This window comes from Pseudomonas azotoformans (genome assembly GCF_900103345.1).
Classification (GTDB): Bacteria; Pseudomonadota; Gammaproteobacteria; order Pseudomonadales; family Pseudomonadaceae; genus Aquipseudomonas; species Aquipseudomonas azotoformans.
The window spans coordinates 4,940,172-5,401,544 of record NZ_LT629702.1 but is presented as its reverse complement, the minus strand read 5'-3'; the positions used below and the strand labels follow the sequence as shown (position 1 = coordinate 5,401,544).

Annotated in this window: 392 protein-coding genes, 5 tRNA genes, 5 pseudogenes and 1 riboswitch (1 of these 403 cut by a window edge); of the genes and pseudogenes, 170 read left to right on the top strand and 232 right to left on the bottom strand. The window is 61.1% G+C overall.

The genetic code is table 11. The features are described 5' to 3' along the window. Window positions 1–60 precede the first annotated feature (60 nt). Entirely contained in the window at window positions 61–1,170 is a 1,110-nt protein-coding gene (locus tag BLR69_RS24480; RefSeq protein ID WP_071497229.1) for an AGE family epimerase/isomerase, read from the top strand. Between the two features lie 120 nt (window positions 1,171–1,290). On the opposite strand, the gene BLR69_RS24475 is transcribed toward BLR69_RS24480, so the two are convergent. The 9 genes from BLR69_RS24475 to amaB form a co-directional block, all read right to left on the bottom strand. Next, window positions 1,291–2,196 (bottom strand): cation diffusion facilitator family transporter, encoded by a 906-nt coding sequence (locus BLR69_RS24475; protein ID WP_071497228.1) that lies wholly within the window; start codon window positions 2,194–2,196, stop codon window positions 1,291–1,293. Between the two features lie 217 nt (window positions 2,197–2,413). Continuing rightward, window positions 2,414–3,181 carry an SDR family oxidoreductase gene (locus tag BLR69_RS24470; RefSeq protein ID WP_071497227.1) on the bottom strand — a complete coding sequence of 256 codons (768 nt, stop codon included), beginning with the start codon at window positions 3,179–3,181 and terminating at the stop codon, window positions 2,414–2,416. A gap of 787 nt (window positions 3,182–3,968) precedes the next feature. Next, a complete protein-coding gene (locus BLR69_RS24465) occupies window positions 3,969–4,685 on the bottom strand; it encodes an ABC transporter ATP-binding protein (protein ID WP_058423436.1) in 717 nt (238 codons plus the stop codon). Further along, complete coding sequence (locus tag BLR69_RS24460; RefSeq protein WP_071497226.1) at window positions 4,682–5,557, bottom strand: ABC transporter ATP-binding protein; 876 nt, start codon at window positions 5,555–5,557, stop codon at window positions 4,682–4,684. Before BLR69_RS24460 ends, BLR69_RS24465 begins: the two co-directional genes overlap by 4 nt. Continuing rightward, window positions 5,554–6,831, bottom strand: coding sequence for a high-affinity branched-chain amino acid ABC transporter permease LivM (gene livM / locus BLR69_RS24455; protein WP_058423438.1), 1,278 nt, complete (start codon window positions 6,829–6,831; stop codon window positions 5,554–5,556). The genes BLR69_RS24460 and livM overlap by 4 nt, the downstream gene beginning before the upstream one ends. A gap of 2 nt (window positions 6,832–6,833) precedes the next feature. Next, entirely contained in the window at window positions 6,834–7,748 is a 915-nt protein-coding gene (locus BLR69_RS24450) for an ABC transporter permease subunit (RefSeq protein ID WP_071497225.1), read from the bottom strand. Window positions 7,749–7,949: 201 nt separating this feature from the next. Next, window positions 7,950–9,086, bottom strand: coding sequence for a branched-chain amino acid ABC transporter substrate-binding protein (locus BLR69_RS24445; protein ID WP_071497224.1), 1,137 nt, complete (start codon window positions 9,084–9,086; stop codon window positions 7,950–7,952). A gap of 374 nt (window positions 9,087–9,460) precedes the next feature. Further along, window positions 9,461–10,744: an L-pipecolate oxidase gene (gene amaA / locus BLR69_RS24440; RefSeq protein WP_071497223.1), complete on the bottom strand. Its 1,284-nt coding sequence runs from the start codon at window positions 10,742–10,744 to the stop codon at window positions 9,461–9,463. A gap of 178 nt (window positions 10,745–10,922) precedes the next feature. Continuing rightward, window positions 10,923–12,413, bottom strand: a complete 1,491-nt coding sequence (gene amaB, locus BLR69_RS24435; RefSeq protein ID WP_058423442.1) for an L-piperidine-6-carboxylate dehydrogenase — start codon at window positions 12,411–12,413, stop codon at window positions 10,923–10,925. A gap of 153 nt (window positions 12,414–12,566) precedes the next feature. On the opposite strand from amaB, the gene BLR69_RS24430 reads away from it, so the two are divergent. The 3 genes from BLR69_RS24430 to nadE all read left to right on the top strand — a co-directional run bounded on the left by BLR69_RS24430 (window position 12,567) and on the right by nadE (window position 15,738). Beyond that, entirely contained in the window at window positions 12,567–13,457 is an 891-nt protein-coding gene (locus BLR69_RS24430; RefSeq protein ID WP_071497222.1) for a LysR family transcriptional regulator, read from the top strand. Window positions 13,458–13,692: 235 nt separating this feature from the next. Beyond that, a complete protein-coding gene (pncB, locus tag BLR69_RS24425; protein ID WP_058423444.1) occupies window positions 13,693–14,907 on the top strand; it encodes a nicotinate phosphoribosyltransferase in 1,215 nt (404 codons plus the stop codon). A 3-nt stretch (window positions 14,908–14,910) separates the two neighbouring features. Further along, on the top strand, window positions 14,911–15,738 hold the full coding sequence (gene nadE / locus BLR69_RS24420) for an ammonia-dependent NAD(+) synthetase (protein ID WP_071497221.1): 828 nt from the start codon (window positions 14,911–14,913) through the stop codon (window positions 15,736–15,738). Between the two features lie 134 nt (window positions 15,739–15,872). Here nadE and azu read toward each other — a convergent pair whose 3' ends face one another. Continuing rightward, complete coding sequence (azu, locus tag BLR69_RS24415) at window positions 15,873–16,319, bottom strand: azurin (RefSeq protein ID WP_071497220.1); 447 nt, start codon at window positions 16,317–16,319, stop codon at window positions 15,873–15,875. Window positions 16,320–16,651: 332 nt separating this feature from the next. On the opposite strand from azu, the gene BLR69_RS24410 reads away from it, so the two are divergent. Continuing rightward, entirely contained in the window at window positions 16,652–16,834 is a 183-nt protein-coding gene (locus BLR69_RS24410; protein WP_071497219.1) for a hypothetical protein, read from the top strand. A gap of 103 nt (window positions 16,835–16,937) precedes the next feature. Here BLR69_RS24410 and BLR69_RS24405 read toward each other — a convergent pair whose 3' ends face one another. The 13 genes from BLR69_RS24405 to rnr all read right to left on the bottom strand — a co-directional run bounded on the left by BLR69_RS24405 (window position 16,938) and on the right by rnr (window position 35,200). Continuing rightward, on the bottom strand, window positions 16,938–17,828 hold the full coding sequence (locus tag BLR69_RS24405; RefSeq protein ID WP_071497218.1) for a transglutaminase family protein: 891 nt from the start codon (window positions 17,826–17,828) through the stop codon (window positions 16,938–16,940). Further along, entirely contained in the window at window positions 17,828–20,314 is a 2,487-nt protein-coding gene (locus tag BLR69_RS24400; protein WP_071497217.1) for a circularly permuted type 2 ATP-grasp protein, read from the bottom strand. Before BLR69_RS24400 ends, BLR69_RS24405 begins: the two co-directional genes overlap by 1 nt. Window positions 20,315–20,471: 157 nt before the next feature. After that, window positions 20,472–23,762 (bottom strand): transglutaminase family protein, encoded by a 3,291-nt coding sequence (locus tag BLR69_RS24395; RefSeq protein ID WP_071497216.1) that lies wholly within the window; start codon window positions 23,760–23,762, stop codon window positions 20,472–20,474. A gap of 187 nt (window positions 23,763–23,949) precedes the next feature. Further along, complete coding sequence (locus BLR69_RS24390) at window positions 23,950–24,399, bottom strand: hypothetical protein (protein WP_071497215.1); 450 nt, start codon at window positions 24,397–24,399, stop codon at window positions 23,950–23,952. Further along, a complete protein-coding gene (locus BLR69_RS24385; protein WP_071497214.1) occupies window positions 24,396–25,316 on the bottom strand; it encodes an NAD synthetase in 921 nt (306 codons plus the stop codon). Before BLR69_RS24385 ends, BLR69_RS24390 begins: the two co-directional genes overlap by 4 nt. Before the next feature lie 211 nt (window positions 25,317–25,527). After that, window positions 25,528–27,831 (bottom strand): YgiQ family radical SAM protein, encoded by a 2,304-nt coding sequence (locus BLR69_RS24380; protein ID WP_071497213.1) that lies wholly within the window; start codon window positions 27,829–27,831, stop codon window positions 25,528–25,530. 96 nt (window positions 27,832–27,927) lie between these two features. Continuing rightward, entirely contained in the window at window positions 27,928–29,325 is a 1,398-nt protein-coding gene (dnaB, locus tag BLR69_RS24375; RefSeq protein ID WP_016976916.1) for a replicative DNA helicase, read from the bottom strand. Window positions 29,326–29,436: 111 nt separating this feature from the next. Further along, a complete protein-coding gene (rplI, locus tag BLR69_RS24370; RefSeq protein WP_003171376.1) occupies window positions 29,437–29,883 on the bottom strand; it encodes a 50S ribosomal protein L9 in 447 nt (148 codons plus the stop codon). An 18-nt stretch (window positions 29,884–29,901) separates the two neighbouring features. Continuing rightward, the gene (locus BLR69_RS24365; protein ID WP_071497212.1) at window positions 29,902–30,795 is read right to left on the bottom strand and encodes a YybS family protein; all 894 of its coding nucleotides are present in this window, start codon (window positions 30,793–30,795) and stop codon (window positions 29,902–29,904) included. Window positions 30,796–30,831: 36 nt separating this feature from the next. Then, entirely contained in the window at window positions 30,832–31,062 is a 231-nt protein-coding gene (gene rpsR / locus BLR69_RS24360; protein ID WP_002551829.1) for a 30S ribosomal protein S18, read from the bottom strand. Window positions 31,063–31,090: 28 nt separating this feature from the next. Further along, complete coding sequence (gene rpsF / locus BLR69_RS24355; protein ID WP_003236224.1) at window positions 31,091–31,513, bottom strand: 30S ribosomal protein S6; 423 nt, start codon at window positions 31,511–31,513, stop codon at window positions 31,091–31,093. Between the two features lie 301 nt (window positions 31,514–31,814). After that, window positions 31,815–32,570 (bottom strand): 23S rRNA (guanosine(2251)-2'-O)-methyltransferase RlmB, encoded by a 756-nt coding sequence (gene rlmB, locus BLR69_RS24350; protein WP_038851248.1) that lies wholly within the window; start codon window positions 32,568–32,570, stop codon window positions 31,815–31,817. After that, window positions 32,567–35,200, bottom strand: coding sequence for a ribonuclease R (gene rnr / locus BLR69_RS24345; protein WP_071497211.1), 2,634 nt, complete (start codon window positions 35,198–35,200; stop codon window positions 32,567–32,569). Before rnr ends, rlmB begins: the two co-directional genes overlap by 4 nt. Window positions 35,201–35,425: 225 nt before the next feature. On the opposite strand from rnr, the gene BLR69_RS24340 reads away from it, so the two are divergent. The 4 genes from BLR69_RS24340 to BLR69_RS24325 all read left to right on the top strand — a co-directional run bounded on the left by BLR69_RS24340 (window position 35,426) and on the right by BLR69_RS24325 (window position 38,481). Continuing rightward, a tRNA-Leu gene (locus BLR69_RS24340) sits at window positions 35,426–35,512 on the top strand. A 152-nt stretch (window positions 35,513–35,664) separates the two neighbouring features. After that, a tRNA-Leu gene (locus BLR69_RS24335) sits at window positions 35,665–35,751 on the top strand. Between the two features lie 145 nt (window positions 35,752–35,896). Continuing rightward, window positions 35,897–36,922 carry an iron ABC transporter substrate-binding protein gene (locus tag BLR69_RS24330; protein ID WP_071497210.1) on the top strand — a complete coding sequence of 342 codons (1,026 nt, stop codon included), beginning with the start codon at window positions 35,897–35,899 and terminating at the stop codon, window positions 36,920–36,922. After that, window positions 36,922–38,481: an ABC transporter permease gene (locus BLR69_RS24325; protein ID WP_071497209.1), complete on the top strand. Its 1,560-nt coding sequence runs from the start codon at window positions 36,922–36,924 to the stop codon at window positions 38,479–38,481. The genes BLR69_RS24330 and BLR69_RS24325 overlap by 1 nt, the downstream gene beginning before the upstream one ends. A 108-nt stretch (window positions 38,482–38,589) precedes the next feature. Here the strand turns inward: BLR69_RS24325 and BLR69_RS24320 are convergent, their stop codons facing one another. The 12 genes from BLR69_RS24320 to BLR69_RS24265 form a co-directional block, all read right to left on the bottom strand. Then, window positions 38,590–40,524 (bottom strand): methyl-accepting chemotaxis protein, encoded by a 1,935-nt coding sequence (locus tag BLR69_RS24320; protein ID WP_071497208.1) that lies wholly within the window; start codon window positions 40,522–40,524, stop codon window positions 38,590–38,592. Window positions 40,525–40,663: 139 nt separating this feature from the next. Then, complete coding sequence (locus BLR69_RS24315) at window positions 40,664–41,953, bottom strand: adenylosuccinate synthase (RefSeq protein WP_010213605.1); 1,290 nt, start codon at window positions 41,951–41,953, stop codon at window positions 40,664–40,666. Window positions 41,954–42,007: 54 nt separating this feature from the next. Then, window positions 42,008–43,195 carry an ATP phosphoribosyltransferase regulatory subunit gene (locus BLR69_RS24310; protein ID WP_071497207.1) on the bottom strand — a complete coding sequence of 396 codons (1,188 nt, stop codon included), beginning with the start codon at window positions 43,193–43,195 and terminating at the stop codon, window positions 42,008–42,010. A gap of 293 nt (window positions 43,196–43,488) precedes the next feature. Then, complete coding sequence (hflC, locus tag BLR69_RS24305; RefSeq protein WP_025857365.1) at window positions 43,489–44,355, bottom strand: protease modulator HflC; 867 nt, start codon at window positions 44,353–44,355, stop codon at window positions 43,489–43,491. Next, window positions 44,355–45,530 (bottom strand): FtsH protease activity modulator HflK, encoded by a 1,176-nt coding sequence (gene hflK, locus BLR69_RS24300; RefSeq protein WP_071497206.1) that lies wholly within the window; start codon window positions 45,528–45,530, stop codon window positions 44,355–44,357. The genes hflC and hflK overlap by 1 nt, the downstream gene beginning before the upstream one ends. Window positions 45,531–45,626: 96 nt before the next feature. Then, window positions 45,627–46,928 (bottom strand): ribosome rescue GTPase HflX, encoded by a 1,302-nt coding sequence (hflX, locus tag BLR69_RS24295; protein ID WP_071491677.1) that lies wholly within the window; start codon window positions 46,926–46,928, stop codon window positions 45,627–45,629. Between the two features lie 12 nt (window positions 46,929–46,940). Beyond that, a complete protein-coding gene (gene hfq / locus BLR69_RS24290; RefSeq protein WP_058423463.1) occupies window positions 46,941–47,201 on the bottom strand; it encodes an RNA chaperone Hfq in 261 nt (86 codons plus the stop codon). A 94-nt stretch (window positions 47,202–47,295) separates the two neighbouring features. Next, window positions 47,296–48,267 carry a tRNA (adenosine(37)-N6)-dimethylallyltransferase MiaA gene (miaA, locus tag BLR69_RS24285; protein ID WP_071497205.1) on the bottom strand — a complete coding sequence of 324 codons (972 nt, stop codon included), beginning with the start codon at window positions 48,265–48,267 and terminating at the stop codon, window positions 47,296–47,298. Further along, a complete protein-coding gene (mutL, locus tag BLR69_RS24280) occupies window positions 48,267–50,183 on the bottom strand; it encodes a DNA mismatch repair endonuclease MutL (protein WP_071497204.1) in 1,917 nt (638 codons plus the stop codon). Before mutL ends, miaA begins: the two co-directional genes overlap by 1 nt. Beyond that, window positions 50,183–51,604 carry an N-acetylmuramoyl-L-alanine amidase gene (locus tag BLR69_RS24275; RefSeq protein WP_071497203.1) on the bottom strand — a complete coding sequence of 474 codons (1,422 nt, stop codon included), beginning with the start codon at window positions 51,602–51,604 and terminating at the stop codon, window positions 50,183–50,185. The genes mutL and BLR69_RS24275 overlap by 1 nt, the downstream gene beginning before the upstream one ends. A gap of 15 nt (window positions 51,605–51,619) precedes the next feature. Beyond that, window positions 51,620–52,090, bottom strand: coding sequence for a tRNA (adenosine(37)-N6)-threonylcarbamoyltransferase complex ATPase subunit type 1 TsaE (gene tsaE, locus BLR69_RS24270; RefSeq protein WP_071497202.1), 471 nt, complete (start codon window positions 52,088–52,090; stop codon window positions 51,620–51,622). Further along, window positions 52,078–52,938, bottom strand: a complete 861-nt coding sequence (locus BLR69_RS24265) for an NAD(P)H-hydrate dehydratase (protein ID WP_071497201.1) — start codon at window positions 52,936–52,938, stop codon at window positions 52,078–52,080. The genes tsaE and BLR69_RS24265 overlap by 13 nt, the downstream gene beginning before the upstream one ends. Window positions 52,939–53,001: 63 nt before the next feature. On the opposite strand from BLR69_RS24265, the gene queG reads away from it, so the two are divergent. Further along, on the top strand, window positions 53,002–54,066 hold the full coding sequence (queG, locus tag BLR69_RS24260) for a tRNA epoxyqueuosine(34) reductase QueG (RefSeq protein ID WP_071497200.1): 1,065 nt from the start codon (window positions 53,002–53,004) through the stop codon (window positions 54,064–54,066). Here queG and BLR69_RS24255 read toward each other — a convergent pair. Next, a complete protein-coding gene (locus BLR69_RS24255) occupies window positions 54,063–54,677 on the bottom strand; it encodes a trimeric intracellular cation channel family protein (RefSeq protein ID WP_058423469.1) in 615 nt (204 codons plus the stop codon). The two genes, queG and BLR69_RS24255, sit on opposite strands and share 4 nt — an antisense overlap. A 50-nt stretch (window positions 54,678–54,727) precedes the next feature. Beyond that, the gene (gene orn, locus BLR69_RS24250) at window positions 54,728–55,270 is read right to left on the bottom strand and encodes an oligoribonuclease (RefSeq protein ID WP_071497199.1); all 543 of its coding nucleotides are present in this window, start codon (window positions 55,268–55,270) and stop codon (window positions 54,728–54,730) included. A 108-nt stretch (window positions 55,271–55,378) separates the two neighbouring features. Here orn and rsgA point away from each other — a divergent pair, with 108 nt between their 5' ends. Then, on the top strand, window positions 55,379–56,410 hold the full coding sequence (gene rsgA, locus BLR69_RS24245; RefSeq protein WP_071497198.1) for a small ribosomal subunit biogenesis GTPase RsgA: 1,032 nt from the start codon (window positions 55,379–55,381) through the stop codon (window positions 56,408–56,410). Between the two features lie 167 nt (window positions 56,411–56,577). Here rsgA and motB read toward each other — a convergent pair whose 3' ends face one another. Together motB and motA are read right to left on the bottom strand one after the other, a co-directional pair. Further along, entirely contained in the window at window positions 56,578–57,597 is a 1,020-nt protein-coding gene (gene motB, locus BLR69_RS24240) for a flagellar motor protein MotB (RefSeq protein ID WP_071497197.1), read from the bottom strand. A 3-nt stretch (window positions 57,598–57,600) separates the two neighbouring features. Then, on the bottom strand, window positions 57,601–58,452 hold the full coding sequence (gene motA / locus BLR69_RS24235) for a flagellar motor stator protein MotA (protein ID WP_058423471.1): 852 nt from the start codon (window positions 58,450–58,452) through the stop codon (window positions 57,601–57,603). 166 nt (window positions 58,453–58,618) lie between these two features. On the opposite strand from motA, the gene BLR69_RS24230 reads away from it, so the two are divergent. Genes BLR69_RS24230 through asd form a run of 3 tightly spaced genes read left to right on the top strand, consistent with a single transcriptional unit; the run spans window position 58,619 to window position 61,903 of the window. Further along, window positions 58,619–60,154: an HDOD domain-containing protein gene (locus BLR69_RS24230; RefSeq protein WP_071497196.1), complete on the top strand. Its 1,536-nt coding sequence runs from the start codon at window positions 58,619–58,621 to the stop codon at window positions 60,152–60,154. A 57-nt stretch (window positions 60,155–60,211) separates the two neighbouring features. Continuing rightward, entirely contained in the window at window positions 60,212–61,027 is an 816-nt protein-coding gene (locus BLR69_RS24225) for a rhodanese-like domain-containing protein (RefSeq protein ID WP_071497195.1), read from the top strand. A gap of 15 nt (window positions 61,028–61,042) precedes the next feature. Then, the gene (asd, locus tag BLR69_RS24220) at window positions 61,043–61,903 is read left to right on the top strand and encodes an archaetidylserine decarboxylase (RefSeq protein WP_071497194.1); all 861 of its coding nucleotides are present in this window, start codon (window positions 61,043–61,045) and stop codon (window positions 61,901–61,903) included. A gap of 133 nt (window positions 61,904–62,036) precedes the next feature. Here the strand turns inward: asd and serB are convergent, their stop codons facing one another. Beyond that, window positions 62,037–63,251, bottom strand: coding sequence for a phosphoserine phosphatase SerB (serB, locus tag BLR69_RS24215; RefSeq protein ID WP_027604912.1), 1,215 nt, complete (start codon window positions 63,249–63,251; stop codon window positions 62,037–62,039). A gap of 133 nt (window positions 63,252–63,384) precedes the next feature. Here serB and BLR69_RS24210 point away from each other — a divergent pair, with 133 nt between their 5' ends. After that, entirely contained in the window at window positions 63,385–64,875 is a 1,491-nt protein-coding gene (locus tag BLR69_RS24210) for an AhpA/YtjB family protein (RefSeq protein WP_071497193.1), read from the top strand. A 178-nt stretch (window positions 64,876–65,053) separates the two neighbouring features. On the opposite strand, the gene BLR69_RS24205 is transcribed toward BLR69_RS24210, so the two are convergent. The 8 genes from BLR69_RS24205 to BLR69_RS24170 all read right to left on the bottom strand — a co-directional run bounded on the left by BLR69_RS24205 (window position 65,054) and on the right by BLR69_RS24170 (window position 73,989). Next, window positions 65,054–65,764, bottom strand: a complete 711-nt coding sequence (locus BLR69_RS24205; RefSeq protein ID WP_071497192.1) for a PqiC family protein — start codon at window positions 65,762–65,764, stop codon at window positions 65,054–65,056. A 176-nt stretch (window positions 65,765–65,940) separates the two neighbouring features. Next, a complete protein-coding gene (parC, locus tag BLR69_RS24200) occupies window positions 65,941–68,205 on the bottom strand; it encodes a DNA topoisomerase IV subunit A (RefSeq protein ID WP_058423478.1) in 2,265 nt (754 codons plus the stop codon). 73 nt (window positions 68,206–68,278) lie between these two features. Continuing rightward, window positions 68,279–69,274 carry an esterase-like activity of phytase family protein gene (locus tag BLR69_RS24195; protein ID WP_071497191.1) on the bottom strand — a complete coding sequence of 332 codons (996 nt, stop codon included), beginning with the start codon at window positions 69,272–69,274 and terminating at the stop codon, window positions 68,279–68,281. Beyond that, window positions 69,274–71,181, bottom strand: a complete 1,908-nt coding sequence (gene parE / locus BLR69_RS24190) for a DNA topoisomerase IV subunit B (protein WP_071497190.1) — start codon at window positions 71,179–71,181, stop codon at window positions 69,274–69,276. Before parE ends, BLR69_RS24195 begins: the two co-directional genes overlap by 1 nt. Window positions 71,182–71,225: 44 nt before the next feature. Then, window positions 71,226–71,834, bottom strand: a complete 609-nt coding sequence (locus tag BLR69_RS24185) for a YqiA/YcfP family alpha/beta fold hydrolase (RefSeq protein ID WP_071497189.1) — start codon at window positions 71,832–71,834, stop codon at window positions 71,226–71,228. A gap of 184 nt (window positions 71,835–72,018) precedes the next feature. Beyond that, on the bottom strand, window positions 72,019–72,834 hold the full coding sequence (cpdA, locus tag BLR69_RS24180) for a 3',5'-cyclic-AMP phosphodiesterase (RefSeq protein ID WP_071497188.1): 816 nt from the start codon (window positions 72,832–72,834) through the stop codon (window positions 72,019–72,021). A gap of 97 nt (window positions 72,835–72,931) precedes the next feature. Then, window positions 72,932–73,381 (bottom strand): DUF1249 domain-containing protein, encoded by a 450-nt coding sequence (locus tag BLR69_RS24175; protein WP_012721893.1) that lies wholly within the window; start codon window positions 73,379–73,381, stop codon window positions 72,932–72,934. Continuing rightward, window positions 73,372–73,989, bottom strand: a complete 618-nt coding sequence (locus BLR69_RS24170) for an NUDIX domain-containing protein (protein ID WP_071497187.1) — start codon at window positions 73,987–73,989, stop codon at window positions 73,372–73,374. Before BLR69_RS24170 ends, BLR69_RS24175 begins: the two co-directional genes overlap by 10 nt. Before the next feature lie 193 nt (window positions 73,990–74,182). Here BLR69_RS24170 and BLR69_RS24165 point away from each other — a divergent pair, with 193 nt between their 5' ends. After that, complete coding sequence (locus BLR69_RS24165; protein WP_071497186.1) at window positions 74,183–74,920, top strand: RsiV family protein; 738 nt, start codon at window positions 74,183–74,185, stop codon at window positions 74,918–74,920. On the opposite strand, the gene cytX is transcribed toward BLR69_RS24165, so the two are convergent. Beyond that, a complete protein-coding gene (gene cytX / locus BLR69_RS24160) occupies window positions 74,886–76,178 on the bottom strand; it encodes a putative hydroxymethylpyrimidine transporter CytX (protein WP_071497185.1) in 1,293 nt (430 codons plus the stop codon). The two genes, BLR69_RS24165 and cytX, sit on opposite strands and share 35 nt — an antisense overlap. A gap of 134 nt (window positions 76,179–76,312) precedes the next feature. Then, the gene (gene thiC / locus BLR69_RS24155; RefSeq protein WP_071497184.1) at window positions 76,313–78,202 is read right to left on the bottom strand and encodes a phosphomethylpyrimidine synthase ThiC; all 1,890 of its coding nucleotides are present in this window, start codon (window positions 78,200–78,202) and stop codon (window positions 76,313–76,315) included. A 149-nt stretch (window positions 78,203–78,351) separates the two neighbouring features. Then, window positions 78,352–78,457: riboswitch (TPP riboswitch) on the bottom strand. 196 nt (window positions 78,458–78,653) lie between these two features. Between thiC and BLR69_RS24150 the strand changes: the two genes are divergently transcribed. Continuing rightward, a complete protein-coding gene (locus tag BLR69_RS24150; protein ID WP_071497183.1) occupies window positions 78,654–80,093 on the top strand; it encodes a TolC family outer membrane protein in 1,440 nt (479 codons plus the stop codon). Window positions 80,094–80,214: 121 nt separating this feature from the next. Here the strand turns inward: BLR69_RS24150 and waaA are convergent, their stop codons facing one another. Next, entirely contained in the window at window positions 80,215–81,492 is a 1,278-nt protein-coding gene (gene waaA, locus BLR69_RS24145; protein WP_071497182.1) for a lipid IV(A) 3-deoxy-D-manno-octulosonic acid transferase, read from the bottom strand. Between the two features lie 23 nt (window positions 81,493–81,515). After that, on the bottom strand, window positions 81,516–82,406 hold the full coding sequence (locus BLR69_RS24140) for a LysR family transcriptional regulator (protein WP_071497181.1): 891 nt from the start codon (window positions 82,404–82,406) through the stop codon (window positions 81,516–81,518). Between the two features lie 101 nt (window positions 82,407–82,507). On the opposite strand from BLR69_RS24140, the gene BLR69_RS24135 reads away from it, so the two are divergent. Genes BLR69_RS24135 through BLR69_RS24120 form a run of 4 tightly spaced genes read left to right on the top strand, consistent with a single transcriptional unit; the run spans window position 82,508 to window position 85,884 of the window. Next, window positions 82,508–82,843 carry a DMT family transporter gene (locus BLR69_RS24135; RefSeq protein ID WP_049710328.1) on the top strand — a complete coding sequence of 112 codons (336 nt, stop codon included), beginning with the start codon at window positions 82,508–82,510 and terminating at the stop codon, window positions 82,841–82,843. Between the two features lie 55 nt (window positions 82,844–82,898). Further along, window positions 82,899–84,074 (top strand): NAD(P)/FAD-dependent oxidoreductase, encoded by a 1,176-nt coding sequence (locus BLR69_RS24130; RefSeq protein ID WP_071497180.1) that lies wholly within the window; start codon window positions 82,899–82,901, stop codon window positions 84,072–84,074. Beyond that, entirely contained in the window at window positions 84,071–84,883 is an 813-nt protein-coding gene (locus BLR69_RS24125; protein WP_071497179.1) for an aldo/keto reductase, read from the top strand. Before BLR69_RS24130 ends, BLR69_RS24125 begins: the two co-directional genes overlap by 4 nt. Window positions 84,884–84,924: 41 nt before the next feature. Beyond that, window positions 84,925–85,884 carry a metal ABC transporter ATPase gene (locus BLR69_RS24120; RefSeq protein ID WP_071497178.1) on the top strand — a complete coding sequence of 320 codons (960 nt, stop codon included), beginning with the start codon at window positions 84,925–84,927 and terminating at the stop codon, window positions 85,882–85,884. Window positions 85,885–85,994: 110 nt separating this feature from the next. On the opposite strand, the gene BLR69_RS24115 is transcribed toward BLR69_RS24120, so the two are convergent. From BLR69_RS24115 to BLR69_RS24090, 6 genes are all read right to left on the bottom strand, one after another. Then, complete coding sequence (locus BLR69_RS24115; RefSeq protein WP_071497177.1) at window positions 85,995–86,921, bottom strand: NAD-dependent epimerase/dehydratase family protein; 927 nt, start codon at window positions 86,919–86,921, stop codon at window positions 85,995–85,997. Beyond that, complete coding sequence (gene hldE / locus BLR69_RS24110) at window positions 86,914–88,338, bottom strand: bifunctional D-glycero-beta-D-manno-heptose-7-phosphate kinase/D-glycero-beta-D-manno-heptose 1-phosphate adenylyltransferase HldE (protein WP_071497176.1); 1,425 nt, start codon at window positions 88,336–88,338, stop codon at window positions 86,914–86,916. The genes BLR69_RS24115 and hldE overlap by 8 nt, the downstream gene beginning before the upstream one ends. A gap of 103 nt (window positions 88,339–88,441) precedes the next feature. Next, complete coding sequence (gene cysC / locus BLR69_RS24105) at window positions 88,442–89,050, bottom strand: adenylyl-sulfate kinase (RefSeq protein WP_071497175.1); 609 nt, start codon at window positions 89,048–89,050, stop codon at window positions 88,442–88,444. Next, on the bottom strand, window positions 89,043–89,747 hold the full coding sequence (locus BLR69_RS24100) for a sulfotransferase family 2 domain-containing protein (RefSeq protein WP_071497174.1): 705 nt from the start codon (window positions 89,745–89,747) through the stop codon (window positions 89,043–89,045). Before BLR69_RS24100 ends, cysC begins: the two co-directional genes overlap by 8 nt. Window positions 89,748–89,900: 153 nt before the next feature. After that, the gene (msbA, locus tag BLR69_RS24095; protein ID WP_071497173.1) at window positions 89,901–91,709 is read right to left on the bottom strand and encodes a lipid A export permease/ATP-binding protein MsbA; all 1,809 of its coding nucleotides are present in this window, start codon (window positions 91,707–91,709) and stop codon (window positions 89,901–89,903) included. A 9-nt stretch (window positions 91,710–91,718) separates the two neighbouring features. Next, complete coding sequence (locus tag BLR69_RS24090) at window positions 91,719–92,897, bottom strand: O-antigen ligase family protein (protein WP_071497172.1); 1,179 nt, start codon at window positions 92,895–92,897, stop codon at window positions 91,719–91,721. A 147-nt stretch (window positions 92,898–93,044) separates the two neighbouring features. Here BLR69_RS24090 and BLR69_RS24085 point away from each other — a divergent pair, with 147 nt between their 5' ends. Further along, window positions 93,045–93,611: a BUD32 family EKC/KEOPS complex subunit gene (locus BLR69_RS24085; protein WP_172832139.1), complete on the top strand. Its 567-nt coding sequence runs from the start codon at window positions 93,045–93,047 to the stop codon at window positions 93,609–93,611. On the opposite strand, the gene BLR69_RS24080 is transcribed toward BLR69_RS24085, so the two are convergent. From BLR69_RS24080 to BLR69_RS24045, 8 genes are all read right to left on the bottom strand, one after another. Beyond that, window positions 93,600–94,685 (bottom strand): glycosyltransferase, encoded by a 1,086-nt coding sequence (locus BLR69_RS24080; protein ID WP_071497170.1) that lies wholly within the window; start codon window positions 94,683–94,685, stop codon window positions 93,600–93,602. The two genes, BLR69_RS24085 and BLR69_RS24080, sit on opposite strands and share 12 nt — an antisense overlap. Window positions 94,686–94,732: 47 nt before the next feature. Further along, complete coding sequence (locus BLR69_RS24075) at window positions 94,733–95,494, bottom strand: glycosyltransferase family 2 protein (protein WP_071497169.1); 762 nt, start codon at window positions 95,492–95,494, stop codon at window positions 94,733–94,735. 51 nt (window positions 95,495–95,545) lie between these two features. After that, window positions 95,546–96,502: a glycosyltransferase family protein gene (locus tag BLR69_RS24070; protein WP_071497168.1), complete on the bottom strand. Its 957-nt coding sequence runs from the start codon at window positions 96,500–96,502 to the stop codon at window positions 95,546–95,548. Further along, entirely contained in the window at window positions 96,499–97,911 is a 1,413-nt protein-coding gene (locus BLR69_RS24065) for a PIG-L deacetylase family protein (RefSeq protein WP_071497167.1), read from the bottom strand. Before BLR69_RS24065 ends, BLR69_RS24070 begins: the two co-directional genes overlap by 4 nt. Next, window positions 97,908–98,804 carry an antimicrobial resistance protein Mig-14 gene (locus BLR69_RS24060; RefSeq protein ID WP_071497166.1) on the bottom strand — a complete coding sequence of 299 codons (897 nt, stop codon included), beginning with the start codon at window positions 98,802–98,804 and terminating at the stop codon, window positions 97,908–97,910. The genes BLR69_RS24065 and BLR69_RS24060 overlap by 4 nt, the downstream gene beginning before the upstream one ends. After that, on the bottom strand, window positions 98,804–99,934 hold the full coding sequence (locus tag BLR69_RS24055; protein ID WP_071497165.1) for a glycosyltransferase: 1,131 nt from the start codon (window positions 99,932–99,934) through the stop codon (window positions 98,804–98,806). The genes BLR69_RS24060 and BLR69_RS24055 overlap by 1 nt, the downstream gene beginning before the upstream one ends. Next, a complete protein-coding gene (locus BLR69_RS24050) occupies window positions 99,918–101,675 on the bottom strand; it encodes a carbamoyltransferase family protein (RefSeq protein ID WP_034136622.1) in 1,758 nt (585 codons plus the stop codon). Before BLR69_RS24050 ends, BLR69_RS24055 begins: the two co-directional genes overlap by 17 nt. Window positions 101,676–101,817: 142 nt before the next feature. After that, window positions 101,818–102,174 carry a YceK/YidQ family lipoprotein gene (locus tag BLR69_RS24045; RefSeq protein WP_071497164.1) on the bottom strand — a complete coding sequence of 119 codons (357 nt, stop codon included), beginning with the start codon at window positions 102,172–102,174 and terminating at the stop codon, window positions 101,818–101,820. A 198-nt stretch (window positions 102,175–102,372) separates the two neighbouring features. Here BLR69_RS24045 and BLR69_RS24040 point away from each other — a divergent pair, with 198 nt between their 5' ends. Further along, the gene (locus BLR69_RS24040; protein WP_071497163.1) at window positions 102,373–104,460 is read left to right on the top strand and encodes a TonB-dependent receptor family protein; all 2,088 of its coding nucleotides are present in this window, start codon (window positions 102,373–102,375) and stop codon (window positions 104,458–104,460) included. A 109-nt stretch (window positions 104,461–104,569) separates the two neighbouring features. On the opposite strand, the gene BLR69_RS24035 is transcribed toward BLR69_RS24040, so the two are convergent. The 9 genes from BLR69_RS24035 to glnE all read right to left on the bottom strand — a co-directional run bounded on the left by BLR69_RS24035 (window position 104,570) and on the right by glnE (window position 115,478). Continuing rightward, on the bottom strand, window positions 104,570–105,448 hold the full coding sequence (locus BLR69_RS24035) for a DUF3800 domain-containing protein (protein WP_071497162.1): 879 nt from the start codon (window positions 105,446–105,448) through the stop codon (window positions 104,570–104,572). A gap of 71 nt (window positions 105,449–105,519) precedes the next feature. Beyond that, a complete protein-coding gene (locus BLR69_RS24030; RefSeq protein ID WP_071497161.1) occupies window positions 105,520–106,977 on the bottom strand; it encodes a lipopolysaccharide kinase InaA family protein in 1,458 nt (485 codons plus the stop codon). Beyond that, the gene (locus tag BLR69_RS24025; RefSeq protein WP_071497160.1) at window positions 106,977–107,729 is read right to left on the bottom strand and encodes a lipopolysaccharide kinase InaA family protein; all 753 of its coding nucleotides are present in this window, start codon (window positions 107,727–107,729) and stop codon (window positions 106,977–106,979) included. The genes BLR69_RS24030 and BLR69_RS24025 overlap by 1 nt, the downstream gene beginning before the upstream one ends. Then, window positions 107,726–108,460: a lipopolysaccharide kinase InaA family protein gene (locus BLR69_RS24020; RefSeq protein WP_071497159.1), complete on the bottom strand. Its 735-nt coding sequence runs from the start codon at window positions 108,458–108,460 to the stop codon at window positions 107,726–107,728. Before BLR69_RS24020 ends, BLR69_RS24025 begins: the two co-directional genes overlap by 4 nt. Continuing rightward, window positions 108,460–109,266, bottom strand: coding sequence for a lipopolysaccharide core heptose(I) kinase RfaP (gene rfaP / locus BLR69_RS24015; protein ID WP_071497158.1), 807 nt, complete (start codon window positions 109,264–109,266; stop codon window positions 108,460–108,462). Before rfaP ends, BLR69_RS24020 begins: the two co-directional genes overlap by 1 nt. Further along, window positions 109,263–110,387, bottom strand: a complete 1,125-nt coding sequence (locus BLR69_RS24010; RefSeq protein ID WP_071497157.1) for a glycosyltransferase family 4 protein — start codon at window positions 110,385–110,387, stop codon at window positions 109,263–109,265. Before BLR69_RS24010 ends, rfaP begins: the two co-directional genes overlap by 4 nt. After that, entirely contained in the window at window positions 110,387–111,448 is a 1,062-nt protein-coding gene (gene waaC / locus BLR69_RS24005) for a lipopolysaccharide heptosyltransferase I (RefSeq protein ID WP_071497156.1), read from the bottom strand. The genes BLR69_RS24010 and waaC overlap by 1 nt, the downstream gene beginning before the upstream one ends. 1 nt (window position 111,449) lies before the next feature. Next, window positions 111,450–112,484 (bottom strand): lipopolysaccharide heptosyltransferase II, encoded by a 1,035-nt coding sequence (gene waaF / locus BLR69_RS24000; RefSeq protein WP_071497155.1) that lies wholly within the window; start codon window positions 112,482–112,484, stop codon window positions 111,450–111,452. A 54-nt stretch (window positions 112,485–112,538) separates the two neighbouring features. Further along, entirely contained in the window at window positions 112,539–115,478 is a 2,940-nt protein-coding gene (gene glnE, locus BLR69_RS23995; RefSeq protein ID WP_071497154.1) for a bifunctional [glutamate--ammonia ligase]-adenylyl-L-tyrosine phosphorylase/[glutamate--ammonia-ligase] adenylyltransferase, read from the bottom strand. 383 nt (window positions 115,479–115,861) lie between these two features. On the opposite strand from glnE, the gene aceE reads away from it, so the two are divergent. From aceE to msrA, 4 genes are all read left to right on the top strand, one after another. Beyond that, window positions 115,862–118,507 (top strand): pyruvate dehydrogenase (acetyl-transferring), homodimeric type, encoded by a 2,646-nt coding sequence (gene aceE / locus BLR69_RS23990; RefSeq protein ID WP_071497153.1) that lies wholly within the window; start codon window positions 115,862–115,864, stop codon window positions 118,505–118,507. An 11-nt stretch (window positions 118,508–118,518) separates the two neighbouring features. Next, window positions 118,519–120,159, top strand: coding sequence for a dihydrolipoyllysine-residue acetyltransferase (aceF, locus tag BLR69_RS23985; protein ID WP_071497152.1), 1,641 nt, complete (start codon window positions 118,519–118,521; stop codon window positions 120,157–120,159). 404 nt (window positions 120,160–120,563) lie between these two features. Next, complete coding sequence (locus BLR69_RS23980; protein WP_071497151.1) at window positions 120,564–123,257, top strand: putative bifunctional diguanylate cyclase/phosphodiesterase; 2,694 nt, start codon at window positions 120,564–120,566, stop codon at window positions 123,255–123,257. 73 nt (window positions 123,258–123,330) lie between these two features. Then, the gene (gene msrA, locus BLR69_RS23975; RefSeq protein WP_071497150.1) at window positions 123,331–123,978 is read left to right on the top strand and encodes a peptide-methionine (S)-S-oxide reductase MsrA; all 648 of its coding nucleotides are present in this window, start codon (window positions 123,331–123,333) and stop codon (window positions 123,976–123,978) included. Window positions 123,979–124,113: 135 nt separating this feature from the next. Here msrA and BLR69_RS23970 read toward each other — a convergent pair whose 3' ends face one another. Further along, complete coding sequence (locus BLR69_RS23970; protein WP_071497149.1) at window positions 124,114–124,950, bottom strand: 23S rRNA (adenine(2030)-N(6))-methyltransferase RlmJ; 837 nt, start codon at window positions 124,948–124,950, stop codon at window positions 124,114–124,116. Window positions 124,951–125,124: 174 nt separating this feature from the next. Here BLR69_RS23970 and BLR69_RS23965 point away from each other — a divergent pair, with 174 nt between their 5' ends. Further along, entirely contained in the window at window positions 125,125–126,402 is a 1,278-nt protein-coding gene (locus BLR69_RS23965; protein WP_071497148.1) for an O-acetylhomoserine aminocarboxypropyltransferase/cysteine synthase family protein, read from the top strand. On the opposite strand, the gene BLR69_RS23960 is transcribed toward BLR69_RS23965, so the two are convergent. From BLR69_RS23960 to BLR69_RS30830, 4 genes are all read right to left on the bottom strand, one after another. Then, on the bottom strand, window positions 126,388–127,071 hold the full coding sequence (locus BLR69_RS23960) for a DUF4123 domain-containing protein (protein WP_071497147.1): 684 nt from the start codon (window positions 127,069–127,071) through the stop codon (window positions 126,388–126,390). The genes BLR69_RS23965 and BLR69_RS23960 overlap by 15 nt on opposite strands. Window positions 127,072–127,097: 26 nt before the next feature. Continuing rightward, on the bottom strand, window positions 127,098–129,071 hold the full coding sequence (locus BLR69_RS23955; protein ID WP_071497146.1) for a type VI secretion system Vgr family protein: 1,974 nt from the start codon (window positions 129,069–129,071) through the stop codon (window positions 127,098–127,100). Window positions 129,072–129,276: 205 nt separating this feature from the next. After that, window positions 129,277–130,761, bottom strand: coding sequence for a sodium/proline symporter PutP (gene putP, locus BLR69_RS23950; RefSeq protein ID WP_071497145.1), 1,485 nt, complete (start codon window positions 130,759–130,761; stop codon window positions 129,277–129,279). After that, window positions 130,751–131,140 (bottom strand): hypothetical protein, encoded by a 390-nt coding sequence (locus tag BLR69_RS30830; RefSeq protein WP_156790788.1) that lies wholly within the window; start codon window positions 131,138–131,140, stop codon window positions 130,751–130,753. Before BLR69_RS30830 ends, putP begins: the two co-directional genes overlap by 11 nt. An 81-nt stretch (window positions 131,141–131,221) precedes the next feature. Here BLR69_RS30830 and putA point away from each other — a divergent pair, with 81 nt between their 5' ends. Together putA and BLR69_RS23940 are read left to right on the top strand one after the other, a co-directional pair. Next, window positions 131,222–135,175: a trifunctional transcriptional regulator/proline dehydrogenase/L-glutamate gamma-semialdehyde dehydrogenase gene (putA, locus tag BLR69_RS23945; RefSeq protein ID WP_071497144.1), complete on the top strand. Its 3,954-nt coding sequence runs from the start codon at window positions 131,222–131,224 to the stop codon at window positions 135,173–135,175. Between the two features lie 204 nt (window positions 135,176–135,379). Beyond that, window positions 135,380–137,182, top strand: a complete 1,803-nt coding sequence (locus BLR69_RS23940; protein ID WP_071497143.1) for an acyl-CoA dehydrogenase — start codon at window positions 135,380–135,382, stop codon at window positions 137,180–137,182. Here the strand turns inward: BLR69_RS23940 and BLR69_RS23935 are convergent. Then, entirely contained in the window at window positions 137,179–137,472 is a 294-nt protein-coding gene (locus tag BLR69_RS23935) for a cell division protein ZapA (protein WP_071492333.1), read from the bottom strand. The two genes, BLR69_RS23940 and BLR69_RS23935, sit on opposite strands and share 4 nt — an antisense overlap. Then, window positions 137,469–137,699 (bottom strand): hypothetical protein, encoded by a 231-nt coding sequence (locus BLR69_RS23930; RefSeq protein ID WP_012721849.1) that lies wholly within the window; start codon window positions 137,697–137,699, stop codon window positions 137,469–137,471. Before BLR69_RS23930 ends, BLR69_RS23935 begins: the two co-directional genes overlap by 4 nt. 247 nt (window positions 137,700–137,946) lie before the next feature. Here BLR69_RS23930 and BLR69_RS31590 point away from each other — a divergent pair. From BLR69_RS31590 to selO, 5 genes and pseudogenes are all read left to right on the top strand, one after another. Further along, window positions 137,947–138,699, top strand: a pseudogene (locus BLR69_RS31590) (MCP four helix bundle domain-containing protein); the annotation flags it as partial. A gap of 30 nt (window positions 138,700–138,729) precedes the next feature. Continuing rightward, a complete protein-coding gene (locus BLR69_RS31585) occupies window positions 138,730–139,602 on the top strand; it encodes a methyl-accepting chemotaxis protein (RefSeq protein ID WP_371858611.1) in 873 nt (290 codons plus the stop codon). A 217-nt stretch (window positions 139,603–139,819) separates the two neighbouring features. Further along, window positions 139,820–141,562, top strand: a complete 1,743-nt coding sequence (locus tag BLR69_RS23920) for a potassium/proton antiporter (protein ID WP_071497141.1) — start codon at window positions 139,820–139,822, stop codon at window positions 141,560–141,562. A 50-nt stretch (window positions 141,563–141,612) separates the two neighbouring features. After that, on the top strand, window positions 141,613–144,951 hold the full coding sequence (mscK, locus tag BLR69_RS23915; protein ID WP_071497140.1) for a mechanosensitive channel MscK: 3,339 nt from the start codon (window positions 141,613–141,615) through the stop codon (window positions 144,949–144,951). A gap of 48 nt (window positions 144,952–144,999) precedes the next feature. Then, window positions 145,000–146,463 (top strand): protein adenylyltransferase SelO, encoded by a 1,464-nt coding sequence (gene selO / locus BLR69_RS23910; protein WP_071497139.1) that lies wholly within the window; start codon window positions 145,000–145,002, stop codon window positions 146,461–146,463. A gap of 39 nt (window positions 146,464–146,502) precedes the next feature. Here selO and BLR69_RS23905 read toward each other — a convergent pair whose 3' ends face one another. Both BLR69_RS23905 and BLR69_RS23900 read right to left on the bottom strand, forming a co-directional pair. After that, complete coding sequence (locus BLR69_RS23905) at window positions 146,503–146,904, bottom strand: helix-turn-helix domain-containing protein (RefSeq protein ID WP_071497239.1); 402 nt, start codon at window positions 146,902–146,904, stop codon at window positions 146,503–146,505. After that, the gene (locus tag BLR69_RS23900; RefSeq protein WP_016979221.1) at window positions 146,901–147,200 is read right to left on the bottom strand and encodes a type II toxin-antitoxin system HigB family toxin; all 300 of its coding nucleotides are present in this window, start codon (window positions 147,198–147,200) and stop codon (window positions 146,901–146,903) included. The genes BLR69_RS23905 and BLR69_RS23900 overlap by 4 nt, the downstream gene beginning before the upstream one ends. A 237-nt stretch (window positions 147,201–147,437) precedes the next feature. Between BLR69_RS23900 and trxC the strand changes: the two genes are divergently transcribed. Further along, on the top strand, window positions 147,438–147,872 hold the full coding sequence (gene trxC / locus BLR69_RS23895; protein ID WP_071497137.1) for a thioredoxin TrxC: 435 nt from the start codon (window positions 147,438–147,440) through the stop codon (window positions 147,870–147,872). A gap of 141 nt (window positions 147,873–148,013) precedes the next feature. Here trxC and BLR69_RS23890 read toward each other — a convergent pair whose 3' ends face one another. After that, the gene (locus tag BLR69_RS23890; RefSeq protein ID WP_071497136.1) at window positions 148,014–148,784 is read right to left on the bottom strand and encodes a ParA family protein; all 771 of its coding nucleotides are present in this window, start codon (window positions 148,782–148,784) and stop codon (window positions 148,014–148,016) included. A 349-nt stretch (window positions 148,785–149,133) separates the two neighbouring features. Between BLR69_RS23890 and BLR69_RS23885 the strand changes: the two genes are divergently transcribed. From BLR69_RS23885 to BLR69_RS23790, 20 genes are read left to right on the top strand one after another with little or no spacing between them, the layout of a single operon-like run. Continuing rightward, window positions 149,134–149,853, top strand: coding sequence for a beta-ketoacyl synthase chain length factor (locus BLR69_RS23885; RefSeq protein WP_071497135.1), 720 nt, complete (start codon window positions 149,134–149,136; stop codon window positions 149,851–149,853). Then, a complete protein-coding gene (locus BLR69_RS23880; protein WP_071497134.1) occupies window positions 149,829–150,641 on the top strand; it encodes a lysophospholipid acyltransferase family protein in 813 nt (270 codons plus the stop codon). Before BLR69_RS23885 ends, BLR69_RS23880 begins: the two co-directional genes overlap by 25 nt. Next, on the top strand, window positions 150,619–150,888 hold the full coding sequence (locus tag BLR69_RS23875) for a phosphopantetheine-binding protein (RefSeq protein ID WP_058423641.1): 270 nt from the start codon (window positions 150,619–150,621) through the stop codon (window positions 150,886–150,888). The genes BLR69_RS23880 and BLR69_RS23875 overlap by 23 nt, the downstream gene beginning before the upstream one ends. 9 nt (window positions 150,889–150,897) lie before the next feature. Further along, window positions 150,898–151,152, top strand: a complete 255-nt coding sequence (locus tag BLR69_RS23870; RefSeq protein WP_016979215.1) for an acyl carrier protein — start codon at window positions 150,898–150,900, stop codon at window positions 151,150–151,152. Next, a complete protein-coding gene (locus BLR69_RS23865) occupies window positions 151,149–151,694 on the top strand; it encodes a COG4648 family protein (RefSeq protein WP_071497133.1) in 546 nt (181 codons plus the stop codon). The genes BLR69_RS23870 and BLR69_RS23865 overlap by 4 nt, the downstream gene beginning before the upstream one ends. After that, window positions 151,691–153,361 (top strand): acyl-CoA synthetase family protein, encoded by a 1,671-nt coding sequence (locus BLR69_RS23860; protein ID WP_071497132.1) that lies wholly within the window; start codon window positions 151,691–151,693, stop codon window positions 153,359–153,361. The genes BLR69_RS23865 and BLR69_RS23860 overlap by 4 nt, the downstream gene beginning before the upstream one ends. Continuing rightward, window positions 153,354–154,088 carry a glycosyltransferase family 2 protein gene (locus tag BLR69_RS23855; protein ID WP_071497131.1) on the top strand — a complete coding sequence of 245 codons (735 nt, stop codon included), beginning with the start codon at window positions 153,354–153,356 and terminating at the stop codon, window positions 154,086–154,088. The genes BLR69_RS23860 and BLR69_RS23855 overlap by 8 nt, the downstream gene beginning before the upstream one ends. After that, window positions 154,085–155,020: an LpxL/LpxP family acyltransferase gene (locus tag BLR69_RS23850; protein ID WP_071497130.1), complete on the top strand. Its 936-nt coding sequence runs from the start codon at window positions 154,085–154,087 to the stop codon at window positions 155,018–155,020. Before BLR69_RS23855 ends, BLR69_RS23850 begins: the two co-directional genes overlap by 4 nt. Further along, a complete protein-coding gene (locus BLR69_RS23845) occupies window positions 155,004–156,545 on the top strand; it encodes an HAL/PAL/TAL family ammonia-lyase (RefSeq protein ID WP_071497129.1) in 1,542 nt (513 codons plus the stop codon). Before BLR69_RS23850 ends, BLR69_RS23845 begins: the two co-directional genes overlap by 17 nt. After that, window positions 156,538–156,963 carry an acyl-CoA thioesterase gene (locus BLR69_RS23840; RefSeq protein WP_071497128.1) on the top strand — a complete coding sequence of 142 codons (426 nt, stop codon included), beginning with the start codon at window positions 156,538–156,540 and terminating at the stop codon, window positions 156,961–156,963. The genes BLR69_RS23845 and BLR69_RS23840 overlap by 8 nt, the downstream gene beginning before the upstream one ends. Continuing rightward, complete coding sequence (locus BLR69_RS23835; protein WP_071497127.1) at window positions 156,960–157,646, top strand: outer membrane lipoprotein carrier protein LolA; 687 nt, start codon at window positions 156,960–156,962, stop codon at window positions 157,644–157,646. Before BLR69_RS23840 ends, BLR69_RS23835 begins: the two co-directional genes overlap by 4 nt. Further along, window positions 157,636–159,948 (top strand): MMPL family transporter, encoded by a 2,313-nt coding sequence (locus tag BLR69_RS23830; protein WP_071497126.1) that lies wholly within the window; start codon window positions 157,636–157,638, stop codon window positions 159,946–159,948. The genes BLR69_RS23835 and BLR69_RS23830 overlap by 11 nt, the downstream gene beginning before the upstream one ends. 33 nt (window positions 159,949–159,981) lie before the next feature. Beyond that, window positions 159,982–161,229 carry an NAD(P)/FAD-dependent oxidoreductase gene (locus tag BLR69_RS23825; protein WP_071497125.1) on the top strand — a complete coding sequence of 416 codons (1,248 nt, stop codon included), beginning with the start codon at window positions 159,982–159,984 and terminating at the stop codon, window positions 161,227–161,229. Beyond that, window positions 161,226–161,960, top strand: a complete 735-nt coding sequence (locus BLR69_RS23820; protein WP_071497124.1) for a class I SAM-dependent methyltransferase — start codon at window positions 161,226–161,228, stop codon at window positions 161,958–161,960. The genes BLR69_RS23825 and BLR69_RS23820 overlap by 4 nt, the downstream gene beginning before the upstream one ends. Continuing rightward, the gene (locus BLR69_RS23815; protein WP_071497123.1) at window positions 161,957–162,439 is read left to right on the top strand and encodes a hypothetical protein; all 483 of its coding nucleotides are present in this window, start codon (window positions 161,957–161,959) and stop codon (window positions 162,437–162,439) included. The genes BLR69_RS23820 and BLR69_RS23815 overlap by 4 nt, the downstream gene beginning before the upstream one ends. Then, window positions 162,436–163,602, top strand: a complete 1,167-nt coding sequence (locus BLR69_RS23810; RefSeq protein ID WP_071497122.1) for a beta-ketoacyl-[acyl-carrier-protein] synthase family protein — start codon at window positions 162,436–162,438, stop codon at window positions 163,600–163,602. Before BLR69_RS23815 ends, BLR69_RS23810 begins: the two co-directional genes overlap by 4 nt. Then, window positions 163,599–164,060, top strand: a complete 462-nt coding sequence (locus BLR69_RS23805; protein ID WP_071497121.1) for a hotdog family protein — start codon at window positions 163,599–163,601, stop codon at window positions 164,058–164,060. Before BLR69_RS23810 ends, BLR69_RS23805 begins: the two co-directional genes overlap by 4 nt. After that, the gene (fabG, locus tag BLR69_RS23800) at window positions 164,057–164,785 is read left to right on the top strand and encodes a 3-oxoacyl-ACP reductase FabG (protein WP_071497120.1); all 729 of its coding nucleotides are present in this window, start codon (window positions 164,057–164,059) and stop codon (window positions 164,783–164,785) included. The genes BLR69_RS23805 and fabG overlap by 4 nt, the downstream gene beginning before the upstream one ends. Beyond that, on the top strand, window positions 164,785–166,011 hold the full coding sequence (locus BLR69_RS23795) for a beta-ketoacyl-ACP synthase (protein WP_071497119.1): 1,227 nt from the start codon (window positions 164,785–164,787) through the stop codon (window positions 166,009–166,011). Before fabG ends, BLR69_RS23795 begins: the two co-directional genes overlap by 1 nt. Before the next feature lie 26 nt (window positions 166,012–166,037). Beyond that, the gene (locus BLR69_RS23790) at window positions 166,038–166,487 is read left to right on the top strand and encodes a hypothetical protein (protein WP_071497118.1); all 450 of its coding nucleotides are present in this window, start codon (window positions 166,038–166,040) and stop codon (window positions 166,485–166,487) included. Window positions 166,488–166,691: 204 nt separating this feature from the next. Here BLR69_RS23790 and BLR69_RS23785 read toward each other — a convergent pair whose 3' ends face one another. Beyond that, window positions 166,692–167,078: a type II toxin-antitoxin system PemK/MazF family toxin gene (locus tag BLR69_RS23785; RefSeq protein ID WP_071497117.1), complete on the bottom strand. Its 387-nt coding sequence runs from the start codon at window positions 167,076–167,078 to the stop codon at window positions 166,692–166,694. An 87-nt stretch (window positions 167,079–167,165) separates the two neighbouring features. After that, the gene (locus BLR69_RS23780; RefSeq protein WP_071497116.1) at window positions 167,166–168,059 is read right to left on the bottom strand and encodes a LysR family transcriptional regulator; all 894 of its coding nucleotides are present in this window, start codon (window positions 168,057–168,059) and stop codon (window positions 167,166–167,168) included. 172 nt (window positions 168,060–168,231) lie between these two features. On the opposite strand from BLR69_RS23780, the gene BLR69_RS23775 reads away from it, so the two are divergent. Continuing rightward, window positions 168,232–169,458: an MFS transporter gene (locus BLR69_RS23775; protein WP_371858610.1), complete on the top strand. Its 1,227-nt coding sequence runs from the start codon at window positions 168,232–168,234 to the stop codon at window positions 169,456–169,458. 24 nt (window positions 169,459–169,482) lie between these two features. Here BLR69_RS23775 and BLR69_RS23770 read toward each other — a convergent pair whose 3' ends face one another. From BLR69_RS23770 to BLR69_RS30825, 13 genes and pseudogenes are all read right to left on the bottom strand, one after another. Then, window positions 169,483–170,754 (bottom strand): type II toxin-antitoxin system HipA family toxin, encoded by a 1,272-nt coding sequence (locus BLR69_RS23770; RefSeq protein WP_071497114.1) that lies wholly within the window; start codon window positions 170,752–170,754, stop codon window positions 169,483–169,485. Continuing rightward, entirely contained in the window at window positions 170,747–170,998 is a 252-nt protein-coding gene (locus tag BLR69_RS23765; protein ID WP_033897766.1) for a helix-turn-helix transcriptional regulator, read from the bottom strand. Before BLR69_RS23765 ends, BLR69_RS23770 begins: the two co-directional genes overlap by 8 nt. Before the next feature lie 135 nt (window positions 170,999–171,133). Further along, on the bottom strand, window positions 171,134–172,201 hold the full coding sequence (hemE, locus tag BLR69_RS23760) for a uroporphyrinogen decarboxylase (RefSeq protein ID WP_071497113.1): 1,068 nt from the start codon (window positions 172,199–172,201) through the stop codon (window positions 171,134–171,136). A 242-nt stretch (window positions 172,202–172,443) separates the two neighbouring features. After that, a complete protein-coding gene (locus tag BLR69_RS23755; RefSeq protein WP_071497112.1) occupies window positions 172,444–173,862 on the bottom strand; it encodes an FAD-dependent oxidoreductase in 1,419 nt (472 codons plus the stop codon). A 32-nt stretch (window positions 173,863–173,894) separates the two neighbouring features. After that, complete coding sequence (gltB, locus tag BLR69_RS23750) at window positions 173,895–178,340, bottom strand: glutamate synthase large subunit (RefSeq protein WP_071497111.1); 4,446 nt, start codon at window positions 178,338–178,340, stop codon at window positions 173,895–173,897. Window positions 178,341–178,690: 350 nt separating this feature from the next. Beyond that, a complete protein-coding gene (locus BLR69_RS23740) occupies window positions 178,691–180,250 on the bottom strand; it encodes an SPOR domain-containing protein (RefSeq protein ID WP_071497110.1) in 1,560 nt (519 codons plus the stop codon). A 10-nt stretch (window positions 180,251–180,260) separates the two neighbouring features. Continuing rightward, window positions 180,261–181,361, bottom strand: a complete 1,101-nt coding sequence (gene aroB / locus BLR69_RS23735) for a 3-dehydroquinate synthase (RefSeq protein WP_071497109.1) — start codon at window positions 181,359–181,361, stop codon at window positions 180,261–180,263. 125 nt (window positions 181,362–181,486) lie between these two features. Continuing rightward, window positions 181,487–182,005 (bottom strand): shikimate kinase AroK, encoded by a 519-nt coding sequence (gene aroK, locus BLR69_RS23730; protein ID WP_003171222.1) that lies wholly within the window; start codon window positions 182,003–182,005, stop codon window positions 181,487–181,489. A gap of 4 nt (window positions 182,006–182,009) precedes the next feature. Continuing rightward, window positions 182,010–183,266 (bottom strand): annotated as a pseudogene (locus BLR69_RS23725) (type IV pilus secretin PilQ); the annotation flags it as partial. Window positions 183,267–183,405: 139 nt separating this feature from the next. Beyond that, entirely contained in the window at window positions 183,406–184,371 is a 966-nt protein-coding gene (locus BLR69_RS23720) for a pilus assembly protein PilP (RefSeq protein WP_071497107.1), read from the bottom strand. Beyond that, window positions 184,368–184,922, bottom strand: a complete 555-nt coding sequence (locus BLR69_RS23715) for a PilN domain-containing protein (protein ID WP_071497106.1) — start codon at window positions 184,920–184,922, stop codon at window positions 184,368–184,370. Before BLR69_RS23715 ends, BLR69_RS23720 begins: the two co-directional genes overlap by 4 nt. Further along, entirely contained in the window at window positions 184,919–185,572 is a 654-nt protein-coding gene (gene pilM, locus BLR69_RS23710; RefSeq protein WP_071497105.1) for a type IV pilus biogenesis protein PilM, read from the bottom strand. The genes BLR69_RS23715 and pilM overlap by 4 nt, the downstream gene beginning before the upstream one ends. A gap of 23 nt (window positions 185,573–185,595) precedes the next feature. After that, window positions 185,596–185,742 carry a hypothetical protein gene (locus BLR69_RS30825; RefSeq protein WP_156682174.1) on the bottom strand — a complete coding sequence of 49 codons (147 nt, stop codon included), beginning with the start codon at window positions 185,740–185,742 and terminating at the stop codon, window positions 185,596–185,598. A gap of 51 nt (window positions 185,743–185,793) precedes the next feature. Here BLR69_RS30825 and BLR69_RS23705 point away from each other — a divergent pair, with 51 nt between their 5' ends. Further along, window positions 185,794–188,253, top strand: a complete 2,460-nt coding sequence (locus BLR69_RS23705) for a penicillin-binding protein 1A (RefSeq protein ID WP_371858609.1) — start codon at window positions 185,794–185,796, stop codon at window positions 188,251–188,253. Between the two features lie 215 nt (window positions 188,254–188,468). Here BLR69_RS23705 and BLR69_RS23700 read toward each other — a convergent pair whose 3' ends face one another. From BLR69_RS23700 to rpmE, 3 genes are all read right to left on the bottom strand, one after another. Next, window positions 188,469–189,737, bottom strand: a complete 1,269-nt coding sequence (locus BLR69_RS23700) for a malic enzyme-like NAD(P)-binding protein (RefSeq protein ID WP_071497103.1) — start codon at window positions 189,735–189,737, stop codon at window positions 188,469–188,471. A 181-nt stretch (window positions 189,738–189,918) separates the two neighbouring features. Then, window positions 189,919–190,725 carry a thermonuclease family protein gene (locus tag BLR69_RS23695; protein ID WP_071497102.1) on the bottom strand — a complete coding sequence of 269 codons (807 nt, stop codon included), beginning with the start codon at window positions 190,723–190,725 and terminating at the stop codon, window positions 189,919–189,921. 14 nt (window positions 190,726–190,739) lie between these two features. Next, window positions 190,740–190,973 (bottom strand): 50S ribosomal protein L31, encoded by a 234-nt coding sequence (rpmE, locus tag BLR69_RS23690; RefSeq protein WP_071497101.1) that lies wholly within the window; start codon window positions 190,971–190,973, stop codon window positions 190,740–190,742. A gap of 215 nt (window positions 190,974–191,188) precedes the next feature. Here rpmE and BLR69_RS23685 point away from each other — a divergent pair, with 215 nt between their 5' ends. From BLR69_RS23685 to BLR69_RS23640, 10 genes are all read left to right on the top strand, one after another. After that, the gene (locus BLR69_RS23685; protein ID WP_071497100.1) at window positions 191,189–193,408 is read left to right on the top strand and encodes a primosomal protein N'; all 2,220 of its coding nucleotides are present in this window, start codon (window positions 191,189–191,191) and stop codon (window positions 193,406–193,408) included. Between the two features lie 110 nt (window positions 193,409–193,518). Further along, window positions 193,519–195,255 carry an arginine--tRNA ligase gene (gene argS / locus BLR69_RS23680; protein WP_071497099.1) on the top strand — a complete coding sequence of 579 codons (1,737 nt, stop codon included), beginning with the start codon at window positions 193,519–193,521 and terminating at the stop codon, window positions 195,253–195,255. A gap of 1 nt (window position 195,256) precedes the next feature. Next, window positions 195,257–195,958 (top strand): SPOR domain-containing protein, encoded by a 702-nt coding sequence (locus tag BLR69_RS23675; protein WP_025858692.1) that lies wholly within the window; start codon window positions 195,257–195,259, stop codon window positions 195,956–195,958. A 257-nt stretch (window positions 195,959–196,215) separates the two neighbouring features. After that, window positions 196,216–196,746: an ATP-dependent protease subunit HslV gene (gene hslV / locus BLR69_RS23670; RefSeq protein WP_010563201.1), complete on the top strand. Its 531-nt coding sequence runs from the start codon at window positions 196,216–196,218 to the stop codon at window positions 196,744–196,746. Window positions 196,747–196,783: 37 nt separating this feature from the next. Next, complete coding sequence (gene hslU, locus BLR69_RS23665; protein WP_071497098.1) at window positions 196,784–198,121, top strand: ATP-dependent protease ATPase subunit HslU; 1,338 nt, start codon at window positions 196,784–196,786, stop codon at window positions 198,119–198,121. Between the two features lie 148 nt (window positions 198,122–198,269). Next, the gene (locus BLR69_RS23660; RefSeq protein WP_071497097.1) at window positions 198,270–198,647 is read left to right on the top strand and encodes a gamma-butyrobetaine hydroxylase-like domain-containing protein; all 378 of its coding nucleotides are present in this window, start codon (window positions 198,270–198,272) and stop codon (window positions 198,645–198,647) included. Between the two features lie 249 nt (window positions 198,648–198,896). After that, a complete protein-coding gene (phaC, locus tag BLR69_RS23655) occupies window positions 198,897–200,576 on the top strand; it encodes a class II poly(R)-hydroxyalkanoic acid synthase (RefSeq protein WP_071492375.1) in 1,680 nt (559 codons plus the stop codon). 146 nt (window positions 200,577–200,722) lie between these two features. Further along, on the top strand, window positions 200,723–201,568 hold the full coding sequence (gene phaZ / locus BLR69_RS23650; protein ID WP_016979176.1) for a poly(3-hydroxyalkanoate) depolymerase: 846 nt from the start codon (window positions 200,723–200,725) through the stop codon (window positions 201,566–201,568). An 89-nt stretch (window positions 201,569–201,657) separates the two neighbouring features. Beyond that, window positions 201,658–203,340 (top strand): class II poly(R)-hydroxyalkanoic acid synthase, encoded by a 1,683-nt coding sequence (phaC, locus tag BLR69_RS23645; RefSeq protein WP_071497096.1) that lies wholly within the window; start codon window positions 201,658–201,660, stop codon window positions 203,338–203,340. A gap of 27 nt (window positions 203,341–203,367) precedes the next feature. Then, window positions 203,368–203,988 carry a TetR/AcrR family transcriptional regulator gene (locus tag BLR69_RS23640; protein WP_071497095.1) on the top strand — a complete coding sequence of 207 codons (621 nt, stop codon included), beginning with the start codon at window positions 203,368–203,370 and terminating at the stop codon, window positions 203,986–203,988. Between the two features lie 37 nt (window positions 203,989–204,025). On the opposite strand, the gene BLR69_RS23635 is transcribed toward BLR69_RS23640, so the two are convergent. Next, entirely contained in the window at window positions 204,026–204,688 is a 663-nt protein-coding gene (locus tag BLR69_RS23635; RefSeq protein ID WP_071497238.1) for a response regulator transcription factor, read from the bottom strand. Window positions 204,689–205,057: 369 nt separating this feature from the next. Between BLR69_RS23635 and BLR69_RS23630 the strand changes: the two genes are divergently transcribed. The 7 genes from BLR69_RS23630 (at window position 205,058) to BLR69_RS23600 (ending at window position 212,555) form a co-directional block, all read left to right on the top strand. Then, window positions 205,058–205,639 (top strand): fimbrial protein, encoded by a 582-nt coding sequence (locus BLR69_RS23630; protein ID WP_071497094.1) that lies wholly within the window; start codon window positions 205,058–205,060, stop codon window positions 205,637–205,639. A 93-nt stretch (window positions 205,640–205,732) separates the two neighbouring features. Next, window positions 205,733–206,509: a fimbrial biogenesis chaperone gene (locus BLR69_RS23625; RefSeq protein WP_071497093.1), complete on the top strand. Its 777-nt coding sequence runs from the start codon at window positions 205,733–205,735 to the stop codon at window positions 206,507–206,509. A gap of 8 nt (window positions 206,510–206,517) precedes the next feature. Beyond that, the gene (locus tag BLR69_RS23620; protein ID WP_071497092.1) at window positions 206,518–207,282 is read left to right on the top strand and encodes a fimbrial biogenesis chaperone; all 765 of its coding nucleotides are present in this window, start codon (window positions 206,518–206,520) and stop codon (window positions 207,280–207,282) included. Window positions 207,283–207,428: 146 nt separating this feature from the next. Beyond that, window positions 207,429–209,996, top strand: a complete 2,568-nt coding sequence (locus BLR69_RS23615; RefSeq protein WP_071497091.1) for a fimbria/pilus outer membrane usher protein — start codon at window positions 207,429–207,431, stop codon at window positions 209,994–209,996. A 62-nt stretch (window positions 209,997–210,058) separates the two neighbouring features. Next, on the top strand, window positions 210,059–211,006 hold the full coding sequence (locus BLR69_RS23610) for a fimbrial protein (protein WP_071497090.1): 948 nt from the start codon (window positions 210,059–210,061) through the stop codon (window positions 211,004–211,006). Between the two features lie 112 nt (window positions 211,007–211,118). Continuing rightward, window positions 211,119–212,003 carry a fimbrial protein gene (locus tag BLR69_RS23605; protein WP_232000936.1) on the top strand — a complete coding sequence of 295 codons (885 nt, stop codon included), beginning with the start codon at window positions 211,119–211,121 and terminating at the stop codon, window positions 212,001–212,003. An 18-nt stretch (window positions 212,004–212,021) separates the two neighbouring features. Next, entirely contained in the window at window positions 212,022–212,555 is a 534-nt protein-coding gene (locus BLR69_RS23600) for a fimbrial protein (RefSeq protein WP_071497089.1), read from the top strand. 68 nt (window positions 212,556–212,623) lie between these two features. On the opposite strand, the gene BLR69_RS23595 is transcribed toward BLR69_RS23600, so the two are convergent. The 3 genes from BLR69_RS23595 to BLR69_RS23585 all read right to left on the bottom strand — a co-directional run bounded on the left by BLR69_RS23595 (window position 212,624) and on the right by BLR69_RS23585 (window position 214,402). Further along, window positions 212,624–213,586 (bottom strand): phasin family protein, encoded by a 963-nt coding sequence (locus tag BLR69_RS23595; protein ID WP_071497088.1) that lies wholly within the window; start codon window positions 213,584–213,586, stop codon window positions 212,624–212,626. A 12-nt stretch (window positions 213,587–213,598) separates the two neighbouring features. After that, a complete protein-coding gene (locus BLR69_RS23590; RefSeq protein ID WP_071497087.1) occupies window positions 213,599–214,021 on the bottom strand; it encodes a phasin family protein in 423 nt (140 codons plus the stop codon). Window positions 214,022–214,126: 105 nt separating this feature from the next. After that, window positions 214,127–214,402 carry a polyhydroxyalkanoic acid system family protein gene (locus tag BLR69_RS23585; RefSeq protein WP_025858683.1) on the bottom strand — a complete coding sequence of 92 codons (276 nt, stop codon included), beginning with the start codon at window positions 214,400–214,402 and terminating at the stop codon, window positions 214,127–214,129. 144 nt (window positions 214,403–214,546) lie between these two features. On the opposite strand from BLR69_RS23585, the gene ubiE reads away from it, so the two are divergent. The 11 genes from ubiE (at window position 214,547) to BLR69_RS23530 (ending at window position 224,353) form a co-directional block, all read left to right on the top strand. Beyond that, window positions 214,547–215,317, top strand: a complete 771-nt coding sequence (gene ubiE / locus BLR69_RS23580; protein ID WP_003171186.1) for a bifunctional demethylmenaquinone methyltransferase/2-methoxy-6-polyprenyl-1,4-benzoquinol methylase UbiE — start codon at window positions 214,547–214,549, stop codon at window positions 215,315–215,317. Beyond that, window positions 215,317–215,940 (top strand): ubiquinone biosynthesis accessory factor UbiJ, encoded by a 624-nt coding sequence (locus BLR69_RS23575; protein ID WP_071497086.1) that lies wholly within the window; start codon window positions 215,317–215,319, stop codon window positions 215,938–215,940. The genes ubiE and BLR69_RS23575 overlap by 1 nt, the downstream gene beginning before the upstream one ends. Then, window positions 215,937–217,541, top strand: a complete 1,605-nt coding sequence (gene ubiB, locus BLR69_RS23570) for a ubiquinone biosynthesis regulatory protein kinase UbiB (RefSeq protein ID WP_071497085.1) — start codon at window positions 215,937–215,939, stop codon at window positions 217,539–217,541. The genes BLR69_RS23575 and ubiB overlap by 4 nt, the downstream gene beginning before the upstream one ends. A gap of 41 nt (window positions 217,542–217,582) precedes the next feature. Next, entirely contained in the window at window positions 217,583–217,975 is a 393-nt protein-coding gene (hisI, locus tag BLR69_RS23565) for a phosphoribosyl-AMP cyclohydrolase (RefSeq protein ID WP_058423690.1), read from the top strand. Window positions 217,976–217,977: 2 nt separating this feature from the next. Then, the gene (locus BLR69_RS23560; RefSeq protein WP_058423691.1) at window positions 217,978–218,310 is read left to right on the top strand and encodes a phosphoribosyl-ATP diphosphatase; all 333 of its coding nucleotides are present in this window, start codon (window positions 217,978–217,980) and stop codon (window positions 218,308–218,310) included. Window positions 218,311–218,336: 26 nt separating this feature from the next. Next, a complete protein-coding gene (locus tag BLR69_RS23555; RefSeq protein ID WP_016979166.1) occupies window positions 218,337–218,615 on the top strand; it encodes a twin-arginine translocase TatA/TatE family subunit in 279 nt (92 codons plus the stop codon). Window positions 218,616–218,625: 10 nt separating this feature from the next. Next, window positions 218,626–219,030 (top strand): Sec-independent protein translocase protein TatB, encoded by a 405-nt coding sequence (tatB, locus tag BLR69_RS23550; RefSeq protein WP_071497084.1) that lies wholly within the window; start codon window positions 218,626–218,628, stop codon window positions 219,028–219,030. Next, the gene (gene tatC, locus BLR69_RS23545; RefSeq protein ID WP_058423693.1) at window positions 219,027–219,815 is read left to right on the top strand and encodes a twin-arginine translocase subunit TatC; all 789 of its coding nucleotides are present in this window, start codon (window positions 219,027–219,029) and stop codon (window positions 219,813–219,815) included. The genes tatB and tatC overlap by 4 nt, the downstream gene beginning before the upstream one ends. After that, complete coding sequence (locus BLR69_RS23540; protein ID WP_071497083.1) at window positions 219,812–220,519, top strand: 16S rRNA (uracil(1498)-N(3))-methyltransferase; 708 nt, start codon at window positions 219,812–219,814, stop codon at window positions 220,517–220,519. The genes tatC and BLR69_RS23540 overlap by 4 nt, the downstream gene beginning before the upstream one ends. A 188-nt stretch (window positions 220,520–220,707) precedes the next feature. After that, entirely contained in the window at window positions 220,708–222,624 is a 1,917-nt protein-coding gene (locus BLR69_RS23535) for a HAMP domain-containing methyl-accepting chemotaxis protein (protein ID WP_071497082.1), read from the top strand. A 184-nt stretch (window positions 222,625–222,808) separates the two neighbouring features. Next, on the top strand, window positions 222,809–224,353 hold the full coding sequence (locus tag BLR69_RS23530) for a methyl-accepting chemotaxis protein (protein ID WP_071497081.1): 1,545 nt from the start codon (window positions 222,809–222,811) through the stop codon (window positions 224,351–224,353). A 3-nt stretch (window positions 224,354–224,356) separates the two neighbouring features. Here the strand turns inward: BLR69_RS23530 and BLR69_RS23525 are convergent, their stop codons facing one another. From BLR69_RS23525 to hutC, 22 genes are all read right to left on the bottom strand, one after another. Then, a complete protein-coding gene (locus tag BLR69_RS23525) occupies window positions 224,357–225,091 on the bottom strand; it encodes an amino acid ABC transporter ATP-binding protein (RefSeq protein ID WP_071497080.1) in 735 nt (244 codons plus the stop codon). Next, entirely contained in the window at window positions 225,084–226,043 is a 960-nt protein-coding gene (locus BLR69_RS23520; RefSeq protein ID WP_071497079.1) for an amino acid ABC transporter permease, read from the bottom strand. Before BLR69_RS23520 ends, BLR69_RS23525 begins: the two co-directional genes overlap by 8 nt. A 141-nt stretch (window positions 226,044–226,184) precedes the next feature. Next, complete coding sequence (locus BLR69_RS23515) at window positions 226,185–226,982, bottom strand: transporter substrate-binding domain-containing protein (protein ID WP_058423699.1); 798 nt, start codon at window positions 226,980–226,982, stop codon at window positions 226,185–226,187. Between the two features lie 219 nt (window positions 226,983–227,201). Continuing rightward, on the bottom strand, window positions 227,202–228,002 hold the full coding sequence (locus BLR69_RS23510; RefSeq protein ID WP_071497078.1) for a transporter substrate-binding domain-containing protein: 801 nt from the start codon (window positions 228,000–228,002) through the stop codon (window positions 227,202–227,204). A gap of 185 nt (window positions 228,003–228,187) precedes the next feature. Continuing rightward, window positions 228,188–230,758 (bottom strand): glucans biosynthesis glucosyltransferase MdoH, encoded by a 2,571-nt coding sequence (gene mdoH / locus BLR69_RS23505; protein ID WP_071497077.1) that lies wholly within the window; start codon window positions 230,756–230,758, stop codon window positions 228,188–228,190. Continuing rightward, complete coding sequence (locus BLR69_RS23500) at window positions 230,751–232,487, bottom strand: glucan biosynthesis protein G (protein ID WP_071497236.1); 1,737 nt, start codon at window positions 232,485–232,487, stop codon at window positions 230,751–230,753. Before BLR69_RS23500 ends, mdoH begins: the two co-directional genes overlap by 8 nt. A gap of 267 nt (window positions 232,488–232,754) precedes the next feature. After that, window positions 232,755–233,192, bottom strand: coding sequence for a D-aminoacyl-tRNA deacylase (gene dtd / locus BLR69_RS23495; protein ID WP_016979155.1), 438 nt, complete (start codon window positions 233,190–233,192; stop codon window positions 232,755–232,757). Further along, window positions 233,189–234,160, bottom strand: a complete 972-nt coding sequence (gene pip / locus BLR69_RS23490; RefSeq protein WP_071497076.1) for a prolyl aminopeptidase — start codon at window positions 234,158–234,160, stop codon at window positions 233,189–233,191. Before pip ends, dtd begins: the two co-directional genes overlap by 4 nt. Window positions 234,161–234,263: 103 nt before the next feature. Beyond that, window positions 234,264–235,199 (bottom strand): alpha/beta hydrolase, encoded by a 936-nt coding sequence (locus BLR69_RS23485; protein WP_071497075.1) that lies wholly within the window; start codon window positions 235,197–235,199, stop codon window positions 234,264–234,266. Further along, window positions 235,196–236,128, bottom strand: a complete 933-nt coding sequence (locus BLR69_RS23480) for a choline ABC transporter substrate-binding protein (protein WP_071497074.1) — start codon at window positions 236,126–236,128, stop codon at window positions 235,196–235,198. Before BLR69_RS23480 ends, BLR69_RS23485 begins: the two co-directional genes overlap by 4 nt. Before the next feature lie 203 nt (window positions 236,129–236,331). Beyond that, window positions 236,332–237,132, bottom strand: coding sequence for an N-formylglutamate deformylase (gene hutG / locus BLR69_RS23475; RefSeq protein ID WP_071497073.1), 801 nt, complete (start codon window positions 237,130–237,132; stop codon window positions 236,332–236,334). Window positions 237,133–237,144: 12 nt separating this feature from the next. Beyond that, window positions 237,145–238,350, bottom strand: a complete 1,206-nt coding sequence (hutI, locus tag BLR69_RS23470) for an imidazolonepropionase (RefSeq protein ID WP_071497072.1) — start codon at window positions 238,348–238,350, stop codon at window positions 237,145–237,147. 15 nt (window positions 238,351–238,365) lie between these two features. Continuing rightward, window positions 238,366–239,775: an amino acid permease gene (locus tag BLR69_RS23465; RefSeq protein ID WP_071497071.1), complete on the bottom strand. Its 1,410-nt coding sequence runs from the start codon at window positions 239,773–239,775 to the stop codon at window positions 238,366–238,368. Between the two features lie 197 nt (window positions 239,776–239,972). Then, a complete protein-coding gene (gene hutH / locus BLR69_RS23460) occupies window positions 239,973–241,511 on the bottom strand; it encodes a histidine ammonia-lyase (protein ID WP_134434957.1) in 1,539 nt (512 codons plus the stop codon). 20 nt (window positions 241,512–241,531) lie between these two features. After that, entirely contained in the window at window positions 241,532–243,043 is a 1,512-nt protein-coding gene (gene hutH / locus BLR69_RS23455; RefSeq protein WP_071497234.1) for a histidine ammonia-lyase, read from the bottom strand. Window positions 243,044–243,181: 138 nt separating this feature from the next. Further along, complete coding sequence (locus BLR69_RS23450; protein WP_050572407.1) at window positions 243,182–244,006, bottom strand: quaternary amine ABC transporter ATP-binding protein; 825 nt, start codon at window positions 244,004–244,006, stop codon at window positions 243,182–243,184. Beyond that, entirely contained in the window at window positions 244,003–244,854 is an 852-nt protein-coding gene (locus tag BLR69_RS23445; RefSeq protein WP_012721776.1) for an ABC transporter permease, read from the bottom strand. The genes BLR69_RS23450 and BLR69_RS23445 overlap by 4 nt, the downstream gene beginning before the upstream one ends. Before the next feature lie 72 nt (window positions 244,855–244,926). Beyond that, window positions 244,927–245,892, bottom strand: a complete 966-nt coding sequence (locus BLR69_RS23440) for an ABC transporter substrate-binding protein (RefSeq protein WP_071492407.1) — start codon at window positions 245,890–245,892, stop codon at window positions 244,927–244,929. Between the two features lie 69 nt (window positions 245,893–245,961). After that, entirely contained in the window at window positions 245,962–247,407 is a 1,446-nt protein-coding gene (locus BLR69_RS23435) for a purine-cytosine permease family protein (RefSeq protein ID WP_058423710.1), read from the bottom strand. Between the two features lie 158 nt (window positions 247,408–247,565). Continuing rightward, on the bottom strand, window positions 247,566–249,269 hold the full coding sequence (hutU, locus tag BLR69_RS23430; protein WP_071497070.1) for a urocanate hydratase: 1,704 nt from the start codon (window positions 249,267–249,269) through the stop codon (window positions 247,566–247,568). 383 nt (window positions 249,270–249,652) lie between these two features. Continuing rightward, window positions 249,653–250,213, bottom strand: a complete 561-nt coding sequence (locus BLR69_RS23425) for a HutD/Ves family protein (RefSeq protein WP_071497069.1) — start codon at window positions 250,211–250,213, stop codon at window positions 249,653–249,655. Continuing rightward, complete coding sequence (hutC, locus tag BLR69_RS23420; protein ID WP_173668614.1) at window positions 250,210–250,920, bottom strand: histidine utilization repressor; 711 nt, start codon at window positions 250,918–250,920, stop codon at window positions 250,210–250,212. The genes BLR69_RS23425 and hutC overlap by 4 nt, the downstream gene beginning before the upstream one ends. Window positions 250,921–251,067: 147 nt before the next feature. Here hutC and BLR69_RS23415 point away from each other — a divergent pair, with 147 nt between their 5' ends. Next, window positions 251,068–252,432 (top strand): formimidoylglutamate deiminase, encoded by a 1,365-nt coding sequence (locus BLR69_RS23415; protein WP_071497068.1) that lies wholly within the window; start codon window positions 251,068–251,070, stop codon window positions 252,430–252,432. Window positions 252,433–252,548: 116 nt separating this feature from the next. On the opposite strand, the gene BLR69_RS23410 is transcribed toward BLR69_RS23415, so the two are convergent. The 6 genes from BLR69_RS23410 to BLR69_RS23385 form a co-directional block, all read right to left on the bottom strand. Next, window positions 252,549–253,118 carry a lipocalin family protein gene (locus tag BLR69_RS23410; protein ID WP_058423714.1) on the bottom strand — a complete coding sequence of 190 codons (570 nt, stop codon included), beginning with the start codon at window positions 253,116–253,118 and terminating at the stop codon, window positions 252,549–252,551. A gap of 30 nt (window positions 253,119–253,148) precedes the next feature. Next, window positions 253,149–253,403 (bottom strand): lipoprotein, encoded by a 255-nt coding sequence (locus tag BLR69_RS23405; protein ID WP_033897714.1) that lies wholly within the window; start codon window positions 253,401–253,403, stop codon window positions 253,149–253,151. A 176-nt stretch (window positions 253,404–253,579) separates the two neighbouring features. Beyond that, complete coding sequence (locus BLR69_RS23400) at window positions 253,580–254,590, bottom strand: class 1 fructose-bisphosphatase (RefSeq protein WP_071497067.1); 1,011 nt, start codon at window positions 254,588–254,590, stop codon at window positions 253,580–253,582. Between the two features lie 109 nt (window positions 254,591–254,699). Then, window positions 254,700–256,052 carry a DUF3999 domain-containing protein gene (locus tag BLR69_RS23395; protein WP_071497233.1) on the bottom strand — a complete coding sequence of 451 codons (1,353 nt, stop codon included), beginning with the start codon at window positions 256,050–256,052 and terminating at the stop codon, window positions 254,700–254,702. Then, window positions 256,052–259,573 carry a DUF2339 domain-containing protein gene (locus BLR69_RS23390; protein WP_071497066.1) on the bottom strand — a complete coding sequence of 1,174 codons (3,522 nt, stop codon included), beginning with the start codon at window positions 259,571–259,573 and terminating at the stop codon, window positions 256,052–256,054. The genes BLR69_RS23395 and BLR69_RS23390 overlap by 1 nt, the downstream gene beginning before the upstream one ends. A gap of 159 nt (window positions 259,574–259,732) precedes the next feature. Beyond that, window positions 259,733–262,183: a glycogen/starch/alpha-glucan phosphorylase gene (locus tag BLR69_RS23385; protein WP_071497065.1), complete on the bottom strand. Its 2,451-nt coding sequence runs from the start codon at window positions 262,181–262,183 to the stop codon at window positions 259,733–259,735. Window positions 262,184–262,411: 228 nt separating this feature from the next. Between BLR69_RS23385 and BLR69_RS23380 the strand changes: the two genes are divergently transcribed. Further along, window positions 262,412–262,846, top strand: coding sequence for a YkgJ family cysteine cluster protein (locus BLR69_RS23380; RefSeq protein ID WP_071497064.1), 435 nt, complete (start codon window positions 262,412–262,414; stop codon window positions 262,844–262,846). 185 nt (window positions 262,847–263,031) lie between these two features. On the opposite strand, the gene typA is transcribed toward BLR69_RS23380, so the two are convergent. Together typA and thiI are read right to left on the bottom strand one after the other, a co-directional pair. Further along, the gene (gene typA, locus BLR69_RS23370) at window positions 263,032–264,852 is read right to left on the bottom strand and encodes a translational GTPase TypA (protein WP_003217997.1); all 1,821 of its coding nucleotides are present in this window, start codon (window positions 264,850–264,852) and stop codon (window positions 263,032–263,034) included. Between the two features lie 139 nt (window positions 264,853–264,991). Further along, window positions 264,992–266,446 carry a tRNA uracil 4-sulfurtransferase ThiI gene (thiI, locus tag BLR69_RS23365; RefSeq protein ID WP_071497063.1) on the bottom strand — a complete coding sequence of 485 codons (1,455 nt, stop codon included), beginning with the start codon at window positions 266,444–266,446 and terminating at the stop codon, window positions 264,992–264,994. A 334-nt stretch (window positions 266,447–266,780) separates the two neighbouring features. On the opposite strand from thiI, the gene glnA reads away from it, so the two are divergent. From glnA to ntrC, 4 genes are all read left to right on the top strand, one after another. Further along, a complete protein-coding gene (glnA, locus tag BLR69_RS23355; RefSeq protein ID WP_071497062.1) occupies window positions 266,781–268,187 on the top strand; it encodes a type I glutamate--ammonia ligase in 1,407 nt (468 codons plus the stop codon). Window positions 268,188–268,438: 251 nt separating this feature from the next. Further along, window positions 268,439–268,975, top strand: coding sequence for a chorismate mutase (locus BLR69_RS23350; protein WP_071497061.1), 537 nt, complete (start codon window positions 268,439–268,441; stop codon window positions 268,973–268,975). A gap of 387 nt (window positions 268,976–269,362) precedes the next feature. Continuing rightward, window positions 269,363–270,448 carry a nitrogen regulation protein NR(II) gene (glnL, locus tag BLR69_RS23345; protein WP_056860661.1) on the top strand — a complete coding sequence of 362 codons (1,086 nt, stop codon included), beginning with the start codon at window positions 269,363–269,365 and terminating at the stop codon, window positions 270,446–270,448. Beyond that, complete coding sequence (ntrC, locus tag BLR69_RS23340; RefSeq protein ID WP_071497060.1) at window positions 270,445–271,881, top strand: nitrogen regulation protein NR(I); 1,437 nt, start codon at window positions 270,445–270,447, stop codon at window positions 271,879–271,881. Before glnL ends, ntrC begins: the two co-directional genes overlap by 4 nt. Before the next feature lie 532 nt (window positions 271,882–272,413). On the opposite strand, the gene BLR69_RS23330 is transcribed toward ntrC, so the two are convergent. Continuing rightward, window positions 272,414–272,854, bottom strand: coding sequence for a hypothetical protein (locus BLR69_RS23330; protein ID WP_071497059.1), 441 nt, complete (start codon window positions 272,852–272,854; stop codon window positions 272,414–272,416). On the opposite strand from BLR69_RS23330, the gene BLR69_RS23325 reads away from it, so the two are divergent. Beyond that, window positions 272,853–273,308, top strand: coding sequence for a tRNA (cytidine(34)-2'-O)-methyltransferase (locus BLR69_RS23325; RefSeq protein ID WP_003171120.1), 456 nt, complete (start codon window positions 272,853–272,855; stop codon window positions 273,306–273,308). The genes BLR69_RS23330 and BLR69_RS23325 overlap by 2 nt on opposite strands. A 126-nt stretch (window positions 273,309–273,434) precedes the next feature. Here the strand turns inward: BLR69_RS23325 and secB are convergent, their stop codons facing one another. From secB to BLR69_RS23310, 3 genes are read right to left on the bottom strand one after another with little or no spacing between them, the layout of a single operon-like run. Beyond that, window positions 273,435–273,914: a protein-export chaperone SecB gene (gene secB, locus BLR69_RS23320; RefSeq protein WP_071497058.1), complete on the bottom strand. Its 480-nt coding sequence runs from the start codon at window positions 273,912–273,914 to the stop codon at window positions 273,435–273,437. A 42-nt stretch (window positions 273,915–273,956) separates the two neighbouring features. Then, window positions 273,957–274,211 (bottom strand): glutaredoxin 3, encoded by a 255-nt coding sequence (gene grxC, locus BLR69_RS23315; RefSeq protein WP_033896917.1) that lies wholly within the window; start codon window positions 274,209–274,211, stop codon window positions 273,957–273,959. A gap of 1 nt (window position 274,212) precedes the next feature. Then, window positions 274,213–274,626, bottom strand: coding sequence for a rhodanese-like domain-containing protein (locus tag BLR69_RS23310; protein WP_010213877.1), 414 nt, complete (start codon window positions 274,624–274,626; stop codon window positions 274,213–274,215). A gap of 151 nt (window positions 274,627–274,777) precedes the next feature. Between BLR69_RS23310 and gpmI the strand changes: the two genes are divergently transcribed. From gpmI to BLR69_RS23285, 5 genes are all read left to right on the top strand, one after another. After that, entirely contained in the window at window positions 274,778–276,304 is a 1,527-nt protein-coding gene (gpmI, locus tag BLR69_RS23305; RefSeq protein WP_071497057.1) for a 2,3-bisphosphoglycerate-independent phosphoglycerate mutase, read from the top strand. A 258-nt stretch (window positions 276,305–276,562) separates the two neighbouring features. After that, window positions 276,563–277,858 (top strand): murein hydrolase activator EnvC family protein, encoded by a 1,296-nt coding sequence (locus BLR69_RS23300; protein WP_058423724.1) that lies wholly within the window; start codon window positions 276,563–276,565, stop codon window positions 277,856–277,858. Between the two features lie 30 nt (window positions 277,859–277,888). Beyond that, entirely contained in the window at window positions 277,889–279,205 is a 1,317-nt protein-coding gene (locus BLR69_RS23295; RefSeq protein WP_071497056.1) for a S41 family peptidase, read from the top strand. A gap of 1 nt (window position 279,206) precedes the next feature. After that, complete coding sequence (locus tag BLR69_RS23290) at window positions 279,207–279,977, top strand: divergent polysaccharide deacetylase family protein (protein ID WP_071497055.1); 771 nt, start codon at window positions 279,207–279,209, stop codon at window positions 279,975–279,977. A gap of 70 nt (window positions 279,978–280,047) precedes the next feature. Continuing rightward, on the top strand, window positions 280,048–281,634 hold the full coding sequence (locus tag BLR69_RS23285) for a trypsin-like peptidase domain-containing protein (protein WP_071497054.1): 1,587 nt from the start codon (window positions 280,048–280,050) through the stop codon (window positions 281,632–281,634). Between the two features lie 3 nt (window positions 281,635–281,637). Here the strand turns inward: BLR69_RS23285 and BLR69_RS23280 are convergent, their stop codons facing one another. The 7 genes from BLR69_RS23280 to BLR69_RS23250 form a co-directional block, all read right to left on the bottom strand. After that, complete coding sequence (locus tag BLR69_RS23280; RefSeq protein ID WP_071497053.1) at window positions 281,638–282,393, bottom strand: substrate-binding periplasmic protein; 756 nt, start codon at window positions 282,391–282,393, stop codon at window positions 281,638–281,640. A 66-nt stretch (window positions 282,394–282,459) separates the two neighbouring features. Continuing rightward, window positions 282,460–283,230, bottom strand: coding sequence for an imidazole glycerol phosphate synthase subunit HisF (hisF, locus tag BLR69_RS23275; RefSeq protein WP_003171107.1), 771 nt, complete (start codon window positions 283,228–283,230; stop codon window positions 282,460–282,462). A 9-nt stretch (window positions 283,231–283,239) separates the two neighbouring features. Then, window positions 283,240–283,977 carry a 1-(5-phosphoribosyl)-5-[(5-phosphoribosylamino)methylideneamino]imidazole-4-carboxamide isomerase gene (gene hisA, locus BLR69_RS23270; protein WP_003187784.1) on the bottom strand — a complete coding sequence of 246 codons (738 nt, stop codon included), beginning with the start codon at window positions 283,975–283,977 and terminating at the stop codon, window positions 283,240–283,242. Between the two features lie 39 nt (window positions 283,978–284,016). Beyond that, window positions 284,017–284,274, bottom strand: coding sequence for a DUF2164 domain-containing protein (locus BLR69_RS23265; RefSeq protein WP_012721747.1), 258 nt, complete (start codon window positions 284,272–284,274; stop codon window positions 284,017–284,019). After that, window positions 284,275–284,913, bottom strand: coding sequence for an imidazole glycerol phosphate synthase subunit HisH (hisH, locus tag BLR69_RS23260; RefSeq protein ID WP_071497052.1), 639 nt, complete (start codon window positions 284,911–284,913; stop codon window positions 284,275–284,277). Next, window positions 284,913–285,506 (bottom strand): imidazoleglycerol-phosphate dehydratase HisB, encoded by a 594-nt coding sequence (gene hisB / locus BLR69_RS23255; protein WP_017849940.1) that lies wholly within the window; start codon window positions 285,504–285,506, stop codon window positions 284,913–284,915. The genes hisH and hisB overlap by 1 nt, the downstream gene beginning before the upstream one ends. Window positions 285,507–285,756: 250 nt before the next feature. Further along, window positions 285,757–287,418, bottom strand: a complete 1,662-nt coding sequence (locus BLR69_RS23250; RefSeq protein WP_071492428.1) for an OFA family MFS transporter — start codon at window positions 287,416–287,418, stop codon at window positions 285,757–285,759. Between the two features lie 325 nt (window positions 287,419–287,743). Here BLR69_RS23250 and BLR69_RS23245 point away from each other — a divergent pair, with 325 nt between their 5' ends. From BLR69_RS23245 to BLR69_RS23230, 4 genes are all read left to right on the top strand, one after another. Further along, on the top strand, window positions 287,744–289,954 hold the full coding sequence (locus BLR69_RS23245; protein ID WP_071497051.1) for an AsmA family protein: 2,211 nt from the start codon (window positions 287,744–287,746) through the stop codon (window positions 289,952–289,954). Continuing rightward, entirely contained in the window at window positions 289,951–291,018 is a 1,068-nt protein-coding gene (mutY, locus tag BLR69_RS23240; RefSeq protein ID WP_071497050.1) for an A/G-specific adenine glycosylase, read from the top strand. The genes BLR69_RS23245 and mutY overlap by 4 nt, the downstream gene beginning before the upstream one ends. Continuing rightward, window positions 291,015–291,287 carry an oxidative damage protection protein gene (locus BLR69_RS23235; protein WP_028615361.1) on the top strand — a complete coding sequence of 91 codons (273 nt, stop codon included), beginning with the start codon at window positions 291,015–291,017 and terminating at the stop codon, window positions 291,285–291,287. Before mutY ends, BLR69_RS23235 begins: the two co-directional genes overlap by 4 nt. Window positions 291,288–291,390: 103 nt before the next feature. Then, window positions 291,391–291,466: transfer RNA gene (locus tag BLR69_RS23230), tRNA-Phe, on the top strand. Between the two features lie 168 nt (window positions 291,467–291,634). On the opposite strand, the gene BLR69_RS23225 is transcribed toward BLR69_RS23230, so the two are convergent. Beyond that, complete coding sequence (locus BLR69_RS23225; RefSeq protein ID WP_071497049.1) at window positions 291,635–292,195, bottom strand: hypothetical protein; 561 nt, start codon at window positions 292,193–292,195, stop codon at window positions 291,635–291,637. Between the two features lie 309 nt (window positions 292,196–292,504). Between BLR69_RS23225 and BLR69_RS23220 the strand changes: the two genes are divergently transcribed. Next, complete coding sequence (locus BLR69_RS23220) at window positions 292,505–293,665, top strand: Fic family protein (RefSeq protein WP_071497048.1); 1,161 nt, start codon at window positions 292,505–292,507, stop codon at window positions 293,663–293,665. 109 nt (window positions 293,666–293,774) lie between these two features. Here BLR69_RS23220 and BLR69_RS23215 read toward each other — a convergent pair whose 3' ends face one another. Further along, window positions 293,775–295,367 carry a glycosyltransferase family 39 protein gene (locus BLR69_RS23215; RefSeq protein ID WP_071497047.1) on the bottom strand — a complete coding sequence of 531 codons (1,593 nt, stop codon included), beginning with the start codon at window positions 295,365–295,367 and terminating at the stop codon, window positions 293,775–293,777. 87 nt (window positions 295,368–295,454) lie between these two features. Then, window positions 295,455–296,420 carry an arsenic resistance protein gene (locus tag BLR69_RS23210; RefSeq protein ID WP_071497046.1) on the bottom strand — a complete coding sequence of 322 codons (966 nt, stop codon included), beginning with the start codon at window positions 296,418–296,420 and terminating at the stop codon, window positions 295,455–295,457. A gap of 178 nt (window positions 296,421–296,598) precedes the next feature. Here BLR69_RS23210 and BLR69_RS23205 point away from each other — a divergent pair, with 178 nt between their 5' ends. The 3 genes and pseudogenes from BLR69_RS23205 (at window position 296,599) to BLR69_RS23195 (ending at window position 299,190) form a co-directional block, all read left to right on the top strand. After that, window positions 296,599–297,555 (top strand): alpha/beta hydrolase family protein, encoded by a 957-nt coding sequence (locus BLR69_RS23205; protein WP_071497045.1) that lies wholly within the window; start codon window positions 296,599–296,601, stop codon window positions 297,553–297,555. Window positions 297,556–297,657: 102 nt separating this feature from the next. After that, window positions 297,658–298,764: pseudogene (locus BLR69_RS23200) on the top strand (PDDEXK nuclease domain-containing protein). Window positions 298,765–298,776: 12 nt separating this feature from the next. Further along, window positions 298,777–299,190: a hypothetical protein gene (locus BLR69_RS23195; protein ID WP_071497044.1), complete on the top strand. Its 414-nt coding sequence runs from the start codon at window positions 298,777–298,779 to the stop codon at window positions 299,188–299,190. Between the two features lie 143 nt (window positions 299,191–299,333). On the opposite strand, the gene gabP is transcribed toward BLR69_RS23195, so the two are convergent. After that, on the bottom strand, window positions 299,334–300,725 hold the full coding sequence (gene gabP / locus BLR69_RS23190) for a GABA permease (protein WP_071497043.1): 1,392 nt from the start codon (window positions 300,723–300,725) through the stop codon (window positions 299,334–299,336). Window positions 300,726–301,279: 554 nt separating this feature from the next. On the opposite strand from gabP, the gene BLR69_RS23185 reads away from it, so the two are divergent. The 5 genes from BLR69_RS23185 (at window position 301,280) to BLR69_RS23165 (ending at window position 305,485) form a co-directional block, all read left to right on the top strand. Next, window positions 301,280–302,053, top strand: coding sequence for an ABC transporter ATP-binding protein (locus BLR69_RS23185; RefSeq protein ID WP_012721734.1), 774 nt, complete (start codon window positions 301,280–301,282; stop codon window positions 302,051–302,053). Window positions 302,054–302,066: 13 nt separating this feature from the next. Next, window positions 302,067–302,819 carry an ABC transporter substrate-binding protein gene (locus BLR69_RS23180; protein WP_003187758.1) on the top strand — a complete coding sequence of 251 codons (753 nt, stop codon included), beginning with the start codon at window positions 302,067–302,069 and terminating at the stop codon, window positions 302,817–302,819. A 74-nt stretch (window positions 302,820–302,893) separates the two neighbouring features. Continuing rightward, complete coding sequence (locus BLR69_RS23175; RefSeq protein ID WP_058426326.1) at window positions 302,894–303,589, top strand: ABC transporter permease; 696 nt, start codon at window positions 302,894–302,896, stop codon at window positions 303,587–303,589. 38 nt (window positions 303,590–303,627) lie between these two features. Next, entirely contained in the window at window positions 303,628–304,317 is a 690-nt protein-coding gene (locus BLR69_RS23170) for an ABC transporter permease (RefSeq protein WP_071497232.1), read from the top strand. Next, window positions 304,298–305,485, top strand: a complete 1,188-nt coding sequence (locus BLR69_RS23165) for a methyltransferase (RefSeq protein ID WP_071497042.1) — start codon at window positions 304,298–304,300, stop codon at window positions 305,483–305,485. Before BLR69_RS23170 ends, BLR69_RS23165 begins: the two co-directional genes overlap by 20 nt. A 242-nt stretch (window positions 305,486–305,727) precedes the next feature. Here BLR69_RS23165 and bcsQ (BLR69_RS23160) read toward each other — a convergent pair whose 3' ends face one another. The 10 genes from bcsQ (BLR69_RS23160) to bcsQ (BLR69_RS23115) form a co-directional block, all read right to left on the bottom strand. Continuing rightward, entirely contained in the window at window positions 305,728–306,663 is a 936-nt protein-coding gene (gene bcsQ, locus BLR69_RS23160) for a cellulose biosynthesis protein BcsQ (RefSeq protein WP_071497041.1), read from the bottom strand. Window positions 306,664–306,839: 176 nt separating this feature from the next. Next, window positions 306,840–307,964: an alginate O-acetyltransferase AlgX-related protein gene (locus BLR69_RS23155; RefSeq protein ID WP_071497040.1), complete on the bottom strand. Its 1,125-nt coding sequence runs from the start codon at window positions 307,962–307,964 to the stop codon at window positions 306,840–306,842. Between the two features lie 12 nt (window positions 307,965–307,976). Further along, window positions 307,977–309,392 carry an MBOAT family O-acyltransferase gene (locus BLR69_RS23150; protein WP_071497039.1) on the bottom strand — a complete coding sequence of 472 codons (1,416 nt, stop codon included), beginning with the start codon at window positions 309,390–309,392 and terminating at the stop codon, window positions 307,977–307,979. 17 nt (window positions 309,393–309,409) lie between these two features. After that, complete coding sequence (locus BLR69_RS23145) at window positions 309,410–310,075, bottom strand: alginate O-acetyltransferase AlgF (protein ID WP_071497038.1); 666 nt, start codon at window positions 310,073–310,075, stop codon at window positions 309,410–309,412. Further along, window positions 310,075–310,737, bottom strand: coding sequence for an SGNH/GDSL hydrolase family protein (locus BLR69_RS23140; RefSeq protein ID WP_071497037.1), 663 nt, complete (start codon window positions 310,735–310,737; stop codon window positions 310,075–310,077). The genes BLR69_RS23145 and BLR69_RS23140 overlap by 1 nt, the downstream gene beginning before the upstream one ends. A gap of 16 nt (window positions 310,738–310,753) precedes the next feature. After that, complete coding sequence (locus tag BLR69_RS23135; protein WP_071497036.1) at window positions 310,754–314,650, bottom strand: cellulose biosynthesis protein BcsC; 3,897 nt, start codon at window positions 314,648–314,650, stop codon at window positions 310,754–310,756. Then, window positions 314,632–315,828, bottom strand: coding sequence for a cellulose synthase complex periplasmic endoglucanase BcsZ (gene bcsZ / locus BLR69_RS23130; protein ID WP_071497035.1), 1,197 nt, complete (start codon window positions 315,826–315,828; stop codon window positions 314,632–314,634). The genes BLR69_RS23135 and bcsZ overlap by 19 nt, the downstream gene beginning before the upstream one ends. Next, entirely contained in the window at window positions 315,825–318,098 is a 2,274-nt protein-coding gene (gene bcsB / locus BLR69_RS23125) for a cellulose biosynthesis cyclic di-GMP-binding regulatory protein BcsB (RefSeq protein ID WP_071497034.1), read from the bottom strand. The genes bcsZ and bcsB overlap by 4 nt, the downstream gene beginning before the upstream one ends. Further along, window positions 318,095–320,314, bottom strand: coding sequence for a UDP-forming cellulose synthase catalytic subunit (gene bcsA / locus BLR69_RS23120; RefSeq protein ID WP_071497033.1), 2,220 nt, complete (start codon window positions 320,312–320,314; stop codon window positions 318,095–318,097). Before bcsA ends, bcsB begins: the two co-directional genes overlap by 4 nt. Then, window positions 320,311–321,345 carry a cellulose biosynthesis protein BcsQ gene (bcsQ, locus tag BLR69_RS23115; RefSeq protein WP_232000935.1) on the bottom strand — a complete coding sequence of 345 codons (1,035 nt, stop codon included), beginning with the start codon at window positions 321,343–321,345 and terminating at the stop codon, window positions 320,311–320,313. Before bcsQ (BLR69_RS23115) ends, bcsA begins: the two co-directional genes overlap by 4 nt. A 587-nt stretch (window positions 321,346–321,932) precedes the next feature. On the opposite strand from bcsQ (BLR69_RS23115), the gene BLR69_RS23110 reads away from it, so the two are divergent. Further along, a complete protein-coding gene (locus BLR69_RS23110) occupies window positions 321,933–322,157 on the top strand; it encodes a DUF2790 domain-containing protein (protein WP_071497032.1) in 225 nt (74 codons plus the stop codon). A gap of 54 nt (window positions 322,158–322,211) precedes the next feature. Here the strand turns inward: BLR69_RS23110 and BLR69_RS23105 are convergent, their stop codons facing one another. Next, window positions 322,212–322,619 carry a hypothetical protein gene (locus tag BLR69_RS23105; protein ID WP_071497031.1) on the bottom strand — a complete coding sequence of 136 codons (408 nt, stop codon included), beginning with the start codon at window positions 322,617–322,619 and terminating at the stop codon, window positions 322,212–322,214. Window positions 322,620–322,803: 184 nt separating this feature from the next. Between BLR69_RS23105 and BLR69_RS23100 the strand changes: the two genes are divergently transcribed. Together BLR69_RS23100 and BLR69_RS23095 are read left to right on the top strand one after the other, a co-directional pair. Next, window positions 322,804–322,879: transfer RNA gene (locus tag BLR69_RS23100), tRNA-Thr, on the top strand. A gap of 201 nt (window positions 322,880–323,080) precedes the next feature. Continuing rightward, on the top strand, window positions 323,081–324,238 hold the full coding sequence (locus tag BLR69_RS23095) for an ATP-binding protein (RefSeq protein WP_071497030.1): 1,158 nt from the start codon (window positions 323,081–323,083) through the stop codon (window positions 324,236–324,238). Between the two features lie 620 nt (window positions 324,239–324,858). Here the strand turns inward: BLR69_RS23095 and BLR69_RS23090 are convergent. Together BLR69_RS23090 and BLR69_RS23085 are read right to left on the bottom strand one after the other, a co-directional pair. Continuing rightward, complete coding sequence (locus BLR69_RS23090) at window positions 324,859–327,513, bottom strand: AAA-like domain-containing protein (protein ID WP_071497029.1); 2,655 nt, start codon at window positions 327,511–327,513, stop codon at window positions 324,859–324,861. Further along, window positions 327,510–329,126 carry an alpha/beta fold hydrolase gene (locus BLR69_RS23085; RefSeq protein ID WP_076955260.1) on the bottom strand — a complete coding sequence of 539 codons (1,617 nt, stop codon included), beginning with the start codon at window positions 329,124–329,126 and terminating at the stop codon, window positions 327,510–327,512. The genes BLR69_RS23090 and BLR69_RS23085 overlap by 4 nt, the downstream gene beginning before the upstream one ends. Window positions 329,127–329,510: 384 nt before the next feature. Between BLR69_RS23085 and BLR69_RS23080 the strand changes: the two genes are divergently transcribed. Beyond that, the gene (locus BLR69_RS23080) at window positions 329,511–329,795 is read left to right on the top strand and encodes a DUF3077 domain-containing protein (RefSeq protein ID WP_071497027.1); all 285 of its coding nucleotides are present in this window, start codon (window positions 329,511–329,513) and stop codon (window positions 329,793–329,795) included. 149 nt (window positions 329,796–329,944) lie between these two features. Here BLR69_RS23080 and pelG read toward each other — a convergent pair whose 3' ends face one another. From pelG to BLR69_RS23035, 9 genes are all read right to left on the bottom strand, one after another. Next, window positions 329,945–331,315: an exopolysaccharide Pel transporter PelG gene (gene pelG / locus BLR69_RS23075; RefSeq protein WP_071497026.1), complete on the bottom strand. Its 1,371-nt coding sequence runs from the start codon at window positions 331,313–331,315 to the stop codon at window positions 329,945–329,947. Beyond that, on the bottom strand, window positions 331,316–332,830 hold the full coding sequence (pelF, locus tag BLR69_RS23070) for a GT4 family glycosyltransferase PelF (protein WP_071497025.1): 1,515 nt from the start codon (window positions 332,828–332,830) through the stop codon (window positions 331,316–331,318). It abuts the gene before it with no gap. Next, window positions 332,820–333,815: a HEAT repeat domain-containing protein gene (locus tag BLR69_RS23065; protein WP_071497024.1), complete on the bottom strand. Its 996-nt coding sequence runs from the start codon at window positions 333,813–333,815 to the stop codon at window positions 332,820–332,822. The genes pelF and BLR69_RS23065 overlap by 11 nt, the downstream gene beginning before the upstream one ends. Continuing rightward, window positions 333,793–335,160 carry a PelD GGDEF domain-containing protein gene (locus BLR69_RS23060; protein WP_071497023.1) on the bottom strand — a complete coding sequence of 456 codons (1,368 nt, stop codon included), beginning with the start codon at window positions 335,158–335,160 and terminating at the stop codon, window positions 333,793–333,795. Before BLR69_RS23060 ends, BLR69_RS23065 begins: the two co-directional genes overlap by 23 nt. 5 nt (window positions 335,161–335,165) lie before the next feature. Further along, window positions 335,166–335,684 carry a penicillin-binding protein activator LpoB gene (locus tag BLR69_RS23055; protein WP_071497022.1) on the bottom strand — a complete coding sequence of 173 codons (519 nt, stop codon included), beginning with the start codon at window positions 335,682–335,684 and terminating at the stop codon, window positions 335,166–335,168. Window positions 335,685–335,710: 26 nt separating this feature from the next. Beyond that, window positions 335,711–339,310, bottom strand: a complete 3,600-nt coding sequence (locus BLR69_RS23050; RefSeq protein WP_071497021.1) for a tetratricopeptide repeat protein — start codon at window positions 339,308–339,310, stop codon at window positions 335,711–335,713. Next, on the bottom strand, window positions 339,288–342,101 hold the full coding sequence (locus BLR69_RS23045) for a bifunctional glycoside hydrolase 114/ polysaccharide deacetylase family protein (protein WP_071497020.1): 2,814 nt from the start codon (window positions 342,099–342,101) through the stop codon (window positions 339,288–339,290). The genes BLR69_RS23050 and BLR69_RS23045 overlap by 23 nt, the downstream gene beginning before the upstream one ends. Before the next feature lie 62 nt (window positions 342,102–342,163). Continuing rightward, window positions 342,164–343,096, bottom strand: coding sequence for an SDR family NAD(P)-dependent oxidoreductase (locus BLR69_RS23040; protein ID WP_071497019.1), 933 nt, complete (start codon window positions 343,094–343,096; stop codon window positions 342,164–342,166). Between the two features lie 470 nt (window positions 343,097–343,566). After that, window positions 343,567–344,061, bottom strand: a complete 495-nt coding sequence (locus tag BLR69_RS23035) for a hypothetical protein (protein WP_071497018.1) — start codon at window positions 344,059–344,061, stop codon at window positions 343,567–343,569. A gap of 126 nt (window positions 344,062–344,187) precedes the next feature. Between BLR69_RS23035 and BLR69_RS23030 the strand changes: the two genes are divergently transcribed. Further along, window positions 344,188–345,072 (top strand): AraC family transcriptional regulator, encoded by an 885-nt coding sequence (locus tag BLR69_RS23030; RefSeq protein WP_232000934.1) that lies wholly within the window; start codon window positions 344,188–344,190, stop codon window positions 345,070–345,072. Between the two features lie 15 nt (window positions 345,073–345,087). Here the strand turns inward: BLR69_RS23030 and BLR69_RS23025 are convergent, their stop codons facing one another. The 3 genes from BLR69_RS23025 to BLR69_RS23015 form a co-directional block, all read right to left on the bottom strand. Further along, window positions 345,088–345,789, bottom strand: coding sequence for an SDR family NAD(P)-dependent oxidoreductase (locus BLR69_RS23025; RefSeq protein ID WP_071497016.1), 702 nt, complete (start codon window positions 345,787–345,789; stop codon window positions 345,088–345,090). Between the two features lie 20 nt (window positions 345,790–345,809). Then, window positions 345,810–346,013 (bottom strand): tautomerase family protein, encoded by a 204-nt coding sequence (locus tag BLR69_RS23020; RefSeq protein WP_016979078.1) that lies wholly within the window; start codon window positions 346,011–346,013, stop codon window positions 345,810–345,812. A gap of 205 nt (window positions 346,014–346,218) precedes the next feature. After that, complete coding sequence (locus BLR69_RS23015) at window positions 346,219–347,520, bottom strand: OprD family porin (protein ID WP_071497015.1); 1,302 nt, start codon at window positions 347,518–347,520, stop codon at window positions 346,219–346,221. Between the two features lie 411 nt (window positions 347,521–347,931). Here BLR69_RS23015 and BLR69_RS23010 point away from each other — a divergent pair, with 411 nt between their 5' ends. Then, window positions 347,932–350,019: a TonB-dependent receptor gene (locus tag BLR69_RS23010; RefSeq protein ID WP_071497014.1), complete on the top strand. Its 2,088-nt coding sequence runs from the start codon at window positions 347,932–347,934 to the stop codon at window positions 350,017–350,019. A 115-nt stretch (window positions 350,020–350,134) separates the two neighbouring features. Here BLR69_RS23010 and BLR69_RS23005 read toward each other — a convergent pair whose 3' ends face one another. From BLR69_RS23005 to BLR69_RS22995, 3 genes are all read right to left on the bottom strand, one after another. Beyond that, entirely contained in the window at window positions 350,135–350,347 is a 213-nt protein-coding gene (locus tag BLR69_RS23005; RefSeq protein ID WP_071497013.1) for a hypothetical protein, read from the bottom strand. 234 nt (window positions 350,348–350,581) lie between these two features. After that, window positions 350,582–351,688: an agmatine deiminase gene (gene aguA, locus BLR69_RS23000; RefSeq protein ID WP_071497012.1), complete on the bottom strand. Its 1,107-nt coding sequence runs from the start codon at window positions 351,686–351,688 to the stop codon at window positions 350,582–350,584. Between the two features lie 121 nt (window positions 351,689–351,809). Then, window positions 351,810–354,719, bottom strand: coding sequence for an aminotransferase (locus BLR69_RS22995; protein WP_071497011.1), 2,910 nt, complete (start codon window positions 354,717–354,719; stop codon window positions 351,810–351,812). Between the two features lie 151 nt (window positions 354,720–354,870). Here BLR69_RS22995 and rfbB point away from each other — a divergent pair, with 151 nt between their 5' ends. Genes rfbB through BLR69_RS22960 form a run of 7 tightly spaced genes read left to right on the top strand, consistent with a single transcriptional unit; the run spans window position 354,871 to window position 361,933 of the window. Then, window positions 354,871–355,953: a dTDP-glucose 4,6-dehydratase gene (gene rfbB, locus BLR69_RS22990; protein WP_071497010.1), complete on the top strand. Its 1,083-nt coding sequence runs from the start codon at window positions 354,871–354,873 to the stop codon at window positions 355,951–355,953. Next, window positions 355,950–356,825, top strand: coding sequence for a glucose-1-phosphate thymidylyltransferase RfbA (rfbA, locus tag BLR69_RS22985; protein WP_071497009.1), 876 nt, complete (start codon window positions 355,950–355,952; stop codon window positions 356,823–356,825). Before rfbB ends, rfbA begins: the two co-directional genes overlap by 4 nt. Then, window positions 356,822–357,367, top strand: coding sequence for a dTDP-4-dehydrorhamnose 3,5-epimerase (gene rfbC / locus BLR69_RS22980; RefSeq protein WP_071497008.1), 546 nt, complete (start codon window positions 356,822–356,824; stop codon window positions 357,365–357,367). Before rfbA ends, rfbC begins: the two co-directional genes overlap by 4 nt. Next, window positions 357,364–358,233 carry a dTDP-4-dehydrorhamnose reductase gene (gene rfbD, locus BLR69_RS22975; protein WP_071497007.1) on the top strand — a complete coding sequence of 290 codons (870 nt, stop codon included), beginning with the start codon at window positions 357,364–357,366 and terminating at the stop codon, window positions 358,231–358,233. Before rfbC ends, rfbD begins: the two co-directional genes overlap by 4 nt. Window positions 358,234–358,269: 36 nt before the next feature. Next, window positions 358,270–360,078 carry a sensor histidine kinase gene (locus BLR69_RS22970; RefSeq protein WP_071497006.1) on the top strand — a complete coding sequence of 603 codons (1,809 nt, stop codon included), beginning with the start codon at window positions 358,270–358,272 and terminating at the stop codon, window positions 360,076–360,078. Further along, complete coding sequence (locus BLR69_RS22965) at window positions 360,075–361,451, top strand: sigma-54-dependent transcriptional regulator (protein WP_071497005.1); 1,377 nt, start codon at window positions 360,075–360,077, stop codon at window positions 361,449–361,451. Before BLR69_RS22970 ends, BLR69_RS22965 begins: the two co-directional genes overlap by 4 nt. A gap of 26 nt (window positions 361,452–361,477) precedes the next feature. After that, window positions 361,478–361,933: a YiiD C-terminal domain-containing protein gene (locus BLR69_RS22960; RefSeq protein WP_071497004.1), complete on the top strand. Its 456-nt coding sequence runs from the start codon at window positions 361,478–361,480 to the stop codon at window positions 361,931–361,933. Between the two features lie 127 nt (window positions 361,934–362,060). Here BLR69_RS22960 and cysQ read toward each other — a convergent pair whose 3' ends face one another. Together cysQ and nudE are read right to left on the bottom strand one after the other, a co-directional pair. Further along, the gene (gene cysQ / locus BLR69_RS22955; protein WP_071497003.1) at window positions 362,061–362,897 is read right to left on the bottom strand and encodes a 3'(2'),5'-bisphosphate nucleotidase CysQ; all 837 of its coding nucleotides are present in this window, start codon (window positions 362,895–362,897) and stop codon (window positions 362,061–362,063) included. Then, window positions 362,894–363,460, bottom strand: a complete 567-nt coding sequence (gene nudE / locus BLR69_RS22950; protein WP_071492477.1) for an ADP compounds hydrolase NudE — start codon at window positions 363,458–363,460, stop codon at window positions 362,894–362,896. The genes cysQ and nudE overlap by 4 nt, the downstream gene beginning before the upstream one ends. Before the next feature lie 87 nt (window positions 363,461–363,547). Between nudE and yrfG the strand changes: the two genes are divergently transcribed. Continuing rightward, window positions 363,548–364,210, top strand: a complete 663-nt coding sequence (gene yrfG, locus BLR69_RS22945) for a GMP/IMP nucleotidase (protein WP_071497002.1) — start codon at window positions 363,548–363,550, stop codon at window positions 364,208–364,210. Window positions 364,211–364,318: 108 nt separating this feature from the next. On the opposite strand, the gene lysM is transcribed toward yrfG, so the two are convergent. Beyond that, window positions 364,319–364,759, bottom strand: coding sequence for a peptidoglycan-binding protein LysM (gene lysM / locus BLR69_RS22940; protein WP_003187704.1), 441 nt, complete (start codon window positions 364,757–364,759; stop codon window positions 364,319–364,321). Window positions 364,760–364,891: 132 nt separating this feature from the next. Here lysM and BLR69_RS22935 point away from each other — a divergent pair, with 132 nt between their 5' ends. The 4 genes from BLR69_RS22935 (at window position 364,892) to BLR69_RS22920 (ending at window position 369,835) form a co-directional block, all read left to right on the top strand. Continuing rightward, window positions 364,892–365,779 (top strand): LysR family transcriptional regulator, encoded by an 888-nt coding sequence (locus BLR69_RS22935; RefSeq protein WP_071497001.1) that lies wholly within the window; start codon window positions 364,892–364,894, stop codon window positions 365,777–365,779. Window positions 365,780–365,876: 97 nt separating this feature from the next. After that, on the top strand, window positions 365,877–366,716 hold the full coding sequence (gene fdhD / locus BLR69_RS22930) for a formate dehydrogenase accessory sulfurtransferase FdhD (RefSeq protein WP_071497000.1): 840 nt from the start codon (window positions 365,877–365,879) through the stop codon (window positions 366,714–366,716). Continuing rightward, window positions 366,713–369,061, top strand: a complete 2,349-nt coding sequence (locus tag BLR69_RS22925) for an FdhF/YdeP family oxidoreductase (protein WP_071496999.1) — start codon at window positions 366,713–366,715, stop codon at window positions 369,059–369,061. Before fdhD ends, BLR69_RS22925 begins: the two co-directional genes overlap by 4 nt. Window positions 369,062–369,358: 297 nt before the next feature. Further along, a complete protein-coding gene (locus BLR69_RS22920) occupies window positions 369,359–369,835 on the top strand; it encodes a glycine zipper domain-containing protein (RefSeq protein ID WP_058424794.1) in 477 nt (158 codons plus the stop codon). Between the two features lie 35 nt (window positions 369,836–369,870). On the opposite strand, the gene BLR69_RS22915 is transcribed toward BLR69_RS22920, so the two are convergent. After that, the gene (locus tag BLR69_RS22915) at window positions 369,871–370,305 is read right to left on the bottom strand and encodes an acyl-CoA thioesterase (protein WP_071496998.1); all 435 of its coding nucleotides are present in this window, start codon (window positions 370,303–370,305) and stop codon (window positions 369,871–369,873) included. 22 nt (window positions 370,306–370,327) lie between these two features. Beyond that, a complete protein-coding gene (locus tag BLR69_RS22910) occupies window positions 370,328–372,265 on the bottom strand; it encodes a RecQ family ATP-dependent DNA helicase (RefSeq protein WP_071496997.1) in 1,938 nt (645 codons plus the stop codon). A 163-nt stretch (window positions 372,266–372,428) separates the two neighbouring features. Here BLR69_RS22910 and BLR69_RS22905 point away from each other — a divergent pair, with 163 nt between their 5' ends. Next, complete coding sequence (locus BLR69_RS22905) at window positions 372,429–373,478, top strand: S8 family peptidase (protein ID WP_071496996.1); 1,050 nt, start codon at window positions 372,429–372,431, stop codon at window positions 373,476–373,478. A 62-nt stretch (window positions 373,479–373,540) separates the two neighbouring features. On the opposite strand, the gene BLR69_RS22900 is transcribed toward BLR69_RS22905, so the two are convergent. Then, window positions 373,541–374,716: a tetratricopeptide repeat protein gene (locus BLR69_RS22900; RefSeq protein WP_071496995.1), complete on the bottom strand. Its 1,176-nt coding sequence runs from the start codon at window positions 374,714–374,716 to the stop codon at window positions 373,541–373,543. A 175-nt stretch (window positions 374,717–374,891) separates the two neighbouring features. Here BLR69_RS22900 and BLR69_RS22895 point away from each other — a divergent pair, with 175 nt between their 5' ends. From BLR69_RS22895 to BLR69_RS22870, 7 genes are all read left to right on the top strand, one after another. Then, window positions 374,892–375,062 (top strand): YhfG family protein, encoded by a 171-nt coding sequence (locus BLR69_RS22895; RefSeq protein ID WP_010214072.1) that lies wholly within the window; start codon window positions 374,892–374,894, stop codon window positions 375,060–375,062. Beyond that, window positions 375,062–375,661 carry a putative adenosine monophosphate-protein transferase Fic gene (locus BLR69_RS22890; protein WP_071496994.1) on the top strand — a complete coding sequence of 200 codons (600 nt, stop codon included), beginning with the start codon at window positions 375,062–375,064 and terminating at the stop codon, window positions 375,659–375,661. The genes BLR69_RS22895 and BLR69_RS22890 overlap by 1 nt, the downstream gene beginning before the upstream one ends. Before the next feature lie 301 nt (window positions 375,662–375,962). After that, window positions 375,963–376,259, top strand: a complete 297-nt coding sequence (locus BLR69_RS22885; protein ID WP_071496993.1) for a hypothetical protein — start codon at window positions 375,963–375,965, stop codon at window positions 376,257–376,259. Between the two features lie 25 nt (window positions 376,260–376,284). Beyond that, complete coding sequence (locus BLR69_RS30970) at window positions 376,285–376,431, top strand: hypothetical protein (protein WP_166794318.1); 147 nt, start codon at window positions 376,285–376,287, stop codon at window positions 376,429–376,431. Between the two features lie 122 nt (window positions 376,432–376,553). Beyond that, window positions 376,554–377,024 (top strand): hypothetical protein, encoded by a 471-nt coding sequence (locus BLR69_RS22880; protein WP_076955258.1) that lies wholly within the window; start codon window positions 376,554–376,556, stop codon window positions 377,022–377,024. Between the two features lie 277 nt (window positions 377,025–377,301). Continuing rightward, window positions 377,302–377,658 carry a DUF1493 family protein gene (locus BLR69_RS22875; RefSeq protein ID WP_071497230.1) on the top strand — a complete coding sequence of 119 codons (357 nt, stop codon included), beginning with the start codon at window positions 377,302–377,304 and terminating at the stop codon, window positions 377,656–377,658. Between the two features lie 97 nt (window positions 377,659–377,755). Continuing rightward, window positions 377,756–378,619, top strand: a complete 864-nt coding sequence (locus BLR69_RS22870; protein WP_232000933.1) for a DMT family transporter — start codon at window positions 377,756–377,758, stop codon at window positions 378,617–378,619. Between the two features lie 58 nt (window positions 378,620–378,677). On the opposite strand, the gene BLR69_RS22865 is transcribed toward BLR69_RS22870, so the two are convergent. Then, window positions 378,678–380,219 (bottom strand): phosphoenolpyruvate carboxykinase, encoded by a 1,542-nt coding sequence (locus BLR69_RS22865; protein WP_071496990.1) that lies wholly within the window; start codon window positions 380,217–380,219, stop codon window positions 378,678–378,680. 179 nt (window positions 380,220–380,398) lie between these two features. Next, the gene (hslO, locus tag BLR69_RS22860) at window positions 380,399–381,301 is read right to left on the bottom strand and encodes an Hsp33 family molecular chaperone HslO (protein WP_071496989.1); all 903 of its coding nucleotides are present in this window, start codon (window positions 381,299–381,301) and stop codon (window positions 380,399–380,401) included. A gap of 104 nt (window positions 381,302–381,405) precedes the next feature. On the opposite strand from hslO, the gene BLR69_RS22855 reads away from it, so the two are divergent. Next, entirely contained in the window at window positions 381,406–382,209 is an 804-nt protein-coding gene (locus BLR69_RS22855) for a phosphatase PAP2 family protein (protein ID WP_071496988.1), read from the top strand. A gap of 134 nt (window positions 382,210–382,343) precedes the next feature. Here BLR69_RS22855 and BLR69_RS22850 read toward each other — a convergent pair whose 3' ends face one another. Next, window positions 382,344–382,751: an RNA-binding S4 domain-containing protein gene (locus BLR69_RS22850; RefSeq protein ID WP_058424805.1), complete on the bottom strand. Its 408-nt coding sequence runs from the start codon at window positions 382,749–382,751 to the stop codon at window positions 382,344–382,346. Between the two features lie 115 nt (window positions 382,752–382,866). Between BLR69_RS22850 and rimA the strand changes: the two genes are divergently transcribed. The 3 genes from rimA to rimK are packed head-to-tail and all read left to right on the top strand — an operon-like array spanning window position 382,867 to window position 385,044. Then, a complete protein-coding gene (gene rimA, locus BLR69_RS22845) occupies window positions 382,867–383,646 on the top strand; it encodes a S6 modification regulatory phosphodiesterase RimA (RefSeq protein WP_071496987.1) in 780 nt (259 codons plus the stop codon). Window positions 383,647–383,659: 13 nt separating this feature from the next. Then, the gene (rimB, locus tag BLR69_RS22840; protein WP_058424807.1) at window positions 383,660–384,142 is read left to right on the top strand and encodes a retropepsin-like aspartic endopeptidase RimB; all 483 of its coding nucleotides are present in this window, start codon (window positions 383,660–383,662) and stop codon (window positions 384,140–384,142) included. Continuing rightward, a complete protein-coding gene (rimK, locus tag BLR69_RS22835) occupies window positions 384,139–385,044 on the top strand; it encodes a 30S ribosomal protein S6--L-glutamate ligase (protein ID WP_025855543.1) in 906 nt (301 codons plus the stop codon). The genes rimB and rimK overlap by 4 nt, the downstream gene beginning before the upstream one ends. Window positions 385,045–385,169: 125 nt before the next feature. On the opposite strand, the gene BLR69_RS22830 is transcribed toward rimK, so the two are convergent. Both BLR69_RS22830 and ompR read right to left on the bottom strand, forming a co-directional pair. After that, window positions 385,170–386,483: an ATP-binding protein gene (locus BLR69_RS22830; protein WP_071493162.1), complete on the bottom strand. Its 1,314-nt coding sequence runs from the start codon at window positions 386,481–386,483 to the stop codon at window positions 385,170–385,172. A 116-nt stretch (window positions 386,484–386,599) separates the two neighbouring features. Beyond that, a complete protein-coding gene (gene ompR / locus BLR69_RS22825; protein ID WP_071493163.1) occupies window positions 386,600–387,340 on the bottom strand; it encodes an osmolarity response regulator transcription factor OmpR in 741 nt (246 codons plus the stop codon). 357 nt (window positions 387,341–387,697) lie between these two features. Here ompR and BLR69_RS22820 point away from each other — a divergent pair, with 357 nt between their 5' ends. The 7 genes from BLR69_RS22820 to tauD all read left to right on the top strand — a co-directional run bounded on the left by BLR69_RS22820 (window position 387,698) and on the right by tauD (window position 395,924). After that, window positions 387,698–390,034 (top strand): Tex family protein, encoded by a 2,337-nt coding sequence (locus BLR69_RS22820; protein WP_071493164.1) that lies wholly within the window; start codon window positions 387,698–387,700, stop codon window positions 390,032–390,034. Further along, a complete protein-coding gene (locus BLR69_RS22815; RefSeq protein WP_071493165.1) occupies window positions 390,034–390,417 on the top strand; it encodes a PaaI family thioesterase in 384 nt (127 codons plus the stop codon). The genes BLR69_RS22820 and BLR69_RS22815 overlap by 1 nt, the downstream gene beginning before the upstream one ends. Window positions 390,418–390,631: 214 nt before the next feature. Then, entirely contained in the window at window positions 390,632–392,215 is a 1,584-nt protein-coding gene (gene gshA, locus BLR69_RS22810) for a glutamate--cysteine ligase (protein WP_071493166.1), read from the top strand. 250 nt (window positions 392,216–392,465) lie between these two features. Next, window positions 392,466–393,443 carry a taurine ABC transporter substrate-binding protein gene (gene tauA, locus BLR69_RS22805; RefSeq protein ID WP_071493167.1) on the top strand — a complete coding sequence of 326 codons (978 nt, stop codon included), beginning with the start codon at window positions 392,466–392,468 and terminating at the stop codon, window positions 393,441–393,443. A 16-nt stretch (window positions 393,444–393,459) separates the two neighbouring features. Next, the gene (tauB, locus tag BLR69_RS22800; RefSeq protein ID WP_071493168.1) at window positions 393,460–394,239 is read left to right on the top strand and encodes a taurine ABC transporter ATP-binding subunit; all 780 of its coding nucleotides are present in this window, start codon (window positions 393,460–393,462) and stop codon (window positions 394,237–394,239) included. Then, complete coding sequence (gene tauC, locus BLR69_RS22795) at window positions 394,236–395,072, top strand: taurine ABC transporter permease TauC (protein WP_071493169.1); 837 nt, start codon at window positions 394,236–394,238, stop codon at window positions 395,070–395,072. Before tauB ends, tauC begins: the two co-directional genes overlap by 4 nt. Before the next feature lie 15 nt (window positions 395,073–395,087). Further along, window positions 395,088–395,924, top strand: coding sequence for a taurine dioxygenase (gene tauD, locus BLR69_RS22790; protein ID WP_071493170.1), 837 nt, complete (start codon window positions 395,088–395,090; stop codon window positions 395,922–395,924). Between the two features lie 142 nt (window positions 395,925–396,066). On the opposite strand, the gene mgrA is transcribed toward tauD, so the two are convergent. The 4 genes from mgrA to epsC all read right to left on the bottom strand — a co-directional run bounded on the left by mgrA (window position 396,067) and on the right by epsC (window position 402,077). Beyond that, window positions 396,067–397,104: an L-glyceraldehyde 3-phosphate reductase gene (gene mgrA, locus BLR69_RS22785; protein ID WP_071493171.1), complete on the bottom strand. Its 1,038-nt coding sequence runs from the start codon at window positions 397,102–397,104 to the stop codon at window positions 396,067–396,069. 108 nt (window positions 397,105–397,212) lie between these two features. After that, window positions 397,213–398,541 (bottom strand): OprD family outer membrane porin, encoded by a 1,329-nt coding sequence (locus tag BLR69_RS22780; protein ID WP_083365823.1) that lies wholly within the window; start codon window positions 398,539–398,541, stop codon window positions 397,213–397,215. A gap of 234 nt (window positions 398,542–398,775) precedes the next feature. Then, window positions 398,776–400,737 (bottom strand): choline transporter BetT, encoded by a 1,962-nt coding sequence (gene betT / locus BLR69_RS22775; protein WP_165447923.1) that lies wholly within the window; start codon window positions 400,735–400,737, stop codon window positions 398,776–398,778. A 413-nt stretch (window positions 400,738–401,150) separates the two neighbouring features. Next, entirely contained in the window at window positions 401,151–402,077 is a 927-nt protein-coding gene (epsC, locus tag BLR69_RS22770) for a serine O-acetyltransferase EpsC (protein ID WP_058424818.1), read from the bottom strand. Window positions 402,078–402,242: 165 nt separating this feature from the next. On the opposite strand from epsC, the gene BLR69_RS22765 reads away from it, so the two are divergent. The 12 genes from BLR69_RS22765 (at window position 402,243) to BLR69_RS22710 (ending at window position 414,238) form a co-directional block, all read left to right on the top strand. Then, complete coding sequence (locus BLR69_RS22765; RefSeq protein WP_071493173.1) at window positions 402,243–403,235, top strand: D-cysteine desulfhydrase; 993 nt, start codon at window positions 402,243–402,245, stop codon at window positions 403,233–403,235. Window positions 403,236–403,522: 287 nt separating this feature from the next. Further along, on the top strand, window positions 403,523–404,317 hold the full coding sequence (gene tcyJ, locus BLR69_RS22760) for a cystine ABC transporter substrate-binding protein (RefSeq protein WP_071493174.1): 795 nt from the start codon (window positions 403,523–403,525) through the stop codon (window positions 404,315–404,317). Continuing rightward, window positions 404,317–404,982, top strand: coding sequence for a cystine ABC transporter permease (gene tcyL, locus BLR69_RS22755; protein WP_010214112.1), 666 nt, complete (start codon window positions 404,317–404,319; stop codon window positions 404,980–404,982). The genes tcyJ and tcyL overlap by 1 nt, the downstream gene beginning before the upstream one ends. Window positions 404,983–404,985: 3 nt before the next feature. Next, the gene (gene tcyN / locus BLR69_RS22750) at window positions 404,986–405,732 is read left to right on the top strand and encodes an L-cystine ABC transporter ATP-binding protein TcyN (protein WP_071493175.1); all 747 of its coding nucleotides are present in this window, start codon (window positions 404,986–404,988) and stop codon (window positions 405,730–405,732) included. A 370-nt stretch (window positions 405,733–406,102) separates the two neighbouring features. Next, window positions 406,103–406,867: a hypothetical protein gene (locus tag BLR69_RS22745; RefSeq protein ID WP_071493176.1), complete on the top strand. Its 765-nt coding sequence runs from the start codon at window positions 406,103–406,105 to the stop codon at window positions 406,865–406,867. A gap of 187 nt (window positions 406,868–407,054) precedes the next feature. Further along, complete coding sequence (locus BLR69_RS22740; RefSeq protein WP_071493177.1) at window positions 407,055–408,296, top strand: SfnB family sulfur acquisition oxidoreductase; 1,242 nt, start codon at window positions 407,055–407,057, stop codon at window positions 408,294–408,296. A gap of 24 nt (window positions 408,297–408,320) precedes the next feature. Then, a complete protein-coding gene (locus BLR69_RS22735; RefSeq protein WP_071493178.1) occupies window positions 408,321–409,514 on the top strand; it encodes an SfnB family sulfur acquisition oxidoreductase in 1,194 nt (397 codons plus the stop codon). Further along, a complete protein-coding gene (locus BLR69_RS22730; RefSeq protein ID WP_071493179.1) occupies window positions 409,514–410,866 on the top strand; it encodes an LLM class flavin-dependent oxidoreductase in 1,353 nt (450 codons plus the stop codon). The genes BLR69_RS22735 and BLR69_RS22730 overlap by 1 nt, the downstream gene beginning before the upstream one ends. A gap of 143 nt (window positions 410,867–411,009) precedes the next feature. Further along, on the top strand, window positions 411,010–411,825 hold the full coding sequence (locus BLR69_RS22725) for a MetQ/NlpA family ABC transporter substrate-binding protein (protein ID WP_071493180.1): 816 nt from the start codon (window positions 411,010–411,012) through the stop codon (window positions 411,823–411,825). Then, a complete protein-coding gene (locus tag BLR69_RS22720) occupies window positions 411,822–412,937 on the top strand; it encodes a methionine ABC transporter ATP-binding protein (RefSeq protein ID WP_071493181.1) in 1,116 nt (371 codons plus the stop codon). The genes BLR69_RS22725 and BLR69_RS22720 overlap by 4 nt, the downstream gene beginning before the upstream one ends. Continuing rightward, complete coding sequence (locus BLR69_RS22715) at window positions 412,927–413,571, top strand: methionine ABC transporter permease (protein WP_058424826.1); 645 nt, start codon at window positions 412,927–412,929, stop codon at window positions 413,569–413,571. The genes BLR69_RS22720 and BLR69_RS22715 overlap by 11 nt, the downstream gene beginning before the upstream one ends. A gap of 40 nt (window positions 413,572–413,611) precedes the next feature. Further along, entirely contained in the window at window positions 413,612–414,238 is a 627-nt protein-coding gene (locus BLR69_RS22710; protein WP_071493182.1) for a class I SAM-dependent methyltransferase, read from the top strand. Window positions 414,239–414,354: 116 nt separating this feature from the next. Here the strand turns inward: BLR69_RS22710 and BLR69_RS22705 are convergent, their stop codons facing one another. From BLR69_RS22705 to BLR69_RS22690, 4 genes are read right to left on the bottom strand one after another with little or no spacing between them, the layout of a single operon-like run. Beyond that, on the bottom strand, window positions 414,355–416,538 hold the full coding sequence (locus tag BLR69_RS22705; RefSeq protein ID WP_071493183.1) for a glycoside hydrolase: 2,184 nt from the start codon (window positions 416,536–416,538) through the stop codon (window positions 414,355–414,357). Window positions 416,539–416,540: 2 nt separating this feature from the next. Beyond that, window positions 416,541–419,594, bottom strand: coding sequence for an efflux RND transporter permease subunit (locus tag BLR69_RS22700; protein WP_071493184.1), 3,054 nt, complete (start codon window positions 419,592–419,594; stop codon window positions 416,541–416,543). Next, the gene (locus BLR69_RS22695) at window positions 419,591–420,661 is read right to left on the bottom strand and encodes an efflux RND transporter periplasmic adaptor subunit (RefSeq protein WP_071493185.1); all 1,071 of its coding nucleotides are present in this window, start codon (window positions 420,659–420,661) and stop codon (window positions 419,591–419,593) included. Before BLR69_RS22695 ends, BLR69_RS22700 begins: the two co-directional genes overlap by 4 nt. After that, the gene (locus BLR69_RS22690; protein ID WP_071493186.1) at window positions 420,658–421,740 is read right to left on the bottom strand and encodes an efflux RND transporter periplasmic adaptor subunit; all 1,083 of its coding nucleotides are present in this window, start codon (window positions 421,738–421,740) and stop codon (window positions 420,658–420,660) included. The genes BLR69_RS22695 and BLR69_RS22690 overlap by 4 nt, the downstream gene beginning before the upstream one ends. Before the next feature lie 121 nt (window positions 421,741–421,861). On the opposite strand from BLR69_RS22690, the pseudogene BLR69_RS22685 reads away from it, so the two are divergent. Beyond that, a pseudogene (locus BLR69_RS22685) lies at window positions 421,862–422,011 on the top strand (AAA family ATPase); the annotation flags it as partial. Window positions 422,012–422,303: 292 nt separating this feature from the next. Here the strand turns inward: BLR69_RS22685 and BLR69_RS22680 are convergent. The 11 genes from BLR69_RS22680 to BLR69_RS22630 all read right to left on the bottom strand — a co-directional run bounded on the left by BLR69_RS22680 (window position 422,304) and on the right by BLR69_RS22630 (window position 431,567). Further along, window positions 422,304–423,152 carry a transporter substrate-binding domain-containing protein gene (locus tag BLR69_RS22680; RefSeq protein WP_071493188.1) on the bottom strand — a complete coding sequence of 283 codons (849 nt, stop codon included), beginning with the start codon at window positions 423,150–423,152 and terminating at the stop codon, window positions 422,304–422,306. After that, window positions 423,149–423,925: an amino acid ABC transporter ATP-binding protein gene (locus BLR69_RS22675; RefSeq protein WP_071493189.1), complete on the bottom strand. Its 777-nt coding sequence runs from the start codon at window positions 423,923–423,925 to the stop codon at window positions 423,149–423,151. Before BLR69_RS22675 ends, BLR69_RS22680 begins: the two co-directional genes overlap by 4 nt. Continuing rightward, the gene (locus BLR69_RS22670) at window positions 423,922–424,581 is read right to left on the bottom strand and encodes an amino acid ABC transporter permease (RefSeq protein ID WP_071493190.1); all 660 of its coding nucleotides are present in this window, start codon (window positions 424,579–424,581) and stop codon (window positions 423,922–423,924) included. Before BLR69_RS22670 ends, BLR69_RS22675 begins: the two co-directional genes overlap by 4 nt. After that, window positions 424,562–425,227 (bottom strand): amino acid ABC transporter permease, encoded by a 666-nt coding sequence (locus BLR69_RS22665; RefSeq protein WP_003187615.1) that lies wholly within the window; start codon window positions 425,225–425,227, stop codon window positions 424,562–424,564. The genes BLR69_RS22670 and BLR69_RS22665 overlap by 20 nt, the downstream gene beginning before the upstream one ends. Window positions 425,228–425,714: 487 nt before the next feature. Next, on the bottom strand, window positions 425,715–426,497 hold the full coding sequence (locus tag BLR69_RS22660) for a MetQ/NlpA family ABC transporter substrate-binding protein (RefSeq protein ID WP_071493191.1): 783 nt from the start codon (window positions 426,495–426,497) through the stop codon (window positions 425,715–425,717). 127 nt (window positions 426,498–426,624) lie between these two features. Further along, window positions 426,625–427,551 carry a sigma 54-interacting transcriptional regulator gene (locus BLR69_RS22655; RefSeq protein ID WP_071493192.1) on the bottom strand — a complete coding sequence of 309 codons (927 nt, stop codon included), beginning with the start codon at window positions 427,549–427,551 and terminating at the stop codon, window positions 426,625–426,627. A gap of 49 nt (window positions 427,552–427,600) precedes the next feature. Beyond that, the gene (locus tag BLR69_RS22650) at window positions 427,601–428,182 is read right to left on the bottom strand and encodes an alpha/beta hydrolase (protein ID WP_071493193.1); all 582 of its coding nucleotides are present in this window, start codon (window positions 428,180–428,182) and stop codon (window positions 427,601–427,603) included. A 303-nt stretch (window positions 428,183–428,485) separates the two neighbouring features. Then, the gene (locus tag BLR69_RS22645) at window positions 428,486–428,887 is read right to left on the bottom strand and encodes an ExbD/TolR family protein (RefSeq protein WP_010565408.1); all 402 of its coding nucleotides are present in this window, start codon (window positions 428,885–428,887) and stop codon (window positions 428,486–428,488) included. A 1-nt stretch (window position 428,888) separates the two neighbouring features. Next, complete coding sequence (locus tag BLR69_RS22640; protein WP_134434961.1) at window positions 428,889–429,611, bottom strand: MotA/TolQ/ExbB proton channel family protein; 723 nt, start codon at window positions 429,609–429,611, stop codon at window positions 428,889–428,891. A 51-nt stretch (window positions 429,612–429,662) separates the two neighbouring features. Next, window positions 429,663–430,475, bottom strand: a complete 813-nt coding sequence (locus tag BLR69_RS22635; RefSeq protein ID WP_071493195.1) for an energy transducer TonB — start codon at window positions 430,473–430,475, stop codon at window positions 429,663–429,665. Window positions 430,476–430,715: 240 nt separating this feature from the next. Next, window positions 430,716–431,567 (bottom strand): LysR family transcriptional regulator, encoded by an 852-nt coding sequence (locus BLR69_RS22630; RefSeq protein ID WP_071493196.1) that lies wholly within the window; start codon window positions 431,565–431,567, stop codon window positions 430,716–430,718. Window positions 431,568–431,676: 109 nt separating this feature from the next. Here BLR69_RS22630 and BLR69_RS22625 point away from each other — a divergent pair, with 109 nt between their 5' ends. Next, entirely contained in the window at window positions 431,677–432,858 is a 1,182-nt protein-coding gene (locus BLR69_RS22625) for a CynX/NimT family MFS transporter (protein ID WP_071493197.1), read from the top strand. A gap of 97 nt (window positions 432,859–432,955) precedes the next feature. After that, window positions 432,956–433,891 (top strand): LysR family transcriptional regulator, encoded by a 936-nt coding sequence (locus BLR69_RS22620; RefSeq protein ID WP_071493198.1) that lies wholly within the window; start codon window positions 432,956–432,958, stop codon window positions 433,889–433,891. Here the strand turns inward: BLR69_RS22620 and BLR69_RS22615 are convergent. Further along, on the bottom strand, window positions 433,782–434,876 hold the full coding sequence (locus BLR69_RS22615) for a fatty acid desaturase (protein ID WP_071493199.1): 1,095 nt from the start codon (window positions 434,874–434,876) through the stop codon (window positions 433,782–433,784). The two genes, BLR69_RS22620 and BLR69_RS22615, sit on opposite strands and share 110 nt — an antisense overlap. A 101-nt stretch (window positions 434,877–434,977) precedes the next feature. Here BLR69_RS22615 and BLR69_RS22610 point away from each other — a divergent pair, with 101 nt between their 5' ends. Further along, window positions 434,978–435,982 (top strand): AraC family transcriptional regulator, encoded by a 1,005-nt coding sequence (locus tag BLR69_RS22610; RefSeq protein WP_071493200.1) that lies wholly within the window; start codon window positions 434,978–434,980, stop codon window positions 435,980–435,982. A 111-nt stretch (window positions 435,983–436,093) separates the two neighbouring features. On the opposite strand, the gene BLR69_RS22605 is transcribed toward BLR69_RS22610, so the two are convergent. Both BLR69_RS22605 and BLR69_RS22600 read right to left on the bottom strand, forming a co-directional pair. Further along, complete coding sequence (locus BLR69_RS22605) at window positions 436,094–436,453, bottom strand: response regulator transcription factor (RefSeq protein WP_071493201.1); 360 nt, start codon at window positions 436,451–436,453, stop codon at window positions 436,094–436,096. Between the two features lie 37 nt (window positions 436,454–436,490). Then, window positions 436,491–437,177 (bottom strand): Crp/Fnr family transcriptional regulator, encoded by a 687-nt coding sequence (locus tag BLR69_RS22600; RefSeq protein WP_071493202.1) that lies wholly within the window; start codon window positions 437,175–437,177, stop codon window positions 436,491–436,493. An 83-nt stretch (window positions 437,178–437,260) separates the two neighbouring features. Here BLR69_RS22600 and BLR69_RS22595 point away from each other — a divergent pair, with 83 nt between their 5' ends. Continuing rightward, window positions 437,261–437,785 (top strand): Mpo1 family 2-hydroxy fatty acid dioxygenase, encoded by a 525-nt coding sequence (locus BLR69_RS22595; protein ID WP_071493203.1) that lies wholly within the window; start codon window positions 437,261–437,263, stop codon window positions 437,783–437,785. A 123-nt stretch (window positions 437,786–437,908) separates the two neighbouring features. Here the strand turns inward: BLR69_RS22595 and BLR69_RS22590 are convergent, their stop codons facing one another. Genes BLR69_RS22590 through cysT form a run of 3 tightly spaced genes read right to left on the bottom strand, consistent with a single transcriptional unit; the run spans window position 437,909 to window position 440,597 of the window. Beyond that, entirely contained in the window at window positions 437,909–438,889 is a 981-nt protein-coding gene (locus BLR69_RS22590; RefSeq protein ID WP_034101869.1) for a sulfate/molybdate ABC transporter ATP-binding protein, read from the bottom strand. 3 nt (window positions 438,890–438,892) lie between these two features. Then, window positions 438,893–439,765 (bottom strand): sulfate ABC transporter permease subunit CysW, encoded by an 873-nt coding sequence (gene cysW / locus BLR69_RS22585; protein ID WP_071493204.1) that lies wholly within the window; start codon window positions 439,763–439,765, stop codon window positions 438,893–438,895. Between the two features lie 13 nt (window positions 439,766–439,778). Continuing rightward, window positions 439,779–440,597: a sulfate ABC transporter permease subunit CysT gene (cysT, locus tag BLR69_RS22580; protein ID WP_016975029.1), complete on the bottom strand. Its 819-nt coding sequence runs from the start codon at window positions 440,595–440,597 to the stop codon at window positions 439,779–439,781. Window positions 440,598–440,676: 79 nt separating this feature from the next. Between cysT and BLR69_RS31240 the strand changes: the two are divergent. Then, window positions 440,677–440,781: pseudogene (locus BLR69_RS31240) on the top strand (outer membrane lipoprotein carrier protein LolA); the annotation flags it as partial. On the opposite strand, the gene BLR69_RS22575 reads toward BLR69_RS31240, so the two are convergent. From BLR69_RS22575 to dibA, 3 genes are all read right to left on the bottom strand, one after another. After that, window positions 440,776–441,786, bottom strand: a complete 1,011-nt coding sequence (locus BLR69_RS22575) for a sulfate ABC transporter substrate-binding protein (protein WP_016975030.1) — start codon at window positions 441,784–441,786, stop codon at window positions 440,776–440,778. The pseudogene BLR69_RS31240 and the gene BLR69_RS22575 sit on opposite strands and share 6 nt — an antisense overlap. Before the next feature lie 182 nt (window positions 441,787–441,968). Continuing rightward, a complete protein-coding gene (gene oscA / locus BLR69_RS22570) occupies window positions 441,969–442,151 on the bottom strand; it encodes a sulfur starvation response protein OscA (protein WP_003170956.1) in 183 nt (60 codons plus the stop codon). Between the two features lie 268 nt (window positions 442,152–442,419). Then, a complete protein-coding gene (gene dibA, locus BLR69_RS22565; protein WP_071493205.1) occupies window positions 442,420–444,333 on the bottom strand; it encodes a phosphodiesterase DibA in 1,914 nt (637 codons plus the stop codon). Window positions 444,334–444,499: 166 nt separating this feature from the next. Here dibA and desA point away from each other — a divergent pair, with 166 nt between their 5' ends. Both desA and BLR69_RS22555 read left to right on the top strand, forming a co-directional pair. Beyond that, window positions 444,500–445,684: a delta-9 fatty acid desaturase DesA gene (desA, locus tag BLR69_RS22560; protein WP_071493206.1), complete on the top strand. Its 1,185-nt coding sequence runs from the start codon at window positions 444,500–444,502 to the stop codon at window positions 445,682–445,684. A gap of 188 nt (window positions 445,685–445,872) precedes the next feature. Further along, a complete protein-coding gene (locus tag BLR69_RS22555) occupies window positions 445,873–446,874 on the top strand; it encodes a sensor domain-containing diguanylate cyclase (protein ID WP_071493207.1) in 1,002 nt (333 codons plus the stop codon). A gap of 107 nt (window positions 446,875–446,981) precedes the next feature. Here BLR69_RS22555 and BLR69_RS22550 read toward each other — a convergent pair whose 3' ends face one another. The 3 genes from BLR69_RS22550 to gabD all read right to left on the bottom strand — a co-directional run bounded on the left by BLR69_RS22550 (window position 446,982) and on the right by gabD (window position 451,232). Next, window positions 446,982–448,190 carry an HDOD domain-containing protein gene (locus tag BLR69_RS22550; protein ID WP_071493208.1) on the bottom strand — a complete coding sequence of 403 codons (1,209 nt, stop codon included), beginning with the start codon at window positions 448,188–448,190 and terminating at the stop codon, window positions 446,982–446,984. Window positions 448,191–448,330: 140 nt separating this feature from the next. Then, complete coding sequence (gene gabT, locus BLR69_RS22545) at window positions 448,331–449,608, bottom strand: 4-aminobutyrate--2-oxoglutarate transaminase (RefSeq protein WP_071493209.1); 1,278 nt, start codon at window positions 449,606–449,608, stop codon at window positions 448,331–448,333. A 181-nt stretch (window positions 449,609–449,789) separates the two neighbouring features. After that, window positions 449,790–451,232 (bottom strand): NADP-dependent succinate-semialdehyde dehydrogenase, encoded by a 1,443-nt coding sequence (gene gabD, locus BLR69_RS22540; protein ID WP_071493210.1) that lies wholly within the window; start codon window positions 451,230–451,232, stop codon window positions 449,790–449,792. A gap of 371 nt (window positions 451,233–451,603) precedes the next feature. Between gabD and BLR69_RS22535 the strand changes: the two genes are divergently transcribed. Together BLR69_RS22535 and BLR69_RS22530 are read left to right on the top strand one after the other, a co-directional pair. Then, window positions 451,604–451,680 (top strand) — tRNA-Arg (locus BLR69_RS22535). 358 nt (window positions 451,681–452,038) lie between these two features. Continuing rightward, window positions 452,039–453,349, top strand: coding sequence for a helix-turn-helix domain-containing protein (locus BLR69_RS22530; RefSeq protein ID WP_071493211.1), 1,311 nt, complete (start codon window positions 452,039–452,041; stop codon window positions 453,347–453,349). A gap of 22 nt (window positions 453,350–453,371) precedes the next feature. Here BLR69_RS22530 and BLR69_RS22525 read toward each other — a convergent pair whose 3' ends face one another. From BLR69_RS22525 to BLR69_RS22480, 10 genes are all read right to left on the bottom strand, one after another. Next, window positions 453,372–454,004: a nitroreductase family protein gene (locus tag BLR69_RS22525; protein ID WP_071493212.1), complete on the bottom strand. Its 633-nt coding sequence runs from the start codon at window positions 454,002–454,004 to the stop codon at window positions 453,372–453,374. Between the two features lie 82 nt (window positions 454,005–454,086). Then, complete coding sequence (locus BLR69_RS22520; protein WP_071493213.1) at window positions 454,087–455,067, bottom strand: sterol desaturase family protein; 981 nt, start codon at window positions 455,065–455,067, stop codon at window positions 454,087–454,089. A gap of 327 nt (window positions 455,068–455,394) precedes the next feature. Next, window positions 455,395–455,979, bottom strand: a complete 585-nt coding sequence (locus BLR69_RS22515) for a hypothetical protein (protein WP_071493214.1) — start codon at window positions 455,977–455,979, stop codon at window positions 455,395–455,397. Beyond that, window positions 455,976–456,548: an RNA polymerase sigma factor gene (locus BLR69_RS22510; RefSeq protein WP_071493215.1), complete on the bottom strand. Its 573-nt coding sequence runs from the start codon at window positions 456,546–456,548 to the stop codon at window positions 455,976–455,978. The genes BLR69_RS22515 and BLR69_RS22510 overlap by 4 nt, the downstream gene beginning before the upstream one ends. A 153-nt stretch (window positions 456,549–456,701) precedes the next feature. Continuing rightward, entirely contained in the window at window positions 456,702–458,324 is a 1,623-nt protein-coding gene (locus BLR69_RS22505) for a vWA domain-containing protein (protein ID WP_071493216.1), read from the bottom strand. Window positions 458,325–458,541: 217 nt separating this feature from the next. Next, the gene (locus tag BLR69_RS22500; RefSeq protein WP_058426354.1) at window positions 458,542–459,192 is read right to left on the bottom strand and encodes a DUF799 domain-containing protein; all 651 of its coding nucleotides are present in this window, start codon (window positions 459,190–459,192) and stop codon (window positions 458,542–458,544) included. Then, window positions 459,189–459,551 carry a DUF4810 domain-containing protein gene (locus BLR69_RS22495; RefSeq protein ID WP_025855472.1) on the bottom strand — a complete coding sequence of 121 codons (363 nt, stop codon included), beginning with the start codon at window positions 459,549–459,551 and terminating at the stop codon, window positions 459,189–459,191. Before BLR69_RS22495 ends, BLR69_RS22500 begins: the two co-directional genes overlap by 4 nt. A 29-nt stretch (window positions 459,552–459,580) precedes the next feature. Further along, window positions 459,581–460,261, bottom strand: coding sequence for a CsgG/HfaB family protein (locus BLR69_RS22490; protein ID WP_058426355.1), 681 nt, complete (start codon window positions 460,259–460,261; stop codon window positions 459,581–459,583). 40 nt (window positions 460,262–460,301) lie between these two features. Beyond that, window positions 460,302–460,883 (bottom strand): hypothetical protein, encoded by a 582-nt coding sequence (locus BLR69_RS22485; protein WP_071493217.1) that lies wholly within the window; start codon window positions 460,881–460,883, stop codon window positions 460,302–460,304. A 191-nt stretch (window positions 460,884–461,074) separates the two neighbouring features. After that, on the bottom strand, window positions 461,075–461,373 hold the 3' portion of the coding sequence (locus tag BLR69_RS22480) for an RDD family protein (RefSeq protein WP_071493218.1). It continues 130 nt past the right edge of the window; the window shows 299 of its 429 coding nt (coding positions 131–429); its start codon lies off the right edge, out of view; its stop codon occupies window positions 461,075–461,077.

Below are 461,373 nucleotides of genomic sequence, written 5' to 3'. Positions count from 1 at the left end.
ACACAGAACCCAAGCCTGCTACCATGCGCGCCTACACCCCTGCCGTGACGACGCCAGCCAATGCCCAGCGCTTCCCAACCCTCCTTGAACACCGTGCTCACGCACTTCCACAGCCTGATCGTGCCGCTCTGGCAAGGCCCCGGCTGGAATGCCGACCTGGCATTGCCCTACGAGGCGCTGGACGCCGACCACCGGCCATTACCCCCACAACGCTACCGCGCCATGGCCTGCGCCCGGCAGCTGTACCTGTTCGCCAGCCTGATCGGCGAGCCCGGTGCGGCCTTTGCCGAAGAACGTGCAGCGGCGTTGTTCCGCTCGCTGCAACGCCACTTCCACGACGCCGAACATGGCGGCTGGTTCTACAGCATCGACCCCGCCGGCCGGCCGCTGGACAAGCGCAAAGACCTGTACACCCACGCGTTCATCATCTTCGCCTGCGCCCATTACTGGGCCAAGTTGCGTGAACCGCTGGTGGAGTCGGTGCTCAATGCCGCCCTGGCCGTGGTCGCCGAACGGTTTTCCACAGGCGACGGCCTGTACGAAGCGGTGCTGGAGCGCAATTGGTCGTCCCTCAAGTCCGGCCCCTTGCAAAACCCGCTGATGCACCTCGCCGAAGGCTTCCTCGCCACCCTGGCCGTGCGCGACGACGCCATCACGCAGGACGCCCTGCTGGACCTGGCCCACGCCATGCAGCAACGCTTCATCGACCGCCAGCACGGCGTGATGATGGAAAAACCGCTGGGTGCTGTGGATAACTGGTTTGAGCCAGGGCACCAGTTCGAATGGTTTTTCTTGCTGGAGTCGTCTGAGTTACTGCGCGATACGCCGTTGCACGCCTCCCTGACACTGGCGTTTGCCTACGCCGAAGAGAAGGGTGTGGATAACGCGAGCGGCGCCGTCAGCGGCATGTTGGCGCTGGATGGCACAGTGCGTGACGGCACCCAGCGCATCTGGGCCCAGGCCGAGTACCTGCGGGCACTGACCTTGCGACCGAACAGCGAAGCGGTGCTGCAACGCCAGTTGCTGGCGCTGCAACAACATTTTCTGCATGCAAAAGGCTGGAATGAATGCCTGGATGCCCAAGGTGTGGTGAGTCGGTGGGATATGCCTTCGACTACCCCATATCATTTGGCGACTTGCTACCAGGGTCTGATCCAGCATCTTGGGTGAATGCCAGGGCCTCCTCGCGAGCAAGCCCGCTCCCACAGTTTGACCGAGTACATCCTTGAAACACGGTCGAAATGTGGGAGCGGGCTTGCTCGCGAAGGCGTCAACTCGGTCTCACTGACCTCACGCAATCCACTTACGATCTCCGGTAAAGCTGATCGTCAACCAGCGCGCCGCATCCGGCGTGCCGAGCCCTGTGGATATCTCTTCGCGCAACCCATCCAGGGTCGCGACGTTGTCCACCGGGTAATCCGCCGGCAACACCACATGAATCTCGATAAACCGTGCGCGCCCGTGCTTTTGCACGTAGGACACGTAGTCGTCGAAACCATGTTTGGCCTGTGCCGCGTCCATGACCTCGCGCACCTTGTCGTCCAGGTGGTCCGGCGCAATCCCCAGCACCTCACGCAACGCCGGGCGCAAAATCTTCAACGCCGGCGCCAGCATGCTCAGGGCCAGCAGGATCAGGATCAACGGGTCGACGTACACCGCCCACTCGCCATAGCCCTGGGACTTAAGCAGCAGGGCCGCCAGAAAGCTGATCAACAGGCCCACCGAGAGCATCGCGTCCACCAGCCAACTGATGTTGTCGAACTGGATCAGCGATGATTTCAGCGTGCGGTTGCGGTAGCGCACGTAGAAGAAATAGGCGAACTCGACGACGGTAAACACCGCCGCATAGATGATCACCAGCCCCAGCTCGATCTCACGCCCGCCATTGATAATGCCGAACACACCGTTGAGGAACGCGTAGATGGCGATCAGCAACAGGAAGCTGCCTTCGATCAGCAGCACCATGGGCTCCAGGTGCCAATAGCCGAACTGGAAACGCTCGTTGCTTTTCTTGGCGATCAGCTTGGCCGTGATCAGCATCAACACCTTGATGGCGGTGGCGATCAGCGAGAAAAAGCCGTCGAACAGAATGGACTGGGCGCCGGATACCACACCCGTGACAATCCCGGCGATCGCCACGGCGAACATCAGGATGGTCGATTGTTTGAGCAGTGCCTGCTCACCTCGGTTACTCACATTTCCTCCCGTCAAAACCTTGAATCCGCAGAGTGCGGAGGGGTTTTCAGGAGGTGAGTGTACCTTATGGCCTGTTTTGGCCAATTTGCCGCCATTCATTGTAGGAGCGAGCTTGCTCGCGAAGAACCTGAGACCGCCGCGTGTATTCAGAATGCCCGCGTCATCGCTGGCGTTTTTCGCGAGCAAGCTCGCTCCTACAGGGTATGGCGTATGTGGCTTAGCCCTTGGCCCCGCGCTCAATCGCAAACCCAGCCCAGGTCTGGCTCACGGGCATCAGTTCCAAGCGGTTGATGTTCACATGCGCCGGTGTGTTCATCACCCAGAAGATCGTGTCAGCAATGTCCTGCGGCTGGATCGGCTCTGCCCCTGCATAAGTCGCGTCATACCGCGCCTGGTCACCGCCAAAACGCACCAGCGAGAACTCGCTCTCGCACAGGCCCGGCTCGATGTTGGTCACACGCACGCCGGTGCCCTGCAGGTCGCAGCGCAGGTTCAGCGAGAATTGCTTCACGAACGCCTTGGAACCGCCGTACACATGACTGCCCGGGTACGGGTAGCTGCCGGCGATGGAGCCGAGGTTGATGATGCCGGCGCCACGGCCGTGGGCGATCAGGCGCGGCAGCAGCAGGCTGGTGGTGGTCAGCAGGCCCTTGATGTTGGTGTCGACCATGGTTTCCCAATCATCGAGATCGCACTTGGGCGCAGGGTCGGTGCCCACGGCCAGGCCGGCGTTGTTGATCAGCCCGCGCAGCGTGGCGAACGACGGCGGCAGGTTGGCGATGGCATCTTCCATGCCCTTGCGGTCCCGTACGTCCACGACCAGGCCATGCACTTCGGTCTGCTTGGAAAGCTCTTCGACCAACGCATTCAAGCGGTCGGCGCGACGGCCGGTGAGCACCAGTTTCCAGCCGGCTTCGGCAAAACGACGAGCGCAGGCTTCGCCGAAACCTGAGGTTGCGCCAGTAATAAACAGCGTGTCGGACATGGTGTTCTCCTTGCGAGCATCGGGAAAAAAACAGCCAGCAGAATGCCCGTACGCCGCGATGGCGGCAACCACCGGCCACACAACTTGATACAGACCTGATCACTTTTTAACCACTTCACACAAAGCCATATAGACCGTGGCTCGCAGCCATATGCACGCAGGTTATCCACAACTGCGCCCACAGTCTTTGGGGGCAAGTGCAAAATCGCTCAGGCCTTTATACACAAGGGCTACAGACGGTTTTGCAAAGTTTTTTGCTTGACCTTGGCTTGGGCGTATGTAGGCCCAGCGGCAAACCGGAAATCAGAACGATGGCTCCAGGCCAGTCATTCCGGCCTCTGCGGCGGTCTTTCCAGAGTTTAGTCACAGACTTATCCACAGGCTGGCGGGACATATTTCGGTCATATACCTGTGTCTTTAAACAGGTTGACAACGGGCTCGACCGGTTGCCAAAAAGCCGCTGATCAAAAAACAGGCATCTCGCTACAGGCCACGTATTTATTGGCGTTCAGCCAACTACACCCACGTTACCCACAGCCGGTTCCACAGCAGATGGGGACAAGTCAAAACTGTGACAAAACAGGGATTTGCGGCGGCTATATGTCGCGCTTTGGAGGGAGGCTGGATTTGTTTTCCACAATTTGGTCGCGCACCTGTGAACACCACAAAAGCAAATGTGGGAGCGGGCTTGCTCGCGAAAGCGGTGTGTCAGTTCCAGATGTACTGACTGATACACCGCTTTCGCGAGCAAGCCCGCTCCCACAGGGGTTTTGCGTCAAGCTTTAGATTAATGCCCCCCCAAATAGGCGTTGCGCACTTCCTCGTTCACCAGCAATTCCTTGCCGGTGCCGGTCAGGCGGATCTCGCCGTTGACCATCACGTACGCCCGGTCCGACAAGCGCAGTGCATGGTTGGCGTTCTGCTCCACCAGGAAGATAGTCATCCCGGTGGCCGCCAGCTCGCGCAGGGTCGAGAAGATCTGCTTCACCACGATCGGCGCCAGGCCCAGGCTCGGCTCGTCCAGCAGCAACAACTTCGGACGACTCATCAGTGCCCGGGCAATGGCGAGCATCTGCTGCTCGCCACCGGACATGGTCATGGCACGCTGGGTACGCCGTTCCTTGAGCCGTGGGAACAGCTCGAACATGCGCTGCATGTCTTCCTGAGCGTACTTGTCGCCAATCGGGATGGTGCCCATCAGCAGGTTTTCCTCGACGGTCATGTCGGGGAACACCCGCCGCCCTTCCGGCGACTGCGCAATGCCGTTGGAGGCGATGTAGTGGGACGACTTGTGGGTAATGTCGACACCGTTGTAGAGGATCTGCCCCGACTCGGCCCGTGGCTGGCCGAAGATCGACATCAGCAGCGTGGACTTGCCCGCGCCGTTGGAGCCGATCAGGCTGACGGTTTCGCCTTCGTTGATGTGCAGCGAGACTTTTTTCAGGGCCTGGATCGGGCCGTAATACACGTCCAGGTCCTTCATTTCGAGGATAGGTGCACTCATACCAGCTCCTCTTCGTCGGCGCCCAGGTAGGCGGCAATCACTTTCGGGTCGTTGCGGATCGCGTCCGGCCCGCCCTCGGCGATCACGTTGCCGTGGTCCAGTACCACGATGTGGTCGGAAATACTCATCACCATGCCCATGTCGTGTTCGATCAGCACCACCGTAAGGTCGTGTTCGTCGCGCAACAGGCGAATCATCGCGCTGAGGGCTTCGGTTTCCTGGGGGTTGAGGCCCGCAGCGGGTTCGTCCAGGCAGATGATCTGCGGCCGGGTGCACATGGCGCGGGCGATTTCCAGGCGGCGCTGCTGGCCGTAGGAGAGTTCACCGGCCAGGCGGTTGGCGCAGTCCACCAGGTCCACCACTTCCAGCCAGTAGAAGGCGTGGTCGAGGGCGTCGCTTTCGGCCTTGCGGTAGCCCTTGGTGTTGAGGATGCCCGCCAGCATGTTGCGGTTGACCCACATGTGCTGGGCCACCAGCAGGTTTTCCAGTACCGACATTTCCTTGAACAGGCGGATGTTCTGGAACGTCCGGGCAAGACCGGCACGGTTGACCAGATGGGTGCCGCCGAACATCTTGTAGTACATACGGCTGAAGAAGCTTTTCGGTGACACGAAGTCGGTCGGCTGGAAGCGCTCGCCGAGCAACTGGATCACATTGGTCTGCTTGCCGCGGATGTTCAGTTCGATCTTGCCGCCGCTGGCTTTGTAGAAGCCGGTGAGGCAGTTGAACACCGTGGTCTTGCCGGCGCCGTTGGGGCCGATCAGGGCGAAGATCGAGTTGCGTTCGACCTTGAGGCTCACATCGCTCAAGGCCTTGATGCCACCGAAGTGCATCATCAAATGTTCCACGCTGAGGACGACTTCCTTGCTCATGGCGCTACCCCCTTGCGTGGTGTCACACCGGTACGGCTGATGCGGATCAGGCCTCGCGGTCGCCAGATCATCATCACCACCATCAACACGCCAAACAGCAGCACGCGGTATTCGGAGAAGCTGCGCAGCAGCTCCGGCGCGACGGTCAATACGAACGCCGCAATCACCACGCCCACCGTGGAGCCCATGCCGCCCAACACCACGATGGCCAGGATCAGCGCCGACTCGAAGAAGGTGAACGACGACGGGTTGACGAAGCCCTGGTAACTGGCAAAGAACACCCCGGCCAGACCGGCCGTCGATGCACCGATAGTGAACGCCGAGAGCTTGACCAGCACGTGGTTCAGGCCCATGGAGCGGCAGGCGATTTCATCTTCGCGCAGGGCTTCCCAGGCGCGGCCCACTGGCATGCGGGTCAGGCGGTGCTTGATGTACAGCACGGCCAGTACCACCAGGAACAGCACGATGTAGATGAACAGGAATTTGATGTTGGGGTTGTAGTCGATGCCGAAGAATTCATGGAAGGGAACCCCGCCATCCTTCGCGCGCTTGCCGAACTCCAGGCCGAGGAAGGTCGGTGAAGGCACCGGCATGCCATTCGGTCCGCCGGTAAACGACAGCCAGTTGTTGAGCACCAGGCGGATGATTTCACCGAAGCCCAGGGTCACGATAGCCAAATAGTCACCGTGCATTCGCAACACCGGGAACCCGAGTATGCACCCCGCCAATGCCGCCGCGATGGCCGCCAGCGGCAACACCGTCCAGAAGCCCAGGCCCAGGTATTGGTAACCCAGTGCCAGGCCGTAGGCGCCAATGGCGTAGAACGCCACGTAACCCAGGTCGAGCAAGCCGGCCAGGCCCACCACGATGTTGAGGCCCAGGCCGAGCAACACGTAGATCAGCCCGAGGATCACCACGGTGAGCAGGTACTTGTTGGCGAAGATCGGGAACACGATGGCGATCACAATCAGCGCCGGGATGATCCAGCGCAGCCGCGACTTGTAGTCCGGCGCCAGCACATGCACGCCGGAGCCGCTGCTTTCGAAGCCCTGCAAAATCTTCAGGCCCTTGGGGGTTTGCAGGAACAGGCTCATGGCAAAGCGGCCGACCATCACGATGGCCACCAGCAGGCCGACGCGGGCCGGTTCCAGATTGAAGCTGTAGCCGTCGAGCACCACGCCGACGATCGGACCGAACACGATCAGCGAAATCAGCCCGGCAAGGATCGTATCGACCACACTTTTCTTGATATCGATTGATTTGGCAGCAGACATGTTTACACCTTCGCCACGAGTGGGCGACCAAGCAGGCCCTGGGGACGGAAAATCAGAATCACCACCAGCAGGGAGAAACTGAACACGTCTTTGTAGTCAGAGTTGATCAACCCCGAGAACAGCGACTCGGAGATACCGAGGATGATCCCGCCCAACATCGCCCCAGGCAGGGAGCCGATGCCGCCGAGTACCGCCGCGGTGAACGCCTTGATGCCGATGATGAAGCCGGCATAGAAGTCGAAGGTGCCGTAGTTGAGGGTGATGAGCACGCCGGCCAATGCCGCCATGGCGGCACCGATGACGAACACATAGGAGATCACCTGGTCGGTGTTGATGCCGAGGATCGACGCCATCTTGCGGTCTTGCTGGGTGGCGCGGCACATGCGGCCGAGCTTGGTGTACTTGATCACGTAGGTGAGCAACGCCATGCCGGCGAACGCCGCCACGAGGATGAAGACCTTGGTGTAGGTGAGCTGGACGAACCCTGTGCCGAAATCGACGCGCCAGGCGCCTGCCAGCAGGGTGGGAATGCCTTGTTGCTTCGCGCCCTGGGCGATCTGCGCGTAGTTCTGCAGGATCAGGGAGATACCGATGGCGCTGATCAGCGGTGCCAGTCGGGTGGAGTTGCGCAGTGGTTTGTAGGCGACACGCTCGATGACCCAACCGTACACGCCGGTGACGACCACGGTGAAGATCAAGGTGCCAAGAATGAGCAGCGGGAAGGATTCGATGCCGAAGTAAGCCAGCAGTGCCAGACTGATCGCCGCGAGGTAAGCGGAAATCATATAAACCTCGCCGTGGGCGAAGTTGATCATGCCAATGATGCCATAGACCATTGTGTAGCCGATGGCGATCAGGCCATAGACCGACCCGAGGGTCAGGCCGTTGACCAGTTGCTGCAGGAAAATACCATCCATAACGCAATCTCACGCGGTGAGCACCTGCACACCGGGAGGTGTGCGGCGCTTCTGGAGGAAAAAACAGATCTCGATCACGACACAGTCCCCCTGTGGGAGCGGGCTTGCTCGCGAATGCGGTGTGTCAGAAACACATTCAGAGACTGACACTCCGCTTTCGCGAGCAAGCCCGCTCCCACATTGGGTCCGCGGTGTTTGTAATTACTTCTGTTTTTCCAGCTGGTGGTATTTGCCGTCTTTATCCCACTGGTAAACCACGTAGTCGGAGATTTTCAGGTCGCCCTTGGCATCCCAGGCTTTCTCGCCCATGACGGTTTTCACCGGGTGAGCCTTGAGCCACTTGGCAGCGTCTTCGCCCTTGTTGGACTTGGCGCCGTTGAAGCCGGCGGCCAGGGCCTGGACCGACGCGTAGGCGTACAGGGTGTAGCCTTCAGGCTCGGTGCCGTTCTTGCGGAACTCCTCCACCACCGCCTTGCTGTCCGGCAGCAGGCGCGGGTCGGCGCCGAAGGTCATGTACACGCCGTCGACATATTGCTTACCGCCAGCGGTGGCAACCAGTTCGTCGGTGACCACGCCGTCATCGGACATGAACTTCACGTCTTTCAGACCCGCTTCACGGATCTGGCGAACCAGTGGACCGGCTTCCGGGTGCAGGCCGCCGAAGTACACGACGTCGGCACCGGTGGAGCGGATCTTGGTGACCAGGGCGCTGAAGTCTTTCTCGCCACGGGTCAGGCCTTCTTCCAGCACTGGCTTGACGCCGCGCTTGGTCAGCTGGGCAGCGGTGGCGTCGGCCAGGCCTTTGCCGTAGGTGTCCTTGTCGTTGATAACCGCGACTTTCTTGCCCTTGAGCACGTCGACGATGTAGTCGCCGGCCACGATGCCTTGCTGGTCGTCACGCCCGCACATCCGGAACATGGCGCCCAAGCCGCGCTCGGTAACCTGCGGGTTGGTGGAGCCAGGGGTGATTGCGATGATGCCAGCTTCGTCGTACACCTCGGACGCCGGGATGGTATTGGAGGAGCAGAAGTGCCCGACCACGCCGATCACTTTGTCCTGGTCCGCCAGGCGGTTGGCCACGGCTACAGCCTGCTTGGGTTCGCAGGCGTCGTCGCCGGCCACCAGCACGATTTTTTCGCCGTTGATGCCACCGGCCTTGTTGATCACATCGGCTGCCGCCTGGGCACCCTTCATGTACTGCTCACCGAAAGCCGCGTTGGCACCCGTCATCGGGCCCGCCACGCCAATTTTCACATCAGCTTGAACAAACGTAGAAACACCCAGCGCCGCTGCAACGGCGAGGGCCAGAAAACCTTTCTTGTAAAACGTCTGGGACATGAGTGGTGCTCCGATATTTTTGATTTTTGGCACGACAACTTGCATTCAAACCTTTCACCGAAAGCTCAGAGCAAGCCGCGTGCCAGTACGTTTTTATTCTTCAAAAAGACACGGTGTCATTGTTATTGCAGGCGTTTCGGCTCCGTTCGCCAGGACGTGCAACCCTCTAGCGTCAAGAGGTGCAACCAATGAATCGAAAAAGTACAACCTCGGCAGGTCGCACCTGCAACCAAAGCTATAAACGACAGTTCCTACAGCTGTAACAGCCTGCGTAACGGAACTGCACATTTACAGTGCGTGACTGCTACGACTTGCACCAATACAGATTAGTAGCCTGCTAAGAAAATGCAGGCTTTTGGTTGGTACTTCGCTGATCAGATCACGATCCTCAAGCATTGGCCTGCGTGATAAAGCGAGAAACCTGCTTCATACAGACAGCTGCGCAGCCCTACTCCAGACACCGGTTGCATGGGCGCGAAGGGAATCGGCAAGGCCTGGGGATTCTGGTGACACAAATAGTCGGCAAACGCCTTGCCGACCACGCTGCCGGTGGTCACGCCACGACCGTTATAGCCCGTTACGGCCACAAGGCCCGGGGCGGGCTCGAACAGGCGCATCAAGTGGTCGGGGGTGAAGGCGATGCAGCCGGTCCAGGTGTATTCCCACTGCACCGATTTGAGGTACGGGAAGTAATGCTGCTGCACCCGATCGGCCCACGCCTTGAGGAACCAGGTGGGTTTCTGGTTGCCATTGCCCAGGCTGCCGAGCAACAGGCGGCCGTCGGCGTCGCGGCGGATGCTGCTCAAGACCTGGCGTGTATCCCAGGAGCCCTGGCCGCCGGGCAAAATCTGTTCAGCAGCGGCGTCCGTCAGCGGAGCTGATGCGACCTGGTAGTAATAACCGGGGAAAAAATTGCGCCGCAGTTCAGTCCATTCGCCTTCTGTGTAGGCGTTGGAGGCGATCACCACCTGTGCAGCCTGCACTGAGCCCTGGGCGGTCTGCACCGACCAATGCGCACCCTGGCGCTCAAGTCGAGTAACCGGTGAATGATCGAACAACTGCCCGCCCAGCCCGGCGGCAGCATTGGCCAGGCCACTGGTGTAGGCCATCGGGTTCAAGGTGCCGGCACGCCGGTCTAGCAAGGCGGCGGCGATCTTCCGGGTGCCCGTGGCCTGCTCGCAAGCCTGGCCGGTGAGCAGTTCCACCGGTGCGCCACGGCGCTTCCACTGTTCTTCACGACTGCGCAGGTCCGCCTCGCCACGGGCGTTGTGCGCCATGTGCAAGGTGCCCTCACGGCGCAACTGGCAATCGATGTTGTATTTGTCGATCAGGCTGAACACCAGCGACGGTGCCGCGCCCAGCATGCGGTTGAGCTGGCTGCCCACCGCCTCGCCGAAACCGGCTTCGATCTCGTCCGGCGGAATCCACATCCCGGCGTTGACCAGCCCCACGTTGCGCCCCGAACCACCATGGCCGGTGCGATGCGCCTCCAGCACGGCCACGCTTTTACCCTGTTCCAGCAAATGAATGGCCGCCGACAAACCGGTGATCCCGGCGCCGATCACACACACATCCACCTTGACCTCGCCGTTGAGCGCAGCGCGATCCGGACGGCTGGGGGTAAGGTGTTCCCACAAACATGTTTCGCGTAATGGCATTGCCAGACTCCGATGAGACCTAACAAACAACTCAATTCAGTTTCAACTTGGTAATCCAATCAAATGTGGGAGCGGGCTTGCTCGCGAATGCGGTGGATCAGCTGTAAATCTGTTGACTGACACACTGCATTCGCGAGCAAGCCCGCTCCCACATTTTTAACCGCGTTTCGTCAGTGGTTTAGTCAAACGTGATGCCCTGCGCCAGCGGCAATTCCAGCGAGTAATTGACAGTATTGGTCTGCCGACGCATATACCCGCGCCACGCGTCCGACCCCGACTCGCGCCCGCCGCCGGTCTCTTTCTCGCCACCGAACGCGCCGCCGATTTCCGCGCCGCTCGGGCCGATGTTGACGTTGGCGATGCCGCAGTCGCTGCCCACCGCCGACATGAACTGCTCGGCTTCACGCACGTCAGTGGTGAAGATGCACGACGACAAGCCTTGCGGCACGGCGTTGTTCAGGCGCAGGGCCTCGGCGAAATCGGTGTAGCCGACCACGTAGAGAATCGGCGCGAAGGTCTCGGTGCACACCACATCGCTTTGCTCGGGCATTTCCACAATCGCCGGTGACACGTAGTAGGCATTCGGGAACTTGTCTTCCAACTGGCGCTTGCCGCCAAACACTTTGCCGCCTTCGCTCAGGGCCTGCTCCAGCGCGTCCTGCATAGCGTCGAAGCCGTGCTTGTCGATCAGCGGGCCGATCAGGTTGCCTTCCAGCGGGTGGCCGATGCGCACCTTGGAATAAGCCGCCTTGAGGCGAGTGACGATTTCTTCCTTGACCGATTCATGGGCGATCAGGCGGCGCAGTGTGGTGCAACGCTGACCAGCGGTACCAACGGCGCTGAACAGGATAGCGCGCACGGCCATGTCCAGGTCGGCGCTTGGGCCAAGGATCATCGCGTTGTTGCCGCCCAGCTCCAGGATGCTGCGGGCGAACCGTGCGGCGACTTTCGGTGCCACTTCGCGGCCCATGCGGGTGCTGCCGGTGGCGCTGATCAGGGCGACGCGCGGGTCATCCACCAGCGCGGCACCGGCGTCGCGGCCGCCGATGATCACTTGGCTCAGGTACTGCGGGGCGCCATCGAATTTTTTCAGCACGCGCTCGAACAGCGCCTGGCAGGCCAGGGCGGTGAGCGGGGTCTTTTCCGACGGTTTCCAGATCACCGCGTTGCCGCATACCAGCGCCAGGGCGGTGTTCCACGCCCACACCGCCACCGGGAAGTTGAAAGCACTGATCACGCCGACCACACCCAGCGGGTGCCAGGTTTCACGCATATGGTGGCCCGGGCGCTCGGAGGCGATGGTCAAGCCGTACAACTGGCGCGACAGGCCGACAGCGAAATCACAGATATCGATCATTTCCTGCACTTCGCCCAGGCCTTCCTGGGTGATCTTGCCGGCTTCCCAGGACACCAACTCACCCAGGTCGGCCTTGTATTCGCGCAACACATCGCCAAATTGGCGTACCAGTTCGCCACGGCGCGGCGCGGGCACTTTGCGCCAGGCTTCGAATGCATGCTCGGCGCGACTGACCTGTTGCTCCACCTCGGCGGCGCCTTCCCAGTGCACACTGCCGATACGGCTGCCATCGATCGGCGAATGCACAGGTTGTTTACCCGACTGGTACAGCGCCGGGTTTACCCCGAGACGATCAAGCAATGCGGCAACCATGGGTCACTCCTTCAATTTCAAACAGAAAATTCGCACCGTCACACACACGGCGATCCAGGCCTTATTTGTAGCTGGCCCAAGACTTGCCAACAAACGACGTTTAGGCGAGATATCATTCCGTTTATTCATGCAAAGCATAAAAAGAGGCACGCCGTGCTGAACAAAAGACATTTGCCCTCGATCACTGCCTTGCAGTGCTTCGAAGCCGCCACCCGCCACCTGAGCTTCACCCGCGCCGCCGAGGAGCTGAACCTCACCCAGAGCGCCGTGAGCAAACAGGTGGCGCAGTTGGAAGAACTGCTGCAACACCTGCTGTTTCGCCGGGTGCGCCGCCGTTTGCAGATGACCCCGGCGGGCGACCTGTACCTGGTGGAAGTGCGCAAGATCCTTACGCAGGTGGAGATGTCCACGCATTACCTGCGCTCCTACGGCGGCGAGACCGAAGTACTGCGCGTGTCCACGCCCTACACCTTCGGCGCGCGCTGGCTGGTGCCGCGCCTCAAGGGCTGGCGGCTGCGTCACTCGCAGATCCACCTGGACCTGTGCAACGAGCAGGAGCCGGACGAGCTGCTGCAAGGCAAGGCCGACATGGCCTTCTATTTCGGCCAGGGTTCACGCCCCGGCACCGAGAGCCTTAAGCTGTTCAGCGAAGAACTGGTGCCGGTATGCGCACCGGAAAGCCTGCCGGCGCGGCCCTTCACCGACCCCACTCAACTCAGCGACCTGGTGCTGCTGCAAAACGCCTCGCGGCCCCAGGGCTGGCACGACTGGTTCGCCAGTCAGGGTTACCAGACCGAACACAGCTACCACGGGCCACGTTTCGATACCTTCTATATGTGCATTCGGGCGGCGCAGGTGGGCTGCGGCGTAGCCTTGCTGCCGCGCTTCCTGGTGGAAGAGGAACTGGCCGAGGGCAAGCTGGTGATCCCCTGGCAACATGCGATGCCGAGCCAGGACGCGTATTACCTGGCTTACCCGGAGCATGCGGCGGAGGTGCCGAAGGTGCGCGAATTTGTAAAGTGGATGATGGAACAGGTCATTTAGTGCCTGGAATATTGCCTTCGCGAGCAAGCCCGCTCCCACATTCGACCGCGTTCCCAGGTTGGAATGCGTTCAAATGTGGGAGCGGGCTTGCTCGCGAAGGCGCTAGTTGCCACAACAAAAAACCCAAAATAAAAAATCACTGGCAAAACCCCACAGGTCTATGCGCCACTAGCCCCCTTCCTTAATTGTGCGTAAAGGTCGGCGCCCATCGCCGTCCCGTCTGGAGATTCCCGTTATGAGCGAGAGTGTGTTTGCCGATCGCATCGTGCAGAACTTGCTCGACACCGACTTCTACAAGCTGACCATGATGCAGGCGGTGCTGCACAACTACCCCAATGTGGAAGTTGAATGGGAGTTCCGTTGCCGTAATAGCGAAGACCTGCGCCCGTACCTGGCGGAGATCCGCTACCAGATCGAGCGCCTTGCCGAATTGAGCCTGAGCCCCGACCAACTGGGTTTCCTGGAGCGCATCAGCTTCATGAAGCCGGATTTTTTGCGCTTTCTCGGGCTGTTCCGCTTCAACCTCCGTTACGTGCAGACCGGCATCGAGAACGGTGAACTGTTCATCCGCCTGCGCGGGCCGTGGCTGCATGTGATCCTGTTTGAAGTGCCGATGCTGGCCATCGTCAGCGAAGTGCGTAACCGCTACCGCTACCAGACCGTGATCCTCGAACAGGCCCGCGAACAGCTGTACCGCAAGTTCGACTGGCTGACCGCCAACGCCAGCAGCGACGAGCTGTCCGAGCTGCAAGTGGCCGACTTCGGCACGCGCCGGCGCTTCTCGTACCGCGTACAGGAGGAAGTGGTCAGCGTGCTCAAGCATGACTTCCCCGGACGTTTTGTCGGCACCAGCAACGTGCACCTGGCCCGCGAGTTTGACATGAAACCGTTGGGTACCATGGCCCACGAATGGATCATGGCCCACCAGCAACTCGGCCCGCGCCTGATCGACAGCCAGATCGCCGCGCTGGACTGCTGGGTCCGCGAGTACCGGGGCCTGCTGGGCATCGCCCTGACCGACTGCATCACCACCGACGCGTTCCTCGGCGACTTCGACTTGTACTTCGCCAAGCTGTTCGACGGCCTGCGCCATGACTCCGGTGACCCGGTGCAGTGGGCGGAGAAAGCCATCGCCCACTACCACAAGCTCGGCATCGAACCGATGAGCAAAACCCTGGTGTTCTCCGACAGCCTGTCGCTGCCCAAGGCCCTGGAAATATTCCGTGCGCTGCGTGGTCGGATCAATGTGAGCTTTGGCATCGGCACCAACCTGACCTGTGACATCCCGGGTGTCGAGCCGATGAGCATCGTGCTTAAAATGACCGCCTGCAATGGCCAGCCCGTCGCGAAAATCTCCGATGAAGCGGGCAAGACCCATTGCACCGACCCGAATTTCGTCGCCTATTTGCGTCACGTTTTCAAAGTACCTGCCCTACCAAGCAAGGAGTGAATCATGCAAGCCGTACAGCGTGAGATTGCGCAGCAGCTCAAGGTCCAAGCGCCGTTCAACGACCAGGCCGCCCTTGAGGCCGAGGTTGCCCGCCGCGTGGCGTTTATCCAGGATTGCCTGCGCAAGTCCGGGCTCAAGGCGCTGGTGCTGGGCATCAGCGGTGGCGTCGACTCCCTGACCGCCGGCCTGTTGGCCCAACGCGCAATGAAGGAACTGCGTGAAAGCACGGGTGATGAGGACTACCGCTTTATCGCCGTGCGCCTGCCCTACGAAACCCAGTTCGACGAAATCGACGCCACGGCCTCGGTGGACTTTATCGAGCCGGACGAGCGCCACACCGTGAACATTGGCCCGGCGGTCAAGGCCCTGGCCAGTGAAGTCGCGGCATTTGAGGGCAAGGCGGCGGTGTCCCGCGATTTCGTGCTGGGCAATACCAAGGCGCGCATGCGCATGGTGGCGCAGTACACCATCGCCGGCGCGGCCGGTGGCCTGGTGATCGGCACCGACCATGCGGCGGAAGCGGTGATGGGCTTTTTCACCAAGTTCGGTGACGGCGCCTGCGACCTGGCACCGTTGAGCGGGCTGGTGAAGAACCAGGTGCGTGCGATTGCGCGGCACTTCGGGGCGCCGGAGTCGTTGGTGGAGAAAGTGCCTACTGCGGACCTGGAAGATTTGTCGCCGGGCAAGCCGGACGAAGCGTCACATGGCGTGACCTACGCGGAGATCGATGCGTTCCTGCACGGCGAGCCGGTGCGTGAGGAAGCGTTCAGGATCATCTGCGACACTTATCGCAAGACCGAGCACAAGCGGGTCATGCCGTTTGCGCCGTGAGGTGAATCCTGTAGGTTGTGGTGATTTTTAGACCGCCTTCGCGAGCAAGCCCGCTCCCACACTTGACCGTTTTCCAGCATGGGAACGCGTCGAATGTGGGAGCGGGCTTGCTCGCGAAAAACGATAACGCGGTGTTACTTCAGGGTCACAGTGCCTTTCATCATCGAGATGTGGCCTGGGAACGAGCAGAAGAACGCGTAGTCAGTCCCGGCGGCCAGCTTCGACACGTCGAAGGTCACCGAGTCTTTCTCGCCGGCACCGATGATCTTGGTGTGGGCGATGATGCGGGTGTCGCCGTCTTTCAGGTAGTTCTTGTCGATACCGGCGGCCATGCCGTCAGTGGCAACCGGCTGCATGTCGGCGGCGCTGGTCAGCACCCAGTTATGGCCCATGACGTTTTTCGGCAGGTTGCCGGAGTGAGTCAGCTCGACGGTGAATGTCTTGCAGCTCTTGTCGATTTCAATGGCTTTGGTGTTGAAGGACATTTGGTCGGTGGAGTCGACAGTGACCTTGCACTCTGCAGCAAGCAACTGGCCGCTCGCCAGAGTCAGCAGGGAAACAGCAACGAGTTTGGCAAACATGTGAATCTCCAAGGCAGGGTTTAAAAAACGCGTAGTGCGACAAGGGTGCCTGAAGCAGGCAGAAATTCTTATGACCTGAATCAACAGATTGTATACAACTTTAGGCTATCAGACTTATCGACACAATCAACCAGCCAAAGTGCCGTACGCTGATTAAGATCGGCCCATCACCCACTGGAGCCCAAGCCATGCACCTCAATCAACTGTTCAACGGCCTGCTGGCCGCCTACGCCTGCGGTAAGTGAAGGCCAAGCGCGGTGCTAAGCTGCTACCATGGCAGCCCAAGGCAGCTGCGCGCCGCCACCCTCACCTTCGACCCTAGAGGATCGCCCATGGCCAAACCTAATTACTCCTTCGCCAAACGTCAGAGAGACTTGGCCAAGGAACAGAAGAAAGAGGAAAAACTGCAACGCAAGAAAGCCGCTGCAGACGAAGAGGCCGGCGCACTGAACCCGGATGCAGATGCTGAAGTAACGAGCGAAGAGAGCGAAACACCAAAAGATTCGGCTGAATAATTATTTACTGTAGGAGCGAGCTTGCTCGCGAAGAACCTGAGGGCGCCGGGTCAAACCAGGCACCCCGCGTTATCGTTAACGTTGTTCGCGAGCAAGCTCGCTCCTACACCAGCGGCATCACCGTCACCCGCACCTCCGGGTCATGGCTCCCTCCCCCCAGAATCACCCCCCGCAACGGCGACACATCGGAAAAGTCCCGGCCCCAGGCCAGGGTGATGTGCTCCAGTGCCGGCTGCACATTGTTCGTCGGATCAAAGTCCACCCAGCCTGAAACCGGGCAATACACCGAGACCCACGCATGGGACGCATCGGCGCCGATCAGCCGTGGCTGGCCAGGCGGTGGCTGGGTCAGCAGATAGCCGCTGATATAGCGCGCTGCCAGGCCGCGGGAGCGCAGGCAGGCGAGCATCAGGTGGGCGAAGTCCTGGCACACGCCGCGACGGCGCTCAAGCACTTCCACCAGCGGCGTGGCGACCTGGGTGGCTTCGGCATCGAAGGTGAATTCGCTGAAGATTTTTTCCATCAGCGCCTGTACGCCCAACAGCAACGGCGCGCCGGGCGGGAAACAGCTTTCGGAGAACTCGACGAAGGTTTTCTTCAAATGCACGTAGGGCGATTCGAAACGATAGCGGCAGGCTTCGATCAACTCACCGGACATCGGCTGGCTGCTGTAGGTCAGGCGGTCGCGGGTCTGGTCCCAGGCCGGCGATTGCTGGAAATCCAGCACCGGCCGCGCCAGCACTTCCACGGTCAGCCCGGCATTGACCAGCAGTTCGTCATGGGGCCGCTCGAATGCCAGGCGAGTGATGGGGTTGCCGAACACGTCCAGCTCATCGCGGCGCGACGACGGCTGCGGGCTGATATCCAGTTGCTGCGAGCTGCAGCGCTGCCAGGCGCACGGCCGTGGCCACAGGTGCGCCAGCTGCTGGGCCAGGGACACCGGGCTGTCGTAGTGGTAATGGGTATCGTGGAAAATCTGGTAGCGCGCACTCATCACACCGACACCGTTTGCTGGCTGACATCATCCACATGGGCAAAATGGCGCAAGGCCAGGCGATCCGACACCTGCCCACTCTCATCGGCCACCGCTTGCAGCAGGTCGGCCAGGCCGTCCAGCGCGGCACGTACGCTGGACTCGCCGAACAACGGGTTTTCCAGGCAGCCCAGGTCGAAGCGCGCCAGGCGCTCGACCAGCGGGCCGAGGCCGGTTTCACGCGGCACGCCAAAGTCATCGTTGAGACGGCGCAAGGTGCGACTCACCAGTTTGAGCTGGAACAGCACCGCATGGGGGTTCTGCTCATCCAGCAGCAACAAATCGAGCACCGGGATCAACTGCGGCACCGCCAGGTAGCGCGAGCGATAGGTGATGCTGCTGTTGCCCAATTCCAGCAACCACTCCAGCCCGGCCTGGTCGAACACCGCCACACCGCGCAGGAATGCCGCCAGGCTGCTGCTGAGGAATTGCAGGCGCTCGATGCGCCGGCCCATCATCAAAAAGCGCCAGCCTTCGTCGCGGGTCATGTCGTCCAGGGCAAACCCGGACAGCGCCGCCAGGGACATCACCAGGCGGTTGAGAAAGTCCAGCAACTCGCCAAAGTCCGGTGACTCACTTTCCAGCTCCAGGGCTTCGCGTTGCAATTCCACCAGGGCCTGCCAGTTTTCCCGGGACAGCTTGCCGCGCACCTGGGACGCCGCCCACTGCAAGCGTTGCAGGTTGGCGCGCAGGCTTGAGGGCCAGTCGTCACCGAGCAACGCCGCCAGCAGGCGTTCCGGCAACTCGCCCTCTTCCGGCAGCAAGCGCAGGTTCTCGCCCAGCTCGACGGCAGCCTGCAAGGCCAGCGGATCGTCACCGTCCACATAACGCGCCAGCACGATGCGCAGCCAGCGCGCGCTGTCATCACAGCGCTCGCAATAACGGCCGAACCAGAACAGGTTTTCCACTACGCGGGACGGCAGATAAGGGTCGCGGCGCACCAGGTCATGGGCGCCGATTGCGCGCTGTGCACGCCAATGTTCACCACCGGAAGCGCGCTCGCCGAGCACCCAGGTATCTTTACTGGCACCACCGCGTTGCATCGACACCACTTCGGCATCGGCTTCGGCGGCCACTCGTGTCAGGCCACCGGGCAACACGCGATAGCCCTCATCGCTGGCCACGGCGTACACACGCATGCCGATGGCACGGTGTTGCAGATGATCATCCACGGTGTGCCACACCGGCGCCTGGGACAGCTGCGCCAGTTCCTGGGCGACGTAGGCGTAGGGCCGCGCACGCATGCGCTCGGCCAAGGCCTGGCGCTGCGCGTCGTTCAGGTCGCGGCCGAATACCGGGGTGAAACTCTGTGACGGAAACGCCGGTTTGATCAGCAGCTCTGGCAGTTTCTCGAGGGCCTCGGCCAGTACCGGCGCTTCACCGCACCACCAGGTGGCGATGGACGGCAGGATCAGTGCTTCGCCAAACAGGAATTCGTTGATCTTCGGCAGAAAGCCCAGCAAACCGGGGGATTCCAGCACACCGCTGCCCAAGGCATTGGCCACCAGCACATTGCCTTGGCGCACCGCATCAAGCAGGCCGGGCACGCCGAGGGCGGAGTCGGTGCGCAGTTCCAGCGGGTCGCAGAAGTCATCGTCCAGGCGACGCATGATCGCGTGCACCCGGCGCAGGCCGCTGAGGGTTTTCAGGAACACCGTGCTGTCACGCACAGTGAGGTCGCCGCCCTCCACCAGCGGGTAGCCTAGCTGGCGGGCGAGGTAGAGGTGTTCGAAGTAACTTTCGTTGAAACGGCCAGGGGTGAGCAGCACGATCAGCGGGGGTTGATCATCACCGGGCGCCTGACGGGCCAGGGTTTCCTGCAAGGTGCGAAAGAAACCGGTGAGGTGCTGCACCTGCAAGTCGCGGTACAGATCCGGAAAGGCGCGGGACACGATGGTGCGGTTTTCCAACGCGTAACCGGCGCCAGACGGGGCTTGGGTCCGGTCGGCGGTGACCCACCAGCGGCCATCCGGCGTGCGCGCCAGGTCCACGGCGTACAGGTGCAAAAAGGCACCATCAGGCGGTTGGATGCCCTGGCACGGCCACAGGAAGTTGTTATGCCCGAACACCAGTTCGGCCGGCAGCAAGCCTTCCTTGATCAAGCGTTGCGGACCGTACAGGTCGGCAAGCACGGCATTGAGCAAGCGCGCACGCTGGGCGATACCGGCGGACAGGTGCTGCCACTCATCGGCGGCCAGCACATGGGGCAGCAGGTCCAATTCCCAGGGGCGGTCGGCGCCCTTGGGGTCGGCGTAGACGTTGTAGGTCACGCCGTTTTCCTGAATCTGCCGGGTCAGCAGCGCCTGGCGCTGGGCCAATTGTGCAGGCGTGCTGCGTTGCAGGTGGTCGAGCAGGCGCTGCCAATGGGCACGCACTGCGCCGCTGTCTTCCAGCAGTTCGTGATAAGTGCCCGCGGTCAGCGGGTAACGGTCGAGCAAGTCGGACATGGAACGCTCGGCAGGGGCAAGGGGGCTCAGATTAACTCAAATTCACTGCAATCTACTGTGGGAGGGGGCTTGCCCCCGATGGCGGACTGTCAGGCAACAGATGGACAGCAGACACACCGCAATCGGGGGCAAGCCCCCTCCCACATTTAAACAGCGTTCAGTCATTTTTATTGGGGAAACGCCGCATATCCAGGGTCATCGGTAATTCATCGTTGATGGTTACCGTGGGTACGGGAAGCTTGCCGGGGCTATGCCCAAGCCGGAAAAACCGCGCCATCCGCCGGCTCTCCGCCTCATTGGCATTCACCGGCAAGCTGTCGTAATTGCGCCCGCCCGGATGGGCCACATGGTACTGGCAGCCGCCCAGCGAACGCTGCATCCAGGTATCCAGCAGATCGAACACCAAGGGCGCATGCACCGGGATGGTCGGTTGCAGGCAGTTGGCCGGTTGCCAGGCGCGATAACGCACGCCGGCGACAAACTCACCAACGCGCCCGGTGGCTTGCAGCGGTACCGGGATGCCGTTGCAGGTCAGCAGGTAGCGTTGCGGTGGCAGCCCGGTCACCTTGACTTGCAGGCGCTCCAGCGACGAATCCACATAGCGCACCGTACCGCCCACCGCACCCTCTTCACCCAGCACATGCCAGGGTTCCAGGGCCTGGCGCAGTTCCAGCTCGATACCACTGACGGCGTAGTCGCCGACCTTGGGAAAACGGAACTCCAGGTGCGCGGCAAACCACTCGGCGCGCAGCGGGTAGCCAGCTGCGTTGAGCTCGACGATCACATCGGCAAAATCCTGCTCGATGAAGTGCGGCAGCAGAAAACGGTCGTGCAACTCGGTGCCCCAGCGCGCCAGCTTCGGCGGTGCGTAGGGCTCGCGCCAAAAGCGCGCGACCAAGGCACGCAGCAGCAGTTGTTGGGTCAGGCTCATGCGTGCATGGGGCGGCATCTCGAATGCACGCAGTTCCAGCAGGCCCAGTCGGCCGGTGGCGCCATCCGGTGAGTAGAGTTTGTCGATGCAGAATTCGGCGCGGTGAGTGTTGCCGGTCACGTCGATCAGCAGGTTGCGCAGCAGGCGGTCCACCAACCATGGCGGGCACTCTTCACCGGGAGCAGGCATTTGTGCGAAGGCGATTTCCAGCTCGTACAGCGCATCGTTGCGCGCCTCGTCCACCCGTGGCGCCTGGGAGGTCGGGCCGATGAACAGGCCGGAAAACAGGTAGGACAACGACGGGTGGTTGTGCCAGTAGCTGATCAGGCTGCGCAGTAGATCTGGGCGACGCAGGAACGGCGAGTCCTTGGGCGTGGCGCCACCGAGCACGAAATGGTTACCGCCACCGGTGCCGGTGTGGCGCCCGTCGATCATGAATTTCTCGGTGGTCAGGCGGGTTTGCCGCGCCTCTTCGTAGAGGAACTCGGTGCGCTCCACCAACTCGTCCCAAGAGGCGGACGGCTGCACGTTGACCTCGATCACACCCGGGTCCGGCGTGACGCGGAAGTTGCTCAGGCGCGTGTCGGCCGGTGGCTCGTAGCCTTCGAGCAACACCGGACAGTGCAGTTCTTCAGCGGTGGCTTCGATGGCCGCCACCAGTTCCAGATAGTCCTCGACGCGCTCCAGCGGCGGCATGAACAGATAGAGCCGCCCTTCCCGTGCTTCGGCGCACAGCGCGGTGCGGGTCAGCCAGTCGGCGGACTCGTCCACCTTGGGCACGCGCTCATCACTCGGCGCAGGTTCGCCATGGCTTCGCAGTTGGGCGGTAGTCGGCAGCTCGGGCTGATCCTGGTTAGGGTCCGTCGGGTGCACAAACGGATATTCTGCCGCCGTCACCCACGGCTGCGAGGCCAGCGGCAGGCGATAGCCCAAGGGAGAATCTCCCGGCACCAGGCGGCAATGGTTGTCGCGCAGGTACCAGCGCCCACTCTGCCACCGATCATTGGCGGGCGTGCGCGCCAGCGGCAATACCTGCCCGATGATTTTATCCAGGCCCTGGGCGAACACCTTGCGCAGGCGTTCGCGTTCCAGCTCATCGCTCAGGCGCGGGTCCTGGGCGGTGACGTTCTGCGGCAGCGCGCCTTCGCGCCACAGGTAGTAGAAATTGTCTTCGAAGGCCGGGAACACAAAGCGTGCCGGCAGCTTAAGGTGCTCGGCGACGCTGGCCAGGAAACGCCCGGCCATCACGCCGTCCGCGCCGTAATCCTCTTGCTCATCGGCGATCAACGCGCTGTTGTGCCAGATCGGCACGCCGTCGCGGCGCCAGTAGCAGTTGAGCGACCAGCGCGGCAGTTGCTCGCCGGGGTACCACTTGCCCTGGCCGAAGTGCACCAGCCCTTTGGGTGCGTAGTGCTTGCGCATGCGCTGGAACAGTTCGGCAGACAGGCGCCGCTTGTCCGGGCCGAGCGCGGCGGTGTTCCATTCGGCGCCGTCGGGGTCGTCGATGGAGACAAAGGTCGGCTCGCCGCCCATGGTCAGGCGGACATCGTCCCTGAGCAGGTCGCCATCGATCTGCCGACCCAGCGCCTGGATCGCCAGCCATTGTTCTTCGGTGTAGGGCTTGGTGACCCGCGGGGCCTCCCAAATCCGCTCTACAGACATTTCGTGGGTGAATTCACACTCGCACGGCTCCACCAACCCACTGATCGGCGCAGCAGACGAGGGATCGGGACTGCAGGCCAACGGGATATGCCCTTCACTGGCGAACAGCCCCGAGGTGGCATCCAGGCCGATCCAGCCGGCGCCGGGCAAATACACTTCGCACCAGGCGTGCAGGTCGGTGAAGTCCACTTCGGTGCCGGACGGGCCGTCGAGGGCTTTGACGTCGGCGGTCAACTGGATCAGATAGCCCGACACAAACCGTGCGGCCAAGCCCAGGTTGCGCAGCAATTGCACCAGCAGCCAGGCCGAATCGCGGCAAGAGCCGGAGGCGTTTTCCAGGGTGAATTCCGGCGTCTGCACGCCCGGTTCCATGCGGATCAGGTAGCCGATATCGGCCGCCAGGCGCTGGTTGAGGCCCACCAGGAAATCCACGGCCGGCAACGGCGTACGGTCGATGCCTGCAAGGTACGCGGCAAACTTCGGCGTCAGCGGCAAGGTTTCCAGGTACGGCGCCAGCTCGCGCTGTTCATCGGCGGCATAGCTGAAGGGGATTTTTTCGGCGTAGGGCTCAAGGAAAAAGTCGAACGGGTTGAACACCGCCATCTCGGCGACCAGGTCGACCTCGATGCGCAGCTCATCGGTCTTCTCAGGGAACACCAACCGCGCCAGGTAATTGCCCTGGGGGTCTTGCTGCCAATTGATGAAATGCTGCTCGGGCAGCACTTTCAGCGCGTAGGACAAAATCCGCGTGCGGCTATGGGCGGCCGGACGCAACCGCACGATCTGCGGGCCGAGTTCGACAGCGCGGTCGTAGCGGTAATGCGTAACGTGGTGCAACGCGACATGAATCGACACGGCGGCCTCCTGCGAGCCAGGGCATGGACACAAAGTGCGCAAGACTTATGCCAGAGCGGCGGTCATTGCGCTTTATCGTGGGACCCGGTGCAGTACAGCACCAAAACGGCGCCAACGGCGATGCTCTGGTGCAAGTGACGCACATATTTGTGGCGCAGGTGTGAAGACGGGTGGGGAATCTACCCAATCAAGCGGTTTTGCGCCTGGCAATCGCGGCTTGGCGCAGGTGGCGGATTTCAAGCAGCTTCTGGCGCATCTCTCGTTGAACCTTGCTGTTAAGTGTCAATAATCCGAGCAATGGGAATAACAGCGCCAACCCATAAAGAATTTTGTGAGGCTGGAATTGAATCATCGGAACTACAAACAGTAGACAGGCGATGTAGATACCGACCATTACCCACACCCAGGAGGGTCGGCCCCGCAAAATCATAAAGTTGCTATGGACCGTCAACAGAATGAGCAGCGCCCCGGCAGACATGATCTTGAGCCCCACTTGAGCAATGGGCGCATCACGAAAATAGGTGATGAACGCCAGCGCCACAGCCAACGCCAAAGAAAAACACGCAGCAAATACTCCACCCATAAACGTCAGAAAGTATTGCCTGAAAAAGTCGCGTAGCGTCATTAACTCGGTCATTCGTTTATTTCCTCGTACAACCCAATCGCGATGGTATTGACGTTTCCGGAGTACGCACTCCCGCCAAATCCTATGGTTGCGCCGAGGACGTCTTTGATCTGGGTAGTGGTGCTGTGCTTGAGCTGCGTAGGGGTGAAACGCTTGGTGAGTTCGCCCGACGCCTGCCTCAATTTGATCATCTTCGCGGTCAAGCTGGGATGGTTGATGCTGAGCAGCTCTTTCGTCAGCTTGGCTCTTTCCTGGCGATTCAAACCGCGAAGCACGTCACGCAGGCTCTTGCCCGTCGATGCTTTGGCAGCCCTGACCAGCTTGACCGTCGTCAGGGCCGAACCGCCTACGCCGGCCAGTGATACGGCGTCCAGCACGATGGACGCATTCTGGTACCAACCTTCACTGTCGAGCGAATCCTTGACCTCAGGTTTGGCGACTTCCAGCGCTGTTCGGGCAATGCCGTTAAAGCACTGAAGCATACTCGCGCCGGCAGCCGCATATCCCACTACAACGATGACGGAACTGGCGCCAGCGCTGAAAGGCACCAGAATGGTTCCACTGGCAATCGCAGCCCAACTGATGACAGCCCCCAGGCAGGAGATTCCGGTATTCACGGCTTCGCCAATCAGTCGGGACTCTCGAGGATTGCTCACGACATGTTGAGCAAACTGCGTCGGTGCAATGTACTTCTGTGCTTCACGCAAAATGATGCGCTTAGGCTTGATGCTGCAGATGGGCTTGAATTCGCGCAGGGTGATGACGTTGAAGTCGGCGTCGATGTATACGACGCCTGCACCGACAATACCGGGGTCGGCATCGATGGCCGCGAACAGGCGCGGCAGGTTGATCTGGCTTTCGATGCGTTGGCGCGCCATGAACTGCGAGCGGTTGGAGTCCATGCCGATGCCGGCCAGGGGGTTACCCATGGGGTGTTCTTCCTTGAAATGGGTGGTGACTGAACTGACGCCTTCGCGAGCAAGCCCGCTCCCACATTTTGATTTGCGAATACATTCAAGTGTGGGAGCGGGCTTGCTCGCGAAGGCGATTTAATGGGCGCCACCTTAACAAACAGGCTACCCACCGGCTAGAAAGCAAAACGCCAGCACGAGGCTGGCGTCTGGCATGTTCAGGCTGCGATCAACGCGGCACGACCGGCTTGCGCGCAGGCTTGCCGCCCTTGCCCTTGGCCGCATCGGCGCGTTCCTTGGCGGCCTGCTTGTTGCGTGCCTGGGCCGCAGCCTTGGCTTGCTCACGCTTGTCCCACGGGTTGCTGCCGTCACTGCCACGCGGTGGCAGGCCGGTGTGCTGGGTGAGGATCCTGGTGGTGGTTTCCTTGGCGACCTTATGGCTGCCAGCCGGCGTCGAGTTCTTGCGACGGGCGCTCTGGTAGCTGTCGGTGCTCGGCTGGTGCAGCGGGATCAGTTGGTCCTTGCCCGGCCCGATCAGGTCGGCACGGCCCATGCGGGTCAGTGCTTCACGCAGCATCGGCCAGCCTTTCGGGTCGTGGTAGCGCAGGAACGCCTTGTGCAGACGGCGCTGCTCTTCGCTCTTGACGATGGTCACCGCGTCGCTCTTGTAGGTCACCTTGCGCAGCGGGTTCTTGCCCGAGTGGTACATGGCCGTGGCGGTGGCCATCGGCGACGGGTAGAACGCCTGCACCTGGTCGGCGCGGAAGCCGTTGCCCTTGAGCCACAGGGCCAGGTTCATCATGTCTTCATCGGTGGTGCCCGGGTGGGCGGCGATGAAGTACGGAATCAGGTACTGCTCCTTGCCCGCTTCCTTGGTGTACTTCTCGAACATGCGCTTGAACTTGTCATAGCTGCCAATGCCCGGCTTCATCATCTGGTTGAGCGGACCTTCCTCGGTATGTTCCGGGGCGATCTTGAGGTAGCCACCGACGTGGTGGGTGACCAGCTCTTTCACGTATTCCGGCGACTCGACGGCCAGGTCGTAGCGCAGGCCGGAGGCGATCAGGATCTTCTTCACACCCGGCAACGCACGGGCGCTGCGGTACAACTGGATCAACGACGAGTGGTCGGTGTTCAGGTTCGGGCAGATACCGGGGAACACGCACGACGGCTTGCGGCACGCGGATTCGATCTCCGGGCTCTTGCAGGCGATGCGGTACATGTTCGCGGTCGGGCCGCCGAGGTCGGAGATCACGCCGGTAAAGCCGGGGACCTTGTCACGGATCTCTTCGATCTCGCGAATGATCGACTCTTCGGAACGGTTCTGGATGATGCGGCCTTCGTGCTCGGTGATCGAGCAGAAGGTGCAGCCGCCGAAGCAGCCACGCATGATGTTCACCGAGAAGCGGATCATGTCGTAGGCCGGGATCTTTTCCTTGCCGTACACCGGGTGCGGAACACGGGCGTAAGGCATGCCGAACACGTAGTCCATTTCTTCGGTGGTCATGGGAATGGGTGGTGGGTTGAACCACACGTCCACTTCGCCGTGCTTTTGCACCAGGGCGCGGGCGTTGCCTGGGTTGGTTTCCAGGTGCAACACGCGGTTGGCATGGGCGTAGAGCACTGCGTCGCCACGGACTTTCTCCACCGATGGCAGGCGGATCACGGTCTTGTCGCGGGTCATTTTCGGGCTGGCCAGGATCTGTACGACCTTGGCTTCTTCCGGGTCTTCAACCGGGCCTTTTTCCTGCTCGATGGCGCAGGCCTGGGTGTCCTGGGTGTTCACGTACGGGTTGATGATCTTGTCGATCTTACCCGGACGGTCGATACGCGTGGAGTCCACTTCGTACCAGCCCACCGGCGTGTCACGACGGATGAACGCGGTGCCGCGCACATCGGTGATGTCTTCGATCTTGTGGCCCCACGACAGGCGCTGGGCAACCTCGACGATGGCGCGTTCGGCGTTGCCGTACAGCAGGATATCGGCGGTGGCGTCGATCAGGATCGAGTTGCGCACCCGGTCCTGCCAGTAGTCGTAGTGGGCGATGCGACGCAGGGAGGCTTCGATGCCGCCGAGTACGATCGGCACGTTCTTGTAGGCTTCCTTGCATCGCTGGCTGTACACCAGGCTGGCGCGGTCCGGGCGTTTGCCCGCCATGCCGCCTGGGGTGTAGGCGTCGTCGGAGCGGATTTTCTTGTCGGCGGTGTAGCGGTTGATCATGGAGTCCATGTTGCCGGCCGCGACGCCGAAGAACAGGTTCGGCTCGCCGAGCTTCATGAAGTCGTCTTTGGACTGCCAGTTGGGCTGCGCAATGATCCCGACGCGGAAGCCCTGGGACTCCAGCAGGCGGCCGATGATCGCCATGCCGAACGACGGATGGTCAACGTACGCATCACCGGTGACGATGATGATGTCGCAGGAATCCCAGCCAAGCTGATCCATCTCCTCCCTGCTCATCGGCAGGAATGGCGCTGGACCGAAACATTCGGCCCAGTACTTGGGATAGTCAAATAACGGCTTGGCTGTTTGCATGACGGTGACCGGTGTTGAGATGAAAAATCGCGGGCGCGGAATATAGCACAAATTTTGACCAATTCCGACGATAATGGTCGGAATTGAGCAGAAGGGTTACTCGTCGTCGTCGAAGTTATAACTGCCCGGCGCGAGGTTCTCGAAGCGCGTGTACTTACCGATGAACGCCAGGCGGATAAAGCCGATCGGGCCGTTCCGCTGCTTGCCGATGATGATCTCGGCAATGCCCTTGTGCTCGGTCTCGGGGTGGTACACCTCATCGCGGTACACAAACATGATCACGTCGGCGTCCTGCTCGATCGCGCCGGATTCGCGCAAGTCGGAGTTCACCGGGCGCTTGTTGGGGCGTTGCTCCAGGGAACGGTTGAGCTGGGACAGCGCCACCACCGGGCAGTTGAATTCCTTGGCCAGGGCCTTGAGGGACCGGGAGATTTCGGAAATTTCGTTGGTCCGGCTGTCACCGCTGGAACCGGGGATCTGCATCAACTGCAGGTAGTCGATCATGATCAGGGCGATGTCGCCGTGCTCACGCACCAGGCGCCGGGTACGTGCGCGCATCTCGGATGGGCTGATGCCTGCGGTGTCATCGATGAACAGCTTGCGGTCATTGAGCAGGTTGACCGCCGAGGTCAGGCGCGGCCAATCGTCGTCTTCCAGTTGGCCGGAACGCACCTTGGTCTGGTCGATACGCCCGAGCGACGAGAGCATCCGCATGATCAGCGATTCACCGGGCATCTCCAGGGAGTACACCAGCACGGTCTTGTCGCTGCGCAACACGGCGTTTTCCACCAGGTTCATCGCGAAGGTGGTCTTACCCATGGACGGACGACCGGCGACGATGATCAAGTCGGAGGGCTGCAGGCCGCTGGTCTTCTCATCCAGGTCAGCATACCCGGTGGAAATACCGGTGATGGCGGCGTCGGTGTTGAACAGGGTGTCGATGCGGTCGATGGCCTTGGTCAACAGCTCGTTGACGCCCACCGGGCCGCCGGTTTTCGGGCGGGCCTCGGCGATCTGGAAGATCTGGCGCTCGGCTTCGTCGAGGATCTCTTCAGCGGTGCGCCCTTCGGGGTTGAAGGCGCTGTCGGCGATCTCGGTGCTGATGCCGATCAGCTGGCGCAGCGTGGCGCGCTGGCGAACGATCTGGGCATAGGCCTTGATGTTGGCGACGGACGGCGTGTTTTTCGCCAGCTCACCGAGGTAGCCGAGGCCGCCAACCTGGGAGGTCTGGCCTTCCTTGTCTAGCTGCTCGGCCAGGGTCACCACGTCGATCGGTGAGTTCTGGTCGGCCAGCTTGGCGATGGCACGGAAGATCAGGCGGTGGTCATGGCGATAGAAATCACCGTCCGAGACTTGATCCAGCACGCGTTCCCAGGCGTTGTTGTCCAGCATCAAACCACCGAGCACGGCCTGTTCGGCCTCGATGGAATGCGGCGGCACCTTCAGGGCAGCGGTTTGCAGATCGTATTGCTCAGGAGCTGAAATATCGTTCATGGCCACTTGGAATTTGGGGGTGTGTAGAAAAACAAAAGGCACGACCTGTAAACAGGATCGTGCCCGATGTTAACCGCCTGGCACGCGAGGTGCCAGTCAGTTAGGTGCGGCTTAAGCTGCTACCACGACAACGCGTACGGTGGCTTCAACTTCGGCGTGCAGGTGCACGGCTACGTCGAATTCGCCTACGTTGCGGATGGTGCCGTTCGGCAGACGAACTTCGCTCTTCTGCACTTCAACGCCGGAGGCGGTCAGTGCATCAGCGATGTCGTGGGTGCCGATCGAACCGAACAGCTTGCCTTCGTCACCGGCGGTGGCAGTGATAGTCACTTCCAGCTCAGCCAGTTGGGCAGCGCGAGTTTCGGCCGAAGCTTTTTTGTCTGCTGCGGCTTTTTCCAGCTCGGCACGACGCTCTTCAAACGCAGCCAGGTTGGCAGCGGTTGCAGCGGTGGCTTTGCCGTATGGCAGCAGGTAGTTACGACCGTAGCCGGCCTTAACGTTCACTTTGTCGCCCAGGTTGCCCAGGTTGGCGACTTTTTCCAGAAGGATCAGTTGCATGTGAAAATCCTCTAACTTTTAACCTTCACCGTTCGCGTTATCGGCGTCTTTCGGCGCCAGACGACCGCGAAAATCAATCAGGCCGTCGACAATGGCCAGAACCACGAGTAACGGATAGATCAGCTGCATGAACAGCACCATTGTTACGTACATCCCCACCAGCCAGAACTTGGCCAGGCGCTTCTGCGCGACCAGCCCGTGAATCAGGGCCAGTCCGGCGAACACCAGCGGTACGCTGCAAAACAGCACCAGCAAGGTGGCTTGTGAACCGAAGTACGGTCCGACCACCATGAGTGCCAGCAGCAACATCGCCGGGCCCACGGGGATTCTGATACTGCGAAACTCGCGACCAAAACCACCCGGGTTGTACAACAACGCCTGCCAATAACGCCCAAGCATCAGGCTCAGCACGCTGACGATCTGCATCATTACCGCCATCAGGCCGATCAGGGCCGGTGCAATCAGTGTCGCAAGACGCGCTCGCTCATCTACCGAAAGCTGCTGGTAGAGTTCCCCGAGGGCCATCGGCAGGATCTTGACGATCTCTTGCGACAGCGCCTCGATCTGCGGGCGGAAAGCCGCGTCGATCAACACCGAAAACACCAACCCCACTGCCACGCTGACCAGCAGCGTGCGGGCCCAGGACTCACTTGCGCGCAAAACCAACGCAAGGCTCGACGACCCCAGCAGTACCAGAAGTACCTTGGGTTCGCCCAGTTGCAGCCACCAGATCAAGGCGGCCAGCACTCCCAGGGCCAGGACGCCAAGGGCATCCTGCAAACCGCGCCGCAGCAGCACAAGGCAACCTGCGGCAGCACCCAACCAATACAACAACGGCAATGCTGCACATCCAGCCACTACCAGAGTGGCCTGCACGCGACCGCGCATGATGAACTCAGCTAAGGCGCGCATGCATTCAATCCCTTACTACTTGTCGACTGCCCGGTCTCAGCGGCCGTGGCTGTCGGTGTAGGCCAGCAGGGCCAGGAAGCGGGCGCGCTTGATAGCGGTGGCCAGCTGACGCTGATAACGTGCTTTGGTACCGGTGATACGGCTTGGAACGATTTTGCCGGTCTCGGATACGTAGGCTTTCAGAGTGTTGAGATCTTTGTAATCGATCTCTTTCACGTCTTCAGCGGTGAAGCGGCAGAATTTACGACGACGGAAGAAACGTGCCATTTGATAGGCTCCTTAAAAGGTCCGTGGATTACTCGTCAGCGTTATCGCTGTTGTCGCTGTCATCACTATCAGCGCTATCAGCGCCTTCGTGCTCAGGACGGTCGCGACGCTCACGGCGCTCACTGCGGTTTTCTTCAGCCTTGAGCATCTCGGATTGGCCGGTAACGGCTTCTTCGCGACGGATGACCAGGTTACGGATCACAGCATCGTTGTAGCGGAAGTTGTCTTCCAGCTCGGCCAGGGCCTTGCCAGTGCACTCAACGTTCAGCATCACGTAGTGAGCCTTGTGAACATTGTTGATTGCGTAGGCCAGTTGACGACGGCCCCAATCTTCCAGACGGTGGATTTTGCCGCCGTCTTCTTCGATCAGCTTGGTGTAACGCTCAACCATGCCGCCGACTTGCTCGCTTTGATCCGGGTGGACCAAAAAGATGATTTCGTAATGACGCATGAATGCTCCTTACGGGTTGTAGCCTGCCGCTCAAAAACGGTCAGACAAGGAGTGAATGACACTTATGGATCTTGCCGCAGGGAGGCACCTCGGTGCCCGCCAGGAAGGCAAGGGGCGCAATTGTAGAGAAGGGGGAGGATGCGTGCAAGTTGATTGGTGATTATTTGAACAATCACGATCTCAGGTTAAACACAAAACCAATGTGGGAGCGGGCTTGCTCGCGAAAGCGGTGTATCAGCCCCAACTGCAGTGACTGATATACCGTATTCGCGAGCAAGCCCGCTCCCACATTTTGACCTTTTTACTTCTTCGGCTTGGCCTTCGCACCGCGCTGACGCTGGGCCTCGAACAGGCAGACGCCGGTGGCCACCGACACGTTGAGGCTGCTGACGCTACCGGCCATCGGCAGGTGCACCAGGTAGTCGCAATGCTCACGGGTCAGGCGACGCATGCCTTTACCTTCGGCGCCCATGATCAGGATGGTCGGGCCGGTGAGGTCCTGGTCATAAATGCTGACCTCGGCCTCCCCCGCCGTACCCACGACCCACAGGCCACGCTGCTGGAGTTTCTCCAGGGTGCGTGCCAGGTTGGTCACGGCCACCAGCGGAATCACTTCCGCCGCGCCACACGCGACTTTACGCACCACCGGCGTCAGGGTCGCCGACTTGTCTTTAGGCACGATCACCGCCAGCGCGCCGGCAGCGTCCGCCGAACGCAGGCAGGCGCCGAGGTTGTGCGGGTCGGTCACGCCGTCGAGCACCAGCAGCAACGGCGCACCTTCGGTACGGTCGAGCAGCTCGTCGAGCATCGCCTCGCCCCAGACCTGGCTCGGGCTGACGTCCGCCACCACGCCCTGGTGAACACCCTCTACCCACACGTCCATTTCACGGCGCTCGGCCTGGCCGATGGCAACCTTGTTTTGCGTGGCCAGCTCAACCAGCGCTTGTACGCGCGGCTCGCTGCGGCCTTCCGCCAACCATACCTGCTTGACGCGTTTAGGGTGGTGACGCAGCAGTGCTTCTACGGCGTGGACGCCGTAGATTTTTTCCAGACTCATGACTTGGCCTTAGGTTTGCGCGACCCGCCGCTTTTCGCGGGAGCCGAACCCGCTTTTGGCGGGCCTTTACGGTGTTTACTCGGCTTGCTCGACGGCTTTTCCGCCCCGTGGGACTTTCCCCCAGACGCCGCTTTACCACCGCTTTTGGCTTCGTTGAGCAACTGCTGCTTCAACTCACGGCTCTTGCGCAGCTCGGCATTTTTCGCCGCTGCGTCGCTTGGGCGGTAGGCTTCGGGGGCCTTTTCCTTGGTCGATGAACGACGAGCGGCCTTGGCTGGCGCAGGTTCTACGACGGCTGTTTTAGCTGGCGCCCCCTTGCCTTTGCTAGCTGGAGTCGCTTCGCTGCTACGTTTTTTACGATTGCCGGGCGACTCGGCAGGCTTGTCGGACATACCGAAGTCGATCTTGCGCTCGTCGAGGTCGACGCGCATGACCTGTACTTCCACGGTATCGCCCAAACGGAAGCTGCGACCGCTGCGCTCGCCCGCCAGGCGGTGGTGCACAGGGTCAAAGTGGTAGTAGTCGCCCGGCAAGGCGGTGACGTGCACCAGGCCCTCGACGTAGATGTCGGTCAGTTCCACAAACAGACCAAAGCCGGTCACCGCAGTGATCACACCCGGGAACGACTCGCCCACACGGTCTTTCATGAACTCGCACTTGAGCCAGTTCACGACGTCGCGGGTGGCTTCGTCGGCGCGGCGTTCGCTCATGGAGCACTGCTCGCCCAGCTGTTCCAGGGCCGCTTCGTCGTACGGATAGATCCGTGCCTTCGGAATGGTCATGGCACCGGCGCGCTTGACGTGCGGGGTGTCCTGCTTGGAGTGGATCACGCTGCGGATGGCGCGGTGCGTGAGCAGGTCCGGGTAACGACGGATCGGCGAGGTGAAGTGAGTGTACGCCTCGTAATTCAGGCCGAAGTGGCCCTGGTTATCCGCGCTGTACACCGCCTGGCTCAGGGAGCGCAGCATGACGGTCTGGATCACGTGGTAATCCGGGCGGTCCTTGATGCTGGCCAGCAGAGCCTGGTAATCCTTCGGCGTCGGGCCGTCCTTGCCTTTGTGCAGGGACAGGCCGAGTTCGCCGAGGAACGCACGCAGCTTTTCCAGACGCTCCGGCGGCGGGCCGTCGTGCACCCGGTACAACGCAGGGATCTCGTGCTTTTTCAGGAACTCAGCGGTGGCCACGTTGGCCGCCAGCATGCATTCCTCGATCAGCTTGTGCGCATCGTTACGGGTGGTCGGGGTGATCGCAGCGATCTTGCGCTCGGAACCGAAGACAATCCGGGTTTCCTGGGTTTCAAAATCGATCGCGCCTCGGGTGTGACGTGCGCCCAGCAACACCTTGTACAGCGCATAGAGCTGCTTGAGATGCGGCACGACATGGCCGTACTCACCACGCAATGCTTTGGCTTCGCTGGTTTTCGGCTGTTCCAGGATGGTGCTGACCTTGTTGTAGGTCAGGCGCGCCTGGGAGTGGATCACCGCTTCATAGAACTGGTAGTCCGTCATTTCGCCGGTTTTCGAGATAGTCATCTCGCACACCATGGCCAAACGGTCGACTTTCGGGTTCAGCGAGCACAGGCCGTTGGACAACTCCTCGGGCAGCATCGGAATCACGCGCTCGGGGAAGTACACCGAGTTGCCACGCACTTGCGCTTCGGTATCCAGGGCAGAACCGATCTTCACATAGCTGGAGACGTCGGCAATCGCCACGTACAACTTCCAGCCGCCGGAGAACAGACGCAGCTTGCCCGGCTTGGCTTCGCAGTAGACCGCATCGTCGAAGTCGCGGGCGTCTTCGCCGTCGATGGTGACGAACGGCAGATGGCGCAGGTCGATGCGCTTCTCTTTGTCCTTCTCTTCGACTTCCGGCTTGAGCTTGCGCGCTTCTTTCACGACGGCTTCAGGCCAGACGTGAGGAATATCGTAGGTACGCAGCGCGACATCGATTTCCATGCCCGGCGCCATGTAGTTGCCGACCACTTCAATCACATCACCCTGCGGCTGGAAGCGAGGGGTCGGCCAGTGGGTGATCTTCACCTCGACAAACTGGCCAACCTTGGCATTCGCATTGCGGCCCGGGGTGATCAGCACTTCCTGCTGCACCTTCGGGTTATCCGGCACCACAAAACCAATGCCGCCTTCTTCGAAGTAGCGACCGACGATGGTCTCGTGACCACGGGACACCACTTCGACGATCACGCCTTCACGGCGACCGCGACGGTCCAGGCCGGAAACACGCGCCAGGGCACGGTCGCCATCGAACACCAGGCGCATTTGCGCCGGGCTCATGAACAGGTCATCGCTGCCGTCGTCCGGGATCAGGAAGCCGAAGCCGTCACGATGGCCGGCGATGCGGCCGAGGATCAGGTCGAGCTTGTCCACTGGCGCGTACGTGCCACGGCGGGTGTAGATCAATTGTGCGTCGCGCTCCATGGCGCGCAGGCGGCGGCGCAGGGCTTCGAGCTGGTCTTCGGTGGTCAGACCGAATTCTTCAACCAACTGCTCGCGGCTAGCAGGCGAGCCCCGATCGGCGAGGTGCGCCAGGATCAGTTCGCGGCTAGGAATAGGGTTTTCATATTTTTCCGCTTCACGAGCGGCCTCGGGATCGAGGGACTGCCAATCGGCCATTAGAGAGTTTTCACCTTGTCTATATGCGGGTTAGTTTGGCATACGCGTATTGAAACGGGAAATTTCAGACGTCAACAAGCCTTTTAAAGCCCTTTGCAGCCCGCAACAGGCACCTTGCACGACCACTGGCGAAATTTTCCAGGCTTTTTTCGTGGCGGGGGTTTACAGCTTAAAATCCCCTCCGTATAGTGCGCGCCATCGACGACGGCAACGTTGTTTGATAATGCCCAGGTGGTGAAATTGGTAGACACGCCAGCTTCAGGTGCTGGTGACCTTACGGTCGTGGAAGTTCGAGTCTTCTCCTGGGCACCAAATTCAGATCAAACCCGCGAAAGCGGGTTTTTTCGTTTCAAGGCTCTGATTTTTAACGGAAAACTTGATTTATTTTTTTGAATCAGGGGTTTACAGATCAAAAAGCCCTCCGTATAGTTCGCTCCATCAACAGCGCAAGCGTTGTTGATAATGCCCAGGTGGTGAAATTGGTAGACACGCCAGCTTCAGGTGCTGGTGATCGCAAGGTCGTGGAAGTTCGAGTCTTCTCCTGGGCACCAAATTCAGATCAAACCCGCGAAAGCGGGTTTTTTCGTTTCCGGGGTTTGAAAACTTCCCAGTCGATTTCCGCCTGCATCCGCACCTGAGAAACTTTATCGTTTATCCTTGCAATGATTTGTTGCACACAAGCGAGGAAAACTTCGGATGACCATCCGCGATACCCGTCTCAAGACATCCCTTCTGCGTGGCCTGACCCTCACTCTGCTCGGCCTGACCTTGCTCTCCCCCACCGCCTATTGCGCCGACAAGGTCTCCCTGACCCTGTACAACGGCCAGCACAAAGAAGTCGGCGACGAACTCGCCAAGGCCTTCGAAGCCAAGACCGGCATCCACGTCAACGTGCGCAAAGGCAGCAGCAACCAGCTGGCCAGCCAGGTCGTCGAAGAAGGCGACCGCTCCCCCGCCGACGTGATCTACACCGAAGAATCGCCGCCGCTGAACAAACTCGGCGAGCAAGGCCTGCTGGCCAGGATCGACGCCAGCACCCTCGACGTACTACCCAAGGATTATGTCGGCGCCAACGGCGACTGGATGGGCGTGACCGCACGCACCCGTGTCGTTGCGTTCAATCCGAAGCTGATTGCTGAAAAAGACCTGCCCAAATCGGTACTCGACTTTGCCGGCCCCGAGTGGCAAGGCAAGGTCGGCTTCGTGCCGACCAGCGGCGCGTTCCAGGAACAAGCCGTGGCGATCATCAAGCTGCACGGTCGCGAAGCGGCTGAAGAATGGCTGACCGGCCTGCGCGCCTTCGGCAAGGTGTACAGCAACAACATGGTTGCGCTGAAAGCCGTCGAAAACGGCGAAGTGGCCACCGTTCTGGTGAACAACTACTACTGGTTCGCCCTAAAGAAAGAAAAGACCAATCTGGATTCCCAACTGCACTACTTCACCAATGGCGACGCCGGCGGCCTGATCACGGTGTCCTCGGCTGCCGCGCTGAAATCCAGCAAGCACCCCAAGGAAGCCCAGCAATTGTTGGCATTCATGGCCAGCGAAGAAGGCCAGCGCGTGATCACCAATACCTCGGCCGAATATCCGCTGCGCAAGGGTATGGAATCCAATCGCGGCCTCAAGCCTTTCAGCGAGCTGCAACCGCCGAAAGTCACCCCGGCCGACCTGGGCAATGCCGAAGAAGCCCTGGACCTGGAACGTGACGTTGGCTTGAACTGATGAACCCATCGCTACCCGCCCTGCGCACAGGGTTCAGCCCACGGCGCAAGCGCCCGTCGATCTGGCTGTTGCTACCGGTGCTATTTCTGGTTGGCTTGAGCCTACTGCCGCTGGCGTACGTCGGCACCAAAGCCTGGCAAGCGGGCTGGGCGGAAGCGGTGCATCTGCTGTGGCGACCGTATGTGTTTGGGTTGCTGCGCAACACCCTGGCGCTGATGGTCGGGGTAACGGTAGCGTGCGGCGTGATCGGCCTGTCCCTGGCTTGGTTGCTGGAGCGCAGCAACCTGCCGGGGCGGCGCATCTGGGGCGTGATCCTGTGCCTGCCGTTTGCGGTGCCGGCATTTGTCAGCAGCTTTACCTGGGTGTCGTTGAGCGCCAGCTTCGAAGGGCTCGGCGGGGCGATCCTGGTGATGAGCCTGTCAAAATATCCGCTGGTGTTCTTGCCGGTGGCGGCAACGCTGCGCAATCTTGATCCCGCACTGGAAGAGTCGGCCCGTACCCTGGGACTGAACCGCTGGGGCATCTTCTTTCGCGTGACTTTGCCGTTGTTGTGGCCCTCGCTGCTGGCTGGAGCATTGCTGATCGCGCTGCACATGCTGGTGGAGTTCGGTGCGCTGTCAATCATTGGGTTGCAGACCTTCACCACCGCGATCTACCAACAGTTCGAGCTGGAATTCAGCAATGCGAATGCTGCGATGCTGTCGGCCGTGCTGCTGGTGATGTGCCTGACGCTGCTGTGGCTGGAGCTGCGCGTGCGCGGCAAAGGCCGGCACGTGCGCATTGGCCAGGGCGCAGCGCGACATGCGGAGCAGGTTCGATTGGGTAAGTGGGCGCCACTGGGCCAGGTGTATTGCCTGGCGCTGGCGATCATCGGCAGTGGCATTCCCCTGGGGATGCTCGGTTATTGGCTGGCGGTAGGTTCGTCGGCTGCATTTCCGCTGGCCGAGATCAGTGAGGCGTTGCTGTCCTCCCTGGCGCTGTCGCTCGGCGGCGCCGCGCTTTGCCTGGTATTGGCGGTGCCGGTGGGGCTTCTGGTAGTGCGCTACAAAGGCCAACTGGCGATCTGGGCCGAGCGCCTGCCTTACTTGCTGCACGCCTTGCCCGGCCTGGTGATCGCACTGAGCCTGGTGTATTTCGCCCTGCATTACGTGCCAGCGCTGTACCAGACCTCGGCGTTGTTGCTGATTGCTTATGCGCTTTTGTTTTTGCCGCTGGCCCAGGCACCGATTCGTACGGCGCTGAACAAGGCGGCGCCGCAGCTTGAAGAGGCTGCACGCACGCTGGGTGCTTCGTCATTCAGTGCATTTTGTCGGGTGACGCTGCCGATTATTTTCCCGGCCCTCGGCGCAGCATTTGCGCTGGTATTCCTGGATGCGATGAAGGAATTGACGGCGACGCTGCTGCTCAGCCCAACCGGCTTGAATACCTTGGCGACGGCGGTGTGGGCGCATACTTCGAATGTGGAATTTGCGGCGGCGGCGCCTTATGCGGCGCTGTTGATCGTGGTGTCGGGGTTGCCGGTTTATCTGCTCACGACGCGGATGTATCTGAGCCGTTGAGACCGCTATCGGGGGCAAGCCCCCTCCCACAGTTGACCGAGTTCCAGCTTTGGAATGCTGACAAATGTGGGAGGGGGCTTGCCCCCGATGAGGCCGGCACAGGCAACACTACGCCCTGAACTGCCCAAGGCTCGCCTTCAACTGCGCCGCCAACCCATCCAGCACCTTGCCACTGGCCGTGGTCTCCACCACCGCCTGCGCGGCACGCTCGGCCTGGGCATGGATCACCTCGACCCGGCCGCGCACCGCATGGGCGCCCTGGGCCTGGTGCTCGGCTGCACGCGTCGCCAAACCAATCGCGGCATGCACCTGCTCCACCGACGCCTGTACCGTTTGCTGCAAACGCACACTGTCACGCAGCACCAGCAAGCCTTCATTTGCCTGGCGCCCAGCCTTACTAATGGTTTCCACCGCCTCCCGCGCGCCTTGCTGCAACGCCACGATATGCGCCTGGATATCGCCGGTGGAGCTTTGGGTCTTGCTCGCCAGCGCACGCACCTCATCCGCCACCACCGCAAAACCGCGCCCGGTCTCACCGGCACGCGCCGCTTCGATCGCCGCGTTGAGTGCCAACAGGTTGGTTTGCTCGGCAATGCCGTGAATGACAGTCAACACCACCTCGATCTGCTCGCTTTGCTGGGCGAGGCGCTCGATCACCATAGAGCCTGCCTGTACCTGCCCCGCCAGCGCTTCGATCAAGCTACCGACTTCAGCCGAAGTGCGCGAGTTCTCGTCCGTGGCCTGGCGGATATCCACCACCTGCTGCAACGCCGCCTGCATGGCGTGGCTTTCAGCCTGAGCTTCATCCGCCATCTGCGAAAGCGCACGCAGACTTTCGGCCACCTCATCGCGCTGCAAGCCGGCGGCCGCATCGGCACCCGCGTTGCGCAGGGTCATGGCACCGATTTCCACACCCGTACGCTGGGCCACATCCCCTGCCTCACGCACAATGGGCTGCAACTTATCCACAAAGCGATTGACCGCCGACGCCATGTCGCCGATTTCGTCCTTGCTGCTGATCTGCACACGCTTGGTGAGGTCACCCTCGCCCGCTGCCAAATCATCCATGGCCGCGATCAACAGCTTCAGGCGGTTGACCACACGGCGCCCCAGCACCACAGCGATCAACAGCAATACGCCAAGACCAACCAGCGCGAGCCCCATGCCGATACGCCAGCGCAGGGTGCCGGCAGCGTCCTGAACGGCGCTGGTGGTGTTGGCCGTCATCTGGGTGGCTGTGGCTTGCGCAGATTGCAGGCGGGCGCCCATGGCGGCAGCGCTGTCGGCGGCCGCGCCCTTGAGGCTGTCGCCAACCAGTTGATCTCCACTGGCGATCAGCGCCGCAAAACGTTTATCAAGCGCTTGCAGGTCCGCCTCGACCGCCGCCGTCGAAACCCCCATGCGCACCTTGCCGATTTCTACGCCATTGGGGCTGATGGACGCCTCCACGTAAAACACCGAAGGATCATCTTTGGCCGCATCCAGCACTTTATCCAGGGCACGATCCCCCTTGCCCTTGTCCAACAGCGCCTGGTTGATCGGGTTTTCACGGTTCAGGTAGCGAGTCAGGTGCTCGCCCGCCGCGTCGTCATACACCACGAACAGCACGTTGGGATTGCGCTGGGCGCGCCGCGCGAACTCCGACAGCGTCGGCACGTCGCTGTCCCACATGGCGCGGGGCGCCACCGAGGCCAGCAGTTGCGCCATGTCATTGGCAGAGTCTTTCAGGTCTTTTTCAAGGGTCGCACGCAGCTGCTTCTGCTCTTCCTGCAAACGGGTCGATAGCCCTGCGGTCAGACGCTGACGGGTGCTTGTAGACAAGCTATCGAGACTGGACGTGACTTCCTTGCCAGCCTGGGCCAATTCGCCGGACAGCTTCTGGCTGTCGACACCCAGGCGATTGCCTAAATCAGCCTCCAGTGCCGTGACCGTGCTTCGCGTCAGGGCGACCGCCACCAGCACTTGCACCAAAAGAGCGATACCTAGGGTAACGAACACTGGCCGCAATAGACGGCTTTGTAACAATGAGAGAACGGCAGACATCGGGAATCCCTCCACCACGGGTGCCATTAATTTGATAGCACCGCGAAAGAAAGAACCGAAGCAAGGGTCGTGCCGCCCGAGCGACAGAAACGACAAAGGGCTCCCGAAGGAGCCCTTTGCTTTTTACATCAACAGCTTATTAAGCGAACGGATGACGCAGAACGATGGTTTCGTTGCGGTCCGGACCTGTCGAAATAATGTCGATCGGCGCACCGATCAGCTCTTCAACACGCTTGATGTAGGCGCGGGCGTTAGCCGGCAGTTCTTCCAGGGTCTTGGCGCCCACGGTCGATTCGGTCCAGCCCGGCACTTCTTCGTACACAGGCTGCAGGCCCACATAGCTGTCGGCGTCGGTCGGAGCAACGTCCTTGCCTTCGGCATCTTTGTAGCCGATGCAGATGTTGATGGTTTCCAGGCCGTCGAGCACGTCCAGCTTGGTCAGGCAGATGCCCGAGATGCTATTCACATCGATAGCGCGACGCAGGATAACGGCGTCGAACCAGCCGCAACGACGGGCACGGCCGGTGGTCGCGCCGAACTCGTGACCTTGCTTGGCCAGGTGCGCACCGACTTCGTCGAACAGTTCAGTCGGGAACGGCCCCGAACCGACACGGGTGGTATAGGCCTTGGTGATGCCCAGGATGTAGTCCAGGAACATCGGGCCAACGCCCGAACCCGTGGCAACGCCGCCAGCAGTGGTGTTCGAGCTGGTCACGTACGGGTAGGTGCCGTGGTCGATGTCCAACAGGGAGCCTTGGGCGCCTTCGAACATGATGTCTTTGCCGGCGCGACGCAGGTCGTGCAGCTCGGCAGTAACATCCAGCATCAGCGGCTTGAGCAGCTCGGCGTATTCCTTGCACTCGGCCAGAGTCTTTTCGAACTCGATGGCCGGTTCTTTGTAATAACCGACCAGCATGAAGTTGTGGTAATCCACCAGTTCACGCAGCTTGTCTTCAAAGCGCGGCATGTTGAGCAGGTCGCCCACACGCAGGCCACGACGTGCAACCTTGTCTTCGTAGGCCGGGCCGATGCCACGACCGGTAGTGCCGATCTTCAGCTCGCCACGGGCCTTTTCACGGGCCTGGTCCAGCGCAACGTGGAAGGACAGGATCAGCGGGCAGGACGGGCTGATACGCAGGCGCTCGCGCACTGGTACGCCTTTCTCTTCCAGCTTGGTGATCTCACGCAGCAGGGCGTCAGGTGCAACCACCACGCCGTTGCCGATCAGGCACTGCACGCCTTCGCGCAGTACGCCCGACGGGATCAGGTGCAAGACGGTTTTTTCGCCATCGATGACCAGGGTGTGGCCAGCGTTGTGGCCACCTTGGTAGCGCACTACGGCGGCAGCATGTTCGGTCAGCAGATCAACGATCTTGCCTTTGCCCTCATCACCCCATTGGGTGCCCAGGACTACGACATTCTTACCCATAACACTTGTCCTCATTCGCGCAAACTTGGTGCCGGCGATGGCCGGCAGGAAAACTCAAGAAGCCAGTGGCGATACTTGCCAAAGCCCGTTCTGCAGAATCAATTGCCGGTCGCAGTCCGCTTCACGGGCGGCGGCCAATGGCTGGCCAGGCAAGGCCTGGACAACACGCTGACCCTCACTGCGCAACTGGCAAACCTGCTGCCAGAGTGCTGCGTCCGTACTGTCGGGCATCCAGATGCCACCAGACGGCAGCTCGACCTCAGCACGCCCCAGGGTCACCAGGGTTTTCAAATCGGTGGAAAAGCCGGTGGCCGGACGCGCACGACCGAAGTCGGCGCCGATATCGTCATAACGACCGCCTTGGGCGATGGCCTGGCCAACACCCGGTACAAATACGGCGAACACTACACCGGTGTGGTAGTGGTAGCCGCGCAACTCACCCAGATCAAAGTACAGCGGCAACTGCGGGAAGCGCGCCGACAACTGCTCGGCAATCGCCAGCACGTCATCCAGCGCTGCCCGTACCGGCTCCGGCGCATTGGCCAGACGCTCACGCGCCGCCACCAGCACTTCACGGCCGCCGCACAGGTTGACCAGTGCACGCAGCATGTCTGCCAGGTCGGCAGGCACGCCGGCCGTGAGGGCGATCACTTCATCGATGGCCTTGCGTTGCAGGGCATCGAACAGCTGTTGTTCCACTTCACCGGACAATCCGGCCGCACGGGCCAAGCCACGGTAGATACCCACGTGACCCAGGTCCATGTGGACATCCGGCACATCGGCCAATTGCAGCATGGCCAGCATCAAGCTGATCACTTCAACGTCGCTGCTCGGGCTGGCATCGCCGTACAACTCGGCGCCCAACTGGATCGGGCTACGGGACGACGACAAGGCACGCGGCTGTGCGTGCAGCACGCTGCCGGCGTAGCACAGACGGCTTGGACCTTCACGACGCAGGGTGTGCGCATCGATGCGTGCCACTTGCGGCGTGATGTCGGCACGGAACCCCATCTGACGGCCCGACTGCGGGTCGATGACCTTGAAGGTGCGCAGATCCAGGTCCTGGCCCGCGCCGGTCAGCAGGGATTCCAGGTACTCGATATGGGGGGTCACGACAAACTCGTAACCCCAGCTCTGGAACAGATCCAACACCTGACGACGCGCTACTTCAATGCGCGCAGCTTCTGGTGGCAGTACTTCTTCGATGCCATCTGGCAGCAGCCAGCGGTCTACCGTTGCCATTACGCCATTCCCCTATGATCCGGGCGGCCAGCCCTCGGCCGAGCCTTGAGTGAAGCAGAAAACACCCGCCGCCTGCATAAACCACGCGCAAGAGCGACGTGACGAACGGCCTGAAATCGGCCTCGTCGGGCACTTTCCTCGAAAAACCTGTCACGCCTGCCGAATCAAACATGCAGACGCAAAAAAGCCGGGAATTTCCCGGCTGCCGCATCATACACCCGTTTTCTGAAAGGATCACCCCGCCAGGCGTTTTAGCCGCCCGACGGAGTGCTTCCTACACAGTGACGAGCTGATTACTTGGCTTTTTCCAGGTAGCGGAAGAAATCGCTACTTGGGTCCAGCACCATGACGTCGGTTTTGTTCGCAAAGCTTTCACGGTAGGCACGAAGGCTACGGTAGAACGCGTAGAACTCCTGGTCCTGGCCGTAGGCCTTGGCGTAGATCGCCGCAGCTTGAGCGTCGCCATCACCACGGGCCTCTTCAGACTCGCGATACGCTTCGGCCAACAGTACACGACGCTGACGGTCAGCATCCGCACGGATACCTTCAGCCAGTTCGTTACCCTTGGCGCGGTGCTCACGGGCTTCACGCTCACGCTCGGTGCTCATGCGCTCGAACACGCTGCGGTTCACTTCCTTCGGCAGGTCGATGGCCTTGACCCGAACATCGACCACTTCGATGCCCAGCTCTTTTTCCGCCATGGTGTTCAGCGAACGGGTGATGTCAGCCATCAGCGCATCACGCTCACCCGAGACCACCTCGTGCAGGGTGCGCTTACCAAACTGGTCACGCAGGCCCGATTCCAGACGGCGCGACAAACGCTCATCGGCAATCTGCTTGAGGCCGGAGGTCGCGGTGTAGAAGCGCTCGGCATCCTTGACGCGCCACTTGGCGTAGGCGTCAACCATCACGGCTTTCTTTTCCAGGGTCAGGAAGCGCTGTGTCGGTGCATCCAGGGTCATCAGGCGGGCGTCGAACTTGCGCACCTGGTTGACGTAGGGGACCTTCACATGCAGGCCCGGCTGGACATCCGCCTGGACCACGCGACCGAATTGCAGCAGCACCGCACGCTCGGTCTGAGCCACGATGTAGAAGCAGTTCCAGGCAGCGATGACCACGACGACGCCCACAATCAGGGCTGTCAGCGATTTATTGCTCATCAACGACTCTCCCTGGTACGTGTTTGCTGTTGCAGCAAGTCAGCGGCCGCACGGGCGCTCGCTTCATTGGCAGCGGCATTCGAACTGGTGGACGGCGCGCTGGTACCGCTACGGCCCCCTTCGATCATCTTGTCCAGCGGCAGGTACAGCAGGTTGTTCTGCCCACCTTTGCTGCCGGTCACGAGAACCTTGCTGGTGTTGCTGAAGACTTCCTGCATGGTGTCCAGGTACAGACGCTCACGGGTCACTTCAGGTGCCTTGCGGTACTCGGCGACCAGCTTGGTAAAGCGATCCGCCTCACCCTTGGCGCGGGAGACCACTTCGTCGCGGTAACCGTTGGCATCCTCGAGGATGCGCTGGGCCTGACCACGAGCTTCCGGCACGACGCCGTTGGCGTAGGTTTCAGCCTGGTTGCGCGAACGCTGCTCGTCTTCACGGGCGCGGATCACGTCGTCGAAGGCTTCCTGTACTTCACGCGGTGCGGCTGCGCTCTGTACGTTCACCTGGGTGACGGTGATACCGGTGCGATAGGTATCGAGGAACCGTTGCAGGCGCTCCTTGATCTCGCTGGCCATCAATTCACGACCTTCGGTCAGCACCTGGTCCATCGCAGTCGAACCGACGACATGGCGCAGGGCGCTTTCAGTAGCGTGTTGCAGGCTGATCTCCGGCTGATCAACGTTCAGCACGAAGTCCTGCAGGTTGCTGATCTTGTACTGCACGGTCAGCGGCACTTCGACGATGTTCTCGTCTTCGGTCAGCATCTGGCCCTGCTTGGTGTAGGCACGCTCACGCGTGACGTTCTCCATGTACTTCTTGTCGATCGGCGGGAAGTAGATGTTCAGGCCCGGGCCGACAGTCTCGTAGTACTTACCGAAGCGCAGCACCACGGCCTGCTCCTGCTCGTCCACCACGTAAACGGCGCTGTACAGCCATACGGCCGCCAGCACGACAAGACCCAGGCCCAGCAGGCCATAGCCACCGCCCTTGCTTGTGCGACCGCCGTCGTCACCACCACGTTTTTTTCCACCACCGAACAACCCATTCAGGCTTTCCTGCAGCTTTCGGAAGGCCTCGTCGAGATCTGGTGGCCCCTTGCGGTCGCCATTATTGCGGCGTTTACCACCCCAAGGATCCTGATTATTCGAGTTGCCACCCGGCTCATTCCAAGCCATAGCGCTCTCCATCTGATAAAGCAAAGACGCACCCACGGCGCGCCGACCAATGCTACAGAATGCCTGCCACTGCGGCACAACCGCTTTAGGAGGCTTTTATTGCAAAGTGTGTTGTTCGATGAACTCTGTCGGTACCACGCCTTCACGGCTGACCAGCCGATTCAGCTCCGAGCGCGGCAATCGAACGGCCAGCAAGCTGACACCTTCTTCGTCGTGTTCCTCTTTCTGTACCGCGCCCAACTCGAAAAACTGTGCACGCAGTCGAGCAAAACGCTGGGGCAAGCGCAAGGTGCCAACAAACAAATCGCTGCCGAGCAACTCGGCAATGGCCTGTTCAAGCAACTCGAGACCACTGCCGTCACGCGCCGACAGCCAGACCCGCTGGGGCTTGCCGTTCTCATCGCGCTGGATTTGTGGCTCAACGCCTTCAAGCAAATCGAGTTTGTTATAGACCTCGAGGATCGGCAAGTCCTGGGCACCAATCTCGCCCAGCACCAGCATCACCTGTTCAATCTGCAACATGCGATCCGGTTCGGCCGCATCGATCACGTGCAACAGCAGGTCGGAATTGCTCGACTCTTCGAGCGTAGACCGAAATGCCTCGACCAGCTTGTGCGGCAAGTGACGAATGAAACCCACGGTATCGGCCAGGACAATCGGTCCCAGGTCGTCAAGGTCCAGACGGCGCAGGGTCGGGTCGAGGGTAGCGAACAGTTGGTCGGCCGCGTACACGTCCGATTTCGTCACGTTGTTGAACAGTGTGGATTTGCCGGCGTTGGTATAACCCACCAGGGACACGGTCGGGATATCCGCACGGGAACGGCCACGCCGCGATTGCTCGCGCTGGCTGCGCACTTTCTCGAGGCGGCCCTTGATCTGGCGCAGGCGAACCCGCAGCAGGCGCCGGTCGGTTTCGAGCTGGGTTTCACCCGGGCCACGCATACCGATACCGCCACCCTGGCGCTCAAGGTGAGTCCAGCCGCGGACCAGCCGGGTGCTCATATGGTCAAGCTGGGCCAGTTCGACCTGGAGCTTGCCCTCATGTGTACGTGCGCGTTGGGCGAAAATATCGAGAATCAGACCGGTACGGTCGATCACGCGACACTCGAAGACACGTTCGAGGTTACGTTCCTGACTGGGCGTGAGGATGTGATTGAAGATCACCAGATCGGCTTCTTCGGCGTGGACCAGGTCGCGCAGTTCCTCGACCTTGCCGCTGCCAATCAGGAATTTGGCGGTTGGCCGATGACGCGGCACGTTAAAAAACGCAACGGTCTCGGCGCCGGCCGAATTTGCCAACTCCTGAAACTCCTGCGGATCTTCGCGCGCCTCAGGGTCCTGTCCATCCAAGTGAACGAGGATCACTCGCTCACCACCACCGTGGCGCTCAAAGAACAAAGGAGACTCCTATCAGGCGTTACCTGCCTCAACGTCACCCTGTTCATCACCCGCTGCGCTAGGCAGACGGATTGGACGAACTGGAACGACTGTCGAGATAGCGTGCTTGTAGACCATCTGGCTGACGGTGTTTTTCAGCAGGATCACGAACTGGTCGAACGACTCGATCGTACCTTGCAGCTTGATACCGTTGACCAGATAGATGGAAACCCCCACTTTCTCTTTACGTAAAGTATTCAAGTAAGGGTCTTGTAGCGAATGCCCTTTTGACATGTGCCGCACTCCTTTAAGGATCAATAATAAAAAATCGGAAAATAGATAGCTTATGGCCGTCACACCCCCAAGGATAGACGGCAATTGCAAGGACTCAGCTCAATATGGAGACCGTTCCCAAGTATTTCAAGGCGCGTGACAGATTGTCGCTGTCCAGGCTGTCCAGCCAGTGCAAATCGCTCCAGCTGCGCAACCAGGTGAACTGGCGTTTCGCCAATTGGCGCGTGGCAATGATGCCGCGTTCCTGCATTTCGGCTGACGTCAGCTTGCCATCCAGATGATCCCAGACTTGGCGGTAGCCTACAGCACGTATCGAAGGTAACCCTGGATGCAGGTCACCTCTGGAACGCAGAGCTACGACCTCGTCCACAAACCCCTGTTCCAACATAATTGTGAATCTTTGTGCAATTCGTTCATGCAGCACCTGGCGATTTGCCGGAGCGATGGCCAGATTCGCCACAGTATAGGGCAATTGTGACTGTCCCGAAGCGCCTGCGTCAGCACTTTGCGCACTTTGTTTCAGCCGGTGTTCAGTCATGGTATGCCCACTCACACGCCAGACTTCCAGGGCACGGGTGAGGCGCTGGGGGTCATTGGGGTGAATGCGTGCGGCGGATACCGGGTCGACCGCCGCCAACTGATCGTGCAGGGCTTGCCAGCCAAGGCGTGCAGCCTCTTCCTCAAGCTCGGCGCGCACCTGGGCGTCGGCCGGCGGCATGTCCGCCAGACCTTCCTGCAACGCCTTGTAGTAGAGCATCGTACCGCCGACCAACAGCGGAATATTGCCCCGCGCGGTGATGTCGGCCATGGCGGCGAGTGCATCGGTGCGGAAATCTGCAGCCGAATAGCTCTCGGACGGGTCGATGATGTCGATCAGCCGGTGTGGATGCTGGGCCAGCAGCTCTTTCGAAGGCTTGGCGGTGCCGATGTCCATGTCCCGGTAAACCAGGGCAGAGTCGACACTGATCAGCTCGCACGGCAGCACCTTGGTCAGTTCGATGGCCAGGTCGGTCTTGCCGGCGGCCGTGGGGCCCATCAGGAAGATCGCGGGGGGCAAGGCACTCATCAACGGCCGCGCAGGAACAGTTTGTCCAGATCGTCCAGGCCCATCTGGGTCCAGGTCGGTCGGCCATGGTTGCATTGCCCGCTGCGCTCGGTGTTTTCCATGTCGCGCAGCAAGCCGTTCATTTCCGGCAGGGCCAGGCGGCGGTTGGCACGGATGGCGCCGTGACAGGCCATGGTGCCGAGCAGCTCGTTGATGTGCGCCTGGATGCGGTCACTGGTGCCGTACTCCATCAGGTCTGCCAGCACGTCTGCCACCAACCTGTTGGCCTCGGCCTGCTTGAGCAGCGCGGGGATCTGGCGGATGGCCAGGGTTTCCGGGCCCAGGCGTTGCAATTCAAAGCCCAGCTTCTGGAACACGCCGTGGTGCTCTTCGGCACAATCGGCCTCACGCTGGCTGACCGCCAGGGACTCCGGCACCAGCAACGGCTGGCCGCTGAGGCCTTCACTGGCCATGGCAATCTTGAGGCGCTCGTACATGATCCGCTCGTGGGCGGCGTGCATGTCCACGAGCACCAGGCCGTGGGCGTTCTCCGCGAGGATATAGATGCCTTTCAGCTGCGCCAGCGCGTAACCCAGCGGCGGAATATCACCACCGCCCTCCGGCAAGGCGACCGAGGCACCCGGCTCAGCCCCCGGCAGCGGTGCAAAAAACTCGCGGTACGCGGCCTGGGCCTCGGCCACCGGCACCGCCGATTGCGGGCGCGGGGTGTATTGGTACTGATAACCCGAGCCGGAGCCGGCATTCGGCGCGGTATACGAGAGTTGCGACTGCGGCGATTGCAGCAGGTTTGCCGCCAGGCTCATTTCACCCTGAGGACCGAATTCACCGGCCTCCGGGCCACTCGGGCGGACCACTGCCGTCACAATGGGCGCGGACAATTGATCATCCGGGCGCACATCCCCCAGGGTGCGGTGCAAGGTGCCATAGAGGAAGTCATGCACCATGCGACCATCACGAAAGCGCACTTCGTGCTTGGTGGGGTGCACGTTGACGTCCACCACCGAGGGGTCGACCTCAAAGAACAGCACGAACGTCGGGTGACGCCCGTTGAACAGCACGTCGCGATAAGCCTGGCGCACCGCGTGGGCCACCAGCTTGTCGCGTACCGCGCGGCCGTTCACGAAGAAATACTGCAAGTCCGCCTGGCTACGGGAGAACGTCGGCAACCCGACCCAGCCCCACAACCGCAAGCCATTGCGCTCGATTTCAATCGGCAGCGCCTGCTCCAGGAAGCCCGCACCACAAATCGCCGACACCCGGCGCGCACGCGCGGCGTCATCATTGGCTTCATGCAGGCTGAGGATGGTCTTGCCGTTATGGCGCAGGTGGAACGCTACATCGAAGCGAGCCAGGGCCAGGCGCTTGATGACTTCCTGCAGGTGATCGAATTCGGTTTTTTCAGCCTTGAGAAACTTGCGCCGCGCCGGGGTGTTGAAGAACAGGTCGCGCACTTCCACCGAGGTGCCGACCGGATGCGCCGCTGGCTGGACCCGAGGTGCCATGTCGCGGCCTTCGGTTTCCACTTGCCAGGCTTGTTCGGCGCTGCGGGTGCGGGAGGTCAGGGTCAGGCGGGCCACGGAACTGATGGAGGCCAGCGCCTCACCGCGAAAGCCCAGGCTCATCACCCGCTCAAGGTCTTCCAGGTCGCGAATCTTGCTGGTGGCGTGACGCGCCAGGGCCAGCGGCAAGTCATCGGAGGAAATGCCGCCGCCATCGTCACGCACGCGCAACAGCTTGACGCCGCCCTGCTCTACATCGACATCGATGCGCTTGGCGCCGGAGTCGATGCTGTTTTCCAGCAGTTCCTTGATCACCGACGCCGGGCGCTCGACCACCTCGCCTGCGGCAATCTGGTTGGCAAGGCGCGGGCTCAGCAGCTCAATGCGCGATCCGCTGTTCAGGAGTGATTCGCTCATTACTGCGCCGCCAATTCAGTGCCGGGGATGGTCAACACCTGGCCGACTTTCAATTCATCGGTTTTCAGGTTGTTGGCGCTGCGCAAGGTCGCGGCCGACACCTGGAACCGCACCGCCAGCATGGCCAGGGTGTCGCCGGGCTGTACGCGATGGTCACGCGGGCCCTGGGCGATTTTGCCCGAGTCACGCAGCCAGGCGATGTAGGTGCCCGGCGGCGGGTTCTGCTGGAAGAACTGGCGGATACCGGCGCTGATAGAGCGGGCGAGCGCCTGCTGGTGGCTGCCGGTGGCCAGTTTGGAGGCTTCGTTGGAGTTGGAGATAAACCCGGTTTCCACCAGGATCGAGGGGATATCCGGTGATTTCAGTACCATGAAGCCTGCTTGTTCCACGCGCTGTTTGTGCAACGGCGTGACGCGACCGATATTGCTCAAGACCTTCTGGCCCACGTTCAAACTGGAGGTCAGCGAAGCGGTCATCGACAGGTCGAGCAGCACGCCGGCGAGCATTTTGTCCTTGTCATCGAGGGACACGTTGCCGGCGCCGCCGATCAGGTCGGATCGGTTTTCGCTGTCGGCCAGCCAGCGCGCGGTCTCGGAGGTCGCACCGCGATCCGACAGGGCAAACACCGAAGCGCCAAAGGCAGCGGCCGAAGGCGCGGCGTCGGCGTGGATCGACACAAACAGGTCGGCGCCTTTCTTGCGGGCGATTTCGGTACGGCCGCGCAGCGGGATGAAGTAGTCGCCGGTACGCGTCAGCTCGGCGCGGTAGCCCTTCATGCCATTGACCTGGCGCTGCAGTTCGCGGGCGATGGCGAGTACCACGTCTTTCTCATGCTGGCCGCGCGAGCCGGAAGCACCCGGGTCTTCACCACCGTGACCGGCGTCGATGACCACGATGATGTCGCGCTTGCCGGCCGGAGCCGGTGGCGGCGGTGGCAGCTTGACCTGCGGTTGCGACGGGTTCACCGGCACTGCCGGCACCGTTGCCACGCTCGGGGTGGGCGCAGGCGGCGGCGCGGCATCGGCGGCGTTGTCGAACAGGTCGACCACCAGCCGGTTGCCGTACTGGGCGTTGGGCGCCAGGGAGAAGCTTTTCGGGGTCACGACCTTTTTCAGGTCGATGACCACGCGCAGGTCGGTCGGCGTGCGTTGGGCCGAACGCATGGCGGTAATCGGGGTGTTGGCGGTGGAGACTTTCAACGGCGCGGCCAGGGTCGCGCCGTTGATATCGATCACCAGGCGATCAGGCGACGTCAGGGTAAAGACGCTGTGCTGGACCGGGCCAGACAGGTCGAACACCAGTCGCGTGTTATCCGGCGCTCGCCACAGGCGAACACTCTTCACCTGTGAAGCAGCCAGAGCATTGACAGTCATTGCCGCAAGCAACACCCCCACGACAGCAACCAACGCGCGAAAGCGCATACCTAACCCCACCAATTATTTGAATTCCAATGCCAAAGCCGCGCACCACGACTGGCCGCGCACGCTCTGGGGCAACAACTTCAACTGACGTCCATGCTCATGCGGCGTAATGGTAATGGTCAGGTCAGGCTTTGGCAAAAAGCCTGTGCCTTTATCTGGCCACTCGATCAGGCACAGCGCATCTTCGTCGAAGTAATCCCGGATACCCATGTATTCCAGTTCTTCGGGATCGACCAGGCGATAGAGGTCGAAATGGAACGCTCGCACGTCGCCGATTTCGTAGGGTTCTACCAGGGTGAACGTCGGGCTTTTTACCGCCCCCGTGTGGCCCAGCCCGCGAATGATCCCCCGGGACAGCGTGGTTTTGCCCGCCCCCAGGTCGCCTTCCAGAAAGATCAGCCCCGCTCCCGCCGTGACCTGGGCGATGCGCTGGCCGAAGGCAACCATGGCCTCTTCATCGGCCAGGAAAAGAATTACTTCAGACACGGTGACTGTTCCTCCAGCAATTGACGAATGGCAGGGATCAGGTCACTGGCGGCCAACCCGCGACCGAACGTCCCCTGGCGATCTCCCGCCGTTGCGTGCAACCACACGGCCAGGCAGCTTGCCTCATAGGCGGGCATGCCCTGGGCCAGCAGTGCACCCACCAGGCCGGCCAGCACATCGCCCAGCCCAGCCCCTGCCATCGCCGGGTGGCCTTGATCACAGCGCGAAACACGTCCATCCGGGCTGGCAATCAAACTGCCAGCCCCCTTGAGGATAGCCACTGCATTGAATTTCTGGCTCAACGCGCGCGCCACCTTAAGACGATCGGCCTGAACCTCGGCTGTCGACACGCCCAACAAGCGCGCAGCCTCCCCAGGATGCGGGGTGATCACGCAATCGGCCGGCAGCCTGAGATTGCCGGTGGCGAGCTGATTCAAGGCGTCGGCGTCCCACACCTGCGGCTGGCTGGCGTTGGCGGCGACGGACAACAGGCTTTTACCCCATGCAGCATCGCCCAGGCCCGGTCCGATTACGATGACTGAGATCTTTTCCAGCAGGCCCATCAATTGATTGGCCGAACTCACCCCAACGGTCATGACTTCCGGCAGGCGCGCGAGGGCGGCGGGCACATGTTCCAGGCGCGTCGCCAGGGACACCATGCCCGCGCCGCTGCGCAGGGCGCTTTCGGCACTCAGCAGCGCAGCGCCGCCAAAGCCGCGGTCACCACCGATGACCAACAGGTGGCCGAACTGACCTTTATGGGCGTCTGGGGAACGTGCAGCGAGTTGCGGCAAATGGCCGTGCAACAGCGGCTGTACGTCGGTTATTACGTGTTTTGTCTGCGGCATGCGTCTTCAAGCTCCGATGTCTGGCAGAATTATACCTATCTAACCTGCGGTTTCCCTTGTCTCATGCCTGCCATCACCACCGATCTGCCTGCCCTCGCCCAATCGATCAAAGACTGGGGCCGCGAGCTGGGCTTTCAGCAAGTCGGCATCAGCGGCCTGGACCTGGCCGAGCATGAACAGCACCTGCAACGCTGGCTCGACGCGGGTTACCACGGCGAGATGGACTACATGGGCGCCCATGGCAGCAAACGCTCCCATCCGGAAGAGCTGGTGCCCGGCACCTTGCGCGTGGTTTCGCTGCGCATGGACTACCTGCCCGGCGACACACAAATGGCGCAACTGCTGGCCAAACCGGAAAAAGCCTATATCTCGCGTTACGCCCTGGGCCGCGACTACCACAAGCTGATCCGCAAGCGCGTGCAGCAACTGGCCGACCGCATCCAAGCGCAGATCGGCCCCTTCGGCTTCCGTGCCTTTGTCGACAGCGCACCCGTGCTGGAAAAAGCCATCGCCGAAAAAGCCGGGCTGGGCTGGATAGGCAAAAACACCCTGGTGCTCAATCGCAAGGCCGGCAGTTATTTCTTCTTGAGCGAGTTGTTTGTAGACCTGCCACTGCCGGTGGACGAACCTCATAGCACCGAACATTGCGGGCGCTGCACCGCCTGCCTGGACATCTGCCCCACCAATGCCTTTGTCGGCCCCTACGTGCTGGACGCCCGGCGCTGCATTTCCTACCTGACCATCGAGCTCAAGAACGCGATCCCCGAAGACCTGCGCCCGTTGATCGGCAACCGTGTGTTCGGTTGCGATGACTGTCAGATCGTTTGCCCATGGAATCGTTTCGCCCGCGCCACCACAGAGAGCGATTTCAAGCCACGCCACAACCTGGATAACGCCGAACTGGCCGAGTTGTTCATGTGGGACGAGGATAAATTCCTCAGCAGCACCGAAGGTTCACCCCTGCGCCGCGCCGGCTATGAGCGCTGGTTGCGCAACCTGGCGGTGGGCCTGGGCAACGCACCATCGAGTATTCCGGTGCTGGAAGCCTTGAAGGCGCGGCGGGAGTATCCCTCGGAGCTGGTGCGCGAACATGTGGAATGGGCGCTGAACCAGCACGCCAACCGCTAGTGCACGTCGTCGTTGTAGACGAACTTGGGCATTTCCCAGTGGAAACGGATCGCCAGCAAGCGCAGTAGAAAGCCGCTGAACAGCGTCAGCAGGATCGATTGCTCACTGGGCAGTTCCAGATAAAGGCACAGCATGTAGAACCAAGCGGCGAGGAATGACACGCTGGCGTATAGCTCACGACGGAAGATCAGCGGGATGTCGTTGCAGAAGATATCCCGCAGGATGCCACCGAAAACGCCGGTGATCACGCCGCTGACCGATGCCACCAACATGCCGTGGCCCATTTCCAGGGCGGTCATGCAACCGATCAGGGTGAAGGCCACCAGGCCCAGGGCGTCCAATGCCAGGAACAACGAACGCAGGCGGCGCATCAGCGGCGCGATAAAGATCGTTACCAGCGCGGCGACGGAGGTCAGCACCAGGTATTCCGGGTGCTTGACCCAGGTCAGCGGGTAATGCCCCAGCAGCACATCGCGCACCGACCCGCCACCCAGCGCCGTCACGCAGGCGATCAGCACCACACCAAACCAGTCCATACCCCGCCGCCCGGCGGACAGCGCGCCAGTCATGGCTTCGGCAGTGATGGCGATGAGGTAGAGCATCAGCAGCATGAGGGCGATCCTTGCAAAACTGTGGCGAGCGGGCTCACCATTGAGGAAATTCAAGCCTTGATGAAATGCTTGCGGTAATGCTGCAGCTCGGCAATCGACTCGCGGATATCATCCAGCGCCAGGTGCGTGCTGCCTTTATGGAAGCTGTCCTTCACTTCCGGCGCCCAGCGTGCAGCCAGTTCTTTCAAGGTGGATACGTCGAGATTACGGTAATGGAAGTAGCTTTCCAGCGCCTTCATATGCGTATAGAGGAAGCGGCGATCCTGACAGATGCTGTTGCCGCAGATCGGCGACTTGCCCCTGGGCACCCATTTTTCCAGGAAGGCGATGGTTTCGGCTTCGGCTTCCGCCATGCTGACGCGGCTGTCACGCACGCGCTGGGTCAGGCCGGAGTTGCCGTGGGTGCGGGTGTTCCACTCGTCCATGGTGGCGAGCACCGCGTCGCTGTGGTGGATGGCGATCACCGGACCTTCGGCCAGGGTGTTGAGGTTGCTGTCGGTGACGATGGTCGCCATCTCGATGATGACGTCGGTGTCGGGGTTCAGACCGGTCATTTCCAGATCGATCCAAATCAGGTTCTGTGGGTTTTGCATGGCTTGATTCTCTTGGCACCTTGGCGTAGCTGCGCAGTTTAGCAGGCGGGGCCGTGCTAGACTCGCGACCGTTTTACCCAACCTTTGCATTATCGACACGGAACACCAATGGCCAAACGCCAGCTCAATCGTCGCCAAAACTGGCGCATCGAAAAGATTCAGGGTGAACGCGCCGCGCGCGCCGCCAAACGTGAATCCTCCGCCGTGGAAGCGCTCGAGGGCGGCGACCTCGGCCCTGAACAAACAGGCCTGGTGATCGCGCACTTCGGCGTGCAGGTCGAAGTCGAGGCGCTCGAAGGCGAACTCGCAGGCCAGGTGTTCCGCTGCCACTTGCGCGCCAACCTGCCCGCGCTGGTCACAGGCGACAAGGTTGTGTGGCGTGCCGGCAACCAGGGCATCGGCGTGATCGTCGCCCAGTTGCCGCGCACCACCGAACTGCGCCGCCCGGACAGCCGGGGCCAGCTCAAGCCGGTAGCGGCCAACGTCGACATGATCGTGATCGTGTTTGCGCCACTGCCCGAGCCCCATGCCAACCTGATCGACCGCTACCTGGTGGCGGCCGAGCATGCCGGTATCCGCCCGCTGTTGCTGCTGAACAAATTCGACCTGATCGACGAGCTGAATGCCCCGGCGCTCAACGCGTTGCTGGCGGTGTACCGCACACTCGGCTACCCGGTGCTGGAGGTTTCGGCGCATCACGGTAATGGCATGGAACAGCTGCAACAGCAGCTGGACGGGCGCATCAGCGTGTTCGTGGGCCAGTCCGGCGTGGGTAAATCTTCGCTGGTCAACAGCCTGCTGCCGGAAGTCGACACCCGCGTAGGCCCACTGTCGGAACTGTCCGGCCAGGGCACCCACACCACCACCACCGCACGGTTGTTTCACTTCCCCGGCGGCGGTGAGCTGATCGACTCCCCCGGCATCCGCGAATTCGGCCTCGGCCACGTCAGTCGCAGCGATGTCGAAGCGGGCTTTATCGAATTCAACGACCTGATCGGCACCTGCCGCTTCCGCGACTGCAAACACGACCGCGAACCGGGCTGTGCGTTGCTCAAGGCACTGGAAGATGGACGCGTGCAGCAGCAGCGGATGAACAGCTATCGGTCGATTATTGCGAGTTTGCCCGAAAGCAGTTATTGAGCCGTACAGACAACATTGTGGCGAGCGGGCTTGTCCCGCGTTGGGCTGCGCAGCAGCCCCGAAGCCTGATGACGCGGTTAACCTGGAGGAAATGCGGCGTTTGGATCAGGGCCGCTTCGCAGCCCAACGCGGGACAAGCCCGCTCACCACAAAAAGACCTTAGTTGCCTAAGAACCCGTCTTGGGCACCGTAGGATCCTTCACCCCACCGTCATCAAACAGGTTCAGCTTCTGACGCAGCTCATGCGCCGGCAACGGCTCTTGCCCTGGCGGAATCGCGTTCGGATCGGCCGGTACTTCACCCGGCGCGCCGGCCCCCGGAGTAGGTTGCGGCGCTGGCGGCTGGTCACCTTCAATCGCACGCTGGGCCTTTTTGGTCAGCACCACGATATCGATCCGACGGTTGACCGGGTTGAACGGGTCTTGATGGTCAAACAGTTGCGACGAAGCAAACCCCACCACACGCGCCACTTGCGGGTCAGGATAACTGCCTGCAACCAGCGCGCGGCGAGCGGCGTTGGCGCGGTTGGCCGAAAGCTCCCAGTTGCCGAAATCGCCCTGGCCTGCGTAAGGCTTGGCGTCGGTGTGGCCACTGATGCTGATCTTGTTCGGCACCGCCTTGATGGTGTCGGCCATGGCCAGCAGGATGTCTTCAAAGTACGGCTTCAAGCGCGCACTGCCGGAGTCGAACATCGGCCGGTTGGCCGCGTCGGTGATCTGGATGCGCAAGCCTTCCGGCGTGATCTCGAAGGAGATCTGGTCCTTGAATTTCAGCAGTTGCGGGTTTTCTTCGACCTTGGTTTGCAGCTCTTGCAGCAGCAGCTCAAGGCGCTCCTGCTCGACCTGTTCAGCCATCGACTCGACCGTGTCGCGCTCGATCGGGATTTTTTCCTGAGGCGCTTCGGTCTTGACCTCCGGGTTGATGGTGCGCTCAGGCGCCAACTGCGGCGAGCCACCCAGGTCGATCACAAAGGGCGTGCCGCTTTCCGAAAAGCCAATCGGGTCCTTGAAGTAGCCGGCAATGGCGATCTTCTGTTCCGGCGTGGCGGTGGACATCAGCCAGAGCACCAGGAAGAACGCCATCATCGCCGTCGCAAAGTCGGCGAAGGCGATTTTCCAGGCGCCACCATGGTGCCCCGCAGCGAAGCGCTTGACGCGCTTGATAATTATCGGCTGGTTGTTTTCCATGGCTTAGCGACCGCGAACCGCTTGTTCCAGCTCGGCGAAGCTTGGGCGATGCTTGGGGTACAGCACTTTGCGGCCGAACTCCACCGCCAGCGACGGCGGCATGCCGGAAGCGGAAGCAACCAGGCTGGCCTTGATCGATTCGTACAGGTTCACTTCTTCCTTGGCGTCATGGGCCAGGGAAGTCGCCAGCGGGCCGAAGAAGCCATAGGCCGCGAGAATACCGAAGAAGGTACCGACCAGCGCCGCACCCACGTGCATGCCGATAGCGGCCTGGTCGCCCTCACCCAGGGATGCCATGGTCACCACGATACCGAGTACCGCCGCGACGATACCGAAACCCGGCATACCATCAGCGATGCCGGTCACCGCGTGGGAGGGGTGCTCCAGCTCTTCCTTGAGGCTGAACAACTCCATGTCGAACAGGCCTTCCAGCTCGTGGGGGGCCATGTTGCCGGAGGACATGATGCGCAGGTAGTCACAGATGTAGGCGGTCATGCGCTCATCTTTGAGCACGGCCGGGTACTTGGCGAAAATCGGGCTGGCGGCGGCGTCTTCGATGTCGGCCTCGATGGCCATCATGCCTTCGCGGCGGCTCTTGTTGAGGATCTCGTAGACCAGGCCCAACACCTCCAGGTAGAAGGTGTGGGTGAAGCGCGAACCGAACATGCCCAGCGACTTCTTGATCACGTGCATGGTCATGTAGCCGGGGTTCGCCTGCAGGAATGCACCCAATGCCGCACCGCCGATAATCATCACCTCGAAAGGCTGGATCAGCGCAGCGATTTTACCGTGGGACAGGACGTACCCGCCGAGCACGCTTGCGAAGACGACGATGATGCCGATAATTTTAGCCATAGGAGATGAGTACTTGCGCCGTCGGGTTCATGGACATATTGGGTGTAGCAGAAAACTCTTGTTCTACTTATCGGCAAAACTGCGCCAGACTATAGCCCGTTAAGGCGAAAAGCCAGTTCGGCCCGCTCCGGGCGTGTAGACCGCAAGTGATGATCGCGCCCCAATCATGGCTAATGAAACGACAGTCCCAACTGCAAAACCCAACTCTCTCGCCGCTTGGATCAAGCGCCTGGACGATGTGCTGCTGCCCGTTCCCCAGGCCAGCCACGACCGCGTGTGCAAAGGCATCCGTGATAACCGCAGTTCGTTGCGGGATATTGCCGAGCTGATGCAAAACAGCCCGGCCCTGGTGCTCAGCGTGATGCGCGAGGCCAACAGCCACACCCATGGCAGCCTGGCGGAACCGGCGGAAAACCTCGAGGTGGCGCTCAATCGCCTGGGTCTCAAGCGCGCCGAAGAATTGCTGGCGCGCCTGCCCTCGGTGCCCGCACACGAGATCCCCGTGGCATTGCGCCAACTGTTGCTGGTCAGCCAGCACGCGTCGCAGCAGGCCAACGGTCTGTTCGGCAGTCGCCTGGCGCGGCTGTGGCAGGACATCCACTGGGGCAGCCTGTTGTTCCTGTCGCCACTGTGGCCGATGGCGGTGGCCTACCCCAAGCTTCTGGAGGAGTGGGAGCTGCGGGTTATCCACAAGGGCCAGTCCGCCCGCGCGGTCGAGCAGGAATTGTTCGGCATACGCCTGCTCGACCTGTGCGTCGGCCTGACCGAAGCCTGGCACCTGCCGATCTGGGTGTCCCAGGGCTATAAGTTGCTGATGAGCGAGCAGCGCCTGCTGGTCAAGGCCCTGCATATCGCCCGTGAGGACGACCCACTGCGCCATCAGCAATTGCTCGACGCCGAACCCAATCTGCGGCGCTGGCTGAACCAACCAGCCAATACCGTGTTGCTGGCCAACGGCCTGGCGATGTCGGCCCAGGAATCCTGGACCTGCCCGCACACCGAACGCTGGCAGTTGCTCACCGCGCTGTACCTGCAACAACCGTTGGGCGAGGTGCAGCAACTGGTCCACCAGCAAGCCGTCACCAGTGCCCGTACCACCCTGATGCCCGACCTCTGGCACCCGGCGCTGTCGCTGATCTGGCCGTGGCATGTGGCGAAGATTCATCGCGGCCTGCTGCCGGCGCCACCGCCCACCGCCGAGGCCCTGGCCGTGTGGCGCAAGCGCTGCACAGAACTGCTGGTGGAACCGAGCCGCTTTGCCAACGCGATGCACCTGACCACGTGCGCCAAGGAGGCCTTGGTCGCCAGTGGCATGCAGCGGGTCATGCTGCTGATGGCCGATCGCGCCTTGAGTACCTTGCGCGTGCACCAGGTCGATGGCCTGCCCAAGGACGCCGCCAACCTGAGCCTGGACGTGGTCAACAGCACCCTGCTGCAACGTCTGCTGGAAAAGTCCGCCCAGGTGCGTCTCAACCCCGAAAACCATGCCCAGTTCTCAGCCTTGCTGCCGCCGATCCTGCGCCGCCTGTTCACCGGCGAACATCTGCTGCTGCGCTCCCTGAGTTGCAATGGCAAGGTGGTGATGCTGATGGTGGCCGACCAGGGTGGCGGGCCGTTCTCGGAAACCACCGTGCAAGCCTTCGGTAAAACCGCCCAATGCATCGAGAAAGCCCTGCACAGCTTTACCAACCGCAGCGCCTGACGCTTGCGCTACAATCGCCGTCTTTTATCGCCGACATTTGTGCCCAGGAGACCTCACATGCCTGACTTCTCTGGCTTGCCGCTGGTGATCGAGTCCAGCGACCTGCAAGGCCGCCTCGGTGTCGAGCACCTGATTCTGGTGGACCTCACCAACGCCGCCCGCTACGCCGAAGGGCATATCCCCGGCGCGCATTTCGTTGACCCCAAACGCACCCAACTGGGCCAGCCGCCGGCACCCGGCCTGCTGCCCACCAAGGCCGACCTGGAAAAACTGTTCGGCGAACTGGGCCATACCCCGGATGCGACCTACGTGGTCTACGACGACGAAGGCGGCGGCTGGGCCGGGCGCTTTATCTGGATGCTCGACGTGATCGGCCACCAGAAATACCACTACCTGGATGGCGGCCTGCTGGCCTGGCTGGAAGAACAACGCCCGGTCTCCACCGACGTGCCCGCACCTGTCGGTGGCCCGGTCAGTCTCACGCTGCATGATGGCCCCACCGCTACCCGTGAATACCTGCAAAGCCGCCTGGGTGCTGCCGACCTGGGCATCTGGGATGCACGTGGCCCGCTGGAGTACTCCGGCGAGAAGGTCCTCGCCGCCAAAGGCGGACACATTCCCGGCGCGGTGAACTTCGAATGGACGGCCGGCATGGACAAGGCGCGCAACCTGCGCATCCGCCGTGACATGCCACAGATCCTCGAAGACCTCGGGCTGACCCGCGACAAAGAAATCATCACCCACTGCCAGACTCACCACCGCTCTGGCTTCACCTACCTGGTGGCCAAGGCGCTCGGTTATCCGCGAGTCAAAGGTTATGCCGGTTCCTGGGGCGAATGGGGCAACCACCCCGACACCCCCGTCGAGATTTAAGGTTTAAGGACAGTTATGAAAAAGCAGTTGTTTATCCTCAGCCAGTATTTGCTGCCGCACCACTTGCTGTCGCGCCTGGCCGGCTGCATTGCCGAGTGCCGCGTGCGTTGGTTCAAGAACGCCTTCACCAGCTGGTTTGCCAAACGCTATCAAGTGGACATGTCCCAGGCCCTGGTAGAAGACGTCACCGCTTACGAGCACTTCAACGCCTTCTTCACCCGCGCCCTGAAAGACGGCGCCCGCCCGCTGGATCAAACCCCTGGCGCGGTGCTGAGCCCAGCCGATGGTGCGGTCAGCCAACTGGGCCCGATCGAACATGGCCGCGTGTTCCAGGCCAAAGGCCACAGCTTCAGCGTGCTGGAACTGCTGGGTGGCGATGCGGCCGTAGCGGCGCCGTTCATGGGCGGTGATTTCGCCACCATCTACCTCTCGCCGAAGGACTACCACCGCGTGCACATGCCGTTGGCCGGCACGCTGCGCGAGATGGTCTACATTCCTGGACGCATCTTTTCGGTCAACCAGACCACCGCTGAAAACGTACCCGAGTTGTTTGCACGTAACGAGCGCGTTGCCTGCATCTTCGACACCGAACGCGGCCCGATGGCCGTGGTATTGGTGGGTGCGATGATTGTGGCGTCGATTGAAACCGTATGGGCCGGGCTGGTGACACCGCCGAAGCGTGAGCTGAAAACCTTCCGCTACGACGAGGCAGCTCGGGCGCCGATCCACCTGGAAAAAGGTGCAGAGTTGGGTCGCTTCAAGCTGGGTTCGACAGCGATTGTGCTGTTCGGGCCGGATCAGGTGAAGTGGGCCGAAGAACTGGCCGCTGGTACTCCGGTACAGATGGGCCAAGGCATCGCCCTGCCGAAAGCCTGATGTGAAGGCAACCGAGATCAAATGTGGGAGGGGGCTTGCCCCCGATAGCGGCAGTCCAGTCAGAGATTTGTTGACTGATCCACCGCAATCGGGGGCAAGCCCCCTCCCACATTTTTGAACTGCGTTTATTCAGTTACAGCTGACCGTCGCGGTCGCGAAAGCCCAGCAGATACAACACCCCGTCCAGCCCCAATGTCGAAATCGCCTGCTTGGCCGACTGCTTCACCAACGGCTTGGCCCGGAACGCCACGCCCAACCCAGCGATTGCCAACATCGGCAAGTCATTCGCACCGTCGCCGACCGCAATGGTCTGCTCCAGACGCAACCCTTCCTTGTGGGCCAGTTCCTTCAGCAGATCGGCTTTGCGCTGGGCGTCGACAATCGGCTCCACCGCCACGCCGGTTACCTTGCCATCCACCACTTCCAGCTCATTGGCGAACACATAGTCGATGCCCAATTTGGCCTGCAATTGCTTGGCGAAATAGGTGAAGCCGCCCGACAGGATGGCGGTCTTGTAGCCCAAGCGCTTGAGCTCGGCGAACAGGGTTTCAGCGCCCTCGGTTAGGCGCAGGGAGGCGCCGATGGAGTCCAGCACGCTCACGTCCAGGCCTTTGAGCAGCGCCAGGCGCTCCTTGAAGCTGGCGCGGAAGTCGAGCTCACCAGCCATGGCACGCTCGGTAATTTCCGAGACCTGCTCGCCAACACCCGCAGCCTTGGCCAGTTCGTCGATCACTTCGGCTTCGATCAGGGTGGAGTCCATGTCGAACACTGCCAGGCGGCGGTTGCGGCGAAACAGCGAGTCTTCCTGGAAGGCGATATCGACGTTCAGCTCCTGGGCCACGCTGAGGAACTCGGCACGCAGGGCTTGCGGGTCGGCCGGTTCACCGCGCACGGAGAACTCGATGCAGCCCTTGCCCTTGTCGGCCGGCGTGTCCAATGGCATACGACCCGACAAACGGTCGATATGGTCGATATTCAGGCCATATTGCGCGGTAATGGAGCTGACACGCTGCAGTTGCTCGGCGGTGACCTTGCGGGTCAGCAGCGTCACGATATGGCGTTTTTTGCCCTGGCCGGCAACCCATTGCTGGTAATCGGCTTCGGACACCGGGGTGAAACGCACCTGTTGGTCCAGCTTGTACGCCGTAAACAGGATGTCCTTGAGCACCGAAGACGCCTGCTCGGTGCTCGGGATCTCGACCAGGATGCCGAACGACAAGGTGTCGTGGATCACCGCCTGGCCGATGTCGAGAATGTTCACACCACCCTGGGCCAGAACACCGGTAATGGCTGCGGTCAGACCCGGGCGGTCTTCCCCAGTGATGTTAATCAGGACAATTTCGCGCAAGGCGCACCCCCAGGCTGGAAAAAAACCGCATTCTACCCACTTTCAGTGACCATCGGGCACAGCCAGCGCTTTGCCGGTCCTAGGGCTGTCGCTATACTGCGCGTCAACTTCACGGACCAAGAGCCGAGCGCAAGTGAACCGGCCCACGCCAGTAAAAACCGATAACTTCTTCCTGCTGATCTTCCGGGCACTGCGCCACCGCCGTGTACCGATCGCATTACGCATCGCCAGCCATAACGTGATCCTGGTCGCCTTGGCCCTGGTGATCTACGCCTGCGTGATGGGATTGCAGTTCAAACAGGCCATGCACGAACAAGCCGACGCCCTGGGCGAGAGCCTGACCACCCAGACCGCCACCTCGGCGACTGAGTTGCTGGTGTCCAACGACATCCTCAGCCTCAACGTGCTGCTCAACAACCTGACCAAGAACCCGCTGGTGGCCCACGCCGCCATCTACAGCGTGGACAACCGGATCATGGCCGAAGCCGGGCAACGCCCGAAAAACGGCCTGCTGGGTGAGGCCGAAGGCCTGTATTCGAGCAATATTACCTTTCAGGATGTGAAGGCCGGCCAACTGCGCATCAGCCTCGACATGCAGCAATTCCAGCAGCCGATGACCATCAGCCTGCAAAGCATGGGCATTCTCAGCGCGATCCTGCTGGCATTGGCCCTGGCCCTGAGCCTGCGCCTGGGACGGCACATCTCTACGCCCTTGATGCAACTGCGCATCTGGCTGCGGGACATCGACGAACATACCCCGGCCACTGATCGCCAGGACGAAATAGGCGACCTCGCTCGCCAGCTGCACGCCAGCTTCGCCCCGGAACCGGTGGTGCGCGAGATTGAGCCAGAACCTGAGTTCGACGATGAGCCTGAGTTTGAAGTGGAAGACGCGCCGGTGGCGGGCCTCAAACCTGCCACCCGTCAGGCGTTCAAAGCTGAAGAAGACGAGCTGGACGACGAAGACCCGTTCGCCGACCTGCGCGACACCTCGGCCAGCGCGCCGGCCGTCGCCGCCAAACCGGCTCCGGTGAAGAGTGCAGAACCGCAGTACAGCGCCGTTCTGGCGGTGCAACTGGGTGCACAGGATCAACTGCGTCGCCTGCCACGCGCACGCCTGACCGAATTGCTGGAACGCTACCGTGACTGCCTCGACCAGGCCGCCTCGTTGTACCAGAGCGAACTGCACACCCTGAACGATGGCAGCACGCTGATGCTGTTCCACAGTGAAGACAGTGGTGAAGACTACCTGACCAACGCCATTTGCTGCGGCGAACTGCTGCGCGCCCTGGGTCATGAACTGCAGATCGAAGTGGCAGACAGCGGCATTACCCTGCAACTGCAGCTTGGCCTGACAGTGGGCGACGATCTGTTCGGCATAAGCCAGATCGACCTGTTGCTCACCGAGATCGCCCAGGATGCCCTGGCCTTGTCCCAACATAGCCGCAACCTGCTGCTGGTGGAGCGCAAGATCAGTGAAGACACGCTGATCCGCCAACGCGCACGTATCCGCCCGATTGCCAGCCCTGAGGGTGCCAGTTGTGTAGAGCGGTTGATGGAGCCGTATCCGTCGATGCTGGAGCGGCAGTTGGCGCGGATGCACGAGACCCGCGCCAAAGGCTGAATCCTCGTCCAATAAAAAGCCCGCCCATGATCACTCATGGGCGGGCTTTTTTACGCTCCCTGTAGGAGCGAGCTTGCTCGCGAAAACCGTCAACGATCACAGGGTACTACTGATAAAACGCGTTGTTCTTGCGTTTTTCGCGAGCAAGCTCGCTCCTACAGTTTCTCTGCGATTCAGGTCAGAATCTGAACACTTCCATATCCGTACGGATCGGCGTCGCCATCGGCATCTTCGGCTTCTGCGGCTCTGCCGGCTTGGCCTGGACCGGGGCGCTCTGCTTGCGTGGGGCCTCGGCAATCGGCGGTTGGTTGGCCAATGGCTTGAGCGCCACCGACAACTGCTGCGCCAGATGCTGCAACAGCACGCCCTGGGCCTGGACCTGGGACGCTGTGGAGCCGGTGTGTTCCTCCTGCAAGTGCACGATGCGGTTATCACGCACCTGCCCACGACGGTCGATCAAGCGCCATTGCGCATCGAGAATTGCCGGTTGCGACTTACCGGAGTCAAGCCGGGTAATGGTCAGCAACACCTGCACATCCGGGGTAAAACCGGTGGGCGCAGGCGCGAGGACCACACGCTGGCTGTCCAACTGGCCCGCCACCTGGCGCAACATCAACTGGTTGATGTCGGAGGACAAACTGCCAGCCCAACGGCCATCGGTGGAACCTTGCAGGCTGCCATCGTTCTGACGTTGCAGGAGGGTTTCGCGTTGCAGGTAATCAGCTACGACCACCGGGCCGAGCAAGACGGCCATGCCGGCGGTCTGTGCAGGTTGAGCCGGACTTCCGCTGTCCAGCTGGTACAGCGACACCGGTTGATGGGTGCTGCAACCCGCCAACCCCAAAAGGCCAGCGAGCATGAAAATAAAAGGAAGGCGTGGAGCAGTCATCATCCCATCCAGGTGGCTGCCACAAGGCAAACCACAATGTAATACTAAAAATAACCTAAACACGCTCGGCCACGCCGGCGCTGGAAAGGCCATATCATCCGTGAATATGCGCCATGACTCCAGCGCCAAAGCGTCGATCTACGCTTTAAATCGTAGATCGAGAGCTCTAAAACGCGTTAAACCGGCGCTTCTACCAGCAGGGCATCCACTCGCTGGAAGCCTCGAGGCAGTTTGTTACCACGCCGACCACGTTCGCCCTTGTAATGTTCAAGGTCGTCAGGGCGCAGAGACAGCGTGCGCTTGCCCGCCTGCAGCACCAGGGTTGCACCTTCCGGGATCACCGCGATATCGGTCACGTACTCTTCGCGACTGGCCACACGCTCGCCGGGAATACCGATGATCTTGTTGCCTTTACCTTTGCCCAGCTGCGGCAGGTCGCTGATCTTGAACACCAGCAAGCGCCCTTCGGTGGTCACCGACGCCAGCCAGTTGCTTTCACGATCATCCACTGGCCGCGGCAGAATCACCTTGGCGTTGTTCGGCAAGCTCAGCAATGCCTTGCCCGCCTTGTTCTTGGCCTGCAGGTCTTCACCCTTGACCACGAACCCATAACCCGCGTCGGACGCAATCACGTACAGCGCATCATCGTCCGGCAGCAGCACACATTCAAAATTCGCCCCTGGCGGCGGCGTCAGGCGCCCGGTCAACGGCTCGCCCTGCCCCCGTGCGGATGGCAAGGTGTGGGCCGGCACCGAATAACTGCGCCCGGTGGAGTCGATGAACACCGCAAACTGGTTGGAACGCCCGGCAGCAGCAGTCTTGAACCCGTCGCCGGCCTTGTACGACAAACCGGTGGCGTCAATATCATGCCCCTTGGCGGAACGAACCCAACCCTTTTCCGACAGAACGACGGTTATTTTCTCGTTCGGCAGCAGCTCGGTTTCTGTCAGGGCTTTCGCTTCAGCACGCTGCACAATCGGCGAACGACGGTCGTCGCCGTAGGTTTCGGCGTCTTTGATCAGCTCGCTGCGCACCAGCTTTTTCAGCTTGGCTTCGCTGCCCAGCAGGGCTTGCAGCTTGGCTTGTTCCTTGAGCAGCGCGTCCTGTTCGTCGCGCAGCTTCATTTCTTCCAGTCGCGCCAATTGACGCAAGCGGGTGTCGAGGATGTAGTCCGCCTGGATCTCGCTCAGCTCGAAACGCGCGATCAGCTCGGCCTTCGGGTGCTCGGCGGTACGGATGATGTGGATCACTTCATCCAGGTTGAGGTAGGCGATCAGCAAGCCGTCCAACAGGTGCAGGCGGCGCTCGACCTTATCGAGGCGGAATTGCAGGCGGCGACGCACGGTCTGCACGCGGAATTCCAGCCACTCCACCAGCAGGTTGCGCAGGTTCTTCAACTGCGGCTTGCCGTCCAGGCCGATGATGTTGACGTTGACCCGGTAGCTGGACTCAAGGTCGGTACTGGCAAACAGGTGCTGCATCAGCACTTCATGGTCGACCCGGCTGTTGGTCGGGATGATCACGATCCGGCAGGGGTTTTCGTGGTCGGATTCGTCACGCAGGTCGGCCACCTGCGGCAGTTTCGACGGTTTGGCCTGCATCAGCGCGGCGATCTGCTCCAGCACCTTGGCGCCGGACACCTGGTGCGGCAGCGCAGTGACGATAATGTCGCCATCCTCGATGTGGTACACGGCGCGCATGCGTACCGAGCCCTTACCGGTTTCGTACATTTTCAGCAGGTCGGCGCGCGGTGTGATGATTTCCGCTTCGGTCGGATAGTCCGGCCCCTGGATATGCTCGCAGAGCTGCTCCACCGTGGCTTTGGGCTCATCCAGCAAACGTACGCAGGCCGTGGCGACCTCACGCAGGTTGTGCGGCGGTACGTCAGTGGCCATGCCCACCGCAATACCGGTGGTGCCATTGAGCAGGATATTCGGCAAACGTGCCGGCAACACCAGCGGCTCGTCGAGAGTACCGTCGAAGTTAGGCCCCCAATCGGCGGTGCCCTGCCCCAGTTCGCTCAACAGGACTTCCGAGTAACGCGACAGGCGCGCTTCGGTGTATCGCATGGCTGCGAAGGACTTGGGATCATCCGGCGCCCCCCAGTTACCCTGGCCGTCCACCAGCGTGTAGCGATAGCTGAACGGTTGCGCCATCAGCACCATGGCTTCGTAGCAGGCAGAATCGCCGTGAGGGTGGAACTTACCGAGCACGTCACCGACGGTACGCGCCGATTTCTTGTGCTTGGAATCGGCATCCAGGCCCAACTCACTCATGGCGTAGATAATGCGCCGTTGTACGGGCTTAAGGCCGTCGCCGATATGCGGCAAGGCACGGTCCATGATCACGTACATGGAGTAGTTGAGGTAGGCATTTTCGGTGAAGTCAGCCAGCGACCGGCGCTCTACGCCGTCTAAGCTGTCTGCGAGGATGTCACTCATGCGGGCCTCATCATTGTCGTGTAAGGCGCAACGGAACTGCCGCTGCACCGGGTCAATTCAAAAAAGCAGGGGTTCATGGCCGGGCTCTCCAGCCACCGACAGGGGCGGCAAAACGATAGACCATGGGGCGTTTTTCACCATCGGCGCGGGGGCCGAAGTTGTTGTCCAGACCGATCCAGGCGCCATCGGCATCCACCACCAGCGCTTCGGCCAGGCCGTAAGGCTGATCGTATCGGCGTTGCGGCGTGAGCATTTCGGAAGCAAATGACCAGCACTGTTCGACCGCTGCCGTAACGGCATCGCGGCGGCACAGCTGGTATTGGCTGCTTTCGAGGGTGAACAACTTGCCCTGAAACAGCGCCACATCCGAAAAATTCCTGGCGACCGCCTTGGCCTTGGGCACCTGGGCAGGCTGCATCTCGGTGCCCGCCTCACTCAACAACACGCACGGGCCGTCGCAATCCCACAGGCTTTGCGGACGCTTGATGGAAATCAGGCCACGCCGTTCACGCTCAGCCGCCAGCCAGATCTGATTGCCCTCAGGGTTGATCGCCAGGCCTTCAAACAATGCATTGAAGTGCAGCAACATACCGCTGGCCCGCGCTTCACGCACCATGCCGGGTGCGATCTTCAACCACTCAGGCGCGCCCGTCACCGGCACTTGCAGCACCGCCGCATGGGCTTCGCTGACAATGTAGCGGTTACCGGCGGCATCGCAGGTGATCCCTTCAAAATCCAGGTCGCCACCGCGAATGAACGACGCGGCCTTGGTACGTGAACGCAACCCCCACGGCAAGCCGGACTCGGGCACCGGTGGCACGTCGATCTTTACCGTTTCAGCCTTCCAGGTCGGTGCGGTGATGTCCAGGCGGTAGATCTGGTCGTCATCGCGATCGGAAACCGTCCACAACTCGCTACCGCACAACGCCAGCCCCGACAGGTTGCCGCCGCGCATGCCGTCCACCGGGTGTTCGGACACCAGCTTGAGCTCGGCCGCAGGCGCGGCAGCCACCTGGGTGGCCGCCAAACCGCTCAACATCAGGATCGCCAGGGCGAAACCTGTGCGCATCAGCCCAGAACCTCGGCCAGGTTGCCTTTGGATTCCAGCCAGGACTTGCGATCCGGCGCGCGTTTCTTCGCCAGCAGCATGTCCATCATTTCCGAGGTCGCGGCGAAGTCGTCGCCCAGCGTCAGCTGCACCAGGCGCCGAGTGTTCGGGTCCATGGTGGTTTCGCGCAGTTGCGGCGGGTTCATTTCACCCAGGCCCTTGAATCGCGTGACCTGCGGCTTGCCGCGCTTCTTCTCGGCCACCAGGCGGTCGAGAATGCCATCGCGCTCGGCTTCGTCGAGGGCGTAGAAAATCTCCTTGCCCAGGTCGATCCGGTACAACGGTGGCATGGCGACGTAGACGTGGCCAGCATCCACCAGCGGGCGGAAGTGCTGCACGAACAACGCGCAGAGCAGCGTGGCAATGTGCAAACCATCGGAGTCGGCGTCGGCGAGGATGCAGATCTTGCCGTAGCGCAACTGGCTCATGTCCGCCGCGCCCGGGTCTACACCAATGGCCACGGCGATGTTGTGCACTTCCTGGCTGGCCAGGACTTCGCTGCCATCGACTTCCCAGGTGTTGAGGATCTTGCCGCGCAACGGCAGGATCGCCTGGAACTCCTTGTCCCGCGCTTGCTTGGCGGAACCGCCGGCGGAGTCACCCTCCACCAGGAACAGCTCGGAGCGCATCGGGTCCTGCCCGGCGCAATCGGCCAGCTTGCCTGGAAGTGCCGGGCCCTGGGTGATGCGCTTGCGCTCGACCTTCTTGCTGGCCTTCAAGCGACGGCCGGCGTTGTTGATCGCCAGTTCGGCCAGGGCCAGGCCCAGTTCAGGGTGTTCGTTGAGCCACAGGCTGAATGCATCCTTGACCACACCGGAGACAAACGCCGCCGCTTCGCGCGACGACAGGCGCTCTTTGGTCTGGCCGGAGAATTGCGGCTCCTGCATCTTCATGGACAGCACGAACGCAATGCGCTCCCACACATCTTCCGGCGCCAGCTTCACGCCGCGTGGCAGCAGGCTGCGGTATTCGCAGAATTCGCGCATGGCATCCAGCAGGCCCTGACGCAAACCGTTCACGTGGGTGCCGCCCTGGGCCGTGGGGATCAGGTTGACGTAGCTTTCCTGCACGCTGTCGCCGCCTTCCGGCAACCACAGCAGCGCCCAGTCCACGGCTTCTTTATTACCGGCCAGGCTGCCGCAGAACGGCTCGTTGGGCAGGCGTTCGAAGTCGCTGACGGAGTCTTCCAGGTACGAACGCAGGCCGTCTTCGTAATGCCACTCGACCTTCTCGCCAGTGCCTTTGTCTTCAAAGGTCACCAGCAGGCCCGGGCACAGCACGGCCTTGGCCTTGAGCACATGCTTGAGGCGGCTGATGGAGAATTTCGGCGAATCGAAGTATTTCGGGTCCGGGGCGAAGTACACGCTGGTGCCGGTGTTGCGCTTGCCAACGGTGCCAATCACTTCCAGGTCGGTGGCCTTGTAGCCATCGGCGAAAGTCATCTGGTACTCGTTGCCGTCGCGCTTGACCTTGACCCGCACCAGCGTGGACAGGGCGTTGACCACGGAAATACCCACACCGTGCAGGCCACCGGAGAACTGGTAGTTCTTGTTCGAGAACTTGCCACCCGCATGGAGCTTGGTGAGGATCAGCTCGACGCCCGACACGCCCTCTTCCGGGTGGATATCCACCGGCATGCCGCGACCATCGTCGGACACTTCCAGGGAGTGGTCAGCGTGAAGAATGACATGCACCGACTTGGCGTGCCCGGCCAAGGCTTCGTCGACGCTGTTGTCGATGACTTCCTGGGCAAGGTGGTTCGGCCGACTGGTGTCGGTGTACATGCCGGGGCGTTTGCGCACCGGGTCGAGGCCCGAGAGGACTTCGATGGCGTCGGCGTTATAAGAGCTAGCGCTGGGAGTGGCCATGGGGTCTCGTCGTGAGTCGTTCGATTAAAAAATGACCTGCGACTTTACAGTGCAGCAAAGTCGAAGGATTGATACTGATCTGCGCCAATGCCGGCAAAGCTCAACATTGCCGGCAATTGCTGGGCGAACCCCTGGTAACCATGGTCGCCGCCGGCCTGGATGCGCAAGGCACAGGCTCGGTAATACTGCTGGGCGAGGCGATAATCCAGGGTTTCATCCCCGGTCTGCAACCACACCTGATACCGCGCGGCGTCCTGGGGCGCCGGTACTTCCAGCTCGGCCAGGGCCGTGACGTGGTCGTGGGTCAGTTCCCAGGTTTCATCGGTGTAGAGGTTCTTCTGGGTGCCCAGGTAACCGTCGAACATCCGATGCGGGCTGACCGCCGGGTTTACCAGCAATGCCTTGAGGCCATGGCGTTCGGCAAGATGGGTTGCATAGTAGCCGCCGAGTGAGCTGCCGACCAGCAGTGGCCGACCCAGTTCGGCAATCGCGGCTTCCAGTTGAGGAATCGCCTGACGGGGATGGTGATGCAGGGCCGGTACACGCAGTTGGTCAGCCAGGCCGATAGCGCCCATCACAGTGATCAACTGACTGGCCTTGTTGGACGCAGGCGCGCTGTTGAAACCGTGGATATACAGGATCGAAGCGGACATGCCGGGCTCTCCATGACTCAGCCAAAGAGCCGCAGTTTACAGGGATCGGGGCCGTGTGTGATGACCTCAGCCCTCAATACACCGAAGATCCAATGTGGGAGGGGGCTTGCCCCCGATAGCGGAGTGTCAGGCACTGTTAGATCTGACTGATCCACCGCCATCGGGGGCAAGCCCCCTCCCACAGTTAATAGCCGTTGCTGCCGTAGTCCACGGTAAATTCGAAGCCCTGGACCCGCTCCACCCCGGTCTCCAACCGTCCGTCAGCATGCAGGCGCAGCCAGCGGTAGCCCGGCGCTTGCTCACTGACCTTGAAATCCTCGCTGCCCGGTGCGAACTGGATACAGGTGGACGGCGACGCCAACAGGCGCACGCCGTTGCGCTCGCGGTCGATCTCCTGGTGCACATGCCCCCACAGTACCGCCCTCACCTGCGGGAAACGGTCGAGCACCGCAAACAGGGCCTCCGGGTTGCGCAAGCCAATGGGTTCCATCCAGGCGCAACCGATGGGCACCGGATGATGGTGGAAGCACACCAGATGGTGACGGTTTGGCGCCTCGCTCAGGGCCTGGGCGAGCAGTTGCAATTGGCTGTCCTGCAAGTAACCGGGCACCGAACCGGGTACGGCGGAGTCCAGCAGGGTGATGCGCCATTGGCCGGTATCGACCACCGACTCCAGCAAATCGCTGTGCACCGCGGCGTGGGCCATGATCTGCGGCTCGTCGTGATTGCCGGGAATCCAGCGCGTCGGGGCGCCGATGGGCGCCGTCATATCGCGAAACTGCTGATACGACTCCAATGTGCCGTCCTGGGAAAGATCCCCAGTGGCCAACACCAGATCAATGCGTGGCTGCTGCGCACGCACCAACTCGATCACCCTTTGCAGGCTGTCACGGGTGTTCATGCCCAACAGCATGCCGTCAGCGTCGGCAAACAGGTGGCTGTCGGACAGTTGCACCAGCAAGGCCGGTGCATCGGGGCTCACGGTGGATACGCTCGGCAAGGCGCTCTCCCAAGGCAATCACAGGAATGGACGTTTGGCGTGATTATGCTGGGGCAGGACACAAAGAGGAAACCCAGGAAGCGGACGCAGTTCACATCTACCGCACGGCTTCGAACTCATGGCCCAGGGCCAGGCAGTGGCTCAACCATTCACCGAGGAACACATTGAGCTGTGCCTTCTCATCGGGCTGGTGCATGAACACGTTGGGGTAAGGATAGATGCTGCGAAAGCGCCGCGCATGTTCGGCGCTGATCACTTCGGCCATGCGCGCGTCGTGGTACACCTGCACTTCCAACTGCGGCACCGGCAGCCAAGGCAGGCTGTGTTCCTGGCGCACGCGCAGGGTGGTGGTGTAGGGGCAGTTGACGATCACTTCCAGGGCCAGCACGCCGAGCATCTGGTCGCCGTGGGTCACGCCAATGCGCCGTGCCTCGGGGGCATGGCGCATGTCGGGGAGCAGGCGCATCAGCCGCGCATAGTTGGCCTCGCAGGCGGCTTGCAGCCCGATCAGGTCGACTCGATAACGTTCCCGTGCCTTTACTGCCATAACCCCCTCACTTCTGCGCGATTAAGCGCAAGCCATTGCAGGGCGATAATGCTGGCTGCGTTGGAAATTTTGCCGTCGCGTACCGCTTGCAGGCCATCTTCGAAGGCCCACACGGTGACGCGGATATCTTCAGCTTCTTCTTCCAATCCATGGACGCCGCCCGCGCCCGAGCTGTCGCAACGGCCCAGGTACAAGTGGACAAATTCGGTACTGCCGCCGGGCGACGGGAAATACTTGGTGATCGGCCACAGCGCGGAGAATGTCAGCCCAGCTTCCTCCTCGGCTTCGCGGTGTGCAACCTCCTCCGGCTCTTCATCCTTGTCGATCAGGCCGGCGACCATCTCCACCAGCCACGGGTTGTCGGTACGGCCCATGGCGCCGACGCGGAACTGCTCGATCAGCACCACTTCATCGCGCTGCGGGTCGTAGGGCAGCACGCACACGGCATCATGACGAACAAAGACTTCGCGGTTGATCACCCGGCTCATGCCGCCATCGAACTTCTCATGGCGCAGTTGTACGCGATCAAGCTTGTAGAAGCCCTGGTAGGCATTGTCGCGCTGAACAATCTCGATTGTGCTCGGCGTCGATTTTGCTGAATCCGTCATGTCCCTTCCTCGTTGAGCCTGCGCAATTGGCGCCATCCTAACGCGCTCATGCCTCTGGATGCAGCCCCTTTCCAGTTGCCGGGATAGACGGCGGGCGTCAAACACACTCTAATCAGCTTAGTGGCGAACTGACGGCCTTGCTGGCAGTCGAAGCTGCACAAATTTCGCTCTTATCGCTAGACGAAGGACATCCATGTCGCTTTTAAAAATCGCCTCCGTGGCCTGTATCGCATTGACCCTCGGCGCATGCCAGAGCCTGTTCCAGCCGAGTTACAAAGCCCCGGTGGAAGCCACCCGCGACGCCACCGAGCAGAGCAAGCCGGGCTGCGCCAGCGCCGACTGTCCGCTGGTGAATATCGACACCGTGCACTTTGCCAAGGAACCCAAGCTGGACGCATTGATTGAACAGCGCCTGCTGGAAATGACCCAAAGCGATCCCCTGCCGACCAGCCTGGAGACCTATCGCGAGCAATTCCTGAAAACCGCCGCCCCCCGCAACAGCATGTACTTGCAGGCCAAGGTACGTGAACAGCATGACGGCTTGGTGATCATCGAATTGTCCAGCTACCTGGACCAGGGCGCCACCCACGGCGAGCCCGGCCGCGCGTTCATCAACTATTCGCGCCAGCGGCAAAAGGCCCTGACCCTGACCGACATGCTGCTGCCCGGCAAGGAAGATGCGTTCTGGAAAGCCGCCCAGGTGGCTCACAACAGCTGGTTGATCAGCACCCGCCTGAGCCTGGAGCCGGAGTATGTGAAGACCTACCCCTTCCAGAAAACCCCGAACGTGGCGCTGACCTATGGTGGCGTGATCCTCAAGTACCCGACCAACACCATCGCGCCGTACGCCCTGGGCCACGTCGAATTGCAGATTCCCTACTCACGCCTGGACGGCATCATCCAGCCTGAGCTGGTGCCTGCACGCCGCTGAAAACCCGCCTCAGGATCAACTGCAACAGCCCTGCCAGCACCAGCGCCGGCAGGGTCGCGCCGATATCCGGATACAGGTTGGCCAACAGGTGATAAGTCACGACGCCACCCAACCACGCCAGCAGCGCCGGCCAACGCAGGTTGGCGACAGCCCCCTGACCACGGCGCCGCAGGACAAAGTGATCCACCAGTACCACGCCGAACAGCGGCGCGAATACCGAGCCGATCAGCAACAGGAAGTTCTGGTATTGGGCCAATGGCGCAAAGCAGGCGATGAGTGTGCAGATCACACCGATGGCCAGCGCCAGGTGCTCGACCTTCAAGCGCAACAGCAGGCCGCTGGAAACCGCCGCCGAGTGAATATCGGCGAAGGCGTTTTCCGACTCATCCAGCAGGATCAGCAGCAGCGGAATCCCCAGGCAAGCCCCGGCCAACGCCAGCAACAGCGCATTCACCTCGCCGCTCGGCGCAAACGCCAGGGTGTAGGCCACGCCCAGGCTCATCAGCCAGAAATTACCGATAAAGAACCCCAGCGCCGTGCCGCCGAACACGCCTTGGGCGCGTTTACCGAAGCGCGAGTAATCGGCGATCAGCGGCAGCCATGACAGCGGCATGGCAATCGCGATATCAAAGCCCACCGCGAACGGCATCGAGCCGTCACCGGCCTTGGCCCAGAGTGCGGCGAGGTCGGCTTTGGCGAACAGGTTCCAGGTCAGCCACAGGCAGGCGGCGAGCAGCAGCCAGATGCCCCATTTGCGCAGGATCTGGCGCACAAACGTCAGCGGACCACTGACCGCCAGCAAGGTCGCCAGGCCACCGAAGAACAGCGTCCACAATAATGGACTGGCCAACAGGCTACCGCCGCTGAACGCCCGCGTGCCCAACAGGCTGGCGGCGTCGCGCATCACGATGATTTCAAACGAGCCCCAACCGATCAATTGCAGCAGGTTGAGCAGCGCCGGCAGGCTGGCGCCCTTGGCGCCAAGGCTCAGCTTGAGCGCGGCCATGGCGGACAGGCCGGTGTCGCTGCCGATCACGCCGACAGCGGCCAGCAGCAGGACGCCGACCAGGGTGCCGAGGAAAATCGCCAGCAAGGAGCCGGACAAGCCCAGGCCCGGCGCCAGCAACGCGCCGGTCTGCAGGACCATCAGGCCGATGCCGAGGGAGAACCACAGGGAGAACAGGTCGCGGGCGCCGAAGACTCTTTTGTCGCTCGGCACTGCGATATCGGGGGAGTAAGTACTCGGTTGAATGCTCAAGGGTGTTATCTCTGAGGAACTGATCGTTCCCACGCTCTGCGTGGGAATGCCGCTTTGGACGCTCTGCGTCCGCCGTTGTGACGCACAGCGTCACGGATGCATTCCCACGCGGAGCGTGGGAACGATCATCGGTACTAGACCTTCTTGTAGAGCTGGCTGCCTTCCTGCTTGAACCGCTCCGCCTGCTCCGCCAGGCCCTTGGCCACGTCCACATCCACCGCTTCAATGCGCTGGTTGGCCGCGTACTCACGCACTTCCTGGGTGATCTTCATCGAACAGAACTTCGGCCCGCACATCGAGCAGAAGTGCGCGACCTTGGCCGAATCCTTCGGCAGGGTTTCGTCGTGATAGGAACGCGCGGTGTCAGGGTCCAGGCCGAGGTTGAACTGGTCTTCCCAGCGGAATTCGAAACGCGCCTTGCTCAAGGCGTTATCGCGGATCTGCGCGCCCGGATGGCCTTTGGCGAGGTCCGCCGCGTGGGCGGCGATCTTGTAGGTGATGATCCCGGTCTTCACGTCATCCTTGTTCGGCAGGCCCAGGTGCTCCTTGGGCGTGACGTAGCAGAGCATGGCGCAACCGAACCAGCCGATCATCGCCGCGCCGATGCCGGAGGTGATGTGGTCGTAACCTGGCGCGATGTCGGTGGTCAGCGGGCCGAGTGTGTAGAACGGCGCCTCGTCGCAGCACTCGAGCTGCTTGTCCATGTTCTCCTTGATCAACTGCATCGGCACGTGGCCAGGGCCTTCGATCATGGTTTGCACGTCGTGCTTCCAGGCGGTCTTGGTCAGTTCGCCGAGGGTTTCCAGCTCGCCGAATTGCGCGGCGTCGTTGGCGTCGGCAATCGAACCCGGGCGCAGGCCATCGCCAAGGGAGAAACTGACGTCGTAGGCCTTCATGATTTCGCAGATTTCGTCGAAATGCGTGTAGGTGAAGTTCTCTTTGTGGTGCGCCAGGCACCACTTGGCCATGATCGAGCCGCCACGGGACACGATGCCGGTAACGCGCTTGGCGGTCAGCGGCACATAGCGCAGCAATACACCGGCGTGGATGGTGAAGTAGTCGACGCCCTGCTCGGCCTGTTCGATCAGGGTGTCGCGGAACAGCTCCCAGGTCAGGTCTTCGGCGGCGCCGCCGACTTTTTCCAGGGCCTGGTAGATCGGCACGGTGCCAATCGGCACCGGCGAGTTGCGGATGATCCACTCACGGGTTTCATGAATGTGCTTGCCGGTGGACAGGTCCATCACCGTGTCCGAACCCCAGCGAATGCCCCAGGTCAGTTTGGCCACTTCTTCTTCGATGGACGAACCCAGGGCGCTGTTGCCGATGTTGCCGTTGATCTTCACCAGGAAGTTACGGCCGATGATCATCGGTTCCAGTTCGGTGTGGTTGATGTTGGCCGGGATGATGGCGCGGCCGCGGGCGATTTCTTCGCGCACGAATTCGGGGGTGATGATCTTCGGCACGCTGGCGCCAAAGCTGTGCCCGGCGTGCTGCTGGTCGAGCAGGCCACTGGCGCGGGCTTCTTCGAGCTTCATGTTCTCGCGGATGGCGACGTATTCCATCTCGGCGGTGATGATGCCTTTGCGCGCGTAGTGCATCTGGGTGACGTTGGCGCCGGCCTTGGCACGACGCGGGTTCTTCACGTGGGCGAAGCGCAACGCGGTCAGCTCGGCATCACTGAGGCGCTGTTGGCCGAAGTGCGAGCTGAGGCCCGGCAGCCGCTCGGTGTCGCCACGCACTTCGATCCACGGCGAGCGCACATCGCCCAGGCCTTTGCGCACGTCGATGATCACGTTGGGGTCGGTGTAGGGGCCGGAGGTGTCATACACGGTGACCGGCGCGTTGATCTCACCGCCGAAATCGGTGGGGGTGACGTCCAGGCTGATTTGTCGCATCGGTACACGAATGTCCGGGCGGGTGCCTTCCACGTAGATCTTCTGCGAGCGGGTAAACGGCTGCACGGAGCCGGAGTCGACCTTGGCCGATTCACTCAAATGCACGGTGTTTTTTAATGTTGTAGTCATCACGGGCTCTCCAACTTATCCAGGCGGTGGATTTTTGTCGGAGCGAACCTGTGACGGACGGACGCACTGGAACCAGTGCTGTGCTTGGCGCACGAGGGCTGTTCGATTGTCGAACAACATCCCGGACGAAGCACAAGAGGACTCGCCGGGTGACGAGAAATCTTGTTCCCTACGCAGGCGCTAACCTGATCAGGTTCAACGGGATCCGGTATTTACCGATCTCAGCCTTCCAACAAGGCACCCCGACAAGAACGCGGCCAGTCTAGACCATGCCGTGGGCAAATTGCCAATGGCGGTGCATTCAGCGGGATGAATGGCGTGATTGCGGGATTGTTGCGCCGAGTCAGCACCACTACACTCGGTTGCCGCCACAATGCTTGACGCCAGGAATGGCCGGCCTTAGCCTTGGGCGATAAATTATCACCGTAATATTCAAACTAGGGATCGCCTCATGCTGCGCAAACTTTCACTGGCTCTTGCCGTGTCTTGTGCGACCAACGGAATGGTCTGGGCAGCTGAAGCGCCCTTGTCCGCCAAAACTGACTTGGTCAGCGTCTACCAGGAAGCGGTGGACAACAACGCCGACCTGGCCGCCGCCCGTGCCCAGTACGGCGCGCAAAAGGAAGTGGTGCCCCAGGCCCGCGCCGGCCTGCTGCCGAACCTGACCGGCGGTGCCGATATCAACAACGTACGCACCCAGATCGACACCCCGGCCGCCACCGCCAACCGCGATGCGCACTCCTGGCGCGCCACCCTTAGCCAGCCGCTGTTCCGTGCCGACCGCTGGTTCCAGCTGCAAGCCGCCGAGGCCACCAATGAGCAGGCGGCGTTGCAACTGTCGGCGACCGAACAGAACCTGATCCTGCAAAGCGCCGAAAACTATTTCGCCGTGCTGCGCGCCCAGGACAACCTCGCCTCGACCAAGGCCGAAGAAAATGCGTTCAAACGCCAGCTGGACCAGTCCAACGAGCGCTTTGACGTGGGCCTGTCGGACAAGACCGACGTGCTGCAATCCCAGGCCAGCTACGACACCGCCCGCGCCAACCGCATCCTGGCCCAACGCCAGGTCGAAGACGCGTTTGAAGCGCTGATCACCCTGACCAACCGCCAGTACAACTCGATCCAGGGCATCGTCCACACGCTGCCGGTGTTGCCGCCGCTGCCGAACGACGCCAAGGCCTGGGTCGAAACCGCCGGCCGCCAGAACCTGAACCTGCTGGCCAGCAACTATGCGGTCACGGCCGCCGAAGAAACCCTCAAGCAACGCAAAGCCGGCCACGCACCGACCCTGGACGCCGTAGCGCAATATGAAAAAGGCGACAACGACGCCCTCGGTTTCAGCAACCCGAATGCCTTCGGCACCCCGTACCGGGGCGATGTGGAACAGCGCACCATCGGCCTGCGCCTGAGCATCCCGATCTACAGCGGTGGGCTGACCAGCTCGCAGGTGCGTGAGTCCTACTCGCGCCTGGGCCAGACCGAGCAGCAGCGCGAAGGCCTGCGCCGCCAGGTAGTGGAAAACACCCGCAACCTGCACCGCGCGGTGAACACCGATGTGGAGCAGGTGCAAGCGCGCCGCCAGTCGATCATTTCCAACCAGAGCGCGGTGGAAGCCACGGAAATCGGCTATCAGGTGGGGACGCGCAATATCGTCGACGTGCTCGACTCCCAGCGCCAGCTCTATGCGTCGGTGCGCAACTACAACAACAGCCGCTACGACTACATCCTCGACAACCTGCGCTTGAAGCAGGCGGCGGGCACCTTGAACCCAGGCGATCTGCAAGACCTGGCGCGCTACCTCAAGGCTGACTACAACCCGGACCGCGACTTCCTGCCGCCGGACCTGGCCAAGGCTGCAGCCGAACAACTCAAGGCCCGCCCCGCCAACTGAATCCACCGCAAACCAATGTGGGAGGGGCTTGCCCCCGATAGCAGAGTGTCAGGCACCGTATAGGTGACTGATCTACCGCCATCGGGGGCAAGCCCCCTCCCACATTGAGTCAGGTGGTGATTCAGTCAGTCAGCAGTCGACCTAACCCATCCAGTAAACGCTTCAACGCGCCCTGGTTGGCCTGCATCACCTTGAGCCCCGCCTGCGCCATCTTGCGCGCATCCTGCGGCAGTTCGAACAACTGGCGCACGGCTTCGGCCAATCCTTCTGCGTCATCCACTGATCTCAACGCCCCGGCGTCACGCATCATCGCGGTGATTTCGAGGAAGTTGAACACATGTGGACCCATGATCACCGGCAACGCCAGCGCCGCCGGTTCCAGTGGATTGTGCCCACCGGTCGCCACCAGGCTGCCGCCTACGAAGGCGCTGTCGGCCAAGGCGTAGAGAAACAGCAACTCGCCCATGGTGTCGCCGAGCAGTACCGACGTGCTCGCACTGACGGGTTCGCCACTGGAGCGACGCACCGTGGCAAAACCCTGCTGCTCGCACAGTTCGAACATCGGGCCGAAGCGCTCCTGATGGCGCGGCACCAGAATCAACAGGGCGTTGGGGTAGCTGTCGAGCAGTTGGCGATGGGCCGCCAGCACCACCTCATCTTCACCCTCATGGGTACTCGCGGCAATCCACACCGGACGCTCGCTGGCGCCCCATTGCGCGCGCAACGCGGCGGCGCGTACCGGCAACTGGGGATCGATGGTCAGGTCGAACTTGATCGAGCCGGTGACTTCGACGGTTTCCGGCCGAGCGCCCAAATCCAGGAAGCGCTGGGCTTCGGTTTGCGTCTGCACTGCGAACAGGCTCATTTCCGACAGCATCGGCGCGGTCAGCCTGGCAAAGCGCGCATAGCCCTTGGCCGAACGTGCCGACAACCGTGCATTGGCCAATGCCACCGGAATCCCGCGCTGGGCGCAGGCGTGGATATGATTGGGCCACAGCTCGGTTTCCATGATCACCGCAAGCTTGGGCTGTACGCGATCCAGGAATCGCTTGGCCGCGCACGGCAAGTCATACGGCAAGTAGCAGTGCTGGATTCGCGGTTCATTGGCGAACAACGCCTGGATGCGCTCGGACCCGGTCGGCGTCATGCAGGTGACGGTGATCGGCAGCGTCGGATAACGCTCGAGCAAGCCGCGCACCATCGGCGCGGCGGCAATGCTTTCGCCCACCGACACGGCATGCACCCAGATCCCGCCTGGCTGCATCACCGGCAAGCCGTAGGAGAAGCGCTCGCCGACGCGCTTGGCATAGGCCGGCGCCTTGCGCGCGCGCAGCCACAGACGTAAAGCCACCAAGGGCAGCGCCAGGTAAAACAGACAGCTGTAGAGAGTTCTATTCATGGCGGCGGAGTTTATCGGCTTTTTCAGCCGATCGCCTGCAAGCACTCGGCAAATCGTTTGGCCAGGAAGCGCGCCGCCGGCCCCAGATGCTCGTCGCGCCGCCAGACCAACTCGACCACCAGAGCCGGCGGCGTCCATTCGCTGTCCAGTTCGACCATCTGTTGCTGGTAGGTCGGGTACTGCACGATATGCCGGGGCAGCCAGGCCCAGCCCAGGCCACTCATCAGCCATTCGGCCAACACGTAGAAACTGTCGGCGCGCCACACCAGCGGGCTGGCGGCTTCGCTGCCGGGGTAGACACTGGTCTGGGTCGACATCAGCAACTGGCGGAACTGCGCCAGGTGCTGGCACGTTACATAGGTTTCCTTGGCCAACGGGTGGTTCACCCCGCATACCGTGACCATCTCCACGCTGCCAACCACGCGCCGCTCCAGGGCTTCAGGGATCTGGTCGTGATAGAACAGCAGGCCCAGGTCAGCCTTGCGCTCCACCAGCTTGCGCGCCACATCACCCTGGGCCGCGCTGGACAACTGCACCTCCAGCAATGGGTACTGGCCCGCCAACGCCTCCAGGCTGTCGAGCACCGGTTGGAACAACATGGCTTCATCCTGGGCCAGGCGCAGGCACGCTTCCTCACCACGGGTCAATGACAGTGCCCGGCCATTGAGCCGCTCGCACTGGCGCAATACTTCGCGTGCTTCCTCCAACAACACGCTGCCAGCTTCGGTCAGCCGGGGCTGGCGGCCGCTGCTGCGCTCGAACAGGCTGACGCCCAGGTCCGCCTCCAGCATGGCAATCCCATTGCTGACCGCCGATTGAGCCTTGCGCTGCTGGCGCGCCACCGCCGAAAACGAACGCTGCTCGGCGACGCTGACAAACAGGCGCATCTGTTCCAGATCCCACTGCACGCTCATGGCTCAACCCATCTCTAATTCGGATAGGTAATGACTTTACCCCATCTGATTAAACTCTAGAATGCCAGCCTTAACTGATCGCTTTACCCGAGGACTGCCCCATGAATGCCGCCTACTACTACCTGGCTATCGCCATCTGCTCGGAAGTGATCGCCACCGTTTCCATGAAAGCCATCAAGGGCTGGAGCACGCCCATCCCCCTGCTGCTGGTGATCGTCGGCTACGGCGTGGCGTTCTGGATGCTGACGCTGGTGGTGCGCACCGTACCGGTGGGCGTGGCCTACGCGGTGTGGGCTGGAATGGGCATTGTGATGGTCAGCATCGCGGCGTTGTTTATCTACGGGCAGAAGCTGGATATTCCGGCGATGCTGGGGATGGGCCTGATTGTGCTGGGCGTGGTGGTGATTCAGCTGTTCTCGAAAACCGCCGGGCACTGACCACTCCTCAACAGCCTGTATACTGCGCCTCTTGTCTTGAACACTGAGGTCGCCCATGCCATCCGTTATTTCCACCGACGTTCTGATAGTCGGCGCCGGGGTTGCCGGCCTCTGGCTGAATGCGCGCCTGCGCCGCCAGGGGTTTTCCACGGTGGTGGTGGAAAACGCCACCTTGGGTGGCGGGCAAAGCGTGAAGTCCCAGGGGATCATTCACGGCGGTGCGAAATACGCCCTGCATGGCGCGATCACCGGCGCCTCTGAAGCCATTGCCGATATGCCGCGCCGCTGGCGCGAAGCACTGGCGGGTAACGGCGAGCTGGACCTGCGCGGCGTGCGCCTGTTGTCTGAGGCGCATTACCTGTGGTCCCCCGGCACGCTTGCCGGCAACCTCACCAGTTTCTTCGCCAGCAAGGCGGTGCGTGGCCGTGTCGACCAAGTCAAAGGCGACGATTTGCCGCCGGCGCTGCAAGACCGCCGCTTCAAGGGCAAGGTCTATCGCCTGGCGGAGCTGGTCATCGATGTACCGAGCCTGATCGAACGACTGGCCCAACTGGCTGGCGATGGTTTGCTCGCCGGCCAGCACATAGAACCTTTGTTGGAGGGCGACACGCTGGTGGGCTTGAGGGTGGACGGTCGCGAGATCCGCGCCCAGCGCATCGTGTTGAGTGCCGGCGCCGGTACGGCGGATCTGCTGACCACGCTGGGTATCAGCCAGCCAGCCATGCAAAAACGCCCCTTGCACATGATCATCGCCAAGGGCCCCGGCCTCAAGCCGCTGTATGCCCACTGCCTGGGCGGCGGCACCAAGCCACGCATCACCGTCACCACTCACCCGGCCGCCGATGGCAACTGGGTGTGGTACATGGGCGGCGATATTGCCGAAGCCGATGGTGTGGCGCGCACGCCGCAGGAACAGATCGCCACGGCGCAAAAAGAGCTGGCGCAATTGCTGCCGTGGATCGACATGAGCCAGACCCAGTGGGCCACCCTGCGCGTCGACCGTGCCGAGCCCCTGCAATCGGGCCTGACCCGCCCCGACAATGCCTTTGTCGCCGAGCAAGACCGCCTGCTGGTGGGCTGGCCGACCAAGCTGGCGCTGGCGCCGGACTTCGCCGATCGAGTGATCAATAGCCTGGAACGTGACGGTATCCGCCCAAGCACCACCGAACCTCTACCCGACCTGCCAAAACCCGCCATTGGCGCACCTGCCTGGGAGCAACTGTTGCCATGAGCCTGCCTACCCTGCACGACCTGCATCGCCCCTTGGGCAGCACTGGCCTGTTGGTGTCACCGCTGGGCCTGGGCACCGTCAAGCTGGGCCGCGACCAAGGGGTGAAATACCCCAGCAGCTTCCAGATCCCCGCTGACGACGAAGCGCGCATGCTGTTGCGCCAGGCCCGCGAACTGGGCATCAACCTGATCGACACTGCGCCAGCCTACGGCATGAGCGAAGAACGCCTGGGGCCGCTGCTGCGCGGCCAGCGCAAAGATTGGGTGATCGTCAGTAAAGTCGGCGAAGAGTTTGAGAACGGTGCGTCGAGCCACGACTTCAGCGCGGCCCACACCCGGGTGTCGATCGAGCGCAGTCTGAAACGACTTGAAACCGATTTTATCGACCTGGTGCTGGTGCACTCTGACGGTAACGACCTGCATATCCTCAATGACTGCGAGGTCTACCAGACCCTGGCGGCGTTGAAACAGGAAGGCAAGATCCGTGGCTTCGGCTTTTCCGGAAAAACCGTCGAGGGCGGTATGAAGGCTCTGGAACAGGGCGATTGCGCGATGGTCACCTACAATTTGAACGAACAGGCCGAGAAAACCGTCATTGAATATGCGGCGGCCCACGGCAAGGGCATCCTGGTGAAAAAGGCCTTGGCCAGCGGCCACGTTTGCCTGGAGCCGGGAATGGATCCAATTCGTGCCAGTTTCATGTTGTTGTTTGCGCAAACGGGCGTCGCCAGTGCTATTGTCGGGACCATTAACCCGCTGCACCTGGCCCATAACGTGGCGACCGCTGCCCAGGTCATTCGTCAACTCTGATGCCGCCGACGCGGCCGACCCCGTCGCAAGAAGGAGCCGACATGCCGCGAACGCTCATAAGAAAAAACCCCAGCAACTTCAAGACACTGCCGCTGCACGTCGAAGCCACCCCCGAAGGCCTGAGCTACCAGAGCGTCGGCATGCCGCTCAACTTTGCCCAGACCCTGCAACGGCGCAAGCCGGTCGATGTACCGGACCCCGAGCGTTTCGCCCTGGAGCTGGCCAACCTTGGCGTGTCGGTGCGCCTGACCCTGCATTGGCAAAACAAGGATTACTGGGTGCTGGTGCGCCAGCGCCGCCAGGACCGTGGCGACGTGGTGCTCAAGCTGATCTCCGGCTACGTGCCTGCCCATGAGCTGAACCTGCCGCTGCACACTGCCATCCAGGAAATTGCCGAAGAGTGCCTGCTGGAAACGCCGGAAGGCTGGCTGGGCGGGCGCTTCAACGACACCTGGCTGCCGGCGCCCTATGCCTCCGCGCTGCATTACCGCGAAGCCCTGCCCTTTCGTCTCAGCCCGCTGTCCGGTGCGGCTCGCCCGGTGCGCTGCGCCACCACCCAGTTGATCGAACGCCCGCGCGCCTACGTGCACCTGCCAACTGCCTCGCTGCAATTGATCTACGACCTGCGCCTGGAAGTGCCCAAGGAAGCCAAATCCCTGAGCCTGTTCCATGTGGACGAGCGCCTCGAAGGTGATCAACTGGTCGCCCGCCTCGACCGCCAGCGCCCGGACCTGTACCTGATGCCATTGAAAGACGGCCAGCCCCTGGCCGAGCTCTACACCGTCAAGAAAGACCAGCTGTACCCGGCGAGCACGCGGGGTTTGTACCTGGCGGAAAGCTTCGCCCAGCAGGAAGGCTGGCTGGTGCGTGAGGAGCGGATTCGCTGGAAGGACTGGCTGCGCCAGCAAGGCCTGGCTGAGCCTGAGAAAGAGTCGAAATTGAAGCGCCTGGCCCAAAGGGTGCTGCGCAAGATCGTACCCAAGAAAAAAACCAAGGCCTGAATCACGCTGTTGTGAGCGGGCTTGCCCCGCGCTGGAGTGCGTAGCGCTCCTGATTTTTTGGGGCCGCTACGCAGCCCAGCGCGGGGCAAGCCCGCTCACTACACATCGCGTCAGCCTTTGAGCAAGTGCTCCAGGCCTACCTTCAAAGGAGTGGGCTCGGGCAGGGTAAAACTCGCCAGTAACCGCTGGTTGTTCGCCCGCGAATGCCGGATATCCCCGGAGCGGGCCGGCCCGTAAGTCACCTCGGGCAGCTTGCCGACGATGTCTTCCAAGGCTTGCAGCACATCCTTGAGCGTCGTGGTGCGGTTCCAGCCAACATTGATTGCACCCAATGGCGCCTCGGGCGCTTCAATCGCCTGCACCAACAAGTCCACCAGGTCGCCCACGTACATGAAGTCGCGGGTTTGCTCGCCATCGCCAAACACGGCAATCGGTACGCCCTGCTGCACCCGCTCGCTGAAGATGCTGATCACACCGGAATACGGCGAGGACGGATCCTGGCGCGGCCCGAAGATATTGAAGAAGCGGAAGATCACCGGCTCCAGGCCATGCTGGCGACGGTAGAAATCGAAGTAGTGCTCGCCGGCCAACTTGTCGGACGCATAGGGTGTCAACGGCGCCTTGGTGGTGGCTTCGTCAATGGAAGCGCCTTCGCCATTGTTGCCGTATACCGCAGCGCTGGAGGCATAAACCACGCGCTTGATACCGGCCTTGCGCATGGCTTCGCACACATTCAAGGTGCCGATGAAGTTGCTCTGGTGCGTGCTGACCGGATCATCCACCGACGCCTGCACCGAGGCCACCGCTGCCAGGTGCACCACCGCGGCTGCGCCGACAGCGGCACGGGCGACCAGCTCGGCATCGGCCACATCGCCTTCCAGCAGTTCGACGCGCGGATTGTTCAACGGCAGGTTGCTGCGCTTGCCGGTGGACAGGTTATCCAGCACCCGCACACCGTAGCCTTTGGCGAGCAGCGCATCGACCAGGTGCGAGCCGATAAAGCCCGCGCCGCCGGTGACAAGAACCTGCTTATTCATTGTTGCGGATCTTCTCGACAATGGCGGTGGTCGAGCTGTTCTCGACCAGGCCCAGCACTTTGACCTTACCGCCGTAGGCACTGACGATATCAGCCCCCACGACCTGGTCGACGGAATAGTCACCGCCCTTGACCAGCACGTCCGGCTTGACCTGGGCCAGCAGGTTTTCCGGGGTCGCTTCAGGGAAGCTGATCACCCAGTCCACAGCCCCCAGACCGGCCAACACGGCCATGCGCCGGTCGACGCTGTTGATCGGACGGCCAGGGCCTTTCAAGCGGCTGACCGAAGCGTCATCGTTGACCGCGACGATCAGGCGATCGCCTTGGGCGCGGGCCTGTTCCAGGTAGGTCACGTGACCGGCGTGCAGGATGTCGAAGCAGCCGTTGGTGAACACGATGCTTTCGTTGTGAGCGCGAGCATCGTCAATCGCCAGCAGCAACTGCTCGATGGTCAGCACGCCCCGCTCCGAGCCTTCGGAGCGCTGAATTGCACGGCGCAATTCAGGCGCGCTGATGGCAGCGGTACCCAGCTTGCCCACCACGATGCCCGCAGCCAGGTTGGCCAGGGCCACGGCGTGGGGCAGTTCCTCACCGGCGGCAATCGAGGCAGCCAGGGTGGAAATCACGGTGTCACCGGCGCCGGTGACGTCGAACACTTCACGGGCGCGTGCCGGCAAGTGCATCGCCGGGTGGCCGGGGCGCAGCAGGGTCATGCCGTGCTCGCCACGGGTCACCAGCAAGGCGCCGAGGTCGAGGTCGGCCATCAGCGCCGCGCCCTTGGTCACCAGGTCGTGCTCATCGGCGCAACCGCCAACGATGGCTTCGAACTCACTGAGATTGGGCGTGATCAGGCTGGCTCCGCGATAAATCGAGAAGTCCTTGCCCTTGGGATCAGCCAATACCGGAATGCCCCTGGCCTTGGCGGCCTGGATCAGTTCCTGGTGATTCTTCAAGGCGCCTTTGCCGTAGTCGGACAACACCAGCACCTTGATACCTTCAAGCAACTGATCGACCTGGCCGCTAAGGGCCAGGGCGTCGGTGGCGAAGGGTTCTTCAAAATCGATACGCAGCAATTGCTGGTGACGGCTCATCACCCGCAGCTTGACGATGGTCGGTTGGTGGGCGATGCGCTGGAACAGCGCACGCACGCCAGCACCGCGCAGGCTGTTGGCCAGGCTGTCGGCGGCTTCGTCGTCGCCGGTCACGCCGACCAGCGAGGCCGGGGCGCCGAGCGCGGCAATATTGAGGGCAACGTTGGCAGCGCCACCTGGACGGTCTTCGATTTGCTCGACCTTGACGACCGGCACCGGCGCCTCAGGGGAAATCCGTGAGGTACCACCATGCCAGTAACGGTCGAGCATGACATCGCCGACCACCAAGACAGGGGCTTGATCGAATCGCGGCATGGACAACTTCATGGAGCAACCCACATACAAAATGAACAGGGGCGCGATATTAGCACAGGGTGAGCGCCGCCTAGTTCGTGAGCTTTATCCAGGACGCATCAGGGGCCGCACCTGATCATTTTTTGAACAGAACCGCCAGAATCAGCTCGACTGCGTCAGCCAGCTCGACCTCATCGGTGTTGATTTTGCAATCGGCGCATAGCGGCGCTTCATAAGGGCTGTCCAGCCCGGTGAAGGCCTTGATGCGCCCTTCCAGGGCCGCGCGGTACAAACCCTTGGGGTCGCGTCGGGCACACACGTCAAACGGCGTGCTGATGTAAACCTCAAAGAACTGCCCCGGCCCGAACAGCGCTTTGGCGGTCGCACGGTCGGCGCTGAACGGAGATATCGCCGAAACAATCACGATCAATCCCGCGTCCACCATCAACCGCGCCACTTCGCCGATACGCCGGATGTTTTCCTTGCGCGCCGTATCGCTCATGCCCAAGTCGTTGCACAACCCCGTGCGCAAGTTATCGCCATCGAGCACAAAGGTGTGCCGCCCTTGCTCGTTGAGCCGCACTTCCAGGGCATTGGCCAGGGTCGACTTGCCCGACCCGGACAGCCCCGTCAGCCATACACAACAAGGCTGCTGGTGCTTGAGCGCCGCCCGCGCAGCCGCCGACAACGACAAGCCAAAGGGACGGATGGAAGCAGAACCACTGACAAGCGACGGACTATTCATAACCCAGGACCTCATAGTCACGTTGATAGGCACGCCGGACCAGTCGGCGTGTGCGCAGGGTGCAGAAATCCCTGACCGGCTCGTTGCGCCGACCCAGTGAAATATTGAGATGTGGCAGGAATGTAGTCACGCCGAGACGCTCACACAGGTGCCGGAAGTCTTGCTCCAGGGACTCTTGGCGCCCCAGGAAATCCATGGCCATGTGGCCCACCTGATCCACCAGGAAATCAGTCTGGGGGGCAAAGTGCAGTTGGCGCCGCAGATTGTCGGGGTGCAGCCAGCCGGCGACGAAGTGATCAAAGTCACGATAGCTGGAAACCAGCGCCTGGGCATGCAGGTCACGACCGCCCATATGATTGCTGCGCAAGTAGGTATAGGCCGAGTAGGCACGCTCCAGCGGGTCACGCACGAAGGCAAACTTGAAGCTGCGCTCGCAGTGCTCGGGAAATTGCTGCTGGTACCAGTAATACGGCAGGTGCCCCGGCCAACGCCCATCGAGCAACGCCGAGCAAACACTGCTTCCCGCGCATTTGGGCACATGGATAAACACGCATTTGTGTCGTTCGAAAGCCGGATTGAGGGTGGCATATCCAGACAGGGATTTATTCACAGCCTGGCGATCCACTACCGACAACCGCCCCAGCAAAAACACCCTTTGGGGCTTGGGAAGCAATTTCCAGAGCAGACGTTGCAACATTCCATTACCCACGCAAGAAGGTTAGCCCTCTCGTTCGTCATTCGAATCGAGAGGGCCAACATAACAAACGACAGGTCGCGGATTATTTGGTTTTGGTCAAGCTGGGTAAGGATCCTGATACAAATACCGGGGCGCATTGCGCGCCCCGGTACATCAGGTGATATTCGCCGTTACCGGCTCATCCAGACCCATGGCGTGCAGGCGCGAGTAATAGCCGCCCATGGCCAGCAGTTCCATATGTGTACCACGCTCGACAATTTCGCCGTGGTCCATCACCAGAATCATGTCGGCTTTCTCGATGGTGGACAGACGGTGTGCGATCACCAGGGTGGTGCGGCCTTTCATGACCTTGTCCAGCGCGGCCTGAATGTGACGCTCGGACTCGGTGTCGAGTGCCGACGTCGCCTCATCCAGAATCAGCAGCGGGGCATTTTTCAGCAATGCACGGGCGATGGCCAAGCGCTGCCGCTGGCCGCCGGACAGCAGCACGCCGTTCTCACCGACTTCGGTGTCCAGGCCTTTGGGCAACTCGGCAATGAAGTCCATGGCATAGGCATCAGCGGCGGCTTTTTCGATGTCCTCACGCGGCGCATCCGCCAGGTCGCCGTAGGCGATGTTGTTGGCCACGGTGTCATTGAACAGCGTGACGTGCTGGGTCACCTGGGCCACATGTCGGCGCAGGTTGCGCAGGCGGTAGTCCTCGATCTCCACCTCGTCCAACAGGATTTCTCCAGTTTCGTGGTGGTAGAAACGCGGAATCAGGCTGGCCAGCGTGGACTTGCCGCTGCCGGAACGCCCGACCAGGGCGATCATCTGTCCAGGCTCCGCGGTGAAGCTGATGTTCTTCAGCACTTCGCGCTCGGCACCTGGGTAGGTGAAGCTCAGGTTGCGCACGTCGAGGCGGCCGCTGACGCGATCACGCTCCACGGTGCCACTGTCGACTTCCGGCTCTTCATCCAGTTGCTCGAAGATGCTTTCGGCACCGGCCACGCCTTTCTGGATCGTCGAGCTGACTTCCGACAGCTGGCGGATCGGCTTGGGCAGCAGGCCAGCCGCAGTGATGTAGGCCACCAGGTCTCCCGCCGTGGCATCGCCACGCAGCAGCAGCACCAGGAACATCAATGTCGCCATGGCGGTATAGATCACCAACTGCAGCATTGGCGTGTAGACCGCGCCGGTCTTGTTCATGCGCAGTTGCTTGTCGGTGTTGCCCTGGCTGGCCGCGGCAAAACGGCGCTCCTCATAACTTTCGCCACCAAAGCTGCGCACCACGCGGTAGCCCTGGATGGTCTCCGAGGCCACGTGGGTGACATCGCCCATCGCCACCTGAATCTTCTTGCTCTGCTTGCGGAATTTCTTGCTGGTGCTGCCGACCATCACGGCGATCAGCGGCAGGATCGCCAGCATCACCAAGGTCAGCTTCCAGTTCATCCACAGCAGGTAGCCAAACAGGAACACTACCGTCAAACCCTCGCGGATCACGACCTTGATCGCATCCGTGGCGGCGCCGGTGACCATGGTCACGTTGAAGGTGATGCGGGAAATCAGGTGTCCGGAGTTATGCGTGTCAAAGTAACGGTTGGGCAGCACCAGCAACTTGTTGAACAGCTGGACCCGCAGGTCATGCACCAGGCCGAGGGAGACCTTGGCCAGGTAGTAGTTGCCCAGGAACGAGCCCAGGCCCTGCCACGCGGCAATCAGGATGATCAGCAGCGGCACGGCCATCAGCAATTTCAGGTCCTTGAAGAACGGGACCTTGGGCATGAACACCACGTCCGGGTTGCTCAAGCCATCCACGAAGTACTTGAGGATCCCGGCGAGCATCGGCTGGGTGGAAGCAAAGATCACGAAGCCCACGATACTCAGCAGGAACATGCCGATGTACGGTTTCACATAGCCCAGCAGCCGGAGATAGATTTTCAGGCTGGATTCCTGGTCCGCTTTGGGCGGTGCGTCACTCATGTGTCGAGCTCACTGATTGGGTAGGACGCGAACTTTATCACATGCGTCGGGATTGGCCCGAGCCCAGACCAGAACACTGGCCAGCGCAATTGGCAGCCACGAGATAAACCACTCGGCCCGCGGGGTTCCCGTCAGGCTCGCCGCATCGAACTGCATGGCCAGGAACGAAAACACCCACATGCCGATGATACCTTTGCCGTAGAGCGTATCGCGGGCCTTCCAGGCTTGCCACAGCACGCCAAACCACAGTCCGCACCAGAGCAGCAGGCCAGGCAGGCCCAGTTCGATGGCGACATGGGAAAACAGGTTGTGGGCATGGTCGAAATAAATGCCATCAGCCAACACTTTGTAATCGCCCCCCAACCCCAGGCCAGCCCACGGATGCTCAGCGATCATCTGCATGGAAGACAGGAAGATCTGTGGCCGATAAGAGACACCGCGAGCAAGCATCAACGATTGCATGGCGAAGAACACCGCCAGCGCCGCTACCACAGCCCCCATGGCGATCACTGCGGTACGTCGGTCGCGGCACCACGCCGGCATCGCCACCACCGTCAACAGCAATGCCAGTGCCGCACCTCGGCTTTGGCTCAGCACCACGAACAACCCGAGAAGCGCGATGGACAGCACCCATGCCACTTGCATCCAACGCCCCCGCGGCAACCAATGCAGCAGCCAGACCGCAGCCAGGCCTATCACATAGGCTCCCAGGATCGGGTGGGCCAATTGCCCCAGACCTTCAAGGCGGGCGAACCAGGCATTATGCTCAACGCCATAAAACTTGACGATCGCCACCAGCGAAGAAAGAGCCAGCCCGAAACCGCCCCACTGCATCACACGAATGACACGCTCGGCCTGCCCGCAGGCGAACACCGGGAAAAACAGCAGGAACACACCGATATACAGCAGCCGCTTGGCCTCACGCGAAGGGTCTTCGACATTGGTCCACAGCAAGCTGATCGAGCCCCAGACCGCGAGCGCCGCAATCATCAGGCACATCCAGCGCTGTTCACGCCAGACTTCCACGAGTCGCTCACGCGCCGACCAGGCAAACACCATGGCCGGCAGCCACAGAAAGAGGGTCAAGCCTTGTTGATAAATCTTGTTGGTAGGCGCGAAGGCGATCGCCAGCAAAAACCACAGTAACCCGAAAATCATCCATACCTGCGCCCAACGACTTGCTTGCATCACCCGCTCCTGAATACGTCCAACCTGCCAACCGGCATGGTTAAAACCCAAAACTTTCGGCATTATTGCCGATCACTGTGCCCGCTACCCCCACAAGGCTTTCCGACGATGCAATGTTCAAGGCTTCCCCAAGCCGATTTAACCACGATGATTGAAGGCGCCAAGATCCTCGAACAGGACAGCTACGGCCCTAAAGTCTACCTGCTGGCAGACGGGAACATCCTTAAACTGTTTCGCCGTAAACGCCTGTTTTCCTCGGCACTGTTTCGTCCTTACTCCAAACGTTTCATCGATAACGTGGCGCAGCTGCAACAGCGTGGCATCCCCACCTTGACCGTACTGGCGTTCTATCAATTGGCTGCGCCCGGCATGACGGCTGTGCTGTATCGCCCACTGCCAGGGGAAACGCTGCGTCAGATCTCCAACAAAGACGGCTTTGACTGGCAAACGAATCTCGACCCGCTGGTGGCACTCATTCGCCGCCTGCATGGTGCAGGCATCTACTTTCGCTCCCTGCACCTGGGCAATATCGTGGTCACACCTGACAACGAAATGGGCCTGATCGATGTGGCTGATATGCGCTTTTTTCGCGCACCTCTTAACCCGGAACTCGCACGGCGCAACCTGCAGCACTTCGCGCGCTATATTGCGCGCGAGAAGCTGAACGAACGCTTTCCAATGCAAGCACTGGAGCAGGCGCTGTTAGCGGCATGAAAACAGGCGTCGGGAGGTTTCACTGAAATCTTTCCAGGCCTGCTCCGGCGCCAGCGCCCGCGATTGAGCCTCAAGCACCCCCTCGGCAGAGCCCGCGAACGCTTGCTCTACCAGCCGCCCCCAGGCCTGCACGTTGCCTGACGGCGCGTACCAGCCGGCATCTGCCAGTTGCTCGCGAAACACAGCCAGGTCGCTGGCCAGTACAGGAACACCGGCCATGACGGCCTCTTGCAGAATCAACCCCAGACCTTCCTGTGTCGACGGAATGGCAACCCAGTCAAAGGCCCGGTAAAGCGTAGCCGCATCCGGCAGATGGCCCGGCAGCGACACCTTGCCTTGCAAGCCCAGCGCCTTGATACGCGCCTCAAGGGTCGACCTTGCCGGGCCCTCACCCACAATTACCAGGCGCGCATCCGGTTGATGGATGGACACGTCGGAAAACGCTTCGAGCAAACAACCAAACCCCTTGCCGTCCACCAGCCGCCCAACCGCGCCCACAACATGCGAGCCTTCCAGCGGCAAGCCCAGGCGCGTCCGTGCCTGCTCTCGGGAAAGCGCAGCGGCACGGAAAACCACAGGGTCGAAGGCACTGCGCAACACCGCGACGGGGCGTTGCAGGTGACGCTCCAAAGTGTCCGCCAGGGTTTGCGACACGGCTGCGAGGGTCAGACGTGAGGCCGGGAATTGGTCGAACAGCGTCTGGTCCGCCTGGCGCAAACGCGTGACGCCGTGAAACACAACCACGGCCCGTACCTGCGGCAAGCGCTTGAGCACCGGCAACATCACCCGGGCAACGCCGACCCCATCCAGCAGCACAATCTCCAGATCCTCGGGCAGCGCTTTGTGAAACCGCGCGCGCATCAGCGGCGCCCATAGTTTCCACAGGTGCCGCCCCTTGAGCTGAGCCGAGGAACAGTGCCACTCCCGCACCGGCTCGCCTTTCTGCGCACCGCCTTGAAGCAGCCAGGTGCTGACCGGCACCTGACAAATAGCGTGGGACAGTATCTGTTGATGGACCTTCTGCACCGAGGCAAATGCAGAACCGCCGGCCCACATGATGTTGAGGATACTCATCGGTAAAAATGACCTTTTGCAGCGTTGTAGTGGCTTGTCGAATGCAACTAGTGGATCAACCAGCCGATACCGGCTCCCAGTATCAGCATGGTCGCAAGCTTGATCCGCTCTCGCCGCTTGCGCCGCGCTTTGGTCTGGCGTTCCTGCGCGGTCGCCACATGCAGACCGAAACCGGTATGTAACACCGCATCACCCTCCAGGGTCACGGCCCCCAGGTTCAGTTGCGCATAACGCTTGGAAAGCCCCTTCTCACCCTCAAACCCGGCATAGGGCGCGCACAACCAATACTCCTTGATGCGTCGCAACCCTGGGTTCAGTGAAAAACCTTGCCACTCGGGCTTGTCGGACAGCAGGGGATAACACGGCACACCGCCAATCACCTCGCGCGCGCCCAGATGGATATAAGGGCTGTGTACCTGCAAGTCATAAACATAATTGCGTAACCAGACCTGCAGAATATCGGGGCGCTGCTCCAGTATCGTCTTGGAGTCCTCGACAAAACCCGGTCGATAAAACGCCCAATCATCCTCGCAATGGAAAATGTAGGAGGTCTTGACCGACTCGTAGGCCAAGTCGATGGATGCCAACTGCCCAAGCTTCGGGCGGTTGATCAAGAAAGTGCAATGACTGCGCCAATGCTTTGGGACCGCAAGGCGAACAGCTTCATCGCCAGAGTCCTCGGTGATGAAGACTTCGCGTATGTCCGCTGTATTGAACAGATCGAAGCTCTCGAGCGTACGCTTCAACAAATCGAAGCGACCACAACTGGTCACCACGAGCGTCACATCGCTTTGATCGGAGAATTGCATTCAGGCCTCGATAGTATCACATAGCCATCATTTTTCAGCTATTAGCCGACATTAAACGCCCAGCTTCAGACGCAACTTCTCCAGCATATTCAATGGAGCGCGCGGCCGCAGGGGCGGCTCAAGCGCTTCGACAATCCGCTGGCCAATACGGGCAAAGCTGAACTGGTTGACGGCCAGGTCCTGCCCATTACGTGCAATGTCGGCTGCCAAATGCGGATTCGACCGCAACACAGCGAGCTTTTCCTGCAATTGCGGGATGTCCTTGTAGAACACCACATTGACCATGTCCTCGAACCCGAGGGCCGCGTTTTCCTCTGCGCCCTGATCGAACGCCAGCAATACGCAACCGCAGGCCATGGCCTCGAAGTTCTTGATCATGTATTCGCCCATGCCCACATCGGCACTGACGAAAAAACGAATGCGGTTGAGGGTCGCGCAGTATTCCTCACCGGATTTGGTGCGTGTCACTACTAACGGCTCAACCTTTGCCAACTCATCGAGCAACGCTTTGCGACCACTATAGGCAACGCTGTTGGTGCTGCCGACAAATGCCAACTCGATATCACGCTCACGGTCCTGGGGCTGCAACAGCGCCTGGTCATACCCCTTGGGCACGAATACCGCATCAAAACCTTCGGCACGCAGCCGCTCGGTCACCATGTGACCGGAGCTGATCACCCGCGCCCACGGCAGGCGCCGGTAATGGGCGCTGAACTTGCCGGTGTACTTGCAGGGAATGTAGTTCTGGTAAGCGTCGTGCTCGAGGATCACCAGGTTCGGGATCGTGCGGATAAACCCGACCTGGCGGATTTCCTGCTTGAAGCGCAGGAAGAACACGATGCGGTCGTAACGGGTCACATCGACCTCGCGCCGGAAGTAAGCACGCAGGTTGCGTTGCTCGTCGCTGCTCAACCAGCGGGTATCACATTCGCAGTGCTCGGCAATGCCTTCGTACAAGCGATCGAGGATGGCGCGCTGTTCTTTCTGCACCAGAAACAAGACTTTCATGACTTATCCTTTCCCAAACGCCACAACAACTCGTGCCGTCGTACGGCCTTGCGGAAAAATTCGTTCTCACCATAGGGCGACGGCGCACGGCCCGCCAAGACACGCTGCAGCCAGCGCCGTACACGGCGCTTGAACGGCGGTGCCGGTTGCAGGTCATGCATCATGCCCAATGCCATCGCCTTGTCACGCTGCTGCGCGAGTGACAATGAAACACTGCTGGGTGACAACACCAATGCATCATCGAACTGCGGCGGCAACGCAATGCCGGTGCCCGCATCGCCCATGGGCCAACGATCGTTGTCATGCAGGTGGTTGGCGTAGCCCAGGATGGTCGTCGGTTGCCACTCCAACCCATGCAAGGCTTCGGTGACCGCCTGGTGCGCGCAGATGTGATCGGGGTGCGGGTCGAGGACCGGGTGGGGCAGCACAATCACCTCGGGGCGCGCCATCAGCAACAAGTATCGCAGGTCGGCCAGCAGGTTGTTCCAGGTGGGCAGGCCATCCTGGTCCGCCGGCAACGGGAACGGGTTGAACTGGCGGAACAGGCGGATATCCGACAAATCCGCCTCACGGGAGGCCACCGGTTGATCCGGTGTCTCCCGCATCACCGGCAATTGCAGGCAGAAGTAGCCCAATTGCACGCACTGCGCCTCGGGCACCCCGGCCCAGCGGGGCACGGCAATGCTGTCCCAGGCGCGCAGGCGCCCCTTGATGCGCGCGGCTTCGACCGAGTCCATGCCCATCTGTTGATAGTGCTCGGCTTCGATTTCACCGGCGGTGAGGGTCACGATCCAGGGCTTGTCGGCCTGGCTGTAAAGACCAAATGCGGCCAGCTCGGCATCGTCGGCATGGGGGGCGATGACCATCATCCGTTGCGCCGTGTAATCCGCAGTGGCCCAGGCCCAGAGCCGGGGCGCGCCCAGCAATCGGCAAAAGCGCCCATGCAAACGCAACTCGCCGGCCATCAGGGCCGGGGCCAAACCACTGAGGTTGAGATAACGCACGCCATTCACGCCTCGCTCGAAGGCCTGGCGGTCGGGACTCTCGCCCCCCAGGATCTCGACAGCAGGGTCCAGCAGGCGTCCCAACCAAGCACTTTTGACCCGGATCGCCAACACCAGCGTCGCATCGGCCTCCAGGGCCGAATCAACCAGCAGTCGCCCGCGCTCGAAGCGAACCCCACTCACCTCGGCATCCGCCGAAAAACGGTATTGATAATCTTCGCCAGGCGCATAAAACAGGTGGTCGGCAAACCAGGCCTCATGGGCAACCCAGGCCAGCACGGCCAGTACCAAGGGCAACCACCAGGCCACGCAGATGCCGATCACCAGCAACAGCAGCAAGCCAATCAACAGGCCGATGCGCTTGTTGCGCCGATGGCGCTTGAGCAATTGCTGTTTGCGGCTCATACGGTCAGCACCGGCACAGGGTTGCACCAACGGTCCTTGTACTCGCGGTCGGCACGCCCGAAGGAAAACCGCAACGGCTTGCCGACTTCACGCGCCTGTTCCCAGGCACTCTGGGTATTCAGGAAGCTCAGCACACTGCCCGGGCTGAACGCACGGGTTTCAGGATCGACACCGCCGTTGACGTATTCGACGCTGATCCACTCGGGCGACTCGACCCGGTACACCAGCTGGACCGCAATCGGCGCATCGTTGAGAAAGATCACCGAGCCGATCAGCCACTCGCGCAGCAACTCGATCACCTCAGCCATACGCTCGGCGCCCGTGGCGACAAAGCCCCAGCGGCGCAGGAACAAATCGCAATAGATCGACGCCAGCTCCTGGCTGGAAAACTCACCCACCGGCCGCACGACGCCACCCGCCTCTTCCAGCAGGCGCAGTTCACGGCGCTGGTTGTAGCGGAATTTCTTCGACAGTTCTTCCGGCGTGCGCGCCATGGCCAGTTGCTCGGCCTGGGGCTTGAGGCCATTGAAACGGCCCTCGTTCAACACCGACAGGTAGCGCGCGCGCTGGCGCAGCGGCGCCTTGGCCCCGGCGGCGGCCGGCAGGATCAGCTCGGCATTGCCCAGGTCGAACAAGCCCTTTTTGCCGCGCTGTTTGAGCACATCCTTGGACAAAGCCAGGTCGCGTCCCCAGGTGGCGATGCACGCCTGAAGCTCGCCACCCTGCTCCCAGGCCAGGTAACGCACCGGGATCTCGGCAAGCCCCGCCAGGCGTTCGATCACCTGGGGATGGGTGGCGACGCTGCCGCCAAAACGCTGCCAGGCGTCGCCGTAGACAGGCGCGTCAACGACGGACCAGCCTCGCTCGCGCCAGCCTTGGAATCGATTGAGCATCAAGCCCCCGCGGTCAGTTCTATAACGTGCGGCAGTTGCCAGAAGGTATCGCGTACCGCCTGATCCGAGAAACGCGCATGCAGGCGCTCCAGCATCATCTCGGCACACTGCCGTTGTTGCTGGCGATCCATTGCAGCCAGATGTCGCAGCCCCTGGGCCAGGTGCTCGGCGTCACCAAAGGGAAACAGGATGCCGACGCCTTCGACCACTTCCTTCGCCCCGCCACAGGCCGTGGCCAGCAACGGCACGCCAGCGGCCATGGCCTCCAGCAGTACCATGCCGAACGGCTCGTGGTCGGAGCTCAGTGCGAAAACATCGAATGCGCGGAAATACCGGCGCGCATCCGGCACCTGACCAAGGAACAGCACCTTGTCGGCAACGCCCAGTTCCCGGGCCAGCTCCTTGAGGTCCTGCTCCAGGCGGCCACTGCCGAGGATCGCCAGGCGGCTTTGCTCCGGCAGGTGCGGCAGCGCCAGGGCAAAACCCTTGAGCAATGTGGCCTGGTCCTTGTCCGGGTGCAGGCGGCCGACATTGCCGACCACCCACTCGTCCGGCGACAGCCCCAGGGCATCACGCGCCTCATCCACCGGCACCTGCATGGCCTGCAGGGCGTCGACATCGATGCGGTTGTACAGCGTCTGGATACGCGCAGCCGGCCAGGCCGGCAGGCAACGGCGCATATCGTCACGCACCGCGTCGGACACCCCGAGCAGGCTCAGGCGCTTGCGGAAAATGCCGGCAAACAGCTTGCGGCTGCGGCGCTGGTAATCACCAAAGGCATGATGCACACCGATCACCGGCAACCGCGTGGCCAGCAAGGCCACGTAGATCGGCTTGAAACGGTGGGCAATGCAGAAACTGAAGTTGCGCGACGCTGCGATCTTGCGCAGCTCGGCAATAGCCCCAAGCTTGAGGCCGCGAACGGCCTTGGAGCTGAATTCCATGAACAGCACTTCATCACTGGCGCAACCGGCGGCCACCTCGGGGTCGGCGACCCCGGTGAGGAAAACCGTGGTCACTTTGTAGCCGGAGCCTGCGAACAGACTGGCGTACTGCCGCGCGCAGTCCAGGAACGGCCCGTCATAGCCGTGGCAGAACTGCAGGACGTGGCGATCAGCCGAGCGCGTCATAAGGGTCCACGCCGTCCTTGACGACCAGGATGTCTTCCATGATCAGGTACTGCAGGTCGGAGCCGAAGAACATGTTCAGCGCGTCGGTCGGCGAGCAGATCATCGCTTCGCCACGGCGGTTGAGCGAGGTGTTCAGGGACACGCCGTTGCCGGTCAGTACTTCCAGCTCTTTCATCATGTCGTAGTAGCGCGGGTTGTACTCACGCTTGAGCACCTGGGCGCGGGAGGTGCCATCTTCATGGACCACTTCCGGCACACGGGTTTTCCACTCTTCGGCCACTTCAAAGGTGAAGGTCATGAACGGCGCCGGGTGGTCGACCTTGATCATCTGCGGCGCGACGGTGTCGAGCATCGACGGGCAGAAAGGCCTCCAGCGCTCGCGGAACTTGATCTGATGGTTGATGCGGTCCGCCACGCCGGTGGCGCTTGGGCAACCGATGATCGAACGACCGCCGAGTGCACGCGGGCCAAACTCCATGCGGCCCTGGAACCAGGCCACCGGGTTGCCATCGACCATGATCTTGGCGATGCGCTGAGGCATGTTCTCGATCTTGCGCCAGTTCGGCTTGCTCTCATGCTTGGCGCACGCGGCGATCACGTCTTCGTTGCTGTAGGACGGGCCGAGGTAGACGTGTTCCATCTTCTCCACCGGCACGCCACGGGCGTGGGACACGTAGGCCGCCGCCCCCACGGCAGTACCGGCATCGCCGGACGCCGGCTGCACGAACAGCTCTTTCACGTCGTCACGCGCAATGATTTTCTGGTTCAGCTTGACGTTCAGCGCGCAGCCGCCGGCGAAGGCCAGCTTGCCGGTGTCCTTGAGGATGTCGCCCAAGTAGTGGTCGATCATCTGCAGGGCCAGCTTCTCGAACAGCGCCTGCATGCTGGCGGCGTAATGGATGTACGGCTCGTCGGCGATGTCGCCTTCGCGCTTGGGACCCAGCCACTCGATCAGTTTTGGCGAGAAGTAGAACCCCTTGCCCTTCTCTTTGTAACGGCGCAGGCCGATGACGTTGGCATAGTCGGTGTTGATCACCAACTCGCCGTTCTCGAAGGAGGCCAGGCGCGAGAAATCGTACTTGCTGGCATCGCCATACGGCGCCATGCCCATGACCTTGAACTCACCGTCGAGCATCTCGAAACCGAGGAACTCGGTGATCGCGCCGTAAAGGCCGCCGAGGGAGTCCGGATCGTAGAATTCCTTGATCTTGTGGATCTTGCCGTTCTCGCCGTAGCCGAAGAACGTGGTGGCGTACTCACCTTTACCGTCGATACCGAGGATCGCGGTTTTCTCCTGGAAGCCGGAGCAGTGGTAGGCGCTGGAAGCGTGGGCCAGGTGGTGTTCAACCGGTTCGATCTTGATTTTCTTCGGATCGAAGCCCAGTTGCTCCAGGCACCAGACGATCTTGTTGCGATAACGCTTGTAGCGACGGTTGCCCATCAGGATCGCATCGAGGGCGCGGTCCGGGGCATACCAGTAACGCTTGGCGTAGTGCCAGCGCGCCTCGCCGAACAGGCTGATCGGGGCGAACGGGATCGCGACCACGTCAACGTCGGAGGGCTTGATGCCGGCCTGCTCCAGGCAGAACTTCGCCGACTCGTAGGGCATGCGGTTCTTTGCATGTTTGTCACGTACGAAGCGTTCTTCTTCGGCGGCCGCGATCAGCTTGCCGTCGATATACAAGGCTGCGGAAGGATCATGGCTAAGGGCGCCGGACAGGCCAAGAATCGTCAATGCCACAGGGGTCTAGCCTCTTTTAGTCTGCATGCAGGCGGGTTGCGCCTGAAAAAAGTGTGCCTCCCGCCTGGGCGGGAAACAGCTAAAGGGCGGGATTATAGCGTAAAAGCGGCGGGAAGCTGTTAGCGGCGAGCGTCAAGAGGGATCAGCGGAAGATCTCGATGCTGCCGTCCCGGCTTTGACGGTAAACGGTGTAGGGCAGCACCAGGGTGTCCAGCACGCCGGAGGCGACAAACTCCACCGCGACAATGGGTAGCATGCTCCCGCCATGGTCGATCAGGCTGTTGTCCTTCAGGCTCTTGTCGGGCGCCGGTTCCCCATTAAGGGTACAGAACCCGTAGATCACCCCACTGTAGATGCGCGGCACGTTTTCGCAGTGACTGCGCGAGTCCTTGAGGTTCTGGCTGGTGACCGCATCTGGCCGGAAGACGGTATTGATGGTTCCGCAGCCCGCCAGCATAAGCGACAGCGCACTGCACAAGACTTTCGCCCCCCTCCTCATGACCCTCTCCTTATGGCCCATCAGCCATTGTTACTGCCAAGGCTGACCACGCTAACATCGCAAGGGCAGGTGACCCAAAGCGGCAACACTGATTTGCAGCGTAGGACGATTCCCAAATGATAAAAATCGCCCGAGCCACTAAACTCGCGCCCCTTTACGCGTCTATCGCCTATGCGCGCCATGGATTCCAGCTGACCGATGAAAACCCTCGCCCGCTTCACCTTGTTGCTGCCTGGCCTGTTCGCCCTGAGCGATGCCGCTCGGGCTGACGACGCCCCGCTGGTGCTCGACCCCAGCGTGGTCACCGGCTCGCGCAGCGCCAGCCCGACCTTCGACCTGCCGTACTCGGTGGACGGCATCAGCCGTGAACAGATCAGCGACGGCCAAATGGGCATCAACGCCTCCGAGGCCCTGTCCCGCGTGCCCGGCCTGGTGGTGCAGAACCGCCAGAACTATGCCCAGGACCTGCAGATTTCCTCCCGCGGCTTCGGCGCCCGCTCGGCGTTCGGTGTGCGCGGCATCAAGCTGATTGCCGACGGCATCCCCGCCAGCACTCCGGACGGCCAGGGCCAGGCGGCCACCTTCAACCTCGACACAGCCGAACGCATCGAAGTGCTGCGTGGCCCTGCCGCCACCCTGTATGGCAGCAATGCCGGCGGCGTGATCCAGATGTTCTCCCGCGACGGCGAAGGCCCGCCGCGCATTGGCGCCGAGACCCTGGTGGGCAGCGACGGCCTGAACAAGAACCACCTGAGCGCCGAAGGCGCGACCAACGGCGCCGGCTTCGTGCTTGACGCTTCGCGCATGGACACCAACGGCTACCGCGACCACAGCAGCGCACGCCGCGACCAGACCTTCGCCAAGCTCAACGTCCAGCCGGATGACGACAGCAAGCTGGCGCTGATCTACAGCAGCCTGGAACAGAACGGCACCCAGGACCCACTGGGGCAGACGTGGGCGGCGTACAAGGCTGACCCACGCTCGGTGAGCGCCAACGCGCTGACGTACAACACGCGCAAAAGTATCGATCATCAGCAATTGGGCATGAATTACGAGCGGTACTTCGGCGATGCGACGTTGCAGGTGAATGGGTATACGGGGCGTCGGAGTGTGATTCAGTATTTGTCGATTCCAAGAGGCACACCCGCCAACGAGCGTGGCGGCGGCGTGGTGCAATTCAACCGCAAGTTCTATGGCGGCAGCGTGCGTTGGATGCAGCCTATTGAAAGCGCACCGGGCGAGCTAATGATCATCTCCGGCCTGGATTTCGATCAAAGCGAAGACAGTCGCCACGGCTACCAGAACTACAGCGGCAACACCCTCGGCGTGAAAGGCCAACTGCGCCGCGATGAAATCGACACCGCCCGCAGCCTCGATCCCTATATCCAGGCCAACTGGGCCCTCGACCGCTGGACCCTGCAAGCCGGCGTCCGACACAGCACCATGCAGTTGGACGTTGACGACCAGTTCCTCAGCAATGGCGATTCCAGCGGCAACAAGACCTATCAGAAAAATACGCCGTCAATGAGCGTGATGTACGCGTTCACACCTGAACTGCATGGTTATGTCAGCGCGGGCAAAGGCTTCGAAACACCGACCCAGGCCGAATTGGCCTATGCACCAGGAAGCGTCGAGGGTTTCAACTTTGGCCTGAAGCCATCGGAAAGCACCCAGTACGAGGTGGGACTGAAAGCTCAGCTCAACAACACACGAATCAACGCTGCCGTATTCCAGATAACCACCGAGGATGAACTGGTGGTTTATCAATCCCTGGGCGGCCGCACCAGTTACCAAAACGCCGGCCGCACCCTGCGCCGTGGCTTCGAACTGGGCATCGAAAGCCAGCTCAGCGAACACTGGAGCGCCAACCTTGCCTACACCCGCCTGCAAGCCACCTACGACAGTGACTTCGTCAGCGGCGGCAACACCGCCGTCGACAAGGGCAACTACCTGCCCGGCGTACCGCAAACCACCTTGTTCGCCGAGCTCAACTGGAAGCCCCGCGACTGGGTCAGCACCGCCCTCGAAGGCATGTACCGCAGCCAGGTCTACGTCGAAGACACCAACAGCCAACACGCCGCCCCGGCCTACAGCGTGTTCAACTGGCGCGCCCGCTTTGAACAGAAAGTCGAACACTGGACCTTCCACCAGACCCTGCGCCTGGATAACCTGCTCGACCGCCAGTACGTCGGCTCGGTGATCGTCGGCGACGGCAACAACCGCTATTACGAAGCCGCGCCAGGGCGTTCGTGGTATGCCGGAGCAGGTGCGGAGTACCGATTCTGATCATCCAGGAGCAGTAATCACTCTGCATTGACACTCAAAAATCGCAAGCATAGAATGCTGGCGCAAATGGACTGGGGGATCCCGGTCGGCGTTATAGCCTCGGTGAGTTTCATCGGGGCTTTTCGCTTTCTGCGGTAGGGAAAACTTTAAGTCCCCAGCTCTCAAAACCCTCACCGACCTTGCTTCGTCCTCCGCTGCAGTAAAACTTGCGCTTGAGCACATCAAAGGCACGGTTTTCCTGACCTCGCCGTAGAACACTCATGCCTATCGGCCTTGCAACGAGATCTGCAAGTTGCAACCCCGTGGAGTTAACCTGTTTAGTCGCAAACACGATGTCAAATGGCAGGCGAATACCTAAACGATTGGCGCCGTCGCACATTCGCCGAAACTCCAACTCAAGCTCGTTATCTTCTTTACGCCCTCGTCGTTCGAAAATGACATGGGTCAACGCTCTCTGCTGATTTTTCTCACTGAGAAACTCATAAAGCGTTTCAAGACAGAATCCAAGCGCCAGATGGTAGGGGTTATGTACGGGACCTTGCTGCTCCCGAAGAGTGACCTTATCAATAACGCAACTGATCAAAACAAAGTTGCTCGACTCAATGATGCTTGTCAGCTCCTCAAGAAAGGCATGTTTGTGCTGGCGAGAGACAAAAACGTTCGAGAAAGCCCCCTTTTCCTTACGGATTTCCAATTCATGCAGGCCAACAAGATCATGCCCCATATGATTGAACTTAAACTTTTGGAGGGCCGGAATGACTTTTTCACAGTAGTGTCTTTTATGAAAAACACAAAACGCTAGAACAAACATGGGGTAATTCGCATCCAGCGCCTGCATCCCGTGATCACCACTTTCATCCACATACACAATGAAGTCGCTGAACGCACCTTTCGGCGGCGTCACTGCAAAAACTTGCGCAGCGCGCTCTGCCTCAGTTTCACTTTCAAAGAGCATGAACTGAGGGGACGTTAGTTTTTCATCTGCCATGGGATGCCTAATCCTGTTGTTTGCGTGTTTTCCGAGTCACGCATCAACATTCATATTGCCCTACGGCTTTGCTACAGGGGGCCACCAGACTGACTCACTTTAGGCAACCGCTGATCAATCAATTGGTACAGCGCGCTGCTTTCAGGCCAATTGCGCATAAACCGCGCCCTGTCCTTGGCATAGGCCGGGGCGAAGCTCGCGTCGGAGCCGTGCTGAAACATGGCGTCCAGGTCGATCAGCGACCAGCGGTCCTTGTCCCAGAACAGGTTGTGCCCCTTGAAATCGCCATGGCTGATGCGTTCGCGGATCAGCTCGGCGAACAGGTGATCCAGCGCCAACAGTTCGTTTTCCGGCGCGTCACCGTTTTCAACGTACGGTGCGAAGCGCTCGATGATGTCCGGGCCCGGCAGGTATTCGGTGACCAGGTAAGCGCGACTGCGCAACCAGAAGAAGCGCTTCTCCAGCACGGCCAGCGGCTTGGGCGTAGCGATGCCTAGGAACGCCAGGCGATTGCCTTCGCGCCAGGAGTGCCAGGCACGGCTCGGGCGCCAGAAGCGTTTGAGCCAGTGCGCGAAACCCTTGATGTTGTAGCGCTTGATCACCAGCGGCCGACCGGCCACCTCGACCTTGGCCACGCTGGCGGCGCCGCCGGTCTTGTACAAATGGCCCTGGTCCAGCAGCGCATCGGCCTGTTCCAGTACCGGCAGCATGGCCGGTTCTTCTTCGCGCAGGATCGCACGCAAGGCAAAGGCGCCGCGCACCACGCTGAACAACGTGCATTCGCGGCCGACCTTGTTCAAAAAGTCCTTGAGACGCCAGGCGCTGACCTTGCGCACCTGTTTCTCCAGGGCTTCCAGCGGCAGGGCGTGCTCGCCGTTGCTCAGCAGGTAGTACACCAGCAGCTCTTCGGTATACGGCGCGAGATTTTTCGGCAACTGGGCGAAAAACACACCGAGGTTTTCCAGCACGCGGTTGCGCGACAGCGGTTTGCCCGCCTCTTCGACGCGGATCCCGGCGCCATCGATCAGGTACAGCTTGCCGTCCTGGCGCAGCAGGTTGTCCAGGTGCAGGTCTTCCTGCCATAGGCCCTTGGTGTGCATCTGAGCGATCGCACCCAGCGCTTCGGCCAGCACGGCGGTTTGCTCGTCAGCCAGCGGCGGCAGGCCTTCGACGGCCCGCCAGGCATCGGCCAGGCTTTCGGCGCCCTCGATGAACGCGAACAACAACCAGCCGCCCTCGCCTTCCTGCAAGCCATCGGCCAGCAGCAACGGCGTGGTCAGGCCATGCTCGGCAAGCAGGCGCACACCCGTGAGCTCACGCTGAAAATGCCGTGCCGCCTTGCTGCCCACCAGTAACTTGGCCAAAACCGGGCGACCACGCCAGACCGCCGCCCCCACATAACGCTCGCCCGGCAGCACACGCAACAGGCTCAGCAGTTGCAACTGGCCTGGGCCCGCCGCATCGGCCAGTTCGAGGGTCAGGGGCAGCTCGGGGGTACGGCCGGCGGTTTTCAGCTCGGACAAGCGCATCAACGGTTTTCCTTGTGACTGCGGCGCGCGGTCAATTTCTGCAGCCAGCTGGCGACCAGCGCGCTGTCCTTCGGTTGATCCAGATAGGCAGCCAACAGTTGGCGTACCTGTTCATCCGACCACTGCGGTGCACGTCGCAGCAACGGCTCCAGGTCCTTGACCCGATCACGCCAGCCGAACAGCAGCGGGCGGGTTTTCTCCAGGTCGATCAACTGCGCGGCATAACCGTCGCCGGTAGCCTGCATAAAAATATGCTTGGGATAAAAACAGCCATGCACCTGGCCTACGCTGTGCAACCGACGAGCAAGCTCACCGCAGGCCAGCAGGATCGCGCGGTGCTGGGCGTCGCTCAATTGGGGCCACTGCTCCAGCAGCGAATCCAGGTCATTCCAGCCGTCCAGGGCGCGGGTCAGCAACATGGCGCGATACTCGCCACCCACCTTGCGCTCGCCATAGAACGCCGCCTGCAAGGCCGGGATGCCGAGCTTGCGGTAACGGCTGATATTGCGGAATTCGCGGGAGAAACTCGGTTCGCCAAAGGGACGGTGCAGGCTGCGCGTCAGGTAGTTGCTCTGACGCTTGAGGTAATAACCGTGGCCGTCGAGTTCCAGGCGAAAGACGCTGCTCCAGCCGCCGCGACTGGTGTTGGGTTCGTCCACCGCGTCCAGTTGCTTGGCCCACAGGGCATCGAACGTCGCCAAGCCGTTGCGCTCCAGCAGCGCCCGATCTTCTGCCGCCAGGAAATCACTCATTCGCGTCCCTCGAAAAACTTCACCACATGGCGAATACGCTGTTTGTCCGATGCACTCAGGTGCCGGCGCTGACGGTATTGCATGTAGAACCGCAGGCGCTGGGTGGCGGACAGGTGATACTTGGCCACCTTGTCCAGGCAGGCCAGGTCTTTGGTGATGCGGTACTTGAGCCAGAACCCGCGCCAGAAATCGCCGTTAGGGCAGTCGATCAGGTACAGGGTCCGCTGGTCATCGATCAGCAGGTTGCGCCACTTCAAGTCGTTATGGGTAAAACGGTGATCGTGCATGGTGCGCGTGTATTCGGCGAGTTGACGGCTCACCACGTCGACCCACTGGGGGTCGCGCAAGCACGCATCGTTGCGCTCGGCCAGCACCGAGAGGTCTTCGGTCCTGGGCAGCTCGCGGGTGATCATTGCCCCACGGTCGTAGGCCAGGCCCTTGCGCTCAAGGCCCCAAGCGACCACATCGGCGGTGGGAATGCCCCATTTGGCGAAACGCTTGAGGTTCTGCCATTCGGACTTGACCCGCGGCTTGCCCAGGTAACGCCGCAGGCCCTTGCCCGCGCCGGTGTAGCGCTTGACGTAATAATTGACCCCGCCACGCTCCACGCGGATCACTTCCGACAGCGGGTCGCGGGTCAGCCGCTCGCCTTGCAGGGCGAAGACCGCTTCGAGGCTGCCAAAATCATCCGCCAGGCTGGCGTAAGCAGGTTCCAGGTTCCAACCCGCCATCAGATTGCATCCCCATAACGCAGCTTGCGCGCATACAGCTTGTCGGCCTTGCGCTGCATCAGGCTCAGGGACGCCGACTGCTCGGCGAGGATCTGGCGCAGCGGCTGGCGAAAGTAGCCCTTGAGGAAACGCAGCTTGTCGCGACGGGTCAGGCCGATGTCCAGTGCCGAGTAGTACAGCGCGGACAGGTCCTTGTCACGCCAGCGCAGCGGCAGATGGGCACGCAGTTGAGCGCGGTGCAAATCGATCACCGACAGCTTGATGTTATTAGTATCGACGGGCTTGGCGGTGTCCAGCAGGAAGTGGCACAAGTAGCAGTCGCGGTGGTTCACGCCACCCCGGTGCATATCGCCGACCATGCGTGCCAGCTCGGCCGTGAGGGCGTGACGCAACGCAGGCGCAGGCGGTTCGGCGACCCAGTTGATCGTGACGTCTTCGAGGCTGAGGGTCGGCGCCAGCTCTTCGGTGATGATGAACGAGTGTTGGTCCGCCGGGTTGCTGCCTTTCTCGCCGAAAGCCACGCCGGTCATGGTCGGCACGCCGAGTGCCTGGAGGCGATGAATCGCCGCCCACTCAAGGCCCGCCCCGAGTACCGGCAGCTTGGCGGTGATCAGGTTCTTGAAGATTTCACCCCAGCCGATGCCACGGTGGATCTTCACGAAATACGGACGGCCATCCACCTCGGTACGCAGCGTGCGACGCGCTGCCAGTTCGCGGAATACTTCGCCTTGCAGTTTCTCGACTTCGGCAAAGGCATCAAGCCCGGCCCACAAAGTCTTGAACGGTTCGGCAAGAATCAACTTCATCGTTTTGGCTCCGCCAGAATCACATCCGCAGCGTGCTGCGGCATGCTGTAAAGGTCGGCCGTCTCAGCGAAGGCCAGGCCATTGCGGCTCCAGGCCGCGCGCTGTGCAGTGTCGGTGAGCATGTGCGTCAGGTATTGATTGAGCTGCGTCTGTTCAAACGGCTCGTCCAGTACCAGGCCACTGTCAGCCTCGGCGATGTAGTGGGCATACCCACAAACGGCCGAGACCAGTACCGGCAGCCCGGCCACCAGGGCTTCAAGCAAAACAGTACCGGTGTTTTCGTTGTACGCCGGGTGGATCAACAGGTCGGCGCCCAGCAGGAAACGCGGGATATCGCTGCGGCCCTTAAGGAACTGCACGTTGTCGCCCAAGCCCAAGGTAGCGCTTTGCAGTTGGAATACCTTGGGGTCGTCCTGGCCGATTACAAACAGGCGCGTGCGTTTTTTCAGTTCAGACGGCAACGCGGCCACGGCCTTGAGGCTGCGGTCGACGCCCTTGGTCTTGAAGCCCGAACCGATCTGCACCAGCAGCAGGTCGTCGTCGCCGAGGTTGAATTCCCTGCGGAAACCTTCACGGATTTCGGCGGCATTCGGCGGCGCCCGGCGGTCCTGGGCAATGCCCGGCGGCAGCAGGTGGAAGCGTTCCACCGGGGTGTCGTAATGCTTGATGAACAGCGGCTGCTGCACTTCGGAAATCATCAGGACTTCGGTCTTGGCGTCCTTGGCGAACACCGCGCGCTCGTACTCGGCGAAGTGCTTGTAGCGGCCAAAATAGCGGTACAGCGAGTGACGCAGGTTCTGCGCCTTGTCTTCAAAACAGCCGTCGGCGGCGTAGTACACGTCCAGGTCGGGCATTTTGTTGAAGCCGATCAGGCGATCCACCGGGCGCTTGGCCAGGTCGGCAGCCATCCAGGCGCTGAGTTTTTCATTGCGCCGATGGTTGAAGAACGCCTTGACCGGCGCCACCAGCACTTCGAAGCCGGGCGGGATGTCGCCTTCCCAGATCAGCGTGTACACACGAATCTGATGGCCGCGCTGCTGGCACTCCAGGGCGATGCGCATGAAGTCGCGCTGCAGGCCACCGAAGGGGAAATATTTGTACAGCACAAAAGCCAGTTGCATCAGTGCAGCTCCTCAGCCAATAACAACGTGCTCAGTCGGCTGGCCACACGCTCAGGGTTCAGGCGCGTGAAGCACAGGGGCGATTCGCGCTTGAGGTCGAACCGACGCAGGTCGTCGGCCGTTGGTTGATAGGTACAGTTTTTTTGCAGGCATGGTGCGCAGGGGAAGTCGCTGGCCAGATGAATCTGGCCCTTGCCGTAGGCGCCGGTGAGGCCGGGGTTGGTCGGGCCGAACAGGGAGATGGTCGGCACATCCAGCGCAGCAGCCAGGTGCCCGAGGCCAGTGTCCACCGCCACACAGGCGCGAGCGCCAGCCAGTACACGAGCCACACCGGCCAGGTTCAGCTTGGGCAGCACCTCGGCGTTTTGCAGGCCCTGGGCCAGGCGTTCGGCACGGGCTTTTTCGGCGGCGTTGCCCCACGGCAACTTCACATCCACGCCAAGGCGGCCCATGCGCTCGGCCAGCTCGCGCCAGTAAGCTTCGGGCCAGTGCTTGGTGTCCCAAGTGGTGCCGTGCAGCAGCAGCACAAAAGGTTTTTTCGGCGGCAGACCCAGGAGTTTTTCAGTGCTCAGGCCGTAGTCGCCCAGGCCTTTGGGCAAGTCATAACCGAGCGCCACAGCGAACAACTGGCGCAGACGCTCCACCGCGTGTTGCCCCCGTGCAACGGCAAGGCGCCGGGAATAGAAACGTGCGGCCATCGGCTCGCGGGCGGAATTTTTGTCGAAACCGGCGATGGGCGCGCGCACGTAGCGAGTCAGCCAGGCGCTTTTCAGCAGGCCCTGCGCATCGATCACCAGATCGTATTTGGTCGACTGCACTTGCTGCTTGAACCGCCGCCACTCGCCACTCTTGATGGTTTGCCAGAGGTTTTTGCGCCAGCGGCGGATCGCCACCGGAATCACCTTGTCGACCGCCGGGTGCCAGGTAGGAATCTCTGCGAAGCCTTCTTCCACCACCCAGTCGAATTGAATGCCGGGGATCGCCCGCGCCGCGTCAGTCAGCGCCGGCAAGGCGTGGATCACGTCGCCCAGGGATGAGGTCTTGATTACCAGTACGCGCAAACTATCGGACCTCGACCGCAGAGCCCTGCAACCGCTGCAAGGCTTCGTTCACCGGCTGCGGCAGCAATTGGCGCATGCAGTTGTAGTGGCCGAAGCGGCAGGTACGGTCAAAACACGGGCTGCACTCCAGGCCCAGGCGCACCACTTCGACCTGATCGGCCAAGGGCGGCGTGAAGCCCGGCGAGGTGGAGCCGTACACCGCCACCAACGGGCGGTTCAGCGCAGCGGCCACGTGCATCAGGCCGGAGTCGTTGGACACCACCGAATCGGCGCAGGACAGCAGGTCGATGGCCTCGGCCAGGGACGTGTCGCCACTGAGGTTCACCGCCTCTTCGCGCAGGCCGGGGATCAGGCGCTGGCGAATATCTTCACCCACCGGATGGTCCTTCTTCGAGCCGAACAGCCATACCTGCCAACCCTCACGGATCTTCGCCTCGGCCACTTTCGCGTAATGCTCCGACGGCCAGCGCTTGGACTCGCCAAACTCGGCGCCGGGGCACAAGGCCAACACCGGGCGGTCCAGGGTCAGGCCGAACTTGGCCAGGGCCGCGTCGCGGCTCAGCGGGTCGATCTGCAGGCTCGGGCGCGGATATGGCTTGGGCAACTCGGCACCCGGCTCATACGCCAGGGCCATGAAGCGCTCGATCATCAGCGGGTAGCGGGCTTTGTCGAGTGTGCGCACGTCATTGAGCAGCACGTAGCGGAACTCGCCGCGCCAGCCGGTGCGCTTGGGGATGCCGGCAAAATACGGCACCAGCGCCGACTTGAGCGAGTTGGGCAGCAGGATCGCCTGGTCGTATTCACCCGCCAGGGATTTACCCATGCGACGGCGGGTCGCCAGTTCCAGGGCTCCGTGGCCAAGCGGGAAGCTCAAGGCCTTGCGCACCTCGGGCATGCGCTCAAGGATCGGGCGGCTCCACTCGGGGGCGAGCACGTCGATCTGGCAGTCCGGGTAACGCACGCGCAGGCATTGGAACAGTGTCTGCGCCATCACCATGTCACCGACCCAACTGGGCCCAACGATCAGAATATTCATGTAGTTTCCACAAACGATGCGGGGAGGCTTATGCCTCCCCGCCGTAATAGTGTTTCAGCTCAACCCCAGCTCCTGCCAGATTCGCAGCACCTGGCGCCGTTCGTCGGCGAAATGATCCCCGGCCACCGTACCGGCCTCGTTCTGCAAGGCCTGGCGGTGCGCGGCGGAACGGTAGGCCTTATACACCTCGCGCAGCAGATGGGCATCGGCGGCGGGCATCAAGCCCACCTGCTCCAGGCCTTCCAGAATGCGGATATTGTCGGTGTAGCGCAGCAACGATGGATGTTGCGCAGACCACGCCAAAGCGGCGTATTGCACCATAAATTCAATATCGACGATACCTCCGGCGTCCTGCTTGAGGTCGAACAGCGCCGTGGCTTCGAAGGCATTGGCGCCGGTGCCGGCCGCCGTGCCCTTGGTGCCCAGGTTGTCACGCATCTTGGCGCGCATCTCGCTGACCTCCTGGCGCAGCTTCGCCAGGTCCCGCTCCTGTCCCAACACGTTAGCCCGTACTTGCTCGAACGCCTGGCCCACATCCTGGCTGCCCACCAGCACCCGCGCCCGGATCAGGGCCTGATGTTCCCAGGTCCAGGCTTCATTTTGTTGATAGCGCTCAAACGCCCCCAGCGAACTCACCAGCAAACCGGATGCGCCGGAAGGTCGCAGGCGCATGTCCACTTCATACAATTGGCCCGAGTTGGTCTGGGTGGTCAGCAGGTGAATGATGCGCTGGCCCAGGCGCGTGAAGAACTGCGCACCGTCGATGGGCTTGGCGCCATCGGTCTCGGCCTGGGGGTCACCGTCGTGGATAAACACCAGGTCCAGGTCCGAACCATGCCCCAGTTCGATGCCGCCGACTTTCCCATAACCGACAATGATGAACCCAGGATCGCACAGGGTGCCGTCCAAGCGCTGCGGCGAGCCATGGCGCGCCACGGTCTGGCGCCAGGCCAGGGCCAGCACTTGTTCGAGGATGGCTTCGGCGAGCCATGTGAGGTAGTCGCTGACTTTCATCAGCGGCAGGCTGCCGGCGATCTCCGAGGCCGCCACGCGCAGGCGGTGGGCCAGCTTGAAGTGCCGCAGGGCTTCCATCTGTTGTTCAAGGTCATCTTCGGGGATGCGCGTGAGGCGTTCGCGCAGTTCGGCGGCCAACTCAGGCGCCAACGGCGGCTTGAACAGGCGGCCTTCGTTGAGCAATTCGTCGAGTAGCAGTGGAAAACGCGTGATCTGCTCGGCGATCCACGGGCTGGCGGCGCACAGGGTCAACAGGCGGCGCAGGGCATCGGGATTTTCCGTGAGCAGCACCAGGTAGGCGGAACGTCGAGCGACGGCTTCCACCAGCGGCAACACACGTTCCAGTACCAGGTCCGGGTTGGCATGCTCGACGGCCTGGGCGAGCAGGCGCGGGATAAATGCATCCAGACGCTCACGCCCCAGACGCTGCATGGCGCGCAATTGCGGGCTGTTGCGCAGGCCTGCCAACGCCTTGAGGGCCTTGGCTGCGTCGGTAAAACCACCTTCGGCCAACTGACGGCAGGCCGCCTCTTCATCTTGGGACTCTTCCCACAGGGGCAACCACTCACCGCCCACGACCAGCTCGCTTTCTTCGCCCTCTTCTTCGTCCGGATCGGCAATCACTTGGCGGAAGTGCCAGTCCACTCGGCCACGCCAGTACATCAGGCGCTCGTGGAAGGCGTCCCAGTCGGCAAAACCCAACATAAAGGCAATGCGCGCCTGGTCTTCGGGGCTGTCCGGGAGCATTTGTGTCTGGCGGTCGGCAATCGCCTGGATCGCGTGTTCGGTGTAACGCAGGAATTCGTAGCCATTGCGCAATTCGGCAATCACCGCCGGCGGCAGGTAACCCTGGCCTTCCAGGGTGCCGAGCACCTTGAGCAGCGGACGCTGTTGCAGACTGAGGTCGCGCCCACCGTGAATCAATTGGAACGCCTGGGCGATGAACTCCACTTCGCGGATACCGCCCGAGCCCAGCTTGATGTTGTCGGCCATGCCTTTGCGCCGCACTTCCTGCTGAATCAGCTGCTTCATGGTGCGCAGCGCTTCGATGGCGGAGAAGTCCAGGTAGCGGCGGTAGACGAACGGGCGCAGCATGTCGAGCAATTGCGCACCGGCCGCCTGGTCGCCGGCGACAACCCGCGCCTTGATCATGGCGTAGCGTTCCCAGTCGCGGCCCTGGTCCTGGTAGTACTGCTCCAGCGCATTGAAGCTCAGAACCAGCGCACCGGCTGAGCCGTAGGGGCGCAGGCGCATGTCGACGCGGAACACAAAACCATCGACGGTCATCGGGTCTAGGGCTTTGATCAGTTTTTGACCAAGGCGAATAAAGAACTCCTGGTTATCCAGGGCGCGCTTCACACCCACCGTCTCGCCGCCTTCCGGGTAGGCGAAGATCAAGTCGATGTCCGACGACAGGTTCAGCTCCACCGCACCGAGCTTGCCCATGCCGAGGATGACCATATGCTGCGGCTCGCCGCTGCGTCGGCCGGTGGGCGTGCCGAACTGTACGCAGTGGCGTTGGTACAGCCACTGGTAGGCCTGGTCGATGCAGGCGTCGGCCATGTCGGAGAGGTCGCGGCAGGTTTGCACCAGGTCGGCCTGACGGGTCAGGTCGCGCCAGATGATGCGCACTTGCTGGCGCGTGCGCTGGCGACGCAAGACACGGCCCAGCTCATCTTCTGTTTCGGCTTGTTGCACGGCGCCAGCGATCTGCCCGCACAGCTCGCCGGGCGCAAACCCCCGGTCCAATTCGCCCCAGGCGGCCAGTTCGAGCAACATCAAAGGGTCACGAACACTCTGTTCAATGACGAAATCACTGGCGGCGCACACGCGGGCGAAGTCGACCCACCGTTGCGGCGTCCACGCAGAAAGTCCATGATCGTCGTCCAGCGCGGCCACTGCGCCACGAAATGACTGCTCGGCCCGCTGGGCTTTTGGCAAGAGAATGGCCGGGAGTTGGGCCAGTGTTGGAAGGCTCATGGTCTATCCTTGATCGGCGTGTAATTGGCTACGTGTTGTGAACGCAAGAACCACGCTCTATGAAGGACTGTCGAACAAAGGTTAGAAATAGCTGAAATTAATTTCATTTTGGCAGCCAACATCAAACTTTCACCTTTTCTTGTTCGCAAAAGATCAACAATAACGATTATGCTCACCAGCCAGACCGAGCCATACGCTCAGTCTTGTGTAGTTTTACTACTCGTATATACATTCGAAAGGCTGAAATGGCCGACGATTTGTAGTAAAACTACAGGACGCCGAAGCAACCTTCGGCCATCCAAGAATTTATGTCGTCTGCCCACAAGGCCAGTCGCAAACTTCAGGCAACCGATTCTGGTAGCCTTTCCGCCCTGGAGCAAGCCATGCAAGACCTCGATCCCGTCGAAACCCAGGAATGGCTGGACGCCCTGGAATCGGTTCTCGACAAAGAAGGCGAAGACCGTGCTCACTACCTGATGACCCGTATGGGCGAACTCGCGACCCGCAGCGGCTCGCAACTGCCTTACGCCATCACTACGCCATACCGCAACACCATCCCCGTTACCCACGAAGCACGCATGCCTGGCGACCTGTTCATGGAACGCCGCATTCGCTCGCTGGTACGTTGGAACGCCATGGCGATGGTAATGCGCACGAACTTGAAAGATTCGGACCTGGGCGGTCACATCTCCAGCTTCGCTTCCAGCGCAACCCTGTATGACATCGGCTTCAACTACTTCTTCCAGGCCCCGACCGACGAACACGGCGGCGACCTGATCTACTTCCAGGGCCACACCTCGCCAGGCGTCTATGCCCGCGCGTTCATGGAAGGCCGCATCACCGAAGAACACATGAACAACTTCCGCCAGGAAGTGGACGGTAACGGCCTGTCGTCGTACCCGCACCCTTGGCTGATGCCTGATTTCTGGCAGTTCCCGACCGTTTCCATGGGCCTGGGTCCAATTCAAGCGATCTACCAGGCACGCTTCATGAAGTACCTGGAAGCCCGTGGCTTCATCCCTGAAGGCAAGCAGAAGGTCTGGTGCTTCCTGGGCGACGGCGAGTGCGACGAGCCGGAATCCCTGGGCGCCATCTCCCTGGCCGGCCGCGAGAAGCTGGACAACCTGATCTTCGTCATCAACTGCAACCTGCAGCGCCTCGACGGCCCGGTTCGCGGCAACGGCAAGATCATCCAGGAACTCGAAGGCGTGTTCCGCGGTGCCCAGTGGAACGTGACCAAAGTCATCTGGGGCCGTTTCTGGGACCCACTGCTGGCCAAGGACGTCGACGGTATCCTGCAGCGTCGCATGGACGAAGTCATCGACGGCGAGTACCAGAACTACAAGGCCAAAGACGGCGCGTTCGTCCGCGAACACTTCTTCAACACGCCTGAACTCAAGGCGATGGTTGCCGACCTGTCCGACGACGAGATCTGGAAACTCAACCGTGGTGGCCACGACCCGTACAAGGTCTACGCGGCGTATCACGAAGCGGTGAACCACAAGGAACAACCGACCGTCATCCTGGCCAAGACCATCAAGGGTTATGGCACCGGTGCCGGCGAAGCGAAGAACACTGCGCACAACACCAAGAAAGTCGATGTCGACAGCCTGAAGTTGTTCCGTGACCGCTTCGACATCCCGGTCAAGGACGAAGAGCTGGAAAACCTGCCGTTCTTCAAGCCGGAGCCAAACAGCGCCGAAGCCCGTTACCTGGCCGAGCGCCGCGCCGCGCTGGGTGGTTTCGTGCCACAACGCCGCGCGCAGAGCTTCAGCGTACCGACGCCGGACCTCAGCACCCTCAAGGCCATCCTTGACGGCTCGGGCGACCGTGAAATCTCCACCACCATGGCCTTCGTGCGGATCCTCGCGCAGCTGGTCAAGGACAAGGACATCGGCCCGCGCATCGTCCCGATTATCCCGGACGAAGCCCGTACCTTCGGTATGGAAGGCATGTTCCGTCAGTTGGGCATCTACTCCTCCGTCGGCCAGCTCTACGAGCCAGTCGATAAAGACCAGGTGATGTTTTACAAGGAAGACAAGAAGGGCCAGATCCTCGAAGAAGGCATCAACGAAGCGGGCGCCATGAGCTCCTTCATCGCTGCCGGTACTTCGTACTCCAGCCACAACCAGCCGATGCTGCCGTTCTACATCTTCTACTCGATGTTCGGCTTCCAGCGTATCGGCGACCTGGCCTGGGCAGCAGGCGACAGCCGTACCCGTGGCTTCCTGATCGGCGGCACTGCCGGCCGGACTACGCTGAACGGCGAAGGCCTGCAACACGAAGACGGTCACAGCCACATCCTGGCTGCCACCATCCCGAACTGCCGCACCTTTGATCCAACCTACGGCTACGAGCTGGCGGTGATCATCCAGGACGGCATGAAGAAGATGACCGAAGAGCAGCAGGACGTTTTCTACTACATCACCGTGATGAACGAGTCCTACCAGCAGCCAGCCATGCCGGCCGGCGTGGAAGAGGGCATCATCAAGGGCATGTACCTGCTCGAAGAAGACACCAAGGAAGCGGCGCACCACGTCCAGCTGATGGGCTCCGGCACCATCCTGCGCGAAGTGCGTGAAGCGGCTAAGATCCTGCGTGACGAGTTCAACGTCGGCGCCGATGTGTGGAGCGTGACCAGCTTTAACGAACTGCGTCGCGACGGCCTGGCCGTAGAGCGTCACAACCGCCTGCACCCTGGCCAGAAGCCACAGCGCACCTTCGTTGAAGAGTGCCTGACCGGCCGTAAAGGCCCGGTGATCGCTTCGACCGACTACATGAAACTGTTTGCTGAGCAAATTCGCCAGTGGGTCCCGTCCAAGGAATTCAAAGTCCTGGGCACCGACGGTTTCGGCCGCAGTGACAGCCGCAAGAAGCTGCGTCACTTCTTCGAGGTTGACCGTCACTTCGTGGTGTTGGCAGCCCTGGAAGCCTTGGCTGACCGTGGTGAGATCGAACCGAAGGTGGTGGCTGACGCTATCGTCAAGTTCGGGATCAACCCGGAAAAACGCAACCCACTGGACTGCTGAGGAGATTTTTTGTGAGCGAACTCATTCGCGTACCTGACATCGGCAGCGGTGAAGGTGAAGTAATCGAGCTGTTTGTGAAGGTCGGCGACACCGTCGAAGCCGACCAGAGCATCCTGACCCTGGAGTCGGACAAGGCGAGCATGGAAATCCCTGCTCCCAAGGCCGGCGTGGTCAAGAGCCTGAAAGTGAAGCTGGGCGACCGCCTGAAAGAAGGCGACGAACTGCTGGAGCTGGAAATCGAAGGTGCCGCTGATGCGGCCCCTGCGGCGGCTCCTGCTGCCGCTGCTGCACCTGCGCCTGTTGCTGAAAAACCCGCCGAAGCGCCTGCCGCTCCGGCTGCCGCACCTGCCGCTGCTACTGTCCAGGACATTCACGTCCCGGACATCGGCTCGTCGGGCAAGGCCAAGATCATCGAGCTGCTGGTCAAGGTCGGCGACACCGTCGAAGCCGACCAGTCGCTGATCACCCTGGAGTCCGACAAGGCCTCCATGGAAATCCCTTCGCCGGCTGCCGGCGTGGTGGAAAGCATCGCGGTCAAGCTGGAAGACGAAGTCGGCACCGGTGACTTCATCCTCAAGCTGAAAGTACAAGGCGCTGCGCCGGCTGCTGCTCCTGCCCCGGCCGCTGCTCCAGCCGCCAAGGCTGAAGCCGCACCGACTGCCGCTGCTCCTGCACCTGCTGCGAAAGCCGAGGCCGCACCGGCCCCTGCTGCTGCCGCACCTGCGCCAAGCGGTGCCAAGGTTCACGCCGGCCCTGCCGTGCGTCAGCTGGCCCGTGAGTTCGGCGTGGAGCTGAGCGCTGTGTCGGCCACCGGCCCTCACGGCCGCGTGCTGAAGGAAGACGTGCAGGTCTACGTCAAGGCCATGATGCAGAAAGCCAAGGAAGCGCCAGCTGCCGGCGGCGCCACCGGTGGTTCTGGCATTCCGCCGATCCGCACCGTCGACTTCAGCCGCTTCGGCGAAGTCGAAGAAGTGCCGATGACCCGCCTGATGCAAATCGGCGCGGCCGGCCTGCACGCCAGCTGGCTGAACATCCCGCACGTGACACAGTTCGACCAGGCCGACATCACCGACCTGGAAGCTTTCCGCGTTGCGCAGAAAGCCGTGGCCGAGAAAGCCGGCGTGAAACTGACCGTGCTGCCGCTGCTGCTCAAGGCCTGTGCCTACTTGCTCAAGGAGCTGCCGGACTTCAACAGTTCGCTGGCGCCAAGCGGCAAGGCGATCATTCGCAAGAAGTACGTGCACATCGGCTTTGCGGTCGACACCCCGGATGGCCTGCTGGTACCGGTCATCAAGAACGTCGACCAGAAGAGCCTGCTACAGCTCGCTGCCGAAGCCGCCGCACTGGCTGCCAAGGCCCGCGACAAGAAGCTCACCCCGGACGACATGCAGGGCGCTTGCTTCACCATCTCCAGCCTCGGTCACATTGGCGGTACCGGCTTCACGCCAATCGTCAACGCGCCGGAAGTGGCGATCCTGGGTGTGTCCAAGGCGACTATTCAGCCGGTTTGGGACGGTAAAGCGTTCCAGCCGAAGCTGATGCTGCCGCTGTCGCTGTCCTACGATCACCGTGTGATCAACGGCGCCGCCGCTGCGCGCTTCACCCAGCGTCTGGGCCAAGTGCTGAACGATATCCGCACTATCCTGCTGTAAGCCGCCACGGCCTCCTCTTCACTGAGGAGGCCTGGTTGCACCGATTTTCGAGCGCCACGCTCGTATCTCAACCCCGCCACTTGGCGGGGCTTTTTTTGCTTTTTCTGTAGGAGCGAGCTCGCTCGCGAAAACCTTCAACGATGACGTTGGCTACCTGATTCAACGCGGCACCGTTAGGGTTTTCGCGAGCAAGCTCGCTCGTACAGTGGATCGTGGGAGCTGCGGCAATGCGCCACCCATCACCTCGATTGCAGAAATCCCTTCCACAGCCGATAACCCGCTTATAGCACTTAGCCTTCATCCTCTCTTGTCAGCCCGCGCCGCATGATGCAACCTTGCCGCAGGCAACAGAAAAGAGGGCGTGAGCCCGGCGCCGTACGCGTTATTTCAAGTGAGTTTCCCCCATGAAAAGCCAACCCGATGCCGCCCGAATGGCGGCCGAGGTAGTGACGCAGTTACCGGTGCCTTCGCGCCTCGGTATGCTGCGTTTCGAGCGGCTTAATGAGGCAAGCTGGGCCCTCCTTTACCTCGACCCCAATTGCGAGCGCCAATTCGGCCTGCCGGCGGTCGAGCTGTGTGCGCTGATCGGCACCCCTTATGCCAGCCTGATGGAGCCCCAGGCACGCTATCAACTGCACGACACCATCCAGCAGCAACTGACCCAGAGCCCGCATTACCTGGTGCGCTACACCCTGCACACCAGCGACGGCCCGCTGAGCCTGCTGGAAATGGGCGAAGCCTACAAACAACACAATCGTCACCTGCTGCGCGGCTACCTGATGGTGGTTGATGGCCTGTTCAGTGAAATCCCCACTGCCGTGCCCACGGCAGACCTGGAAAACCAGAACAGCCGTCTGCAGATCGCCCTGGAACTCAACCAACGCGCCCAGCAGGAACAGCTGCAGCATCTGGAGCGGGTGCGCGCCCAGCAGGAACTGATCCTGTTGCTGGCCCGCCAGCGCTACACCACCCACAATTCGTTGCAGGAAGCCGCCGAGCTGATCACCCGCAGCGCCTGCGATATCTACCAGATCGACTGCGCCAGCATCTGGAACCTCGAAGGCCAGCGCCTGGTGCCGATCTCTGCCTACCACCGCGCCGACCAGCAGCATCACCTGCCCGAACCCATCGACGCCAGCTGCTTCCCGGACTACCTGGAAGCCTTGCACTCCAGCCGGGCCATCGACGCCACCAACGCACTGCGCGACCCACGCACCCGGGAAATGGCCGACAGCCTGCGCGACAAAGACATCCACGCCATGCTCGACGCAAGCATCCGTGTCGATGGTCATGTGGTGGGCGTGCTGTGCCTGGAGCAAAGCGGCAGCACCCGCGCCTGGCAAGCCGATGAAATTGCCTTTGCCGGCGAACTGGCCGACCAGTTCGCCCAGGTGATCAACAACCACAACCGCCGCACCGCCACCAGCGCCCTGCACCTGTTCCAGCGTGCCGTGGAACAAAGCGCCAACGCCTTTCTGCTGGTCAACTGCGACGGCGTGGTCGAGTACGTCAACCCGAGCTTTACCGCGATCACCCAGTACAGCGCCGAAGAGGTCCACGGCCACCGCCTGGCCCAATTGCCAGCGCTGGAGAACCTCAGCGAATTGCTCTTCGACGCACCCTCGAGCCTGGCCAAGAGCAACAGCTGGCAGGGTGAATTCAAAAGCCGGCGCAAGAACCTGGAGCCCTACTGGGGCCAGTTGTCGATTTCCAAGGTGTATGGCGACAACCGCGAGTTGACGCATTACATCGGCATCTACGAAGACATCACCCAGACCAAGCTGGCCCAGCAGCGTATCGAGCGCCTGGCCTATACCGACAACCTGACCAACCTGGGCAACCGTCCGGCGTTCATCCGTAACCTCGATGAACGCTTTGCCCGTGACAGCGACAGCCCGATCAGCCTGCTGCTGGTGGACATCGACAACTTCAAGCGCATCAACGACAGCCTCGGCCACCAGACCGGCGACAAGCTGCTGATCAGCCTGGCCCGTCGCCTGCGCAACAGCCTGAGCACCGGCGGTAGCCTGGCGCGCTTTGCCAGTAACGAGTTTGCGGTGTTGCTCGACGACACCGACCTGGAAAGCGGCCAGCAGGTTGCCAGCCAATTGCTCGCGACCCTCGACAAGCCGATGTTCGTCGACAACCAATTGATCAGCGTCACCGGCTCCGTAGGCCTGGCCTGTGCGCCACTGCACGGCCGCGACCCGCAGACCCTGATGCGCAACGCCGGCCTGGCCTTGCACAAGGCCAAGGCCAATGGCAAACACCAGGTGCAGATCTTTACCGAAGCACTGAATGCCGAGGCCAGCTACAAGCTGTTCGTGGAGAACAACCTTCGCCGCGCCCTCACCCAGAACGAACTGGACGTGTTCTACCAGCCCAAGCTGTGCTTGCGCAGTGGCCGTCTGCTCGGGATGGAAGCGTTGCTGCGCTGGAACCATCCGGAAAAAGGCATGATCCGCCCCGACCAATTCATCAGCGTGGCTGAAGAAACCGGCCTGATCATCCCCATCGGCAAATGGATCGCACGCCAGGCCTGCCGTATGAGCCGGCAGTTGACCGCCGGCGGCATGGGCAACTTGCAGGTGGCGATCAACCTGTCACCCAAGCAGTTTTCCGACCCGGATCTGGTGGCCTCGATTGCCACGATCCTCAAGGAAGAACAACTGCCGGCCAACCTGCTGGAGCTGGAACTGACCGAAGGCCTGCTGCTGGAGGCCACCGAAGACACGCGCCTGCAGCTTGATCAATTGAAGAGCTTCGGCCTGACCCTGGCCATGGACGACTTCGGCACCGGTTACTCGTCGCTGAGTTACCTGAAAAAATTCCCCATCGACATCATCAAGATCGACCGCAGCTTCATCCACGAGATCCCGGACAACCAGGACGACATGGAAATCACCTCCGCAGTGATCGCCATGGCCCACAACCTCAAGCTCAAGGTGGTGGCCGAAGGCATCGAGACCGCCGAGCAACTGGCGTTCCTGCGCCGGCACCGTTGCGATGTGGGCCAAGGCTACCTGTTCGACCGGCCGATCCCCGGCGCCGAGCTGCTGGCGATGCTGAAACGCTACCCGCGCGGGCCAATCGCCTGACAGCGCTGTAACACTCGGGCACACTGGCGGTCTGACAATTTACTGCTAACTCAACCTGACGAGAGGACTGATCATGGTCTTGCGCTCGGAAATTCTGGTGAACAAAAACGTGCTGCCTACTCAAGAACAAGCTCTGCCTGGCCGTGAAACCCCGATGACGCTGCCGGAGACGCACTTCGTCAACGGCAACCCGCTGCTCGGCCCATTCCTCGATGACGTCGGCTTTGCAATCTTCGGCCTGGGTTGCTTCTGGGGTGCCGAGCGCCGGTTCTGGCAGTGCGATGGCGTGGTCAGCACCGTGGTCGGCTACGCCGGCGGCTACACGCCGAACCCAACCTATGAAGAAGTCTGCTCGGGCCTGACCGGCCACAGCGAAGTGGTGCTGGTGGTGTATGACCAGGCCAAAGTGAAATACGAAGATTTGTTGAAAATGTTCTGGGAACTGCACAACCCGACCCAGGGCATGCGCCAGGGCAATGACATCGGCAGCCAGTACCGTTCGGTGATCTATGCGACCACACCGGAACAACTGGCGGCGGCGCAGGCCAGTGCCGAAGCCTATCAAGGCGAACTGACCAAGGCGGGGTTGGGTGCGATCACCACGGAAATCGAAGAAGCACCGACGGTGTACTTCGCCGAGGCGTATCACCAGCAATACCTGGCGAAGAATCCGCAGGGCTATTGCGGGATTGGTGGCACCGGCGTGACTTGCCCGATCTGAAGCCGACACGGGTCAAAATGTGGCAGGGGGCTTGCCCCCGATGGCAGTGTGTCAGTCAGTACATCTGTAACTGATAGATCGCTATCGGGGGCAAGCCCCCTCCCACATTGTTTTTATATATGTCTGTAGATCCGGTTACTCAGCGATCAGCCAATCCATCTGCCACCCGCCCTGGGTCTGCCCAAGCTTCTTGGACAGCCACGGCAGCAGCTCACGCAGTTCCTCTTCCAGCCCCCACGGCGGGTTGGCGATCGCCAGGCCCGAGCCGGTCAGGGTGTTGGGGGTGTCCAGCGGATGCACCAGCAACTCCACCCGCAGCAACTTCGGCGCACCGGTGCCGGCCAGGTCCTGGTAGAAACGGCGCAACAGGCGCTGGTCCTTCACCGGGTACCAGATCGCCGCAACGGTCTGGCGCATGCGGCCCACGGCTTCCTTGAGGGAGGCGGCGCAGCGTTGCATCTCGTCGAGCTTTTCGAACGGCGGGTCGATCAGCATCAGCGCGCGCTTTTCCGGCACCGGCAACAGCGCACGCGGTACGTGCCAACCTTCGCCCAGGTGCACTTTGACGCGGCGGTCACCCTTCATGTTGTCCTTGAGCAAGACACCGTCTTCCGGATGCTTCTCATTGAGCAGCACGCGGTCCTGAGGGCGCGTCAGGCGCCGCGCCAGTTCCGGCGAACCGGGGTAGTAGCGCAATTCGCCATCCGGGTTCATCTCATGCAGCACGCGCATGTAATCGGCGGTCAACGGCGGCAGGTCGCCTTCGCCCCACAGGCGGGCGATGCCTTCCAGGTATTCACCGGTGCGGTTGGCCTGGTCGCCCTGCAGGTCGTACAGACCGATCCCGGCATGGGTGTCGAGGTAGGCGAACGGCTGCTCCTTGCGCGACATCAGGGCGATGAGGCGGGTCAAGGTCAGGTGTTTGAAGACATCGGCATGGTTGCCGGCGTGAAAGGCGTGACGATAATTCATGGTTGCTCCTGCGCAGGGGGCGAAGTTTACCTTTTACGCAAGCGTAGGTGCAGGGCAACGTGCCAGGCGGTGCTTATATCGAAAAGACAGGCAATCACTGGAAAAAAGTCTAAATCTCAACGATGACTCGGACTTATTGTGGCGATCCACACTCCAGGGAGGTCCATCACCATCATGAAAGACGCCACCATTGCACTGCACCACGGCTTCACCTCAGACCCGACCACCAAGGCTGTCGCTGTGCCGATTTACCAGAATGTCGCCTTCGAATTCGACAACGCCCAGCACGGCGCAGACCTGTTCAACCTGGACGTGCCCGGCAATATCTACACACGCATCATGAACCCCACCAATGATGTGCTGGAGCAGCGCATCGCCGCGCTCGAAGGCGGTATCGCAGGCCTGGCAGTGTCGGCCGGCAGCGCGGCGATCCACTATGCGATCCAGACGCTCACCCGCGCCGGAGACAATATCGTCACCACCCCGCAGCTTTACGGCGGCACCTACACCTTGTTTGCACACTTGCTGCCCAGTTTCGGCGTCGATGTACGCTTTACCCGGGATGACTCCGCCGAAGCCATCGCCGAGCTGATCGACGACAACACCAAGCTGGTGTACTGCGAAAGCATCGGCAACCCGGCGGGCAACATCGTCGACCTGGAAGCCCTGGCCAAGGTCGCCCACGCGCGCGGCGTACCGCTGGTGGTGGATAACACCGTGGCCACGCCAATCCTGTGCAAACCTATCCAGTTCGGCGCCGATATCGTGGTGCACTCGGTAACCAAATACATCGGCGGCCACGGCAACTCCCTGGGCGGCGTGATCGTCGACAGCGGCAACTTCCCCTGGACCGACTACCCGCAGAAATTCCCCGGGCTCAACAACCCCGAGCCCGCCTATCACGGCGTGGTCTACACCGAAAAATTCGGCCCCGCCGCCTTCATCGCCCGCGCCCGCACCGTGCCACTGCGCAACACCGGCGCGGCATTGGCCCCGATGAACGCCTTCCTGCTGCTGCAAGGCCTGGAAACCCTGGCCCTGCGCATGGAACGCCACACTGAAAACGCCTTGAAAGTCGCGCAGTTCCTGCAAGGCCATGCCGAGGTAGAGTGGGTCAGTTACGCAGGCCTGCCGGACCACCCGCACCACGAATTGGCGCAGAAGTACCTGCAAGGCAAACCCTCAGCGATCCTGTCCTTTGGCTTGAAAGGCGGCTATGAGGCCGGCGTGCGCTTCTACGACGCGCTGCACATCTTCAAGCGCCTGGTGAACATCGGCGATGCCAAATCCCTGGCCTGCCACCCCGCCTCCACCACCCATCGGCAGATGAACGAACAGGAACAAGCCAAGGCCGGTGTGAAGCCGGAGATGATTCGCCTGTCGGTGGGCATCGAGGCCATTGAAGACCTGATCGAAGATCTGCAGCAGGCGCTGGGCTCAACTCAGCTCTGAGGCCAGGTAAGCAGCCAGCGCTTCATGGCTGATATCCGGTCGACGCGCAAAGTAGGCGACCTTGTATTGCAAGGTCGTCGGCGCAAAAGCCGTGTAGAGGTCGGGGCGCTGCTCTTCGAGCCATTGCAACAGGTTACCGATCAGGGTTTGCGGCGATTGCTGCGGCAAGTGCTCCAGCAAGGGTGCCGGCACCCGCCACCATGGGCTGGCTCTGGCGGCAGTGACTGGGCCAGATGCACCCGACAGTAGTTGGCCATTGATCAGGTAGCGCTGGAATACCGGCAATATTTCTTCACCCCGTTGCTGAAGGATCGGCAGAAACTGCGCCCCATCCCAAAAGCGCAAGAACACCTCCTGCCCATCGGCCAGGTACACCTTGGTCAGGCTTTGCAGGTGTGCGACCACCACGTCCAACGGGCTGGACGATACGGCCAGCCAGCCCCAATCCGTAGCGTCAGTGGCGGCGGCCCATTCCAGGAACGCGCTGCCCGGATCGACGATGCCTACATAGGGCATCACCTCCTCCCAGGTCGCATAGGCCGTACTGGCCCAAACGGGATGCAAAGGCGCTCCGCTGGCCAGCGTTCGCCACGCATTCAAGGGCTCGGCGTCGCTGGCAGCGCCAAGTACTGCGAAGATCTTTTCACCAGCAAGCAAGGGTTGAAGCATCGACGTAGAGTCCTTCTGGATGGAAGTCAGGTGAGGTCGCACTGGCCGCTCCTGCAACGCTCGCACTCTTCGCAAAACGGTGCGCTGCGTTTCAGGCTGGCAACCTGCACGCGAGAAAGCGGAGCGGGGATCACTGCCAACAGTTTTGCCTTCACTCCCGGCATCAACGGTGCGGCTACCGCGGCGGGCGCACCGCCAGGCTGGATCGGTACGCTGCTGAAAATGCCGCCGGCAGACAGGGTGATCGACTGCCCACCCGCCTGAATCGTGACGGTCGCGCCCGCATCAATGACAACGCTTTGTCCTGCGCTTATCTGGATGGTCTGCCCGGCCCGCACCTGCTGCGAACCGCCCACCACCTGATGGTCGTCCTGCTTGAGCTCGGTCAGGCGGCTGCCATGGTTTATCCGCTGCTCTTCGCCCTGCACTTCATGGTGCGATTCGCCGTCCACCGTCACCCGATGGTTATGCAGCACATGCTGCGTCCAGTCCCGCTGGGCGCGCAGGTAGATTTCCTCGGCGCCTTTGCGATCCTCGATGCGCAGCTCGTTGTAGCCACCACCACCGGGGCTGCTCTGGCTGCGCAAGATGCTGCGGGTTTTGTCTGCTGGCAAATCGAGGGGCACCTGTGTTGCCGCATTGGGCAGGCAACCCATCACCAGCGGCATATCCGGGTCGCCATTGACGAAGCCCACCAGGACTTCCATGCCGACCCTCGGGATCAGCACCGAACCATAACGATCATGGGCCCAACCGCTGGCAACCCTCAGCCAGCAACTGGACTGGTCGTTGCGCTCACCGGCGCGGTCCCAGGCGAATTGCACCTTGACCCGGCCGTATTCGTCGCAATGGATTTCACTGTCGGCGGGGCCCGTCACCACTGCGTTCTGGTAACCCGACATGGGCGGCCGCGACGTCATGAGCGGTGTTCGAAACAGCACGTCCCAAGGCGTTACGACAAATTCATTGCGGTAGCCTTGGGAGGATTCATCGCCATACCCTTCAGGGGTAGATTCCTCAAGCACCTGAGGTTGCCGCCCAACATGTTGCAACTGGGTGACCAGCCATAAGTCATTCCACTCCTGACGAGGGTGCCCAGCCATCTTCAGGAACTGTCCGGTGACCAACGCCGGCTGGTCGCTATGGCCGCTGGCCTGGCGGTAATCGCTGCGATGACGCTCCAACACGCGTTGCGCCAGGTATTTGCCACGCTCACGATCCATGAAATGCCCGGGGTAACGCTGTTCGTTCAGAGTGGGTTGCTGCTGACTGGAGACTGCACTTTCCAGCGTCAGGTTGGGCTTTTTGAAGTCGTAGTCCCGCAGGTTCACATCACTGGTGCGGGTCTTGAGCCGCAGCATAAAGCGCTTGATCGCAGGCCCATCGGCAACCATCCCGGAGCCGGGTGAATACGGCGTGGTGTGCTCCGGCCGCGCAAACACGCTCTGATCGTCGCCAAACACCAACCGGTGGCGCTCGGAGCTGTGCTGGAAGTGATAGTGAATGCCCCATTCGGCACACAAGCGCTGAATGAATTCCAGATCGGTTTCGCCGAACTGAACACAATACTCACACTCGGGGTACTTGCCGCTCAGATGAAACGCAAAGGCATCAGCCTTGATGGCCTGGGCTTCCAATACCTGCGCAATGATCTGGGGCACTGTTTTTTTCTGGAAGATCCGCTGATGAGTGCTGTGCTCCAAATAAGCCAGCTGCGGCACCAGGGTGATCTGATAGCGCGTGAGGCGCCTGCCCGAATCGCCTTGGGCCACCCGATACACCAGGCCATGAATGCCATGACCATTAGCATCAAACCCCAGGAACGCCTGACGGTGCATCAAGTTCTCAAGGTCCAGGTCGGGTTGCTCGCTGACCAACTCCAGGTCAAAGCGAAAAGGCAGGCTGATGAACTCATCCCCCGTGAATCCATGGACCTTGAATTCACTGGGCGCCCCATCGAGGGACAGGGTAAAGGCACTTTGATTGGCAGGAGCGAACATCCGGTGTTTCTCTGCGAGGGGTAAGGAGGCCGATTCTGCATCACGACTCCCCCCTGTCGAGCACCCGCCAGGCAAATCAGTAAAACCCTACAAATATGCGTACGAATCCTCTCTGGATCAGCGTAAAGCGCACGCAAAAAAAGGCCCGCTAACCGTAGGAAGCGGGCCTTTCTTTCAACTCATCAGGCGCTTAACGCCCGGCGAATTACTTGTTGAGGTTGTAGTCTTTTTCCGCTGCATCAAAGCGCTCGACCATACCGGCAGTCGGTGCGCCCAGCTTGCTCACGACGTAGATCGCGAGGCTGGCGAAGATGAAGCCTGGGATGATTTCGTACAGGCCCAGCAGCTCAAAGTGTTTCCACACGATCACGGTGATCGCGCCGACCAGGATACCGGCCAGTGCGCCGTTACGGGTCATGCCTTTCCAGATCACCGAGATCAGCACCACAGGACCGAACGCAGCGCCGAAACCAGCCCAGGCGTAGCTCACCAGGCCCAGTACGCGGTTGTTCGGGTTGGCGGCCAGGCCGATAGCGACCAGTGCCACCAGCAACACCATGGCACGACCGACCCACACCAGCTCAACCTGGGAGGCGGTCTTGCGCAGGAAGGTTTTGTAGAAGTCTTCGGTCAGGGCGCTGGAGCACACCAGCAACTGGCAGCTCAGGGTACTCATCACGGCAGCCAGGATAGCCGACAGCAGTACACCGGCAATCCATGGGTTGAACAGCAACTTGGCCAGCTCGATGAATACACGCTCGTGGTTTTCGGTCACGGGACCAGCCACTTCCGGGTGTGCCGAGAAGTAGGCGATACCGAAGAAACCCACCGCCACGGTGCCGCCCAGGCACAGGATCATCCAGGTCATGGAGATACGACGCGCCTTGGCAATCGACTTCACCGAGTCCGCCGCCATGAAACGCGCCAGGATATGTGGCTGGCCGAAGTAACCCAGGCCCCAGCCCATCAGCGAGATAATGCCGATGAAGCTGGTGTTCTTCAGCATGTTGAAGTTGTCAGGGTTCTTGGCTTCGATCGCCAGGAAGGTGGTGTCGACGCCACCGGTGGCCAGCAGCACGATGATCGGCGTGAGGATCAGCGCGAAAATCATCAGGGTGGCTTGTACGGTGTCGGTCCAGCTCACGGCCAGGAAACCACCGACGAAGGTGTAGGCAATGGTCGCCGCAGCACCGGCCCACAGGGCGGTCTCGTAGGACATGCCGAAGGTGCTTTCGAACAGACGGGCGCCGGCGACGATGCCAGAAGCGCAGTAAATGGTGAAGAACACCAGGATCACCACGGCGGAGATGATCCGCAGCAGGCCGCTTTTATCTTCGAAACGGCTGGAGAAGTAATCCGGCAGGGTCAGGGCGTCACCGTTGTGCTCGGTCTGGACCCGCAGGCGACCGGCGACGAACAGCCAGTTGAGGTAGGCGCCGACGATCAGGCCGATGGCGATCCAGCTTTCCGACAGGCCGGACATGTAGATCGCGCCCGGCAGGCCCATCAGCAACCAGCCGCTCATGTCGGAAGCGCCAGCCGACAAGGCAGTCACCACGCTACCGAGGCTGCGACCGCCCAGGATGTAATCGGAAAGGTTGTTGGTGGAGCGATAGGCCATGAAGCCGATCAGCACCATTGCTGCGATGTAGATCACAAACGTGATCAGGGTGGGATTACTAACGCTCATAAGAGTGACGCCCTGGCTTTGTTTTTATGTAGCGGCGGTCTGTCAGACGACCACCCACTGGAAGTAGGTAGACGTAGCTGCGTGCCGCGCATTTATGACTGACGTTTCCCCAGGAAAGCCGCCAGCCGATGAACCGAACCTCAGAGGTGGTTGCACCTTGGGCGCGAATGCTATTCAACAAAGCAAATAAGGTGCAACCAGTTTCGCGAGAATAAGTTGCACCTTGATGTGAAATGCGCAAAACACCCGGTTTTTGCTCCTTTTCGGAGCAAGAACAGCCGATCTCAGAAGCAAACGCACCAAGGCGAAGCGGTTTCCGTCGAAGGCCGAATTTTTTCCCGATCACGATCGAAAAAATCATGAAGAAAATGGGTTGCACCCGGTTGCACCTCCGCATGCGCAAAGCTAATCTTGCCGCCAGCTGATGCCACTCGGTAGTGGCACCCATGAGGATAAGAAAATGGCTACGACCACCCTTTGGGTCAAACTTGACGACCCAACCCGCGAGCGCCTCAAGGCAGCCGCGACCTCCATTGATCGCACGCCGCACTGGCTGATCAAGCAGGCGATTTTCAATTACCTGGAGAAACTGGAGGGTGGTGCAACCCTGACCGAACTCAATGGTTTGAGCAGCAAGGACGCTGACGATGCAGGCGAGGTGCAGACCGACCACGCCCACCAGTGCTTCCTGGAGTTCGCCGAGAGCATCCTGCCGCAGTCCGTGCTGCGAGCGTCGATCACTGCCGCTTACCGTCGCCCCGAGCCGGAAGTGGTGCCGATGCTGATCGAACAGGCCCGCCTGCCGGCGCCGATGGCCGAAGCCACCAACAAGCTGGCTGCCTCGATTGCCGAAAAACTGCGTAACCAGAAGAGTGCCGGTGGCCGTGCCGGGATTGTTCAGGGCCTGCTGCAAGAGTTTTCCCTGTCGTCCCAGGAAGGCGTGGCGCTGATGTGCCTGGCCGAAGCGCTGCTGCGCATCCCGGACAAAGGCACCCGCGACGCACTGATCCGCGACAAGATCAGCACCGGCAACTGGCAGCCGCACTTGGGCAACAGCCCATCGCTGTTCGTCAACGCCGCCACCTGGGGCCTGCTGCTGACCGGCAAACTGGTCGCCACCCACAACGAAGCCGGCCTCACCTCCTCCCTGAGCCGCATCATCGGCAAGAGCGGCGAGCCGATGATCCGCAAGGGCGTCGACATGGCCATGCGCCTGATGGGCGAGCAGTTCGTCACCGGTGAAACCATCGCCGAGGCCCTGGCCAACGCGAGCAAGTTCGAAGCCAAGGGCTTCCGCTATTCCTACGACATGCTCGGTGAAGCCGCGCTGACTGAACACGATGCGCAGAAGTACCTGGCCTCGTACGAACAAGCCATCCACTCCATCGGCAAAGCCTCCCACGGCCGTGGGATTTATGAAGGCCCGGGCATCTCCATCAAGCTGTCGGCGCTGCACCCGCGCTACAGCCGTGCGCAGTATGAGCGCGTGATGGACGAGCTGTACCCGCGCCTGCTGTCCCTGACCCTGCTGGCCAAGCAATACGACATCGGCCTGAACATCGATGCCGAAGAAGCCGACCGCCTGGAGCTGTCCCTGGACCTGCTCGAACGCCTGTGCTTCGAGCCACAACTGACCGGCTGGAACGGTATCGGTTTCGTGATCCAGGCCTACCAGAAGCGTTGCCCGTATGTGATCGACTACGTCATCGACCTGGCGCGCCGCAGCCGCCACCGCCTGATGATCCGCCTGGTAAAAGGCGCGTACTGGGACAGCGAAATCAAGCGCGCCCAGGTCGAAGGCCTGGAAGGCTACCCGGTGTACACCCGCAAGGTGTACACCGACGTTTCCTACATTGCCTGTGCACGCAAACTGCTGTCGGTGCCGGAAGTCATCTACCCGCAGTTCGCCACGCACAACGCCCACACGCTGTCGGCCATCTACCATATCGCCGGTCAGAACTATTACCCCGGCCAGTACGAGTTCCAGTGCCTGCACGGCATGGGTGAACCGCTGTACGAGCAGGTGGTAGGCAAGGTTGCCGATGGCAAGCTGAACCGCCCGTGCCGTGTGTATGCACCGGTCGGCACCCACGAAACACTGCTGGCCTACCTGGTCCGTCGCCTGCTGGAAAACGGTGCGAACACCTCGTTCGTCAACCGCATCGCCGACCAATCCATCTCGATCCAGGAGCTGGTGGCCGATCCAGTGGCCAGCATCGAGCAAATGGCTACGCTGGAAGGCGGCTTCGGCTTGCCGCACCCGCGCATTCCATTGCCGCGTGACCTGTACGGCAGCGACCGCGCCAACTCGGCAGGTATCGACCTGGCCAACGAACATCGCTTGGCATCGCTGTCCTGCGCGCTGCTGGCCACCGCTCACAACAACTGGAAAGCCGCACCGATGCTCGGTTGCACCTCCAGCGAGCAAGCCGCGGCGCCGGTGCTCAACCCGTCCGACCTGCGCGATGTAGTCGGTCATGTGCAAGAAGCCACCGTCGAAGATGTCGACAACGCGATCCAGTGCGCCATCAGTGCCGGTCCGATCTGGCAGGCCACCCCGCCCGCCGAGCGCGCCGCGATCCTGGAACGTGCCGCCGACCTGATGGAAGGTGAAATCCAGCCACTGATGGGCCTGCTGGCCCGCGAAGCCGGCAAGACCTTCGCCAACGCCATCGCCGAAGTGCGTGAAGCCGTGGACTTCCTGCGCTACTACGCGGTGCAGGCACGCAACGACTTCACCAACGACGCCCACCGCCCACTCGGGCCGGTGGTCTGCATCAGCCCGTGGAACTTCCCGCTGGCGATTTTCAGCGGCCAGGTTGCGGCAGCTTTGGCTGCCGGTAACCCAGTGCTGGCCAAGCCGGCTGAGCAAACGCCCCTGGTCGCCGCACAAGCTGTGCGCATCCTGCTCGAAGCCGGCATTCCCGAAGGCGTGCTGCAACTGCTGCCAGGCCAGGGTGAAACCGTGGGTGCCCGCCTGGTGGGCGATGATCGCGTCAAAGGCGTGATGTTCACCGGCTCCACCGAAGTGGCGCGCCTGCTGCAACGCAACGTCGCCGGACGCCTGGATGCCCAGGGCCGTCCGATCCCGCTGATCGCCGAAACCGGCGGCCAGAACGCGATGATCGTCGACTCCTCGGCACTGACCGAACAAGTCGTGATCGACGTGGTTTCGTCGGCCTTCGACAGCGCCGGCCAGCGTTGCTCGGCCCTGCGTGTACTGTGCCTGCAGGAAGACTCGGCAGACCGTGTGATCGAAATGCTCAAGGGCGCCATGGCTGAATGCCGCCTGGGTAACCCGGAGCGTCTGTCGGTGGATATCGGCCCGGTGATCGACGCCGAAGCCAAGGCCGGCATCGAGAAACACATCCAGGCCATGCGCGACAAAGGCCGCAATGTGTACCAGGTGGCGATTGCCGATGGTGAAGAGATCAAGCGCGGCACCTTCGTGATGCCAACCCTGATAGAGCTGGAAAGCTTCGACGAGCTGCAACGCGAGATCTTTGGTCCGGTGCTGCACGTGGTGCGCTACAAGCGCAAAGAGATCGACCAACTCATCGGCCAGATCAACGCCTCTGGCTATGGCCTGACCCTGGGCGTGCACACCCGCATCGACGAGACCATCGCCAAGGTGATCGACAACGTCAATGCCGGTAACGTCTATGTGAACCGCAACATCGTCGGTGCCGTGGTTGGCGTACAACCGTTCGGCGGCGAAGGCCTGTCGGGCACTGGCCCGAAAGCCGGTGGCCCGCTGTACCTGTACCGCCTGCTGTCGACGCGCCCTACGGATGCCATCGAGCAATCCTTCGTACGCGGCGACGCACTGGCCGCACCAGATGTTCGTTTGCGCGACGCCATGAGCCAACCGCTGACCGCCCTCAAAACCTGGGCCGACAGCAACCAGTCCAGCGACCTGAGCGCCCTGTGCAGCCAGTTCGCCGCGCAATCGCAAAGCGGTATCACTCGCCAACTGGCCGGCCCCACCGGCGAACGCAACAGCTACGCCATCCTGCCCCGCGAGCACGTACTGTGCCTGGCGGACGTGGAAGCTGATCTGTTGACTCAACTGGCGGCGGTACTGGCCGTGGGCGGTTCGGCGGTATGGCCGGAATCTGACCTGACCAAGGCCTTGTTCCCACGCCTGCCGAAGGAGATTCAGGCGAAGATCAAGCTCGTGGCCGACTGGACCAAGGACGAAGTGGTGTTCGACGCGGTTCTGCACCACGGCGATTCCGACCAGTTGCGTGCGGTGTGCCAGCAAGTGGCGCAGCGTGGTGGAGCGATTGTCGGGGTGCATGGTTTGTCCCAGGGCGAGACGGCGATTGCGCTGGAGCGTTTGGTGATTGAGCGCGCGTTGAGTGTTAACACCGCTGCTGCGGGTGGTAACGCAAGCTTGATGACTATCGGCTAACTGCCTGACGAAATGCGGTAAAAAATGTGGGAGGGGGCTTGCCCCCGATAGCGGTGGATCAGCCAATGCACTTGGTGGCTGACACATCGCCATCGGGGGCAAGCCCCCTCCCACATTTGCCTGTGCATCACCCAAATCAATCTTGCTATCCAGCCTCTATTCGCGCACTTAGACTCAGGCCAATTCCTCCAAAGGTAATCCGCCATGTCCGAGACGCTGCTCAGTTCCCGCAATCTGGCTTTCGAGCTGTACGAAGTCCTCGATGCCGAGGGCCTGACCCAGCGCGAGCGGTTTGCCGAGCACAATCGCGAAACCTTCGACGCGGCCATCAGCACCGCCCGCAGCATTGCGGAAAAATACTTCGCCCCCCACAACCGCAAGAACGACGAGAACGAACCGCGCTACGAAGACGGCAAGGCCATCCTGATTCCTGAGGTCAAACCGGCGGTGGATGCGTTCCTCGAAGCTGGTTTCCTCAACGCCGCCCGCAGTTTCGACGCCGGTGGCATGCAACTGCCCACCCTGCTGTCGCAAGCCTGTTTCGCGCACTTCCAGTCGGCGAACGCCGCCTCTACCTCCTATCCGTTCCTGACCATGGGCGCCGCCAACCTGATCGAAAGCTTCGGCACCGACGATCAGAAACAACGCTTCCTGCAACCGATGATCGATGGCCGTTTCTTCGGCACCATGGCCCTCACCGAACCCCACGCAGGCTCATCGCTGTCGGATATTCGTACCCGCGCAGAGCCAGCGGCTGACGGTACCTATCGACTCAAGGGCAACAAAATCTTCATCTCCGGCGGCGACCACCCGCTGTCGGAAAACATCGTGCACATGGTGCTGGCCAAGCTGCCGGACGCGCCCGCTGGGGTGAAGGGCATTTCGCTGTTTATCGTGCCCAAGTTCCTGGTCAACGACGATGGCAGCCTGGGCGAGCGCAACGATGTGTTGCTGGCCGGGCTGTTCCACAAGATGGGCTGGCGCGGCACTACCTCGACAGCGCTGAATTTCGGCGACAACGGCAACTGTGTCGGCTATCTGGTGGGCAAACCGCACCAGGGCTTGAGCTGCATGTTCCAGATGATGAACGAGGCGCGTATTGGCGTCGGCATGGGGGCGGTGATGCTCGGTTACGCCGGCTACCTCTATTCCTTGGAGTACGCCCGTGAACGCCCGCAAGGTCGCCTGCCGGACAGCAAGGATCCCACAACTGCACCGGTCTCGATCATCCAGCACGCCGACATCAAGCGCATGCTGCTGACGCAAAAAGCCTACGTGGAAGGTGCCTTCGACCTGGGCCTTTACGCCGCACGCCTGTTCGACGACACCACCACTCTGGTAAGCGAAGCCGAGCGCAAGCAAGCCCATGAACTGCTGGACCTGCTGACCCCCATCGTCAAATCCTGGCCGTCGGAGTTCTGCCTCAAGGCCAATGAACTGGCGATCCAGATTCTCGGCGGCCACGGCTACACCCGTGAGTATCCGGTGGAGCAGTACTACCGCGATAACCGCCTGAACCCGATCCATGAAGGCACCCATGGCATTCAGTCCCTGGACTTGCTGGGACGCAAGCTGGCACAGAATGGCGGCGCGGGTTTGAAGCAACTCATCAGGCTGATCGCCGAAACCGGCAGCCGTGCGCAGCAATACCCGAGCCTCACTGCGCTAAGGGAACCGCTGGAGCACTTGGTGAACCGCCTGCAAAGCGTGACCATCGGCCTGCTGACGGACCTCGCCCAGGGCAAGGTCAACAGCAGCCTGGCGAATTCGGCGCTGTACTTGAAGGTGTTCGGGCATACGGTGATTGGCTGGCGCTGGCTGGAACAGGCGATTCGCGCCGAAGAAGGCTTGCTTAAGGGCAATGCGGCCGATGTGGCCTTCTATAAAGGCAAGCTCCAGGCCGCCCGGTACTTCCTGACCTGGGAAGTACCGGGCTGCCATCATGAACTGGCGATTCTGGAGGCACGCGATGATACGTGCCTCGGGATGCAGGATGAGTGGTTCTAAGGCGTTCCGATCGCCTTGGAAATCACATCGACCGTGGCGCTGACTTGCTCTTGGTAACGGTCGAGTTCCTGCTGGTGAGCCTGCTGCATTTCGATCTGCTCGGCGCACAGGTTCAGCGCCGCCAGCACCAGTAATTTGTCACCGATCAGGGTCGGGTACTTTTTCTTGGTGGTGGCCAGGGAGGCCTTGAGCAGGGTCACGGCGTGCATCAGGGTTTTATCTTCCCCAGGCGGGGCCTTGATCGAGTAATCCTCTCCGAGAATCGAAACGACCTTTATCCCTTCACTCATGCGCTGACAGGCCCTGCACTTACACGCTCAACCAGCGCCTGGATACGCGCGGCAGTGGCACCGTGCTTCTCTTCCTGCTCCATCAGGTTCAGTTGCAGGCTGTCGTTCTCATCCTTGGCGCGGGCCAGTTCGGCCTTGAGGGATTCGTTGCTGCCCAGCAGGTCCTGATTCTGCTGTACGAGGTCGCTGACCAGTTGTTCCAATTGGCTGAGGGATGCTTCTAACATTTTGATTTCTCGGGCTTTTTCAAAGGGCGGTGACGATAAAGAAAATTCACCTCGGATGCCAGGGTTATCCCCGGCGCGCAGCCCGATTTTTAAGGGCCGGGCCGCACTTTCGAGCCTTAGTGACTGCATTTACCCGATCTGGTTCCTGAATCGACCAAACCCCTCGTCAGGTGCGACAAAAACGCACAGCGCCCTTTAGACTTTAGTCGTACGACCGATAGAGAGGGACACTCCGTTTCATGGCCGCATGGATCGCGCTCTCCCCCAGGATTCCCGCATGTCGCTTCGTAATATGAATATCGCTCCGAGGGCCTTCCTCGGCTTCGCGTTTATTGGCGCGCTGATGTTGTTTCTCGGTGTGTTCGCGCTGAACCAGATGAGCAAGATCCGCGGCGCCACCGAAGACATCACCCTGTCCAGCGTGCCAAGCATTCGTGCGCTGGATGAGTTCACCCAACTGACCCTGCGGCTGCGGGTGCTGTCGTACCGCCTGCTGACCAACCGCGAGCCGGACGTGCAGCAAAAGACCCTGGAAGCCTTCGAACTGCGCAACCAGCAGATCCGCACCGCCCAGGGCATCTACGAAAAACTCATCGAAAGCCCTGAAGAACGCTCGACCTACGACGAATACGTTCGCCTGCTCGGCCAGTACCACCAGATTGAAGAGCGCATGAAGAGCCTGTCGCGGGCCAACCAGGTGGAAGAACTGCGCAGCCTGCTCAACACCGAACTGCTGAGCAACTCCGAACAGGTCAACGCCGTGCTCACGCGCCTGCTGGACCTCAATAACAAGATGGCCCTTGCCACTAATAAGGATGCCGAGGACCAATACAACATGGCCTTCAACATGGTAGTTAGCCTGTTGGTGGTCGCCACCCTGCTGACTCTGTTGTTCGCCTGGCTGCTGACTCGCAGCATCACCCTGCCTATCGCCCAGGCGCTGGAAGCAGCCGAAGAAGTAGCCGAAGGCAACCTGACGCGTCCGATCAAGGTCGACGGCAACGACGAAGCCGGGCGCCTGCTGGCGGCCATGGCCAAGATGCAGGACAAGCTGCGCGACACCCTGCAACGCATCGCCGGTTCCGCTACCCAGTTGGCCTCGGCCGCCGAAGAGTTGAACGCGGTCACCGACGAAAGCGCCCGTGGCTTGACCCAACAAAACAATGAAATCGAGCAAGCCGCCACGGCGGTGAATGAAATGACCAGTGCCGTCGAAGAAGTGGCCCGCAATGCGGTGAGCACCTCCGAAGCGTCGCGCAACGCCACCACTTCCGCCGGTGATGGCCGTGACCTGGTGCAGGAAACCGTCAGCGCCATCGAACGCATGAGCGGCGATGTGCAAGCCACTGCGACCCTGATTGGCGACCTGGCCAATGAGTCCCGCGATATCGGCAAGGTACTGGACGTGATCCGTGGCCTGGCTGACCAGACCAACCTGTTGGCGCTGAACGCGGCGATTGAAGCGGCGCGCGCCGGTGAAGCCGGTCGCGGCTTTGCGGTAGTGGCCGATGAAGTGCGGGCGTTGGCCCACCGCACCCAACAGTCGACCAGCGAAATCGAGCGGATGATCGGCAGTATCCAGGCCGGCACCGAGCACGCGGTGGATTCGATGCGCAACAGCACCGAACGCGCCGAATCGACGCTGAACATCGCCAAAGGTGCGGGGATGTCGCTGGATACCATCAACACCGCGATTGTCGAGATCAACGAGCGCAACCTGGTGATCGCCAGCGCGGCGGAAGAACAGGCGCAGGTGGCACGGGAAGTGGACCGCAACCTGGTGAACATCCGTGATTTGTCGGTGCAGTCGGCCACCGGCGCCAGCCAGACGAGTGCGGCGAGCAGCGAGCTGTCGCGCCTGGCGGTAGATTTGAATGGGATGGTCAGCCGCTTCCGCCTCTGACTGACACGCTGATCGTTCCCACGCTCCGCGTGGGAATGCAGCCTGTGACGCTCCGCGTCCCGCCCCAAAGCGGACGCAGAGCATCCAACGAGGCATTCCCACGCAGAGCGTGGGAACGATCTTTTGACAGCGCAGCAATTCAACAGGTTAGAATCGCTGGCACGCAGACTGCATGGTCAGTTTGCGCCCCGTCTTGTTTGCCCATGGAGTACTGCCTTTGAATGCGACGACCATCAACAGCCTGTTCCTGATCGGCGCGTTGCTGGTAAGTGCGAGCATTCTGGTGAGTTCTCTTTCGTCCCGCCTTGGGATCCCGATCCTGGTGATCATCCTGGCCGTGGGCATGGTCGCCGGCGTCGATGGCGGCGGCATCATCTTCGATAACTACCCAACCGCCTACCTGGTGGGCAACCTCGCCCTGGCCGTGATCCTGCTCGATGGCGGTTTACGCACACGGGTGGCGAGTTTCCGCGTGGCACTCTGGCCGGCGTTGTCGCTGGCCACGGTGGGGGTGTTGATTACCACCGGCCTCACCGGCATGGCGGCGGCCTGGCTGTTTGACCTCAATATCATCCAGGGCTTGCTGATTGGTGCGATTGTCGGTTCGACGGACGCCGCAGCGGTGTTCTCGCTGCTCGGCGGCAAGGGTCTCAACGAACGGGTCACCGCCAGCCTGGAGATCGAATCCGGCAGCAACGACCCGATGGCAGTGTTCCTCACCGTCACCCTGATCGACATGCTCGCCAGCGGCCAGACTGGCCTGCACTGGAGCCTGCTGACTCACCTGGTGCGCGAATTCGGCATCGGCGGCATCGTCGGCCTGGGCGGCGGCTGGTTGATGCTGCAGATGGTCAACCGCATCAACCTGGCCACCGGCCTGTACCCGATCCTGGTGATCGCCGGCGGCCTTTTCGTGTTTGCCGTGACCAACGCCCTGCACGGCAGTGGCTTCCTCGCCGTGTACCTGTGCGGCCTGGTGATCGGCAACCGCCCGGTGCGCAGCCGTCATGGCATTCTGCATATGCTCGACGGCATGGCCTGGCTGGCGCAGATCGGCATGTTCCTGGTGCTGGGCCTGCTGGTCACGCCCCATGACTTGTTGCCGATTGCCCTGCCGGCCCTGGGCCTGGCGCTGTGGATGATCCTGTTTGCGCGGCCACTGTCGGTGATGGTCGGCCTGCTGCCCTTCAAGGCGTTCCATGGCCGCGAAAAAGCCTTTATCGCCTGGGTGGGCTTGCGCGGCGCGGTACCGATCATTCTGGCGGTGTTCCCGCTGATGGCCGGCTTGCCCCATGCGCAGCTGTATTTCAACCTGGCGTTCTTTATCGTACTGGTGTCGCTGCTGGTGCAGGGCACGAGCCTGCCGTGGGTGGCCAAGCTGCTCAAGGTCACCGTCCCGCCGGACCCGGCGCCGATTTCCCGCGCAGCCCTGGAAGTGCACGTCACCAGCGAGTGGGAGCTATTCGTCTACCGCCTGGGCGCAGAAAAATGGTGCATAGGCGCCGCGCTGCGCGAGCTGAAAATGCCCGAAGGCACGCGGATTGCCGCGCTGTTCCGTGGTCAACAGTTACTCCATCCGTCGGGTAGTACCGTACTGGAAGTCGGCGATTTGCTCTGCGTGATCGGCCACGAACACAACCTGCCAGCCCTGGGCAAATTGTTCAGCCAGGCACCGCAACGCGGTCTGGATTTGCGCTTCTTCGGCGACTTCGTGCTGGAAGGCGACGCCCAGCTGGGCGCGGTTTCGGCCTTGTACGGCCTGAAGCTGGAGGGCATCGACCCGGACATGCCGCTGAGTAGCTTCATCACCCAAAAAGTCGGGGGCGCGCCCATCGTCGGCGACCAGGTGGAGTGGAACAACACCATCTGGACCGTCGCGGTCATGGACGGGAACAAGATCGGCAAAGTGGGCGTCAGATTCCCCGAAGGAAGTCGCCCGGCCCCCGGACTCTTCCTCTAAACTGCGGGGCGACGACGCCCCCGATTCTTCACCTTGCACGACCGGTCTCTATGCCAACCTTGCGCACTCTTCTCGCCACTGCCCTGCTGAGCCTGACCCTGTGTGTCGGCGTCGTCCACGCCGCCGACCCGCCCAGCGCCGAGTCTATCCAGCAAACCCTGGACAAGCTGCCCGACCGCAAACTGCCCGACGCCGACATGAAGGCCTTGCAGACCATCCTGCAGCAGACCCTGACATACCTGGGCAACAAGCAGGATTACGAACAGCGCCTGGTCGACCTCAAGCGCCAACTGGAAGACGCCCCGCGCGAGACTGCCGACAACCAGCGCGAACTGGCCCGGCTCAAGGCCACCAAAGTCATCCCGGTCGCCCAGCGCTACGCCAGCCTGCCGGTGCCGCAGCTTGAGCAATTGCTGGTGCAGCGCAGCACCCAGCAAGGCGACCTGCAAAAGGAACTGGCCGATGCCAACAGCCTGTCCATCGCGGCCCAGACCCGTCCTGAGCGCGCCCAGACCGAAATCAGCAACAGCCAGACGCGCATCCTGCAAATCAATTCGACGCTCAAGGCCGGCAAAGACAACGGCAAGACCCTCAGCGCCGACCAGCGTAACCAGCTCAACGCCGAACTCGCGGCGCTCAATGCGCTGATCCCCCTGCGCCGCCAGGAACTGGCCGGCAACAGCCAACTGCAAGACCTGGGCAACAGCCAGCATGACTTGGTGATGGAAAAGACCGCGCGTCTGGAACAAGAGATCCAGGACCTGCAAACCCTGATCAACCAGAAACGCCTGGCCCAGTCCCAGCAGACCGTGACCCAGCAGTCCATCGAAGCGCAAAAGGCCGGTGGCAGCAGCCTGCTGGCCACGGAAAGCGCGGCGAACCTGAAGCTGTCCGACTACCTGCTCAAAAGTACCGACCGCCTCAACGACCTGACCCAGAAGAACTTGCAGACCAAGCAGCAACTGGACACCGTGACCCAGAGCGACTCTGCCCTGGACGAGCAGATCAACGTGCTCAAGGGCAGCCTGCTGCTGTCGAAGATCCTCTACAAACAAAAGCAGGCCCTGCCGCGCCTCACCGTGGACCGCGACCTCGCGGACGACATCGCCAACATTCGCCTGTACCAGTTCGAGGTCAACCAGCAGCGCGAGCTGATCAGCTCGCCCAGCGCCTATGTGGACAACCTGCTGGCCAACCAGGCGCCGGAAGACGTCACCCCGCAACTGCGCCGCACCTTGCTGGAACTGGCAATCACCCGCAGCGACCTGCTGGAGCGCCTGAGCCGTGAGTTGAGCGCGCTGCTCAACGAATCCATCACCCTGCAACTGAACCAGAAACAATTGCTCAGCACCGCCACCACCCTGCGGGCGACGCTGGATGAGCAGATGTTCTGGATTCCCAGCAACAAACCGCTGGATACCGAGTGGCTGGAAACCGTACCCGCACACCTGAGCAAGCAAGTCGCCACCCTGCCCTGGGCCTCCAGCGTCAGCGAGCTGTATGACGGCCTGACCCAGCGCCCGTTGCTGTTCCTGCCGTTGCTGCTGTTGATCGGCGCGTTGCTGTGGCGGCGTAAAAATCTGTATCAACGCTTGAGCAAGGTGCACCTGGACATCGGCCACTTCAAGCGCGACAGCCAGTGGCACACGCCCCAGGCCATCCTGATCAACATCCTGCTGGCAATGCCGGTGTCCCTCGGCCTGGCGCTGTGCGGCTACGCGCTGCAAATCGACGCCCGTGGGCAGAACGCCAACCTGGGTTCGGCCCTGCTGCAGATCGCCCAGGCATGGCTGGTGTTCTACACCGCCTATCGCATCCTGGCGCCGGGTGGCGTGGCTGAACTGCACTTCCGCTGGGAAAAACCCCAGGTCGAATTCCTGCAAGGCTGGGTGCGCAAACTCGGGCTGGTGGTACTGGCACTGGTGGCCGTGGTGGCGATTGCCGAGCACCAACCGGCGGCGCTGGCTGACGATGTGCTGGGCATCGGCGTGGTTCTGACCTGCTACGCGCTGATGGCCTGGCTGCTGGGCCGCCTACTGTTGCACAGCCCGACCCATGAAAAAGCCTCGCTGTTCCGCAAAGCCGTGGGCCTGCTGTTCACTGCGTTGCCCATCGCATTGTTCATCGCTGTGTGCTTCGGCTACTACTACACCGCACTCAAGCTCAGCGACCGGCTGATCAACACCCTGTACCTGCTGATGTTCTGGCTGGTGATCGAAGCCACCTTCGTCCGTGGCCTGGGCGTTGCCGCCCGGCGCCTGGCCTATGCGCGCGCCCTGGCCAAACGCCAGGCCGCCAAGGAAGCCGGTGACGGCGAAGCGGTGATCGAAGAGCCGACCCTGGACATCGAGCAGGTCAACGAACAATCCATGCGCCTGATTCGCCTGGCCTTGCTCGGCGGCTTTATCGCTGCGCTGTATTGGGTATGGTCGGACCTGATCTCGGTATTCTCCTACCTGGATAACGTCACGCTGTACGAATACACCAGCGGCACCGGTGCGAATATCAGCATGGTGCCCATCAGCATCGGCGACTTGCTCGGCGCGCTGATCATCATCGGCATCACCTTCGCCCTAGCGCGCAACCTGCCCGGCTTGCTCGAAGTGCTGGTGCTGTCCAAACTGGACCTGGCTCAGGGCAGCGCTTATGCAACCACCACGCTGCTGTCCTATGTGATTGCCGGCGTCGGGTTTGTCTCTACCCTATCGACCCTCGGCGTGAGCTGGGACAAGTTGCAATGGCTGGTGGCGGCGCTGTCGGTGGGCCTGGGCTTTGGTATGCAGGAGATCTTCGCCAACTTCATCTCCGGCATCATGATCCTGTTCGAACGCCCGGTGCGCATCGGCGACACCATCACCATCGGCAACCTGTCGGGCACGGTGAGCAAGATCCGCATCCGCGCCACGACGATCACCGACTTTGACCGCAAGGACATCATTGTCCCGAACAAAACCTTCATCACCGGCCAGTTGATCAACTGGTCGCTGACCGACACCATCACCCGCGTCACCCTCAAGCTCGGCGTGGACTACGGCTCCGACCTGGACCGCGTGAAGGAACTGCTGCTCAAGGCCGCCCGCGACAACCCCCGGGTACTCAAGGACCCGGAGCCCCATGTGTACTTCCTCAACTTTGGCGAAAGCACCCTGGACCACGAACTGCGCATGCACGTGCGCGACCTGGGCGACCGCAACCCGGTGATCGACGAAGTGAACCGCTTTATCAATCGCGAGTTCAAGAAAGAGCACATCAATATCTCGTTCCGCCAGATGGAGGTCTACCTCAAGAACCTCCACGGCCAGGAATACAAATTGGTGGAGGTCGACACCCCGGCCAAGCCCGCCAACGACGGTGGTGTGCAGGAACCGCCGCCGAGCAAACTCGACTAACCGCGTTATCCCCAGCAGAATGCTCGGACATTCTGCTGGAGATGGCCGGTGAAAGCCCTCGACGAACTGACCTTCGACAACCGCTTCGCACGCCTGGGCGACGCGTTCTCGACCCACGTATTGCCAGAGCCCCTCGACGCGCCGCGCCTGGTCGTGGCGAGCGAGGCCGCCATGACCCTGCTCGACCTGGACCCCGCCGTTGCCGAAACACCGGTGTTCGCCGAGCTGTTCGGTGGGCACAAACTGTGGGCCGAGGCAGAACCGCGCGCGATGGTCTATTCCGGGCATCAGTTCGGCGGTTACACCCCGCAACTGGGCGATGGCCGTGGGTTGCTGCTGGGCGAGGTGTACAACCAGGCAGGCGAGCATTGGGACCTGCACCTCAAGGGCGCCGGCATGACGCCTTACTCACGCATGGGTGATGGGCGCGCGGTGTTGCGCTCGTCGATCCGCGAGTTTCTGGCCTCCGAAGCATTGCACGCGCTGGGCATCCCCAGCAGCCGCGCGCTGTGCGTAATCGGTTCCGACACCCCGGTGTGGCGCGAAAAACAGGAACGCGGCGCGATGGTGCTGCGCATGGCACACAGCCATATCCGCTTCGGCCATTTCGAGTACTTCTACTACACAAAGAAATCCGAGCAGCAGGCGCAACTGGCCGAACACGTATTGAACCTGCACTACCCCGAGTGTCGCGAACAGCCCGAGCCGTACCTGGCGATGTTCCGCCAAATCGTCGAGCGCAATGCCGAACTGATCGCCAAATGGCAGGCTTACGGCTTCTGCCATGGGGTGATGAACACCGACAACATGTCGATCCTGGGCATCACGTTCGACTTCGGGCCGTTTGCGTTTCTGGACGACTTTGACGCGCACTTCATCTGCAACCATTCGGATCACGAAGGGCGCTATTCCTTCAGCAATCAGGTGCCAATCGGGCAGTGGAACTTGAGTGCATTGGCCCAGGCGCTGACACCGTTTATCAGCGTCGATGCGTTGAAGGAAGCACTTGGGTTGTATCTGCCGCTTTATCAAGCGAATTACCTGGACCTGATGCGCCGCCGCTTGGGGCTGACCACCGCCGAAGACGATGACCAGCAACTGGTCGAGCGTTTACTGAAGCTGATGCAAAACAGCGGCGTGGATTACACCCTGTTCTTCCGGCGCCTGGGGGATGAGTCGGCGGCGTTGGCCGTGGCACGGTTGCGCGATGACTTTGTCGACCTGGCCGGGTTTGATGCCTGGGCCGAGCACTACAAGACGCGCGTTGAGCGGGACGGGGAATACAGCGAAGAACAACGCCGGGATCGCATGCATGCGGTGAACCCGCTTTATATCTTGCGCAACTACCTGGCGCAGAACGCCATCGTTGCCGCCGAGTCCGGGGATTACAGCGAGGTGCGAAGGTTGCATGAAGTGCTTTCCAGGCCGTTTGAGGAGCAAGCGGGGATGGAGCAATACGCACAGCGGCCGCCGGATTGGGGGAAGCATTTGGAGATTAGTTGTTCGTCGTAGGAGGCCTATCCAGAAGATCGCACACCGCCTTGATCGTGATCAGATGAACATGTCCACAGGGACCTTGAAGAACTCCGCCAGCCAACGAATCTGCCGAACGTTCAGCTGGCGTTTTCCACTCAGGATTTCTGAAACAACCGACTGAGCACCGACCCCAGGCAGGTCACTTTGCGTCAAGCCATGCTCCCGCATCATTGACCGCAATACATCAACTCCGCTCGCTTCAGGCATTGGCCAATGCTCTAAGTCATAGGCCTCAACCCAATCACCTATGATACCGACCAGCCCCATCAGCGGATGGGTTTCATCGTCCCCCACGATATCCAGCAATTCGTCGAGCGCCTCGACCAACACATCGTAATCAGCCTCGGTTTTCGGCTTACGCAACAAGGGTGATACGAACTGCCAATGCTCGGCGACTTGCTCGATCAATACACTCATTTTTCCCATGATTCCTTCCATTTACCCTTGTCGTATTCACGATGGTCCAAAACATGCCGGATATAGAGGCGCTGCATTCGATAGCGCACGATGGCAACAAGGCGGAGCTTGTTACCTCCAATATTGAACACATGCAGTGCCCCAACTTTATCCACAGCAGGGAAAACGGCTCTCAACGTCGCAAAATCTTCAGGGCTGATGACTTTGACCTTTCGATGCCACTCATCCAGAGCACTGGCTGAGTGAGGCCATTTTTCCTTGGCGTTTCGTATTTGCTTCGCACTGATCACTCGCATGCAACATCCCTATCGCATCTTGCTATGAAGGTTATACCCGAACACTGAGTATCGCAATTTGCTATAGAGCCGATCGGACCGGTGGTGCTTTGTCGAGCACGCTTTCACAGCCTAGATAGGCGCGCGCAATCGACGCGCAAAAATCTGTGAGCATATGCAACGCCGCTTCAGAACTTGATAACACCTGCGCCCGACTCCACATTGAGCTTCACTGACTGCTTTCGTTGGAGCTCCACCATGTCCGAACCTCTTGTCATGCCCTGCCCCCACTGCAACGGCCTCAACCGCATCCCCGGCGAACGCCTGGGCGATGCGCCCAAATGCGGGCGCTGCAAGCAGCCGGTTTTACTGAACAAACCGTTTGAGCTGAAGCAAGGCGACTACGCCAGCCAGATCAAAGGCGATTTGCCGTTGCTGGTGGATGTGTGGGCCGACTGGTGTGGGCCGTGTAAATCGTTTGCCCCGGTGTTCGAGCAGGCGGCTGGGCAGTTGGAGGGCAAGTGCCGGTTGGCCAAGCTGGACAGCGAGGCCAATCAGCAGTTGTCGGCACAGTTGGGGATTCGTTCGATCCCAAGTTTGATTCTGTTCAAGAATGGCCGCGAAGTGGCGCGCCAGAGTGGGGCGTTTCCGTTACCGCAGTTGATGGCGTGGTTACGCAGCCAGGGCGTGTAACTCGCCCCTGAGCACAACACAGATCAAATGTGGGAGGGGGCTTGCTCCCGATCGCGGTGGGTCAGTTGATGAATGGGTTGACTGACACTCTGCTATCGGGAGCAAGCCCCCTCCCACAGGGGTTTTGTGTTGTCTTTTAGATCACGCGTTTTCCAGCAAGTTATGCAACTCCACAAACTGCTGCGTCAGCTTGTGACGTGGGTCCAGGTGGATCAGCGGCTTGCTCTCCTGGTGCGACTCGCGCATGCGCACGGAGCTGGCCAGGTACACCGGCAGCACCGGCAACCCTTCGGCAATCAACTCATCCAGCATCTGCTGCGGCAGGCTCGCCCGGGCCTGGAACTGGTTGACCACGATGCCTTCCACTTCCAACCCTTCGTTGTGGTCTTCCTTCAACTCTTCGATTTCAGCCAGCAGGCCATACAACGCCTGGCGCGAGAAGCTGTCGCAATCGAAAGGGATCAGCACTCGATCAGCGGCAATCAGCGCCGAAACCGCATAAAAATTCAGCGCAGGAGGCGTATCCAGGTAAATCCGGTCGTAATCTTCGCTCAGCTCATCCAGCAACTTTCGCAGCTTGTTGATCTTGTGCTTGGCCTCAAGCTTGGGCTGCAGGTCCGCCAGTTCTGCGGTTGCGGTGATCACGTGCAGGTTGTCGAACGGCGTTTCGTAGATATCCACCTTGTTCTTCTTGGAAAACGGTCCGGAAGACAAGGTTTGCTTGAAAAAATCCGCGATTCCCATAGGGATATCGTCGCCGGTCAACCCAGTGAGGTACTGGGTTGAGTTGGCTTGCGCATCGAGGTCCACCAACAGGGTTCGATAACCTTCGCTGGCGCTGACTGCCGCCAGGTTGCAGGCGATACTGGACTTGCCAACGCCGCCTTTTTGATTGAACACCACACGCCGCATGGAAAAACCTCCGTGTATCAATGAATGTCCGAGTGTAGAGGGCAAAAGCGCCTGTTAGCTACCTCGTTCATCCATGCACTGCTGCATCACGAGGCCATTGGCGCGATGGCTGTCATACACAGCCCACAGATTAAAAAGAACGGTCCGACAATCCATCCAGTCCCTCGGTAAAGGACAATCTGTAAATCCTTTCCACTATTTTGTAATCAGCCGTGCACAAATCTTTACCAAAGTTTGCTAGAACCCCACGGCACCGGGATAATGCGCGCCATTCGGCTATTGTTCCCTGTCCCGGTATTCGGGGCCAACAGTCGCACATGGAAGCCCGCAGGGGCGGGATAACTTCTCAGTGATCACTTTCAACATCGCCCAATGGCGCGCCTGGGCCCCCGGGCTCGATAGCGTGGACGACTGGCGCGCCTGGTGTCAGGCGCCGGCGTTGCTGCCCGCAAGTGATGCAGCCCCTGACGTCTCGTTCCTGCCGGCCATGCAGCGCCGCCGCTTGAGCCGCCTGGCGCGCATGGCTTTCAGCGTAGGTTGGCCACTGGCTGAGGGTTTGCAGGACCTGCCGCTGGTGTTTATTTCCCGCCATGGCGAAACCCCGCGCACCCTCGACATCCTCAGCGACCTGGCCAGCGAGCAGCCGCTGTCGCCGACGCAGTTCAGCCTGTCGGTGCACAATGCGGTGATTGGGCTGTGGTCGATCCTGCGCAATGAAACCAGCGAAATGACCGCCCTCGCCGCCGCCGGCGATGGCCTGGAGCACGGCATGCTCGAAGCCGCCGCGCTGCTCAACGAGGGCGCGCCAGCGGTTTTACTGGTGATTACCGAAGAGCAGCCGCCCGAAGCCTATGCCAGCTGGATCGTTGACGTACCCTTCCCCTACGCCCTCGGTCTGCTGCTGACGCCGGGCGACGAGTGGCAGGTGGAACTGAACAGCGGCACTGTCCAACACACTCAAACCCAGTGGCCCCACGCCCTGAACCTGCTGCGCACCCTGCTCACTGAACAGGTCGCCTGCCAACATGCCTGGAAGAACCGCGTATGGAACTGGCAACGCAAGCCCTGAACGAAAAACCACGGGACGCCTATTACTGGCGTCTGTTCGCCACCGCCGCCAGCTTTGCGCTGTTCGGCTTCGGCGGGTTGTGCCTGCGTTTGCTGGTGTTTCCATTGCTCAGTTGCCTGCCAGGCAGCGCTGCAAAACACCGCAGCCGCGCGCGCCATACGATCAGTTGGCTGTTCTGGTTCTTTATCCGCCTGATGCAACGCGCCGGCGTGCTGACCTACAGCGTCGAAGGCGCGGAAAAACTCGGCCGCCCTGGCCAGATGATCATCGCCAACCACCCGTCGCTGATCGACGTGGTGTTCCTGATCGGCCTGGTGCGCCAGGCCAACTGCGTGGTCAAGCAGAGCCTGTGGCAGAACCCCTTCACGCGTGGCCCGGTTCGCGACGCCGGTTATATCAGCAACGACGGCAGTGCCGAGATGCTCGATGCAGCCGCAGACGCCCTGCGCAGTGGCCAGACCCTGATCATCTTTCCCGAGGGCACCCGCACCACACCCGGTGCGGCGCCTGCCTTTCATCGCGGCGGTGCCGCCATTGCACTGCGGGGTGCGACAATCATCACCCCCGTGGTGATCAAGGTCAGCCCGACCACGCTGACCAAGGCCGAACCCTGGTATCGCATCCCGAAATGCCGCGTGCACTTCAGTTTGCGGGTGGGTGCCGATATAGAACCACAGGCGTTCGCAACACTGGGGCCCGCGCCCCAGGCCTCACGCAAGCTCAACGATTACCTGCATCACTATTTTATTAAGGAGCTCGCCGAAGATGAGCGACCAACACCGCCTTGAGCACGACATAAAGGCGCTGATCATCGAGGCCCTGGGCCTGGAAGACATCAGCGTCGACGACATCGGCAGCGAGCAGACCCTGTTCGGCGAAGGTCTCGGCCTGGATTCGGTAGACGCCCTGGAACTGGGCCTGGCGATTCAGAAAAAGTACGGCATCAAGATCGATGCCGACGCCAAGGACACCCGCAATCACTTCACCAACGTGGCCAGCCTTGCGGCATTCGTCACAGCCAGACAGGCAGCTTGAGACCGGACCATGCAAACTCGTGACGATATTTTCAACACCCTGCGCGATGCCTTGGTGGAACTGTTTGAACTGCCGCCGGAACGCGTCACCCTGGACGCCAACCTGTACCAGGACCTGGAAATCGACAGCATCGATGCCGTCGACTTGATCGACCATATCAAGCGCCAGACCGGCAAGAAGATCGCCGCCGAGGAATTCAAGGCCGTGCGCACCGTGAACGATGTGGTTGAGGCGGTGTACCGTCTGGTCACGCCTGCCGCATGAGCCGGCTGATCGGCCTTGGCCTGTTGCTGGCGGGGCTGCTGTACCCCTTTGCGGTGTATTACGGCACCGAACACTTCGCCCCGTGGCAATTCGGCCTGCTGCTCGGCAGTTTGTGGCTGCTGCGCGCACTGACCGGTGCGCGACGCCCCGGCAGCCGCTGGATGGCGCTGGCGGTGATCGTGTTCTGCCTGTTGCTGGCCTGGTTCGACAACCCCCGCTTGCTGCGCTGGTACCCGAGCCTGGTCAGCGCGTTCATGCTGGCGTTGTTTGGTTTGAGCCTCAAATACGGCCCGCCGATGGTCGAGCGCCTGGCGCGCATGACCGACCCGGTATTGCCCCCGCATGCCATCGTGTATACCCGCCAGGTCACCGTGGTGTGGAGTGTGTTTTTTCTGTGTAATGGCCTGCTCGCCGCCGCCCTCACCCTGTGGGCGCCGCTGAGCTGGTGGACGTTGTACAACGGCCTGATCGCCTACGGGCTGATGGGGCTGTTGTTTGCCGTGGAATGGCTGGTACGACAAAGGGTTCGAGGCCGCGTATGAATGGGTTGAAACTTGAGCACCTGCTGCTTGAGCCGCTGGAACAGCGTCCGGTCACCACCGAACCTGCCATGAATCACGCCCAGCTGTGGGCACACTCCCTGAGCCTGGCCGCCGGCCTGAAAGCGCGCGGTGTCCAGCGCCTGGCCGTGTACCTGGAAGATGCCGGCCTGCTGGCGATTGCCCTGCTGGGCGCCTGGCGCGCCGGGGTCAGCGTATTGCTGCCGGCCGACCTGCAACCTCAGACCCGCCAACGCTGGGATGAGGCCGTGGATGCCTGGCTGACCGAAGCGGCTGACCTTGAGGCGCTGTATGCGGCGCCACTGAGCGCTACCGCACTGGATCTGGACACTTGCCACCTGAGCCTGTGCACCTCCGGCTCCAGCGGCGAACCCAAGCGTATCGACAAGACCCTGCGCCAGCTGGCCAACGAGGTCGAGGCCCTGGAAACCCTTTGGGGCCAGGACCTCAAGGACGCCTGCATCATCGGCAGCGTCGCCACCCAACACATCTACGGTTTGCTGTTCCGCGTACTGTGGCCGCTGTGCGCCGGCCGTACCTTTGTGCGCAAGCAACTGGCCTTCCCTGAAGACATGCAGCGCGCCAGCCGCGAGCATGCACACTTTGCCTGGGTTGCCAGCCCGGCACTGCTCAAGCGCATGGGCGACAACCTCGACTGGCCGGCGCTGAGCCAGGTGTCGCGGGTGTTTTCGTCCGGCGGCGCATTGCCGGTGGACGCCGCCGGCAGCCTATACGACCGCTTGCAGCAGTGGCCGACCGAGATTCTCGGCAGCTCGGAAACCGGCGGCATCGCCTGGCGCCAAGGCGCACAACCTTGGCAGCCGTTTGCCGACGTGCAACTGAGCCAGGATGCCGACGGCGCCCTGCGCATTGCATCGCCTTACCTGCCTGAGGGGCATGTCGAACAAACCGCCGACGCCGTACGCATCCATGCCGATGGCCGTTTCGAGCTGCTTGGCCGCCTGGATCGCATCGTCAAGCTGGAAGAAAAACGCATCTCCCTGCCCATGCTGGAACACGCGCTGATGGCCCACCCGTGGGTCGCTGAAACCCGTCTGGGCGTAGTCCAGGAAAATCGCGCTTCACTTGGCGCGCTGGTGGTGTTGAGCGCGGAAGGCCTGCATGCGTTGCGCAATCAAGGCCGCCGAACCGTCACCCAAACCCTGCGCCAACACCTGAGCCGGCACTGCGAAGCCCTGGCCCTGCCACGTCGCTGGCGGTTGCTGAGACAGCTGCCGCTGAACAGCCAGGGCAAACTGCCTCAGGCCGACATCGAGGCACTGTTGCTGGCACCCCGGCCCAAGGCACCGGAAGTCTTGGAGCGCGTCGAAGCCAACGGCGAATGGACCGTGCAACTGAGCGTCCCACCAGACCTGGCCTACTTCAGCGGGCACTTCCCGGTCACGCCGGTGCTGCCGGGCGTGGTGCAGGTCGAGTGGGCGTTCAACCTGGGCCAGCAACTGCTCGATCTGCCAGCGACTTTTGCGGGTATGGAAGTGCTCAAGTTCCAGCAACTGGTGCGCCCGGGCGATGCGATCGAACTGCACCTGCGCTTTGATGCGCAGCGCGGCAAATTGTATTTCGCCTATCGCAATGGTGTTGCGGCCTGCTCAAGCGGCCGGATCCAGTTGGAAGCCGACCATGCATAACCCCTGTGCTCTGATCCCGGTCTATAACCACGAAGCCGCCGTGCCGGCCGTGGTCCACAGCCTGCTGGACAGCGGCCTGCCCTGCCTGTTGGTGGATGACGGCAGCAGCCCGACGTGCGCGGCGGTATTGGCGCAACTGGCAACCCTGGAAAACGTCACCCTGCTGACCTTGCCCAGCAACCAGGGCAAAGGCGGCGCAGTGATGGCCGGCTTCCGCGAAGCCTCACGCCTGGGTTTCAGCCATGCCCTGCAAGTCGACGCCGACGGCCAGCACGACCTGCGCGAAGTCGAAACCTTTATCGACACCTCGCGCCGGCACCCCGACGCGATCATCTGCGGCTACCCGGAATACGACGACAGCGTGCCCAAAGGCCGTTTGTATGCGCGCTACCTGACCCACGTGTGGGTGTGGATCAACACCCTGTCGTTGCAGATCCGCGACTCGATGTGCGGTTTTCGCGTGTACCCGCTGGCACCGGTGCTGGCGCTGATGAACTCGGCCTACATCGGCACGCGCATGGACTTCGACTCCGACATCCTGGTGCGCCTGGCCTGGCGCAACCAGCCGATGCGCTGGCTGCCGACCCAGGTGCATTACCCGGCCGATGGACTGTCGCACTTCCGCCTGTTCCGCGACAACGTACGCATCTCGGCCATGCACACCCGGTTGTTCTTCGGCATGCTGATCCGCGCGCCGATGATCCTGTGGCGACGGTGGCAAGCATGAGCGACAGCGGCAAACACTGGGCCGACCGCGAGGAACGCGGCAGCTATTGGCTGATGAAACTCACCGCCTTCGCCGCCAAGGTCCTGGGTCGTCGACTGCTGAGCCCGGTGCTGTACGGCATCGTCCTGTACTTCTTCCTGTTCGGCCGCACCGCACGCCAGAGCGCCTGGCAATACCAGCAGCGCCTGGCCGACTGGAGCGGGCGTGACGAACTGCGCCCTACCCACTGGAAAGTCTTCGGCCAGTTCATGGCCTTTGCCGACTCGCTGCTCGACAAGCTCGACGTGTGGAACGGCAAGCTGCGCCTGGAGCAGATCGAGATCAACGACCCGGCGCAATTGCGCGGACAACTGCGCGGCGAGCGCGGGCAGATGCTGGTGGGCGCGCACCTGGGCAACCTCGAAGTGTGCCGGGCGCTGGCCGAGCTCGGTGAGCAAGTCACCATGAACGTGCTGGTGCACACCAAGCACGCTGAACAATTCAACCGCCTGTTGGGCGAGGCCGGGGCGACGCACTTGCGCCTGATCCAGGTCAGCGAGTTGGACCCGGCCACCATGCTGCTGCTCAGCCAGCGCCTGGACGATGGCGAGTGGCTGGCAATTGCCGGCGACCGCGTGCCGCTGCACGGCGGGCGCACGGTACGCGTGGATTTCCTCGGCCATGACGCCGCCTTCCCCCAAGGCCCGTGGCTGCTGGCCGGATTGCTCAAATGCCCGGTGAACCTGTTGATGTGCCTCAAGCACGGCAACCGCTATCGCCTGAGCATCGAGCCTTTCTCAGATTCGATCGAATGGAAACGCAACACCCGCGAGCAGGTCATAGCCCTGTGGACCGCGCGCTACGCCGCACGCCTGGGCCAGTTCTGCCTGGAAGCGCCCCAACAATGGTTCAACTTTTACCCTTTCTGGAAGACCGATGACCACGCATCTTGAGCCGGTAACCTTTGGCGAACGCCCTTTGCGCATCGAAGACGTGCTGGCCCTGGCCAACCGTCAGGCGCCGACCCAATTGCAGGATGACGCCGCCTATCGCCAACGCATCGCCAAGGGCGCGCAGTTCCTCGACTCGCTGCTGGACAAGGAAGGCGTGATCTACGGCGTGACCACCGGCTACGGCGACTCCTGCGTGGTGGCGGTGCCCTTGCAACACGTCGAGGCCCTGCCCCGTCATCTGTACACGTTCCATGGTTGCGGCCTGGGCAAACTGCTCGACGCCCAGGCGACCCGAGCGGTGCTGGCTGCACGTTTGCAGTCGCTGTGCCACGGCGTATCCGGTGTGCGCGTGGAATTGCTGGAGCGCCTGCATGCGTTCCTCGAACACGATGTGCTGCCGCTGATCCCGGAAGAAGGTTCGGTGGGCGCCAGCGGTGACCTGACACCGCTGTCCTACGTGGCCGCAACCTTGTCCGGTGAACGCGAAGTGATGTTCCGTGGCGAACGCCGCCAGGCCGCCGACGTGCACCGCGAACTGGGCTGGGATCCCCTGGTGCTGCGCCCCAAGGAAGCCCTGGCGCTGATGAACGGCACCGCCGTGATGACCGGCCTGGCATGCCTGGCCTTCGCCCGCGCCGACTACCTGCTGCAACTGGCCACGCGCATCACCGCGTTGAACGTGGTGGCGCTGCAAGGCAACCCGGAACACTTCGACGAGCGCCTGTTCGCCGCCAAGCCGCACCCGGGGCAGATGCAAGTCGCCGCCTGGCTGCGCAAGGACCTGGCCATCGATGCGCCCACTGCACCGCTGCATCGCCTGCAAGACCGTTACTCGCTGCGTTGCGCGCCCCACGTCCTCGGTGTGCTGGCCGACAGCCTGAACTGGCTGCGTTCGTTCATCGAGATCGAGTTGAACAGCGCCAACGACAACCCGATCATCGACGCCGAAGAAGAACGCGTGTTGCACGGCGGGCACTTCTACGGCGGGCACATTGCCTTCGCCATGGACAGCCTCAAGACTCTGGTGGCCAACGTCGCTGACCTGCTCGACCGCCAGCTCGCGCTGCTGGTAGACGTGCGTTACAACCACGGCCTGCCGAGCAACCTGTCCGGCGCGCCGGCTGATCGCGCCATGATCAACCACGGCTTCAAGGCGGTGCAGATCGGCACCAGCGCCTGGACCGCCGAAGCCCTGAAAAATACGATGCCGGCCAGCGTGTTCTCGCGCTCCACCGAGTGCCACAACCAGGACAAGGTCAGCATGGGCACCATCGCCGCCCGCGATGCGATCCGCGTGCTGGAGCTGACCGAACAAGTCGCCGCAGCGACCCTGCTAGCCGCCAACCAGGGCGTATGGCTGCGGGCCCAGGCCGAGGATGCGCGGCCGCTGCCACCCGCCTTGGCGGCGATGCATGAAGAGCTGGCCAAGGACTTCCCACCGGTCATCGAAGACCGCGCCCTGGAAGGCGAACTGCGCCTGTGCCTGCAACGCATCGCCGAGCAACATTGGAGGCTGCATGCGTAGCCAGGGCGTATTGCATTGCGACACTGAAATCCTCGTGCCGTTTTTTGACGTCGACACCATGAACGTCGTGTGGCACGGGCATTACGTGAAGTACCTTGAGGTGGCGCGTTGCGCGTTGCTGGACAAGCTCGGCCACAACTATACGGCGATGCTCGAATCGGGCTACGCCTGGCCGGTGATCGACCTGCAACTGCGCTACGTGCGCGGCGCCGTGTTCGGCCAGACCATCAACGTGCGCGCCAGCCTGGTGGAGTGGGAGAACCGCTTGAAGGTCAACTACCTGATCACCGACCTGGCCAGTGGCGAGCGTTTGACCCGCGCAAGCACCGTGCAAGTCGCAGTAGACGTCACCAGCCGCGAGATGCAACTGGCCTCCCCCAAGATATTCACCGACGCCGTAGAGAGAGCTTTGAAATGAGATCCCCTGTGGGAGCGGGCTTGCTCGCGAAGGTCGTCAACGATAACGCAATCCGCCTGACACTGCGCGGCGTCCTCAAGTTCTTCGCGAGCAAGCCCGCTCCCACATTTTTGATCGGGTTGTTCCTGAGTTTCAGTGCCCACGCTTTCGATTTGCAGCAACTCAGCGACCAGTTGGCCAAACCCTCGGTAATCCACGGCAACTTCACCCAGGAAAAACACCTGCGCGCCCTGCCCCAGCCATTGGTCAGCAAAGGCACCTTCGTGCTCGCCAAGGACCATGGCCTACTGTGGCTGCTGAAAACCCCACTGCAACAGGACTACCGCATCAGCGCCCAGGGCATTGCCCGTCGCGATACCAATGGCTGGCAACTGCTGCCGAACAAGAGCGCCGGCGCTGAACAGAACCGCCTGTTCCTGGCCGTACTGCAGGGCGACAGCAGCGGCTTGCAGCGAGACTTCGAACTGCAATTGAAAGGCGAAGCCAACGACTGGAAGCTGACGCTGATCCCACGCTCGCTGCTGTTAAAACAAGTCTTCACCCAGATCAATATCGACGGTGGCGAGTTGGTGCAAAAAATCGAGCTGCTGGAAACCCAGGGCGACAGCACCCTGCTGCGCATGCAGGACAGCACCGCAGCCCAGCCCCTAAGTGAAGCGGAGCAACACGACTTTGCCCAGTGAGCGCCTGCTGCCGCGCCTGTTCCTGATCCTGCTGGTGGCCATGCTGGCCCTGGCCGGATGGCAATGGCGTCACGGCGCGCCGCTGTCGGCCAACCTGATGGAACTGGTGCCGGGCAACACCCCGGATGCGCTTGAACAGCAAGCCGAACAACGCATGCAGGAACCGCTGAACCGCGAAATGCTGGTGCTGGTGGGGCATGCCGACCGCCAGCAAGCCGTGGCCGTGGCGCAACAGTTGGGCGAGCGCTGGCAGGCCAGCGGGCTGTTTGAAAAGGTGCAGTGGAACCTGCAAGCCGACTTGCCGGCGCTGCGCGAGCAATTGCTGCGTGGCCGCCTGGCGATGCTATCGACCAAGGACCGCGAACAGCTCGTCGAACACCCCGACGCGTTTATCCAGCAACGCGTACAGGCCCTGTTCGATCCCTTCACCGGGTTCAGCCTGGTGCCGAGCCAGGATGACTGGCTGGGCCTGACCGGGCGTATCCAGAACAGCCAGCCGCAACACGGCTCGGTGCAGCTGGATATCGGCAGCGGTGCGCTGATCGCCGATGCCGACGGCAAAAGCTGGGTGCTGCTGCGGGCACGCACCACCGGCAATGCCTTCGACATGAAACTGCCGCTGCAAGTGGCGGACCTGCTCCAGGCGAGCCGCGCGCAAGCCGGTCAGCAAGGCGCGCAGTTGCTCGCCGCCAGCGGCTTGTTGTACGCCGCCAATGGTCAGCAGCAGGCCACGCGGGAGATCACCTGGGTCGGCGGCGGCGCTACCGTCGGCATCCTGTTGTTGCTGCTGCTCGCCTTCCGCCGCTGGCGCGTGTTGCTAGCGTTTGTGCCGGTGCTGGTGGGCATGCTGTTTGGCGCGGTGGCCTGTGTGGCGCTGTTCGGCCATATGCATGTGATGACCTTGGTGCTGGGCTCCAGCCTGATCGGCGTGGCGGTGGATTACCCGCTGCACTACCTGTCGAAGAGCTGGAGCCTGCAGCCGTGGCGCAGTTGGCCGGCGTTGCGCATCACCTTGCCGGGCTTGAGTCTGAGCCTGGCTACCAGCTGCATCGGTTACCTGGCACTGGCCTGGACGCCGTTCCCGGCGCTGACCCAGATTGCGGTGTTCTCCGCAGCGGGTCTGGTCGGTGCGTACCTGTCCGCCGTGTGCCTGCTGCCGGCGCTGCTCAAGGGCGTCGAACTGCGCCCGGCGCAATGGCCGCTGCGCATTGCCGAATGCCTGTGGCTGGTGCGCGAGTCGTTGCTCAAGCGCGTGCCGAGCCCAGCCTTGCTGGCGCTGCTGCTGCTGTTTTGCGCCGGTGGTCTGTGGCACTTGAACAGCAAGAACGATATCCGCCAGTGGATCGGTGCGCCGCCGCAATTGCTGCAAGAAGCCCAGGCCGTGGCGCGGATCACCGGGTTCCAGCCCACCAGCCAGTTCTTCCTGGTGCGTGCAGACAACCAGCAGCAGCTGTTGGAGCGTCAACGTGCGCTGGGCCAACGCCTTGATCAACTGGTGAACATGGATAAGCTCCAGGGCTACCTGGCGCTCAATCAATTGGTCAGCCTGCCCGCCGAACAGCAACAACTGCGCGATGCGCTGAACGCACTGCCGCAACACTGGCAACCACTGCTGGACCTGGGCGTACCCGCCAGTGCCTTGCAAGCCGAAGTCACCCAGTTGCAAGCACTGCCCACCCAAGACATCGACGCCGCGCTGAAAGGCCCGCTGGCCGAACCTTGGCGCACGCTGTGGCTCGGGCCGGTGGAGGGCGGCGTGGCGGCGATGGTCAGCCTGCAAGGCTTGAACAACCCCGCGCTGCTGCGTGTGCAAGCGCTGGATCTGCCCGGCGTGCAGTTAGTCGACCGCCTGGGCGACTTGAACCGAGTGTTTGCCGACACCCAGATCAGCGCCGCGGAATTGAAGTTGATGTCCTGCGTATTGATCGTGCTGCTGCTGATCCTGCCATTCGGCTTCGGCGGTGCCTTGCGTATCGTCGCCCTGCCGTTGCTGGCGGCGCTGTGCAGCCTGGCCAGCCTCGGTTGGCTGGGCCAGCCGCTGACGCTGTTCAGCCTGTTCGGCCTGCTGCTGGTCACGGCCATCAGCGTCGACTACGCGATCCTGATGCGCGAGCAAATCGGCGGTCCTGCGGTCAGTCTCTTGGGGACCTTGTTGGCAGCGTTGACGACCTGGTTGTCGTTTGGCCTGCTGGCGGTGTCCAGTACACCGGCGGTGAGCAATTTCGGCTTATCGGTCAGCCTGGGCCTGGCCTTCAGCTTTATGCTGGCACCCTGGGCCGGGCAACAGAAACACGCCTTATGAATGTGATTATCGCCAATGTGGCAAGGAGCCCTCGTGCCCACAGTTGAAATGGAACGTCGCCAGGTGGTGGTGATCGGTGCCGGTCCATCCGGGGCCATCGCCGCCGCGCTGTTAAAGCGCAAAGGGCATGATGTATTGATCATCGAGCGCCAGCATTTCCCACGGTTCTCGATTGGCGAAAGCCTGCTGTCGCACTGCATCGACTTCATCGAAGAAGCCGGCATGCTCGACGCCGTGCAGGCGGCGGGCTTCCAGGTGAAGACCGGCGCCGCGTTCGCCTGGGGCGAGCGCTACAGCGCGTTTGATTTCGGCGACACCTTCAGCAACGGCAAACCGACCACCTTCCAGGTGCAGCGCGACGAGTTCGACAAGTTGCTGGCCGATCAGGCCGCCAAGCAAGGCGTGGACATCCGCTACGGCGAAACCATCGTCGGCGTGGACTTCAAGGGCGAGTCGCGCTACCTGCATGTGCGCCGGGAGAACGGCAGCGAATACCACCTCAAGGCCAAGTTCGTGCTGGATGCCAGCGGCTACGGCCGGGTATTGCCGCGCCTGCTGGAGCTGGATCTGCCGTCGGACTTTCCGGTGCGCCAGGCGGTGTTCACCCACATCGAAGATCGCATCGAACACCCGGGCTTCGACCGCACCAAGATCCTGGTGACCACACACCCTACGAAGCGTGATATCTGGTTCTGGACCATCCCGTTCAGCAACGGCCGCTGCTCGGTGGGCGTAGTCGCCGCCAAGCCGCATTTCGACGGTCGCGATGCTGACCTCGACGCCTGCCTGCGCGGCTTCATCGATGAGACCCCAAGCCTGTCCGGCGTGCTGCAAAACGCCGTCTGGGATACGCCAGCGCGGACCATCGGCGGCTATGCAGCCAACGTCAAAGCCCTGCACGGTCCGGGTTTCGCTTTGCTGGGTAACGCGGCGGAATTCCTCGACCCGGTGTTCTCTTCGGGTGTGACCATCGCCATGCGTTCGGCGAGCATGGCAGCCGGCGTGCTGCATCGTCAGCTCAACGGCGAAACCGTAGACTGGCAGACCGAGTTTGCCGAACCGTTGAAGCGCGGTGTCGATACCTTCCGCTGCTACGTCGAAGGCTGGTACGCCGGGACGTTCCAGGATGTGATCTTCCATCCGGGCAGCTCGCCGGAAATTCGCCGGATGATCGCGTCGATCCTCGCCGGTTATGCGTGGGATGAGCGCAACCCGTTTGTGAGTGAGCCCAAGCGACGCTTGCGGATGTTGTCGGAAATTTGTGCAGGGGATGCCGCGTGAGCAGTCAGTATTTGAGTAAGAACTACGTCGAAGAAACCCGGTTCGGCTTCTGGTTCCTGCGCAGCCACACCTGGCAGCACCACGTGTTACGCGTGGCGATCAACGATCTGCGCAGCCTGTTCAGCGACCCGCTGCCGCAGGCGCCGGTGCTGCTGGACGCCGGTTGCGGCCAGGGCAAATCCTTCAAGCTGTTGCAGCAGGTATTCGCCCCTGCGCGCCTGATCGGCCTGGACGCGGACCCGCACAGCCTGGAGCTGAGCCGTGCAGAAGCGGCGCGCCAGGGCTTGGCCATCGAGCTGATCGGCAGTGACTGCGCCACCCTGCAAGTGCCGGACAACAGCGTGGACATCCTGTTCTGCCATCAGACCTTCCATCACCTGGTGGAACAGCATCGCGCACTCCAAGAGTTCTACCGCGTGCTCAAGCCGGGCGGTTACCTGCTGTTTGCCGAGTCCACCGAAGCCTATATCGACACCTGGGTGATCCGCTGGCTGTTCCGCCACCCGATGCATGTGCAGAAAAGCGCCGAAGAATACCTGGAGATGCTCCGCGAACAAGGCTTTGAGTTTGGCCCGCAAAACGTCTCGTATCCGTACTTGTGGTGGAGCCGCTCCAGCGACTTCGGCCTGCTGGAACGCTGGGGCCTGCGCAAGGCGCCGCCGGTGGGTCAGCGCGAAGAAACCCTGGTCAACTGCGTGGCACGCAAGCCTTTGGCGAGTACCGCGTCATGATGCGCTGGCTGTTGATCGGTTGCCTGTTGCTGCTGGGTGCCTGCGCCAGCCAAGCGCCGTTGCCCGAGAAAATCCCGACCCTGGCCTTGCCGCTGCAACTGCATGTGCAACGCCTGGCTGACGGCCAGAGCCAGGACTGGCTGCTGGTGATCCAGCGCGAAGGCGCTGGTATTCGCTGGTCGATGATGGACCCGCTGGGCATCCCCCAGGCCCGGCAAAAGCTGATCGATGGCGAATGGCAAGCCGATGGCTTGCTGCCGCCCAATCCCCAGGCGCGCGAGCTGTTTGCCGCGCTGTTGTTTGCACTGACCTCGGCGGATGACGTGCGTGCGCTGTACCCCAGCGCGCAGGCGATGGATTTGACGCGTACCCTGCCGGGTCACTGGCAGATCGTGTACCAGTCGTCCGAGGTATTCAGCGTGAACATGACTGGCCAGCCCTTGAGCTACCGCATCACGCCGCTAGGAGCGGCACGATGAGCGCCTACCTCAACGCACTCGGCGTGATCTGCGCCCTCGGCCGTGGCCAGGCCGAGGTCAGCCGCCGCCTGTTTGCCGGTGACTGCTCCGGCATGCGCGCCGAGAGTGGCTGGGTGCCGGAACGCGTGTTGCCGGTGGCCGGGGTGCACGGCGAGCTGGCAACCATACCCACCGAGTTGGGCCAGCAAAGCAGCCGCAATAACCAGTTGCTGCTGGAGGCAGCGTTGCAGATCGAGGGCGAGCTCCGCCAGGCGATCCGCACCTACGGCGCATCGCGGGTCGGCATCGTGCTCGGCACCAGCACCTCGGGCATCGACGAAGCCAGTCGCGGTATTGCTCATTACTTGCGCGACCACCACTTCCCCAGCGATTACGACTACCAGCAACAGGAACTCAGCGCCCCGGCGAACTTCCTCGCCGACTGGCTGCAACTGAGCGGCCCGGCCTATGTGATCTCCACCGCCTGCACCTCCAGTGCCCGCGCTTTGATGAGTGCTCAGCGTTTGCTGGACCTGGGAGTGTGCGATGCGGTGATCTGCGGCGGCGTCGACAGCCTGTGCAAGCTGACGCTTAACGGCTTCAGCTCGTTGGAAGCCGTATCGAACGAGCGCTGCAACCCGTTTTCGGTGAACCGCAACGGCATCAACATTGGCGAAGCAGCGGTGCTGTTCCTGATGAGCAAGGCGCCCGCACCCATCGCCCTGCTGGGCAGCGGCGCCAGTTGCGATGCGCACCATATCTCCGCGCCCGAACCCACCGGCAAAGGTGCGTTGCAGGCAATGCGCAAGGCCCTGGCCAGCGCGAAATTGCAACCCGGGCAGATCGGCTATCTGAACCTGCACGGCACCGCCACCCAGCATAACGATGCGATGGAAAGCCTGGCCGTCGCCAGCCTGTTCCCGCAAGGCGTGCCTTGCTCATCGACCAAACCCATGAGCGGGCATACCCTGGGCGCAGCCGGTGCACTGGAAGCGGCGTTCTGCTGGTTGAGCCTGGTCCACCACCGGGTGCCACCGCATGTCTGGGACGGCCAGGCCGACCCGGCACTGCCCGCCTTGCACTGGGCGCAAGCCACAGAGGCCCTGGAAAAACGCTGCCTGATGAGCAACTCGTTTGCCTTCGGCGGTAACAATGTCAGCCTGATTATTGGAGAGGCCCCATGATCGATTGGCCACTCGCCGAATTGCTGCCCCATGCGGGCGACATGATCCTGATCGACCAAGTGCTGTCGTTCGATGAAGAGCAGATCCACACCTGCGCCACGGTCAAGCCAGGCGGCCTGTTCAACCGCGCTGACGGCAGCCTGCCGGCCTGGGTCGGCATCGAGTTGATGGCGCAAAGCGTCGCCGCCTACGCCGGTTGTCGCGCACGCCAGAAAGGTGAAGCGGTGGCACTGGGCTTCCTGCTCGGCACGCGCAAGTTCGAGTGCAACGTTGAGCACTTTCCGGCAGGCGCCGAGTTGCGCATCCACGGCCTGCGCTCACTGGAAGACGACAATGGCATGGGTGTGTTCGAATGCCACCTGACCGCTGATGGTATCCAGGCGAGCGCCCGCTTGAATGTATTTCGACCGCCCCAGGCGGCCAATTATTTAGATGAATCGAAGGACGTAACGCCATGACTGAATCCGTACTGGTCACCGGCTCCAGCCGTGGCATCGGCCGCGCCATTGCACTGCGCCTGGCCCAGGCCGGGCATGACCTCGTGCTGCACTGCCGCAGCGGTCGTGCCGAGGCCGATGCGGTGCAGGCCGAGGTTGAAGCCCTGGGCCGCAAGGCGCGGGTGCTGCAGTTCGACGTGGCGGATCGTGCGCTGTGCAAGCAAATTCTCGAGGCCGATGTGGAGCAACATGGCGCCTACTACGGCGTGGTGCTCAATGCCGGCCTGACCCGTGACGGCGCGTTCCCGGCCCTGTCGGAAGATGACTGGGACGTGGTGATGCGCACCAACCTCGACGGTTTCTACAACGTGCTGCACCCGGTGATGATGCCGATGATTCGTCGTCGCGCGGCTGGGCGTATCGTGTGCATTACGTCGGTTTCCGGTTTGATCGGTAACCGTGGCCAGGTCAACTACAGCGCGTCCAAAGCCGGTCTGATTGGCGCGGCCAAGGCCCTGGCCATCGAGCTGGGCAAGCGCAAGATCACCGTCAACTGCGTGGCTCCCGGCTTGATCGACACGGCGATGCTGGATGAAAACGTGCCGGTGGAAGAGCTGATGAAAATGATCCCGGCACAGCGCATGGGCACGCCGGAAGAAGTGGCTGGTGCGGTGAATTTCCTGATGTCAGCTGAAGCCGGCTATATCACGCGCCAGGTCCTGGCCGTGAATGGAGGTTTGTGCTGATGAAGCGCGTCGTCGTCACCGGCATGGCCGGCATGACCTCCCTGGGCAGCGATTGGGCAACCATTTCGGCCAACTTCCGCGCCAACCGCAGCGGCATCCGGCGCATGGATGAGTGGGATCGCTTTACTGAACTGAACACGCGCCTGGCCGGGCCGATCGACGACTTCGTCGTGCCCGCCCATTGGACGCGCAAACAATTGCGCAGCATGGGTCGTGTCTCGCGCCTGGCGGTGTGGGCCGCGGAACAGGCGTTGCAGGACGCCGGTTTGCTAGGCGATGAATCGATCAAGGACGGGCGCATGGGCGTGGCCTGCGGCTCGTCTACCGGCAGCACCGACGAGATCAAGGCGTTCGGCAACATGCTGCTGAACTCGGTGGCCGAGGGGCTGAATGCCAACTCCTATGTGCGCATGATGCCGCACACCACGGCGGCGAATATCAGCATCTTCTTTGGCCTGACCGGGCGGCTCATTCCCACCTCCAGCGCCTGCACCAGTGGCAGCCAGGGCATCGGCTATGCCTACGAGGCAATCAAGTTCGGCCGCCTGCCGTTGATGCTCGCCGGCGGCGCCGAAGAACTGTGCCCCACCGAGGCCATGGTGTTCGATGCGCTCTATGCCACCAGCCTGAAGAACGACGCCCCACAAACCAGCCCACGCCCCTATGACAGCGGCCGCGATGGCCTGGTGATCGGTGAAGGCGGCGGCATGCTGGTACTCGAGGAACTCGAACATGCCCTGGCGCGTGGTGCGCATATCCATGCCGAGATTGTCGGCTTCGGCAGCAACGCCGACGGCCAGCACACCACCCGCCCGGAGCAGAAAACCATGCGCCGCGCCATGGAACTGGCCCTGGAAGATGCCGGGCTTGAGCCGTTCGCGATCGGCTACGTGAACGGGCATGGCACTGCCACCGACCAAGGCGACATCGCTGAAACCCTGGCCACCAGCAGCCTGTTCGGCAGCCGCATGCCCATCAGTTCGCAGAAGAGTTTCCTAGGCCATACCCTCGGCGCGTGTGGCGCGTTGGAGTCGTGGTTCAGCATCGAGATGATGAACCGCGACCAGTACGTGCACACCTTCAACCTGGATTCGGTAGACCCGCAATGCGGCGAGCTGGATTACCTGCAAGGTGAGTTCCGCGAGATGCACCACGACTATGTGATGAACAACAACTTTGCCTTTGGCGGCGTCAACACCTCGCTGATTTTCCGCCGCTGGTCCTGACTTTTTAATCGATTGGAGAAAACGGAATGTCTTCCTTGCTACGCGTCACCTTGATCACCCTGGCCCTGCTGGTCACCGCCGGTTGCACCAGCAAGCCGATCCTCAACACCCAGCACGACCTGCCGGCCAACGCCCAGGTCAGCGAAGAAAAAATGAAAATGGTGATCGTCAACGCCCTGCAAAAACGCGAATGGACGGTACAACGCCTGAGCCCGCAACTGGTGCAGGCCGAGATCAATGTGCGTAACCAGTACTACGCCGCCATCGACATCCGCTACACCCGCAACAGCTACGCCATCACCTACCGCGACAGCCGCGAACTGGGCTACAAGGATGGCAAGATCCATCGCAACTACAACCGCTGGGTGAGCATGCTGGATCGCGACATCATGGCGGGGTTGCGCAACAACGGTGCGGACGGGGCTGGTGCGGCGGCGCAGTTGTTTGAGCAGACGGGCAGCTCTAAACAGAATTAAGGCCGGCGCTGCTCCAGAAACGACAAAGGGCGCCATTCGGCGCCCTCTTCACAAACAGGTTGGCTTGTCATCGCCGCTTCCTGCCTGGCTCTGCGATGGCTGGTTGCCCAGGATCCTCAGAGTCTCACAAGCCCCTTTCGGGAACTTGGGCAGTATGCCTGAAAACAGCCTTCCGACAACCCGTGGCAAAGTGCCGTTCATCTTTCAGCGCAACCCCAGCGCACTGCGCACCGCCACTTTTATCGCGAGAAATTGATCAGGGGTGAGTTCTGCGATTTTGTAAGTTCGTTTTCCATGACGATCTTTGCTTTTGATTCGGTCGAGCCTGCCCAAGCTGACGGTCGCCACAATGTCACATTTCGCCCAGCAGGTAGGGCTCGCTCCTTGGAGATGGCTATCAAGCTGCAAATGGTGATTGAGGACCGTCTGCGGTGCAGTAGTACTCAAGGGTACAACCGTCACCAGCAATTTATTGGTTCGGTGCTTGCGTATCACAATAACCGGGCGAATCTTGATGATTTCCGGGACCTCATAGCCTCGAAAGTCACAAATCAACACGCTGCCCTCCTTGGGCTGATAGAGAAGTGCCATCCATATCACTCGCTTGAGAAAAAGCGATTCTGCGTAACTTTTCAGCGAATAACTAAGTCGCTTGCGTTACCTGATATGTGATTGCACCTACACCAATGCCTTACGCGTCAACAACTCCACAAAAGCCTTAGCCATCGGCGTCTGCACACCTTCGCGCTGCACCAGCCACACCGCCGTCATCGCCTCCTGATCCAGCAACGTGCGATACACCACCCCATCGATCCTTATGCGCTGGTACGACGCCGGCAGCACCGACACCCCCAGCCCCGCCGCCACCAGGCCGATGATGGTCATCGCCTCGCCCGCCTCCTGGGCGAAGTGCGGGCTGAAACCCGCGTCACGGCACAGGTTCAGCAACTGCGCATAAAGACCACTGCCGTAGGTGCGCGGGAAAAACACAAACGGTTCGTCCGCCAACTGCGCCAGGTGCAAACCACGTTCACTGCCGCGCACCAACGCATGACCGGCGTTCAACACTGCGACCAGAGGTTCGCGCATCAACTCGACCACGCTCAAGGAATCCGGCAATGGCAGCGGGCGCATCAGCCCCACCTGGATCGACTCGTCCACCAGCGACTCGGCCACTTCGGTGCTGCTCATCTCCTGCAGGTTCAGATGCACCGCCGGGAATGCCTGGCGAAACGCGAAAATCGCCTGGGGAATACTGGAGTTGAACGGTGCCGATGAGGTGAAGCCAATCTTCAATTCGCCCAGTTCACCCAACTGCGCCCGGCGCGCCACATCCGCCGCCTTGTCGACCTGCGCCAGCACCAGCCGTGCCTCTTGCAGGAACAGCCGCCCGGCCTCGCTCAGCTCGACCCGACGATTGGTGCGCTCAAACAAACGTGCGCCCACCTCTTGCTCCAGCGCCTGGATCTGCTGGCTCAACGGCGGCTGCGAGATGCCCAGCACCTGCGCGGCCCGGCCGAAATGCAGTTCTTCGGCGACGGCGATGAAGTACCGCAAGTGACGCAATTCCATGCAAACCTCATTAGGTCGTTAAAGCTATCAAACAGGTCGAACAATATATTGGAAAGAATCATTAGCGAGCTATATTCTTTTTTGCATTGCCGGTCCCGGCAGGCTCTTCCTCCTCGAGGTCCCCGTGAAAGCTGCTGTCGCTCCACTCGCTCAAGACGTACCGCCCACTGCCTTGGATGAGGTGGTGGCCCAGCTCAATAACGCGTACATCGAAAAAGGCACGCCGATGTTCATGCGCACGGTGCTGGCACTGTTCTCCGGCGGTTTCGCCACTTTTGCGCTGCTGTATTGCGTGCAGCCGATGATGCCGGCGCTGTCCCATGAGTTTTCCATCAATGCGGCGCAAAGCAGCCTGATCCTGTCGGTGGCCACGGCGATGCTGGCGTTCGGCTTGCTGATCACCGGGCCGATCTCCGACCGGCTGGGGCGCAAGCCGGTGATGGTCTCCGCGCTGTTCTGCGCCGCGCTGGCCACCATCGCCAGTGGCCTGATGCCGACCTGGGAAGGCATCCTGCTGATGCGCGCACTCGTAGGACTGTCGCTGAGCGGCCTGGCCGCCGTGGCCATGACCTACCTGAGCGAAGAGATCCACCCGCAGCACATCGGCCTGGCCATGGGCCTGTACATCGGCGGTAACGCGATTGGCGGCATGAGCGGGCGCCTGATCATCGGCGTGTTGATCGACTTCGTCAGCTGGCACACCGCAATGCTGATCATCGGTGCCCTGGCGCTGATCGCCGCCACGGTATTCTGGAAAATCCTCCCCGAATCGCGCAACTTCCGCGCCACCAGCCTCAAGCCGCGCAGCCTGGTGGACGGCTTTGTCATGCACTTCAAGGACGCCGGCCTGCCGTGGCTGTTTCTCGAAGCCTTCCTGTTGATGGGTGCGTTCGTGACGATGTTCAACTACATCGGCTATCGGCTGCTGGCCGATCCCTACGACCTGAGCCAGGCGGTGGTCGGCCTGCTGTCGCTGGTGTACCTCTCCGGCATCTACAGCTCGGCCAAGATTGGCTCCCTGGCCGACCGCCTCGGCCGTCGCCGCGTGCTCTGGGCCACTATCGTGCTGATGCTCGCCGGCATGGCGCTGACCCTGTTCACCCCGCTGTGGCTGGTGGTGCCGGGCATGCTGATCTTCACTTTCGGTTTCTTCGGCGCCCATTCGGTGGCCAGCAGCTGGATCGGCCGTCGCGCGGTCAAGGCCAAGGGGCAGGCGTCATCGCTGTATCTGTTCTGCTACTACGTGGGGTCGAGTGTTGCCGGAACGGCAGGCGGGTTCTTCTGGCACTTCGCCGGGTGGAACGGGATCGGCGCGTTTATCGTGGCGTTGTTGATTGGCGCGTTGCTGGTGGCGTTGAAGTTGGCGAAGTTGCCGCCGTTGGCGCAAGCAACGGCATGAAGTCGTGTTAAAGAAAAAACCGCTTCATAGCGGTTTTTTCACAACAGGTTTTCGCTTCATCCCGGTGGATACCGAATCATGGAGCGCCATGGCACGTCCCCCGTCCCACTCAGTTTGCATCGCCGAAAACAGTTCGGCGTCGATGCGAGCCTGATGCGTAACAAGCGCCTCGGACATCGCCTCTGCGATTCGCTCGATGATCACCCCAGGCTTCTCCACCGCACAGTACTTACGGCCAAACTCCATCAGTTGCTGACGGTCCGGGTAAGTCTTCGCCTTGTTCAGTTTGATTGCCAGGGTGCGATCAACCAATGAACGACCGGACTTGGGGTTGTAGTTTTCATACACGGTGGTAGTGGTGACATCGAATACAGGCGCCAACTGCACCGTTTCGCGCGCACCCGGATGGGTGTAGATCACGCCAAAGTTTTTCAGGTGCGCATCACCGTTACGTACCATGACCGACAAGCAGACCGACGAGAAAAACCGCTCAAGCTCACGTAGCGGCTCACCTTGCGCACAAACATGATTGATAACCGCGGCGAGGGTTTCGTAGCTCTGGGAATACTTGTAATTGTCATGGGGATCTTTGTTGAGCCCCAACAGCACGGCCATATCTTCAAAGCCAAGCCGCCCCGAGGGGGTCAGGTCAAAGCGCTCCATGACAAACAGATCCCCCCCTTCGGACAACCAGAAAGGTGGGGTCTCCATGCCCGCGATGCGGGCAGCTTCCATGCAGAGAAATTCGTTCTGGGCCAAGTGAGCGTACTCATCGGCGCCAGACTTCACGATCAGATCGGAACTGAGCATGGTTTTACGGTTGCCGGCCAGCTTGTCCAGGTCGGGCACCAGTACCTTGGGCTGCACGCCGGAAATGCCCGACTCGAAATACGTTTCCACCAGAAATTCAAATACGTGCTGGGAGCTATCGGCTGAGAGTATTTGCTGGAGCCCCACCTGAGCCTGTATAGGAACTGACGCCTCGACAGGGTTCTGGTACGTCAACCGCCCAATCTGATTCCCCCCGATGATCGACAACAGGCGCATCTCATCCACCTGCATGTGCTTGGCCATCCGTCGCTTGATCTGATCGGCCAGAAAACCTTCTGGTACGTTCATATCGAAAATCGGATGCAGCACATTGGTGACTGAAGGCGTCGGGTCGTAGGGCATGACCAGCGATGCCTCACGCTCGGCATCAGCCGACGAATAGGAAAACGCAAACTGCGAGCCCTTGGACAGTTCGCCTGAATGTCCCTGGGGGGTGACGACGTTGAGCAATTTGACCCTACTCATCGTGCTCCACCAGATCGGCCAGGGACTTGAGGTCAATGCGTTTATCGACAACTTCCAATGCCATTCCCAAGGCAGAAATCACCCTGAATACGGTATACATCGCGACATTTTCTCCGGCTTCAAGGTCCATGATGGTTTTGCGGTTGCACTTGGCTCGGTCCGCCAGTTGCGCTTGACTGTAGCCCTTGGCGCGACGCAGTTGTCGTATTCTTTCACCCAGCTCGGGCGGATTAACCAGCAACATAATGTCACCCAAAGCGGACTTTTAAGATCAATATTTTGATTATGTCCGCAATGATGGACATTACAAGCACCTTACGTCTGCTCAGTTCAAACAAAAACGCCCGGCATAAACCGGGCGTTTGTTATTGGGCAACAATCACTCGTGATACTGCGCCGACAACTCATGCACCGCACGCAGGAACGCACCCGCATGCTCCGGGTTCACTTCCGGGGTGATGCCATGACCCAGGTTGAACACATGCCCGCTGCCTTTGCCGTAGCTGGCGAGGATGCGGCCGACTTCGGTGCGGATCGCTTCCGGCTTGGCGTACAGCACGGTCGGGTCCATGTTGCCTTGCAGCGCGACCTGGCCGCCAACGCGACGGCGAGCTTCGCCAATGTCGCAGGTCCAGTCCAGGCCCAGTGCGTCGGCACCGGCGTCGGCAATACTTTCCAGCCACAGGCCGCCACCTTTGGTGAACAGGATCACCGGCACCTTGCGGCCTTCGTGCTCGCGGATCAGGCCGCTGACGATCTTGCGCATGTAGGCCAGGGAGAACTCCTGGTACGCCGCCGCCGAGAGGTTGCCGCCCCAGGTGTCGAAGATCTGAACCGCCTGGGCGCCGGCCATGATCTGGCCGTTGAGGTAGGACGTGACCGACTGCGCCAGCTTGTCCAGCAGCAGGTGCATGGCTTGCGGGTTGTCGTAGAGCATGGCCTTAGTCTTGCGGAAGTCTTTCGACGAGCCGCCTTCGACCATGTAGGTGGCCAGGGTCCAGGGGCTGCCGGAGAAGCCGATCAGCGGCACACGGCCGTTAAGCTCGCGGCGGATGGTGCTGACGGCGTCCATCACGTAACCCAGGTCTTTGTGCGGATCCGGGATCGGCAGGGCTTCGATATCGGCCAGGGTGCTGACGACTTTCTTGAAACGCGGGCCTTCGCCGGTTTCGAAGTACAGGCCCTGCCCCATGGCATCAGGAATGGTGAGGATGTCGGAGAAAAGGATGGCCGCGTCCAGTTGTGGGTAGCGGTCCAGCGGCTGCATGGTGACTTCGCAGGCGAACTCCGGGTTCATGCACAGGCTCATGAAATCGCCGGCGTTGGCGCGACTGGCGCGGTATTCCGGCAGGTAGCGACCGGCCTGGCGCATCATCCAAACAGGGGTGACGTCCACGGGTTGCTTGAGCAGGGCACGAAGGAAACGGTCGTTCTTGAGGGCAGTCATGTCGGCATCCGCAAAAAAAGTGCGGGCATTTTCTCAGAGCCGGACGCAAAAGGCACGGTATGAGCCGTGCCTTTTGTCTATCGGGTCAATTTGTCGCGGTAGCTTGAACACACCGCAAAACAAATGTGGGAGGGGGCTTGCCCCCGATTGCAGTGTGTCAGTCTCAATATCTGTAACTGAACCACCGCTATCGGGGGCAAGCCCCCTCCCACATGTTTGACCGCATTTCAGCCTGAACGGGGTTAGACGTTCAGGTAATCCAGGATCCCTTCGGCGGCATTACGCCCTTCGAAGATCGCCGTCACTACCAGGTCAGAGCCGCGCACCATATCACCACCGGCGAAGATTTTCGGGTTGCTGGTCTGGTGCTTGTACTGGCCTTGTTCCGGGGCCACGACGCGCCCCTGGCTGTCGGTCTGGATCTGGAACTGCTCGAACCACGGCGCCGGGCTTGGGCGGAAGCCGAAGGCGATAACCACGGCGTCAGCCGGGATGATCTCTTCGGAGCCCGGGATCGGCTCGGGGCTGCGACGGCCACGGGCGTCCGGTTCGCCGAGACGGGTCTCGACCACCTTCACACCTTCCACGCGGTCTTCACCGACAATGGCGATCGGCTGGCGGTTGTAGAGGAATTTCACGCCTTCTTCCTTGGCATTCTTCACCTCTTTGCGCGAGCCCGGCATGTTGGCTTCGTCACGGCGATAGGCACAGGTCACCGACTTGGCGCCCTGGCGGATCGACGTGCGGTTGCAGTCCATCGCGGTGTCGCCACCGCCCAGCACCACGACCTTCTTGCCTTTCATGTCGACGAAGTCTTCCGGCGCCTTTTCAAAGCCCAGGTTGCGGTTGACGTTGGCGATCAGGAAGTCGAGCGCGTCATACACGCCCGGCAGGTCCTCACCGGCAAAGCCGCCTTTCATGTAGGTGTAGGTGCCCATGCCCATGAATACCGCATCGTATTCTTCGAGCAGTTGCTCCATGGTGATGTCCTTGCCGATTTCGGTATTGAGACGGAACTCGATACCCATACCGGTGAACACTTCACGACGGTTGCTCAGGACGGTTTTTTCCAGTTTGAACTCGGGGATGCCGAAGGTCAGCAGGCCGCCGATTTCCGGGTTCTTGTCGAACACCACCGGGGTCACGCCGCCACGCACCAATACATCGGCACAGCCCAGGCCGGCAGGGCCGGCACCGATGATGGCGACGCGCTTGCCGGTCGGCTTGACCTTGGACATGTCCGGGCGCCAGCCCATGGCGAACGCGGTGTCGGTGATGTACTTCTCCACCGAACCGATGGTCACCGCGCCGAAGCCGTCGTTGAGGGTGCAAGCACCCTCGCACAGACGGTCTTGCGGGCACACCCGGCCGCAGACTTCCGGCAGGGTGTTGGTCTGGTGCGACAGCTCGGCGGCAGCGAGGATATTGCCCTCGGCCACCAACTTGAGCCAGTTGGGAATGAAGTTGTGCACCGGGCACTTCCACTCGCAATACGGGTTACCGCACCCCAGGCAACGGTGGGCCTGGTCGGCCGAGTGCTGGGGTTTGAAGGGTTCGTAGATTTCCACGAACTCTTTCTTGCGTTGACGCAACAGTTTCTTCTTCGGATCTTTGCGCCCGACATCGATGAACTGGAAGTCGTTATTCAGACGTTCAGCCATGTTAAAACCTCATCAAACTCTTCAGGCGCATATCACTGCGGGTTGGCACGGATGCTGGAAAGCAACGATTTCAGGTTGGCAGCCTTGGGCTTGACCAGCCAGAAACGACGCAGGTAATCATCGAGGTTTTCGGCGAGGTTACGACCCCATTCGCTGCCGGTCTCCTCGACGTACTCGTCCAGCACGTGCTGCAAGTGGTTCCGGTAGGACTCCATGGCTTCGCCGCTGATCCGCTGGATCTCGACCAACTCGTGGTTGACCTTGTCGACGAAGGTGTTGTCCTGGTCGAGCACATAGGCGAAACCGCCGGTCATGCCCGAACCGAAGTTGTAACCGGTCTTGCCCAGTACCGCGACAAAGCCCCCGGTCATGTACTCGCAGCAGTGATCGCCGGTGCCTTCCACCACGGTGTGGGCACCGGAGTTACGCACGGCGAAACGCTCACCGGCGGTACCGGCGGCGAACAGCTTGCCACCGGTGGCGCCGTACAAGCAGGTGTTGCCGATGATGGCACTGTCCTGGGTCTTGTACACGCTGCCTTTGGGCGGAACGATCACCAGCTTGCCGCCGGTCATGCCCTTGCCCACGTAGTCGTTGGCGTCGCCTTCCAGGTACATGTGCAGGCCGCCGGCGTTCCACACGCCGAAGCTCTGGCCCGCGGTGCCCTTGAAGCGGAAGGTGATCGGCGCTTTGGCCATGCCCTGGTTGCCGTGCTTGCGCGCGATTTCGCCGGAGATGCGTGCACCGATGGAACGGTCGCAGTTGCAGATATCCAGGGCGAATTCGCCACCGCTGGCGTCGTTGATCGCACCGCCTGCCATGTCGACCATCTTCTCGGCCAACAGGCCCTTGTCGAACGGCGGGTTGCGGTCCACGCCACAGAACTGCGGTTTGTCGGCCGGGATGTGATCGCTGCCCAACAGCGGCGTCAGGTCCAGGTGGTTCTGCTTGGCGGTCTGGCCTTCGAGGATTTCCAGCAGATCGGTACGCCCGATCAGCTCTTCCAGCGAACGCACGCCCAGCTTGGCCAGCCACTCACGGGTCTCTTCGGCGACATAGGTGAAGAAATTCACCACCATGTCGACGGTGCCGATGTAGTGATCCTTGCGCAGCTTCTCGTTCTGAGTGGCGACGCCGGTGGCGCAGTTGTTCAGGTGGCAGATGCGCAGGTATTTGCAGCCCAGGGCGATCATCGGCGCAGTACCGAAGCCGAAGCTTTCGGCGCCGAGGATCGCGGCCTTGATCACGTCGAGGCCGGTTTTCAGGCCGCCGTCGGTCTGCACCCGCACCTTGCCGCGCAGGTCGTTGCCGCGCAGGGTCTGGTGGGTTTCGGCCAGGCCGAGTTCCCACGGCGCACCGGCGTACTTGATGGAGGTCAGCGGCGAAGCGCCGGTGCCACCGTCGTAGCCGGAGATGGTGATCAGGTCGGCATAGGCCTTGGCCACACCGGCGGCGATAGTACCCACGCCGGCTTCTGCCACCAGCTTCACCGAGACCAGCGCCTGCGGGTTGACTTGTTTCAGGTCGAAAATCAGCTGCGACAAGTCTTCGATCGAATAGATGTCGTGGTGCGGCGGCGGCGAGATCAGGGTCACGCCCGGCACTGCGTAACGCAGCTTGGCGATCAGACCGTTGACCTTGCCGCCCGGCAGTTGACCGCCTTCACCCGGCTTGGCGCCCTGGGCAACCTTGATCTGCAGCACTTCGGCGTTGACCAGGTATTCCGGGGTCACGCCGAAACGACCAGTCGCCACCTGCTTGATTTTCGAGCTCTTGATGGTGCCGTAGCGCGCCGGGTCTTCACCGCCTTCGCCGGAGTTGGAACGCGCACCCAGGCGGTTCATGGCTTCGGCCAGGGCTTCATGAGCCTCGGGCGACAAGGCGCCCAGGGAAATACCGGCGGAGTCAAAGCGCTTGAGGATCGACTCCAGCGGCTCGACTTCGCTGATGTCCATCGGCGTGTCCAGGGTCTTCACCTTGAACAGGTCGCGGATCATCGACACCGGGCGGTTATCCACCAGCGAGGTGTATTCCTTGAACTTGGCGTAGTCGCCCTGCTGCACGGCGGCTTGCAGGGTGTTGACCACGTCCGGGTTGTACGCGTGGTATTCGCCACCGTGCACGAACTTGAGCAGGCCGCCTTGCTGGATCGGCTTGCGCGCACTCCAGGCTTCGGCTGCCAAAGCTTTCTGCTCGGCTTCGATGTCGACAAAACGCGCGCCCTTGATACGGCTCGGGACGCCACGGAAGCTCAGCTCGCAAACTTCTTCGGACAGGCCGATGGCTTCGAACAGTTGCGCACCGCGATAGGACGTGACGGTGGAGATGCCCATCTTCGACAGGATCTTCAGCAGGCCCTTGGTGATGCCCTTACGGTAGTTCTTGAACACCTCATAGAGGTCGCCCAGTACTTCACCGGTACGGATCAGGTCACCCAGCACTTCGTACGCAAGGAACGGGTACACCGCCGAGGCGCCGAAGCCGATCAACACCGCAAAGTGGTGCGGGTCGCGGGCGGTGGCGGTTTCCACAAGGATGTTGGAGTCGCAGCGCAGGCCTTTTTCGGTCAGGCGGTGGTGCACTGCGCCAGTCGCCAGCGAGGCGTGGATCGGCAGCTTGCCCGGCGCGATGTGGCGGTCGGTCAGGACGATCTGGGTACGACCGGCCCGCACGGCTTCTTCAGCCTGGTCGGCGACGTTGCGCACCGCGGCTTCAAGGCCGAGGCTTTCGTCGTAGTTCAGGTCGATGATCTGGCGGTCGAAGCCTGGACGCTCCAGGGTCATCAACGAGCGCCACTTGGCCGGAGACACGACCGGCGAGCTGAGGATCACACGAGAGGCGTGCTCAGGCGATTCCTGGAAGATGTTGCGTTCGGCACCGAGGCAGACTTCCAGGGACATCACGATGGCTTCGCGCAGCGGGTCGATCGGTGGGTTGGTCACCTGGGCGAACTGCTGGCGGAAATAGTCGTACGGCGTGCGCACGCGCTGGGACAGCACGGCCATCGGCGTGTCGTCGCCCATGGAGCCGACCGCCTCGTAGCCTTGCTCGCCGAGCGGACGCAGCACCTGGTCGCGCTCTTCGAACGTGACCTGGTACATCTTCATGTATTGCTTGAGCTGATCGACGTCGTAGAACGCCGAACCGTGGTCGTTGTCTTCCATGGTCGCCTGGATGCGCAGGGCGTTCTTGCGCAGCCATTGCTTGTACGGATGACGGGACTTCAAGCGGTTGTCGATGGCGTCGGTGTCGAGGATCTGCCCGGTTTCGGTGTCCACGGCCAGGATCTGGCCCGGGCCCACGCGGCCTTTGGCGATGACGTCTTCGGGTTTGTAGTCCCACACGCCGATTTCCGACGCGAGGGTGATGAAACCGTTGGTGGTGGTGACCCAACGCGCCGGGCGCAGACCGTTACGGTCGAGCAGGCACACCGCGTAGCGGCCGTCGGTCATCACGACACCGGCCGGGCCGTCCCACGGCTCCATGTGCATCGAGTTGTACTCGTAGAATGCACGCAGGTCCGGGTCCATGGTCTCGACGTTCTGCCACGCTGGCGGAATGATCATGCGCACGCCACGGAACAGGTCGATGCCGCCGGTGACCATCAGTTCGAGCATGTTGTCCATGCTGGAGGAGTCGGAACCCACACGGTTGACCAGCGGGCCGAGCTCTTCCAGGTCCATCAGGTCGTTGGCAAACTTGGTGCGACGGGCCACGGCCCAGTTGCGGTTGCCGGTGATGGTGTTGATCTCGCCGTTGTGGGCGAGGAAGCGGAATGGCTGGGCCAGCGGCCATTTCGGCAGGGTGTTGGTGGAGAAGCGCTGGTGGAACACGCAGATTGCGGTTTGCAGGCGCTCATCGCTCAGGTCCGGATAGAAGGCGGTGAGATCCGCCGGCATCATCAGGCCTTTATAAATGATGGTCTTGTGGGAAAAGCTGCAGATGTAGTGGTCGGTGTCGGCGGCGTTGGCCACGGACGAGCGACGACGCGACGTGAACAGCTTGATCGCCATGTCCTGGTCGCTCAGGCCATCGCCTGCAATGAACACTTGCTCGATCTGCGGCAGGCGCTCCAGGGCCAGGCGGCCGAGTACGCTGGTGTCGATCGGCACTTTGCGCCAGCCGACGAGTTGCAGGCCGGCAGCCAGGATCTCGCGGTTCATGTTCTCGCGAGCGGCTTCGGCTTTGACCGGGTCCTGGTTGAAGAACACCATGCCCACCGCGTACTGCTTGGGCAGGTCGACCGCAAATTGCTCTTTTGCGACAGCGCGCAGGAACAGGTCGGGCTTTTGAATCAGCAAGCCGCAGCCGTCACCGGTCTTGCCATCGGCGTTGATCCCACCGCGGTGGGTCATGCAGGTCAGGGCCTCGATGGCCGTTTGCAGAAGGGTATGACTGGGCTCGCCCTGCATATGGGCTATCAGGCCGAAACCGCAGTTATCCTTGAATTCATCGGGTTGGTACAGACCTGCTTTCATAGACACTTTCTCACCAGGCTGCCTCTTATTTCGAGGCAAATTTCTTTTCAATTCAACCGGTTACCTTCCACGCCGAACGTACGCCGGCTTAGCGGGGGCAAAAGGGAGGTCATTGTACACACCGACACAGACGCTCACAAATTTAGCGACGAAATGTCGCAAATCTATGTCGCATTTATGAAAGGTTTAAAGCGATATGCTGTGCTAGTCAAAACTTTTTTAATTCTGACCGCTACGACTCAAAAGCCACTGTGACGCAGACACCACAAAGCGCGCGGCCTTCAGGGCTGCACGCTGTTGTAGTTTTTTTGAGGTGCCGGGAGGGCGGCCTGGGTAAGGCCGCCTGATCTTCAGCGAGTTGTTGCGAGTTCTTGTTGAACGCTGGCAACAGTGCGAGGCCAAGGTTTACCAGCCTGAACCTTCGCTGGCAAGGCCTTGATGGCAGAATCAGCCGCTGCACGGCTGGAGAAACTGCCATAGGTGATCACGTAGAGAGGCTTGCCGTTGAGCACTTTCTTGAAATAACGGTACTCGCCGCCCTGCTCTTTGACGAACGCCTGGGCATTGGCTTCAGAGCTGGTGCCGAGGATCTGCACCACGAAGTTGCCCGAAGGCTGGCTGCCATACCAACCGCTACCCGCAGCACCGGCCTTGGCCACGGTGGCAGCCGGTTTTTCAGCAGGCTTGGCGGCCGCTGCTGGTGCTGGCTTGGCAGCTGGCGCAGGCGCGACCGGCTTGGTCACGGGCGCAGGCTTGGCGGTTGCAACAGTCGGTGCCGGCGTTGGTTTTGCCGCTGGCTGACCGGCTGGCACGCCAGCAGGTGGTGCAGTGGTCGTGACGGTCGGCGGTGTTGCGCTGGAACCTTCAACCGGCACGCCGTCGTCACCTTCGGAAATGCCACCGGCTTCTTCGGCGAGCGGGCCACGCATGACAGGCTGGCCGACCATCGGCAGGTTGGTCGGTTGGCCGGAATTGGCGAACTCAACATTTGGCGTGGGTTTGCCCAGTGGCAATTGCGCCTGCTCGGTTGGCGCACCGGCGGTGGTCGGCGCCTTGCTGCGGCCCGGAATCAACCAGGCGGCGGCAACAGCGACCACAACAACGGCGGAAATAGCCAATACGTGTTTCTTAGGCATAGTGAACCCCATCTTTGGACGCTTGACCGCGGTGCGGCTGGCAATCATGGCTTCGATCATGGCATCGCGGGCAACCTGGTTGATGGTGCCAGGCCAGCCGTCGGAGCTTTCGTGAATATCAGAGATCTGTTGAGCGGAGAAAAGTTCGATACCCGCCCCTGCACCTTCCAGGCGTTGAGCCAGGTATTCGCGGGTTTCTTCCTCTTCGTACGGCTGCAGCTCGATGACGTGGAACAGCTCCTGATCACCGCTGATCTGCTCCAGGTCGGCGATCAGCGACGACTCACCGAACAGGAATACATGCGGACGGCCTTCCGGCGTGCCCGCCGCCAGCGCCAGCAGCGCTTCGAGGGCGGATTCGTCGAGCTGCTCGGCATCATCCACCAGCAGGTAGACTTCCTGGCCGGTCAGGCCCAGCTGTACCACCTGCTTGAGGATCGCGTTCGGCTCAGCCGTGGCCACGTCCAGTGCCTGGGCGACCTGGCGCAACACGCCCGCCGCATCACCGGCACCACGGGCGGATACCACCACACTCTGGACCGACTGCTTGTTGGTGCTGGCCACCAGGGCCTGGCGCAGCAGGGTCTTGCCGCTGCCCAACGGGCCGGTCACGACCAGCAGCAACTGGCTGTAGCGCGCGAGGTGGTGCAGTTGGCCGAGCACTGGCTTGCGCTGGGCCGGGAAAAATTTGAAACCAGGCACCCGTGGAGCAAAGGGGTCGTGGCTTAACTGGTAATGGCCGAGGAACGCCTCGTCGGCATGCAAACTAGTCATCGGGATCTTATTAACCTTTAAGCTGGGCCAGGGCGCGGTAATCCGCTCCCAGCGTGGCCTGTAAAATCTCTTTCGGATAATCGTCGGTCACCACCGCCTCGCCCATGTGGCGTAGCAGCACCAGTCGCAGTCGACCGTCGATCACTTTCTTGTCTATTGCCATATGTTCGAGGAAATCTGCCTCGGTCATCTCTTCAGGCGGAATCACCGGCAAACCGGCGCGCTGGAACAGGCGGATGCCACGGTCACGCTCCTGGGCGCTGATCCAGCCCAGGCGCTGCGACATGTCCAATGCCATCACCGTGCCAGCTGCCACGGCCTCGCCATGCAACCACACACCATAGCCCATGTGCGTTTCGATCGCATGGCCGAAGGTGTGGCCCAGGTTCAAGGTGGCCCGTACGCCGGACTCCCGCTCGTCGGCATTCACCACCAGCGCCTTGGCGGCGCAAGAGCGGGAAATAGCTTCGGTGAGTGCGGCCTGGTCCAGATTGCGCAACGCGTCGACATGCTCTTCGAGCCAGGTCAGGAACGGTTCGTCGCAGATCAGCCCGTACTTGATGACTTCCGCCAGGCCCGCCGACAGCTCGCGCGGCGGCAAGGTGTTGAGGGTCGCGGTGTCGATCAGCACGGCTTGCGGCTGGTAGAACGCGCCAACCATGTTCTTACCCAGCGGGTGGTTGATGCCGGTCTTGCCGCCCACTGACGAATCGACCTGGGACAGCAGGGTGGTCGGCACCTGGATAAAGTCCACGCCACGCTGGTAGCAGGCCGCGGCAAAACCGGCCATGTCGCCGATCACACCGCCGCCCAGAGCGATCACCGTGGTGCGGCGGTCATGGCGTGCAGTCAGCAGGCCATCAAAGATCAGTTGCAGGGTTTCCCAGTTCTTGTGGGCCTCGCCGTCGGGCAGGATCACAGAAATAACGGAGTACGCCGCTAGGCTGCGGCTCAGACGCTCAAGATACAGCGGCGCGACCGTTTCATTGGAGATGATCGCCACTTGCCGCCCGGCAATATGCGGTACGAGCAACTCGGGCTGGTCCAGCAGACCTTCGCCAATATGGATCGGGTAGCTGCGCTCGCCTAGATCGACCTTAAGTGTCTGCATGTGTCCCCGCGTTGAAAATGTATTGACGACCGGTAACGTCAAACGCTGACGTTGCCTGATGGCTCTACGCCACACCTTGAGAGGTGTTGGCGCGCCGCCGAGAATAGCGCATTTCGTGCCTGGCTTTAACGGGGTGGCAGCCGTTGCAGGCGCTCAAGAATGTCGAGAACCACCATCCGGGGTGGCCGCTCATCGGTTTCTACCACCAGATCGGCAATTTCCCGATACAGCGGATCGCGCAGCGCCAGCAGATCCCGCAGGGTTTTCTCCGGGTTGGCCGTACGCAGCAACGGGCGATTGCGATCACGGGCGGTGCGGCCCACTTGCTGCTCGACCGACGCATGCAGGTAGACCACCCGACCACCGGCATGCAGCGCGCGGCGGTTCTCGTCACGCATTACCGCGCCACCACCTGTCGCCAATACCACGCCATCGCAGCCGCACAGCTCGGCGATCATCGCCTGCTCGCGGTCACGAAAGCCCAGTTCGCCTTCCTTATCGAAGATCCATGGGATATTGGCGCCCGTGCGCAATTCAATTTCCTTGTCGGAATCTTTGAACGGCAGGCGCAGCTCTTTGGCCAGCAAACGGCCGATGGTGCTTTTCCCAGCCCCCATCGGTCCTACAAGAATCAAATTTCGCACAGAATCAACGACTCACAGCAATCGCCTGGTTATTCATAATACGCGGAGTCAGGAATACCAGCAGCTCGGATTTTTTCTCCGCCAGCACATCGCACCGGAAAAGGCGGCCAAGATACGGCACATCGCCCAAAAATGGCACTTTATCTACCACTTTGCTTTGGGTATTGGAGAAAACCCCGCCAATGACGATGGTCTCGCCATCCTTGACCAGCACCTTGGCGTTGACCTCGTTTTTCTTGATCGGCGGCACATCGTTGAGTTTGTTCAGGTAGTCGGGTTCATCCTTGGTGACTTTCACCTCCATGATCACGCGGTCATCAGGGGTGATTTGCGGGGTGACCTCCAGCGACAGCGAGGCTTCCTTGAACGACACCGAGGTGGCGCCGCTGGAGCTGGATTCCTGGTAGGGAATCTCGGTGCCTTTGAGGATGCGTGCGGTTTCCTTGTCGGAAGTGACCACCTTGGGTTGCGAGACGATTTCGCCGTTACCGGTTTTCTCCATGGCGGTGAGCTCCAGGTCCAGCAGCAGGTTGTCGGTGATAAAGGCGATGCCCAGGCCCGATGAACCGGCGAGTGACCCCAAGTCCACAAATGGTGAACTGGGTGGGTTTTCCGGCGGCTCCGCGCCCTCAGCCAGAGGTTTCGGAATGCCACCGGCGCCCCAGTTGCCGCGAGTGAGCCGCCCACCCCAGCGTGCGCCCAGGCTTTTGTCGTAATCGACATTGGCCTCGACAATCCGCGCCTCGATCATGACCTGACGCACCGGCACATCCAGTTGCGCCACGATCCTGCGCAGCTCCTCCAGCCGCTCGCCAGTCTGATAGGCGATGATGTTGTTGGTGCGATCATCCACCGCCACCGAGCCACGCTCATCGGTGACGCCCTCAAGGCCCGTGACTGACTGAAACAACTTGGCCAGGTCCGCCGCCTTGGCGTAATTGACCTGCAACAGCTCCCTGCGCAACGGCGCCAGTTCGGCCATTTGCTTGCGCGATTCCAGGGTCAACAGCTCACGCGCGGCCAACTCCTCGGCCGGCGCGACCAGCAATACACCGGCCTTTACCCGCTTATCCAGGCCCTTGGCTTGCAGCACCAGGTCCAACGCCTGATCCCAGGGCACATCCTTGAGGCGCAGGGTAATCGAGCCCTGCACGTCGTCGCTGGCTACCAGATTGAGGCCCGCGACGTCGGCGATTTGCTGCAACGCCGTGCGCAACTCGATGCTCTGGAAGTTGAGGTTCAGCTTGTCGCCGGTGTAAGCGCTCGACGTGGCGCTGCCAGGCGGTGGCAACTGGATCAGGTCTACACGATTGGGCACAGCAACAGCCATCGGCGCCGTGAACGCTATCCATAGCGCCACACCGAAGGACGAGAAAATCCTTTTCATGGGTTCGATTCCGTTATGAGTTGACGTTTAACACCAGGGTTCGTGGGCGTTCCAGCCATGCTCCCTGACCATCGGGAAACAGCTCGACCAGCTCTATGTAACGCTCATGGATAGCCGTGACCCGGCCATGGTCCGGCCCCAGGTAGTCACCGACCGCCAGGCGATGCACCGTGGAGGCCGCACGCAGCAAGGCGAAGAACTGCGACCCACGGGACAACGTGCCGACCATTTCGAACTGGTCCAGCGCAAGGTTTTCCAAGGCTGCGCGTGGCCGGGCGAGATCCGGCGCGCGAGCTTGCCGCCCAGGTAGATGATCGACCTGAACGGCAAGCCGCTGAAAAGGGTCGCGCAGCCCGGAAGCCTCGTAGACAAAGGATTGTCGTTGGCGGGCCTGACCACCTCCCCCACCACCCGGCAGCCAATAGCTCTTGACCAGTAGATCAAGGCGCAGCAGCTTGCCATCCCGTCGCAGGACAACATCATGCACCGTCGCAATTCGCGCCAGGCCACCCAAGCTACTCAGGAACGTCGCCAGGTCGTGGTAAGCCCCTGCCACGCCGACCTGTACCGGCTGCTCGTAATAGTACGGCTGAGACTGTTCGTCCGATGGCGTGACACTCTCGAGCACCAGACCATTGGCCACTGCCAAGTGCGCGATGTCTTCGAGCAAGCCGGGCATTTCGGATTTCCCCGGCAACGCCCGGAAAAGCTCATCCGCTTTCGCCTGCATTAATTGGAGCTGCTGCACGCGCGCCTCAAGGGTGGCAGCCAGGGCCGTCTTTTCAGCGACTTGCTGTTGCAGGGCGACTTCCCGCACCTCAACCTGATGCAACCGTTGCCGCGACGGGCTCAGGCACACAAGGTCACCCACCACAAATATCAGGCTCGCCAGCGCACAGCCCAACAGGGCCTTGCCAGGTAGGGGCCATTTTGCAGCGTTGTGAGTGAGTGCAGAAAGATTGAGCCTCAGCGGGCTCAAGGTTGCGCCTCGGAGGGCTCGCCCTGTCGCACCATCAACTGGAATTCATTGTTGCCGCGCGCACCTTCAGTTCGCACCTGTTGCAACCGCGTGGAATGGGCGCCTTGTGCGGCCTCCAGGCGACGCATCAGTTGGGCGATATCCTGGCTGGATTCGGCACTGCCGCTGATACTCATCGTATCGCCCTTCGCCACCACTTCATGCAGATGCACACCATCGGGTACTGCGCGCGCCAACTGATCCAACAATTGCGCGCCGGACGAGCGGGAGTCGTGCAGGTCCTGCACAACCTTCATGCGCTGTGCCAACTGCTGGCTTTGCTCCTGCAGGTCGTCGATGGTCCTGATGCGCGAATCGAGGCCGGTGATTTGCTTGCCCAGATGGTCATTGCGGGTCACTTGCCGATCAATGGCCTGGTCGATCACCTGGTCCGCCAGCCACACAGCCGCAAGCGCCGCGCAGGCGAACGCCAGCAAACACGCCAGCAGGTACTTGCGTCGCCGCTCCGCCAGCGCCTGGCGCCAAGGCAAAAGGTTGATTCGTGTCTTCAAGCGAAACTCCTCAGGGCCAACCCGCAAGCAATTCCCATCCCTTGGGCGTCCACGGCCCATTGTGCACCATCGACTCGATGGCTCGGCGTGAAGCTGGCGAAATCCTGACTGCAAGCGCGCGCCAATGCAAACGCTTCGACATCGACCACCCTCGGCACCAGCCCGGCCAGCGCCAGAACCGCCTCCCGAGCCTCGACATGTTCCTTCAGGCACGCCGCCAGCAGCACCTCGACACGACCTGGGTCGAGGGCGGCCGGCCCACGCACTTGAAAGTCGATGGCCACGTCATCCAATGGATAAGGAATGTACTGGTCTGCCTCCATCTGGATCATCCAGGCCATCTCGTCGTCAGTCAGCCCCGCCTCCATCTCGATCATACGCGTGATCACCGAAGGCCCGGACACCGCAGCGGCAGCGCCACGGACCGACGTCGCCAACCGTGACAATGCACTGCGCAAGGTGCGCCCCACACCTTCGAGATCCAGGAATGTGCCGTCGACCACCGAACGTACCGGCAATGCCTGGGTGACGTAGCCGCGAATGTTGTAACCAGAGGATGAACGGCCCAGCTCCACCAGCCGGATTGCCGTGTCATTGATGTCGACGCCCAGCAGGGTGTCGAGTTTTCCCGTGAAAAATCCTTTTCCCATAAAACTCCCTAAAGCTTTGCCTGTCATACCGCCTGATTGCCGCCGGGCGCCATGCATTCGGTCGACTTGTTGAGCAGGTGCGAATGACGCCCCAAGTCGAAAAATGCTTTAATGCCCAGCGTTTTTTGCCGCTTTTTATCTGCAGCTCGGGTCGATCCATCGATTGCCATGCAAGCCCCGACGCCTAACCCATTCTTTTCTCTGGAAATCCAAAAGCCTTGATTCGTCTGCTGAAGTTTTTCGGGTACTCCATTGTCGCCATCGTTTGCGGGCTGCTGCTCGTGCTCAGCGGGGCTTACCTCTACCTTAGTCCGGGTTTGCCCTCCGTAGAGGCCCTCAGAAGTATCCAGTTGCAGATTCCTTTGCGGGTCTACAGCAGCGATGAAAAACTGATCGCGGAGTTTGGCGAAATGCGCCGCACACCGATCCGTTTTGCCGATATTCCACCCAATTTCATCAGCGCCCTGCTCTCGGCCGAAGACGATAATTTTGCCAACCACTATGGTGTCGACCCCAGCAGCCTGGTGCGTGCGGCCACGCAATTGGTAAAAAGCGGACACATTCAATCCGGCGGCAGCACCATCACCATGCAGGTGGCGAAGAACTTCTTCCTCACCAGCGAGCGCAGCTTTTCGCGCAAGGCCACCGAGATCCTCCTGGCGCTGCAAATCGAACGCCAGCTGACCAAGGATGAGATCCTTGAGCTGTACGTGAACAAGATCTACCTGGGCAACCGCGCCTACGGGATCGAGGCGGCCTCGCAGGTCTACTATGGCAAGTCCATCCGTGACGCCAGCCTGGCGCAGATGGCCATGATCGCCGGCCTGCCCAAGGCGCCTTCACGCTTCAACCCACTGGCCAACCCGGCGCGCAGCAAAGAGCGCCGCGACTGGATCCTGGGGCGCATGTACAAGCTGGGCAAGATCGACCAGGCCGCTTACGAAAGCGCCATCGCCGAGCCGTTGAACGCCAGCTACCACGTACCAACCCCGGAAGTGAACGCGCCGTATATCGCTGAAATGGCGCGTGCCGAGATGGTCGGCCGCTACGGCAGCGAGGCGTATACCGAAGGTTTCCGCGTGACCACCACCGTGCCGAGCGACTTGCAGGACATCGCCAATAATTCGGTGCATTCCGGCCTGATCACCTACGACCAGCGTCACGGCTACCGCGGCCCCGAATCACGCCTGCCGGGCAAGACCCTGAGTGCCTGGACCACCGAACTGGGCAAACAACGTGCGATCAGCGGCCTGGAGCCAGCCATCGTCACCCAGGTGAAGAAAGATGGCGTACAGGTCCTGACCCGCACCGGCGAAGCCCATGTGGCGTGGGACAGCATGAAATGGGCGCGCCCGTTCCTGAACACCAACAGCATGGGCCCGATGCCCAAGCAGCCGTCGGACGTAGCGCAGGTGGGCGATTTGATCCGCGTGCAACGCCAGAAGGACGACAGCCTCAAGTTCAGCCAGGTGCCGTTGGCCCAGGGCGCACTGGTGTCGCTGGACCCACAGAACGGCGCAATCCGCGCCCTGGTCGGTGGTTTCGCGTTCGAGCAGAGCAACTACAACCGCGCCACCCAGGCCAAGCGCCAACCGGGCTCGAGCTTCAAGCCGTTCATCTACAGTGCCGCGCTGGACAACGGCTACACCGCCGCCAGCCTGGTCAACGATGCGCCGATCGTGTTCGTAGACGAGTACCTGGACAAGGTCTGGCGTCCGAAGAACGACACCAACACCTTCCTTGGCCCGATCCGCATCCGCGAAGCGCTCTACAAGTCGCGTAACCTGGTGTCGATCCGCTTGCTGCAGGCGATGGGCGTGGGCAAGACCATCGATTACATGACGCGTTTCGGTTTCGCCAAGTCAGACCTGCCACCCAACCTGTCCCTGGCCCTGGGCACCGCGACCCTCACGCCGATGGAAATCGCCACCGGCTGGAGCACCTTTGCCAACGGCGGCTACAAGATCACGCCGTACCTGATCGACAAGATCGAAAGCCGCAACGGCGACACCCTGTTCACCGCCAACCCGCCACGCGTGCCAGGCGACGTGGTCAACGGCGTGGCCGCCACCGATGGCCTGGCAGCACCGAGCAATGGCGGTATCACCATCGAGCCGACCCCAGGCACGACACCGGCCGCCAACGGTACCCCGGCGGAGCCACAGGCGCCGGCAGTTGCCGAGCGGATTGTCGACGGCCGTACCACTTATATTCTCAACAGCATCCTGGAAGATGTGATCAAGAAGGGTACCGGCCGCCGTGCCCTGGCGCTGAACCGGCCGGACATCGCCGGCAAGACCGGTACCACCAACGAATCCAAGGACGCCTGGTTCTCCGGCTACAACGCCGACTACGTGACAACCGTGTGGACCGGCTATGACCAGCCGGAAAGCCTGGGCCGCCGCGAGTTCGGTGGCACCGTCGCGCTGCCGATCTGGATGAGCTACATGGGCGCAGCCTTGAAGGACAAGCCGCCGCACACCCAGCCGGAGCCGGAAGGCATCCTCAGCCTGCGCATCGACCCGATCAGTGGCCGTGCAGCGTCGCCAAGCACGCCGAACGCGTACTTCGAACTGTTCAAGAGCGAAGACACGCCGCCGTCGGTCAACGAACTGGGCAATGGCGTTGCACCGGGTAGCCCGCTGCCGGCAGATGAAGCGGCGCCGATCGATCTGTTCTGACCTGTAGTGAGCGGGCTTGCCCCGCGCTGGGTGGCGCAGCCGCCCCAATCCAGGCACCGAGTTTCTCTAGCTAGAACCAAGTGCCAGGTGTTGGGGTGGCTTCGCCACCCAGCGCGGGTCAAGCCCGCTCACTACAAAGGCCATCGGCGAACACCACACAGCAAAAAGCCCCGACTCGCGAGAGCCGGGGCTTTTTGTTGGTGCGCTACAACGGCTTAGCCGTTGAACACATCATCCACGCTTTGCAGCGGGTAGTGCTTCGGATACGGCAGGGTGGCCACGCCGGTCTCGATGGCGGCTTTGGCCACGGCATCGGAGATCAGGGTGATCAGGCGCTTATCCATTGGTTTCGGGATGATGTACTCACGACCGAATTCCAGCTTGATGCCACCGTAGGCGTCACACACCTCCTGAGGCACCGGCAGTTTGGCCAGTTCACGCAGGGCATTGGCGGCGGCTACTTTCATCTCTTCGTTGATGCGCTTGGCGCGAACGTCCAGGGCGCCACGGAAGATGAACGGGAAGCCCAGTACGTTGTTGACCTGGTTCGGGTAGTCCGAACGACCGGTGGCCATGATCACGTCGTTACGGGTGGCGTGCGCCAGTTCCGGCGAGATCTCTGGGTCCGGGTTGGAGCAGGCGAACACGATCGGGTTTGCCGCCATGGACTTGAGGCCTTCGGCGCTCAGCAGGTTCGGGCCGGACAGGCCGACGAACACGTCTGCACCGTCAAGGGCGTCAGCCAGGGTGCGCTTGTCGGTGGCGTGGGCAAACATCGCCTTGTACTGGTTCAGGTCGGTACGCTCGGACTGGACCACGCCCTTGCTGTCGACCATGAAGATGTTTTCCAGCTTGGCGCCCATGCTCACCAGCAACTTCATGCAGGAGATGGCCGCAGCGCCGGCGCCCAGGCAGACGATCTGCGCGTCAGCCAGGGTTTTACCAGCGATTTCCAGGGCATTGATCATGCCGGCCGCGGTTACGATCGCGGTGCCGTGTTGGTCATCGTGGAATACCGGAATGTCGCACTGTTCGATCAGGGCCTTTTCGATCTCGAAGCACTCAGGTGCCTTGATGTCTTCCAGGTTGATGCCACCGAAAGTGATGGAAATGCGCTTGACCGTGTCGATGAACGCCTGCGGGCTTTCGGAGTCGACTTCGATGTCGAAAACGTCGATGCCGGCGAAGCGCTTGAACAGCACGCCCTTACCTTCCATGACTGGCTTGGAAGCCAATGGACCGAGGTTACCCAGGCCGAGAATCGCGGTGCCATCGGAAATCACTGCAACCAGGTTGCCTTTGCCGGTGTACTTGTACGCCAGTTCGGGGTCGCGGGCGATTTCACGTACGGGCTCGGCAACACCAGGGCTGTAGGCCAGCGACAGGTCGCGGGCGGTGGCAGTGGCCTTGGTGAGCTCTACACTCAGCTTTCCTGGACGAGGATGGGCATGATATTCGAGAGCGGCAGTTTTCAAATCAGACATATCGGCATTCCGCTTTTACTGTTGGTCGACGGACCGCCGAGGATACGCGTGTCGCAAAGTCCCTACAAGACTGGGTAGTCACAGGTGTCAAGGCCCCAAAGCGCCGTACTTTGGTCTAAGGCCACGGGATACAAGGGCTTAACTGTTCACAATCGAATAAAAAAATGTCTACAATTTTTTATTAATCAGTCAATTTGAGCATGCTGGGGTCGGTCAGTGGCAGCAACCAACGTGCCTGGCCGTTTTTCCGGCCACCCCCTTTGGATCGATCCTGCACCCAGCCACGGGCTTCGATTGTCCTGCCTTGCAGACCACTGAGCAATGCGGAGTCGAACTGGCGAGTGAGTTCGGGTGCAATGCGTAATACCAGTGAGCCCTGCAAGTCGATCCAGATTCCGCCGCGATTGCGTTCGATCTTGCTCACTCGGCCGCTGACCAAGGCGAAGCCGGACTGCTTGAGTTGCACCACACTTTGCACAGGTGATTTGCGCCACAGGCCCAATCGCGCCTGACGGGCGCTGTTTTCAGCAGCCTGCTGACAGGTGACCAGATCGACGTTGGGCGCGACGCCCACTTGGAACCCCAGACCCTCGGCCAGCAGTTGCGCCTCAAGATTCTCGCCATCAGCGCCGTAAAGGTGGGCCAAGGTACGGCCGTAACGGTCCTTGCTCTCGCGCCCCAACACCAAGCCAACCCGGTCGCCACTGGCCTCAACCAACGCCTGCAGACGCTGGCGGGCCGCAACGGCATACGGCTCGTCGGAGCGGCCTTGCTTGCCGGTTTCAGGCGCATTGAGGCCGATCATCCGCACACTGCGGCCATCCTTGAGGCGTACTGTGTCGCCATCCACCACACGCTGCACGTCCACCCGGGCCAGGGCGGCCGGCGCGGGGCAAAACACGCCGGCCTGTGCGACTGAAAGCCAAATCCCAGGCACAAAAAAGGCGCCCACAAGGGACGCCTTTTTCAACAGCTGGCAAAAGCCCATAAGGCTTTTGAGCCTTACTCTGCTGGAGTAGTAGCAGGCTTCTTGCCGAAAGCACCAAAGCGATCTGCGAAGCGCTGTACACGGCCGCCGGTGTCCAGAGTTTTCTGCTTACCGGTGTAGAACGGGTGGCACTCGTTGCATACGTCAGTACCCAGTGGCTTGCACAGGTTCGAACGGGTTTCGAACTTGTTGCCGCAGCTGCAGGTGACTTCGATGGTTTCGTACGCTGGATGGATATCGGCTTTCATGGCACTTCCTCGGGCTAGCGTGCCGCCACTCGACACTATTGTCGAATACCGCACGTAATTAGGCCGCGGATTCTACCAGACCTTTTCAATCGCGCAAGCCGCACATCCGGCGGAAAACCTCCTTTCATCAGAAAACCGTGGCATACCCAAGCCCTCCCCTGTCTGCTAGGCTCCCGCCCCTGCGCCACCGCCTGCCTTTATATGAGACCCCCCGCGTGCCCGACGCCATTCTGCGCCTAGCCCTGCCCTCGCCCCTGCGCCGCCTGTTCGATTACCGGGCGCCAGCCGGTGTACTGCGCGCGCAGTTGCAACCGGGCATGCGTGTGCGCGTGCCGTTCGGGCGCCGAGAGATGATCGGCATTCTGGTGGAAGTCACCGATCACAGCGAAGTACCGGCCGAAAAACTCAAGCCTGCCCTGGCCATCCTCGACGCCACCCCACCACTACCACCCGCGCTGTTCAAGCTGTGCCTGTGGACCGCCCAGTATTACCAGCACAGCCTGGGCGACACCTTGAGCTGGGCGTTGCCGGTGCTGCTGCGCCAGGGCGAACTGGCCGAAGCGCGCCAGGAACGCTTCTGGTCGATGGTGCCCGGCGCGCGCCTCGACGACCCGCGTATCGCCCGCGCGCCGCGCCAGCGCGAGGCCCTGGCCACGCTGGCGCAGCATCCCCATGGCGTGGCGCATCAGCTGCTGAGCAAGCTGATGCTGAGCAAAGACAGCCTCGACCTGCTGCTCGCCAAAGGCCTGGTGCAGGTGGAAATCCGCAAGCACGCCCCCGACGCCCGCCACGAACACTGGCTGGCCCAGCCGGAATTGCCGCTGAACCCCGAGCAACGCGCCGCCTACGAAGCGATTCGCGCAGGCTTCGACAGCTTCCACGCGTTCCTGCTGGCCGGCGTCACGGGCAGCGGCAAAACCGAAGTCTATTTGCAGTTGATCCGCGAGACCCTGCAAGCCGGCAAACAGGCGCTGGTGCTGATCCCCGAGATCAACCTCGGCCCGCAAACCCTGGCGCGCTTCGAGCAGCGCTTCAATGCGCGCATCGCCCTGGTGCACTCGGCAGTCAACGACCGTGAGCGCCTGGAGTCGTGGCTGGCGGCGCGGGACGGCGAGGCCGACATTATTATCGGCACCCGTTCGGCGCTGTTCACCCCGATGAAAAACCCCGGGCTGATCATCATCGACGAGGAGCACGACGGCTCCTATAAACAGCAGGAAGGCCTGCGCTACCACGCCCGCGACCTGGCGCTGGTGCGCGCTCGCCAGGAAGACATCCCGATTGTGCTGGGCTCGGCCACGCCGTCCCTGGAAAGCCTGCACAACGCCTACACCGGTCGTTACGGCCTGCTGCGCCTCAACGAACGGGCGGGCGGCGCCAAGCAACCACGTTTCCTGCGCCTGGACGTCAAAAGCCGCCCGCTGGACAGCGGCATTTCCGGGCCGATGCAGCAAGCCATCGGCCAGACCCTCGCCGCTGGTCAGCAGGTGCTGGTGTTTCTCAATCGCCGGGGTTTTGCGCCGACCCTGCTGTGCCATGACTGCGGCTGGATGTCCGAGTGCGAGCGCTGCGACGCGCGCATGACCGTGCACCAGCGCCACGGCGAACTGCGCTGCCACCACTGCGGCCATGTGGAGCGGGTGCCGCGCCATTGCCCGCAGTGCGGCAAAGTCGACCTGCGACCGGTAGGCGCAGGCACCGAGCGTGCCGAAGAGCGCCTGGGCATCCTGTTCCCGGATTACCCGGTGCTGCGGGTCGACCGTGACAGCACGTCGCGCAAAGACGCGATGAACCAGCTGTTTGCCACCATCCAGAAAGGCCAGCCGTGCATCCTCATCGGCACGCAGATGCTTGCCAAGGGGCATCACTTTCCACGGGTGACCCTGGTGTCGATCCTTGATGCGGACGGTGGGCTGTTCTCCGGGGATTTCCGCGCCAGCGAGCGCATGGCGCAGTTGATCGTACAGGTCGCGGGCCGTGCGGGCCGTGCCGAGGAGCCTGGCCGGGTGATTATCCAGACGCACCTGGCCGACCATCCGTTGCTGATCCAGCTCACCGAACAAGGCTACTTCGCCTTCGCCGAACAGGCCCTGAGCGAACGTCGCGCCGCCGGCTTGCCGCCGTTTTCCCACTTGGCATTGCTGCGCGCCGAAGCGCACAAACCAGGGCAGGCCGAAGGTTTCCTGGATGAAGCGTGCAGCGCGGCAGAACGTTTGCTCGGCGAGCTGGGGCTGAGCGGCATCGAACTGCTCGGCCCGGTGCCTGCGCCCATGGAGCGCCGTGCCGGGCGCTATCGCGCTCAGCTACTCTTGCAGGCAACCTCCCGCGCGCCGCTGCACCGGCTATTAAGTAGTTGGTTGCTTGCCCTGGAGCAAATGCCCAGCGGCCGGCAAGTGCGATGGTCGTTGGACGTTGACCCGGTAGATTTGTATTAACCCTGGCCACAGGTCCCGCGAAGGTTGGCAAGCTCGCCCTCGCCACGGATAATGCCCAGTTTTTCCACCTGCGCATCGCGCGCCGCCGCTTGCGGTCGAAAGAGAACACCATGAAAGACACCATTCGCCAGCTGATCCAACAAGCCCTCACCCAACTCGTCAACGAAGGTGTGTTGCCTGAAGGCCTGTCGCCGGCGATCCAGGTGGAAAACACCCGCGACAAGACCCACGGCGACTTCGCCAGCAACATTGCGATGATGCTGTCCAAGCCGGCCGGCATGAAACCGCGCGACCTCGCGGAAAAAATCATCGCCGCGCTGCCTGCCGACGAAAGCGTCACCAAGGCCGAGATCGCCGGCCCCGGTTTTATCAACTTCTTCCAGAACACCCAGGCCCTGGCTTCGCGCCTGGATGCCGCCTTGGCCGACGCCAGGATCGGCGTGCGCAAGGCCGGCCCACTGCAGCGCGTGGTCATCGACCTGTCGGCACCGAACCTGGCCAAAGAGATGCACGTGGGCCACCTGCGCTCCACCATCATCGGCGACGGCGTGGCGCGGGTGCTGGAGTTCCTCGGCGACACCGTGATCCGTCAGAACCATGTGGGCGACTGGGGCACCCAGTTCGGCATGCTGATGGCTTACCTGCAAGAGAACCCGATCACCAGCAACGAGCTGTCGGACCTGGAAAACTTCTACCGCGCCGCCAAGAAGCGCTTCGACGAATCCGAAGAGTTCGCCGACCGCGCCCGTGGCCTGGTGGTCAAGCTGCAAGCCGGCGATCAGGAATGCCTGGCGCTGTGGAACCGCTTCCGTGAGATCTCGCTGTCGCACTGCCAGGAAATCTACGAGTTGCTCAACGTCAAGCTGACCATGGCCGACGTGATGGGCGAAAGCGCCTACAACGACGACCTGATCAATGTGGTCAACGACCTCAAGGCCGCCGGGCTGCTGGTGGAAAGCAACGGCGCGCAGTGCGTGTTCCTCGAAGAGTTCAAGACCGCCGACGGCGAGCCGCTGCCGGTGATCATCGTCAAGGCCGATGGCGGCTACCTGTATGCCACCACCGACCTGGCGGCCGTGCGCTACCGCAGTGGCGTGCTCAAGGCGGATCGTGCGCTGTATTTCGTCGACCAGCGCCAGGCCCTGCACTTCCAGCAGGTGTTTGAAGTAGCACGCCGCGCAGGCTTCGTCACCCACCCGATGCACATGGAACACATGGGCTTCGGCACCATGAACGGCGCCGACGGCCGCCCGTTCAAGACCCGTGACGGCGGCACCGTGAAGCTGATCGACCTGCTGACCGAAGCCCAGGAACGTGCCTACAACCTGGTGAAGGAAAAGAACCCGGAGCTGGCCGAGGCAGACCTGCGCAACATCGCCCGCGTGGTGGGCATTGGCGCGGTGAAATACGCCGACCTGTCCAAGCACCGCACCAGCGACTACAGCTTCAACTTCGAGCTGATGCTCAATTTCGAAGGCAACACCGCACCGTACCTGCTGTACGCCTACACCCGTGTGGCCGGCGTGTTCCGCAAGCTGGGCAAGGACTTCAGCGAAGTTGAAGGGCACATCGTGCTGGACGCCCCGCACGAGCAGGAACTGGCTGCCAAGCTGGCGCAATTCGGCGAAGTGCTGAACAGCGTCGGCGAGAAAGGTACGCCGCACATCCTGTGCACCTACCTGTATGAAGTCGCCGGCCTGTTCTCCAGCTTCTATGAGAACTGCCCGATCCTGACCGCCGACGACGAAGCCCAGAAGCAAAGCCGCCTGCGCCTCGCCGCCCTGGCGGGACGGACCCTCAAGCAAGGCCTGGAACTGTTGGGCCTGGAAACACTGGAGCGTATGTAAGTTGGCTGCCAAGAAAAAACCAGCACCCAAGCGCGGCGCCAGCCGCTACCAGGCCCCGGCGAAGAAGCCGATCCCGGGCTGGTTGTGGATGGCGATCGGCCTCACCGTCGGCGCGTTTATCGTGTTCCTGATGAAACTGGATCCGGGCAAGGGCGATGACGTCAAACGGGTCAAGCAGGAGCAGCAGAAAGCCACGAAAATGGCCGAAGCCAACAAGACTGCGCCGAGCCCGACTGCCCCGGTGAAGCCGAAGTACGACTTCTACACGCTGTTGCCCGAATCGGAAGTGATCGTGCCGCCGGACGCCGTGCCGGAGAAAACCCTGCCGACGCCGCAAGTGCCGACCACCCCGGTCACCCCGGCGGAAGCCGCGAAGATCGACACGGCGCGTGCCCAGGCCGCATTGGCCGGGATCACCCCGCCGCCAGCCCCGCCGGTGGCCGAGACCAAGGCCGCGCCGGTAACCAAGTTCTTCCTGCAAGCGGGCTCGTTCCCCAAACAGGCAGATGCGGATCGCGTGCGGGCGCAGATCATTCTGCTGGGCCAATCGGTGACGGTGGAGTCCGGCACTGTGAAGGATGCGACTTGGTATCGCGTACTGGTGGGTCCGTTCAGCAACCGTGAACAGCTGACTGTGGCGCAGAAGCAACTGGCTGGCGCGGGCTTTAGCAACCTGTTGTTACAACAACGCCAGAGCCGCTGACCTTCAGCCAACCTGGATCAAATGTGGGAGGGGGCTTGCCCCCGATAGCAGTAGATCAGTCAGCATTTTCGGCGACTGACACAATGCCATCGGGGGCAAGCCCCCTCCCACATTTGGTTTTGCAGCGCACTGGAATGTGTGTCAGACCATTGAGCGCCACTCGTCCGCCATAACCCCCTACGGTTGAAATCCCCCCCGCCACCCCCATATGAGTTTCCATCAGGGCATTTTCGCCCCGCTGCGTGGAGACTCTCCCCTTGACCACCATCGTTTCAGTACGTCGCCACGGCAAAGTCGTCATGGGCGGCGACGGCCAGGTTTCCCTGGGCAATACCGTGATGAAAGGCAACGCCAAGAAAGTGCGTCGCCTGTACCACGGCCAGGTTCTCGCGGGCTTTGCCGGCGCTACCGCCGACGCCTTCACCCTGTTCGAACGTTTCGAAGGCCAGCTGGAGAAACACCAGGGCCACCTCGTGCGCGCCGCCGTCGAACTCGCCAAAGAATGGCGCACCGACCGCTCCCTCAGCCGCCTGGAAGCCATGCTGGCCGTCGCCAACAAAGACGCGTCCCTGATCATCACCGGCAACGGCGATGTGGTTGAGCCCGAACATGGCCTGATCGCCATGGGTTCCGGCGGTGGCTATGCCCAAGCGGCAGCCAGCGCACTGTTGAAGAAAACCGACCTGTCGGCCCGCGAAATCGTCGAGACCGCCCTGGGTATCGCCGGCGATATCTGCGTGTTCACCAACCACAACTTCACCATTGAGGAGCAGGACCTCGCCGAGTAAGCCGTAGGCTTATTCCCGCTTGAGGCCGCCAAACATTATGTCCATGACTCCCCGCGAAATCGTCCATGAACTCAACCGCCATATCATCGGCCAGGACGATGCCAAGCGCGCCGTAGCCATCGCGCTGCGTAACCGCTGGCGCCGGATGCAACTGCCCGAAGAACTGCGCGTTGAAGTAACGCCGAAGAACATCCTGATGATCGGCCCTACAGGCGTCGGTAAAACCGAGATCGCCCGCCGCCTGGCCAAGCTGGCCAACGCGCCGTTCATCAAGGTCGAAGCCACCAAGTTCACCGAAGTGGGCTATGTGGGCCGTGACGTCGAGTCGATCATCCGTGACTTGGCCGACGCTGCCTTGAAGATGCTGCGCGAACAGGAAATGACCAAGGTCAGCCATCGCGCCGAAGACGCCGCCGAAGAACGCATTCTCGACGCCCTGCTGCCACCGGCACGCATGGGCTTCAATGAAGACGCCGCACCGGCCTCGGATTCCAACACCCGCCAACTGTTCCGCAAGCGCCTGCGCGAAGGCCAGCTGGATGACAAGGAAATCGAGATCGAAGTCGCCGAAGTCTCCGGTGTCGACATCTCTGCCCCGCCTGGCATGGAAGAAATGACCAGCCAGTTGCAGAACCTGTTCGCCAACATGGGTAAGGGCAAGAAGAAAAGCCGCAAGCTCAAGGTCAAGGACGCCCTGAAGCTGGTGCGCGATGAAGAAGCCGGGCGCCTGGTGAATGAGGAAGAACTCAAGGCCAAGGCCCTGGAGGCGGTCGAGCAGCATGGAATCGTGTTTATCGACGAGATCGACAAGGTGGCCAAGCGCGGCAACTCCGGCGGCGTCGATGTGTCCCGTGAAGGCGTACAGCGCGACCTGCTACCGCTGATCGAAGGCTGCACCGTGAACACCAAGCTGGGCATGGTCAAGACCGACCACATCCTGTTTATCGCCTCCGGTGCCTTCCACCTGAGCAAGCCAAGCGACCTGGTGCCGGAGCTGCAAGGCCGCCTGCCGATCCGCGTGGAATTGAAGGCGCTGACCCCGGGCGACTTCGAACGCATCCTCAGCGAGCCGCACGCCTCGCTCACCGAGCAGTACCGTGAACTGCTGAAAACCGAAGGCTTGGGCATCGAGTTCCAGCCAGACGGCATCAAGCGCCTGGCGGAGATTGCCTGGCAGGTCAACGAGAAGACCGAGAACATCGGTGCCCGTCGCCTGCACACCTTGCTGGAGCGGCTGCTGGAGGAAGTGTCCTTCAGTGCCGGCGACCTGGCCGGTGCGCAGAATGGCGAAGTGATCAAGATCGACGCTGAATACGTCAACAGCCACTTGGGCGAATTGGCACAGAACGAAGACTTGTCGCGCTATATTCTGTAAGCCTCACACAGAATCGCTTCGCTTCAATGTGGGAGGGGGCTTGCCCCCGATGGCGGTCTGTCAGACAACTATGTACTGACTGACACACTGCTATCGGGGGCAAGCCCCCTCCCACATTTTGAGGCCGGTTCCATCAGGATTATTGCCAATGTCGAAATTTCCTACTGCTGTAAACCTCCACAAAACCTCCAACACCCTCGGCCTCACCTACGGGCCCGACGAGGTGTACCAGCTCCCTGCCGAACTGCTGCGCACCCACTCGCCTTCCGCCGAGGTCCAGGGCCACGGCAAACCGATCCTGCAATTCGGCAAACTCCACGTGAAGTTGATCAAGATCGAACCGGCCGGCCAGTACGCATTGAAATTGACCTTCGACGATGGGCATGACAGCGGACTGTTCACCTGGGACTACCTCTACCAGTTGGCCGTGCGTCAGGACGCGCTGTGGGCCGACTATCTTGCTGAACTCAAAGCTGCCGGCAAAACCCGCGACCCGAGCGAGTCGGTCGTACGGCTGATGCTCTAGCTCAGGCCTCTTGCTCTTTAGAGCGCATTTTCTAATTTCATCTGCTTGAATGCCCTGTCGCATGGCCAACGATTGGCCCGCTTGCGAAAAAAATTAAACTCGGGTAACCAATGGAACTGGCAAGTTCCCTGCATTTGACGATGCGGTATCAACGGTCACCCGAGTCGCAGTACCAGGCTTGTGTTGTGTATCGAAACTGGGTGCGCAGCGGTCCCCGGTACTCGTCTTTCGGACAATGGAGCGTCGTAGATGAGTAACAAGAACAACGATGACTTGAAACGCCAGGCCTCGGAAAACACTCTGGGGCTCAACCCGATCATCGCGTTACGTAAAAAGGATTTACTCGCCTCGGCGAAGATGGTGCTGACCCAAGCCATCAAGCAACCGTTGCACAGCGTCAAGCACGTCGCTCATTTTGGCGTCGAGCTCAAGAATGTGATGTTTGGCAAATCCGCACTGGTGCCGGAGAGCGATGATCGTCGCTTCACCGATCCGGCCTGGAGCCAGAACCCGCTCTACAAGCGCTACCTGCAAACCTACCTGGCGTGGCGCAAGGAACTGCACGACTGGATCGGCGACAGCAACCTGTCGGAACAGGACATCAGCCGCGGCCATTTCGTGATCAACCTGATGACCGAAGCCATGGCGCCTACCAACAGCGCGGCCAACCCGGCGGCGGTCAAACGTTTCTTTGAAACCGGCGGCAAGAGCCTGCTCGACGGCCTGTCCCACCTGGCCAAGGACATGGTGCACAACGGCGGCATGCCGAGCCAGGTCAACATGGGCGCCTTTGAAGTGGGCAAGACCCTTGGCACCACCGAAGGCGCGGTGGTGTTTCGCAATGACGTGCTGGAGTTGATCCAGTACAAGCCGATCACCGAACAGGTGCACGAACGCCCGCTGCTGGTGGTGCCGCCACAGATCAACAAATTCTATGTATTCGACCTGAGCCCGGAGAAGAGCCTGGCGCGCTTTTGCCTGCGCAATGGCCAGCAGACGTTCATCGTCAGCTGGCGCAACCCGACCAAGGCCCAGCGCGAGTGGGGCCTGTCGACCTATATCGAAGCGCTGAAAGAAGCCGTCGACGTGGTCACCGCGATCACCGGCAGCAAAGACGTGAATATGCTCGGCGCCTGCTCCGGCGGCATCACCTGCACCGCCCTCTTGGGGCACTACGCGGCGCTGGGGGAGAAGAAGGTCAACGCCCTGACCCTGCTGGTGAGCGTGCTGGACACCACGCTGGACACCCAGGTGGCGCTCTTCGTTGACGAGCAGACCCTGGAGGCGGCCAAGCGCCATTCCTACCAGGCCGGCGTGCTCGAAGGCCGCGACATGGCCAAGGTGTTCGCCTGGATGCGCCCCAACGACCTGATCTGGAACTACTGGGTGAACAACTACCTGCTGGGCAACGAGCCGCCGGTGTTCGACATCCTGTTCTGGAACAACGACACCACGCGCTTGCCGGCGGCGTTCCATGGCGACCTGATCGAGCTGTTCAAGAACAACCCACTGGTACGCGCCAACGCCCTGGAAGTGTGCGGCACGCCCATCGACCTCAAGCAGGTCACCGCCGATATCTATTCACTGGCCGGCACCAACGACCACATCACGCCGTGGCAGTCCTGCTACAAGTCGGCGCAGCTGTTTGGTGGCAAGGTCGAGTTCGTGCTGTCGAGCAGCGGGCATATCCAGAGCATCCTCAACCCGCCGGGCAACCCCAAGGCGCGCTACCAGACCAGCGACGGCCTGGCGGGCAAGCCGCTTGAGTGGCAGGAGAATGCGACCAAGCATACGGATTCGTGGTGGCTGCATTGGCAGGCATGGCAGGCGGAGCGAGCGGGCAAGTTGAAGAAGGCTCCGACGAGTTTGGGTAACAAAACCTACGCCGCAGCAGAGGCCGCGCCAGGCACCTACGTACACGAACGCTAAATTGAAATGCATTCAAATGTGGGAGGGGGCTTGCCCCCGATGGCTGACTGTCCGTTGATACAACTGTAACTGCCACACCGCTATCGGGGGCAAGCGCCCTCCCACATTGAGCGCATTCCGGCTGTAACACTTCACAGGGTTTGAGCATGCCGCAACCGTTCATCTTCCGTACCATCGACCTGGATGGCCAGACCATCCGCACGGCGGTACGCCCGGGCAAGCCTCACTTGACGCCGTTGCTGATCTTCAATGGCATCGGCGCCAACCTTGAGTTGGTGTTTCCGTTCGTCCAGGCACTGGACCCGGACCTGGAAGTGATCGCCTTCGATGTGCCCGGCGTGGGCGGTTCGTCGACGCCCAATCGGCCGTACCGTTTTCCCGGTTTGGCCAAACTCACCGCGCGCATGCTCGACTACCTGGACTATGGCCAGGTGAATGCAGTGGGCGTGTCCTGGGGTGGCGCGTTGGCGCAGCAGTTTGCCTATGACTACCCGGAGCGGTGCAAGAAGTTGATCCTCGCAGCCACGGCGGCGGGTGCGGTGATGGTGCCGGGCAAGCCGAAGGTGCTGTGGCTGATGGCCAGCCCGCGCCGCTACATCCAGCCGTCCCACGTGGTGCGCATCGCGCCGATGATCTACGGTGGCTCGTTCCGCCGCGATTCGAAACTGGCTGCCGAACACGCCAGCAAAGTGCGCTCGGCCGGCAAGCTTGGCTACTACTGGCAACTGTTCGCCGGGTTGGGCTGGACCAGCATCCACTGGCTGCACAAGATCCGCCAGCCTACCCTGGTGCTGGCGGGGGACGATGACCCGCTGATCCCGCTGATCAACATGCGCATGCTCGCCTGGCGCATTCCCAATGCACAGTTGCACATCATCGATGACGGCCACCTGTTCCTGATCACCCGGGCCGAAGCCGTGGCGCCGATCATCATGAAGTTTCTTGAAGAGGAGCGCATGCGCGCGGTGATTCATCCGCGACCGGCCGTGTAAGGACCACACCGCCGCGCAACTTGCCAGGAACCGACTATGGTTCTGAATTGGCGTGCCTGTTTGATGGCTTGACGAAGGAGTGTTGGCTCATGCGAGAAAGACCCGTGACGAACCCGGCGCCCACCCCCGCCGCGTTCATCAACGCGCAAAATGCGATCACCGGCCTGCGCGGCCGGGATTTGCTGTCGACCCTGCGCAGCGTGGCTGCCCATGGCTTGCGCAACCCGGTGCATACCGTTCGGCACGCCTGGGCGTTGAGCGGGCAACTGGGCCGCGTGCTGCTCGGTGAAACCGTGCACGAACCCAACCCCAACGACAGCCGTTTCAACGACCCCACCTGGAAGCTCAACCCCCTGTACCGGCGCAGCCTGCAGGCCTATTTGAGCTGGCAGAAACAGACACGCCACTGGATCGATGACAGCACCCTCAGCGCCGATGACCGGGCCCGTGCGCACTTTGCCTTCTCCTTGCTCAACGATGCGGTCTCGCCATCCAACACCCTGCTCAACCCGCTGGCGATCAAGGAGCTGCTCAACTCCGGCGGCAACAGCGTGGTGCGCGGGGTGAGCAACCTGTTCGAGGACCTGCTGCACAACAATGGCCTGCCGCGCCAGGTGAGCAAGCACGCCTTCGAAGTGGGCAAGACGGTCGCCACCACCCCCGGCTCGGTGGTGTTTCGCAATGAGCTGCTGGAGCTGATCCAGTACAAGCCCATGAGCGAAAAACAGTACGCCAAGCCGCTGCTGATCGTGCCGCCGCAGATCAACAAGTACTACATCTTCGACCTGAGCCCGGCCAACAGCTTTGTGCAGTACGCCCTGAAAAACGGCCTGCAGACCTTCATGGTCAGCTGGCGCAACCCGGATGTGCGGCATCGCGAATGGGGCCTCTCAACCTATGTCGCCGCGCTGGAGGAAGCGCTCAACGTCTGTCGCGCGATCAGCGGGGCCCGCGAGGTCAACCTGATGGGCGCCTGCGCGGGCGGCCTGACCATCGCCGCGCTGCAAGGCCACTTGCAGGCCAAGCGTCAGCTGCGGCGCATCTCCAGCGCGAGTTACCTGGTGAGCCTGCTGGACAGCCAGATCGACAGCCCTGCCACCCTGTTCGCCGACGAGCAGACCCTGGAAGCCGCCAAGCGCCGCTCCTACCAGCAAGGCGTGCTCGACGGCCGCGACATGGCCAAGGTGTTCGCCTGGATGCGCCCCAATGACCTGATCTGGAACTACTGGATCAACAACTACCTGCTGGGCAAGGAGCCGCCAGCCTTCGACATCCTGTACTGGAACAACGACAACACGCGCCTGCCCGCCGCCTTGCACGGCGACCTGCTGGACTTCTTCAAGCACAACCCGCTGAGCCATCCCGGCGGCCTGGAAGTCTGTGGCACGCCCATCGATTTGCAGAAGGTCACAGTGGACAGTTTCAGCGTGGCCGGCATCAACGACCACATCACGCCGTGGGATGCGGTGTACCGCTCCACCCAGTTGCTGGGCGGTGAGCGGCGCTTTGTGCTGTCCAACAGCGGGCATATCCAGAGCATTCTCAACCCGCCGGGCAACCCCAAGGCCAACTACGTCGAGAACCTCAAGCTGAGCAGCGACCCACGTGCCTGGTACTACGACGCCGACCATGTCGAAGGCAGCTGGTGGCCGCGGTGGCTGGAGTGGATCCAGCAGCGTTCCGGCGTGCAACGCGAAACCCTCACCGCCCTGGGCAACCAGAATTACCCACCGATGGAAGCGGCACCGGGCACTTACGTGCGCGTACGCTGAGCTCAACGATCACATTAAGAAGACTGGATGAAGACCCGCGACCGTATCCTTGAATGTGCCCTGCAATTGTTCAACCAGAAGGGCGAACCCAACGTGTCGACCATGGAGGTGGCCAATGAAATGGGGATCAGCCCCGGCAACCTCTACTACCATTTCCATGGCAAGGAGCCCTTGGTGCTCGGGCTGTTCGAGCGCTTCCAGAATGAACTGACGCCCTTGCTCGACCCACCGGCAGACGCGCAACTGGAACCACAGGACTACTGGCTGTTCCTGCACCTGATCGTCGAGCGCATGGCGCATTACCGGTTCCTGTTCCAGGACCTGTCAAACCTGGCGGGGCGCCTGCCGAAATTGGCCAAGGGCATCCGCAACCTGCTCACGGCGCTCAAGCGCACCTTGGCGTCCCTGCTTGCGCGACTGAAGGCCGCCGGCCAGTTGGCCAGCGATACCCAGGCACTGGGGCAGCTGGTGGAACAGATCACCATGACCTTGCTGTTCTCCCTGGATTACCAGCGCATTCTCGACCGGGAAGGCGAAGTGCGAGTGGCGGTCTACCAGGTCATGATGCTGGTCGCGCCGCACTTGTTGTCGCCGGCGCGACAGGCCATTGAACAATTAGCGCTACGTTACCTGGATAATGCGAATTAACTTTCGAACGCAAGAAAACTTTCTTACAGCCCTTTCACTATTCAAGTACACCGAACTGCTGAGTGAACTTGAAAAGTTCACTGTCGGTCTTGATACCCAACTTCCGATAGGCTGATTGCTTCTGCGTGCTGATCGTACTCGCGCTGCGCGAAAACTTTGCCGCAATTGAACTCACTGACATCCCATCGAGGAAACAGCGCAATACTTCTTGTTCCTTGGGTGTAAGGCTGGTGTTCAGCCGTAATGAACTTGATGGTTCCATTTTCGATTTCATGTTGCCCATATCAGAAACAGGCTGCATGCCCTGGATGGCCGACAGCATACAAGGCTGCAAGTAGATACGGCCTTGGGCGACCGTTCGGATAGCCGTGATTAACTCCGTCAGTTTCTGGGTCTTGCCCAAGACTCCCCAACTGCCCGCCTTCAACGCCAATGATACGGTCGCCGGGGTGTAGTGCGAGGATACGACAATCGGCCTGCATTGCCCGAAGCGTCGGCTCAACGTCTGGATCAAGCCAAGGCCGTCCAGGTCGGAAGGGCCGAGGATGAAGTCCATCACCACCACATCCGCAGGCCTCAGCGCCAAAGCCTCCAACAACTCCTTGCCCGTGCCGAAAGAGCCGATCACCGCAAGGTCTGCCTCATTGCCCAACCCCAGCTCGATCCCCTGTCGAACCATCTCATGATCATCAAGCAACATGACGGTGTGCATATTGGATGTAGAAGTAGGCATCAAGAAACCCGCTCAAGTGATTACCGCTCATTACGAAAATTCTCTCTTTAGTTCGAGCACGGTATATCCCAGCCACACGCAGGTATCAACACGCAACAATAATAAGTCCTTTTCTTTCAGCTGCGTCTTACATCCCGCTCTTACAAAAAAAGTAAATACAACTACTTTGAATCAGCCAGGAGATTTTCGAATAATCACGAGGCAAATCTAGAGACTTCTCTATAGGCAACATGCTCTTTCCACGACACATTATGTGCTCCGCCACTTGGATAAAACCCGGTGCAGCGATCGCTGCCTGTGGCGGATCAAAAAGATAATTCACGAAGTGGGAATACTATGAAATTCAACACGCTCTCTACCCTAGCGGCAGCTATTGCCTTGGCCGCTGCTGCATCGCAAACCGCACACGCTGCCAATGACGGCACCATCAATTTCACTGGATTAGTGAACGATGTGACCTGCACGGTTGAAGGTTCGGCACCGGGCACCGGGGCAGTGGTCAAGGACGTCAACCTGGGCGGTGTATCCGCCGCCCGACTGGCGAGCGCGGGCGCTCGAGCCAACCTGACAGGCTTCACCATCCGTATTGGTGCACCCGGTGAAGGCAGCTGCACCAACGGTCGCACCGCCATGGTTGCATTCGACCCCACCAGCCCCGCCATTGACGTGGCCACCGGCCGCTTGAACATCGACGGCTACGATGACCCGAGCGACACCGCTAACGCCAAGAATGTCCAGGTTGAAGTGACCAACCGCGATGGCACGCCAATCCACGTGTACACCGAGAAATCGGAAGGCGTGGTGATCGCCGACAACCAGGCAGTGATTCCACTGGCCGCGCAAATGTACGCCACCGCTCCCGCCACAGAGGGCACGGTCAAGACTCGCGTTGGCTTCATGGTCGTGTACGCCGATTAAGGGACCAATGGGCCTGCGCCAGCAGGCCTCGCATGAAACGGGCCTGCCGCAGTCAGGCAGGTCCATCCCCCCGATTCGAAGAGTTGCGACACTATGAAAAAAATGGCTCGCCTTGCGCTTGCCACCTGTGCCGTTGGGTTGCTGTCGCTCAAAGCGATGCCCGCCCATGCAGGGGTGATTATTTATGGGACCCGCGTGATCTTCCCGGCCGAACATCAAGAGGTCGTCGTGCGGCTGGAGAACAGAGGGGACCGACCCGCCCTGGTGCAAGCCTGGCTGGATGCCGGTGACATCCGCTCAACACCCGCGACTGCGCAGACACCGTTTACGCTGTCACCACCGATCTTTCGCATCGAGCCTCATCAACAGCAGGCGTTGCGCTTGCGCTACTCCGGCGAACCCGGCCCCACCGACCGGGAAAGCCTGTACTGGCTGAACGTGCTGGAGGTGCCACCGGTGACAGCGGGCGCCGAGCAGAACAATCAGATCGAGTTGGCGTTTCGGACCCGCTTGCGTGTGTTCCTGCGCCCTCAATCGTTGCCCTACCCGGTGGCCAGCGCCCCTTCGAAACTGCAATGGCAGCTGGTACCTCACAATAACGGCTACGCACTGCAAGCGACCAACCCGACGCCTTACCATATTTCGCTGACATCGGTTGACCTGCTGAGCCAAGGCAAACGGTTCAGCAAAGCCGCGAACCAGGACCCCAATGACGGTCTGTTGATGCCGTCCGGCGATGTGAAACTGTTTGCGCTGCCGCAGTTGCGCGATCGCCCCAGCGGCACGCCCAAAGTCGAATTCACCAGCGTCAGCGACTTCGGCGCCCGCGTTCGCCACTCGGCGAGCCTTAGCCCTTCAGCCGTGAGATGAGCACCGCCATGAACGCAATGTCTCTCACACACCTGCCCAGGTTCATCGCAGTCGCCTTCGCGCTGTTCGGCACTGCCGTCGCACACGCGAGTGTTGTCATCGGCAGCACCCGCATTGTCTACCCGCAGAACGACAAAGAAGTCACGGTGCGGCTTGAAAGCAAGAATCAGGCGCCGGTGCTGATCCAGGCCTGGCTGGACAATGGCGACGAGTACTCGACGCCGGATCTGGCGGGCGTACCCTTCGTGACCACACCGCCGATCTTCCGCATGGAGCCCGGCAAACAGCAGGTCGTACGCCTGGCGTATACGGGCGAGGCCCTGCCATCGAAACAGGAAAGCCTGTTCTGGTTCAACGTGCTGGAGGTGCCTTCCCAGGCACAAGGCGGTCCGCAGGACAATCAGTTGCAGCTGGCTTTTCGCTCGCGGATCAAGCTGTTTTTCCGTCCGCCGAATCTGCCTTATAGCGTGGAAGAGGCGCCAGGCAAACTGCAGTGGCGACGCGAGTCCACCGAGCAGGGCCAGGTCCTCGAAGTCTATAACCCCACCCCGTATCACGTGACGTTCGACCAGGTCGATGTGCTGGAGGCACAGCAACGCCATGCCCGCAAGGCTGTGGCGTCCGGCACGGACAACATGGTGGTGCCGGGAGGACGCAACCGCTTCGAGCTGCCCAGCCTCAAGTCACCGCCGAACCCCTCGCAAACCGTGGAGTTCCAGACGCTCGACGACTTTGGGGTGGCCATCCCTCACCGCGCCAAGCTCGCCAAATGAAGGCCTGAATACGCCAGCGGCGACATTCGTCTAGCCGCTGGCAACGCTATCCACTTCGTTACACACGTTCGGCTAATGCCCCTTTTTTTGGGCAGGGGTTCCCTTTGCCCAAATTCGGACAGTCCTTATTTTTGAGAATGGTAAACATGAGTTCCAACACGCCTGCCAGCGTAAGCGCCGGATCCCTGTCACGTCGTCAATCGATGCTCATGGCGCGCTGCCTGTTGCTGCTCAGTAGCGTCAATGCCGTGGCCGCCTACGGTGTCGAGAATGTCGAGTTCAACCCCGCCTTCTTTCCGGATCGGGCGGTCGACCAGCAGGTCGACATTTCAAAGTTCAGCCGCGGCAACATCGTGCTGCCCGGCACTTACCGCACCGATGTCTACCTCAACGGCCAGTGGATCGGGCGTGAAACCGTGGTCTTCGTCGCCGTTGAAGGCCAGGACTCGGCGCAGATGTGCCTTGAGCGCGACGCACTTGTCCGGTTTGGCATCGATCTGGATGCGCCGAAAAATCAACCCGCCGAGGCCGGCCAGCCGCCTGCACCGGAGTTTTCCCGCTGCGATGACATCGCAACCTACCTGCCCGGCAGCAGCAGCCAGTTCGACTCGGGCGAGAACCGCCTGGAACTGCAGGTGCCGCAGATCTACCTGCTGCGCCAGGCGCGGGGCTATGTCGACCCCAAGCACTGGGACAGCGGCGTTGACGCGGCCTTCGTGCGCTACAACGTCAACTCCTTCGCGACACAGACCAATGGCCGCACCATCGACTCCCACTACCTGGGCTTGAACACCGGCCTCAACCTGGGTGAATGGCACTGGCGACATAACGGCAGCTTCAGCCGCAACGATAGCAGTGCTGGCTATCAAAGCAGCAGCACCTACGTGCAGCGCGAACTGGCCCCGCTGCGCTCTCAATTGGTGGCGGGTGAGATCTTTACCTCGGGCGAGCTGTTTGACAGCGTACGCATACGGGGCGCCAGCCTGTTCAGTGACGACCGGATGCTGCCTGACTCTATGACTGGCTTCGCACCGGTCGTACGTGGCATCGCCGAAACCAACGCGCGGGTCACCGTGCGCCAGCGCGGTGTGCTGCTCGATGAAGTGTCCGTGGCTCCCGGCCCGTTTGTGCTCAACGACCTGTTTGCCACAGGCTATGGCGGTGACCTGACCGTCACGATTACCGAGGCCGATGGCCGCAAGCGTGAGTTCATTGTTCCCTTTGCCGCCAACGCCAACCTGTTGCGCGCCGGCTACAGCCGCTACTCATTGAGTGTCGGCAAGCTGGATGAGATCGGGCTGCGCTATCCGCCGACCCTGATGCAAGCCACTTACCAGCACGGCCTCAGCAACCTGCTGACCGGCTACACCGGCGTGGTGATGGGCGAAGACTATCAATCGCAGTTGCTGGGTGCGGCTTTCAACACGCCGTTCGGCGCGCTATCGCTTGACCTGACCAACTCCTCCGCGAAGCTTCCGGGCCACGACTCCCGTGGCGGGCGAAGTGTGCAGTTGCGCTATAGCAAGAACTTCACCGACACCGGCACCCACTTTGCCCTCGGTGCCTACCGCTACTCCACGGAGGGCTTCCTGAGCGTGGCCGACGCCGCACGGGCGCGCGACCTCGCCATCGACGACCGCAGCCTGGACAACCTTTCACGCCTGCGCGACCGGATGGACATCAGCCTCAACCAGAGCCTGGGCAACGGCTCGGTGTACCTGACCGGTTCCTCACAGAACTACTGGAACCGCAGAAGCGGCAACCTGACGTTCACCACGGGCTACACCGGCAGCTGGAACGGCCTGCACTACACCCTCAGCGCCCAGCGCACCAAAGACTTGCTGAGTGACCGCGTCGACAAGCAAATCGAGCTGAGCCTGAGCTTCCCGTTGGGCAGCAGCCCTCGCTCGCCAACCCTGACCACCACGGCGTATCGCGGCAATCGAAGCAGCGGCGAGCGCGCAAACCTCGGTGGCAGCCTGGGCGAACGCAACGAATTCACCTACGGAGTGGGAGGCAGCCATACCCAGGGCGGTGGCAGCTCCGCCAGTGCCGACATAAAGTATCAAGCCAGCCAGGGCGTGCTGTCCGCCAGTTATGGGCAAAGCAACACCTACCGTACAGCGTCCCTCGGCATGACCGGCGGTGTGGTTGCCCACGCAGGCGGCGTGACCTTCGCCCCGGAACTGGGCGACACCATTGGCCTGGTCCAGGCCCCCGATGCACAGGGCGCACGCATCAACGGCAACCACAGCGCCCAGGTCGGCACGAGCGGTTACGCCGTGGTGCCCCACCTCACGCCTTACCGCCAGAACGTCGTCGAACTGGACCCCAAGGACCTGTCCGTCGATGTCGAGCTCAAGACGGCCGCGCAAAACGTCGCGCCTCGTGCAGGTTCGGTGGTGAAGCTGCAATTCGAGACCGTCAGCGGCCAGGCGATCCTGATCACTGCACGACGTGAGGATGGCAGCCCGCTGCCGTTCGGTTCGGATGTGTTCGATGAAAGCGGTGCGAGCGTCGGCGTTGTCGGCCAGGGCGGCAAAGCCTTTGTGCGGGTTGCACATGATCAAGGGGCGTTGACCGTCAGGTGGGGCCCGAATGCCAATGCCACCTGCCAACTGAACTACCGCCTGGACAAGGAGCCTGGGGCCGAGGGTGGCAAGCGCCTGCGCCAACTGGACGCTGGCAGCTGCCGAGCAGGTACAGGCGGTTGATCGAGGGTGAGGGGCAAGTCGCTCCTCACCCTTAAACACCCTTTCTCATGACGGGACTGAAGATGAAACACTCCATCACATTCATTTCGATACTGCTGGCCCTGGGCATGCCGATTGCCGCCCATGCGGCGTGCGATCGGTACCCGAACATGCAACACAGCGTGACCTTTCCCAACAGCACTATCCCCGTGCCGGAAAGTCTTGGCGTAGGCCAACTGATCACCAGCCAGACCTTCGCAGGGCCTTATCCGACGTTCTACATGTGGTGCCCCACCGCGACACCGACGTTTCTCACCGGGCGATTTACATCAGCCCAATCGGCGCCGGGCGGGCTGATTTACCACACCAATGTTCCCGGTATCGGCATGCGTGTCATGGTCACGTTGACTTCCGGTGCGCCCTACTCCGCGAAACTCAAGACTGAAAGCCTCGTATCGGCCCCTGGGCGAATCCTCTGGGGGGCGACAAGGTTGGTGGCGGAGTTTTACAAGTTGGGCCCGGTCACCACCGGCACCCTGCCCAGCGGCGAGATCCAGCACAACAATTGGGATGGCGGCAAGGGCCATTACCGGATGGTATTGAACAACTCCATCCGCTTTGTGAACCCGGCCTCCACCTGCGACCTGGCTGCAGGCGACGTCAACCGCACTATCCCTTTGCCGACCGTGCGAGTGAGCGCGTTCAACAATGCCGACAGCGCAGGCGCGAGCAATTTCGAGCTGACCGCCACGTGCAGCAATGCGTCCAGCGTCACCTTCCGCTTTACGGGCGCTCCTGCCCCCGGGAACGCCTCGCTCTTCAGCAATACCGGCACTGCCGGCGGTGTGGCCCTGTGGCTGTACTCCCGCACCGGCGGAGCAAACCAGACCATCAGTAACAACGGTACGCGTACGGTCGCCGTCTCCGGCAATCGCGCAGTCTTGCCGCTGGGCGCGGCTTATCACAAAAACGGCACGGTTCGCCAAGGCACGCTCGCCACTACCACCACCGTCAACATCACTTACAACTGAGTACGCAGGCAGGCCGCCACCGCCTCCGAGGAGAGCGGGCCTCTCTGTCATGGGGAAACCGAGGAAAATGAAACCAACTATAAAACTTGTTTCGCTAATGCTGGGGATTGGGATGCCAATCGCCGCCCAAGCGACTTGCCCCAGGTATCAGAACGACACACTGACCCTCAATCTGCCGGCGACTATCCCTGTACCTGACAGCCTGCCTGTCAACGGTGTGATCATTCGCCAGGCATTCAACGGTGCGGCTCCCGGCTGGAACACCTTTTGCGTACTGGCCACCCGATGGGTCAACGGGCGCTACCCGAATAATCATAACCAGGGTGTCCACCCCACTGAGGTTCCAGGCGTTGGTGTGGCCGTTCGGATGACAATGAATGGTTTAGGCAGTGCGCTCTTTACGCTTCATAACCTGCCTCAGGCCTTAGTTACCGGACCGGTCTCAAGCTTCACCTCGGCAGAAGCGACCTTCTACAAGATCGGTCCAGTCACCACCGGGACAGTTCCCCCTGGGTACTTCTTCGAACAAAAATGGCTTAAAACATCGAGCACTTTTCGCCTGCAAATGGGCAGCGCCGTGCGTTTTGTCAGGCCTGCCGCCACCTGCGACCTGGCGACAGGCGACGTCAACCGCACCATCCCACTGCCGACCGTGCGGGTGAGCGCGTTCAACAACGCTAACAGCGCAGGTGCGAGCAACTTCGAGCTGTCGGCCACTTGCAGCAATGCATCCAGCGTCACCTTCCGCTTTACCGGAGCACCCGCCCCTGGGAACGCCTCGCTCTTCAACAACACCGGCTCTGCCGGCGGTATCGCCCTGTGGCTGTACTCGCGCACCGGTGGGGCAAACCAGACCATCAGCAACAACGGTACACGTACGGTCGCCGTCTCCGGTAATCGCGCGGTCTTGCCGCTGGGCGCGGCCTATTACAAAAACGGCACGGTTCGCCAAGGCACGCTCGCCAGCACCACCACCGTCAACATCACCTACAACTGACCCCCAAAGGACCTCCTGATGAAGATCCAAACCCTGCCTCTCCTGCTGGCAATCACTGCAAGCCTGGCCACCCATGCGGTGCAGGCCGCGACCACCGGAACACTGAGATTCACCGGCCAGGTCAATGCGGGTACGTGCAATCTGGCGGCTGGTGATGTGAGCCGCAGCATCGTATTGCCGACCATCAAGATTTCAGACTTTGACAACATCACCTACGCCGGCGAGCGTCAGTTTGACGTTACTGCCGACTGTGAGTCCGATATCCGCAACGTGTATTTTCTATTTACGGGTACCCCTTCGGGCGGAAACGCCGGACTGTTTGCCAACACAGGCACATCCAAGGGCACAGGCTTATGGCTGGTCCATCGCACACCTTCCGCGGTGACCATCCCGGCCAACGGCACCCCCGCCCAACGTACCCGTACGGTGCCAACCAGCAACCGGAAAGCCGTGCTGCCACTGTCGGGCTACTACGCTGTCAGCCACACCGCTGCGGATGTCACCCAAGGCACGCTGGTCACCAACGTGACCGTGTCGATCACCTACAACTGACGCTCTGAGACCCAGGCAAAAAAACGCCCGACCTTCACAGGCCGGGCATTTTTGTGTGTCCCGGAAAATCAGGACTGACTGGATGGCGTCGGTGTTGCCGGCGTTGCAGTCGGGGTAGCAGGTGCTGGCGTTGGCGCGGACACCGAGTTGGCTGTCGAGGCGACTGGCGCTGTCGCAGGCTTCACTGCGGCTGGTTTTTTCGCAACCGCAGGCTTCTTCGCGGCGGCGGGTTTGGCCGCAGGCTTGGCAGCGGGTTTGACTGCTGGTTTTGCAGCGGCTGGCTTGGCGGCAGGTTTCGCAGCAGCAGGCTTGGCGGCTGCGGTTTTAGCGGCTGGTTTGGCAGCCGGTTTTGCCGCGGCTTTGGCCGCTGGTTTTGCAGCAGGTTTAGCGGCCGGCTTGGCAGCAGCCTTGGCGGCCACTGGTTTAGCGGCAGGCTTGGCGGCCGGTTTTGCGGCTGCGGTCTTGGCGGCTGGCTTGGCGGCTGGCTTGGCAGCAGCTTTAGCCGCAGGTTTTGCCGCCGGCTTGGCGGCGGCTTTTACCAGAGGCTTGGCCGCAGGTTTCGCAGCGGGTTTGGCCGCAGCAGTTTTAGCCGCCGGCTTGGCAGCCGGTTTTGCAGCGGCCGCTTTCACGGGAGCCACTTTAGCGCCCGTCAGCTTTTCAATTTGCTTGGTCAGGGTATCGACCTTGCTGTGCAGCGTTTTCAGTTCAGCTTTGCTCGGCACGCCCAGTCGCGAAACAGCACTGGCGAGACGCTTGTCGAAAGTCTGTTCCAACTTCTCCCAAGTGTCAGCAATGCTGGATTTGGCGGAGCCGGCAGTTGCCTTGGCCGCTTCAACTTTTTTTCCAACCGTGGTTTTGGTCAACTTCTCGGCCTTCTCGCCGTCCTTGACCAAAGTCTCGAAGTATTTGCCGCCGTCACTGCTAACCTTCGAGTACACGCCTAAACCAGCAAGCCAGATCTTACGGGAATATTTTTCAACTTCCCCGACCCACGAGCTGCCTTCTTTCTGAGTAGTCTTTTTAACAGCCATCCCGATGTCTCCTTAGTGTTTACGCGCGACACGTTCTAGCAATGTCGTCAGCTCTTCGAGCTTAGCAGAGAGTGTCTCAACGTCATGTTTAGACGCAATGCCGATTCGATTCAAGGCACTGGCAACGCGAGTATCAAAAGCTTTTTCAACTTTATCCAGCTGAACTTCTACCAGACCTTTGACCGTGGAGACATTACTCTTTACTTGGTCAATCTGACTGTTGGCGGCTTCAAGTTGTTCAACTGCAACTTTTTTGCCTTTGCTTTCAACATGTTGACCCGTTTTAACCAGCGCTTTGAAGTACTCGCCGCCCTCGCTTCCGACCTTGGCGTAAGCACCAAGACCCGCCAACCAAATCTTGCGGGCGTAGGACTTAACCTCACTCAGGGTGGTGGTCTGGGCGTCGATTTTTTTCTTCAGGATAACTTTGGCCATGGTGCACCTCACGCAGAATAGGGGGGAGGAACGGCCCACAGGAGTTGAGGGCTTGGGCACAAAGTAGGCGGGAAAATTAGAATCGGCACCCTAAGAACAATGGGATCACGCCAACGCCTTGTCCAACGCCTTTTCGATTTCAGACTTGATGGTGCCACTCATGGCTGACATCAACAGACCCAGCTCCACATCAATACGCAGCGAATCATCGGCGACTAACACCGTGCCTTTAACCCCCGAACGCTTGAGGTTCAAGGTATCGCCGGACCACGACGGCTCCAGGCCGTATTGCTCCTTGAGTTTGTGCGCCAACTTGTCGGCCTTTGCCCGCGCGCCCTCTTTACCCAGGGAATGTGCACGCTCAACAGTTATACGGGCCATTGCAATGACTCCTCTTTATAGGGACTTGGATACCTTCGATGCGGCAAAAGGTCTCGCTGACCGCCCATCTTACCTTCAGCCTTGCCAAGACAAAGCAGGCCTTGGGGATTATCATGTCCCGCATTCTCTTTTGGTGACAGCGATATGACTGATCAGCGCAAAGGCAGCGATGCCGAACCCACCACTCACTTCGGCTTCAAGAACGTCCCGGAAAGCCAAAAGGCGGAAAAAGTCGCCGAGGTGTTCCACTCCGTCGCGGCCAAGTACGACCTGATGAATGACGTGCTGTCGGGCGGCATGCACCGCCTGTGGAAGCGCTTCACCATCGAGTTGTCGGGCGTGCGCACCGGTAACCGTGTGCTGGACATCGCCGGCGGCACAGGCGACCTGGCAGCCAAGTTCTCCAAGCTCGTCGGTCCTACCGGCCAGGTCGTGCTGGCAGACATCAATGGTTCGATGCTCAAGGTCGGTCGCGACCGCCTGCTGGACAAAGGCGTGGCCGGCAATATCGAGTTCGTCCAGGCGGATGCCGAGAAGCTGCCGTTCCCGGACAACCATTTCGATTGCGTGACCATCGCCTTTGGCCTGCGTAACGTGACCCACAAGGAAGACGCGATCCGCTCGATGCTGCGCGTACTCAAGCCGGGTGGCCGCCTGTTGGTGCTGGAATTCTCCAAGCCGACCAACGCGCTGATGTCCAAGGTCTACGACACCTACTCGTTCGCCTTCATGCCGTTGATGGGCAAGCTGATCACCAATGACGCCGAGAGCTATCGCTACTTGGCCGAATCGATCCGCATGCACCCCGACCAGGAAACCCTGAAGTCGATGATGGTAGAGGCCGGTTTCGACCGCGTGACCTACCACAATATGACCTCGGGCATCGTCGCCCTGCACCGTGGCATCAAGCCCTGATGTTGCTCGCCGGCCTTCTCGCCAGCGTTGAACACGGCCTCAACCGTGTGCTGCGCCTGGACAGCACCGCCCTGGCGCGGCTTGCGCACCTCAGCGGCAAAGTGATTGCCGTCGACTGCCGCAGCCCCGCCTTGCAGCTGTTCATCCTGCCCAGCGATGAAGGCCTGATGCTCGCGACCCAATGGGCCGCCGAAGCCGACTGCACCCTGCGGGCACCGGCATCGAGCCTGTTGCACCTGGCCCTGAGCCGCAACAAGACCGCCATTTTGCACAGCGCCGAAGTGGAGCTGGAAGGCGACAGCTCGGTGCTGATGGACCTCGCCGCCATCCTGCAGGACCTGGAACTGGACTGGGAATACGAACTGTCGCGCTGGATCGGCCCCGTCGCCACCCAGTTGATCAGCGGGCACCTGCGCAGCCGTTCGCGCTGGTACCAGCAAGGGTTCGCCAGCCTCAACCAGAACCTCGCCGAATACCTGAGCGAAGAATCGCGCACCCTGGTCGGAGAGCGGGAAGCGCAAGCGCGCTTTCGTGAACTCGACAAGGCCAAAATCGACCTGGAACGCCTCGAGGCGCGCTTCGAGCGCCTGAGCCGTTCCCTTGATCCAAGCGATAACGCATGAAGCTGCTCGCCGTCCGCCGTTTGTTTCGTATCCAGCGCGTCGTAATCCGCTACCGCCTCGATGACCTGCTGTTCGCCCTGCCGCTGCCGTGGTTCCTGCTTGCCGTGCGCTATGTGCTGCCGTGGCGCTGGTTCCCGCGCAAACAGCTGGAGCTCAGCCGTGGCGCGCGCCTGCGCCTGGCGTTGCAGGACCTGGGGCCGATCTTCATCAAGTTCGGGCAGATCCTCTCGACCCGCCGCGACCTGCTGCCCGAGGACATCGCCGACGAGCTGATGCTGTTGCAGGACCGCGTGCCACCGTTCGACTCCCAGCAATCGATGAAGCTCATCGAAGAACAACTGGGCCAGAAGATCAGCGACGTGTTCAGCCGCTTCGACGTCGACCCGCTGGCCTCGGCCTCGGTCGCTCAGGTGCACGCGGCGCAGCTCAAGACCGGCGAAGAAGTGGTGGTGAAAGTGATCCGCCCAGGCCTCAAGCCGATCATCGGCCAAGACCTGGCGTGGCTGTTCATCCTCGCCCGCGCTGCCGAACGTTTCAGCGCCGATGCACGCCTGCTGCACCCGGTGGACGTGGTCGCCGACTACGAAAAAACCATCTACGACGAACTCGACCTGCTGCGTGAAGCGGCCAACGCCAGCCAGCTCAAGCGCAACTTCGAAGGCTCGCCGCTGCTGTACGTGCCGCAAGTGTATTGGGACTGGTGCCGCCCCAAAGTGCTGGTGATGGAGCGCATCTACGGCGTGCAGGTCACCGACCTCGCCACCCTGGCCGACCAGCGCACCGACATGAAGATGCTCGCCGAGCGCGGCGTAGAGATCTTCTTCACCCAGGTGTTCCGCGACAGTTTCTTTCACGCCGACATGCACCCGGGCAATATCTTCGTCAGCACCGTCAACCCGTGGAGCCCGCAGTACATCGCGATCGACTGCGGTATCGTCGGCAGCCTCACCCCGGAAGACCAGGATTACCTGGCGCGCAACCTGTTCGCCTTCTTCAAGCGCGACTACCGCCGCGTGGCGCAATTGCACATCGACTCAGGTTGGGTACCGGCGGAAACCAAGCTCAATGAATTCGAAGCGGCGATCCGCACGGTGTGCGAGCCGATCTTCGAAAAACCGTTAAAAGATATTTCCTTCGGTCAGGTACTGATGCGCCTGTTCCAGACTGCGCGGCGCTTCAATATGGAAGTGCAGCCGCAGCTGGTACTGCTGCAAAAAACCCTGCTGAACATCGAAGGCCTGGGCCGCCAGCTGTACCCGGACCTCGACCTGTGGAACACCGCGCAACCGTTCCTCGAACGCTGGATGCGCGAGCGGATGAGCCCGAAAACCGTGCTGGGCAACCTGCACAGCCAGATGGAACAACTGCCGCACCTGGCCAACATGACCCGCGACCTGTTGGAGCGCATGTCCCAGCCCCACGCCAAGGACCCGGCGCCGCCGTGGCACAAGCGCAAGGACGACTGGTTCCTGCGCCTGCTGGGCGCCGCGCACCTGGTCGGCGGCGTGATGCTGGCCATCGGTGGCCCGCTGAACCAACTGGGCCACTGGCCGGCCGGCATCATGATCGCCGTGGGCGTTTATCTGATCGTGCGTCGATAGCCAATCCGGTTATACACTGTCGCAAATTGCCGGAGCCGAACATGAAAGACTGGCTGGACGAGATCAAGTGGGACAGTGACGGCCTGGTGCCGGCCATTGCCCAGGACTACAAGACCGGGCGCGTATTGATGATGGCCTGGATGAACCGCGAGGCCCTGAGCCTCACCGCCACTGAGCAGCGCGCCATCTACTGGTCACGCTCGCGTGGCAAACTGTGGCGCAAGGGCGAAGAGTCCGGGCACGTGCAGACCCTGCACGAGATGCGCATCGACTGCGACGCCGACGTGGTGATCCTGATGGTCGAGCAGATCGGCGACATCGCCTGCCACACCGGCCGTCACAGCTGCTTCTATCGCGTGTTCGAGAACGGCGAATGGAAAGTTGTAGAACCGGTGCTCAAAGACCCGCACGCCATCTACTCGGCAGGACACTAGACATGAGCGATACCCTGAACCGCGTGGCCCAGGTGCTGGAAGACCGCAAAGGCGCGGACGCCGACAGCTCCTATGTCGCCAGCCTGTACCACAAGGGCCTGAACAAGATTCTGGAAAAACTCGGCGAAGAGTCCATCGAGACCATCATCGCCGCCAAGGACGCGCAGCTCAGCGGCGATTACAGCGATGTCATCTACGAGACCGCCGACTTGTGGTTCCATAGCCTGGTCATGCTCGCCCAACTGGGGCAGCACCCACAGGCTGTGCTGGATGAACTGGACCGTCGCTTCGGCTTGTCCGGGCACGCCGAGAAGGCCTCGCGCCCGTCCGCCTGAATAACCAAGACTAGAGGATACGCAGCATGGGCATTTTTGACTGGAAACACTGGATCGTCATTCTGGTGGTGGTGGTACTGGTATTCGGCACCAAGAAACTCAAGAACCTGGGCACCGACGTGGGCGAGTCGATCAAGGGCTTCCGTAAAGCCATGAACGACGACGAAAAGCCGGCCGACCCTGCCGTCAACCCCGTGCCTCCGGCGCAGCCTGTGCACCCGCAGGCCACCCAGCCGATCACCGAGCGTCGCACCTTCGACGTGCAGGCTGAGAAAGTCGAAGAGCCGACCCGCAAAGACTCGTGAGCACTGACTAATGTTTGGTATCAGCTTCTCTGAACTGCTGCTCGTCGGCCTCGTGGCCCTGCTGGTATTGGGGCCGGAACGCCTGCCCGGTGCCGCGCGCACGGCCGGCCTGTGGATCGGGCGCCTGAAACGCAGTTTCAACGCCATCAAACAGGAAGTTGAACGGGAAATCGGCGCCGACGAGATCCGCCGGCAACTGCACAACGAGCACATCCTCTCGTTGGAGCAGGAAGCCCGCAAGATTCTGTCGCCCGTGCAGGAGCCAGCCAAACCGGTGGAGCCTGCGGTTGAAAACAGCATCGCGCCCACCGTTGAAGCCGCCCCCGTGGCACCGACCGCGCCAACCGAGCCTGCGCCGACGCCTGCCGCGTCGCCCGCGCCCCATGACCCTACATTGCCGCCGCGAGCCCCATGAGCGCTGATAAACCGGAAAACGACCAGCACATGCCGCTGGTCTCGCACCTCACCGAGTTGCGTACCCGCCTGCTGCGGTGCGTAGCGGCCATCTTCATCATCTTTGCCGGGCTGTTTGCCTTTACCCAGCAGATCTACACCTTCGTCTCCACGCCGCTGCGCCAGTACCTGCCGGCCGGCGCGACGATGATCGCCACCGACGTGTCGTCGCCGTTCCTCACGCCGCTGAAGCTGACCATGATGGTCTCGCTGTTCCTGGCGATCCCGGTGATCCTGCACCAGATCTGGGGTTTCATCGCACCGGGCCTGTACAAGCACGAAAAGCGTATCGCCGTGCCGCTGCTGGTGTCGAGCATCCTGCTGTTCTACACCGGCATGGCGTTCGCCTACTTCCTGGTGTTCCCGCTGATCTTCAAGTTCTTCGCCGCCGCCACCCCGGCCGGCGTGGAAATGATGACCGACATCACCAGCTACCTCGACTTCGTGATGACGCTGTTCTTCGCCTTTGGCGTGGCCTTCGAAATCCCGGTGGCCGTGGTGCTGCTGGTATGGATCGGCGTGGTCAACGTGGCGTACCTGAAGAAGATCCGCCCCTACGTGATCATCGGCTGCTTCGTGGTCGGCATGATCCTCACGCCGCCGGACATTTTCTCCCAGACCCTGCTGGCCGTGCCGATGTGGATGCTGTTCGAGATCGGCATCCTGTTCAGCAGCCTGATCAGCAAGCGCGGCGAACACCCGGATGACCAGCGCGACGACGACCAGCCGCCAGCGACCCAGCCGTGAACCTGCTGCTGCTGGAGGAGGCCGATTTCATCGCGGTCGACCGCGTGGTGTTGCGTGATCGACGCCTGGTGCACATGCAGGAAGTCCACCGCGCCGCCGTAGGCGACAGCCTGCGCGTCGGCCGCATCGGCGGCTTGATGGGCAATGCCCAACTGCTGCGCCTGGAGGCCGCTGAAGCCGAGCTGCACGTGAGCTTCGACCAGCCGCCGCCGGCCAAACTGCCGCTGACCCTACTGCTGGCCCTGCCGCGCCCGAAGATGCTGCGCCGGGTGTTGCAGACCGTGGCGGCCATGGGCGTGCCCAAGGTGGTGCTGGTCAACAGCTACCGGGTGGAAAAGAGCTTCTGGCAAACGCCGTTCCTGGAACCCGAGGCGATTCGCGAGCAACTGATCCTCGGTCTGGAACAGGCGCGGGATACGGTGCTGCCCGAGATCATTATCGAGAAGCGCTTCAAGCCGTTCGTCGAGGACCGCCTGCCGGCGATGACTGAAGGCACCCTGGGCCTGGTCGGTCATCCTGGCGACTACCCAGCCTGCCCCCGCGGGTTGGATGAGCCGGTGACCCTGGCCATCGGCCCGGAAGGTGGCTGGATTCCCTACGAAGTGGACCTGCTGGCCAAGGCCGGTTTGCAGCCGGTGCAACTGGGCGCCCGCATCCTGCGCGTCGAAACCGCCGTCACCGCCCTGCTCGCCCGACTCTTCTAACCTACCGAAGCAACCCTGTGGGAGGGGGCTTGCCCCCGATAGCGGTGTGTCATCCAGCTTATCTGTAGCTGACCCACTGCAATCGGGGGCAAGCCCCTCCCACCTGGGTACAGCTTCGCTACAGAATTGCGCGTGCTGGCCGATAACCTTTGAATAAGTCCAAGCCTTGTTCCAGGGGAGTTCGCAGCATGTATCGTTGGTTAGCCGAAAAGCTGGGGAATGTCAGCGTCAAAACCAAACTCGGCGTGGGCTTCGGCCTGGTATTGCTGCTCACGTTGATGATCACCTTCACCGGTTGGACCGGCCTGGGGGATGTCACCAGTCGCGGTGACAAGCTGGGCTATATCTCCAGCCTCAACGGGCTGACCAAGGACTTGCGCCTGGCGCGCCTGGACTTCGAAATGCGTCGCGGCGAACAAGGTACGGACGCGGTCAACGGCCTGATCGCCAAACTGGACAGCGGCCTCAAGACCGCCGCCGACCTGATCGAGCAACCCGACGACAAGGCCCTGGTGGAACAGCAACAGGACGCCTTGAACCAATACAAAAAAGCCTTCGGCGCCATGGTCCAGGCCGGGCTCAAGCGTGAAGGTGCGCGCAGCAAGCTGGGCGACACGGCCGACAACGCCGTGGCCAAGGTCAGTGAGGTGGAAAAGTCCCTGCTGCAAGGCGACAGTGTCACGCAGTTCAACAGCGTGGTCGACCTGAGCAAACTGATCCAGCAGGCACGCTTCCAGGTGCGCGGCTACACCTACAGCGCCAAGGTCGAGGCGGAACAGCCGGCCCTCGACGCGATTGACAACGCCGTGAAGAAAATCACCGCGCTGGAGGGCCAACTGCCTGCGCAGTACCAGGCCAACCTGCAAGAGGCCAGCACTTCACTGCAAGCCTACCGCGCCGCCGTCAGCCAGTACCGCGACTCCCAGACGGCCGCCGCCGACGCGCTGAAAATCATGAGCGCCCAGGGTGACATCCTGCAGAGCCACAGCGAAAAACTCACCACCTCGCAAACCGTGGTACGTGACGCCGACGCCGCGCGGGCCAAACAACTGTTGCTGCTGGCGACCGTGCTGGCGCTGATCTTCGGCCTGGTGGCCGCCTGGGCCATCACCCGCCAGATCATCATTCCGCTGAACCAGACGCTGCAGGTGGCAGAACGCGTAGCCTCCGGCGACCTGAGCCACAACCTCACGTCCGTGCGCCAGGATGAACTGGGCCAGTTGCAACGCGCCATGCAAAGCATGACCGTCGGCTTGCGTGAGCTGATCGGCGGGATCAGCGACGGCGTCACCCAGATCGCCAGCGCCGCCGAGCAGCTGTCGGCCGTGACCGAACAAACCAGCGCCGGCGTCAACAGCCAGAAGGTCGAGACCGACCAGGTGGCCACCGCCATGAACGAGATGGCGGCTACCGTGCAGGAAGTCGCGCGCAACGCCGAGGAAGCCTCTGAGGCCGCCGTGGCCGCCGATCAACAGGCCCGCGAGGGTGACAAGGTGGTGGGCGAAGCCATCGCCCAGATCGAACGCCTGGCCACCGAAGTGGGTAATTCTACCGTCGCCATGGGCGACCTGAAGCGCGAAAGCGACAAGATCGGCAGCGTGCTTGATGTGATCAAGTCCGTTGCCCAGCAAACCAACCTGCTGGCCCTCAACGCCGCGATTGAGGCCGCACGTGCCGGGGAAGCCGGGCGAGGTTTCGCCGTGGTGGCGGATGAGGTGCGCAGCCTGGCCCAGCGCACCCAGAAGTCCACCGAAGAGATCGAAGAGCTGATCGTCGGCCTGCAAAACGGTACCCAGCAGGTCGCGACCATCATGGACAACAGCCGTGGCCTCACCGACAGCAGCGTCGAGTTGACCCGTCGCGCCGGCAGCGCCCTGGCGAGTATCACGCGCACGGTCTCGACCATCCAGGCGATGAATTCCCAGATCGCCACCGCCGCCGAGCAGCAAAGCGCAGTGGCCGAAGAGATCAACCGCAGCGTGCTGAACGTGCGGGATGTATCGGAGCAGACCTCCGCCGCCAGCGAAGAAACCGCAACGTCCAGTGCCGAACTGGCGCGCCTGGGCATCTACCTGCAAACCCTGGTGGGCCGCTTCAAGGTCTGACCTTCCCTACGGCGGTGGCCTGTCCCGGCCACCGCTGCACCTTGTGAAATTTCCTACGCGCTTATCAGGCGAGCGACTGCGCCACCGACGCTCGATCGCACTAGTGTTCAAGTTGGTTCAAGGTTTTCGGCACCCCTGGTGACGAGATTGCGAGCCGACCGTGTTCACCCGTGGGAGATTCACCATGTTTCATCGACTCACTCGCTTGCTGGACAACGCCAGCGTCAGGCTCAAGCTTGCGTTGGGCTTCGGCCAGATCCTGGTCCTCAGCCTGATCATCGCCCTGACCGGCTGGCAGTCCCTTAACGCGGCCCTGTACCGCTCCGAAACCCTCAGCGCACTCGGCCACCTGGCCGTGACCGGCGAAGAGTTGCGCGCCGATCATTTGCTCTATCAAGTGCAGGGCGATCCCCGGAACCTGAGCAACATCAGCCGGCACCTGGACAAAATCGACACGCATCTGGCGACACTCTCCGGTCGGCTTAAGGACTCAGCCGACCTTGAGCGCGTTGAGCGAGCCCAACGCCTGGCGAACCTGTTCAAGGAAGGGATCGGCAACACGCCACCCCAGCCGCAGTTGGAGCAACAACTCAACCAACTGCTGGAACAAAGCGACCTGCTCAGCCAGGGCCAGGCGCTCAAGCGCAGTCTCGAAGCCGACCAGAGCCGAGTCCGATTACTGGGCATAACAGCTGCCGCACTGTTGCTCGGGGCCTGGGCCGCCTGGATGATCGCCCGCCAGATTGCAGTGCCGCTACGCGAAGCGCTCGCCACCGCGCGTCGCATTGCCGATGGCGACCTGAACCCGGGTGCGGAAGTCCTCCGCAAGGACGAGTTGGGCCAATTGCAACGGAGCATGAGGCGCATGACCACTCAGTTGCGCACCCTGATCGGGGGGATCGGCGACAGCGCCCGGCAGATCGCCAGCGCGGCGACACAGTTATCGGCCGTCACGGAGCAAACCCGCGCGGGGGTGAATAACCAGAAAGACGAAACCGACCAGGTCGCCACCGCGATGAACGAAATGCTCGCCACCGCACAGGAAGTGGCCCGACACGCCGAGCAGGCCTCGATCGCAGCCAATGAAGCGGATCGGCAAACCATCGCGGGTGACAAGGTGGTTGCGCAGGCCGTTGAACAGATAGGCCAACTGGCAGATGAAATGGCGCTCTCGGGACGCGCAATGCTGGCGTTGCAACAGGAGAGCCAGAAGATCGGCAGCGTGCTGGATGTGATCAAGTCCGTGTCCCAGCAAACCAACCTGCTGGCGCTGAATGCCGCCATCGAAGCCGCCCGCGCGGGCAGTGCCGGCGAAGGCTTTGCGGTGGTGGCCGATGAAGTGCGCAGCCTGGCGCAGCGCACCCAGGCGTCAGCCGAGGAAATCCAGGCACTGATCCAGGGGCTGCATACCGGCACCCAGCACGTCGCCGACATCATGGACAGCAGCCGCAGCCTGACCGACTACAGTGTCGAGCTGACCCGCGACGCAGGTGACGCCCTGGCAGCGATTGCGCGCACGGTCTCGGTGATCCAGGAGATGAACCCGCAGATTGCCGCTGCGGCCGAACAGCAAAGTGCAGTGGCCGAAGAGATCAATCGCAGCGTGTTGAAGGTGCGGGATGTGTCGGAACAGACCGCCGCCGCCAGCGAGGAAACGGCGGCGGCGAGCGTCCAACTGACCAAACTGAGCCTGGATTTGCAGACGCTGGTCGGCAAATTCAGGCTCTGAGCCTTACAGGACCTGGCGCAGGAACGCCTGGGCCCGTGGGTCTTTCGGTGCATCAAAGAACTCGGCCGGGGCGGCATCTTCGAGCAACTTGCCATGGTCGAAGAACAGCACGCGATCAGCCACCTCGCGGGCAAAGCCCATTTCGTGGGTGACGCAGACCATGGTCATGCCTTCCAGGGCCAAGGTCTTCATCACATCCAGCACTTCGCCGACCATTTCCGGGTCCAGCGCGGAGGTGGGTTCGTCGAACAGCATCACCTTGGGCTCCATCGCCAGGGCCCGGGCAATCGCAACCCGTTGCTGCTGGCCGCCGGACAGGCGCGACGGAAACTCGTTGGCTTTCTGGGCAATGCCAACCTTTTCCAGTAGCGCCAGGGCCTTGGCCTCACGCTCCTGCTTGCCGCGCTTGCGCACGACTTTCTGCGCCAGGCACAGGTTCTCCAGCACGGTCATGTGGGGGAACAGGTTGAAGTGCTGGAATACCATGCCGACTTCGCGGCGGTACGCATTCACATCGGTCTTCGGATCAGCCAACTGCAAGCCGTCGATGCTCACCGAGCCGGAATCGAATGCTTCCAGGCCGTTAAGGCAGCGTAGGAAGGTGGACTTGCCAGAGCCCGACGGCCCGATCACCACCAGCACTTCGCCCTTGGCCACCTGGGTGGTGACATGGTCCACCGCACGGACCACATGGCCACGGGTGTCGAAGACTTTTACCAGATCGCGGACTTCAATCACTTTGCGCGAGCCTCCGCTCAAGCCGGCTGGCCATTTTCGACAGCGGCAGGTTGATCAGCAGGTACAGGCCTGCGACACAGAACAGGATTTCAAACGGTGAGAACGAGGTGGTGATGACTTCACGACCGCTCTTGAGCAGTTCGGTAATCGCGATCACCGACACCAGGGACGTGTCCTTCACCAGACTGATAAATTGCCCGGCCAACGGCGGCAACACGCGCTTGAACGCCTGCGGCAACACCACGTGGCGCATCGACTGGCTGGCACTCAGGCCCAGGGAGCGGGCGGCTTCGTTCTGGCCACGGGTGATGGACTGCACGCCGGCGCGGACGATTTCCGCCACGTAGGCACCGGTAAACAGCGACAGCGCGGCGATCCCGGCAAATTCCCGGGACAGGTTTAGCACCGTGCCGATAAAGAAATAGAAAATGAAGATTTGCACCAGTAGCGGCGTACCGCGTACCAGTTCGACGTAGATCGTCGACAGATCCCGCAGGGTCGGGTTGCTGGACAAGCGACACAAACCCGTCGCCAGCCCGATCGCCAAACCGAGGATGCCGGACACCACCGACAGCCACAGCGTGGTCCACAAGCCCCACATCAACGGCCCCAACGCCCACTGCCGGGTCACGCCCACCACATCGCCTTCGGCCACATCATCGCCACGCGCCACTTGCAGGCTGTTGTCGGCCACGGTCAGCTTTTGCTCGGCGCCCGCGTCGTTGCGCAGCGTCACTTCGGCCACATCGCCTTTGCGTACCAACTCGACCACGGTGGAGATGTCAGCGGCGCGCTGGGACGTTTCGGCCTGGTAGGCGAAGTATTGCGGTACACGGTTCCAGCGCCACTCATAGGACATCAACGAAGTGGCGTAGTACAAGGCGCCGGCCAGGCCGACCAGCACGAACACGGTCAGCAGGTGCCAGGGCCATTGGGCTTTTTTCTGTTTCATTTCAAGTTCCGGGATTGGTGTTGCTTGTCAGGCCGTCTTCGCGAGCAAGCCCGCTCCCACATTTTGACCAGGTTCCAACAGGAGAAGGCGGTCGAATGTGGGAGCGGGCTTGCTCGCGAAGGGCGCGACTCGGTCTAAACCTTATTCCATGTCCTTGAGCCACTCCGAGCTCTTGAACCACTTGTCATGGATGCGATCGTAGGTGCCGTCGTTACGGATCTGGTGCAGGAAGTTGTTGATGAAGTTGATGCTGTCGTAGTCGCCCTTCTTCAAACCAAACGCCAAGGGTTCGAAGGTGAAGGGTTCTTCCAGGAACACCAGCTTGCCATTGCCGACTTTCTTCTCGGCAACCACGTTGTACGGTGCGTCATACACGAAGGCATCGGCCTTGCCGTTGACCACGTCCAGCACGCCTTCCTGCTCGTTGTCGTAGCCGTGGTACTTGGCCTTGGAGATCAGCTTCTTGGCGACCATCTCACCGGTGGTGCCCAGCTTGGAGGTCAGGCGGTATTTCTCGTCGTTCAGGTCTTTGTAGGACTTGATGGTGCCTTCCAGCTCCTTGCGAATCAGCAGGGTCTGCCCAACCACGATGAAGGGTTCGCTGAAATTCAGGCGCAGGTTGCGTTCCTGGGTCAGGGTCATGCCGCTGCCGATCATGTCGAACTTGCCGGTCAGGAAGGCCGGGATGATGCCGTCGTAGCCGGTGGAGACCAGCTCCAGCTTGACGCCCATGGACTTGGCCATGGCCTTGAGGATGTCGACTTCGAAACCGATGATTTCACCGCGTTTGTCTGTCATTTCGAACGGCATGTAGGTCGGGTCCATGCCGACCTTCAGCGTGCCGCGCTTGACTGCATCGTCGATCGCACCGGCCTGGGCCGCATTGGCCGCGACCAGCGCGGTGACGCCGAGCAGCAGCATCGAAAGATACTTTTTCATCATCAAGTCCCCTGAACCATTCTTATAAGGTCGGCGCGCAAAAGGGCTGCACCATTTCGGGGTGCGATCCTAACCCACTCGCCTGCCGTCACAAAGGTTTCACGGCTATTTGTTGTCGGCGTATGTCGGAAAAGCCCCACAACGCTGCAGCAAACCGCAGGGGTAGACACCTGCCCAGGCAGCTCGGGCAACGGCTTGATGTGTAAGCAGTTATGACTTTCAGTCGATTTCCACCAGCCAGTCGGTGTCTTTAAACCACTTGTCGTGCAAGCGATCATAGGTCCCGTCCTGCGCCACCTGATTGAGGAAATGGTTGATCCAGTTGAGGCTGTCGAAATCACCTTTTTTCAAGCCGAACGCCAGGGGCTCGAAGGTGAAGGGCTGTTCAAGTGCCAACAGCGCGTGGTTTTCCGGACGGCTCAGGGCGATCAGGTTGTAGGGGGCGTCATGAATAAAGGCGTCAGCCTTGCCCTGCACCACCTGGCGTACGCCTTCCTCTGGCGTGGCAAAACTGCTGAGTCGCGCCGCCCCCAGAAAGCGTCGGGCCGCTGACTCGCCGGTGGTACCTTCGGTGGCGGCAATTCGGTAGCCGGGGTCATCGAGGTCTTCGACACTGGTGACCTTGCCCGCAAGGCTTGGGTGTAACAACACCGACTGGCCAACGACGATGAACGAATCGCTGAAATTCAACTTGAGGTTACGTTCCTGGGTGACGGTCATACCGCTGCCGATCAGATCAAATTTCTTCGTCAAGAGCCCCGTAACCAGTTCGGTGTAGGGCACCGCGACCAACTCAAGTTCGACCCCGAGGGCTTGGCTCATGACCTTGAGCAGGTCGATTTCAAACCCGACGATGCGCCCCTGCTTATCGGTCATTTCGAAGGGCACGTAAGTGGGTGTGGTGCCGACTTTCAGCACGCCGCGCCGAACGGCGTCATCAATCGCGCCGGCCTGGGCCAGGCCCATGTGAATGAAAGCGACTGCGCCTATCAGCAGCGCCGAACAATACCGTTTGATCATGAATCCCCCGTGCCAAGTCAAATGCGGGGGCGATGCTAACGCAGCCACGCGCACGGCAATACGCCTCGAACGAGGGTCTTTTGTTTCGAAAAAACAAGGGGTTGGCACAAAGAAGGAAGAACCGGGAAACGCTGTAGGATCAGCGCTTGAAGCACCCCCGAGGTGAGCCCTCGGGGGTGCCTGAATCAGGCCGGTTGAGCCTGGGACGACAGTGGTTGCAGCGGCAGCAACGGTGCGTGCGGATCAGCCTTGATCGAGTCCCGCCAGGCGGCGAGCCACTCGGTATGACCTTCACTCCAGACCTGCTCATGCAGGCGCGCCAGGGCGACCGGGTCACTGAGCAGGGCCAGGCGTTCGCCGTTGTTGAGGCCGGCAGGGCCGACTTTCAGCGCGTGGCGCACACGTTCGGTACGCAGGTACTCGATCGGCTCGGCCTGGGCGTGACGCGAGGTTGCCAGGGCGCAAGCCAAAGCGTTCTGCTGCGGGTCGACCACCGAACGCACGAAGCCGTCATTCAGCGCGTGCCAACGGTTTTCGTGGGTGTACTTGTCTGTAGACAGCAGCGCTTGCGGCGGATTGTATTCCTCGGGGATCAGGAACAGGCTCTCGTCACGAGACTTGAGGCCCAGCCCGACACGGCTGGAAATCACCGACACCGGGATCGACAGCATTAGCGAACCGACGATAGGCACCAGCCACCACAGGAAGCTCGGGTTCAACCACACCACCAACAGCGCCCACAGGAAGCCCAGCACGGTTTGCGGACCGTGGCGCTTGACGGCCTCGCTCCACGGGGTGGAGTCATCGTCACGCTGCGGTGAGTTCCAGGTCGCGGCCCAGCCGAGGAACGCGGCGAGGACGAAGCGGGTGTGAAAGATCATCCGCACCGGCGCCAGCAGCATGGAAAACAGCATCTCCAGCAGCATCGACAGGGTCACCTTGAACTTGCCACCGAACTCTTTCGCGCCCTTGGCCCAGATCAGGATGATGCTCAACAGTTTCGGCAGGAACAGCAGCACGATGGTGGTGGAGAACAGCGCCACCGCCTTGTCCGGATGCCATTGCGGCCACAGCGGGTACAACTGGCGGGGTGCCATGAAGTACTGCGGTTCCATCAGGGTGTTCACCGCCAGCAAGGCCGTGGACAGCACCAGGAACAGGAACCACAACGGCGCCGACAGGTAGGACATTACACCGGTCAGGAACACCGCACGGTGCACCGGGTGCATGCCTTTGACCAGGAACAGGCGGAAGTTCATCAGGTTACCGTGGCACCAGCGACGGTCACGCTTGAGTTCATCCAGCAGGTTCGGCGGCAGCTCTTCATAGCTGCCCGGCAGGTCGTAGGCGATCCACACGCCCCAGCCGGCACGGCGCATCAGCGCGGCTTCAACGAAGTCATGGGACAGGATGGAACCGGCGAACGCGCCTTTACCCGGCAAGGGCGCCAGGGCGCAATGCTCGATGAACGGCTTCATGCGGATGATCGCGTTGTGACCCCAGTAGTGGGATTCACCCAGCTGCCAGAAGTGCAGGCCGGCGGTGAACAGCGGGCCGTACACACGAGTAGCGAACTGCTGCATGCGCGCATACAGGGTGTCCATGCCCGACGCACGTGGCGCAGTCTGGATAATCCCCGCATCCGGCGTGGCTTCCATCAGGCGCACCAGGCTGGTCAGGCATTCGCCGCTCATCACGCTGTCGGCGTCGAGTACGACCATGTATTTATAGTCACCGCCCCAGCGACGGCAGAAGTCGTCGAGGTTGCCGCTCTTACGCTTCACGCGACGGCGGCGACGACGATAGAAGATCTTGCCGAAACCACCGGCTTCGCGGCACACATCAAGCCAGGCTTGCTGTTCGGCGATGCAGATGTCGGCCTCGTTGCTGTCGCTGAGCACGAAGAAGTCGAAGCGATCCAGGTCCCCGGTGGCGGCGACCGACTCGAACGTCGCACGCAAACCGGCAAACACCCGGGGCACGTCTTCGTTGCAGATCGGCATCACCAGCGCGGTGCGGGCGTCTTTCGGGATCGGCTCGTCGCCGGCGCTTTTACCGGAGATGCGGTATTTATCGTGACCTGTGAGCAACTCCAGGAAGCCCATCAACGCGGTCCAGAAACCGGCCGATACCCAGCAGAACAAGATCCCGAACATGATCAGGATGCTGGTTTGCAGGGCGTACGGCAGTACCTGGGTCGCGGTTTGCAGCAGGGTCTGGTTGCGGATCTCGTCGAAGTCGACCAGCGACCAGCCCTGGTACGGCATGATGCCTTTCATGTACCAACCGGCCACGAGGGTCTGGCCGATCATCAGCACCAGCAGGATGTAGCGGCGAATCGAACCGACGGTACGCCAGCGGGCAGCCGGCAATACGCGCTCATCTTTCGGCGGGGCCGGCGGGTTGCTGCGCCCGGTAATGCGGCGCCAGCCGCGCACCAGGATATTGGTGCGCCACGGCTCCGGCACCACGCGGGTGCGACGGATCGGCGGCGTGGCCTTGAGGCACACGCGGCCCTCGGCGTCGAGGGCCAGCATTTCGGCGTCCTGCAGCTCTTCGGCGGTGCTGAGGGTCAACCGCGTGCCAACCGACGCCTGGGCGGCATCGATGGGCGCGTCGAAGGTCTTCGACGACAAGCGCTCGTGCAGCTCGCTGAAGGACGTGCAGCCCGCCAGTTCGGCGCGCTGCTCAGCGGTCATCGGTAGATGCGCCAGGTACTCGGACAGAGTCTCCGGCTGGATTTGAGAATTACTCATCGGCAGGCAACTGATAGCTCCAGGTTTCGGTCAGGACTTGTTCGGTCTTGATCGGCTCCGGCGTGGCTGGGGCAGCTTCTGGCTGCTTGGCTTCCTTGTCTTTCGCGTCTTTCTTGGCCTGTTTCTCGTGTTGCTTGGCCAGCACCTTGTCAGCCTTGAGCACGTGGCTCGTGTCCTGCTCAGGGGCCGGAGGCGGAACATCCTGCACCAGCGCCGCACGCATTTCGGTCGGCTTGCCTGCGTCCTTGATCTTCATGCGCAGGGTCAGGCGCCAGCCTTTGGTGTGCTCGTTGTAGCGCACGCTGTTTTCAACCAGTTCGGCGTTGTCGCTGACACTCACCTGGCTGCGAACCGCGGCATCCGATGGCAGGGCCTTGAGGGACGGGCCCTCGAAGTCAACCAGGTACGCCACGCTGCCATCCGGCTGGCGGATCAGGTTGGATTGCTTCACGTCACCGGTGGAACGCAGGGTCTGCTTGACCCAGGCGCTGTCGGCCGGGTGCAGGGATTTTTCGTCCATGGTCCAGTGCAGGCGGTAGGAAACGTCCAGTGGCTGGCCCACTTCCGGCAGTTTTTCCGGGCTCCAGAACGCAACGATGTTGTCGTTGGTTTCATCGGCAGTCGGAATCTCTACCAGGTTGACGGTGCCTTTGCCCCAGTCGCCCTCAGGCTCGATCCAGGCGCTTGGGCGCTTGTCGTAGTTGTCGTCGAGGTCTTCGTAGTGGCTGAAGTCGCGGCCGCGTTGCAGCAGGCCGAAACCACGCGGGTTCTCGACGGTAAAGTTGCTGACCGACAGGTGTTTAGGGTTGTTCAGGGGGCGCCAGATCCACTCGCCGTTGCCGGCATGGATCGACAGGCCGCTGGAATCGTGCAGCTCACGGCGGTAGTTCAGCACCTTGGACGGCTGGTTCGCGCCGAACAGGTACATGCTGGTCAACGGGGCAACACCCAGTTTGCTGACCTTGTCGCGCAGGAACATCTGGGATTTCACGTCGACAATGGTGTCGGTGCCCGGACGCAGGATCAGGCGGTAAGCACCGGTAGCGCGCGGCGAGTCCAGCAGGGCAAAGATCACCAGTTGTTTCTCACCCGGCTTTGGACGCTCGATCCAGAACTCGGTGAAACGCGGGAATTCTTCGCCGGACGGCAGTGCTGTGTCGATTGCCATGCCACGGGCGGACAAGCCATATGCCTGGCCCTTGCCGACCACGCGGAAGTAGCTCGCGCCCAGCATGGTCATGATTTCGTCTTGCTTGTCGGCCTTGTTGATCGGGTACAGCACACGGAAGCCGGCATAGCCCAGCTGTTCGGTGGCTTTGGGATCAAACTTCACGTCGCCGAAATCGAAGCGCGTCGGGTCGTACTTGATTTCCTGCACGCTGTCGGCAGTGACTTCGTTGATTTTCACCGGTGTATCGAAGTGCATACCCTGGTGATAGAAGGACAGCTTGAACGGGGTGTTCTGATCGGCCCACTCGGCTTTTTCGTTGCGGAAACGAATCTTCTGGTAGTCCGCGAATTTCATTTCGCGGAATTCGTTCGGCAGATTGCTGCGCGGAGCTTCGTATTTCTGCCCGGCCAACTCTTTAGCCTTGGCCGACACATCATCCAGACTGAATGCCCACAGTTGACCCGCGCCGAACAGGCAAAACAGGGCGGAGCCCGTCACCAGTGCGTTTCGTAACCGTTTGGCAGACAATTTTGGTGCATTACAGGGACTAACAATCACGAGCAACCCTCGCCGAAAACAGATCAAAAAACCAACGGCCAGCTATCTATATGCCAGGTTGGCGAGCATTGTTCCGACTCCCCTGGGGCAAAATGATTCCCCATTGGCGATCGGACAAGTCTCTACCTAAGTCAAAAATGGACCAAACAACGCTGATCCCCGTAGCGCGCGATTATCTAGTAGCCCGCGAGACAACGCATCAGGGACAACGAAGTATTTGTAGCGAAACCCTGCGTTTTTAGGCATTAAAAGTCGTTTTTAATACATTCACGTCTGCAAGAGGAAGGTCACAGGGCCATCATTGACCAAATGCACCTGCATATCCGCGCCAAAACGCCCCGACGCCACCTTGCCATGCAATTGTTGCGCTTGTAACAGCAAGTGATCAAAAAGCGCCGCTCCCAGGGCCGGCGGGGCCGCTGTGGAGAAGCTCGGCCGCAGCCCGCTCTTGGTGTCCGCTGCCAGGGTGAACTGCGACACCAGCAACAAACCGCCGTCGATATCCTTCAACGACAGGTTCATCTTGCCTTCGTCATCGCTGAACACCCGGTAGTTCAGCAGCTTGTGCAGCAGTTTATCGGCACTTTCCGGCGTATCCGCAGGCTCGACGGCCACCAATACCAGCAAACCCTGGTCGATGGCGCCGACGATTTCGCCCGCCACCTCGACCCGGGCGCCGCGCACCCGTTGCAACAGGCCCTTCATGCTTCTTCAGGCGGCAGATCGAGCAAGCGACGTGCCATTTCGCTGGTCGCACGTACCAAGGCATCGGTGATGCCGGGTTCGGACGCCGCATGGCCGGCTTCGCGAATCACCTGCAGCTCACTGTTGGGCCACGCCTGGTGCAACGCCCAGGCGTTATCCAATGGGCAGATCATATCGTAGCGCCCGTGGATGATTACGCCAGGTAGATGGGCGATCTTGTGCATATCGCGGATCAGCTGGTTGGGCTCCAGGAACGAGTTGTTGGTGAAGTAGTGGCACTCGATTCGCGCGATGGACAGGGCGCGTTGCGGCTCGGAAAAACGCTCCACGTGCGCCGGGCTCGGGCACAGGCCCAGCATGCGCCCTTCCCAGCCCGACCAAGCCTTGGCCGCGTGCATCTGGGCGATCTGATCGTTGCCGGTAAGGCGCTTGTGGTAGGCCGCGATCATGTCGTGGCGCTCTTCCACCGGGATCGGCGCGATGTAGTCCTGCCAGTAATCCGGGAACAGGCGGCTCGCGCCCTCCTGGTAGAACCAATGAATGTCCTGCGGCCGTGCCAGGAAAATGCCGCGCACGATCAGGCCATGCACGCGCTCCGGGTGGGTTTGCGCGTAGGCGAGGGACAGGGTCGAGCCCCAGGAACCGCCGAACAACACCCATTTGTCGATGCCCAGGTGCTCGCGGATACGCTCAAGGTCGGCGACCAGGTCCCAGGTGGTGTTGTTTTCCAGGCTGGCGCGCGGGGTGGAGCGCCCGCAGCCGCGCTGGTCGAAGGTGACGATGCGGTACAGGTTGGGATCGAAATAGCAGCGGCTCTGCGCATCACAACCGGAACCAGGGCCACCATGGATGAATACGACGGGCAAGCCTTCGGGGGAGCCACTTTCATCGACGTACAGCGTGTGGATGTCATCGACTGCCAGATCGTGCCGGGCGTAGGGTTTGATCTGCGGGTACCAAGTCTGCATTGCGCGCTCCGTAAGGGGTCGGGTTCATCCCTGGGGGGACGTCTTTTATTTTGCCGTCTGGCACTATAAACCCGAATTGTGCAATGAGCATGTCCTAGAGCGCTTAGACCTGTGTCAGCCCTTCGCTCCCCAGGTAATCCAGCAGGAAATCGTAGAGGCGGTCCACCTCCGGCACGTGCCGCCGCGCCCGCAAACAGCCGTGCACCAGGCCTTTGCCGGGATACAGCACGCTGCTCACACCCGCCGCTTGCAGGCGCTCGGCGTAAAGCATGCCGTCATCGCGCAGCGGGTCGAATTGGGCCACGGCAATGCATGCCTTGGGCAAACCGCTGAAGTCGTTGGCCAGCAGCGGCATGGCATAAGGCGTGGGCTTGCCGCTGCCCTGCAGGTACAGCGCCAGGTAACTGTCAGTGTCGGCGCTGCTAAGCAAGGGCGCATCCGCGCAGTCAAGTCGCGACGGCAGGTCAGGTGGGCCGCCCAGCCCCGGGTAAATCAGCACCTGGGCCACCGGCAGTGGCTGCCGGTCGTCACGCAACCCCAGGCACAACGCCGCTGCCAGATTGCCGCCCGCGCTGTCGCCGATCACCAACAGGCGTTGCAGGTTGATAGCATGCGGCCCCTGCCCCGCCTGGATCGCCTGCCACACGGCGCGGCAATCCTCATAGGCAGCGGGGAACGGATGCTCCGGCGCCAGCCGGTAGTCGACGGCGATCACCAGTACGCGCAAGGCGCTGGCCAGTTCGAAGCAGATGAAGTCGTGGGAATCCAGCCCGCCGACCACCCAACCCCCGCCGTGCATATAAAGGAGGCACGGCCAGCCATCCGAGGGCATGGGGGCAGTGGGCAGATAACTGCGCACCCCCACGCCAGCCAGGGAAAAATCCGTCATCGCCAGTCCGTCGAGCACCGGCGGGGTAAACGCCTGGCACATGCGGTCGTAGCCGTGGCGCAACCCAGCCAGCGACGTGTCGTCGCTGGTGAACGACTCGGTCTTCGCTACGAACGCTGCCAGTTCAGGCGAAATCGGGTATGGGTTCATTTAAGGCTCGCCTGCACCGCCGCTACACCATCGCCGCCATCAAACGCCTTTACCCCAGTCAACCAGCGCTGCAAATCCTCGGGGTGATCACGCAGCCATTGCCTGGCCACATCCTGCGGCGACTGGCGCTCCATGATCGGTACCATCAACTGGCTTTCCTGGGCGGCGGTTAAGGTAAGGTTCTCCAACAGGCGGTTGGCGTTGGGGCAGCGCTCGGCAAAGTCCGGCGCGGTAACGGTGGAGACCGTGGCGCGGCCTTCGTCGGGGCCGAACACGTCTTCGCTGCCGGTGAGGTAGGCCATTTTCATGTTGATGTTCATCGGGTGCGGGGTCCAGCCGACGAACACCACGAACTCCTTGCGGTTCACCGCGCGCTGCACGGCGGCGAGCATGCCCGCTTCACCCGAGGCCACCAGCTTGAAGCCGCCCAGGCCGAAGCGGTTGGTGTCGATCATTTTCTGGATATCGGTGTTCGCGCCGCTGCCCGGTTCGATGCCATAGATCTTGCCGCCCAGTTTGTCCTTAAAGCGGGCGATGTCGGCAAAGGTCTTCAAGCCCGCGTCGGCCACATATTGCGGCACGGCCAGGGTGGCCTGGGCGTCGGCGAGGCTCGGGGTGTCGAAGACCTTGACCTGCCTGGCCGCCAGGAACGGCGCGATGTTGTTGTCCATTGCCGGCTTCCAGTAGCCGAGGAAGATGTCCAGGCGCTTGTCACGGATGCCGGCGAAGATGATCTGCTGCACCGCGCTGGTCTGTTTGCTGTCGTAGCCCAGGCCATTGAGCAGCACGTCGGCCATGCCGGAGGTGGCGATCACATCGGTCCAGCTGACCACGCCCATGCGGATGCTTTTGCAGGAGGCCGGTTCGGCGGCCATGGCGTGTGCACTGAGCAGTGCGACACAGGTGAGGGGCAACAACAGTTTTTTCATGGATGAGCGCTCACTCGGCTGTTTTTATTCAACAACCTTACGCAGTGAGAATGCAGTCAACACGAACTGTGGCGACCGGCAGTTGCACTGAGGCGACGGTGAGACCGCCATCGGGGGCAAGCCCCCTCCCACATTTGACTGGGTTACAAATCAAAAGGTGGGAGGGGGCTTGCCCCCGATAGCTATTCCAGCAGCGCCGCAATTCACCGATAGCGCGCTTGCCCCCAGGCCAATAGCCCTTCCAGCAACTGCTTCAACACCACCCGCGTCGGCTCGGCCAAATCAGGGCGATAGCGGAACGGCTCGACCTCTTCCATATAAGTGCTCTGGCACAACTCCAACTGCACCGCGTGGATATCCTGTGCCGGATCGCCGTAGTGCCGGGTGATATGGCCGCCCTTGAAGCGCCCATTGAGTACATGGGTGTACTGCGGATGCTTGGCGCAGATGGCTTCCAGCTGGCTGGCCAATTCGAGATCACACGCGGCGCCATTGAAAGTGCCAAGGTTGAAGTCCGGCAGCTTGCCGTCGAACAGGTGCGGGATCACCGAGCGGATTGAGTGTGCATCGAACAGCAAGGCGTAGCCGAACTCGGCCTTGAGGCGCGCCAGTTCTTCTTGCAGGGCACGGTGGTACGGCCCCCAGATTTTCTGCAGATAGCTGACGCGCTCCTCCGGGGAAGGCTCCAACCCTGCGCGGAACAACGGCACGCCGTCGAACAGCGTCGCCGGGTACAGCCCGGTAGTAGCACCGGTGTACAACGGCTTGTCGTCGGACGGCCGGTTCAGGTCGATGACAAACCGCGAGTATTCGGCGGCCAGGGTGCTGGCGCCCAGCTCTTCGGCGAAGTCATACAGCGCAGGAATGTGCCAATCGGTATCCGGCAGGCTTTGCGCCTCGGGGATCAACCCGGCTTCGACCGCAGGCGTCAGGCGCAGGCCGGCATGGGGCATGCTGATCAGCAGCGGCACACGACCTTGTTTGAAGTTCAGAACCTTATCCACAAGCAGTACTCCTCACACAGTGACGTCGACGCCATGGCGCACGACGCGTTTATCCAGCTCGCCACCCAGCCAGTAAGCCAGGTCGGCGGGACGATCGATTTGCCAGGCGACAAAGTCCGCTACCTTCCCTGCTTCCAGGGTGCCATGGGTATCGCCCATGCCCAGCGCGGTCGCCGCGTGGGTGGTGGCACCGGCCAGGGCTTCTTCCGGGGTCATGCGGAACAGGGTGCAGGCCATGTTCAGCATCAAGCGCACCGACAGCGCCGGCGAGGTGCCAGGGTTGAGGTCGCTGGCGATGGCAATTTTCACGCCGTGCTTGCGCAGGGCCTCCATCGGCGGCAATTGGGTTTCGCGTAGGAAGTAGAAGGCGCCCGGCAGCAACACCGCGACGGTGCCGGAAGCGGCCATGGCGATAGCATCTTCTTCGGTCATGAATTCCAGGTGGTCCGCCGACAAGGCCTGGTAACGCGCGGCCAGGCTGGAACCGTGCAACGAAGAGAGCTGCTCGGCGTGCAGCTTCACCGGCAGGCCGAGTTGCTGGGCAACTTTGAACACGCGCTCCACCTGTTCGGTGGAGAACGCCAGGTGCTCACAGAACGCATCCACCGCGTCCACCAGCCCTTCCGCCGCCAGGGCCGGCAGCATGTCGGCGCAGATGTGCTCGATGTAGTCGTCGGCGCGGTCCTTGTACTCCGGCGGCAACGCATGGGCCGCCAGGCACGTGGCGCGCACGCTGACCGGCAGCGCTTCACCGAGGCGACGGGCCACACGCAGCATCTTGCGTTCGTTGGCCAGGTCCAGGCCGTAGCCGGACTTGATCTCCACGGTGGTGACGCCGTCCCGCAGCAGACTGCGCAGGCGTTTTTCAGCACTGGCAAACAGCTCATCTTCGGTTGCGGCGCGAGTGGCGCGCACGGTGCTGGCAATACCGCCGCCCTTGGCCGCGATCTCGGCGTAGCTGACGCCTTCGAGGCGTTGCTCGAATTCGCCGCTGCGGTTACCGCCGAACACCGTGTGGGTATGGCAGTCGATCAGCCCGGGGGTGACCCACGCGCCGTGCAGGTCATGCACCTGGGCGTAATCCGCCGTGGGTGCCTGGCTGCGGGGGCCGATCCACTCGATGAGCGAACCCGCGGTGACCATGGCGGCATCCTCGATGATCGAGTACTTGCCCTGGGCCATGGTTGCGACGTGGCAGTGTTGCCAAAGCGTTTTCATCAACGCCTCCCTAGATTAACGATGAGACAAAGCCGGGTCGTAATGGACCTTGGCCGCTTGCCCGGCAGCGGGTTTGACCCACAGCAGGTAGGCCACCACCAACAGCACGATCCATACGGCACCGACCAGCAAGGCAGCCTGGGTGTCCGGGAAGTAACCCAGCACACCAAACACGAACAGCATGAATACGATGGCGGCCGCCGGCGCATAGGGCCAGAACGGCACCGGGAATTTCAATTCGGCGACCTGCTCCTTGGTCATTGAGCGGCGCATGGCGACCTGGGTGAACAGGATCATCAGCCACACCCAAACGGTGGCGAAGGTGGCAATCGAGGCGATCAGCAGGAATACGTTTTCCGGGATCAGGTAGTTGAGCACCACGCCACCCAGCAAGGCTGCGCCCATCACCACCACGGTCATCCACGGTACGCCGTGTTTCGACAGTTGCGCAAAGCCCTTGGGCGCCTGCCCCTGTTGGGCCAGGCCGTACATCATGCGGCCGGCGCCGAAGATGTCGCTGTTGATGGCCGAGACGGCCGCCGAGATCACCACGATATTGAGGATGGTCGCCGCCGAACCGATGCCCAGGTTGCTGAAGATCTGCACGAACGGGCTGCCCTGGCTGCCAATCTGCGGCCATGGGTAGATGGCCATCAGCACGAACAGGGTCAGCACGTAGAACAACAGGATACGCAGCGGCACCGCGTTGATCGCCTTGGGGATCACGCGCTGCGGGTCCTTGGCTTCGCCGGCGGTGATGCCGATGATTTCGATGCCGCCGAAGGCAAACATCACCACCGCAAACGAGGCGATCAGGCCGCCGATGCCATTGGGCATGAAGCCGCCGTGGGCCCACAGGTTGCTGAGGCCGCTGGCCTGGGTTTCACCGGCCGAATGAATGCCAAACAGCATGATGCCGAAGCCGCCGAGGATCATCGCCACGATGGCGCCGACCTTGAGCAGCGACAGCCAGAACTCCATTTCGCCAAACACTTTGACGTTGCACAGGTTCAGGCCGCCGATCAGAAACACGATGCCGAGCACCCAGACCCAACGCGCGACCTCGGGAAACCAGAAGCCCATGTAGATGCCGAAGGCGGTGACGTCGGCCAGACACACGATGATCATTTCAAACGCGTAGGTCCAGCCGAGGATAAACCCGGCCATGGGGCCCAGGTAGGTGCTGGCGTACTGGCCGAAGGAACCGGCGACCGGGTTGTGCACGGCCATTTCACCGAGGGCACGCATCACCATGAACACGGCGGCGCCGCCGATCAGGTAGGCCAGCAGCACAGCGGGGCCAGCCATCTGGATAGCCGAGGCGGAGCCATAGAACAACCCGGTACCGATCGCAGAACCGAGTGCCATGAAGCGAATATGTCGGGCGCTGAGCCCGCGTTTCAAACCTTTTTCTTGCTGGTGCATTTCTCGTCCTTAATTATTTTTATCCTGAGAAAAATCCGAATGGCTGCCGTGATGAATGCCTGCTTTTGTGGTGAGCGGGCTTGCCCCGCGTTGGGCTGCGCAGCAGCCCTTCTGCGGTCGTCGGGTTTGGGGCCGCTTCGCGCCCCAACGCGGGGCAAGCCCGCTCACCACAGGAAGCATGTCGTCCTATGGATCGGTTACAGGCTCGGCAGCAGCTTGGCCGGCACCAGCTCGTTCAGGCAGCGGCTGGCGAGCAGTTCGCTGGCGGCGTTGATGTCCGGCGCGAAGAAGCGGTCCTTGTCGTAGAACGCCACTTTGGCGCGCAGGATGCCACGCGCCTTTTCCAGCTTCGGCGAGGTTTTCAGGCCTTCGCGCAGGTCCAGGCCCTGGCACGCGGCCAGCCACTCGACCGCGAGAATCCCACGGGTGTTCTCAGCCATTTCCCACAGGCGTTTGCCCGCAGCCGGGGCCATCGACACGTGGTCTTCCTGGTTGGCGGAAGTCGGCAAGCTGTCGACGCTATGGGGATGGGCCAGCGCTTTGTTCTCGCTGGCGAGCGCGGCAGCGGTCACCTGGGCGATCATGAAACCGGAGTTCACACCGCCATTGCCCACCAGGAACGGCGGCAGTTGCGACATGTGCTTGTCCATCATCAGCGAAATGCGGCGCTCACTCAGCGAGCCGATCTCGGCGATGGCCAGCGCCATGTTGTCGGCCGCCATGGCCACCGGCTCGGCGTGGAAGTTGCCGCCGGAAATCACGTCGCCTTCAGCGGCAAACACCAGTGGGTTATCCGACACGGCATTGGCTTCGACCACCAATACTTCAGCGGCCTGGCGGAACTGGGTCAGGCAGGCACCCATAACTTGTGGCTGGCAGCGCAGCGAATACGGGTCTTGCACCTTGTCGCAGTTCTGGTGCGACTGGGACACCTGGCTGCTGTCGCCGAGCAGGTCACGGTAAGCCGCAGCAGAGTCAATCTGCCCACGCTGGCCGCGAGCAGCATGGATACGCGCATCGAATGGCGAACGCGAACCCAGCACCGCTTCCACAGTGAGGCCGCCGCAGGCCAAGGCGCCGGCGAACAGGTCTTCACCTTCGAACAGGCCACGCAGTGCATAAGCAGTCGACACCTGGGTGCCGTTGAGCAGCGCCAGGCCTTCTTTGGCGGCGAGGGTCAGCGGCGTGAGGCCGGCAACTTTCAGCGCTTCGGTCGCTTCCAGCCACTCGCCTTTGTAGCGTGCCTTGCCTTCACCCAGCAGCACCAGGGACATGTGCGCCAACGGCGCCAGGTCGCCGGAGGCACCGACCGAACCTTTCAGCGGAATATGCGGGTACACCTCGGCGTTGATCAGCGCGATCAGCGCGTCGATCACCTGCCGACGAATGCCGGAGAACCCACGGCTCAGGCTGTTGACCTTGAGGACCATGACCAGCCGCACCAGCGCATCGCTGATCGGCTCACCGACGCCAGCGGCGTGGGACAGCACCAGGGAACGCTGGAGGTTTTCCAGGTCTTCGCTGGCAATGCGGGTCGAGGCCAGCAGGCCGAAACCGGTGTTGATGCCGTAGGCGGTGCGGTTCTCGGCGAGAATCTGCTCCACGCAGGCCACACTGGCTTCGATCTGCGCCGTGGCGCTGTCATCCAGACTGAGGGTTACCGGCTGCTGGTAGATGGCTCGCAGTTGGGCAAGGCTCAGTTGGCCTGGAATCAGGTTTAGCGCAGTCACATTCATACTCCTTCTGAATTGTTCTTTTAAAAGTGCACATTCGGTAAATCGGTGTTTTTCAGCAGTTGAGCGGCGGCGGCAATGTCCGGCGCCAACCAACGGTCCTGTTCATAGGCCGGTACGACTTCGCGCAGCAGGCGCCAGGCACGGTCGGTGCCGGCGCCGAAACGTTGTTCCTTGAGAAACTCGAACGCCTGGGCCGCCAACAAGTACTCGATGGCGAGAATCTGAGTGACGTTGGCCAGCACCTGGTGCAGCTTGAGCGCCGCATTGGTGCCCATGCTCAGGTGGTCTTCCTGCAGGCCCGAGGTGACGAAGTTGTCGAGCACCGCCGGTTGCGCCAATTGGCGGTTTTGCCCGCACAGCGAGGCGGCGACGTACTGCACGATCATCATCCCGGAGTTGACCCCGGGGTTGCTGACCAGGAACGCCGGCAAGCCGCTGACGTGCGGGTTGATCAGGCGGTCCAGGCGACGTTCGGCCACCGCGCCGATTTCGGCCATGGCAATCGCCAGCATGTCCGCCGCCAACGCCACGGATTGTCCGTGGGGGTTGGCCTGGGACACTACGCGGTAATTGTCTGGCGTACCGAGTACCAGCGGGTTATCGGTGGTGCTGTTGAGTTCGGTCTCGATCTGGCGCGTGGCGTGCTCTACCTGGTCGCGAGCCGCGCCATGGATCTGCGGGATCGAGCGAATGCTTAACGCATCCTGTGTGCGAATGCCCTTGCTGCTGGCGATCACTTCGCTGCCATCAAGCAGGGCGCGCAGGTTGATACCCACTTGCTGCATGCCGGGGTGCGGCTTGAGGGCGATGATTTCTTCATCGAAGGCATCGATCTGACCACGCTGGGCTTCGAAGCTCATGGCGCCGATCACGTCGGCCCATTGCAGCAAGTGATGCGCGTCGGCCAGGGCCAGGCAGCTCAGGCCAGTCATGCACGGCGTGCCGTTGACCAGGCACAGGCCGTCCTTGGCGCCGAGCACCACCGGTTGCAGACCTTCCGCGTTCAATGCCTGTTGCGCCGGAACGATCCGACCTTGGTAACTCACATTGCCCACACCCAGCAGCGCCACGCCAACATGGGCCATATGGGTCAGGTAACCCACCGAGCCCTGGGATGGCACTTGCGGCGTGATGCCGTGGTTGAGCAGCGCCAGCAGCGAATGCACCACCTGCGGATGCAGGCCGGATTTGCCGTGGCTGTAGTTGATGATGGCGGCGCAGATGATTGCGCGGGTCTGCTCGTCGCTGAGCACCGGGCCGACGCCGCAGGCATGGCTGAGCAGCGTGTTGCGCGACAGTTGGCTGAGTTGCTCGCCCTTGAGCGACACATTGCACAGCGCGCCCAGGCCAGTGTTCACGCCATAGGCGCGCTCACCGCTGGTGACGATGCGCTGCACGATGGCCTGGGCATTGTCGATGCGCGCCCAGGCCTGGCCCGAGAGTTCGAGCACCGCGCCGTGGCGGGCGACGGCGACCACGTCCTGCCAGCGCAGTGGGGTGTCGGCGATGATGATTTTTGTTGCATGGGGCATCTTCATACCTTCTTCAATTCTTGTGCAGCTGATCGTTCCCACGCTCCGCGTGGGAATGCCGCCCTGGACGCTCTGCGTCCGCTCTTGGAACGCGGAGCGTCCCGGATGCGTTCCCACGCAGAGCGTGGGAACGATCAGTTACACTACCGCCGCCCGCCGCTGGACAAACCGGTCCACATACTCATCCGCCGGCGAATGCAGGATCTCCCGCGGCGTGCCGACCTGGATCAGCTTGCCGTCCTTGAGGATCGCAATACGGTTGCCAATGCGCACGGCTTCGTCGAGGTCGTGGGTGATGAACACGATGGTCTTGTGCAGGGTCTTTTGCAGTTCCAGCAACTGGTCCTGCATCTCGGCGCGAATCAGCGGGTCGAGGGCGCTGAAGGCTTCGTCCATCAGGATGATGTCGGTGTCGGCCGCCAAGGCGCGGGCCAGGCCGACACGCTGGCGCATGCCGCCGGAAAGCTGGTGCGGGTATTTGTTTTCGTAGCCCTTGAGGCCCACGGTTTCGATCCAGTGCAGGGCGCGTTCGGCGCACACCTGCTTGGTTTCGCCACGCACTTTCAGGCCGTAGGCGACGTTATCGAGCACGCTCTTGTGGGGCAGCAGGCCGAAGCTCTGGAACACCATGCTGATCTTGTGCCGACGGAATTGGCGCAGGGCTTCCATGTCCAGTTGCAGGATGTCTTCGCCGTCCACCAGGATCGCGCCGCTGGTGGGGTCGATCAGGCGGTTGAAGTGGCGCACCAGGGTGGACTTGCCGGAACCCGACAGGCCCATGATCACGAAGATCTCGCCAGTGCCGATGCTCAGGGACAGGTCGTTCACACCGACCACGCAGCCGGTCTCGGCCAGCACCTGGTCCTTGGTCTTGCCCTGGCCGATCAACGACAGCGCGTCCTTGGAGCGTGCGCCGAAAATCTTGAACACGTTTTTGACTTCGATTTTGCTGACAGTAGTCATTTGCTCGCCTCATGCCGTGGACGACCATAGGCCTGGGTAATGCGGTCGATGACCACTGCGAGAATCACGATCGCCAGGCCGGCCTCAAGGCCACGCCCAACGTTGAGGGTCTGGATGCCGACGAGGACGTCTTCACCCAAGCCACGGGCGCCGATCATCGAGGCGATCACCACCATCGACAGCGCCATCATGGTGGTCTGGTTGATACCGGCCATGATGCTCGGCAACGCCAGCGGCAGTTGCACGCCGAACAGTTGCTGCCAACGGTTGGCACCGAAGGCGTTGATGGCTTCCATGACTTCGCCGTCGACTTGGCGGATGCCAAGGTCTGTGAGGCGGATCAGCGGCGGCGCGGCGTAGATCACCGTGGCGAAAATCGCCGGGACCTTGCCCAGGCCGAACAGCATCAGCACCGGGATCAGGTACACGAAACTCGGCATGGTCTGCATGATGTCGAGCAGCGGCATCAACACCGAACGCAGGCGATTGCTACGCGCCGACAAGATGCCCAGCGGAATGCCGATCAGCACCGAGATCACGGTGGCGACCATCATCAAGGCCAGGGTCTGCATCAGCTTGTCCCACAGGCCAACCGCGCCCACCAGGAACAGCAGGCCGACGATCACCGCCGTGGTCACCACCTTGCGGGTAGCGTGCCAGGCGACGGCGCCGACAATGGCCAGCATCAGCCACCAGGGCGCTGCGCGCAGCAACCCTTCCAGGTTGACGATGGCCCATAGCAAGGTGTCGGAAATGTGCCGGAACACATCGCCGTAGTTGGTGACCAGTGAGTCCACCCAACCGTTGACCCAGTCGGCGATGGAAAACGTAAAACTCTCAGGAAACATATCGTGCTCTCGATCCAGTGGGTTGTGGCCAGGCGCCCGGCCAACCCCTCAGGGTAGCCGGGCACGCTTGACCTACAAGGCCGCGTCGATTTTCTTGGCTGCGTCGTCGCTCACCCAGGCGTGCCAGACTTCAGGATGTTCCTTGAGGAAAATTTTCGCCAGTTTTGGCGACTCAATTCGCTCCTTGGCCATGCGGCCCAGGTTCTGGTTCAGCAGGTCGATGGGCAGGTTGACCTTTTCCAGCACGGCCACCAATTCAGGGGCTTGTTCGTGGAAGGTCTTGGACAGGCCGACCTTGATGCTCACGCTTTTATCCACACCGGGTTTTTCTTCGAGCTTGACCAGGTCGACCTGGCCCATCAGCGGCGTGGGCGACCAGTAGTAGAACAGGATCGGCTCGCCACGCTTGTAGCTCGACAGCACCGCCGCATCCAGCGCCGGGCCGGTGCCTGGGCGGAAGTTGGTGTAGGTGCTTTCCAGGCCGTAGCTTTTCAGCATTTCGCTGTTATCCAGCTCGCAGGTCCAGCCGGCCGGGCAGTTGTAGAAGCGGCCCTTGGAGGGCTCTTCCTGGTCCTTGAACACCGAGGCGTACTTGGCCAGGTCGGCGATGTTTTTCAGGTCCGGGGCCTTGGGCTCCAGCTTGCGCTTGGCGTCGCCTTCGATCACATAGCGCGGCACGTACCAACCTTCGATTGCACCGACGACAGGGGCGCCGACGCCGACGACTTTGCCGGCCTTCTCGGCCTTGTTCCAGACTTCACTGCGGCCGACCCATTCTTCGGCGAACACTTGGATGTCGTTGCTGCTCAGGGCGTTTTCCATGGTGATGGAGTTGCCCGGCAGGCTGTCGGTTTTGCAGTCGTAGCCTTTTTCCAGCACGGTTTGCAGGATGTCGGTGAGCAACATGCCGCTCTCCCAGTTCAGGCCGGCGAACTTCACCGGCTTGCCGGATTCGCACCAACCGGCTGCCTGGGCGCCAGCGCTGGCCAGCAAGCCTGCAGAGAGCAAGGTAGCCATCAGGGTCTTATGCATTTTCATTGTTGTGACGCTCCCAATCTTGAAATGGATTACGGCAGTCAGTAGGCATCCTGCCCTGTCCACGTCCCATCAGGCCTGTGCAGCCAGCCCGTTTGTTGTGGGTATAGCGCCCTGCTCTGTTGGCAGGATCAGTTGATCGGGCACGGTGCCGTGCCATTTTTTCGCACACAGGTAATACAGCGCTGCGGGCAGTACCAGGCCGATGATCCAGGAGATATCCACATCACCCAGCGCGGCCACCAAGGGACCTGTGTAGAACTTGGTGGAGATGAACGGCAACTGCACCAGCACGCCGAACACATACACGCTGATCCCCAGCAGGTTCCAGCGCCCGTAGCGACCGTTCGGGTCGGCCAGCGCTGGTACGTCATAGCGCTCGCGGGTGATGCAGTAGTAGTCCACCAGGTTGATCGCGCTCCAGGGCGTGAAGAACGCCAGCAGGAACAGGATGAAGGACTTGAACGCCCCCAGGAACGAGTGCTGGCCGAGCAATGCGATCAAGGTCGCCGTGCCGACAATCGCCAGCACGAACACCAGGCGTTGCAGGCGCGTGACCTCCAGGCGACCACGAAAGCCGCTGACGATGGTCGCGATGCACATGAAACTGCCGTAGGAGTTCAGCGTCGAAATGGTGACCTTGCCGAACGCGATGCTGAAGTACAGCAGCGCAGCGGTAGCGCCGGTGCCGCTCAGGCCCACGATGTAGGCCACTTCATGCCCGGCGAACTGACCGTTGGACATGGCCGCGGCAAACACGCCGAGGACCATCGCCACCTGCGCGCCCACCACCGATCCCGCACCGGCGGCGAAAAAGGTTTTCACCGACGAGGTCTTGCTCGGCAGGTAACGCGAATAGTCCGCCACGTACGGGCCGAAAGCGATCTGCCAGGAGGCCGCGAGCGACACCGCGAGCAGGAAACTGCTCCAGCTGAAGTGGCGGATTTGCAGGAGCGCGCCCACATCGGTCTGGCTCATCAGACGGCTGAACAGGTACACAAAAGCGATCACGCCAATCACGCTGGCGACACGCCCGATGAAATGAATCACCCGGTAGCCGAGCACCGTGACCAGCACAATGACGCTGGCAAAAATCAGGATGCCGACGCTGTCGCTGACCCCGAACAGCTGGCCCAGCGCCTGCCCCGAAAGCACGGTGCCAGTGGCGGTGAAGCCCAGGTACATCAGGCACACCAGCACGATCGGAATGGCCGCGCCATACACACCGAACTGCACCCGGCTGGAGATCATCTGCGGCAGGCCCAGCTTGGGCCCTTGCGCCGCATGCAACGCCATGACCCCACCGCCGATCAGTTGACCGATCAACAGACCGATCAACGACCAGAACACATCACCGCCCAGCACCACGGCCAAGGCCCCGGTGACAATCGCGGTGATCTGCAGGTTGGCGCCCATCCACAGGGTGAACTGGCTGAACAGACGACCGTGTCTTTCCGCTTCCGGGATGTAGTCGATCGAACGCCTTTCGATCAACGGGGTGGTGTCATTTGCAGCCATGTCGGTTCAACCTCTGATGGATTGTTTTCTGGTTCACTGCAGATCAAATGTGGGAGCGGGCTTGCTCGCGAAAGCGGACTTTCAGTCAATGCATCTGTAGCTGACCCACCGTATTCGCGAGCAAGCCCGCTCCCACAAAAGCCCGCTCCCACATTGGGTTACTTGATCATGGGCAGATTGAGGCCCTGCTCTTTGGCGCAGTCGATCGCGATCTGGTAACCGGCGTCTGCGTGACGCATCACGCCGGTGGCCGGGTCGTTGTGCAGCACGCGGGCAATCCGCTCAGCCGCTTCGTCGGTGCCGTCGCAGACGATGACCATGCCGGAGTGCTGGGAGAAGCCCATGCCCACGCCGCCGCCGTGGTGCAGCGATACCCAGGTCGCGCCACTCGCAGTGTTGAGCAGTGCGTTGAGCAGCGGCCAGTCGGACACAGCGTCGGAACCGTCCTGCATGGCTTCGGTTTCGCGGTTCGGGCTGGCGACCGAGCCGGAGTCGAGGTGGTCCCGGCCGATCACCACCGGCGCTGACAGCTCGCCGCTGCGCACCATTTCGTTGAACGCCAGGCCAAGCTTGGCGCGCTGGCCCAGGCCAACCCAGCAGATACGTGCCGGCAGGCCCTGGAAGCTGATGCGTTCGCGGGCCATGTCCAGCCAGTTGTGCAGGTGCGCGTCGTCCGGGATCAGCTCTTTGACTTTGGCGTCGGTCTTGTAGATGTCCTGCGGGTCGCCGGACAGCGCCGCCCAGCGGAACGGGCCGATGCCACGGCAGAACAGTGGGCGGATATAGGCCGGGACGAAACCCGGGAAATCGAAGGCGTTTTCCACGCCCTCTTCCTGGGCCATCTGGCGGATGTTGTTGCCGTAGTCGAAGGTCGGGATGCCTTGTTTCTGGAACTCGAGCATGGCTTTGACGTGCACGGCCATCGACTGCTTGGCGGCCTTGATCACGGCAGCGGGCTCGGTCTTGGCGCGGGCGCGGTATTCGTCCCAGGTCCAGCCGGCGGGCAGGTAGCCGTTGAGCGGGTCATGGGCGCTGGTCTGGTCGGTGACCATGTCCGGGCGTACGCCACGCTTGACCAGTTCCGGCAGGATTTCCGCCGCGTTACCCAGCAGGGCGATGGAGATGGCCTTGCCTTCCTTGGTGTATCTGGCGATGCGCGCCAGGGCGTCGTCGAGGTCGGTGGCTTGCTCGTCGACATAGCGGCTGTTCAGGCGGAAATCGATGCTGACCTGCTGGCACTCGATGTTCAGCGAGCAGGCGCCGGCCAGGGTGGCCGCCAGAGGCTGGGCGCCGCCCATGCCGCCGAGGCCGGCAGTCAGTACCCAACGGCCTTTGAGGTCACTGTTGTAGTGCTGGCGACCGGCTTCGACGAAGGTTTCGTAGGTGCCCTGGACGATGCCCTGGCTGCCGATGTAGATCCAGCTGCCGGCGGTCATCTGGCCGTACATGGCCAGGCCCTTGGCATCCAGTTCGTTGAAGTGTTCCCAGCTGGCCCAGTGCGGCACCAGGTTGGAGTTGGCGATCAGTACACGCGGGGCGTTGCTGTGGGTCTTGAACACGCCGACCGGTTTGCCGGATTGCACCAGCAGGGTTTCGTCGTCATTCAGATTGGTGAGGCTCTCGACGATCTGGTCGTAGCACTCCCAGTTGCGTGCTGCACGGCCAATACCGCCGTACACCACCAGTTCTTTCGGGTTCTCGGCCACTTGTGGGTCGAGGTTGTTCATCAGCATGCGCAGCGGCGCTTCAGTCAGCCAGCTTTTGGCGGTGAGCTTGGTACCGTGGGCGGCACGGATTTCAACGTCACGGTATTTTGTAGGCTTGGCTTTAGAAAAATCGGTCACGACTGGACTCCTCGGCATGATGCGCGAACATGGATGGTGCGAAGAGAGTCTTACGCACACATCTTTACTTGTACATACAAGCATATGCAATCGAGCGGCCAACTTTTTCGGCGAGGCGTTTGGATTTTTTTGGAAAGCGCGTGTGAGCCTTGAAAATCAAGGTGTCGAGGCGTGATGAAATTTCTTACGGGAGGCGTTAGTGGTTCGGCGGGGTTATCGCGAAAGGATAGTTTTGCGCCACGCTGGGGCATTCGGTAACAAAATGGTGCGCGCTCAGGAAACAGCTAGCAAGAACAGCGGGAAACAAATGTGGGAGGGGGCTTGCCCCCGATGGCGATGTATCAGTACCAGATAAGCTGGCTGACACACTGCAATCGGGGGCAAGCCCCCTCCCACTTTTTTTAACCGCGCCGGGTCAGTTCGATGATGCAACTGCGGCCGCTGACGGTGAGGTCCAGCAGGCCGGTGTTACCGTCGATTTGCAGGCAGTCGTGATGGCCCAGCTTGTGGTCCAGCACCTTCACTTCATCAGCCACGCTGAACACCAGCACGGTCTGCGCGGTACTGAAGAACCGCTGCACACCGTCCACCCATTGCAGCCTCGCGTGGTAACGCTGTGGCGAGTAGATCAGGTTGAAGTCGCGGATCGGCCCGGTGATCAAGCGGCATGCCACCTGGCTGTCACCCTTGAACGCAAAGGGTTGCAGCGGTAACAACCCGCGCTGCTCTTCGCCATCCACGGTCAGCACCATTCCGGCGCCCTGGATCACGGTGATGACACGCTGGTAACCGGCAAAGGTGGAAAAGCCACCCGACTCCGCGATATCCGCAATCGACAGACGCCAGCCAAAGCCATCCAGGCCGGCGCCGGCGTCACGGGTGATTTCTTCGGTGCTGCCACCGCCGTTTTTCCACGGCATGCGTACGTACTCGGCGGCGCGCCAGACTTTTACGCTGCTCATTTACTGAAACGTCCTTCCAGGCTATGACGGGAACCGGGGTGGATCAGACGCGCGGCGGTCACTGGCTGGCGACCCGACCAGGTGCGCCGGCGAATCAGCAGGCACGGCTCGCTGGGTTCGATCTGCAGCAGCTTGCACTCGGCAGCGTCGGCAAGAATGGCTTCGACCACATGCTCGCCTTCGGTCAGCGGCGCCACCTGGTTCAGGTAGGCGTAGGGCGTTTGCTGGGTGAAATCCTGTTGCAGGTATTCCGGCGCGACCAGGGCGTTGACGAAACGGTCTTCGATTTGCACGGGAATATCGTTTTCGAAGTGCACGATCAGCGAGTGAAACACCCGCCCGCCTTCGCGCATTTCCAGGGCAACGGCGCGCTCTGAACCGGCAGCCTCTTCTCCCAGGGTGATGACTTGGCAGGTGTGCCGATGCCCACGGGAGGCAATCTCATCGGCGATGTTGTGCACCTCGAACAGCGCCGACTGGCTCTTGGGTTCGGCGACAAATGTGCCGACGCCTTGCATGCGCACCAGCAAACCTTCGGCGGTGAGCTCGCGCAGGGCGCGGTTGATGGTCATGCGGCTGAAACCCAGCTGGCTGACCAGTTCGCTCTCCGAAGGCACGCGGTAGTGGGGCGGCCAGTTGCCGTTGAGAATCTGCTGGCTGATCATCTGTTTGACGCGGGCGTACAAGGGCGCCGGACTTTCGTCCATGTGGGCAGCCAGCGATGAGTTGGCGGGCGGAGTCGGCACAGGGAATCCTTGCAGGGGGAAAAGATGCATAGATTGCCGGAGTTTACCGAGCAGGCAAACGTCTGTATATGTATATACAAATAAACACACGACCGGGGTGCCTTGATCATGTCCGCTTTCTTTGCCGAACGCGCGCTGCTGCCTAATGGATGGGCCAATGATGTACGTCTTGAAGTCAGCGCCGATGGCTTGCTGACCAACGTTGAGGCCAATGCCAGTGCAGAGGGTGCCGAACGGATGAGAGGCCCGGTGTTGGCGGGCATGCCGAACCTGCATTCCCATGCCTTCCAGCGTGCCATGGCGGGATTGGCCGAAGTGGCCGGCAACCCGAATGACAGTTTCTGGACCTGGCGCGACCTGATGTACCGCATGGTCGGCAAGATCAACCCGGACCAATTGCAGGTGATCGCGCGCCAGTTGTACATCGAGATGCTCAAGGCCGGCTACACGTCGGTAGCCGAATTCCACTATGTGCACCATGACGTCAGCGGCCAGCCCTATGTCGATCGCACGGAATTGTCGCGGCAGATCAGCCAGGCGGCGGCTAGCAGTGGGATCGGCCTGACGTTGTTGCCGGTGCTCTACACCCATTCCGGTTTCGGCGGCCAGGTAGCTAATGAAGGCCAGCGGCGTTTTATCAACAGCACTGAAAATTACCTGGACCTGCAAGCGCGCCTGCAACCGATACTGACGGCGCAACCCGCACAGCAACTGGGCCTATGCTTTCACTCGCTGCGTGCCGTCACACCCCAACAAATCAACGAAGTACTGGCCGCCAGCGACAAGACCTGCCCGGTGCATATCCACATCGCCGAACAGCAAAAGGAAGTCGACGACTGCCTGGCCTGGAGCGGCAAACGCCCACTGCAATGGCTGTATGACAATGTCGACGTCGATGAACGCTGGTGCCTGGTGCACGCCACCCATGCCGATGCCGATGAAGTGACGCGCATGGCCAAAAGCCGGGCGATTGCAGGCCTGTGCCTGACTACCGAGGCCAACCTGGGTGATGGGATTTTCCCAGCGGTGGACTTTCTTGCCCAGGGCGGACGCATGGGCATCGGCTCCGACAGCCATGTGTCATTGAGTGTGGTGGAGGAGTTGCGTTGGTTGGAATATGGCCAGCGCCTGCGCGATCAGCGGCGTAATCGGTTGTATCGCAGTGATCAGCCGATGGTCGGGCGCACGCTGTTTGACGCCGCGCTGGACGGTGGTGCCCAGGCACTGGGCCAGCCGATTGGTCGGCTGGAAGTGGGTAAACGTGCGGATTGGATTGTCCTGGACGGTAATGACCCCTACCTGGCCACGGCGACTGAGGACGGAATTCTCAACCGCTGGTTGTTTGCCGGCGGTGATCGGCAGGTGCGGGATGTGCTGGTGAATGGAAAGTGGGTGGTGCGCGATGGGCATCATGCCGGCGAAGAAGAAAGCAGCCGAGCGTTCACACAGGTCTTGAGGGATTTACTCGGTTAAAAACGGTGGGAGGGGGCTTGCCCCCGATAGCGATGTATCAGAATCAGACGTGCTGACTGACACACTGCAATCGGGGGCAAGCCCCCTCCCACAATTGGATCGGTGGTGATCCAGAGTTATTGCGAAGTCTTCGCCATCTGCTTGTCCGACGTACGCCAGATCAACCGTGTGGTGTCATACCCTTGTTGCCGTGCCCTGCTCAGCAGGTCTTCGCGGGTGTCCGCATTGACCGTCGGCGTGCGTGACAGGATCCACATGTAACGACGGCTCGGGCTGCCCACAATCGCGGTCTTGTAGTCATCGCTGACATACAGCACCCAGTAATCGCCCTTGGCGACACCCGGCAGCAGCGAGGTGAACCAGTTATTGAATTCCACCCAGAGCTTGTCGGTCTTGCCCGGCACTTGCGGGGTGGCGGTGCCCTTGGCTTCTTCCCACTTCCACTCGGTCGTCAGGCAGCGGTTGAACACCGACATGTCGCCGTCAGGCAACAGGGTATAGCGGGCTTCGGACTGCGCACAGTTGCGCTGGAAGTACATTGGCAATCGGGCCAACTCATACCAGGTGCCCTGGTAACGCTTGAGGTTGACGTTGCTCGCTGTCTTGGGTTGCAGATCATCGCCAGAATGGCTGGCACAGCCCGCCAAAAACAGGCTGGCACAAAGGAACAAAACAAAACGCATCATTCTTCTTCTCCCGCAGGCTTGCGCCCCGGTTTACTTCAGGCCTTGCCCGGAAAACATCAGAACCTTGTCACCGGCATATTGAACGCTGATAAAGCTGTTTTTATCGCCCCATGTGCAACTGGACATGCCCAGTGCGCCGGAACAATCGGTCGGCTTGCCCAGCAACGACTCCACCTCAGCCTTGGCCATGCCAGCCGACAATTTTTGATAGTTTTCTTGGTTGACCTTGCTGCAAGCGGCCAACAGCACGCAAAAAGCCAGCAACGCGAGACGGCGTAACGACATGGAAACACTCCTGGAGGGACGAAGCAGCGTGGGTATCTGCCAGAAGCTTAGAAGGGAAAAGAGGTGTCTGGTTCCCGATGAGCAAAAACAAAAAAGCCCCGAAAACGCTGAAACGTTTCGGGGCTTCTTCAAGGGTGAACCGGCTCACAACAACGCCGGCCACTCGTCGCCGTAGCTTACTTCTTGTGGTAAGCCGTCACACGCTCAACTTCTTCCTTCGAACCCAGGAACACCGCCACACGCTGGTGCAGGCCTTCCGGCTGGATATCGAGGATGCGCTGGTGGCCGTCGGTGGACGCGCCGCCTGCCTGCTCAACCAGGAACGACATCGGGTTGGCTTCGTACATCAGGCGCAGTTTGCCCGGCTTGGACGGCTCGCGGCTGTCGCGTGGGTACATGAACAGGCCACCACGGGTCAGGATGCGGTGCACGTCGGCGACCATCGCGGCCACCCAGCGCATGTTGAAGTTTTTCTTCAGCGGGCCTTCTTCGCCTGCCATCAACTCGCCTACGTAACGAGTGACCGGTTCTTCCCAGTGACGCTGGTTGGACATGTTGATCGCGAATTCCTGGGTCGACGCAGGAATGGTGATGTCCTCGTGGGTCAGTACGAAACTGCCCATTTCACGGTCCAGGGTGAAACCCTTCACGCCGTCGCCCAGGGTCAGCACCAGCATGGTCTGCGGGCCGTAGATCGCGTAGCCGGCAGCCACCTGCTCGGTGCCTGGCTGCAGGAAGGCCTTTTCGTTCAGCGCTTCGTTCTGGCTCAGGTATTCGTTCGGGCAACGCAGTACCGAGAAGATGGTGCCAACCGGTGCGTTGATGTCGATGTTGGACGAACCGTCCAGTGGGTCGAACACCAGCAGGTACGCGCCTTTCGGGTATTTGCCGGGGATCTGGTAGGCATTGTCCATTTCTTCGGACGCCATGCCGGCCAGGTGACCGCCCCATTCGTTGGCTTCGAGCAGGATCTCGTTGGACAGGACGTCGAGCTTCTTCTGCACTTCGCCCTGCACGTTTTCAGTGCCCATGCTGCCCAGGACACCACCCAGTGCGCCTTTGGACACGGCGTGGCTGATTTCCTTGCAAGCACGCGCCACCACTTCGATAAGGAAGCGCAGATCGGCAGGCGTGTTGTTGCTGCGGGTCTGCTCGATCAAATAGCGACTCAAGGTAACGCGGGACATGTAAGGCTCCGAAGAATGGGGGGCTTGAAAACCCGCGCAGTTTAACGCGAGTCGGGGCGTATTTCCTCCTATCAGAGGATTTAAACCCAATAGAGTTCATGGACTTTATTTAACGTGCCGCCGGCGGCTTGCGCAGCAAACTGTAGGCCATGGCGCCCAGTGCCGCCACGCCGAGCAGCAGCACGGCCCAGAGCCCGAGTTTTTTCCAGTTCGTCCCGGCATCGGCAGCGGCTACCACCGCAACCGGCGTGACCGCGACTTCCCCGGCGACCTTGGCCTGCCCCAGCGTCTTGAAGCGCTCGGGTTTGTAGTCCGGAATCAGGGTCGACAGTGGCAAGCCCGCCGCCTTGGCCGACGCATTGCCCAGCGCCAGCGTAAACGGTGGCTCACCCCGCGCCAGGAACACCAACTGCGTGGCGCGCACCGCAAAGCGCAGGGCCGGCGCCTCGACGCCCAGGCCGCCACCGCGCTCATCCACCTGTAATTTGAGCTCGGCCACCGTTTGGCCCGGCAACTGCAGCTCATCCTGCACCACCTCCTGGCCATTCTGGGTCAGGCGATACAACAGACCATTGCTCAATGGTTGCCAGGCCTGCTTGCTATCCCTTCGACCGGATAACGTCACCGGCGCCAGCGTGTTGGCTTGCTTGAGCTCGATGCGCAAACGTTCGATGCTCACCCCCGCAGGCAACTGCCAACTGTACTCCCCGGCGCTGAGCCGCGTACCCGCCAGCGGCTGCGACCACACCAACGGCAGCGGCACGCTGCTGCGGGTAGCGCTCACCAGCTTGGCCGAGGTCAGCAACGGCGCCGCCTGGCCCTGCCAGACCAGCCGCAGGTAGCGCGCCGATTGCCCGGGCAAGTTCACGTCATGCTGCTCGACCCGTTCGTCGGCAAACGACAAGCGCGCCACCTGCCCATCGCCCCAGGCGTCCCAATGCTGCAAGTCATCACTGGCCTCGATGCTGAAACGCTGGAAGCCCTCTTGCTCGCGGCTCCAGTCCAGGCTCAATTGCTGCAAGGGCGCCTTGATCGCACTGGCGTCCAGCACCCAGCCGCGCAGTACTTGCTTGCCGGGTTTGGGTGCGTTCGAGGGTTTGATTTCCACCAGGGTGCCGGTGGTGGTGGCTTTCATCACCACGTCGGGCAGGGCTTGCTGGGTGTCGGCGGCGTACAGCGGGAACCACTTCACATCGGTAACTTCGCGGCTTTCGGTACGCTGCGACGCCTGGCGCGACAACGCATAGGCCTGGGGCTCGCCGGCGGCGTTGAACACCCGCACATCGGCGAGATCCGCCTGGCGCGCGTTCAATTGCACCGCCAGTGGCACCTCCAGGCGATACCAGGGGCCGTTGCCACTGACGCTCAGCGGCACCTGGGTGGTGAAGTCGGCGGGCGTTTCCTGCGCCCACACGGACAAGGTCGTACACAGGCCCAGCACGGCCACGCTCAACTTACCGATCAAGAGGATGCTCCTTCAGTTTCCAACACCGCGTCGGCGCGTTTGGGCGGCAGCGGCGCAAAGTAGCCCACCACCAGCAGCAACCCGCCCACGCCGATAAACGACACGATCCGCGCCAGCCCGCCACGGTTACTCAATTCGACAAAGAACAGCTTGGCCACCACCACCGCAATCAGCGCCGCGCCGATCAGCCACACTTCGCGGCGATGGCGCAGGTGGCCGCCGATCATCAGGCCGAGGGCGATCAGGGTCCAGACGATCGACAGGCCAGCCTGCACCAGCATCGACTCCAGCAACGCGTCCAATTGAAACGGCACGCCGCCCCAATGGTGGGCCGTGCGCATCACCAGCGCGGTAAAGAAGGCAAACAGCGAAAGCCCCGCGACACCTTGGGCGATCAACTCGGCACGCGGCCCGCGTAACGGCGCGACACTACGCGCACATAGATACACACCCAGCAGCGCAAAGAGCAGGCCCAGGTCCAGCGGGTTGATCAGCGGCACATAGGGCAGCGGCCTGGCGGTGCCGTCGCTGAAGCTGTTCGCCAACCAGAACCAACCGAGCATCAGCACCGCCAATGGCACGGCCGCCAACACGCGATATTCCCTTGGGTACGCCGAAACCGGCCATGGCCAATGACGCGGCGCGGCCGCCAGCATGAGGTAGAGACTTGGCAGGATCGCCCAGCCCAGCCAGCGCCAGGCATTGTATTCGGCAGAGAACCTGAGCAGACCGTAGCGTAACTCCAGCGCCAGCATGCCGATCAGCATCCAGCAGCCGAGCACGTGGGCCACGCTCAACGCGTTGGCGGGAACGATCGTCGCCAAACGCCGCAACGAGATGAAATGCACCACGAAGACCGCCGGCCACGCCAGCCAGCCGTACTGCGCCGCCGGGTGGTAGTAGGTATGCGCACACACCAGCAGCACCACACCCACCGCCGGCATCAGCAACGTACACAGCACGCCCAGCGATACCCACTTCAGGCGCGCAGCCAGCAGCGCCCAGATCGCCACGCTGATCGCCGCGCATCCCAGCAGGAACGCACCCAGTAATTCCTGCGGGATAAACCGCAACACTTCGCCGGCCAGCGCCAACGTCCACCACGCCGCGCCCCACACCAACAGCACGTCGGACAGCCGCTGCAGCTTCAACGCGGCAAACACCGGCGCATGGGGTCCACGCTGCAAGCGCCAGGCGCCGACCAGTGCCGCCAGGCCCAGCACCATCGGTGTCCAGAAACCGCTGTGGGCCAACGGGCGCAACCCCTCGCCAGACAACGGCCCCAGCAACTCGGGCACCGCCAGCAGGAACGAGCCGCCGCCGACCACTTGCAGCAGCAGGCCGAACACAAAGCTGACGCGTTGTTGCAGGTACAGGCTCAGCCAGATGATCAGCAAACCGCTGGCCGCCCAAACACCGCTGGCACTTTCCCACGGCAGCACGAACAGCACCGCGAGGTTGATCAGCACCAGGCCCGCCAACAGCACCACCGACAACCCGCGCAACAGCCGCACGTCACTGCGCACCAGGTCGTCACGCGCCGCCAGCAGCATGCCGCCGATCAAGGCCAGGCCGATCAGCGACGCCGTGAGCAAACCGCTCCAGCCTGCGCTGAACACCGCCGCCCCGTCGCCACCTTGCAAACGCAGCAGAAACAACGCGCCGCCCAGCAATTGCACAGCGAACGCGGTGAACAGGAAGGTGCGCGAACCGATGCGCAGCCCGACGAACAACGTTGCCAGCCCGGCAATTGCCCAGCTGACAGCCGTGCCTTGGGTATTCAACAGCAAGGGGGCAAGCAGGTACAAAAAGCTCAAGCCCAGGCTCGCCAACACCGGCAGGCCTCTGCGTTCCCAATCCGCCGCCTGCTCAGTAGATGCCTTGCGCAGTTGATCAAAGCTGAACAGCAGCGCCGCGCCCAACAGTAGTGCGCCCAACGGTGCGCCATCCAGCAAGCTGTGCTCACCGATGCGCAGCTCACTGAGGAACGCCAGCGCCGAGCCCAGTTGCAACAACAGACCGAAGGCGCGTGCCAGCGGTCGCTGTTGACGCAAACCGAGCCAGAAGATCCCGGCGCCCTCCACGGCCCAGGCGGCAGCGGTCCAGCGCGCATCGAGGCCCAGCGGGATCGCCAGGCTGGCGAAAATCACGCCCAGGGCCAGGCACGTCTCCGCCAGCAACAAGGCGCGGCCGCCGCTCAACAGTCGCGCCAACCCCATATAAATAATGCCCAGGCCGAGGGCGCTGAACGCCGCTGCGAACTCCAGGTGCTGCACCAGCGCAAACTGCAAGCCAAAGCCCACCAGCGGCGGGCCGAACAGCATGCTGCCGTCGACATAATCCCCCTTGGCCGCCGACCAGCGCAGCAACGCATCACGGCTGTCATCCTCGGGCGCGTCGCGCATCTCCAGCAATTTGCGCCGGGCGAACAACAGGCCGATGGCCAGGTACATCAGGAAAAACAGGATCAGGAACGGCTCGGTGCTCCACAGCAGCTCCGGCGTGTAGGAACGCATGCCCCACGCAAAACCGATACCAAAGGTGCCGACAAAACCGATCAGGTTGAGCAGGCGCCAGGCCTTGAACCAGGCGATGGCGAGGATGCCCGCATTGAGCAGGGCAAAATAGCTGAACAGCGCCACATGGTTGCCAGCGCCGGTGGACGTCAGGATTGGCGCGGCAAACCCACCCAGCGCCGCCGCGCAGGCCAGGCCCAGCGCATCCTGGGTAATCGCCAGGATCGCCGAGAACACGGTGACGGCCACCAACAGGCCGAGTGCGGCACTGGGGTCGATCAACGGGTGCAAGCGCATCGCGGCAAACACCGTGAGGTACAGCACGGCAATCCCGGTGCCCTGCAGCATCAACCCGTAGTTGCTGTTGCGCAGCCGCAACCACCAGCCCAGGCCCAACAGGCCCAACGCAGCCGCCGCCACACCGGCATAACGCAGCTCGATCGGCACCACCATGCCTTCGGTGGCGTAACGCAGCAGGAATGCCAGGCCGAGGAACAGCAGCACCACGCCGACGCGCAGCACGGTATTGCCGCCAAACAGCCAATTGCGTGCGCCGCTGAGGGCGCGCTCGATGAGGTTGGGGCCACGCGGGATGGCAGGCTCTTCAGGGGACGGCGACGGAACCGGAGCCCAAACATCATCGGGCAGCGGCTGGCTCGGTTCGGCGACCATGGCCACGGGTGTCAGCTCGACGGGTAACTCCCAAACCAGCTCGGGCGCTTCGACGACAGGTGCGGGCTCGACAATGGCGGGCTCGACAAAAACACTGGCAGCTGCGGGGGTGGGCACTTCCAATTGCCGCAGGCGCTCACCCAGCGCTATCAGCGACTTCTGCGTGGTTTCCAACTGACGCGCCTGTTGGTCCGCCTGGGCCGACAGCTTCGCCAGGCGGATCGCCTGGCCAATGCCCAGTCCCAACAGCGCACCGATGCCCGCATCGCTGAACGACTCATCGAGCGTCCAGCCGAGCACCAGGCCAATCAGCATGAAAATCCATTGCATGGTCGATATTCCCTAGGCAAACCGGCGCCCAGTATATCGACGCGCGCCCAATGTGGGAGGGGGCTTGCCCCCGATAGCGGTGTACCAGTCGACATATCTGCAAACTGACAGGCTGCTATCGGGGGCAAGCCCCCTCCCACATTTTTGGATCAGCAATGTTTAGTCGAGGGCTTTCCAGATCTCGGTCGCGTACTCCCTGATGGTCCGGTCCGAGCTGAACCAACCCATCCGCGCCGTATTCAGCACCGCCGAACGCCACCACGCCTTGGAATCATGCCAATGCGCCTCGACCCGTGCCTGGGCGTCCCAGTACGAATCGAAGTCGGCGCATACCAGGAAACGGTCGTAATCGACCAACCCGTCGATCAACCCCACATAGCGGCCCGGATCATCCGGCGAAAACACCCCGCCCCGGATCGCTTGCAGCACATCGTTCAATCGATGGGAGGCGGCGATGTCCGGCCCGGCATTGAACTCCCCGGCGTGCTTGCGGGCTTCCACCTGTTGCGCGCTGAGGCCAAAGATAAACATGTGCTCGGCACCCACGCGCTCATGCATCTCCACGTTGGCGCCGTCCATGGTGCCGATGGTCAGCGCGCCGTTGAGGCCGAACTTCATGTTGCTGGTGCCTGAGGCTTCGAAGCCGGCGGTGGAAATCTGCTCCGACAAGTCCGCCGCCGGAATGATGCTTTCCGCCAGGCTGACGTTGTAGTTGGGCAGGAACACCACTTTGAGCAGGCCGCGCACGGTCGGGTCGTTGTTGACGGTGCGGGCGATGTCGTTGGTCAGTTTGATGATCAACTTGGCCTGGTGGTAACTGGCTGCCGCCTTGCCCGCGAAGATCTTCACGCGCGGCACCCAGTCGGTGCCCGGTTCGGCACGGATCGCCTGGTACAGCGCCACGGTATGCAGCAGGTTGAGCAGTTGGCGCTTGTATTCGTGGATACGCTTGACCTGCACGTCGAACATCGCCGCCGGGTTGACCGCAATGCCCAGCCGCTCGTGGATGATGTCGGCCAGTGCACGTTTACTGTGCAAACGTTGTTCGGCAAACGCCTTGCGGAAGGTCTGTTTCTCGGCAAACGGCTCCAGCTCTACCAATCGCTGCTCGGGCTTGTCGAGAATGTCCGGGCCGAGCGCCTCCACCAACATGGAAGTGAGCTTGGGGTTGGCCTGGTACAACCAGCGGCGGAAGGTGATGCCGTTGGTTTTGTTGTTGATGCGCTCCGGGTACAGCTTGTGCAGTTCGGAGAACACCGTGCTGCGCATCAGTTGGGTGTGCAAGCCGGATACACCATTGACGCTGTGGGAGCCGAGGAACGCCAGGTTACCCATGCGCACACGGCGGCCGTTGTCTTCTTCGATCAGTGAGACGGCGCGCAGCACATCGAAATCGTGGATGCCTTTGGCGCGCAGCGAATCGATGTGCTGGGCGTTGATCAGATAAATGATCTGCATGTGCCGGGGCAGCATGCGCTCCATCAGACCTACAGGCCAGGTTTCCAATGCTTCAGGCAACAGCGTGTGGTTGGTGTAGGAAAGGGTTTCAACAGTGACGTCCCAAGCCGCCTCCCACGGAATGTCGTGCAAATCCACCAACTGGCGCATCAACTCGGCCACGGCGATGGACGGGTGAGTGTCGTTGAGCTGGATCGCCGCGTGCTCGCCCAGGCTCAGCACCGAGCCGTGCATGTTCTTGTGACGGCGCAGCAAGTCCTGCAACGAGGCGGAGACGAAGAAGTATTCCTGGCGCAGGCGCAGTTCCTGCCCCGCTTCGGTGCTGTCGGCCGGGTAGAGCACCCGGGAGATGCTTTCGGCACGAGCCACCTCGGCGACGGCGCCCAGGTGGTCGCCGGCGTTGAAGCGCTCCAGGTGCAGGTCTTCCACGGCACGGGCGCGCCACAGGCGCAGGGTGTTGACGCTGGCGCCACGCCAGCCGACCACCGGAGTATCATAGGCCACGGCCCGCACGGTTTCGTTGGGCGACCACACCTGGATCATCTTGCCGGAGGCGTCCGCCAGGGTTTCGACGCTGCCGCCAAAGCCGATCGGGTAAATCACTTCGGCCCGCTCGAACTCCCACGGGTTGCCGAAATCCAGCCAGCGCTCGGTCTGCTCTTGCTGCCAGCCATCGACTATCGCCTGGCGGAACAAGCCATGCTCATAACGAATGCCATAACCATGGCCGGCAATGCCCAGGGTCGACATGCTTTCCATGAAGCACGCGGCCAGGCGGCCCAGGCCACCGTTGCCGAGCGCCGCGTCGGGCTCCAGCAGGCGGATGCGCTCCAGGTCTACACCCAGCTCGGACAGCGCTTCGCGCGCAATCTCCAGCACGCCGAGGTTGCTCAGGCTGTCGTAGAGCAGGCGGCCGATCAGGAACTCCAGGGAGAGGTAGTAAACGCGTTTCTGGCCTTTGCGGTAGATACGCCGCGTATGGTTCATCCAGTGGTCGACCATCTGGTCGCGGGCGGCCAGGGCAATGGCTTCGAACCAGTCATGGTCGAAGGCGTGATCCGGGTCCTTGCCCACCGCGTAGGTGAGTTTGGTCAAGACGGCATCGCGGAATGCGGCTACCTCTGCTTCTCGTGCAAGTGGTTCCTGAGACATCAATTGCGACCTCGGGCGAGATAGAAGGAGTTGCTAGAGCCTAGACGGTCTGACAGACGGTAGACGCGCTGGTTCGGCAGTTTTTTAACTCATTCATCGTTGCGTGAATTAGATGCAGGGGTCGTGCCCGATCAGCCTTTGAGCTGAAACCCAGAAAATATTGTTCAAAAAATCACCAATCCCGGTATGATCGCGCGCCCGGACACAGCCCCACCTTTTGGAACCCTGATGAAGCCTCAATTGATCGCCGCCGCGGAACTCGACCGTCTTGAAACGTGGCAGAAATATTCCGCGCATATGTGCGGTGGTTGCGTGTCCAGCTGCTGCACGCTGCCGGTCGAAGTGAAGATCAAGGACCTGATCCGCATTGGCATCGTCGATGAATTCGAGCGTGGCGACCCGCCGAAGAGCATCGCCAAGCGCTTGCAGAAGGAAGGCATCGTCGAGCGCTTCAATTCCAAATCCGAGATTTTTACCTTGCAGCGCATGAGCAACAACGACTGCCTGTACCTGGATCGTAAGACGCGCTTCTGCACTATTTATGACAAGCGCCCGGACACCTGCCGCAACCACCCGAAAATCGGGCCGCGTCCGGGGTATTGCGCGTACAAGCCGAAGGAAGTGGTGCGCGAGACCAAGTTCAAGACCCTCGACAAGTTCTGATCAACCGCCCGATCGTTCCCACGCTCTGCGTGGGAATGCAGCCCAGGACGCTCCGCGTCCGCCGGTAAAAGCGGTACGCAGAGCGTCCCAAGAGGCATTCCCACGCAGAGCGTGGGAACGATCAGGCAAAAAAAAACGCCCCCGGTCTTTCGACCGGGGGCGTTTTTCATTCAGCCTGAGTTAACTCAGTTCTTGGCTTTCTTGGCAGCGCGGGTACGCTCGCCTTCGTCCAGGATCTTCTTACGCAGGCGGATCGACTTAGGCGTGACTTCGCACAGCTCGTCGTCCTGGATGAATTCCAGGGCCTGTTCCAGGGTGAAGCGAACAGGTGGAACCAGAGCGATGGTTTCGTCTTTGCCCGAAGCACGCATGTTGTCGAGCTTCTTGCCTTTGGTTGGGTTGACGCCCATGTCGTTGTCACGGCTGTTCAGACCAACGATCTGACCGTTGTAGATCTCTTGACCGTGTTCAACGAACAGCTTGCCACGCGCCTGGAGGGTTTCCAGGGAGTAGGTCAGTGCCTTGCCGGTTTCTACCGATACCAGAACACCGTTCTGACGGCCGGACATGTCGCCGGACTTCATGGTGTCGTAGCGATCGAAGATCGAGGTCAGGATGCCAGCACCGTTGGTCAGGGTCAGGAACTGGTTACGGAAACCGATCAGACCGCGAGCAGGGATGTTGTATTCCAGACGCACACGGCCTTTGCCATCCGGCACCATGTTGGTCAGGTCGCCTTTACGCAGGCCCATCTCTTCCATGACCTTGCCCTGGGATTCTTCAGGGGTGTCGATGGTGACGTTTTCGAACGGTTCCTGCTTCACGCCGTCAACCTGACGGATGATCACTTCAGGACGACCAACACCCATTTCGAAGCCTTCGCGACGCATGGTTTCGATCAGTACCGAGAGGTGCAGTTCACCACGGCCGGATACCTTGAACTTGTCAGCCGAGTCGCCTTCTTCAACGCGCAGTGCAACGTTGTACAGCAGCTCTTTGTCCAGACGTTCCTTGATGTTACGGGAAGTCACGAACTTGCCTTCTTTACCGCAGAAAGGCGAGTCGTTTACCTGGAAGGTCATGGAAACGGTTGGCTCGTCAACGGTCAGAGGCTTCATCGCCTCGACGTTGTCCGGCTGGCACAGGGTGTCGGAGATGAACAGCGAGTCCATACCGCTCACGCACACGATGTCGCCAGCGAAAGCTTCTTCAACGTCGATACGGTGCAGACCGTGGTGACCCATCAGCTTCAGGATACGACCGTTACGCTTCTTGCCGTCGGCGCCGATAGCAACAACCGGGGTGTTCGGCTTGACGCTACCACGAGCGATACGGCCAACGCCGATAACACCCAGGAAGCTGTTGTAGTCCAGTGCCGAGATTTGCATCTGGAACGGGCCTTCACGGTCTACTTTCGGCGCAGGTACGTTGTCGACGATCGACTGGTACAGCGGGGTCATGTCTTCAGCCATGTCGGTGTGTTCCAGACCGGCAATGCCGTTCAGGGCCGAGGCGTAGACGACTTTGAAGTCCAGCTGTTCTTCGGTGGCACCCAGGTTGTCGAACAGGTCGAAGATCTGGTCCAGAACCCAGTCCGGACGCGCGCCTGGACGGTCAACCTTGTTGATGCACACGATCGGACGCAGGCCGGCTTCGAAGGCCTTCTTGGTCACGAAACGGGTTTGCGGCATAGGGCCGTCTTGAGCGTCAACCAGCAGCAGAACGGAGTCAACCATCGACATTACGCGTTCTACTTCGCCGCCGAAGTCGGCGTGGCCCGGGGTGTCCACGATGTTGATGTGGTAGCCGTTCCAGTTGATAGCGGTGTTTTTCGCCAGGATGGTAATGCCGCGCTCTTTTTCCTGGTCGTTGGAGTCCATCACGCGCTCGTCGTTGAGCTCGTTGCGCTCCAGGGTGCCGGATTGACGCAGGAGTTTGTCTACCAGGGTGGTTTTACCATGGTCAACGTGAGCAATGATGGCGATGTTACGTAGATTTTCGATCACTTGTGTATCTCGATCAGAGGATTCGGTGTGCTGACAGGTCGTGGCAGCGATTAACAGTAGAGTCAGGCCTTGCCGTTACAGCTTGACGGCAGAGTCGGGGGGCCGGTGACGCAGGCCACAGGCAAACAGCCCCGGGCTCTTAGCTCGGTCGATAAACGCGCACATTGGCATGCCCCTCACTGAGCAAATGGTGGGCATGCAGGCGACTCATCACGCCTTTGTCGCAATACAGCAGGTACTGACGGCTGTTATCCAGTTCCTTGAAACGCGCGTTCAATGCATAGAACGGCAACGTTTGTACGTCGATGCCGGCGATTTCCAGCGGCTCATCCTCAGCGGCGTCCGGGTGACGGATGTCGATGACGATCTGGCCGGCCAGGGCTTCGCTGACTTCTTCGATCTTCACATCCTGGCCCAGTTCGTCGATCACGCGATCGATCGGGACCAGCTTGGCGTTCTCGAGCGCACGCTCCAGAATCGCCATGTCGAATTCTTTCTCTTCATGCTCCACGCGGTGACGCTTGGCGTGGGTCTTGGGGTTCACCGAAATGACCCCGCAGTACTCAGGCATGTGCTTGGCGAAGTCGGCGGTGCCGATTTCTTCTGCCAGGTCGATGATGTCCTGCTTGTGGCTGGCGATCAGTGGGCGCAGTACCAGCTTCTCGGTAACGCAATCGATAATCGACAGGTTCGGCAGCGTCTGGCTCGATACCTGGGAGATCGCTTCACCGGTGACCAGCGCGTCGATCTGCAATTGGTCGGCGATCCGCGAGGCAGCGCGCAACATCATACGCTTCAATACCACGCCCATATGACCGTTATCGACTTTGCCGAGAATTTCGCCCAGCACTTCCTCGAACGGTACGCTCACAAATAGCACGCGCTGGGAGCTGCCGTACTTCTTCCAGATAAAGTGCGCAACTTCCATCACGCCCAATTCGTGTGCACGCCCGCCCAGATTAAAGAAGCAGAAGTGGCTCATCAGGCCGCGACGCATGATCTGGTAAGCGGCAACCGTGGAATCGAAACCGCCAGACATCAAGACCAGGGTCTGTTCCAGGGCGCCCAGCGGGTAGCCGCCGATGCTGTTGTGCTGGCTGTGGATCACAAACAACCGTTGGTCGCGAATTTCCATGCGCACTTCAATTTGCGGCGCTTTCAGGGAAATTCCGGCGGCGCCGCACTCGCGACGCAGCTTGCTGCCGACGTATTTCTCGACGTCCATGGAGCTGAAAGTGTGCTTGCCGGCCCGCTTGCAACGCACCGAAAAGATCTTGCCTTCAAGCTCACTGCCGTAGTGCTGCTTGCACTTCTCGGTGATGTCGTCGAAGTCGCCCAGCGGGTACTCATCCACCTGCAGGAAATGCGCGATGCCCGGCATGCAACTCAGGCGCTCGGTCATGTCCTTCAAGGCTTTAGGCTCGGTGACACGGGTTTCCAGCTCGAGGTTGTCCCACACGCCGTTCACCACCACAGCCGGGTCCAGATCGCGGAGCACGGCACGGATGTTCTTGGCCAACTGACGGATGAAACGCGTCCGTACCGGTCGGCTTTTGATGGTGATCTCGGGGAAGACTTTAACGATTAATTTCATGGAAACAGCGCGCGCCGGGCCTGCTGAAAAAGGGGGGCGCGGATTATAGCGGAAATCGCTCAAGGTTTAACCAGTTAATATGCATCGCAAGCGCAACGCACTAAAGAGGTGCATTTACGCGTCTTCGCGCTACATTGCGGTGCGCTATTTTTGGGCTTTTGTCGCAATGCACCTTTATAGGGGCGTTTTTGGAGCAGAAAACCCATGTTGGCGCACTGGCATGCATTTTGCTCTCTTGTGAGGCAGGTTGCCATGGCGGAGTATCCGCGCCGGCATCACCCACATTCTAAGGGCTAACTCCACTACCCCAGCCCGAAGCCACCCGGAGGACACTATGTCGAAGTCGGTTCAACTCATCAAAGATCATGACGTTAAATGGATTGATCTGCGCTTCACGGACACCAAAGGCACTCAGCACCACGTGACCATGCCGGCTCGCGACGCGCTGGATGAAGCTTTCTTCGAAGAAGGCAAAATGTTCGACGGTTCCTCCATCGCTGGCTGGAAAGGCATCGAAGCCTCCGACATGATCCTGATGCCGGACGACAGCACTGCCGTACTCGACCCGTTCACCGAAGAGCCAACCCTGATCCTGGTCTGCGACGTGATCGAGCCTTCGACCATGCAAGGCTACGACCGCGACCCACGTGCGATCGCCAAGCGTGCCGAGGAATACCTGAAGTCCACCGGTATCGGTGACACCGTATTCGTAGGCCCAGAGCCAGAATTCTTCATCTTCGACCAGGTCAAGTTCAAGTCCGACATCTCCGGCTCCATGTTCAAGATCTACTCCGAACAAGGCTCCTGGATGTCCGACCAGGACGTTGAAGGCGGCAACCATGGCCACCGTCCAGGTATCAAAGGGGGCTACTTCCCAGTTCCGCCGTTCGACCACGACCACGAAATCCGTACCTCCATGTGCAACGCCATGGAAGACATGGGCCTGGTCATCGAAGTGCACCACCACGAAGTGGCCACTGCCGGCCAGAACGAAATCGGTGTGAAGTTCAACACCCTGGTGGCCAAGGCTGACGAAGTACAGACCCTGAAGTACTGCGTACACAACACTGCCGTTGCTTACGGCCGTACCGCTACCTTCATGCCTAAGCCTCTGTACGGCGATAACGGTTCGGGTATGCACGTTCACCTGTCCATCGCCAAAGATGGCAAGAACACCTTCGCTGGCGAAGGTTATGCCGGCCTGTCCGACACCGCCCTGTACTTCATCGGCGGTATCATCAAGCACGGTAAGGCCCTGAACGGCTTCACCAACCCGTCGACCAACTCCTACAAGCGTCTGGTCCCAGGTTTCGAAGCACCGGTAATGCTGGCCTACTCCGCTCGCAACCGTTCCGCGTCGATCCGTATTCCTTACGTGTCCAGCCCTCGCGCTCGCCGTATCGAAGCGCGCTTCCCGGATCCAGCAGCCAACCCGTACCTGGCCTTCGCTGCCCTGGTCATGGCCGGCCTGGACGGTATCCAGAACAAGATCCACCCTGGCGACGCCGCCGACAAAAACTTGTACGACCTGCCGCCTGAAGAGGCCAAAGAGATCCCACAAGTGTGCGGCAGCCTGAAAGAAGCCCTGGAAGAGCTGGACAAGGGCCGTGCGTTCCTGACCAAAGGCGGCGTGTTCAGCGACGACTTCATCGACGCTTACATCGAGCTGAAAAGCGCTGAAGAAATCAAGGTTCGCACCTTCGTACACCCACTGGAATACGAGCTGTACTACAGCTGCTGATCCGGTAGCGCGGCTTAACGCAGCGCGCTGAAAAAGACCTCCTTCGGGAGGTCTTTTTTTGCCTGGGATTTGGCTGGCCGGCGGATTCTCGCGTAACTATGAGGTAGCCTCTGACTGACGCTGCTTTAGACCTGCAAACCCAATCAAAAAGGTGGGAGGGGGCTTGCCCCCGATTGCAGTGTGCCAGCCAGCCCATCTGGCACTGACACTCCACCATCGGGGGCAAGCCCCCTCCCACAAGGAGATCTTCGTTGAAACATAGACTCGTGTTCGCCCTGTTGTTCGCCAGTGCCAGTGCCAGTGCTGCGCCGCCCACCCTGGAGCCGCTGCTCAACAGCATCGCCGAACGCCTGGAGATCGCCGACCAGGTCGCCCTGAGCAAATGGGACAGCAAAAAGCCGGTAGAAGATAAAAAACGCGAACAAGAGGTGATTGCCAGCGTCGTCGCCCAGGCGCCGAGCTACAAGCTGGACCCGGCCGCCGCCGAGCAGTTTTTCTCGGCGCAGATCGAGGCCAATAAGCTGGTGCAGTACACCCATCTGTCCGACTGGCAGTTCCAGGGCAAGGCACCCGACGACCCGCGCCCGGATCTGGTCAAGCAGATTCGCCCCCAACTGGATGAACTGCAAAAACGCCTGCTGCAGCAACTGGCTGACTTTACCCCGCAGCGCACCGACCCGAAGTGCTCGCAGTGGGTGGCCGAGGCCGTGCATGAGCCCCTGAACGATCCGTTGCGCCAACTGGCAATGATCCGCGCCACCGCCGAACTGTGCATCTACAAAGGTTAAAGCCTGCAAACCCAATTAAAACTGTGGGAGCGGGCTTGCTCGCGAAGGCGGAGTGTCAGTCACCTGATGCATTAACTGAAACACCGCCTTCGCGAGCAAGCCCGCTCCCACAGTTGGACGGAGTGCATTCAGTTGCGCCTTCGTCGCCTTCCTGAACAACCTTCACAAATCCGCACTATATTGGTGCGACTGGCTGCACCCTTCCCACCTGTCCAGCCCATTTTGGTTCGAAACTTCCCGAGCAAGCTGGCAGAACGCCACAGTTTCGCGCCTTAAACCCCCATTTCAGGGCTTGCACGCTTCTTTTCGGAGCCTTGGTTTGGTTTTTGCATTTTCCTTGTATCAGCGTGTGCCTCAAGCCCGCGCCTTGCTCCAAAAGAGGTCCTGATGACCATCAGCGATGCACTGCACCGTTTGCTACTCGACAACCTGACCACCGCGACCATCCTGCTCAATGACGACTTGCGTCTTGAGTACATGAACCCGGCGGCGGAGATGCTCCTGGCCATCAGCGGCCAGCGCAGCCATGGGCAGTTCATCAGCGAATTGTTCACCGAGTCGGCCGAAGCCTTGAGTTCGTTGCGCCAGGCGGTGGAGCAGGCGCACCCGTTCACCAAACGCGAAGCGATGCTCACCGCCCTCACCGGCCAGACGCTGACCGTCGACTATGCCGTGACCCCCATCCTGAGCAACGGCGCGACCTTGCTGCTGCTGGAAGTGCATCCGCGTGATCGCCTGCTGCGCATCACCAAGGAAGAAGCGCAACTGTCCAAACAGGAAACCAGCAAGATGCTGGTACGCGGCCTGGCCCATGAGATCAAGAACCCGCTCGGCGGTATTCGCGGCGCGGCGCAATTGCTGGCCCGCGAACTGCCAGAGGAACACCTCAAGGACTACACCAACGTCATCATTGAAGAGGCCGACCGCCTGCGTAACCTGGTGGACCGCATGCTCGGCTCCAACAAGCTGCCGTCCCTGGCGATGACCAACGTCCACGAAGTGCTGGAGCGCGTCTGCCAACTGGTCGAGGCCGAAAGCCAGGGCTGCATCACCTTGGTGCGTGACTACGACCCGAGCATCCCTGACGTTCTGATCGACCGCGAACAGATGATCCAGGCGGTGCTCAACATCGTGCGCAACGCGATGCAGGCCATCAGCAGCCAGAATGAGCTGCGCCTGGGTCGCATCAGCCTGCGCACCCGCGCCCTGCGCCAGTTCACCATCGGCCACGTGCGGCACCGCCTGGTGACCAAGGTCGAAATCATCGACAACGGCCCGGGGATTCCTGCGGAACTCCAGGAAACCATTTTCTTTCCCATGGTCAGTGGCCGCCCGGACGGTACCGGGCTGGGCCTGGCCATTACCCAGAACATCATCAGCCAGCACCAGGGTCTGATCGAATGTGAGAGCCATCCCGGCCACACCACCTTCTCGATCTTCCTGCCCCTGGAACAAGGAGCCCCATCGACATGAGCCGTAGTGAAACTGTCTGGATCGTCGATGACGACCGTTCTATCCGCTGGGTCCTCGAGAAAGCCTTGCAACAGGAAGGCATGACCACCCAGAGCTTCGACAGCGCCGACGGGGTGATGAGCCGCCTGGCGCGCCAGCAGCCCGACGTGATCATCTCCGACATCCGCATGCCCGGCGCCAGTGGCCTGGACTTGCTGGCGCGGATTCGCGAGCAGCACCCGCGCCTGCCGGTGATCATCATGACCGCGCACTCGGACCTGGACAGCGCTGTCGCGTCCTACCAAGGCGGCGCCTTTGAGTACCTGCCCAAGCCGTTCGACGTGGACGAGGCGGTGGCGCTGGTCAAGCGCGCCAACCAGCACGCCCAGGAACAGCAGAACCAGGAAGCCCCACCGGCCCTGACCCGCACCCCGGAAATCATCGGCGAAGCGCCGGCGATGCAGGAAGTGTTTCGCGCCATCGGGCGTTTGAGCCACTCCAACATCACCGTGCTGATCAACGGCGAATCCGGCACTGGTAAAGAGCTTGTCGCCCACGCGCTGCACCGTCACAGCCCGCGGGCGGCTTCGCCGTTCATCGCGCTGAACATGGCGGCGATTCCCAAGGACTTGATGGAGTCCGAGCTGTTCGGCCATGAAAAAGGCGCGTTCACTGGCGCCGCCAACCTGCGTCGCGGGCGCTTTGAACAGGCTGACGGCGGTACGCTGTTCCTCGATGAAATCGGCGACATGCCGGCCGACACCCAGACCCGCCTGCTACGGGTACTGGCTGACGGTGAGTTCTATCGGGTTGGCGGGCACACGCCGGTCAAGGTCGACGTACGCATCATCGCGGCAACCCACCAGAACCTGGAAACCCTGGTCCACGCCGGCAAGTTCCGTGAGGACTTGTTCCACCGCCTCAACGTGATCCGTATCCACATTCCACGCATGTCGGACCGTCGCGAAGACATCCCGACCCTCGCCCGCCACTTCCTGAGCCGCGCCGCCCAGGAGCTGGCCGTCGAGCCGAAGCTGCTGAAAAGCGAAACCGAGGAATACCTGAAGAACCTGCCGTGGCCGGGCAACGTTCGCCAGCTGGAGAACACCTGCCGCTGGATCACCGTGATGGCGTCCGGGCGCGAAGTGCATATCAGCGACCTGCCGCCGGAGCTGTTGAGCCTGCCGCAGGACTCTGCACCCGTGACCAACTGGGAACAGGCGCTGCGCCAGTGGGCCGACCAGGCCCTGGCACGCGGCCAGTCGAGCCTGCTGGACAGCGCCGTGCCGGCCTTTGAGCGGATCATGATCGAGACTGCCTTGAAGCACACCGCCGGTCGCCGCCGCGATGCCGCCGTGTTGCTGGGTTGGGGGCGTAATACCTTGACCCGCAAGATCAAGGAATTGGGGATGAAGGTTGATGGTGGGGATGATGACGAGGGCGACGACGCCTAATTCTCAGACCCACTGAAAATCCCATGTGGGAGCGGGCTTGCTCGCGAATACGGTGTATCAGGCACAGATGTTCTGTCTGACCCACCGCTTTCGCGAGCAAGCCCGCTCCCACATTTGGATCTCCATAAATTTCGCGATTGTGCACCTCTTGAATGCACCATGAACCGGCATCGGGCACCGACTCAAGGCCTGGAATATCGGTCTGATTGAAAACTCTTCGAAGCCAATAAACACCAAAGCCCCGTATTCCGGGGCTTTGCGCTTTCTGTAAAAAGTTTTTTGCACAACCTGGCCACTCTGGCACGCGCCCTGCAATAACCCCTGTACTACCCAGTTTCGGGGACCTTGGTACAGGCAGGCCGAGAATCCCCTCTTTACACCCGGGGTGCTTGATGCGAATCGCGTCGCGCTCCACACCGTTTCGGGAACCTCGGTACAGGCAGGCTGGGGATTCCCTCTTTAACACCGAAGCCTTTCGAGGCTTCACCCCGTTTTGGGAGCCCTGGTACAGGCAGGCCGGGAACTCCCTCTTTTATTCCTCTTGGAGATGGATCTCCAACCGCCAGCGGCCATCGGCCTTCTCGCCCTTCCACTCCCCACGCAACGGCCGAGCCGCCACCAGGTTCAGCAACAGGCCGCCATCGGTCTTGCGTACGCGCCAGTTCACGTCCTTGTCATTGACCTTGAGTCGCCCAGCCGCCGCCTTGCCCTGGGCGTCGAACAACAGCGCCACGGTGCCATCGATATGCTCACCGTGCAGCTTGGGTTCGCTGTTGAACCACACCACCACGCCGTCCGTTGCGGTCTCGACCTGTTGCAGTTCGACCGGGTCCGGGGTGGTCAGGCGACCGATCATCAGGCCGACCATCATGCCGACAATCGCCAAAGAACCCATGACCCTCGGCATAAGCTTCGGCCTCGGGTCCTCTTCGAGGGTAGAATGCAGCGCATCTTTGCCTTCGGAGCCGTGCATGTTTCACGTCATCCTTTTTCAACCAGAAATTCCGCCGAATACCGGCAACGTTATCAGGCTGTGCGCCAACAGTGGCTGCCACCTGCATTTGATCGAGCCCCTGGGCTTCGACATGGACGACAAGCGCCTGCGCCGCGCCGGGCTGGATTACCACGAGTACGCCACGCTCAAGCGCCACGCGGACCTGGCCAGCTGCCTGGAAAGCCTGGGGCACCCACGGCTGTTCGCGTTCACCACCAAGGGTTCGCGGCCGTTCCATGATGCCAGTTTTGCCGAGGGCGATGCCTTCCTGTTCGGCCCCGAAAGCAGGGGCCTGCCGGCCGAGGTACTCGACGCCCTGCCCGACGGCCATCGCCTGCGTTTGCCGATGCGCGAGGGCTGCCGCAGCCTGAACCTGTCCAACACCGTGGCCGTCGCCGTCTACGAAGGCTGGCGCCAGCTCGGCTTCAAGTAATACACATAACAAATGTGGGAGGGGGCTTGCCCCCGATGACGGAGTGTCAGTCGACATCTATGTGACTGATCTACCGCTATCGGGGGCAAGCCCCCTCCCACATGGGGTCCTGCACCGGGTTCGAGATTACTGAACCGTCGACGAACCTTCCTGTTGCATGCGCTGCAGCTCCTGCGCGTACAGGGCATCGAAGTTCACCGGCGCCAGCATCAGCGCTGGGAACGAGCCACGGGTAACCAGGCTGTCCAGGGTCTCACGGGCATACGGGAACAGGATGTTCGGGCAGAACGCGCCCAGGGTGTGGCTCATGGACGCTTCGTCCAGGCCCTGGATCAGGAAGATACCGGCCTGTTGCACTTCAGCGATGAAGGCCACTTCTTCGCCGTTCTTGACGGTCACGGACAGGGTCAACACCACTTCGTGGAAGTCGCTTTCCAGCGCCTTCTGGCGGGTGTTCAGGTCCAGCGCAACGCTTGGGGTCCATTCCTGGCGGAAGATGGCCGGGCTTTTCGGCGCTTCGAACGACAGGTCACGCACGTAGATGCGCTGCAGCGAGAACTGTGGAGCTGGGGCTTCTGCTGCTTCGGTGTTCTGTTGGTCAGTCATCTCAGATCCTTGTGATCTTGGGGTCTTTTAGGGTTTAAGGAGTCAGACGAGCAGCAGCGCATCGAGTTTACCGGCGCGCTCCAGGGCGAACAGGTCGTCGCAGCCACCGATGTGCCTGGCGCCGATCCAGATCTGCGGCACGGACGTGCGCCCCGCCTTCTGGGCCATTTCGGCACGCACCTGGGGTTTGCCGTCGACCTTGATCTCTTCGAAGGCAACGCCCTTTTTCTCCAGCAGGGCCTTGGCCCGCATGCAGTAAGGGCACCAATCGCTGGAATACACGACAACCTGGCTCATATCACTTCACCAGCGGCAGGTTATCGGCGCGCCAGCTGCTGATGCCACCGGACAGCTTGGCGGCGGTGAAACCGGTCTTGAGCATTTCGCGGGCGTGGGTGCCGGCGTGCTGGCCTTGGGCGTCGACCAGGATGATGGTCTTGGCCTTGTGCTTTTCCAGCTCGGCCAGGCGCGCGATCAGCTTGTCCTGCGGAATGTTCAGGGCGCCGACGATGTGGCCGGTGGCAAAATCCTTGGCCGGGCGGATGTCCACGACAACGGCCTCATCCTTGTTGACCAGCGCGGTCAGCTCCGCCGTGCTCAGGCTGCGGCCACCGCGGCTCAATTCGTGAGCGATCAACAGCGCCAGCAGGATGACGAAGGCACCCACGAGCAGATAGTGGGCAGTGGCAAATGCAATCAGGTGATCAACCATCAAGGAGGTTCCAGGGCGTTAAAATGGCGGTAAGTATACACAGCCGTCAGGGGGGGCCAACCCCCGTAAAGCGGTGACGTGGTCGGAACTTCGCTTTAAACTGCCACTCCCTTTTCAATTGTCTTCCTTTATTACCGCCACGAGAGGATCTATGACTACTACGCCTAAACCTTTGGTCCTGATAATTCTCGATGGCTTCGGACACAGTGAAAGCCACCACGACAACGCGGTATATGCGGCCAAGAAGCCCGTACTCGACCGCCTGACCGCCACCGTACCCAACGGCCTCATCTCCGGTTCGGGCATGGATGTAGGCCTGCCGGACGGCCAGATGGGCAACTCGGAAGTCGGCCACATGAACCTCGGCGCCGGACGAGTGGTGTATCAAGACTTCACCCGCGTGACCAAAGCGATCCGCGATGGCGAGTTCTTCGAGAACCCGACCATTTGCGCGGCAGTCGATAAAGCAGTGGCTGCCGGCAAGGCCGTGCACTTCATGGGCCTGCTGTCCGATGGCGGCGTCCACAGCCACCAGGACCACCTGGTCGCCATGGCCGAGCTGGCCTTCAAGCGCGGCGCCGACAAGATCTACCTGCACGCCTTCCTCGACGGCCGCGACACCCCGCCGAAAAGCGCGCAGTCGTCCATCGAACTGCTCGACACCACCTTCGCCGCCCTGGGCAAAGGCCGCATCGCCAGCCTGGTGGGTCGTTACTTCGCCATGGACCGTGACAACCGTTGGGACCGCGTCTCCCAGGCCTACAACCTGATCGTCGACGGCCAGGCCGAATTCAATGCCGCCACCGCCCAGGAAGGCCTCGAAGCTGCCTACGCCCGTGGCGAAAGCGATGAGTTCGTCAAAGCCACCACCATCGGCGAGCCGGTCAAGGTCGAAGACGGCGACGCCGTGGTGTTCATGAACTTCCGCGCCGACCGTGCCCGCGAGCTGAGCCGTGTGTTTGTCGAAGACGGCTTCAAGGAATTCGAGCGCGCCCGCCAGCCAAAAGTGCAGTACGTGGGCCTGACCCAATACGCCGCCAGCATCCCGGCCCCTGCCGCCTTTGCACCGGGCAGCCTGGACAACGTGCTGGGCGATTACCTGGCAAAAAATGGCAAGACCCAGCTGCGCATTGCCGAAACCGAAAAATACGCCCACGTGACCTTCTTCTTCTCCGGCGGCCGTGAAGAGCCGTTCCCGGGTGAAGAACGCATCCTGATCCCGTCGCCAAAGGTAGCCACCTACGACCTGCAGCCGGAAATGAGCGCGCCGGAAGTCACCGACAAGATCGTCGACGCCATCGACCACCAGCGTTACGACGTGATCGTGGTCAACTACGCCAACGGCGACATGGTGGGCCACAGCGGCAACCTGGAAGCTGCGACCAAGGCTGTGGAATGCCTGGACCTGTGCGTCGGCCGTATCGTCGACGCCCTGGAAAAAGTCGGCGGCGAAGCGCTGATCACCGCCGACCACGGCAACTGCGAGCAGATGTCCGACGAATCGACCGGCCAGGCCCATACCGCGCACACCACCGAGCCAGTGCCGTTCATCTATGTCGGCAAGCGTGATTTCAAGGTGCGTAGCGGTGGCGTGCTGGCGGATGTGGCGCCGACCATGCTGATGTTGATGGGGCTGGAGAAGCCGGTGGAGATGACCGGGACTTCGATTCTGGTCTGATTCCCAGCTTCACCGAAAAACAATGTGGGAGGGGGCTTGCCCCCGATTACGGTAGATCAGCTGACACCTATGTGGCTGACACACTGCAATCGGGGGCAAGCCCCCTCCCACATTGGATCTGCGCTGTTTGGAACATGTCTTTTTGCCATACCACTGCCACTCGGCACCTATCTTGCGCTACAGCCCGAATTGGGCGTTTTTTTTGCCGCGCTTGGCGGGCATACTAGGCCGTCCATTTCCCTGGTGTCGCCCGCCTCTATGCTTCGCGCCTTGATTACCCTTGCTCTTGTCTGCCTGCTCCAACCGGCGTTTGCCGACGAGCGCGCACAAACCCAACAACAGTTGGACGCTACGCGTCAGGACATTACCGAGCTGAAAAAACTGCTCGGCAAGCTCCAGGAAGAGAAATCCGGGGTGCAGAAAGACCTGCGCGGCACGGAAACCGAGATGGGCAAGCTGGAGAAGCAGGTCCAGGAGCTGCAAAAAGAACTAAAGAAGAGCGAGTCGGAACTGGAGCGACTCGACGCTGAGAAAAAAAAACTCCAGAGCGCACGCGTTGAACAGCAACGCCTGATCGCGATCCAGGCCCGTGCCGCCTACCAGAACGGCCGCCAGGAATACCTCAAGCTGCTGCTCAACCAGCAGAACCCCGAGAAATTCGCGCGCACCCTCACCTACTACGACTACCTGAGCAAGGCCCGGCTGGAGCAACTCAAAAGCTTCAACGAAACCTTGCGCCAGTTGGTCAATGTCGAACAGGAAATCGCCAACCAGCAATCGCAGCTGGAGGATCAGAAAAGTGCCCTCAACGCCCAACGCGACGAGCTGGACAAGGTCCGCAAGGAACGCCAACTGGCCCTGGCCAAGCTCAATGACGATGTAAAGGCGCGTGACGCCAAGCTGCAGGCCCGCGAGCAGGACCAGGCCGACCTGGCCAAAGTGCTCAAGACCATCGAAGAAACCCTGGCCCGCCAGGCACGCGAGGCTGAAGAAGCGCGGCAGAAAGCGCTGATCGCCCAGCAGGAAGCCGAAAAAAAGCGCCAGCGTGAGGCCGAACTGGCCGCCACTACGGATGCCCCGGCACCACGCAAACCGGCGCATGCAGCCCCTGGCCCACTGGTTTCCAGCGCCGGCGAGTCGTTCGGTGGGCCTTTTGCTTCAGCCCGCGGCAAACTTCCATGGCCGGTTGATGGTCGATTGCTTGCACGCTTTGGGGAAACCCGTGGCGATGACACCCGCGCCAAATGGGATGGCGTGATGATCAGCGCCTCCGCCGGCAGCCAGGTCCATGCGGTTCATGGTGGGCGCGTGGTGTTTGCCGATTGGCTGCGGGGCGCCGGTTTGTTGGTGATTCTCGACCACGGTAATGGCTATTTGAGCCTTTACGGCCACAATCAGACATTACTCAAGTCGGCAGGTGATGTTGTAAAAGCCGGTGAATCCATCTCCACTGTGGGTAACAGTGGTGGCCAGGACACCCCGGCGCTGTATTTCGCTATTCGTCAGCAGGGTCGCCCGAGCGATCCCGCACAATGGTGCCGTTCCCAAGGATAGGGCCGCATCTACATTAGGAGTTCGTTCGACATGCTGCATTTGTCCCGCCTCACATCGCTGGCCCTGACGATCGCCCTGGTGATCGGTGCGCCCCTGGCTTTCGCCGACCAGGCGGCCCCGGCGGCCCCGGCCAGCACGGCCGCGACCACCAAGGCGCCGCTGCCGCTGGACGAGCTGCGCACCTTTGCCGAGGTCATGGACCGCATCAAGGCCGCGTATGTCGAACCCGTAGACGACAAGACCCTGCTGGAAAATGCCATCAAGGGCATGCTCAGCAACCTCGACCCACACTCCGCCTATCTGGGGCCGGAAGATTTTGCCGAGCTGCAGGAAAGCACCAGCGGTGAATTCGGCGGCCTGGGCATCGAAGTCGGCTCCGAAGACGGCAACATCAAGGTGGTCTCGCCAATCGATGACACGCCGGCGTCCAAGGCCGGCATCCAGGCCGGTGACTTCATCGTCAAGATCAACGGCCAGCCGACCCGTGGCCAGACCATGACCGAAGCCGTCGACAAGATGCGCGGCAAGATCGGCCAGAAAATCACCCTGACCCTGGTGCGCGACGGCGGCAACCCGTTCGACGTAACGCTGACCCGTGCGACCATCGTGGTCAAGAGCGTGAAGAGCCAGCTGCTGGAGTCGGGCTACGGTTACATCCGCATCACCCAATTCCAGGTCAAGACCGGCGACGAAGTGGCCAAGGCCCTGGCCAAGCTGCGCAAGGACAACGGCAAGAAGCTCAGCGGTATCGTGCTCGACCTGCGCAACAACCCAGGCGGCGTGTTGCAGGCGGCGGTGGAAGTGGTCGACCACTTCATCACCAAAGGCCTGATCGTGTACACCAAGGGCCGCATCGCCAATTCCGAGCTGCGCTTCTCGGCTACCGGTAACGACCTCAGTGAAAACGTGCCATTGGCCGTGCTGATCAACGGCGGCAGCGCCTCGGCTTCCGAGATCGTCGCCGGCGCCCTGCAAGACCAGAAGCGCGGTGTGCTGATGGGCACCACCAGCTTCGGCAAAGGCTCGGTGCAAACCGTGTTGCCGCTGAACAACGAGCGTGCGCTGAAGATCACCACGGCGCTGTACTACACGCCGAATGGCCGCTCGATCCAGGCCCAGGGCATCGTGCCGGACATCGAGGTGCGCAAGGCCAAGATCACCAACGAGATCGACAGCGAGTACTACAAGGAGGCCGACCTGCAAGGCCACCTGGGCAATGGCAACGGCGGCGCCGACCAGCCCACCGGCAGCGGCAAGAAAGCCAAGCCGATGCCGCAGGACGATGACTACCAACTCGCCCAGGCGTTGAGCCTGCTCAAGGGCTTGAGCATCACGCGCAGCCGTTGATATGCGTTTTGCCCTGATCATCGCTGTGCTGTGCAGCTTGGCCGGGGTCGCCCACGCGACCCCGGTCGGCGAGCCTCAAAAAGCCTACCTGACCCTCATCATCGACGACCTCGGGCAAAACCTGCCCAGGGATCGTCGCGTGCTGGCCCTGCCCGGCCCAGTGACCACGGCGATCATGCCCGACACGCCCCACGCCGCCGAATTCGCCCGCGAAGCGCACAAGGCCGGCAAGATCGTGATCCTGCACATGCCCATGGACCCGGCCACCGGCCCGTTCGCCTGGCACCCGGAACTGCCCATCGAAGAACTCGGCAGGCGCCTGGACGCTGCCTTCAAGGCAGTGCCCTATACCGCCGGCATCAACAACCACATGGGCAGCCGCATGACCGCGCAGCCCGAAGCCATGGCCTGGTTGATGGGCGAGTTGCAACGGCGCAACAAGTTCTTTGTCGACAGCCGCACCAGCGCCAAGACGGTCGCCGCCGCAGAGGCGCAGAAAATCGACCTGGCCCACGTTTCGCGGGATGTGTTCCTGGACGACGAACGCACTGAGGCGGCGATCACCACACAGTTGCAGACTGCAATCAAGCTGGCGCACAAACAGGGTTCGGCGGTGATGATCGGTCACCCGTATCCACAGACACTGGCGGTGCTGGAACGCGAGTTGCCCAAGCTCAAGGCCCAGGGCATCGACTGGATCGATATCAAGTTGATGATCAGCGTGCGCAGCAACCAGGCCATGGCCGGACATGGCAAAAACGGCAAGTACTAGATAGCTACCGACCTGCCCACCCGGCACTCCTGAATAGTCGAGCCTCACGCTCACGCTTTCAGGACACTCCATGAACACATTCCATCCCTTGATTACAGGGCTGCTGATCAGCAGCCTTTCCAGCCTGCTTGTCGCGGCACCAAAGGACTACGGTGAAGGCCTTGCCAACGCCAGCCTGCCCAAAATGCTCACCAATGCGCAGCATCAGCACGCCCATTGGACTGGCGTCGGTCGTATTCGCAACGAAGCCCAGACTCTATGCACCGCCACGCTGCTCGACACCCGCGACGAAGCTGGCCAGTCCGGCCCGGCTTACGTGGTCACCAGCAGCCATTGCCTGCACCGCGTGAATGGCGTCGTGCAAAAAGATCTGCCGATGAAAGGCAGCATCAGTTTCAACTACTTCGACGACACCCTCGAACGCATCAAGACCTACCCGCTCAAGACCTTGAAGTGGGGCAGCAGCCAAGGCGTAGACCTTGCGATCATCGAGTTGGACGCCACGTTGTCGAGCCTGCTCAACAACGGCATAACCCCGGTAAAACTGGCCAAGGAAGTGCCCGCCGACGGCAACGACATCCTGGTACTCGCAGCTCCAGCGTGGGACACCTTGCATCTTTCCGCGTGCACCCAACAAACTTCGCGCGAACTGGTGGAGCAACCTTTCGTGTGGCGAATCACCATGAAGAACCAGTGCAAAGGCGTACGCCTTGGCAGCTTTGGCGGCCCGTTGCTGGACCGAGCGTCCAACACGCTGTTCGGTATTCTCAGCACCAGCACCGCCGGCCAGTCCGAAGAACATAAATGCCAACGTGATGCGCCCTGCGAGATCCTGGACGGCACGCCGAGCTGGCATGAAGACACCAACTACGGCAGCCCGGTGACGTTCCTCAACCGGTGTTTTGTGGCCGGTGTTCTGCAAGCGGATGTAGAACAGTGTGACCTCTTTCCTACCACCAGCATTACCTTTGAGAATCCCGAGCCTATCCAGCAGTACTACGTGAAAAAACCGGGCGTGCGCGGCAAGGACATCACCCCGACCTGGAACCTGGCGTTCAAGGTGAACACGCCGTTTTATCGCTACAAAACCACCCGCCGTGCCGCCGACTGCGAAAACCCGGCGCTGTACAGCGCACCGATTGACGCACGCGGCGCACGCATCAACGACGCCATAGGCCCGCAGACCGGGATGCAGATGCTGTGCATCATTGGGGTCGATTCCGCCGAACACCCAGCTACCAGCGGCATGATGCGCAATGCCCTGACCCTTGCGGTAGAACTGGCCAAGCCGGGCCCGGCACGCACTCCCGACCTGAGCATCCTCCTCGACCCGCACACCCTGCAGGGCTACACCCTGGCCTGGAAGTTGGCGCCGCCGTTCATGAGCCGCTACACCTACAAGTACGGCCCCGCTGCCACGACCGACTGCCTGCGCCCGGTGGATTACCTGCCCATTCCGTATCCTCCAGCCCCTGAAGAGGACGACGACGAGCCGATCGATATCGTCTACCCACTCAATGACGCGCCGCAGGGGGCAGGTGATAAGTTCGTGCGCCTGGTCAGCGTGAATCATCAGCCGGTCAAGGTCTGCACCTATGCCTTCGACCAGGCCGACCAACCGTCGACATTGCGGGTCGATTTGCTCAAACCACGCTGACCGCTAGAGGTACCGCGCCATGATTTCGTCGACACGACCGTCTTTGCGCAACTGGTCCAGCGCCGCCTGCAGCCTTGCCACCAGATCGTCCGGCACGTCTTTATTCAACGCCAGGTAGAGCTGGGCGCTGTTGAAGCGCAGCACAGTCTTGAGCCCGGTCACACCCACCTGACGTGCCAGGTAACGCCCGGCGGGGTCGCCGGTGGCCCACAGGTCGATCTGGCCATCCAGCAGCTTTTGCGCGTTGTCCTGATCGCGCAACACGACGATGGGGTTCAGGCCCTGCTTCTCCAGGGTCTGGGCGATGGCATCGCCCTTGTAGGCGCCGATCTTGTAGCGGCGCGCATGTTCGAGGTCGTCCAGTTGGATCTTGCTGTCAGCCTTGGCCAGCAGCACCCAATCGTCCGGACCGATGGGGCCGACCCATTTGAACAGCGCTTCACGGTCCGGCAGGCGCGCCATCACGAACACACCGTAGCCCGGTTTTTCCAGGGCAAGCTTGTAGATACGTTCCCAGGGGAAACGCAGGGTGAGGTTGTAGGAGATGCCCGCCCGCTTGAAGGTTTCGCGCACGATGTCCACGGCGATGCCTTCGATGTTCTCGTCCTTGGCGAAGTTCTTGCCGTTCTTTGCCATGTTGTAGGGCGGGAAGTTTTCCGTCAGCAACACCAGGGAGGCGTCGGACGGTTCTTCGGCGTGGGCCGGAGCGGTCAACAGGAGGGACGTACTGGCGAGGGCGAGCAGCAGGTGCTTGAACATGAAAGTTACCGGAATCCATGGCAAGCGCAGAGAGTGCCTCTGGCCTGCCATGCTGTCCAGCAGCGTTTAGCGCACGACGATACCGCGCGCCGCCATGTAGGCCTTGGCCTCGGGAACGGTGTATTCGCCAAAGTGGAAAATACTTGCCGCCAGCACCGCGCTGGCGTGGCCTTCGATCACACCATCGGCCAGGTGCTGCAGGTTGCCGACGCCACCGGAGGCAATCACCGGAATGCCCAGCGCATCGCTGATGGCACGGGTCACGCCCAGGTCGAAGCCGTTTTTCATGCCGTCCTGGTCCATGCTGGTCAGCAGGATTTCACCGGCACCCAGGCCTTCCATCTTCATCGCCCACTCCACCGCGTCCAGGCCGGTGGGCTTGCGACCGCCATGGGTGAAGATCTCCCAACGCGGAGTTTCGCCCGGGCCGGAGACTTTCTTGGCGTCAATGGCGACCACGATGCACTGCGAACCGAAGTGCTGCGCGGCTTCGCCGACGAACTCCGGGTTGAACACGGCTGCGGTGTTGATCGAGACCTTGTCCGCGCCGGCATTGAGCAGGTTGCGGATGTCCTGCACGGTGCGCACGCCACCGCCCACGGTCAGCGGAATGAAGACCTGGCTGGCCATGCGCTCGACGGTATGCAACGTGGTGTCGCGGCCGTCGACGCTGGCGGTGATGTCGAGGAACGTAATTTCGTCGGCACCTTGCTCATCGTAGCGACGGGCAATTTCCACCGGGTCACCCGCGTCACGGATGTTCTCGAACTTGACGCCCTTGACCACGCGACCGTTGTCGACGTCCAGGCAAGGGATGATGCGTTTGGCCAGCGCCATGGTCAGTCCTCAGCCGTTGTAGGCATCGCAGTAAGCCTGGGCTTCGGCGACGTCCAGGGTTCCTTCGTAGATCGCACGGCCGGTGATGGCGCCGATGATGCCGGGTGCCTTGGCATCCAGCAGCGACTTGATGTCGCCCAGGTTGTGGATGCCGCCGGAAGCGATCACCGGGATCTTCGTCGCGGCAGCCAGCGCAGCAGTGAACGGCACGTTGCAGCCCTGCATCATGCCGTCTTTGGCGATGTCGGTATAAACGATGGCGGAGACGCCGTCGGCTTCGAACTGCTTGGCCAGGTCGATCACCTGCACCGTGCTGATTTCAGCCCAGCCGTCGGTGGCGACGAAACCGTCTTTGGCGTCCAGGCCCACGATCACTTTGCCCGGGAAGGCGCGGCAGGCTTCGGCGACGAACGCCGGGTCTTTCACCGCCTTGGTGCCGATGATCACGTAGCTCACGCCAGCCTTGACGTAGTGCTCGATGGTTTCCAGGGAGCGGATACCGCCACCGATCTGGATCGGCAGGTTCGGGTAGCGCTTGGCGATGGCGGTGACCACTTCGCCGTTGACCGGTTGGCCTTCGAAGGCGCCGTTCAAGTCCACCAGATGCAGGCGACGGCAGCCCCCTTCCACCCATTTGGCGGCCATGCTCACCGGGTCATCGGAGAATACGGTGGAGTCTTCCATGCGGCCTTGGCGCAGACGTACGCAGGCACCGTCCTTGAGATCGATAGCGGGGATAATCAGCATCTGGCAAACCTTATTCGATATTCAGCAATGCTTGGGAAGTCAGGGCTTCTCAAGCGACCACAGGTCGCTTTCGATGCTTTCGAACCTTTCTTTAAGGAGCGTCTGCGTGTCGAAAATCGCCCTGTTGTAATAGTGCGGAGCCACTTCGGTGGTGAACAGTTCGAGGATCTCGGCGACCTCGAACGACCCCAGCTTGAGCTCGAAGCGGTCTTCCATGAAACGCTTGATCTTGAGGGTAGCCTCACTCTCCTGTTCAGGCGTGAGGTTCAAGACCGGCTGCTTCGGCTTCCGGGCCATTTACCAGCGCCCGTCCCAGGCGGCGAAGTTCTGCAGCAATTGCAGGCCATGGGTATGGCTCTTCTCCGGGTGGAACTGCACGGCAAACCGCGAGCCTTCGGCCAGCGCAGCGGCGAAGTCGACGCCGTAGTGCCCGCCACCCACCACCTGGCCCGGTTTACCGGCGGCGATGTAGTAGCTGTGCACGAAGTAGAAGCGCGCCAGGTCCGGAATGTCGTGCCACAGCGGGTGATCCACCGCCTGGCTGACCTGGTTCCAGCCCATGTGCGGGACTTTCAGGTGGGCGCCGTCTTCGTGCAGGTCTTTGCCGAAGAACTTCACTTGCCCAGGGAACAGGCCGATGCAGTCGACGCCGTCGTTCTCTTCGCTGCGGTCGAGCAAGGCTTGCATGCCCACGCAGATGCCGAGGAACGGACGGTCCTGGCTGACTTCGCGCACCAGGCTGTCAAAGCCCAGGCGGCGGATCTCGGCCATGCAGTCGCGAATCGCGCCGACGCCGGGAAACACCACCCGGTCGGCTTCGCGAATCACGTTGGCATCGCTGGTGATCAGCACCTTGCCGGCCCCTACGTGCTCGAGGGCCTTGGCCACCGAGTGCAGGTTACCCATGCCGTAATCGATAACCGCGACCGTCTGCATTACAGGACGCCCTTGGTCGAAGGCATTTGCCCGGCCATGCGCTCATCCAGCTCCACAGCCATGCGCAGGGCGCGGCCGAAAGCCTTGAACACGGTTTCGATCTGGTGGTGGGTGTTGGTGCCGCGCAGGTTGTCGATGTGCAGGCTGACAAGCGCATGGTTGACGAACCCCTGGAAGAACTCCTGGAACAGGTCGACGTCGAAGCCGCCCACGGTGGCGCGGGTGTAGGGCACGTGCATCTGCAGGCCTGGACGGCCGGAGAAGTCGATGACCACACGCGACAGCGCTTCGTCCAGCGGGACATAGGCATGGCCGTAGCGACGGATGCCTTTCTTGTCGCCGATGGCCTTGGCAAATGCCTGGCCCAACGTGATACCGACGTCTTCCACCGTGTGGTGGTCGTCGATATGCAGGTCGCCTTTGCTGACGATATCCAGGTCGATCAGCCCGTGACGGGCGATCTGGTCCAGCATGTGCTCAAGAAAAGGTACACCGATATCAAATCGGGCCTTTCCGGTGCCATCCAGGTTGATCGAGGCTTTGATCTGGGTTTCCAGAGTGTCGCGCTCGACGGACGCCTTACGTTCGGCCATCACCAGCTCCGCAAAATCATTGGGCGAAAAAGGCAGCCATTATAGGGGCGTGGGCGCTAAACAGAAACATCGAAGGGGATAAGACTGATGGAGTGTCGGGGATAGACATGTGCATACATGTGAGAACCAGCTTTTGCGGAGCTGGCTTGCCTGCGATGCAGGCACCTCGGCGTTTCAGTTGCACCGAGGTGATGCCATCGCGGGCAAGCCCGGCTCCCACAGGAACCGCGCCCACAAAATTTTTGCGGTGTTAGTGGAACAGGACTGCGGTCTTCTGCAGGGTCACCCACACACCCCACGCCAACGGAATGCCCACTACCAGCCAGGCGGCAATCGCCAACGGCACGGTACCTGGGGCTGCTTTCCACTCCAGGGAGGTGGTCGCATCCGCGCCTTTGTCATGGCCCAGTGCCTGTTCGGCAGCCAGTTCGGCGTCGGTCATGAAGTACTTGTCCGCCACCGGGCGAACCAGCAGGTTGCAGATGAAGCCCAGCACCAGCAGGCCCGCGAGGATATACAAGGTGATGTCATAGGCCGCAGCGCGTTCAACGCCGATGCTCAGCTGATACTCACGCAGGTAGTTCACCAGCACCGGGCCCAGCACGCCAGCCGCAGCCCAGGCAGTGAGCAGGCGACCGTGGATCGCGCCGACCATTTGCGTACCGAACAGGTCGGCCAGGTAGGCCGGGACGGTCGCAAAACCACCGCCGTACATCGACAGGATGATGCAGAACGCCGCCACGAACAGCGCCACGTTGCCCAGGTGCCCCAGGTTCGGGATCAGCGCGTACAGGGCAAAGCCCAGGGCGAAGAACACAAAGTAGGTGTTTTTACGGCCCAGGTAGTCGGAGAACGATGCCCAGAAGAACCGGCCACCGATGTTGAACAGGCTCAGCAGGCCAGTGAAGCCCGCCGCAATGGCGGCGATGGAGGCCAGTTGACCGGCGTCCAGCTGGCCGAATGGCACATCCACACCCAGCAACTTGCCGCCGAACACTTCCTGCAGCAGGGGCGAAGCCATGCCGAGGATGCCGATACCGGCGGAGACGTTCAGGCACAGCACCAGCCATACCAGGCGGAATTGCGGGGTTTTCCACGCCACGTTCACGTGCACGTGACGGTGGGTGATCATGGCGTTGCTGGCTTTTTTCGCCGGTGCGGTCCAGCCCTCAGGCTTCCAGCCGGTCGGCGGAACGCGGTAGGACAAGGCGCCACCGATCATGAACACGAAGTAGATCGCGGCCATCACCAGGAAGCTCTGCCACACGCCCACGCTGGTTGGCGTGGCGAAGTGGCCCATCAAAGCCGCTGCCAACGGGGCACCCACCATCGCGCCACCGCCGAAACCCATGATCGCCATGCCGGTGGCCATGCCACGCTTGTCCGGGAACCACTTGATCAGGGTCGATACAGGCGAGATGTAGCCCAAGCCCAAACCGATACCGCCGATGACGCCGGAGCCGATCCACATCAGCCAGATCTGGTGGGTATAGATCCCCAATGCCGAGATCAACAGGCCGCCACACCAGCACAATGCCGATACAACACCGGCCTTGCGCGGGCCGGCATGTTCCAGCCAGCCGCCCCAGATCGCTGCCGAGCAGCCCAGGAAGATGAAGAACAGGGTGTAGATCCAGCCCAGCATGGAGATGGGCCAGTCGCATTGGGACGAGAAGACTTGAGCGATAAAGCTCATGTCCGGCGCGCAGGCGACCGGTTTGGTGATACCCAGCGCCTTGGACAGTGGCAGCCAGAACACCGAGAACCCGTAGGCCATGCCGATGCACAGGTGGATGGCCAGGGCGGCCGGCGGAACCAGCCAGCGGTTGAAGCCGGGCTTGGCGATAATGCGTTCCTTGGACAGGAACGCAGGCTGTGCGGCAGATGAAGCCGCCGCAGTGCTAGTGCTCATTGGTGTTTCCCCCAGTTGTTAGTATGTGTCCGTCAGGCGCTCTCTCCCTCGGCCTTGCACGCAAAGCGTGGCCGTTTTGTTGAGTGAAGCTCCCTTTTAGGCGCGACGTTAAGTCGCAGAAGGCGGACGAACATGCAGAGATTAGCACCTGTGGATGACAGAAAAACCAAACTGCCATCACCTTTTTCAGGAAATCTGCTTTGTTTGACGCCAAAATCCCGTTTCACGGGCCCTGGATACAATGTAACGATCAGGGCACTGACGCAGGCCGTCGGGCGTTATACTCTGCGGCTAAATTTTGAAATCGACATACAAGGACTCGCCCATGAAAGCGTTCGGCAAAATCCTGGGTCTGGTACTTCTCGGGCTGTTGCTGATCATTGTGGCCCTGGGCTTTGCCCTGACCCACCTCTTCGATCCCAACGACTATAAAGACGAGATTCGCCAGATTGCCCGCGACAAGGCCCACATCGAGCTGACGCTCAATGGCGATATCGGCTGGAGCCTGTTCCCCTGGCTCGGCCTGGAGTTGCACGAAGCCAGCGTGGCAACCCTGACCAACCCGACCAAACCGTTCGCCGACTTGCAGATGCTCGGCCTCTCGGTACGGGTTTTGCCGCTGCTGCGTCGTGAAGTACAGATGAGCGACGTGCGTGTCGAGGGCCTCAACCTGCGCCTGAACCGCGACAAACAAGGCCACGGCGACTGGGAAGACATCGGCAAGAACGCCAATGAGCCGAGCGTCAGCGCACCCGCTGCCGTGGAACAGGCCGCCGAGCCCGAGCCGGAGAAACCTTCAAAACCTATCCGGCTGGACATCGACAGCCTGACCATCAACAACGCCCGCATCGAATACAACGACGAGCAGACCGGCAAGCAGTTCAGCGCCGAAAGCATCCAGCTGAGCGCCGGCGCCGTGCACGAAGGTGCCAGTATCCCGGTGAAACTCACTGCCTTCTTCGGCACCAACCAGCCGGTGATGCGCGTCAAGACCGAACTCAATGGCAACCTGCGCATCCAGCGTGCCCTCAAGCGTTATCAGCTGGAAGACATGAAGATCACCGGCGAAGCCACGGGCGAGCCGCTGCAAGGCAAGACTGTGACCTTCTCCACCCAGGGCCAATTGCTGGTGGACCAGGCGGCCAATATCGCCGAATGGACCAACCTGAAGCTCTCGGCCAACCAGCTGCGCGCCCTGGGCGAGCTTAAGGTCAACGACCTGGACAAGACCCCGCAGCTCAGCGGCGCGCTGTCCATTGCCCAGTTTGACCTGGCCAAGTTCCTCGACAGCGTCGGCCACCCGCTGCCGCCAATGGCCGAGGGCAGCCTGGGCAAGGTCGAACTGGTCAGCCGCCTCAAGGGCACCCCGACCAGCCTGGCACTGGAAGACCTGAACCTGAAACTCGACGGCAGCACCTTCACCGGTCGCCTGGCGGTGGACGATTTCGCCAAACAGTCCCTGCGCGTGCAGCTCAAGGGCGATACGTTCAACGCCGACAACTACCTGCCGGCCAAGTCCGAATCCGCCAAGGGCGCCAGCGCCGCACGCCAGGCCGAGGTGCAGAACAGCGAAGCCGGCGCCATGGCCGCCGGCGGCACCACGCCATTGCCCGACGCGCCGACCAAAGGCGCCTGGAGCACCGACAAGCTGCTGCCATTGACGCGCCTGCGCGCCCTGGACGTGGACGCCGACCTCGCCTTCGGCCAACTGACCCTGAGCAAATTGCCGATCCAGAATGCCGCGCTCAAGGCGTCCGGCATCAATGGCCAACTCAAGCTCGACACCTTGAGCGGCGGCCTCTACAACGGCACCTTCCAGGCCAACGGCAGCCTCGATGTGCGTCAGGATATTCCGGTGCTGGCGCTGCAAAGCCGGATCAAGCAGGTGCCGGTCGAACGCATCCTGCAAGCCCAAGGGCAGAACCCGCCGGTGAAGGGCCAGATCACCCTCGACAGCAACCTCACAGGCCGCGGCAACAGCCAGAAAGCCCTGATCGACAGCCTCAACGGCACCGCCAGCTTTGTGATCAACAACGGCGTGCTGCTCAACGCCAACCTTGAGCAACAACTGTGCACCGGCATTGCTCTGCTCAACCGCAAGACCCTGAGCAGCACGCCGCCAGGCAAGGACACGCCGTTCCAGGAGCTGAAAGGCAACCTGACCTTCCGCAACGGCGTGGCCAGCAACCCGGACCTGAAAGTGCGCATCCCGGGCCTGACCGTCAACGGTAACGGTGATGTGGACTTGCGCGTGCTGGGCATGGACTACCGCGTCGGCATCATTGTCGAGGGTGACCAGCGCGAAACGCCGGACCCTGCCTGCCAGGTCGGCTCCAACTTCCAGGGCATCGAAGTGCCGCTGCGCTGCCGTGGCCCGCTGGAACTGGGTGCCAAGGCCTGCCGCCTGGACAAGGACGGCTTGACCCAGGTCGCCATCAAGGCGGCCGGCAACAAGCTCAGCGACAAGCTGGAAGAGAAGCTCGACAAGGTGAACCCGCAGTTGAAAGATGCATTGAAGGGCCTGTTCAAGCGATGAGAAACGAGCAGTTTTCAGAGGCCGTGCTCAATTGGTACGACCGCCACGGTCGCCATGACCTGCCCTGGCAACAGGGCATCACGCCCTACCGGGTGTGGGTCTCGGAGATCATGCTGCAGCAGACCCAGGTGAGCACGGTGCTCAATTACTTCGACCGGTTCATGGCTTCATTGCCAACGGTGGAGGCCCTGGCCGCCGCGCCGGAAGATGAAGTGCTGCACCTGTGGACCGGCCTGGGTTACTACACCAGGGCGCGCAACCTGCAAAAGACCGCGAAGATTGTCGTGGCCGAGTACGGCGGCGAGTTCCCTCGCGATGTCGAAAAGCTCACCGAGCTGCCCGGTATTGGCCTGTCCACCGCCGGCGCGATTGCCAGCCTGAGCATGGGCCTGCGTGCGCCGATCCTCGATGGCAACGTCAAACGCGTGCTGGCGCGTTTTACCGCGCAGGAGGGCTACCCCGGCGAACCCAAGGTGGCCAAGCAGCTGTGGGCCACCGCTGAGCGCTTCACGCCCCACGACCGCGTCAACGCCTACACCCAGGCGATGATGGACATGGGCGCCACCCTCTGTACCCGCAGCAAACCCAGCTGCCTGCTGTGCCCGCTGGAAAAAGGCTGCGAAGCCCACATGCTCGGCCTGGAGACGCGCTACCCGATCCCCAAGCCGCGCAAGACCATCCCGCAGAAGCGCACGCTGATGCCGATGTTGGCGAATGCCGAGGGCGCGATCCTGCTTTACCGTCGCCCTTCCACCGGCCTGTGGGGCGGCCTGTGGAGTTTGCCGGAGCTGGATGACCTGCAAGACCTGGAACACCTGGCCCACCAGCACGCGCTGGAACTGGGCAACCAACAGGAACTGCCGGGGTTGATCCACACCTTCAGTCACTTCCAGCTCGCCATCGAACCCTGGTTGATCCAGGTCGAGGAAACCGCCCATCACGTGGCCGAGGCCGACTGGCTCTGGTATAACCTCGCCACCCCGCCGCGCCTGGGCCTTGCCGCCCCGGTGAAAAAACTGCTGAAGCGCGCGGCCGACGTATTGAATGCAGGAGTGTCGTCATGACCCGCACCATCATGTGCCGCAAGTACAAAGAAGAATTGCCCGGCCTGGAACGCCCTCCGTATCCGGGCGCCAAGGGCCAGGACATTTTCGAACATGTCTCCGCCAAAGCCTGGGGCGATTGGTTGAAACACCAGACCCTGCTGATCAACGAAAAACGCCTGAACATGATGAACGCCGAAGATCGCAAATACCTGGCGGGCGAGATGGACAAGTTCTTTTCCGGCGAGGAATACGCCAAGGCCGACGGCTACGTGCCGCCTGCTCAATAATTGATCAAAAACCGGGGTCAGCACGTAAGCGACGGTAATAATTAAATATTTTTCGAAAACTTGCTTGACGACCCCCTGAAAAACCCGTTTAATGCGCCCCGTTGCCCAGATAGCTCAGTCGGTAGAGCAGGGGATTGAAAATCCCCGTGTCGGCGGTTCGATTCCGTCTCTGGGCACCAAATACCGAAACCCCTGATTCCGCAAGGTCTCAGGGGTTTTCTCGTTTCAGGGCTTCAAAATTGCGCCCCTACGTCGTACCAGTGGGTGCGATACCCCCCACAAATCCTGTAGACGCTTTTCCGGCAATCACCGCCTGGGAATCGATTCGTGCTGTCCGCTCAACGGCATCATGGCCGATACAGCGGGAACGCCTCTATCAGCGGCACTATTTCCCGGCCGGTCTCTATCGCGCTTTCCGAGGGATTGCTCGACCTTGGGATATTCCTGGCATAGTGGAAGATGATGGTCTGCCCGGTAGTGCCGTCCCTGTAATACTTGAAATAGCTGATTTCGGAAAATTGCCCGTCTTTACGCAATGACGTGGGATAAAACATCATCGAATAATCGATTCCGGTTTTATTGTCGGTCAGCAGGATCGCCGGCATGTTCGGATTTTCTTGCTGGTGGAGTTGGATGGCGCGCTTGGCAAGGTCGAGGGGCTTGAAGCGGTTCATCTCGCGAGGGACGACGGTAAAGTCCAGCATTTCATTCCAGGCATCGATGCTTTCCTCTGCTGGGAAATACTCCCACAAACCCGGCTTTTGGAATTTCAAGACGAACGTCTTGCCGCCGAACACCACCGTTTTGGTGTCGGCAATTGAAGGGCTGGACATGTCAGAGGTCAGCGGCGTGGTGCAGCCGCAGAGCAGCAGAAGGAAGGCGGATAACACGAGCAATGTGGCTTTCATTTCAATCCTTGAAAAGGTGAGTCAGTGAATTTTGCGCAGGCAACAGTAGCCCAACGCATCACTGAATACTTCCTTTATCGGGAACCGCATTCACCTGGAGAAGGCCTGGCTCGCTCCGCCCATCACACGCCCCCCCAGACCAGGACGTCCGCTAACCCCGAGCACAGTTCCATTTCAGATGCTTTCCACTTATCTGAACCGAAATTTTGAGATAGTGTTGGGCCTAATCAGGCTCTTAACCGCTATTTTACGGGGCTCAGAGCATGCTTTTTTGAGATAATCCAAAACTGCCTAGAGATATTTTCCGACATGGCCGAGTTTCTTCACCACAATCTGAAGCTTTTGAACCCCTCGTTCGACTCAGGACTGGTTGACGTTCTAGGAGAGTTGGAACACCTGCGGCGCCTGCAACTCGGCGGCGACACACCGCCCGCCGTCTTCTTCCAGCTAAAAGATCTGTTCCATACGCTGGAGAGCCTGGGTTCCGCTCGCATTGAGGGCAATCACACAACACTGGCTGATTACATCGAAAGCAAAGTTGATGGAACAGCGGAAGACTCCGATCAGTTGCGAGAGATCGCAAATATCGAAAAAGCCATGGACTACGTCGAAAGCGTCGTACAACCAGGCTCAGACCTGACTGAGTTTGCCATTCGAGAGCTTCATTCAATCACGGTTCAAGGACTGCAGCGCGAAGGTGATCGTACGCCTGGCGCTTACCGCGAGGCCAGGGTGCATATCGCCCAGTCAGACCACCTGCCACCTGAGGCGGTGATGGTCCCGGGATACATGCAGGAACTGGTCGCCTTCGTGAACAAACAGGATGCGCCCAAGTACGACCTGATGAAGGTTGCGCTCGCTCATCACCGATTCGGCTGGATTCACCCCTTCGGCAACGGCAATGGCCGTGTCGTACGCCTTCTCACCTATGCACTGCTGATGAAGTACGGTTTCAACGTCAGCACAGGTGGCCGAGTACTCAATCCCACCGCAGTGTTCTGTATTGATCGAGAAAGGTATTACTCGATGCTATCCACCGCCGATACGGGCACCAAAGAAGGCCTTGAAGCCTGGTGCACCTATGTGCTGTCAGGCATAAGGGATGAACTGGAGAAAGTCAGCAGACTTACTGATTACGGATATCTGACCAAGCACATCCTCGCCCCAACTATTGCGCTGGCAAAAGAGCGCGAATGGATAACAACGCTCGAAGAGAGAATCCTCACAACCGCTGTCAATCTGAAAGTAGTCAAGTCCATTGATATAGCGAACGCCTTGCCGCAGCTATCCACACCACAAAGGACCTACCAGATAAAAAAACTGGTCGATCAGGGCATGCTGCTTCCGATCAATCCAGGGGCGCGCCAGTACACGATCGGATTCTCAAACAACTACTTGATTCGAGGCGTCATCAAATCATTGCGCGACGAAGGCTTCATCCCAGAGCAACTGGACAAGCCGTACGCTTGATTAAGCTAACCATTCACGGAGTCATCGTCGAACCCCTATCAACGCAAACACCGCGCCGCTGAATAACCGGGCGATCACTCAACGGTCGCACATACAGCCAGCTACTGATTCACTTCAGCAAAAACACCATCAGCGGGTTGTCGTTCAACCGCCCCTCGAAGCTTGGCGCCAGATGCTCCACAGGCGTTCCCTGCAACAGCGCGGTTTCCTTGCGCGCCACGATCACCCAGGCCGGGCGGGGCAAGTTGCCCAGCCGCTCAAGCTCATTGCTGCGGATAAATACGGGCTGCTCATCGTGATCCAGGTTCATCATGTAGCGCACCGCCCAGGTGTCCCGGCCGAGATTGATGAACACCAGCGGCCCCGGTTGCGTGGCACGCAGCGCCTCCACTTGGCCGACAAACTTGCGGGTATCGAACTGCATATCCTTGGACGGCTCTACCACGGTGACCAACAACACCCACTGCGCCATCAATGCGATCAGGCTGAGCCACACCAACCGCCCTACCCGATGCCAGGCAACCAGCGCCGCTACTTGCAGCACCACCAGCCCGCCAATCAGCAGCGGCAGTGAAACGTCCGGCCAGTAACCATGCTTCTGCCAGCCATGCCGACACACAAAGATCGCAACCACACACAACGCCGGTAGCGCGACGACAAGCCCTTCGTAGGAGCGGCGCACACCTGCAAGCCAGCCTTGCGCCTGGAGCAGCCCATAGGCCGCGACAGCCGCGAACATCGGCACCATGGGCAGGATGTAATAAGCGCGCTTGAAGTGCGGTATCGACAGCCCGAGCAAGATCATCAAGCCGCAGGCACCCAGCCGCGCGACCAATTGCATGTCGCCCTCAAACCGCTCGGGCCAGCGATGACGCAGGGCAATCATCGTGGCCAGCGCCAACGGCACCACCGGGAAGTAGCGGTACAGACTCAGCTGGAAATAGAAGTAGAACGGCTCGCCGGTTTCATCCAGGCGTCCGCCGACTTGCATCTTGAATACTTCATCGGCAAACGCATCGCCCCCGCTGATACGCGCCAACTTCACCAGCAGCCACCAACACACTGCCACCAGCACCAGGCCGACAACGCCGTGAATCAGCACCTGTTTCACGCGCTCGCCAGGCTTGCCCAGCGCCCAATACACACACACCACACCACAGACCTCGATCAACCCCAATGGCCCGCGTATCGCAAAACCCAGGACAAACAGCGGGAACACCGCAAGCCGCCTCCAGCGTCCGCCGCTGTGCAGCAGGTAGAAACTGCCTACACAGAGCAATGCCACCATCTGATCCAGGCAGACCGAGCGGGACTTTTCGAGCAGTTGGGTGGTGAGTAAGGTCAGCAGCACCGTGAGCAGCGCCCACGGCCGGCTTGCAGGCACCAGCAAGCGGTAGACCACCGCAACTACGCCAGCAGAAGCCAGGGCGGTCGGCAGGATATTCGCCAGATGGTTGGGTGCACCGAACAGCCGGGCAAACACATAGCTGAAGAAGGTCGCGGTGCCGGGGTAATCCGCGTAGGGCTGGCCATAGGTGGTCGGGAAAAAACTCACGCCATGGCGAAACATCTCTTGCAGGAACAGCGCCCAGCGCCCGTCAAACCCTTGGGGCTGCTGATCCCAGATGCCCAAGGTGAACAACAACAGAGCGAAGAGAAAAATCCCTGAGGATTCCAGGCGAAAACGGTTGCGGTGATCCATCGGTTGACCTGTCAGGTAAGGGGCGCCGACTTATGGTGCCGACCGCCCTGCTGAATAGCGCCTGAACAGACTGCAAGATTCCCGCGCCTACCGACCTGCGGGCCACACCCACTGCGGGATCAGCCTTACATAAATCAACTCCCCCACCAGTTCGACCAGGGTTTGCAGGATTACCGCCGTCGCCGCCAACCCGCGCACATCCTCGGGAAGGGCCAGTGCCAAGGGCAGCACCACCAACGAATTGCGCGTCGATGCGCTGAATGTCACCGCCCGCGCCGTTGCAGCAGGGAGTGCAAACAGCCGCGACGCCAGCGCCCCCATCAACGGGGCCAGCAACAGGAAGCCGATATACACCGGAATCACCGGCAACAGCAGGTTGATATCCCGCACCACTGAAGTGATTTGAGAACCGATCACCACAAACAACACCAGCGCCATCGCGGGTACGGGCAACCATGCCCAGGCGCTGCTCCACGCGTTGAAGACAGATGACCGCCGCGCCAGGGAAGTCGTGAGCACTGCCAGAATCATCGGCAGCACAATCAACAACAGGAATGCCTCGACAAATGGCCCCACCGCCACCACGACCTCAGACTGCGGCCCCAGCATCAACCCCAGGTACAACGGCAGCAGCGCCAACTGCAGCAGCAACAGCACCGGCGTCGCCGCCAGCATCAGCCGCGAATCGCCCTTGCCGATATGGGTAAACACCACCACGTAGTCGATGCAGGGCGTCAGCAACACCAGCAACGCGCCGACCAGCAAAGCCGGGCGCCCCACCAGGCTTTGGGTCAGCGCCCACACCAGCAAGGGCACCAGGATGAAGTTGGCCAGCAGCAAGGCGGACAGGAAGCGCTTGTTACCCAAGCCTTGGCGCAGGTCCAGAAACGGTATTTGCAGGAACATCGCGTACATCAGCACGGCGATGGCGGGGGTGACCAGTGCGCTGAGTTCGTGGGTGAATGAGAGTGGAAGCAGACCGAAAACGACGGCCAGCAACACAGTGACGAGGTAGATCGGAATCTGGTTGTGTTCGAGGGTATCGCGGGTCATAAGGTGGTTCTAGTCGAATCGAAAGAGCGCAAGGTTATGTATATACCGGCTCCAGGTCGAGCGACGTAAGCAGGCGATCCAATCCGTCATTTGATAAACCACCAAATGACAGCGCAAGTACTGGCAAACTGACCAACTGTTACTAAAAAAACAAGAACCGATCAGGGTCGAGAAACCAATGAATTTGAACGACGCCTCTTTGCAATTGCCTCCGGCCCCGCCTGCACGCGATCACAGCGAACCCTTCAAGGAACCCGCCGCCGACGGCCATATCCTGGGCGGCTTCACCTGGCGCCATATCAGGACCGACCCCGCACGCCCGGTGGTGATCATCAACGCCGCCACCTCCGTACGCTGCCGCCATTACTCGCGCTTCGCCGAGTACCTGTTTGCCAATGGCTTCGACGTCATTACCTACGACTACCGCGGCATTGGCGAATCCCGCAGCGGCCCGCTACGCGACTTCATCGCCACGTGGTCGGATTGGGGCGTGCTGGATTTCGAGGCGATGCTCACGCGGGCGCAACGGGAGTTCCCAGGGCAGCCCATTGACGTAGTCGGCCACAGCTTCGGCGGCTGCGCGGCTGGGCTAGGGGAGTCGGGCGCGGTTATTCGTCGGATCGTCACGGTAGGCGCGCAGTTCGCCTACTGGCGCGATTACGAAGCGAGCGGACGCTGGCGCATGTTTGCCAAATGGCATGTGGTAATGCCGCTGCTGACGGCACTGTGCGGATACTTCCCCGGCAAGCGCCTGGGCTGGCTGGAAGATACGCCAGCCGGCGTAGTGCGCGACTGGAGCACGCCGACGCCGCGGTATGAAACACGCCCCAGCGGCCGAGCGCTGGGCAACCCGCCCTTCAGCCGTGTGAAGGCGCAGATACTGGCGATCAGCATCACGGATGACCCCTTCGGCACCGTGGCGGCCATTGAGCGGTTACTGGGTTATTTTGACGGCAGCGAGCGTACGCATCTGCGCATAGCGCCGGAAGATATCGGCGAAAAACAGGTCGGACATTTCGCCTTTTTCCGCAGCGAATATCAGGACCGGTTGTGGCCGATTGCACTTTTCTGGCTAAAAAAAGCGCACTGCCCACCTGATATGCCGGGTTCGTCGTCAGTGAGCACATTTCCCTAGACAAAAGCTCTGCATTTCCTACGCAATCAACCCGGCCAGGCGAAATCTACCTGGCTGGATTAACTGAGATTCTTATCCGCCCACTGGCTTACCAAGAACCTCATGAATACGCCTACACCCCCGGCTTCTGGAAACCCGCCTATCGCCACTCTGCTCACCAATCTGGTCGAAATCATACGTGCAGCACGGCAACAGGCTCTTCGCACAATAGACACCCTTCACGTTTTAACCTGTTGGCAAATCGGTCGACATATTGTCGAATTTGAGCAACAGGGGAACGCTCGTGCAGCCTATGGCAAAAAACTGTTGCCTAGCCTGGCCAAGGAGCTAACAAGGCTTTATGGAAAAGGTTTCGACACAACCAATCTGCGGCATATGCGAGGTTTCTTTCTCGCGTTTCCAAAATACGACGCGGTGCGTCGCGAATTAAGCTGGACCCACTACCGCACCCTCTTGCGCGTGGACAGTGCTGACGCCCGTCAGTGGTAAATGAACGAATCGGCCACCCAAAACTGGACTACCCGCGCCCTGGAGCGCCAAATCGGCACGCTCTACTATGAACGCTTGCTTGCCAGCCAGGATCGTATTGCCGTTAAAAGGGAAGCTGACGACAAGCTCACTCACCTGAAACAGACACCAAGGGAATTCGTACGCGATCCGGTGCTTCTGGAGTTCCTCGGACTACCCAATGCGGGCGCCCTTCTGGAAAGCGATATCGAGCAAGCCCTGATTAAACAACTGCAACATTTTTTGCTTGAACTAGGCAAAGGATTCGCCTTTGTAGCCCGCCAGCAACGCATCAGCACGGAGAGCAAGGACTACTACCTCGATCTTGTGTTCTACAACTACCTACTCAAGTGCTTTGTGATCTTTGACATAAAGCGCGGAGAGTTGACGCACCAGGATATTGGTCAGATGGACATGTACGTGCGTATGTACGACGACCTGAAATGTGGCCCGGAAGATAGCCCCACCGTAGGAATCATTTTGTGTTCGCAAAAAGATGCTTCAGTAGTGCGCTACTCGGTACTTGAGGGCAATGAACAACTATTCGCCAGCAAGTACAAACTCGTACTGCCCAGCGAAGAAGAACTACGTGCCGAGTTGGAGCTGGTGACACAGCGTGCGCTTAACAGCGACCCGCCACAGAACCCCTTGGGATTTCTCCCAACCTGCGCTTCAATACTCCCCCCTGACTCAGAACCCTAGGACGCCAAACCCATGGCCTCGCCGAACAAGCAGCAAAATCGCGCCCACCGGGCAAAGGCCAAGGCCAAGCAGAACCGCACCCAGCGCGCCGTCGCAGTCAAACCGGATGCATTTGCCGGCGATGACAGCCGCATCGACTTGGAGTCGGTGGATTTGACGGAGATGTTCATCGAGATGCGCACCGCAGGCGAAACCAGCCAGCAGGCGTTGTGCGCGGCATTCCTGGCGCACCCGCTGTTGGCGCTGGTGCTGGAGCAGGAAGGTGAAGAGGAAGCTACTGACTTTATCCTGGCGGCACTGATCGAGTATCGGCAGTGGGCCACCGATAGCGATGATGAAGCGGCCGCGCTGGCGTGGATCGAGTCGCCGCAGTTCCAGGCCGATTACGTCGCGGCGTCCCAGGTGTTGGCCAACTCCGCAGACTGACGCGCAACCCGATAATGTGGGAGCGGGCTTGCTCGCGAATGCGGTGTATCAGCCACACATTTAGTGCCTGACACCCTGCTTTCGCGAGCAAGCCCGCTCCCACATTTGAGCTGCGGCGCCAGAAAGCACCGCGCTCCATCACATCAATTGAGTACCGCAGCACCCACTTTCTGTGCCTTGCGACGACTCGCCACAATCAGCCCCGCCGCCACTACCAGCAAGCTCAGCACGCCGGTCGCGATGATCTCGACCCGGTGCGCTTCCTGGAACAGCATGATGGTCAACGTCCCCACGATGAACACCATCACCGCGTAGGTCAGGCCAGGGAACAGCCACATTTTGAAGACGATCTTCTCGCCCGCCGCCGTGCGTTTCTGGCGCATGCGCAATTGCGACACTGCGATCACCAGGTACACCAGCAGCGCGATGGCGCCGGAGCTGGCCAGCAGGAACTCGAACACCGCCGCCGGGGCTACGTAGTTGGCGAATACCGCCAGGAACGCCGCGCCCGTGGACAACAACACCGCCCAGTAAGGCGTGCCGCTCTTGTTGGTGCGCTTGGCCACAGCCGGTGCATCGCCGCGACGGCCCAGGGAGAACAGCATGCGCGAAGCGGTGTACAGCGCCGAGTTCAAGCAGCTGGTCACGGCAACCAGTACCACCAGGTCGACGATCAGCTTGGCATTCGGGATGCCCATGCGCTCAAGTACAGTCTGGTAGGAACCTACGGCCGCCAGGGTCGGATCGTTCCATGGCACCAGGGACACCACGATGAAAATCGACAGCAGGTAGAACAAACCGATCCGCCAGATCACCGAGTTGGTGGCCTTGGTGATTTGTTGACCCGGGTTCTTCGACTCAGCGGCCGCGATGGTGACGATCTCGGTGCCCATGAAGGAAAACATGGTGGTCAGGATCGCAGCCAACACAGCGCCCATGCCGTTGGGCATAAAGCCTTGGGTGTCGAACAGGTGCGAAACGCCGCTGACCTGGCTGGTCGGCAGGAAACCGAAGATCGCCGCCAAGCCGAGGATCACGAAGCCTACGATCGCCACGACCTTGATCAACGCGAACCAGAACTCGAACTCGCCGTAGTTCTTCACGCTGAACAGGTTGGTCGCCGTCAGCAGCAAGGTGATGATCAGGGTAAAGGCCCAGATGGCCACATCCGGGAACCAGGCATGCAGGATGGTCGCGGCGGCGTTGGCTTCCAAAGGAATCACCAACACCCAGAACCACCAGTACAACCAGCCGATGGTAAAGCCGGCCCAATGGCCAATCGCACGGTCGGCATAAGTGGAGAACGAACCGGTGTCCGGCGACGCCACGGCCATTTCGGCCAGCATGCGCATCACCAATACCACCAGCGTGCCCGCCGCGGCATACGCCAGCAGTACGGCCGGGCCGGCGGCAGCAATCGCGTGGCCGGAGCCGACAAACAAACCGGCACCGATGACGCCGGCAATCGACAGCATGGTGACGTGACGCGGTTTGAGCCCCTGTTCGAGGTCATTGGAGCTTTGCGTACTACTCATTGACACACCTTTGCGAGGAATTGCGAAAACGGTCCACCCGGCCCGGGATCTTTCTCGTGAAAAGAAACCAACAGGGCGTTCTTTATTTTTTACGCAAGATTTGCGCCAAAATGTTACAGAGCCGCGATTGACGCGGGCTGTAGGACGATTCAACAACCATCGCAAGTCATTGAGAACAATGGCATTCCGCTATAGCGTTACCGTGCGACCCACATTGAAGACGAATAAACGCACCATAAACACACACAAAAAGTACGTGACGCCCCACAAAAGGGCTGATATGCACCGTTTGCCCGGTTAACCCTTCCAACACCCGGCCAAAGCTGGCACCATCGCGCCCTTTTTTACGCAAAGCCTGCGGTTTTCCGGGTTCAAACGGTTGTTCGGTTGTTGATGGCGCGACACGCTGCTGTGCCGATGCGACACCCCGCCGCACACCACCGGTTTACCGCCGGCCGCGCTGTTGGCTGCCATCAGGACGCTATGCTAGCTTGGCGCCTCGCCAGGAAGGCGGCCCAACAGCAGGATTGCAACGAACACAATGAGGACCCCACATGGCCGAGGCCACGCCCGCGCTTGAAATCCGCAACTTGCATAAACGCTATGGTGAGCTGGAGGTACTCAAAGGTATCTCGCTGACCGCTCGCGACGGCGATGTGATCTCGATCCTGGGTTCCTCCGGCTCCGGCAAGTCCACCTTCTTGCGCTGCATCAACCTGCTGGAAAACCCGCACCAGGGCCAGATCCTGGTGGCCGGCGAAGAACTCAAGCTCAAGGCCGCGAAAAACGGCGAACTGATGGCCGCCGACGGCAAGCAGATCAACCGCCTGCGCAGCGAAATCGGTTTTGTGTTTCAAAACTTTAACCTGTGGCCGCACATGAGCATCCTCGACAACATCATCGAGGCCCCGCGCCGCGTGCTCGGCCAAAGCAAGGCCGAAGCCATCGAAGTCGCCGAAGCCCTGCTGGACAAGGTCGGCATCGCCGACAAGCGCCACGCCTACCCCGCGCAATTGTCCGGTGGCCAACAACAACGAGCGGCCATCGCGCGCACTCTGGCGATGCAGCCTAAAGTCATCCTGTTCGACGAGCCCACTTCCGCGCTTGACCCGGAAATGGTTCAGGAAGTACTTAATGTGATCCGCGCGCTGGCCGAAGAAGGCCGCACCATGCTGCTGGTCACCCATGAAATGGGCTTCGCCCGCCAGGTGTCCAGTGAGGTGGTGTTCCTGCACCAGGGCCTGGTCGAAGAGCAAGGATCGCCACAGCAGGTGTTTGAAAACCCGCTTTCGGCGCGCTGCAAACAATTCATGTCCAGCAACCGCTAACGGAGCAACATGCATGCAGAACTATAAAAAATTCCTTCTGGCCGCGGCCGTCTCGATGGCGTTCAGCGCCACGGCCATGGCAGAAACCTTGAAAATGGGGATCGAAGCGGCCTACCCGCCGTTCAACAATAAAGACGCGAGCGGCAACGTGGTCGGCTTCGACAAAGACATCGGCGACGCCCTGTGCGCCAAGATGAAAGTCGAGAAATGCGAAGTGTATGTGTCCGACTGGGACGGCATCATCCCGGCCCTGAACGCCAAGAAGTTCGACTTCCTGGTGTCCTCGCTGTCGATCACCGACGAGCGCAAGCAAGCCGTCGATTTCACCGACCCGTACTACTCCAACAAGCTGCAATTCATCGCGCCTAAAGCCACCGCCGACTTCAAGACCGACGCGGCTTACCTGAAAGGCAAGGTCATCGGTGCACAACGCGCGACGCTGGCCGGTACCTACCTGGAAGACAAGCTGCCGGATACCGAAGCCAAGCTGTACGACACCCAGGAAAACGCCTACCTCGACCTGACCTCCGGTCGCCTGGACGGCATCCTCGCCGACAAGTACGTGCAGTACGAATGGCTCAAGAGCAAAGACGGTTCCGCCTACGAGTTCAAGGGCGACCCGGTGGTAGAAAGCGACAAGATCGGTATCGCCGTACGCAAGGGCGACCCACTGCGCGAGCGCCTGAACAAAGCCCTGGCAGAGATCAAGGCAGACGGCACCTACAAGAAGATCAACGACAAGTACTTCCCTTTCAGCATCGAATGATCTGAACGGTATGCCCGACGCGCTCACCTGAGCGCGTCGGCTTTTTGCAATGCCTGCCGCGATATGAAAACACCATGAATTTCGATCTCTACGGATTCGGCCCGGCGCTTGCCGCTGGCGCGCTGATGACCGTCAAACTGGCGCTCACGGCCCTGTGCCTGGGGCTGGTGCTCGGCCTTGCCGGGGCCTTGGCCAAGACTTCGCCGTACAAGCCGCTGCAATGGGTGGGCGGTGCGTATTCGACCATCGTGCGTGGCATTCCCGAATTGCTGTGGGTGCTGCTGATTTACTTCGGCACGGTCAACCTGATGCGTGCCCTCGGTGAGTTCTTCGGCAACCCCGACCTTTCCCTCAGCGCCTTTGCCGCCGGGGTCATCGCCCTGGGCCTGTGCTTTGGCGCCTACGCCACGGAAGTATTCCGTGGCGCGATCCTCGCCATTCCCAAGGGCCACCGTGAAGCCGGTGTCGCCTTGGGGATGTCGAAGTTGCGGATATTCACCCGGCTGATCATGCCGCAGATGTGGCGCATCGCCCTGCCGGGCCTGGGCAACCTGTTCATGATCCTGATGAAGGACACCGCCCTCGTATCGGTGATCGGCCTGGAAGAAATCATGCGCCATGCGCAGATCGGCGTGACCGTCACCAAGCAGCCCTTCACCTTCTTCATGGTCGCCGCCTTCATGTACCTGGGCCTCACCGTGCTGGCCATGACCGGCATGCACTTCCTGGAAAAACGCGCCGCCCGCGGCTTTGCAAGGAGCACCCAATGAGCGGCGACTACAGCTGGCTGGCGCATTTCGACCTGGGCCTGAACTGGGCCGTGATCATCAAGTGGCTGCCCAAATTGGCCCAGGGCGCCATCCTGACCCTGGAGCTGGTCGCCATTGCGGTGATCGCCGGCCTGCTGCTGGCGATCCCGCTGGGTATCGCCCGTTCCTCACGCCGCTGGTACGTCAGCGCCCTGCCCTACGCCTATATTTTCTTCTTCCGTGGCACGCCGCTCCTGGTGCAGTTGTTCCTGGTCTACTACGGCCTGGCGCAGTTCGATGCAGTGCGCGAGAGCTTCATGTGGCCCTACCTGCGCGATCCGTTCTGGTGCGCCACCGCCACCATGACCCTGCACACCGCCGCCTACATCGCCGAGATCCTGCGCGGCGCCATCCAGGCCATCCCGCCCGGCGAGATCGAAGCGGCACGCGCACTGGGCATGTCCAAGCCGAAGACGCTGTTCTACATCATCCTGCCGCGTGCCTCGCGCATCGGCCTGCCGGCGTACAGCAACGAAGTGATCCTGATGCTCAAGGCCAGCGCCCTGGCCAGTACCGTCACCCTGCTTGAGCTGACCGGCATGGCGCGGACCATCATTGCCCGTACCTACTTGCCGGTAGAGATCTTCTTCGCTGCGGGCCTGTTCTACCTGTTGATGGCCTACGTGCTGGTACGCGCCTTCAAACTGCTGGAACGCTGGCTGCGCGTCGATGCCTGCCAAGGACGTTGAGGCACGCTTCCAGGCGCTGGATGCGTTCCTGATCGAGCACCAAGGGCTGTGGAAACCACGGCCCTTTACTCATCTGCACTTACCTTGGGAAACCCAGCACCCCGAACTCGCCCAATGGCTACGCCAACGCTCGTTGGACGATGCCGAAACCTGTCACAACCACCCCCATGACCTGCCGGCACCGGCGCCTTTCGCGCAGCTCGCCGGGCAAGCTCGCGCGCTCAGTGCTGTGGATAAGTTACCGACGCAGCCCCTGGCTCCCGCTCGCCATCGCTTGAATGTCGATGTTCCAGGTCGCAAGTGGCAACAGATTGAAGCCTTCGGCAGTGCGCTGCAGTTTGCGCAAGCGCCCACACACTGGCTGGACTGGTGCGCGGGCAAGGGCCACCTGGGCCGCCGGCTGGTGCAAGCCAATCAAGTCCTGACCTGCCTGGAATACGACCCCGCACTGATCGCAGCAGGCCAGGCCTTGAGCGATCGCCACGGCCTGCGCGCCACCCATCGCCTGCAAGACGTGATGGCCGATGTGGCGATCCGCGCCGACCACACCCCCGTCGCCCTGCACGCCTGTGGCGACCTGCATGTGCGCCTGCTGCAACTGGCCAGCGCGGCCGGCTGCAAGCAGCTGGCGCTGGCGCCGTGCTGCTACAACCGCATCAATGCCGACACTTACCAGCCGCTGTCCAACGCAGGCCGTGCTTCAAACCTGCAACTGTCCCTCGATGACCTCGGCCTGCCGTTGAGCGAAACCGTCACCGCTGGCAAACGCGTGCGCTTGCAACGCGATACGTCCATGGCGCGGCGCCTGGGTTTCGACCAACTGCAACGCGAATTGCGCGGCCTCGACGAATACCTGCCCACGCCGTCCCTGCCCGCCAGTTGGCTGGACAAGCCCTTCGCCGACTACTGCCGGGAGCTGGCGAACCTCAAAGGGTTATCCACAGGTGAACAGGATTGGGCGGCGCTGGAGGCCCACGGCTGGCGTCGCCTGGCCGAGGTCAGGAACCTGGAATTGGTGCGTGGTCTGTTTCGGCGCCCGCTGGAGGTGTGGCTGGTGCTGGATCGGGCATTGTTTCTCAGCGAGCACGGCTACCAGGTCGACGTAGGCACCTTCTGCGATCCGACACTGACACCGCGCAACTTGATGGTGCTTGCCGAGCGCGATTAGAGGGCAAAATTGTCGCAGTGCAGCCTGTGGATAACTCTGTTGATGGATTCTTTACGGAGCCTGTAGGCATCTGCGCTACAGGCCAAAAGCCAGGCTGGTCATTTTTTGTTCACAAAATAAAACGCACGCAAAACAGGCAGTTGCAGCGTGATGAGAACGGCTCCACAAAATGGCGGTTGGGTGACAGGTGCATCCAACCAATTGTGCATAAGCATCTGGCGTCAAGCGTATAAAAGCGCGCTTTACCGTTGTTTCCTGCGTGCTATCAACAGCCGGCAAATCTCATTGATATCGTCCCCGGCCAAGGTCAATGCCTGGCTGTCCAAGGGGTCGGTGCCAAACGCCAGCGCCTCGCTGATCGCCAGGTCGCGGTGCACTTCCAGTGGCTCTTTAGCGCCCAGGCGCTGCTTGAAAGCCTCGACCATGTCCAGGCTGAAGGCATTGTCTTCATCCAGTTGGTTGATCACAAAATGCACGTGTGGCGCACGCTCACGCTCAAGGTGCGGCGCCAACAGCACGTCGAGTTGGTCCAGGGTGCCCAGAGACGCGGCATCTGCCTGGGCGATCACCAACACCACATCGGCCACGCTCAGGGCTTGATGGAAATAGACGTTGTTACCGGCGGGGGTGTCGATGATCACGGTATGACGGGCGCTCAGGTCCAAGGCGGACAAGCGTTGCGCCAGCCAATCCGGCTCATGCTTGAGCCAGCGTTGCAGGTCGTCTTGCTGGCGCAGGTCGGTGTCGCCAAAGGTGATCACGCTACTGCCGACAAAGCCGGGCTGCTGAAGAGCATCCCAGTGCGCATTGCGCAGGCTGCTCGGGCCGATACCCGGCGAACCCGGACTGACGCCGAAGTGCATGCGCAGCGCGTTCTGCGGGTCCAGGTCGACAGCGACCACTGATTCACCCAGGCGCTGCAGGCCGCTGCTCAACGCGGTGGCCAGGGTACTGCGCCCCACTCCACCATTGACCGACACCAATGCCACCACGCACGCACGCCGCACAGCCTTATCTACCGGCTGGGACTGTGCATTCGCACTGGGGGTTTGCGCGGGAAACGGGGTGCCGTCATCCACAGGGATGCTGCCAAAAAAATGCAGCCGCGCATTCAACCCCTGAACGTCACGGCTGACATCTTTTCCAAGCAACACAAAAAGACCGTCAGTAAAGCTCATAGCGGATTCCTCATCACGGCGAAGCGCAAAGACGTGAAAAGGTCAGCTGATACGACTGCTTACCGCAGGTCTTTTTGTGGTCGCCCTAGTGCGAGCAGTCTGCTTCAAGCGCATAAAAGTGTCATTATTTTGATGAGAAGGTTGTCTATTTTTTAGACAAACGGCAAATCGTCAAATTACTGACCAGGCGTAATTACATCGTAGGGCGTTTGCAGATCCCGCTCCGGTATCTCCCAAATCAACAGCTTGGGCGGTGTTTGCTTGAAGGCCGGGCTTTCGAAATAGGCCTTGGCCGCCCCCGAGAACTCGCCCCCGTCCTTGCTGAAATTGCCGACCGGCGCATTCAGGGCTTTTTGCAGGAAGCCGACAAAATTGGAGTTGCGCGAAAACGAGGTGCCGATCAGCGCCACATTGGGCAGGCCGGCGTCACCAAACAGGTCGTCGGCATTGCTGGTCGCGCCGCCGGTTTCATGGGCGGTGCTGGCCGCGACCGACTCCCCTGGCGGCTGCAACTTGGGCGGCAACCAATCCAGGCCGGCCAGGCGTACCAGGTCGCCCGGGCGTACGGCGAGGGGCGCCTGGGTGATGTCGAAGGTCTGCTCCGGCGTGGCCTGGATGCCGCGCTGCTGGATGCGCTGCGCGAGCGCCTGGGCGCCGGCGTTGGAACCGATTTCGCTCCAGTGGGTGTCGGTGCGCAGGTAGGCATTGGCGCCCAGGGGCTTCAAGGTGTCGGTCAGGTCCAGCGCGGAAACGCCGGCCGCCTGCAACTGTTTGGTCCAGTCCTGAATACGGCCGTCGAGCACCGCCGGGCGGTACAGGCCACAACGTTCGGCGGCGGCGATGCGGCTCTTGTCCGGCACCACCACCACTTGCAGGTCGATGCCTTTTTGACCCAGTTGTTTTTGCAGGTCGATCACCGCCTGGGCCTTGGCCTGTGCATTGGCCTCGGCATGCCGGTTGATGCGCAGCTCGTCGCTGATAAACAGCCAGCCCGGGCAACCCTGACGTACCCGCGGCCCGGTATCACCGAACGCCAGCCAACTGCCGCCGCGTTCCAGGTTGGCGGCCTGGATCGCCATGGGCGCCTTGGCCAGTTCCTTGGCAAAACGGTGGGTCAGGTCGCCGTGCAGCAGCATGTCGCTGTCGACCTTGGCCGGCACATAACTGATCGGCCCCTTCACCATCAGCCAGGCGCAGGACAGCAACCCCGCCGCCAAAAAAGGCACCAGCACCCAGGCCGCCAGGGGGCTGGTGCGGACGGCCAGTTCACTCGGGGGCGTCGGCGCAGTAGGAGCGGGCATGGTCGGGCGTCCTTAGAACTGAAAGTACAGAAACGGTACGGCGTCGCGGCTGGCGATCAGCGCGAACGACAACACAAACCCGGCCACCGGCCACAGCGAAGCCGCCAGCACAAACCACGGCTGGGTACCGAAGCGCTGTTCGCAACGCACCTGCCAGATCGGCGCGATGATGCACACCAGGCCCAGCAACGCCGCCATGCCATGGGCCGGGCGCATGGCCACGGCCATCGCGTCACCCAAGGCCATGCCGTGCAGGCCGAACTGGCCGGCGTACATGGTCAGTGCCGAATGGAAGTCCGGCGCACGGAACAAGGTCCAGGCCAGGCACACAAACAGCAAGGTCAGGATGTGCGACAACACCGGCGGAATGCTCGGCAGGCTCGACCGCGACCAGGCCCGGTCGACACACAACGCCACGCCATGAGCGGCCCCCCACAACAGGTAGTTCCAGCTGTCGCCGCCGTGCCACAACCCGGCAATCGCCATGGTCAGGAACAGGTTGCGGTAGGTGCGCCACACACCGTCGCGGTTACCGCCCAGGGCGATGTACAGGTAGTCGCGCAACCAGCTGGACAAGGACAAGTGCCAGCGCCGCCAGAAATCCTGGATGCTGCTGGCCAGGTACGGCCGGTTGAAGTTTTCCGGGAAGTGGAAGCCCAGCATCAGCCCCAGGCCGATGGCCATGGCGCTGTAGCCGGCGAAGTCGAAGAACAGTTGCAGCGAATACGCCAGGCAACCGATCCAGGCGTCCACCAGGCTGGGGTTTTCCAGGTGGAAGGCGATATCCACCAGCGGCGACAAGGTGTCAGCCACCAGCACTTTCATGCCCATGCCGATCATGAAGCGCCGCGCGCCGAGGGAGAAATTCGCCCAGTTGAAATAACGCTGGTTCAGCTCGCGGCGAACCCAGTCGTAACGGATGATCGGGCCGGCAATCGAGTGGCCGAACATCGAGATATAGGTGGCGTAGTTGATGAAGCTGCGCTCCACCGGCACCGTATGCCGGTGCACATCCACCAGGTAGGAAATCGCCTGCAACACGATGAACGACAAGCCGGCCGGCAGGGCCACACGCTGCCAGTCCAGCGGCATCGCACCGTACCAGGTGATCACCTCGCTCACCGTGCCGGCGACGATGTTGGCGTACTTGTACCAACACAGCACCGCCGTGTTGAACACGATCAACGCGATCAACAGGCGCACGCGGCCTTTGCCGTCCTCACGGGAGCGGTCCACCAGCAAGCCGCCGACCCATGCCACCACGGTCAACACCATGTGCAGGAACAGGAACAGCGGGCTCAACCAGCCGTAGAACAACCAGCTGCCGATCAACAGGATGACGTTGCGCCAGCTCGGACGAGCCAGCGCGTAGATCAACAGGAAGGCCGGCAGGAACAACGTGAGGAATTCGAGTGAGGCAAAGACCATGGTGGTGTCGGGCCTGATCAGTTAGCGAGCGTGTCAGGCGCGAACAACAACCGGGTACCGCCAGCCGCTGGCAATGCCAGCACGCTGTAGCGCTCGCCGGCCTTGAGGGCGAAGGTCAACGGTTGACCGGTGAGCGCACCGGCGCACTTGAGCTGCACCGACAGTTCCACCGGGTTGATCATGCGACGCTGCACCGAACCTTCGGCGGCGTTCTTGAACAGCTCGGCCTTTTGCGCCACGGCTTCCAGGCTGGCATCGGCACACGCGGCGTCGGCATTGACGAAGGCCAGCGAGGCTTTCAGCGCGTTGAAGTCGTCCGGCTGCTCATGAATCACCAGTTGGCGAATACCGCCCTTGGCATCAGCCACCGCGATCACCGTAGCGAACTCGCCTGGGGCAACAGTGACAGCCAGATCAGCGCTTTTGCCGCCCTGGCTCAACACGCCTTTGATCGGCGCGCTGCCGCCCGACACGGGCAGGTAGTCGGAGACAAGTTTGTCGCCACCCAGCACCAGGCTGGCCTTGGACCCTTCGGCCACCAGCTTCAACTCGCTGCTGGTGCCGTTGGCAAAGCGCAGGAACGCCGAGTCTTTTTCCGGCCCGGTGGGGTACAACGGGATGTCGGCGCTGTAAGCGCTGACGCTGGCGAGCAAGGTCGCCAGGCCCAGGGAAATGCGCTTCATCACTTGGCTCCCTTCACAGCATCAGCCGGCAATGCCGACAGCGCGCCGCCGATGGCCTTGGCCCACTTCTGGTAGCCGTCGATGGTGAAGTGCTGGCCGTCGGTGGTGATCCATTCGCCTGGCTTGGAGAAGGTCAGCGAGTCGATGTAGGTGCACGGCGCCACGTTGGTCGCCAGGAACGACGACATCAGCTTGGTGCGCGCGTCATCCTTCTTGTACAGGCTGCCAACCTTGCCCCAGGCCGGGCCGACCCATACGCATTTGGTGCCGGTTTCGCTGATGGCCTTGGTCAGCGACGTCACGCTTTTCCAGGCCCAGACTTTCGGAAACTGCGGGTCCGGGTAGGAGGCCATGGTGTCGCCGATGATGATCACCACGAGGTCGGGTTTGTCCTTGGCGATCAGGTCCTTGACCGGCGTGGTGCTCATGGCGTTCTTGCCGAACACCTGCGGCTTGGCGCCCGGCAGGTTTTCGGCGCCGCAGTCGACTTTCTTCGGCACGATCCAATCGGCCGCACCGGCACCGCAGGCGCCGATGGTGTGGACCTTGGCGCCTTGCGCCGTCAGGTTGGCTTGCAGCGGGTCCAGCAAGTGATCGGGAAAGCTCAGATGGCTTTCGCCGAGTACCAGCAGGGTCAGGCCGGCAATTGCGGAAACAGGCATGGATGACTCCTATCAATCAATTCGAATACGGGGAACGGTAAGGGCTGACCGGCAGCGGCATAGGCCCGCTCAGGTCTTCAAACAGGTAGCGCAGGTACGCGTTGCCGACGTACTGGCGGTAGTCCTGGGCGTTGTCGACACCGACTTCGCCACCCAGGTAAAAGCGCGAGCTGAGGCGGTATTCGGCAGCCGCGTTGAGGCTGTAGCCGATGCCGGTTTTACTGCTGCTCTTGTATTTCGGGTTTTCAAACGCTTCCTGCAGGTCCTTTTCCGTCGGGAAATAATCGGCGCCATCTTGCGCGATATGCTGCACGCCCACCGAACTTTTCACCTCATAGCTGAAACGGTCGAAGCTCTGTGCCCAACGCACCGGCACAGCCAGGGAGAAGAAGCGTTGCGGGCTGAAGTATCCGCCCTGCCCATAGGTGTAGAAACCCTGGTTGTCCTTGAAGCCCATCGCCATGCCGCTGACGCCCAGGGTGAGGGTGTCGGTCGGCGTGTTGCGCAAGTACCAGTAGACGCCGCTGCCCAATTCCATGCGCGTGTTGGCTTCGACGTTATGCCCCAACAACCTGTGCAAAGACGCATAGCCGTAGGCACCGACCTCCTGGTCGTCGTAGCTCAATTCGGCACGCCCGCCGTTGGCGGTGACGCCGCCCCACTTGTCCGTGTGGACTTCGCCATCGGTGTCAGTGATCCTGGCTTTTGAACCGGCGAACGAGGTGACGCTGTCGGTCACCGGACGCCGTGAAACGTTGACGCCATAGCGCAGGTTGCCGCCTTCGGTGAACGGTCGATTCACACTCGCGCCACCAACCACCGTGTTGTAGGTAAAGCCCAGGGGGCTGACGCCGATGTCAGCCTTGACGCCTTGTGCCGGATCTTCGACAGCAACGGCCAGGCCGACTCCGTTTTCTCGCTTGGCCTTGTCCTCGCCTGCACCGGCGCCAAAACGCGCAGCCGAAATCGCTTTGACCGTACCCGGACTCAAACTCACCGGTGTCACGCGCAACGCCACGTTCATGTCGCCCACCGGCATGCGCGCTTCGAACGGCGTGTCCACTTGGGTGATTTTGCTCAAGCCACTTTCACCGTTGTTGCTGCGCACGCTCAGGCCCTGGACCAGGTAACCGCTACGGTCACGCAGCATCGAATCGAGGGCCCGTTGCGCAGGGCTCAAGGTCGGGTTGTCCAGCGCGGCAATCCGCGTTGGCGGCACAAACGGATCACTCAAGTTGTTCGACGGCGCATAGCCGTTGCTTGCCATGGCGTTTGCCGGAACCGTGGCCGCGACCGGCGCCGGCATCACGTTGGCCGGCGCATCGATGGGCGGCGGCACGGTGCCGCGATCCACCGCCAGGTCGGTAATCTGCCGACGCTGGCCCGGCAAGCCGACGAAGGGGTTGTAGGCCACGCCCTGGGCGTCTGCCAGGGCCGAGCGCGCCTGGGCACGCTGGGTGTTTTCGATGGCCAGCGCGCGACGCAGCAATTCAGTGGCTTCGTTATTGCGACCCAGGCCACGGTAGATACCCGCAGCCGACGTCAGCACTTCGGCACTCGTAGGTTCCAGGGTCAATGCCTTGTCGGCAGCCGATTGCGCCAGGCCACGGTCGCCCCCCTTCAAGGCGATGTCCGCCAGGCCCAGTTGCAACTGAGCGTTACCCGGGTTTTGCTGGACCAGCGGCCGGTAGAGATCCATGGCTTTTTTGCCATCGCCGCCCGCAGCGTACATGCGCGCCAGTGCACCAATGGCCGACGTGTCGTTAGGTCGCTGGGCCAGGGCTGGCGAGAGCATGTCGTACGCCGCCACCAGGTCGTTCTTCTCCCGCAATGCGTCGGCTTGCTTGACCCGGTACTGGAAGATCAGATCTTCGTAGCGCTGGCGTCCGGCGTCGCTCAGGGGTTGGCCCTGCAAGGCACGCAGGATGTCGCCGGCTTCGGTGTAGTGATTGGCCTTGAGCAATACGCTGGCGTAGAGCAGCTTTTGGTCGGCGGTCGGGTTCGGGGTCTTTTCCAGCACGCCTTGCATGATCTGCAGGCCTTCTTCCGGTGCGCCCACATCGACATAGGCAGACGCCAGCACCGCCAGGCGTTCCGGTTTTTTACCGGCCAACGCCGCACTGCGACCGAGCAAGGCCAAGGCCTCGGGACGCTGACCCCGGCGCGCGGTTTCGACGGCGATGTCCGTCTGTTTGTGCAGGGCGATATCGCTCGCCAGCTCGTTCATATCCGCGGTGCGCTGGCCGACCGGAATGCGTGACAAGGTGGCATCGGCCGCCTTCCACTCGCCCAGCTCAACCGACAACAAGGTGCTGGTGTACAGCGCATCCGGCTGGTTCGGCTGGCTTTTGAGCAGGCCATCGATCAAGGCGCGGGCGTTGCGGATCTGGCCATCGCGCAGGTAGACCCGCGCAAGGGCGAAACGTGTCCAGGGGTTTTCCGGGTCGGCATCAAGCGCTTGCTGATACGCCGCCTGGGCGGCTTTCAAGTCGCCGCGCTGATCGGCCAACTTGCCCAACTGGGTGGCGCGCATGGCTTTGATCTTGGCCGTCGAGGAGAACTTGGCACGGTCGGCCGGCGACACCGAATCGATCAGCTTCAACGCTTCATCCGGGCGACCCGATTGGGACAGCACACCGATCAGGCCATTCAAGGCATCCGGGTCGCCAGGGTTGCGCGCCAGCACTTTGCGATACGTGGCTTCAGCGGCGTCGAACTGATTGTCCTGGGCCTGGAAGCCGGCCAGGGCCACGGCGGCGTCGGCGCGACTCGGGCTCAAGCGCTCGGCTTGGGCCGCCAGGTCAAGGGCTTGGCTGCTACGGCCGGCAGTTTGCGCGTCGCGTGCCTGATTGAGCAGGCTCCAGTAGCGCACTTCGTTCAGGGCCTTTTGCCAGGCAGCGCCGCCAGGCAGGCGTGTGGCTTGCCCGAGGTAATGCTCCGCCTCGCTGAAGCGCTGTTGCTGCTGGCGCACCACGCCCATGCCACCGAGGGCATCGACATCGTTGGGCTTTTCCGCGAGGCGCGCCGCCAACAGCGGCTCGGCGGTTTTCAGGTCACCGTCGTCCAGCGCCTTGAACGCTTTGACCAACTTGGGATCACGCTGCCAGCCGCCATCGCCCTTGCTCTGGGCAATGCCTTTGTTCATCAGCGCACGGATCTCAGTGTCATCCGGATGCTTGGCCAGGAACTGCTGGAACAACGGCACCTGGTCACGGTTCGGTGCACCGAGCCACACCAGTGCAAAACGCCAGCCCTCATCGGCGGCGCCGCCCACGTCGTTGTCGGTCGACAGGCGCTCCATCGCACGAATACCTTCGACACGAGTGGACGGGTTACGCGCCAAATGCCTGGCCAGGAACAGCGCGGCGATTGAATCATTCGGGCGCTCACGCGTAACACGTTGCAGGCCGGCGATCCCTTCGGCCGTGCCCTTGGGAGTGAACGCCAAGGCGTTGTAATACTCACGCGCAATCAGGCCCTGAGGCTGGCGCCCCTGGAAAATCTGGCGGTACAGCGCCACGGCTTTTTCGCGCTCTTCAACCGGCTCACCCAGTTCACGGGCTTGCTCCAGCAACTTGGCGTTGGTGGGGGTGTTGACGGCAATGTCTTGTTCAAGCTGCAAGGCCTGGCGCGGCAGTGGCGAAATTGCACGCAGGCGGGCCAGGTATTTCTGCGCCTCTTCCGGGTGCTGCTGTTGCACCTGGATCAGGCCGATACCGTACAGCGCGTCCGGCTGCTCGGGGCTCAGGCTGAGCAGTTTCTGCCAGCTTTCCAGGGCGCGCTCGGGGTTTTTCTTCGACTGCCAATAGTTACCCTGCTCGATCAGCAAGGCTTGTGGGTCGCTGGTTGCAGCCAGGCTGGCGCTGGACGCCAGGGTGGCCAATATCGCAAGGGCTAGCGTGTGGCGGCGCATGCGCCCTCCCAGAATAATGTGACCGTACCGTCTTGCTCGAAACGGTACTTTTGATCGGCAAAACCTTTGCCGAACAGACTAAGCATGTAGTCGTAATAAACCGGCTGCGCGGTATCGGGCGCGGCGGGCGCCATCGCCTTGCCCAGTACATCGTCGAGCTTGTGCTTTTGCAGTTGCGCCAGCGCGGTCTCGCCCCGTGCCTGGAAGAACACCATGGCCGACGCCGAGAACCCCAGCGGCGAGTAGCCATTGTTCTTCTCGACTTCGCCGGTGAGCACGTGGACCTTTTCCGGCGGCAGGCCATTGACCGACGCAGCCGTCGCCCGTGACAGCCCACCCAACGCCTTGAGCATCGGCGCTGCGAGTGGGTCGCTCTTCGCCGTCATGCCGGCCCACAGGTAGGTGCGGATAGCGTCGTAACTGCCCAGATCGTCAGAGTACGGGTCAACCACAAACACGCCGGTATTGGCGCTGGTGGCGCGGTAGCCCACCCAGTTGGCGGCAAAACCATGAGGGTTGCTTTGGGGGTCGGCCAGCATCTTCGCATTGCTGTCGGCCACATCATTCCAGCCGCCGTTCGGGCGTTCTTTGTGGAAGCGGCGCAATTGCGCCAACACTTGATAGCTGGGATTGAAGCGCCACAAACCACCCGGATACGAATAGCCCACAGGCCCCGGCAAGAGCATCTTGCCCAGGCCCGGTACACGTACGATCAGGGTCTTTTCCACATTGGCCAGCACCAATTGCGCGTCGGCACGGTACTGCGGCACATTCCAGATGCGCGCAGCTTCGAGCAACGCATAGGCGATCCACAGATCGGCATCGCTGGCAGAGTTGGCATCGATCACGCCCCACTGGCCATCTTTGTTCTTGCCCCACAGCCAGGCGAACAGGTGGTGGCTGAGGTCATTGCCGGCCATGTTCGACTTGGTCCACGTCCATAGCTTGTCGAAGCGCGCGCGATCGTTGCCCACCAGGGCAAAGAACATGGCATAGGACTGACCTTCGGAATTGCTCTCGCTGGGGTTCAGGGACGAGTTCAGCACTCGCCCGTCATCCTGCACAAAGCGCGTGGCGTAGTTCTGCCACAGCGGCCATTGCGCATCACACGTCTGGGCCTGGGCTGCCCCCGCGAACATCGCGGCGCCCACCCAGGCCCAAGCGGCTGGACGCATCATGCCAACCGCCGTTTTGCACGGGCACGCAAGGACAGGTAGATCAGGCAGGTGACAATCGCCAGGCCCAGGAAGGTGAACAACAACATCCAACCCAGGTTTTGCGACAGTTGCCACTGCACCGACTTGAACCAGCCCAGTTTGCCGACGTAGTACTGCTGGTCAGCCACCAGTGAGCTGACCTGCGTGCCCTGCACCACCGCCAGGCTGCCCTGGATGGTTTCTTTATATTGATCGCCGCCAATCAGCACAGCGGTTGCGGCTTGCAGGCCTTCGGGCCTGGAACTGGAGATCAGCACCACACTGCGCCCGACCTTGAGCGGCGACTCGAAACCGGCAAACCAGGTGCTGGTGCTCAAGCTGTTGAAGCTGATGGCGGCGTTGGCCGCGTGCTTGTTGGCTTCGGCGTCCGGGCTGACCCAGTTGCTGACGTAGCGCGGCAGGTCAGACAGTTTGAAGTGCTGCTGCGGACCGTCGACCGTCGCCGGCAGGTACTGCTGCCATTGCTTGAACAAGGGTTGGTCGGCACCGGTGGCGATCACCAGCAGGTCTTTGTCAGCCACACTTTGCACGTCCTTGGCTTGCACCACTTTGACGGCGGTCGCCGGGTAACCGGTGGACTCGCCGAAGCGGCCCAGGATGGTCAAGTAGGCAGTCAACTCGTCGGTGCCAAAGGTATCCGGCAACACCACGGCCGACTCGGACAGGTCCGCCAGGCGGGTGAACGGGAAACCGGCATCGTTGAACACGCCCAGGTTCGGCATGGCGATGAAGTGTTGGTAGCCGCTGATATCCAGGCTCGAATCCGGGTCGATGGTACCGCGCATGTTATCGACGATGATGTCCCGGCATTCGCCTTCCTTGATGTAGTCGTACATAAAGCGCAGTTGCAGCTTGGACATCGGCGACGCCGAGCTGATCGGCAGCAACACCGTGGCTTCGCGCGGCAGCGTGTTGTCTTTCTGCATCATGCTCAACAGGGTCTTGCCGTCTGCCAGGCTGGTGATCGACGGCAGCGGCATGGACTTCATGAACTGGTCATCCAGCCCCACCAGCAATGACGAATTGGTCGACACTTGCTGCGGCGTGTAGCGGTACTTGAGGTGCAGCGGCACGCCTTCTTCACGCCAGTTGAACAGGTCGGGCGGCAGGCGGAAGTCGACACTGATCGGGCCAGGGTTGTAGCCCGCGACGCTGAGCTTTTTCAGCTCGACCAGTTCGCCCAGACGTACCGGGCGATCACTGGGCACCCAGTTCGGCGCGTCATAGGGGCGGCGTGGAGCCAGGCTTTCAAGTTTGTCGATGACCACGCTGTTGCCGGCAAGCACCGGGTTGCCCAGCGCCACCGCCGTGGCTGCGCGCTTGAGTTCGGCGCCGTCGCGCCCCGACACGATCAGCAACTTGCCCTGGGGGTCGTTGGGGTTGGCGATCAGGCTCAGGGTCGGCCCGCTGGCTTGCGCCACTTTCACGCCATTGACGTCGACCGCATTCGGGCTGAGCACCAGCACAATGGCGTTGCCCTTGGCCGGGATCGTGCCGTAGGCAGCGGGGAAAGTAGCGCCACGGTAACTGGCCATTGCGCCGAACCACGATGACAACGTCGCCGCCGCTTCCAGCGTGGCGTTATCCGGAGCGGTTGCGAACACGAACGGCAGGTTGAGCTGGCGCGCATCACGCTTATCGAAGAACGGCAGCGGCAGCACCGACAGATCGTCTTTCAACAGGATCGGCGAGACCTGCACTTTCAGCTCGCTGGTGTTGCTGATTTTTGCCCAGAGGCTGCTGTGCAGCGGGTCCTCGCAGGACATGGTGTAGTGACCGATGAACTGCAACCGCAGGCGGTTGAACTCGGTGATCAGGTGCGGCGCAATCTGCACGACGGCCTGTTGCGGGATGCCGGCGCCCTCTTTTGGCAACGGCAGGCTGGCGGCGACTTCGTCGTTGACCAGCACGTTGATCTGCGACAACTCCGCCAGCAGCGCCGGCGAATAGCTGTAGTTGAGCAACAGTTGGGCGCCCGTCACAACCTGGTCAGCGCGGATGTCGAAGTTGACGCTGTCAGATGACTCCACACCCTGCAGGTTCATGCTGTCGCGACGCCCCAGTTGCTTGAGCGTCAGGCTGTAGCCGTTCTCGGCACCTTGCACGGCAGCAGGAGCAATCACTGCCTTGTCGGCCGCTTGCAGCAGTGGGCTCAGGCCCAGCAGCGAAGCGATCAGCAACGCATGTGCGGCGCGCGAATGAGCGCGCGCGAAAAAAGGGGTGGAGGTCATGGCTTGTCCATCAACGTATCAAGCGGTTGTGAGGGCGTGCGGCGCAGGGCCATACGTAATTCATGCAGGGTGGCACGGCACAGCGTGAACAGACCGCCGATGCCGATACCGCCGACTTCACGCAAGGCTGCCAGCGGCGTATCCGGCTGGCCGGCGCCCCAACTGGCGGCCCAGGTGTCGGCGCGTGAGAACGTCAGGCGCACCAGTTCGCTTTGCTCGCGCAGGGTCAATGACTCGAACTGCGCACCAATCTGTGTACCTTTGCTGAACGCCACCCGCGCCTGGAACAGGTTGTCCTGACCATTGCGCGACAGCACCAGCTTCACCCGTTCGCCTTGGGTGATGGAGTGACCATCATCGAGGATCAGGCCGAAGCCATTCTGCGAGAAATCCTGGGTGATCCCGTGAAGCACACGACCGTCGGAACAAATAATACTCACCGGCAGCTTCGCACTCACACGCGGCTCGGAGCGCACTTGGCGCGTCTCGGAGGCCACCGCCACGGCAGCGCTGGTGATGATCAGGTTGTAGAGGGTCCAGGTCATGTTGATGGCGACGGTGACGGCGGTGCTTTCCTCGCCGTACACCAGTTGATGCACACCAAAGCCCAGGCCCACCAGGTTCACCAGCAGCAGCACCAGATACGGGCGCGCCAGCTTCCAGTCGAAGAACTGCTTGTCGATGATGCCGCCCTTGTCGGTGACGTTGAAGCCACCGGCCTTGGGGTTGACCAGCGCGACCAGCACCGGCGGCAGGATGTACCAGGCCAGTACGGTCTCGTAGACCTCGTTCCAGAACGAGTGACGGAAACGCCCCTGGATCCGTGAGTTGGTCAGGCTGGAGTGCACCAGGTGCGGCAGCACGTAGGCGACGATCATCAGCGCCGAGGCGTGGAAAATCTCGGCGCCGAACACCAGGTAGGCCAGCGGCGCAGTGAGGAACACCAGGCGCGGCAACCCATAAAAGAAGTGCAGCATGGCGTTGGCGTAGCAGATGCGCTGGCCCCACTTCAGGCCTTTGCCGAGCAACGGGTTGTCGGTGCGGAAAATCTGCGCCATGCCCCGCGCCCAGCGAATCCGCTGGTTGATGTGGCGCGACAGGCTTTCGGTGGCCAGGCCCGCGGCTTGCGGGATGGCCAGGTAGGCGGTGTTGTAGCCGAGGCGATTGAGCTTGAGCGCGGTGTGGGCGTCTTCGGTCACCGTCTCGATGGCCACGCCGCCGATTTCCAGCAGCGGCTCACGGCGGATGACGGCGCAGGAGCCGCAGAAGAACGTGGCGTTCCACAGGTCGTTACCGTCCTGCACCAGGCCGTAGAACAGCTCACCCTCGTTGGGCACGGCGCGGAAGGTGTCGAGGTTCTTTTCGAACGGGTCCGGCGAAAAGAAGAAGTGCGGCGTTTGCAGCATCGCCAGCTTCGGGTCCTTGAGGAACCAGCCCAGGCTCACTTGCAGGAAGGAACGCGTCGGCACGTGGTCGGCGTCGAACAGCGCGATGTATTCGCCGTCGGTGACTTTCAACGCTTCGTTGAGGTTACCGGCCTTGGCGTGGAAGTTGTTGTCGCGGCGGATGTAGTTCACCCCGACCTTGCGGCAGAAGTCGCGGAAGTCATCGCGGCGGCCGTCATCGAGCACGTGGACGCGCAGCTTGTCCTTGGGCCAGTCCATCGCCTGGGCGGCGAAAATGGTCAGCTTTACGATGCTCAGCGCTTCGTTGTAGGTGGGGATGAACACGTCGACCGTCGGCCATTCTTCCGGCTCGGTCTTGAGCCATACCGGCGTGCGGCGCAGCGGCCAGGCGGTTTGCACGTAGCCGAAGATGAGTACGACCATGGCGTAGAACTCAGCCGCGACCAGGCCATAGCCGAAGAACATGTCGACCCAGGTTTCAAAGCCGAGGGTGGAGGTGAGGCGCCAGAACATGTAGCGCAACGACGCCACCAGCGACAGCACCACCAGCGCGAGGATCGCCAGGCGCCCCGGGATCTTGCGCAACACCAGCACGGCGAGGAAGCACACCCCCGCGAACAGGCACTGGCTGTAGAGGTCGAGCGGCGCGCTGATAATGCCCATCAACAGCAGGGCACCGAGCACGCAACTGGCGACAACCAGTACCGTACGCAGCGCCGCAGGCCACCGGTTGAAGCGCGCGATGGCGCCATTGAGGCGCTGTTCGGCGCGCCCTTCGACGAAGGGCGTGGAGGACGTAGTGTCGGTCATGGAAGGTCCGAGTCGATGCGTTCGAGCAAGGTGCGGCACAGGGCGTGGACGTCCTGGCTGCCGATACTGTTGACGGTTGGGTCGAGGGGATCACGCCCGTAGGCCTGGGCTTCGCTGAACGTGGGGTCGCGGTGGACCGTCCCCAACAGCGCAGCACCCAGGCGGGTCTTGAACACCTCGGCCATGTCCAGGCTGAAGCGGTGAGCACCGTCCAGCTGGTTGATCACGTAGAAGCGTTGTGGCGGTTTGGCGCGCTGGAGGTATGGCGCCAGCAGGCTGTCCATCTGGTCGAGGATGCTGAACGAGGCCACGTCCGGCTGTACTACCACCAGCACCGCGTCGGCGACCGACATGGCCTGGCTGAGGTAGACGGTGTTGCCGGCGGGGACGTCGATGATCACGGTGTCCTGGCCGTTCAACTTAAGGCCGGACAGGCGCTTGCCGAGCCACTCGCTGTCCTGGCCCAACCAGCGATTGAGGCTGTGCTGTTGCTCGTGGTCAGTGGCGCCGAATGCCACCAGCCGGCAACCGGCAAAACCGCGCTCGGGCAGGGCTTCCCAGCCTTCGTTGCGCAAGCTGGTGGCGCCAACGCCGGGCATGTCGAGGCCCAGGCACAGGTGGTGGCGCAGGGCGTTTTGCGGGTCCAGGTCCAGAGCCAGTGCCGGGCGGCCCTGGCGCTGCAAGCCACTGGCAAGCGCAGCCGCGAGGGTACTGCGACCGACGCCGCCCTTGACCGAGACCAACACCACGACTTTCGGGCTCGATTGCTCGGAGTACACCTGGCCATCCCGCCCTTCCACCACTTCGGGCGGCTGCAGGTGGTCGGCTTCGCCTTGGCTCAGTTCCTCCAGCAAGCGCAGCAGAGGGGCCGAGGGGGCTTCGATCTCAAGCGGGGCTGGAGTGACTGCGGGGGCTTCCAGGACCTCGACTTCGTCCTCGATGAACTCATGGACAAAGTCGATCTCACGATAGCCACTCGGGTTGGCACCGAGCTTGTTGAATAGCTTTGAAATGTCATCTGCCCGACTCACTCACTGCCCCTCCCCACCTGATTTGCGCTTTATAAAGGCGATAAAAAGGCCAGCAAGGAGCTGACCTGGTTTTTTCTAGTTATGTGGTGTCGGGCGCATTCTGTGATATCACAATGATGGTGTCAGTATTTTGATGTTTTAAGTTCAATTCAATCCGACGAACGGCCTGACGCCATTTTTACGACGACTTTATGAAGAAAAACCCATTCGGTTTAAGAACATGTACTTGCATCGTTATTTCACAAAAAATCTTGCCTGACTGGACAAAAACGACACAAAACTGACATATGCATCAACAGATATTCGGTTGCCCTACATTGTCTCGAAAATTTGCCTACAAGGAACTGCGATAAAACTGACGGTTTATATCGCGGGACAGAATACGGAAACCTCACCTGTATTCAAGGGAAAACCGGCTGAGCGGTCGATCCAAATGACCCACACGGCCACGGCTCGTGTATCGCTGTGTATGCAGCCAAGGTCTCGCTACACAACGAAGCAAAACCCGCGCCGCATGACACAGTGCAGATACCTCCAGGGCGCTCAATAAGCCCACACCCACTTGTTGAACCCGGAGGATACCCACCATGAACTGGAACACCTTGATCGCCGTCAGCCTGCTGGCTTTTACCGTCAACGCCCGCGCCGACGTACAGCCCAAGCTGGACGTCCAGCGCGTGCTGACCACTGTCGAAGACACAAACGGAGCGTGTGGGATCGTGAATGCACACATGACCTACCTGGATTCCCACGGGCAGCAACAGGTATTGGACTACAAGAAGTTCGCAGATAACTGCGCAGAAGGCAGTTAAGACTTGCGCGAACCGGGCACCTGAGTGCCCGGTTTCGGAGCGTTTTCTGAAGGCTTAGCGCACACGACGCTCGGTGAACGCGTAGTCATCCTGGCAATCGCTGGTCGGGTCCGAGGCCACACTCACGTAATGCACCGTGTCTGCGTCCAGCAGCTTATAGGTGTACACATCCGGCGAACGCACACCGTCGGTACGCAACTCATTCCTGCCATTGGCCGCCGACCACGTACCCTGCTCCGTCTGAATCACCTTGGTCTGCTGTGCATCGCGGTAGAAGGTAATCACAAAACGACCGTCGGGCTTGAGAGTATTGGTCCACGACAGGAACTGGCACTTACCGGCCTCGGTACGCAGACCTTTCCAGGTGCCCACCAGCGCCGGGTCGTTGGCGGGTTTGTTGGACGAACACGCAGCGAGCGCGGCAGTAAGGAGGATGAGAGACAGGGAGAGAATCCGTTTCACGTGGGGCTTCCTTGGGTTTGGAGAGAATTTTTGCCGGGGTAGACCCTTCGGCGCCAAGGGAGAAATCCTACACTCGCCAGCTGGAAAAAGGGGCGGGCGTGGAAAAAGCGTGGGTTCTGCAAAAATAGTCAGAATTCAGGGGTTTACAGAACCTTGCCAATCGCTATAATCGTCGCCCTAACACGCCGGTATAGCTCAGTTGGTAGAGCAACTGACTTGTAATCAGTAGGTCCCGGGTTCGACTCCTGGTGCCGGCACCATATAAGACAAAGCCCCTGCAGAAATGCAGGGGCTTTGTTGTTTCTGGGGTGTTCATAGCTGAATCACACTCCGCCCCTCGCCTCAACCAATCCCTTTTCGCCTTAAAAACACCACTTCAGCCTCAAAGCCTCATCTTTCAGCCTTTATGCCAAATTATGAACTGGCAATAATTATGGCGTATCCATAAAAAGGATAATTGCATGAGCCGCATATTTCAGCGCCCTGAATTGGCTGAATCAATGGCAAACCAGCTTCTTAACCCAGGCGTACTCGATGAAGGGTTGCGCTCAGGCCTGTTTCTGTATGGCCTGCGCCGCACGGGTAAAACGACATTTCTGAGAAACGACCTGATTCCCGCCCTGGAAGCCGCTGGCGCTCTCGTCATTTACGTCGACCTATGGAGCGACACGCTGGCCAACCCGGCAATGCTCGTGCACAACGCCATCCACAAAACCCTGCAGGAACTGCAGACGCCTGGTTCCTCAGCCCTGGAGATGCTCAAGCGTGTCAGCAATGTTGACTTGGGCGTGGCAGGCTTCAAATTTGGCTTCAAGCTCGACAGCATTGGCAATGCTGATGGCCCTACGTTGGCTCAAGCACTTACAGAGGTTGTCGACCAAGCGAAGACTGACCTCGTGCTGATCATCGACGAAGTGCAGCAAGCCATTTCCTCGGACGATGGCAACCAACTGCTATTGGCGCTCAAGGCTGCTCGTGATGCGATCAACCCATGCCCCAATACGCCGGGGTATTTCCTCTTTATCGGCACCGGCTCCCACAGAGCCCAAGTGAGCGAGCTGACCGCCAAACGCAACCAGGCGTTTTCCGGCGCTACCTCTGCGGCCTATCCGTTGTTGAAAGGCGATTACGTTGAGTTCCTGCTTGACCGACTTGCGATGACGGTGAAGAAGGGAAAACTGCCCTCCCTCGACGCAGCTATCGAGGCGTTCAATACGCTGGGGAACCGGCCAGAAGAAATGCTCAAGGCACTTCGCCAACTCATGCAGCAGGACGGTGACCCCGATCTTTTCCTACCCGTGATTGCCAGTACCCTGCGCTCCGCAGCGGCGAGCATTGAGCTTGAGAAAGTTGAACAACTGGGCATTTTGGCTCAAGCGATTTTCAACAAGATCGCGGCGACGGAAGGTGATGCCCGTGGGATTTTCTCCATCAACGCAGCGGCGGAGTATTCGAAGACGGTCGGTCGCGAGGTTCGGGTCGAGGAGATTCAACCAGTGGTGATTGCACTGGTTGCGGAGAACATCATCATGCGGCGAGGACATGGGATCTATGCGATTACGGATCAGTTTGTTCAGGAAATCTGGTTGGAGGAGCGGGCGCTGATTGGCGGAAGTTAGGACCATGCAGCCCTTTATTCTGTCGCATAATCATCTCACGGGTATCACACTGTATAAACTGACTTGTAACCGGCAGGTAGCGGCAATATATCTCGAAGCGTCAGTTAATGAGGCTTTGAAATTTCCAAACCTTAGAAAAGCTCAATAAGTCGCCGAAGACATTTTGGGGTGAATGCTCCAAAGCAACCCAATTGAAAGCTAAAAACCTTAGGGCCCTCAACTCAACTCTTACTTCCGTCCTCGTATAGAGCATGGACAGCAGCGCCCGGATCAGCACTGGATGAGTCCATCCCAATTAACTTTGTCTATAAACGGATTGATCAGCGCCCGCTTCTATTTAGCCTATCGGGGAAAATCAATACCACATGAACGAAATTTTAAACAATGACCCCATCTGTACTGCCTCGCACAAAGTCGAAAACAAAAATATCGGAGCAACTAAACATCATGCTTCTTCGAACCTAGAACTCAATAGCGATTAGAAACTTGCGACCCCACTAGATAAAAGTACAAAACCTATAATCCTTAACCCTAATAGCGCAGCCTCTGTCAATTGATTGTACTGAATAATACTTAGCCTAAATCTCGCAACAATCTGAGCAACGCGTACAACTCAAACACTACGCGTCGGTTACTAATGAGGCTTCTCCAGACTCAATGATCTGAAGTAGCTTTTTATATTTCCCCTTAACTTTTTTACCATCATTAAAGACAATTTCTACTATTTCATTTCGGCCTATCTTTTGCCCACCTTTAACGCGACCAGCCTCTCGAGGCGAAGAAAAATCCTCAGTCAAAAACCGAGCCAAAAAATCTGAATTAAAGAATGGAAGCTCAAATTTTTCTGGAGACAAATGAATATCCATTAATGCACTGTAGTTGCAAAGTTTTTGGCCCTCAGCCATTCCATATATTTTTATTTTCATATATTCAAAAATAGCCCGACCAGACTGAACAATATTTTCAGAAAATTTGTCTTGACTCACACTTCGCTCAAAACAATCCGCCGCACATTCGTATATCCTCAATGCTTCGTTAAAGTTACCAACAGCAAGCTTATAAAGAACAACCTCCCAAATCACTCGAATATCAGCATCACGCAATGCATAATCGTTCATATTCAAAAACAAGGTCACAAACTTATCAGCAAACTCTGCTCGCTCCTCGCCGCCAGGAAGTAGAATTGCAAAACATAATGTTTGGAATACCTCATCAACTGGAGTTTCTTCAGTCACCGTCATCAGTCTGTAATGAGTAAGCCGAGCAAACGTGGTTACATCCCCATCGCCCAACGCGATAAGGGTAGCCTGCAAGCATAGACTCCACGAGCTAATAATTTGCTTATCACGGGTAACATCTAAATAATTTATAAGGTCTATTACTGACTGTTTAGCATCCAGCCGAGCCAGATTATAAATTAGATTTGCGCATTCATCCAACGTAACCGCGGCTGGATTAATCTGCTTCGCTCTTGACAAATAAACGTTGGTTTTAATCAACTCGCTTGCACAATTAGAATATATTGACGCTTCAATTGAAGAGTCACTTTGAAATGACGCTCTATATATCATCAAATTAAGTTTTTCACCCTCCCCTGCGTAAAAAAGCGCCTTATCTAAGCTTTCCATAGCCCCAGCTGAATTTTCAGTACGCATATAATAAAGAGCAAGATGATAGTGCGCTGAGTAAAGCACTTTCCTGACTGCTGCAACCTGATTATACTTTGTCATCTGATCTTCTGAAGCAATCACCTGCAGCAATAGTTCCTCAACTGCACCGCTTTCAAAATCATCCTTACTAAAATCGCCAAACTCCTTAAACTGACTGATTGCCAAATTAACCTGAGATTGAAAATAAAATCCGGAGCTATGCTCAGTTAATCCTTGATCGCAAATCTTAGAAAACTCATTTTTCGCTACAGCATAATCGCCTTTACAAAGATAACAGAGCCCTAACCAATAGCTTCGAAAGCTGTAAAAGTAAGGATGTTTATCAAGCGTAAGATTGACAGGACTTAATACTTCAATCGCCTCATCGAATTTTTCTTGCATTGCTTGACAAAATCCAACATTTAGCAAAACAGCATTTCTTTTTTCTTGATTTTCATTTCCAGCAAGGAATTCGGTATAGAGATCGATAGCATCTTGGTACTGCTTAAGTCTGAGTTTATCAGCGGCACGATTTTCCAACGTTGTACTACGGACTTCAACATCCGAAATCCATTTTTCTGACAAAGAAAGAGCCATAATCTTATTTCGGAATTTTATGGAGCCATCTATTGCTTTAGGTGTACTTATTCCCGCAAGATACAAACGATCCTTTACCTTATCTGAGAGACTCAATGTCTTATCATAATGTATGCTCATTACAGCATTTCTTATTTCTTTATCTAGCTCAACCCTAGTTCTTATATGGTCAATAGGAGGAAGATCGAAATCTTTCAAATACAACCCTTCCACAACAAAATCAACTTCCCTCTCATCAATATGCACACCAGATATAACTTGCGACTCTAACGCGGAGCAAATATCCCAAGTCATGCGCGGATTACCAGAGGCCCAATAGAAGATTCTGCTCACCGCCTCACTTGAAAAGGTCAATGCACATTGCGTCAAGAACAAAAAAGTCTCATCCAAACTAAAATCATTCAAATATATTTTTTCTCCAATATTAAAAGGAGAAATTGCTTTATTTTTAATAAGCTCAGATGGATCTGCCACTCCTGACAACACATATGTAAGCCTGTAAAACTCGGCAAAGTTTGTTCTACCAGAAAAGTAGATACTTCTAATTAAAGAAAAAACATTATCAGAGTAGTCAACTTTCGTGAGAGCATCAATTTCATCCAAACATATTACGAGCTTTCCGGGAATGGCGCGTAAAATCGCCCTTAGCTCTCGCTCATGCTCCTTATGTGGCTGCATGATATCGGCAGAAAGCCGAGCTTCGTTAATTAATGTAGAGACCTCAGCAAGGCTCAGTTCAGCGCCATCCAGTATTGTATCTGTAATGTTTCTAAAAAATGAGCGTAAATCAGAGAACGCGTTTGACACATCTAAATACACAAATACATCACCAAGTGAATCGACTTCACGTTTGGCGTTAAGAAGCAGATTAGTCTTCCCCATTTGACGAGATACTAAAACGTATCCTGGACGTCCCATATCAGCGATAATTTGACGGAGCTGCGCATCCGCTTCGCGCCGGACATATAGCGACGAAGGGACAATAGCGTAAGGCTTGATTTTTTTATCCGTCATAATTTCACTCATCATGATTGGAATCCATAGGCAGAAATAGTGAGAATTTCCTCGTTGCTTTTACCTGGCTGAGAAATTCTAGCTTTGAAGAAATTTTTCAAAAATCTCGGAGAGCCATAAGATACATCTAAGAGATTTGCTGGCAATGTTTCGATATTGAATGAACCACCAACACCAGTCAATATCAACTGTAACAAACCACTTAACTCATCATGCCCCCAGAGAAAACATTCTCGTAACCTCAAGTAACTACTTATTTTTGATAGGTTTTTACATGCGGAAAAATCTGGCTTACCTATGGACGAGATTACAATACGTAGATCGTTCGCGTTAGAGAGTTGTTTTACTCTTGTGAATATATCTTCCACTAGACAAATTAGCTCGTTCTCAGCCATACATTCATTTTGCCCGGCCGGCACTTCATCGATATAAAGTGTTAGTTTACCACCCAACTCAATTTTTCTTATTAATAACTGAACTAGGCCGTTGAGCGTTTTTTCGACATTTAAATTAATATCATCACTTAACAAACGAATAGTATCAACCATCTCCGCTATATATTGCTCTCTAAACGCAGGACTATTGCATTGAGAGAAACACATTTCCACAATGCCTCCCCCTTCATCGCAGAGCAATTTTTTTATAATCGATGTTTTTCCTGCCCCTGACGGTCCAAACAGCCAAAAACTTGCGACAGAAAAGTCACATGCAACTTGGGAGTCGATATCCCTCTTAAAATAGTACGGCTCACAATTAGCGTCATATATATCAAATAACGGTCCCCGACTGACTAGCCTAGAGTACACGCCTGCGTCTTTTTCTATTTTAGAGCAAATTTTAAAATCTATTTCCGTTTCCGCTAAAAACTTGTCATTAATAAAATCCACAAGAAAATTATGGCTAGCGTGATTAAGACTTACTGGCTTTACAATAGAGGAATGGTTAGTATCCGGAATCACTTGGGGACTCGGAAAATAACGCGCTGCGGAATCTTTCAATACTATAGGTGCAAAGCCAGGGAGCCAGCGAGAACCAAACATAGCTTTATGTTCAACGGCCTCTACACCTTTGAATTTATCATGACCTACAACGTTAATAAATTGCTTGAATCTAGCATCGAGATCCATTAACAATTCATTTTTGAAAGCTAATTGCTTACCCAATCTATTCTTGTACAAATTTATCACACCAAGAAAACTATCGGCATAATCGGAACCGATGGATGGCGAAGCCATTAAGACTAGTCCGACATAATGCTCCTTAAAGCTCTCCCTCTTTGACTCCAGCATATATCTTACGACTATACCACCCAAACTATGACATACAAATATGAGTTTTCTCTTTTCAAGTACCGACTTTTCTCCAGCCGCAGATTTTCGGCTCAAAGACCTGAACAACTCTTCTACGCAATCTCTGACACCATAGTCACCCGAGTCGATATCAGTGTAATAACCTCCCATAAATATTGACACTGGAGGTAATCTCTTATCTTGTTTTAGCAATTCCGGCCAGAAGACATTGGCGCTCTTATTCCTCCAACAGTCTGCGGCGCTTGAAAAGAAGCCATGAACAAAAACCACCGCTAAATCAGCGTTTTCGTCATATCTGTACCAAGTATTATTTTCCATCAATCGCCGCCGCCCCTATAGCTTATTGCCATCAGCAAGCCGCTATATTGCCATCACGCAAGCTTTAGTGGTACCTACCTCAAACAAATGGCTCAAAGCAACCCACCATTGCGAGTCACTCCTTATCAAGCTACTCTTTCCTATCGCTGCCAATTCAGCGATCGGGCCTGAGAACCCCGCAAGATGCAGGCGCACCAAGCGCCCCAAAACCCGATTTGCAGGCGTTTTTTTTTCGCCCACCATTTCGTGCAATGGCGGCTGTGCGTGGGAGACCTTCGGGTCTGCCGGGTTCCTGTATCTCCGGTTTCTCAGCCTGCGCACAGCTGCCACCCATTCGCCTGAGAACGAACGTGGTAGCTCTCACCAGATATGGGAGTTTTACCAATGACCGCTACAAGTCCGCCTGCGTTAACCACCCTCGGCGTCACCCCCTTCTCCTTTCACTCCGACCAACCTCTGTTCCGCGTCAATAGCGGTGTTTCCCTGCATGAAGCCTTGCACCACGTTTCCGACCTGCTCCATGTCGCCAAGCTGCTCGCAGAAGAGGCGGCGATGACACGGGAGACGGACCGTTATGCCTGGGCTTCGCATTATTTGCAGGAGATGAGCAAGGCGGTGATTGATGACGTGGTGAAGGTGTTGGAGTCACCCAGCAATAGCGCGCAGTAGACCTCACTGAAAAGGCCTGTCCTCGCCATAGTGCAGTTCAACTTGTGGCGAGGTTCGTTATCGCTCTCTATAAAGCCCCATCCAGCCCCCAACAAAAAAGGCACTTGCCGCGAACGCCAAGTGCCTTTTTCACCCCACCTGCAACCCAATCACCGCGCCAACATAAACGTCTCATACTCCAGATCTTCCAGCGCCGACGACAACCGCGCCAGCCCCAGCAGTACACACACCAGCAACGACAACGTAAACCCGTAGCCGAAGAAGCTAGGCCCCAGGTGCATGCTGAGCAGTGTCAGGGCTGCGTTGAGTACGGCAAACAGTACGCACAGTTCCAGGACCACGCGGCGTTTGTCGAGGTAGAAGAACACGTTGAGCAACGCCATGAAGACCACCTGGATGCTCACGCCGATCAAGTCGATGTAGAACAGTGGCAGGTAGTAGCTGGAGATGCCGATCCATTCCAGCAGGCGCGGGGCGAAGAGGAACAGCAGCACCACGGTCAGGCCTTGGACTTTGCAGATTTCCAGCAGGCCCTGGCGGATGGAGAGGGTCATCTCGGTTTTCAGCGAGCCGATGTGCTGCAAGGTCTCGCCATCGCGGATGGCACGGAACAAGCGGTCGTACCACTCGGCAAAGTCGGTCTCGATACGCACCAGGAACACGGCCATGCCGGGGATGATCGCCAAGTAGGCGATGAAGATCGGCATGTCGTACAGGATCGAGGCGCGCAGCGGGCCTATCACCGTGTTGGACGTGCCTGGGTTGAACCAGAACAGGATTTTGTCGACCCAGATGCCGAAGTTGTAGAAGAAGCCGGTCACCAGCAGGCTGAGGAACACGTTGCGACGATCGAGAAAATCAAACGCAATCATTTTCTCGGCACGGTACTCGCGCAGGATGTCGTACAGGTACAGGAACAAAAGGCTGCCGTGGCCGATCAACAGCGCCAGCAACAGGCCGGGCATCTTCAGGAAGCTCAGCAGGTAGGCGCTCGCGACCATCAGCGAGTAACCCACCACCATCACCAGCAGGATGCGGTTGTACTTTTTCATCCCCGAAAGAAAGATGATCACCAGCCACAGGTTGCACAGCACCACGAAGTTCGACAGCACCAGCACGCGGTAGATCAGCGGTTGATCGAACAGCACCGCCAGCACGATAACCCCCAACACCCCGGCACCGACCGTCACCATCAACAATATGCCCAGCAGGTTGGGCAGGATCTGGTCGTAGTTGCGCTCGAACAACTGGTCGGACACGAAGCGGGTGAAGAACAACTGCAGGCCGCCCGTCAGGATCAGTGAGCTGGCCATCAGGTACGTCACCGTGACCAGAAACTGCCCCACCAATGCGTTGGGCAACAGCAGGCCCAGGCTGATGATCCCCACCAGCATCACGCTGATGATCGACAGCACCCACGGGCCGGAGCTGATCAGGCCCGCATACACATAGGCGTGCAAGGTGGCGGTGTATGAGTCGCGCGAGAGGATCTTGCGCAGTTCGAAGCCAATACCGGCCATTTAACTGTTCTCCATGGCGGCCTGGTACAGGTCGCGGTAGCGCTGCAGCATCAAGGCTTCGGTGTAGTAACGGTTGACCCGCAGCAAGCCGGCGGCCTGTGCAGCCTTCCAGCGCTCGGGGCTGCGCAGCAGTTCCAGGATGGCGGCGGACGTCGCCTGTGGGTCGGCAATCGCCACCACCTTGCCCGCCACGCCGAGGTCGCGGTCTTCGGCGCTGCCGCCTTCGATCAGTTCGCGGCACGAGCCGACGTCGCTGCTGACGACCGGCGTACCGGCAGCCCAGGCTTCGAGGATCACCAAGGGTTGTGCTTCGCTGATCGAGGTCAGCACCATCAGGCCAAGCTTGGGCAAGATGTCCTGGATGCGCTGGAAACCCAGGAAGTGCACTTTGCCTTCAAGCCCCAGGCTCGCCATAAGGCTGCGGCATTCGCTCACGTATTCCGGGTCTTCTTCCTCGGGGCCTACAATCCAGCCTTCGGCGTGCGGCATCGCGCTGATCACGCCGCGCATGGCACGCAGGAACGTTTTCACGTCCTTGATCGGCACCACGCGCCCGATCAACCCGACCACCGGTGCAATGCCCGGCTCACGGGTTTCCATGGCACGGGACCATTGCGACAGGTCGATGCCATTGGCGATCAACGCCGTGCGGCTCGGATCGGCACCGTCCTTGATCTGACGCTGACGGTTGCCGTCATACAAGGCAATGATCTTGTCGGCGCTGTTGTAGGCCAGTTGGCCGATCCGTTCGAAATAGCGCACCCACAGGGTCCGGATATACCCCGAGCCACCGTCGAGGCTGCGGTTGAGCGCCTGCCCGGAGGTTTCGGCAATCCAGGTGGCCTGGGCCAGATCGATCTTGCGCTCCTTGGTATAGATACCGTGTTCGCTCAGCAGGTAAGTGCATTTCCAGCGGTGCTTGAGGATGCAGCCCAGCAGCCCGGCGTAACCGGTGGAAATCGAGTGCAGCACCCGCGCCGGTGGCATCTTGCGCGAGGCCTCGGCGAGCATCAGCAACGGCGACTGCAACGAACGCAGCGTCCAGAAATAGTTGACGAAAGACGGGTCGGCGCAGTGCTGGCGGTAGCCTTCGCTGAGGGTTTCCCAGCTGGCACGGCTGCGCAGCACATCATCCAGGGTCATATGGCCCTCGGCGATGCAGTTGAGCAGGCGCTCGCCCAGTTCCCGCTCGGGCGGGTCCGGGTGGTGCAAAAAGCGATACAGGTCGGCCAGCTGCTGCGGGTTGGCATCGCGTGGCGTGCCACGGGTATCGGCGGGGTGCGTCGCGTCTTCGAGGAACACCTCTTCGATGTGCACCACATTCACCGGCACTTCATAACGCCGCGAGGTGTACGCCGAACGCTGACCACCAATGAACATCACCGAAAAAGTCAGCTCCGGCAGGCCGAGGATCATCTGGTGGATCCAGCTCGATACACCGCCGCGCACGTACGGCCAGGTGCCTTCCAGCAGCAGGCAAATGTCAGCCGTCGGGGTGGTTTCCTTATGATTCATTCCAGCTCCTCACCAACTCAGCAAAGGGTGGCCGCTGACGGGTTTCTTCCGGCAGGCTGGCGAGCAGCCCGGGGATTTCGTGATAGCGACCCGCTTCGAACGCCAACTCGGCATGGAAAGGCAGTAACTGAGCCGGCCCCAGACCGTTTCGCTCAGCCTCGTGCAGCAGGGCCTCAGCTCGCTCGTTTTCACCGCGTTCCAGGGCAATACGGCCGGCCAGCAGCAACAGCTCGCCGCCCTCACCGGCCGCCAGACCTTGTTCGGCATGTTCGCTGGCCTGGTTAAGCACGTGCTCAAGCACGCTGCCTTGGGCCAGGCCGAGGTAGGCCAATTCCCAATACCAGCGCGCCAGCATGCTGTGCACCGGGCCGGCAGTTCGGGGGCCGACGCCAGCCAACTGTTCCAACGCCATCTGGATGTGCAGGTTGATGTCACTTTCCTGCTTGTCGAGCATCGAGTACGCCAGCAGACGGACGTCATCACTGGGGTCACCCAAGGCCAGCTTGAGGATGGGCACCGCGTCCTTGCCAGGCATGCGGCGAGTCGCCAGCAGCGCGGCCAGACGCTGATCGGGATCGGGCGCGTGGCGCAGCACGTCCTGCAAACCACCATCGGCGAAGATCGGCGTGCGTGTCTGGGCCTTTGCACGGAACGGCAGGCCGGGAATGCCGACCGATTGCCACGCTTGCTGGTCGCGTTTACGCGGCAGGTACAGCGCCGGGAAGATCGACGCAACCACGCCCAGGGTACCGATCACCGGCACAAAGAACGCCAGGCTGAAAATGAACAGCGGGCTCCACGGCAAAGGCGCCCGGTAGCGCGCCGGCAACAGCAGCCATACGGCGCCGCACAGCATCAGGCAGGCCAATCCATGGCTGAAGGTGAACACCAGCAGTTCGTGCATCTGCGGCGCATCGAGCCACAGGCTGGCCCAACTGCCCGCCTCCAGCAGCACGGCGCCGCTAAACAGCCACTTGCTGATCATTCAGGCCACACTCGTTGTAGAGGAAGTTACGCAGCCCGTTGCGATCACAGCCAGGCTCCAGATTGAAAGGCATGACCCGCACACCCAGGCTGTCCAGGTCGGTATCGATACCAAAGTGCTCGTGCAACAGCATGCCGATCCGCGCCAGGTAGCCTTCGGTACCTTCCGGGCTGGTCAACGGCAGGAGCACCAGCAACAGACGATGTTCGCGGTTGTTGCGTACCGCCAGGTGCAAGTCCAGGCCACGTTGGCTGCGCTCCATCAGGCGCGACAGTTCCTCGTTGGCGCGCGTCATCTCGAACGCGAACAACCCGGCGGGCAACGTGTGTTGTTCCACATCCACCAGCGACCGCTTGAGCTGCAACGAAAATTGCTGGGCGTGCGCATCGGGCAGGCTCAGCACTTGCGGATCGCGGCGCAACAGGTCGGCAATGTGGCCAGCCAGCAGCGACAACAGGCTCAAGGTGCGGTCCTGGAACGCAAAGAACGGCATCTGCCGAACCGCCAGGATCGCCAGCAAGCGGCCTTCGGCATCGATCAACGGGATGCAGGCCTGCAGCGCGGAAAACTGCGCGGCGTTACCGGCGTCGATCAGCTCCTGGCGTACGCTCACCAGTTCGCCGCGCTCCAGACATAGCCGGATCAAACCGTCATCGGTCTCCAGCGGCCCCATCACGCCGATCATCGCCAAGGCCTGGGGCAGTAGGTTTTTCTCACTGTCGTCGACGCGGTACAAACCCGCCACGCGCAATGCGCCGTATTGGCCGAGCATCGCCACGATCGGCTCGGCCAGCTCGCTCAATGCGTCGCCTTCGACCGGCATGCCGCGCAGTTTTTCACGCAGGCCCAGCAATGAACTGCGCAGGCTCTGGTCACTGCCGGCCACGCGTTGCTCAAGCAGGTCATGGGACACCCGCAGGATCTGGTGGGCACGGGTGAACTCGTCGAGGCGGTACTGACGGTATTCGTTAGCCATCTGCAGACGCTCCAGGCGGCGCACCCACAGGTCGCGAACCTCGCCTACCAGCATCCCGCACACCAGCACACCGACGATGAACGAGGGCTCAAGCTGGGTATAACCTGCATGCCCGGTGTAGCGCAGGGCAAACAGCGCCGCCACCAGCAGCACGGCGCTGAACAGGCCGCGCACAAAACCGTAACGCACACCCAACAGCAGCGGCGCCAGGATTGGCCAGGGGAAACCACCGTGCATTTGCAACGGGTCTTCGGGGGTCAGCCAGAAGCCGAGGCCAATGGCCAAGCCCGTTACCAGGAGTGTTTCCAGCCAAGACACCGGCCCGCTGGCGCGAGGCGCCAGGCTGTAATCCATGTGTGGAGAATTCATTGCGTTCACTCGAATCGAAGGGCGCCAACCAGTTTGTCGATTACCGTCTGAGCATTGCCCGCCAGGCTTTCACGGGACCAACCGGCGCGCGCGCCGCTTTTGCTCCAGAGCACACGACCACTGTTGGCGTCGAGCACGCGCAGGCTGATGCCCACCGCCGGCTCGCCATCCAGGCCGTTCTTGTACTGCCACTCTTCGACGCTGCCGGCGACGACGTAATCGAGCTTTTGCTCACGTGCCCATTCCAGGGCACCGTTCAGGCGCTCGTTGTCGTCCATCAGCGCCTGTTCGCCCTGGGTGCTGGTCGGGTACACACGCGGTTGCAGGCCATGGCTGCTGAGTACGCTGAGCAGGATCTGCTCGCTGCGCTCACCGGCTTGCGGGGTCTGCGAATAGTTGATCATCGGCACGATCCCCCACTGCGCGTTGCGCGGCAGGTTAGGGCTGTTTTCACTGGTGAAGCTGGAGCAGCCGGCGACGAACAGCACTGTCAGGGCCAGGCTCAGGTTACGAATTGCTTGCATAGGTTTTTCTCCCGTAGATTCTGTAATCAGCGCCCGAAACGCACGCCGTAGCTCATGCCCAGCGTGCCGCCGGACTTGCCATCCCCGCCTTGTGGCGCAGATTGGTAGCCGAAGGTGAGGGCCAGTTCGTCGTCACCCAGCACTTCGAAACCAATGCCCGTATTGACGCCGTAGTTGAAGGTTTGGTCGGTCCACTGCCAGCCCGCCGTCATGTCCACCAGCCAGGTGTATTGCGGCTTGCTGCGCACCAGCGCACCGGGGATGCCGCGACGCCAGGACGTGCCGACATAGAGTTGGCCGTAGCGGCTTTGCAGGAGGTCGCCCGACGGGATGGTCTGCAACTCGATCGGGTCACCCGGCTCAGGCGGCGCGACATCAGGCACTCGAATCGGGCCTTTGAAATCGCTGGAGAGGTAATCCAGGTTGCGATCCTTCACGTTGTTCTTCTGGTAATCCACACCACTGCGCACCGTCCAGTTAGGCCCGGCAAATTCCAGCGTGTGGTTAAGCTCCAGCTTCAGCGCATGACCACTGCCCAACGAGTCGCCGGCACGGGTCGAGAACGAGCGCTGTGCCACTTCCCAGCTCAACTGGTCCCGCGCGGTCAGGCCATGACGGCCGCCGACCCAGGCGCGGTCCTGCTGGCCGAAAGCCCGCATCAGACCGCTGTCGTCACTCTTGCGATGCCAGTCCAGCCCGGTCTCGATCTGGTGGCTGTTGCCCAACTGCCACATGCGCGACAGGCCCAGGCCGTTACGGTCATCGTCTTTGCGCTGGCTGGTGTCGGCAAACAGCTTCCAGCTGCCGTTTTCTACCGAGCGCACCAAGGTCAGGGCCGCGTTGCTCTCGTCGCCGATGCGCGAAGAAATGACGTCGTCGCCTTTATAGTTGCCGTGTTCCATCTCGACATCGGCGTACCAGTTGTCACCTAGGTTGTGGGCGATTTCCAGGCGCGGCGCGTCAAACGACAAGCCACCGAAATCCTGTTTCTGATACGACAGCAACGCACCTTGCGGGGTGGCTTCGTGGATCTCCACCGCCTGGCGACGCAGTTGCTCGTTCACCGAATCCGGCTGGTCGTCGCCCAGTGCCGACAGGCTGGTTTCCAGTGCCTCGTTGGTACGCCCCAAACGGCTGAGCGCCTGTGCGCGCTGCGCCGGGTTCAGGTCGCTGCTGGCCAACAGGGTTTCGACCTGGGCTTTATTACGGCTGCGCAAGGCTTCCTGGATCTGCTCGTAACGGTCGACCTTGAGCCCTTGGGTGCGCGCCCAGGCCAGCCAGTCGTCTTTCTGCGCTTGCTGGTTGGTGGCATCCAGGCGGGCCAGCAGGCGTTCGAACCACAGCTGTTTCATCGACGGCGAACCGTCTTTCCACTTCAGCAGTTCTTGCTGGGCCTTCTGCGGCGAGTAGCTGCTCGACATCAAACGCAGCCAGATCGCATAGCGCTGGGACGACGGTTGCAGGTTGTCGGCCTCGGGGCTGCGCAGCAACTTCAAGCGCAGGCGCTGGGCGGCGTCCTGGTAGCCGGAGGTGTCCAGGGCGTCGGCATACGCAGCCTGCACCAGCCAGTCGTTCGGGCTGAGCTTGAGGTACATGCGATACCAGACCAACGCCTCGGCATCGCGCCCCAACAGCTGGCTGGCACTGGCGAACGGCAGCCAGAGCAGGCGGTCTGCCCGTGCATAGGCACGCCATTTGGCCAGCAGGGGCTTGAGTTTTGCCGTGTCGGCCTGGTCGACATACAGCCAGGTCAAACGCTCGCGGAACAGGTTGTCATCCGGGTAGCGCGACAAGCCCAGCAGATAGAGACGCTCGGCCTCGGTGGTATCGCCCTGCTCCACCGCCAAGGCACCACGTACCGCCAGGACCTGGGCTTGCTCGTAGGCCTCCGGGTATTTCTTGGCGTCTTCCAACAGGGTAACGACCTGATCCCACTCCTGCAGCTCCTGGGCCAGTTGCAGCGCCTCGACCAACCGTTGCGGATCCTGGGCGCGGTGCCAGCTGTCGACCATCAACTTCAAGGCGCGCTGCGGGTCGCTGGTGCGATACAGGGTGATCAACTGGCTCTCGTCGCCACTGGTCAGCTTGCCGTTGAGGGACAGCAGTTTTTCCAGGGAGACGCGCAAGTCTTCGTCGCGCTCCAGGTCCCAGGCGAGTGCCGCACGGGTGCGCCAGTATTCCGGATCATCGATGGATGAGTCGTCCGACTTGACCACTTCCCAGGCCGCCGGCTCATCAAACAGCTTCATTTCCGTGCTGGCCCAATCGACCCGTTCGGCGGTAGTCAGCTTGTAGCGTTTTGCATAGTCCTTGTAGAGCTTGCCTTTGGCCGCGAACTGCCCGGTGTTTTCCAGGTTCTGCAGCAAGCGTGTCCACGCCAGGCGATGGGCCGGGTACTTGCGCAGGTAGGTGCGCAGCCAGGACTCTGCTTCCGCCGGTGTGCCACGGGATTCATGACCGTAGATCAGCGCATCCAGCTCGATGTCCGTGAGCGCACGCTGCTGCATGATGTCGGCGAGCAACGGGATCGAGCGGGCGAAGTCGAATTGCAGACTGGCAAGGCGCCAGGCGTGCTCGCGGGTTTTCGGGTCTTCCTTGAGTTTGAGCAAGCGAATCCAGTAATCCAGCGCGGCTTCGTTATCACCGCGCCACTCACCGAGCTTGGCCATTTGCTCCAGCAACTCGGTGTCATCCGGGTAATCGATGACCAGCTCCTGACCGGTTTCCCACGCACCCGCCAGATCATTGATGGACAGGCGCACATCGAATTCTTTGACCAGGATCTTGCGGTTGTCAGGCTCCAGGTCATGCCACTGCTGGAGCACGCGCTGGGCCAGGTCGAACTGCTTGGTCGCAACGGCGATATCCACGCCCTGCTCCAGCCACGCCACGTCGGTTTGCGGGTTGGTCAGCTGGGGCAACTCGTCAACCAGCACTTGCGCGGCCTGCTCGTCACGCCCGGCCGAGAGCAGGCTGTTGAACGCAAGTTGCGCGTACTCCCGCCGTTCGCCCGGCTGCTGGGCGTCACGCTTGAGTTGCAGATAGATGTCTGCCGCGCGCGCAGGCTGCTCACCCGCCAAGTACCACTGCGCGGCGGATTTGAGCGCCTCGGTGCGTTGCGCCGGATCACGCCCTGCGATCTCTTCGAACACACTGGCGGCAAACGCCGGCGCCTGCAGGGTCAGCGCCAGCTTCGCCAGGCTTTGCAGCTGGGCCACCGGCAGCTTGCGATGATCGAAGCTTTGCAAGCGCTCGACCAACGCATGCTGCGCAATCAGGTCGTTGCCACTGGCGGCGATCAGCGCGTCCAGTTCCAGGCGATAGTAGGCCTGGATCTCCGGCTGCGGCTTGGGCCAGGCGTCCACGTGTTGGCGCGCTTTGGTGTAGTCACCGAGGCGAATCAGCAAGTCGACCAATTGCAAACGCAGGTGGTCGTCATCCGGGTGCGCCGTCAGCAACAGCTCGGCATAGTTGGCCGACACGGCGTCGGGTTCGCGCCCGTCGGGCTGGAACACTTCTTCACGCTGGAAGGTTGCCCACAGCAGGCCGCCCACGGCGACCGCGACCACCGCCAGTGCCCATGGGTTGAGCAGGCGGCTGCTTTTAGTTGCAGAGGAGTTGACCATTACTCACCTGCTTCATAGGAAGTTGAAAAGTCCAAAGGCCGGCCGAAGCCTTGCCCGCGAATCGTTGCCCATCGACTTCCACGCGGCAGGCGGTTGCCGAGCGCACGGTGAAGGTCAGGTCGAACTGACCGGCGAAGGAAAAGCTCACGCGACGATCGTCCAGGTAACGCCAATCGAGCAACGGCACGTTGGCCTCCTCCAGCGCAGGGCGAGGGTCTCTGTCCGTACGCAATGCGAGCAACGCCTTGTCGCTGCTCAGGGCCACATAGCGCCCTTGCGGCAAGTCACGTACACCCGCGACACCTTGGGATTTGAGCAAGTCCGGCCAGCCCATTTGTGCATCCAGGCGCACGGTACGCAGCGCGTCCATCCCGCGAATCTGCCAGGCGCCGTCCGCAGTACGGGCCAGGCTCGCCTGGTACAAACCATGCAGACGGTCGACGTAGTCGCTCATCCACAACGACATCGGCTGTTGCTCGCGCATGTAGCCGTAGATCTCGTGCATGGCCTTGATCGAGGCTTGCTTGGTGCTGGAATAGAAGTGGTAGTAGAGGTGCAGCCCACGCAGGCGGCGTGGGCTGTCGGTGAGTTCGAACGTCTCGATCAACTCACGGAAGCCGTAGTACGGGCCTTTCCACAGGTTGGTGTAGAGGTTTTCATTGATGATCGGCGCGTAGTACTGCAAACCCCCAGGCGTCGGCCGCAGCAACGGGTTCAACCCGGTCAGGGACGGGTTGGCCTTGGTCATGATGGTTTCGGCGCCGTTGACGTTCTTCAAGCCGGCGTCATAGGCCAGCTTGATGGTGCTGGCAGATGGCAGCGCATCGCCTGGCCAGAACACCATCTTCACCGGCTTCTGTGGCGTCGTCAGGTTCTGGTTGATGTAATCGCGCGAGCCAAAAATCTCCCGACGAAAATCGATTTTGTCGTAGCCGACGATTTTCATGTTCAAGCCGTATTCCGCGTTGAAATTCTCGCGCTTCTTGGCTTTCTCCGGCTGCATGAAAAACGGGTGGCTGTAGGTGTGCGTGGCCACTTCGACTTTAGGGTTGGCGAAGATCTCGCGGGCAATCGGCTCCAGCTCGCGGGCCAGGAACGGGAACGCGCCGCGCGGCGAGATCTCGCCTTCGATGATCGACACCGACGTCAGGAACGGGTTGGGCTTGATGTAGTCGTCCAGCGTATGACGCCCCGCATAGGGCGTGCCGCGCACTTCGGCGCGGGAGGGAAACCCGTCGCCATCGATGTGCACGGTCGCAATGCGCCGGCCATTCTCGGTGGTGGTGTCCGGCCGAGGTTGCGCCGGTAGACGCAGGCTGGCCTGAAGGAACGCGAACGGATCGAGAATCCAGCGGCTACGCTCGTTGTTGATTTCGAGCAGGTAAGGCGCCAGCGCCAGTCCTCCCCATTTACCGACCACTACCGGGTTGAAAACGGCGCCATTGGCACCGCTCAAGGACAACGCCGGGGTGGGGCCGTTGGGCAATACGGAGACCGCTGCCAGGTCACGGGAGCGCGGCACCACCGGTGCCTCGAAGGCGCCCAGCAGGGCCTTGTCCTGGTGGGTGATGGTCAACACTTGAGTGGCGGGCGGCGCATCCCGCTTGAGGCCCAGGCGCTTGAGCAACAACTTGTCTTCAACCGGCAGACCACTGAAGAACACCACTGGCACCTGCTCGTCGAGACGGGCGTTGATAAAGCGATTGAACGCCGGTGCATCCTGCGGCGGGCCGCTGGTCATCCAGGTGACCACACCCGCGTACAAACCACTGAAACCGTAGAGCGGCAGGTCACTGTCGGCGGGCAGGTAATCGACTCGGTAACCGAGGTACTCCAGCAGCCCGCCCAGGTTGCTATGGCCAGCGGCATCTTCCAGCGCGCCTTCACGCGGGTCGTAGATCATAGCGATACGGCGCGGCTGGACCTCGATGCTGCTGATGCCCAGGGTGTTGAGGTCCGGGGTACTGATGTAGGGAATGAACCCCTCATCGCGCAGACGCTTGGCGAGCGTGCGCGCCTCCTCACGACGCTCGGGTGGCAAGTAGTCGATGGCCACCAGCGGCACACCCTTGGCGCGCAGCGGTTGCAGGTGGGTTTCGAGCCACTGGCGATCGGACTCGGACACCGGGCGATAGCGTTTTGCGGAAGCATCCCAACCGGCATGGATCGACTCGACCGCCACGGCGGCGGCAACGCCGTCCAGCTCAGGCAACACTTCGAAACCACGGTTGAAGAACAGCTTGAGGTTCGGCTGACGCTTGTGCAGCTCACGCAGCAAGCTGGCCAGGCCGACGCGCTGGCTTTCGCGCGAAGCCTCGGGCATCAGTTGGAAACTGTCGAGGGTGTCGAGGAACAGGCCCGCATAGCCTTGCGCTTCCAGGGCCTTGGCACGTCCGAACAGATGCTCGCGCCAGACCGTCGATGTGAGATCCATCACCTGGCTGTTCCAGGCGTCATTACGCACAGGGGAAACCGCTTTGCTCAACCCGGCTTTCTCGACCTCGGCCTTATTGCCATCAAACTCACCGATGGACAGGTAGGCAAACGGCTGGCTGCCCAATGCCCGCAAGGTTTTCACATCGCCAGGCGTCATGTGCCCCGGTTCGACCACGGCCCAGTCGAACTGCGCCAGTTCCGGCAGCGGTGGTTGCTCGGCGTACCAGAACGCCACGCTGTTCGGTGGGGCCATGGTGGCAGCGTGCACGCTCGGCCCGCCGACGAATAAGGCAAGAGCAGCCAACAGCCGCTCAGCGATCGCGCGGATACGCGTCCTGCGGAAAACGATTTCCATAATTCACTCTTGAAGATGACTGAGCCAATACTGCGTAGACGTCGGGCGAAGTGACCGGCGAGCTACAAGCTGCGCAACAGCTGCGCCAAACCCTGGCCAATGGAGGTCGGTTGCGGGAGTGCAAAGCGCTCCAGCAGACGGGCGTTATCAGCGCGCGAATGACGGATGTCGCCTTGACGTGAAGCTTGGTACGTCACGTTCAACGCGGTGCCGGTGGCATTGCCCAGTTCAGCGATCAGGTCGTTGAGGCTGGTCGAACGGCTGAGCCCTACGTTGATGGCTTCAGGTGCCGGTTCGCGGGTCTCGACTGCCTGGACGAGGATGCTCACCAGGTCCTGCACGTAGACGAAGTCGCGGGTTTGCTCGCCGTCACCAAAGACGGTAATCGGCTTACCCGCCAACGCGCGCTCGGTGAAGATGCTGATCACACCGGAGTAAGGCGAAGACGGGTCCTGGCGTGGGCCGAAGATATTGAAAAAGCGGAAGATCACCGGCTCCAGGCCGTGCTCGCGACGGTAGAAGTCCAGGTAGTACTCACTGGCCAACTTGTCGCTGGCATAAGGCGTCAGTGGGGACTTGGGCGTGTCTTCGGCGATGGCCGTGCCTTCGCCGTTGTTGCCATAGGTAGCCGCGCTGGAGGCAAATACCACACGCGCCACACCGGCCTTGAGCATGCTTTGGCACACGTTGAGTGTGCCGACGAAATTAGCCTGGTGAGTGGCGACAGGATCGTCTACCGAGGCCTGCACCGATGCAACCGCCGCCAGATGCACGACTGCGCTGCAATCACGCATGGCCTGCTCGACCACGGCGCTGTCGGCGACATCGCCAACCAGCAGTTCCAGATCAGGGTTACCAACGGGCAGGTTAGCCACCTTACCGGTCGACAAATTGTCCAATACGCGAATCTTGTAGCCTTTGCCCAGCAACGCATCGACCAGATGTGAACCAATAAAACCTGCACCACCGGTAACCAGAATTCGTCCTACAGCCATGAAGTTTACTTCCTAAAGACTCGAGCGCAGGCAGCGACAAACGAGCCTGCTAATTAAAGGTGACAGTGTTTTAGGGCTACCCTGACCAACGTCGCCTGGCCATCCGAGTCCAAGCCGCCTTATCCCTGAATCTTGAAGAACCACAGCATGGGACGAATGCGCGTTGCTAATGTCATTTTAATGGCTTAGAGCCATCAAATTCGTGGCGATCATGGTGGATCCAAAAGAGACTGTCAACGAATTGTCTAATTTGCCGCTAAACGGCAACCAGTGACAAAATTAGCCACTTATTTGACGCTGGTAATAGGGCGCAGCCTGCTTGTCACCCTTCCAGGCATCACGTCTACTGCACCCATATTGGTGTCCCAGGCTGTGTGGTCGAAACGACTTGCGTGACGATTGCTGTCTCCGACTTCATGGGCGGCTACACGGTGTTGGGCGATGAAAGCTGGCAGTTTCTGCCCGGTTTTTCAGCGTTGGGCAGTGCTGAGGCGCGATTGCCTGCGCAGGTACACCATTTGCACCGTCACGCCGATCACCAGCGCCAACGCAATGCCCGCCTGCGCGCCCAGCAGCACCGGGGATTGCAGGTCAGTGACGAAGGGGTGGCCATCGGGAACGCGACGCAACGTCTCGGACACGGTGGGCACCATCAGGAAAAAAGCCGTCAGGCTCAGCAAGATCGTCTCCACATACACCCGGGCTCGCCCCAGCCAGGCCACGCGCCCTACCCCATAACCTGCCAGCAGCAGCGTAATCGTAATGATGCCGATGGCGTTGCTGACGGGCTGATGCGCGACTAGGAACACGGTGAGGCCGCCGATCAACATCGACACGAAATACAACACGCCCGGCACTGAGCGCGGCACGATGCGGCCATGCCGGATAAACATGTAGGCGGCCAGTGGAATGGCCGGCAAGCTGCCGAGGGTGTGCAGCCAGCCAAGGGCGGAGATTCCGAACATTGTGGTGTTCCCATGTGGTTGGATGATGTGCAAAAAGCCGTCAGCGCGGGAAAGGCTCATCCCGACGCGGTCGGCACGCTATGATCTCGGCGGTCAGCTTAGTGAAGACGGGGTCGGACCGACATGATGAATCCCTTGGAAAATTTGATCATTCATCCACAAATGCAGCTGGAAGGGCTGGCCAAGGGCGACCTGCTGTCCCAGGTACTGGCGCAGATCCGCCTGACAGGTGATCGGGTTTATTCCTGCACGCTGACGGAGGCACAGCCCCTCACGCTGGATGAAAAAAGCGCGCACATCTGCGTACTCCAGCACGGTCGGTTACATCTGAATGCCGCCCATCAGCCCCCCCTGACGCTGGAGCAAGGCGATGTGATCCTGCTGCCCCACGACCCCACGGGCATCACGCTGACCGCCCTGAATGGGCCGGCAACCGTGGTCATCTGCCGCTTCTGGTTCGACGCGAGCAGCTTCCAGGCCATGCTGTTCGCCCTGCCTCGGCTGATCCATATCCAGCAAGCCGACGCTGCCGCGTGGGCGGAAGGCATTCTGCATTTCATGTTGCTCGAAGCCCACGATACGCAGCCGGGCGGGGCGTTGATGATTTCGCGCCTGATCGACCTGGTGGTGATTCGCATCCTGCGCACCTGGGTGCACCAGGGCGCCGCTTCCGGATGGTTGGGTGGGTTGTCGGACGCGCGTATCGCGCGTGTGCTGAAAGCCATTCACGAAACACCGGGCAAGCAATGGCGCATCGACAACCTGGCTGAGGTGGCGGGCATGTCGCGGTCGAATTTCTGCGAGAGGTTCAGCGCCCTGGTCGGCCGCTCGCCGCTTCGGTATCAGAATGAATGGCGGCTGACCCTGGCAAAAACCATGCTGGCCAAACAGGACGGTCGCATCGGAGAAGTGGGTTTTGCGATTGGCTATGAGTCCGAAGCCGCGTTCAGCCGGGCATACAAAGCCTTTTTCGGCCGCTCGCCACGGGATGATAACGCCCGGCCGGGTTAGGCCGGGACGTGTGTCTCAATGCCCGGCGCTTTGCCCGCCGTCGACATGCAGAATCTCGCCGGTCACAAAGCCGGCGCTTTCCAGGTAGACGATTGCCTGGGCGATGTCACTCACTTCCCCCATGTGCCCGACCGGGTGCAATTGCCCCAACGCCGCGTGGGTTTCTTCGCCGTGCATCGGCGTCTTGATGATCCCCGGGCTCACTGCGTTCACCCGAATGCCGCGCTTGGCGTATTCAATCGCCAACGATTTGGTCGCTGAATTCAAGCCGCCTTTGGTGAGGTTGGCGAGTACCGATGGCACGCCGTCAATCGCGTGGTCAACCAGGCTGGTGGTGACGTTCACGACGTGGCCGGCGCGGTTCTTTTCCATCTCGGCAATGGCGAGTTGGGTGATATAGAAGAAGCCATTGAGGTTCACCGCGAGCACATTGGCGTAGTCCTCCTGGGTGTAGGCGGTGAAGGGTTTGGCGACGAAGATGCCGGCATTGTTGATCAGGCTGTCGATGCGCCCGAAGGTGGCCAGGGTGTCGTGGATGATGCGCTGGGCCGTGGCCGGGTCGGCGATGTCGCCGGCGACGGTGAGGATGTCGGGGTCGGTGGACGGCTGGATCGAGCGCGAGGTGGCGACCACGCGGTAATCGAGGGCACGGTAGGCCTGGACCACGGCGGCGCCGATACCTTGGGACGCGCCGGTGATGATGACGACTTTTTTCATGAGGATGCTCCGGTAGGGATTCAGGCTTGGGATTTGCGGTATTCGGTGGTGGTGATGCCGGCGTAGCCCCAGTTATCGGTGTCGACTTCTTCGATGACGATATGGGTCAGGTCCGGGCGTTTGTGCAGGACGCGTTCGAGGGTTTCAGTGAATTCGGCGATGACCTGGGCCTTTTGCTCAGGGGTAACGCCGTCACGGGTGATGCGCAGGCTGACAAAGGGCATGGCGAAGACTCCAGTGGCCGACCATCGGGGTGATGGGCAGGCAGTGGGGCCAATTTAGGCTTGCGCCGGGAGTGGATAAAGGTGGGGACGGGTACTTCATTAGTGATTCGATGTAACAAGTCTACCCTGCACAGACGGGCATAAAAAAACCCCGAACCAGTCGGGGTTTTTTATCGCCTGAACATCAGGCGCGACGCCGGATCAATCAGAAAACGTTGATCGGGTAGTCGGCGAACAGACGGATTTCGTTACCGCCTACGTTGTAGTTGCTGGCGTTGCTGGAAACGCGCAACCACGACGCGCGCGCACGCAGGCTCAGGTCTTTGGCCGGGCCGCTCTGTACCACGTACTTGAACTGGTTCCAGATTTCACGCTCGGTGCCATTGCCGCGGTTGGTACCGTCGTCAATGTTGGTACCTCGCACGTAGGCAACGTTGTAGGTCAGGCCCGGCACGCCGAAGGTGGCGAAGTCGATGCCATAGCCAACTTGCCACGAACGCTCGTCCTTGCCGTTGAAGTCGGACCAGTAGGAGTTGGCCAGCAGGATGGTGTTGCCACCGTCGCCGATGCCGCCAGCGTTGCGGTAGCCGCCGTACAGGTAGCCGGTGTCGCCGGTGCTGCGCTGGTGAGCAACGGTGAAGCTGTGCGGGCCAACGGCCCAGGTCGCGCCCAGGCTCCAGATCTTGTTGTCGCGCGCGTCTTCACTGCCTTGGTTTTCCAGGGCGAAGCTCTTGTCCAGCTTGGTTTTGTAGCCGTTGAAGTCAAAAGTCAGCGACTGCTTCTCTGGCAGGGCCAGTACGTAGTTGACGTTGACGTATTGCTTCTTCAGCACGTCCTGCATGTCAGAGGCGTACAGCGCGGCCGACAGGCTTTCGGTGAATTTGTAGCTACCACCGATGTAGTCGATGCTTTTCAGGCGACCGCTGTCGGTGCCTTCCGTGCTCTTGCGCGCTTCTTTGGTGAAGTGACCCGCGTCCAGTTGCAGACCGGCGATCTCTTTGGAAACGATCGAGGTACCGGTGTAGGTTTCCGACAACAGACGGGAGTTGTCGTACTGCAGCACAGGCACGGCCGGGAACTGATCACCGTACTTGAGCACGGTGTTGGAAACGCGGAACTTCACGGCAGCGCCGCCCTTGGCCAGGTCGTGTGGTGCCGAGCCAGGGTTGTTGGCAGTGCCATTACCCGGTTTGAAGAAGTCGATACCGCCCGCGCCAGCGCGACCTTTACCACCGTCCAGGCGGATAGCGTATTGGCCGATCACGTCCACACCCACACCGACGGTGCCCTGGGTGAAACCGGACTCCAGCTTGCCGATGAAGCCTTGGCCCCATTCGGCTTTGTCTTGCTTGCCGTTTTTGTAGTCGCGGCTGATGTAGGCGTTACGTGCGGCGATGTTCAGGTGGCTGTCTTCGATAAAACCCTTGGACTGGTCCTGGTCGTTTGCCATTGCTGTCGATGCGCTCAAAATCCCCAGAGCGATCAGACTCATCCGTTGCTTCAACATTTTCTTGTATTCCTTATTCCTGGTTGAGTACGCGCTGTGACACCAGGCTCCGTAATGCTTTTTCTGGTGTCGACTGAATCCGGAAAAAAGAAGGCCCGCGGACGACTGAACATGCCGCGGGCCTTTTTTATTGGATGAGTCATGGCGGTTAGCCACAGGCGTTGGGCGCAATCCTAGTCGCGCCCGGAACTATGTGTCAATTTCGCGAATCGTCTGTATTTAGGCGAAATAATTCTAAGCCAGGGCTTACAGCCACATCGAAAGCGACAAAAAACCGCATCCAAAACGGCAACAAACACATCCTGTAACACATTTCAAAGCTGATACGTTTGGCAATGGATAACGCGCGCAAATGCAAAGCATTACCATTAACGTGCATTTTCCTCCCAAACCATTCGGATACATTCCTTGATGCCTGCCCCTCGCCTGACGCCCATCACCCTTGGGCTTTCCGTTCTGCTGTCTGCCGGTTTTGCCTGTGCGGCCACCACCTTGCCCGAAACCTCGATCAGCGCCGAAGCTGACGAAGACGACCCACGCGTCAAGGAAACCAGCACCGCCACCCGCACCGCCACGCCAGTGCGTTATGTGCCCCAGGCCATCGACTCGGTGAAGACCGAAAGCCTGCGCGCCTACGGCACCAATGACCTGGGCCAGGCCTTGAGCGGCATCCCCAACGTCAGCAGCGGCGCCGACACGCGCTTCGACAGCCTGCGCATCCGGGGTTTCGACGCGAGCAACGACTTCTACCTGGATGGCATCCGCGATGACAGCCAGTACGTGCGCGACCTGCATAACATCGAGCGCATCGAAGTGCTCAAGGGGCCGGCAGCCGTACTTTACGGGCGAGGCGGTCAGGGAGGGATCGTCAACCGTGTGAGCAAACTGCCTACCGCCGGCCACACGTCGAGTATCGAGGCCCAAGGCGGCAGCAACGATTTGCGCAGCCTGTATGCCGACCTCAGCACCGATCCCACCGATAACATCAGCCTGCGTCTGAACATGGGCAACCAGGACAACAACAGCTTCCGCGATGGCGTCAGCGGCAACCGCCAGCTGTTCGCACCGTCCATGAGCTGGCAGCTCACGCCGGACCTGAACTGGCTGGTGCAATACGAATACAGCCGCTACAACCGCACGCCGGACCGTGGCATTCCCGGGGTCAACGGCCGGCCGGCGGATGTGAGCCGCAGCACCACTTACTTCGACAGCCGCGACTACATCGATGACAAATCCCAGTCCCTGCGCTCCAAGCTGGCCTATGAGCTCAACGACAACTGGCAACTGCGCCAGACCCTGGGCGTGTTCAAGCTCGACAGTGATTTCGACAACACCTACCAGACCGCCTACGTGCCTGCATCCAACAGCGTGACACGCCAGCGCTGGCAGCAAGACCTGACCACGCTGAACATCTTCAACAACGTCGAACTGGAAGGCGGCTTCAGCACCTTCGGCCTGGAACATCGCCTGCTCACCGGCTTGGAGCTGGGTAGCCAGCGCCGCGATCCGAAGCTGTACACCGCCACCGCCGTCAACCGTGGTGGTCAGGCGGTGCCGAGCCTGGACCTCAACCAACCCAATCGCCATTTGAGCCACAACGGACGGATGAGCGTATCCAGCAACAACCACACCGAAGTGGAAAGTCGTGCGGTTTATGTACAAGACCAACTGCGCCTGAATGATCAATGGCAACTCCTGGCCGGCCTGCGCTATGACCGTTTCGAAGTGGACACCAAGAACAAAATCCTCAACACCCGGCAGGCCGTCGACAGCCACAGCACCAGCCCGCGCTTTGGCGTGGTCTGGACGCCGCTGGAACATCACTCGTTCTACGCCTCGTGGAGCAAGACATTCTCCCCAGCCGGTGGCGGCCTCATCGGCATCACCCCGAATGCCGCCGGCAGCGTCAACGACCTGAGCCCGGAGCTGACCAAACAGAAGGAAATCGGGGTCAAGAGCGACTGGCTCGACGACCGCCTGAGTACCACCCTGGCGGTGTACGAACTGGAACTCTACAACCGCCGCACCAGCGACCCACTGGACCGCACCATCACCCTGCTCAGCGGCTTGCAACGCTCACGCGGCGTGGAGCTGACCGCCACCGGCAAGATCGTCGGCAACTGGTACGTTCGCGGGGGAATCGGCCTGCAGGACGCCACGGTGGTGAAGGACAACAACGGCTTTGAGGGCAAGCGCGTCAGTGATGTGGCCAAGCGCAATGGCAGCCTGTTCATCACTTGGAAACCGGAAATGGGCTGGTATGCCGAAACCGGTTTGACCCTGGTGGGCGACCGCTACGCCGACAGCCTCAACACTGTGGTGCTGCCGGGTTATGGCCGTTGGGATGCGTTGGCCGGGTTCCGCCAGAAGGAATGGGACGTGAGGGTGGCGCTGAACAATATCGCGGACAAAAACTACTATGCGTCGGCGACCAGCGTGGCGCAGATCCAGCCAGGGGAGCCGCGCAGCCTGGTAGTTACAGGTACCTACAGCTTCTAGAAACCATCCTGTAGGAGCGAGCTTGCTCGCGAAAAACCCGAGAGCGCCGCGATCAACCAGGATCGCTGCGTGATCGTTGGCGACCTTCGCGAGCAAGCTCGCTCCTACAAGCGCATCAGTTCATCAATTCGCACAGCAGCTTCACTTCATCCTCGCTGAACAACCCCGCCGGATAGCGTTCACTCATCACGCTGCGCAAGTCAGGCTGTTGCCTGATCTGTCGCGAACCGTTTTCCTTCAACCAGAGCGCCAGCGCATGGATCGCGTCGCCGTTGACCCGCAAAGGGTGGAACGTGCGCGTGTACATCAGGTTGATATCGGCATTCATTTCAGCGCTCTCTCCTACTGCGTGAGCGGCTAACTTACTCAAGGTTTATGACAGAACTGTGCAGTCATCACCTTGGGCCACTGTGACAGCACCGATACAAGAGCTATGCCAATGTCTCGTGTTTATAGGCATGCGCACACAAAAAAGCCCGCGACCTTGCTGGGCCGCGGGCTTGCTATGAACACTGAAAGCGGTTAGCGCCGAGCTATCGCCAAGGCGCTGTTACAACTGCACTCAATTTTTGTGCGGGGCAGGCTGCTGTTGGGTCAGGCAATGGATATTACCGCCACCCAGTAACAGTTCGCGGCCCGGCACCATCACCACTTCGTGCTGCGGAAACAGGTCCTGCAGGATCGCCTTGGCCTGGCTGTCCAGCGGGTCATCGAAGCTTGGTGCGATGATGCCGCCGTTGACGATCAGGAAGTTCACGTAGGAACCGGCCAGGCGCACCGACGGATTGCGCTCCTGGGAACCGTCAACCGGGTCCACGCCGGCGCACTCTTCTTCGGTGGCGTAAAGCGGCCCCGGGATCGGCATTTTATGCACTGTGAACGAGCGGCCCTGGGCGTCGGTGCTGCTTTGCAGCACGTCCAGGGCGGCGTGGCAGCGGGCGTAGTTCGGGTCTTGCGCGTCATCGGTCCAGGCCAGCAACACTTCGCCCGGACGCACGTAGCAGCAGAAGTTATCCACATGGCCGTCGGTTTCGTCGTTGAACAGGCCATCCGGCAACCAGATGATCTTATCCACAGCCAGGTTGGCGCTCAGCACCGCTTCGATCTCGGCCCGGCTCAGGTGCGGGTTGCGATTGCGGTTGAGCAGGCATTCTTCGGTGGTGATCAGGGTGCCTTCGCCGTCGACATGGATCGAACCGCCTTCCAGCACAAAGCCTTCGGTGCGATAGCGCGGTGCGCGTTCGATCTCGAGGATCTTGCCGCCAACCTGAGAGTCGCGGTTCCACGGCGCATACAAGCCGCCGTCAAAACCGCCCCAGGCGTTGAAATCCCAGTTCACGCCGCGCACTTCGCCGCTGTTGTTGATCACGAAGGTCGGGCCGGTGTCGCGCACCCAGGCGTCATCGCTGGACATCTCCACCACGCGGATATTCGGCACATCCAGGCGGGCGCGGGCGTTTTCGTACTGGCCGGCGGATACGGCAACGGTCACCGGTTCAAAACGTGCGATCGCCTTGGCCACCGCCACATGGGCAGCCTGCGCCGGCTTGCCGCCCAGGCGCCAGTTGTCCGGGCGCTCGGGCCAGATCATCCAGGTTTGCGTCTGTGGCGCCCATTCGGCAGGCATGTGGAAGCCATCGGCGCGAGGGGTGCTGTGCAGGGTGGTCATGGCGATCAGGACTCCGAATGGGGTAAAGGCCGACTTTATAACGGATAAAAATCGGCTTTAAAAGCGACAAAAGATCATAGTCGATAAATATGACAACAATTAACCGATAACAATCGATTAATCACAACTGCTCATCCAGCACCTTCGACAGCATGTCGACAAAGAAGTCCACGCTGCGCCTCGACGTGACCATCGGCGGCTTGATCTTGAGGATGTTCAGATAGTCGCCGGTGGGCTGCATGAAAATTCCCAGTTCCCGCAGGCGATCACACAGCAAGGTGGTTTCTTCGGTGGCGGGCTCCAGGGTTTGCCGGTTACGCACCAATTCCAGGCCGAGGTAGAAGCCGGAACCGTGGACGGCGCCAACCAACGGATGGCGCTCGATCAGAGCTTCCAGGCGTGCCTTGAAATGCCCGCCGACCACCTGGGCGTTTTCCCACAGCTTTTCTTCTTCCATCACATCCAACACGGCCATGCCGATGCGGCAACTCACCGGGCTGCCTCCCGACGACGAGAAGAAGTAACCCTCGGCCTCCAACGCCTCGGCGATTTCACGCCGGGTGATCACCGCACCCAGGGGTTGGCCGTTACCCATACCCTTGGCCATGGTGATGATATCCGGCACCACGCCCTGCTCTTCAAAGCCCCAGAAGAAATGCCCCATGCGGCCGTAACCCACCTGCACCTCATCGGCGATGCACACGCCGCCTTGGGAGCGCACACGCGCATACACCTGCTGCAAATAGCCAGGCGGCAATGAAATACCACCGGCATTGCCGTACACCGGCTCGCAGATGAAACCAGCCAGTTGGCGCTGGCTTGCGGCGATTTTCGCCAGGTTGTGCTCCACACTTCGTACGTAATCGGGCGCACTGTCCTGCCCGCGAAACTCGCCGCGATAGGTATTCGGCGCGATCACCGGGTGTACCCAGTCCGGGCGGCTGCTCAAGGCCTGGGGGTTGTCGGCAATCGAGGTGGACACCGCATCCGCCGCCACCGACCAGCCATGGTAGGCCTCCAGCACACTGAGCATGTCGCGCCCGCCGCTGTAGGCCCAGGCCAGGCGGATCGCCAGGTCATTGGCCTCGGTGCCGCTGTTGACCAGGAACACCCGATCCATGCCCTCCGGTGCCAGCGCCAGCAAGCGCTCGGAAAACTCGGCAATCGCCGCATAGTGAAAGCGCGAGTTGGTGTTGAGCAACGACCACTGCCGCGCCGCCACCGCCGCCATACGCGGGTGGCCGTGGCCGAGTACCGCCACGTTATTGAGCATGTCCAGGTAGGAGCGGCCCTGCATGTCGATCAGGTGGTTGCGCCAGCCTCGCTCGATACGCGGCGGGTCGACGTAATAGTGCTTTTGCGAACGGGCGAAACTGGCGTCGCGGCGGGCCAGCAGGGCCTCGGGGTCCAGCTCGGGCTCGGCGTCGCAGGCCAGCCCCAGCAGCGCAGCCGGCGATGGGCATAGTGCTTGCCACGCCAGTGCCCGGGACGGTACGCAGAACAGCGGTGCGGGCAAGTCAGCACGGCAAAGCTGCACCGTCAGCGGGCCTTCAACTTCTCCGATGACCTGGCCCTTGAGCACTGCGGCACCCGGCTGCAACAGCGGCTTTACCCCCCATAGCCGCACGGTCGCTTCGCTGTTGTGCACCTGCAGTTCGCCATTGGCCCCCCGTCGCACCACACCGGCAAACGGCGCTTCGACGGAAGTCGCCAACGGCACGTGCAGTTCAACGTGCAACGGGAACGTCTCCGGCTCGGTCGCACTGTCGGGCCGGGTACGCGACAACCGATACTGCCCATAGCGACTCGCCGCCAAGCCATGCACCGCCGCCGCCTCCTGCAACAGGCGCTGATCGATGCCGGGTTGCTCCCAGTTGCCGGCCTCGAAATGCGGGCTGAGCACGCCCAGGTCGATCAGCGCGAACTCGCGGCCTACCAACCCCGGCAACAAAGGCGCAAAGCCTTGGCTGACGATCGGTGCGGGGGCCTGGCCAACACTGCCGAGAATCGCCGCTTCCATCAGCTCAAACGGCACCGAGGTCGCTACATGGAAGATTTCCCACTCATGCTCGGCATTTTTCAACAGGTAGCTGTTATGCGGATCCAGCCGTTGTTGCTGCTCGCTGCTCAGGACCAGCACCGCCGCGCGGGCGACGATCAGCGGCCATAGCGCCTGTAATTCTTCGTGCTGCAGTGGCGTCACCGCATGACAGGCCTGGATTGCCGGCAAAATCGCAAAGGGGTCGCCTTCAGCATGGTGCAGCAGCGCGGCGCAGGTCACCGATAAGTCGGCAATACGCCAGGTGTGCACCAGGTCGCCGAAATCGATCACACCCTGAAGTTGCCAGTGACGTTGCGCATCACGCTGCCACACCACATTGTCGTCGGTGATATCCATGTGCACCGCTTGCCAGGGCAGATGGGCGGCCAGGGTGCGCATACGGTTCTCAACCTGCTCAGCCGCTTGTTCCAGTGCAGCGCGATGGGGCAGGCTTTCCAGCGTTTTCAGCAGGTGCGCAATCAACGCCTGAGCGTGGCGCGGGTCCCACTGCAAGGTGCGGTCCAGACCGGGATGTTTGAAAGCGCAAAGCGCCAGGCTCATACGTCCGCACAAGTCCCCAAAGCCGGCAATCACGTCACGCCCCAAATGAGGCAAATGGGTCAGCGGCTGGCCCTCGATGTAACCCAACAGCCGCAGATGCAGGGCCTGGCCCTCCATGTCGACGCTGAGCAACTCTTCGCTGCTGAGTGCCTGGATGACATCGGGCACCCGCACACCCGAACCGGCCTTCAGACTGTTGAGCGCCGCATGCTGGGCTTGCAACTCAACCGCTGCGTAGTCACCCCCGCAGATCTTCAGAACGAAGCGGCCACGATCAGTGTCGACCCTATAGTTGAGGTCTTGCTGGCTACCCAGTGACTTCAAGGTGCCCGTAAGACCGTAGTGCTGCTCTAGCAGTTGAGCAGCCTGATCAGGGCTGACTTGCGGGCAAGGCAGGCTGGCGCGGTGGATCAGCGTGGCGAGCAGCATGGGACGACCTCTATTTTTTATCAGGCGCTTATCTCGCCATTGTTGAGGGGGTTAGGCAACCCCCAACGCATACCGCGCTTGCACCACCCTGCGTCACAACTCAAGCTATGCTTCATTCGCTTAATGTCCGTCTAAGGAAAAGGCCCCCGACATGCGCATTCTCATCACCGGCGGCGCTGGTTTTATCGGCTCTGCCCTGATCCGCCACCTGATTGAAAACACCGAGCACGAAGTGCTCAACCTGGACAAACTCACCTACGCCGGCAACCTGGAGTCGCTGTCCAGCATTGCGTCCAACAGCCGATATGAGTTCGTACAGGCCGATATCATCGACCAGGCCACTGTCAGCGCTGTGCTGACACGTTTCGAACCCCAGGCGATCATGCACTTGGCGGCCGAGTCCCATGTCGACCGTTCGATTGACGGTCCGTCAGACTTTATCCAGACCAATATCGTCGGCACCTACAGCCTGCTGGAAGCCGCCCGTGGCTACTGGCAAACACTCGTCGGCGCGGAAAAAAGTGCGTTCCGATTCCACCATATTTCTACCGACGAAGTGTATGGCGACCTGCATGGCGTGGACGACCTGTTCACCGAAACCACCCCCTACGCCCCCAGCTCACCCTATTCCGCGAGCAAAGCAGCCTCCGACCATCTGGTTCGCGCGTGGCAACGCACCTATGGCTTGCCGGTGCTGCTGACCAACTGTTCGAACAACTACGGGCCGTTCCACTTCCCCGAGAAGCTGATCCCGCTAGTGATACTCAATGCCCTCGCGGGTAAGCCACTGCCGGTCTACGGTGATGGTTTGCAAGTGCGCGACTGGCTGTTCGTCGAAGACCACGCCCGCGCATTGCTCAAAGTGGTCACCGAAGGTGTGGTCGGTGAGACCTACAACATCGGCGGACACAACGAGCAGAAGAATATCGACGTGGTACGTGGCATCTGCGCCCTGCTCGAAGAACTGGTGCCACAGCGCCCGGCCGGTGTCGAGCAGTTCACCGACCTGATTACCTTCGTGAAGGATCGCCCGGGTCATGACCAGCGCTATGCCATCGATGCAGGCAAGATCGAACGAGAGCTGGGTTGGACCCCCGAAGAAACCTTTGGAACAGGACTGCGCAAAACCGTGCAGTGGTACCTCGATAACCTGGAATGGTGCCGCAGGGTCCAGGATGGCAGTTATCAGGGTCAACGATTGGGCAACACCGACATGAGGGATCTGATCGCATGATGAAAGGAATCGTATTGGCCGGTGGCTCCGGCACGCGCCTGCACCCCATTACCCTGGGCGTGTCCAAGCAATTGTTGCCGGTGTATGACAAACCGATGATCTACTACCCGATCTCGGTGCTGATGCTGGCAGGCATCAAGGACATCCTGGTGATTTCCACACCGCTGGACTTGCCGCAGTACCGCAACCTGCTGGGCGATGGCAGCCAGTTTGGCGTGCGCTTCAGTTATGCCGAACAGCCATCGCCCGATGGCCTGGCGCAGGCCTTCTTGATTGGTGAAGACTTTATCGGTAGTGACCCGGTGTGCCTGATCCTGGGCGACAACATCTTTCACGGGCAACACTTCGGTGATCAATTGCGCACGGCGGCCAAGCGCAGCTGCGGGGCCACGGTCTTCGGCTACTGGGTCAAAGACCCGGAACGTTTTGGGGTGATTGACTTCGATAAGGAGGGGCGTGCGCTTTCCATTGAAGAAAAGCCGGCCAAGCCCAAGTCCCCCTATGCGGTCACCGGCCTGTATTTCTACGACAACGACGTGATCAACATCGCCAAGGCAGTCAAGCCTTCGTCTCGCGGCGAGCTGGAGATCACGGACGTCAACAATGCCTACCTCAAGCGTGGCGATCTGCATGTAGAGCGCTTCGGCCGCGGCTTTGCCTGGCTCGACACGGGCACCCACGACAGCCTGCTCGAAGCGTCGACCTACGTGCAGACCATCGAGCACCGCCAGGGCCTGAAAGTCGCGTGCCTGGAAGAGATTGCCTACGAAAACCATTGGATCGACCGCGACCACCTGCTGGAACGCGCCAAGTACTTCGGCAAGACCGGGTATGGCCAATACCTGTACTCGCTGGCCGGAGAGAACACGTGAACGTTGTTGAAACCTCTTTGCCCGGCGTGTTGATCCTCGAACCCAAAGTGTTCGGTGATGAACGCGGCTTTTTCTACGAAAGTTTCAACGCCCGCGCCTTTGAGGCAGCCACCGGGCTCAAACGTGATTTTGTGCAGGACAACCACTCGCGCTCGCAGAAAGGCGTGCTGCGGGGCCTGCACTATCAGCTCGAACACACCCAAGGCAAGCTGGTGCGTGTCATCGCCGGGGAAGTGTTGGACGTGGCCGTGGACATTCGCCGCAGCTCGCCAAACTTCGGTCAATGGGTAGGCGTTCGGCTGTCAGCACAGAACAATCGCCAGCTGTGGGTGCCGGAAGGCTTCGCCCATGGGTTCGTCGTGTTGAGCGATCACGCCGAGTTTCTCTACAAGACCACGGACTACTACCAGCCCAGCGCTGAACGCAGCATCCTGTGGAATGACCCGACACTGGCGATCGACTGGGAGCTGACGCAAGCGCCCCAGCTGTCCGTCAAGGACCAGGCCGGTAAACCCTTGATGGAAGCCGACTTGTTCCCATGAAGACACTGATCACCGGCCAACACGGCCAAGTCTCCCGCGAACTGCAACAACGCCTCCAGGGCCTGGGCGAACTCATCGTCCTGGGCCGCGACCAGCTCGACCTGGCCAATGCAGAGCAGATCCGCCAGCAAGTGCGCGCCCACCGCCCCAGCCTGATTATCAACGCAGCGGCTCACACCGCTGTCGATCAGGCCGAAAGCGAACCGGACGCGGCATTTGCCATCAACGCCATCGCCCCCGGCATTCTCGCCGAGGAAGCCAAGGCCCTGGGCATCCCGTTGATCCACTATTCCACCGACTACGTGTTCGACGGCAGCAAACCGGCGCCCTACACCGAAGCCGACACGCCGAACCCGCTGGGCGTCTATGGCCAGAGCAAGCTGGCCGGCGAGCAGGCGATTGCGGCCGTGGGCGGCGAGTACCTGATCCTGCGCACCAGTTGGGTCTACTCCAACCACGGCAAGAACTTCCTGCTGACCATGCAGCGCCTGCTGCAGGAAAAACCGCAGATGCGTATCGTCGCCGACCAGATCGGTGCACCGACCTGGGCCGGCAGCATCGCCGACAGTACGCTTGCGTTGATCGAACGCTGGCAAGCGGGCAAGGCGGGGGAATGGGGGGTGTATCACCTGACTGCCGAAGGCGAAACGTCGTGGTTCGGTTTTGCCGAGGCCATCGGCGAGCATCTGCGCAAGCAGGGCAAAGCCTGTGCCGATCTGGAAGCCATCCCTTCCAGCGCCTACCCGACACCCGCCCAGCGCCCACTTAACTCACGCCTCGATTGCAGCCGCTTGCAACAACAGTGGCACGTCAGCCAGCCACATTGGCAAGACGCATTGCGCGAGTGTCTTGCACAGCAGCACTAGGCATAATGCGCCTGTACCCACAGGCGCACGACTCCCATGACTCCACCCCTCCCGCGTAGACCCCGCTGGCGCAGCCTCGCCCTCTTGGCGTTGTGCCTGGCACCGCTGTTGTGGCCGCTGGAGCATCTGGCCGAGCGCTATTACCGCAGCGAACTGGCCGGCCAGAACCGCCAGACCCTCGACCTGTATGTCGCCAACCTGCTCGGCACCCTGCACCGCTATGAAGTGCTGCCGCAAATCCTGGGTGACCTGCCGGCCCTGCGCACTGCATTGGACTCGCCCAACGTCAGCACCAACCTGGTCAACGCCAACCTGCTGCTCAAAGAGGTTGCCGCCCAGGCCGGGGTGGAAGTGATGTACCTGATGGACACCACCGGCAAGACCCTCGCCGCGTCCAACTGGGACAAACAAGACAGCTTTGTCGGGCGCAATTTCTCGTTCCGCCCCTATTTCAGCGAAGCCATGGCCGGGCGCCTGGGGCGTTTTTTCGGCCTGGGCACCACCTCGGCCAAGCGCGGTTATTTTTTCGCCGCCGCCGTGCGCGATGGCAACAAAATCATCGGTGTACTGGTGGTCAAGGTCGATCTGGACCACACCGAGAGCCTGTGGGGCAACACCCCGGAACAACTGCTGGTCACCGACCACAACGGCGTGGTGATCCTGACCTCACGCCCGCAATGGCGATTCCGCGCGACCCGCCCGCTGACCGCTGAAGAACGCCAGGCCATCATCGCTATCCAGCCCTACCCGACTCGCGATCCGCAGCCGCTGAGCCTGAGCAGCACCGCGTGGCTGCGCCAATCCACGGCCATCGCCGAGACGGGCTGGAATGTGGAAATCCTTGCGCCACGCTCGTTGATCAACCGCCCCGTGCGCACCGTGGTTGCCGTAGGCGGCGCGACGCTGCTGGTGTTGATGTTGCTGTTGGGCTTGATGATGCAACGTCGCCGTCACTATCTGGAGCGCATTGCGTTCGAAGCCAAGGCCCGGCGCGAGCTGGAGGCGCGGGTGGTCGAGCGTACCAGTGACCTGGAAGGCCTCAACCGGCGCCTGAAACAGGAAGTGCTGGAGCGCGAACACGCCCAGCAGGAGCTGGTACGCGCCCAGGACGACCTGGTGCAAGCGGGCAAACTGTCGGCGCTGGGCACCATGTCGGCGAGCATCAGTCACGAACTCAACCAACCCCTGGCGGCGATTCGCAGCTATGCGGAAAACGCCGAAATCCTGCTCGATCATGAACGCACCGATGACGCCCGCGGCAATCTCAAGCTGATCAGTGAATTGACCGGGCGCATGGCCTCGATCATCGCCCACTTGCGCGCCTTCGCCCGCCGCGACCGCCATGCGCCCGAAAGCGTGGCCCTGCAACCGGCGCTGGACGATGCGCTGGCGTTGCTGGCCAAGCGGCGACGTTCGATGGAGGTGGAACTGATCCGCGATTTGCCGGAAGCCACCCTGTGGGTACAAGCCGGCGAAACCCGCCTGCGCCAGGTACTGGGCAACCTCCTGGCCAACGCCCTCGACGCCCTCACCGAAAAAGGCCCGCCGCGCAGACTCTGGCTGAGTGCCGAAACCACCGAACAGGGCGTCAACCTGTACATCCGCGACAACGGCCCGGGCTTTTGCATGGAAGCCCTGGGCCGCGCCAGCGAGCCGTTCTACACCACCAAGACGCGCACCCAGGGCCTGGGCCTGGGGCTGGCGATCTGTGACACCCTGATGCGTGCCTTTGGCGGCGAGCTGTTGTTTGCCAACCACAAGGAAGGCGGCGCGCTGTTAACCTTGAAATTGCGTGCCGGCTCGCCGGGCGTCAGTCTGCAACCGTCCGAGGACCGCAGTGTATGAGTATCGATAACCAGACTCAGGTGGTGTTGATCGACGACGATCCACACCTGCGTCAGGCCCTGTGCCAGACCCTGGACCTGGCCGGGCTGAAAGTCCTGACCCTGGGCGAAGCCAGCGGCCTCACGGCGCGTCTGTCACGGGACTGGCCGGGCGTGGTCGTCAGCGACATCCGCATGCCCGGCATGGACGGCCTTGAGCTGCTGGCCGAACTGCACGGCCAGGACCCGGACCTGCCGGTGCTGCTGATCACCGGCCACGGCGATGTGCCGCTGGCGGTGCAGGCCATGCGTGCCGGGGCCTATGATTTTCTGGAAAAACCCTTCGCCAGCGACGCCCTGCTCGACAGCGTGCGCCGTGCCCTGGCCCTGCGCCGCCTGGTGCTGGACAACCGCAGCCTGCGCCTGGCGCTCAGCGATCGTCAGCAATTGAGCACGCGACTGGTCGGGCATTCGCCGCAAATGCTGCGCCTGCGTGAACAGATCGGCGCCCTGGCTGCGACCAAGGCCGATGTGCTGATTCTCGGCGAAACCGGCGCCGGCAAAGAGGTGGTGGCGCGTGCGCTGCACGACCTGTCGAGCCGCCGCAGCGGGCCGTTCGTGGCGATCAACGCCGGGGCGCTGGCTGAATCGGTGGTCGAAAGCGAGCTGTTCGGCCACGAGCCGGGTGCCTTCACCGGCGCGCAAAAACGTCGCATCGGCAAGTTCGAGTTCGCCAACGGCGGCACCTTGTTCCTCGATGAAATCGAAAGCATGAGCCTGGATGTGCAGGTCAAACTCTTGCGCCTGTTGCAGGAGCGTGTGGTGGAGCGCCTGGGCGGCAATCAACTGATCCCGCTGGATATCCGCATCATCGCCGCCACCAAGGAAGACCTGCGCCAGTCCGCCGACCAGGGCCGCTTCCGTGCCGACTTGTATTACCGCCTCAACGTCGCACCGCTACGCATTCCGCCGCTGCGTGAGCGGGGTGAGGATGCACTGATGCTGTTCCAGCATTTCGCCGATGAGGCCAGCAGTCGTCACGGCCTGCCGCTGCACGAACTGCAACCCGGCCAGCGCGCGCTGCTGCTGCGCCATAGCTGGCCGGGCAATGTGCGCGAATTGCAGAACGCCGCCGAGCGCTTTGCCCTGGGCCTGGAGCTGGCACTGGATGCCACGGCGGATAATCCGGCCGCTGGCGTGCTGACGTCCACTTCGGGCGGCCTGAGCGAGCAGGTCGAGCAGTTCGAAAAAAGCCTGATCGCTGCCGAGCTGACCCGCCCCCACGGCTCCATGCGCAGCCTCGCCGAAGCCCTCGGCGTACCGCGCAAGACCTTGCACGACAAGCTGCGCAAGCACGGCCTGAATTTCGCCAACCAAAGCGGCGATGACGAATGACCGCCCCCACTCGCCAAGAGGCCCCCATGAACCGCGACAGCCGTTACCTGGAATCCATCCTTCACCACGACATCCCCCTCACCCGGGAAATGGGCCTCAAGGTGCTCGACTGGCAACACGGCCAATTGCAGCTTCACCTGCCCTTGCAGGCCAATATCAACCACAAGAGCACCATGTTCGGCGGCAGTCTGTATTGCGGCGCAGTGCTGGCGGGTTGGGGCTGGCTACACTTGCAGTTGCGCGAGGAAGGGATTGAAGACGGGCATATCGTGATTCAGGAAGGGCAGATCAGTTATCCGCTGCCGGTCACGCGGGACGCAACCGTGGTGTGCCAGGCACCGGAGGAGAAGGTGTGGAAGCGCTTTGTAGCGACGTATCAGCGCTATGGTCGCGCGCGCTTGACGCTGGAGACGTGGGTTGTGAATGAGGGCAGTGCAGAGCATGCGGTCAACTTCACCGGCCAATACGTCCTGCACCGTTAGAAACCACAACACAAAACCACTGTGGGAGCGGGCTTGCTCGCGAATGCGCAGGGTCAGTCGATACTTGCATCAGCTGACAGACCGCATTCGCGAGCAAGCCCGCTCCCACATTTGATCTGATGTGACCTTAAGATCTCGCCAGGTTTAGCAACCGTTCACGCCACGCGGCCTTGGCCGGCAACGCCAGAAAGAACGGGTTCAACAACGATGCCCGCGGCGGGTAGCTGAACGGCTCACCGCTTAACTCCAACACTTCGCCCCCCGCGCCTTCCAGCACGCCTTGGGCTGCAGCCGTATCCCACTGCGAGGTCGGCGCCAGGCGCGGATAGCAGTCCGCACTGCCCTCGGCCAACAGGCAGAACTTCAGCGAACTGCCGATATTCGTCAGTTTCAACGCGCCCAGGCCTTCGCTGAGCCCGCCCAGCAAACGCTCCTGCTCCGGGCTGGTGTGCCGACGGCTCGCGACCACGGTGAACGACTCGCCCGCTGCCGGCGCTTCACGCACCTGGATCTGCTTGGGCGCTTCCTTCACGTCGGAGCGCCAGGCCCCCAAGCCAGCGCCACCGAAGTAGCAACGGCCATTGGTTGGCATCGAGACCACGCCGAACACGACGCGGCCCTGTTCGATCAGGGCGATGTTCACGGTGAATTCTTCGCTGCCGGAGATGAACTCCTTGGTGCCGTCCAACGGGTCCACCAGCCACCAGCGCTGCCAGCCGGCGCGCACGCTCTGGTCGATATCGGCATCTTCTTCGGACAGTACCGGGATGCTCGGGTCAAGCGCGGTGAGGCCGGCCAGGATCAGATGGTGAGCGGCCAGGTCCGCTGCCGTCACCGGCGAATCATCGGCTTTGGAGGTAACGGCCACATCGGCGCGCCAGTACGGCAGGATCACTTCACCGGCCTGGCGGGCCAGCTCGATCACCGGGGCAATAAACGGGTGGCCTAAAAACAGTTCGCTCATGCGTTAAACGCTCCTCGCTGGGTCAACAGGTCTCGTACCAGGTACAGCGCAGCCAGGGCGCGGCCTTCGCTGAATTGTTCATTTTGCGCAAGCATCGACAGCTCACGCAGGTTGACCCGGTCCACACGCATCGGTTCAGGTTCATCGCCTTCCAGGCGTTCTTCATAGAGGTCGGTGGCCAGTACCACCTGGATTTTCTGGCTCATGTAGCCAGGCGACAGCGACAGTTCAGTGAGGTGCTCCAACTGCCGTGCGCCGTAGCCGGCCTCTTCCTTGAGTTCGCGATTGGCCGCCGCCAGCACGTCTTCGCCGGGTTCGATCAAGCCCTTGGGCAAGGACAGCTCATATTCGTCGGTGCCGCCGCAGTATTCTTCCACCAGCAACGCATGGTCCGCGTCGATCATCGCCACGATCATCACCGCACCATAGCCGGCACCGCGGCCCACCAAGCGTTCGTAGGTCCGCTCAACGCCATTGGAAAAGCGCAATTGCACTTCCTCCACGCGGAACAAACGGCTACTGGCGACTATTTCGCGGGCGAGGACGGTGGGTTTCTGGCGCATGAGCGGCTCCTTGGCGTGATCGGGTTACTATACCGTGGCTTTTCCGATTGTCTGTGTCGGATATCTTTACTTACATGAGACCGCCCCATGCCCTCTTTGCCCTGGCACGCCATCGACACTGTCCTGCTGGACATGGACGGCACCCTGCTCGACCTGCACTTCGACAACCACTTCTGGATGGAACACCTGCCCCAGCGCTACGCCGAGCTGCATGGCGTGAGCCGCGCCATGGCCGAGATGGAGTTGCAGCCGCTGTTCGAGCGTAACGCCGGACAGTTGCAATGGTATTGCCTGGATTTCTGGAGCACGGAACTGAAGATCCCGGTACGCGAACTCAAGCTGGAAACCGCGCACTTGATCGCCCTGCGCCCGGATGCCGACACCTTCCTCGCGACAATCAAACAGGCCGGCAAGCGCGTGATCCTGATCACCAACGCTCATCGTGATTCGCTGTCATTGAAGCTGGAACGCATTGAACTGGCGCCGTATTTCGAACGGTTGATCAGCTCCCACGATTACGGTTTCGCCAAGGAACACCCGCAGTTCTGGGACGCCCTGCAAGCCGATATCGGCTTCGACCCGGCACGTAGTCTGTTTATCGATGACACCTTGCCGATCCTGCGCAGCGCCCAGGCGTTTGGCGTGGGGCATTTGCTGGCGGTGAAAGAGCCGGACAGCAAGAAGGGGCCGAAGGACACGGCGGAATTTGCGGCGGTCGACGACTACCGAGATCTCATTGCCGGACTCTGAACCCATGTGGGAGGGGGCTTGCCCCCGATTGCTGTGCATCAGAGACACATTCAGTCACTGACACATCACCATCGGGGGCAAGCCCCCTCCCACCTTTCGTCCTGCGTTTTACTCAGGAATACGCAGTGTCTGCCCTGGGTAAATCTTGTCCGGGTGCGACAACAGTGGCTTGTTGGCTTCGAAGATCTTGTTGTACTGGTTGGCGTTGCCATACACCGCCAGGGAAATCGCGCTCAGTGTGTCGCCCTTTTTCACCACGACGAAACGGGCGGCAGTAACCGCCGGGCCGGTTACGGTGATCTGGTCATCCACACTGGCCACACCGGCAATATTGCCCAGCGCCAGCAGGATCTTCTCTTTCTCTTCCTGGGTGGCGACTTCACCGGTCACGGTCACCTTGTCGCCATCCACCGTGGTCTGCACATTCGGATTACCCAGACCCACTTTGGACACGTGCTCCTTCAACTGCTCACTGGCGTTTGCATTACCCGGCGTCAACAGGTCGACAATCTTTTCGCCGGCTTCCTTGATAAAGCTGAAAATGCTCATAGTGCGCGCTCCTTGTTAATTGAATTCCAGATGCCCAAGACTAGACCAGTCCTACAGACTTGGGTTCCAGCCCGGCAAAAGACCCAAACGCGCTAGAATCCCCCCGCCATTGGAATAAGCCCTGGAGCGAAGATGGACATCAAGCAGCTGAAATTCCTCATCGCCCTCGACGAGACGCGTCACTTCGGCCAGGCGGCGGCGCGTTGCCACATCACTCAACCGACCCTGTCGATGCGCCTGCGCAGCCTTGAAGAAGAGCTGGACCTGCCCTTGGTCAATCGCGGCCAGCGCTTCGAGGGCTTTACCGCCCCCGGCGAACGCGTGCTTGCCTGGGCGCGCACGGTGCTGGCGGCGTATGACGGTTTGCAGGCCGAAGCGGCCGCCTGTCGCGGCAACCTCGTCGGCACATTGCGCCTGGGCGTGGTGCCGCTGTCGAGCTTCGATCCCTTGGCGTTGATGCAGCAACTGCATAAAGAGCACCCGAACTTGCGCTTCGAGCTGTCGGCGCTCAGCTCCGAACAGATCCTTGAGCAACTGGCGAGCAATCGCCTGGACCTGGGCGTGTCTTACCTGGAGCGCCTGGACAACGAGCGCTTCGACTCCCTGGCCTTGGGCGAAACCCGCATGGGCCTGCTTTACGACCAACGCTTCTTCAGCTTTGGCGACACGCCGTTGAGCTGGGAAGCCCTCATCGAACTGCCCCTGGGCATGCTCACCAGCGGCATGCACTTTCGTCAGTCCATCGACCACAACTTCCACAGCCGTGGGCTCAACCCGCAGCCGCTGTTGCAGACCGATGCCGTCCATCAGTTGTTGCAAGCCGTGCATGGCGGCCTGTGCTGCGCCGTGATGCCTTTGGATGGTGGCCTGGACGCACTCACCGAGCATCTGCGCCTGCAGCCGATCGAAGACGCCCATACACTCGCCCGTCTGGGCTTGATCATGCGCCGCAGTGCACCGCGCTCGGCGTTGGCCGAGGCGTGTTTCGCGCTGTATCAGAAATCGCAAAACGAGTCTTGATCGACGTCATCTATCGGTAGATCAGTACTGGCAATTAGACGCGACGCTTTGTCGCGCCTAGTCTAAACACTGATCAATCTGCCGGTGGTACTGCCCCATGAACGCCAAGCGCCCAGTCTGCGCGGCGCCCGCTCTTGAAACGCCAGCGCCCGCCGCCAGCCAGAGCTACCAGTATTGCAATCTCGAACACACGGAATCTGCCAGCACAGCCCTGGCCGAGGAAGTGGCGTTGGCGATTGCCTACAACGACATCAGCCAAGCGGTAATGCTGGTGACGCCGACAGACCTGGAAGACTTTATCGTCGGCTTTAGCATCGGCAGCGGCATTATCGCCGACGTTAGCGACATTTATGACCTAAAGCTCAGCGGATCAGGCTCTGCCCAGTACGCTCAGGTGCAGATCTCCAGCCGCGCCTTCTGGAACCTCAAGCAGCAGCGCCGCCAATTGGCCGGCACCAGTGGCTGCGGCCTGTGCGGCGTGGAAGCGGTCGAGCAAGCGCTGCCCGACCTCGACGTGTTGCCGGGTGCGCCATTGCCGCCCGCCGAGTGGCTGGATGGCCTGCGCCAACGCATCAGCGCGTTCCAGCCCTTGGGCCAGTACAGCGGCGCCGTACATGCCGCCGTATTCATGAACGGTCGGGGCGAATTGTTGCTGGGCCGCGAAGACATCGGCCGGCACAACGCCCTGGATAAATTGATCGGCGCATTGATCCGCCAAAAGATTCCGACCGAAGGCGGCCTGGCGATTGTTACCAGCCGTTGCAGCCTGGAGCTGATCCAGAAAGTCCTGCGCGCGGGTATCCAGACCCTGGTCAGCCTGTCGTCACCCACCGGCCTCGCCCTGCAATGGGCGCGCCGGCATAACCTCAATCTCATCCACCTGCCGCAGAAAAGTGCGCCGCGGGTCTATAGCCCTGCGATGGAGAACCAGCCATGAGCCAGCATCACCAAGCCGACCAAACCCCGACCCCGCGCTACAAGCCCTACAAAGGCCCGGCCGGCGGCTGGGGCGCACTGATCAGCGTGGCGCAGGCCTGGCTGACCAGCGACAACGCGCTGAAAAACCTGCGCATGATGCTCAAGACCAACCAGAACGGCGGTTTCGACTGCCCGGGCTGCGCCTGGGGTGACTCACCGGAAAGCGGCATGGTCAAGTTTTGCGAAAACGGCGCCAAGGCGGTTAACTGGGAAGCCACCAAGCGCCGCGTGGATGGTGCATTTTTCGCCAAGCACAGCGTCACCGCCTTGCTGGAACAGAGCGACTATTGGCTGGAATATCAAGGCCGGCTGACCGAGCCGATGCGCTATGACGCCGAAACCGACCGCTACCAACCCGTCAGTTGGGAAGCGGCCTTCGACCTGGTCGGCAAGCACCTCAACGCCCTGCCCAGCCCGGACATGGCCGAGTTCTATACCTCGGGTCGCGCCAGCAACGAAGCAGCCTACCTGTACCAGCTGTTCGTGCGCGCCTACGGCACCAACAACTTCCCGGACTGCTCGAACATGTGCCACGAAGCCAGCGGCGTTGCGCTGGCGCAAAGCGTGGGCGTCGGCAAAGGCACCGTGACCTTTGATGACTTCGAACATGCCGACGCCATTTTCGTCTGGGGCCAGAACCCCGGCACCAACCACCCGCGCATGCTCGAACCACTGCGCGAAGCGGTTAAACGCGGCGCCCAAGTGGTGTGCATCAACCCACTTAAAGAGCGCGGCCTGGAACGCTTCCAGCACCCGCAACACCCGCTGGAAATGCTCACCAACGGCGACAAGCCAACCAACACCGCCTACTTCCGCCCGGCGCTGGGTGGCGACATGGCCATCCTGCGCGGCATGGCCAAGTTCCTGCTGCTGTGGGAACGCCAGGCCCAGGCCGAAGGCAAGGAGGCCGTGTTCGACCACGACTTCCTCAACGAACACACCGCCAACGTGCTGGATTACCTGGGCAAGATCGACGACACCTCCTGGGATGAGATCGTCGAACAGTCCGGCCTGACCCTGGTCGAGATCGAGCAAGCGGCGCGCATGTACGCCAAAGGCAAGAACGTGATCATGTGCTGGGCGATGGGCATCACCCAGCACCGCCACTCGGTACCGACCATCCAGGAAATCGCCAACCTGATGCTGCTGCGCGGCAATATCGGCCGCCCAGGCGCCGGCCTGTGCCCGGTGCGCGGCCACAGCAACGTGCAGGGCGACCGCACCATGGGCATCAACGAACGCCCACCGGTGGCGTTCCTCGACGCCCTGGAGCGTCGTTTCCACTTCCAGGTGCCGCGTGAAAACGGGCACAACGTAGTGGAAGCTATCCACGCCATGCTCGAAGGCCGCTCCAAGGTGTTTATCGGCCTGGGCGGCAACTTCGCCCAAGCCACACCGGACAGCCCGCGCACCTTTGAAGCCCTGCGCAATTGCGACCTGACCGTGCAGATCAGCACCAAGCTCAATCGTAGCCATCTGATGCACGGCAAAGACGCGCTGATCCTGCCGTGCCTGGGCCGTACCGACATCGATATCCAGGCCGAAGGCCCGCAAGCGGTGACGGTGGAAGACTCATTCAGCATGGTCCACGGCTCCAATGGCCAGTTGCAGCCGCTGTCGAAACTCATGAAATCCGAACCAGCCATCCTGGCCGGTATCGCTGCCGCAACCCTGGGCAGCAAGCCGGTGGACTGGAACTGGCTGGTGGCCGACTACAGCCGCATCCGCGACCTGATTGCCGATACCATTCCCGGCTTCAAGGACTTCAACGAGAAGATCAAGCATCCGGGCGGTTTCTACCTGGGCAACTCCGCGGGCGCGCGCCGCTGGAACACCCCGTCGGGCCGCGCCAACTTCCGCCCGAATATCCTGCCCAAGGACCTGATCCACGAACGCACCCACGCTACGGGCCGCGTACCGGACCTGATCATGCAGTCGATGCGCTCCCACGATCAGTACAACACCACCATCTATGGCCTGGACGACCGCTACCGTGGGGTCAAAGGCCAGCGTGACGTGTTGTTCGTCAACGAAGCCGACATCATCCGCCTGGGCTTCAAGCCGGGGCAAAAGGCGGACATCGTGTCGCTGTGGGAAGACGGCCGTGAGCGTCGCGTGAAGGGTTTCACCTTGCTGGCATTTGATATTCCGGCGGGGCAGGCTGCGGCTTATTACCCGGAAGTGAACCCGCTGGTGCCGCTGGAAAGCACCGGGGATGGCAGCCATACGCCGACGTCGAAGTTCGTGGCGATCCGATTGGAAGCGGCAAGTGACAACGGCTTGATCATGGCGCGCTCGGCCTGATCATGACTGTTGTGGTGGGTAGGCTTTTATTGGCTTGCGGGCTTGTTGTGGCGAGCGGGCTTGCCCCGCTCACCACAGGGAATTACCCGCCAAAGGAATTTCGGGCACAAAAAAGGCCGCTTTTGCATAAAAGCGGCCGTTCCGAAGTAGCTAAAGACTCACGAATTCGACTTAAGTTCCCTAGTAAAAACAGTAAGTTATGGAGTTGTGTACAACTCGTGCTACTGGTCGGATTTCTATTGTCACAATCCAGATACAGCCTCAGGATCGCGCCGTCATCCTCTTGAGGTCTCCCTAATGAAGTTCTCCTCGATTCTCTTGTTGTCCCTTGGCCTGGTCAGTGGCGCAGCCATGGCCGGTGGCACCACCGAAGCCGGTGTGGGCGGCGCATTGGGCGGGGTTCTAGGTTCGGTCGTTGGCCAGCAGCTAGGCGGCAACACCGGTTCGACCATCGGCGCAGCCTTGGGTGGCGCGGGCGGTAGTGCGGTGGGCGCCGACAAGCGCAGCCGTGGTGAAGCCGCCATTGGTGGCGCATTGGGCGCGGCGGGCGGCAACGTTGTAGGCCGCAGTGTCGGCGGCAGCACCGGCGCACTGATCGGCTCAGCGGCTGGCGGTGGTGCAGGTGGCGCGCTGGGTAACTACATGGGCAACAAGAGCGATGACGACGACCGTCGCAGCCGCGGGCGTGATCACCGTCGTTATGACCGTGATGATCATCGTGGGCGCGGTCATGCCTATGGGCATCGCAAGAACAAGCATCACTACCGCGACTAATAATTGCCCCATTGTAGGAGCCGGCTTGCCGGTTCCTACAGAGTGACCAACCGCTGCAACGCTTCGCGCAACCGCCCCGGAATCGTCACCGGCTGGTTCGACCCGCGATCCACGAACACATGTACAAACCGCCCCGCCGCGCAGGCCTCTTCTTCGCCCGCCTTGAACACCGCCAACTCGTACTGCACTGAGCTGTTGCCCAACTTGCCTACCCGCAGGCCGATTTCAATGCGCTCGGGAAAGGCGATCGACGCAAAATAGTCGCACGCCGAACTCACCACAAACCCCACCACGTCACCGTCATGAATATCCAAACCACCTTGCTCGATCAGGTAGGTATTCACTGCCGTGTCAAAAAAGCTGTAGTAGGTCACGTTGTTCACATGGCCATACACATCGTTGTCGTGCCAGCGCGTGATGATCGGCTGGAAGTGAGGGTAATCGGCACGTTGCGGCACGGTGTCAGGCATCGGGTCATCTCGAGAAAGTGAGTTACAGATCATTCAGATGGGTCTGGGCCCATTCGCGTACCTCGGCATAGGGGTAGTCTTCCAGCACAGCAAAACCCGGAATGCCCCGCGCCTTCAACTTGGTAAACAGCGGCACGCTGATGCCTCCAAGGAAACGCGTCAGGCGTTCCGCCCCAGGCAGTTGCCCGGTGTGTTCATGATGCCTGTGGATAAAATCACCGCACAGCCCCATGAAGTTCTTATCCACAAGTGGCGGCAAGCCCGGCGGCGGCGGTAGATGCGCAATATGGCCATGGCACACCGAGCAATGCCCGCAGCGCTGCGGCGCGTTTTCATCGCCAAAATACTTCGCCAGTCGCTGCCCCAGGCAGTATTCGGTGGCGAACAGATCGAGCATCGCGTGAATCCGCGCGACTTCTCCCACCTCGTGCTGCTTGAAGCCTGTGTATAACTCAGCGCTCAATACCTGTGGATCGAAATCGGTCTCCAGCAGGCTGTAGACCTCAGTCATCTGCTTGCTTTCCAACTCGATCAGGCCCTGCTCCTGGAAGTAATCCAGCGCCTTCACCACCCGTCCGCGCTCGGCATTGTGCTGTTGATACAGTGCATCGAAATCCACGGTCGCCCAGGTCTTCGCCCGTTTGCACACCTGGATGATCGCTGCAACAAACTGCTGCCTCTCACCGGAAAATCGCGCCAGCAGAACCTCAGGCTCGACCAGGTATTTGAAACGGTACTCAGCGTAAAACGCGTAACGCGGCGCGATGACGCCTTTGAGCTCCAACTGCACCAAAAGCGTCTTTAACGGTAGCTCGCGGATATTGCTGTGGTCCGACAAGGACCTGAGCAAAAACTCCCACTGCCCATCACCCCGCGCGGCCTGCAACTCTTCCAGCACCCGCCGGATACCTTCCTGCTCCGGCGTATCACCGTAGACGAAGTTTTCCAGCACGTTGAGGCTGTCGCGATTGGCCAGCACCAGGCAGTCGGACGGCTGCCCATCACGCCCCGCCCGGCCGATCTCCTGGCTGTAGTTCTCGATGGACTTGGGCAAGTCGAAGTGCACCACGTTGCGGATATCACTCTTGTCGATGCCCATGCCAAACGCGATGGTGGCGACGATGCAATTGGAGCGACCACCCATGAAGCGCTGCTGGATGCCCTCGCGTTTATCGTGGGGCAGGCCCGCGTGATAGGCCTCGGCCTGGATGCCGTTGCGATTGAGGTGCTCGGCAATCTGCTCGGCGGTTTTTTGCAAGGTGACGTAGACAATGCTCGGCTGGCCGACACGCTCACTCATCCACTGCACCAGCCGGCGACGCTTGTCTGCACCGCTGACCGGCTCCACCAGCAGGTTGAGGTTGGGCCGGTAGAAGCCCGTGGTGACCACATCGCCCGGGGCAATGGCGAACTTGGCCTGCATGTCGGCAATCACTTTGGGTGTGGCTGTCGCCGTCAGCAGCAGTGCTTGTGGGATATTGAACTGGCGCTGGTAGTCCGGCAGCTTCAGATAGTCCGGACGGAAGTTGTGGCCCCACTCGGAAATACAGTGGGCCTCGTCCACCACCAACAACGAGATCCGCACACTTTGCAGGAAGTTACGGAAGCGTTCATTCTTCAAGCGCTCCACCGAAATCATCAGGATCTTGAGTTCGCCCGACCGCGCACGGGCCATGACCTCATTGGCCTCATCGCGGCTCTGGGCCGAGTCGATACTGCCCGCCGCAATGCCATGGCGCTGCAGGAAACCCAACTGGTCCTGCATCAACGCCAACAGCGGCGATACCACCAGCGTCAGGTGCGGCAGCAACACCGCCGACAGCTGGTAACACAGGGATTTGCCCGACCCGGTAGGGAAAATAGCGGCCGCCGAACGCCCCGCTAATATGGCGCTGACCGTTTCTTCCTGGCCCAGGCGAAACTGTGGGTAACCAAAGACCTGTTGGAGGGTGTCATGCATAGGCTGTCACTCCATTGACCGCTGGGGGAGTCAAAAACATAGGTCAGCGATCGAGAATAGGTCGGGGATAAACGCTACAAACTGATACAGAGAAAACCAGCAAGCCGACGCAAAAACGAAGACATTAACACGCCTGATCACCAGCCCCGACACGGAGTCGTGAATGTCGCACAAGCCAGTAATCTCATCGCTACGCCTGGTACTGCTCACACTGCCCCTGCTGCTGCTGGGTTGTGTCACCCCACCCTCCTCAAAGCCCGCCGAGCCGGATACACAGCGCTTTGAAACACTCGAGTACCTGGCGCAAAAGGCCCTGCCGATCGTTAAGGCATCAGCACTCTACGCACGAGGAGGCACAGGCCAGGGTGTCAAAGTGGCACTGATCGATTCAGGCCTGAACCAGGACCTGCCTGAGTTCTACGGCCGCGTGGCCGACCCCGGCTACGACTTCGTGCAACACCAACCAGGCACTCTCGATATCAAGGGCCACGGCACCCAGATGGCCGGCATTCTCGCCGCCAACAAGAACGACCAGGGCATCCACGGCATTGCCTTCAACGCCCAGTTGATTCCCATGCGCTTCGGCGATGACCAGGAGCCGTTCTATTTCGACCGTGAAATTGCCCAGGCCTGGACCCTCGCACACACAAAGGGCGCACGGATTTTCAGCAACTCATGGGCCAACCCCATCGAAGCCAACACCAACGAAGTTCCCATCTATGAGCGCTTGATGGGGGACTCATTGGACGTGGCGAAAAAGCTGGTCGCCGAGGGTGCGGTGTTTGTGTTTTCCACCGGCAATGAGGTCAAGCGTGAACCGCTTGCCGAGCCCGGCCTGCCGGCATTGGTGCCCGAACTGGAGAAGGGCTGGATAGCCGTCATGGCCCTCAAGAGCGACGGCACGACTATCAATCTCAAGTCCAACTATTGCGGCCTCGCGGCGCGCTGGTGCATCGCGGTGCCGGGAGGTGACGGCGGTGCAGGGCTGTTGACCACCCACAAGGACGGCGGCTACGGGCCAACGGCCGGCACCTCGCCGGCCGCCGCGCTGGTCAGCGGCGCCTTGGCGGCCTTACAAAGTCGCTTTCCCGAAATGACGCCGCAACAAGTGCGTGACCGCCTGCTCAGCACCGCCAATCGAACAGGAATCTACGCCAACAGCGAAGCCTATGGGCGTGGGTTGATGGACCTGGACGCTGCCTCGCGCCTGTAATCGTGCCCAAACAAACAACGCGCCCTGAGGCGCGTTGTCGGTAGAACATTTGTCGCTGTGTATCAGTGGTTCTGCACCCGTTCGATCGCTGTGTCATACACCGGGTTAGCCTTCTGCTCCTTGGCCAACTGATAGTGACGCAACGCATCCGGGAATTGCCCCGCCGCTTCGTAGATCCGCGCAATGTTGTAGTAGGCGCCCGCTCGCACCGTCGCAGCGTTCGCGCCGGTGGCGAGGGCGATAGCCTTGCGGTTGGCCCAGATCGACTCGGCGGTGTTGCCGGCCTTCTGATACGCCAGGCCCAGGTTGCCGTAGGCCTTGCCGAAGCCATTGTCCAGTTCGATAGCCTGGCGGAACAGGTCAATGGCCTGGTCCAGCTTGCCGGCCTGGTAGGCCGCTTCACCTTGCAGGTTCAGACGTTTCGCATCGGCTTGTGCAGAGGAACTGACCGCAACAGCGGTAACGGCCACGCTGTCATCCAGCAACGGTTTGACTTCGTTGAGCACGTTCGCCGCGTTAACCGTCACGCCACTGAAGGTGTTGATGTCCTGGAAGTCACCACTGCCGGTCATGCGGAACACGGTCCACAGGTTACCGCTGCGGTTTTTCGGCACGTAGTAGGTGCGCACCAGCGATTGGCCCATGTACACGAACACCTTGGCTTCGCTATTGGACAGCTGGCGCGAACCGGGATTGCCGCCGTTGGTGAAGTCATGCACGGCATACACGTAGCTTTCGCCGTAGTGTTTTTTCTGCAGGGTGATGGTTTCCGGGCCGTAGCTGTCGACGTCATCCACGTCCAGTTCGGCGTCGGTGCCCGTCTTGTTCTCGAAGTAGATATTGTTGCCAGGGAAAATCATGTGGGAGTCGAGGTCTTCCGGGGTCTTGCCCCAGGTCAACACAACGCGCAGGCCGTCGAGGTTTTCCATCACCGGGCTGATGGCATACGTCATGCCGGCGCACGGGCACTTCACCACCAGGTTCGAGTAGCCAGGCTTCTTGATGATCAGAAGATTGGTGGCGTCGTCTGCGGCTTCGCTGGTGAGGGTCACCTGGCCCTGGGCGTTGGTGCGGCCCACGACGTTCTGCGCACCGTTGCGTTGCAGCAACACCTCGGCGTCAGCGATCTTCTGGTCCTTGACCACCGCACTGAGCACTTCAATCGGCAATTGCGCCGCCTGGACTGAAAACGCGACCGCACACAATGACATCGCCGAAGCGACACGCAGCAAACCCATGCTTAACTCCCTTTAAGTAGCGGGCGGAATCGCCCTGCAAGATTTTGCGCTGAAACATACTCTTAAATGCGCTCGCTGGCGGATTATTTATACAGAATGTGACGTGGTTTTTATCCCGCCTGCCTGTTGAAGCATTGCGCTACAATCAAGCCTTGCTACCCAGGAGTACGCTGCCATGAGCGAACCGACGTTTGAGCAAAAACAGGATCATTACCACAAGATCCGCCGTTCCAATTACCTGGCCAGCCTGCGCCTGGAAGGGTTCGACACCCAACCGGCCGACGTCGACAAACCCTTGCCGACCCGCGAAGCCGTCCTTGCCAAGTACCGCAACAGCCCACGCTGATGCTCGACAAATACGGGGTGGGCCAGGATCCGTACTGCTATCCCGGTAGCAGCGTCCTGCGCAACCGCCTCGATTTGCTCGATGAAACCCGACTGCACCAGGCCGAGCGGGAGTTATCCGAAATCGCCGTAGGTAACCTCCCCCTCTTCCCGCCGCCCTACGACCTCGAACGCCTGCAACACATCCACCGCGTCCTGTTCAACGACCTCTACGACTGGGCCGGCGAACTGCGCAGCGTCAACATCCAGAAAGGCGACACCCTGTTCTGCACCCCGGAACGCATCCCGCCGGAAGCGGCGAAGATCATCCGGCAAATGGAGGCAGCGAACTGGTATGTCGGGGCGAGCCAGGCCGAGCTGGTGACGCAGATTGCCGAAGCCTATGGCGACCTCAACGTCATCCACCCCTTCCGCGAAGGCAACGGCCGGGCGCAGCGGATTTTGTTCGAGCAGATCATCGTGAATGCCGGGTTTTCCGTGAACTGGTGGCTGGTGAAACACGCGGCGTGGATACCCGCGAATATTGATGCGGTGGCCTGTGATTATCGGGGGTTGGAGGCGATTTTTGAGCGGTGTGTCAGTAGGCCGGTCGGTGCCTGAGCGGACCGTGCACAGTTAAACCATCTGTTTATTGCCCGGAAACTGGCTCACTTCTAAGGTTCGCTTCGTCGCTGCCAAATCAGCGGCCGGGTTTGGTCACTCGAAAAACAGCACACATAAGTGCCATTACTTACTCTTCGAACGTCTATCGTCTCGTATCGCAGTGCTATGGCGGCTGTGTGGGGGACGTCTTCGGACGTGCCGGAGTGCTGTTTCCGGCTGGCCAACCCGCGCACAGTCCGCCACCCACCGTTTGGCCACGGTGATGTCGGTTACTTAACAGCAAACCGAGTACCTTCAAATGCAAATACCTGAAACGATGGACCGCTATCGTCAGCTACGCACCAACTTCACCGACACCCATCCGCTTATCATCGACACTCAAGCCAAAGCCGAAGACATCCAGTCCGCCGCGCATCAACGCATCCGCGCTGCCACAGACTTGCTGGAAACCTTCTCCTGCCTGACATTCGAACACGCAGACCTCAAAGACATTTCCCACATCACTAACGCCCTGTACCTGCTCGTTCAGGACGGCTGTGATTTGCTGGAAGCAGCTCAGCACGTGCAGCTACAACCTCAAAAGCCTTACACCTAAGCTCTAACCTTTTGTAGGAGCGAGCTTGCTCGCGAAGATCGTCAACGATGACGCGGTAAACCCGGAAAACTGCGGCGCCCTGGGGTTCTTCGCGAGCAAGCTCGCTCCTACAACTGAACGCTTTAACTACCGAAAATCACTGCCAAACAAAAAATCCCGGAAAGCCCTGTAAGAAACCTCCAAATACCGCGACATCCCCTTCTGAAACTGCTTAAAACTCCTGCCCACCCCTCTATAAATCTCACCTTTCTCTGACTGAAACTGGCGCCCTTTCAACAGCCCCGGCAAATACAAGTGAACATCGAAAGGACTCAACATATCGGCCACCACGGTGTGATATTCACAGTGATTCGCTTCACTGTTGTACGTAGCAACCAGCAGGCTTTAGTCAATCTGTGCTTGCTGGAAGCAAAAGCGGCAGCACAGCAAGTTCGCGATCATGTACGCAGACTTTACGAAAGAATGCTGGCTAGAGATTTGCCATGCGAAATGGCGATCGCAATTTCGTACCCACTAAGGCGCAATCAAGCCGATCGGTTTAACGACCAAAACATACTGATCAAGCAAATAATCTCTGGAGCGGTTGCAGCACCAGCAATTGTAATCTCTGCAGCTACGGCAGGCTTTGTTCGCGATACGATTGACAGCAAGCTTCGCAGGTATCACGCAGGGGATATCATCATTGGTCTGGATGCCAGTGTGAGAGGCGGCATAGGTCCTCAGCGGTCAACACTATCAATGCATGTCTACTCGGACGAGCCTTAATCACATGGCCCTGTACCTGCAATCCGTCGTTTTTTTCATTTTCTATCTGGTGCTGCACTACCAAATCACCGACCCCGTCCTCAGAAAGCGCTTCGCCCTCACATTCCTTGCAACAGGCTTCACCTTGACGTTCCTACTACCCTACGTCGCGGTGATCCTCAGAATGCCTTTCCTACCTGTCTTCGTATTCTTGATAGGCTTGGCACTCTTCCTCACTCGAAACCAATACCAGATCCACCGCAACCGATCCCCTCACCCACTCCTGCGTGCCCCCACCATGAACCTCGCCCCCAACTTCCCCGAAGACCCCGTCATGCAACAACTCCTGCAGCTCTTGCACGAAGAAATCGGCCTGCCTAAACACAAGACGATCCGCCTGCAAACCTCGATCAACTTCGACCTGGGCTGCGACGGCAGTGAGGCCAAGCAGCTGATGGAAGCGCTGGAGCAGGAATTTGCCCTCGACCTGGGTGACTACGACGCTTATCGTTACTTCAACCCGCCGGTGTTCGATGTGTTTCTCAAGCGTCGGGCCAAGGGGCGCGGCGAAAAAGTGCCGCTGACCATCGGCATGCTCTACCTGGCGATCAAGACCCACAGCTGGGACACGCAGACCCTGGAAAACCTGAGCTGAGCGAACACAAATCCCAGGCACACCGGTACTCAAATGTGGGAGGGGGCTTGCCCCCTCCCACATTTGATGAGCGTGCTCAAAACAACAAGGACCTTACATGGACGTAACAATGGGCCTGCTGGCCGCCCTGCTGTGGGGCGGCACGGATTTTCTCGTGGGCCTCAACGCCCGTGCCGTGGGCGTAAAACGCGCGGTGTATTTCGGTCAGGCGCTGGGTTTCCTGATCATGACCCTGCTGTTGGTCATCCTTCCGACCTTCCTGTTCAAAGCCCTCGACGCCGCGCTGAGCGTCTGGCTGCTGGGCATCGCTGCCGCCCTGCTCACCGTCTCCGGTGCTCTTGCACTGTCCAAGGCCTTCGCCCTGGGCAAAGCCGCCATCGTGGCGCCGCTGGTGACCTCCTACGGTGTAGTGACCACCCTGCTGTCCTGGGCCAGCGGTGAACACATCAACCTGACGCAACTGGGCTGTATCGCCCTGTGTGTGCTCGGCGTGATCCTCTCCAGCCAGCACAAGGACAACCGCGTCCCCCACGACAATCCACGCCTGTCCATCGCCTATGCCATGCTCGCCGCCTTGCTGTATGGCACCAGTTTCTGGCTGCAAGGCCGCTACACATTGCCGGCGCTGGGGCCGATCACCATGCTGTGGCTGGGTTACCTGGTTGGATTGTGCGTGCTGGTGGTGATGGTGTTGAAGATCAAGGACGGCCTGAAAATCCCACCGCTGAAAAACTGCGCGACGCTGACCGGGGCAAGCTTGATGAACCTCGGCGGGTTCTCGGCGTTTTCATGGGGGGCGATGGCGGGGTCGGTGTCGGTGGTGACGGTGATCAGTACGTTGTCGGGCGGGATCGCGGCGATCCTGGGGTTCGTGTTTTTCAAGGAACGGTTATCGGCAGTGCAGGTGCTGGGGGTTGCGCTCGTACTGGTCGGCGCGGTGGTTTTACATATCGCCGACTAACCTGCCGCGCACAAAAAAGCCGCCTCACAAGAGGCGGCTTTTTCACAACGACTGTCTCTTACAACTTAGGACCTGCCGCCTTGATCGCATCGCTCACTTCAAACTTCTTGAAGTTCTCGATGAACAGACCGGCCAGCGCCTTTGCTGCTTCGTCGTAGGCAGCCTTGTCGGCCCAGGTGTTACGTGGGTTCAACAGGCCGGTTTCAACGCCCGGGACGGCCAATGGCACGTCGAGGTTGATGGTGTCGAGGTGTTCGGTTTCAGCACCGACCAACGCGCCGCTCTGGATCGCTGCGATCACGCCGCGAGTAGTCGGGATATTGAAGCGCTTGCCGACGCCGTAGCCGCCGCCGGTCCAGCCGGTGTTGACCAGGTAGACCTTGGAGCCGAAGCCACGGATCCGCTTGATCAGCAGCTCAGCGTATTCGCCAGCCGGGCGCGGGAAGAACGGTGCGCCGAAGCAGGTGGAGAAGGTCGACTTGATGCCGCCGCCGGAACCCATTTCGGTCGAACCCACCAGCGCGGTGTAGCCGGACAGGAAGTGGTAGGCCGCCTGTTCTTCGCTGAGGATCGACACCGGTGGCAGTACGCCGGTCAGGTCGCAGGTCAGGAAGATTACCGCGTTTGGCTCGCCGCCCAGGTTCTTCTCGGAACGCTTGGCCACGTGCTCCAGCGGGTAGGCGGCGCGACTGTTCTGGGTCAGGCTGACGTTGGTGTAGTCGGCGTGCTTGGCGTCGTCGATCACCACGTTTTCGAGCACGGCGCCGTGCTTGATGGCTTTCCAGATGACCGGCTCGTTCTTCTCGGACAGGTCGATGCACTTGGCATAGCAACCGCCTTCGATGTTGAACACCACGCCTTCGCCCCAGCCGTGTTCGTCGTCACCGATCAGGTAACGGCTTTCGTCGGCGGACAGGGTGGTCTTGCCGGTGCCCGACAGACCGAAGAACAGGGTCACGTCGCCTGCTTCGCCGATGTTGGCGGCGCAGTGCATCGGCAGTACGTCGGAAGCCGGCAGCAGGAAGTTCTGCACCGAGAACATGGCTTTTTTCATTTCACCGGCGTAGCGCATGCCGGCGATCAGGACTTTTTTCTGTGCGAAGTTGAGGATCACGCAACCGTCGGAGTTGGTGCCGTCACGCTCTGGCACGCACTCGAAGTTGGCCACGTTGAGCACTTGCCACTCTTCACGACCGGCCGGATTGTACTGGGCCGGGTTGATGAACAGGCAACGACCGAACAGGTTCTGCCAGGCCGTCTGGGTGGTCATTTTCACAGCCAGGTAGTGGTCTTCGGCAGCCCCTACGTGAACGTGGGAAACGAAATGCTCTTGCGCGTTGTTGAATGCCTCGACGCGAGCCCACAGGGCATCGAACTTATCGGCCGGGAACTTGCGGTTGATCGGGCCCCAGGCGATGGAAGCCTGGGTAGTAGGCTCTTCAACGATGAAACGATCGACTGGCGAACGGCCGGTACGGTGACCGGTTTCTACGACCAGCGCGCCAGTATCGGCAAGCACGCCTTCACCGCGCTGCAGGGCTTCTTTGACCAGATCGTCAACACTCAGATCGGTGTATACGGCGTTATTGGCTTGCGTCATGAGGTTCCCCGTCGGCCTATGGCCGAGTGCTCCAAACGTTTTGTAGTAGAAAGTTGCGCACTACTACCGCGAAAAAAGTGGGCCGGATTATGCCAGAAAAGCCCAAAAAGAGTAGGGCCCTCCCGTCAGAACTGCGCTAATCCGGCGTTTGTCAGGTGATTTACCTGTGCTTAAACGTTTTAGTGGCGGGTGTCGGAAGGCGTGTCGATGCCTGCACCGGCGAACAATTGCGCTACATCGGCCGCATCGAACAGGTAACGCTCATTGCAGAACTGGCAGTCGATCTCGATATGGCCGCCGTGCTCAACCACCAGGTTTTGCGCATCTTCCAGGCCCAGGCTGACCAGCGCATTGGCCGAGCGCTCACGCGAACAACTGCAGTTGAAGCGCAGGCCCTGTGCGTCAAACAGTCGCACGGCCTCTTCGTGGTACAGGCGATGCAGGATGGTTTCGTTGTCCAGGCCCAGTTGCTCTTCAGCGGTGAGGGTGCCGGCCAGGGCAGTCAGCTTGCGCCAGCTGTCGGTGCGCTCATCTTCATCCTTGATGCGGTCAGCCGGCAGTTGCTGCAACAGCATGCCACGGGCGCGCTTGCCGTCGGCGTTGAGCCAGAACTTGGTGCCCACCTGCTGGGACATCACGAAATAGTTGGTGAAGCACTCCGACAGGGTTTCGCCGTCCAGGTCGACAATGCCCTGGTAGCGCTGGCCTTCGGTCGGGTCGACGGTAATCGCCAGCACGCCATTGGCCATCAGGTCGGACAAGGTGGCATCCGGCGCAATCTGGTCGGCTTCATAACGGGCCAAGCCACGGATTTCGCGCTCGCTGGAGCATTCGATCATCAACATCGGCACCGGGCCTTCGGAGCGCGCCTGCAGAATCAGCAAACCATCGAACTTCATGGTGCCCACCAGCAACGCTGCCGCTGCCATCAGTTCACCGAGCAGTTGCGCGACCGGCTCCGGATAGGGGTGCTTGGCGAGGACTTCGGCATAGCTGCGCTCCAGCGAGACCAGCTCGCCGCGGGCGTCGCTCTCGTCGAAGATGAAGCGTTGGGTGAAGTCGGTATCCGGTAGATCAGTCATAGGTCTGGGTATCTGAATTGATGACAAATTGATTACAAGGTTTATAGAATTAAACGCTTTAGCACCGTTTTGGTGCAGCTTTCTGAAGCCGTGGGGGACAGTTTATGAACAATCCGGGTTTGTTCCAAGCCAAGTGGAACCTCGGGCGATGGGCCGTTTGCAATCTACTCGCTGTCGGGTTGCTGTGTTTTTGGCTGTGGCCCACGGGCCAGATGCTGTGTGTGATGTTCGACGAGTGGCTGTTTCATCTGCTCAACGGCCCTCTTGCGACCAACTCCACATGGCTGCACGTGTGGGCTGTAGCGAGTTTGCGACCGTTCGATGCGGTGGTCGGGGTGATTCTGCTGATGCTGTTGATTCGCGGCGATTGGGTGTTCAAGGCCGTACACGTGCGCCAGGCCATGTTAGGTTTTGTCGGCATTCTGCTGCTGTTGCTGTTTATCCGCATGCTGTTTTCCAAACTCGCTGCGCACATGGGCTGGCAACACCATAGCCCGTCCATGGTAATCAGCGGGGCGATCCAGATGAGCGACTACTTCCCTGGCCTGGAAAAGACCTGGGAATTGAAGGACCGCTCGAGCCAGAGCTTCCCGGGGGACCATGCCTCGGTGCTGTTGATCTGGGGGATGTTCATGACCGTGTTCGCCAAGCGCGTCGGCCAGGTGCTGGTGATCTGGGGCCTGGCGCTGCTGTTCATGATGCCGCGCCTGGTGGCGGGGGCACATTGGGGGCAGGACGATTACATCGGCGGTGTGTTGCTGGCGCTGTTGGCGCTGGGCTGGGGATACTACACACCGTTTGCGGCGAAGGTTTCGAGTGGGTTGTTACGGGTGACGGCGCCGGTGTTTGGGCTGGCTGCTCGTTTACCCATAGTGGGGCGAATGAGCGTCGTCAGGCCTGCGCAATAATTTGTAGTGAGCGAGCTTGCTCGCGCTGGGCTGCGGAGCGGCCCCAAAAAAGCGGGAGCGCTGCGCACTCCAGCGCGGGGCAAGCCCGCTCACCACAACAAGCCGGCTCGCCACAAGGCCCCGTTCGATTGAGGCTAGTCATCGTTGCCACTGCCGCGAAACTTGAACAGGTCGCGGCGTTGCTTCTTGCTCGGCTTGCCATCGGTGGTCATGCCAGTGGCACCGGCCTTGCGCATCGCGGCCGCATTTTCACGCTTGGCGATGCTGGCTTCGGTTTCGGCGTATAACGCTTGCGCTTCAGGTGCGCCACGACGAACGATGGAAAGCGCCTGAACCACGACCGTCTTTTCATCAAACCCTGCACGAATCTGAAACTCATCACCGACACGTGGCTCTTTGCCCGGCTTGCAGCGCTCGCCACGATGATGCACCTTGCCGCTCTCGATGGCGGCCTTGGCCAGGGCACGGGTTTTATAGAAACGCGCCGCCCACAGCCACTTGTCCAGACGGACCTTTTCTTCCTCTTCCTGCTTTTGAGCCACTTGAATTCCTCGCTCTGAAAAATGTCGCAACTTTACCGTTGAAACCCTTCAACGCATAAACCCCCAGGCTCACCTAAGATACGCCAGGTAGCACCCTGTTTTCGCGAGGTATGCTGTGACCGAATTTCCCCTTTCACTCACCTCGCCCAACCAGCGCTGTGTGGGTTGCCAGCAAAGCGAGCCCCTCGGGTTCGATTTTGCGTTCGCTTACCAGCCTATCGTAGACCTGCGGGACCATTCGATCTTTGCCCACGAAGCTCTGGTGCGTGGCACGCAAGGTGAGGGGGCGCTGTCGGTGCTAAACCAGGTCAACGAAAGCAACCGCTACCGCTTCGACCAACGCTGCCGAACCCAGGCGATAGCCGGTGCGGCGACCTTGGGCATGCAAACCCACCTTTCGATCAACTTCATGCCCAATGCCGTGTACCGCCCGGAACTGTGCATCCGTAGCACCCTGGAGGCAGCTCGCGCGCATAATTTTCCGTTGAACCAGCTGATTTTCGAGACCCTGGAAAGCGAGCATGTAGATAACTATCGCCATTTGACGAATATTCTGCGTGAATACCGCGAATTCGGCTTCAAGACCGCCATCGACGATTTCGGCGCGGGCTATTCGGGGCTGAACCTGCTGGCCGATTTCCAACCTGACCTGATCAAACTCGACATGGCGCTGATCCGCGATGTTGATCAGGACCGTGTCCGTCAGGTCATCGTCCAGGGGATTGTCACAATCTGTGAGCAGTTGGGGGTTACTGTCATCGCCGAAGGCATCGAAAGTGCCGGCGAACGGGACTTTCTCTCCGACTGTGGAATATTTCTGATGCAAGGCTACTGGTTCGCCAAGCCTGCATTTAAAGCCCTGGCCGAGGTATCCCCTCAGGCCTGGGCGAATTGATCGGTTATCCATATTGAAGACATTTGACCATTTGACCGTTGTGGGTCTGCGTGAGTGGGTGGCACTTCCCGACTTGGGAGTGGCAGGCCTGCGCGCGAAGATCGACACCGGTGCCAGCACCTCAAGTCTGCACGCCACCGACATTGAGCCGTTTGAGCGTGACGGTGAGCAGTGGGTGCGGTTTACCGCGCACCTGGGCAGCGTCGTGCAATTACGTCACCGCCGCTGCGAAGCGCCGCTGGTGACGATGAAAACCATCAAGAGCTCCAATGGCCATGCGCAGGTGCGCTATGTCATCAGCACCACGCTGGCGCTGGGTGATCGGGTATGGCGAGTGGAATTTACCCTGGCCTGCCGCAAAGCCATGCGATATCGCCTGTTGTTGGGTTCCAAAGCCTTGATTGACGGCCAGTTGGTGGTCAATCCCGGTATCAAGTACGTACAAGACAAGCCGGTGTTCCCGGTCTCTACCCTATCTGCCCCAGGTGCTGCATGAAGATTGCTGTGCTGTCGCGAAACCCGCGTCTGTATTCCACCCGCCGCCTGGTTGAGGCCGGCACCGAACGTGGCCACGAAATGGTGGTGATCGACACGTTGCGTGCCTATATGAACATTGCCAGTCACAAGCCGCAGATCCACTACCGGGGCAAGCCGCTGGAGGGGTTTGATGCAGTGATCCCCCGTATCGGTGCTTCGGTGACGTTTTATGGCTGCGCAGTGTTGCGCCAGTTTGAAATGATGGGGGTGTTTCCCCTTAATGAGTCGGTCGCTATTGCCCGTTCACGGGACAAGCTGCGCTCCCTGCAGCTGCTGTCGCGCCGCGGTATCGGCCTACCAGTGACTGGCTTCGCCCACTCCCCCGACGACATCCCTGACCTTATCGACATGGTCAATGGCGCGCCGCTGGTGATCAAAGTGCTGGAAGGCACCCAGGGTATCGGCGTGGTGCTGTGTGAAACCGCGACGGCGGCGGAATCGGTGATCGAAGCGTTCATGGGCCTCAAGCAGAACATCATGGTGCAGGAATACATCAAGGAAGCTGGCGGTGCGGATATCCGCTGCTTTGTGGTGGGCGACAAGGTGATTGCGGCGATGAAGCGCCAGGCCAAGCCGGGGGAGTTCCGCTCCAACCTGCACCGTGGCGGCAGCGCCAGCCTGATCAAGATCACCCCGGAAGAACGCATGACCGCACTGCGGGCGGCCAAGGTCATGGGGTTGGCCGTGGCGGGGGTGGATATCTTGCGCTCCAACCACGGGCCACTGGTGATGGAGGTGAATTCGTCGCCGGGCCTGGAAGGCATTGAGACCACCACCGGGAAGGATGTGGCGGGGATCATCATTCAGCATCTGGAGAAGAATGGTGGGCCGAATATGACCAGGACCAAGGGCAAGGGCTGATCAACCGCCACAAACCAGTGTGGGAGCGGGCTTGCTCGCGAAAGCGGTGGATCAGTCAAATATGTATCGACTGACCCCCTGCATTCGCGGGCAAGCCCGCTCCCACATTTGACCTGTGTCGGTGCTTAGACCGCGTCGCGGGGCAACATCAGCCCAAGCGGCAAGCGCACCCGCGCCTCCAGGCCACCCTCTTCGCGGTTGCGCAACTCAACATTGCCACCATGCATCGAGGCAATCCGCCGCACAATTGCCAACCCGAGGCCAGTACCCTTGCCACCCCGGGCACGGTCGCCTCGGGTGAAGGGGTTGAAGATGCCTTCCAGCTCATCCGGGTCGATGCCCGCCCCCCGGTCCATCACACTCAGCACCACATAGGGCGCTGCACTGTCGCCAGACACATACGCCGCCACCTCCACATCGGAACCGGCGTGGTGCAAGGCGTTGCCTATCAGGTTGTTCAACAGGCGCTTCATAGATACCCGACGCAGCGCAAACGGTTGGATCGGCTCCAGGCGCATACGCACCTGTTCACCGTTCTGGTTATAGGGCGCGACCACCTCACGCACCAGGTCCGTCAGGTCGACTTCTTCCACGATCTCGTCCCGGCCATCGCGGATAAACGCCAGGAACTGGTCGAGAATCGCGTCCATGTCCTCGATGTCGCGGACCATATCATCGGTGAGATCGGTATGGTTGCCCATCAACTCCAGCGACAGGCGCAATCGCGTCAATGGTGTACGCAAGTCGTGGGAGACCCCCGCCAGCATCAACTCGCGCTCACGCCCAGCCTGTTCGACGTCTTCTGCCATCTGGTTGAACGCGCCATACACCTCGGTCATCTCGCTGGGCGTATCGCTGACCGGCAGGCGCACACTTCGCCCCTGGCCCAATTGGCGGGCTGCAAACACAAGACGCTTGAGCGGCTGGTTGAGCTGTCGAACGAAAATCCACGCCGACGCGGTGGAAAGCAACCCGATCGCCAGGAACCAACCCAGCACGTTCCAGATCTTCTGCCCCCGCAGCGGATGTGGATACAACGGCACTTTCAACCAGTCCTCACCCAGGCTCGGCGCACGCACCCACAATGCCGGCGATACATGCATGCGCAACCGCACCTCGGTGTCTTCACCCAGCTCGGCCTGCATCTGGCGCTGGTAGATCTCACTGTAGGGCCAATGTTGCTCGCCCTCCGGCACACCCGCTCCTGCTACACGTACCAGCGTCGCAGCCTTGGCGATTTTCTCGCGATTCTCCGGGTCAGCCGCCCAATAGGCACGCAGCGTCAGGGCTACGCCGTGACTGTATTGTCGATCTACCAGCACGTCCTCGTTCATCAACAGATAAACCAGCGTGAGTGCTTTGGAAAAGAGAACGACGATCAGCACCAGCCAGAGGGTGCGGGAGAAGAAACTTTGGGGGAACCACAACGGGGTTTTCATAGAAGACAGCTGGATACCTTGCAGAAACGAGCGGCGCTCGCAGAATTGCAGACGCCGGGCATCCCGTCGACCCTCGTGGAGTCAGGCACCGGGAGGCCCGTACTGCAAATCATCGGTCAACTGGTTTTGTTGCCATCCGGCACAAACACATAACCCACGCCCCACACTGTCTGGATATACCGCGGCTTGGAGGGGTCCGGCTCGATCATCCGACGCAGTCGGGAGATCTGCACGTCGATAGAACGCTCCAGTGCGTCCCATTCCCGGCCACGGGCCAGGTTCATCAGTTTGTCGCGGGTCAGCGGCTGGCGAGCGTTCATCACCAGGGCCTTGAGCACGGCGAATTCGCCGGTAGTGAGCATGTGTACTTCATCGCCACGCTTGAGCTCACGGGTCGCCAGCGACAGTTCGTAGTCGCCAAAGGTGACACTTTCGTCTTCGCTGCCCGGTGCGCCCGGCACCGGCGGGGCCTGGCGACGCAGTACGGCCTTGACCCGTGCCATCAGCTCGTCAGGGTTGAAGGGCTTGGCCAGGTAGTCATCAGCGCCCAGTTCGAGGCCCTTGATACGGCTCAGCTCATCACCCTTGGCGGTGAGCATGATGATTGGAATCTGGTTGTTCGCGCCGCGCAGGCGCTTGCAGGCGCTCAGGCCGTCTTCACCGGGCAGCATGAGGTCGAGTACGACCAGGTTGAAGACTTCGCGCCCCAGCAGGCGGTCCATCTGCTCGGTGTTCGGCACCGCGCGGGCACGGTAGCCCTTGGAGTTGAAGAAACGCTCCAGCAGGCTGCTCAGCCCCGGATCATCATCAACGATGAGAATTTTTTCGCCTTCAGCAGTTTGTGCAGTGCTGCTCATTGGATGCTCCTCTTATCTCGGCGCGCATTATGGCCTAGCTGCCGTTATACGCACCGTGTGCATTGTTAGCAGATTTTTCCTCTACCGCCAGCGTACCCGCGCCCTACAACCGTGGGCGCAATCCCCCCCAAGGACAGAACGCTGGTTATAATGCGCCGCCGCCGTGCAGGGCAACGTCAGATCGTTACCGTTTGCTGCCGAGGCTTTTTTCACCCGCTTGTCGCGAATTTTTCGATTTCGAGGGTCAATAGGCTGCCTCTTGACCCAGGCAGCGGCGCCAGTCGGGCCGCTCAACCAGCCTCCCAGGGCCTTGTTTTCCGGGCCTGCGAGCTGCTTTTCAGAATTTCAGGTGGTTTTATGGACAGCATCAACAGCCGCATCGCCGAGGAACTCGGTGTACGCCCACAACAGGTCGAAGCGGCCGTCGCTCTACTGGATGAAGGCTCCACGGTGCCCTTCATCGCCCGTTACCGTAAAGAAGTGACCGGCAGCCTCGACGACACCCAACTGCGTCACCTGGAAGAGCGCCTGCGCTACCTGCGAGAACTCGACGAACGGCGCATCAGCATCCTCGCCAGCATCGAGGAACAGGGCAAGTTGACCCCACAACTCGAGCGCGACATCAAGCTCGCCGACACCAAGACCCGCCTCGAAGACCTCTACCTGCCGTACAAACAGAAGCGTCGCACCAAGGGCCAGATCGCCCTGGAAGCCGGCCTGGGCGAGCTGGCCGACGGTCTGTTCAACGACCCGTCGCTGGCCCCGGAAGTTGAAGCCGCCCGCTTCATTGATGCAGAAAAAGGCGTCGCCGACGTCAAGGCCGCCCTCGAAGGCGCCAAGTACATCCTCATGGAGCGCTTTGCCGAAGACGCCAGCCTGCTGGAAAAACTGCGCAGCTACCTGAAGCAGGAAGCCATCCTCAGCGCCCGCGTCATCGCCGGCAAAGAGGAAGAAGGCGCCAAGTTCCGCGATTACTTCGAACACGACGAGCCGCTGAAAAGCATGCCGTCCCACCGCGCGCTGGCGATTTTCCGTGGCCGCAACGAAGGCATTCTCAGCTCCGCGCTGAAGGTCGGCGACGAATTGCCAGGCACCATGCACCCGTGCGAGGGCATGATCGGTCAACAATTCGGCATCCAGAATCAGAACCGTCCTGCGGACAAGTGGCTCGGCGAAGTGGTGCGCTGGACCTGGAAGGTCAAGCTCTACACCCACCTGGAAACCGACCTGCTCGGCGAATTGCGCGACGGCGCCGAAACCGAGGCGATCAACGTGTTCGCCCACAACCTGCACGACCTGCTGCTGGCTGCCCCGGCCGGCCCGCGCGCGACCCTGGGCCTCGACCCGGGCCTGCGTACCGGCTGCAAGGTCGCCGTGGTCGACGCCACCGGCAAACTGTTGGACCACGCCACGGTGTATCCGCATGTGCCGCACAACAAGTGGGACCAGACCCTGGCGATCCTGGCCGCCCTGTGCGCCAAACACGCGGTGGACCTGATCGCCATCGGCAACGGCACCGCCAGCCGCGAGACCGATAAACTGGCCGCCGAACTGATCAAAAAATACCCAGCCATGAAGATGACCAAGGTCATGGTTTCCGAGGCCGGCGCTTCGGTGTACTCCGCGTCGGAACTGGCATCCAAGGAATTCCCTGACCTCGACGTGTCGATCCGTGGCGCGGTATCCATCGCCCGTCGCCTGCAGGACCCGTTGGCCGAGCTGGTGAAAATCGACCCTAAATCCATCGGTGTCGGCCAGTACCAGCACGACGTGTCGCAGCTGAAACTGGCGCGCGGCCTGGATGCGGTGGTCGAAGACTGCGTAAACGCCGTGGGCGTGGACGTGAACACTGCCTCCGTGGCACTGCTGGCGCGAATCTCCGGCCTCAACGCCACCCTGGCGCAGAACATCGTCAGCCATCGTGACGAAAACGGCGCGTTCAAAACCCGCGCCGCGCTGAAAAAAGTCGCACGCCTGGGTGAAAAAACCTTCGAACAGGCCGCCGGCTTCCTGCGCGTCATGAATGGCGACAACCCGCTTGATGCGTCTGCGGTCCACCCGGAAGCCTACCCGCTGGTGCAACGCATTGCTGCCGAGACCGACCGCGACATCCGTTCGCTGATCGGCGACGCCGCGTTCCTCAAGCGCCTGGATCCCAAGAAGTACACCGACGAAACCTTCGGCGTACCGACCATCACCGACATCCTGCAAGAACTGGAAAAACCGGGTCGCGACCCACGTCCCGAGTTCAAGACCGCCGAGTTCCAGGACGGTGTCGAAGACCTCAAGGACCTGCAACCGGGCATGATCCTCGAAGGCGTGGTGACTAACGTGACCAACTTCGGCGCCTTTGTGGACATCGGCGTGCATCAGGACGGTTTGGTGCACATCTCCGCGCTTTCGGAGAAATTCATCAAGGATCCCCGCGAAGCGGTCAAAGCCGGTGACGTGGTCAAGGTCAAGGTCATGGAAGTCGACATCCCGCGCAAACGCGTCGGCCTGTCGATGCGCATGAGCGACACCCCCGGCGAGAAAATCGACGGTGCCCGCGGCGCACGCCCAGGCTCGGCACCGCGCCAGTCGCAGAACCGCTCTGAAAACAACGCACCGCGCAAGGAAACCGCCACCGCCGCGCCAAGCAACAACGCCATGGCCTCGCTGTTCGCCAACGCCAAACAGCTGAAGAAACGTTGATGGAAATCCCGGCCGGCTTGACCCAGAGCGCCTTCAGCGAACTGATCGGCTGCCGCCTGCAACGCCTTGAAGAAGGCGTTGCCGAGGTGGCCCTGACCCTGGAGCCGCAACTGCGCAACCGCGCGGGCAAGCTCCATGGTGGGGCGATTTTCAGCCTGGTGGACATCACGATGGGGCTGGCCTGTTCCAGTTCCCATGGTTTCGACCAGCAGAGCGCGACCATCGAGTGCAAGATCAATTACATCCGCGCCGTGTCGGACGGTGACGTGCTGTGCACCAGCCGGGTGATTCATGCCGGCCGCCGCACGCTGGTGGTCGAGGCGGAGGTGTATCAGGACGAAAGACTTGTCGCAAAAGCACAGGGCACGTTCGCTGTCCTATAGCTCCCCACCCCCGATTTGAGTTAATTTCGGCGCTGCACTAACGGCGTCGGAATTTTCTCGCTGCGCTGTAGCCAAATTCATGGAGTGAAGTCGGCATATTCAGAGCGGGTCAAATCGACTCAAAACCAGGCGATCACGCCAGTTTCAACTTCACCCTTGTAGACCGTCCTGCCCACCCCCATATTGGGGCGACTGACGCGTGAAGGAATCCAACTTGAGCGAACTTCTCAACCGCCGCCTGGCCCTGCTCGGCAAGCGCGAACACCTCTCCCTGCTAGAGCAGTGCTTGCACGGCATCGAGCGCGAATGCCTGCGTGTCACCGGTGAGGGTCGACTGGCGCAAACGCCGCACCCCGAAGCCCTGGGCGCCGCGTTGACCCACGAACAGATCACCACCGACTACTCGGAATCGCTGCTGGAGTTCATCACTCCCGCCCTGCCCAACCCGGCCGATACCCTGAGCAGCCTGGACAAGATCCATCGCTTTGCCTACACCAAGCTCGGCAGCGAATACCTGTGGAGCCCCTCGATGCCGTGCCCGTTGCCGGCCGAGGAAGACATCCCGATTGCCTACTACGGCACGTCCAATATCGGACAGCTCAAGTACGTGTATCGCAAAGGCCTGGCCCTGCGTTACGGCAAGACCATGCAGTGCATCGCCGGGATCCACTACAACTTCTCGTTGCCCGAGGCGCTGTGGCCGTTGCTCAAGGAAACCGAAGGGTTTGTCGGCACCGACCGCGACTACCAGTCCAACGCCTATATCGCGCTGATCCGTAACTTCCGCCGCTACAGCTGGCTGTTGATGTACCTGTTCGGTGCTTCGCCTGCCCTGGACGCCGGGTTCCTGCGTGGTCGTTCGCACCAGTTGGAAGTACTCGACGCCGATACCCTGTACCTGCCCTACGCCACCAGCCTGCGCATGAGTGACCTGGGTTACCAGAGCAACGCCCAGGCCGGCCTCACGCCGTGCTACAACGACCTGGCCAGCTACACCGACAGCCTGCGCGAAGCGGTGGCAACGCCCTACGCGCCCTACGTCGAAATCGGCACGCACAAGGACGGTGAGTGGGTACAGCTCAACACCAACATCCTGCAGATCGAAAACGAGTACTACTCCAACATCCGCCCCAAGCGCGTGACCTACACTGGCGAGCGGCCGATCCAGGCGCTGATGGCCCGTGGCATCCAGTACATTGAAGTGCGCTGCCTGGACATCAACCCGTTCCTGCCGATGGGCATCGACTTGCAAGAGTCGCGCTTCCTCGACGCCTTCCTGCTGTTCTGCGCACTGAACGACAGCCCGCTGTTCGCCAACAACGAGTGCGGCAATGCCACCTCCAACTTCCTCAGCGTAGTCAAGGAAGGTCGCCGTCCGGGCCTGCAACTGCAACGCCAGGGCCAGCCGGTGGACATGAAGGAATGGGCCGCCGAGCTGCTCGAACAGATTGCGCCACTGGCTGCCTTGCTGGATGAGAGCCACGGCATCACCGAGCACAGCCAGGCGCTCGACGCCCAGTTGGCCAAGGTCAACGATTCGTCCCTGACCCCGTCGGCCCAGGTGCTGGCGGCGATGGCCGAGCGTAAAGAGAGCTTTGCGCAATTCTCCCTGCATCAGAGCCAGTTGCACGCGGAGCATTTCCGCAAGGAGCCGCTGGCGGCTGAAGAGCAGGCGCGTTTTGAAGAACTCGCGCGCGCCTCACTGGCACAGCAAGCCGAGCTGGAGCAGAACGAAGTCGGCGACTTTGACGTGTTTGTCGGCTCGTACCAGGCCAGCATCCTGGCCATCAGCAACTAAGTAAGCCGAAACCGGGGCAAATGTGGGAGGGGGCTTGCCCCCGATGGCGGTGGGTCAGCTACCTATACAGTGGCTGACACTCTGCTATCGGGGGCAAGCCCCCTCCCACATTTGACCTCATTTCAATTCATGTTCGGCGCTCTCTATTCTCCTCATAAGCTAATTCGAAAATGTTATTTATTTTCGGATTCTTAGATCATTTAGTCTCCTCACACGCCGACCCTCGGCCGCCTGATTGAGGAGCTTCCCCTTGAAACTGTTAACCCCTCTGCGCCTCCTGGCCGCATTGTCCCTGGCCGGTGCCAGCCTGTTTGCCCAGGCGGCGGATGTAACCATCGCCTACCAGACCACCGTGGACCCGGCCAAAGTCGCCCAAGCCGATGGCGCCTATGAAAAAGCCACCCACGCCAAGATCAACTGGCGCAAATTCGACAACGGTGCCGACATCATCGCCGCCATCGCCTCCGGCGACGTGCAGATCGGCTACCTCGGTTCCAGCCCGCTGACTGCGGCCATCACCCGTAAAGTACCGGTGGAAACCTTCCTCGTAGCCACCCAGATCGGCGGCGCCGAAGCCCTGGTGGCCCGCAATGGCTCGGGCATCAACAGCCCGCAGGACCTGGTTGGCAAGAAAGTCGCTGTGCCCTTCGTGTCCACCGGGCACTACAGCCTGCTGGCCGCCCTGAAGCACTGGAACATCGACCCGTCCAAAGTGACCATCCTCAACCTCGCGCCACCAGCGATCATCGCCGCCTGGAAGCGCGGTGACATCGACGCCACCTACGTGTGGGACCCCGCCTTGGGCGTGGCCAAGGAAAACGGCAAGGTGCTGATCACTTCCGGCGAACTGGCCAAGTTTGGCGCGCCAACCTTCGATGCCTGGATCGTGCGCAAGGACTTCGCCGAGAAGCACCCGGAAATCGTCACCGCGTTCGCCAAAGTCACCCTGGATGCCTACGCCGCCTACCGCAAAGACCCACAAGCCTGGCTCGCCGATAAAGGCAACGTCGACAAACTGGTGAAACTCTCCGGCGCCAAGGCCAGCGACATCCCACTGCTGCTGCAAGGCAACGTCTACCCGCTGGCCGCTGACCAGGTGACCCTGCTGGGCGCACCGACCACCAAAGCCGTGACCGACACCGCCGCGTTCCTCAAGGAACAAGGCAAGGTCGATGCTGTACTGCCGGACTACGCCCCTTACGTCAGCGCCAAATTCATCACCCATTGATCGGGAGTTCATAGCGATGGCCTTGCTACAGCTGGAGCGCATCAGCGCACAGTACCCAGGCGCCACAGAACCGGTACTGTCAGATATTTCACTCGACCTGGGGCCCCAGCAGTTGCTGGTGGCTCTCGGCCCGTCCGGCAGTGGCAAGACTTCGCTGTTGAACCTGATTGCCGGTTTCGTCGAACCTTGCGCCGGGCGCATCACCCTCGATGGCGTGCCGGTCAAAGGCCCCAGTGCTGAACGCGGCGTGGTGTTCCAGGACGACGCCCTGCTGCCCTGGCAGGACGTGCTGGCCAACGTCGGCTTCGGCCTGGAGCTGGCTGGCGTGCCCAAGGCGCAACGTGAAGTACGCGCCCGGGAAATGCTCACGCTGGTGGACCTCGCCGGTTTCGACAGCCGCCGTATCTGGCAGCTTTCCGGCGGCCAGAAGCAACGCGTCGGGCTGGCCCGCGCCCTGGCGGCCGACCCTCGTGTGCTGCTGATGGACGAGCCCTTCGGCGCCCTTGATGCCTTCACCCGCGAACAGATGCAGGAATTGCTGCTGCAGGTCTGGCGGCGCACGGCCAAGCCGGTATTCCTGATTACCCACGACATCGAAGAAGCGGTGTTCCTCGCCACCGACCTGATCCTGCTGGCGCCCAACCCCGGCCAGATCGTCGAACGCCTGCACCTGGACTTCGGCCAACGCTACGCCGCCGGTGAGTCGGCGCGGGCGATCAAGTCCGACCCACGCTTTATCGAAACCCGCGAACACGTGCTGGGCAAAGTGTTCTCTCAACGCCAGGTGTCCGCATGAGCAGCTTCGAACTTCCCGCCACGGTGACCAAACCGGCGGCACACGCAGTGGTCCCGGTACGCCGCAGCCTGAGCACGCGTTGGATCAGCGTGTTGACCCTGTTCGCGTTGCTGGCCCTCTGGTGGGCGGTGACCGCCAGCGACTTGATCGAGCCGCTGTTCCTGCCACCGCCGTCCGCCGTGCTGCAAAAGGGCTGGCTGCTGGCGACCAGCGGCTATATGGATTCCACCTTGTGGCAACACCTGGGCGCGAGCCTCAGCCGTATCGGCCTGGGCCTGGGTTTTGCGGTGCTGACTGCCGTGCCGGTGGGGATCGCCATCGGTTCCAACCGAATCGCCCGTGGCATCCTCGACCCGCTGATCGAGTTCTACCGGCCGATCCCGCCGCTGGCCTACCTGCCGCTGATCGTGATCTGGTGCGGCATCGGCGAGCTGTCCAAGGTGCTGCTGATCTACCTTGCGATTTTTGCGCCGATTGCCATCGCCACCGCCACCGGCGTGCGCACCGTCGACCCGGCCAAACTGCGGGCGGCGCAGTCGTTGGGCGCCACCCGTGCCCAGTTGATTCGCCATGTGATCCTGCCGAGCGCACTGCCCGACATCCTCACCGGCGTGCGCATCGGGCTGGGTGTGGGTTGGTCGACATTGGTCGCCGCAGAATTGATCGCGGCCACCAGCGGCCTGGGCTTCATGGTGCAGTCGGCGGCGCAGTTCCTGGTCACCGATGTGGTGGTGCTGGGGATTCTGGTGATCGCCCTGATCGCCTTCGCCATGGAAATGGGCCTGCGTGCCCTGCAGCGTAAACTGGTGCCGTGGCATGGCCAGGCACACTGAGTGAATGAGAACAGCATGAGCAGCCTGACCGTTACCCCCGTCAGCACCGCATTGGGTGCCCTGATCAGTGGCGTCGATATCACCCAGCCGTTGAACATTGAAGAGCGCGATGCCATCGAACAGGCGTTGCTCCAGCACTCGGTGCTGTTCTTCCGTGATCAACCAATCAACCCGCAACAGCAAGCGCGGTTCGCGGCAAATTTCGGCGACCTGCATATTCACCCGATCTACCCCAACGTGCCGGAACAGCCCGAAGTGCTGATCCTCGACACCGCCGTCACCGACGTGCGCGACAATGCCGTGTGGCACACCGACGTGACCTTCCTGCCCACTCCGGCGTTGGGCGCGGTACTCAGCGCCAAGCTGCTGCCGGCGTTTGGCGGCGATACGCTGTGGGCCAGTGGGATTGCGGCGTATGAGGCGTTGTCCGCACCGTTGAAGCGCTTGCTCGACGGGCTGACGGCGACCCATGACTTCACCAAGTCCTTCCCGCTGGAGCGCTTTGGCAGCACCGCCGAAGACCTGGCGCGCTGGGAAGAGACTCGCAGGAAGAACCCGCCGTTGTCGCATCCGGTGGTGCGTACTCATCCGGTGAGTGGGCGCAAGTCGCTGTTCGTGAGTGATGGGTTTACCACCAGGATCAATGAGCTTGAACCGGCGGAGAGTGAAGCAATCTTGAAGCTCTTGTTCGCCCACGCAACGCGCCCGGAATTCACCATCCGCTGGCGCTGGCAGGAAAACGACGTAGCGTTCTGGGACAACCGCGTGACCCAGCACTACGCGGTGGATGACTACCGGCCGCAGCGGCGGGTGATGCATCGGGCGACGATTTTGGGGGATGTGCCGTTCTAGGCCCACAGGATCTCAGCAACACTGAAAATCAAAGTGTGGGAGGGGGCTTGCCCCCGATAGCAGATTGTCGGCCAACTAATCAGTGATTGACCCACCCCCATCGGGGGCAAGCCCCCTCCCACAATGGCCGAGTGATGACCAGTTATTCAGCCGTGGACGGCTTTTCCCACAAGTTAATCCCACCTTCCTGCGCAAATCGATCAATCTCCGCTAGTTCTTCAACGCTGAAGCTCAAATTCTTCAACGCCCCGACGTTCTCGATGATCTGCTCCGGCCGGCTCGCACCGATCAGCGCACTGGTCACCCGTGGGTCACGCAGGGTCCAGGCCAGCGCCAGTTGCGCCAGGCTCTGACCACGACGCTTGGCGATCTCATTCAGCGCACGCACGTGGGCGATGTTGGCTTCGGACAAGTGCTTGGCCTGCAACGACCCCCCCCCCGGACGGTTGACCCGCGCATCCGCCGGCACGCCGTTGAGGTATTTGTCGGTCAGCAACCCCTGGGCCAGCGGCGTGAAGGCAATCACCCCGGCACCGAGTTCTTCGGTGGTGTCCAGCAGGTCTTTTTCCACCCAGCGATTGAGCAGGTTGTAGGCCGGCTGATGGATCAACAGCGGCACTTTCCAGTCTTTGAGCAGGGCGGCGATTTCGCGGGTTTTTACCCCCGAGTAGGACGAGATACCGATGTACAACGCCTTGCCTTGTTGCACGGCAGTGGCGAGGGCACTGGCGGTTTCTTCCAGCGGGGTGTCAGCGTCAAAACGGTGGGAGTAGAAGATATCCACATAGTCGACGCCCAGGCGTTGCAGGCTCTGGTCGAGGCTCGCGAGGATGTACTTGCGCGAGCCGCCGCCCTGGCCGTAAGGGCCGGGCCACATGTCCCAGCCGGCCTTGCTGGAGATGATCAGTTCATCGCGGTAGTGCTTGAAGTCTTCGCGCAGCAAACGGCCGAAGTTGATCTCGGCGCTGCCGTAGGGCGGGCCGTAGTTGTTGGCCAGGTCGAAGTGGTTGATGCCCAGGTCGAACGCGGTGCGCAGCAGGGCGCGCTGGGTGTCGATCGGGGTGCTGTCGCCAAAGTTGTGCCACAACCCCAGGGACAGTGCGGGCAGCACCAGTCCACTGCGGCCTACGCGGCGATACGGGATAGATTCATAGCGGTTTTCGGCAGCAATGTAAGTCATCGAATCCTCTCTTGGACGTCGGCAAATAAGGCCTGGAAATAATGTTATTCCCAGGCCTTTTAACCAGCTGAATCGCTTAAGTCTGCCGTTCCGTTCTACAGCAATTGCCTACCAGAGTGGAACGACATAACTCACATAGAAGCGGTTTTCATCTTGCACGGTGGCACCGCTGATGTCCGGGCTGGCGTGGGCGTTTTTCCAGGTGACACCCAGGCCTTTGAGGGTGCCGGTGGGCACTTGATACGCCACGGCGACGTTACGTTCCCATTCGCTGGTAGTGCCTTGCGCCGTGCGGATGTCATCGCCGTGGGCATAGGCGGCGGAGAACGTCAGGCCCGTGAGGCCCAGCTTACCGAAGTCATACTTGTACTGTGCAAGCCAAGTGCGCTCACCGGCGTGTTGAAATTTATTCAACTGCATGTTGGTCAGCGCCGGAGTGTCGGCGCCTGAACCTGGGCCCTGGCGGTTGTCACCGCTGTTCAGGCCGGAATCCAGGTACGGAAAATCGCTGTCGCCACTGTTTTTCTGGATGCCCAGGCCGACGGTATGCCCGTCAAGGCTGTAGCTCTCAAGCAGGCTGGCGGTGGTCTGGTTGATACGCCCCTTGCCCGTGCCGTCACCGTAGAGGCCGGCCGCCGCGAAGTCCTTGTCGCCATCGGCGTTGCCGCCCACGCCCAGGCTGCGGAACACCCGCACATCGGTGTCGATAGCGCCCACCGACAAGGCATCATGGCGCTTGGCGCCAAGGAAGAACTGCTGGTAGTAATCCTCAAGGTTGGAGTACCACAGACTGACCGTGGTGTTCTGGATGCCGGTGTAGTCCGCACCGCCGAACAGGAAGCGATCGCTCTCTTTGGTGCCACCGGCGGTGATCATGCCCTGGTCGCCGGTTTCGTTGCGGATCTTGGTCTTGAAGATATCGCCACCGGTGAAGGTGAAATCACTGAGGTCTTTGGACACCAGTTGCACACCGGTGTTGGTCTGCTGGTACAGGCGCCCGTCGGTGTTGGCCAGCACCGGGTTGTTGCCGTAGAGCGTACCCAGGCGCAACTCGTCCTTGGCGAAACGCATCTTGAACGTCGGGCTCAACACGCCGAACTGGTCGGCGGACTTGCCGTTGTCCAGCGGGAACATGCTGCCGGGGTAGCGGCCCTGGTGATCCTTGTCGTTGAGATCGCCACCGGAGTCTAGCTTCAACCCGTAGAACGCCTGCAGGTCCAGGCCAAACCCCACCGGGCCTTCGGTGTAGCCGGACTTGAAGTTGAACTCAAACCCCTGGCCCCAATCGCGAATGCTGTGGGCCTTGGCGTTGCTGTTCACCACGTCACGCCCCTGCTGGTTGAGGTAGCGGTTGAGCAGGGTCACATCGGCGTGGCTGTCATCGATAAAATCGGCGTGGGCGGACAGCATAAAGCTCGCCATGGCGGCACCCACCATAGGGCTTATCAACGTCTTCATTGGTACCGGTCTCCGTCACTGTTCTGAAATGAAAGCGTCAAACGCTTCACACAATTACGCAGTGGCCAGATGACAGTTGCGCGTCAAAACCGGCGGGTGACGGATGAAATTAAATTTAAGAAAACCCGAAAATTCAGGGCCTTGCACATACTTTTGTGGGAGGGGGCTTGCCCCCTCTCACATAAAGCTTCTCTAACAGGCCTGCTTTGACCGTCAACGCACCAGGTGCAGGAACTGCAGGTGCCGTTCGTACTGGTCGAGGATGTCGTTGATGATCTGCTCCTTGGTATAGCCGACCAGGTCGTAGTCCTGGCTGCCCTCGGCCAAGTGCACTTCCGCCCGGTAGTAGCGACGGTTGTTGATCTCTTTAGAGCCCATACCACCACGGGCAAACGACGGCGTGAAGTAGCCGCGCATCTGCACTTGATAGACGAAGGGATGTTCCTCGCCATGGCCGATTTCCAGGCTGACGCTGTCGTTGGACGGGTCGGGCTGGGTGACCACACTCAGGCCCTTCTCGACGAACACCGCCGTCACCTCTTCAATCGCCGGGCGCACGGTTGATTCCAGGAAGCGATACACCTCATCCCGCGACGGGAAATGCACCGCCTGGCTCAACCGCTGACGCCAGCCACCCCGGCCTTTGCGCGCTGCCGAAACCGGCGCCAACGAATGCAACTGGGCAATCTGCTTCTGCGATTCGAGGTAGAACGCCTTGTGCAGCCCCCACATCATCAGCAGCAGGATCATCGAGAACGGCAGCGAGGTCAGCACCACCGCTGACTTGAGCGAGTCGATACTGCCGGCGAACAGCAAGGCACTGGTGACCAGCGCGGTCATCGCCCCCCAGAACACCCGCAGCCATTTCGGCCCGTCTTCATCGGCGTTGCCGCCCTTGGACGACAGGGTCGACAGCACCACGGTGCCGGAGTCGGCCGAGGTGACGAAGAACACGAAGCTGATAAACACCGTGACCGCGATGACGGTCTTGCTCCACGGGTAGGTTTCCAGCAGCAGGTAGAGGCTCATCGACGGGTCATCGATGGCCGATTGGCCGAGTGCGGCCATGCCGTGGTTGAGCACCTGGTCGATGGCGCTGTTGCCGAAGATCGACATCCACGCCAGGGTAAAACCCAGCGGGATCAGCAACACGCCGAACACGAATTCGCGGATGGTACGGCCACGGGAAATACGTGCGATGAACAGGCCCACGAACGGCGACCATGCGATCCACCAGGCCCAGTAGAACACCGTCCAGCCGCCCAGCCAGTCGCTGGGTTTGTCGTAGGCATACACGTCGAAACTCTTGGTCGGCAAGGCGCCCAGGTAGTCGCCGATGTTCTGGATCAGGGTGTTGAGCAAATGCTGGGTGGGACCTGCGAACAACACGAACAGCAGCAGCGCACAGGCCAGCAGCATGTTGATGTCGGACATCACCCGCACGCCCTTGTCAACGCCGGCCACGGCGACCAGGATCGCCGCGCCCATCATCAGGGTGATGAGGCCAACCTGGATCCACTGGGTATGGGCAATGCCAAACAGATAATCGAGACCGGAGTTGAGGTGCAGCACCCCAAAACCCATGTCCGCGCCCAGGCCGAACACCGTGGCGATGATGCCGAAGCCATCCACCGCGTAACCGATGGGGCCATTGATGCGTTTGCCGATCAGCGGGTACAACGCCGAGCGCAACGCCAGCGGCAGGTTATGCCGATAGGCGAAGTACGCCAGGGCCATGCCGACAAAGGCGAACACGCCCCAACCATGCAGGCCCCAGTGCAAAAACAGAATCTGCATGGCCTGGCGTGCGGCGTCGGCGTTCATCGGCGCGCCTTGCGGCGGTTGCACCAGGTGCGTCAGCGGCTCGGAGACGCAGAAGAAGAACAGCGTGATGCTGATCCCGGCGGCGAACAGCATGCCGGCCCAGGACAGATAACTGAATTCGGGCTCGTCGTGGTCGGCACCGAGTTTTATCTTGCCGTAGCCCGATAGCGCGGTGACCACCACGAAGACCAGATACAGGGTCATCGCCAGCATGTAGTACCAGCCGACCGTGTTGGCCGCCCAGTTTTGCGCCGCCAGCAGCCAGGCACCGGCCTGTTGCGGGATAGCGATGACAGTGATGCCGAACAGCAGGATAAACGTCGCGGCGAAGTAGAAGACCGGCGCATTCATGCGCACCAGGCCGCTGGATGGGGTGGACGATGCACTCATGAACGATGCACCCCGAGGGTGAGGGATGTGGCTGTCAATAACGGACTCAGCAAAGGTAAGCCTCCTGTTGTGAGCGGGCAGCGAACCACCGGGTTTAACTTGAACGAGCATTCAAGTTAAACATGGATAGGCGGTCTGGGACTAATCGCAAGGCTGAGTGGTAGGTGATTCCTACACTAGCTCAAGGAAAGGTATGACGGGCAGGAACGGCAAATCGTTCAGCGGTTAGTGGCTGAAATACGGTTCAAATGTGCAATGCAGGCAAAGGTGGGAGGGGGCTTGCCCCCGATGGCGGTGATTCAGTCAATTCAATGTTGACTGACACTCCGCTATCGGGGGCAAGCCCCCTCCCACAGGGTATTTGTGCAGGGGTTTTACTTCTGCGCGCCATCTTCATGCTGCAAATTCGCCTGGGTGATATTCGCCCCCGCCGGCACGCTGCGGGTCAGCCATACGTTACCCCCAATGGTCGAGCCCTTGCCGATGGTGATGCGCCCCAGGATCGTCGCCCCGGCGTAGATCACCACATCGTCCTCGACAATCGGGTGACGCGGATGGCCCTTCTGCAACTGCCCGTCCTCGTCCGCCGGGAAGCGCTTGGCGCCGAGGGTCACGGCCTGGTAGATGCGCACGCGCTCGCCGATGATCGCGGTCTCGCCGATGACCACACCGGTCCCATGGTCGATAAAGAAACTCGGGCCGATCTGCGCGCCGGGATGGATGTCGATGCCAGTGGCCGAGTGGGCGATCTCGGCACTGATGCGCGCCAGCAGCGGCAGACCGGCGCGGTACAGGTGGTGGGCCAGGCGATGGTGAATCACCGCCAGGATGCCGGGGTAGCACAACAGCACTTCATCCACGCTGCGCGCCGCCGGGTCGCCGTGGTAGGCGGCCAGCACGTCGGTGTCCAACAGGCTGCGCAGGGACGGCAAGGCCAGGGCGAAATCCTGGATCAGGCGGATGGCGTGAGCATCGACGGCGCTGTCGTCCTCGCCGCTCTGGCGCGCGGCATAGCGCAGTTCCAGGCGCGCCTGGCCGAGCAGGGCATTGAGCGCCACATCGAGGGTGTGGCCGACGTAGAAATCTTCGCTTTCTTCACGCAGGTCCACCGGCCCCAGGCGCATGGGGAACAAAGCGCCGCACAACGACTCCAGGATCTGCGCCACCGCCTCGCGGGACGGCAACTCGCGGCCACCATGCTCACCGCTCAAGCGGCCATTGCGCGTGCGCCACTGGTCCCGGGCACCGCGCAACTGGCTGACGATGGTCTGTAATTGCCAATGACTGGAACGCTCACTCACGGTTTTCACTCCTGACGTAATGGCGCTCACTTTACGGTATGCACGCTGGCCGCCCTTAAGAACCAATGGTGCAATACTAAGAACCATCCGGAATAAGCGATTGGCGGTTGCCCGATGAAAAGTGCCTGCCTATAGTCGCCCCATCCTCATCAACCGTGCGTAGCCATGATCAAACAACAGCTCGACCGTTTTAACCGCCTGGAACTGCTGGGTGGCGCCACCGCCCTGGAAAAACTCGAGCGGCTGTCGGCCTGGTTGGGCAGGGACATCTACGTCAAGCGTGACGACACCACACCGCTGGCCATGGGCGGCAACAAGCTGCGCAAACTCGAATACCTGGCCGCCGACGCTATCGCCCAAGGCGCCGACACCCTGGTGACCGCTGGCGCGATCCAGTCCAACCACGTGCGCCAGACCGCCGCGCTGGCCGCCAAGCTCGGCCTGGGCTGCGTCGCCCTGCTGGAGAACCCCACCGGCACCGAAGACCCCAACTACCTGGGCAACGGCAACCGCCTGCTGCTGGACCTGTTCGACGCCAAGGTGGAGCTGGTGGAGAACCTCGACAATGTCGACGACCAACTCAACGCCCTCGCCGACCGCCTGCGCAGCAACGGCAAGCAGCCGTACCTGGTGCCTATCGGCGGCTCCAACGCCCTCGGTGCGTTGGGCTATGTGCGCGCCGGCCTGGAGCTGGCCGCACAGATCGAAGCCAGCGGCATCGAATTTGCCGCCGTGGTGCTGGCGTCCGGCAGCGCGGGAACCCACAGCGGCCTGGCCCTGGCGTTGAGTGAAGTGCTGCCGCAGTTGCCGGTGATCGGTATCACCGTATCGCGCACCGAAGAAGCCCAGTTCCCGAAAGTGCAGGGCCTGGCCGAACGCACCGCCGAATTGCTGGGTGTGGATATTCCCGAGGCATTCAAGGTGATCCTGTGGGACGAATATTTCGGCCCGCGCTATGGCGAACCGAACGCCGGCACGCTGTCTGCGGTCAAGTTACTGGCGAGCCAGGAAGGCCTGCTGCTGGACCCGGTCTACACTGGCAAGGCCATGGCCGGCTTGCTGGACGGTATCGGGCGTCAGCGCTTCGAGGATGGCCCGATCATTTTCCTGCATACCGGCGGGGCACCGGCGTTGTTTGCCTACGGCTCTGCCTTCTGATTCACGCCCATCCCTGTAGGAGCGAGCTTGCTCGCGAAGAACGTCAACGATAACGCTGGGTATCTGATACCCAGCGGCGCTCTCGGGTTTTTCGCGAGCAAGCTCGCTCCTACAGAAAGAATTTTTATTATTCCATAAAGGAATAAATAGATTAATTTATATTATTTTCAAGTCTTAAAAACCGGCTTTATAGTCGCGCCGTGGGCGAAGACGCGCTACGCGCTTTAAGGCAGGATACGACTACTGCGTCACCTGCTTCGCACACCATAAAAACACAGGGGCTCTTCATGACTATTTCTGTATTCCGTCGCACGTTGCTGGTTGGCACTTTGGGCCTGGCACTCGGGGCTGGCCTGATCGGCCAAGCAGTCGCGGGTGATCAGCTGGGCAATATCAAAAAAGCCGGCGAGATCAAGATCGGCCTGGAAGGTACCTACCCGCCGTTCAGCTTCGTCGATGAAAGCGGCAAGCTCAGCGGTTTCGAAGTGGAGCTGTCCGAAGCGCTGGCTAAAGAGCTGGGCGTGAAGGTCAAGCTGCAAGCGACGCCATGGGACGGCATCCTCGCCGCCCTGGAATCCAAGCGCCTGGACGCCGTGGTCAACCAAGTGACCATCTCCGAAGAACGTAAAAAGAAATACGACTTCTCCAAGCCTTACACCGTCTCCGGTATCCAGGCCCTGGTCTTGAAGAAAAACGTCGACACCATCAAGACCGCCGACGACCTGGCCGGCAAGAAAGTCGGTGTGGGCCTGGGCACCAACTACGAGCAATGGCTCAAGGACAACCAACCCCAAGCCATCATCAAGACCTACAACGACGACCCAACCAAGTTCCAGGACCTGCGCATCGGCCGTATCGACGCCATCCTGATCGACCGCCTGGCCGCCCTGGAATACGCCAAGAAAGCCCCGGACACCGCCGCTGCCGGCGACGCCTTCTCCCGTCAGGAAGCCGGTATCGCCCTGCGCAAGGGTGAGCCAGAACTGCTTGATGCGGTGAACAAGGCCCTCGACAAACTGCGCGCCGACGGCACCTTGAAGAAGCTGTCCGAGAAGTACTTCAACGCTGACGTCACTCAATAATGGAAGCAGGTTTCCAACTCGCGCTGGACTCCGCGCCCTTTCTGCTCAAGGGCGCGTATTACACGGTGATCCTCAGCCTCGGCGGGATGTTTTTCGGCTTGCTGCTGGGCTTCGGCCTGGCCTTGATGCGCCTGTCGCGTTTCAAGCTGGTGAGCTGGCTCGCCCGAGTCTATGTGTCGTTCTTTCGCGGCACGCCCTTGCTGGTACAGCTGTTCTTGATCTATTACGGCTTGCCGCAAGTGGGCATCGAGCTGGATCCGATCCCGGCGGCCATGATCGGCTTTTCGCTGAACATGGCCGCCTACGCCTGTGAAATCCTGCGCGCCGCCATCGGTTCCATCGAGCGCGGCCAATGGGAAGCCGCCGCCAGTATCGGCATGACCCGCGCGCAGACCCTGCGCCGGGCCATCCTGCCGCAGGCGATGCGCACCGCCTTGCCGCCGCTGGGCAACAGCTTCATTTCGCTGGTCAAGGACACGGCGCTGGCCGCCACCATCCAGGTGCCCGAGCTGTTCCGCCAGGCGCAACTGGTGTCGGCACGGACCTTTGAAATCTTCACCATGTATCTCTCCGCTGCGCTGATCTACTGGATTCTGGCGAGCATCCTGGCGCACTTGCAAAACCGCCTGGAAGACCGGGTCAACCGGCATGACCTGGAGTCCTGAAGCATGATCGTGGTTGAAAAACTGACCAAACAATTCAAGGGTCAGGTGGTGCTCAACGGCATCGACCTGGAGGTCAAGGAAGGCGAAGTCATCGCCATCATCGGCCCCAGCGGTTCCGGCAAGACCACCTTCCTGCGCTGCCTGAACTTCCTCGAACAACCCACCAGCGGCCGCATCAAGGTGGGTGACATCGAGATCGACACCAGCAGGCCAATCAACCAGCAACAAAGCCTGGTGCGGCGCCTGCGCCAGCACGTGGGTTTTGTGTTCCAGAACTTCAACCTGTTCCCCCACCGCACCGCGCTGGAAAACGTCATCGAAGGCCCCACCGTGGTCAAGAAGATGCCGCACGACGCCGCGGTCGCGCTGGGTCGCAAGCTGTTGGCCAGGGTAGGCCTGGAAGGCAAGGAAGATGCCTACCCACGGCGCCTGTCCGGCGGCCAGCAGCAGCGCGTGGCGATTGCCCGTGCGCTGGCCATGGAGCCGGAGGTGATCCTGTTCGACGAACCCACCTCGGCGCTGGACCCGGAACTGGTGGGTGAAGTGCTGGCAACCATCCGCAGCCTCGCCGAAGAAAACCGCACCATGGTCATCGTCACCCACGAGATGAGTTTTGCGCGGGATGTGGCCAACCGGGTGATCTTCTTCGACAAGGGCGTGATCGTCGAACAAGGTGAAGCCAAGGCGCTGTTCGCCAACCCCAGGGAAGAGCGCACCAAGCAGTTCCTGAGCAAATTCCTGGCTCACTGAGCCTGGCACAACTCCAAATGTGGGAGCGGGCTTGCTCGCGAATGCGGTGTATCAGCCAACTGATTCAGTGACTGACACTCCGCATTCGCGAGCAAGCCCGCTCCCACATTTTTAACTGCATTCCAACCGGTAAAACACCCCGCCACGCCTGTCCAGAAATCCCCCTCCCCGTCAGACCCTTCTGAATCTGCTCCAACCCACCGATTAGCCTTTTGCCGCCATTGACGCCCCTCGGCCAACCCTCTTATCTAGCGCCCAGAGGATTGGATCCTATCCCGGCTATTCACTGAATCGTTCTTTTCGGCCCACCGCGTGCACCCACGCCAAAGGTCCGGAACGATGGCTGCTGGCTGCATCAAGGAGATGACTTATGACACGCCCCCTGCTCACTGCCCCGACACTGCCCCAGGCCATCGGCAATGGCATCAATGCCTTGGCCGCCACCCACTTGCAGGTCGACATCGCTCCGTATCCCGGCATGGATGAAGGCGACCTGATCGAGCTGTTCTGGAACAACTGCTTCGCCGCTTCACGCCGGGTCACCGCCGGCAGGATCGGCGCGGTCACCCACCTGCGAGTACCGGAAAGTTTCGTGCTCGATGGCCCGGCTCGTGTGCACTACCAGGTCATGCAAGTCGGTCATGCTCCGGCTCGCTCAGCGGTGACCCGAGTCCGCGTCAAGACCCTCTACCCGGGCGGCCAGCCCTCGCCCCTGTACCTCGACGAGAACCAGAACCTCGCCCCCGTGGGCCTGCCCGACACCATCCGCCGCTACGGCGTCAACGCCGGGCAGGTGCGACGCGGTATTCCCCTGACTATCGAGCCGTACCTGAACATGGCCAACGGCGATGCCATCACCTTGCGCTGGGGCGATGTACGCCTGGATCTGCCCAAGGTCCAGGCCCGGGAAGTCGGCCAGGCCGTGCAGGTCTGGGTGCCGTCGACAGTCATTCTCGAAGGCGGTGACGACTGCCGGCTGGAGGTGACGTACTGCATTCTCGATCGTGTCGGCAACAATTCACTCTGGGCACCCGCGCGCACCTTGCGCATCGCAGCGGGCGCACCGTCCCGCCAGGCCGGGAGCGCGCTGATTTACGAGCCACGAACTCTGGGTTCTCCCTGCGAACCTGGGTGACAGACCTTCTATGCATATTCCCAAAAGTTAGTTTATTTAAATATTTAACACGCTTAGGGTATATACACCGGACCACCGGACATCTCTGATTTTTCTGTTTTTATTTCATTGAATGCGAGGTCGGTATGGTCAGAATTACCCCGGTGCGCAACGCCAGGGCATTACGTGCAGCCAAGGAGCGGCGCTGATGTCTAACTTGGCTCTAACACCCCCCCAGAGTGATCTGGACGTAGCCCCCCTGCTGTTGCCGGCCACCGTGCTGCGCAACGATGCAGAGGCGCTGAAGGCTGCCCATGAGTTGGCCCAGGCCGCGCGCCTGCATGCCGCCAGGCGCGACCAGCAACGCAAACTGCCGTGGGCGCAGATCGAGCAGTTCACCCGCAGTGGGCTGGGCAGTATTTCCATTCCCCGTGAGTACGGCGGCCCGCAGGTGTCTTTCGTGACCCTGGCCGAGGTGTTCGCGATCATCAGCGCGGCCGACCCGGCCCTCGGGCAGATCCCGCAGAACCACTTCGGCATCCTGCACCTGTTGCAGGGCGCCGCCACCGAGCGCCAGAAAAAACAGCTGTTCCAAAGCGTGCTCGACGGCTGGCGCATCGGCAATGGCGGCCCGGAACGCGGCACCAAGAATACGCTGGAGCTCAAGGCGCGCATCACCGCCAAGGGTGACGGTTACGTAATCAGCGGCCAAAAGTTCTATTCCACCGGCGCGTTGTTTGCCCATTGGGTGGCGGTCAAGGCGTTGAACGATGACGGCAAGCAGGTCATGGCATTTGTGCGCCGTGGCACCGAGGGGCTGCGCATCGTTGACGATTGGTCCGGCTTCGGCCAGCGCACCACCGCTAGCGGCACGGTGCTGTTGGATCAGGTGCCGGTGGAGGCCGAACTGGTCGTGGAAAACTGGCGCATCGGCGAGACGCCGAATATCCAGGGTGCCGTCTCGCAACTGATCCAGGCGGCCATCGACGCCGGCATCGCCCGTGGTGCGCTGGATGACACCATCGCCTTCGTACGCGAACGCTCGCGCCCCTGGATCGACGCCAAGGTCGAGCGTGCCAGCGATGACCTGTATGTGATCGCCGACATCGGCAAGCTGAAGATCGAACTGCACGCCGCCGAAGCCCTGTTGCGCAAAGCGGGGCAAGTGCTGGACCAGGTCAGCGCCGCACCGATCACCGCGCAATCCGCCGCGCGTGCCTCCATCGCCGTGGCCGAGGCCAAGGTGCTGACCACCGAAGTGTCGCTGCTGGTCAGCGAGAAGCTCTTCGAACTGGCCGGCAGCCGCGCCACCCTCGCCGAATTCAACCTCGACCGCCACTGGCGCAACGCCCGGGTGCACACGCTGCACGACCCGGTGCGCTGGAAGTATCACGCGGTAGGCGCTTATCGCCTGAACGGCACTCTGCCGGCTCGTCATTCCTGGATCTGACCGACCAGACCTCTGGAGAACATCATGACTTTCTCTCATCCCGTCGCGGTCATCACCAGCGACGAACAAGCCCTTGTTGTCGCCAGCGACCTGGCCGAAGACTTCCGCCGCGACAGCGCCCAGCGTGACCGCGAACGTCGCCTGCCGCTGCCAGAACTGGACGTGTTTTCACGCTCCGGCCTGTGGGGCATCAGCGTGCCCAAGGAGTACGGCGGCGCGGGCGTGTCCAACGTCACCCTGACCAAGGTGATTGCCTTGATTGCCCAGGCCGATGCGTCCCTGGGGCAGATCCCGCAGAACCATTTCTACGCCCTGGAAGTGCTGCGCGTAAACGGCAGCCCGGCGCAGCAAAAACGCCTGTACGCCGAGGTACTTGGCGGCCAGCGCTTCGGCAACGCCCTGGCGGAACTGGGCACCAAGACGGCCCATGACCGCGTCACTAAAATCACCCGCGACGGTGACGGCTTTCGCATCAGCGGTCGCAAGTTCTATTCCACCGGCGCGATCTACGCCCAGCGCATCCCCACCTCGGTGGTGGATGAACACGGCGTGCAGCAACTGGCCTTTGTGCCGCGTGACAGTGAAGGCCTGAGCGTGATCGACGACTGGAGCGGCTTCGGCCAGCGCACCACCGGCAGCGGTTCGGTGGTGTTCGACAATGTGTGGGTAGCCGCGCAGGACGTGATCCCGTTCCAGAGCGCCTTCGAACGCCCGACCACCGTCGGCCCGCTGGCGCAGATCCTTCACGCCGCCATCGACACCGGTATCGCCCGCGCGGCGTTTGAAGATGCGCTGCACTTTGTGCGCACCAAGACCCGCCCGTGGATCGACGCCGGCAACGACAAGGCCACCGAAGACCCACTGACCCTGAAAAGCTTCGGCCACCTGAGCATCCGCCTGCACGCCGCCGAGGCGCTGCTGGAGCGCTCAGGCGAATACCTGGACCGCGCCCAGGCCGACAGCAACGCCGAGACCGTCGCTGCCGCCTCGATTGCGGTCGCGGAAGTGCGCGCCTTGAGCACCGAAATTTCCCTGGCCGCCGGCAGCACGCTGTTCGAACTGGCCGGTAGCCAGGCGACCCTGGCTGAACATGGCTTGGACCGTCACTGGCGCAACGCCCGCGTGCATACCCTGCACGACCCGGTGCGCTGGAAGTACCACGCGGTGGGTAATTACTACCTGAACGATGAAAACCCGCCACTGCGGGGGACCATTTGATGGCGAAGAAAAAAATCCTGCTCAATGCCTTCAACATGAACTGCATCGGGCATATCAACCACGGCCTGTGGACCCATCCACGGGACACTTCGACCCAATACAAGACGACCGAGTACTGGACCGAGCTGGCGCAAACCCTCGAGCGCGGGCTGTTTGACGGTTTATTCATCGCCGATATCGTCGGTGTGTACGACGTGTACCAGAACTCGATTGATGTGCCGCTCAAAGAGTCGATCCAGCTGCCGGTGAACGACCCGCTGCTGTTGGTCTCAGCCATGGCCGCCGTCACCAGAAACCTCGGCTTCGGCCTCACCGCCAACCTCACCTACGAGCCGCCGTACCTGTTCGCCCGCCGCATGTCCACGCTGGACCACCTGAGCCGTGGCCGTGTGGGCTGGAACATCGTCACCGGCTACCTCGACAGCGCCGCCAAGGCCATGGGCCTCACTGAACAAGTCGAGCATGACCGCCGCTACGACCAGGCCGATGAATACCTGGAAGTGCTCTACAAACTCTGGGAAGGCAGCTGGGAAGACGACGCGGTGCTCAACGATCCCAAGGCGCGGGTGTACGCGCAGCCGGGCAAGGTGCACAAGGTCGAGCACCAGGGCGAGTTCTACCAGGTCGAGGGGTATCACCTGTGCGAGCCCTCGCCGCAACGTACACCGGTGCTGTTCCAGGCCGGCAGTTCGGAGCGCGGTTTGCTGTTTGCCGGGCGGCATGCCGAGTGCGTGTTCATCAGCGGGCAGAACAAGGCGGCGACCAAGGTCCAGGTGGACAAGGTGCGCGCCAGCGCGGTCGCGGCCGGGCGCAACCCGGATGACATCAAGGTGTTCATGGGCCTCAACGTGATCGTGGGCGCCACCGAAGAACTTGCCTGGCAAAAGCACGCGGACTACTTGAGCTACGCCAGCCCGGAGGCCGGCGTGGCGCATTTCTCGGCGTCCACCGCTATCGATTTTGCACAATACGCACTGGACGAACCGATCCAGTACGTGAAGAGCAACGCGATCCAGTCGGCCACCAAAAACCTGCAGAACAACGACTGGACCCGACGCAAATTGCTGGAACAGCACGCCCTGGGCGGGCGCTACATCACCCTGGTCGGCTCGCCCGGACAGGTCGCCGATGAACTGGAATCCTGGATCAGCGAAACCGGTCTGGATGGCTTCAACCTCACGCGCATCGTCACGCCGGAAAGCTACGTGGACTTCATCGACCTGGTGGTGCCGGAGTTGCAAAAGCGCGGGTCGTACAAAACTGAATATGAACAGGGAACGCTGCGGGAAAAAGTCTTCCAGGGCAGCGCCCGACTACCCGAACAACACACCGGTTCCACCTATCGCCACTAATCAAAATGTGGGAGGGGGCTTGCTCCCGATAGCGGTGTATCAGTCACCAGATTCATTTACTGACCCACTGCTATCGGGAGCAAGCCCCCTCCCACATGGGATCTTCATTGTTTGCACCCATACCTTATGACTGGAAAACCACTATGAAAAAAACACTGCTCTCCCACCCAGTCAAAGCACTGGCCCTGGCTTTTGGCCTTTTCAGCTCGGCAGCATTCGCCGCCGATGCGCCGCTGAAAGTCGGCACCACCGCCGCTTTCGCCATCCCCCTTGAAGCCGCCGTCACCGAAGCCGGCAAGCAAGGCCTGAAAGTCGAACTGGTGGAGTTCACCGACTGGATCGCACCCAACGTCAGCCTGGCTGCTGGCGATATAGACGTGAACTACTTCCAGCACATCCCGTTCCTGGAAAACGCCAAGGCCGCCGCCGGTTTTGACCTGGTGCCTTATGCGCCGGGCATCATCAACAACGTCGGGCTGTACTCAAAGAAGTACAAGAGCATCAACGACCTGCCCCAGGGCGCCAGCGTGGCGATTGCCAACGACCCGATCAACAGCGGTCGCGGCCTGCAACTGCTGGCCAAGGCGGGGCTGATCACACTCAAGCCGGGCGTGGGCTACAAGGCCACCGAAGAGGACATCGTTTCCAATCCGAAGAAGATCAAGATCCTGCAGGTCGAAGCGGTGCAACTGGTGCGCGCCTATGACGATGCCGACCTGGTGCAGGGCTACCCAGCGTATATCCGCCTGTCCAAAACCTTCGATGCCGAGTCGGCGCTGCTGTTCGACGGCCTAGACCATCCGGAGTACGTGATCCAGTTCGTGATCCAACCCAAAAGCAAGACCGACCCACGGGTGATCAAGTTTGTGGATATCTACCAACACTCACCGGTGGTGCGCGCCGCGTTGGATAAATCCCTCGGCAAGCTCTACCAAGTCGGCTGGGAAGATAAAAAATGACCGCCGCCCATGCCCCACTGCGCGACCTGGGCCGGCCGCCCAGGGACGCCGAACAGACCGAGCTGCACCCGGACCTCAATCGCGCCCATGTGCGTTTTATCAACCTGGGCAAGAGCTACGACGGCACCGTGCATGCCTTGCAAGGCATCGACCTGGCGATCCAGCGCGGTGAAGTGTTCGGCATCATCGGCCGCAGCGGCGCCGGCAAGTCATCGCTGATCCGCACCATCAATCGCCTGGAACAACCCAGCAGCGGGCGGGTGCTGATCGATCAGGTGGACATCGGCGGCTTCGACGAAGACCGCCTGGTAGCCCTGCGTCGGCGCATCGGCATGATCTTCCAGCACTTCAACCTGATGTCGGCCAAGACGGTGTGGCAGAACGTCGAATTGCCGTTGAAAGTGGCGGGCGTACCGAAGCTGCAGCGCGAGCAAAAGGTGCGCGAACTGCTGGAACTGGTGGGGTTGCAGGACAAACACAAGTCCTACCCGGCGCAGCTGTCCGGCGGGCAGAAACAACGGGTGGGCATTGCCCGCTCGCTGGTGCACGACCCCGAGATCCTGTTGTGCGACGAGGCCACCTCGGCCCTCGACCCGGAGACGACCCAATCGATTCTCGGCCTGCTGCGCGAGATCAACCGGCGCCTGGGTTTGACCATTGTGCTGATCACCCACGAGATGGCGGTGATCCGTGAGATCTGCGACCGCGTGGTGGTGCTGGAACATGGGCGCATCGTCGAGCAAGGCCCGGTGTGGCAGGTGTTCGGCAACCCGCAACATGAAGTCAGCAAAACCCTGCTGGCACCGCTGCAACACGGGCTGCCGGACGAACTGCAAAGCCGCCTGCAGGCTACCCCGGCATCGCCTGACGCGGCGCTGGTGCTGCGTTTGCAATTCACCGGCGGCGACACCGACGAACCGGATCTTGCCGCCCTGTTCAGCGCCCTCGGCGGCCGCGTGCGCCTGTTGCAAGGCGGCGTGGAACGCATCCAGGGGCATGCCCTGGGGCAATTGCTGCTGGCGGTGAATGGCTCGCCCCACAGCGCCGAAGAACTGCGCAAACGAGCCGGGAATTGGGCACAACACACAGAGGTGCTGGGCTATGTGGTTTGATCGTTTGGTACAAGGCGCCATCGACACCTTGCTGATGGTCGGCGTGTCATCGCTGATCGCGCTGCTGGTGGGAATCCCGCTGGCGGTGTTCCTGGTGACCAGCGACAAAGGCGGCATCTACCAGGCGCCGGCGCTGAACCGCGTGCTGGGGGCGTTCGTCAATCTGTTCCGCTCGATTCCGTTCCTGATCCTGATGGTGGCGCTGATCCCGTTCACCCGCCTGATCGTCGGCACCACCTACGGCGTGTGGGCCGCAGTCGTACCGCTGACCATCGCCGCCACGCCATTCTTTGCACGGATCGCCGAGGTGAGCCTGCGCGAGGTCGACCACGGCCTGATCGAAGCCGCACAAGCCATGGGCTGCCGCCGCTGGCACATCATCTGGCATGTGCTGTTGCCGGAAGCGCTGCCGGGGATTGTTGGCGGTTTCACCATCACGCTGGTGACCATGATCAATTCATCGGCCATGGCCGGCGCGATTGGCGCGGGGGGCCTGGGGGATATTGCGTACCGGTACGGGTATCAGCGCTTTGATACGCAGATCATGTTGACCGTGATTGTGCTGCTGGTGGCGCTGGTAGCGGTGATTCAGTTGGGGGGTGATCGGTTGGCGCGGGTCCTCAACAAGAGGTGAGGTATAGTCGGGCCATCGAAGACGCCCGGTATTACCCGTCATGACTCTCAAGCCCGACGACCTCAGCACCATCACCGCCACCACGCTCGGCCACTACAACAAAGTGGCCGAGGACTTCCGTGAAGGCACCCGCGATCACGATGTGAGCCAGAACATCGATGCCCTGCTGCGGCATATCCAAGGTACGGCACCGTTCACTGTGCTGGATTTCGGCTGCGGCCCAGGGCGTGACTTGCAGACCTTCACGCGCATGGGACATATCGCCGTGGGCCTGGACGGCTCTGAGCGCTTTGCGCAGATGGCGCGGGAGGACAGTGGCTGTGAGGTGTTGCAACAGGACTTCCTCAAGCTGGACCTGCCTGCCAAGCGCTTTGACGGGATCTTCGCCAATGCGGTGTTGTTTCATATTCCCAAGCAGGAATTGCCGCGGGTGCTCAAGCAACTGCATGGCGCGTTGAAAGCGGGGGGCGTGTTGTTCAGTTCCAACCCTCGGGGTGAGAACCAGGAAGGCTGGAATGGGCCGCGGTATGGGTCTTATCACGACCTGGCGGCGTGGCAATCACTGCTGACGCAAGCCGGGTTTGTGGAGTTGGAGCATTACTACCGGCCGGCAGGGCTGCCCAGGGCGCAGCAGCCCTGGTTGGCGAGTGTGTGGCGCAAGCGGTAGATTTTCGTTGCCTGGTCTGACGCCATCGGGGGCAAGCCCCCTCCCACAGTTTGATTTGTGAATACATTTAAAATGTGGGAGGAGGCTTGCCCCCGATGACGCCTGCTGAGGCAACCTTACTCCACCAGATACACCAGCGGTTTCTCACCCACCCCATATGCAGTCACACTGCGTCCGGCATAGCCTTCTCTCGAGGTCGCAGCAAAATTCGCCACCAACCGCGTCCCATCGGCAAAGGTGGTTTGCTGCACCTGCCTGTCCGGCGTCAGCCAACGAAAATCCGTCATCGCCTGGGTCGCCAAACGCTGGTGCAGCGGCCGGAAAAACCGATCCTGACGCAGGATCACCGGCAGCCGCTGTTTAACGGTCGAGGCGCTAAGGTGATACAGCGGTGGCACGTTATAGAGCAGTTGCGTCAGCTCGCTTTCAGCCTGCACGTTGCTCAGCTTCAGGCTGTCGAACAGCCAGTGGTGGGTGGTGATCACCGAGCCGTGGAACACCGCCTGGTACAACGGCAGGCGCATGCTCGGCTCAAAGTAGACCGTGCGAAGCGGCTCTTTGAGCGGCACCGGCTTGAAGAACACCGCCGGCTGCTCCGGCGGGTACCAGTTGCCCACGTAGTAGGGCGATTGCTTGTCTTTGGTCATGTCCTGGTCACCCCAGCCAATCACCGGCGTCTGCATGCCGTGGGCGAACAGAATGCCTTGGGCGGTGATGGCGTTGCCGTCTTCGGAGCCCGCTGGCAATTTGAGCACGGTGTTGAGCCAGCGCGAGGCGTCGATATTGCCCTCGGCGTTTTGCGCCTGGGTCATCCGGGCGCCGTCGCGGTAGCTATCGAACACCATGCTGGTGGCATAGGCATCAAGGAACCACGCGTTGAAGCCAGCCTTGGCCTGGATAGCCTTTACGCGGGCCTCCAACAGAGGGCGCACGCAGCGCGGGTCAGTGTAGTGGCCGGACTGCTGGAAGCCGGTTTTCAGCTTGCCATCCTTCAGCACAATCGCGCACTCGCGGTAGGCCCGGCTGCCCAGGTGGGCGGTGGTCCAATCCGGATTTTCCGTGGCGGACAACGCAGTTTCATAGGAATCGTAGGGCGCCATCAGGTAACCCGCATCGACCCCGGCGCGTATGGCTTCGGGGTGCCACAGGCCGCCCTCCCAGCCTTCGCCCAGGGTCAGCAGCAAGCGTGAAAGACCTGAGTCACGCAGCGACTGGATCGCCCGGCTGCCCCAAGTTTGAGGGGCGTCACTCAGCGCCCCGGCAAACGCGACAGCCAACTCGCTGCGCAGCTCACCATAACGTGCAGCCAGGCGCGTCATATCAGGCTCATCTACCTGCCAACTCTGTCTGGCCTTCCGGTTGATGGCCGCGTTCAGCCCGCGCAGCAGCACCGTCTGCTCATAGCGATTCAAGGCCGGGGCCTGCGCCAGGACTTTCGTCGATTCCTTGTCGAGCAAGCCTTTGAGCTCATGGCCACGCAGGCGCTTGAGCAACAACGGCCAGTCACGCACATCCTCCGCTGCCAGCAGGTCATTGCCCCACAGGTAGACATGGCTGGCACCCAGCAGCTTCTGTGCCTCGGGCGTCTGCCGCAGCTTGTCCGACAGCGGTTCATAACGCCCTTGCTCGACCAGCCATTGGCGATAACGCTTGGCGCCGGCCAAGGGATCAGCCTCCCCCAGGTGCAACAGCAGGGTCATCGGCGCAGCGGGGTCGAGCGCGGTGAACTCATGGGCCACTGACAGCGCCATCCCTGCCTGCCAGCGCAGGTGATTGTTGTAGGAGTTGGTCAGCAACCAGTTCAAGGTAAAGCCCCCATGGTCCAGGCCCCACAGCGGCAGGCTCAGGTCCTGGGTGGTGTTGAGGTCTCCTTGTTCCTGCAAAAACGCTTTCCATACAGCGTTGTCGGCAGGCACGTAATGCCCTTCGGCCAATGGCCACATCAGTCCTTTGCCGAGGGCGCTGGCGGGTTGCCGGAGGATGGGCAGCTCGCCAGGCTCACGTGCGTGCAGGGTCAACTTGAGGTCGCGCTGTTCAAGGCTGGCGCTCACCCGGAAGGCGCCGTCATCCCACTGCCAACTGGCCTGTTGATCGCTCTGCACAAGCTGGCTGACGGCACGGGCCGGCAAGCCGCTGGAGGCTTGCATCGCCGCCTGTCCGTTGGGTGTCACGCGGATGGCGAGGGTGGCCGGGTCGAGTTCGACCCGCCACAGGGGGTTTTCCAATACGGTGCCGGCAAAAGCCACGGGTGACAGCAACAGTGTGCACATCAACAGACCATGGCGCAGGTAGTGAGGCATGTTCAGCTCTGCTCTGGTTTGGGCTCCCGAATCTTGTACCAAGCTACGTACAGCGCAGGCAAAAACAAAAGTGTTAACAACGTCGCGATGATGATCCCGCCGATCATCGCGTAGGCCATCGGCCCCCAGAATACTTCACGGGCAATCGGGATCATGCCCAGGCTCGCCGCCGCCGCCGTGAGCAGGATGGGCCGGCGCCGGTGCTCGGTGGCTTCCACCACCGCATCCCACGGCGTATAGCCGGCCACCTCGTACTCATGAATCTGCGTCACCAGGATCACCGAGTTGCGGATGATGATGCCGATCAACGCCAGAATCCCCAGGATCGCCACAAAGCCCATGGGCGTGCCCGTGGGGATCAGCGCCAGCACCACGCCAATCAGCCCGAGCGGCGCGACGCTCGCTACCAGGAACATCTTCTGCACGCTGTGCAGCTGGATCATCAGGAAGGTGGCCATCAGGAACAGCATCAGCGGCACCACGCTGGCAATCGGGCCCTGGGCCTTGCCGCTTTCTTCCACGGTGCCGCCGGTGGCGACCTTGTAGCCCACCGGCAGGCCGGCGCTGAATTTGTCGATCTCAGGTTTGAGCTGCTTGACCAAATCCGTCGGCTGCATCTCATCACGCACCGACGCCTTGATGGTGATGGTCGGCTTGCGGTCGCGACGCCACACCAGTGGCTGCTCCAGCTCGTAACGCACGGTGGCGAAGGCCAGCAGCGGAATCGAGGTGCCGTTGGGCGTGACGATCTGCAGGTTCTGCAGGGTTTCCGGCGTACCGCGTTCAGCGTCTTCGGCACGGCCGACCACGTTGATCAGGTAGATATCATCGTGCACCTGGGTCACCGATGAGCCGCTGACCACGCTGTTCATCAACTGCGCCACGTCTTCCGACGACAGGCCCAGTTGGCGCGCCTTGTCCTGGGCGATGTCGATACGCAGCACTTTGCCCGGCTCGTTCCAGTCGTAGATGATCTCGCCCAGGTGAGTGTTCTTGTCCAGCAAGGTCGCCAGTTCGATGGCGTGTTTGCGCACCTGGTCGGTGTCTTTGCCCGACACGCGATACTGAATCGGCCTGCCCACCGGCGGGCCCATTTCCAGCGGCTGCACGTAGCTGCCGATGCCGACGAAGTCATCACGCAGGCGCTTTTGCAGGCGCGCGATCAACTCGCCGCGCTCTTCCAGGCCCTTGCTCACGATGACCAACTGCGCGTAGTAGGGGTTTTCCAGTTGCTGGTCGAGGGGCAGGTAGAAACGGATCGCGCCCTGGCCGATATAGGTGCTCCAGCGCGCAATGTCCGGGTCGTCCTTGATGATCGCTTCCAGGCGGTCGACGGCCTTGCGCGTCTCGTTGATCGAGGCGTTTTGCGGCAGGTTGAGGTCGACGAGGATTTCCGGGCGGTCAGACGAGGGAAAGAACTGGTTCTGCACGAACTGCATGGAAAACACCGACGCCGCGAACAGCGCCACGGTGATGCCAATCGCCCACCAGCGGTTGCGCATGGCCCATAGCATGCCGCCATTGAACGCCCGGCCGATCCGCCCCGGCTCTGCGTTGTGAGGTTTGACGTTGGCACTCAGGATATGCACGCCGATCACCGGCGCAAACAGCACCGCCACCACCCACGAGACCAGCATCGCCACGGCAATCACCGCGAACAGGGTGAAGGTGTACTCGCCCGCCGAGCTGGCGTTGAGGCCGATCGGCACAAACCCCGCGACCGTCACCAGCGTACCGGTGAGCATGGGGAACGCCGTCGAGGTGTAGGCGTAGGTCGCCGCCTGTTCCTTGGTTTCGCCTTTTTCCAGACGCGTGATCATCATCTCGACGGTGATCATCGCGTCGTCCACCAACAGGCCGAGGGCGATGATCAGCGCACCGAGGGACACGCGCTGCATGGTGATGCCACTGTATTCCATGAACACGAACACCAGCGCCAGTACCAGCGGAATCGAGCACGCCACCACCAGTCCGGCGCGCATGCCGAGGCTGATAAAGCTCACCACCAGCACGATGATGACGGCCTCAAACAAGGCACTGGTAAAACCGCCGACCGCCTCTTCCACCACTTCCGCCTGGTCGGACACCTTGTGCACGCCGACGCCCACCGGCAGGTCGGCGGTGAGTTCGTCCATGCGCTCGTGCAAGGCTTTGCCGAACGACTGGATATTGCCGCCCTTCTGCATGGCAATCGCCAGACCGATGGCTGGCTTGCCGTTGAAGCGGAACATCGGCCGCGCCGGGTCCACATAACCCCGGCTGATGTCCGCGATATCCGCCAGGCGGTAGAACCGGTCATTGAGCCGCAGGTTCACGTTGGCCAAGTCCTTCTCCGAGGCGAACTGCCCCGAGGTGCGCACCGAAATCCGCTCGGGCCCGGCCTCGATCACCCCGGCCGGCGTCACCGCGTTCTGCGATTGCAGGCTCTGCACCACCTGGCGCTGGTCAATCCCCAGTGCCGCGAGTTTGCGCGTGGAGAAGTTCAGGTAAATCACTTCGTCCTGCTGGCCGATCATCTCGACCTTGCCCAGCCCCGGCACCGAACGGATCTCGGCGCGCACCTGCTCCACGTAGTCACGCAACTGGCGCATCGACAGGCCATCGCCGGTAAAGGCGTACACCGAGCCAAACACATCACCGAACTCATCGTTGAACGACGGTCCTTGCAACCCCGGTGGGAAGCTGCCGCGAATGTCGTCGATCTTCTTGTGCACCAGGTACCAGATATGGGGGATGTCCTTGGCGCTGGTGGTGTCCTTGAGGAACACGAATACCGTGGACTCGCCCGGCCGGGTGTAGCTTTTCACGTAGTCGAGGGAGTCGAGCTCTTCGAGCTTTTTCTCGATGCGGTCGGTGACCTGCTTGAGGGTTTCTTCCTGGGTCGCACCCGGCCAGCGGGTCTGGATCACCATGGTCTTGATGGTGAACGAAGGGTCTTCCTCGCGGCCCAGGTTCATGTACGAAAACACGCCCATCAGCAGCGCGACGAACATCAGGTACCAGACGAAGGACTGATGCTTGAGCGCCCAGTCGGATAAGTTGAAGCTCCCTTTCATCGCGGGCTGTCCTCGTCAATTTTGACTTTTTGCCCGGGTTTCAGGCTGTTCACGCCGGCGGTGACGATGCGCTCGCCGGGTTTGACGCCACCGTTGAGCAAGGCGCTGTCGGCGTCACGGCTGATCACGCTGATGTCGCGCGGTTGCACGGTCTGGTTCTGAATATCAAGCAGCCAGATGCGGGTCTTGCCGTCGACCTCCTGCAAAGCGCTCAGGGGCACTTCGATGCGCGGGGCGATGGCGGTGCTCAAGGTTACGCTGATCGCCGTGCCGAGGCGGAACGCGGGCGGCGTTTCGGCCAGGGTCAGCCGTGCTCGGCGGGTGCGCGTGGCGCTTTGGGCCTGGGGTTCGATCTCGCGCACGATGGCGGTGGTGTGCACGCTGGGGTCAAGTTGCCCGGCAACCAGGAACACCACGTCCGGTGGCAAGCGCTCGGCGAGGCCGGCGGGCAGGTCGATCACCGCTTCCTTGATATCCGGGCGCGCCAGGGTCACCACTTGCTGGCCGGCACTGACCACCTGGCCGGCCTCGGCATTCCAGGCGGTGACGATACCGGCGTGGTCAGTGCGCAGTTCGGCGTAGTTGAGCTGGTCTTTGGCTTGATTGACCGAGGCCTGGGCCTGGTCGAGCGAGGCCTGGGTGGTCTTCAGGTCGGTCTGGGCGATATCCAATTGGGCCTGGGCGCCGACGCCACGGTTGAACAGTTCCTGCTGGCGGCGCGCATTGGCCTGGGCGTTGATGTACTGCGCCTGCACGCGGGCCAGGTCGCCCTGGGCCGAGCGCAGTTGGTTCTGTTGGTCGGTGGGGTCGAGCACAGCGAGCAAGGCGCCCTTCTCCACCTCGGCGCCCACGTCCACGGCGCGGCGGGCAATGCGGCCGGGTACGCGGAAGCCCAAATTACTTTCGTAGCGCGCCTGGATGGTGCCAGCGAAACGGCCGAGGTTTTCCTGGTCTTCCGCCTTCACTTCCATGGACAGTACCGGGCGCACCGGCTCGGGCGGCGGTTCTTCCTTGGAGCAGGCCACCAGCAACAGGCTGGCGGCGAGTATCCCCATAAGGCGCTTCATGGCTGGGCTCCTGGCTGGGCGATCTCGACAATCATGCCGGGGTGCAGCAATTGCCCGCCGGCCACCACGACTTTTTCGCCGCCCTTGAGGCCGTCGCCAATGATGACTTTGCCGGTGAGGTAACGCGCCACAGTGACCTTGTGCAGCTGCGCCTTGCCGTCGCCATCGATCAACCACACGGCGGGTTCGCTGAGGTCTTTGGTCAGCGCGGCCCACGGCAATTCGATACTGGCCTTGGCCGGGCCATTGGCGGTGGCGCTTACCACCGAGCCCAGCTCCATGCCCTTGGGTAAGGCCTGCAGGGCAATTTTCACCTGCACGGTGCCGGTGTTGGCGGCCACTGCCGGAGTGACCTCACGGACTTTGCCCACAGCCTTGATGCTGGGGTTATCCAACAGGCTGACGGTGATCGGCGCATCGGGCGGCGGTTCCACCAGCAGTGACTCATAGACGTTGAACACCGCATCACGCTCGCCATCCCGCGCCAGGCTGAAAATCGGCACGGTGGCCTGCACCACCTGGCCGACTTCGGCCTGGCGCGCGGTAATCACCCCGGGTGCTTCGGCGATCAGCGCGGTGTAACCGAGTTGCTCGCGGGCGTTGGCCAGTTGGGCTTGCGCTGCGGCCAGGGCGCTCTGGCTGCTGCGTAATGCGGCCTGGGCGGAATCGTATTCGCTGCGGCTGGTGTAGCCCTTGGGCAGCAGTTTTTCCTGGCGCACAAAGGCGGCGGCAGTCTGCTTGACCCGCGCCTGTTCGGCCACGACCTGGGCCTGGGCGGAATCGACGTTGGTCTGCAAGTCCTTGGGATCGAGCTTGGCCAGCACTTGCTTGGCGGTCACGCGGTCGCCCACGTCCACCATGCGCTGGATGATCTTGCCGCCGACGCGGAACGACAGATCGGTTTGCACGCGGGCCTGGATATCACCCGTGAGGGTCACCGCCGCAGCAAAATCCGCCGGCTGCACGGTCTGCACGAACACGCGTGAATGGGCCTTGGGTTCAGCCTTGTCCTCGCCACAGCCGCTCAACAGCGCCAAGAGGCCAAGGCCGAGAATACAGGTGGAAATGCGAGCGCCCATGCAGGCTCCTTTTGCGTGATGCCGACGTGCCAGTGTGTATGCGACTGTGAGCTTAGTTCAGGGTTCCTTATCTGCATGGAGGCTCCCATACTCCAATGGTTCCCACGCTGACTGGATGCCCATGCTCAAGACCCTCGCGGTGGCCAATTACCGCTCGATCAATAAATGGGTGGTGCCCCTGGACCGGCTGAACCTGATCACCGGCCCCAACGGCAGCGGCAAGTCCAACCTGTACCGAGCCCTGCGTCTTTTGGCGGAAACCGCCCAGGGCGCGTCTGATTATCCAGGCGTCCCGGCAGCCAGCCGGTTGATTGCGGCGTTGCAGCAGGACGAGGGGTGTAATTCGATTGTGCTGGAGAAGGTGCTGGGGGAAACCCGGATCGTCGGGCAGGGGATATTGGATGCCCCGCCTGGCATTGGCCGGAGTAAGTGGTGGCTGGGCGGGCCTCTTCGCGAGCAAGCCCGCTCCCACATTTGACCGAGTTCCACCTTTGGAATGCGGGCGAATGTGGGAGCGGGCTTGCTCGCGAAAGCGGTAGATCAGTCACCACAAGAGCAAGGGATCAGCCCTGCCACTTCCCGCCTTCAACAATCACACTTTCAGGCTTGGTGTCATCGCTCAGCTCTTTACGCACATATTGGTCATACAGTTTGAGCAGGAATTTCTCCTCGCCCAGCTTCGCCAACTCGGCATTCACCCAGTCACGCAATTCAATGTTGCCCTTCTTCACCGCCGGAGCAATCGGCGCTTCGTCGCCGAGTTTCTCTTCCAGCACGCGGTAGCCGGGATTCTGCTTGGCCCAGCTGAACAGCACCAGATTGTCCTGTGCGTAGGCATCGCCACGGCCAGCCGACAGCGCTTGCAGCGACTCGGAGTTTTTCTCGAACTTGAGCAGTTTCCAGTCCGGGTGGTTCTTGGTCAGCCAGATATCGGCGGTGGTGCCGGTGGTGACGATGGTGGTGCGAGTGGCCAGGTCATCCAGGCTTTTTACCGCGCTGTCGTTTGGCACCAGGGCCTGTACCGCGACTTTCAGGTTGGGGTTGGTGAAGTCCACCGCTTCCTTGCGCTCCGGGGTCACGGTCATGTTGGCGAGGATCAGGTCGACCTTGTCGCTTTGCAGGAACGGGATGCGGCTGGCCGGCTCGACGGCGACGAACTCGACTTTGTTTTCATCGCCCAGCAGGTCCTTGGCGAATTGGCGGCCGATGTCGGTATCGAAACCGACGTAGCGCCCGGCTTCGTTGACGAAGCCGAACGGTGGTTTGTCGGTGAACACGCCAACGATCAGCTTGTCGCGCGCTTTGATTTTGTCGATGTAACTGACAGCGGCAGGTTTTACCGGCTCTTCGGCCTTTTTATCGCAGCCGGCGAGCAGGGCGACGGCAAACAGTGGCAGCAGTAGTTTTTTCATATCAGCTCCAGTTCCTGGGTTTTCTTCGGCAGTGTTGAAACAAAGGAGAACTTCTCCAGGAACTGCTGCGCGCGTGCGGTTTGCGGGTTCGTAAAGAATGCCTCGGGGGTGTTGTGTTCGAGGATGCGACCGGCCTCCATGAACACCACGCGGTCGGCGACGGCGCGGGCGAAGGCCATTTCGTGGGTGACGATCAGCAGGGTCATGCCATCGCGGGCCAGGCCCTGGATCACTTCCAGCACCTCCTTGACCATCTCCGGGTCGAGCGCGGCGGTGACTTCGTCAAACAGCATGACCTGGGGGTTCATGCACAGCGACCGGACGATGGCGATGCGTTGCTGCTGGCCACCGGAGAGCTGGCGCGGGAACGCGTCGCGCTTGTCCGCCAGGCCGACGCGGGCCAGCAATTTTTCCGCCTGTTCGCGGGCTTCACGGGGGTCGCGTTTTTGCACTTTCAGCGGGCCGAGCAGGATGTTGTCGAGCACACTCATGTGCGGGAACAGGTGGTAGCTCTGGAACACCATGCCGACGTCCTGGCGCACCTGGCGCCAGTCGGTGCTTTTGTCCAACAGCTCTTTGCCGGCGAAACGCAGGCTGCCGCTGTGCGCGACTTCCAGCCCGTTGAGGCAACGCAATAAAGTGCTTTTGCCGCAGCCGCTGGGGCCGAGGATCACCACCACTTCACCGCTTTGCACGCTCAGGTCGATGCCCTTGAGCACCTGCTGCTCACCGAAGAATTTGTTGAAACCCTGGAACTCGATCAATGCGCTCATGCCTGGCCCCAGCGCCGTTCCAGCACCTTGGAGGCAGCCGACAACGGGTAGCAGATAAAGAAGAAAAACAGGAACAGCACGCCGTAGATCAACACAGACTCATAGGTGCGCTCGATGATTTGCTGGCCAACCTTGATCACGTCCACCACGCCGATCAGCACCGCCAGGGAGCTGGTCTTGATGATGCGCGTGTAGACGTTGATGGTTGGCGGCGTCATGCGCTTGAGCGCTTGCGGCAGCAGCACGTAGCCGTACAGCTGCGGGTCGGACAGGCCAATCGACAAGCCCGCCTCGCGCTGGCCACGGGGCAGCGAATGCAACGCGCCGCGCACCACTTCGCCCACTTCACTGGCGCCCCACAGCGACAGCACCAGCACCGCGCACCAGAAGCTCGGGATGCTCAGGCCGAAGAAAATCGGCAGGCCGAAAAACAGCAGGTACAACCACACCAGCACCGGGATCGCACGGAACAACTCCAGGTAAACCCGCAGCACGCCGTTGATCAGCCGGTTGTTCAAGGTACGCAGCACGCCATACAACACGCCGCCGACGGTGCTGAAGGCGATGCTCAAGAACGAAATCGACAGGTTTTGCGCGGCGCCCTTGCCCAGTTGCGGCAACGACACCCACAGCAACTCAAGACCCGAACTGGCCATGCTGGAGCCTCCTTTCCAGGCGGCTGAGCAGCAGCGACAGCGGCAGGAACAGCAACACGCAAATCAGCGTCAGCACCGCGAGCATTTCGTAGGTCTTGTAGTAGAGCGCGATGTAACTCTTGGTGGTGTAGAGAATCTCCGGCACCGCCACGGCGGAGACCACGGTGGTCTCCTTGAGCAGGAAGATGAAATTGGCGAACAGCGCCGGCAGGCTGAGGATGCCGGCCTGGGGCAGGATCACATGGCGCAGCAGCTGCCAGTCGGACAGGCCGATGGACTTGCCCGACTCGATCTGCGCCAGCGGCACCGCTTCCACACCGGCGCGCAGCACTTCGGTGAGGTACGCGCCGCCAAGGAAAGTCATGGTGATGATCGCCGCCCAGAATCCGGAGATATTGAAACCCAGGGCCGGCAGCGCGAAGTACACGAAAAATAGCTGGATCAGCAGCGGCGTGTTACGCGCCAGCTCCACATACAGCGCCACCAGGCGCGACAGGTACGGCGTGCGAAACACCAGCAGCGCCGCGTTGATCAGCGCCACCAGCAGGGAGGTGGCAATGGCGATCAGGCCCACTTGCAGCGTCACCCCCACGGCCTTCAGGAACGCCGGCAGGGTGCTGAGGATAAAAGCGAAATCGAAGGTCATTTCCAGTCCATGACGCCGCAAGGGTAATGCAGCGAGCGCAATCCGATCCGGCGTGGGTAACGCCGGGTAGCGCGAACTTTAAAGGTATAAAAAGCAAATTTTAAATACCGAAATAGCATATTGATATCACCCAAAAAGATAACCGGCGGATTCGCGGGTTTGGCGGGTGAGAGCTATGGTTTGGGGGTCTGGGATTCGAGGGATCGAACAATGAACGAAGCGAAACCGATGGACCCGCAGGAACTGGTGAAGTGGTTGATGGCGCTGCGCAGGGCGATCAACGCACGAGGTATGTGAGCCTACGCAGTTCAAATGTGGGAGCGGGCTTGCTCGCGAAGGCGGTGGGTCAGCGATGAATGTGTCTCTGACACACCGCCTTCGCGAGCAAGCCCGCTCCCACAGTTTTGACCGTATTCCAGACCCAATAAAAAACGCCGACGCTAAACAAGCCGTCGGCGTTCAAACCTTGAAGGGGGTTTGGGCTACATCAGAACGCAGGCACTACAGCACCGTTGTACTTCTTCTCGATGAAGGCTTTGACTTCCGGGCTGGTCAGGGCCTTGGACAGCTTCTGGATCGCGTCGCTGTCCTTGTTGTCCGGGCGAGCCACCAGGAAGTTCACGTACGGCGACTTGGCGTCTTCGATGATCAGCGCGTCCTTGGCCGGGTTCAGGCCGGCTTCCAGGGCGTAGTTGGTGTTGATCAGGTCCAGGTCAACCTGGTCCAGCACACGTGGCAGCAGGGCCGATTCCAGCTCCTTGAATTTCAGGTGCTTGGGGTTGTCCTTGATGTCTTTTGGCGTGGCCAGGGCGTTGGTTGGGTCTTTGAGGGTGATCACGCCGGCTTTCTGCAGCAGCAACAGGGCACGGCCACTGTTCGAGCCTTCGTTCGGGATGGCCACGGTGGCGCCATCTTTGAGCTCGGAAATGTTCTTGATCTTTTTCGAGTAACCGCCGAAGGGTTCAACGTGCACACCGACCACGGTGACCAGGTTGGTGCCCTTGCCCTTGTTGAAGTTTTCCAGGTACGGCAGGGTCTGGAAGTAGTTGGCGTCCAGACGCTTTTCTGCGACTTGTACGTTTGGCTGCACGTAGTCGGTGAAGACTTTGATTTCCAGGTCCACGCCTTCTTTGGCCAGGGTTGGCTTGACCAGTTCGAGGATCTCGGCGTGCGGGATCGGCGTGGCGGCCACCACCAGTTTTTCGTTGGCCTGGGTGAAGCTTGCAGTCAGGGCAGCCGCCAGTGCGGTAAACAACAGAACCTTTTTCATGCAGTGTCCTTATCGAAATTCCGGGGCGTCTCTGACGACCGTTTTTTATGTAGTGTGCCAGCGAAGTGCTATCGCGGCGTGGGACGGACAATACCTAGTTTTTTTATTCCGGAACAATATCTTTTATTCACGTTGATATTCCATTTTGTTCATGTAGGAATTTGCTCAACGTTTCCCGCTCGGCGGGGCTGGCGCGCTCGAAAATCCGCTGCACTTGCTCCAACGGCGAGCCGGCCACCGGCAGGTTAAGGTGCTCGGGCAAAATCTCGTCGCCGCTGCTGACCAGCAAGGCAAAGTGAATAACGTTTTCCAGCTCGCGGGTATTGCCCGGCCAGCTGTGGTGTTCCAGCACACGCTGGGCGGCATCGCTGATCAGCGGTACCGGCAGGTCCAGGCGCTGACTGTAGATGCCCAAGAAGTATTCGGCCAGGGACAGGATGTCACCAACCCGCTCGCGCAGCGCCGGCAAATCCAACCGGCCTTCGCTCAGGTAGTGAAACAGGCGCTCATGGAACTTACCGGCGGTCACGGCCTGGGCCAGGTCGATGCTGGTGGCGGCCACCAAGCGCACATCCACCGGGCTCGGCTGATGGGCGCCGACGCGGGTGACTTCGTGGTTTTCCAGGGCGGCCAGCAGTTTGACCTGGATCGGTAGCGGCAGGTCGCCGATCTCGTCCAGGTACAAGGTGCCGCCATTCGCCGAGCCAAACCAGCCGGCCCGGCTACTGGCCGAACCACTGTGGCTGCCGGCGGCATAACCGAACAATTCGGCATCAGCGTAGGTCGGGCTGATCGCGCCGCAATTGACCGAAACAAACAAACCGGTGCGGTCGCTGCCCCGGTGAATATGCCGCGCCAGCAATTCTTTGCCGCTGCCGGTCTCGCCACGGATCAACACGGGCAAGGCACGCGGTGCGAGGCTTTCGAGGTCTTCGCGCAGTTGCCGCGAACGCGGGTCGACAAACACCAACGCCTTGGCGCGGATACTCAGCGGGCTTTTTTCCGCGTCGGGAAAGGTCAGCAATGGCTGGCCGTAGGTTTCATGCAGACTCATGGCAGGCTCCCGCCCCCAATCCACTCAAGGGACGGGGCGTTGAAAAAATTCAGGCAGTACGCCGGGCGTGATGCTCAAGGCGGCTTTGCAGGCGATAGAGGTAGGCAAAGCCCTGCTCCCAGCGCTGGTGGCCGGACTTCACATTGATGTGCCCCGCCCCCGACAGAATGCCGGCTTCGGCTCCCCAGTTGCGGGCCAGTTCCAGGGCTCGCGGGGCGCTGACGGCACTGTCGTTGTCGGAGCTGACCACCTGGCTGGGGAACGGCAACAGGTCGGTCGGGATCGGCGCGAAATTACGCAACGCAGGAGAGCAGGCGGGCCGTTCGACATCGGCCGGGGCCACCAACAAGGCGCCGCGCACCTGGCGCAGGAAGTGCACCGGCGCGGTGGCCGCCCAATGCGCCACCGTGATGCAACCCAGGCTATGGGCGATCAGGATCACCGGTGTGCTATCGGCCGCGATAGCCTCGGCCAGCGCCGCCACCCAGTCTTCACGACGCGGCGTCAGCCAATCGGCCTGCTCCACGCGAGCGCTGTTGGGCAGGCTGTTCTGCCAATGGGTTTGCCAATGATCTTCTGGCGATCCTTGCCAGCCCGGCACGATCAGGTAACGAATCGACTCGCTGTGCATGGGTGTGCCCTCCTGCAGCGTTTGACGTTGCTGAACAGTATAGGGACGAGGGTTATATTCGTTAAGGAATAAGAAGCTATTTATTAATAACCAAAAAACCAATCTTGTATGAAACCAAAATGTGGGAGGGGGCTTGCCCCCGATGGCGGTGTATCAGTTACAGATTGATTGGCTGACACACTGCAATCGGGGGCAAGCCCCCTCCCACCTTGATCGCATTTCAACTTGAGGACTGAATCGCAGGCAAAAAAAAGGCCGCACCCTGCCAAGGAGACGGCCAAAAAATTGTCGAGGCTTTTGCAACTAACGTGCGGTAATCACCGACAGCTTGGTAATGCCCGCGCGCTCGATAGACGCCATGGCTCGCGCCACTTCGCCGTAATTCACGCCATCATCCGCCTGCAGTTGCACCCGCACATCAGGGTCCTTGGCCTTGGCCGCCTGCAGGTTGAACTCCAGCAGGTCCGGCTGGATTTCGTCCTTGTTGATAAACAGTTTGCCGGCGCCGTCGATGCTCACCACCAGCGGGTCCTTCTGCTCCACCGGGGCCACGGCCTCGGTCTTGGGCAGGTTGATCGGAATCGCGTTGGTCAACAGCGGCGCGGTGACGATAAACACCACCAGCAGTACCAGCATCACGTCCACCAGCGGCGTGACGTTGATCTCGCTCAGCACTTCATCGCTGTCTTGCGTGGAGAAGGCCATGTCAGGAGGCCTCCTTCACTTTTTGCGGGGTGCCGGCGCCGGCTTTGTTCAGGGTTGGGTGCAGCAATACGCGGAAGGCATTCTTCTGCGCCAGGCTGTAGAAGTCGTGGGCAAAGTCGTCAAGGTCGGCAGCCGTCAGCTTGAGGCGACGCAGGAAATAGTTGTAGACCAGCACCGCCGGCACCGCGACGGCGATACCCACACCGGTCGCCACCAAGGCTGCACCGATCGGCCCGGCCACAGTTTCGAGGCTGGCGGAACCGGCGGCGCTGATGCCCTTGAGCGCTTCCATGATGCCCCACACGGTGCCGAACAGGCCGATGAACGGCGAGGTGCTGCCGATACTGGCGACCACGGCCAGGCCGGTTTCCAGGGAGCGCCGCTCACGCACGATCTGTTGGCGCAGGGCACGCTCAAGGCGGTCCTGATGGTTGATCGCCTGGCTCAGGTCGGCGGCGTGTGGGGTTTCGCCCACCTGGATCGCGGCGTAACCGGCCTGGGCGACACGGGCGGCGGCGCCAGGCTGGGTTTCTGCCAATTCGGCGGCAGCGTCGAGACTCGACGCCGCCCAGAACTGTTTATGGAACTTGCGATCCTGCGCCTTGAGGCGACCGAACTGCACGCCCTTGAGCAGGGCCAGGCCCCAGGTGGCGACCGAAAAAACCACCAGCAGCCAGATCACCGCGCTTTCGATGGATTCAAGTGGAGATGCTAATGCCATGATGTCTTCCCTCTGTGCAGGTCGCGGCGTGTGCAACACACCGCAGCCGAATAGTTAGTGAATCTTGAAATCGATCGGGACGCTGACCCAGCCGTCCTGGGCCACATCGCCCTGCTTGGCCGGCACGAAGCTCCAACGCTTCACGGCGGTCAGTGCGGCGTCATCGAGTTGCTGGCGCCCGCTGCTCTTCTGGATCTGGATCTCGCCCGGCTTGCCGCTGGCCAGTACATGCACCCGCAACAACACCGTGCCTTCCCAACCGCGCCGCTGAGCCAGTGACGGGTACTCCGGCGCCGGGTTCTTCAGGTACGCGGCGTTGGCCGAAGCCGGCGTTACCGGGGCCGGCGCCGGTGGAGCGGGAGGCGCAGGCGGCGCGGGTGTCGGTGGCGCAGGCGGTTGCTCGACCGGTTTCGGTGCGGGCTTGGGCTCAGGCTTTGGCACTGGCTTCGGCTTGGGTTTTGGAATCGGTTTGGGCGGCGCCGGCTTGGCGGCCAACTCATCCACCACCGGCGGCGGTGGCTCGACCACGGGTGGCGGCGGCGGTGGTGGCACAGGCGGTGGCGGTTCCACCACCGGCGGCGCCGGCTGGGAAAATTCGATGGTCATCGGCGGAATTTCCGGCGGCACAATCGGCAGCACCGGCGTCGGCTTCTGGCTCACCCAGTAGATCACCGCACCGTGCAGGGCCAGCACCAGCAGACCAAGCAGGATGCCTTCACGACGGCTGGAGAAACGCTTTGGCGTTTTCTGCGTGCACAATTGCCCCAACGGCGCGCGGTGCGGCCGGCCAAGGTCGACCAACTCACCACCCGGTGCCTGGCGCCACGGCGCCTCGTGTGCACTGGCGGCGGTCTGGACATTGCCCATTGATTCACTCCCTACGGTTTTTAAGCAAAAAAACCGACAGGCCTGCATCGAAGGCCGTCGAGGAGTGAATCATCCGGGCCAGATGCTTATCTCTTAAAGTAATCTTTGAAGTTATACATAGATCTAGAACGAATAAACAAAGCATGCTGAAACGCCAAAGCCCCGTCCTGCACGGGCTGGCGTCCAGGCGATGTTTTTGCATGCTTTCCAGGCATAAAAAATATTCGGCAAAGGCATGGTTCAGGCCGGGCTGTTTGCGCACAAATCCAGCAATTGGCGCTGCAGGCTCTGCCCCGCGGCGCCCAGGCCAGTGCGCCCATACAACGCCAGCCGCACGCCCTGCACCGCAGGCAACCCGCTATCCGCACCCAATACGACATGCCCGGCCTGCACCACACGCCGGGGCAACAGACTGATACCCAACCCCGCCGCCACCGCCGAACACACACTGGCCAGGCTCGCGCTGGAATAACCGATGCGCCAGCGCCAGCCGCCCACTTCCAAGTGTTGCAGCATTTCATTGCGGTACAGGCCGCCCACCGGAAAAGCCACCAACGGCAATGGGTCGCGCCCCAGGGATGGCGTGCTGCGGCTGTCTACCCAACACAACGGCTCCGGCCAGGAGGCCAGGCAGTCATCGCTGTCGCCCATTTGCTTGACCAGCAACACATCGAACTCACCGCTGCGGTACTGGCGCTGCAACTCGGGGCCAAGACCGCTGGTGACCTCCAGGCGCATCCTGGGATACGCCAGCACAAAGGCCGATAACAGCGGCATCAGGCGTTCGGCAGCGAAGTCTTCCGGCACACCGAGGCGCAGCACGCCGTCGCTTTGCTGGTTGATCAAGACATCGGCGGCTTCCTCATGCAATGCGAGGATGCGCCGCGCATAGGCCAGCAGGCGCTCGCCTTCCGCCGTCGCCACCACACGACGTTGGTCGCGGTCGAGCAGTTGGCACGCCACCGCTTCTTCCAGACGGCGGATCTGCTGGCTGACGGTGGACTGGGTCAAGTGCAGGCGCTCGGCGGCACGGGTGAAATTGCCGCAGTCCACCACGGCGACAAAGCTGCGCAACAGCACGGGATCGAACATGACGCTCACCATTCCATTTGCCACTGATTAGCATGGTTATATTTAATTTCAGAATACCTCGGCGACTGGCGATACTTCACGCCTCCTTTGCACACGCCATAGGTTCTGCATGTCGCTTAACTCTTCAACCGCAGGCCGGTTCGCCGGCTGGGGCCTGCTGGTGGTCCTGGGACTGAACCTGCGGCCGATCCTCAGCTCCATCAGCCCGTTGCTCGGCGAGATCCGCCTGGCCACCGGCCTCAGTTTCCAGAGCAGCGCCCTGCTCACCAGCCTGCCCGTGGTGTGCATGGGCCTGGTGGCGCTGGTGGGCGTGCGTGTTGAAGCGCAGCTGGGTGAGCGACGCGGCATCGCCCTGGGCCTGCTGATGATCCTGCTGGCCTTCCTGGCGCGCTGGCTGATGGGCCAGGGCTCGACGCTGCTGGTCACGGCCTTGCTCGGCGGCGCCGGTGTGGCGCTGATCCAGGCGTTGGTGCCGGCGATGATCAAGCGTGAATTCCATCACCGCGTGCCGGTGGCGATGGGCGTTTATTCGGCCTCGTTGATGGCCGGCGGCGGCCTGGCGGCGCTGCTCAGCCCGGTGGTGGCCACGTATTTCCAGCACTGGGAGGCCGGGCTGGGTGTGTGGTTGTTACCCGCGTTGGCGGCGTTATTGCTGTGGGCCGGGTTGCCGCTGGGCGCAGCGAAAAACCCACAGGTGCCGCCTGCCTTCAAGGGCCTGCGCAATCGGCGCGCCTGGCTGCTGGCGCTGTATTTCGGCCTGGTGAACTGCGGCTACATGAGCCTGGTGGCGTGGTTGCCGGCCTACTACCAGCAACTGGGCTGGGGCGTGTTGCCCAGCGGTTCGCTGCTGGCATTCATGACCATCTTCCAGGTGATCGCCGCGCTGTTGATGCCGGTGCTGGCGCAACGCGGGGTCGACCGTCGGCCATTGCTGTGGATCAGCCTGCTGGCCCAGACCCTCGGCTACCTCGGCCTGTTGCTGGCGCCGCTGGAATTTCCCCACCTGTGGGTGGCGCTGTGCGGCTTTGGCCTGGGAGCATGTTTTGCCCTGAGCCTGTTGCTGACCCTCGACCACCACCGCGACCCGCGCCTGGCCGGGCAACTGGCGGCATTCGTGCAGGGCGTGGGCTTTTTGATCAATGCGATTTCGCCATGGATGACCGGCTGGCTGCGCGAACTCACCGGCAGCTTTGCCAGCGCGTGGGTGGTGTTAACGGTGACCGCCGTGGCCATGCTGCTGGTAACGCAGGTATTCAGCCCGGCGACGTACCGCACGGCACCTGCTCTATAGGTATGCATTTAAGATCTAGATAAAATAAAAAAGCTTCATTGACGGAATAAGCAGCCCGCTTAAAATCCCGGTTCTCCTACAGAATGCCGGGCACACCATGGACCTTCGCCAACTGCGCTACTTCATCGCGCTGAACGAGCACCGTAGCTTCGTGCGTGCGGCGGACGCCATGGGCATCACCCAGCCCGCCTTCAGCCGCAGCATCCAGGGCCTGGAGCAGGAGTTCGGCTGCGTGTTGGTGGACCGCGCCCATAAAGACCTGCGCCCCACCCCCGAAGGCCAGGTGGTGCTGCAACACGCGTTGAGCCTGGTGCAAGGCGCGGCCCTGTTGAGCCATGAAGTCACGCGCATGACCAAACTCGACGCCGGTGAAGTGCGCTTCGGCAGCGACGCCGTGGCCGCGGTGAACCTGGCGCCCCAGGCCATGGCGCGGTTCATCACGGCTTACCCCAAAGTGCGCACCGTGTTGCAGGTGGACAACTGGGAAAAACTCGCGCGCAGCCTGAGCCGTGAAGAGATCGAATTCTTTATCGCCGATGTACGTCACTTCGAGGCCGACCCGAACTTCCAGACCCTGGCCCTGACGCCTCGGCGCAGCGTGTTTTTCTGCCGTGCGGGGCACCCGCTGCTGGCCAAAGACAGCCTGTCCACCAACGACCTGTTCGGCTACCCGCTGGCCACGCCGCTGATCGCGCCGGGCATCCGCAAACTGCTGGCCAATCTCAGCGGGCGCGTCGACTTCGCGCCCGCCATCGAGCTGGAACAATTTGCCGCGCTGGCCACTGTCGTGCGTCAGTCCGATGCCATTGGCCTGGGCGCCGAAGAGGCGTTTGTCGAAGGGTTCATCAAGGGCGAACTGCACGCACTGCACTGGCGCAACCTGCCGCACGCCCTGGATAGCCTGAGCAACCGCTGCGGGGTGATCAGCCGCGCTGGGGTGCGCTTGTCGCCTGCGGCGAAGGCGTTGATCGAAACCCTGCAGGCGGTGGAAAACCCAACCGATTGGCCCGCGCAAACGTCCCGAAATCATTGAAGCGCACGCCCATCTCAGCCATGACCTTGTGCGCCACCTTGGCGGTCATCTGGCGGATGTAGAACGGCTCCTTCACCACAAAATGGTGAATGCCATGGGTGCTGCCGAAGTTGAAGCAGAACGCCTGCAAAGGCCACAGCCACCAGGGGTTCAAGACCTGGGTCTGCTGGATCACGTTGCCCAGCTCCACATCACCGTAGTAGTGCATGTTGGAGCTGACGAAGTGCAGGCAAAAGGTGCGCAGCACGTTAGGGCCGATGATCACCACGGCGGCGATATCGATCACCTGCATCATCTGCAACGTGCCGGCCGACCAGTCGATCGGCGCACCCAGCAGGCTGGCGACGCCATTGGCGACATGAAAGCCGAGGAACACATACCACGCGCCCCAATGCAGCAGCGCCAGTGGCGCGTACACCAGCAGCGAGCGCTTGAGGATCGTCAGTTTGTGCTTCCAGGTCTTGGCCCGCAGCATGCGGATAAACGCCGACATGACGTTATCGCCCACCATCAGCAAGCGCGCAAAGCCCCAGGGCTCGCCGTTGGTGATGGCGCGCTCCTCCATGTCGGTTTCGGTGCCGGAGACCTTGTGGTGGTTGAGGTGCAGGTGCCGGCGCACCCACGGGTTGATCGTGCTCGGCCGCGCCAGCCACACCAGGCCCATCATCAGGTTGTGGGGCAGGCGCTGCTTGCGAAAGTACATGCTGTGGATCAGGTCGTGTTCCAGCTCGTGGGTCAGTGAAGCCAGGAATGCGTTAAGCAGCAGGCACACCCACCAGGCCATGTGCCCGGTGATGTAGAGCGCCGCCGAGCCCAGCATGCCGAGCAGCGCAAACGCCAGAATGCCCGCGCCCAGCGCGTCCTGATGCAGCAGCCAAGGGTGTTGCTGGCGCAGGCGCACGCCTTCGGCCAGCACGACTTCACGGATATGCGCCGAACGCTGTTGCGCGTTCATCTGCTGGGGACTTGCAGAAGTACCGTCCATGCTTCCATCCTCTTGTTTATTGATGCTCACATCCTGCCCCAAGCGATCAATCAGGATGCTAGCCCCGGACGCCAACCTGTTGACCGCAAGCGCCAATCGCCATGACCGAACCCACTTCCCTTGCCAGCTGGACCCGCGCCCTGCGCAAGCAACTCGACGCCCTGGGCCTCGACAGCGCCGCGCTGTGCCTGCAAGCCGGGCTCGACCCACAGCAGATGGACGACCCGAATGCGCGCTACCCGCTGTCGGCCACCACGCGCTTGTGGGAACTGGCGGTGCAGGCCAGCGGTGATCCAGCGATTGGGCTGCGGGTGTCGCGGTTCGTCAGCCCCACCACGTTTCATGCGTTGGGGTATGCGCTGGTGGCCAGTGGCAGCTTGCGGGAAGTGTTCGAGCGCATCGTGCGGTATCACCAGGTGGTCAGCGATGCCTTGAGCCTGGAGCTGAGCGGTGATGGCGAACGCTACCGGTTTCGCCTGTTGCAACTACCCGGTAACCCGGCGCCGGCGTTCGAGGCCATCGATGCGTTTGCAGCAATCTACGTACGCACCTGCCGCAATCGCCTGGGCCGTGAATACGCGCCGCTGGCGGTGTACCTGCGAAGACCCGAACCCGCAGACCCCAAGCCGTGGCACACGGTGTTTCGTGCGCCGGTGTTTTTCGGCGCTGAGGAAGACCGCCTGGAGTTCGCCGCCCTGGATTTCGACAGCCACCTGGACGACGCCAACCCCGAACTGGCCGAGCACAATGAAACCGTGCTCAAGCGCACCCTCGCCCAACTGCAACCGCTGACCTGGGAGCGCAAGGTGCGGCGAGTGATCGAAGCGCAGTTGCCCGACGGCGAGCCAAGTGCGGAACGCGTCGCCCAGGCGCTGCACCTGAGCCTGCGCAGCCTGCAACGGCACCTGGCGGATGAAGGCTGTCGGTTTGATGCGCTGCTCAATGAGTGCCGCGAGAACCTGGCCTTGCTGCACTTGCGCGACCCACAGTGCTCATTGGCCGAGATCAGTCATTTGCTCGGCTTTGCCGACACCAGCAGCTTCAACCGGGCGTTCAAGCGCTGGACGGGGATGACGCCGGGGCAGTTTCGGGATGGGCTGAGATAGAGATTGGTAGTGGCTGGGAGGGCCTCATCGGGGGCAAGCCCCCTCCCACATTTTTGAACGTATTCACAGATCAAAAGTGGGAGGGGGCTTGCCCCGATAGCGTCAGAATAGTCACCGCCCACGCCGCAACAACTTCTTGACCCGCGCCACCAGCGTCTTGGCCGCAAATGGCTTGAGCAGATAGTCATCCTCATGCAATTCCAACCCGCGCAGGCGGTCTTCAATCCCGCCGGGCGTGGTCAGGAACAACATCGGCGTCTGGCCCTTCTGCCGAATCGCCTGCTGCAACTTCCAGGCATTGAGCCCCGGCAGCATCACATCCAGGATCACCAGGTCGTACTCGGTGCTTTCAACAAAGCGCAACGCCGCCATGCCATTGGCCGCCACTTCCACGCTGTAACCGGCCTCGTTCAGGCCCAAGGCCATCCGCTGTGCCTCGTCGGATTCATGTTCCACTAACAGCACGCGCATAACACACCTCGATTGATAGGCGTGCAGGCTAACACCCTCAGGGGTGCGCCGCCTGCCGTAGCCGCTGTACGTCGAGGATTTCGATCTCGCCGTAGCCCAGGCGCACGACGCCGGCGGCTTGCAGGTCCTTGAGCAGCACATTGGTGGTCTGGCGCGACAGGTTCAACATGGCCGCCAGGTCTTCCTGGGGCAATTGCAGCACGCGTTTGGCATGTTCGGTATCGCCGTAGCCCTCGACGATCATCAACAAGCGGTGGGCCAGCCGCACCGGGGCCGGCATCAGGCTGAGCTGTTCCAGGCCGATGAAACTCAGGCGCAGCTTCTGGCTCATCAGCAGGGCCAGGTCACGCCAGTATCGCGGGGTCTCGTCCAGGATGCCCAGCAGCGCCTGCTGCGGCACCTGCAACAGTGTGCTGGGACCTACCGCGCAGGCGTCGTGGGTGCGCGGCAGGCCATCGAACAGGCAGATTTCGCCGAACCAGAAAGGTGCCTCCACCAGGCTGAGTATCGCCTCCTTGCCCTGCTCGTTCACCGCGCTGACCCGCAGGGTGCCGTCGAGCACCGCGTACAAGCCACAGGGCGGGTCGCCGCGCTTGAACAAGTATTGCCCCGCCGTCAGCTGCCGCAGCCGGGCATGGGCCAGCAGACTATGCTGAAAAGGCGCCGCCAGGTGGCTGAACCAGTGACCGCTGGCCAACCGGGCGCGCCATTGTTCTGCGTCCATGTGAACTCCGAAGATTGTCGCCCAGCTGACAGTTCGCCACAGGCTGACGGGGCATGATCAAACATCCTACAGGAGGAATAACAATGAAAAGCCTCGTCGATCACCTGAGTCAATACGCTGCCTACCACCGCGACCCGCGCAACATCGCCAGCCACTTTGTCGGCATCCCGCTGATCGTGGTGGCGGTTGCGGTGTTGTTGTCACGCCCGGAATGGGCCGTCGCTGGCCTATGGATCTCACCCGCCGTTCTTCTCGCGCTGTTCTCTGCGTGGTTTTACCTGCGCCTGGAATTGGCCCTGGGCGTGTTGATGACCGTGCTGATGGCGCTGTCGGTGTGGGCCGGACACGTGCTGGCGGCGCAGAGTACGCTGGTGTGGCTCAGCAGCGGTATCGGCCTGTTCGTGGTGGGTTGGGTGATTCAGTTTGTCGGGCATTACTACGAAGGCAGGAAGCCTGCGTTTGTCGATGACGTGTCGGGGTTGATCGTCGGGCCGTTGTTTGTGGTGGCGGAGTTGGCGTTTCTGCTGGGGTTGCGGCATGACCTCAAGCAGCAGATCGAGGAGCGCTCGGGGCCAGTGCGCAGCAGCAAGAAAAACGTTGCCGCATGACCCTCTGTAGGAGCGAGCTTGCTCGCGAAAATTGCTGACGATAACGCGGACACCCTGGCTTAACGCGGTGCCTTTGCGTTTTTCGCGAGCAAGCTCGCTCCTACAGTGGGGGTTGCAGCGCTTTTAGGCTTTCTGCCAGACCTTGGGTTTGAAGAACAGCGTCTCGCCGCGCGCCAAGCCGGTCAGGCTGTCGTGGTCTTTCACCACTTCGGCTTCGATCAGCTCACTCTGGCCTTCGACCTTCAAGGTCACACGGGTTGTCGCACCCAACGGGCGGATATCCCGCACTTCTGCGGCGTGGTGATCCTCTAGTTCATGCCGCGACAGCGACACTTCGTGTGGACGGAACAGCACGTGCTTGTCTTCACCCAAGTGCAGGCGGTTCGAATCCCCGAGGAAGTGATAGACGAAATCGCTGGCCGGGTTTTCGTAGACGTCGCCCGGTGAGCCGATCTGCTCGATCACGCCCTTGTTCATCACCACGATGCGGTCGGCGACTTCCATGGCCTCTTCCTGATCGTGGGTCACGAACACCGAGGTCAGGTTGATGTCTTCGTGCAGGCGCGCCAGCCAGCGGCGCAGCTCTTTACGTACCTTGGCGTCGAGGGCGCCGAAGGGCTCATCCAGCAGCAACACTTTCGGCTCGACCGCCAGGGCGCGGGCCAGGGCGATACGCTGGCGCTGGCCACCGGAGAGCTGCTCCGGGTAACGATCCGACAACCAATCCAGTTGCACCATGTTCAGCAGTTCGTGGACCTTGACCGCGATCTGGCTTTCGCTCGGGCGCTGGTTCTTCGGTTTCATGCGCAGGCCGAACGCCACGTTGTCGAACACGGTCATATGACGGAACAACGCATAGTGCTGGAACACAAAACCGACGTTGCGATCGCGCACGTCGTGGCCGGAGACGTCTTCACCGTGGAACACGATGCTGCCGTCATCCGGGGTTTCCAGGCCTGCAATGATGCGCAGCAAGGTGGTCTTGCCACAGCCGGACGGGCCAAGCAAGGCCACCAGCTCGCCACTCTGGATGTCCAGGTTGATGCTGTTCAGGGCCTTGAAGGCGTTGAAGTTCTTGCTGACATTACGGACTTCGATCGACATGACTTATTCCTCAGCCGCACCGGCGCGCAGGCGGTTAATACGGTTCTCGCTCCACTGCTTGAGCAGCAGGATGAAGAGCGCCAGGATCAGCAACAGACTCGCCACCGCAAACGCGGCAACGTGGTTGTATTCGTTGTAGAGAATCTCGACGTGCAGCGGCAGGGTGTTGGTCACGCCGCGAATGTGGCCGGACACCACCGACACCGCGCCGAACTCACCCATGGCCCGTGCGGTACACAGCACCACGCCATAGATCAGGCCCCATTTGATATTCGGCACGGTCACGTGCCAGAACATCTGCCAGCCATTGGCACCGAGCAGGCGCGCGGCCTCTTCTTCCTGGGTGCCCTGCTCCTGCATCAGCGGGATCAGTTCACGGGCCACAAAGGGCACGGTGACGAAGATGGTCGCCAGCACGATGCCGGGCAAGGCGAACACGATCTGGATGTCGTGGTCCTGCAACCACGGGCCAAAGAAGCCCTGGGCGCCGAACATCAACACATAGACCAGGCCGGCGATCACCGGCGACACCGAGAACGGCAGGTCGATCAGCGTCACCAGGATGCTCTTGCCACGGAACGAGTACTTGCTCACGCACCACGCAGCGCTGACGCCAAACACCAGGTTGAGCGGCACCGAGATCACCACGGCGATCACCGTGAGTTTCAACGCCGACAGCGCGTCGGGTTCGAGGATCGCGGTGAAGAACGCGCCGAGGCCGTTCTTCAGGCCCTGGGTCACCACGATAAACAGCGGCAACAACAGGAACAGGGCGAACACCAGCCAGCCAAGGCCGATCAGGATGCGTCGCGACGCGGCGCTGCCACGGCGGGCAGCGTTGGCCGAGGACGCGGCGGCAATAGACGATTGGGACATGTTCCGCGCCTCCTTATGGACGTTCGATGCGCCGCTGCAACAAGTTGATCAGCAGCAGCAGGACAAAGGAAACCACCAGCATCAACACGCCAATGGACGTGGCGCCGCGGTAGTCGTATTGATCGAGCTTGACCATGATCAGCAGCGGCAGGATCTCGGTTTTCATCGGCATGTTGCCGGCAATGAAAATCACCGAACCGTACTCACCCACGCCACGGGCAAACGCCAACGCGAAACCGGTCAACCAGGCGGGCAGCAGCGCCGGCACCAGGATGTGGCGGAACACCTGCAACGGCTTGGCACCCAGGCACGCGGCGGCTTCTTCGACTTCCCGGGGGATATCGGCCAACACCGGCTGCACCGTGCGCACCACGAACGGCAGGGTGACGAAGGTCAGCGCCAGCGTGATGCCCAACGGGGTGTAGGCGATCTTGAAGCCCAGGTCGGCGGCGAACTGGCCGACCAGCCCGTTAGGCGTGTACAGCGCGGTCAGTGCGATGCCGGCGACAGCGGTGGGCAACGCGAACGGCAGGTCGATCATCGCATCGATGACCTTGCGGCCAGGGAAGGTGTAGCGCACCAGCACCCAGGCCAGCAGCGTGCCGATCACGCCATTGATCAGCGCGGCGTACAGCGCGGTGCTGAAGCTCAGTTGCAACGCCGCCAGCACACGCGGTGCGGAGATGATGTTCCAGAACTGATCCCAGGTGAGTTGAGCGGCGTGTACAAACATCGCCGCCAGCGGGATGAGTACGATCAGGCTGAGGTACACCACGGTGTAGCCCAGCGTCAGCCCGAAGCCGGGTATGACGGGGGAGATACGACGCGACATAAGAGTCCTTGGTTAAGGGAACAGACATGCAAAACCCGCAAACGAATGCGGGCTCTCCTGACCCTCTGTAGGAGCGGGCTTGCCCGCGAAGATCGTCAACGATAACGCGGGCTGTCTGGATGCACGCGGTGTCTTGAAGTTTTTCGCGAGCAAGCTCGCTCCTACAGTGGGGTTGGCGTTATTGCGCCGTGTAGATTTGGTCGAACACGCCACCGTCGTTAAAGAATTTCGGTTGGGCAGTTTTCCAGCCGCCGAAGTCTTTGTCGATAGTCACCAGGTCCAGTTTCGGGAACTGCTGGGCGTATTTGGCGGCCACTTTTGCATCGCGTGGGCGGTAGAAGTTTTTCGCCGCAATCTCCTGGCCAGCCGGGCTGTACAGGTGCTTCAGGTATTCAGTGGCGATTTCGGTGTTGCCCTTTTTCTCGGCGTTCTTGTCGACCACGGCCACCGGCGGCTCGGCGAGGATCGATAGGGAAGGTACGACGATGTCGAACTTGTCGGCGCCGCCGTCTTCCTTCAGCGCCAGGAAGGCTTCGTTTTCCCAGGCGAGCAATACGTCACCCTGACCGTTGTTGACGAAGGTGATGGTCGAGCCGCGAGCGCCGGTGTCCAGCACAGGTACGTGCTTGAACAGCTCTTTCACGTATTCCTGAGCCTTGGCTTCGCTGCCACCGGCCTTGAGGCCATAGGCCCAGGCGGCGAGGAAGTTCCAGCGGGCGCCGCCGGAGGTTTTCGGGTTTGGGGTGATCACGGACACGTCTTTCTTGATCAGGTCGCCCCAGTCCTTGATGCCTTTAGGGTTGCCCTTGCGCACCAGGAACACGATGGTCGAGGTGTATGGGGTGCTGGCGTCCGGCAGGCGGGTCTGCCAGTTTTCCGGGAGGGTCTTGCCCAGCTTGGCAATTTCGTCGATGTCGCCGGCCAAAGCCAGGGTGACCACGTCAGCGCGCAGACCATCGATCACGGCGCGGCCTTGCTTGCCCGAACCACCGTGGGATTGCTGGATCTTGACGTTGTCGCCTGGGTGGGACTGTTTCCAGAAGTTGGTGAACTCAGCGTTGTAGTCCTGGTACAGCTCACGGGTAGGGTCGTACGAGACGTTGAGCAACTCGTAGTCCTTGGCAACCGCAGAACCTGCAAACACGGCGCTGGCCAGGGCGGCCAGGGCGTAACGGCGAATCGACGACATAGAAGGCTCCTAGAATTCTTAGTTATTGGCTGAACACCGTAGGAGCGAGCTTGCTCGCGAAAAACTTGAAAGCGACGCGTTGAACCTGATGCGCTGCGTTATCGTTGACGTTTTTCGCGAGCAAGCTCGCTCCTACAGGGGTATTTCTTGTAGTTGCGGGTCTTGCGAATCGCCGTTCTTGCTCAGCTCGGTTTGTTACCCGGGTTCTGCAGGCGGAATTTTTCTTTGCGTTCGATCTGGACCACTTGGGCGTTGTGCACCGTGATTTCCACCGCGCCAAACCGCAGATCGCGCAGGGCGCTCTGGATCTCACGCAAAATGGCTGCTTCGTCCTGGCCGTCGACGCTACGTAGAGATGCGCTCATGGTCTCGCTCCTGAAATGAATAGTGCCTCGCAGTGGCGGCACTGCTTGCGGCGTGAGGGCGATAGTAGATAAGCGCGGATATTCTTAAAAATACTATTTAAGAATGTTTATATAACCAGAAAGAATTTTCTGGTGGGACGCGGGGTTGCGCGCAGATTGCTTTCAAATGTGGGAGGGGGCTTGCCCCCGATAGCGGTGCGTCAATCACATCTTCATTGACTGACAGTCTGCCATCGGGGGCAAGCCCCCTCCCACACTTGAACGCATTTCAGGTTCGGATCACGGGTGCCTTGGACCAATCTAGTTCGCCCGCCGGCATCGGCCGGCCAAACCAATACCCCTGCCCCATATCGCACTGCTGATCCAACAGGAACCGCGCCTGTTCCACCTGCTCGATCCCCTCTGCATGCACTTGCATCCCCATGCTTTTTGCCAGGGCGATCACCACGCGCACAATCGCCGCATCGTCCTCGTCCCACGGCAACCCGGCGACGAAGCCCTGATCGATCTTGAGCTTCTGCACCGGCAGGCGCTTGAGGCGCAACAGCGAGGAATAACCGGTGCCGAAGTCGTCGATGGCCAGGCGCAGCCCCAGCTCGCGCAGGCGGTGCAGTTGTTCCAGGGCTACTTCCGGGTCGTCCATCACCGCGCTTTCGGTGACTTCCAGTTCGAGGAAGGCGGGATCCAGGCCCGTGTCGTGCAGCACCTGGGCGACCTGCTCGTACAACTCACGCCGGGCAAACAGGCGGCTGGAAACGTTGATGGCGATAAAACTCAGCGGCACCTCATCGGCCAGCCATTGGCACATCTGCCGGCAGGCCTGGTCCATGACCCAGGCGTCGATATCGGCAATCAGGCCGGTGCGCTCGGCAATCGGGATGAACTCGCCCGGCGGCACCAGACCGCGCTCCGGGTGCTGCCAACGCACCAGCGCTTCGACGCCGATCAGGCGGCTGCCCTGCAGGTCGTGCACCGGCTGGTAGTAGACGCACAGCTCCTGCTGTTCAAGCGCACGGCGCAGCTCACTGGCGATCTCCACGCGGTTCTGCGCATGTGCGGTGAGTTCTTCGGTGTACAGGGCATAGCCTTCGCGGCCAGCACTCTTGGCCTTGAACAACGCGGAATCGGCGTTGCGCAGTAACTGCTCGGCGCTCAGGGCGTCGCTGGGGAACAGGCTGATGCCAATACTCGCGCTGATAAACAGCTGGTGGCCGTCAAAGATAAATGGCTGTTTCAGTGCATCCAGTATGCGTTGCGCCAGGCCCGCAGCCTGGGCCACCTGTGGACAACTTTCTGCCAGCACCGCGAATTCGTCCCCACCCAGGCGCGCCAGGGTCACGCCCGGGCCGAACAACGCCTTGAGCCGTTCGCCGACCAGCTTGAGCAACTGGTCGCCAACGTTATGGCCCAGGCTGTCATTGATGATTTTGAAGTGGTCCAGGTCCAGCAACAGCAAGGCGCAACCACGCTTGTGAATCTGCGCCGAGGCCAGTGCCTGTTCGGCGCGGTCGGTGAACAGCAGGCGGTTGGGCAGGTCGGTCAGCGGGTCGTGATGGGCGAGGTGGGCCAGTTCGTGCTCGGAGTCCTTGATGGCGCTGATATCGGAAAACACCGCGACGTAATGGCTGACGTGGCCTTGGTCATCGTGAATCACGCGAATGGTTTGCCACTGGGGGTAAATCTCGCCGCTTTTGCGTCGGTTCCAGATTTCACCGCTCCATTCGCCGGTACGCTCCAGGCTCTGGAACATCTGCTGGTAGAAATGCGACGAATGGCGCCCCGACTTGAACAAGCTGGGCTGCTGGCCCATGACGTCTTCGCGGCTGTAGCCGGTGATCGCCATGAAGGCGCGGTTCACGTGCACGATCAGCCCCTGCGCGTCGGTGACCAGCACCCCTTCGCGGGTGCAGTCGAACACGGCGGCGGCCTGGCGCAGGCGTTCGCGGTTTTCCTTCAACGGTTGCTGCAACTGGTTGGCACGCGCAAATCGGGCGCACATCAGGTAAATCGCCAGGGCGCTGAGGGCCACCCACACATAGCCCCGCACTTGCAGCCAGCGTCCCAACTCCCGCGGTTCATCGAGAAAGCTGATCAATAAGTGGTTGCTGAGCTGGAGCCATGCGACAGAAACCAGAAGGTATACCAGCCCCGCGCGTAGGGCTCCACGGTATGAAAACAGCATATGGTCAGTAATCCTTACCAAAAAAACATAATCGCCCTATAAACGCTGCGGATTATAGAATAAGTAACATCTCGTAAGTCTTATCTGAAAGGGTCGCTGGTTTTCTCTGTAGGCTTAGTGATAATGCTTGAGCTGTTCTTTTCTTTATCTGAGGGCCATACAGCCTATGTGGTACAACGGTTTTCTTGACCTGTCAGCCTGGCAACTGGTGGCAGTCACGCTGTTGATGACCCACGTGACCATTGTTGGGGTCACGGTCTATCTGCACCGTTATTCAGCCCATCGCTCCCTGGAGCTCAATGCCGGCCTGAAACACTTCTTCCGCTTCTGGCTGTGGCTGACCACGGCGCAGAACACCCGCGAGTGGACTGCCATCCACCGCAAGCACCACGCCAAATGCGAAACCGTGGATGACCCGCACAGCCCGGTCATCAAGGGCCTGTCCACTGTGCTGCGCAAAGGCGCCGAGCTGTACCGCGCCGAAGCCGAAAACCCCGAGACCCTGCGCATCTACGGCAAGAACTGCCCGGACGACTGGATCGAACGCAAAATCTACACCCCCTACCCACTGCTGGGCGTGGCGATCATGGGTGCGATCGACCTGCTGCTGTTCGGCACCATCGGCATTACCATCTGGGCGATCCAGATGATGTGGATTCCCTTCTGGGCCGCCGGCGTGATCAACGGCCTGGGGCATGCCGTGGGCTATCGCAACTTCGAATGCCGTGACGCGGCGACCAACCTGGTGCCGTGGGGCATCATCGTCGGCGGCGAGGAGCTGCATAACAACCACCACACCTACCCCAACTCCGCCAAGCTGTCGGTGAAGAAGTGGGAGTTCGACCTGGGCTGGGCGTGGATCAAAGTATTCAGCTTCCTGCGCCTGGCCAAGGTGCAGCGTGTCGCCCCTATTGCCCACCGCGTGGAAGGCAAGGGCCACCTGGACATGGACACTGCCATGGCGATCCTCAACAACCGCTTCCAGATCATGGCCCAGTACCGCAAGTTGGTGATCGGCCCATTGGTCAAGCAGGAGCTGGAAAAGGTCGATCACTCGGTGCGCCATCAGTTCCACCGCGCCAAGCGCCTGCTGTCGCGGGAAACCAGCTTGCTGGATGACCGCCATCACGTGCGCATCCAGAGCATGCTGGAACACAGCCATGCACTGAAAGTGATCTACGAAAAGCGCCTGGCGCTGCAGCAGATCTGGCTCAAGACCAGCTCCAATGGCCACGATATGCTGGCGGCCATCAAGGAATGGGTGCATGAAGCCGAGGCCAGCGGCATCCAGTCCCTACGGGATTTTGCGCACCAATTGAAGACTTATTCGCTGCGTCCTGCGGCAGTCTGATGCTGCGGTGGGAGGGCTTGCCCTCCCACCTATCAGCTTTTTGGCGTCATTTACCGGGCACCGGCAATCGGTCCTGTTGACGGAACTTCACTGAAATTCGCCTCTCTCAATGAACACTTCGCCATCATGGTGGCCCCTTGTAGTGACCGCTGCTCCTGTTTGCGGCGCGCCCAGAGAGAGTTGTGCCGATGGTTCACGAAAAGTCCTCCTTAATCGACGCGCCAGCAGCTGAGCATCCCCGCCCAGCAGCAGCGGCGACCCTGCTGGCGCTGGTGCATGCCCAGGGTGAAGTCGAACGATTGAGCGAACGTGAGCAGTTGCTGAGTTCAATGCTGGTCAGCGTGAATGCCGTGCTGTGGGCCATCGATTGGGAAACCCGCCGCGTGCTGTACGTGAGCCCGGCCTACGAACGAGTCTTCGGGCGCTCTGCCGGCCTGCTGCTGGCCGACCACCGGGAATGGCGCAACAGCATCCACCCCGAAGACCTCGACTACGCCGAACACAGCCTGGCCCGCGTACTGGAACAGGGCGCCGTGGAAGACCGCGAGTACCGCATCATCACCGCCGACGGGCAGATCCGCTGGCTGAGTGACAAGTGCTACATGAACCAGCAAGTCGAGCCCGGTGAGCCGCTGATCGTGGTGGGCATGGCCGAAGACATCACTGAAAAGAAACAGCTGGAGCTGGAGCTGCACCGTCTTGCCACCACCGACGTGCTGACCCAGAGCAGTAACCGCCGGCACTTCTTCGAATGCGCCAACCAGGCCTTCGACACTGCCTGTGCCCAAGGTGCGCCGCTGGCCTTTCTGCTGCTGGACATCGATGACTTCAAAGACATCAACGACAGCTACGGCCATCTGGAGGGCGACCAGGTGCTGCGGCGTATCGCCGAGAGCGGTCGAGGAGTGCTGCGCCGTGGCGATCTGTTCGGGCGCATCGGTGGCGAAGAGTTCGCCGCCGTATTGCCTGGCTGTGCGCCGGAGATGGCGTTGCAGGTGGCCGAGCGCCTGGGCCGGGAGATCCAGGAACTCAGCTTCAACTACGAAGGCCAGGCCTTCAGCGTGACCATCAGCCAGGGCCTGGCCAGCCTCACCGATCGCGACTCGACCCTGGACAGCCTGTTCGCCCGTGCCGATGCGGCCATGTACGAGGCCAAGCGCCTGGGCAAGAACCGCGTAATCGCGGGCTAGTAGTCAACACTGCTCAAATGTGGGAGGGGGCTTGCCCCCGATAGCAGGGGGTCAGCCAGCACATGGGTGACTGATACACCGCCATCGGGGGCAAGCCCCCTCACACATCAGGATTTGCGCACTCGGGTCAGCTCCGACAAGCCCACCTTGAGCAATCGCGCCGTCTTGCCCGCCGCCAGTTCTTCCAGGCCTTCATGCTCAGTCAAACGCGCCATCTGCGCCGCCAGGTGCACCACCAGCGCATCCCGCGCATACACACCGCCCTCCAACGAGTAGATCGCCGCAATCAACTGGCGCAGCTCCAACGGCAAGCGCCAACGCGCACGCAGTGCCGAGCCATAGGCAGCGCCAAAGGTGTAGAGGGACTCGCCAATCGCTTCGTCATCCAGTTCGCCGCCACCCTGGCGCCAGTCCTCCAGGCAGCGCAACAGCGCCAGGTCGCCCAGCCGGTGGAGAATACCCGCGCTGTAGCAGCGTTCGTGATCCAGCTCCAACATGCGGGCCAGGCGCCGGGCGTAGTCGGCAGTGTCCTGGGACACTTGCCAGTGCCGCTCGGCATAGGCCACCAGCGCCGGGTCACCGAGTACCACGTTGTGCTTGAGCGCCAGCCCGAGGATCAGGTTCATGCTTTGCCCCGGCACCAGCTTGTGCAGGGCGCCGGGCAGGGTCTGCACCGGTGCGCCGTGATGGCCGGCACTGTTGGCGGCGGCGATGAGCACGGCGGTGATTTGCGGGTCCATGCGCACCTGGTCTTCCAGATGCTTGAGGTCCAGGCCTTCCGGCCTGAGGCTGTGTTGCACGGCGGCTTTCACATCGACCCGCAATGGCGCGCCGTCGGACGCTTCGCGGCGTCGCTCAAGGAACACTGGCAAGGTCATGCCGGGCGCCAACGGTGGGATCTCGCAGTACACCGTTTCGCCTTCGTTGAGCAGCAGGTCTTGCAGACGTTGGGTCAGGCCTTCCATGTTCAGGGGTTTGGTCAGGTACGCCGTGGGCGCCAGGGGCAAGGCTTCGCGCACGCTGGCGCTGTCATTGCGACTGCTCAGCAGAATGAACGGCAGCAAAGGCGAGCGACGCTTCTGGCGCACGCTGCGCAGCAGGCTCAGGCCATCGATGCCGGGCAGCTCCCAATCCGCCAGGATCAGGTCGTAGGATTTTTCGCGCAGTAATATCGCCGCTTGCTGGCCATCGGCACACACATCCAGCCGCGCGTCGCAGCGCACATTCAACAACACTTGCTTGAGCAGGTCCCGCGACCAAGGGTCCGCCTCGGCAATCAACACGCGGGGTACAGCGGGTAAATCAACAGCAGTCATCCAGCACGCTCCATCGGCAATGCTTGCAACCTTAGTCAATGGAGCCGCCTACGTACAATGAACACGGGCTGAATGTGCGGCAATGGGCATAAAAAAACCCGCCGAAGCGGGTTTTTTCTGTCGAACAGGTCAGCTTTCTCTTACAGCTCGGAGAAGCACTCTTCGATGATCGCCAGGCCTTTGTCCAACTGCTCGTCCGGCGAAGTCAGCGGGACCAGTACGCGCAACACGTTGCCGTAGGTGCCGCAGCTCAGCAGGATCAGGCCCTTGTCACGCGCCTTGGCCACCACGGAGGCAACGGCAGCGGCGTCGGGCTTGTGGCTGTCGCCATCTTCGAACAGCTCGACCGCGATCATCGCGCCCAGGGCACGCACTTCGCCGATCACCGGGTATTTGGCCTGGATGGCTTTGAGACCGGTCACCAGACGCTCGCCAACTGCCTTGCAGCGGTCCAGCAGGTGCTCTTCTTCGAACACTTCCATCACCGCCAGCGCAGCTGCACAAGCGATCGGGCTACCGGCGTAGGTGCCGCCCAGGCCGCCTGGCGCGATGGCGTCCATGTATTCAGCCTTGCCGCACACACCGGCCAGCGGGAAGCCGCCAGCGATGGATTTGGCGAAGGTGGTCAGGTCGGCGGCAACGCCCATCTGTTCCATGGCGAAGAACGTACCGGTACGACCGGCGCCGGTTTGCACTTCGTCGGCGATCAGCAGGATGCCGTGCTTGTCGCACAGTTCGCGTAGGCGCTTCATGAAGGATTTCGGCGCGACGTAGAAACCGCCTTCGCCCTGCACCGGCTCGATGATGATGGCAGCGATATCACGCGGCTCGGCATCGTTCTTGAAGATGCGTTCGATGCTGGCGATGGAATCGTCATCGCTCACGCCGTGCAGTTCGTTCGGGAACAGCGCGCGGAACACGCCGCCTGGCATCAGGCCCATGCCGGCGGAGTAAGGCACGACTTTACCGGTGAGGCCCAGGGTCATCATGGTGCGACCGTGGTAGGCGCCGGTGAACGCGATCACACCGGCACGCCCCGTGGCGGCCCGCGCAATTTTCACGGCGTTTTCCACCGCTTCGGAACCGGTGGTGACCAGCAGGGTTTTCTTGGCGAAATCGCCTGGGACCTTGGCGTTCACTTTCTCGCACAGTTCCACGTAAGGCTCATAGGCCAGTACTTGGAAGCAGGTGTGAGTCAGTTTGTTCAGCTGCTCGGTCACGGCGGCGATGATTTTCGGGTGCACGTGGCCGGTGTTCAGCACGGCGATGCCGCCGGCGAAATCGATGAACTCGCGACCTTCAACGTCGGTCACGGTAGCGTTCTTCGCCGATTCGGCGAAGATCGGGTGAATCTGGCCAACACCGCGCGGTACAGCGGCTTCACGGCGTTTCATCAGGGATGCGTTGGTCTTGCTCATAAAGTCCTCATTCGCCACTCATCGGGTGGCGTGGTCCAAGGAATACGTGGCGGGGAGGCAACTACGGCAGCATGCGATGATCGACTGCCACAGCTTTCCCGGTCACTACGAATTGCGGGGTGAAACACGCAAAGGGGCAGCGCTCTCGTGCCCTTTGCGTTTGCTGCAAGCTCTTGCCGGGTCAGATGCCCAGGCAGAGGTATTTGATTTCCAGGTAATCCTCGATCCCATACTTGGAGCCTTCACGGCCCAGGCCCGAGGCCTTGATGCCGCCGAACGGCGCCACTTCGTTGGAAATCAACCCGGTGTTGACGCCGACCATGCCGTACTCCAGGGCTTCAGCCACACGGAACACACGGCCCAGGTCGCGGGCATAGAAGTACGACGCCAGGCCGAACTCGGTGTCGTTGGACATTGCGATCACTTCGGCTTCGTCTTTGAAGCGGAACAGCGGCGCCAGTGGGCCAAAGGTTTCTTCCTTCGCCACGGCCGCGTTTTTCGGCACGTCGACCAGGATGGTCGGCTCGAAGAAGTTACCTTCCATCACCTTGCCACCGGCCAGCAGCTTGGCGCCTTTGCTCAGGGCGTCAGCGATGTGTTCCTGCACCTTGGCCACGGCTTTCTCGTCGATCAGCGGGCCAGTGGTGGTGCCTTCTTCCAGACCGTTGCCGATCTTCAATTTGGCCACCGCCGCTTTCAGTTTCTCGGCGAACGCGTCGTACACCGAGTCCTGGATGTACAGGCGGTTGGCGCAAACGCAGGTCTGGCCGTTGTTGCGGTACTTGGAGATGATCGCGCCTTCGACGGCCTTATCCAGGTCAGCGTCGTCGAACACGATGAACGGCGCGTTGCCGCCCAGCTCCAGGGAGACTTTCTTGATGTCCTTGGCGCATTCGGCCATCAGCTGGCGACCGATTTCGGTCGAGCCGGTGAAGGACAATTTACGCACGATCGGGTTGCTGGTCAGCTCGCCGCCGATGTCGCCGGCACTGCCGGTGACCACGCTCAACACGCCTTTCGGGATACCGGCGCGGTGCGCCAGTTCAACCAGGGCCAGGGCCGAGAACGGGGTTTGCGAAGCAGGCTTGATCACCATGGTGCAACCGGCGGCCAGGGCCGGGCCGGCTTTACGGGTGATCATCGCAGCAGGGAAGTTCCACGGAGTGATCGCGGCGGTCACGCCGATCGGCTGCTTGATCACGATCAGGCGCTTGTCCGGCTGGTGGCCAGGGATCACATCACCGTAGATGCGCTTGGCTTCTTCGGCGAACCACTCGATAAAGGAGGCGGCGTAGACGATTTCACCCTTGGCTTCGGCCAGCGGCTTACCTTGCTCGAGGGTCATCAGGCGACCGAGGTCGTCCTGGTTTTCGATCAGCAGTTCGAACCAACGGCGCAGCTTGTTGGCGCGTTCCTTGGCGGTCAGTGCACGCCAGGCCGGCAAGGCCTTGTCGGCGGCTTCGATGGCGCGGCGGGTTTCAGCGGCGCCCATCTTCGGCACGGTGCCGAGAATCTCGCCCGTGGCCGGGTTGTTGACCTTGATGGTCTGACCGTTGTCCGCATCGACCCAAGCGCCATCGATAAAGGCTTGCTGGCGGAACAACTGGGTATCTTTGAGCTGCATGTCGGGTTTCCTTAACAGCACCGCGCGCACGCGGAGCGAATTAGAGTTGTTGAAAGGCGCCTTGTGGGCTGCCGTCAGGGAAATCAGCCCCAGCACGCGGGGTAGCGTGAATAGCGCGCGGGAGACAGAGCGTTTGAAATCTCAAACGAATCCTAGGATCAATGGGGGGGCAGGGCAATAGTCTGTTCGAAAAAAAGAACGAAAACGGCGCTTTTAGTCGATCTTTCTGATCAGCGTCGTTGGGCCGGGTTCTACCCTTCCGATGGGTGGTGCCCGGCCCAGGGCCTTTATGCAGCGAATTCCTACGCTTGGATGCCCAAAGACCAGCATGGACGCCCAAGGTCGACATGGGTATGATGTCGCCCGCACAAGCATCCGTAGCTCAGCTGGATAGAGTACTGCCCTCCGAAGGCAGGGGTCGTGGGTTCGAATCCCGCCGGGTGCACCATATAGCAGTCTCGGGCTGTCTCAGACAGTCTACGAAACACCCCAAGAAGCCCGCCCCGTGCGGGCTTTCTTGTTTCTGACGATCAGAGCAACGCCAACGTCGACTCCCGAAGATCACAGCTAAGTGCCAATTTGGGATACGGATACACACGACCCGCCGCCTATGCTGGGGTCGAACTCATCGAGCCTGAACCGAGGAGATCAGGCCATGATCTGTTACCTCCTGATCATGCGTATTAACCTGTAAACCGTATCCCCGGTTTATACCTCGCGACCATTGTCCATCGCATCCGTATTCTGGAGGAGCGCCAGGGTATCGGCCCTGTCTTCAATGGCAACGGGCGCAGTGAGGGTGTGAAATGGATAAGCCGCAGGAAATTGACGAGGAACATCGGCTCACGGCGCACGCGCAAAGAATTCTAAAGAGTGGTGCGCTCGGTAAATCGCGGCAGGTCATTCGTCTTTTCGAGTTTCTCCTCGAGCGATCACTGACGGCAACCGCAACCAAAGAGGTCGAGATTGCACTCGCCGTGTTTGGTCGATCCACCAGTGTGGACCTGGCGGCAGATGCGACGGTTCGTGTGCATATTCACCGGCTGCGCAAAAAGCTGGATGCCGCACCCGCCGATGAGCGGGGCGAACGGCTCGTCCTGCCGCGTGGCGAATATCGCCTGGTCGTCGCGGCTCCCGATGAGCACGCCATCTATTCCGACCCTGCGGGCCGACGCTACCTTGACCTTGATTGGCGGTATTTTGCCGGCGCTGCGCTTTTCCTCACATTCAACGCATTATGCTGGCTCTGGTTGGCAGGCAAGCCACCCAGTGATTCGCGTATCGAGAGCATTCTCTGGAGTGGTCTGACGCATAGCCCAGCGCCGCTATTGATCGTGTCCGGCGATTTCTATGTATTCGGTGAACAGGGCACTGACGGTTCGATTCATCGGATGATCGCTGACGCCAGCATCGCGTCCAGCGAGGCTCTCAATCAGTACAAGCAGCGCATGCCTGGGGCCGGCCAAAAGTATATCGATATGAACGCCTATCACTTGCCGAGTGGACTCGCATCGGCGCTGGTTTCGGTGACGCCCATCCTGGCCGCGACGAGGTCCGGCAACTCAAGCCTGATCAAGGATGTGACGACGTCACGTTTCACCAATCAGATGCTGAGCGACCACGATATTGTCTATGTCGGTTTACTCGACACTCTTGGCGATCTGCGTGAGCCGTTCTTCGATCTTTCCGGTTTTTCGCTGTCGGCCAGCGGCGATACCCTTGTGGATCGGGCGAGCGGCGAGCAATTTCAATCTGATTGGGCCGAGCCCTCCACGGAAAGAATCATGCGCCGTGATTACGCGTACGTTGCGCGCTTTCCCGGCCCCGCAGGCAATCACATCGTCGTGGTTGCCGGCATTATGGATCCCGCACTTGTAGAGGCCGCAAAGATTGCGTCGGACAGTGCCGAGCTGAGTCGCTTGAAGACCCAGCTCGGCAACAGCGAAGCCTTCGAAGCGATGTATGAGGTGCGCACATTTGGTCCATCGAATGTATCGGCAGAGTTGCTGATCGCCCGCCCGCTCGACGTCGGTCAGATGTGGCGTGCGAGAGGGGCCTCGCCTGGCAATGGCGAAGCCAGGCCGAGACCTCTCAAGACCGAAGCAGCAGCTCAATAGCCACTGCGGTCAGGGATAGACCCTACGCAATGTCCACGAAAAGGTCCGCCTTGTCGCGCCGGACCTTTTCGAGGGTTACCAGCCAATCGCTATCGGTATCGCGGTAGCCCAAGGCCAAGAGAACAGCACTGTTCAACCCCTGTTCGGGAAGCCTCAGCAACGCATTCACCGCCTGGTTGTCGAACCCTTCCATGGGCGTGGCATCGACCCCCAGTTCAGCCGCCGCCAGCAGCGCGAACCCCAAGGCGATGTAGCATTGCTTGGACGCGTGGAAATACTGCTGCTCCTTGCTCATGCTGCCAAAAGAGTCGAGCAGCGATAGCCGGTAATCATCCGTGACACTGGCAGGCAGCTTGCGTATCCCATTGCTGTATTCAAAAAATGCGTTGACCCGCTCAGGCGTATATTCATCCCACGCAGCAAAAATCAATACGTGGGACGCTTGGGAAATTTGCTGTTGGTTAGCGCAGATCGGCTGTAACTGTGCCTTCAACTCGGGGTTCGTGATAACCAACACTTTGAACGGCTGCAGGCCCGAACTGCTGGGGGCGAGGCGTATGGCTTCCAGGATCGGGTCGATCTTTTCCCGGGCCACCTTGTCGCCGTTGTAGCTTTTGGTTGCATAGCGCCAATGAAGTTTGTCTTGCAGTGCCATGTTGATTTCCTTGCAGGGAATTGAGCCAGCGATTGCATGGTGTGCTTCAAGCTCGAGATGTTTATCAAGCAGTCCGGCGCCCTCATGGATTCGGACTCTTGCCTTCCTTCAAGTGACGCCAAAGTGTGATGAAAGGATCGATATAGAAGCCCTTCAGGGTGTTGTGCGGATTGTTGGCGCCATATTCTTCGTCATTGCATCCCCAACGCCAGGACTCACCCTTTTTGGGCAGGTAGAGTGTTCCGAACATCCAATCCCAAAGCGTCAGTACGACGGCGTTGTTCTTGTCCCAGTGATGGGGTTCCATACTGTGGTGAAGGTTGTGCATGACCGGCGCCAAAACGATCCTGTTCAGCCACCCGTAGGAGATGGGCAGGTGGACGTGGGAAAACACATCTATGACGAAGAACGCTATATAGGCCGTGGTGGTGACTGCTGCCACCGTGCCAGGGTGAATGGGGCTGCCCGTTGCAAACAGCACCAACCCGGTGAAGGCGCCACCGCAAATCGCCGGGATGATATTCAGGCCAAAGAACTCGATGGGGTGCTGTCGGAAGAGCGTCCAGGGCGTAAGTGTTTCAGCGGTATGGTGAGGTTTGTGAAGATGCCACAGCAGTGCATTGGTATGGCACCAGCGATGCACCCAATACCCCACGAAGTCGACACTGAGGAAATAGACTAGAAACTGAACAGAGACGAGCAGCCAGGTCGACGTGATCACGGGATCCCGGGCGCCGAACTCCGTGGTGAGATAAGCGCCAACATTGTCAGCGATGGCAATGCCATTGATGGCGATGACACCGACAAGGGGAAAACCGAGCATCAGCAGGATAATACCGTTCCACCTATCCACGCGCGATGAGGGGTGGTCGTATTGCTCCTTGGGAAAGGCTGCATTAGTTAGAGAACGCAGGGTCAGAGGCCCCTGCCACTTTTGCGACAGGATGAACATCACCGCGATCACTGTGACGAAAAGAGGCAGCCCGAAGGCCCATAAGCTGATTATTTCCAGTGTCGGTTCATAGAACGCGACAATTGATTCCCAGAGTTGATGAATCGTCATCGTATATGCCTCGCCATTTATTGTTTTGTTATTGTTTTGAGGTCATGGACAACCTCGTATTTTCCTTCTTTGCGTGCAGGCCCGGTCAGTAGGCTTGTTTCAACGGGCTGCTGGGATAGTGCATATGCCGTCATGCCGGTGACCAGTTGAGTAACGGTTAATTAACGGTACGTAAAAGGTTACTTCCATCGAAATTTTCGTAAAAAAATCATTCGAATCAGTGAGATAACCTTAGGGATATTCTCCGCAGCAAAACGCGCTTGCTTCCCGGCCAGGCACAAAAAAGCCCCAGTTCTTTCGACCTGGGGCTTTTTTGCGGTTATCGATCTAGTGCTTTTGCAACGCCTCCAACAGCGCTGGCAAATCCTCCTGCGGAAAACGCTCATGCAATACCAGCAGTTGCTCATCCGCCGCCTTGGTGTGCCCCGCCAGGCGCAGGTTCACGATCTCCTGTAACGCCTCCTGCAACGTTACCGGCGCACGCTTGCTGAATTTGGCGCTGGACTCATCCGCCATCGAACCCATGACTTGCGCGCTCTCTGCCTGGGGCGCGGCGGCCATTCGGGCGACGGGGGCAGGCGCGGACATCGCGGGTGCAGCGGGACGCGGTGCTTCGTCGTGCAGCGCAGAGAAGGTCGCGGTGGAAATGTCGGGTTGCGGCACGGGCGAGCGCATCACCACGCCGATCATCAGGGCCAACCCTGCAACGGTGGCGAATGCCATCTGCCAGCGCGGCCGTTGGCAGGCTTGCAGCCAGCGTTGCCACAGGTTCGGCTGCGGCGCCGGGGCTTCGCGGCGGGCGGCGTTGAGGATGAAGGCGTCGAGGGACGCCGGCGGCTCGACCGGGCTGTGTTGACGATAGTGCTGGAGCAATTCGTCGTCGGAATCGGGAGTGTTTCGGGAGTCGATCATGCGGGTATCTCCTCGGCCAGCAGGCGGCGCAGTTTCTGCTGGGCGTAACGCAGGCGGCTTTTCACGGTTTCCAGCGGGGCGTTGGTGAGGGCGGCGATTTGCGGCACTTCAAGGTCACCGTGCAGGCGCAGCAGGAAGACTTCGCGCTGGTCTTCGGGCAGGTCTTGCAGCGCGGCGTCGAGGCGCGCCTGGTCGCGGCTCAGGCTCAGTTGCTGCTCGGGGCCGGCGCTGTCGTCGGCCTGGGCGTGCAGTTGTTCGTCGTAGCTGTCGTGCAACGGGTTGTGGATGCCGTGCTTGCGCCAGTGGTCGATCAGGCGGTTGCGGGCGATCTGGAACAGCCAGGTGCGAAAACTCGCACGACCTTGAGGCTGGGTGGCGCTGCGGATCAGGCTGAGCCAGGTCTCCTGGTAGATTTCCTCGGCCAGTTCGGCCTTGTTGCTCAAGGACACAAGGAATCGGTACAGGCCCTGGCGGTGCCGCGCGTACAAGGCTTCGAACGCGGCGCTGTCGCCGGTGCGGTAGCGGGCCAGCAGCGATTCGTCGCTGGGTAGATCATCTGGAACAGCCATGTAGGGGGCGAACTCCTTTTTATCAGCCGAAGCTGGTCTAACTGTGGGAGGGGGCTTGCCCCCGATAGCAGTGGGTCAGTAGCACACTTGATACTGATACACCGCCATCGGGGGCAAGCCCCCTCCCACATTTGATTGTTGTCATGGCTGTGATCAGGGTTTCAGGCTTTGGGCCAACTCCACCAGCTGCACGAACTCGTTGCGCAGGCCGAACGGGTCATCGCCCCGCGCCGAGCGGGCCAGTGCGGCGGTGTCCTGCAGGCTCATGTTGCCAGTGTAGCGGCCATCGCCCTTGAGCTGTTGGGCAAAGGCAGCCACTGCCGCCGCAAAGCGCAGGTCGTCACTGGCTTTGGAGGGCTCCTGGCTGATCGGCCGTTCGATCAGTTGGCTGGCACCGCCAGCAGCCGGTTTGTAGCGCACGCGCAGCATCGCCAGTTCTGCAGATTTATCCTCGGCCACAGGCGCAGTGGTGTAGCGCAGAGGCTCCAACCACCCCTTCTCGCCCTTCGGCACAATTTCGTACAGTGCCGTGACCGTATGCCCTGCGCCAATCTCACCGGCGTCGACCTTGTCGTTATTGAAATCCTCACGCTTCAAGGCGCGGTTTTCATAGCCAAGCAAGCGATATTCGCTGACACGCGCCGGGTTGAATTCCACCTGCAACTTCACATCCCGCGCGACCACGGCCAAGGTCGAGCTAAGCTGATCCACCAGCACCTTGCGCGCTTCGCGCAGGTTGTCGATATAGGCATAGTTACCGTCGCCGGCATCGGCCAGTTGCTCCATCAGGTGTTCGTTGTAGTTATCCACACCGAAGCCCAGGGTGGTGAGGGACACGCCGCTCTTGCGCTGTTCGACGGCCATTTGCTTGAGGCTGTCGAAATCACTGATGCCCACGTTGAAGTCACCGTCGGTGGCCAGCAGGATGCGGTTGATACCCTTGTCGATAAAGCCTTCGCGGGCCATCTGGTAGGCCAGTTCGATACCGGACGCGCCCGCCGTCGAGCCACCGGCGGTGAGTTGGTCGATGGCGTTGCGGATCTTGGCCTTGTCGCGCCCGGAGGTGGGCTTGAGCACCACACGGGATTCACCGGCATACACCACCAGCGAAACGCGGTCCTGGTCGCGCAATTGATCCACCAGCAACTTCAGCGTGCTTTTCACCAGCGGCAAGCCTTCGCGGCGGTCCATTGAGCCGGACACATCCACCAGGAACACCAGGTTGGCCGGCGCCAATTGCGCCACGGCGCGGTCGGACGCCTTGATGCCGATGCGCAGCAACTGGGTATGCGGGTTCCACGGCGTGGCGGCGACTTCGGTGGTCACGCCAAAAGGCGAGCCATCAGTGGGCAGCGCGTATTGGTAGGGGAAATAGTTGACCATCTCCTCCAGTCGCACAGCGCCTTCGGGCGGCAGGCTGCCTTGGTTGAGGAAACGCCTGACGTTGGCGTAGCTGCCGGTATCGACGTCGACGCTGAAGGTGGACACCGGCGTTTCAGCCACGCGGTGCACCGGGTTGTCCGGCAGGTTTTCGTATTGCTCGCGGGGTTCGCTGCGGTAGTCCATCGCGGCTGACTCCTGCATACGCATCGGTGCAGGCATTGCCATGCGTTTGACCAAAGCACCCTGGGGTGACGCGCTTTGCAGCTCGGCGACGGGCTCAGCCGGCTTGGCCAGCTCAGGGGATGAGGACAGCCCACAACCGGCCAACGCCACCACCATGGTAACGGCAAAGCCTTGGGCAGCAGGACGCAGGAAAAACAGAGGGTGGGACATGGGCTGAACCTCGTGAATGAAATGATCCGTTCACAAGGTCAGACGCGAGGTGCGGGATGTTCGGGTTAACCCTGATTCAAATAACACCACAGTCCAACTGTGAGAGGGGGCTTGCCCCCGATGGGGTGGGTCAGTCAAACATGTACAGACTGGTCTACCGCTATCGGGGGCAAGCCCCCTCCCACATTTGGACCGTGGTGCTCTCAGAATCCGGATATCAGTCCGTGCCGTACTTCGGGTTACGCGGACCGTACAGGATCCCCGCGCGTTGCCCCGGTGACAGCAGGCGCGCACTGGTGATACCGGCAATCGGGTGCGCCGCATCGGTGGAGCTGTTGATCACCTGCTTGACCGCCGCCGTGATCAGCATGCCGACGAGGCCGCCGCTGTTGTTGTTGCCCTCTTCGCTGGACGCCCGCGCCGAGCCGGTCCACAGGGTGGTGCCGGTGCGCAGGTCCACCAGTTTGGCCGAAGCCGTCACGGCGGTGTCACTGGAGATCAGCATGTACTTGGTGCCGTACTCGGTGACGGTGATGTACAGCGCGGCGTCCGCACCGAAGATGTCATGCAGCTTGGTCGGTGGCAGGGCCTGGATATCATTGGCCGTGGTGAGGCCGTTCTGGCGGAAGGTTTCATCCACCAGGGCTATCGGCAGCACGTAGTAGCCGGCTTCCGCCAACGGGTAGGTCACTTGCGAGACCAGGCTGTAGGAAGCCTGCACTTCCGGCGACTCATTGAGCGGCGGCAGTACCAGGATCGACTTCGGTCGTGCCTGCTTGTACGCCGTGTAATCAATGGTCTTGGGGGCTGCGCAACCGCCGAGCAGGGCCAGGGCCAGCAAGGCGCCCGTAAGTTTCAACAGGCTCATTTGGTGGCGACTCCGGTCTTGGCGTTTTTCAGCAGAAAGTCCATGTACGAGGCGGATTCAGGGAACAGCGCCTTCTCGGTGCGGAACTCCTGCACCATCTGGTCATCCTTGCCCATGCTCAGGTACAGCATGCCCAGGTGGGCGTGGTAACCCGGCGGGGCCTTGCGGCCGCTGGCATTGATCTTCTGCAGATCGCGCTCCAGTGCCTCGACCTGCGCTTCCTTGGGCTCACCCTTAAAGTATTCGTAAACCTGCGGCTGATAACTTTCCCATTGATACAACGGCTGGGGCGCGGTTTGGCACCCGGCGACCGTCGCCACTGCTGTCAGCATCAGCGCCAACTTGACTGCCTTGCTCATCCTTGTACTGCTCCTTGAGGTGCTGCTGATCAGTTGCGCGGGTTCCAGGCGCCGGCGTTGATGCCGTCGACGAGGCGGTTGATGGCTTCGCGCATGGCCAGGTCGAGGACCTTGCCATTGAGGGTGGAGTCGTAGCTGGCGGTACCGCCGAAGCCGACCACTTCGCGGTTGGACAGCGCGTATTCACCGGCGCCCTGGGTGGAATACACCACTTCGGAGGTGCTGATGTTGACGATATTCAACGCGACTTTGGCGTAGGCCACTTGGGTCTTGCCACGGCCGAGAATGCCGAACAGCTGACGGTCGCCGGTTTCCTTGCGGCCGAACTCCGTCACGTCGCCGGTCACTACGTAGTCAGCGCCCTTGAGCTTCTGCACGGTGCCTTTGATCGCGGCTTCCTGGGAGATTTCGCCCATGTTGTCGCGGTCCAGCACGCTGAAGCGGTTGGTCTGCTGCAGGTGGGTGATCAGGATGGTCTTGGCCTGGCCGCCGAGGCGGTCGACGCCGTCGGAGAAGATGCCGCGCATGTAGCTGGAGCGGTTGTCGAACTTGCCCACGGCGATTGGCACGCGTACGCCGGAATAAGCGACGTTGGCGCTGGCGACTTGTTCCACCGGCATCGCGCGGTTGCTCTCCGTGGCGCAACCGGCCACGGTCAGCAGCGCTGCGGCGGTGAGGCCGGACAGCAGGATTTTGGACAGTGTGTTCACAGGGTGCTCCTGGGTGATAAATCGGTTAAAGCGGATGAAACTAACGGGATGGAATGTTACGGAGATCGGTGGCGATGAAACTGCTCAAATTACCGGTATAAAACCCCTCGACATTTGAGTTGCCGCTACGGGTCAAAATACCGCCAACGGTCTTCCAGTGTTGCCATTGTCCCGGCCCCATACTCGGCATGAGGCGTTCGCGCGTTTGCGCAAAATGCAGGACTTCGGTATCGCCTTTCTTGACCTTGACCTCATAGCTGAAATCAACCGAGACCAAGTACTTGTTGTCTTCGATGATCGTGCTAACGAGCGCGCCGTGCGTATCCTGGATGAGCCGTTTGTAGACGACTTTCACATCGAGCAGGTAATCGGCGGAAGCCTTGCTGGTGGCGTATCGCTTGGCCTTGAGCAGGCGGTCGACCAGATCAACCCCGAGTTGCTGGCGCACTTTGTCATCCGGCAGGAAGCGTTCGTTCTTGCCCACCACCTCTACGTCGAAGGTGTCGAGCCAGTAGGTCGCAGTCTTGGGAATGGTCACTGGCGCCGGGGAGATGTAGTAATCCGGCTTGGAGGCACAGCCCGCCATGAGGCAGGCGGCGAGAAATACGGCAAACACGCGCATGTCTGAATTCGTCCCTGAAAAGTATCGTGCTTTAAACAATCGCGGCATTCTACGGAGTTGAAAGGCGTTCTCAAGCTGTTTTACAGCCCGAGCGGCGCCGTGTTACTGGCGTTTTGCCCGACAAGCCCAGTAAGCAACGCTAAGGCCTTGTCCGCAAAACAAAAGATGCTGGCCCTGGGCCATCATCCTACCTACCTATTGATCACAACCGTCTTGGCCAACATATCGCCCAAACGACGACGCATGCCGAACAACACAAAAAGACCGTCCAATACGCTGAACAGCAACTTCGGCGCATTGCGCAGGAACGACTGGAACAGCGTGCAGTTCATGGGGTACGGGTACCCCACTACCGCCGTGCGGCATACACGCTTACCCAAGCTCTGGCCATTGGGCAACGCATCGCAAAACAAGCAGTACCCGAAGGCCAGGAACAACAGCGCGTAGTGCAGGCCATTGAGCAATGCCGAGCCTACTGCGGCGTCCAGAA

Excerpts from the sequence above, each read along its gene's own strand:
- BLR69_RS24480 (WP_071497229.1), top strand. The coding sequence starts at position 61 with ATGCCCAGCGCTTCCCAACCCTCCTTGAACACCGTGCTCACGCACTTC.
- BLR69_RS24470 (WP_071497227.1), bottom strand. The coding sequence starts at position 3,181 with ATGTCCGACACGCTGTTTATTACTGGCGCAACCTCAGGTTTCGGCGAA.
- BLR69_RS24465 (WP_058423436.1), bottom strand. The coding sequence starts at position 4,685 with ATGAGTGCACCTATCCTCGAAATGAAGGACCTGGACGTGTATTACGGC.
- BLR69_RS24460 (WP_071497226.1), bottom strand. The coding sequence starts at position 5,557 with ATGAGCAAGGAAGTCGTCCTCAGCGTGGAACATTTGATGATGCACTTC.
- livM (WP_058423438.1), bottom strand. The coding sequence starts at position 6,831 with ATGTCTGCTGCCAAATCAATCGATATCAAGAAAAGTGTGGTCGATACG.
- BLR69_RS24450 (WP_071497225.1), bottom strand. The coding sequence starts at position 7,748 with ATGGATGGTATTTTCCTGCAGCAACTGGTCAACGGCCTGACCCTCGGG.
- BLR69_RS24445 (WP_071497224.1), bottom strand. The coding sequence starts at position 9,086 with ATGTCCCAGACGTTTTACAAGAAAGGTTTTCTGGCCCTCGCCGTTGCA.
- amaA (WP_071497223.1), bottom strand. The coding sequence starts at position 10,744 with ATGCCATTACGCGAAACATGTTTGTGGGAACACCTTACCCCCAGCCGT.
- amaB (WP_058423442.1), bottom strand. The coding sequence starts at position 12,413 with ATGGTTGCCGCATTGCTTGATCGTCTCGGGGTAAACCCGGCGCTGTAC.
- pncB (WP_058423444.1), top strand. The coding sequence starts at position 13,693 with ATGAGCGAGAGTGTGTTTGCCGATCGCATCGTGCAGAACTTGCTCGAC.
- nadE (WP_071497221.1), top strand. The coding sequence starts at position 14,911 with ATGCAAGCCGTACAGCGTGAGATTGCGCAGCAGCTCAAGGTCCAAGCG.
- azu (WP_071497220.1), bottom strand. The coding sequence starts at position 16,319 with ATGTTTGCCAAACTCGTTGCTGTTTCCCTGCTGACTCTGGCGAGCGGC.
- BLR69_RS24410 (WP_071497219.1), top strand. The coding sequence starts at position 16,652 with ATGGCCAAACCTAATTACTCCTTCGCCAAACGTCAGAGAGACTTGGCC.
- BLR69_RS24405 (WP_071497218.1), bottom strand. The coding sequence starts at position 17,828 with ATGAGTGCGCGCTACCAGATTTTCCACGATACCCATTACCACTACGAC.
- BLR69_RS24400 (WP_071497217.1), bottom strand. The coding sequence starts at position 20,314 with ATGTCCGACTTGCTCGACCGTTACCCGCTGACCGCGGGCACTTATCAC.
- BLR69_RS24390 (WP_071497215.1), bottom strand. The coding sequence starts at position 24,399 with ATGACCGAGTTAATGACGCTACGCGACTTTTTCAGGCAATACTTTCTG.
- BLR69_RS24385 (WP_071497214.1), bottom strand. The coding sequence starts at position 25,316 with ATGGGTAACCCCCTGGCCGGCATCGGCATGGACTCCAACCGCTCGCAG.
- BLR69_RS24380 (WP_071497213.1), bottom strand. The coding sequence starts at position 27,831 with ATGCAAACAGCCAAGCCGTTATTTGACTATCCCAAGTACTGGGCCGAA.
- dnaB (WP_016976916.1), bottom strand. The coding sequence starts at position 29,325 with ATGAACGATATTTCAGCTCCTGAGCAATACGATCTGCAAACCGCTGCC.
- rplI (WP_003171376.1), bottom strand. The coding sequence starts at position 29,883 with ATGCAACTGATCCTTCTGGAAAAAGTCGCCAACCTGGGCAACCTGGGC.
- BLR69_RS24365 (WP_071497212.1), bottom strand. The coding sequence starts at position 30,795 with ATGCGCGCCTTAGCTGAGTTCATCATGCGCGGTCGCGTGCAGGCCACT.
- rpsR (WP_002551829.1), bottom strand. The coding sequence starts at position 31,062 with ATGGCACGTTTCTTCCGTCGTCGTAAATTCTGCCGCTTCACCGCTGAA.
- rpsF (WP_003236224.1), bottom strand. The coding sequence starts at position 31,513 with ATGCGTCATTACGAAATCATCTTTTTGGTCCACCCGGATCAAAGCGAG.
- rlmB (WP_038851248.1), bottom strand. The coding sequence starts at position 32,570 with ATGAGTCTGGAAAAAATCTACGGCGTCCACGCCGTAGAAGCACTGCTG.
- rnr (WP_071497211.1), bottom strand. The coding sequence starts at position 35,200 with ATGGCCGATTGGCAGTCCCTCGATCCCGAGGCCGCTCGTGAAGCGGAA.
- BLR69_RS24330 (WP_071497210.1), top strand. The coding sequence starts at position 35,897 with ATGACCATCCGCGATACCCGTCTCAAGACATCCCTTCTGCGTGGCCTG.
- BLR69_RS24325 (WP_071497209.1), top strand. The coding sequence starts at position 36,922 with ATGAACCCATCGCTACCCGCCCTGCGCACAGGGTTCAGCCCACGGCGC.
- BLR69_RS24320 (WP_071497208.1), bottom strand. The coding sequence starts at position 40,524 with ATGTCTGCCGTTCTCTCATTGTTACAAAGCCGTCTATTGCGGCCAGTG.
- BLR69_RS24315 (WP_010213605.1), bottom strand. The coding sequence starts at position 41,953 with ATGGGTAAGAATGTCGTAGTCCTGGGCACCCAATGGGGTGATGAGGGC.
- BLR69_RS24310 (WP_071497207.1), bottom strand. The coding sequence starts at position 43,195 with ATGGCAACGGTAGACCGCTGGCTGCTGCCAGATGGCATCGAAGAAGTA.
- hflC (WP_025857365.1), bottom strand. The coding sequence starts at position 44,355 with ATGAGCAATAAATCGCTGACAGCCCTGATTGTGGGCGTCGTCGTGGTC.
- hflK (WP_071497206.1), bottom strand. The coding sequence starts at position 45,530 with ATGGCTTGGAATGAGCCGGGTGGCAACTCGAATAATCAGGATCCTTGG.
- hfq (WP_058423463.1), bottom strand. The coding sequence starts at position 47,201 with ATGTCAAAAGGGCATTCGCTACAAGACCCTTACTTGAATACTTTACGT.
- miaA (WP_071497205.1), bottom strand. The coding sequence starts at position 48,267 with ATGAGTGCCTTGCCCCCCGCGATCTTCCTGATGGGCCCCACGGCCGCC.
- mutL (WP_071497204.1), bottom strand. The coding sequence starts at position 50,183 with ATGAGCGAATCACTCCTGAACAGCGGATCGCGCATTGAGCTGCTGAGC.
- BLR69_RS24275 (WP_071497203.1), bottom strand. The coding sequence starts at position 51,604 with ATGCGCTTTCGCGCGTTGGTTGCTGTCGTGGGGGTGTTGCTTGCGGCA.
- BLR69_RS24265 (WP_071497201.1), bottom strand. The coding sequence starts at position 52,938 with ATGCCGCAGACAAAACACGTAATAACCGACGTACAGCCGCTGTTGCAC.
- queG (WP_071497200.1), top strand. The coding sequence starts at position 53,002 with ATGCCTGCCATCACCACCGATCTGCCTGCCCTCGCCCAATCGATCAAA.
- BLR69_RS24255 (WP_058423469.1), bottom strand. The coding sequence starts at position 54,677 with ATGCTGCTGATGCTCTACCTCATCGCCATCACTGCCGAAGCCATGACT.
- orn (WP_071497199.1), bottom strand. The coding sequence starts at position 55,270 with ATGCAAAACCCACAGAACCTGATTTGGATCGATCTGGAAATGACCGGT.
- rsgA (WP_071497198.1), top strand. The coding sequence starts at position 55,379 with ATGGCCAAACGCCAGCTCAATCGTCGCCAAAACTGGCGCATCGAAAAG.
- motB (WP_071497197.1), bottom strand. The coding sequence starts at position 57,597 with ATGGAAAACAACCAGCCGATAATTATCAAGCGCGTCAAGCGCTTCGCT.
- motA (WP_058423471.1), bottom strand. The coding sequence starts at position 58,452 with ATGGCTAAAATTATCGGCATCATCGTCGTCTTCGCAAGCGTGCTCGGC.
- BLR69_RS24230 (WP_071497196.1), top strand. The coding sequence starts at position 58,619 with ATGGCTAATGAAACGACAGTCCCAACTGCAAAACCCAACTCTCTCGCC.
- BLR69_RS24225 (WP_071497195.1), top strand. The coding sequence starts at position 60,212 with ATGCCTGACTTCTCTGGCTTGCCGCTGGTGATCGAGTCCAGCGACCTG.
- asd (WP_071497194.1), top strand. The coding sequence starts at position 61,043 with ATGAAAAAGCAGTTGTTTATCCTCAGCCAGTATTTGCTGCCGCACCAC.
- BLR69_RS24205 (WP_071497192.1), bottom strand. The coding sequence starts at position 65,764 with ATGACTGCTCCACGCCTTCCTTTTATTTTCATGCTCGCTGGCCTTTTG.
- parC (WP_058423478.1), bottom strand. The coding sequence starts at position 68,205 with ATGAGTGACATCCTCGCAGACAGCTTAGACGGCGTAGAGCGCCGGTCG.
- BLR69_RS24195 (WP_071497191.1), bottom strand. The coding sequence starts at position 69,274 with ATGCGCACAGGTTTCGCCCTGGCGATCCTGATGTTGAGCGGTTTGGCG.
- parE (WP_071497190.1), bottom strand. The coding sequence starts at position 71,181 with ATGGCCACTCCCAGCGCTAGCTCTTATAACGCCGACGCCATCGAAGTC.
- BLR69_RS24185 (WP_071497189.1), bottom strand. The coding sequence starts at position 71,834 with ATGTCCGCTTCGATCCTGTATATCCACGGTTTCAACAGCGCGCCTGCG.
- BLR69_RS24175 (WP_012721893.1), bottom strand. The coding sequence starts at position 73,381 with ATGGCAGTAAAGGCACGGGAACGTTATCGAGTCGACCTGATCGGGCTG.
- BLR69_RS24170 (WP_071497187.1), bottom strand. The coding sequence starts at position 73,989 with ATGACGGATTCAGCAAAATCGACGCCGAGCACAATCGAGATTGTTCAG.
- BLR69_RS24165 (WP_071497186.1), top strand. The coding sequence starts at position 74,183 with ATGTCGCTTTTAAAAATCGCCTCCGTGGCCTGTATCGCATTGACCCTC.
- thiC (WP_071497184.1), bottom strand. The coding sequence starts at position 78,202 with ATGACTACAACATTAAAAAACACCGTGCATTTGAGTGAATCGGCCAAG.
- BLR69_RS24150 (WP_071497183.1), top strand. The coding sequence starts at position 78,654 with ATGCTGCGCAAACTTTCACTGGCTCTTGCCGTGTCTTGTGCGACCAAC.
- waaA (WP_071497182.1), bottom strand. The coding sequence starts at position 81,492 with ATGAATAGAACTCTCTACAGCTGTCTGTTTTACCTGGCGCTGCCCTTG.
- BLR69_RS24140 (WP_071497181.1), bottom strand. The coding sequence starts at position 82,406 with ATGAGCGTGCAGTGGGATCTGGAACAGATGCGCCTGTTTGTCAGCGTC.
- BLR69_RS24135 (WP_049710328.1), top strand. The coding sequence starts at position 82,508 with ATGAATGCCGCCTACTACTACCTGGCTATCGCCATCTGCTCGGAAGTG.
- BLR69_RS24130 (WP_071497180.1), top strand. The coding sequence starts at position 82,899 with ATGCCATCCGTTATTTCCACCGACGTTCTGATAGTCGGCGCCGGGGTT.
- BLR69_RS24125 (WP_071497179.1), top strand. The coding sequence starts at position 84,071 with ATGAGCCTGCCTACCCTGCACGACCTGCATCGCCCCTTGGGCAGCACT.
- BLR69_RS24120 (WP_071497178.1), top strand. The coding sequence starts at position 84,925 with ATGCCGCGAACGCTCATAAGAAAAAACCCCAGCAACTTCAAGACACTG.
- BLR69_RS24115 (WP_071497177.1), bottom strand. The coding sequence starts at position 86,921 with ATGAATAAGCAGGTTCTTGTCACCGGCGGCGCGGGCTTTATCGGCTCG.
- hldE (WP_071497176.1), bottom strand. The coding sequence starts at position 88,338 with ATGAAGTTGTCCATGCCGCGATTCGATCAAGCCCCTGTCTTGGTGGTC.
- cysC (WP_071497175.1), bottom strand. The coding sequence starts at position 89,050 with ATGAATAGTCCGTCGCTTGTCAGTGGTTCTGCTTCCATCCGTCCCTTT.
- BLR69_RS24100 (WP_071497174.1), bottom strand. The coding sequence starts at position 89,747 with ATGTTGCAACGTCTGCTCTGGAAATTGCTTCCCAAGCCCCAAAGGGTG.
- msbA (WP_071497173.1), bottom strand. The coding sequence starts at position 91,709 with ATGAGTGACGCACCGCCCAAAGCGGACCAGGAATCCAGCCTGAAAATC.
- BLR69_RS24090 (WP_071497172.1), bottom strand. The coding sequence starts at position 92,897 with ATGCAAGCAAGTCGTTGGGCGCAGGTATGGATGATTTTCGGGTTACTG.
- BLR69_RS24085 (WP_172832139.1), top strand. The coding sequence starts at position 93,045 with ATGATTGAAGGCGCCAAGATCCTCGAACAGGACAGCTACGGCCCTAAA.
- BLR69_RS24080 (WP_071497170.1), bottom strand. The coding sequence starts at position 94,685 with ATGAGTATCCTCAACATCATGTGGGCCGGCGGTTCTGCATTTGCCTCG.
- BLR69_RS24075 (WP_071497169.1), bottom strand. The coding sequence starts at position 95,494 with ATGCAATTCTCCGATCAAAGCGATGTGACGCTCGTGGTGACCAGTTGT.
- BLR69_RS24070 (WP_071497168.1), bottom strand. The coding sequence starts at position 96,502 with ATGAAAGTCTTGTTTCTGGTGCAGAAAGAACAGCGCGCCATCCTCGAT.
- BLR69_RS24065 (WP_071497167.1), bottom strand. The coding sequence starts at position 97,911 with ATGAGCCGCAAACAGCAATTGCTCAAGCGCCATCGGCGCAACAAGCGC.
- BLR69_RS24060 (WP_071497166.1), bottom strand. The coding sequence starts at position 98,804 with ATGCTCAATCGATTCCAAGGCTGGCGCGAGCGAGGCTGGTCCGTCGTT.
- BLR69_RS24055 (WP_071497165.1), bottom strand. The coding sequence starts at position 99,934 with ATGACGCGCTCGGCTGATCGCCACGTCCTGCAGTTCTGCCACGGCTAT.
- BLR69_RS24045 (WP_071497164.1), bottom strand. The coding sequence starts at position 102,174 with ATGAGGAGGGGGGCGAAAGTCTTGTGCAGTGCGCTGTCGCTTATGCTG.
- BLR69_RS24040 (WP_071497163.1), top strand. The coding sequence starts at position 102,373 with ATGAAAACCCTCGCCCGCTTCACCTTGTTGCTGCCTGGCCTGTTCGCC.
- BLR69_RS24035 (WP_071497162.1), bottom strand. The coding sequence starts at position 105,448 with ATGGCAGATGAAAAACTAACGTCCCCTCAGTTCATGCTCTTTGAAAGT.
- BLR69_RS24030 (WP_071497161.1), bottom strand. The coding sequence starts at position 106,977 with ATGCGCTTGTCCGAGCTGAAAACCGCCGGCCGTACCCCCGAGCTGCCC.
- BLR69_RS24025 (WP_071497160.1), bottom strand. The coding sequence starts at position 107,729 with ATGAGTGATTTCCTGGCGGCAGAAGATCGGGCGCTGCTGGAGCGCAAC.
- BLR69_RS24020 (WP_071497159.1), bottom strand. The coding sequence starts at position 108,460 with ATGGCGGGTTGGAACCTGGAACCTGCTTACGCCAGCCTGGCGGATGAT.
- rfaP (WP_071497158.1), bottom strand. The coding sequence starts at position 109,266 with ATGAAGTTGATTCTTGCCGAACCGTTCAAGACTTTGTGGGCCGGGCTT.
- BLR69_RS24010 (WP_071497157.1), bottom strand. The coding sequence starts at position 110,387 with ATGCAACTGGCTTTTGTGCTGTACAAATATTTCCCCTTCGGTGGCCTG.
- waaF (WP_071497155.1), bottom strand. The coding sequence starts at position 112,484 with ATGAATATTCTGATCGTTGGGCCCAGTTGGGTCGGTGACATGGTGATG.
- glnE (WP_071497154.1), bottom strand. The coding sequence starts at position 115,478 with ATGAGCCTTCCAACACTGGCCCAACTCCCGGCCATTCTCTTGCCAAAA.
- aceE (WP_071497153.1), top strand. The coding sequence starts at position 115,862 with ATGCAAGACCTCGATCCCGTCGAAACCCAGGAATGGCTGGACGCCCTG.
- BLR69_RS23980 (WP_071497151.1), top strand. The coding sequence starts at position 120,564 with ATGAAAAGCCAACCCGATGCCGCCCGAATGGCGGCCGAGGTAGTGACG.
- msrA (WP_071497150.1), top strand. The coding sequence starts at position 123,331 with ATGGTCTTGCGCTCGGAAATTCTGGTGAACAAAAACGTGCTGCCTACT.
- BLR69_RS23970 (WP_071497149.1), bottom strand. The coding sequence starts at position 124,950 with ATGAATTATCGTCACGCCTTTCACGCCGGCAACCATGCCGATGTCTTC.
- BLR69_RS23965 (WP_071497148.1), top strand. The coding sequence starts at position 125,125 with ATGAAAGACGCCACCATTGCACTGCACCACGGCTTCACCTCAGACCCG.
- BLR69_RS23960 (WP_071497147.1), bottom strand. The coding sequence starts at position 127,071 with ATGCTTCAACCCTTGCTTGCTGGTGAAAAGATCTTCGCAGTACTTGGC.
- BLR69_RS23955 (WP_071497146.1), bottom strand. The coding sequence starts at position 129,071 with ATGTTCGCTCCTGCCAATCAAAGTGCCTTTACCCTGTCCCTCGATGGG.
- putP (WP_071497145.1), bottom strand. The coding sequence starts at position 130,761 with ATGAGCGTTAGTAATCCCACCCTGATCACGTTTGTGATCTACATCGCA.
- putA (WP_071497144.1), top strand. The coding sequence starts at position 131,222 with ATGGCTACGACCACCCTTTGGGTCAAACTTGACGACCCAACCCGCGAG.
- BLR69_RS23940 (WP_071497143.1), top strand. The coding sequence starts at position 135,380 with ATGTCCGAGACGCTGCTCAGTTCCCGCAATCTGGCTTTCGAGCTGTAC.
- BLR69_RS23935 (WP_071492333.1), bottom strand. The coding sequence starts at position 137,472 with ATGAGTGAAGGGATAAAGGTCGTTTCGATTCTCGGAGAGGATTACTCG.
- BLR69_RS23930 (WP_012721849.1), bottom strand. The coding sequence starts at position 137,699 with ATGTTAGAAGCATCCCTCAGCCAATTGGAACAACTGGTCAGCGACCTC.
- BLR69_RS31585 (WP_371858611.1), top strand. The coding sequence starts at position 138,730 with ATGGCCAAGATGCAGGACAAGCTGCGCGACACCCTGCAACGCATCGCC.
- mscK (WP_071497140.1), top strand. The coding sequence starts at position 141,613 with ATGCCAACCTTGCGCACTCTTCTCGCCACTGCCCTGCTGAGCCTGACC.
- BLR69_RS23905 (WP_071497239.1), bottom strand. The coding sequence starts at position 146,904 with ATGAGTGTATTGATCGAGCAAGTCGCCGAGCATTGGCAGTTCGTATCA.
- BLR69_RS23900 (WP_016979221.1), bottom strand. The coding sequence starts at position 147,200 with ATGCGAGTGATCAGTGCGAAGCAAATACGAAACGCCAAGGAAAAATGG.
- trxC (WP_071497137.1), top strand. The coding sequence starts at position 147,438 with ATGTCCGAACCTCTTGTCATGCCCTGCCCCCACTGCAACGGCCTCAAC.
- BLR69_RS23890 (WP_071497136.1), bottom strand. The coding sequence starts at position 148,784 with ATGCGGCGTGTGGTGTTCAATCAAAAAGGCGGCGTTGGCAAGTCCAGT.
- BLR69_RS23880 (WP_071497134.1), top strand. The coding sequence starts at position 149,829 with ATGGAACTGGCAACGCAAGCCCTGAACGAAAAACCACGGGACGCCTAT.
- BLR69_RS23875 (WP_058423641.1), top strand. The coding sequence starts at position 150,619 with ATGAGCGACCAACACCGCCTTGAGCACGACATAAAGGCGCTGATCATC.
- BLR69_RS23870 (WP_016979215.1), top strand. The coding sequence starts at position 150,898 with ATGCAAACTCGTGACGATATTTTCAACACCCTGCGCGATGCCTTGGTG.
- BLR69_RS23865 (WP_071497133.1), top strand. The coding sequence starts at position 151,149 with ATGAGCCGGCTGATCGGCCTTGGCCTGTTGCTGGCGGGGCTGCTGTAC.
- BLR69_RS23860 (WP_071497132.1), top strand. The coding sequence starts at position 151,691 with ATGAATGGGTTGAAACTTGAGCACCTGCTGCTTGAGCCGCTGGAACAG.
- BLR69_RS23855 (WP_071497131.1), top strand. The coding sequence starts at position 153,354 with ATGCATAACCCCTGTGCTCTGATCCCGGTCTATAACCACGAAGCCGCC.
- BLR69_RS23850 (WP_071497130.1), top strand. The coding sequence starts at position 154,085 with ATGAGCGACAGCGGCAAACACTGGGCCGACCGCGAGGAACGCGGCAGC.
- BLR69_RS23845 (WP_071497129.1), top strand. The coding sequence starts at position 155,004 with ATGACCACGCATCTTGAGCCGGTAACCTTTGGCGAACGCCCTTTGCGC.
- BLR69_RS23840 (WP_071497128.1), top strand. The coding sequence starts at position 156,538 with ATGCGTAGCCAGGGCGTATTGCATTGCGACACTGAAATCCTCGTGCCG.
- BLR69_RS23835 (WP_071497127.1), top strand. The coding sequence starts at position 156,960 with ATGAGATCCCCTGTGGGAGCGGGCTTGCTCGCGAAGGTCGTCAACGAT.
- BLR69_RS23815 (WP_071497123.1), top strand. The coding sequence starts at position 161,957 with ATGATGCGCTGGCTGTTGATCGGTTGCCTGTTGCTGCTGGGTGCCTGC.
- BLR69_RS23810 (WP_071497122.1), top strand. The coding sequence starts at position 162,436 with ATGAGCGCCTACCTCAACGCACTCGGCGTGATCTGCGCCCTCGGCCGT.
- BLR69_RS23805 (WP_071497121.1), top strand. The coding sequence starts at position 163,599 with ATGATCGATTGGCCACTCGCCGAATTGCTGCCCCATGCGGGCGACATG.
- fabG (WP_071497120.1), top strand. The coding sequence starts at position 164,057 with ATGACTGAATCCGTACTGGTCACCGGCTCCAGCCGTGGCATCGGCCGC.
- BLR69_RS23795 (WP_071497119.1), top strand. The coding sequence starts at position 164,785 with ATGAAGCGCGTCGTCGTCACCGGCATGGCCGGCATGACCTCCCTGGGC.
- BLR69_RS23790 (WP_071497118.1), top strand. The coding sequence starts at position 166,038 with ATGTCTTCCTTGCTACGCGTCACCTTGATCACCCTGGCCCTGCTGGTC.
- BLR69_RS23785 (WP_071497117.1), bottom strand. The coding sequence starts at position 167,078 with ATGGCACTTCTCTATCAGCCCAAGGAGGGCAGCGTGTTGATTTGTGAC.
- BLR69_RS23780 (WP_071497116.1), bottom strand. The coding sequence starts at position 168,059 with ATGGAATTGCGTCACTTGCGGTACTTCATCGCCGTCGCCGAAGAACTG.
- BLR69_RS23770 (WP_071497114.1), bottom strand. The coding sequence starts at position 170,754 with ATGAGTAGGGTCAAATTGCTCAACGTCGTCACCCCCCAGGGACATTCA.
- BLR69_RS23765 (WP_033897766.1), bottom strand. The coding sequence starts at position 170,998 with ATGTTGCTGGTTAATCCGCCCGAGCTGGGTGAAAGAATACGACAACTG.
- hemE (WP_071497113.1), bottom strand. The coding sequence starts at position 172,201 with ATGACTGCCCTCAAGAACGACCGTTTCCTTCGTGCCCTGCTCAAGCAA.
- BLR69_RS23755 (WP_071497112.1), bottom strand. The coding sequence starts at position 173,862 with ATGGCTGAACGTCTGAATAACGACTTCCAGTTCATCGATGTCGGGCGC.
- gltB (WP_071497111.1), bottom strand. The coding sequence starts at position 178,340 with ATGAAAGCAGGTCTGTACCAACCCGATGAATTCAAGGATAACTGCGGT.
- BLR69_RS23740 (WP_071497110.1), bottom strand. The coding sequence starts at position 180,250 with ATGACTAGTTTGCATGCCGACGAGGCGTTCCTCGGCCATTACCAGTTA.
- aroB (WP_071497109.1), bottom strand. The coding sequence starts at position 181,361 with ATGCAGACACTTAAGGTCGATCTAGGCGAGCGCAGCTACCCGATCCAT.
- pilM (WP_071497105.1), bottom strand. The coding sequence starts at position 185,572 with ATGGGAAAAGGATTTTTCACGGGAAAACTCGACACCCTGCTGGGCGTC.
- BLR69_RS30825 (WP_156682174.1), bottom strand. The coding sequence starts at position 185,742 with ATGGCAATCGATGGATCGACCCGAGCTGCAGATAAAAAGCGGCAAAAA.
- BLR69_RS23700 (WP_071497103.1), bottom strand. The coding sequence starts at position 189,737 with ATGTCTGATTTGAAAACTGCCGCTCTCGAATATCATGCCCATCCTCGT.
- BLR69_RS23695 (WP_071497102.1), bottom strand. The coding sequence starts at position 190,725 with ATGGGCTTTTGCCAGCTGTTGAAAAAGGCGTCCCTTGTGGGCGCCTTT.
- rpmE (WP_071497101.1), bottom strand. The coding sequence starts at position 190,973 with ATGAAAGCCGATATCCATCCAGCGTACGAAACCATCGAAGTCACCTGC.
- argS (WP_071497099.1), top strand. The coding sequence starts at position 193,519 with ATGAAAGACACCATTCGCCAGCTGATCCAACAAGCCCTCACCCAACTC.
- hslU (WP_071497098.1), top strand. The coding sequence starts at position 196,784 with ATGTCCATGACTCCCCGCGAAATCGTCCATGAACTCAACCGCCATATC.
- BLR69_RS23660 (WP_071497097.1), top strand. The coding sequence starts at position 198,270 with ATGTCGAAATTTCCTACTGCTGTAAACCTCCACAAAACCTCCAACACC.
- phaC (WP_071492375.1), top strand. The coding sequence starts at position 198,897 with ATGAGTAACAAGAACAACGATGACTTGAAACGCCAGGCCTCGGAAAAC.
- phaZ (WP_016979176.1), top strand. The coding sequence starts at position 200,723 with ATGCCGCAACCGTTCATCTTCCGTACCATCGACCTGGATGGCCAGACC.
- phaC (WP_071497096.1), top strand. The coding sequence starts at position 201,658 with ATGCGAGAAAGACCCGTGACGAACCCGGCGCCCACCCCCGCCGCGTTC.
- BLR69_RS23640 (WP_071497095.1), top strand. The coding sequence starts at position 203,368 with ATGAAGACCCGCGACCGTATCCTTGAATGTGCCCTGCAATTGTTCAAC.
- BLR69_RS23635 (WP_071497238.1), bottom strand. The coding sequence starts at position 204,688 with ATGTTGCTTGATGATCATGAGATGGTTCGACAGGGGATCGAGCTGGGG.
- BLR69_RS23630 (WP_071497094.1), top strand. The coding sequence starts at position 205,058 with ATGAAATTCAACACGCTCTCTACCCTAGCGGCAGCTATTGCCTTGGCC.
- BLR69_RS23625 (WP_071497093.1), top strand. The coding sequence starts at position 205,733 with ATGAAAAAAATGGCTCGCCTTGCGCTTGCCACCTGTGCCGTTGGGTTG.
- BLR69_RS23620 (WP_071497092.1), top strand. The coding sequence starts at position 206,518 with ATGAACGCAATGTCTCTCACACACCTGCCCAGGTTCATCGCAGTCGCC.
- BLR69_RS23615 (WP_071497091.1), top strand. The coding sequence starts at position 207,429 with ATGAGTTCCAACACGCCTGCCAGCGTAAGCGCCGGATCCCTGTCACGT.
- BLR69_RS23610 (WP_071497090.1), top strand. The coding sequence starts at position 210,059 with ATGAAACACTCCATCACATTCATTTCGATACTGCTGGCCCTGGGCATG.
- BLR69_RS23605 (WP_232000936.1), top strand. The coding sequence starts at position 211,119 with ATGCCAATCGCCGCCCAAGCGACTTGCCCCAGGTATCAGAACGACACA.
- BLR69_RS23600 (WP_071497089.1), top strand. The coding sequence starts at position 212,022 with ATGAAGATCCAAACCCTGCCTCTCCTGCTGGCAATCACTGCAAGCCTG.
- BLR69_RS23595 (WP_071497088.1), bottom strand. The coding sequence starts at position 213,586 with ATGGCTGTTAAAAAGACTACTCAGAAAGAAGGCAGCTCGTGGGTCGGG.
- BLR69_RS23590 (WP_071497087.1), bottom strand. The coding sequence starts at position 214,021 with ATGGCCAAAGTTATCCTGAAGAAAAAAATCGACGCCCAGACCACCACC.
- BLR69_RS23585 (WP_025858683.1), bottom strand. The coding sequence starts at position 214,402 with ATGGCCCGTATAACTGTTGAGCGTGCACATTCCCTGGGTAAAGAGGGC.
- ubiE (WP_003171186.1), top strand. The coding sequence starts at position 214,547 with ATGACTGATCAGCGCAAAGGCAGCGATGCCGAACCCACCACTCACTTC.
- BLR69_RS23575 (WP_071497086.1), top strand. The coding sequence starts at position 215,317 with ATGTTGCTCGCCGGCCTTCTCGCCAGCGTTGAACACGGCCTCAACCGT.
- ubiB (WP_071497085.1), top strand. The coding sequence starts at position 215,937 with ATGAAGCTGCTCGCCGTCCGCCGTTTGTTTCGTATCCAGCGCGTCGTA.
- hisI (WP_058423690.1), top strand. The coding sequence starts at position 217,583 with ATGAAAGACTGGCTGGACGAGATCAAGTGGGACAGTGACGGCCTGGTG.
- BLR69_RS23560 (WP_058423691.1), top strand. The coding sequence starts at position 217,978 with ATGAGCGATACCCTGAACCGCGTGGCCCAGGTGCTGGAAGACCGCAAA.
- BLR69_RS23555 (WP_016979166.1), top strand. The coding sequence starts at position 218,337 with ATGGGCATTTTTGACTGGAAACACTGGATCGTCATTCTGGTGGTGGTG.
- tatB (WP_071497084.1), top strand. The coding sequence starts at position 218,626 with ATGTTTGGTATCAGCTTCTCTGAACTGCTGCTCGTCGGCCTCGTGGCC.
- tatC (WP_058423693.1), top strand. The coding sequence starts at position 219,027 with ATGAGCGCTGATAAACCGGAAAACGACCAGCACATGCCGCTGGTCTCG.
- BLR69_RS23535 (WP_071497082.1), top strand. The coding sequence starts at position 220,708 with ATGTATCGTTGGTTAGCCGAAAAGCTGGGGAATGTCAGCGTCAAAACC.
- BLR69_RS23530 (WP_071497081.1), top strand. The coding sequence starts at position 222,809 with ATGTTTCATCGACTCACTCGCTTGCTGGACAACGCCAGCGTCAGGCTC.
- BLR69_RS23520 (WP_071497079.1), bottom strand. The coding sequence starts at position 226,043 with ATGAAACAGAAAAAAGCCCAATGGCCCTGGCACCTGCTGACCGTGTTC.
- BLR69_RS23515 (WP_058423699.1), bottom strand. The coding sequence starts at position 226,982 with ATGAAAAAGTATCTTTCGATGCTGCTGCTCGGCGTCACCGCGCTGGTC.
- BLR69_RS23510 (WP_071497078.1), bottom strand. The coding sequence starts at position 228,002 with ATGATCAAACGGTATTGTTCGGCGCTGCTGATAGGCGCAGTCGCTTTC.
- mdoH (WP_071497077.1), bottom strand. The coding sequence starts at position 230,758 with ATGAGTAATTCTCAAATCCAGCCGGAGACTCTGTCCGAGTACCTGGCG.
- dtd (WP_016979155.1), bottom strand. The coding sequence starts at position 233,192 with ATGAAGGGCCTGTTGCAACGGGTGCGCGGCGCCCGGGTCGAGGTGGCG.
- pip (WP_071497076.1), bottom strand. The coding sequence starts at position 234,160 with ATGCAGACTTGGTACCCGCAGATCAAACCCTACGCCCGGCACGATCTG.
- BLR69_RS23485 (WP_071497075.1), bottom strand. The coding sequence starts at position 235,199 with ATGAACCCATACCCGATTTCGCCTGAACTGGCAGCGTTCGTAGCGAAG.
- BLR69_RS23480 (WP_071497074.1), bottom strand. The coding sequence starts at position 236,128 with ATGAAAAAACTGTTGTTGCCCCTCACCTGTGTCGCACTGCTCAGTGCA.
- hutI (WP_071497072.1), bottom strand. The coding sequence starts at position 238,350 with ATGAAAACGCTTTGGCAACACTGCCACGTCGCAACCATGGCCCAGGGC.
- BLR69_RS23465 (WP_071497071.1), bottom strand. The coding sequence starts at position 239,775 with ATGCACCAGCAAGAAAAAGGTTTGAAACGCGGGCTCAGCGCCCGACAT.
- hutH (WP_134434957.1), bottom strand. The coding sequence starts at position 241,511 with ATGAATGTGACTGCGCTAAACCTGATTCCAGGCCAACTGAGCCTTGCC.
- hutH (WP_071497234.1), bottom strand. The coding sequence starts at position 243,043 with ATGCCCCATGCAACAAAAATCATCATCGCCGACACCCCACTGCGCTGG.
- BLR69_RS23450 (WP_050572407.1), bottom strand. The coding sequence starts at position 244,006 with ATGACTACTGTCAGCAAAATCGAAGTCAAAAACGTGTTCAAGATTTTC.
- BLR69_RS23445 (WP_012721776.1), bottom strand. The coding sequence starts at position 244,854 with ATGTTTCCTGAGAGTTTTACGTTTTCCATCGCCGACTGGGTCAACGGT.
- BLR69_RS23440 (WP_071492407.1), bottom strand. The coding sequence starts at position 245,892 with ATGAAAATGCATAAGACCCTGATGGCTACCTTGCTCTCTGCAGGCTTG.
- BLR69_RS23435 (WP_058423710.1), bottom strand. The coding sequence starts at position 247,407 with ATGGCTGCAAATGACACCACCCCGTTGATCGAAAGGCGTTCGATCGAC.
- hutU (WP_071497070.1), bottom strand. The coding sequence starts at position 249,269 with ATGCCGAGGAGTCCAGTCGTGACCGATTTTTCTAAAGCCAAGCCTACA.
- BLR69_RS23425 (WP_071497069.1), bottom strand. The coding sequence starts at position 250,213 with ATGAGCAGCGTAAAAGTCTGGCGCGCCGCCGAGTACGTACGCATGCCG.
- hutC (WP_173668614.1), bottom strand. The coding sequence starts at position 250,920 with ATGGACGAAAGTCCGGCGCCCTTGTACGCCCGCGTCAAACAGATGATC.
- BLR69_RS23415 (WP_071497068.1), top strand. The coding sequence starts at position 251,068 with ATGTCCGCTTTCTTTGCCGAACGCGCGCTGCTGCCTAATGGATGGGCC.
- BLR69_RS23410 (WP_058423714.1), bottom strand. The coding sequence starts at position 253,118 with ATGATGCGTTTTGTTTTGTTCCTTTGTGCCAGCCTGTTTTTGGCGGGC.
- BLR69_RS23405 (WP_033897714.1), bottom strand. The coding sequence starts at position 253,403 with ATGTCGTTACGCCGTCTCGCGTTGCTGGCTTTTTGCGTGCTGTTGGCC.
- BLR69_RS23400 (WP_071497067.1), bottom strand. The coding sequence starts at position 254,590 with ATGTCCCGCGTTACCTTGAGTCGCTATTTGATCGAGCAGACCCGCAGC.
- BLR69_RS23390 (WP_071497066.1), bottom strand. The coding sequence starts at position 259,573 with ATGCAATGGATTTTCATGCTGATTGGCCTGGTGCTCGGCTGGACGCTC.
- BLR69_RS23385 (WP_071497065.1), bottom strand. The coding sequence starts at position 262,183 with ATGTCTCAGGAACCACTTGCACGAGAAGCAGAGGTAGCCGCATTCCGC.
- BLR69_RS23380 (WP_071497064.1), top strand. The coding sequence starts at position 262,412 with ATGAAGCCTCAATTGATCGCCGCCGCGGAACTCGACCGTCTTGAAACG.
- thiI (WP_071497063.1), bottom strand. The coding sequence starts at position 266,446 with ATGAAATTAATCGTTAAAGTCTTCCCCGAGATCACCATCAAAAGCCGA.
- glnA (WP_071497062.1), top strand. The coding sequence starts at position 266,781 with ATGTCGAAGTCGGTTCAACTCATCAAAGATCATGACGTTAAATGGATT.
- glnL (WP_056860661.1), top strand. The coding sequence starts at position 269,363 with ATGACCATCAGCGATGCACTGCACCGTTTGCTACTCGACAACCTGACC.
- ntrC (WP_071497060.1), top strand. The coding sequence starts at position 270,445 with ATGAGCCGTAGTGAAACTGTCTGGATCGTCGATGACGACCGTTCTATC.
- BLR69_RS23325 (WP_003171120.1), top strand. The coding sequence starts at position 272,853 with ATGTTTCACGTCATCCTTTTTCAACCAGAAATTCCGCCGAATACCGGC.
- BLR69_RS23330 (WP_071497059.1), bottom strand. The coding sequence starts at position 272,854 with ATGCACGGCTCCGAAGGCAAAGATGCGCTGCATTCTACCCTCGAAGAG.
- secB (WP_071497058.1), bottom strand. The coding sequence starts at position 273,914 with ATGACTGACCAACAGAACACCGAAGCAGCAGAAGCCCCAGCTCCACAG.
- grxC (WP_033896917.1), bottom strand. The coding sequence starts at position 274,211 with ATGAGCCAGGTTGTCGTGTATTCCAGCGATTGGTGCCCTTACTGCATG.
- BLR69_RS23310 (WP_010213877.1), bottom strand. The coding sequence starts at position 274,626 with ATGGTTGATCACCTGATTGCATTTGCCACTGCCCACTATCTGCTCGTG.
- gpmI (WP_071497057.1), top strand. The coding sequence starts at position 274,778 with ATGACTACTACGCCTAAACCTTTGGTCCTGATAATTCTCGATGGCTTC.
- BLR69_RS23300 (WP_058423724.1), top strand. The coding sequence starts at position 276,563 with ATGCTTCGCGCCTTGATTACCCTTGCTCTTGTCTGCCTGCTCCAACCG.
- BLR69_RS23295 (WP_071497056.1), top strand. The coding sequence starts at position 277,889 with ATGCTGCATTTGTCCCGCCTCACATCGCTGGCCCTGACGATCGCCCTG.
- BLR69_RS23290 (WP_071497055.1), top strand. The coding sequence starts at position 279,207 with ATGCGTTTTGCCCTGATCATCGCTGTGCTGTGCAGCTTGGCCGGGGTC.
- BLR69_RS23285 (WP_071497054.1), top strand. The coding sequence starts at position 280,048 with ATGAACACATTCCATCCCTTGATTACAGGGCTGCTGATCAGCAGCCTT.
- BLR69_RS23280 (WP_071497053.1), bottom strand. The coding sequence starts at position 282,393 with ATGTTCAAGCACCTGCTGCTCGCCCTCGCCAGTACGTCCCTCCTGTTG.
- hisF (WP_003171107.1), bottom strand. The coding sequence starts at position 283,230 with ATGGCGCTGGCCAAACGCATCATCCCTTGCCTGGACGTCGACAACGGT.
- hisA (WP_003187784.1), bottom strand. The coding sequence starts at position 283,977 with ATGCTGATTATCCCCGCTATCGATCTCAAGGACGGTGCCTGCGTACGT.
- BLR69_RS23265 (WP_012721747.1), bottom strand. The coding sequence starts at position 284,274 with ATGGCCCGGAAGCCGAAGCAGCCGGTCTTGAACCTCACGCCTGAACAG.
- hisH (WP_071497052.1), bottom strand. The coding sequence starts at position 284,913 with ATGCAGACGGTCGCGGTTATCGATTACGGCATGGGTAACCTGCACTCG.
- hisB (WP_017849940.1), bottom strand. The coding sequence starts at position 285,506 with ATGGCCGAACGTAAGGCGTCCGTCGAGCGCGACACTCTGGAAACCCAG.
- BLR69_RS23250 (WP_071492428.1), bottom strand. The coding sequence starts at position 287,418 with ATGAGCACTAGCACTGCGGCGGCTTCATCTGCCGCACAGCCTGCGTTC.
- BLR69_RS23245 (WP_071497051.1), top strand. The coding sequence starts at position 287,744 with ATGAAAGCGTTCGGCAAAATCCTGGGTCTGGTACTTCTCGGGCTGTTG.
- mutY (WP_071497050.1), top strand. The coding sequence starts at position 289,951 with ATGAGAAACGAGCAGTTTTCAGAGGCCGTGCTCAATTGGTACGACCGC.
- BLR69_RS23235 (WP_028615361.1), top strand. The coding sequence starts at position 291,015 with ATGACCCGCACCATCATGTGCCGCAAGTACAAAGAAGAATTGCCCGGC.
- BLR69_RS23225 (WP_071497049.1), bottom strand. The coding sequence starts at position 292,195 with ATGAAAGCCACATTGCTCGTGTTATCCGCCTTCCTTCTGCTGCTCTGC.
- BLR69_RS23220 (WP_071497048.1), top strand. The coding sequence starts at position 292,505 with ATGGCCGAGTTTCTTCACCACAATCTGAAGCTTTTGAACCCCTCGTTC.
- BLR69_RS23215 (WP_071497047.1), bottom strand. The coding sequence starts at position 295,367 with ATGGATCACCGCAACCGTTTTCGCCTGGAATCCTCAGGGATTTTTCTC.
- BLR69_RS23210 (WP_071497046.1), bottom strand. The coding sequence starts at position 296,420 with ATGACCCGCGATACCCTCGAACACAACCAGATTCCGATCTACCTCGTC.
- BLR69_RS23205 (WP_071497045.1), top strand. The coding sequence starts at position 296,599 with ATGAATTTGAACGACGCCTCTTTGCAATTGCCTCCGGCCCCGCCTGCA.
- BLR69_RS23195 (WP_071497044.1), top strand. The coding sequence starts at position 298,777 with ATGGCCTCGCCGAACAAGCAGCAAAATCGCGCCCACCGGGCAAAGGCC.
- gabP (WP_071497043.1), bottom strand. The coding sequence starts at position 300,725 with ATGAGTAGTACGCAAAGCTCCAATGACCTCGAACAGGGGCTCAAACCG.
- BLR69_RS23185 (WP_012721734.1), top strand. The coding sequence starts at position 301,280 with ATGGCCGAGGCCACGCCCGCGCTTGAAATCCGCAACTTGCATAAACGC.
- BLR69_RS23180 (WP_003187758.1), top strand. The coding sequence starts at position 302,067 with ATGCAGAACTATAAAAAATTCCTTCTGGCCGCGGCCGTCTCGATGGCG.
- BLR69_RS23175 (WP_058426326.1), top strand. The coding sequence starts at position 302,894 with ATGAATTTCGATCTCTACGGATTCGGCCCGGCGCTTGCCGCTGGCGCG.
- BLR69_RS23165 (WP_071497042.1), top strand. The coding sequence starts at position 304,298 with ATGCCTGCCAAGGACGTTGAGGCACGCTTCCAGGCGCTGGATGCGTTC.
- bcsQ (WP_071497041.1), bottom strand. The coding sequence starts at position 306,663 with ATGAGCTTTACTGACGGTCTTTTTGTGTTGCTTGGAAAAGATGTCAGC.
- BLR69_RS23155 (WP_071497040.1), bottom strand. The coding sequence starts at position 307,964 with ATGCCCGCTCCTACTGCGCCGACGCCCCCGAGTGAACTGGCCGTCCGC.
- BLR69_RS23150 (WP_071497039.1), bottom strand. The coding sequence starts at position 309,392 with ATGGTCTTTGCCTCACTCGAATTCCTCACGTTGTTCCTGCCGGCCTTC.
- BLR69_RS23145 (WP_071497038.1), bottom strand. The coding sequence starts at position 310,075 with ATGAAGCGCATTTCCCTGGGCCTGGCGACCTTGCTCGCCAGCGTCAGC.
- BLR69_RS23140 (WP_071497037.1), bottom strand. The coding sequence starts at position 310,737 with ATGCCTGTTTCCGCAATTGCCGGCCTGACCCTGCTGGTACTCGGCGAA.
- BLR69_RS23135 (WP_071497036.1), bottom strand. The coding sequence starts at position 314,650 with ATGCGCCGCCACACGCTAGCCCTTGCGATATTGGCCACCCTGGCGTCC.
- bcsZ (WP_071497035.1), bottom strand. The coding sequence starts at position 315,828 with ATGATGCGTCCAGCCGCTTGGGCCTGGGTGGGCGCCGCGATGTTCGCG.
- bcsB (WP_071497034.1), bottom strand. The coding sequence starts at position 318,098 with ATGACCTCCACCCCTTTTTTCGCGCGCGCTCATTCGCGCGCCGCACAT.
- bcsA (WP_071497033.1), bottom strand. The coding sequence starts at position 320,314 with ATGACCGACACTACGTCCTCCACGCCCTTCGTCGAAGGGCGCGCCGAA.
- BLR69_RS23110 (WP_071497032.1), top strand. The coding sequence starts at position 321,933 with ATGAACTGGAACACCTTGATCGCCGTCAGCCTGCTGGCTTTTACCGTC.
- BLR69_RS23095 (WP_071497030.1), top strand. The coding sequence starts at position 323,081 with ATGAGCCGCATATTTCAGCGCCCTGAATTGGCTGAATCAATGGCAAAC.
- BLR69_RS23090 (WP_071497029.1), bottom strand. The coding sequence starts at position 327,513 with ATGATGAGTGAAATTATGACGGATAAAAAAATCAAGCCTTACGCTATT.
- BLR69_RS23085 (WP_076955260.1), bottom strand. The coding sequence starts at position 329,126 with ATGGAAAATAATACTTGGTACAGATATGACGAAAACGCTGATTTAGCG.
- BLR69_RS23080 (WP_071497027.1), top strand. The coding sequence starts at position 329,511 with ATGACCGCTACAAGTCCGCCTGCGTTAACCACCCTCGGCGTCACCCCC.
- pelG (WP_071497026.1), bottom strand. The coding sequence starts at position 331,315 with ATGGCCGGTATTGGCTTCGAACTGCGCAAGATCCTCTCGCGCGACTCA.
- pelF (WP_071497025.1), bottom strand. The coding sequence starts at position 332,830 with ATGAATCATAAGGAAACCACCCCGACGGCTGACATTTGCCTGCTGCTG.
- BLR69_RS23065 (WP_071497024.1), bottom strand. The coding sequence starts at position 333,815 with ATGATCAGCAAGTGGCTGTTTAGCGGCGCCGTGCTGCTGGAGGCGGGC.
- BLR69_RS23060 (WP_071497023.1), bottom strand. The coding sequence starts at position 335,160 with ATGAATTCTCCACACATGGATTACAGCCTGGCGCCTCGCGCCAGCGGG.
- BLR69_RS23055 (WP_071497022.1), bottom strand. The coding sequence starts at position 335,684 with ATGCAAGCAATTCGTAACCTGAGCCTGGCCCTGACAGTGCTGTTCGTC.
- BLR69_RS23050 (WP_071497021.1), bottom strand. The coding sequence starts at position 339,310 with ATGGTCAACTCCTCTGCAACTAAAAGCAGCCGCCTGCTCAACCCATGG.
- BLR69_RS23045 (WP_071497020.1), bottom strand. The coding sequence starts at position 342,101 with ATGGAAATCGTTTTCCGCAGGACGCGTATCCGCGCGATCGCTGAGCGG.
- BLR69_RS23040 (WP_071497019.1), bottom strand. The coding sequence starts at position 343,096 with ATGGCTGTAGGACGAATTCTGGTTACCGGTGGTGCAGGTTTTATTGGT.
- BLR69_RS23035 (WP_071497018.1), bottom strand. The coding sequence starts at position 344,061 with ATGTTCGGAATCTCCGCCCTTGGCTGGCTGCACACCCTCGGCAGCTTG.
- BLR69_RS23030 (WP_232000934.1), top strand. The coding sequence starts at position 344,188 with ATGAATCCCTTGGAAAATTTGATCATTCATCCACAAATGCAGCTGGAA.
- BLR69_RS23025 (WP_071497016.1), bottom strand. The coding sequence starts at position 345,789 with ATGAAAAAAGTCGTCATCATCACCGGCGCGTCCCAAGGTATCGGCGCC.
- BLR69_RS23020 (WP_016979078.1), bottom strand. The coding sequence starts at position 346,013 with ATGCCCTTTGTCAGCCTGCGCATCACCCGTGACGGCGTTACCCCTGAG.
- BLR69_RS23015 (WP_071497015.1), bottom strand. The coding sequence starts at position 347,520 with ATGTTGAAGCAACGGATGAGTCTGATCGCTCTGGGGATTTTGAGCGCA.
- BLR69_RS23010 (WP_071497014.1), top strand. The coding sequence starts at position 347,932 with ATGCCTGCCCCTCGCCTGACGCCCATCACCCTTGGGCTTTCCGTTCTG.
- BLR69_RS23005 (WP_071497013.1), bottom strand. The coding sequence starts at position 350,347 with ATGAATGCCGATATCAACCTGATGTACACGCGCACGTTCCACCCTTTG.
- aguA (WP_071497012.1), bottom strand. The coding sequence starts at position 351,688 with ATGACCACCCTGCACAGCACCCCTCGCGCCGATGGCTTCCACATGCCT.
- BLR69_RS22995 (WP_071497011.1), bottom strand. The coding sequence starts at position 354,719 with ATGCTGCTCGCCACGCTGATCCACCGCGCCAGCCTGCCTTGCCCGCAA.
- rfbB (WP_071497010.1), top strand. The coding sequence starts at position 354,871 with ATGCGCATTCTCATCACCGGCGGCGCTGGTTTTATCGGCTCTGCCCTG.
- rfbA (WP_071497009.1), top strand. The coding sequence starts at position 355,950 with ATGATGAAAGGAATCGTATTGGCCGGTGGCTCCGGCACGCGCCTGCAC.
- rfbD (WP_071497007.1), top strand. The coding sequence starts at position 357,364 with ATGAAGACACTGATCACCGGCCAACACGGCCAAGTCTCCCGCGAACTG.
- BLR69_RS22970 (WP_071497006.1), top strand. The coding sequence starts at position 358,270 with ATGACTCCACCCCTCCCGCGTAGACCCCGCTGGCGCAGCCTCGCCCTC.
- BLR69_RS22965 (WP_071497005.1), top strand. The coding sequence starts at position 360,075 with ATGAGTATCGATAACCAGACTCAGGTGGTGTTGATCGACGACGATCCA.
- BLR69_RS22960 (WP_071497004.1), top strand. The coding sequence starts at position 361,478 with ATGAACCGCGACAGCCGTTACCTGGAATCCATCCTTCACCACGACATC.
- cysQ (WP_071497003.1), bottom strand. The coding sequence starts at position 362,897 with ATGAGCGAACTGTTTTTAGGCCACCCGTTTATTGCCCCGGTGATCGAG.
- nudE (WP_071492477.1), bottom strand. The coding sequence starts at position 363,460 with ATGCGCCAGAAACCCACCGTCCTCGCCCGCGAAATAGTCGCCAGTAGC.
- yrfG (WP_071497002.1), top strand. The coding sequence starts at position 363,548 with ATGCCCTCTTTGCCCTGGCACGCCATCGACACTGTCCTGCTGGACATG.
- lysM (WP_003187704.1), bottom strand. The coding sequence starts at position 364,759 with ATGAGCATTTTCAGCTTTATCAAGGAAGCCGGCGAAAAGATTGTCGAC.
- BLR69_RS22935 (WP_071497001.1), top strand. The coding sequence starts at position 364,892 with ATGGACATCAAGCAGCTGAAATTCCTCATCGCCCTCGACGAGACGCGT.
- fdhD (WP_071497000.1), top strand. The coding sequence starts at position 365,877 with ATGAACGCCAAGCGCCCAGTCTGCGCGGCGCCCGCTCTTGAAACGCCA.
- BLR69_RS22925 (WP_071496999.1), top strand. The coding sequence starts at position 366,713 with ATGAGCCAGCATCACCAAGCCGACCAAACCCCGACCCCGCGCTACAAG.
- BLR69_RS22920 (WP_058424794.1), top strand. The coding sequence starts at position 369,359 with ATGAAGTTCTCCTCGATTCTCTTGTTGTCCCTTGGCCTGGTCAGTGGC.
- BLR69_RS22915 (WP_071496998.1), bottom strand. The coding sequence starts at position 370,305 with ATGCCTGACACCGTGCCGCAACGTGCCGATTACCCTCACTTCCAGCCG.
- BLR69_RS22910 (WP_071496997.1), bottom strand. The coding sequence starts at position 372,265 with ATGCATGACACCCTCCAACAGGTCTTTGGTTACCCACAGTTTCGCCTG.
- BLR69_RS22905 (WP_071496996.1), top strand. The coding sequence starts at position 372,429 with ATGTCGCACAAGCCAGTAATCTCATCGCTACGCCTGGTACTGCTCACA.
- BLR69_RS22900 (WP_071496995.1), bottom strand. The coding sequence starts at position 374,716 with ATGGGTTTGCTGCGTGTCGCTTCGGCGATGTCATTGTGTGCGGTCGCG.
- BLR69_RS22895 (WP_010214072.1), top strand. The coding sequence starts at position 374,892 with ATGAGCGAACCGACGTTTGAGCAAAAACAGGATCATTACCACAAGATC.
- BLR69_RS22890 (WP_071496994.1), top strand. The coding sequence starts at position 375,062 with ATGCTCGACAAATACGGGGTGGGCCAGGATCCGTACTGCTATCCCGGT.
- BLR69_RS22885 (WP_071496993.1), top strand. The coding sequence starts at position 375,963 with ATGCAAATACCTGAAACGATGGACCGCTATCGTCAGCTACGCACCAAC.
- BLR69_RS22875 (WP_071497230.1), top strand. The coding sequence starts at position 377,302 with ATGAACCTCGCCCCCAACTTCCCCGAAGACCCCGTCATGCAACAACTC.
- BLR69_RS22870 (WP_232000933.1), top strand. The coding sequence starts at position 377,756 with ATGGACGTAACAATGGGCCTGCTGGCCGCCCTGCTGTGGGGCGGCACG.
- BLR69_RS22865 (WP_071496990.1), bottom strand. The coding sequence starts at position 380,219 with ATGACGCAAGCCAATAACGCCGTATACACCGATCTGAGTGTTGACGAT.
- hslO (WP_071496989.1), bottom strand. The coding sequence starts at position 381,301 with ATGACTGATCTACCGGATACCGACTTCACCCAACGCTTCATCTTCGAC.
- BLR69_RS22855 (WP_071496988.1), top strand. The coding sequence starts at position 381,406 with ATGAACAATCCGGGTTTGTTCCAAGCCAAGTGGAACCTCGGGCGATGG.
- rimK (WP_025855543.1), top strand. The coding sequence starts at position 384,139 with ATGAAGATTGCTGTGCTGTCGCGAAACCCGCGTCTGTATTCCACCCGC.
- BLR69_RS22830 (WP_071493162.1), bottom strand. The coding sequence starts at position 386,483 with ATGAAAACCCCGTTGTGGTTCCCCCAAAGTTTCTTCTCCCGCACCCTC.
- ompR (WP_071493163.1), bottom strand. The coding sequence starts at position 387,340 with ATGAGCAGCACTGCACAAACTGCTGAAGGCGAAAAAATTCTCATCGTT.
- BLR69_RS22820 (WP_071493164.1), top strand. The coding sequence starts at position 387,698 with ATGGACAGCATCAACAGCCGCATCGCCGAGGAACTCGGTGTACGCCCA.
- BLR69_RS22815 (WP_071493165.1), top strand. The coding sequence starts at position 390,034 with ATGGAAATCCCGGCCGGCTTGACCCAGAGCGCCTTCAGCGAACTGATC.
- tauB (WP_071493168.1), top strand. The coding sequence starts at position 393,460 with ATGGCCTTGCTACAGCTGGAGCGCATCAGCGCACAGTACCCAGGCGCC.
- tauC (WP_071493169.1), top strand. The coding sequence starts at position 394,236 with ATGAGCAGCTTCGAACTTCCCGCCACGGTGACCAAACCGGCGGCACAC.
- tauD (WP_071493170.1), top strand. The coding sequence starts at position 395,088 with ATGAGCAGCCTGACCGTTACCCCCGTCAGCACCGCATTGGGTGCCCTG.
- mgrA (WP_071493171.1), bottom strand. The coding sequence starts at position 397,104 with ATGACTTACATTGCTGCCGAAAACCGCTATGAATCTATCCCGTATCGC.
- BLR69_RS22780 (WP_083365823.1), bottom strand. The coding sequence starts at position 398,541 with ATGGTGGGTGCCGCCATGGCGAGCTTTATGCTGTCCGCCCACGCCGAT.
- betT (WP_165447923.1), bottom strand. The coding sequence starts at position 400,737 with ATGAATGCGCCGGTCTTCTACTTCGCCGCGACGTTTATCCTGCTGTTC.
- BLR69_RS22765 (WP_071493173.1), top strand. The coding sequence starts at position 402,243 with ATGATCAAACAACAGCTCGACCGTTTTAACCGCCTGGAACTGCTGGGT.
- tcyJ (WP_071493174.1), top strand. The coding sequence starts at position 403,523 with ATGACTATTTCTGTATTCCGTCGCACGTTGCTGGTTGGCACTTTGGGC.
- tcyL (WP_010214112.1), top strand. The coding sequence starts at position 404,317 with ATGGAAGCAGGTTTCCAACTCGCGCTGGACTCCGCGCCCTTTCTGCTC.
- tcyN (WP_071493175.1), top strand. The coding sequence starts at position 404,986 with ATGATCGTGGTTGAAAAACTGACCAAACAATTCAAGGGTCAGGTGGTG.
- BLR69_RS22745 (WP_071493176.1), top strand. The coding sequence starts at position 406,103 with ATGACACGCCCCCTGCTCACTGCCCCGACACTGCCCCAGGCCATCGGC.
- BLR69_RS22740 (WP_071493177.1), top strand. The coding sequence starts at position 407,055 with ATGTCTAACTTGGCTCTAACACCCCCCCAGAGTGATCTGGACGTAGCC.
- BLR69_RS22735 (WP_071493178.1), top strand. The coding sequence starts at position 408,321 with ATGACTTTCTCTCATCCCGTCGCGGTCATCACCAGCGACGAACAAGCC.
- BLR69_RS22730 (WP_071493179.1), top strand. The coding sequence starts at position 409,514 with ATGGCGAAGAAAAAAATCCTGCTCAATGCCTTCAACATGAACTGCATC.
- BLR69_RS22725 (WP_071493180.1), top strand. The coding sequence starts at position 411,010 with ATGAAAAAAACACTGCTCTCCCACCCAGTCAAAGCACTGGCCCTGGCT.
- BLR69_RS22720 (WP_071493181.1), top strand. The coding sequence starts at position 411,822 with ATGACCGCCGCCCATGCCCCACTGCGCGACCTGGGCCGGCCGCCCAGG.
- BLR69_RS22715 (WP_058424826.1), top strand. The coding sequence starts at position 412,927 with ATGTGGTTTGATCGTTTGGTACAAGGCGCCATCGACACCTTGCTGATG.
- BLR69_RS22710 (WP_071493182.1), top strand. The coding sequence starts at position 413,612 with ATGACTCTCAAGCCCGACGACCTCAGCACCATCACCGCCACCACGCTC.
- BLR69_RS22705 (WP_071493183.1), bottom strand. The coding sequence starts at position 416,538 with ATGCCTCACTACCTGCGCCATGGTCTGTTGATGTGCACACTGTTGCTG.
- BLR69_RS22700 (WP_071493184.1), bottom strand. The coding sequence starts at position 419,594 with ATGAAAGGGAGCTTCAACTTATCCGACTGGGCGCTCAAGCATCAGTCC.
- BLR69_RS22695 (WP_071493185.1), bottom strand. The coding sequence starts at position 420,661 with ATGAAGCGCCTTATGGGGATACTCGCCGCCAGCCTGTTGCTGGTGGCC.
- BLR69_RS22690 (WP_071493186.1), bottom strand. The coding sequence starts at position 421,740 with ATGGGCGCTCGCATTTCCACCTGTATTCTCGGCCTTGGCCTCTTGGCG.
- BLR69_RS22680 (WP_071493188.1), bottom strand. The coding sequence starts at position 423,152 with ATGAAAAAACTACTGCTGCCACTGTTTGCCGTCGCCCTGCTCGCCGGC.
- BLR69_RS22675 (WP_071493189.1), bottom strand. The coding sequence starts at position 423,925 with ATGAGCGCATTGATCGAGTTCCAGGGTTTCAACAAATTCTTCGGTGAG.
- BLR69_RS22670 (WP_071493190.1), bottom strand. The coding sequence starts at position 424,581 with ATGGCCAGTTCGGGTCTTGAGTTGCTGTGGGTGTCGTTGCCGCAACTG.
- BLR69_RS22665 (WP_003187615.1), bottom strand. The coding sequence starts at position 425,227 with ATGACCTTCGATTTCGCTTTTATCCTCAGCACCCTGCCGGCGTTCCTG.
- BLR69_RS22660 (WP_071493191.1), bottom strand. The coding sequence starts at position 426,497 with ATGAAAAAGGTTCTGTTGTTTACCGCACTGGCGGCTGCCCTGACTGCA.
- BLR69_RS22655 (WP_071493192.1), bottom strand. The coding sequence starts at position 427,551 with ATGAGTCTGCATGAAACCTACGGCCAGCCATTGCTGACCTTTCCCGAC.
- BLR69_RS22650 (WP_071493193.1), bottom strand. The coding sequence starts at position 428,182 with ATGCACAGCGAGTCGATTCGTTACCTGATCGTGCCGGGCTGGCAAGGA.
- BLR69_RS22645 (WP_010565408.1), bottom strand. The coding sequence starts at position 428,887 with ATGGCCTTCTCCACGCAAGACAGCGATGAAGTGCTGAGCGAGATCAAC.
- BLR69_RS22635 (WP_071493195.1), bottom strand. The coding sequence starts at position 430,475 with ATGGGCAATGTCCAGACCGCCGCCAGTGCACACGAGGCGCCGTGGCGC.
- BLR69_RS22630 (WP_071493196.1), bottom strand. The coding sequence starts at position 431,567 with ATGTTCGATCCCGTGCTGTTGCGCAGCTTTGTCGCCGTGGTGGACTGC.
- BLR69_RS22625 (WP_071493197.1), top strand. The coding sequence starts at position 431,677 with ATGTCGCTTAACTCTTCAACCGCAGGCCGGTTCGCCGGCTGGGGCCTG.
- BLR69_RS22620 (WP_071493198.1), top strand. The coding sequence starts at position 432,956 with ATGGACCTTCGCCAACTGCGCTACTTCATCGCGCTGAACGAGCACCGT.
- BLR69_RS22615 (WP_071493199.1), bottom strand. The coding sequence starts at position 434,876 with ATGGACGGTACTTCTGCAAGTCCCCAGCAGATGAACGCGCAACAGCGT.
- BLR69_RS22610 (WP_071493200.1), top strand. The coding sequence starts at position 434,978 with ATGACCGAACCCACTTCCCTTGCCAGCTGGACCCGCGCCCTGCGCAAG.
- BLR69_RS22605 (WP_071493201.1), bottom strand. The coding sequence starts at position 436,453 with ATGCGCGTGCTGTTAGTGGAACATGAATCCGACGAGGCACAGCGGATG.
- BLR69_RS22600 (WP_071493202.1), bottom strand. The coding sequence starts at position 437,177 with ATGGACGCAGAACAATGGCGCGCCCGGTTGGCCAGCGGTCACTGGTTC.
- BLR69_RS22595 (WP_071493203.1), top strand. The coding sequence starts at position 437,261 with ATGAAAAGCCTCGTCGATCACCTGAGTCAATACGCTGCCTACCACCGC.
- BLR69_RS22590 (WP_034101869.1), bottom strand. The coding sequence starts at position 438,889 with ATGTCGATCGAAGTCCGTAATGTCAGCAAGAACTTCAACGCCTTCAAG.
- cysW (WP_071493204.1), bottom strand. The coding sequence starts at position 439,765 with ATGTCCCAATCGTCTATTGCCGCCGCGTCCTCGGCCAACGCTGCCCGC.
- cysT (WP_016975029.1), bottom strand. The coding sequence starts at position 440,597 with ATGTCGCGTCGTATCTCCCCCGTCATACCCGGCTTCGGGCTGACGCTG.
- BLR69_RS22575 (WP_016975030.1), bottom strand. The coding sequence starts at position 441,786 with ATGTCGTCGATTCGCCGTTACGCCCTGGCCGCCCTGGCCAGCGCCGTG.
- oscA (WP_003170956.1), bottom strand. The coding sequence starts at position 442,151 with ATGAGCGCATCTCTACGTAGCGTCGACGGCCAGGACGAAGCAGCCATT.
- dibA (WP_071493205.1), bottom strand. The coding sequence starts at position 444,333 with ATGCTGTTTTCATACCGTGGAGCCCTACGCGCGGGGCTGGTATACCTT.
- desA (WP_071493206.1), top strand. The coding sequence starts at position 444,500 with ATGTGGTACAACGGTTTTCTTGACCTGTCAGCCTGGCAACTGGTGGCA.
- BLR69_RS22555 (WP_071493207.1), top strand. The coding sequence starts at position 445,873 with ATGGTTCACGAAAAGTCCTCCTTAATCGACGCGCCAGCAGCTGAGCAT.
- BLR69_RS22550 (WP_071493208.1), bottom strand. The coding sequence starts at position 448,190 with ATGACTGCTGTTGATTTACCCGCTGTACCCCGCGTGTTGATTGCCGAG.
- gabT (WP_071493209.1), bottom strand. The coding sequence starts at position 449,608 with ATGAGCAAGACCAACGCATCCCTGATGAAACGCCGTGAAGCCGCTGTA.
- gabD (WP_071493210.1), bottom strand. The coding sequence starts at position 451,232 with ATGCAGCTCAAAGATACCCAGTTGTTCCGCCAGCAAGCCTTTATCGAT.
- BLR69_RS22530 (WP_071493211.1), top strand. The coding sequence starts at position 452,039 with ATGGATAAGCCGCAGGAAATTGACGAGGAACATCGGCTCACGGCGCAC.
- BLR69_RS22525 (WP_071493212.1), bottom strand. The coding sequence starts at position 454,004 with ATGGCACTGCAAGACAAACTTCATTGGCGCTATGCAACCAAAAGCTAC.
- BLR69_RS22520 (WP_071493213.1), bottom strand. The coding sequence starts at position 455,067 with ATGACGATTCATCAACTCTGGGAATCAATTGTCGCGTTCTATGAACCG.
- BLR69_RS22515 (WP_071493214.1), bottom strand. The coding sequence starts at position 455,979 with ATGATCGACTCCCGAAACACTCCCGATTCCGACGACGAATTGCTCCAG.
- BLR69_RS22510 (WP_071493215.1), bottom strand. The coding sequence starts at position 456,548 with ATGGCTGTTCCAGATGATCTACCCAGCGACGAATCGCTGCTGGCCCGC.
- BLR69_RS22505 (WP_071493216.1), bottom strand. The coding sequence starts at position 458,324 with ATGTCCCACCCTCTGTTTTTCCTGCGTCCTGCTGCCCAAGGCTTTGCC.
- BLR69_RS22500 (WP_058426354.1), bottom strand. The coding sequence starts at position 459,192 with ATGAGCCTGTTGAAACTTACGGGCGCCTTGCTGGCCCTGGCCCTGCTC.
- BLR69_RS22495 (WP_025855472.1), bottom strand. The coding sequence starts at position 459,551 with ATGAGCAAGGCAGTCAAGTTGGCGCTGATGCTGACAGCAGTGGCGACG.
- BLR69_RS22485 (WP_071493217.1), bottom strand. The coding sequence starts at position 460,883 with ATGCGCGTGTTTGCCGTATTTCTCGCCGCCTGCCTCATGGCGGGCTGT.